Origin of the sequence: Micromonospora palomenae (assembly GCF_007829925.1) — a bacterium.
Classification (GTDB): Bacteria; Actinomycetota; Actinomycetes; order Mycobacteriales; family Micromonosporaceae; genus Micromonospora; species Micromonospora purpureochromogenes.
In genome coordinates this window covers 623,364-1,073,814 of record NZ_VIXA01000002.1, presented here as the reverse complement: position 1 = coordinate 1,073,814, position 450,451 = coordinate 623,364, and the positions used below count along the sequence as shown (strand labels likewise).

The following is a 450,451-nucleotide window of genomic DNA, read 5'->3' as shown; positions in this document are numbered from 1 at the left end:
CCACCAGACCCTCGGCGGTGAGCCGGTCCAGTGCGGTGTAGAGGGTGCCGGGGAGCAGGGTCACCCGCTGCTCGGAGAGGACGGCGACGTCCTGGACGATGCCGTAGCCGTGCCGTGGACCGCCGGCGAGCGCGGTGAGGATCAGGAAGGTCGGTTCACGCATCGCCGCCATGCGCCGGATCATATACAGATGATCGATGTATGAACAGGCCCGTGTCGGGTGGCCCGGCCCGGGGAGGGCCGTACCCTGGCGATCATGCGGATTGGCATCGTGATCCTTCCCGACCAGCGCTGGTCGGAGTCGCAGCGCCGCTGGCGCCAGGCGGACGAGTGGGGCTTCGACCACGCCTGGACGTACGACCACCTGGGCTGGCGCGACCTGGTCGACGGCCCCTGGTTCGACTCCATGGCCACCCTGACCGCCGCCGCGACGGTGACCTCCCGGATCCGGCTCGGCACCCTGGTCGCCTCGCCGAACTTCCGGCACCCGGCGGCCTTCGCCCGGCAGGTCACCGCCCTCGACGACGTGTCCGCCGGCCGGGTGCTGCTCGGCCTCGGGGCGGGCGGCATCGGGTTCGACTCGGCCGTGCTGGGCGGCGAGACCCTGCCGCCCCGGCAGCGGGTGGACCGCTTCGGCGAGTTCACCGAGCTGCTCGACCTGGTGCTGCGGGAGGACGGCGTCACCTGGCGGGGTGACTGGTTCGCCGCGGTGGACGCCCGCAACAACCCGGGCTGTGTGCAGCAGCCCCGGGTGCCGTTCGTGGTGGCCGCGAACGGTCCCCGGTCGATGCGGCTGGTGGCCCGCTTCGGGCAGGGCTGGGTCACCACCGGCACCGGCGGCGACGACCTGACGAGCTGGTGGGACGGGGTGGGGCAGCTCTGCGCCCGGCTGGACCAGACGCTGGACGCCGCCGGTCGGGACCCGGCCACCATGGACCGCTACCTGTCGCTGGACTCGGCGCCGGCCTTCTCGCTGAGCAACGCCGACTTCTTCGCCGAGCAGGTGGCCCGGGCGGCGGCGCTCGGCTTCACCGACGTCATCACCCACTGGCCCCGGGCCAGCAGTTGGTACGCCGGCGACGAGGCCGTCCTGGTGGACGTCGCCACCCGCCTCCTGCCCGAGCTGCGCACCGCCTGACCCGGCGGCGGAGGCCCTGGTCGGCGCGTACCTCAGGTGCTGAGGTCTCCGGTGGCGACGCCGCCGTCGCCGCCGGAGACCAGCCGGAAGCGCAGGCAGGCGATCTCGGTGTCGTCGGTGACCGGGGTGCCGACGCGCGCCCAGTAGGCGGCGTGCCCCGCCCGCCACTCCTCGATCGAGCGGTCGCCCTCGCCCTCGGCGCGGGCGAAGTCCCACGGGACGTCGGCGAAGCGGACCACCTCGACGCCGGTGACCTCGACGATCCCGGCGAGGGCGTCGGCGTCGTCCAGCAGGACGAGCCGTTCGCCGGCGTGCTCCAGCTTCTCGCCCTCCTCGGCGTACTCGGTGAGCAGGGTGGCGGTCGCCGTCTTCACTCCGGCCAGCACCAGGGTGTTGAGGTTGGTCCGCATCCGCCCCGGGGTGCCGAGGGCGAGCGTGCGCAGTCCACCGATCCGAGGCCACATCCTGCCGACGTTACCCAGCACCGATTTCCCGTCGTGGGGAATCGGCGCCGGCGGCTACGGTGAGGGCCGGCGGAAGGAGATCGGCCATGGCGGACCGGCGCGCGGTGCTCATCCCCGGCCGGGGCTACGACACCCGTTACCCGCTCTTCGCGTACACCGGCGAGGCGCTGCGGCGGACGGGCTTCGACGTCCACGAGATCACCTGGGCGGCGCCGGAGCGCTTCGCCCCCGATCGGGACGGACCGGCCGCCGCCGTCGGGTGGGTCGTCGGGCAGGTCGAGCAGGCGCTGGGCGAGCGGACCGACCTGCTGGTCGGCAAGTCGCTCGGTTCGCTGGCCGCTCCGCTCGCCGCCGACCGGGGACTCGCCGCCGTCTGGCTGACCCCGCTGCTGCACCGGCCCGAGGTGGTCGAGGCGCTGGCCCGGGCCACCGCGCCGTTCCTGCTGGTCGGCGGCACCGCCGACCCCTCCTGGGACGGTGCCGTGGCGCGCCGGCTCACCCCGCACGTGCTGGAGATCCCCGACGCCGACCACGGGATGCTGGTGCCCGGTCCGCTGGCCCGCTCGGCGGAGGTGCTGGGCCGGGTCTGCACCGCCGTGGAGGAGATCGTTCAGATCAGCTGGCCGGCGTAGCCGGCGGCGGCGAGCACCCGCTCGTCGCCGGTCGCCGCGTGCGCGTCGAGCACGGCGTCGGCCAGCTTGACCACGTGCGCGTCGCCGTGCCGGGCGGCCCGGGCGAACACCTCCGCCGGGGTGCCGGGCGGGACGGCCGGGATCGCCGTGCCGAGCGGCGGGGCGTACACCGCGGTCACCGCTGCCGTGGCCGACCACGCCGCGGTGAGGCTCGGTGCCCAGAGCGCCGGATCGAGCGCCGGCAGGGTCCGCAGCACCGCCGTGGGCGCGGTCACCGCGTGCACCAGCATCACCGGGTTCTCGTGCCCGTACCGCAGGTAGTCCAGCGCGGCCCGGTGCACCAGCGCGACCAGCCCCCGCTCCGCGTCGGCGGGCGTCCGCGCCGGGCGCGGCGCCGCCACCGCCCCGTCCCACCCGGGTACGCCCGAGAGCCGCGCCAGCCGTTGCCGGATGCCGCCGCTGCGATCGTCGATCCGGGGCACCGAGGCCAGCGCGGTGGCCACGTCGGGACCGTCGGGACGGGACGCCGCGTCGAGGCGCAGGCCCGGCACCGGCTGCCAGCGGGCTGCCCAGTAGCCGAGGGCCTGGCCGAGCTCGACCACCCGGTCCGGGCTGGAGCCGTCCTCCCGCAGTGCCCGGACGGCGTGGCCGACCCGGATGACGCCGTGGGTCGCGCCGGCCGCGATGCCCGGCAGCAGCCGGGGCCACCAGGTGCCCAGCACCTCGCGCCAGGGGCGCTCGCGCAGCTCCCGGTCGAAGTGGGCGAGCCAGTCGCCGGCGCGCTTCGGGTCACCGAGGGCCTCCCGCCAGTCCTCGATCCGGTGCTGGCCGCGCGGCAGTTCGTCGAGCCGGCGCAGGTAGTCGTCCAGCCAGCGGTGCACGCTGCGGTCGTGGCCGTGCCGGACCAGCGCCTCGACCGCCATCGGCCCGTGGTTGGAGAGCCAGCCCTCGAACTCGGGGCCGGTGCGGTGCAGCCGTCGGTACGCCTCGTCCAGGATGCCGTGGTCCATGCGCCGATCGTCGAACCTGAAGCGGGCTTCAGGTCAAGCGGGCAGTTGGGCGGCGTCGAGCAGCCCGTGCAGGCGGAGTTCCCGGCTCACCTCGGGCGGGCAGTCCCGCACCACGGCCGAGGCGCCGAGCCAGGTGGCGCCCCGGACGGCGCAGATCTCCCGGATCGCCCGCAGCTGCGCCCCGGTGGCGACCCAGTCGTCCACCGCCAGCACCCGGTCGCCCGGGCCCAGCCGCCGGTCCACCATCGCCAGGTCCACCTGCCGGCCCCGGAAGTCGGGGTCGCTCCGGGACCAGGTCAGCGGCCCGGCCGGCAGTCGCCCGTCGCCCGGCTTGTGTGCCGGCGCGAAGCCCACCCCGAGGGCGGTGGCGGCGAGCGGGCCGAGCATCAGCCCGGTGACGGCCGGGGCCACCACCACGGTCGGCCTGGCGTCCCGGAACGGTGCGGCCAGGGCCGGCCCGAGCCCGGCCAGCACCTGCGGGTCGCGCCACCAGCCGGAGATGTCGCTGACCAGGTGGCTGCTGCCCGGCCCCGGATCGACCCAGCGGAACAGCTCGATCAGACGCCGGCGCAGCTCATCGGCCATCCGTCCATCCTCACCCATCGCTGCCATGCCGCGCGGCGCTGGCCCGTCCGGCCCCCGCGACGTCGGATGATCGGCTACACGTATCACCGCAATTCGGGCCATACCACCATGATCACGTTGACTTCCGAAGTGCTTCTCTCGTTACGGTCCGACCCGGTTTGTTCAGCTGACGAAAGGACCGGTCCGGTGGCTGGTAGGCACGCCCGTACCCGCATGTTCTCCTCGCCGGCCGGCATCGCCGCCACCGCCGCCGTGGGTGTCGTGCTCGCCGTCGGCGGAACCGTCGGCGCCGTGCAGCTGACCTCGGGCGAGGCGGCGGCCCCCGTCGTCGCCGACACCGTGCCGGCCGCGGTCAGCCCCAGCGCCACCAGCTCGCCGAGCGCCACCGCGTCCCCCACCGCAAGCCCGTCGCCGACCGTCACGGCCAGCCCGAAGGCCACCCGGTCCGCCCAGGCGGCCTCCCGGGCCAGGACCCGCACCGCCACGCCGAAGCCGAGCGCGACGACGAAGAAGGCCGCCCCGAAGAGCACCGTGGTGGACAGCGGCTCGTGCGGCGCGTCCTTCTACGACGAGGGCCAGCTGACGGCCAACGGCGAGACCTTCAACCCGGACGCGCTGACCGCCGCGCACAAGACGCTGCCCTTCAACACCCGGGTCCGGGTCATCAACCCGGACAACGGCAAGTCGGTGACCGTCCGCATCAACGACCGTGGCCCGTTCATCGAGGGGCGCTGCCTCGACCTGTCCCGGGCCGCGTTCGAAACCATCGCTTCGGTGAGCCTGGGTGAGCTGACGGTGAAGTACGAGGTCCTCGGCTGACGGCGATCGGCTCGTCGTGACCGTCCGGCCGGTCGGAACACCCTCAGTCGAGGGGTCAGGTTCATTCACCGGTTCACGTCGATCAGGCATGCTGTCCCTCGTACGTACGCATGCCTTCCAGTCGGGCCGCGGCCCGCTGAGTCCCGGATCCCGCGCCGGCGTCGGCGCGGCCCTCGGCCTGCTCACGATCATCTCGGCGGTGGAGCTGGCCGACGGCCGGGAGGCGCACTACGTGGCGCTGATGATGGCCGCCCCCATCCTGGCCGCCGTGTTCGCCTCCTGGCGGGTGGTACTCGGGATCGGCCTGGTCGCCGCGGTGCTCGGGGCCAGCTTCGCGCTGACCGAGCCCACCCCGTCGCTGGTCACCGCCGTCGACCTCGCCGGGATCGCCTTCGCCAGCGGGATCGCGGCGGCGGTGGCGGCGCTGCGGCAGCGGCAGGGCGAGCAGATCGCCGAGTTGTCGAAGCTGGCGTCGGTCGCCCAGCAGGCCGTGCTCCGACCGCTCGGGCCGCAGGTGGGCACCCTCGCGGTGGCCGCCCGCTACATCTCCTCGACGGCCACCGCCGAGATCGGCGGCGACCTCTACGAGGCCATCGACACCCCGTACGGCGTCCGCATGATCATCGGGGACGTCCGGGGCAAGGGGCTGGACGCGGTCCGGCTGGCGAGCATCGTGCTGGGCTCGTACCGGCACGTCGCGTACGAGCGGGCCGACCTGCGCGCGGTGGTGGCCGACCTGGACCGGGCGGTGGCCCGCAACGTGGGCGACGAGGACTTCGTCACGGCGGCCGTGGTGGAGGAGCGGGGCGGCACGCTGACCATCGTCAACTGCGGCCACCCGTCACCGCTGCTGCTGCGCAGGGGCGCAGTGATCCCGTTGGAGCCGCCGGCGCCCGCCCCGCCGCTGGGGTTCATGCCGGTGGTGCGCCCCCGGGTGGAACGGCTGGAGCCCGGCGACCGGCTGCTGCTTTTCACCGACGGGCTCGGTGAGGCCCGGCGCGACGGTGAGTTCTTCCCGACCGCCGACCGGGCCTGGCGGCTGCTCGGGCACGGCACGGTCGGCGACGGCCTCGCCTCGCTGGAGACCGCGCTGGTGGAGTGGGTGCACGGCCGGCTGGACGACGACATCGCCCTGGTCCTGATGGAGTACACCGGCCCGCGTACCGGGGCGACCGTACCGGTGCCGAGCTGGGAGGTCGGCGCGGCGGAGGCGTGAGCCGCCCCGCCTCTGGCTGTCCTGCCGTACGCCGAACGAGAGCTGAACCGCAGGTGTGTAATCGCCGTCACTTCCCCGATCGGCTTGTCGGTAGCTACCGGTGAGTAATACAGTCGGGGTTACTGATCGGTAACACCTGTCCGGAAGCGGGGCCAGCGAGCATGACCCACTACAAGAGCAACCTTCGGGACCTCGAGTTCAACCTGTTCGAGGTCTTCGGGGCGGACCGGACGTTCGGCCAGGAGCCGTACTCGGACCTGGACGTCGACACCGCCCGCAGCTTCCTCTCCGAGGTCGACCGCCTGGCCCGCGAGGACCTCGCGGCCAGCTACACGGACAGCGACCGCAACCCGCCGGTCTTCGACCCGGCCACGCACACCGCGCCGCTGCCGGAGTCGTTCAAGAAGTCGTACCAGGCGTTCATGGACTCCGAGTTCTGGCGGCTGGACCTTCCCGACTCCCTCGGCGGCACCAACGCCCCGCGGGCGCTCTGGTGGTCCCTCGCCGAGCTGGTGCTCGGCGCGAACGCGCCGATCTGGATGTACGCCTCCGGCCCGTCCTTCGCGCACGTGCTGCACGTCGAGGGCACCGAGCAGCAGAAGAAGTGGGCGCGGCTCTTCATCGACAAGCAGTGGGGCTCCACCATGGTGCTCACCGAGCCGGACGCCGGCTCGGACGTGGGTGCCGGTCGGACCCGCGCGATCCAGCAGCCCGACGGCTCCTGGCACATCGAGGGCGTCAAGCGCTTCATCACCTCGGGTGAGCACGACCTGAGCGACAACATCGTCCACTACGTCCTGGCCCGTCCGGTCGGCGTCGAGGGCGTGGGCGGCCCGGGCACCAAGGGCCTGTCGCTCTTCGTGGTGCCGAAGTACCACTTCGACGAGAAAACCGGCGAGCTGGGCGAGCGCAACGGCGTCTTCGCCACCAACGTCGAGCACAAGATGGGCCTGAAGGTCTCCAACACCTGCGAGGTGACCTTCGGCGAGCACGGCGTGCCGGCCAAGGGTTGGCTGCTGGGCGAGAAGCACGACGGCATCCGGCAGATGTTCATGATCATCGAGTACGCCCGGATGATGGTCGGCACCAAGGCGATCGCCACCCTCTCCACCGGCTACCTGAACGCCCTGGAGTACGCCAAGAACCGGGTGCAGGGCGCCGACCTGATCCAGCAGGCCGACAAGACCGCCCCGCGGGTGACCATCACCCACCACCCGGACGTGCGCCGCTCGCTGCTGCTGCAGAAGTCGTACGCCGAGGGCCTGCGCGCGCTGGTCTGCTACACCGCCAGCTGGCAGGACAAGGTCGCCATCGCCGAGGCGGCCGGCGACGAGAAGGCCACCAAGCTGGCCAAGCGGGTCAACGACCTGCTCCTCCCGCTGGTCAAGGGCGTCGGCTCGGAGCGCGCGTACGAGCTGCTGGGTCACGAGTCGCTGCAGACCTTCGGCGGCTCCGGCTTCCTCCAGGACTACCCGCTGGAGCAGTACGTCCGCGACGCCAAGATCGACACCCTGTACGAGGGCACCACCGCGATCCAGAGCCTCGACCTGATCTTCCGGAAGATCGTCCGGGACAACGGCAAGGCCCTGATGGCGGTCGCCGGCGAGATCCAGGAGTTCATCGCCACCGAGGGCGGCAACGGTCAGCTCAAGGAGGAGCGGCAGGCGCTGGGCAAGGCGCTCGCCGAGATCCAGGCCATGCTCGGCGTGATGACCGGCTGGCTCGGCGAGGCGCAGGGTGGCGACACCCGCAGCCTCTACAAGGTCGGCCTGAGCAGCCGCCGCTTCCTGCTGGCCATCGGCGACCTGGTCGTCGGTTGGCTGCTGCAGAAGCAGGCGGACGTGGCCCTGCGCGCCCTGGCCGGCGAGGTCTCCGCCGCCGACAAGGCGTTCTACACCGGCAAGGTGGCCGCCGCCCGGTTCTTCGCCCGTGAGGTGCTGCCCCGCATCGGCGCCGACCGGCGGATCATCGAGGGCGCCGACCTGGAGATCATGGACCTCCCGGAGGAGGCGTTCTGATCCCCTCCGGGCTGATCTGCCCGGTTCGACCCTGACGGCGGCGGCCGGCGAGCACCTGCTCGCCGGCCGCCGCCGTCCCTGCGGCACCCACCCGGGGCCCCGAGCGCCTCACCGGGCACCCGATTCGACACCCGTCCCACCCGGCCCCGCCCCACCACAGAGGCCCGCATTTTCAGGGAAAGCGTGGCTATCCCGCTCGGATAGCGCTCAGGGGGCGGGCGCGGGGCGGGGTGGGGGTGGGATTGGCGGGGGTGGGACCGGTAGGCGGGCCGGTTGACGGGTAACCGTCGCGGACCACGTCAGGGGCACGCCCAGAAGGCCACCGCACGGGGGAGTGCAGCGCACATGGGCATTGGTAGCGGAATCTTTCTCATCGCGCTGGGCGCGATCATGACCTTCGCCATCCGGGCCAACGTCTGGTGGATCGACCTGCGCGCGGTCGGCTGGGTGTTCATCCTGGCCGGGCTGGCCGTACTGCTCACCACGCTCTGGTTCTGGCAGGACCGGCGCAAGCGGGCACGCACGCTGATCGTGGAGGAGAACCGCCTCTCCCATCCGACCGCGATGATGCCGCCGCCGCCCGACCCGCCGCCGCCCACCGCGCCACCGTCCTGACCCGCCGCCCGCGCTGCCGTCCACCCGCTGCCTGCCCCGGAGGTGCGGTCCGGGGAAGACGTACCGGCTCAGCCGCGGGCGGTGTGGCGGTTCACGATCGCCGCGCCGCCCGGTGCCAGGTCCGCCCACGGCGTCGCGGCCCGGTGCACCACCAGATCGGTGGTCCGCAGCCCCTCGGGATCCGCCCGTTCCGGGTCGAGCAACGCCGACAGCAGCGAGATGCCGGGATTGTGGGCGATCAGCAGGACCGTCCGGGCCGTCGGCTCGGCCGCCCGGACCAGGGCGAGCAGCTCCTGCGGCTGCGCCTCGTACGCGGTCGGCTCGTAACGCACCACGGGTGACGACCCCGCCGGTCCCCCTTCCGGCGGGGATCCCGTCATGCCCATCGCCACGTCGTGCCAGGTCTGTCGGGTGCGCCGGGACGACGAACAGAGCACCACCTCGGGCAGCAGGCCGTGCCGGGCCAACCAGGCTCCGGCGGCGGCCGAGTCGGCGTGCCCGCGCGCGGTCAGGCGGCGTTCGACGTCCGGGGCGTCCCCGGCGGGTAGTTCGGCCTTGGCGTGCCGGAGCAGCACCAGGGTCCGTTCCTCGGCGTGGGCGTCCGTCATGCGCCCAGCTTGCCTGATTGGCGATCGGAGCGCCTGGGTAAGTCGATGTGTGCCGCACGCTCACCGATGGCCGCGGCGGTCGGATACGCCAACGGACATGCCAAGGAGGCGACATCATGGGCATCGGTGCCAGCATCTTCCTCATCGCGCTGGGCGCGATCTTCGCGTTCGCCATCGACGCGAACCTGGGATGGCTCAACCTGAACGTCGTCGGCTGGGTGCTGATGCTCGCCGGCGTCGCCGGGCTGCTCACCACCCTCTACTTCTGGAACACCCGCCGCCGCACGGTGGTGGCCACCCCGGTGCGCGAGGACCGCGTGGTGGCCGACCGGGTCGTGCCGGTGCAGGACGACCGGGTGGTGCGGGAGGAGTACCGCGAGGTGCGCCGCCCCGGTTACCCGACCTGATCCCCGCGCACGGACGTCGGGGCCCCGCAACGGTGCGGGGCCCCGCACCATGTCCGGCCGGGCCGGCGGGCGGGCTTCGGGCTCAGGCGAAGAGCGCGAAGTAGATCGCGATGTGGTGGCAGAGCGCCGCGAGCAGGGTGCAGGCGTGGAAGAACTCGTGGTGGCCGAAGACGGTGGGCCACGGGTTGGGCCGGCGCAGCGCGTAGAAGACCGCGCCGACGCTGTAGATCGCGCCGCCGACGGCGAGCAGGACCAGCGCGGTCACCCCGCCCTCGTGCAGGATCTGCGGCAGCATCGCCACCGAGACCCAGCCGAGCGCCAGGTAGAGCGGCGCGGACACCCACCGGGGCGCGTGCGGCCAGACCAGCTTCAGCGCCACGCCGGCCAGCGCCCCGCCCCAGACCACGCTGAGCATGATGGTGGCCATCCGGCGGTCGAGCAGCAGCGCGCAGAACGGCGTGTAGGTGCCGGCGATGAACACGAAGATCATCGAGTGGTCCAGCCGGCGCATGATCTGGTAGCCCCGCTCCGACCACACCCGCCGGTGGTAGAGGGCGCTGGTGCCGAAGAGCCCGCAGACGGTGAGGCTGTAGATCAGGCAGCTCGCCAGGGGTGCCCAGCCCGGGCGGGTGGCCGCGATCGCGCACAGGACGATGCCGCAGACGAGCGCGACGAAGAAGGCGTAGGTGTGCAGCCAGCCGCGCATCCGGGGTTTCCCGATGTCGACCGGCTTGAGCCGGAGCGGTGCGGAGGTGGTCACGGATACAGGTTACGGCACCGTAGGTTACCTGCGGGTAGTGCGTCTGGTCACCGCCGCGTCGCACGTCCGCGAGCCGTGGTCGTCGGATCGATCGGGGAGGATGGCGGGATGCGGATCCGACCCGTCGGCCGACACGCCCTCCTGCTCGACTGCGACGACCCCGGCCAGGTGGAGGCGTGGCGCGCCGAGCTGTGGCGCCGCCGCGACGCCGGTGAGCTGAGCGCCGTCGAGATCGTCCCGGCCGCGGCGACCGTCCTGCTCGACGGCGTACCGGACCCGGCGGCCGTCGCCGCGCGGATCGCCGGGTGGACCCCACGGCCGGTCGCCAGCCCGGCCACCGCCGCCCAGGTCGAGGTCCCCACCGTGTACGACGGGGAGGACCTGCCCGTCGTCGCCGGGCACTGGGGCGTGACCGTGCCCGAGGTGGTGCGACGACTGCGGGAGACCGCGTTCCGGGTGGCGTTCTGCGGCTTCGCACCCGGGTTCGCGTACCTGACCGGGCTGCGGCCGGAGTGGGCGGTGCCTCGGCTGCCCAGCCCGCGTACCCGCGTGCCGGCCGGGTCGGTGGCGCTCGCCGGGCCGTACGCGGGGATCTACCCGACCGCCTCGCCGGGCGGGTGGCTGCTGGTCGGGCGCACCGAGCTGACCCTGTTCGACGTGCACGCCGACCCGCCGGCCCGGCTCACCCCGGGCACCCGGGTCCGGCTGGTGGCCGCGTGACCGACGTGCTCGAGGTACGCCGGGCCGGCCCGCTCACCACCGTCCAGGACCTCGGCCGACCCGGGTACGCGCATCTCGGCGTACCCCGGTCGGGGGCGCTGGACCCGGCGGCGCTGGCGCTCGCCAACCGCCTGGTCGGGAACCCGGTCTCCGCCGCCGGCCTGGAGATCACCCTGACCGGCTGCGAGCTGCGGCCCACCCGCGCCGTCACGGTCGCGGTGACCGGGGCCGACGCCGACGTCCGGGTGGGTCCGCGACCGGGTGACGTGGGCCGGCCGCTCGCGGTGCCGGCCGGCGCGGTGCTGCGGATCGGGCCGGCCCGCGACGGGCTGCGCAACTGGCTGGCGGTCAGCGGCGGGATCGCGGTCGAACCGGTGCTCGGCAGCCGCGCCACCGACACCCTCTCCGGCCTGGGCCCACCCCCGGTACGCGACGGCGACCGCCTCCCGCTCGGCCCGTGGCCCGGGCCGCCGCCACCGGTGGACGTGACCGTCGGCCGGCCCCCGACCGGCGAGCTGCGGCTGACCCTGCGCCCCGGGCCGCGGGCCGACTGGTTCACCCCGGACGCACTCGACCGGCTGCTCGGCACCCCGTACACGGTCAGTCCGGTGGGCGACCGGGTCGGCGCGCGACTGACCGGCGCGCCGCTGCCCCGCGCGGTGGCCGGTGAACTGCCCAGCGAGGGGATCGTGCTCGGCGCGGTGCAGGTGCCGGCCGACGGCCAGCCGCTGGTCTTCCTGGCCGACCACCCCACCACCGGCGGGTACCCCGTCATCGGGGTGGTGGACGACGTGAGCGCACTCGCGCAGGCCCGGCCAGGGACTACGGTGAGGTTCCATGGACCTCAACGCTGACCTCGGCGAGGGATTCGGCATCTGGCGGCTCGGCGACGACGACGCGCTGCTGGACCTGGTCACCTCCGCCAACGTCGCCTGCGGCTTCCACGGCGGTGACCCGTCGACCATGCGGCGGGTCTGCGCCGCGGCGGCCGATCGGGGCGTGGCCATCGGCGCCCAGGTCGGCTACCGCGACCTCGCCGGCTTCGGCCGCCGGCGCATCGAGTACGCCTTCACCGAGCTGCGCGACGAGGTCACCTACCAGCTCGGCGCCCTGGACGCGTTCTGCCGGCTGTTCCGCACCCAGGTCCGCTACCTCAAGCCGCACGGCGCGCTCTACCACGCGGCGGCCGTCGACGAGTCGCAGGCCGCCGCCCTGGTCGCCGCCGTCAGCGGGTACGACGACCAGCTGCCCATCCTCTGCGCCCCCGGCTCGAAGCTCGCCCAGCTCGCCGTCGGGGCGGGCCTGCGAGTGGTCGCCGAGGGCTTCGCCGACCGGGGTTACCTGTCCAACGGCTCACTGGTGCCCCGTACCGCGCTCGGCGCGCTGGTCACCGACCCGGAGGAGGTGGCCGCCCGGGCCGTACGGATGGCCACCGAGCGGACCGTCGTCGCGGTCGACGGCACCGTCATCCCGTGCGCGGTCGGCTCGATCTGCCTGCACGGTGACACCCCGGGCGCGGTCGCCTCGGCGGCCCTGGTGCGGGCCGCGCTGCTCGACGCGGGCGTCACCCCGAAGCCCTTCGTCTGACGTCCCGCCCCGGGGGTGACCGGATCCCGCCGCCGAGCCACGGCCGCGACGGGCGAGCCGAGGTGGGCGCTCAGGCGTCCAGGCCGCGCAGCACCAGCGGCAGCCGGGTCGCGCCGCCGTCGACCACCCGCACCGGTACGCCCCAGTCCTGCCGGGTCAGGTGGCAGGCGGCGTGCTCGACGTCCTTGTCGCAGGTGGCCGCCTGGGCGGTCACCTGGAGCACCCCGCCGGCCACCGCCCCGTCGATCACCAGCCGACGGGACAGGTCGGTGGTGGTGCCGGCCCCCTCGACCAGCAGCTCCGGCGGGGAGGCGGAGACCACCAGCCGGGTCGACGGGCCGTACGTCTCGTCCAGCTTCTGCCCGGGCGCGGGCGTGAAGATCACGTCGAGGGTCAGCTCGCCCGCCGCCACGTCGGTCGGCTTGCGCTCCACCTGGTGCCGGGGGCCGTTCACCGTGCTCGCCCCGGCCGCCGTGAGCGTGCCGGGCGCCAGCCGGGTCAGCCGGTGCGCGGACGACTCGACCACCAGCACGTCACCGTCGGCGGTGAGCACCACGTCGCTCGGCTCGGCCAGGCCGTCGGCCACCGTGGCGACCTGGTCGGTCGCCGGGTCGAAGCGGCGCACCGCGCCGTTGTAGGTGTCGGCGATCAGCACCGAGCCGTCCGGCAGCGCGCACACCCCGAGCGGGTGCTGCAGCAGCGCCTGGTGGGCCGGGCCGTCCACGTGGCCGAAGTCGAAGAGGCCCTGCCCCACGGCGGTGGTCAGCACGCCGTTCTCGACGTAGCGGATCGCGCTGGTCTCGCTGTCGGCCACCCAGAGCCGGCTGCCGTCGGCCGAGACGGAGAGCCCGGAGGGCTGCGCCATCCACACGTCCGGCAGCGGACCGTCGCGCAGCGCCTCCACGGTGGTGCCGGCGTACATGCCGGCGGTGCGGCGGATCGGGTCGAACCACCAGAGCTGGTGGATGCCGGCCATCGCGATGACGACCTTGTCGTCGTACCAGGCCAGGTCCCAGGGGGAGGAGAGGTCGACCGAGAGCGCGTCGTGCGCGTGGTCGTCGACCGAGGAACGCCACTGCCGGCCGGTGCCGGCGACCGTCACCACCTCGCCGGTCGCCAGCCGTACGCCGCGCAGCAGGTGGTTGACGGTGTCCGCGACCACCAGGTCGTAGCCGGCCACCTCGGCGACGTGCGCGGGGAGCAGGCAGAGCCCCTGCGGCTCGGCGAAGCTGGCCGCGTCGGCCGGCCCGTCGGCCCGGCCCCGCTCGCCGGAGCCGATCCGCCGGACCAGGCTCTCGCCGTCGGGGGCCAGCTCGGCCAGGGAGTGCCGGGCCGAGTCCGAGACCAGCAGGTTGCCACCGTCGAGCACCACGGCCTTGCCGGGGAAGCGCAGGGTGGTCTCCGGCTCCGCCGGCGGGACGTACGGGCCGTCGCCCCGGTGCAGGGTGCCCTTCGCCGTGTGGGTGGCGACCAGGTCGTCGACCAGTCGGGTCAGCCCCTCGGCGTGGCCCTCGCCGGCCATGGTGGCCACCACGTACCCCTCGGGGTCGACCACGGCCAGGGTCGGCCAGGCCTTGGCGGCGTACTGGCCCCACATGTCCAGCTCGGGGTCGTCCAGCACCGCGTGGTGCACCCCGTACCGCTCGACGGCGGCGGCCAGCGCGTCCGGGTCCTTCTCGTGCTCGAACTTCGGCGAGTGCACGCCGATCACGACGAGCACGTCGGCGTACTTCTCCTCCAGCGGGCGCAGCTCGTCGAGCACGTGCAGGCAGTTGATGCAGCAGAAGGTCCAGAAGTCCAACAGGACGATCCGGCCGCGCAGGTCGGCGAGCTTCAGCTCCCGCCCGCCGGTGTTCAGCCAGCCCCGACCGTGCAGCTCAGGAGCCCGTACGCGTGCGCTCATGACCCCAGTCTGCCGGATGCCGGGCCGCCGCCACGGCGTGACCCCGCGCGTGGTCGATCACGCCACAGCGGATACGACGGCGGGGCCACGGATCACCGTGGCCCCGCCGTCGAGACGTGCTACTTGGCGGCCGGCTTGAGGCAGAGCACCCGGTCGGCGCCGCTGCCCGGCAGCACCACGTGCGGCTGGGCCGGGTCGGCGCAATTCTCCTTCGCGTCGACCTTGGAGACCACGGTGAACGCGTTCGGCTCGCCGCAGTTGGCCGCCGTCGCGCCGTTGCCGGACTGCTTGACGCAGGAGCCGACGGCCGGGTTGAACGGGGCGGGCTTCTCCTCACCGCCGATCTTGCCCAGCAGGCTGAGCAGGCCGAGCGGGACGGCCAGGATCAGCACCGCCGCGATCAGCACAATGGCCAGCACCCGGCCGTTGCGGACCTTCGGCGCCGGCTGCTCGACCTTCGGCTCCGGGTCCGGCTTGAACGCGTCGAAGCGTCCCTGCTCGGGCTCCGGATCCTGGTGCCAGGCGCCCGGACCGGGCTGGTTGCCCGGCGGGAAGGGCTGGCCGGCGGGCGGGAACTGCTGACCTACGGGCGGGAACTGCTGACCCGCGGGCGGGAACTGCGGCCCGGCCGGCGGGAACTGCGGCCCCGCCTGGGGGAACGGCGCCGTGCCGCCGCCGTGAGCCGGGTCGTGGGCCGGGTGGCCGTAACCGGGGACCGCACCCGCGGCCGGACCGCCGCCGGCCGGGCCGGCGCCGAACGGCTCGGCTGGGCGGTCGCCGGGGCCGTGCGGGCGGGTTCCGTTCATCGGCCGGTTGTTGCTGGCCGGGTCCGCGAAGGCCGGGATGGCGCCCGGGAACGCCGGCGGCGCGGCGGGCGAGGTGGGCGGCGCGGACGAGGGAGCCTCGGGACCGAAGCCGGGCTGGCCGGACGGCCGCTCCGGCTCGTCGAAGCGCCGCCGGTCCTGGTCCTCGTACCGCTGCTGGTCGTCGTAGCGCTGCTGGCCGTCGAAGGACTGCTGGCCGTCGAACGGCTGCTGGTCGCCGAAGCGGGGCGGGGAGTCGTGCTCGGCCTGCTGGCCGTCGTACTCCTCGACCGGCTCGTCCACCGGCTCCGGGCGGGCCGGCCGGCCGTACACCCGGGGCTGCGGGGCACCCGTGGCGCCCGGCCGGATGGCCTGGTCGGTCGGGGGCATCACCCGGCTGGCCAGCGGCACCGACGCGCTCGCCGACGCCCGCCCGGCGGCGGACTCGTCGGCAACCGGTACGGCGGCGCGACCGGCCCCGTCGGCCTCCGGCGAGGTACGCGGCCCGGGCACCACCGGCCCGGCCGGCGACTGCGGCTCCTCGCCGGGACCCCAGCCCGACCGTTCCGGCTCGTACGCCGACGGCGCGTCGGCACGCCCGGCCGGCTCGAAGGAGGACTGGTCGGCGGCCCCACCGAACTGGGCCGGCGGGGCGTAGTCGGCCGGCGGCGCGGCGGCCAGGCTGGCGCCCGGTACCCGCTGCTCCTGCGGCGGCAGGGGCACCACGTTGGCCGGCGAGATGCCGGGTGCCGGCGCCGGCTGGTAGATCGGGGCCTCGTCGGCGCGCTGGGGCTCCCAGGCGTCCCCGGCCGGTCGCTGCGCGGGCGGGGCCTCGGCGCGGTCCCAGGCCTCCTCGGCCGGTCGCTGCGCGGGCGTGGCCTCGGCGCGGCCCCAGGCCTCCTCGGCCGCCCACGGCTCGGCGTCCGGCACCGCCGGACGGTCGGCACCGGCCCGCTGCGGCAGATTGTCGGCGTCCATTCCCCAGGCCGGCGGGCTGCCCGGGACCGCGACGGAGGCGGTCGCCCGGGCGGGCTGCTCCGGCGGCGTCCAGCCGTCCGACTGGGGTCGGTCGTCCTGTCCGGGCACGGCGGCCGCGCCCCAGGAACCGGCACCACGGGCCGGCTCCTCCGCGGCGAGCCAGTCGGCACCGGGCCGCTGCTCCTCGCGGGCCGGCGCGGCACCGCCCCAACCGTCGGCGGCCTGCTGCTCCGCGCGGGCCTCCCAGTGGGCCGGCGCCGGTGCGTCGGCGGCGTTCCACGCCTGCGGCGACCGCTCGTCCGCCTGTGCGGCGTTGTTCCACCCGCCGGCGGCGGCGTTGTCCGGGGCGGCGGTGTTCCAGCCGCCGGAACGGGCGGCGTCGTCCTGGCCGCCGGTGTTCCACCCGCCCGAGTGGGCCGGGTCGTCCTGCGGCGTGCGGGCGGCGTTCCAGCCGCCGGAGCGCGCCGGGTCGTCCTCGGTGGACCATCCGTCGGCCGCCGGGGTGTCGTGCTGCGGCACCTGCGCGGCGCCGCGCGCGCCGGTGTCGGGCTGCGCCCACGCGGGCACGGCCTGTTCCGGCTGCTGCTGCGGCGGCACGGGTACCGAGGCGCGGCCGGCGGATCGGGGCGCCTCGTCCTGGGTGGACGGTGCGTTCCACCCGCCGGAGCGGACGGCGTCGTCCTGTGGCGGCTGGGTCTCGCCACCCCAGCCGTCGGCCTGCTCCTGGGGCGCGGCTGCGCCGTTCCAGCCGGTGGACTGCTCGTGCTGCTCGGTGCCGACGTGCCGACCGCCCGAAGTGGACGCCTCGTGGGACGCGGCCCCGCCGGCGTTCCAGCCGCCGTTGCCCGCGGCGTCCTGGTCCTGGCCGGGCGTGCCGGCGTTCCAGCCGCCGGAGCGGGCCGGGTCGTCCTGGGCCGGGGTGTTCCAGCCGCCGGAGTGGGCCGGCTCCTCGTGCTGCGGCGCGGCGGCCCAGCCGTTGGCGGCCTGGTCCTGCTGTCCGGGGTTCCAGCCGCCGGAGGCGGCCGGGTCGGCGGAGGCGGGCCAGGCGTCGTTCGGCTGGGGCACCCGGGCGGCGCCACGGGCGCCGGAGTCGGGCTGCGCCCACGCCGGGCCGGCCTGCTCGGGCTGCGCCCAGGCCGGCTGTGCCGGCTCGCCCGGCCCGGCGGGCTGGCCGGGTACGGAGGCGGCGGCCCAGGCGGCGGCGGGCTGGTCGGACTGGGCGGCCCAGGCGGGCTGCGGTGCGGCCCACTGGCCGGGCTGCGCCGGCTCGCCCTGCTGCGGCACCTGCGCGGCGCCCCACGCCGGGGGCTGGTCCTGCGCGGCGGCCCAGGCCGGGGCGGCCTGCTCCGGTCGGCCGGCCGGTGGTGGTGGCGCCCAGCCCAGGTCCGGGGCGGCGGGGTTGCCGTACCCGGTGTCCTGCTGCGTCTGCCGGTCGCCGTACGGCGCCGGTCCACCGGCGCCCGGCGGCACCTGGTCCGGCTCCTGGCCGGGGCGGTGCTGGCCCTCGGACGTCATGGGTGCGCCTCCTCCATCACATGTCGGCCGCCGATGCCGTCCGGGACCGGGCGGCGGGCTCGCCGGTGTCGCCGGCGGATCGGCCGTGCGGGCTCCCCGCACCGTATCCGGTGACCGCGCGGGGCGTCCGGGGAGCACCGGGCCGTCACTCCGCGTCGCCGGGCGGTGGCGATCGGCTCTCATCCGGCTCGATCGGTGTCCCGGGTCGGCGGGTGGCGACCGTGCCCCACCGTACCGGGCGTCCGGTCGAGGTGGAATCCCGGTCTCAGCGGCCCGGAAACGCCGATGACCCGCCCGGGCGCCCCGGGCGGGTCATCGATCTGGAGGAGGTGAGGAAAGTCTGTGCCGCGTCAGCTCATGTGGCGCTGGGCGATCGCGAGGATCTCCTCACGCACCGCGGGCGAGTTGGCGGAACGAAGCGCGTGCTCGATCGCGCGGGCGCGGCGGGTGGCGTCGCGGTGGGTGCGGATGCGCTCGATCATGCTCATGGTGTCTCTCCTCCGACTATTCGGTTGTCAGCCCCTGATGTCTCTATTGAAGCGCAAGATGCCGCCAACTTCCATCGATTGTTAGGTGAGCTGTGACACCTGCCTACGATTCGTAGGCCACAGGGGGCTATTGCTGAACTTTTCTTCGTGCAATGGCAACGGCCGGTGTGCCGGGCGTTCACCCTGGGCACACCGGCCGTGGCTGGTGTCGTGGACGGTCAGGTCCAGGCGAGCAGCGCCGCCTCGGGGTCGGCCAGGAAGTCCCCGATGTCGCGGAGGAACTTCGAGCCGAGCTCACCGTCGATGATCCGGTGGTCGAACGACAGGCCCAGCGTGGTGACCTGGCGCGGCTTCACCTTGCCCTTGTGCACCCACGGCATCTCGCGGACCGCGCCGAAGGCCAGGATCGCCGACTCGCCCGGGGGCAGGATCGGCGTGCCGGTGTCCACGCCGAAGACCCCCACGTTGGTGATCGTCAGCGTGCCGCCCGACATGTCGGCCGGGGAGGTCTTCCCCGCCTTGGCCGTCTGCACCAGGTCGGTCATCGCGTCCGCCAGCTCGCGCAGCGACAGCCGGCCGGCGTCCTTGATGTTCGGCACGATCAGACCGCGCTCGGTGGCCGCCGCGATGCCCAGGTTGACGTAGTCCTTGACCACGATCTCGTCGCCGGCCCAGGTCGAGTTGACCATCGGGTGACGCTTGACCGCCAGCAGCACCGCCTTGGCGACCAGCAGCAGCGGCGAGACCCGCACGTCGCGCCACTCCCGCCGCTCGCGCAGCCGGTCCAGCGCCTTCATCGCCCGGGTCACGTCGACGGTGAGGAACTCCGTCACGTGCGGGGCGGTGAACGCCGAGCGGGACATGTTCTCGGCGGTGAGCTTGCGTACCCCCTTGACCGGGATGCGCTGCTCGCGGTCCGCGCCGAAGCTCGCGGCCGCCGTGGCCGCGGCCGTCACCGTCAGCGGCTCGGCCGGCGCCGGGGTCCCGCTCGCCGCCCGCTGTACGTCCTCCCGGGTGATCGAGCCCAGCGGGCCCGAGCCGGTCAGCGTGGCGAGATCGACGCCGAGGTCCTTGGCGAGCTTGCGCACCGGCGGCTTGGCCAGCACCAGCCCGCCGGCCCGCCCGTTGCCGTTCGCACCCGGGGCCGGCGACACCGGAGCGGGCGCGGCCGGGGCGACCGGAGCGGGCGCCACCGGAGCCGGCGCGGCCTGGACCGGCGCGGCCGAGGCCTGGGCCGGCACCCCGCCCTTGCGCGGGCGGCGCTTGGCCGCCGTGGTGCGCGGGCCGTAGCCGACCAGCACGGCGGTACGCCCACCCGGGGCGGGACCGCCGATCAGGCCCGGCTCGACCGCGCCCTCGGTCGGGGCCACCTCGACGGCGGCCAGCGAGGCCGCCGACGGGGTGGGGAGCGCGGAGGCCGGCGCGCCGGTCGTCGACTCCTCGATCGGCCCGGCGCCCGGGTCGGTGTCGATCGCGATGATCGGCGTGCCGACCTCGACCGTGGTGCCCTCCGGGTGGAAGATCGCCTGCACCTGGCCGGCCCACTTCGCCGGGATCTCGACGGCCGCCTTGGCCGTCTCCACCTCGACGATCGGCTGGTTCAGCTCGATGACGTCGCCCACCTTGACCAGCCAGGCGAGGATCTCGCCCTCGGTCAGGCCCTCGCCCAGGTCGGGGAGGTTGAACTCCTTGATCCGTGACATGCCGCTCACCAGCCGAAGGTGCGGTCGACGGCGTCGAGCACCCGGTCGAGGTCGGGCAGGTACTCCTCCTCCACCCGGCTGGCCGGGTAGGGGGTGTCGAAGCCGGTGACGCGCAGCACCGGGGACTCCAGGGAGTAGAAGCACTCCTCGGTGATCCGGGCGGCGATCTCCGAGCCCAGGCCCAGGTTGCCCGGGGCCTCGTGCACGACCACGCAGCGGCCGGTGCGCCTGACCGACTCGTACGCGGCGGTCAGGTCCAGCGGGGAGAGCGTGCGCAGGTCGATGACCTCCAGCTGCCGGCCGTCCTCGGCGGCGGCGGTGGCCGCGTCCAGGCAGGTCCGCACCATCGGGCCGTACGCCAGCACGGTCGCGTCGGTGCCGGCCCGCGCGACCCGGGCCGAGTGCAGCGGGTACGCGTCCGCGAGCGGGGCGTCCAGGTCGACCGGGCCCTTCTCCCAGTAGCGCCGCTTGGGCTCCAGGAAGACGATCGGGTCGTCCGAGGCGATCGCCTGCTGGATCATCGAGTACGCGTCCTGCGGGTTGGCGCAGGTGACGACCTTCAGACCGGCGGTGTGGGCGAAGTACGCCTCGGGCGACTCGGAGTGGTGCTCGACCGCGCCGATGCCGCCGCCGTAGGGGATCCGGATGACCATCGGGATCCGGACCTTGCCCTGCGAGCGGTAGTGCATCTTCGCCACCTGCGACACGATCTGGTCGTACGCGGGGTAGACGAAGCCGTCGAACTGGATCTCGCAGACCGGGCGGAAGCCGCGGATGGCGAGGCCGACCGCGGTGCCGATGATGCCGGACTCGGCCAGCGGGGTGTCGATCACCCGCTGGTCGCCGAAGTCCTTCTGGAGCCCGTCGGTGATCCGGAAGACGCCGCCGAGCTTGCCGACGTCCTCGCCCATGATGACGACCTTCGGGTCGTTCTCCAGGGCCTTGCGCAGACCGGTGTTCAGGGCCTTGCCGAGGGTGAGCGTCTCCGTGGCCATCAGTGGGCGCTCCCCTCGAACGACTCCATGTACTTGCTGAACTGCGCCCGCTGCTCGTCGAGCTCGGGAGACCCGGTGGGGTAGACGTGGTCGAACATCGACACCGGCTCGGGGTTGGGCATGGCGAGCACCCGCTCGCGCAGGTGCACCGACTCGGTGCGGGCCTGCTCGTCGACGGAGGCGAAGAAGTCCGCGTCGGCGATCTGCTGGTTGGTCAGGAACGCCTTCATCCGGGCGATCGGGTCCTTGGCCTGCCAGGCCTCGACCTCGCTGGCGATCCGGTAGCGGGTCGGGTCGTCGGAGGTGGTGTGCGCCCCCATCCGGTAGGTGTACGCCTCGATCAGGCTGGGGCCCTGGCCGAGCCGGGCGTTGTCCAGCGCGTGCCGGGTCACCGCGTAGGAGGCGAGCACGTCGTTGCCGTCCACCCGTACGCCGGGGAAGCCGAAGCCACCCGCGCGCTGGTAGAGCGGGACGCGGGTCTGCCGCTCCAGCGGCTCGGAGATGGCGTACTGGTTGTTCTGGCAGAAGAAGACCAGCGGCGCGTTGAAGACGCTGGCCCAGACGAACGCCTCGTTGACGTCGCCCTGGCTGGTGGCGCCGTCGCCGAAGTAGGCGATCACCGCCTCGCCGTCGTCGGTGCCGGTCTTGCCGTCCATGGCGACACCCATGGCGTACCCGGTCGCGTGCAGGGTCTGCGCCCCGATCACGATCGTGTACATGTTGAACTTGAACTCGTTCGGGTCCCAGCCGCCCTGGTCGACGCCGCGGAACAGGCCGAGCGGCATGATCGGGTCGATGCCCCGGCAGTAGAGGACGCCGTGCTCCCGGTAGGTCGGGAAGGCCATGTCCTGGGTACGCAGCGCGCGCCCCGAACCGACCTGCGCGGCCTCCTGGCCGAGCAGGCTGGCCCAGAGGCCCAGCTCGCCCTGGCGCTGCAGCGCGGTGGCCTCGGCGTCGAGCTTGCGGACCAGCACGAGGTCGCGGTAGAGCCCGCGGTACTCCTCGTCGGTGAAGTCGACGCGGTACTCGGTCCCGTCCGGGCCGATCGCGCTCTCGATCCGCTCACCGGTGGGGGTGAGCAGCTGTACGAGTTCCGGCTCGCCCGCCGCGGCGGTGCGCTTGGACCGGGGTGCGGCCCGCCGGCCGCGGCTGGTGACCCCGGGGTCGCCCTTTGCCATCCGTCTCTCCCTGTCGTGTCTGCGTCGGCGCCGGGGGTGACCCGTCCGCGCAACTCGTACGCCGGCCCGGCCGGTGCCGGGCTGGTTCCTGGCGGCCGCGCCTAGCCCCGGTGAGGGTTGCCGCGCGGCGGTGAGCCGGATTCGGGGAGGAACCCGGTTCGGGAGCCGGCGCCGAACCGCGCCTGCCGCGGGGTGCGCGGAGGCCGGCTGCGTTGCCGTCGTGCCTGAATGATTGCAGAGGAGGTGAGCGGTCCCACAGTATGGCCTCCCCCACCGGTCCCGTTCCGTCGTCTTCGCGACGCATCGACGTATTTGTCCCTTGGAAGATTCACGGCGACGGACATTTTGTGTGTCGACACGCTGTGGTCCCTGGTGAACTGAGCGTCACTGGTCCAAGCTGACCTGGGTGCTGGCTGGGCGTTTCAAGCCGTATGTCTGTTTAGGAAGCCCGCCGGTGCCCGGTTGCTCCAAATTCGACGAGGGAGTTGTGCGGTGTCCGAGTCAGGTGACGGTCCTCCCGCCCCCATGCTCGGCCGGCACCGCGCCGGTGGCGGGTACCGGCGGATGATCGGCGCGCACCGCGCCCCCGGACCGGCCGGCCCCGGCCGCGGCTACCTCTTCACCGTGGCCCTGCTCGCCGGCACGGCGTCCATGCCGATCCTCGCCGCCTTCAGCACCGGCTCCGCCACCGTCGGCAGCAGCGCGCTCCCCGACGGGAGCACCCCCTTCCTGCCCACCCCCTCCGACGGCCCGGTGGTGGTCCCGCTGCCCGCCACCGGCCAGCCCGCGCCGCCGTCCGCCGGGCCCGGGGACCTGCCCGCCGTCCCCGCCGCGGGGCCCGGCGCGGTCCGGTTGATCCCGCTGGGGCCGCCGCTGCCCGCGCTGCCCGCGGCCGCGCCGGCGCCACCGGCCCCGGCCGCTCCCGGCTCGGCCCAGCGCCCACTGCCGCCGCCCCCGCCCCCACGGCCCACCCCGCCCGCACCGGGCCGGACCGCCGCACCGACCCCCGCACCCCGTCCGACACCGGGCGGCTCGCCGACCCCCGGGCCCACCCCGACTGCCGAGCCGAGCAGCACCTTCTCCGAGCCGCCGGACCCGACGCCCACCGTCAGCGCGGAGCCCACCGCCACCGGCTCGCCCGAGCCGTCGCCCGACCCCGAGCCGTCGCCCGACCCCGAGCCGTCGCCCGACCCCGAGCCGACTGTGACCCCGACGGCCGCGCCGACCGTGGCCCCCACCCGTACCCCGCCGCCGGCCCCGTCGCCGGCCGCCGGGCCGCGCCCCGCCGCCACCGCCGCCACTGCCGCCACCGGCGGCCCGCGCCGGCGTCCGGCCGCCCGCCCGCCGGTCCGCCCGCCGTCGCCCACCGCCCGTCCGCCGAAGTTCCCGGCGGCCACCCCGAGCCCGGCCCCGCAGCGCCCGGCGGCGCCCGCGCCGACCAGCCACGACGCCCCCGATCCGGACGGTACGGTGACGGGCGACGCCAGCTGACCGGGCCGTACGCCCGCCGCCGCCGGCGCAACCGGCCCGCGGCGGGGCCGGACGGGACGGATCGGGGACGGGGAGCTGAGCGGGATCGACGGGGGTGGTGACGACTCTGGACCCCGCACGGCCGTCGTACCGCCCGGAGCGCTGACCCGGCTGGCCCGGCTGGTGACCGAGGTGACCGCCCCCGCCGTGCTGGTCACCCTGCTGACCGTCGCGGTCGGCTGGCACGGCGCCGGCGGCGCGCACGGGCTGGGCTGGGCGCTGCTCGCCTCGGTCTTCGCCAGCGGCATCCCGTTCGCGTACATCCTCGGCGGGGTGTGGCGCGGCCGACTGACCGACCACCACGTGGGCGTCCGCGACCAGCGGCGCGTACCCCTGCTCTTCGGGCTGGCCTCGGCCACCGCCGGCCTGGCGCTGCTGGCGGCGCTCGGCGCCCCCCGGCCGGTGCTCGCCCTGGTCGCCGCCGGGGTGGTCGGCCTGGTGGTGGCGGTGACCGTCAGCCACTGGTGGAAGATGTCGATCCACACCGCGGTGGCCGCCGGCGCGGTGGTCGTGCTGACGCTGACCTTCGGCCCCCGGATGCTCGCCGCCGCGCCGCTGCCGGCCCTGGCCGGCTGGTCCCGGGTACGGCTGCGCGACCACACCGTCGCGCAGGTGGTCGTCGGGGGCGTGGTCGGCGGTCTGGTCGCCGGCCTGGTCTACGCCGCGCTGCGCTGAGCGCGGCGTGACCGGTCAGGGGGTGTCGTCGCCGAGGCGCTGGCGGTTGGCCTCGATCCAGGCGTCCAGCGCGGCCGGGTCGTCCGGGTCCACCCCGTCCGCCATCAGCTGCGCCACCGCGGCGGTGGCCGGGCTGCGCCGCTCACCCGTGCTGTAGAGCCGGGCGAACTCCGGCACCAGCTCCTCGATCGCCTCGTCCGTCCGGGTGACGGCCTGCTCCGGCAGGCCGCGCCGGTGTCCCGCGAACGCCGTCCAGGCGCGCAGCACCCGGGGCAGCATCGCCGCGTCGTCCATGTCCAGCACGGCCCGGCGGTGCACCCAGTCCAGCAGGAACAGCCCCGCCACCGCCGGGCTCCAGCGCAGCGGGTCGGCGTCCGGGAAGCTCGCCGCGTGGTCGAAGAGCAGGCCCAGGCAGAAGTGCAGCGAGGCCAGCTCCGCGTCGCCGTCCAGGGCGTGCAGGCCGGCGCGGGCCGCCTCCGGCGACGCCAGGAAGGCCCGCACCAGCTCGGTGCGCTCCTCCCCGGTGAGCGGCTCGGCGTCCCAGGTCAGCGTGTCCGCCGGCGCGCCGGGCAGCACTGCCAGCCGGGCGCCGACCAGGGCCCGGTCGGTGGCGAGCGAACCCTCGCCGGGCAGGTCGCCGAGGTCGTCGGTGACCGTCAGGTGCCGGCTCACCTCGCCGTGCATCCGGGCCGGGTCCTCCTCGCGGAACCAGGTCAGGTCGTCGGTGGCGCACATCTGCCGGACCTGTTCGAGGATCCGCTCGGCGGGGCCGCCCACGAAGACGTCCTTGGTGATCCCGATGTTGTGGTCGACGAGCGCCACCAGCGCGTGCTCCGGACCGCCCGTCGCGTCGTCGTAGGCGAAGGTGGCGAGGTAGGAGGTCTGGTCGCCGTACACGTCGCCGTACGACCAGGCGCCGGTGAGGTGCACCCGGCCGAGCTGGCCGGACCAGGCCGGGGCCTGGGTGCCGGGGCGGACCTTCGCCGCGCCCTCCGCGTCCGGCACCAGCGCGGCGAAGACCGACCGGATGGTGGTCGCGGCGGCGGTCCGGCGGCGCGAGGTGGCGGCCAGGAAGCCGGAGACGAACTCCCGTACCGCCCGCTCCCGGTCGGTCTCGGCGATCGCGTAGACGCTGCCCAGCAGGGCGGCGCCGAGCATCTCGGCGTCGAGGGCGGTGTCCAGCCTCGTCACGTCGCGGGCGGCGTGCAGCACCGCGTCGTAGGGGGTCTGTGGCGTGGCCATGGTCCGACCCTACGCCGCGACGGCCGCGGGGACACCCGTGCCGAGGCCGGGCCTCACCGCGCCGCGTCGCGCAGCGCGCCCCTGGCCTGCCCGTACCGGTCGAGGACGGCCCGTACCGGGCTGAGGACGTACATGTCCCCGACCTCGGCCACCGCGACGGTGAGGCGCTTCTCGGCCCGTTGCCGGGCCCGCCGGGCCGCCCAGCGGATCACCGGCCGGGTCACCGCGGCCACCAGCAGCCCGGCGAGCAGGCCGCCGAGCAGCAGCAGGGTCGGCAGCGGCACCTCACCCACCCGCGGGTACTCCAGGGCGGGCAGCCCGAGCGCGCGCAGCGCGTAGCCGAGCAGCAGCCAGCCGAGCCCGGCCAGCGCGGCCAGGGTGACCAGCCACTGGACGCCACCGACGAGCCGCCACCAGAGCGGCCGGCGGTCCATGCCCAGGTCGGTGCCGGCGATCGCCCGGTCCAGCGCGTCCGGCAGATCGTCGAGGCGGGACCGGGCGGCCGTGGTGACCGCGTCCGGCCAGGGCGCGGGCAGGTCGGCCCCGGTGCGGTCGGCGACCGCGCGGATGGCCAGCCCGAGGGCGGACCGCTGGGCGGCGGTCGGGTCGGGCACCGAGGTCGCGGCGACCAGGCTCTCCGCCGGCTGGTCGGCCCCGGCGGCCGGGCCGGGCAGGTGCAGCCGACGCAGCGGATCCGGTCGCAGCCGGCGCCAGCCCCGGACGACCGGCCAGCCGGTCGTGCCGCCGGCCCGGTGCCGGTACGCCCCCTGGACGGCGTCGGCCACCGCCGGCACCCCGGCCGCGCCGGCCAGGGCCCGGTCCAGCGAGCGGACCGTGTCCTCGTCCGGGGCGTCGCGGGGGACGTCCGTGACCACCAGCTCACCCAGCCCTGCCACGACGGCGTCCACGTCGCCGGAGAGCCGGCGCAGGGACGCCTGACGCTCGGCGACCGCCCGTTCGAGCGCCTCCCGCAGCCCGGTCATGCCGGCCTGGTCGACCGCCGTGGTGGCCAGCAGCGGCACGCCGTCCAGCCCGTCGGCGTCGAGCAGCCGGCGCAGGTCGTCGAGGACCCGGGGCAGCTCGGTCGCCGACAGCCGGTCGGCCTGGTTGAGCACGACCAGGGTCACGTCGCGGTGCCGGTGGAACTCGCGCAGGTAGCTGGTGTGGATCACCCGGTCGGCGTACTTCTGCGGGTCGACCACCCAGACCACCAGGTCGACCAGGCCGAGCAGCCGGTCCACCTCCAGCCGGTGGGACCGCTGCACCGAGTCGAAGTCGGGCAGGTCGAGCAGGACCAGCCCGTGCAGGCCGGTCTCGTCGTCGGCGTCCAGCGCGCTCTCCCGGACGAACCGGTGCCGGGGCAGCACGCCGAGCCAGTCGAGCAGTCGGCTGGCGCCGTCGAGCGGGCCCCAGACGCAGGCGTGCGCCACGCCGGTGGTCGGGCGGCGCACGCCGACCGGGGAGAGGTCCAGCCGGGCCAGCGCGTTGAACAGGCTGGACTTGCCGCTGCCGGTGGCGCCGGCGAGCGCCACCACGGTGTGGTCGCGGGAGAGCGCCAGCCGGGTGCCGGCCCGCTCGACCAGGGTGTGCGCGGTGACCAGGCGGGAGTCCGGCACCTGGCCGTCCACGGCGGCCAGGAAGCGGCGTACCGCGTCGAGGCGGGCCACCAGGTCGTCGGCGTCCACCCGCTGGTCACCCCGGAACGCTTCGCGCATCCGGCCGACGATGCCCGTCATCGGCGGTCACCGCCCGGGGCGGGCAGGCCGTCGCCGTCGCCGTCGGCGAGGCCGCTGCGGTGCCGGGCCACCTCGACCCGGGACGCGGCCCGGCGCAGCTCGGCCCCGGCGTCCGCGCCGGGCCGGGCCTCGTCGGTGCGCGTCAGGTAGCGCGCCGCCTCCTCGTCCAGCAGCGCCCGGACCCGGTCCAGCAGGTCGGCCCGGGCCTTGTTGGCGAGGGTACGCACGGCCTGGTCGCCGAAGATCGCCTGGAGCACGGCCTGCGCGGCGACGGTGGTGCCGGCCCCGGTCGCCACCTCCAGGCCGGTCGGGATGAACGCGGTCGAGGCGAAGACGGCGATCATGACGGCGAGGCCGGTGGCGTTGACCGCGTACGCGGCGGTGCGGGCCACGAAGCGCCGGTCGCCGCCCTCGGCCTTGACCAGCTCCAGCACCCCGCGCTGCCAGTCCCGGACCAGGCGTTCGGCCCGCTCGGAGAGGTCGTCGGAGGGGTGGGCCAGCGCCGGTTCGAGCAGCGCCGCCCCGGCGGGGTGCGCCTTCCAGGCGGTGTACGCGTGCTCGGCCGCCTCGGAGGAGACCCCGCGCAGCAGGGTGACCAGTTGGGACTCGATGGCGTTGCGCAGCTCGGTGGCGGGCGTGGCGGGGCGTCCGGTCATCGCGGCGACCACCCGGTCGCGCAGCCGGCCGATCCGCGCCTCCAGCGTCCGGAAGAACTCGCCGGTGCCGACGAACTCCTGCCACCGGGCAAGCACCTCGCCGCGGAGCAGCCGGCCGTCCTTGAGCCCCTCCTCCACCGTGCGGTGCGCACCCCGGTACGCGGCCCGGACCCGCTCGTCGAGCGCGTCGGCGGCGGCGACCTGCTCGTCGGCCGCCTCGGCCAGCGCCTCGACGGTCGGGTGCAGCGAGGCGAGCGCGCCGTCCAGCGTCTGCCGGACCACCGCCGAGCGGGCCTCGGCGTCGGCGGCCAGCCGGGAGAACCAGGCGCTCAGCGGCGCGGTGACCTTGTCCGGCAGCAGGCCCTGGCCGTCGACCCAGGTCTCGGGCAGGACGAAGAGCGGCGCGGCGCCGAGATCCTGCACGGCGAGCATCTCCGACAGGTGGGCGGCGATCTCGTCGGCGGCCTCCGGCGGCACCCGGTCGAGCACCATGGCGATGGCCGCGCCCCGGGCCCGGGCGCTGCGCAGCAGCTCCCAGGGGACGGCGTCGGCGTACCGGGCGGCGGTGGTGACGAAGAGCCAGAGGTCGGCGGCGGCCAGCAGCTGGCCGGCGAGGGCCCGGTTGGCGTCGACCACCGAGTCGATGTCGGGGGCGTCGAGGAAGGCCAGCCCGGCGGGGAGCGCGGGCGCGGTGACCAGGTGCAGGGAGCGCGGGTCCTCGCTCGGCTGGGTGGTGCGGGTGAGGCCGGGCAGCAGCTCGCCCTGGCGGAACCAGGCGGAGTCCGCCGGGTTGCAGACCAGCACCGGGGAGCGGGTGGTCGGGCGAAGCACCCCGGCGGCGCTCACCCGGGCCTGCACCAAACTGTTGACCAGGGTCGACTTGCCGGCGCCGGTGGAGCCGCCGACCACCACCAGCAGCGGCGCGTCGAGCCGGGCCAGCCGGGGCAGCAGGTAGTCGTCGAGCTGGTCGGCCAGGGCCGAGGCGGTACGCCGGGCCGGCTCGGCCGACGGCAGGGTCAGCGGGAAGCGGGCGGCGTCGATCGCGGCCCGCAGCCCGGTCAGCGCGGCCGGGAGGCCGTCGGCGGTGGTGCCGGGGGCAGCCTCGGCGGCGTCCGGCGACCCGGTGCGGGCGGCGACGGGGGGCGCGCCGGACCGGGTGGCGGGATCGCCTTTCGTCGTCACCGCTAAAGCGTGCCCGACCGATGCAAGGGAAGACAACCGGACGGTAATAACGGTCGGGTTGCGTCGGGTCGGCTCAACCCCGACTTGCGGATTGCCGGCGGCATGGCACTATTGAGTCAAGTTCACTCAACTTGCGGTGCGGTCGCTGCGGGCGGCCCGCCGGGCAGGCCCGTGACCTGCCTCAACGTTACGAAGCGAGGAAGCGAAGATGGCACGTGCGGTCGGTATCGACCTCGGCACGACGAACTCCTGCGTCAGCGTTCTCGAGGGCGGTGAGCCCACCGTCATCGCCAACGCTGAGGGCTCGCGGACGACCCCGTCGATCGTCGCGTTCGCCCGCAACGGCGAGGTGCTCGTCGGTGAGGTCGCGAAGCGCCAGGCGGTGACCAACCCCGACCGGACCATCCGGTCGGTCAAGCGGGAGATCGGCACCAACTGGTCCGTCGACATCGACGGCAAGAAGTACACCCCGCAGGAGATCTCGGCGCGGACGCTGATGAAGCTCAAGCGGGACGCCGAGGCGTACCTGGGCGAGCAGATCACCGACGCGGTGATCACCGTCCCCGCCTACTTCAACGACGGTCAGCGCCAGGCCACCAAGGAGGCCGGTGAGATCGCCGGCTTCAACGTGCTGCGGATCGTCAACGAGCCGACCGCGGCCGCCCTGGCGTACGGGCTGGACAAGGGCTCCAAGGAGCAGACCGTCCTGGTCTTCGACCTCGGCGGCGGCACCTTCGACGTGTCGCTGCTGGAACTGGCCGAGGGCGTCATCGAGGTCAAGTCGACCAGCGGTGACAACCACCTCGGTGGCGACGACTGGGACCAGCGCATCATCGACCACCTGGTGAAGACCTTCCGTGGCGAGCACGGCATCGACCTGGGCCAGGACAAGATGGCCCTGCAGCGGCTCCGTGAGGCCGCCGAGAAGGCCAAGATCGAGCTCTCCGCCGCCACCACCACCAACATCAACCTGCCGTACATCACCGCCGGCTCCGCCGGCCCGCTGCACCTCGACGTGACGCTCAGCCGCGCCGAGTTCCAGCGGATGACGCAGGACCTGCTGGACCGCTGCAAGGGCCCGTTCGAGCAGGCGGTGAAGGACGCCGGGATCAAGATCTCCGACGTCGAGCACGTGATCCTGGTCGGCGGCTCGACCCGGATGCCCGCCGTGACCGACCTGGTCAAGCAGCTCACCGGCCGTGAACCCAACAAGGGCGTCAACCCGGACGAGGTCGTCGCCGTCGGCGCCGCCCTGCAGGCCGGCGTGCTCAAGGGCGAGGTCAAGGACGTCCTGCTGCTCGACGTGACGCCGCTGAGCCTGGGCATCGAGACCAAGGGCGGCATCTTCACCAAGCTGATCGAGCGCAACACCACCATCCCGACCAAGCGCTCCGAGGTCTTCACCACGGCGGACGACAACCAGCCGTCGGTGCTGATCCAGGTGTTCCAGGGTGAGCGGGAGATCGCGGCCTACAACAAAAAGCTCGGCACCTTCGAGCTGACCGGCCTCCCGCCGGCGCCGCGCGGCGTGCCGCAGATCGAGGTCGCGTTCGACATCGACGCCAACGGCATCGTCAACGTGCACGCCAAGGACCTGGGCACCGGCAAGGAGCAGAAGATGACGATCACCGGCGGCTCCTCGCTGCCGAAGGACGACATCGAGCGGATGCGCCGGGACGCCGAGGAGCACGCGGAGGAGGACAAGCGCCGCCGCGACGACGCCGAGACCCGCAACGTGGCCGAGGCGCTCCAGTGGCAGACCGAGAAGTTCCTCGCCGAGAGCGGCGACAAGCTGCCCAGCGAGAACCGCGACCAGATCAACGAGGCTCTCGGCGAGCTGCGCGGTGCGCTCGGCGGCCAGGACATCGAGAAGATCAAGGCGGCGCACGAGCGGCTGGCGCAGGTCTCCCAGCAGGCCGGTTCGCTGCTCTACTCGCAGCAGGCCGAGCAGGGTGAGCAGCCGGGCGCGGCCGGCCCGGGCGCGGGTGCGGGTGCCGCCGGCGGCCCGCAGGCCGGTGGCACCGACGACGTGGTCGACGCGGAGATCGTGGACGAGGACAAGAAGTGACGGTCCGTCCCCGATCCGGACTCACGGTAGAGAGAACGAGGTAGTCGCATGACGGAGAAGCCACGAGCCGCCGACCCGGGAGCCACCGGGTCGGTGCCGGGTGGCTCCGCGCCCGCCGAGCAGGCCGCCGGCGACGGGCCGCGGGTCGTCATCCGCAACAACCGCAAGATCGGCAAGACCGAGGAGGCGCCCGCCGCCGCCGACGCCGGGGCGGACGTCCCGGCCGAGGGCCTGGTGGAGGAGGCCGAGGTTGTCGTCGACGAGATCGAGGTCGAGACGGTCGACGGTCCGGTCCCGGCCGGTCCGCCCGTGGTGGACGCCCCCGCGCAGCCGGTCGACGGCGTCGCGGTGGCCCCGCTCGGCGCCGAGCTGGAGGACCTCCGGGCCGAGCTCGACGAGCGGACCCGGGACCTGCAGCGGGTGTCGGCGGAGTACGCCAACTACCGCAAGCGGGTGGACCGCGACCGCGGTCTGGTGCAGGAGCAGGCGACCGGCTCGGTGCTCGCCGCGCTGCTGCCGATCCTGGACGACCTGGACCGGGCCCGCGAGCACGGCGACCTGGTCGGGCCGTTCGGCACGGTGGCCGAGCAGCTCACCACCGCGCTGGGCAAGTTCGGGCTGACCCCGTTCGGGGAGCAGGGCGACCCGTTCGACCCGACCCGGCACGAGGCGGTCGCGCACCAGACCTCGGCCGACGTGGACGAGCCGACCTGCGTCCAGGTGATGCGTCGGGGCTACCAGCTCGGGGAGCGGCTGCTGCGGCCCGCGCTGGTCGCGGTCGCCGACCCGGAATAGTGCGGAACCATCCGGTCGCCCCGCCCGCCGTACGACGGCGGGTGGGGCGGCCGGGCCACATCAGGCGGAAGGGGGTGGACCGGTGAGTTCCAAGGACTGGATCGAGAAGGACTACTACGCCGCGCTCGGCGTGCAGAAGTCCGCCTCCTCGGACGAGATCAAGAAGGCGTACCGGAAGCTGGCCCGGGAGTCGCATCCGGACCACAACCCGGGTGACCCGAAGGCCGAGGAGCGGTTCAAGACCGTCTCCGAGGCGTACGCGGTGCTCGGCGACGAGGCCAAGCGCCGCGAGTACGACGAGATGCGCTCGCTGTTCGGCTCGGGCGCGTTCCGGCGCGGCGCCCGGGGCGCCGGGCAGCCCGGCGGGGTGCCGTTCGACGTCTCCGACCTCTTCGGCGGCGGTGGCGCCGGTGGCGCCGACACCCGGTTCGGCGGGGGTGGCTTCACCGACCTGTTCAGCTCGATCTTCTCCGGCGGTGGCGGGGCCGGTGGCCCGGCGCGTCCCCGCGGCCCGGCCCGCGGCCGGGACGTGGAGACCGAGGTGGCGCTCGACTTCGACGACGCGGTACGCGGGGTGACCGTCCCGCTGACGCTGCGCGCGCCGGGGGTCTGCGACACCTGCCACGGCGACGGCGCGAAGCCGGGCACCCGGCCGAAGGCCTGCCCGGTCTGCCACGGCGCCGGGGTGACCACCCGCAACCAGGGGTCGTTCAGCTTCTCCGAGCCGTGCCGCACCTGCCAGGGCGTGGGCACCGTCGTCGAGGAGAAGTGCCCGGAGTGCCAGGGCACCGGCGGGGTGACCAAGACCCGCACGCTGAACGTCCGCTTCCCCGCCGGGGTGGCCGACGGCCAGCGGATCAGGCTGGCCGGGCGCGGCGAGCCGGGTGAGCGGGGCGGCCCGGCCGGTGACCTCTTCGTGCAGGTCAAGGTCCGCCCGGACGAGCTGTTCGGGCGTACCGGGGACGACCTCACCCTGACCGTGCCGATCACCTTCGCCGAGGCGGTGCTCGGCACCGACCTGCGGGTGCCCACCCTCGACGGCGCGGTGACCCTGCGGGTGCCGCCGGGTACGCCGTCCGGGCGGGTGCTGCGCGCCCGGGGCAAGGGCGTGGTGCGGCGCGACGGTCAGGCCGGTGACCTGCTGGTCACGCTGGACGTGGTGGTGCCGGCGGTGGTGTCGGACGAGGCGCGGGCGACGCTGGAGTCGTTCGCCGAGCAGACTCCGCCGGCGGCTCGGGAACATCTCGACGCGCGGGTGCGTCGGGTCGGTTGACCGGTGGATCGGGTGCGGAGGTGAGCGGGATGTCGGGCGATTTCGTCGGTTCGGGTGACCCTGCCTACGAGGCCAAGGTGCTGATGATCTCGGTCGCGGCGCGGATGGCGGGGATGCACCCCCAGACCCTGCGCCAGTACGACCGGCTGGGCCTGGTGCAGGCCGGCCGGGCGGCCGGCGGTGGGCGCCGCTACAGCGTGCGCGACGTGGTGCTGCTGCGCGAGGTGCAGCGGCTCAGCCAGGACGACGGCATCAACCTGGCCGGGGTGAAGCGGATCATCGGCCTGGAGCGGCTGCTGGAGCAGGCGCAGCAGCGGGTGGCCCGGCTGGAGGCCGAGCTGGACGCCGCGTACCGGCGGATCGCCGAGCTGGAGTCGCTGGGCGGTTTCCCGCGCGGCGACCTGGTGCCCACCAACCGCACGTCGACGGCGCTGGTCGTCTGGCGTCCCCGCCGTACCCCCGACCGCTGAATTTCCCGCCCGGCCCGATGGCCGGGCGGGCCCGCTGACCTGCACCGGGCGTTTCACCGCTGCCAGTTCGCGTTTCTCCGGCGAGGGTCGGACCCCTTGGGTTAGCCTCAGAACCAGGTCCAACCAACCCAATCCGGACTCCGATGGCAGGGGGAGCCATGGCGGAATCGGCGAAGAAGGTTGCCCAGCAGACGGAGGGCCGGCTCGACAAGGTGGCCGAGAACGTTCGGCAGGGGTTCGACCGGGTGACCAAGGGTCGCTTCAGCGACCAGATCAAGAACGGCCGGTTCAGCGACCAGGTCGACCACGGCATCGACCAGGGGCGCGTCGAAGCGAGACGCCGGAAGCAGGGTGGATCGGAACGCTGACGATCCGCCGACGTGCGGGCCGGGACCCACGGGGGGTCCCGGCCCGTTCGCCTTGTCGAGGAAGAGTTGTCACCGGCCGGCCCGCAGCGCGCCGGCCGCGGGCGTCAGCCGATCCGGCGGTTCTCCCGGACCAGACCGCCCTCGCACCAGTCGTGGTAGACGAAGAGGTCCTGCCGGGCCAGCAGCACCCGGCTGTTGTGCGCCCAGTTGCGCATCAGCTCGTCGCCCTCCCGCTCGGCCTGCTCGACCAGCTTGCGGAAGCGGCGCTTCGGGTGGGCGCGGAAGTTCGTCCGGATGCCGTCCGCCGCGTAGATGTAGAGGCAGTGCAGGGCGAACCGGCGGGCCGGGCAGGCCGGGTCCATCGCCAGGTCGAAGAGGGTGAGCACCAGGTGGTCGCCGGCGACCAGCAGGTCCCAGTCGGGCGGCATCGAGGCCAGCGGCACCGAGTCCGGGTGGTAGGCCCACGCCCGCAACTCCGTCGGCGACGGGTCGACGGGGTTGGCAAAGCCGTGGAACGTCGAATCCTGCACGCTCACCGGCAACCTTCCGCTTACGCCCGCGGGGCGCACCGGCCACCCGCGGACCCCTGGCTCGTTGGGGCAGAACCGTAACCGTCGCCGGTGGGCTGGCGGAAGAGCTTGTCGGGAGCAATTCGACAACGGGCGGACCGGCCCCGGGTCAGCCGTACGGCCGACCCGGCCGGGGCACGCTCAGTCGGTGGTCGGCACCGGTTCGGGCCGGCGGATCGTGGCCCGCCGCCGCAGCCAGACCTTGAACCAGCCCATGTCGGGCAGCCGCGCCAGCATCGGCCCGGTCACCACCGTGATCAGCACGTACGCCGTCGCGAGCGCCGCCAGTCGGGGCTCGACGGTGCCGGCGGCGACGGCCAGCCCGGCGATGACGATGGAGAACTCACCGCGCGGCATCAGCGCGAAGCCGGCGCGCCAGCGACCGGGCTCGGCGATGCCCGCCCGGCGGGCCGCCAGGTAGCCGGTGAGCAGCTTCGTCCCCATGGTCACCACGGCCAGGGCGAGCGCCGGCAGCAGCACCGGCGGCATGTCCCGGGGGTCGGTGACCAGGCCGAAGAAGACGAAGAAGACCGCCGCGAAGAGGTCCCGCAGCGGGGAGAGCAACTGGGTCGCGTGGTGCGCCACCGGCCCGGAGAGCGCGATGCCGACCAGGAACGCGCCCACCGCCGCCGACACCTGGAGCTTGGCCGCGACGCCGGCGACCAGCAGGGTCAGCCCGAGTACGCCGAGCAGCAGCGCCTCGGGGTCCTTGGCGGACAGCGCCGCGGAGATGAGGTGGCCGTACCGGATGGCCACCACCAGGACGACGACCACGGTGAGCACCGCGACGCCGAGGGCGATGCCGCCCTTGACCAGCCCGACGCCGGCCAGCAGCGCGGTGACCAGCGGCAGGTAGAGCGCCATGGCCAGGTCCTCGATGACCAGCACGGAGAGGATCACCGGGGTCTCCCGGTTACCGACCCGGCCCAGGTCGCCGAGGACCTTGGCGATCACGCCGGAGGACGAGATCCAGGTGATGCCGCCGAGCACCACGGCGGCCACCCAGCCCCAGCCGAGCAGCAGCGCGAACGCGAAGCCGGGCAGCGCGTTGAGCAGCGCGTCGATCAGCCCGGCCGGCGCGGCGGAGCGCAGGTTGCCGACCAGCTCGTTGGCGCTGTACTCCAGGCCGAGCATGACCAGCAGCAGGATGACGCCGATCTCCGCGCCGACGGCGAAGAACTCCTCGCTGGCGTTGAGCGGCAGCAGGCCGCCGTGGCCGAAGCCCAGGCCGGCGAGGAGGTAGAGGGGGATCGGGGAGACCCCGAACCGCCGGCTTAGCCGGCCCAGGAGTCCGAGGAGCAGCAGCAGCGCGCCGACCTCGACGAGCAGTGTGGTGGTTTCGTGCATCCGCCTCAGCCGTCCGGGTCACTGTCGGCGAGGATGGCGGTCACTCCGTCGAGACCCTGGCGGGTACCGACCACGACCACCACGTCACCGGCCGCGAAGCGGAAGGTGGGATCGGGTGAGACGTTCACCTCGCCCTGGCGGAGCACCGCCACGATCGAGGCGCCGGTGCGGGTGCGTGCCTTGGTGTCGCCCAGCCGCTTGTTGACGTACTTCGAGCCCGCCGGAATGGCGATCTGCTCGGTGAGCAGCCCGGCCGCCTGCTCGCGCAGGCCGGAGAGCTGGCCGAGCATCAGCGACGCGCCGAGGATGTCGGCGAGCGCCTCCGCCTCGTCGTCGGTGAGCGGGATGTCCGCCTGGCAGGCGTCGGGATCGTCCGGGTCGTACAGGACGAGGTCACGGCGGCCATTGCGGTGGGAGACCACCCCGAGTCGGCGACCGGATTCCGTGACCAGGTCGTGACGCACGCCGATTCCTGGTAGGGCAGTCTGTTCGACACGTACTCGCACCCGGGCAAGGCTACCCTGCCGAGGAGGTGCCCATGATCGATCGAGTGCTCCGCCCGGTGGTCGCCCTGCTGGCCGTCCCGGCGCTGGTGGCGTGCTCGGCGATCGGGGACATCCGCCGCGATCCGCCGTCCCGGTCCGCGTCGCCGACGGCCGCGCCCGTGCCGGCACCGCCGCCGTCCGCCCGCTTCGACGAGGTACGCGCCGGCCGGGTCGCCGTCGCCCAGCGGTACGACGACCCGTTCGTGGAGTTCTCCGACGCCGCGCACGGCTGGGCGCTCTTCGCCAGCTGCGACGGTCACCCGCCGGGCCGGAACTGTCCGGCGCTGCTCTTCTCCACCCTGGACGGTGGCCGCTCCTGGCTGACGGTGCGCCACCCGCGCCCGGTGGCCGACAACCAGCAGCTCTACACCGCGCCGGGACTGGTGACGCTGCTGGCCGAGCCGCACGGCTGGTACACCTCGACCGACGGCGGTGCGAGCTTCGTGCGGACCGACGGGGAGCCGCCCGCCTGGCGGGCCGCGCAGGGGCGGTTCCAGGTGATCGAGGGGACCGGCCGGGTGGGCGAGTGGGACGGTGCGGCGCTGCGCCCACTGACTGTCCAGCCGCCCGTGCCGGAGCTGAACACCGTCGCGTCCTCCACCGACCTGCTGGTGGCGGCGGGGGCGGGCGACGAGGGCCCGTACGCGGCGGTCTCCACGGACCGGGGTCGGAGCTGGCAGCGGACCCCGGTGCCGGCGCCCGACCGCACGGTTGCCGTCCTGCGGGCGAAGGTCGCCCCGGACAGTCAGGTCTGGCTGGTGGGTGAGCGCCCGGATCGGATGGACTTCCCGGCGCTCTGGCGGTGGCAGGGGCGGTGGGAGTCCGTCCCGGCGCAGTCCTACCCCTCCCGGATCGTGTCGGTCGCTCCGATCGGCGCGGGGCGGGTCGCGGTGACCGGCCCGTACGGCGCCGGCGCGGTGATCGACGGCCGGTACACCCCGGTCGCCTGGCCGGTCGGCCCCGAGCACTACCTGACCACCCTCGACGACGGCACCGTCTTCGCCCGTGGGTCGACGGACGTGGTGCTGGGCGCCGGCGTCGGCACGGACCGGCGCTGGGTGCGGGTGACCGTCGAGGGCGACTGAGCGTTCCGCACCGGTCGGCCCGGCGAGCGGACGACGCGGCCCGGCCGGAGATCCCCGACCGGGCGCACGCCTGCCGCCGGCTCAGCGGAGCGCGGCGAAGAACTCCCGGAGATCGGCGACCAGCACGTCGGTCGCCTCGTGCGCGGCGTAGTGCCCGCCCACGTCGCCGCGCCCCTCGACGTCGGCCTGGTACGCCGTCCAGCGCACGATGTTCCCGTGGTCCCGCTCCGCGAAGCGGCGGATCGACTGGAAGTCGCCGGGGAACATCGCCAGCCCGGTCGGGCTCGTCGTCGGCCCGGTCGGGTGCTCGGTGGTGTGCGCGTCCTCCCAGTAGAACCGCATCGACGAGGCCGCCGTGCCGGTGAACCAGTAGATCGCCACGTTGGCGAGCACGAAGTCGGGGTCCAGGCTCCGGTCGAAGAGTTGACCGTTCCAGGCGAGCAGCCCGACCGGCGAATCGGCCAGCGCGAACGCCAGGGTCTGCGGCTGCTGGCTCTGCACCTGGTTGAAGGAGAGCTTGTTCTCGAAGAACCACTGCAGGTGCGCGAGCGCCGCCTGGTCGGCCTCGGAGAGCCCCTGGAACTCGCTCGGGTCCCCGGACGGGAACGAGAAGAGCTGGGTGACGTGGACGCCGAGCACGTGCTCGGGGTCGATGCGGCCGATCTCCGGCGAGATCATCGAGCCGGCGTCGTTGCCGACCGCGCCGTAGCGGTCGTAACCGAGCCGGGCCATCAGCTCCGCCCAGGCCCGGGCGGTGCGGTACCGGTTCCAGCCGGGGCTGCGGGTCGGCCCGGAGAAGCCGAAGCCCGGCAGCGACGGGATGACCAGGTGGAACGCCGGCGCCGTGGGGTCGGTGGGCTCGGTGAGCGGGCCGATCACGTCCAGGTACTCCACCACCGAGCCGGGCCAGCCGTGGGTGAGCACGAGCGGGGTGGCGTCGGTGCGGGACGACCGGACGTGCAGGAAGTGGATGTCCTCGCCGTCGATCTCGGTGACGAACTGCGGGTGGGCGTTCAGCCGCGCCTCCACGGCCCGCCAGTCGAACTTCTCCAGCCAGTACGTCACCAGCTCGCGGACCCGGGCGGTGGTCGTGCCGTACGCGTCGCCGACGCCTGGGAGTTCCCCGGGCCAGACGGCCCGGCGGAGCCGGCCGGCGAGGTCGTCGAGGGCGGTCTGCGGGATGTCGACGCGGAACGGGCGGATGGCGGTGTCGGACATGCGCTGCTCCTCAGAACGGAATGTTTCGTTCCGTTCAACCATAGCAGAGCGGAACGATCCGTTCCACTGTTATCCTCGGGTCATGCCGAACCCGACCGACACCCCGCCGCTCGCCGGGAGGCGCGCGCAGGCGGCGCGCAACGACGCGGTGATCCTGGAAGCCGCCCGCGCGGTCTTCCTCGCCGACCCGAAGGCCCCGATCGCCGCGGTCGCCGAGCGCGCCGGCGTGGGGATCAGTGCCCTCTACCGGCGGTACGCCGGCAAGGAGGACCTGCTGCGCAAGCTCTGCCACGACGGCCTGCGGCGGTTCATCGAGGCGGCCGAGGAGGCGGCCGGCGACCCGGACGACTGGCACGCCTTCGCCGGCTTCCTGGAGCGCGTCGTCGATGCCGACGTGCACTCGCTGACCGTCCACCTGGCCGGTACCTTCACCCCGACGCCCGAGATGGGTCGGGACGCGGCGCGGGCCAACGAGCTCACCGCGGCGCTGGTGGAGCGGGCGCGGGGTGCCGGGCGGCTCCGACCCGACGTGGTGGTGCAGGACGTCGGGCTGCTGCTGGAGGGGTGCGCGGCGATCCGCGTACCCGATCCGGAGCGGACCCGGCAGTTGCGCCGGCGGCAGCTCGCGCTGCTGCTGGCCGGCCTCGCCGTCACCGAACCCCCGCTGCCGGGGCCGCCGCCCGCCGCCGGGGAGTTCGACTGGCGGTGGCGACGACCCGAGTGACCCGAGTCACACGCCGGGAGTTGAGCGGAATAGGCTCAACTCTGGTTTCGTCCTTACTGGTGGACACGCCGATCCAGGGGAGCCCATGAACACGGAACGCCTCACCACCAAGAGCCGCGAGACCATCACCGGTGCCGTCGCGCTGGCGAACCAGCGCGGTCACGCCACCGTGGAGCCCTGGCACCTGCTGCTGGCCCTGCTGGACACCGACGGCTCGACCGCCGCCGGCCTGCTGCGCGCCGTCGGGGCCGATCCCGCCGAGCTGCGCCGGGTCGCCCAGCGCTCGGTCGACGCGCTGCCCGCCGCCCGGGGCTCCAGCATCGCCGAGCCCACCCTGGCCCGCGAGTTCGTCAACGCCATCGGCGCCGCCGAGCAGATCGCCCGGCCGCTCGGCGACGAGTACACCTCGACCGAGCACCTGCTCGCCGGCCTGGCCCGGGTCGGTGGCGCGGTCTCCGGCGCGCTGAAGGGCGTCGGGGCCACCGAGGAGAACCTGGTGGCCGCCTTCCCGACCGTCCGGGGCGGCGACCGTCGGGTCACCACCGCCGACCCCGAGCAGACCTACCAGGCCCTCGCCAAGTACGGCGTCGACCTGACCGCCAGCGCCCGGGACGGCAAGATCGACCCGGTGATCGGCCGGGACTCGGAGATCCGCCGGGTGATCCAGGTGCTGTCCCGCCGGACCAAGAACAACCCGGTGCTCATCGGCGAGCCGGGCGTCGGCAAGACGGCGATCGTCGAGGGACTGGCCCAGCGGATCGTCGCCGGCGACGTGCCCGAGTCGCTGCGCGACAAGAAGCTGGTCTCGCTCGACCTCGGCGCGATGGTCGCCGGCGCGCAGTACCGGGGCCAGTTCGAGGAGCGGCTGAAGTCCGTCCTCGAGGAGATCAAGAACTCGAACGGCCAGGTCATCACCTTCCTCGACGAGCTGCACACCGTCGTCGGCGCCGGCAAGGGCGAGGGGTCGATGGACGCCGGCAACATGCTCAAGCCGATGCTGGCCCGTGGTGAGCTGCGGATGGTCGGCGCGACCACGCTGGACGAGTACCGCGAGCACATCGAAAAGGACCCGGCGCTGGAGCGCCGCTTCCAGCCGGTGCTGGTCGGCGAGCCGACCATCGAGGACACCATCGGCATCCTGCGCGGCCTCAAGGAGCGCTACGAGGTGCACCACGGCGTACGGATCACCGACGCCGCGCTGGTCGCCGCCGCCGCCCTCTCCGACCGCTACATCACCGACCGGTTCCTGCCGGACAAGGCGATCGACCTGGTCGACGAGTCGGCCTCCCGGCTCCGCATGGAGATCGACTCCCGCCCGGTGGAGGTCGACGAGATCGAGCGGGCCGTACGCCGGCTGGAGATCGAGGAGATGGCGCTGGCCAAGGAGCCCGACGCCGCCTCCGCCGAGCGGCTGGAGCGGCTGCGCAAGGAGCTGGCCGACAAGCGCGAGCAGCTCACCGCGCTGTCCGAGCGCTGGCAGACGGAGAAGAGCCACATCACCAAGCTCTCCACCGCCAAGGAGGAGCTGGAGCGGCTCGGCGGCGAGGCCGAGCGGGCCGAACGCGACGGTGAGCTGGAACGCGCCGCCGAGCTGCGCTACGGCCGTATCCCGGCGCTCAAGACCGAGCTGAAGCAGGCCGAGGAGGAGCTGGCCCGGCTCCAGGCCGACGGCGCCATGCTCAAGGAGGAGGTCGGCGCGGACGACATCGCCGCGGTGGTCGCCTCCTGGACCGGCATCCCCGCCGGCCGGCTGCTGGAGGGGGAGACCGCCAAGCTGCTCCGGATGGAGGAGTCGCTGGCCTCCCGGGTGGTCGGCCAGGCCGAGGCGGTGGGCGCGGTCTCCGACGCCGTCCGCCGGGCCCGGGCCGGCGTCGCCGACCCGGACCGCCCGACCGGCAGCTTCCTCTTCCTCGGCCCGACCGGTGTCGGCAAGACCGAGCTGGCCAAGGCGCTCGCCGAGTTCCTCTTCGACGACGAGCGGGCCATGGTGCGCATCGACATGAGCGAGTACGGCGAGAAGCACTCCGTCGCCCGCCTGGTCGGCGCCCCGCCCGGGTACATCGGCTACGAGGAGGGCGGCCAGCTCACCGAGGCGGTGCGCCGCCGGCCGTACTCGGTGATCCTGCTCGACGAGGTGGAGAAGGCCCACCCGGACGTCTTCGACATCCTGCTCCAGGTGCTCGACGACGGCCGGCTCACCGACGGCCAGGGCCGCACGGTGGACTTCCGCAACGCGATCCTGATCCTCACCTCCAACCTCGGGTCGTCGGTGATCAGCGACCTGACGCTGGCCGAGGAGCAGCGCCGCGAGGGGGTCCTCGCCGTGGTCCGCTCGCACTTCAAGCCGGAGTTCCTCAACCGCCTCGACGACATCGTGGTCTTCGCCGCGCTGCTCGGCGACGACCTGCGCTCCATCGTCGACATCCAGCTCAACCGGATGCGGCGGCGGCTCGCCGACCGGCGGCTCGGCCTGGAGATCACCGAGGCGGCCCGGGGTTGGCTCGCCGAGCACGGCTACGACCCGATCTACGGCGCCCGCCCGCTGCGCCGCCTGGTCCAGACCGCCATCGGCGACCAGCTCGCCAAGGCCCTGCTCGCCGGGCAGGTCCGCGACGGCGACACCGTCCGGGTCGACCTCACCGACACCAAGGACGCCCTGACGGTCACCCCGGCCTGACCCACCCGCACCACCCGCGACGGGCCCGCCCTCCCGGCGGGCCCGTCCCCGCCCCGGTGACCAAGAGGTTTGCGTCGGCGGAACCGTGTCTGCTGACGCAAACCTCTTGATCAGGAGGGTGGGGGTTGGCGGGACGGGGAAAGGATGGGGGCATGTTCGGGATCGGGAAGAGCAGGGACCGGGAGCTGGACGCGGCCGTCAAGGAGCTCGCCGGGGCGGACACGCTCGCGTTCGGCGGGGTGGGCATCGCGGGCACGCTGCTGCCGGTCACGGAGGCGTACCGGCGGGTCGAGGAAGCCCTCCACGCGCACCCGGACGAGGCACGGGACAAGGTCGACTGGCTGCTCCGGCACGGCTCGCCGGCCGGAAAGGCGTACGCGGCGACCCTGCTGGAGCGGGTCGACCCGGCGGCGGCCCGGGACGCCTGGGCGTCGCTGCGCGACGACAAGGGCGAGTTCACCACCTTCACCGGCTGCGTGATGGGCAACGCCAGCCTGCGCGGGTACGCCACCGAAAGGCTGGCCGGACGGTAGGCCGGAGTCCGCCCGAACGGGGCTGCGGCGACCGGTCGGCGCCCCGTAGCTTCCCCGCATGACTCAGGACGCCGGCGCGCCGGCCCGCCCACCGCGCCCCACCGCCGTCACCGTCGCCTCCTGGCTGCAGATGGCCGCCGCCGTCGTGCTGCTGGCCCTGCTCGGCCTGGTGATCTGGCAGGCGATCGACTGGAACGGCGAGATCGACCGCGCGGCGCGGCTGGTGCCGGACGCCGATCCGGACGAGGTCTCCGGCGAACGGTTCGGCAACATCGTCATGTCCTGCGCGCTCGGGGTGCCCGCGCTGCTGCTCGCCGCCGGGCTCCTCGCCACCGCGCGCGGCGTACGTCGGGGCAGCAATGTCGCCCGGATCCTGGTCTTCGTGGTCGGCGGCCTGCAACTGCTGGCCGGCTGCGCGCAGGGCGGATTCGCGGTCCTGTTCATCCCCTTCCTCTTCGCCTTCGGCGGCCCCGGCCCCGAGGAGGACTGGGACTCCGACATCCCGGCCGAGTTCATGCCGGAGGAGTCGGGGTTCATGCGGGAGCTCTACGGCGACGGGTCCGATCCGGCGGGCGACGTCCTCTTCGCCGCCGGCAGCCTGGGAACGCTGCTGGTCGTCGGCCTGACCCTCACCGCGGTGGTGCTGCTGGCGCTGCCGTCGGTGCACCGCTGGTTCGTGCCGCGCGCCGCCGAGCAGGCCCGCCGGGCACCCCTCGACCCGACCTACCCGCCCGCCTTCCTGCTGCCGCCCGGCTACATGCTCTGCCCCGACCCGCGCGCGCATGGCCTGCCGCCGCAACCCATGCCGGCCGCCTCCCAGCCCATGCCGGCCGCGCCCCAGCCCATGCCGACCGCACCCGCCCAGCCCGCTCCCGCCACCCCGCCGCAGCCCGCACCGGACGCGCCGTCAGCGCCGGATGCGCCGGATGCGCCGGACGCCGGACCGAAGCCGGGCAGCTGACCTGGGCGGCGGGGTCCACCCCCCTCCACACCGGACGCTGAGTGACTGGCCGCTCACTCAAGATGGACGTGTTTCCCCAGGTGCGCGGGGTTGTTACCGTCTCCGCCGACGCGTGGGGAGGCGGTCGGGGTGGATGGTTCGGTGGCGTACCTGGTGGCGGCGGTGGGGTGTCTGGTCGGGGTCGCCGGGGTGGTGATCGCCGTGGTCGCCCTCGCCCGGCAGCGGAAGAGGACCGGGCCGGCGGCACCGGGCGACCCGTTCCGGGACACCGACGCGGACGCGCTCCGGGGTGACCCGCGCACGCTCAAGCCCGGCGACATCGTCGAGATCCGGCAGGTGTCGTACGCGATCCGGGGCTCGGTGCACCTGGTCGAGGGCGCCTGGAGCTGGGCCGAGCACCTGCTGGACGACGCCGGTGGGGCCAAGCGGTGGCTCTCCGTCGAGGAGGACCCGGACGTGGAGCTGGTGCTCTGGAGCGCCGAACCGGGCGCGACCGTCACGCCGGGGGCGCCCACGCTGGACTTCGCCGGCCGCCGCTACTCCTGGGAGGAGTCCGGGCAGGCCCGCTACTCGGCCACCGGCACCACCGGCCTCGACCCGACCGGCACCGTCCGCTACCACGACTACCGGGCGCAGGGCGGGGCCCGGCTGGCCTTCGAGGCGTACGGGGAGGCCGGCTGGGAGGTGGCGGTGGGCGAGCCGCTGCTCCGCTCCGAGGTGATGGTCTACCCGCAGGCCGGCCCGGACAAGGTGGCCTGAGCGTGCTGGTCCGCATCGACACCCCGTACGTCGACACCAGCGCCGCCGACCTGGGACTGGCCCTCGGCGGCCCCGAGCTGCCGGCCGTGGCCGTCCGCGAGGTCGACCTGCCCGGCGGCGTACGGCTGCGGCTGCGCCTGCTCGGCGCCTCGCACCAGGTCGTCCTGCCCACCCCGACCGGTGGGCTCACCGAGACGGTGGCCTGCCTGCCGGGGCGGCCGCCGCACCTGCCCGGCACGCTGCACGACGAGCCGAACGGCTATCGGTTCACCGCCACGGTGCTCCGGCCGCCCGCCGGTGAACTGCGCGCCCGCGTCACCGCGCTCCGCGCGGAACTGGCCGACGACCCGTACGCGCTGGTCGGGGTCTTCCCCGGTGACCCGGACGCGGTCACCGCGCTCGCCGTACGGCCCGATCCGCCGGACGGGTCGGTCGGCTGGCGCACCTGGCACGCGTATCCCCAGACCAATGAGCTGGTCCTGACCGAGACGGTGGTGGCACTGCGATGACGTACCGGCGCTGGTTCGTGGTGGGAGTGGCCTTCGCGGTCATCGGCGCGCTGGTCGCCGCCTTCGCGATCTTCTACGGCAACTTCTCGCCCCGCGGTTACGTCGAGGACCGCTACACCCGGGCGACCAGCCGGGACATCGGTGGCGAGGCGGTCGCGTACACCTCGGACAAGACCCCGAGCCAGGTGGCGCAGGACGTGACCGAGGCCTGGCAGCCGGCCGACCAGTACGTCGACGGCAGCGGCGTCTACCTGCGCTACGACGACGACTCGGTGGTGATCCTGCCGATCGCCACCGGATCGGTGATCCTCCTCGAACGCCTCCGCACCGCCTACCCGCGCTACCACTCCACGGTGGGCAGCCACTGGGGCTGGGGCCGGGGCAGCACCGTCCGGGGTGGCGGCCCCGGCAGTGGCAAGTAGCCGACCCGAACGACACCCCTGGAGTTCCCTGTGCAGACCCTGGTCACCGATCTGCTGGTCACGCTCGCCTACGGCGTGGTCGGCGTCGTCCTGATGGCCGTCGGCTACGTCCTGGTCGACGTGGCCACCCCCGGCAAGCTCCACGAGCTGATCTGGACCGAGCGCAACCGCAACGCCGCGCTGCTGCTCGCCTCGAACCTTGCCGGCGTGGGCGTCATCGTGGTCGCCGCGATCGCCGCCAGTGCGGACGACTTCGTCCTCGGCCTGGTCGGCGCCGCCGCGTACGGCCTCCTCGGCCTGGTCATCATGGCCGGGGCGTTCCTGCTGCTGGACGCGGCGACCCCGGGCCGGCTCGGCGAGCTGCTGGTCGACCCGGAGCCGCACCCCGCGGTCTGGGTCTCCGCCGTGGTCCACCTCGCCACGGGCGCGATCATCGCCGCCGCGATCAGCTGATGGCGGCCACGAAGCGGCCGGGCGCCGCCGGGCGCTCGGCGACCACCGGCGCGACAAGCCCAGCGAAGAGCGCGGAGATTCCGGTGTGGAAGCAGGCCCTGATCTGGGTGGGCCTGCTGGGCACCGTCGCCGCCTGCACCGTCGGGGCGATCGTCAACGGCGACGACGGGTCCGCCATCGTGCCCGGACCGACCGCCCAGGAACGCGGCGACACCGTGCCGATCCTCCAGCGCTCCACGGCCAGCCAGGGCGTCTGCTACGGCTGGGTGCTGAAGGACTACTTCGACTACGGCGATCCCCTCAGCGTCGGCTCCAACCTCGGTGACGGCGTGTCCGTCGAGGACAGTCCGGGCTGCCCGCGCTGGTTGCAGGTGACGGCCAGGATCTACTACCCGGCGGAGAGCAGCGACAGCAACGACAGCGCCTACGTCGACGTGACCGGCTCCGCCGACGTCTCCTCCGCCCAGCTGCTGCGGATCGAGAACGGGCTGGCGCGGCTCGGGCTCACCGAGGAGGTCTTCATCGACGACCCGGGCTGGGCGACGACCCGGGCTGGGCGACGACCCGGGCCGCGGTGATGCTGCCGCTGCTCGCGGTCGAGGCGGGACTGGTGGAGCCTGCCGCCACCCCGGCCGCCGCCGGGGCCGCCCCGTCGCCGCTGCCCGCCGGGGGCAGCGACCTGTGGCGCGACCGCTGGGGATACCTGCTCGCCGCCGTCGGGCTGCTGCTGGTCACCGCGCTGCTGGTCACCGTCGGACTGGTGCAGCGCCGCCGGCAGCGCCGGGGAGTCGGGCCCGCGAAGCGCCCCGGGGCGGAGACGGCGGCGACGCGTACCCCGGAGCAGGTGTGACCACCGACGCGCCGGCCGCCCCAGCGCGCTGGCGGGCGGCCCGGGCCGGGGTCCTGCTCGCGGTCTTCGTCTGCGCGGCCTGCGGCCTGGTCTACGAGCTGGCCCTGGTCGCACTCGGCAGCTACCTGATCGGCGACGCGGTCGGGCAGGCCTCGATCGTGCTCGGCGTGATGGTCTTCGCGATGGGCGTCGGCGCGCTCGCCGCGAAGCCGTTGCAGTCCCGGGCCGCCGCCGCGTTCGCCGTGGTCGAGCTGACCCTGGCGCTGCTCGGCGGGCTCTCGGTGCTCGGCCTCTACGCCGCCTTCGCCTGGCTGGACCTCTACGGCCCGGCGCTGGTCGGCACCGCGTTCGTGCTCGGCCTGCTGATCGGCGCGGAGATCCCGCTGCTGATGGTCATGCTGCAACGCATCCGCGAGCAGTCCGCCGGCAGCGCGGTGGCCGACCTGTTCGCCGCCGACTACGTCGGGGCGCTGCTCGGCGGGCTGGCCTTCCCGTTCCTGCTGATGCCGGTCTTCGGCCAGCTCAAGGGCGCGCTGGTGGTCGGCGCGGTGAACGCGGTGGCCGGCCTCGCGCTGGTCTGCACGGTCTTCCGCGCGGAGCTGAGCCGCCGGGCGCGGGTCGCGCTCGCCGCCGGCTCCGTCGTGGTCGCCCTCTGCCTGGGGTACGCCTGGATCACCGCCGCCGACTTCGAGCTGACCGCCCGGCAGCAGCTCTACCGGGACCCGGTGGTGCACGCCGAGCGCAGCCGCTACCAGGAGATCGTGCTGACCCGGTCGGTGCGGGAGGTCGGGCACGCCGACACCGACCTGCGCCTCTACCTCAACGGCGACCTCCAGTTCAGCTCGGTCGACGAGTACCGCTACCACGAGGCACTGGTGCATCCCGCCATGCGTGGCCCGCGCGGCGAGGTGCTGGTGCTCGGGGCCGGCGACGGGCTCGCCGTCCGGGAGATCCTGCGCTACCCGGACGTCCGCCGGGTGACCGTGGTCGACCTGGACCCGGCGGTGGTGGCGCTGGCCCGCGCCGAGCCGCAGCTGCGCCGGCTCAACGGGGACGCGTTCGCCGACCCCCGGGTCCGGGTGGTCAACACCGACGCGTTCGGCTGGCTGCGTACCGCCACGAAACGGTTCGACGTGGTGGTGGCCGACCTGCCCGACCCGGACGAGACCGCCACCGCGAAGCTCTACACCGTCGAGTTCTACGCGCTGATCCGGTCGGCGCTCGCCGAGGGCGGGCGGCTGGTGGTGCAGTCCGGGTCGCCGTACTTCGCGCCCCGGTCGTACTGGTCGATCGAGGCGTCGGTACGCGAGGCCGGCTTCGCCACCGTGCCGTACCACGTGGACGTGCCCTCGTTCGGCGACTGGGGTTTCCTGCTCGCCACCGCCGGGGTGACCCCGCCCGCGCTGGAGTTGCCGGCAGACGCGCCGCCGCTGCGTTTCCTGGACCCGTCGGTGCTGCGGGCGGCGGCCGCCTTCCCCGCCGACCGGGCCCGCCTCGACGTCCCCGCGTCCACGTTGCTCCAGCCCAGGGTGCTGGAGTACGCCCGCGCGGAGTGGCGCGGCTACTGACCCGGTCGCCGTCGCCGGCTATTTGGTACGCGCGCGGCTGGGCCGGAGTGGATACGGTGTGGGCGCGATCTAGGGGAAGGAGAATCGTGGTCGATTCCCAGCACACACCGGCCCGCGTCCGGCCGGCCGTGGTGACGATTTCCAGCTATCTGCTGATTCTGTTCGCGCTCATCCAGGTGATCAACCTGATCATCGCGCTCACCACCATCGGCACCATCCGGGAGGTGATGGACGAGGCCTACCGCGGCACCTCCGCCAACGGGGTGCAGGGGGTGGCGGACTTCGCCGTCGCGTTCAGCCTGGGCGGCGCCATCGTGGGGCTGCTGCTGGCCATCGTGCTCGCCGTCCTCGGCCTGTTCAACAACCGGGGCATGAACGGCACCCGGATCACCACCTGGGTGCTCGGCGGCCTGATGTTCTGCTGCTGCGGCCTCGGCACGGCCAGCAACGCCGCCGGCGGCCTCACCGCCGGCGGTGGCGCGCCGACCGACGGTGACGTCCCGAGCGCGGAGGAGGTGCAGCGCCGGCTGGAGGATGCCCTGCCGTCCTGGTACGGCCCGGTCACCACGCTGCTCGCGGTGATCGCCCTGCTCGCCCTGCTGACCGCGCTGATCCTGCTCGCGCTCCCCAAGGCGAACGAGTTCTTCCGCAAGCCGCAGCAGGTCTGGGAGCCGCCGGTCCCCGGCGCCGCCTACCCCGGCCAGCCGAGCTACCCGGCGACCCCCGGCTACCCGGCCACCCCGGGCTACCCGCAGGCGGGCTACCCGCCCGCGCAGCCGGGCCAGCCCGGTTACCCGCCGGCCCCCGGCTACCCGGCCGCGCCGGACCAGCCGCCGGCCGCCTCGCCGTGGCAGCCGCCGTCGGCCCCGTCCTCCGCGCCGCCCTCGTCGGACGCGCCCGCCGCGCCGCCGGCCAGCCAGCCGGAGCAGGGTGGACCGGCGCAGGGGCAGGACCGGCCGGGCGGGGACGTCCCGCCGTCCGACCCGACCCGCCCGGCCGGTAGCTGACGGGCGAGTACGAGCGACGCCGACGATTCCCTCCGAGTAGGTTGCAAGCCGACGCCTACCGGAGGGAATCGTCGTGTCGTACCCGGATCAGGCCCCGGCGCGTCGGCCCGCCGCCGTCACGCTGGCCGCGGCGGTGCTCGGGCTGATGGCCCTCGCCGCCGGGGCGTACGCCGTCGCGGCGCTGCTCGCCCTCGGCGGCACGGTCGACCGGCTCCGGTCGGCCGCCGCCGGTACGACCGCGAGCCCCGACGACGTCGACGGCGTCATCACCCTGCTGCGGGTCACCGCGATCCTCTCGGCGGTGCTCACCGTCCTGGTCGGCCTGCTCCTGGTCGGTCTCGCCGCCGGGTTGCTCGCCGGCCGCCGGGGCGCCCGGGTGGCGACCTGGGTGGTCGCCGGGTTGGGGCTGCTCTGCGGCTGCTGCGGCCTGGCCGCGCTGGTCGGTCAGCGGGCCGGCCCGCTGCGGACCGACGAGCAGAGCACGGCCGAGCTGCTGGGCCTGCTCGGCGACGCCTACCCGTCCTGGTGGCTCCCGCTGAACGCGGCCCTTTCGGTGGGCCAGGTGCTCGGCTACCTTGTGGTGGCCGTGCTGCTGGCGCTGCCCGCGGCGAACGGCTGGTTCGGCCGTGCCCGGCCGACGCCGCCCCCGCCTCCGGCGCCGCTCCCGTACGGCCCGTATCCGCCCCCGCAGGCTCCGCCGCCGTCCCGCTGAGGAGCGCCCGTGACGTCCGAGACCCTGGCCACCGAGCGACGGGCGCTGGTCACCGGCGCCACCGCCGGCATCGGTGAGGCGTTCGCCCGCCGGCTCGCCGCCGACGGGTGGCAGTTGGTCCTGGTGGCGCGGGACGCCACCCGGCTCGCCGAGGTGGCCGCCGACCTGACCGCCCGGCACGGTCACCGGGTGGAGACGCTCCCCGCCGACCTGTCCACCGACGACGGATGCGCGGCGGTGGAACGGCGGCTGACCGACGCCACCGCCCCCATCGAGCTGCTCGTCAACAACGCCGGGCTCAGCCTCAACCGGCCGTTCCTGCGGTCCACCGTCGCCGACGAGACGCGGTTGCTGCGGCTCAACGTGCACGCCGTCATGCGGCTCACCCTCGCCGCTCTCGGCCCGATGACGGATCGACGAAACGGGATAGTGATAAATGTCTCTTCCGTCGCCGGTTTCGGCCCGGTGATGCCCGGTTCGACGTACCCGGCGAGCAAGGCGTGGGTGACGAGCTTCAGCGAATCCGTCGATCTGTCGGTGCGTCCGCTCGGCGTACGGGTGATGGCGCTCTGCCCCGGTTACACCGCCACCGGCTACCACGAGCGCAACGGCATCGACATGTCCGGCACGCCCGGCTGGATGTGGCTGCGGGCCGACGACGTGGTCGACGGCGCCCTGCGTGACCTGCGTAAAGGCAAGCAGATCAGCGTCCCGGACTGGAAGTACAAGCTCGCCGTGGCCGGCCTGCGGCACGCGCCGCGGCGGCTGCTGCGGATCGCCTACCGGGACCGCCGGGGACGGGTCGGGCCGACCGACGGCTGACCCCGCAGTGCCCCGGCCGCTGCCGTCCCGGTGGCGCCGGCAGGGTACGGGATTCCAGCGTGGTCGCACAGCGTAGCCGTCCATCGCCACCCATCGGTCGCCCGCGAGGCTGACCGGGGTGGACCCCACATCCGGCGTACAGACTCGCGCAGTACCCTCTATCGCCATGGGGCACCGCGACGACCTGCGTAAATTCATTTCCGACCTGGCTGTGGTCCACGGCCGGGTGGTGCTCTCCTCGGGCCGCGAAGCGGACTGGTACGTCGATCTGCGCCGCGTCACGCTGCATCACCAGGCTGCACCGCTGGTCGGTCGGGTGATGCGCGAGCTGACCGCGGACTGGGACTATGAGGCGGTCGGCGGGCTGACCCTCGGCGCGGATCCGATCGCGGTGTCGATGCTGCACGCCGCGGCGGAGACCGATCGACCGTTGGACGCGTTCGTGGTTCGCAAGGCGGGAAAGGCGCACGGTCTGCAACGGCGGATCGAGGGGCCTGAAGTGGCCGGTCGGCGGGTACTTGCCGTGGAGGACACCTCGACGACGGGCGGCAGCGTGTTGACCGCCGTCGAGGCGCTGCGCGAGGCCGGGGCGGAGGTCGTTGGTGTGGCGGTTATTGTTGATCGAGGAGCCGGGGACGCCGTACGAGCCGCCGGACTGCCGTATCGGGCGGCCTATACGTTGGCTGACCTCGGCCTTGTGGCGTAAAAATTTGCCGATTCGGATCTGCTGATATGCAGGCGGATCGATGCTGCTGGTGGAAGGATGGAATACGTGGGAACTGCGTTGGCTGAAATGACCATGCCTCAGATCTCGCCGCTTGCCGGCGAGCCGATCGAACGTGCCGATGCCGAGCGGCTGGCGGGGGTCCTCAAGGCCCTTGCCGACCCCGCCCGGCTCCGGCTGCTCAGCCTGATCCAGTCGGCCCCCGAGGGCGAGGCGTGCGTCTGTGACCTGACGGCGCCGCTCGGCCTCTCGCAGCCGACGGTCAGCCACCACCTGCGTATCCTCACCGAGGCCGGCTTGCTGGAGCGGGAGAAGCGCGGTGTGTGGGCCTACTACCGGCTGGTGCCGTCCGCGATCGCCACGATCGCGGATCTGCTGACCCCGCCGCGCAAGCGGGCCACCAAGAAGGCCCGCTGACCCGGTGTCCGCGCGTCGTCCCCGACCGGGGCGACGTCCGGTGACGTACCAGGGGTGGCGTCATCGGGTGGTGACTCCTGCCTGTCACCAGCCAGCTCGCTGATCCGTCCACCGGCTTCTGACGGTGACACGAACGGCCGGTCCCTTCCGGGGCCGGCCGTTCGTCGTCAGTGAGGGTCAGCGGCCCTGGCCGTGGTCCTCCGGGTAGCGCCGCTCGCCCTGCGGCGGCTGCTGCCGGTACGGGTGCTGCTGCTGCGGCTGGTCGTGGTGCAGGTGGTGCTCGATGGTGTCGCGGACCGCGTCGACGGCACCGGCCGCGCTGGCCGCCGCCACCACCGCGACTGCCTCGCCGCGCTTGCGGGCCTTCCGGTCCCGCAGGAACTCGAAGAAGATCGGCAGCACCGAGATCAGGATGATCAGCGCGACCACCGGCAGGATGTACCGGTCGATCTTGTCGCCGATCGCGCTGTAGATCTGCTCGGCGAGCAGGTAGCCGATCAGCAGGATGCCGTCCACCCAGAGGATCGCGCCGACCACGTTCCAGAGGAAGAACTGCCGGGCCGGCATGCCGAGCGTGCCCGCCACCGGGTTGAGGAACGTCCGCACGATCGGGATGAACCGGGCCAGCACCACGGCCTTCGCCGGGCCGAACTTCTGGAAGTAGAACTCCGCCTTCTCCACGTACTCCTTCTTGAAGAGGCGGGAGTTGGGGCGGTCGAACATCCGCCGGCCGTACTTGGAGCCGAGCCAGTGCCCGAGCTGGGCGCCGACGATCGCGCAGATCGGCCCGCCGATCAGCAGCCCGATCAGGGAGAGCCGGGTGCCGTCGCCGAAGATCGCGTCCGCCACCGGTGACGCCGCGACGCCCGCCAGGAACAGCAGCGAGTCGCCCGGGAAGAAGAAGCCGACCAGCAGGCCGGTCTCGGCGAAGAGGATGACCCAGACGCCGATCAGCCCGAAGGTCTGCAACAGCTCCTTGGGGTCGAGCGGATTCAACGCGACCGTCTCGACGACTACCCGGCTCTTCTCACCTGTGTCCACGGCCACACAGGCTACCCGCCCCTCACCCCACCCCGCCCCACCCCCGCCCCCCTCCCGCACCCCCGCCCTTGCCCGCACTTTCGGAGAAAGCGGGGCCATGGAGCGCGAAATGGCCACGCTTTCTCCGAAAGTGCGTGGATCTCGGGGGTGGGGGCGGGTCAGAGGCGGGGGTCGACGGGTTCGGATTCGCAGGCGAGGATGGCGAAGACGAGTTCGTGGCGGCGCCAGAGGGGGGCGTTGTCGGCGAACGCGTCCAGGGCGGCGAGGCCGAGGGCGTGCTCGCGCAGGGCCAGGCCGCGCTTGCGGCCCAGCGAACGGCGGCGCAGCGCGGCGAGCTGGTCGGGGGCGGTGTAACCCGGGCCGTAGATGATCCGCAGGTACTCCCGGCCCCGGCACTTGATCCCCGGCTGGAGCAGCGAGCCGCGCGCCGACCGGGCGGCCAGCCCGGCATACGGCTTGACCACCATGCCCTCGCCCCCGGCCGACGTCAGCTCCAGCCACCAGTCGGTGGCCGCCGCCACCGCGGCGGCGTCGGCGAGGTCGACCACCTGCCGCCGGGTCGGGGTGAAGAACTCCGGGTCGGCCGCGCAGAGCCGGTCGGCCAGGTCGAGGTGCCAGCCGTGGTCCCGGTCGGCGAAGCTCACGCCCGCGCCCGCCAGCACCGCGAACGGCGCCAGGGTCACCCCGCGCAGCCCGTCGGTCGGCGCCACGTACGCCCGGTAGGCCGTCGAATAGCCGTCGACCTCGGCGCGGCGGGCCGCCATCCGCTCGCGCAGTCCGTCCACCGGCAGCCCCCGGGTCGCGGCGGCGTCCAGCGTGGCGAGCACCGCCGGCAGCGCCGCCCGGCCGGCCGCGCCGACGCTGGCGTACTGCTCGCGGATCAGCCCGCCCGCCTTCGCCGACCAGGGCAGCAGCTCGCAGTCGAGCAGCAGCGCGTCGGTGCCCAGCTCGGCCCAGAGGCCGGCGGCGGTCACCGCCGCGCGTACCCGGGCCAGCAACTGCTCGTCGAGCGGCGCGCCGAAGAACGGCCGGCCGGTGCGGGTGTGCACCACGCCGCCGCCGAACGGCCCACCGGTGGGCTCCCGCTCCACCAGCACCACCGCCCGCGAGCCCATGTGCTTCTCCTCGCAGACCACCCGGTCCACGCCCGCCGCCCGGTAGTCCTCGAACGCCTGCGCCGGGTGTTCGAGGAAGCCCTCGACCGTGGAGGTCGAGCAGGGCGCCATGGTCGGCGGCAGCCAGACCAGCCGCCCCGGGTCGACCGCGAACCGGCTCATCACCTCCAGCGCGGCGGCGGCGTTCTCCGCCGGCACGGTCAGCGTCCCGTACGCGTGCTCGAGGTGCCGGCGGCCGGTGACGTCCGTCAGGTCCAGCACCGTGTCCGGTCGGGCCGGGACGCTGACCAGCGGGCGGACCGGGGCGTACCACTCCTTGACCGCCGGGACGGCGACCAGTTCCTTCTCCGGGTAGCGCAGGGCGGTGAGCCGGCCGCCGAAGACGCAGCCGGTGTCGATGCAGATGGTGTTGTTCACCCACTCCGGCTCCGGGGTCGGCGTGTGGCCGTACACGACCATGGCCGAGCCCCGGTAGTCGCGCGCCCACGGGTAGCGCACCGGCAGGCCGTACTCGTCGGTCTCCCCGGTGGTCTCCCCGAAGAGCGCGAACGCGCGGACCCGGCCGGACGCGCGGCCCTGGTAGGCCTCCTTCAGGCCGGCGTGCGCGACCACCAGCCGGCCACCGTCCAGCACGAAGTGGCTGACCAGGCCGTCGACGAAGGCGGAGACCTCCGCGACGAACTCCGCCGGCTCCGCCTCCAGCTGGGCCATCGTCTCGGCCAGGCCGTGGGTGAGCCGCACGTCCCGGCCGCGCAGCTTGCGCAGCAGCTTCTGCTCGTGGTTGCCCGGCACGCAGATCGCGTGCCCGGCCGCCACCATCCCCATCACCAGGCGGAGCACGCCGGGGGAATCCGGGCCGCGGTCCACCAGGTCACCCACGAAGACTGCGGTACGACCAGCCGGGTGCACCGCGTCCACCGGGCGGCCCGCGTCGTCGCGGCGCAGCGACCAGCCGAGCCGGAGCAGCAGCGCCTCCAGCTCCTCCCGGCAGCCGTGCACGTCACCGACGATGTCGAACGGCCCGGTCAGCTCCCGCCGGTCGTTGAAGAGCTTCTCGTACCGGATCTCCGCGGCCTCGATCTCCTCGACGCCGCGCAGCACGTGCACCTTGCGGAAGCCCTCCCGGGCCAGCAGCCCGTACGTCCGGCGCAGGTCCCGCTGCATCCGGGTCAGCACCTGCCGGCCGAAGGTCCGGTCGGCGCGCCCCTGGGTCCGGTCCCAGGCCAGCGCCTCCGGCACGTCCAGCACGATCGCCACCGGCAGCACGTCGTGCTCCCGGGCCACCCGGACCAGCGCGGCCCGGGCGTGCGACTGGAGGTTGGTCGCGTCGACCACCGTCAACCGGCCCCGACGCAGCCGGGTGGCGGCGATGTGGTGCAGCGCCTCGAACGCGTCGGCGGAGGCGGACTGGTCGTTCTCGTCGTCGGCGACCATCGCCCGGAACATGTCCGAGGAGAGCACCTGGCTGGGCAGGAAGTGCCGGCGGGCGAAGGTCGACTTGCCCGATCCGGAGACGCCGACCAGCGCCACCAGGGCCAGCTCGGGGATGTCGAGGGTGGTCATCGGCGCTCCTCCTTCCGGTCGGTCGTGGTGTCTGCCTTTTCCGCCGCGGTGAGGACGGCCAACTGGGTGGGGGCACCCACCTCCGGGTCCTCCTCCCCGACGCCGCCGATCGCGGCGGTGTAGCCGTACCTCGCGGCCACCCGCTCGACCCAGGCGGCGAACTCGGCGCGGGTCCACTCGAAGCGGTGGTCGGCGTGCCGGAACCGTCCCGCCGGCAGCCCCTCGTAGCGGACGTTGTACTCGACGTTCGGCGTGGTCACCACCACGGTGCCCGGCCGGGCGTGGCCCAGCACCGCGTCCTCCAGCGCCGGCAGCCGGGGCGGGTCCAGATGCTCGATCACCTCCATCAGCACCGCCGCGTCGTAGCCGCGCAGCCGGTCGTCCCGGTAGGTGAGGGCCGACTGCCAGAGCCGGATCCGGTCGCGCTGCCGCTCCGGCAGCCGGTCGAGGCGCAGCCGGCGAGCGGCCAGCGTCAGCGCGTGGCTGGAGACGTCGGTGCCGACGACCTCCGTGTAGCGCCGGTCGGCGACCAGGGCGGTGAGCAGCGCGCCGCCACCGCAGCCGAGGTCGAGTACCCGGGTCGCGCCGCTGGCTGCCAGGGCGGCGAGCACCGCGTCGCGCCGCCGTACCGCCAGCGACGCCCGCCCCGGTCCGGCCGCGTCCGTCGTCCGGGCCGCTCCGCCTTCGCGTCCCGCTGCGCCGGCGTCGCTCTGCGGGGTGCCGGCGTCGGGTCCGGGCACGCCGGCCACGGGGCCCCGGTCGGCCGGGGGCTCGTCGATGCTGTCGTCGGGCAGGGGCTCGTCGGCGAGGCGCAGCTCGGTCAGCCGGGCCAGCGCCTGCCCGGCCAGCGCCCGGCGGTGGGCCAGGTAGCGACGGGTGATCAGGGCCCGCTCCGGGTGGTCGGCCAGCCAGCCCGCGCCGGCGCGGAGCAGCTTGTCGATCTCGTCCGGCGCCACCCAGTAGTGCTTCGCGTCGTCCAGCACGGGCAGCAGGACGTACAGGTGGTTGAGGGCGTCGGCGACCCGGAGGGTGCCGGTCAGGACGAGGTCGACGTACCGGCTGTCACCCCAGTCGGGGTGCTGCTCGTCGAGGGGGATCGGGGTGGCGGTGACCGTCCAGCCCAGCGGGGCGAAGAGCCGCCCGGCCACGTCGGCACCGCCGCGGCAGCGCAGCACCGGCACCCGTACCTCCAGCGGGATCGCGGTGCCGGCCAGCTCCGGGCGGTCCCGGGACTCGCCGCGCAGCGCCGACCGGAACACCGTGGACAGTGCCGAGGCGAGCAGGCTGGACGCGGCGTACGCCCGGTCGTTGACGTACTGCCCGAGGGTGAAGCTCTCCGGGGTGCTGGCCGGCTTCCGGCCGCCACGCCGCCCCACGCCGAGCCGCTGCGGGTCGACCTCGACCAGCAGGGCGGCGGTGCACCGGTCCTCGTCCGCTTCGGGGTAGAAGACGTGCGCGGTGCCCGCCGGCAGTTCGAACGACTGGACCCGGTCAGGGTGCTTGACCAGCAGGTACCCGAGGTCGGTCGCCGGCCGGTGGGTGGTGGTCAGGGTGAGCAGCACGGGCTCATGGTCTCAGGGGCTTCGATCTTGCGTCGCCCTCTTTTTGTGGGTGGGGTTTCCGGGGGAGCCCCACCCGCTCCGGGCGGTCAGGCTTGATCCCTGCGCGGGTGAGGCTCCCCCGGAAGCCCGACCGGGTTGAGCGGCGTGCGTCGGCGCAGGGTGCGGCCGGGGTGCTGCTTCTGGTTCGGGATCTGGTGGTGCTGGCGCTGTTCTGCGGACGTGCTGGGTGGAGGGCAGGGTGGCCGGCGGTTCGCCCTTGGCGGGGGACGGCGGCGCCCCGCCGACCTGGGGTCGACGGGGCGCCGGGTGGTGCGGGGTGGGTCAGGCGACGAAGCGGGTCCGGCGGCGGCGGGCCACCACGTAGCCGCCGACGCCGGCGGCGAGCAGCAGGCCGCCGATGCCGGCGACCAGCGCGGTGGACTCGCCGGTGATCGGCAGCGTGCCGCCGTCACCGTCACCGCCGCCGTCGCCACCGTTGCCCATGTCGCCTCCGGCGTCGGTCGGGTTCACGACGATCGTGGCGTGGTCGTTCTTCTTGTTCGGGTCGCCGGCCAGCCTGGCCGCGACCGGGCTGGTGACGCCCGGGATGACCTCGTCGATCCGGAGTGCGAACTCGTACGGGTAATGCACGCCCTTCGGAGTCTCGCTGGCCACGCACCCGTACTCGCGGGCACCAGGCTCACCCCAGTTCCCGTTCCACGGGTCCCACTTGTCGTCAGAGATGTACGGCTGGCAGTCGCCGGACACCTCGACGGCCGTCGTGCCCTGCGGAACCGACACTCGGAACAACGGACCGTCCTGGTACTCGAGCAGGGCCGGGCCGAGGTTGGTGAAGCTGGGGCTCACCCGGACGACGTCACCCACCTTGCCGCTGCCAGTGGCACCCTTGGCGCTGAGGTCCGCCGGGTTGTCACCGGTCACCCGTACCGAGATCTCAGTGAAATTGTTCTGCTCGTCGAGGTCGGTCTGCGGTGCCAGCGACTTGGCGCCGGTCTGCTCGACGAGGCGCAGCTTCGACCCGTTGCCGGGCTTGCCGTCCTGCGGCCAGTCTCGGCTGACCAGCTCCCAGTCGTCATTGGTCCACCAGGCGCCGGCCCCACGGAGGGTGGCACCCGTACGGGCGTCCTCGTGGACCTGGAAAGGCAGTTCCTCGGAGAGCCGGTAGGTCTTGCCCGGCGCCAGCTCCTCGTCGAACGTGCAGAGCGCGCCCGCCATGTCGGTCGTACGGCAGTTCGAGAAGTCGCCGACGTACTGGGAGAGGTAGTCGGTGTGCAGCACCAGCGTGGCCCCACGGCTGGTGGTCTCCCCTCCGTTGTGGACGACCGCCGGCATGCCGATCCGGCTGCCCGGCGCGCCGCCGACGTTCACCTCGGGCTCGGTCTGAAGATCGACGCCCTCGGCGACGGTGACGGTCGAGGAGGTCTTGACCGTCCGGCCGCCGGAGGTGACGGCGAACTTCAGTTCACCCTTCTGACCCGGCGTGGCCTGGTGCTTGCCGGTCACCTGGATGCCGAGCCAGGGACCGTCATACTCAGCGAACTCGGTCTCGCAGTGCACGGTCTGGCCGCTTGTCTCACAGGCCCAGCCCCAGCCCTCGCCGGGCTGCTCCAGGACAGCGAAATCGGCGATGCCGGAGAAGTCCATGTCCAGGGTGGTGCGGCCGAACTGATGCGGTTTCTCCGGTTCGGTCGGTGTGGCGTAGACGTACGCGAAGCCGGTGTGATCCGCGGCGACGAGCATGTCCTGCGCCACGACCTCGAACGGGTCGTCGGCGGCGAACGCCGGGGTGGCGGAGGCGGCGACGAAGGCGCCTGCGACGCCCAACCCAGCGAGCCAGCGCCGGGTGGAGTGCGTGAACATGGGGGTCCTCCCGTGAGGTGGTGCGGAAGAGTCGGTGGACGCGTCCGGTGTCGCCGGTCGCGCCCGACGGCGCGCCCGCCGACCGGCTGGTCGGCGGGCGCGCCGGATGGTGCGGTGAATCAGGCGACGAAGCGGGTCCGGCGGCGGCGGGCCACCACGTAGCCGCCGACGCCGGCGGCGAGCAGCAGGCCGCCGATGCCGGCGATCAGGCCCGTGTTCTCACCGGTGATCGGCAGGGAGCCACCGTCGCCGCCACCGTTGCCACCGTCGCCCGAGCCCGGGTTGCCGTTGCCGGGCTTGATGACGACGGCCGCCTCGTTGTTGGCCGCCTTCGGGTCGCCGTCCAGGTGGGTGGTCACCTTGCCGGAGGTCGGCCCGGTCAGCTTGTCGATCCGCAGGGTGAACGGGTACTTGCCGCCCACGCCCGGCTCCGGGTCCCCGGCGGAGATGCAGCCGTACATGTCGGCGCCCGGCTCACCCGCGTGATCCCAGGGATTCCAGGGCTCCTCGCTGTCCTTGTCGTACGGCGAGCACTCCTCCGAGACCTTGATCGCCTCGGTGCCCTGCGGGATCTCCACGGTCACGATCGGCTCGGTGAGCCGCCAGGCGTCCACCGTGGCGGGACCCAGATTCGTGAAGCCGGCGGTCACCGTCACGTTGTCGCCGACCTTGCCGGTGGCGGTGCCGCCCACGGCGGCCAGGTCGGCCGGGTTGTTACCGCCCACCTTGATGTTGACGACCGTGAAGTTGTTCGTCTGGTCCACGTCGGTCTGCGGGACGGACGCCTGCCGGGCGGCCGGCACCTCGACCAGGCTGAGCTTGTCGCCGGTGCCCGGGGTGCTCGGCGGCAGCGGAGAGCCGGGGTCGTTGTCGATGATCTGGGCCCAGTCGTCCTTGGTCAGCCAGTCGACGTAGTTCGCCAGCTCGGCGCCCGTACGGGCACCCTTGTCCAGCTTGACCGGGAGCTTCTCGGAAAGCCGGTAGCTCTTGCCCGGCTCCAGGTCGGTGTCGAAGGTGCAGATGATGGCCCGGTTCTCGAAGTCTCCGCAGTTGCTGAAGTTGCCGATGTACGGGCTGAGGTAGTCGGTCTGCAGGCGCAGCACCGCGCCGTGCGCCGTGTTGTCGCCCGAGTTGCGGACCACGTCGCCGGGCAGCCCCACGGTGGCGCCCGGATCGCCCTCGACCTTGGCCTCCGGCTCGGCCTGGAGGTCGACGCCCTCGGCGATGGTGACCGTGGCGCTGCTGCTGGCGGTCCGGCCGCCGCCGGTCGCCTTGATACCCAGCTCGGCCTTCTGTCCGGGCTTCGCGTCCGCCTTCGCGGTCAGGTAGTAGTCGAGGCTGGGCACGCCCCACTCCTCGGCCTCCGCCTCGCAGTGCAGGGTGTCGCCGGAGGGGACGCACTCCCAGTCGGAGGTGAGCAGCTCGATGGTGGCGACGTCGTTGACCTCGGACAGGTCCAGGTCCAGGGTCGCGCTCTTCAGCTCTTCCTCGCCCGCGATGTACGTGGCGATGAAGTTGTACGTGGTGTGTTCCGGGGCGACCAGGACGTCCCAGGCGGCGATCTCCAGGGGGTCTGCCGCGAGGGCGGGGGTGGCGGAGGCGGCGACGAACGCGCCTGCGACGCCCAACCCGGCGAGCCAGCGCCGGGTGGAGTGCGTGAGCATTGGGGGTTCCTCCCGTGGGGGTGTACAGGTGGAGCCTGCGGATCTTAAGGACTCCTTAAAAGACCGCGTCACCCCGAATGGCGTCCGGACCAGGCAATCGAGCCGAACGGCTGAGCATCTTCGGCGCATCGGGCGGACCATGGCGACGCCCCGTCGCCGGGGCGGCGACGGGGCGTGACGCGGTGCTGGTCAGGCGACGAAGTCGGTGCGTCGGCGGCGGGCCAGCAGGACCCCGGTCGTACCGGCGGCGAGCAGCAGCCCGCCGACGGCCATCGTCAGGGCGGTCGATCCGCCGGTGATGGGCAACGAGTCGTCGCCACCGCCGTTGCCGCCGGTTCCGGCCGGCGGCACGAGCACGATCTCCGCCCGGTCGTTGGCCGGGTCGGTGTCGGCCTCGACGTCGATGGTGACTTGTCCGGCGGTTGGCCGCGGCAGCCGGTCCACCCGCAGGGTGAAGGAGTACGAGACGGTCTCGCCGACACCGGCGATGTCGCCCGGGCCGCTGCAGCCGTACTCCCGCGCACCGGGTTGGCCGAACGTGTCGCCGGGTTTCCAGGGACCGGCGCCGATCGGCGCGCAACCCCAGTGCACCTCGACCGCGGTGGTGCCGTCCGGGATGCGGAACCGCACCAGCGGGATCTCCCGCCAGGTCTCCACCGCCATGGGCCCGAGGTTGCGGAACCCGGGCGTCACCGTCACCCGGTCGCCGACCTTGGCGCTGACCCGCCCCCCGACGGCGGCCGTATCCGCGGTCCGGTCGCCGGTGACGGTGATGCCCACCGCGGTCCAGTTGTTCCAGGGGGCGCCATCGGTCTGCCGCGCCGTCGGCTGCGCCACCAGACGCAACTCGTCGCCGGTGCCGGGGGTGTCCGGTGGGAGCGGCACGTCCGGGTCCTGCTCGACCAGCGCCCAGTCGTCGGGGGTCCACCACTGCAGACGGTTGGGCAGCACGAGGCCGCTGCGCAGGAACGTCTTGAGGGTGAGCGGCAGCGGTGCCGACAGCCGGTAGGCGACCCCGGGCGCCAGTTCGGTGTCGAACCGGCAGATGGTGAGCCTCGCCTCCTGGCGCCGACAGTTGCGGAAGTTGTCGGCCGACAGGACGTCCATGTCGGCGTCGAGGGTCAGCACCGCGCCGTGCACCGGCACCGGGCCGGCATTGCGTACGGTGCTGGTCAGGTCGACGGTGCCGCCGGGCCCGCTGCGCAGCGCGGTCTTCGGCTCGGTCACCAGGTCGACCCCCTCGACCACGGTGACCGTGATCTTCCGGGTGGTCGTGCCGCCGGTCGAGGAGCCCGTGACGGTCAGCTCGGCCCGCCCGTCCAGCGGGGCGTCGGCCCGCGCGGTGAGCTGAAAGTAGAGGGTGGGCGTCCGGCTCCACCGGCCGAAAGCGCCCAGGCAGCGCAGGGTGTCGGCGCGACGGGCGCAGTCCCACCCGCCGTCGTCGGTCACCGTGAAGGTGCCCAACGAGTCCCACTCGGACAGCTCGATGTCGAGGGTCACCGGGCGGCCGGCGGGGGAGGAGGAGTCATCGACCCGTACCGCGCCGGGAGCGGTGTGTCCCGGGGCGACCAGCAGGTCCCGGGCGGCGATCCGGAGTTGGCCGGCCGCGCTCGCGGGAGCGGCGGTGGCGCCGAGGAACGCGCCCGCGACGGCCGCGCCGGCGAGCCAGCGCCGGATGGAGTGCCGGAGCATCGACTGTCCTCCCTATTGATGACGGAGCGTGGTCAGCCTCTCACGGATGTCACTCTCCGCCGGCCTGCCGCGCCCGGCGAGCGGGCGGCGCAACGTTTCGGGCCCCCACTTTCGTCATCAGGTTCGGGACACCGGGAGGTGCAGTGACGTACGAGGAGTTCGCCGACTCGCGGCTGACCGCGCTGCTGCGGTACGCGGTCATGCTGACCGGCGATCCGCACCAGGCGCAGGACCTGGTGCAGGACACGATGGTCCGGGTCCAGCTGAACTGGCGGAGGGTGGCCCGGGCGGATTCCCCGGAGCGCTACGTGCGCCGGATGCTGACCAACCAGTACGTCGACTGGCGGCGGGGCTCCTGGATGCGTCGGGTGCTGCTGCGCGGCGAGCCGGACGAGTCCACGCCGCCGGCCGCCGACCACGCGCAGGACGCCGTGGACCGGGACCAGGTCTGGTCCCTGCTGGCCCGGTTGCCCCGCCGGCAGCGCGCCAGCCTGGTGCTCCGCTACTACGAGGACCTGCCGGACGCGGAGATCGCCGAGATCCTCGGCTGCGCCGTCGGGACCGTCCGCTCGTCCATCTCCCGGGCGCTGGCCACGCTGCGCGCCGAACATCTGGAGGTCTGCTCATGACCGTCGAGGAGGAGCTGCGGGCCGCCTTCGCGCGGCACGAGTCGCTCACCCCGCCGGCCGGGCCGCTGCGGGCGGCCGTCGACGGGCTCGTCGTACGCCGTCGTCGCCGGCGCCGTCGGCTCCAGGCCGGGGCCGGCGCGCTGGCGGTGCTGGGGCTGCTGGGCCTCGCGGTGCCGCAGGTCGTCCCGTCGCTCGGCGGGCACCCCGCCACCGCGGAGTTCCTCGCCGACCGGGTCGCGCCCGGCGGCGCGCTGAACGTGCTGCTGGTCGGGGTGGACGGTGCCCCCGACCCGCGGGTACGCGGCGCCGATTCCGTCCCCCGCGCCGACTCGGTGCTGCTGGTGCACGTCCCGGCGGACCGGAGCCGGCTCTATCTCGTGTCGCTGCCGCGCGACCTGATGGTGGCGATCCCCGGGTACGGCACCCAGAAGCTGAACAGCTCCTTCCCGTTCGGCGCCACCGCATCGCGGCCCGACCTGCGCCGGGGCTACGACCTGACCCGTCGGGTGGTCGCCGACACCATCGGCGTACGCATCGACGCCGGCGCGGTGCTGACGTACCCGGTGCTGCGGCGACTCACCGACGGCGTCGGCGGGGTGGAGGTCTGCCTGCCGGAGCAGGTCCGCTCGGTGCACACCCGACGTATCTTCCCGGCCGGCTGCCAGCGGCTGGACGGCACCGGCTCGGTCGACCTGCTCCGGCAGCGGTACGGCATGACCTGGGGGGCCCAGGACCGGGACCGCAACGCCCAGCGCTACGCGGCGGGGCTGGTGCGGCAGCTCGACAGTGGGGGCGTCCTGCACAATCCGGTGGCCCTGAGCCGGCTGTTGGCCGCCCTCGGCCCGGACCTGGTCACCGACACCGGCGACGCCTCGCTGCCGGACCTGCTCTCGCGTACCGTGCAGGCGTCCCGGGCCGCCCCGGTCGGCCTCGCGCTGCCGACCGTCGATCCGCCGAAGCGGCCGGGCAACCTGCTGCTCGACGAGCGCGCGGCACCGGCCCTGCTGACCGCGCTACGCCAGGACCGGCTGGCCGAGTGGGCGGCGGCGAACCCCGACCGGGTGACCGCCCTGGGGTCTCAGCGGTAGTCGTCCTCGTCGCCGGTGACCACGCGGGCCTGCTCCATCGCGTCCCAGTCGCCGACCTCGAGGCCACGGTGCGGCTCGGTCTCGGCGTCACCCGGGTCGATCAGGGCGGCCTGCTCGACCGCGTCGGCCGGCTCGGCCTCCAGGTCGCGCTCCTCCGGGCTGAGGTGGTCGCTCGGCGCGAAGTCCTCGTCGGGCTGACCCATCGTCCCTCCCTGGTTCCGGCGGACTAACCCCCCACACCGTACGGGCTGCGCGGCGCGGGTGCCCGATGGGCGCGGCAAGCGGACTCGGTGGATCGTCCCACCGGGGCCTTCCGGCGGTGCCAGGATGGAGGCGTGGCCTTCCTGATCCGGCTGGCGATCACCGCGGTCGCGCTGTGGGTCACCACGCTGATCGTGCCCGGCGTCGACGTGACCGGCAGCACCGGCGCCGAGACGGCGTTCACCCTGATCGTGGTGGCGCTGATCTTCGGCGTGGTCAACGCCGTGCTCAAGCCGGTCATCAAGGTGGTCGGCTGCGTGTTCTACCTGCTCACCCTCGGTCTGATCGCGCTGGTGGTGAACGCGCTGCTGTTCCTGCTGACGGACTGGATCGCGCGTGGGCTCGACCTGCCGTTCCGGGTGGACGGTTTCTGGGCCGCCTTCTGGGGGGCCATCGTGATGGCGGTGGTGAGCTGGCTGATCAGCGTCGCCGTACCGGACAGTCTGGAGGACCGGTGAGGGGAGGCGGTTGTGCCCGCCGCCACCTTCTACGGGATACTGCCGGCGGTGGACAGCGCGGTCCGGCGCACCCGATGGAAGACAGCGGCCAGCTCGGCCGAGAGCGGTAAGTAAGGAGCGTTCGACATGCCCATCGCTTCCCCCGAGACTTACGCGGAGATGCTGGACCGGGCCAAGTCCGGCCGGTTCGCGTACCCGGCGATCAACGTGACGTCGTCGCAGACGCTGAACGCGGCGCTGAAGGGCTTCGCCGACGCGGAGAGCGACGGCATCATCCAGGTCTCCACCGGTGGTGCCGAGTACCTGTCCGGCCCGTCGGTCAAGGACATGGTCACCGGCGCGGTGGCGTTCGCCGCGTACGCCCGCGAGGTGGCCAAGAACTACCCGGTCAACATCGCGCTGCACACCGACCACTGCCCGAAGGACAAGCTGGACAAGTTCGTCCGGCCGCTGATGGGGATCTCCCAGGAGCGGGTGAAGCGCGGCGAGGAGCCGCTGTTCCAGTCGCACATGTGGGACGGGTCGGCCGTGCCGGTGGCGGAGAACATGGAGATCGCCGCGCAGCTCCTCGACGAGGCCGCCAAGGGCAAGATCGTCCTCGAGATCGAGGTCGGCGTGGTCGGTGGCGAGGAGGACGGCGTCGAGAACGCCATCAACGACAAGCTCTACACCACGGTCGAGGACGGCCTGGCCATGGTGGAGGCGCTCGGCCTCGGCGAGAAGGGCCGCTACATGGCGGCGCTGACCTTCGGCAACGTGCACGGCGTCTACAAGCCGGGCAACGTCAAGCTCCGCCCCGAGGTCCTCGACCACATCCAGATGGCGGTCGGCGCCAAGTACGGCAAGGAGAAGCCGCTCAGCCTGGTCTTCCACGGCGGCTCGGGCTCGCTGCTGTCGGAGATCCGCGAGGCGCTGGACTACGGCGTGGTCAAGATGAACATCGACACCGACACCCAGTACACCTTCACCCGTCCGGTCGCGGACCACATGTTCCGCAACTACGACGGTGTGCTGAAGGTCGACGGCGAGGTCGGCAACAAGAAGATGTACGACCCGCGCGTCTGGGGCAAGGCCGCCGAGGCCGGCATGGCCGCCCGCGTCGTCGAGGCCTGCGAGCACCTGCGCTCGACCGGCACCAAGATGAAGTAACAGCTGCCAGCGCGACGGCCGGCTCCCCGCCCGGGAGCCGGCCGTCGGTGTCTCAGGCGGTCGCGGTGAGCACCCGGACGGCCTCCCGGACGTCGTCGGTCAGGTGCACGGTGGTCGACAGGTCACCGAACGGGGACGCCGCGAACAGCGGCCGCAGCAGCGACTCGATCGGCAGTTCCCGGGTCCAGTACGCGCGGTCCAGGAAGACGTACGCCCCGCTCGCCCCGTCGGTGCCGTAGTAGGTCTTCGTCGCCGCCTGGAACACCTCCTGCACGGTGCCCGCCCGGCCGGGCGCGAAGACGATCCCGCCCCGGGCCAGCCGCAGGATGGTGTCCTCCCGGATGGCGTTGGAGAAGTACTTGGCGATCCGCCCGGCGAAGAGGTTCGCCGGTTCGTGCCCGTACAGCCAGGTGGGGATCGCCAGCCCGCCGGAGCGGGCCCAGTCGAGCTCCGGCGCCCGCTGCTGCGGGACGGCCGGCCCGGTCGCGTACCGCTCGCGGACCGCCAGCGCGGCCGCCGTGTAGCGGTCGTGGTCGGTGAAGTCCGGTGCCACGGCGAGCAGGTCGATCGCGGCGGTCAGCTCCTCGGCCGGCCGACCCGCGAGGAACGCGCCCAGGTTGGCCGCCTCCATCACGCCCGGTCCGCCGCCGGTCACCACCAGCCGGTCGGCCCGCGCCAGCTCCCAACCCAGCACCGCCGCCATCCGGTACGGCACGCTGCCGCGCGGCACGGCGTGCCCGCCCATCACCCCCACCACCGACTGCGGCCCGTGCGTCGCGAGCCAGGACCGGGTGGCGTCGACCAGCGCGTTGTCCACGCCGTGGTCGTGCAGCCGCTGGCCGAGCGCCTCCCGGACGTCCGGCAGCGCGCCGCCGTGCTCGCGGAAGTGCGCGTACACCCGGGTGTCGTACATCCCGGCGAAGCCGCCCTCGGCGAACCCGGCGGCCAGCTCCTCGGGGGTGTAGAGGTGCGACGGCTGGGTCGGGTACGGCAGGCCGGAGAAGGGCGGCACCACGTTCGCCCCGCGCCGGACCAGGTCGGCGCCGACCTCTCGGGAGGCGAACCGGCAGCCGACGAAGAGGGTGCCGGCGACCTCGGTGCGGGTCAGGTCGGGGATCGGGTCCAGGTCGAGGCGGAGCCCCTGCACGGTCAGGCCGGCGAGGCTGCCGGTGGCCAGCCGCCGGTCGAAGTCGGCGCGGGTCTCGATCTCGTCGTGGCTGGTCTCGTGCGGCGCGATGACGTCCGCGGGAGGTGGGGTCGGCACCAGGCCATCCTGCCCGGCCCGGGCAATGGCCCAAACCTGCCGGTCCGGGGGCCGGGACGACAGGAGCCCGGCGGTCGAAACCGCCGGGCTCCTGCGTAACCGGGTCCTGGGGAGGCTCCGGATTAATAGTTGTAATGGAAAACATCTCGCGGCGGCATGGGCCGCAGGCGTGACGGACGCCTCCCCCGTTCAGCCAGCGCGCCGGGCCGATCCTCTCGCGCGCGGTAGGGCGAAGCCGGTTGAATGGGACGATGCAGAACCTGTTGCCTGAGCCACCGGCCACCCTCCTGCCCGCGCACGAAGAGGCGGACGCCACGCTCGCGGCCGCCGCCGAGAAGGGCACCGACGAGGCGTACGCCGAGGTCGCGGCCCGCTTCCCGACCTACAGCGCGGCCTGGGCGGTGCTGGCGACCCGGGCCTTCAGCGCCGGCCAGGTCATCCCCGCGTACGCCTACGCCCGCACCGGCTATCACCGGGGCCTGGACCAGCTGCGCCGCAGCGGCTGGAAGGGTCACGGGCCGGTGCCCTGGTCGCACGGCCCCAACCAGGGCTTCCTCCGCTGCCTGTACGTCCTGTCCCGGGCGGCGGGCGAGATCGGCGAGGCGGACGAGGCGGCCCGCTGCGCGCAGTTCCTCCGCGACTGCGACCCCGCCGCCGGGGACGCCCTCGGCAGCGAGTGACCTTCGTGACGGCCGGCCCGGCGGTGACCGGGCCGGCCGTCACGGCTACAGCCCCTCGGCCACCGCGGCGGCGATCTTCAGCCAGGCGTCCCGGGTGGCGGAGGAGAGCCCGCCGTACCGGATCGGCTCCCCGGTGTCGATCAGACGCTCGTACGGCGCGAGCAGCACCGCCCGGGTGCGGGCGGCGAAGTGCTCCTGGATCGCCGGCAGGTCGATCTCCTTGCGGGACGGCGGCATCGACACCACCGTCACCGCCTGCCGGACCAGCCGCTGCCGGCCGCTCTGCTCCAGGTGGTCGAGCATCCGGGCGGCCGTCTCCGCCGAGTCGTTCCGGGCCGACATGGTCACCACCAGTTGGTCGGTGGCGTCCATCGCCGCCTGCCAGTTCTGCGCCCGGACGTTGTTCCCGGTGTCCACGAAGATCAGCTTGTAGAACCGGCTGACCACCTCACGGATCTCCGCGAAGGCCGCCGCGGTGAGCATCTCGCCGCCGGTGGCCGACTCGTCCGAGGCGAGCACGTCGAACATCCCCTCGCCCTGCGAGCGGACGTACTGCGACAGGTCGCCGATCCGGCCGTGCGCGCCCTGGAACTGCCCGAGGTCGCGCAGCATGTCCCGGACCGTACGGGAGTGGAAGTCCTGCTGGGCGCGCATGCCCAGGGTGCCCTGGGTCTCGTTGTTGTCCCAGGCCAGCACGTACCCGCCGCGCTTCTGACCGAAGGTCATGGCGAGCAGCAGGATGGCCACCGTCTTGCCGGCGCCGCCCTTCGGGTTCACCACCGTCACCTGGCGCAGCCCGCCGAAGTTGCGACGGACCATCTCGACGTCCCGCTTGATCTCCTGCTCGTGCCGCCCCGGCGGCAGCTTCAAGCCGATCTTGTTGACCACCGCCCGTACCCCCATGGTGGCGACCGGGTCGGCCGGACGGGCCTGCCGGCGGCGGGCGAAGTCCTCGGCGGTCGGCGCCGACGCGCCGTCCGGCGTCCAGCCCGCGTCCGGGTAGCCGCCCTGCGCCGCCCGTGCCGGCGGCTCCGGGTACGACTGCCGGGGCAGCCCGGCCGGCGGGGTGCCCTCCTGCCAGGACGGCTGGTACCACCCGGCGGGCGGCTGCGGCCCCGGCGGCGCGGCGGTCATCGGCCCGGGCTGCGGCGGGCCGGCGTGCGCAGGCGGCACCGTGAGCGTGGGCCCCGGTGGGTACTCCGTCGGCGGGTGCGGGCCGGGTGGCGTCAGCGGCGTGCCCGGCGAGGGCGGGAACGGACCCAGCTTCGGCGCCGGGGGCGTGGGCTCCGCCGGCGGCCCGGGCACCGTCGCGCTGCCGATCGCCTCGTCCCCGATCGCGGCGCCGCCGTGGTCACCGCGCATCGCCGCGTCGCCGCGCATCGCCGGGTCGCTGGCGGCGGTGGAACGCTGCGGTGGCTGGGCCCACGGCGACTCGCCCTGGCCCCGGGCCGCCTGGGGGATGCTCGCCGCGGGTACGACCGGGGTGCCCGGCGCGGTGTGCGGCGGGGGCGCGGTGATCGGCTGGTCCAGGGTGAAGGGCAGGTCGAGGTCGACCGGGGCGGGCTGCCCGACGCGGGGTGCCGGGGCGGTGCGCTCCGGTCGGTCGGCGTTCTCCGCCGGCTCGGCCTGCGGCCGGGCCTCCCCGGTCACCGGGCCCGCTTCGGCGGCCACGACGGCGTGCCCGGCCGGCAAGCTGGCCTCGGCCACCATTCCGGGTTCGGCGGTCCTGCCGTTGGTCGCTGGGATGCTCGGGCCGGCGGCGGTGCCGCTCGCGGTGGGGATGTTCGGGCCGGGTGCGGTGCCGTTGGTGGCCGGGATGCCGTGTCCGGCGAAGGTGCCGTCGGGGGTGGCGTTCGGGTCGGTGGTCCTGCCGTCCGTGGGCGGAGTGGTCGGGCTGGCCGCCGCGCCGCTCGTGTCGGCGGCGGAGCCGTTCGTGGTCGGAAACTCCAAGCCGGTGGTCGGGCCGCTCCCGGTCATGGCGGTGTCTCCGCCGGTGGCCGGAGCCGCGTACCCGGTGACCAGGCCGTCCGGGCCGGTGGCGCCGCCGTACGTGCCGGCCCCGCCGTTCCCGTTCGCCGCGAACCCCGTCGTGGGCTGGCCGTCGCCAGCGAGGTGTTCGGCGCCGACCAGGCCGCGCGCGCTGTCCCCACCGACCGGGCCGCCGCCGTCAGCACTCACCGGGACACTGCCGCCGACGGCAGTGTCATGGTCGAGGTCGGAGTCATATTCCTCGCCCGCGTCCGCCGGCGTGGTGGGCCGGTCGTCGGGGCCGGCCGCGTACGGCGGCAGCGGCGGCGGGGCCGGTTCGTCGGCGCGTAGGGAGGCCCAGTCGCCGTCCGGCGGGGGCGCCGTCCAAGCGTCGGCGGCGGGGGCGGCGTTGACCTCGGCGGTCAGCGACGGGTACAGCGGCGAGGCCTGGACGCCCCAGGTCGGGGCGGTGTCGGTCGCGTCGGGCGGCCAGAGCGGTTCGATGTCCCGCTCCGGCACCGCAGGCGGGCCGGGCAGCCGGCCCCGGTCGGCGTTCTCGTCCACCACGGTTCCTCCCCATTCCTCCTGCCGAGGATAGGCCGTCCCGTTCCGGTCACGGAACGTAGCGGAACGCCGTTCCGGGTCAGCTCGTCCAGACCGCCCAGGCGCCCGCCTCGGTCCACCAGGACCGCTTGCGGCTCAGCTCGCCCTCCACACCGTCGTCCAGGAAGGGGACCTTCTCGTCGCGGGGGACGACCGCGACCGCCCGGCCCCGGGCCCGGCGGACCTCGAACCGGATCCGCTTCCGGCCGAACGCCTTCCGGGTGACCACCGGCACGGCCACCGCCACCTCGACCACGCCGTCGGTCGGGTCCGGAGTGGTCAGCAGCGGCAGCCCGTCCAGGGACGCGTACCCGCCGGCGTTGCCGATCGCGCAGGCCAGGATCGGGTCCTCGCCGTCGGAGAGCACCGCGTCGTCCACCTCGACCCGGCCGCGCCAGTGCAGCGGGCGCCCCGTGTCGTCGGCCGCGCCGAGCAGCGCGCCGTCCAGGGTCACCGAGCCGGCGTCGTTGCGCAGCAGGTCGAGCCGGCGGGCGGTGCCGTCGAGCACCGCGGCGGCCACCGCCGCCGGGTCGCGGGGCAGCCCGAGCTGCGCCGCCAGGTCAGCCCGCGTGCCGCTCCGGGCGGGGTCGAGCGGGAGTACGCCGATCGGCGGCAGGTCCGGCACCGTACGGTTGCCGGCCAGGTCCGCCGGGCGGCGGCTGGGCGGTGGGGCGTACCGCCGGACCAGCCGGCGCAGCACGGCGCGCAACTGTGCGTCACTGGCCGTGGCGACGACCAGCCGGGTCTTGGAGTCGGGGTCGGGCCAGGTGAGGCCGTCGGGGCGGGCGGGGGCGTCGAGCCGGGCCAGCACCTCGTCGATCTCGGCGTCCGAGCGAGCGGTGACGGTCTCCACCCGGGCGCCCCGGGCGGTCAGCGCGTCCGCGCAGGCCAGCACCGGTACGCGCGGCGTCTCGCAGCGCTCCTCGGTCGGCTTCGACGCTTCCGCGCCGGCAGCCTCGGTCGCGCCACCGCAGCAGGCTCCGCCGCTGCCGCAGCCCCCACCGGGAGCGTCCCGCTCCGAGCCGAGGGTGAGCAGCACCACGTCGTACACTCCGAGCCTCCTGCCTCTCGACGCGACCCCTGCCGGTCCCGCCGTCACTACTTGTTAGCCTGACACCCCGGGCTCGCCAACCGGTCGCCACCTGGCACCCGAGCCTTCTGGAGGCGGAGAAGATGCCAGCGATCGTGCTCATCGGCGCTCAGTGGGGCGACGAGGGCAAGGGCAAGGTTACCGACCTGCTGGGTGAGCGGGTCGACTACGTCGTGCGCTACTCCGGCGGCAACAACGCCGGTCACACGGTGATCACTCCGGACGGGCAGAAGTACGCGCTGCACCTGATGCCGTCCGGGGCGCTCTCGCCGAGCGCGATGATCGTCATCGGCAACGGCGTGGTGGTCGACCCGAAGGTGCTGCTGGCCGAGATCGACGGGCTCGCCGAGCGTGGCGTGGACGTCTCCCGGCTGCGCATCTCCGGCGACGCGCACCTGATCATGCCGCACCACCGGGCGCTGGACCGGGTGGTCGAGCGCTACCTCGGCAGCTCGCGGATCGGCACCACCGGCCGGGGCATCGGCCCGGCGTACGGCGACAAGGTCGCCCGGATGGGCATCCGGCTCCAGGACCTGCTCGACCCGGGCATCCTGCGCAAGAAGCTGGAACTCGCGCTGCGCGAGAAGAACCAGCTGCTGTTCAAGATCTACAACCGCAAGGCGATCGACGTCGACGCGACGCTCGAGGAGTACCTCCAGTACGCGGAGCGCCTCAAGCCGTACATCGCGGAGACCCGGGTGATGCTCTGGGACGCGCTGGACCGCGGCGAGACCGTGCTGCTGGAGGGCGCCCAGGCCACCATGCTCGACATGGACCACGGCACCTACCCCTTCGTGACCTCGTCGAACCCGACGGCCGGTGGGGCGTGCGTGGGGGCGGGCATCCCGCCGACGGCGATCAACCGGGTGATCGCGGTGAGCAAGGCGTACACCACCCGGGTCGGTTCCGGGCCGTTCCCGACCGAGCTGTTCGACGACAACGGCCAGCACCTGCGCAAGATCGGCCACGAGTACGGCACCACGACCGGCCGCGAGCGCCGCTGCGGCTGGTTCGACGCCGTCGTCGCCCGGTACGCCTGCCGCCTCAACGGCGTCACCGACCTGGTGGTCACCAAGCTGGACGTGCTCACCGGCATGGCGAAGGTGCCGATCTGCGTCGGGTACGAGATCAACGGTGAGCGCTTCGACGACATGCCGATGACCCAGACCGACTTCCACCACGCCAAGCCGATCTACGAAGAGCTCGACGGCTGGTGGGAAGACATCACCAAGGCGAGAACCGAAGCCGACCTCCCCGAAAACGCCCGCCGCTACATCGCCCGAATCGAAGAGATCACCGGCACCCGCGTCAGCGTCGTAGGAGTAGGCCCCGGCCGCGAAGAAAACGTAGTCCGCCACCCCCTCCTCCCCTAACCCCCCACCCCGCCCCCGGCCCCAACCCCGTTGATCATGAAGTTATTGCCGCCCACCTCGGCGTGTCGGGGCAATAACTTCATGATCGACGCGCGGGTAGCGGGTGGTTGTCCACAGGGGGGCGGGGTTTTCCACAGGGGGTTTTGGGGCGCCTTGCTGACCGGGACAGTCGGTTGGTGTGGATGCGTTGGCGGTGGTGCGGCGGGTCGCGGCTCGGCGGGACGGAATTGTCACGTTGGCGCAGGCGCGGGCGGCCGGCTTCACGGTGCACGAGGTTCAGCGACTGTGCCGGGCGGGCCGTTGGCGTGCGGTGGCCCGGGCCAGTTACCTGGTCGATGCCGACCTGCATGACGGCGTGCCGAGGAAGGCGCGGGTGCGTGCGGCCGTCGTTTCCTTCGGTCCCGCGGCGGCTGCCGTCCTGCGGACCGCCGCCGAGCTGCACGGTATCGCCGGCTGTCGGTCGACCGAGGAGATCCATCTCTCGGTCCCGGGCCGGGTGGCCCGGCCTGCGCGACTGGCTCACCCGGAAGTGATCGTCCATCAGCTGGCCATCGGTGAGCGGCAGTTGGTTCGGATCGACGACATCCCGGCCAGCACCCCGTTGCGCACGGTCGCTGACCTCATCGTGAGAGAGGACCGCTATCCGGCGGTCTCGGTGCTCGACTCGGCTCTGAATCGTCGGCTCGTGACCGAGGACGATCTGCTCGGTGTCCCTCCGCTCATCCGCGGTCGGCGAGGCGCCGTTGCCGCCCGTGGCTATCTGGCGGAGGCGGACGGCCGTGCGCAGTCGCCGTTGGAGACCCGGGCTCGACTGCGCTGTGTCGACGGCAAGGTTCCGCCGGACGCGCTGCAGTTGGCGGTGCGGGACGACGACGGCTACCTGCTCGGCATCGGGGACCTGGGCTGGCGTGGTCCCAGGCTGATCGCCGAAGCCGACGGCCGAGCCGCGCACGACACCCCCGAGGCGATCTTCGCCGACCGCCGCAGACAGAACCGCCTGATCAACGCCGGCTGGTCCATCCTCCGCTTCACCTGGCAGGACACCCTCGACCCCAACTACATCCCCTGGACCGTCCGCCAGGCCATCGCCGCCGCCGGTCGTCGCCGTTGATCATGAAGTTGTTGCCATGACACGCCGACATGGTGGGCAACAACTTCATGATCAACGGGGTGGGAAGGGGGGTCGGTAGGATCGCCGGCGTGCGGGTTCTTCTTGTGGGTGGTGGGGGGCGGGAGCATGCGCTCGCGCTGGGCCTGGTCGGTGACCCGAGTGTCGAGGGGGTGATCGCGGCGCCGGGGAATCCGGGGATTGCCGGGATCGCCGAGCTGCGCGAGGTGGCGGCCGCCGATCCAAGTGCGGTGGCGGCGCTCGCGGTCGAGGTGCAGGCCGACCTGGTGGTGATCGGGCCGGAGGCACCGCTGGTCGCCGGGGTCGCGGACGCGGTGCGGGCCAAGGGCATCGCGGCGTTCGGGCCTTCGGCCGAGGCGGCGCGGCTGGAGGGTTCCAAGACCTTCGCCAAGGAGATCATGACGGCCGCCGGCGTGCCGACCGCGCGCGCCCACACCTGCACGGACGCCGAGAGCACCGCCCGGGCCCTGGACGAGTTCGGTGCGCCGTACGTGGTGAAGAACGACGGGCTCGCCGCCGGCAAGGGCGTCGTCGTCACCGAGGACCGGGACGCCGCGCTGGCGCACGCGCAGGAGTGCGGCCGGGTCGTGGTTGAGGAGTACCTCGCCGGGCCCGAGGTCTCGCTCTTCGTGGTCACCGACGGCGAGGCGGCGCTGCCGCTGCTCCCGGCGCAGGACTTCAAGCGGGTCGGCGACGGCGACAGCGGCCCGAACACCGGCGGCATGGGCGCGTACGCGCCGCTGCCCTGGGCGCCGCCCGGCCTGGTCGACGAGGTGATGCGCGACGTCGTGCACCCGACGCTGGCGGAGATGCGCCGCCGGGGCACCCCGTTCGCCGGGCTGCTCTACGTGGGTCTGGCGCTGACGACCGCCGGTCCCCGGGTGATCGAGTTCAACGCCCGCTTCGGCGACCCGGAGACCCAGGTGGTCCTCGCCCTGCTGGAGACCCCGCTGGCCGGGCTGCTGCACGCCGCGGCCACCGGCACGCTGGCCGCGCACCCGCCGCTGCGCTGGCGCGACGGCGCCGCCGTCACGGTCGTGGTCGCCGCCGACGGCTACCCCGCGTCCCCGCGTACCGGTGATGTGATCACCGGCGCGGACCGCGCCGGGATCATCCACGCCGGCACCCGCCGGGCCGCGGACGGCGCGTTGCTCTCCGCCGGGGGCCGGGTCCTCTGCGGTACGGCCACCGGCCCGGACCTCGCCGCCGCGCAGGATGCCGCCTACGCCCTGGTACGCGGCGTCGAGCTGGCCGGCTCGCACCACCGCACCGACATCGCCGCCGCCGCGGTCGAGGGCCGGATCGCCGTCCCCGACTGACCCGACCGGCTCGCCCGTCGGGCGGGAGAGTCCCCGCCCGGCGGAGCGTCGTCAGAGCATCCCGAGCGCGGCGCCGATGACGGCCTGGGCGGTACGGCTGAGCTCCTCACCCTTGGCGTCGGTCCCGGTGATCGAGTACTGCATTCGGAACCGACCGTCCCGGGTGGACGCCACGCCGGTCAGGTAGCCGAACCGGGACCCCGTCTTGATCCACAGGAGTTCACCCCCGGGCAGTGGGAACGCGGTGAGCCCGACGCTGTAGCGGGCCGGACCGCCGGCGACGTCGGGGACCGCGGGCAGGGTGAACATCTCGGCCAGCTGGGCCGGCGGGACCACCCGGCCGGCGAAGAGCGCGGTCATGAACGTGTCCAGGTCGGCCAGGCTGGAGATGACGTTGCCGGCGGCCGGGGTGAAGGTCTGGCTCCACGTCGTCGCGTCCACCAGTTCGGTGGCCCCGTCGCGCACGACGGCCTGGTACCCGTGCGCGTGCGGACCGAGGATGCGCGGGTCGTCGCCGGGGGCGTAGGTGTCGCGCAGGCGGAGCGGGCCGGCGATCCGCCGGTCCAGCTCGTGCGCGTACGAATGGCCGGTGACCTTCTCCACCAGCAGGCCCGCGACGATGTAGCCCATGTTCGTGTAGTGCTGCCTGGTCCCGGGCTCGAACTCCCGCGGGTTGCGCAGGCCGAGCCGCACGATCTGCTCCGGCGTCCACCGGTCGTACCGGTGGGCGAGCTGCCACTCGATCCCGTCCGGCATGGTCGGGCTGGGGATGCCGCTGGTGTGGTCGAGCAGCTGGCGGACGGTGACGGTCGGGTAGTCGGCGGGCAGCAGCCCGGGCAGGTGACGCTGCACCGGATCGGCCAGGTCGATGCGGCCCTCGGCGGCCAGTTGCAGCACCAGTGCGGCGGTGAAGACCTTGGTGACGCTGCCGATCCGGAACCGGGCGTGCGGCGGGACGGGGGCCTGGCCGCGCAGGTCCCGCACTCCGCTGACGCCGGTCCAGCAGCCCTCCGGCGTGGCGATCCGCACCTGCGCGCTGGTCGCGTCGGCGTTGGGTAACCCGCTGATCGACGCGCGCAGCGGGGACGGGTCGAGGGTGCCCGGGCGGCAGGTGGTTCCCGCCCGGCCGGTGGCGGCGCTGCCCGGAGCGGCCGCTGCCGGGGTGGCGACGGTCAGCGCCAGGCCGAGCGCCGCGACGGCGAGGACGGTACGGCTGTTCGTGATCTTCATGGGGTCGAGCCTGCCGCCCCGGCCGGGCCGGGAGCATCGGGGAGAATCCCCCGGCGCACCCGGGACGGTGGCTCGGGGGTACCCCGGTCAGCCGTAGTAGCGGCGCAGTTCCCGGCTCAGCACCTTGCCGGTGGCGTTGCGCGGCAGGTACTTCACGAAGATCACGTCCCGGGGTACGGAGAACCGGGCCAGGTAGTGGCGGACGTACTCGCGGACCGCCTCGGGGTCGAGCACCTCGCCGGGGTGCAGGCCGAGGAAGGCGGCGAGCCGCTGCCCGTACTCCGGGTCGGGTACGCCGATCACGGCGGCCTCCCGGACCTGGGGGAGCCGGGCCAGCAGGTCCTCCACCTCGGACGGGAAGACGTTCTCCCCACCGGAGACGATCATGTCGTCGGCGCGGCCGTCGACGAAGAGCAGCCCGTCGGCGTTGATCCGGCCGAGGTCGCCGGTGTCCAGCAGCCCGTCGTGGGTCTCCCGCCGCGCGCCCGAGGTGTAGCCCTCGAAGAGCATCTCGTTGCCCACGAAGATCCGCCCGATCCGCCCGTCGGGCACCGGCTGGCCGTCGTCGTCCAGGATCTCCAGTCGGGTGCCGTGCGGCGGTCGGCCGGCGGTGGTGGGCGCCTCGCGCAGGTCGGCGGGGCCGGCGATGGAGGCCCAGGAGACCTCCGTCGAGCCGTACAGGTTGTAGATCACGTCGCCGTAGACGTCCATGAACCGCGGCGCCAGCCCGCCGGGCAGCGCCGAGCCGCTGACCGCGACCACCTTCAGCGGCGGCCGCGGCTCCGGCGGCGGCACGTCGAGCAGTCGCTGCACCATCACGGGTACGGCGAAGAGCGCCTGGCACTGGTGGGCCACCAGCGCGGCCAGCGTGGCGGCCGGCTCGAACCGGCGGTGCAGCACGATCGTGGCGCGCAGCGCGAAGGCGACCTGGAGGGCGGCGTACCCCCAGGTGTGGAAGAGCGGCGCGGCGATCATCACGGTGTCCCGGGTGTGCAGCGGGATCCGGTCGATGATGGACACCAGCGGGCCGAAGCCGTTGGGAGTGGGCCGACGGGCGCCCTTGGGCGCGCCGGTGGTGCCGGAGGTGAGCACGATCGTCCGGCCGTCGCGCTCGGGCGGTTGCAGGTCGCCGGGGAGCGCGCCGGCGATCAGCTCTTCCAGGCCGCGCTCGTCCACCCGGTGCACCTCGGCGGGGAGGCCGAGAATCCGGTCGGCGAACTCGTCGTCGTGCACCAGCACCCGGAGCCGTTGTTCCTCGGTCACGGTGGCCAGTTGTGCGGCGGAGAGGCCACTGTTGACCAGCACCGCGTCGGCGCCGAGCACGGTGGCGGCGACGACCGCCTCGATCAGCCCGTGGTGGTTACGGCAGAGCACCCCGACCCGGTCGCCGGCCTGTACGCCGAGCCCGGTCCGCATCGCCCGGGCCAGCCGCTCGGCCCGGTCGAGCAGCTGCTGGTAGGTCAGTTCGGCGCCCTGCTCGTCGATGACGGCGACCCGGCCCGGATCGCGGGCGGCGGCCTGGCGCAGCTCGCCGGCGAGGCTCCAACCCCACTTGCGCAGCGCCTGGAGCTGGGAGGCGACCCGGATCGGCCGGCCCGGGGTGAGCAGCCCCCGCCGGGTCAGCGTGGCCACGACGAACGGCAGGTCCATGCGGCGCCTCCTTCTCCGGGGGGTGAGCGTGAAGGGCCCCCGCGCGGGGGCCCTTCAGCCGGACGTCACCTTCCGATCATGCACCGGATACCTGCGGGAGCCCAACCGGTGCGAGATGTGGCCACCTGGTGGACATACCGATGTGTCGGACGTCGCCACCGAAGGTGACGGGTCAGCGGATCTGCATGCCGGAGATCGCGCGGGAGATGACCAGCCGCTGGATCTCCGAGGTGCCCTCGAAGATGGTGTAGATCTTGGCGTCCCGGTACCACCGCTCGACCGGGTGGTCGCGCAGGAAGCCCGCGCCGCCGAGCAGCTGCACCGCCCTGTCGGTCACCGCGACGGCCACCTCGCCCGCCTTGAGCTTGGACATCGAGCCCTCGCCCGCGGTGAAGGGGCGGTTGTTGCGGCCCATCCAGGAGGCCCGCCAGACCAGCAGTCGGGCGGCGTCGATCTCCATCTTCATGTCGGCCAGCGCGAACGCGACCGCCTGGTTCTCGATGATCGGCCGTCCGAACTGGACTCTTTCCTTCGCGTAGTCCAGGGCGTACTCGTAGGCGGCCCGGGCCACGCCGAGCGCCTGCGCGCCGACGGTGGGCCGGGACAGCTCGAAGGTGCGCATCGCGGCCTGGCCGGAGGCCTTCCGGCCGGAGCGGGCCCGGTCGAGTCGTTCCAGCAGGGCGTCCCGGCCGCCGAGCAGGCAGCGCCCGGGCACCCGTACGTCGTCCAGGAAGACGTCGGCGGTGTGCGACGCGCGCAGCCCCAGCTTGCGCAGCTTGCGGGTTGCGTTCAGCCCGGCGGTCCCCGGCGGTACGACGAACGCCGCCTGCCCGCGCGAGCCCAGCTCCGGCTCGACCGAGGCGGTGACCACGTGCACCCCGGCGATCCCGCCGTTGGTGGCGTACGCCTTCTGCCCGCGCAGCACCCACTCGTCGGTGGCCTCGTCGTAGACCGCCCGGGTACGCATCGCGCCGACGTCGGAGCCGGCCTCCGGCTCACTGGTGCAGAACGCGGCGACGGCGGGCTGGTCGACGTCGCCGAAGCACTGCGGTACCCACTCGACCATCTGATCGGGGGTGCCCGCGCCGTAGATGGCGGCGACCGCGAGGCCGGTGCCGAAGATGCTCAGGCCGATGCCCGCGTCACCCCAGAAGAGTTCCTCGCTGGCGATCGGCAGGGAGAGGCCGGTGGGGTCGGCCCAGCAGGTGGCGAGGAACTCGAAGCCGTAGAGGCCGACCTTCGCCGCTTCCTGGATGATCGGCCAGGGAGTCTCCTCCCGGGCGTCCCACTCGGCCGCGGCCGGGCGCACGACCTCGGCGGCGAAGCCGTGCACCCAGTCGCGTAGATCCCGCTGTTCCTCGTTCAGGTCGAGCGAGAACTCGGCCATGTCAGGCCTTGGGGATGTCGAACAGGTTGGCGATGTTGGCCGCCAGGCCCAGGTCGCCCTTGGCCTTGAGCTTGCCCGTCATGAACATCATCACCGGGTTGGCGCCACCGGAGACGATCTTCAGGAACTCGACCGGGCCCATGGTGAGGCTGAGCTTCGGGTCGTGCTGCGGGGTCTCGTTGACGGTGCAGGTGCCGTCGGCGATGGCGACCTCGTAGGTGTCGGTGCCACCGTCGGGCCGGCCGGTGATGTTCCAGTGGATGACCGCGTTGGTGGAACCGGCCCGGTCGGCGCGGAACAGCTGCGGCATCCGGCCGAAGACCTCGCTGAGGATCTTGCCGCGCAGGTCGCCGGACATCACCTCGGCGATCTTGTCATCGGGGGTGGACTTGACCAGCTGCGCGAACTCCTTGGGGCCGACGTTGGCGAAGTTGGCCGGGTCGAAGTCAGTCATGGGGGAATGCACCTCTCGGGCGGGCCGACTTTGGTTACTCGGGCGTAACCTTACGCACGAGTAGGTATGCTCGCAAGAGTGTCCAGCACACCTACGTTCAAGCGCCTGCCCCGGGCCGTACGCGAGCAGCAGATGCTCGACGCGGCGGTCAAGGTCTTCTCCCGGCGCGGCTTCCACGCCGCCAGCATGGACGAGATCGCCGAGGACGCCGGCATCTCCAAGCCGATGGTCTACGCCTACCTCGGCACCAAGGAGGAGCTCTTCGTCGCCTGCCTGCACCGCGAGGGCACCCGGATGATGGAGGCGATCGCCGGGGCCGCCGCCCCGGACCTGCCCGCCGACGAGCGGCTCTGGCGGGGGCTGCGCGCCTTCTTCGGCTTCGTCGGGGCGCACCGGGACGGCTGGGCGGTGCTCTACCGGCAGGCCCGGGGCTCGCAGCCGTTCGCCGCGGAGTTGGCCACGATGCGCGCCCGGCTGGTCGAGGTGGTCGCCGGGATGCTCGACCACGCGCTGCGCGCCGACGGGCGCGAGGTGGGTGAGACCGACCTGGAGGTCGTCGCGTACGCCCTGGTCGGCGCGACCGAGTCGCTGGCCGACTGGCTCGCCGACCACCCCGACGCCGACCCGGAGAAGACCGCCACCCGGATGATGAACGTCGCCTGGCTCGGCGCCGGCCAACTGCTGCGCGGCGCCACCTGGCGACCCCCGGCGGCCTGACGGCCGCGCCGGGAAGCGACGGTCAGCGGCGGGCAACGGTCAGCGGCGGGCGACGGCGCGGCGGTGGGCGCGGCGACGCACCCAACGGACCGACTCCACCAGCCCGGTGACGGCGAGGGAGAGGGCGACGCCGGCCAGCAGGGCCTTGATCGGGTCGCGCTCGAAGGCCAGGCCGCCGAAGTAGCCCAGCAGGGCGCAGTAGGTCCCCCAGGTGCCGGCCGCGAAGGCGTCGAAGAGCAGGAAGTAGCGCAGCGGGTAGCGGACCGCGCCCATGGTCAGGGTGACCGCGGTGCGGCCGCCGGGCACGTACCGGGAGGTCATCAGGATCATCCCGCCGCGCCGGTCCACGGCCCGGCGGGCCCACTCGGAGCTGGTCCGGCGGCGGCTCTCCGCCGGGAGACGGGCCAGCCGGTGCGCGCCGCCACCCCGGCCGATGCCGTAGGAGATGTGGTCACCGACGAGCGCCCCGAGCGCGGCGGTCACGATCACCGCCACGATGTTCGGCTCACCGCCGGCGGCGAAGACCCCAGCGGTGATCACCACGGTCTCGCCGGGCACCGCCGGGAAGAACGCGTCGACCGCGGTGACCACGATGATCACCAGGTACACCCACGGCGAGGTGACCGTGTGGTGGAGCAGGTCGAGCACGGACTCCATGCCCTCATGCTCGGGGCTCGACCACCGCCCCCGGGCCGAGTCGGCGGATCAGGCCACCGCCGACCGCCGCCGCACCCGCCCCCGTCGTTCAGCGGACGGTGCCGACCAGGTGCGGACGGCCGGTCCGCGCGTCGTGCAGGGCGAAGTCCCAGGCCGGGGTGGCGCTGAAGGCGACGGTGCCGGGCAGCGGCACCGGCAGCTTGAACGCCACGTCCACCGTGTACGCCTCCGGCAGCCGGCTCTCCAGCGCCGCCAGGCAGCGGGCCTTGCTCCACATCCCGTGCGCGATCGGGCGGGGGAAGCCGAGCAGCCGCGCCCCGAGCCGGGAGGTGTGGATCGGGTTGTGGTCGCCGGAGACCCGGGCGTAGTCCGTACCGACCCGGGGCTCGACCCGCCAGCGGGCGGTGGGAGCCGGCGGCGCGGGCCGCTCACCCCGCTCGCGCCGCTCACCGCCGCCGGGCGTGCGCTCCTTGCCCAGGTACGTCGAGACGCCGCGCCAGACCTCCTCGCCGCCGACCGACCCGACCAGGACGACGTCGACCTGCCGCCCCCGCTCGTGCGGCCGGAGGTTCTCCGCGTGGGTGACGAAGTCCAGCGTCTCGCCGGCCTCGATCGGGCGGTGCACGGTGATCCGGTTGCCCACGTGCACCACGCCGGTCAGCGCGATGGGGAACTCCGGCGTGGTCATCAGCCGCAGCGACAGCGGAAAACCCATCACGTGCGGGTACGTCGCCGGCAGCCGGTCGGAGAGCCGGAACCCGCAGACCCGGTCGTAGTCGGCGAGGTGCGCGCGGTCCACGGTGACGCCGGCGACGGCCAGCTCGACCTGCGGCGGGGCGTCCGGGCGGCGGGACCGGCCGATGACCGGCACCGCGTCGCGCAGCGCCCGGCGGTAGAGCGCGCCGGGCGCGGGCATCCGGGGCAGCTCGACCCGCGCCCGCGCCGCCGGGGCGGCGTGCGCGGACAGGTCCGTGGTCGCGTACGCCGACAGGTCGTGGGTGGCTTCTAGGCTCACGTCGTGCTCGGACGAGGCGGCCCGGACGGCGGCCAAGTCCGCCGCCGAGATCACCTCGGTCGGCCCGTCGATGAGGTCGTGGACGGAGAGGTTCTCCGCCGGGCCGTCCTCCGGCCGCTTCTTCCTCGCCATCACGCCCCCAGCAGACTCTGGCCGCAGACCCGGACCACGTTGCCGCTGACCGCGCCGGACGCCGGCCAGGCCAGCCAGCCGATCGTCTCGGCCACGTCCACCGGCAGGCCGCCCTGCGACATGCTGTTCATCCGGCGGCCCGCCTCGCGCAGCGTCAGCGGGACACGCGCGGTCAGCCGGGTCTCGATGAACCCGGGGGCGACCGCGTTGACGCTGATCCCGCGCCCACGCAGCGCCGGGGCCAGCGACTCGACCAGCCCGATCACGCCGGCCTTGCTGGTGGCGTAGTTGGTCTGGCCCCGGTTGCCGGCGATGCCGGCGATCGAGGAGACCGAGACGATCCGGCCGCCGGCCGGGATCAGGTCGCGGGCCAGCAGCACGTCGTTGATCCGCTCCTGGCTGGAGAGGTTGACGTCGAGCACCTGGTCCCAGCGGTCGGCGTCCATCCGGCCCAGCGTCTTGTCCCGGGTGATGCCGGCGTTGTGCACCACCACGTCGACCCGGCCGTGCCGGCCGGCGAGGTGCTCGGCGAGCCGGGTGGGAGCGTCCGGGGCGGTCAGGTCGAGCTGGACAGCGCTGCCGCCGATCTCGTTGGCCACCGCGGCGAGCTCGTCGCCGGCGGCCGGGATGTCCAGCGCGACGACCTGCGCGCCGTCGCGGGCGAGCACCCGGGCCAGCGCCGCGCCGATGCCCCGCGCCGCGCCGGTGACGAGGACGACCTGCCCGTCGAGCGGGCGGTCCCAGTCCGCCGGCGGCTGGGCGGTGCCGGCGCCGACCCGGACCACCTGCCCCGAGACGTACGCGGACCGGCCCGAGAGAAGGAAACGGAGGGTCGATTCGAGGCTGATCAGGGTGCCGGCTGAGAGGTCCGGGCCGTCCGAGGTGTCACCGGCCTCCTTCGTGACGTAGACGAGCTGGGCGGTCACGCCGCGGCCGAACTCCTTGCCGATGCTGCGGGTCAGCCCCTCCAGGGCCCGCTGGGCGGTCGCCTCGCGCGGCGAGTCGCACTCCGCTGGCGGGGTGCCCAGCACGATCACCCGGCCGCTGGGCGACAGCGCGCGGGCCTGCGGGTGGAAGAAGTCGTACAGCTGGCGCAGGCCGGTGGAGTCGGTGATGCCGGTGGCGTCGTACACCAGGGCGCCGAAGCGCGCGGTGGCGTCGACGGCGGCCGGATCGCGCAGCTCGACCGCGGCGGCGGTCAGGATCTTGCCGACCGGCTCGGCGAGCCGGCCCCCGGTGGCCGTCCCGAGCAGCACCGGCCCGGGGACGAGCGGGTCGCCGGGCGTGTGCCGGCGCAGTCGCGGCGGATCGGGCAGCCCGAGGCGCTTGACCAGCGCGCGGCCGGCCCCCGATTGGACGAAGCTCGCGTACCTGTCGGTCATAGGCGTAGCCTACTGGCCAGTAGGTTGTGGGCAAGTCCTGAAACGGAGGCGGGATCGTGCAGAGCATCCGGCGGGTCGCGGTCATCGGCGGCAACCGCATCCCCTTCGCCCGGTCCAACTCCCGCTACGCGAACGCGTCCAACGCGGACATGCTGGGCGCGGCGCTGGACGGGCTGGTGGCCCGGTTCGGCCTGGCCGGGCAGCGGGTCGGTGAGGTGGTCGCCGGCGCGGTGCTCAAGCACGCGAAGGACTTCAACCTCACCCGCGAGGTGGTGCTCGGCTCGAAGCTCGACCCGCACACCCCGGCGTACGACATCCAGCAGGCCTGCGGCACCGGCCTGGAGGCGGCCATCCTGGTCGCCAACAAGATCGCCCTCGGGCAGATCGAGGTGGGCATCGCCGGCGGCGTCGACACCACCTCCGACGCGCCGCTCGCGGTCAACGAGGACATGCGCCGCACGCTGCTCAAGCTCAACTCCGCCCGCACCCTCGGCGAGCGGTTGAAGATCGCCGCCAAGCTGCGGCCGCACCAGCCGTTCAAGCCGGAGATCCCGCGCAACGCCGAGCCGCGTACCGGGCTGTCGATGGGTGAGCACGCCGCGCGGACGGCGGTGCGCTGGCAGATCGACCGGCAGGCGCAGGACGAGCTGGCGCTCCGCTCGCACCAGCGGCTCGCCGCCGCGTACGACAAGGGTTTCTTCGACGACCTGATCACGCCGTACCTGGGGCTGACCCGGGACCAGAACCTCCGCCCGGACACCACCCTGGAGAAGCTGGGCTCGCTCAAGCCGGTCTTCGGCGCCAAGGGCCCGGACGCCGACCAGGCGACCATGACCGCAGGCAACTCCTCCCCGCTCACCGACGGCGCGTCGGCGGTGCTGCTCGCGTCGGAGGAGTGGGCCCGGGAGCACCACCTGCCGGTGCTGGCCTGGTTCTCCTGGTCCGAGGTTGCCGCCGTCGACTTCGTGCACGGCGACGAGGGGCTGCTGATGGCCCCCGCGTACGCGGTGCCCCGGATGCTCGCCCGGGCCGGGCTGACGCTGCAGGACTTCGACTACTACGAGATCCACGAGGCGTTCGCCTCGCAGGTGCTGGCCACCCTCGCCGCCTGGGAGTCGCCGGAGTTCTGCAAGGACCGGCTGGGCCTGGATGCCCCGTTGGGGTCCATCGACCGCGACAAGCTCAACGTCAACGGCTCCTCGCTGGCCGCCGGGCACCCGTTCGCCGCCACCGGCGGCCGGATCGTCGCCACCCTGGCGAAGCTGCTCGCCGAGAAGGGGAGCGGCCGGGGGCTGATCTCCATCTGCGCGGCGGGCGGGCAGGGCGTCACCGCGATCCTGGAGCGCTGACCGTTCCGCCTGGCCACCCGCTCGTCCACGGGACGAGCGGGTAGCGGTCCCTCTTTCGGCGGCAAAGGGCACAAAGGCTCACATTCCCGCCCCGCCCTCCCGACGATGAAGGCGTTGACCGTCCTTCATCGGGAGGTTCGTCGTGGACCGCAGACGCTGGCTGCTCGCCCTGCTCTCCGGCGCGGCGCTGATCCTCTTTCCCGGGCCCGCCGATCAGGCCGCCGCGCCCGACGTGGTCGCGCGGGCCGGCACCCGCCCCGACGACGCCGCACCCGAAGCGGGCGACGCCGCCGGCCGTCCCGGCGATGCGCCTGGTGTCCGCTCCGGCGCCGACCAGCCGCAGCCGCCGGCCGGGCCGCGCCTCTGCCGTCCCGGCCTGCCGCCGAGCGCGCCGCCGACCACCCGGTACCTCGACGACAACCCGCTGCTCGGCCCCGCCCGGTTGCCGACCGCGTCGCCGCTCGGGCCGCTGCTCGCCGGCTACCAGCGCTTCGGCGGGCTGACCCAGAGCCGGTTCCTGGCCCGGTACACCACCGGCGCCCCCGCCGGGTACGTCTTCCCGCCGGCCAACGGCTTCGTCGTCGCGCCGGACGGCACGCCGCTGAAGACCCGGCAGACCCTGCTGGCCGGGTACCGCCTGGACCGCTTCGGCTTCGCCGGCGGCGCGTTCCTGGCCCCGCTCGGCACCCCGGTCAGCGCCCGGTCCCTGGCACCGCAGAGCCTCGACACGCCGCCACTTCCCGCACCGCGGCCGGCGCTTCCGTCGGCCGCGCCGCTGGCCAACTACCACACCTACTGCGTGCTCAAGCCGTTCGACGTCGACTCCGGCCCGACCGCGCCGTGGTTCGCCCAGCCCGGCCTGGGCACGCAGTTCCAGCTGAACCCGGCCTACCTGCCGCAGGCCGGTGCGAACCTGACCGTGCAGTGGCTGGTCGACCACCAGTTCCTCGTGGAGGAGTCCCTGGCCGGCACCGCCGGGGAGTGCGTGACCGACGGCGTGCCCCGGCGGGGTGGCACGGGTGGCGGCGTTCCCGCCGTCCACGTCTGCTGACCCAACGGGCGGTCACCGCAGCGGCGACCGCCGGAGCGGCCGGTGCGGAGCGGGAGGTCGGGAGTGGATCGGCACGAGGTGCGCAACGCCCTGCTGGCGACGGGACTGTCGCCGGACGCCTTCGAGCTGGAGGGGGTGCACGAGCACGTGCCGGTGCCGCCCGACTTCTGGTTCCTGCGTCGGTCGGCGGGTGGGCGCTGGGAGATCGGCCTGTACGAGCGCGGGACGCGGGACGTGCGGCAGGTCTTCGACACCGAGGAGGAGGCGTGCGCGGGACTGTGGCGGGCGCTCACCGGCCGCCCCGCACCGAGCTGACCCGCGCTGCCGACGTTGATCCACCCCAGGTCGGCGAGGTGGCGGTCTCGGAGCGTTCCTCATTCCGCCATATCGCCGACACCGGGTCGATCATCCTTCAGCCGTCCCGCGAAGGGGGCCTGACCACCCGCCCGGCGTGGCCGGCGCTCGTGCGTACGAGAGAATGAGGCACGTGACGACGATCCCGAACGTGCTCGCCAACCGGTACGCCTCACCCGAGCTGGTCGCCCTCTGGTCACCAGAAGAGAAGGTACGGCTGGAACGGCGGCTCTGGCTCGCCGTACTGAAGGCGCAGCGCGACCTCGGCGTGGCCGTGCCGGACGGGGTGGTCGAGGCGTACGAGCGGGTGGTCGACGACGTCGACCTGGCCTCGATCGCCGAGCGGGAGCGGGTCACCCGGCACGACGTGAAGGCCCGGATCGAGGAGTTCAGCGCGCTCGCCGGGCACGAGCACGTGCACAAGGGGATGACCTCCCGGGACCTCACCGAGAACGTCGAGCAGCTCCAGGTGCGCCGCTCGCTGGAGCTGATCCGGGACCGCGTCGTGGCCGCCCTGGCCCGGCTGGCCTGGCTCGCCCACGAGCACTCCGGTCTGGTGATGACCGGGCGCTCGCACAACGTCGCCGCGCAGGCCACCACGCTGGGCAAGCGTTTCGCGTCGGCCGCCGAGGAGCTGCTGATCGCGTACGAGCGGCTGGAAGACCTGATCAACTGGTACCCGCTGCGCGGGATCAAGGGCCCGGTCGGCACCGCCGCCGACCAGCTCGACCTCTTCGACGGCGACGCGGAGAAGGTGGCCGAGCTGGAGCGCCGGGTGGCCGGGCACCTCGGGTTCAGCCGGGTGCTGGACAGCGTCGGGCAGGTCTACCCGCGCTCGATCGACGTGGCGGTGCTCGCGGCGCTCTCCCAGGTCGCCGCCGCCCCGTCCTCGCTGGCCACCACGATCCGGCTGATGGTCGGCCAGGAGCTGGTCACCGAGGGCTTCAAGCCCGGCCAGGTCGGCTCCAGCGCGATGCCGCACAAGATGAACACCCGCTCGTCGGAGCGGGTGAACGGCTTCGCCGTGATCATCCGGGGCTACCTGTCGATGGTCGGCGAGCTGGCCGGCGACCAGTGGAACGAGGGGGACGTCTCCTGCTCGGTGGTCCGCCGGGTCGCCCTGCCGGACGCGTTCTTCGCCGCCGACGGGCTCTTTCAGACCTTCCTCACCGTGCTGGACGAGTTCGGGGCGTACCCGGCGGTGATCAACCGGGAACTGGAGCGGTTCCTGCCCTTCCTGGCCACCACCAAGATCCTGGTGGCGGCGGTACGCCGGGGCGTCGGCCGCGAGGTCGCCCACGAGGTGATCAAGGAGCACGCGGTCGCCGTCGCGCTCGCCATGCGGGAGAAGGGCGCCGCCGAGAACGACCTCTTCGACCGCCTCGCCGCCGACGGCCGCCTCGGCCTGACCCGGGCCGAGATCGACGCCCTGGTCGCCGACCCCACCACCTTCACCGGCGCCGCCCAGGCCCAGGTCGACGCGGTCACCAAGCGCATCACCGCGGTCGTGACGGCCCACCCCGAGGCCGCCACCTACTCCCCGCCGCCCATCCTCTGACCTCCGAGACCGCCCCCGTTCGCGGCGTGTCGCGGTGTCGTCCGGCCGGGACACCCCGACCCGCCGCAGACCGGGGTGGATCAGGCGCGGCGTCGCCGGCCCGGTCAGGAGTTGCGGGTGGGGGTGTCGGCGGCGGAGGAGAGGTTCGGGGCGCTCGCCGGCTCCGCGATGCCGCCGGGGGCCTCGGTGAAGCCGGGCTCCTGGGCGGTCTCCGCCGCGACCAGCGGCTGGTCGCTCGGCATGACGTCGGGCACCTTGGGTACGACGATCACCGCCGTGCCGTACGCGCAGATCTCCATCCACATCTCGCCGCAGTCGCGGCTGTCGAAGCGCATCCCCACCACGGCGTTCGCGCCGAGCCGGAGGGCCTCCTCGCCGAGCCGGGCCACCGAGTCGGTCCGCCACCGGGTGAGGTTGTCCGGCGCCATCGGGTCGTACGCGCCACCGCGCAGGTTCTTGACCCCCTCGCGGTACGGGTTGCGCGTCCGGGCCATCGATGAGACCACTTCGCCGAGGATCTGGCGGATCTCGTAGCCAGGCAGTTGATCCGTCGTCACGACCAGCACGGTTCCGATGCTGTCAGGCCGCGCCCGGGCCGTTCGCGAGCCGTGTTCACCTGATCGGATGCTGCAAAACGAGGCGGCGCGGACGGCGGGCGCTCGGCCGGCCATCCGCGCCGCCACGGCGCTAACCGTCAGACACCGGAAACCGAGGTGATCCAGGCCCGGTTGTACGCGACACTGCCGTAGTTCTGGATGCTCACGCCGTCGGCGGTGGAGGCGACCCCGACCTGCCGGCCGTTGTAGAACTGCGGCCCGCCGGAGTCACCGCGCCAGGCGTTGCCGCTGATCTCGGTGCTGCGGATCGCCTGCCCGCCGTACGCGTCGGTGACGTTGGTGCTGGTCACCTGGACCGAGGCGGTCTTGAGCTGGCTGGAGGCCGAGCAGCCGCTGTAGCAGGTCTGGCCCCAGCCGTAGATCGTGTTGGTGGAGCCGACCGGCGGGTTGCTGCTGGCCAGTGTCACCGCGCTGGTGGTGACCGGGCTGGACAGGCGCATCAGGGCGAGGTCGTAGCGGCTGTAGGTGGCGCTGACGGTGCGGGTCACGCCGCCCGAGGAGCGGTAGACGCTGCCCACCCGGACGGACATCGAGCCGCTGATGCAGTGCCGGGCGGTCAGCACCCACTGCGACGAGATCACGCTGCCGGAGCAGGTGAACGAGCCGTTGCTGAACACCGCCGCGGCCCACGGCGCGGAGGAGACGGTGTTGCCGCCGATGATCGGCTGGGGGCCGGCCGGGGCGGCGGTGGCGCCGGAGGCGGTGGCGAGGACGCCGGCGAGCGCGGTGGTCAGTACCGCGAGCAGGGGGCGGAGGCGCATGGGGGAACTCCTTGATCGGGGGCCCGGGGTCGCCGGGGAGTCGGCCTCGGCGGGTGGGGGGGTGACCCGCCGGGGACGTCGAAAGCATCGACATCTGCCGATGTAGGCTAGAGCCCGCGAGTTCCGTTCACAAGAGTTAATCGAGATTAACGGATGTGACGCCCTGGGCTCGGGGCCTGCTCGTCCGTGTTTGTCGGGAACCGGTCAGCCCTGGCGAACTCTCCCCGGGATTTGCCTGGTCAGCGGGGTGGCGACGGCGGTCCGCCGGCACGGCAGGCAACGAAACCGCATCGGCCCGGCAACGAACACGCATCGGCCCTCCGTCGGGACGGGTCGTTATGTCGATCACTGCCTGAACTGCCCCCGGCCGGTGCGTCCGGACCGGAATCTGCCAGGTACGCTGGCTGCGCTCGCCCGTAGTGGGCCGGCACCCAACTGCGTACACAGTCAGGAGTGCCCAGTGCCTCGCGTCGTCGTCGACGTCATGCTCAAGCCCGAGATCCTCGATCCTCAGGGCCAGGCCGTCGCAAACGCGCTGCCGCGGCTCGGCGTCAGTGACGTCGCCTCTGTCCGGATCGGCAGGCGGATCGAGATCGAGTTCACCGGCGAACCGGACCTGGACCGGGCCCGCGAGATCGCCGACAAGCTGCTCGCCAACCCCGTCATCGAGGACTTCACCGTCCGGGTGGTCGAGGCGGACGAGACCGTGGACGCGCACCCGTGACCGCCCGCGTCGGTGTGGTGACCTTCCCCGGTTCGCTCGACGACGGCGACGCGGCCCGGGCCGTACGGATCGCCGGGGCCGAGCCGGTCCGGCTGTGGCACGGCGACGCGGAGCTGCACGGGGTGGACGCCGTCGTCCTCCCGGGTGGCTTCTCCTACGGCGACTACCTGCGCTGCGGCGCCATCGCCCGGTTCGCCCCGGTGATGGACCGGATCGTGGACGCGGCCCGGGGCGGCCTGCCGGTGCTCGGCATCTGCAACGGCTTCCAGATCCTCTGCGAGGCCCACCTGCTGCCCGGGGCGCTCACCCGCAACCAGCACCTGCACTTCCGCAACCGGGACCAGATCCTGCGCGTCGAGTCGACCGGCACCGCCTGGACGAACGCCTTCCAGGCCGGTCAGGAGATCCTGATCCCGGTCAAGAACGGCGAGGGCTGCTACGTCGCGGACACCGCGACCCTGGACGAGCTGGAGGGCGAGGGCCGCGTCGTCGCCCGCTACGTCGGCGGCAACCCCAACGGGTCGCAGCGCGACATCGCCGCGATCACCAACCCCGCCGGCAACGTGGTCGGCATCATGCCGCACCCCGAGCACGCGGTGGAGGCGCTCACCGGCCCCTCCCTGGACGGTCTCGGCTTCTTCACCTCGGTGCTCAAGCACCTGGTGGGGGCGCCGGCGTGACCGTGCGCGGCGGGATCATCGGTCGGCTCCCCCGCCCGACGGGCGGCCACGAGCGCAGCGAGGAGACGTCATGACCACCCATCCGGACCCGGTCGTACGGGAGACACCGGGCGCCTTCCCGGCTGCCCCGACTGAGCCGCGCGCGGCCACCGTGGTGCCGCAGGGCGGCCCGGCCGACGCGGGCCGGCACGCCGGCTCGGCGCCGGCCGCCGACTGGACCGCCGGCGTGGACACCGTGTCGCAGGCCGCCGGCACTCCCGAGGAGCTTCAGCCGTACGCCGAGCTGGGCCTGCGGGACGACGAGTACGACCGGATCCGGGACATCCTCGGCCGGCGCCCCACCCAGTCCGAGCTGGCGATGTACTCGATCATGTGGAGCGAGCACTGCTCCTACAAGTCGAGCAAGGTGCACCTGCGCCAGTTCGGCGAGAAGGCCCCGCCGAGCGACCGGCTGCTCGCCGGCATCGGTGAGAACGCCGGCGTCGTGCGGATCTCCGACGAGCTGGCGGTGACCTTCAAGGTCGAGTCGCACAACCACCCGAGCTTCGTCGAGCCGTACCAGGGCGCGGCGACCGGTGTCGGCGGCATCGTCCGGGACATCCTCGCCATGGGCGCCCGCCCGGTCGCCGTGATGGACCCGCTGCGCTTCGGCGCGGCCGACCACCCGGACACCGCCCGGGTGCTGCCCGGCGTGGTCGCCGGCGTCGGCGGCTACGGCAACTGCCTCGGCCTGCCCAACATCGGCGGCGAGCTGGTCTTCGACCCCTGCTACCAGGGCAACCCGCTGCTCAACGCGCTCTGCCTCGGCGTGCTGCCGGTCGACCGGCTGCAGAAGAAGGACGCCACCGGCCCGGGCAACATCGTGGTGCTGCTCGGCGCCAAGACCGGCCGGGACGGCATCGGCGGCGTGTCGGTGCTGGCCAGCGCCACCTTCGACGAGGGCAGCGAGCAGCGCCGCCCGTCCGTGCAGGTGGGTGACCCGTTCACCGAGAAGCTGCTGATCGAGGCCTGCCTGGAGCTGTACGACGCCGAGCTGGTAGTCGGCATCCAGGACCTGGGCGGCGCCGGCCTGACCTGCGCGCTCACCGAGACCGCCGCCTCCGCCGGCACCGGTATGCGGGTGTGGCTGGAGCGGGTGCCGCTGCGCGAGCCCTCGATGGAGCCGCACGAGATCCTGGCCAGCGAGTCCCAGGAGCGGATGCTGCTGGTCGTCGCCCCGGAGAAGCTGGAGGCGGTGCTCAAGACCGCCGACAAGTGGGGCGTGCTAGCCACCGCGATCGGTGAGGTCACCGCGCCGTCCCCCGACGGGCAGCCGGGCCGGCTGCTGGTCACCTGGAACGACCACGTGGTGGTCGACGTGCCGCCGGGTTCGCTGGTGGACGACGGCCCGGTCTACGCCCGCCCGATGCGCGAGCCGGCCGACCTGATCCTGCTCCAGGCCGACCGGGCCGAGACGCTGCCCCGGCCGAGCACGCCGGAGGCGCTGCGGGAGACCCTGCTCCGCATGATCGCGTCGCCGAACCTGGCCGACAAGACCTGGGTCACCGAGCAGTACGACCGGTACGTGCTGGGCAACACCGTGCTCGCCCAGCCGGAGGACTCCGGCGTGATCCGGATCGACGAGCGCACGGGCCTCGGGGTGGCCCTGTCGGTGGACGGCAACGGCCGGTACGCCCGCCTCGACCCGTACAACGGGACCAAGCTGGCGCTGGCCGAGGCGTACCGGAACGTGGCCGTGACCGGCGCGAAGCCGATCGCCGTGACCAACTGCCTCAACTTCGGCTCGCCGGAGGACCCGGGCGTGATGTGGCAGTTCGCCGAGGCCGTGCGCGGCCTGGCGGACGGCTGCCTCGAGCTGGGCATCCCGGTGACCGGCGGCAACGTCAGCTTCTACAACCAGACCGGCGCCGCCGCGATCCACCCGACCCCGGTGGTCGGCGTGCTCGGCGTGCTGGACAACGTCGCCGACCGGGTGCCGATGGGCTTCGCCCCGCGGGCCGGTGGCGACCACGACCAGCTCTTCCTGCTCGGTGACACGCACGTCGAGCTCTCCGGCTCGGAGTGGGCCTGGGTGACCCACGAGCACCTGGGCGGCATGCCGCCGCAGGTCGACCTGGCCCGCGAGCGGGTGCTGGCCGAACTGATGGCGGAGGCGGCCCGGGTGGGTCTCCTCAGCTCCGCGCACGACCTCTCCGACGGTGGTCTCGCCCAGAGCCTGGTCGAGTCCTGCCTGCGGCGCGGGGTCGGCGCCCGGATCGCCGTGCCGGAGCGGTTCGCCGACGGTTCGCTGCCGTTCGTCTTCCTGTTTAGCGAGTCGGCCGGCCGGGTGCTGGTCTCGGTGCCCCGCGGCCGTGAGAAGGCGTTCACCGCCCTCTGCGGTGAGCGTGGTGTGCCGTGGGAGCTGATCGGCGTGACCGACCCGGCGGGCGGCGCCCTCGAGGTGCACGGCCAGTTCCGGATCGGCCTGGACGAGCTGCGCGAGGTGCACACCGCCACTCTGCCGCGGCTGTTCGGTGGCGTGGAGGCAGCCCAGGTCGAGGTCGAGGCGACCCGGACCGGCACCACCACCGTCGCGCCGGCCACCGCCGTGCAGCCGGTGGACGTGCCGACCGCCGCCGACGCGGAGGCCGAGCGGGCCGAGGCCGACGAGGACGCGCAGCCGGAGCCGGCCGCCGCCGCCGAGTCGCCCCAGCCCGAGGCCAGCGTGGCCGAAGGCACCGTCGCCGAGCCCACCGCCGTCGAGGCGGCGGAGCGGGAGCGTCCGACCACGGAGGTCACCGCAGATGCGACGGCTCCCGACGCTCCGGCGGCCCCGGCCGACCCGGGTGACGACGAGCAGCCCTCCGCGCCCGATAAGCGCTGAGGCGTTGGCCGGGGCCGTCTACGCCCAACCCGGTGCCGGCGCCCGGTTCGACTGGGGGCTGACCGGGGCGGCCGAGCTCGGCCGGGTCTGCGCCGTGCTGGTGGTGGTGGACGTGCTCTCGTTCACCACCGCCGTCGAGGTTGCGGTCGGCCGGGGCATGCGGGTGCACCCGTTCCCCTGGGGTGAGCAGGCGGCGGACTTCGCGCGGCGGGTCGGCGCGGTCGCCGCGGTGGGCCGCCGGCAGACCACCCCGGAGCACCCGTGGTCGCTCTCGCCGGCGGCGTTGAGCACGGCGCCGGTCGTCACCGACCTGGTGCTGCCGTCGCCGAACGGCTCCGCCATCAGCGCCGCCGCCAGCGCCACCGGCCTGCCGGTGGTCGCGGCGTGCCTGCGCAACGCCCGCGCCGTCGGGCGTTGGCTGCGCCGCCAGGGGTACGGCTCGACCGACGCCCCGGTGGGTGTGGTGGCCGCCGGTGAACGCTGGCCGGACGGCTCGCTGCGCCCCTGCGTGGAGGACCAGCTGGGCGCGGCGAGTGTGCTGGACGCCCTCTCCGGCGTACCGGGTGGGCTCTCGGTGGAGGCGGCGATGGCGCTCGCCGCGCTGGCCAGCACCCCTGACGTTCCGGCGGCCGTACGCGGCTGCGTCTCCGGTCGGGAGCTGATCGAGGGCGGCTTCGCCGGCGACGTGGAGGTCGCCGTGCGGGTCGGCGTCTCCGAGGTGGTGCCGCTGCTGCGCCAGGGCGTCTTCTCCGCCGCCTGACCAGGCAATGCGAAAGGGCCGCCCGGTGCTCCGGGCGGCCCTTCCACGTCGGTCCCTGGGGTCAGTCGTCCAGCCAGTCGAGGCGACGACCGCCACGGTCCTGCTGCGGCGCCGCGTCCGGCCGCGCCCGACCCGCCTGGGCCTGGTCGCCGTAGTAGCCACCGCCCTGCTGCTGGTCGTAGCCCCGGTCGTCGTACCCGCCGGTGCGCTGCTGCGGCGGCTCCTGGTCGTAGCCGCCCTGCTGGCCGTAGCCACCCTGGCCGGCGCCGTAACCGCCGGCCGGCTGGTCGTAGCCGCCCTGCTGGTCGTACCCGCCCTGGCCGGCGCCGTAGCCGCCGCCCTGCTGGTCGTAGCCGCCCTGGGCAGCGCCGTAGCCGTTGTCGTAGCCCGGCTGCTGGCCGCCGGCGTCGTAGCCGCCGCCCGGTGCGCCGTAGCCGTTGCCGCCGCCGTAGCCGCCGGCCGGTTCCTGGCCCCGGCCGTACGGCGCCGGGTCCGGCTGGCCGTAGCCGTGGCCCTGCTCGGGCTGGTAGGTGCTGGTCGGGTACGGGTCGGCCGCCGGGGCGTACGCGCCGGTGCTCTCCCCGGTGTACCGGCCGGTGGGCTCGTCGTAGCGCTCGCCGTAGCCGCCACCCTGCTCCTGGCCGGCGTAACTCGGGCCGCCGGCCGGAGCGCTGTAGTCCCGGCTGCCGTAGCCGCCGCCGGAGGCGGGAGCGTTGCCGTAGCCGCCGGCCGCCGCGCCGGCCGCGCCGTAACCGGCGTCGGCGGACGGGGCGCCGCCGTAGCCGCCACCCGAGGCGGGCGCGGTGCCGTAGCCGCCGCCGGAGGACGGGGCGTTGCCGTAGCCGCCCTGCTGGCCGTAGCCGCCCTGGGCGGGCTCGTCGCCGTAGCCGCTGCCGGCCCAGCCGCCCGCCGCGGCGCCCGCGGCGCCGTACGGCTGCGGCGGAGCCCCGTACGGGTCCGGCGGGACGTCGTCCACGATCGGGCGGTGCATCATCGTCGGCGCGTCGCTGAGCGAGGTGCCGCCGACCATGGTCGGGTCCGGCCCGGCCGCCCCGACCCGGTTGACCACGCGGGTCTGGTCGTCGGCCCCCCGGAACGCGCCCCGCGCGCCGGGAACCGCACCCGCGGCGGCGGCGCCGGCCGGGGCGTCGTCGTCCTCCTCGTCGGCGTTCTTGCGCCGCATCCAGAGCAGCACGATCGTGCCGACGCCGGCCGCGACGAGCAGGCCGCCGAGCAGGATGATGATGAAGGAGGTGGCGCCGCCGCCGTCGGACGCGGCCTGGGACTGCCCGGGAGCAGCCGCCTCGGCGCTCTCCTCGGCGGCCTCCTCGGTCACCTCGTCGGTGGGCAGCGGCTCCTCGGTGGCCGACGGCGTGGCGCTCGGGGAGACCTCGACCTTGATCGCCAGGGCGATCCGCTGGCCGGTCAGGCTCTGCCCGGCGCTCGCGTTGAGCGTCTTGGTCGCGACGATGTTGTCCTTGCTCGCGCCGAGCTCCAGTCGGCCCGGAGCGATTGGCTTCTCCGCGCTGCCGGTGATTCGAAAGTTCCCACTGGCGTCACTGGTGGCGTCGAAGCGCTTGCCCGTGCTGTCTTGGAGCATGACGAAAGCATTCGGGACGGGGTCCCCGTTCGCAGCAACCACTACCTTGCCGCTGATCGACTTGACCGTCTGGTTCTGCGGCGGGGCGGTCGTCGGGGCCGCCTTGGCCTTCACGGTCACGCTGAGCGGCTTTGAGTCGGAGCCGCCGCTGCCTTCGACGCGCACGGTCGCCCGGGTCCCGTTGGCTGCCGGCGCGTCGTCGCTGGCCGAGAGGGTCAGATTGACGCGCTGCTGCCCGGGAATCAGGCCGAAGTCGACCTCCCCGCAGCCGCCGCATGAGACGCCGGCCGGAAGACCGGTGATGCTGATGTTCGCCGTCTTCTCGTCGCCCTCCGGGTTGACCTGGACGCTGATGCGGCCGGGGGAGCCGCCGGCGTCGATGGTGACCGAGCCGTCAGAAGATGTGATCTTGGCTGCGAGGGCTGGTGTTGCGGGGACGGTGAGCACGGCGCCGGCAACCAGCGCTACGACCACACCGGCCCGCTGCTTCCAGGCACGTCGGTGTGTTGACACGTCCACCGCCTTCCGGACTGACTTCCCGGGCCGGGTGGGCCCGGAATCATCACGGTACGAATACGCCGTCGGCAACTATGCCTTGTCTGACCGGATCAGCGCGACCCAGGGCCAGCGTCGCGGCCTCCGCCAGCGAGTCGTATCGTCCCGTCGTGTCCTCTCCGCACATTAAGTCCGCCGCGGTCGCGGCGGCGTTGTCGGCGCTCGACGAGGGGCGTACGCCCGATCGGCCGGTGTACCGAGAGGCGGTCCGTGCCTTGTTGACCGCCCTCGCGGAGCGCGCCCCCGGCCGATCGGTGGAGGTGCGTGTCCCACCTTACGGTGCAGTTCAGTGCCTTCCGGGCCCTCGACACACCCGGGGCACCCCGCCGAACGTGGTGGAGATGGACCCTCGAACTTGGCTGCTCCTCGCCACAGGTCGGCTCCAGTGGGTGCAGGCCCTTGCCGAAGGTCGGGTGCGGGCCAGTGGACCCCGGGGTGACATCTCTTCTTATCTGCCCCTGCTTGCCGAAGTTGAGTAGCAAGCGAGTGCGGCGGAAGTGTTGCCCAGCGTAGCCAGTAGCTTTCGCCTCACCCCGACCGTGCGCTCCCCCTTACGACTCGCCTTACCTGTAAGGCGAGTCGTAAGGAGGAGCAGGTCCGGCCCGCGGAGCTATGTCGCCTTGTTCTTTCCCTTTACTCTTACGCCCTCACTTCTAGCAAACCTTTATGCCATCGAGGCCGTTGTTCCACGGCGAGGGGATGCTCCCGGCAGCGTATGGTGCGACGGAAGTGAACTGCTCGTACCATGCGCTGTTGGCGCTGGAGTAAATGTAGTAACCGCTTCGCGTGCCCCTCGTCTGGTTGTTTGAGTAGGACGACATTTTGTCGTTCCAGTACCCACCTCCGGGGTACGCATACTTGCTGAGGTCGCGAAGTGCGCACGTGTAGAAGCTGAGCCTGTAGCCGGCCCAATTATTGTCGGAATAGACGCATGAATAACCATAGGAGCAGCCGGCGAGGACCGGCCCGTCCGCTGCTGCAGCGGTCGTCGCCATTCCCGTTTTCTCGCCAGCGGCACGATTTGCAAGGGCGGTTCGGCGTGAATCCGGGGACTGTGTCGATGGCTGCGCTGCTGCCCCCTCCCGCGTGACCGGTACGTCTCGGTTGTGACCCTGTGGGAGGGAGAGGAGGACTCCTTCTTCGATCTTGATCGTGTCTGCACTGACTGGTGCAGACCCCGGGTAGATTGCCATCAGCGACTTGAGTGCGACAGAGGGACCATCTTGCGAGGTGGCGCCCTCCGCGTGCGCCATCCCCGGCGAAGCGGCCAGGATCACGGCTGTAAGTGCGGCCGTCACCATACTCGTGCGGGTCTTTTGCTGGCTGTTCAATTGCCCTCCTGTCGCATTTTTGGATCCGGTCACCTGTCGATAGGTGCGCCCCGAAACCATGGCCGGGGGTGCCTGCGGAAAGACTAGCAGGCGTCGATCAACTTCGCTATACAGTCCAATTTATGCTGTTATGACTCAGGGGTTATGAGTCCGACCCCGGAATGCCGCCCGAGCCGACGAGTTGCGAGCGATGGCTTTGGTCTTTGACGGAGTTGTCGGTCAGGATGCCGGGGAGTCTGACGCGCCTGCCACCCTGTCGAGTGGGTGGTCAACTCGTCCGCCTGCGTGGGAAGTTGCTGGGGTAGCTGGCGGCGCTAGAGACGGTGATCGCCGAACGGGAAGCGCGGATTGGTCTGGAGGGCGTGCAGGTGTGTGTCGGGGGCCCGGAAGGCGCTGAACTGCACCGTAAGGTGGGACACGCACCTCAACCGATCGGCCGGGGGCGCGCTCCGCGAGGGCGGCCAACAAGGCACGGACCGCGTCTCGGTACACCGGCCGATCGGGCGTACGCCCCTCGTCGAGCGCCGACAACGCCGCCGCGACCCGCGGCGGACTTAATGTGCGGAGAGGACACGACGGGACGATACGACCCGACGGCGGAGGCCGCGATTCGACAAGCGGATGCTTCACGCCAAGCGGTGACCCGTGGGATTTTGGACACTTCCGACGGGTCAACCCCGCCACCCACAGCGATGTTCAGCCTGGTCACCACTACTGGAACGGGCCACCGCCTTGTTCCGGAGGGCCTCGCTCGGAGCATCGGCCTGCTGCAGCGTGCGGCCCTCACGAGCGTCCACCCGAGGCCGACGCCCCGACCTGGGATAAAGAAGGCTTTAGCGCCAGCTTCGACAATCCTCCACTCCCCGTGGCACCCCGCCGAACGTGGTGGAGATGGATCCGGCGACCTGGTTGGCGCTGGCGACCGGACGGCTCTCGTGGGCCGAAGCCGTCACCGAGGGTCGCGTACAGGTGAGTGGGAACCGGGCGGACCTCTCCGCGCATCTACCTCTCTAGCAGCGACTCCACGGCCGTCGTGGTGACGCGCTGGAGGCAAATCGTGACTATCTGTATCGACTGCCATTCGCGTACACTGTCAGGCGACGACAGTGGTCCCGGCCGAGGAACGCGGATCAGCACCTCTGATTCCGCCAGGCCAGTCCAGACCAGCATGAGGGAGCGGCAGGGTGCCCCGAGGCGACGGCCGGCTGAGCCACGACCTTGATCCCCAACGACCCGGCCCGCAGGACGCCTGTGGCGTCTTCGGTGTCTGGGCCCCCGGCGAAGAGGTCGCCAACCTGACCTACTTCGGCCTCTACGCGCTCCAGCACCGGGGCCAGGAGGCCGCCGGCATCGCGGTGAGTGACGGTTCCGGCGTCGTGGTCTACAAGGATCTCGGTCTGGTGGCCCAGGTCTTCGACGAGCCGACGCTGGCGAGCCTGCGCGGCCACGTCGCGATCGGGCACGCCCGTTACTCCACCACCGGCGGCTCGACCTGGGAGAACGCCCAGCCGACCATCCGGTCCACCACCTCCGGCACCACCATCGCGCTGGCCCACAACGGCAACCTGGTCAACACCGCCGAGCTGCAGAAGGAGGTCGCCGAGCGGGGCCTGGTCGCCGACGGCGCCACCAACGACACCTCGCTGGTGACCATGCTGCTGGCCAGCCGCCCCGACCTGTCCGTGGAGGCCGCCGCGCTGGAGGTGCTGCCGCAGCTGCGGGGCGCGTTCAGCTTCGTCTTCATGGACGAGTCGACGCTTTACGCGGCCCGCGACCCGCACGGCGTACGCCCGCTGGTGCTCGGCCGGCTGGAGCGCGGCTGGGTGGTCGCCAGCGAGACGGCCGCGCTGGACATCGTCGGCGCCAGCGTGGTCCGCGAGGTCGAGCCGGGTGAGCTGATCGCCATCGACGCCGACGGGCTGCGGTCGGCCCGGTTCGCCGCGCCGGAGCCCAAGGGCTGCCTCTTCGAGTACGTCTACATCGCCCGCCCGGACGCCACCATCGCCGGGCGCAACGTGCACTCCGCCCGGGTGCAGATCGGCCGCCAGCTCGCCAAGGAGCACCCGGTCGAGGCCGACCTGGTGATCCCGGTGCCGGAGTCCGGCACGCCGGCCGCGATCGGGTACGCCGAGGAGTCCGGCATCACCTACGGCGCCGGCCTGATGAAGAACCCGTACGTCGGGCGCACCTTCATCCAGCCGTCGCAGACCCTGCGCCAGCTCGGCATCCGGCTCAAGCTCAACCCGCTGCGGGAGAACGTGCGGGGCAAGCGGCTGGTGGTGGTCGACGACTCGATCGTGCGCGGCAACACCCAGCGGGCCATCGTGCGGATGCTGCGCGAGGCGGGCGCGCTGGAGGTGCACGTGCGGATCTCCTCCCCGCCGGTCAACTGGCCGTGCTTCTACGGCATCGACTTCGCCACCCGTGCCGAACTGCTGGCCAACGGGCTGGACAACGAGGGCATCCGCCGGTCGATCGGCGCCGACACCCTCGGGTACGTCTCGCTCCCGGGTCTCATCGCCGCGACCGAGCAGCCCAAGACCCGGCTCTGTCGCGCCTGCTTCGACGGGGAGTACCCGATCGAGCTGCCGGCCGGGAACCTGATCGGCAAGCACGTGCTCGAAGGAGTGGGGCGGCGGGTCACGAACCAGCCCTCCGACGCCCTCGGGCACACCGCCCCACCGCTCGTCGCCACTCCCGGCGGCGCGACCGTCCACCCGTAGCACCACCGGCGCCGCCCGGCACCCCGAGCGGCACCGAGAACCAAAGGGGAGAACCGTGACGCACGTGTCCGAGCGCAGCGGCGCAGGAAGCAGCCCGACGGGCGCCGGCGGCGACCGCCAGCCCTGGACGGCCGGCTCCGGCCGCACGGCGCGCAAACGCTCGGTCTCGTACGCGGACGCCGGTGTGTCGATCGAGGCGGGCGACCGCGCGGTCGAGCTGCTGAAGTCCAAGGTCAAGCAGACCCGGCGGCCGGAGGTCATGGGCGACCTCGGCGGCTTCGCCGGCCTGTTCCGCCTGGACACCAAGAAGTACAAGAACCCGATCCTGGCCTCGTCCACCGACGGCGTGGGCACCAAGCTGGTGATCGCGCAGCAGATGGACATCCACGACACGGTCGGCATCGACCTGGTCGCGATGGTCGTCGACGACCTGGTGGCCTGCGGCGCCGAGCCGCTGTTCCTGCTCGACTACATCGCCACCGGCGAGGTCGTGCCGGACAAGGTCGCCGAGATCGGCGCCGGCATCGCCGACGGCTGCCGGTACGCCGGCTGCGCGCTGCTCGGTGGCGAGACCGCCGAGCACCCGGGTGTGCTGCGCCCCGACGAGTACGACATCTCCGCGACCGGCGTCGGCGTGGTGGAGGAGAGCGACATCCTCAGCCCGGAGCGGGTCGAGGTCGGCGACGTGGTGATCGCCATGCGCTCCTCGGGCCTGCACTCCAACGGCTACTCCCTGGTCCGGCACGTGCTGCTCGGCGCGGGCCGGATGCGGCTGGACGTGGTGATCGAGGACTTCGGCCGGCAGCGCACCCTCGGCGAGGAGCTGCTCACCCCGACCAAGATCTACGCGCAGGACTGCCTCAAGCTGATCGCCGAGGCCGAGGTGCGGGCGCTGGCCCACGTCACCGGCGGCGGTATCCCGGGCAACCTGGTGCGGGTCCTGCCGGAGCACGTCGACGCGGTGGTCAACCGCTCCACCTGGAAGCCGCAGCCGGTCTTCGACCTGATCCAGTCCAAGGGCCGGATCGAGGACCCGGAGATGGAGGCGACCTTCAACATGGGCGTCGGCATGTTCGCGATCGTCTCGGCCGAGGACGCCGACCGGGCGCTGGCCACCCTGACCGGTCGCGGCGTCGACGCCTGGCAGGCCGGCGAGATCATCGAGGGTTCCGGCAACGTGCAGATGATCGGGCAGCACACCCGCGGGTGATCACGCTGCGTTGATCATCCGGGCACCTGATCAGGGCTTCACCCGAGTGGCCATCGCCGCCTAGCCTGAAGGGCCTCAGGCACGGGGGAGGAGGGCCGATGGCTGCTCGGGCACAGCCCGTGACGGGGATGCGGGGCATCGCCGGAGTTCCCTCGTACGTGGTGATGCAGCCGACGACGCTGTGCAACCTGGACTGCGTCTACTGCTACCTGCCGTTCCGCGCCGTCGACCGGCGGATGCCGGTGGCGGTCGCGGAGGCCGTCGCCGCCGCCGTCGACCCGTGGGCGGCCACCGGGCGGTTCTCGGTGGTGTGGCACGGCGGTGAGCCGCTCGCGGCCGGCCGGGAGCACCTGGCCGCCCTGATGGCCCCGTTCGGGCCGCGGGTGGAGCACCACGTCCAGACCAACGCCACGCTGATCGACGACGCCTGGTGCGCGTTCTTCGTCGAGCACGGGGTGCGGGTGAGCGTGAGCGTGGACGGCCCCCGGGAGCGCAACGGCGACCGGGTGACCCGGGCCGGCCGGCCGGCGTACGACCGGATCGTGCGCGGGGTGGCGACGCTGCGCCGGCACGGCCTGCCGTTCTCGGCGCTCGCCGTGGTGAGCCGGCCCGCCCCCGGCTACGCCACCGAGCTGTACGACTACTTCCTCGACCTCGGCTGCGACGTGCTCGGCGTCAACATCGAGGAGACCGAGGGGGTCAACACCCGCGGCAACGCGCACGACGCGGCGACGGTGACCGCGTTCTGGGCGGAGCTGGTGGCGGCCTGGCGCCGGGCGCCCCGGATTCACCTGCGGGAGGTGGAGTGGTCGTTGCGCTACGCCGCGGCGGTGCTGGACGGCGCGGCGGACGACCTGCTGCCCCGGCAGCTCGACCCGATCCCCACGATCGGCCACGACGGGTCGGTGACCGTGCTCTCCCCCGAGCTGGCCGGCTTCACCCACCCCCGCTACGGCGACTTCAGCAGCGGCAACGTGCTGGCGACCCCGCTGGCCGAGATCCTGGCCGGCGCGGCGGGCACGCCGTGGGTCGGCGAGTTCCTGGCCGGGGTCGAGGCGTGCCGGTCGTCCTGCCCGTACTTCGGCTTCTGCGGTGGCGGCCACGCGGCCAACCGTTACTTCGAGCTGGGGCGTTTTGACGGTACGGAGACCGAGCACTGCCGCAACAGCAAGATCCGCCTACTGGAGGGAGTGTTGGAGCATGCCCGAGACCACGAGTCACCGGCAGCCTGAGCACGTCGGGAGAGGTGCCGTCGATCCGGTCGTGGACCGGGTCCGGCAGGCCGCCCCGGGGCTTACCGCCCTGCTCCACGAGGCCGAGGCCGCGCGTCGGTCACGGGCGGAGGTGTCGGGGTCCGACGGGGCCAGCGCGGTCTGCGCGTGGAACCACTTCGAGAACATCCCGACGTTCTACAACTGGAACAACCGCCCGCGCTGAACAGGCCGCGATCAGGGACCTGCCGGCCGGCCGGAGAGCGTTCCGGCGGGGCGAGGTCCCTGATCGTCGGTCATGGCGCCGCTTCTGTCGGGCACATGCGTGAGCACGCGGGGAGTTACCGCGTGCTCAGATGCGACCGGAGGTCAGCGGGTCGGAGGAACCCAGGGATCCGGGTCTTCGTCCGCGTGATCCTCATCATCGTCGTCGACATACTCTTTGTAGTCGTCGTCGAAGTTGTGCTCAGACTTACCAGCACCCGCCAGTTCGCGCTGCAAGGCGGTGAGGTCGGTGTTCGGGGAGTGGTACTTCAACTCCCGGGCCACCTTCGTCTGCTTGGCCTTAGCACGGCCGCGCCCCATGGCTCGACCCCCTCGCACAGAATGCGGGGCAGCCCGAAGGCGGGCCCCGATGACGTCAGGCATCTCTCGTGGCTCTTACGGTACATGGGGATGCCACCGTTCGGCACCTCGGGTTACCGTCAGCCGGCCCTGCGCGTCGCAGCGATCCGGCCGTCACCGAGTGTACCCGGTAAGGAGCGGATGCCGGGGCCGGCCGTGACACCGGACAGATCGTGACGAACTCCCCGAATGGAGCTTACTCGGGGGTGCCCCGGGGCCCGGGGCGGTGCCCGCACCCCGGGGGCCGCCCGTCAGCGCAGGAGGATGCTGCGCAGCCGGCCCACGTCGGCCATCCGGCGCTCGGCCAGCCGGTCGGCGGCCACCGCCGGCGGCACGCCCTCGTCGTCGGCGAGCTGCAGGATCTCCCGGGTGGTGTCGTAGATCTTCGTGGCGCGCAGCTTGGCCCGCTCGAAGTTGAAGCCCTCGATCTCGTCGGCGACCTGGATCACGCCGCCGGCGTTCACCACGTAGTCGGGGGTGTAGAGGATGCCCCGGTCGGCGAGCAGCTTCTCGATGCCCGGGTGGGCGAGCTGGTTGTTGGCCGCCCCGGTGACGACCTTGGCGCGCAGCGCCGGCACGGTGTCGTCGTTGAGGGCGCCGCCCAGCGCACACGGGGCGTACACGTCGATGTCGGCGGCGACGAGCGCGGAGGCGTCGTCGACCAGCTCGACCTGCGGGTGGGTGGTGCGCACCCACTCCAGGGCCTTCGGGTTGACGTCGGTCGCCACGACCTCGGCGCCGTCGTCGAGCAGGTGCTTGGTGAGGTACTTGCCGACCTTGCCCAGGCCGGCCACGCCGACCCGCTTGCCGGCCAGCGTCGGCGCGCCCCAGACGTGCTCGGCGGCGGCGCGCATGCCCTGGAACACGCCCCAGGCGGTGAGGATCGAGGAGTCGCCGGCGCCGCCGTGCTCCACGCTGCGGCCGGTGACGTAGCGCGTCTCCCGGGCGATCACGTCCATGTCGGCGACGTAGGTGCCGACGTCGCAGGCGGTGTAGTAGCGGCCGGCCAGCGACTCGACGAACCGGCCGTACGCGCGCAGCAGCGCCTCGCTCTTGATCTGCTCGGGGTCGCCCCAGATGACCGCCTTGCCGCCGCCCAGGTCCAGCCCGGCGAGGGCGTTCTTGTACGCCATGCCGCGGGAAAGGTCGAGCACGTCCGCCAGCGCCGCCTCCTCGCTGGCGTACGGGTAGAACCGGGTGCCGCCGAGCGCGGGGCCCAGCGCGGTCGAGTAGATACCGATGATCGCCTTGAGGCCGGTCTGCTTGTCCTGGCAGAAGACGACCTGTTCGTGACCGGTCGATCCCGGATCGTCGGTGCTCGCGAATACGCCCATGGCTTGCTCCTGTTTCGGTGTGCGCCCTTGTGGGACGCGGACCTGGGTCGACGCCGGCGGGATGCTGCCGGTGCTGCTGAGCCTAATATCGGTCCACGCCGCACCGCCGTCCACGTCATGCCTGCCGGGCGCTGACGGCGCTGGGGCCCCGTCTCGTGGGAGGATCGCGCCGTGCCGTCGCTCTTCGCTGCTTATCTGCGCGTCTACGAGCCGCTGACCGCCTTCGACCGGGACCGTCAGTCGTACTGGCGGCGCTACGTGCGGGAGGGACGGGCGGTCGCCCCGCTGGAGGGCCCCGGACGACAGCGCACCTCGGTGATCGAGGCGCTCGGCGCAGGCTGGACCCGGCTGCCCGACCTGCCGGACGAGGCGTACGTCCTGGAGGCCGACGACACGCTGCTGGTCTGCCCGTGGAACCTGCGGATCCGGGTGGCCGAGGCGGCGCTCAGCGCGCGGGACGGGGTGCCGTCGGTGCTCGCCGACGCGTTCGTCCCGCCCGTGCTGGCGGGTCAGGCCAAGGCGGTGGTCGACGACTGGCGCAGCGGGGCGCGGGTGCTCGAACACGGGGTCCCGCGGCTGCACGAGCAGATCGCCACCTGGGGCGTGCCGCTGCGCTGGTTCGTGCTCTTCGAGCCGGCGGAGCGGGACCTGGTCACCCAACCGGGGCGGCGGGCGCTGCGCTACCGCACGGAGATCTCCAAGGCCCGCCGCCGGTCGTCCCGGGCGTTGTCGGTGCTGCGCAAGTCGGTCGGGGAGGCACCCATCACCGAGGCGGTCGAGGAGGCCGCCCGCTGGTTGGAGGAGTTCCATCCGCGCTCGGTGGTGGAGCTGGACTACGGCGGCCTGGTGCAGCTGCTCTCCGACGAGACGCTGACCGCGGACGACTCGACGGAGCTGGTCGCCGCCGGCCTGGCCGGGCTCGCCCGGGGCGAGGCGGAGGAGGCCTCCGCGGCGTACGACCGGCTGGTGGCCCGCTGGCGTGCGGTGCAGCTGCTCGAGCGGTGCAACTGACCACGAATCCACCCAGCGATGCGGTCAGATCCGAGGCGATCTCGTAGTTGACGCATCACGAACCGTGATCATGAGTCCGAATAAGGTACTTTCTGCCGTGTAAAAGTCAGATAAATCGGGCATGGTTCATCCGTCCGTCTAGGGACCTTCGGCCGTTCGGCCCATGTCGGACATCGGGGACTAGCCGGACCATGGGAGACGCGTCGGCCGGCGGGACCCCGGCCGATGTCTATACATGTGGAGGAGTGACCGATGGCATCGCGAACGCACGAACCAGAGCCGCTACTCACGCCGGCCGAGGTGGCGTCGATGTTCCGTGTCGACCCGAAGACGGTGACCCGGTGGGCCAAGGCGGGAAAGCTCAGCGCGATCCGGACCCTGGGCGGCCACCGTCGGTACCGCGAGTCGGAGGTTCGGGCCCTGCTTCAGGGGCAGATCCCGCAGCAGCGTCAGGGAGACTGACCTACCGACACCGAGAAACGTTCCGGTCTCAGGGGCGGGCGGACGTCGCGACAGCGACGATCCACCGCCCCTGAACCATGTCCGGGCCTCCGACGCTCACTCCTGGACGGAGATCCGGATCCCGATCGTGCCCCGCTCGCCCCGCCGCAGCCGGCTGCCCAGCAGGCTGAGCCGGCCCAGCAGCCGGTACTTCCGCTTGATGAGGTCGCGGACCCGCTTGGTCTCCTCGGCGGAGCTGAGCACGGCGTGCCCGGGGACCGCCGTACCGCGCGGGCGGCCCCGCACGTCGCAGGGGGCCACCGTCACCGTGCCGTCGCGCCGGATCCGCTTCACCTTGCCGGAGTCCGCCGCCGTCCAGACCGCCAGCGAGTCGCCGTCGCGCACCGCCCAGACCGGGGTCGGCACCGCGCTTCCGTCCTTGCGGAACGTCGTCAGCAGGACGTACTTCTCCGCCGCCAGGCGGTCCAGGTCGGTCACGCCGCCCAGGATACGACCGCGACACGTCCCGGCCGCACGGATAGCGTGAACCCCGTGACCGGGGAACCGAGAATCGGCGACGTGTTCGGCGAGATGCTGCGCGACGCGTACGCCGTGCACACCGGCATCGGTCCCCGGCCGCTGGTGGGCGGGCGGCTGCCCCGACCGGTCATCGAGATCATCGAACGGGACGACGGGCTGATCAACGGCGCGCCCGCCGCGCACTACCTCGACGGGCCGCAGGACTGGCAGCCGTACGACCACCGGGCCGTGGACCGGGCCCGGGGCGCGACGCTCGACATCGGCGTCGGGGGCGGGCGGATCGCGCTGCTGCTCCAGGAGCGCGGCGTACCGGTGACCGGACTGGACACCTCGGTCGGCGCGCTGCGGGTGTGCCGGCACCGGGGGGTGCGCGACCTCGTCCTCGGCACGGTCGACGAGCACGCCGCCGACGGCCGGCGATACGACACGTTCCTGCTGCTCGGCAACAACCTGGGGCTGATCGAGGGGCGGCACCGGGCGGCGGCGTTCCTGGCCGCGCTCGCCGCGATGGCCGCCCCCGGCGCGCAGGTCATCGCGCACGGCACCGACCCGTACGGCACGAAGGACCCGGTGCACACCGGCTACCACGAACTCAACCGGCGGCGCGGCCGGCTCGGCGGCCAGCTGCGGCTGCGGCTGCGCTACCGCGAGCTGGGCACGGAATGGTTCGACTACCTCGTCTGCACGGCCGAGGAGCTGGCCGGGCTGGTCCGGGACACCGCCTGGCGACTGACCGACGTGGACGACCGGGACGCCCCGTACTATCTGGCCACCCTGCGGCTGGCGGGCTGAGCGCGCCGCCGGGACCCCGGACCGGGGCCCCGGCGCGGGCCTAGACCTGCACGGTCGGGGGCAGCTGCTCCGGCGGGAGCCCGCCGTCGCCGTCGACCACCTCGTCCGGGGTGCCGTCCTCGTCGATGTCGACCATCGTGATGTCGACCTTGCCGTCACCGTCGGTGTCGAACTGGAACAGGTCGGCCTTGCCGTCACCGTCGGTGTCCACCACCCACACGTCGGTCTTCCCGTCGTTGTTGGTGTCGGCGCGGAGCAGGTCGACGCGCTCGTCGCCGCGCGTCTCCACGGTCTCCCCACCCTCGCTGGTGCCGGTGCCGTCCACGGTCTCCGGTGCCTGGCTCATGCGCTACGTCCTTCCCTTGACGTTGAGGGCCGTCTGTACCCGGTCCGGCGGTCCCCCACGCATGCCGCCCGGGGCACTGCTGCATAGGGTCGCACCCAGGAGCGGGCGGCAGGGCGCGACGGAGACCCCGGCGCGTCGCCGCGCGCAGCGAGGGAGCGTCATGAGTGGTCGTTTTGTCGTCGTCGGTGCCGGCACGATGGGGCTCGGGATCGCCTACGTCGCCGCCGGTGCGGGACACGCCGTCGAACTGGTCGAGGTGGACCGGGGCCGGTCGGAGGCGGCGGCCGCGCGCCTCGGTGAGCTGTGGGACCGGGCCGTGCAACGCGGGAAGCTGAGCGCCGACGAGGCCGCCGGGCACCGGGCCCGGGTGACCCTGCGCGCGGCGCTGGCCGAGGTCGCGCCGGAGCCGGACGTGGTGGTGGAGGCGGTGCCCGAGCGGCTCGACCTGAAGCGCGCCGTGCTGCGCGAGGCCGAGAAGCTGCGCCCGGTGCTGCTGGGCAGCAACACCTCCAGCATCCCGATCGCCGAACTGGCCGACCCGCTGGAGCGGCCGGAGCGCTTCCTCGGCCTGCACTTCTTCAACCCGGTCTGGGCGATGGCCCTGCTGGAGGTCGTGGTGGGCCCGGCGACCGCCCGGGAGACCACCGAGGCGGCCGTCGCGCTCGCCGGCCGGCTCGGCAAGGACCCCGTCGTCGTACGCGACATGCCCGGCTTCGCCACCTCCCGGCTCGGGGTCACCCTCGGCCTGGAGGCGATCCGGATGGTCGCCGACCAGGTGGCCAGCCCGGCCGACATCGACAAGGCGATGGTGCTCGGCTACCGGCACCCGGTCGGTCCGCTGGAACTCACCGACCTGGTCGGACTGGACGTCCGGCTCGACATCGCGCGCACCCTCCAGGCCGCCTACGGCGAGCGCTTCGCGCCGCCGCCGCTGCTGGTGGAGATGGTCGCCGCCGGGAAGCTCGGCAAGAAGTCCGGCCAGGGCTTCTACCGCTGGGTCGACGGCCGCAAGGCCGACGGGGAAGGGGTGGACCGGTGAGCGGGCTGCGGATCGAGGAGCTGCCGGACCGGCTGGTGGTGACGCTGGACCGGCCCGAGAAGCGCAACGCGATCGACGCCGACCTGATCGGCGAACTGCACGAGGTCTGCGCCGAACTGGAGGCCCGGCCCCGGCTGCTGCTGCTCACCGGCGGCACCGAGGGCATCTTCGCCGGCGGGGCGGACATCGGCCAGCTGCGCGAGCGCGGCCGCACCGACGCCCTCGCCGCGATCAACCAGGCGGCCTTCGCCCGGATCCGGGCCCTGCCGATGCCGAGCGTGGCCGCGGTGGACGGGCCGGCGCTGGGCGGTGGCGCCGAGCTGGCGTACGCGTGCGACCTGCGGGTCTGCACGGCCCGGGCGGTCTTCGGCCAGCCCGAGGTGCGGCTGGGCATCCTGGCCGGCGCCGGCGCGACCTACCGGCTGCCCGCGCTGGTCGGCGAGGCCCGGGCCAAGGAGCTGCTCTTCACCGGCCGGCGGGTGGACGCCGAGGAGGCGCTGCGGATCGGCCTGGTCAACCGGGTGGTGGCCGAACCGGCCGAGTTGCTGCCGAGCGCGCACGAGCTGATCGACGAGATGGCGAAGGGCTCGGCGCTGGCGCTGCGGCTGACCAAGCTCGCGGTGGACGCGCCGCCGGCCGCGCACCCCCACCTCGACCTGGTCAGCCAGGCGGTGCTCTTCGAGGACGAGGAGAAGCGGCGGCGGATGACCGAGTTCCTGGAACGGCGCCGCTCCCGCTGACCCACCCCGTACGCGCGACGGCCGCACCGGATGTCCCGGTGCGGCCGTCGTCGTCGGTGCTCAGTGCCGGATCGCCACGTCCGCGTCGTCCAACGCCCGGATCAGCCCGGCGGACTCGGCGAAGCCGATGACCAGTACCGCCTCCGGGGCGTAGCTCTTGATCTCCTTCGCGGTGCCGACGAAGTCGACGCCGTCGGCGCCCTCGCCGTCCGCCGGCGGCTCGTAGGTCAGCAGCTTCACCCGGTCGCTGCCGAACCCGGCCCGCTCCAGTTCAACGCGGACGGTCTCCTGGAGACCCTCACCGTAGGAGTCCTTACGGGCCACCACGACGATCTTGTGCGGACCGTCGCGCAGTATCACGTCGGCCAGCGCCCGGCCCTGGAGGCTGTCCGGCGGGGCGGTGCGGAAGTAGAGGCCCTTGTCGTCGGCCTGGGTCAGCCCCGAGTCGGTGTTCGACGGGGAGAACAGGATCCGCCCCGCGGCGACCACGTCCGGCAGCACCGAGCTGGAGATGCCGGAGCCGCCGGCGCCGATGATGACCTGCACCTTGTTGCGGATGTGCGAGGCGACCGTGGCCTTGGCGACCGTCGGGCTGGTGCCGTCGTCGCCGTCGATCCACACCATCGGCTCGCCCAGCACGCCGCCGGCGGCGTTGATCTCCCTGACCGCCAGCGCCGCGCCCGCCGCGAGCGGCGGGTTGGCCAGGGCCAGGTCACCGGTCTTCGGCAGCAGGCCGCCGAGGATCAGCGGGGAGCCGTCGCTGCGGTCGTTCTTGCCGCCGCGCTGCTTCTTGGGCTTCGGCGGGGCCTTGGTGCTCGCCGCCGTCTCGAAGCCCGCGCCGACGAACTCGGTCTTCGCGTCGTTGATCTTCTGGGCGTCGAAGTGCAGCGTCGCGTAGCTGGCGGTGGCCGGCTCGCCCTCGTCCGTGAAGCCGGCCCGGGTCAGCGACGGGCCGCGGTATTCCACGTCCTGCCCGTCGCGGGCCAGGGTCAGGCAGGTCTCGGCGTCCGAGCAGCGCTGACCGTTGTTGGTCACGCCGACTATCTGCTTGGCGATGTCCGCCGGGTCGGTACTGCCGGCGAGCTGCGCCGCCAACGCGCTGATCATGACCGCGTCGTACGCCTCGGCGGCGTAGAGGAAGTCGGCCAGCTTGGGATCGACCGCCAGTAGCCGGTCCTTGAAGTCGTCCGTCAGCGGCGTCAGCGGGGTTGTGCCCTTCATGCCGTCGACCAGGTCGGCGCGCTCCTTGAGCTCGCCGGCGAAGGAGTTCAGCATGTTGCCGTCGGTGCCGTACAGACGCACCTGTTGGGTGGCTGTGTCTTCGGGCTTGTCGGTCGTCCCGCAGGCGCTGGTGACGAGCAGGAACGCCGCACCCGCCGCCAGGATGGCAGCGCGCGGGCCGCGTGTTACGAGCATGGTCGTCCTTACCTTTGGGGAGTTCCGCTGGGCACCATAGCGCGCCGGGGCGGCGGGTGGGAGCGTGGATGCCACCGGTAGGCGTCGGCCATCCGTCACGGATACGCTCCGTGATCAACGGGCTGTTCCGGGTCACCGCTTGACCCGCCGTCCTACTGTGCGTCAGGTGACCGAAGTACCTGACCAGACGCTCGACGACGCGACCGCCGTGCTCCGTTCGGCGTTGGCCGGGGACGGTGACGCGGTGGTGGGAACGTTCGACGCCGTGGTCGACCGGTCCGGGCTCGCCGGGGCGTACGGGGTGGCCTGGTGCCTGGCCGCCACCATGGTCGGCGACCCGCCCCCGCCCGGCGCCTGCGCGCTGGACTTTCCGGGCATCGACGAGGCCGGTTACGACACCCGCTGGGTGGCCCGCTTCGTCAGCGCGTACGCGAACCACGACGCGGACACCGGCGAGGCGCTGTTCGGGGCGGCAGCCGCCGACGGCCTGCTGCCGGACTGTCTGCTCACTCTCGCCGGCTCGACCGTGGCCACCCTGCGCAGTCGGGCCGGTTGACGGCGCGGCGCCCGGTTCGGGCGCCGCGCCGGCCTCCCTCAGTACGCGTGGTACGCCACCAGCGGCTCGTACTCGTAGCGCAGCGTCTCGAAGCGGACCTGGAACCGGACCCCGTCCCGCACGTTCGTCGCCACGGTGATGAAGCCCGACTTCGACGGCAGGTACGTCCGGTAGTTGCACTTGTCCGTCTTGTCCACGAAGATCACGCACGCCTCGACGCCGAACTCGCTGGCGTTGCGGACGTTGATGTCCTTGCACCGGGTGCTGGTGCGGTACGGGCCGGCGTCGCCGCCCCAGCCGCCGGTCTGGAAGTACGAGCGGACCGCGCCGCCGTAGCAGGTGGCGTACGACTCGAACAGGTTGGTCTCGGGGGCGGCCTGTGCGGGGGAGCCGAGGGCGAGCAGCGACAGCGCCGCCGTGGTTGCCGCCAAACGGGCGACCGGGGATGCCATGCGGTTGCCTCCAGGGATGGGGGTGCACCCTGCGTTGCGGACAGGGTGCCGAGCGTGGTGATGGTACCGGCGGTTCGTCCGCAGTGGACCATCCCACCGATGTGATAGCTCTGGTGACATGTCCGAGGCGATGCTGAGCAAGGTGCGCAAGTTGCTGGCCAAGGCCGAGGACCCGGCCTGCACGCCCGCCGAGTCGGCGGCCTTCACCGCCAAGGCCACCGAGCTGATCGCCCGCTACGGCGTCGACCGGGCGCTGCTGGCCGCCCGCGACCCGGCCACCGACCCGGTCGGCGACCGGGTGGTCGACGTCGTCGCCCCGTACGCGCGGGACAAGGCCGGGCTGCTCGCCGCCGTCGCCGACCCGCTGCGCTGCCGCTGCGTACGCCGGGCCCGGGGCGACGGCTTCGCCCTGCACCTGTTCGGCTTCGCCAGCGACCTGGAACGGGTCGACCTGCTCTTCACGTCGCTGCTGGTGCAGGCCGCGCACGGGCTGTCCGGGACGGCCGTGCCGGCCGGCGAGCATCCGGCCGCCTTCCGCCGCTCCTGGCTGGCCGGTTTCGCCCGGGTGGTCGGGGAGCGGCTGCGGGCCGCCGAGGCGGGCGCGGTGGCCGAACGGGACGGCCCGTCGGTCGAGCTGGTCCTGGCGGACCGTTCGGACCGGGTGGCCCGCCGGGTGACCGAGGTCTACCCGAGGCTGCGTACCGCCCCGGTCCGCCGGCTGGCCGGCACCGGCTTCGGCGCCGGGGCCGAGGCGGGCCGCCGGGCGGACCTCGGCGGTCGTGGGGTCGTCGACGGCGCGGGCGGCCAGGGGATCGCGGGCTGAGCCGTGCCGGCCCCGTTTCCGGCCCAGCGGTGAGGCTCCGGCCGGGGCGCACCTGCCGCTCGTGTCGCCGTGGGCTGGCTCAGTTCGACTCGGCGTCGTACCGGGTGAGGGTGTCCAGGTAGCGGCTGAGCAGCTCGTGCCAGCCGGCGGTGAGCGCCTCCCGGTAGCCCTCGGCGGCCGCGCCGTGCCGGTCGAAGTGCCGGTGCTCCACCTCGATCCGGGTCTGCCCCGACCCGTCGGGCAGGAACAGCACCTCCACCTCGCTGGCCCGCGCCGGATCCGGCACCGGCACCCGGTCCGGGCCGATCTGCCAGGTGAAGACGAGCCGCTTCGGCGGATCCCAGGTGAGCACCCGACCCCAGTCGCTGCGGAATCCGTACGGGCCGATCTCGTAGAGCATGCCGCCGGCCTTCGGCTCGATCCCCAGCTCGGCCAGCGCCTCCGGCCCCGACCAGGTGTATTCGCGGACCCACCAGTCGGCCAGCGCCCCGGTGAACACCGCGAACGCCTGCTCTGCCGTCGCTGGGGCGAGGAGGGTGCTGCGGAGTGCGTACCGCTCGACGTCCTGCCGGACGTCCGCCATCTCCTGTCCCATAGGCCCGGACCATACCGGCTCATGCCTCGCTGTGCAGCTTCGCGTACTGCCCCCTTCCGGACAGTCGTTCGGAACCCACCGTGTCGGATTCGCCACGGATGGCCACCGGGAAACCGGGTAACCGCGCCTGACGTGGCCCGACGGCCGGACCGCGGGTGAGGGAGCGGGAAGCATGAGCGAGAGCGGGGCGGCGGCGCGCGGACCGGACCGGACCGGCGGGGGTCCGGAGCTCGAGCCGGACGTCCTGCTGGACGTCCCCGGGCTGTCCGTCGACTCGCTCCGGCTGGCGGTGGACGGGCTCGACGCGGATCTGTCGCTGCGCGCCCGGCTGGCCAACCTGCTCCAGCTCGACGCCGGCGTGCGGGTGCACCTGGAACAGGTGGAGCTGGACGTCGAGGGTGTCCGCGCGGAGGCGGTGCTGAAGGTCCGGCTGGAGAAGGTGCTGGAGATCCTGGACCGGGCGTTGAGCACCATCGACCGCAACCCCCAGATCATCGCCGCGCTGGCCAACAGCGCGAACCTCACGCTGAACGACGTCAACCGGGCGGCCGACCGGGTCGCCAACGCGGCCACGCCGGTCGTCAACCAGGCCGGCCAGCAGGTGGGCCAGCTCGGCCAGGTGGCCGGACAGCCGGTCGGCCAGGCCGGCCAACCGGCCGGGCAGGTGGCGCAGCAGCAGGGGATGCCGTTCGGAGCGCAGGTTGGTGGGGCCGTTGAGGCCGGGCAGCCGGGGCGGCAGGGCGCCGAGGCGGGGGTTCAGACGGGCCAGCAGGGCGGCGCGGCGGCCGGCGTAGGCCCCGGTGGGAGACCGGCAGGCCCCGAGGGCCGGTCAGCCGGACAGACTGCCGGCCAACCGGCGCCGACCGCACCGGAGCGGCCCGCGGGGCCTCGCCCGGAATCGCCGGCCGGTCCGTTGCCGGCGGGGTCGCCGCCGGAGCCGCCGCTGGGCCCGCCGCCGCTGTCCGGCCGGGCGGGCGCCGAGGGGGGTCGGCCCGCCGACCGGGGTACCACCGCGGGCGACCGCGAGTCGCGCGGCGCCGCCGAGGGCGGCGGATCGACCCAGGGCGGGCGGCAGCAGGGCGGAGCCGCGCAGGCGTCCCAGCTCGCCGGGCAGGCGGGCGAGACGCTGCGGCAGGCCGGTCGGAGCGTCTGGGAGGCGATCCAGGGCGGCATGGCGCAGCGACGCCAGGGGCAGCAGCGCCGGGACCGTTGACACGAAACCCGGCACCTCAGCTCCGCAGCTTCCGATGACGGGTGGAAAACGTGGCGGGGCCTACTCGAGCGACGCCCAGCGTGACCGGGATGAGCAGGGCCGGCGAGGCCAGTCCCAGCATGTTGTCCAGCAGGGGACGGCGACGGTCCGGTCACGCGTTCCGGTCGGTGCAGCAGCCATCGGCGCAGCCCGGGGACCCGCCGGTGGCGTCGACGGCAGGCAGGGGTGCGCAGTCGTCGCAGTGTTCACCCCGCCAGGCTTCGACGCCTTCCTTGACCGCGACGCCGGCGATGACGAGCGCGGCGATCGGGTCGGCCCATGACCAGCCCCAGGCGGCGTTGAGGACCAGGCCGACGAGCAGTACTGCGGAGAGGTAGGTGCAGAGCGTGGTCTGTGTCGAGTCGGCCATGACCGTTGCCGAGCCGAGCTCCCGTCCGGTGCGCCGCTTGGCCGCCACGAGGAGCGGCATCACGAGCAGCGACGCCAGGGCGAGGCCGATCCCCACCGGGCTGGCGTCGGCGTCGCCGCCGGCCAGCAGCGAGCGGACGGCGTCGAAGGTCACCCAGGCCGCGAGGGCGAAGAACGACGCGCCGATGAGCCGCAGCGCCAGGCGTTCCCGATCCTCGGGCACCCGGGAGCGGAACTGCCAGATCAGCACGGCCGCGCTGGACACCTCGACGAACGAGTCCAGGCCGAAGCCGATCAGCGCCGTCGACGAGGCGGCCGCGCCGGCGGCGATGGCGACCAGGCCCTCCAGCAGGTTGTAGCCGGCGGTGGCGTAGGCCAGCCAGAGGCTGCGCCGGGACAGCACCGCCCGACGCTCGGGGGTCAGCAGCGAGGCGCTCACGCCGTCACCTCCGCCGAGGGCTCGGCCGACGTCCCGTAGGTCGGGCACAGGGCGACCGCCTCGCCGGTCGCGGCGAGGACCTGTTCGGCCGAGCGCAGCAGGTCCAGGAGCTCCGGCCGCGTCAGGGCGTAGAACGACTGGCGGCCCTCGGCCCGATAGTCGATCAGCCCGCAGTCACGAAGACACGCCAGGTGCTTCGACACCGTCGACTGCGCCAACTTCAGCTCGCCGGTCAGGTCCACCACCCGAGCCTCCCCGGTCGCGATCCGGCGCAGGATGGCCAGCCGGGTCGGGTCGCCGAGGGACCGGAACAACGCCACCGCTGGGGCCAGCCCGGGAGCGCAATCAATCGCCATGCCGTGATGATAGTCAAACCCGGCGATCGATCTGCGATCCACGCCCACAGAGGCGGGATGCCGGGGCGGCCGGCTCAGGGGGGACCCTGACACCGGGTCAATGATGGCCGCATGAGCCCGAGTGACACGGAACCGCTGTTGCTGGCCGGCCGTCTCGTGATCGTGGTCGTCAGCCTCTTCGTGCTCGCACTCGGACCGATGTAAGAAGCGGCGTGCCCGAGACATTTCCTGGTGACGGAGAAACTCGAACAGGAAGGGCCGAAGCCAGTGCCAGAACCCCCGGACGATCATTTCAACGCTGTGTACCAGGCGCACCACCGGCAGGTGTACGCCTACGCCGTCACGCGCGCCGGTCGTCAGCTGGCCGATGAGGTCGTGGCCGAAACGTTCCTGGTGGCGTGGCGGCGGTTGACGGAGCTGCCGAGGGCGACGCCGCTACCGTGGCTGCTTGCCGTCGCCCGCAATGTCGTGGGTGAGCGATACCGCGCAGAGGAACGGCAGCAGGCCATTGCCGCCGAGATGCGCGCGTGGATTACCGACGAGGAGTTGTCCGTTGCCGACGTGGCGGACGGCGTCGCCGAGCGGGCCGCGGTGCTCACTGCTCTGGCTCAATTGTCCGACGGCGACCGCGAATTGTTGACGCTGGTTGCCTGGCATGGGCTGACGCCAGGTCACGCAGCTCGGGTCCTCGGCTGCTCTACAGCGACGTACTACGTACGCCTGCATCGCGCCCGGCGTCACCTGAAGGACGCCATGGCTGTCGCCACCGAACTGGACCTGCCTCGACCCGCCGCCACCCTCGTCCCGAAGGAGTCGACCCGATGAGCCGATCACCAGATGTCATGAATCTGCTTGCCGAGGCCCGGCCGGCACGACTGGACCCACCGCCGAACCGGGGCGAGCACACCGCACAGGCCGTCGCCGGCATCTTGGCCGACGTTCGGGCGGCCGGAGGGCAGGCCGCGCTCGATCGGCCTCGCAGGCCTGGCCGGGTACGGCTGGCTGTGCTGGGGACGATGGGGGTGGCTGCGGCGGCCGTCACCGCCGTCGTGGTGGCCGTGCCCGGACCAGGCACCGCTCCGCGCAATGCACCCGACGCCGCACCCGACGTCGTGTCGCCCGCCACGCAGGCGCCGATGGACTCCAGGCGGTTGTTGCTCGTGGCAGCCGAACGCAGCGACAGAGCCCCGCAGACCGGCGGGCGCTATCTGACCCTCCAAACGGAGAGCGGCCACGCGGTGCCGGTCGAGGCCGCCGACGGCACGTACACCATGTTCCACAAGACCGGTGGCCAGTATTGGCTGGCCCGCTCCAGCGCCGACAGCAGTTGGGCAAGTTCGCAGCCGCTCGGCGCCGCGCCCGCCACCCCGAGCGACGAGGCCGCCTGGCGCCGCAACGGTTCCCCGACCGTTGTCAGGATCACCAAGCCGAAGCCGTACGACCTGCAGATCGCCCCGGGCGAGGTCTACCGCGAAAGGGTGGACCCGGCACACCTCTTCGCCCTCGGCGACCGAAACGTGTCGCAGGCACAACTCGATGCGCTGCCGACCGACCCGGCCGCTCTCCGCGCCGCACTGCTCAGCCGCTTTGAGGGAGGAGGTGGCGACATGCCCACCGACCGCAACCAGTGGCTGTTCACCGTCGCCGCCAGCTTGGTGATCGACCTGCCGGTCAGCAACGAGGTCCGCGCCGCCGCATACCGCATGCTCGCCACGGTGCCGGGAGTGCGCGGGCTGGGAGTTGTCCACGACATGCGTGGTCGGCCCGGGCAGGCGGTTGCGTTCGCGCAGGACAGCCCCGGGAACGGCCGCGTCGAGGTGCGTCTGATCATCAACCCGGACACCGGGCAGGCCCTGGCCAGGGAGATGCGCGTGATGAAGCCGCGTGGCTCGTGGTCGTGGCTCGCTCCGGGCGCGCTGTACACGTATGACCTGGTGCTCGTATCGAAGAACACCGACGACAACCCGCCGACGAACTGACCTCCTGAACACCCGGCCGGCGGCGGCACAGCAGCGCCGCCGGCCGTCACCCCGCCGGCGCGGCCGGCTTCGCTATCGTCTTGTCCGTGCCCGCCTGGACCATGCGCTCGGCGACTGTCGCCGACATCGCTGCCGTACTCGAGTTCTGGCGGACCGCTGCCGAGGGGGCGCACCGCCCGCCGGACAGTGCGCAGGCGCTCGAGGCGCTTCTCGAACGTGATCCTGAGGCTCTCCTCCTCGCCGTGGACGACTCGGCGCTGATCGGCACGGTCATCGCCGGGTGGGACGGCTGGCGTTGTCACATCTACCGGCTGGCGGTAGCACCCGAGCGGCGCCGGCAGGGCATCGGTCGCCTGCTGGTCAAGGCGGCCGAGGAACGGTTCCACCGACTGGGCGGTATCCGGGTCGACGCCATGGTGCTCGACGACAACGCCGGGGCACACCCTGCTTGGCGAGCATGCGGCTACGAGCGGCAGGCCGAGTGGTCACGGTGGGTCAAGCCGCTCCAGTAGGCAGAGCGCCGGCCTGCGTTTCCGCTGGTCGGCGCTCTAGTAGCCCGGCGAAAGGCTATGTGGCCAGGGGCGGGGTCGAACCGCCGACCTTCCTGATTTCAGGCACCCGCATTTCCGCAGGTCAGAGCGCTGCCGGAGGTGCCGTGCAAATACCATGCGACGTCGCTCCGCATCGCGGTTTGCCGGGTGGCCGTGCAACATCTCCGCCTGCTGCGGGTTGGCGGGATTGCAGCTTGACACCCCTTGAACGATGGGCCGCATGAGCGTGAGTGACCCGGACCCATTATGGATCGCCTTCCGCCTCGTGATCGTGGTCCTCGGCCTCGCCATGGTCGTGCTCGGGGTGCGCGTGGCCGTGTCACGACGGTTTCCCCCTGCCTGGATTCGGGTTGGGCGCCTGCCGGCGAGCCAACGGTCCCAACCCGTGCGCATGGGCGGCGGCCAAGCGTTGGTCGGTGCGAGCCTGCTGATCCAGCAAGCACCGTTCCTCATTCCGATGCCCTTCCCGGTCGGAGCCGCATTGATCGTGGCGGCCCTGCTTCTTGCGGGGGCTGCGGTGGGGTGGTTCGTCCTGCGGCGGGACTAGCTACGCATGGTGATGTGCCGAGGCAGCCCGTGCCACATCACCATGCGCGGCCAGCTCCGAAAGTGCCTTGGCGATTTCGCGGTCGCGGCCGTTGACGGCGTGAGCAGTTCAGCCGCAGTAGCCGACGCCGGCCGACAACGGTCTCAATCTTTGGAGGCAGGGGCCGGCGACGCTCTCCCGGCCCAGGCCGGGATGACGGGTGGCCGTGCGATCTACGTGCGACAAGGGGCGGCCAGCAGCGGGATTCCGGGGTCAACGGTGTTAATCTGCGCCGCCGCTTCGCCGTAGGCGGCGAGGGCCTTCTCGTAGCTGGGGCGCGCCGACTCGCAGTACGGAAGAAGCGGTGCGGCACGAGCTCGGCGATGCTGTCGAGCAGCGCCTCACGGAGCTGTCCGAGGTCGCCGCCTGTCCGCTCGATCGCGTCCGTGGTCACGAGGTCGCCGGGGCGCGGCCCCGACGGGCTGCTCCCGGAAGCACGCCGGGCGGGATGATGCCGAACCAGGCTCCGGCGGCGGCCATCGAGGCGACGACGTACGCCACCCACCACCCGAGCAGCGCCCACACACCCTGGGCGACGGCGCCGCCCAGGCAGGGCACGACGAGCAGGAGAAAAAGGTAGGCCAGACGGCCGTGCGACAGGCTGTTCTCCTTCGGCAGCCTCCGGGCCTTGCGGAACGGAATGAGTCTGACTCCGTAGGGACGACGGCGCAGCGTGAAACTCGCCGGCCAGAGCCGCCCGTACCCGGCCACGTCGACCACGCTGACGCCGGACCCGTGCCGGACCATGGCCTGACGCGGCCTGGTCAGCTCGCGCAACCACGGTTCCCAGACCACGCGTTGGTGCAGGACACCGCCGTCCCGGCCGCTCACCGTCAGCCACACAGCGTATCCCTTGGGACTGGTGTCGATCCCGCCGGCGGCGCTCACGGCGTGCGCCGCACCGGTGACCCGCCCCGCACTTCCCGGCTGCGGCGACTGCGCGAGATGCGCGGTCACCATGACGCGCCTCGCGGGAGCACGAGCGGCACCCCACCACTGCACCAGGCGGACGAGCCAGGACAGCACCAGAAGGGCTCCCGGAGCCAGCGCCACAAGGATGACGACCTCTCCGTGCTCGACCCGCGGGTCGGTACCCAGCCGGTACCCCAGCGCGATGAGGGCGGCCAACGCGACGACGCTGCAGATCACGACCATCGGCGCGCGAGCACGCCGATTCGCCAAGGTCGCTGCACTTCCGCTGCTGGCCACCGCGTCGTCCTCCCCGTTCGCCCCTCCAGAGGTCGCCGCGACGTTAGCAACGCCGAGCAAGGCTCACATCGCGCGTCCGTTCCAGATTTTCACCGCGTCGGACGGCGGTGGCAGGCTCTCGTGCAGTGCGGTGCGGTCGCGGACGGGCCCTAAACCGATCGCTTCGAGCCGATGATGAGCGGGCGGTCCGCATCTGGTCCGCAAGTGGTCGACCGATAGCAGGGGAGCAGTGTGCGATGTCGAGAAGGGTTTCCGCTGCTAGACGCCCACACGCCCAGGTCGGCGGGGGGAGTAATTTGATCTCATAATCCCTCGGTCGCCGTGCCCGTTGCGTGTCCGTTGACACGGGAGCCGTGGATCAACGGCGGTCAGCTCGTCTGCGCGAGATCAGGCTCATTGTGAGGGATGGCGGGTTGCGTCCAGGGCCGATGTGACCGGTTCACCGGAGAGCGGCGTGCAGCGAACGTGCAACTAGCGGCGGCGATCAAGGGCCAGGAGCGGTCAACCACGGGCACCGGCGATCCAGCCGGCAAGGGCGCACAAAGCAAGATCCCCACCGACGTTTCCGCTGGTGGGGATCTCTGTAGCCCGGCGAAAGGCTATGTGGCCAGGGGCGGGGTCGAACCGCCGACCTTCCGATTTTCAGTCGGACGCTCGTACCAACTGAGCTACCTGGCCGTGGTGCTCGGACCATGCTACCCGGAAGGCGGGGTCTCCGCCGAAAGGGTCACATGCTCCGATACGCAGAACGCCGCGCAATGGTTCACGCGGCGTCGGCGCTGGCGGTCCTGACGGGACTTGAACCCGCGACCTCCGCCTTGACAGGGCGGCGAGCACTCCAACTGCTCCACAGGACCTGGCTGGTGTTGCATCCGGCCTGAGCCGGACCGTGCCCCCAACGGGATTCGAACCCGTGCTACCGCCTTGAAAGGGCGGCGTCCTGGGCCGCTAGACGATGAGGGCGGCCCCGCCATCATTGCACACTCGCAACTTCAAGCGGACTTGCTCCCATCCGGCCCCGCCGGAGGCATGAGAAGCATATGCCATGCCCGGTCAGTGGACCAAACCGGTATGGCCGGTGGCACATTCGCCGACAAAACCGCAGGTCAGAGGGGGTGTCACCGGGGTGGGGCGACGCCGAAGCGCCGCTTCAGGTCGGTGATCAGGTGCGGGCAGGCGGCCAGGGTGTGGCTGCGATCGCCCCCGCCGTCGTGCATCAGCACGATCGCGCCGGGGCGGGCGGCGCCGTGGACCCGCTTGGCGAGGGTGGCGGCGGTCGGCTTCGCCCAGTCCTGCGGGTCCACGCTCCAGTGCAGCGACCGCATGCCGAGCTGCCGGGCCACCGCCACCACCTCCGGGGTCCACCGGCCCCCCGGTTGGCGATAGAACGGCACCTTGGCGCCCGGCACGGCGGCCTGGATCGCCCGGTTGGTCCGGGCCAGGTCGGCCCGGATCTCGGCCACCGGCCGTCGGCCCAGGTCGAAGTCGTGCCGCCAGCTGTGGTTGCAGAGCTGGTGACCCTCACGGACGATCCGGGCGACCAGCTCCGGGTGCTTGCGTACCTCGGTGCCGACCAGGCAGAACGTCGCCTTGACCCGGGCGGCCCCCAACTGGTCGAGCACCTTCGGCGTCCAGGCCGGGTCCGGGCCGTCGTCGAAGGTCAGCGCGACGGCGCGTACCCCGGTGGCGCGCCGCAGGCCGGCGGGCAGCGTGGTGGGCTTCGGCCGTAGCTTGGGCTTGGGTTTCGTGGTCGGCCGCGGGGTCGCTGTCGGTGACGGGGCGGTCACCGGCGATGGACTCGCCGCCGCCGTCGGGGCGGGAGCCGCGGCCTGCTGGGGCTCCCGTTGCGGTTCGCCGCAGCCGCCGGCCAGGAGCAGGACCAGGCCGAGGGCGGCCGCCAGGACGGGGCGTGCACGCATCGTCACTCCGAGGGGGGTCGGGTACGCGGTAGGCCCCGACGGTAGTGGACGACGCGCCGATCCGGCAGGGTCGGTCAGGCCCCGCTCGACTGATCCAGCGAGTCCCGGACGGCCAACGCCAGCGACACCGCCTCCGTCAGGTCGACCGGCCGGACCACTCCGGCGGGCAGGGTGTCGGCCTGCCAGCCGGGACCGGCGGCCAGCACCAGCAGGGGGCGTCGAGGCATCCCGAGCAGGGCGGACAGCTGCCGGGGGTCGGCGGTGGCGCGGGTGTGCGACCAGAGCACCACCGCGGCCGGACCGGTCCGGTTCACCGCCTCGATCAGCGCCGCGAGCGGCACCCGGGCACCGAGCATGCGATACGCCACACCCGCCTCGGCGAGCGTGGCGGCCAACGCCTCCAACGGCAGGGTGTGCTGTTCCTCGTCGGCGCAGGCGAGCAGGATCCGGGCCGGGGCGGCGGCCGGGCCGGGCCGGGCCACCGTGGCGAACGCCTCGGAGACGCACCGGGACATCAGGTGTTCGACCTCGATCAGGCCGGCGGTCGCGGCGTGCCGCTCCCCGATGCCGGCCAGCACCGGGCGCAGCAGGCCGTCCCAGGTGGCGACCACGCCGTCGCGGGCGAGGGCGCTGGCGATGGTCTCGCTGATCGCCGCCGAGTCCAGTCGCATGGCGGCCCGGGCCAGGCCACGGGCGACCGGCCCGGCCCGGCCGACCGGGATCGTCTGCCCGCCGCCGTCCCGACGGGCTCCGGCGCGCAGCCGTACCTCGGCGGCGGGACCGACTCCGGGGCTCTGCTTCGCCCAGCGGGCCGCCTCGGCCGGGGTGATCCCCTCCGCGGTGAGCCGACGCATGATCTCCAGGCGCGCGAGGTCGGCCGGCGTGTAGCGCCGGTGGTGACCCGGTACGTGCTGGCTGGGACCGAGGCCGTAGCGCTGGTGCCAGGTACGCAGCGTGGTGACCGCCACGCCCAGTCGGCGTGCGACGGCCCCCGCGCTCAGCGCCTCATCGGCCACCCGACCGCTCCGACGCGTCGTCCGCCGGAACGCCGGACGGGATGGTGGTGTCGGCGGGGCCGCCGGCGCGCAGCAGCCGGCTCACCACCCCGCCCAGCCAGGGCGCGTACGCGCGGGGGTCCGCGTCGATCTCGGCCATCAGCCGTACCGGGTCGACCCAGCGCAGCTCGGACACCTCGTCGGGGTCCGGCAGCACGGTGACGTCGGCCGGCACGTCGGCCCGCAGCACGTGGTCGTACTCGAACTCGACCCGGCCGGTGGCCGGGTCCTCGGCGTAGTAGAGGTAGACGCCGATTTCGGTCAGCGTGACCGGGGCGGCGCCCAGCTCCTCGGCCAGCCGGCGGTTGGCGGCCTCCACCAGCGACTCGGCCGGTCGGGGGTGGCCGCAGCAGGAGTTGGCCCAGCGCTGCGGGAACCGGGTCTTGATCGGGGCCCGCCGTTGCAGCAGCACCCGGCCGGCCGGGTCGACCAGCAGCACCGAGAAGGCGCGGTGCAGCCGCCCCGGCGCCTGGTGCGCCGCGGCCACGGTGGCCTCGCCGAGCACGTTGCCGCGGTCGTCGACCAGCTCGACCAGGTGCCCTTCCCGGGACGTCACCGGACCCGCCCCCCGTTCCGCGTGTGCATCGCGCCCGTCCTGCCTGTGCCGCGCCGTCGGGCCGCGCTCCGCGCGCTCACCGCCCGGCACCGGTGATCCGGTTGGCCGCCAGCTTCCCGGAGATCAGCACCATCGGTACGCCCACTCCCGGCTGGGTGCCGGAGCCGGTGAACACGACGTTGGGCAGCTGCCGGTGCAGGTTCGACGGGCGGAACGGGCCGGTCTGGAAGAGGCTGTGCGCGGCGGCGAACGGCGTACCGGCGGCCATGCCCTGCTCCTCCCACTCGGCGGGGGTGATCGTACGCAGCACCTCGATGCCGGCGCCGAAGCCCACGTACCCGCGTTCCTCCAGCGTCGCCACGAGCTGGTCGGCGTAGCGCCGGCTCAGGTCGCCGCGCCAGTCGAACGGGCCCCGTTCCAGGTTCGGTACCGGCGCCAGCACGTAGTAGGTGTGCCGCCCGGCCGGGGCCACCGCCGGATCGGTCCGGCTGGGGTTGGTGACCAGCAGCGACGGGTCGGTCATCAGCTCACCGCGCCGGATGACCTCGTCGAAGGTGCCCTTCCACTTGCGTCCGAAGTGGATGTTGTGGTGGGCGATCTTCTCATACCCCTGGGTCGAGCCGACGTGCAGCACGACGCAGGAGGGCGAGTAGGTCAACTTCCGTTGGCGGGTCGGGGGCAGCAGGTCACGGTAGGCGACCGGCAGGTCCGGGTTGAGCACCACCACGTCGGCCGGGATCAGCTCGCCGTCGGCGGTCAGCACGCCGGTGGCCCGGCCGTTGGCGGTCTCCACCCGGGTCACCGTGGTGCCGTACCGGAACTGCACGCCGTGCTTCTCGGCGGCGCCGGCCATCCCCCGGGAGACCGCGTGGATGCCGCCGCGCGGGAAGTAGACCCCGGCCACCGAGTCGAGGTACGCGATGACGCTGTAGATGGCCAGCGCGTCGTGCGGCGCGAGGCCCGCGTACATCGCCTGGAAGGAGAAGATGCGCTGGGTACGTGGGTCCCGGAAGAACTGGTTGATCTTCGTCTGGAGTCGCCGGAACGCGCCGTTGGTCAGTAGCTTCACCAGGTTGGCGGTGAGCAGGTCGGTCGGGGCGTCCAGGTTGCGGTCGATGAAGTCGGTCCGCTCCCAGTGCCACAGGTTGCGGGCGTAGTCCACGAAACGCAGGTAGCCGTCGGCCTCGCGGGCGCCGCACACCCGGGCGATCTCGGCGGCCATCCGGGTGGTGTCGGTGATGACGTCCAGCGTCGAGCCGTCGGGGTACCAGGCCCGGTAGGCGGGGTCGACCGGGGTGAGGTCCAGCCAGTCGTCGAGCTCCTCGCCGACCGCGCCCAGTGCCTCGGCGATCAGGTCGGGCATGGTGAGCACGGTGGGGCCGGTGTCGAACTCGTACCCGTCGACGGCCAGCCGGCCGGCCCGGCCGCCCGGCACCGGCTCGCGCTCCACCACGGTCACCTGCCGGCCGCTGCCGGCCAGGTGCAGCGCGCACGCCAGCCCGCCCAGGCCCGCGCCGACGACCATCACCCGATCCGTACGCCCGTTCACGGTCCGCACGTGACCACCTCCTTCGCAAGGTCGCTCATCATGCCCGCCGCCGGGTCGCGGCGGTGGCGAGGCCGGTCAGCGCGGTGCGCGCGGTCTCGTCGATCGACGCGGTGTCCAGCGCGGTCAGCGCCTCGGACACCCGGTCGGAGATCATCCGCTCGACCCGGGACACCGCCCCGGTGTCGGCGACCAGTTCGGCGAGTCGGGCCACGTCCCGGGCGCCGGTGACCCGGCCGGCCCGCTCCAGCGCCCGCCGCTGGCCGGGGGTGGCCAGTTGGCGGGCCAGCATCAGCAGCGCGGTCGGCTTGCCGGTACGCAGGTCGTCGCCGGCCGGCTTGCCGGTGGTCGCCGGGTCGCCGTAGACGCCGAGCAGGTCGTCGCAGAGCTGGAACGCCTCCCCGACGGCCAGGCCGTAGCGGGTGTACGCGGCGATCAGTGGCGCGTCGGCGGCGACGCCGGCCAGGCAGGGGCCGAAGAGCAGCGGGCGCTGGACGGTGTAGCTGGCGGTCTTGTAGCGGGCCACCCGCAGCGCCCGGTCCACCGACCAGTTCGCCGGATCGTGCTCGCCCAGCACGTCGAGGTACTGCCCGGCGATCGTCTCGATCCGCATCTGGTCGTAGCAGCGCCGCACCTCGAACAGCCGGGCCGGCGCCACGGTGGCGTGGCTGAGCAGCCGGTCGGCCCAGACCAGGCAGAGGTCCCCCACGAGTACGGCCACGGCCTCGCCGAACCGGGCCGGGTCGCCGGCGTACCCGGCGGTGACGTGTCGGGCGGCGGCGGCGCGGTGCGCGGTGGGCCGGCCGCGCCGGGTGTCGGAGCCGTCCATCACGTCGTCGTGCACCAGCGCGAAGGTGTGCAGCAGTTCCAGGGCGGCGAACGCCGGCAGCACCGTCGGCAGCGGTTCCGCGCCGCCGACCACCCCGCGCCAGCCCCAGTACGCGAAGGTCGGTCGGACCCGCTTGCCGCCGGCCAGGACGCAGTCGCGCGCGGTGGCCGCGAAGCCACCCATCGCTGCGTCGATCTCGGTGAGTGCGCCGACCTCGGCGGCCAGGAAGGCCGCCAGGGTGTCGTCCACCCCCTTGATCAGCTCTTTCGTGAACGCGGCCAGTACGCCGCGGACCGGATCGTCCGTCGCTCCCGGCTGTGCCGGCGCGACGCGGAGCGTATTACCCGCGACTGCGTCGTTGGCCATGGGAGCGAGCGTACCCTAGGGTTACGAGTTGCGTCGATTGCTGCGTCGAATTTCGAGGAGGGCCGGTGGACACCGATCTCACCGCTGCCTATGCCCGCTGCCAGGAGCTGCACCGACAGCACGGTCGCACCTACTATCTCGCCACTCGGCTGCTCCCCGCGTGGAAACGACGTCATGTGCACGCCCTGTATGGATTCACGCGCTACGCCGACGAGATCGTCGACCGCACCGAGGAGCTGCCGCCCGCCGACCGCGCCGCCCGGCTGGACGAGTGGTCGTCCCAATTCATCGCCGGCCTGCACGGTGAGCCGGTCGACGACCCGCTGCTCCCGGCCGTGCTGCACACCATCGCCGTCTTCGATCTCGACCGCGCCGATTTCGCGTCGTTTCTGCGCAGCATGGTGATGGACCTGACCGTGCTGTCGTACCCGACCTACGACGACCTGCTCGACTACATGGAGGGCTCGGCGGCGGTCATCGGCACCATGATGTTGCCGATCCTCGGCAGCTCCGACCCGGCGGCGGCCCGCGAGCCGGCCCGCCAGCTCGGCTTCGCCTTCCAGCTCACCAACTTCATCCGGGACGTCGCCGAGGACCTCGACCGGGGCCGCACCTACCTGCCCGACGAGGACCTGGCCAAGTTCGGCGTCACCCGCGACGACCTGCTCGCCGCGAAGGAACAGGCCCGCACCACGCCGAGGATCCGGGACCTGATCGAGTACGAGGTGAGCCGCGCCCAGGCGCACTACGAGGCTGCCGCGCCGGGCATCACCCTGCTCAGCCCCGCCTCGCAGGCGTGCATGCGGACCGCGTACGCGCTCTACGGCGGGATCCTCGACGAGGTCGCCGCACAGGGCTACGACGTGTTCGTCCGCCGGGCGCTGGTGCCGCAGCGCCGCCGGCTGGCGGTGGCCGCCCGGGCCCTGCTCACCCCGACCGGCAGCCCGGTCGCCGTACCCGGGCCGAGCCTGGTCTCGCGGTGAGCACGCGGACCGCGGTGGTGCTGTTCACCCGCGACCTGCGGGTGCACGACCACCCGGCGCTCGCCACCGCCTGCGCGGCGTTCGACCGGGTGGTGCCGCTGTACGTGCTCGACCCGGCGCTCGCCGACCGGTCACCGAACCGCACCCGCTTCCTGCACCAGAGCCTGGCCGAGCTGCGCGAGGCACTGCGCCGGCGCGGCGGTGACCTGGTGGTACGCCAGGGCGACCCGGTGGCCGAGACGATCCGGCTGGCCCGGGAGGTGGGCGCCGAGGGGATCGGGCTCTCCGCCGACGTCAGCCGGTACGCCCGCCGCCGGGAGCGCCGGCTGCGTGCGGAGTGCGACCGGCACCGGCTCATCCTGCGGCTCTTCCCCGGCCTGACGATCGTCGAGCCGGGGGCGCTGCGCCCGGGCGGGGGCGACCACTACCGGGTCTTCAGTCCGTACCACCGCGCCTGGGCGGTGGCCGACCGCCGCGAGGAGCTGGCCGCGCCCCGGCGCGTCACCCTGCCCGACGGCGTGCGGCCCGGCCGGCTGCCCGCGCCGCCGAAGGGCGAGTCGCCCGGGGCCGCGGTGGGCGGCGAGAGCGTCGGGCAGCGCCGGCTCACGCAGTGGCTGCCCACCCTCGACCGGTACGACGACATCCACGACGACCTGGCCGGCGACGAGACCTCTCGGCTCAGCCCGTACCTGCGGTTCGGCTGCCTGTCGCCGCTGGCCGTGGCGAACCGGGCCGGCGGCACCGAGGGACCGTTCGTCCGGCAGCTCTGCTGGCGGGACTTCTACTACCAGGTCACCGCCGCCTTCCCGGACATCTCCATCAGCGCCTACCGGCGCGGCGCCACGGAGGACTGGCGGTACGACGCGGACGCGCTCGCCGCCTGGACCGAGGGGCGCACCGGAATGCCGATCGTCGACGCCGGGATGCGGCAGATGCGCGCCGAGGGGTGGATGCACAACCGGGCCCGGCTGATCACCGCCGGCTACCTGACGAAGGTGCTCGGGCTGGACTGGCGGCCCGGCGTGGCCGTCTTCTTCCGTTGGCTGCTCGACGGGGACGTGGCCAACAACTCCGGCAACTGGCAGTGGGTGGCCGGCACCGGCAACGACAGCCGGCCGTACCGGAGCCTCAACCCGGTCCGGCAGGCCGAACGGTACGACCCCGACGGCGGGTACGTCCGGCGGTGGGTTCCCGAACTGGCGTCGGTGGCGGGGAGGGCGGTGCACCAGCCGTGGCGGCTCCCCGACGACGTACGCCGGAAGCTGGACTATCCGCCGCCGCTGGAGGTGCCCGGCGCCGACCCGGTCTGGATGCGCTGACCCGACCCGGACTAGAGGCAGGAGTGCAGCACCTCGACCAGTTCGTCCACCCGGTCGTGGTCGGCCAGGTGGGTGGTGGCGTAGGCGAAGACGTAGCCCCGCTCGGGGTCGGCCCAGGCGCTGCTGCCGCCGATTCCGCCCATGCCCCAGCTCCCGTCCGGCTCGCGCTGCATCCCCAGCGTCCAGCAGGCCCGGCGATCGAGCACCAGGTCGGGGCCGTCGTACTGGACCCGGGTGGCCTCGGCGACCAGCTCGGGGCTGAACAGGCGGACCCCGTCGAGGGTGCCGCCGGCGGCCAGGCCCGCGTAGAGCCGGGCCAGCGCGGACGCCGTGGCGTGCAGGTTGACCGCCGGGACCTGCGCGCCCCGCCAGAGCGGGCTGTTGACCATCGCCAGGTCGAGGCCGCCGGGTGGGTTGTCCAGCGCCCGGGCCCGCAGCGACCCCGGCTCACCCAGCATCCGCACCGGCCAGGCCGGATCGCCGTACGACAGGTCCACGCACCGCCGCTGGTCTGCCGCCCCGAGGCCGAAACCCAGGTCGAGGCGCCACGGGTCGGCGATCTCCTCGGCCAGGAACCGCCCCACCGACCGCCCGTCGACCCGGCGGACCAGCTCGCCCACCAGGTGCCCGTACGTCCAGGCGTGCTCGCCCGCGACGCTGCCCGGCTCCCACACCGGTTCGGCGGCGGCCAGGTCGGCGCAGAGCAGCTCCCAGTCGGCGACCGCCTCGGCCGGCCGGGCCACCGGGAAGGTCGGTAGGCCGGCGGTGTGGTTCAGCACCTGGCGGACCGTGGCGGGGGTGCGGAACCCCGGCCAGTGGGTAGCCACCGGGTCGTCCAGGTCGAGCCGACCCCGGTCGACGAGCAGCAGCAGGCAGAGCGCCGCGACCGGCTTGCCGACCGAGTAGACGTTCACCAGCGTGTCCGGCCGCCACGCCCCGCGGCTGTCGGCACCCAGGTCGACCACCGGGTGGCCGTCGTACCAGATGGTCAGGCCGGCGCCGGTCTCCCGGCCGGTGGCGAGCAGATCGTGGAAGCAGTCGCGGACGGGGGCGAAGCGATCGGGCATGCGGCCACCGTAGGCGGTAGGAATGATTACGGGCGCGGGAATTCTGGCGGGGTCGCTGGCCGGCGTCCGGTGGCTGGGGAATGCTGACGGCATGGCGGAGCCGGAAGTGGTGGACGTGGTCGTGGTCGGGCTGGGCGTCGGCGGCGAGGAGGTGGCCGGGCGGCTCGCCGAGGCCGGCCTGAGCGTCGTCGGCATCGAACGGGACCTGGTCGGCGGGGAGTGCCCGTACTGGGGGTGCATCCCCAGCAAGATGATGATCAGGGCGGCGAACGCGCTCGCCGAGGCGCGGCGGGTCAACGAGCTGGCCGGTTCGGCCCAGGTCCAGCCGGACTGGGCGCCGGTGGCCAAGCGGATCCGCGAGGAGGCCACCGACACCTGGGACGACACGGTGGCGGTCGACCGGTTCACCGGCAAAGGTGGGCGGTTCCTGCGCGGCAGCGCCCGGCTCGACGGCCCCGGCCGGGTACGCGTCGGTGACCAGGTCATCCAGGCCCGGCACGGGATCGTGTTCGGCACCGGCACCCGGCCCTCCGTGCCGCCGATCGAGGGGCTGGCCGACACGCCGTACTGGACGAACCACCAGGCGATCGAGGTCGAGGAGCTGCCCGAATCGCTGCTGGTGCTCGGCGGCGGCGCGATCGGGCTGGAGCTGGCGCAGGTGTTCGCCCGGTTCGGCGTCCGGGTGACGGTGGTCGAGGCGGCGGACCGGGTCCTCGCCGTCGAGGAGCCCGAGTCCTCCGAGGTGGCCGAGAAGGCGCTGCGCGCCGACGGGGTGGAGATCCGCACCGGCGTCAAGGCGGACCGGGTCAGCCACGACGGTGCCACCTTCACCGTGCACGCCGGCGACGACGCGTTCCACGCGGAGCGGCTGCTGGTGGTCACCGGGCGCCGGGCGCACCTGGAGGAACTGGGCCTGGACACGATCGGCGTGGACCCCGGCCAGCGCTACCTGCCGGTCGACGGGCAGATGCGGGTGACCGACGGTGTCTGGGCGGTCGGCGACGTCACCGGTGAGGGGGCCTTCACCCACATCGCGATGTACCAGGCGGCGATCGTCATCGCCGACGTGCTCGACCGCAGCCGGCACGCCGACAGTGGCCCCGACCCGAGCGGGACGGCCAGCGTGGTGGGCGGTGCGATGGGCGCGGCCAGCGCGGTCGGCGGCGCGATGACCGCGACCGGCCCGAGCGGTGCCGCCGGTACCCTGCCCCGCGCCGACTACCGGGCGCTGCCCCGGGTCACCTTCACCGATCCGGAGGTCGGTGCGGTCGGCCTCACCGAGCACCAGGCCCGCCAGCGCGGCATCAACGTGCAGGTCGGCTTCGCCCAGCTGTCGTCGTCCGCCCGGGGATGGATCCACAAGGCCGGCAACGAGGGCTTCATCAAGCTCGTCGCGGACGCCGACCAGGGCGTGCTGGTCGGCGCGACCTCGGTCGGCCCGGCCGGCGGCGAGGTGCTGTCGGCGCTGGTGGTGGCGGTGCACGCGGCGGTGCCGTTGAGCCACCTCCGGCACATGATCTACGCGTACCCGACGTTCCACCGGGCGATCGAGGACGCCCTGCGCGACCTCAGCTGACGGTGCCGTGGCGGCCGGCACCGGCGGCGAACCGGGCCGCGCCGGCCGCCGCGTCCGTGTCCAGCGACCGCACCCCGTACGCCAGTTCGGTGGCGAGCGCCTCCGGCTCGGTCAGGCCGGCGGTGGCGAGCACCGACGCGCGATCGTTGCGCAGGCAGGTCTGCGGGTGGCGGGCGATCTCGGCGGCCAACCGCTCGGCCTCCGCCCGCGCCTCACCCGGCGGGACCAGTCGGTTGACCAAGCCCATCGCGTACGCCTCCTCGGCGGGCACCGGGCGGCCGGTGAGGATCAGGTCCATCGCCCGGCTCTCCCCGATCAACCTCGGCAGCCGGACCGTCCCGCCGTCGATCAGCGGTACGCCCCAGCGCCGGCAGAACACCCCGAGCACCGCGTCGGACTCGGCGACCCGCAGGTCGCACCAGAGCGCCAGCTCCAGGCCGCCGGCCACGGCGTACCCGGAGATCGCGGCGACGACCGGCTTGGACAGCGACATCCGGGTCGGACCCATCGGCCCGTCGCCGTCCGGCTCGACCCGGTTGCCGCTGGGCGTGCCGATCGCCTTGAGATCGGCGCCGGAGCAGAACGTGCCGCCGGCGCCCCAGAGCACCGCGACCCGGGCCTCCGGGTCGGCCTCGAAGGCGCGGAACGCGTCGGCGAGCGCCCGCGCGGTCGGACCGTCGACGGCGTTGCGCGACGCCGCCCGGTCGAGGATCACCGTGGTCACCGGTCCGTCGTGCGTGACGTGTACGGCCATCGGCACAGCATGCCGCCCGGCGGCGCCGGCACGCCAGGGCGTGCCGGCGCCCGATCTGTCAGTGGCCGCAGGCGGTGTCGAGCGCCTTCAGGGTCGGGTCCAGGTCCGGCGCCTCGACCTTGGTGGCGTTCGGGCCGGTCAGCCGCTTCTCGATCGCGCCGGCCAGGTTCTCCACCGCGGTGCGCACCTGCGGGTCGGCGGCCCGGGCGGCCTCCTTGCGCAGCCCCTCCGCCATCGCCGTGTAGTGGGCGCGGACCTTCTCGCCGGCCTCCTTGGCGCTGACCGGCTTGTCGATGGCCGCGATGGCGTCGTCCGCCATCCCGACGAAGTGCTCCTTGGCGACCGCGAGCGCGGCGTCGCAGACCTGCTTGCTGTTCGCGGCGACGTCGACCGTCGGGCTGGGCGCGCCGGTCGGCGACGAGGCGGCGGCCGGAGTCTTCTCCTGTTCCGTCGGCTGGCAGCCGGCCGCCACTCCGGCGGCGACGACCAGGCTCAGGACGGTACGGACGACGCGGGCAGGGTGGTTCGTCATGGTGGTTCCCCGTGGTGGTGTGTCTTCCCGGAGGTCGGATCGACCCGGGAGCCCGTCACTTCAGGACGCGGCAGCCCGGGTGCGCATGCCCGTTCCGCCGTGCCGGGCAGCTAGCATCGCCGACGGCAACGATCATGCGAGGTGCCCCGCGTGCGCGGGGAGAATCGGGAAGCCGGTGGAAATCCGGCACGGGCCCGCCGCGGTGACCGGGGAGCCACCGTCCACGCGCGAGAGCGCAGCCACTGGCCGTACGGCTGGGAAGGCGGGCGGCCAGGCGTCGATCCGGGAGTCCGAAGACCGGCCTCGCGTCGACCGCCCACCCGTCCGGGGTGGGCCTTGCGCAGCGGGAGCCTGCCGTGGACCTCTACACCGCCATCCACCGTCGCCGGGACGTCCGGGCCGAGTTCACCGGGGCGCCGGTGCCGGACGACACCTTGCACCGCGTCCTCGACGCCGCGCACGCCGCGCCCAGCGTCGGCTACTCACAGCCGTGGGACTTCGTCCTGGTCCGGGACGCCGGGCTGCGCCGCCGCTTCCACGAGCACGTCCGGACGGAGCGGGACACCTTCGCAGCCACCCTCTCCGGCGAGGCGGCGGCACGGTTCGCCCGCATCAAGATCGACGGTGTGTTGGAGTCGACCCTGTCGATCGTGGTGACCTACGACCCGTCGCGGGGTGGCCCGGCCGTGCTGGGCCGGCACGCCATCGCCGACGCCGGCCTCTACTCGGTCTGCCTGGCCATCCAGAACCTCTGGCTGGCCGCCACCGCCGAGGGCCTCGGCGTCGGCTGGGTCTCCTTCTACCGGGAGCCGTTCCTGGCCGACCTGCTGGGTATTCCCACCGGCATCCGGCCGGTGGCCTGGCTCTGCGTCGGGCCGGTGACGCACCTGGAGGAGGTGCCCGACCTGGCCCGGCACGGCTGGCGGCAGAAGCGCCCACTGGCCGAGGCCCTGCACACCGACCGGTGGGCGGGCGGCCACTGACCCGTCGCGAACTGTGTGAAGAGTTGTGGTCGTCCCAGCGACGACAACTCTTCACGCCACGCTGACCGTGGGCAGGCCGAGCCAGTCCGCCAGCGCCGCCAGCTCGGCGTCCACCGCCGCGGTGACGGCGGGGTCGAACGGGACGTCCTGGTGGACGGCGTGCACCCGCAGGACCCCGGCCCGGTGGTCGGCCGTGGCGTCCACCTTGCCGACGAGTCGGTCGTGGTGCAGCACGGGCAGTGCGAAGTAGCCCCAGCGGCGCTTCGCCTGCGGCAGGTACATCTCCAGGACGTACTCGAAGTCGAAGAGCTCCCGGGCCCGCTTCCGGTCGTGGACCAGCCGGTCGAACGGCGACAGCAGCGCGGTACGGCCGGCGAACGGCTGGCCGAGGGCCGCCGGGTCCACCCGCCACCCGCCGGCGGTGCCCTCGACCTGTGCCGGTTCACCGGCCTCCCCGACGACCGACGCCCGGGCGATGCCCAGCGAGCGCAACCGCCGCTCGTCGCGCGTCCGCCGGGCCTCGTCCGCCGGGACGGCCGTCGTGCCGGCCGGGTAGACCCGTTCGGCCAGGTCCCACCGGCGTTGCCGGCCGACCCGGTCGAAGACGGCGATCTCGCCCCGGGCGGCGAGGATCTCCAGCAGCTGGGTGACGTTGCGGTTGTTCGTCCAGCCGGTCGACGGCCACGGCACCACGCTGCGGTCCGGCACGTCCCGGGAGAGCAGCGGGCCGGAGTCGCGCAGCAGGTCGAGCACGAACCGGTGGAACGTGGCGTTCGCCGCCAGCCAGTCGTGCTTGCGCGAGCCCTCCGGCGGCCACGCCGCCATCTCGGCGAGGTGCAGCCCCAGGTCCGCCGTCGGCCACACCATGGCCTGGTGCTCGAACATGGTGCGGTCCCGCTCCACCGCCTGGCGCAGGTGGTCCGGCCGGTACCCGGCGCCCAGCCGCGTCCAGGCGACGAGGTCGGCGCTGGGCGCCACGGCGGCCGTCGGATCCAGTTGCAGGAAGGTCAACCTGTTGACCACGGTCAGCAGGTCCGGCGGGCGGTGCGCGTCCAGCAGTTGGGCGCGCACCGCGATCCGCCGGGCGTCGACCCGATCGAGCCGGTGGACAGGCATGGGCCGAGGCTATGCGCCCTCAGAAGTCGTCGTCCAGGCTGACCTCACCGCCGACCGCCACCTGGTACGCGGACACCCGCCGCTCGAAGAAGTTGGTCAGCTCCTGCACGTCCTGCAACTCCATGAACGGGAACGGGTTCGTCGACCCGTACGCGGGCGGCAGGCCGAGCCGGGCGAGCCGCGCGTCCGCCACGTACTCCAGGTAGCGGCGCATGTCGGCGGTGTTCATGCCCGGCAGGCCGTCCCCGCAGAGGTCCCGGGCGAAGGCCAGCTCGGCCGTCACCGCCTCGTCCAGCATGGTCCGCACCTCATCCGCCATCGCCTCGTCGAACAGCGACGGCTCCTCGGCGCGGACGGTGTCGACCACCGAGAAGGCGAACTCCATGTGCATCGACTCGTCGCGGAACACCCAGTTGGTGCCGGTGGCCAGCCCCGAGAGCAGCCCGCGCGAGCGCAGCCAGTAGACGTAGGCGAAGGCGCCGTAGAAGAACAGCCCCTCCACGCACGCCGCGAAGCAGATCAGGTTGAGCAGGAACGCCCGCCGCTCCGCCCGGCTCTCCAGCCGCTGCAGGCCGCCGATCGAGTCGATCCAGCGGAAGCAGAACTCCGCCTTGTCGCGGATCGACGGGATGTGCTCGACCGCCGCGAACGCCTTGGCCCGCTCGTCGTGGTCGGGCAGGTAGGTGTCGAGCAGGGTCAGGTAGAACTGGACGTGCACCGCCTCCTCGTAGAGCTGCCGGGAGAGGTAGAGGCGGGCCTCGGGCGCGTTGACGTGCTGGTAGAGGTTGAGCACCAGGTTGTTCGCCACGATCGAGTCGCCGGTGGCGAAGAACGCCACCAGGCGGTGGACCAGGTGCCGCTCGCCGGCGGAGAGCGTGGCCAGATCGGGTACGTCGGAGGCCAGGTCCACCTCCTCCACCGTCCAGGTGTTGCGGATGGCGGCTCGGAACCGCTCGTAGAAGTCCGGGTAGCGCATCGGTCGCAGGGTCAGGTCCATGCCGGGGTCGAGCAGCATCGTCACTGGCAGGCCTCGCAGATCTCGGGGTTCTCCAGCGAGCAGGCGACCGCGTCGCTCTCGCCGACGGACAGGGTGAGCAGGGCCGGTGCCGCCGGTCGCGGCGAGGGCACGGGGGCGGCGGCCGGCGCGGCGGCGACCGTGGTCTGGGCGATCCGGGTCGCCGGGCGGGACCGCAGGTAGTAGGTGGTCTTCAGGCCGGCCCGCCAGGCGTACGCGTACATGGACGAGAGCCGGCCGATGGTCGGGCTGGCCTGGAACAGGTTGAGCGACTGCGACTGGTCCACGTACGGGGCGCGGGCGGCGGCCAGGTCGATCAGCGCCTTCTGCGGCAGCTCCCACGCGGTGCGGTGCAGCGCCTTCAGCTCCGCCGGCAGGTCCAGCCCCTGCACCGAGCCGTCCGCCCGCTTGATCGCGTCCCGGGTCTGCGGGGTCCACCGGCCCAGCCGCTTCAGGTCGGCGACCAGGTGCCGGTTGACCTGGAGGAACTCCCCGGAAAGGGTCTCCCGCTTGAAGACGTTGGAGACCAGCGGCTCGACGCACTCGGCGCAGCCGGCGATCGAGGCGATGGTGGCCGTCGGCGCGATCGCCACCAGCAGCGAGTTGCGCAGCCCGTGCCGGGCCACCTTCTCCCGCAGCGCCGCCCACGCCTCCGGCCGGGTCGGCCGGGCGTCCGGCCAGTGGTCCGGGTGCAGCACCCCGCCGGCGGCCCGGGTCAGCGGGTACGCCGGGTGCGCGCCGCGCTCCGCCGCCAGGTCGGCGGAGGCGTCGTACGCGGCCAGGGCGATCTCCTCGGCGATCCGGGTGGACAGGGCCAGCGCCTCCGGCGAGTCGAACGGCAGTCGCAGCGCGGCGAAGACGTCGGCCAGCCCCATCACGCCCAGCCCCAGCGGCCGCCACCGCCGGTGCGCGGTGGCCGCCTGCTCGGTGGGGAACCAGTTCCGGTCGATCGCCCGGTCCAGCGCCCCCACCGCCAGCCGGACCGTCGTGGCGAGCGTGGCGAAGTCCACGCCACCGTCGACGAGGTGGGCGGCCAGGTTGACCGAGCCGAGCGTGCAGACCGCCGTCTCGTCGTCGCTGGTCACCTCCAGGATCTCGGTGCACAGGTTGGAGTGGTGCACCACGCCGCCGCCCGCGCCGACCTGGTTGCAGGTGCGGTTCGCCGCGTCCTTGAACGTCATCCAGCCGTTGCCGGTCTGCGCCAGGGTGCGCATCATCCGGCCGTACAGGGTGCGGGCCGGCAGCGTCCGTACCGCCTTGCCGGCGGCCTCCGCCGCCCGGTACGCGGCGTCGAACTCCGCGCCCCACAGGTCGACCAGCTCCGGCACCTCCTTCGGGTCGAACAGCGACCAGTCGGCGTCCGCCTCGACCCGGCGCATGAACTCGTCCGGCACCCAGTTGGCCAGGTTGAGGTTGTGCGTACGCCGGGCCTCGTCGCCGGTGTTGTCCTTCAGCTCCAGGAACTCCTCGATGTCGGCGTGCCAGGTGTCCAGGTAGACGCAGGCCGCGCCCTTGCGCCGGCCGCCCTGGTTGACCGCCGCGACGCTGGCGTCGAGGGTGCGCAGCCAGGGCACGATGCCGTTGGAGCGGCCGTTGGTGCCCCGGATCAGCGACCCCCGCGAGCGCACCCGGGACCACGAGACGCCGATCCCACCGGCGAACTTGGACAGCCTCGCCACCTGCGTGTAGCGCTCGTAGATCGAGTCCAGCTCGTCGCGGGGCGAGTCGACCAGGAAGCAGGAGGAGAGCTGCTGGTGCCGGGCGCCGGCGTTGAACAGCGTCGGCGAGCTGGGCAGGTAGGCCAGCCGGGACATCAGCCGGTACAGCTCGCCGGCCTGCTCCACGGTGTCGGACAGGCCGGCAGCCACCCGCAGCCAGAAGTGCTGCGGCCGTTCCAGCACCGCCCGGCTGCGCGGGTGGCGCAGCAGGTAGCGGTCGTGCAGGGTGCGCAGTCCGAAGTACTCGAACGCGTCGTCGCCGGCGTGGTCGACCAGGGCGTCGAGGGCGGCGGCGTGCGTCGCGACGAAGCCGGCGAAGCCCGGGTCCAGCAGGCCCTCGGCGTACGCGGCGGCGACGCTGTCGCTGAAGCTGTCGATGCCCTGGCCGGTGGTCTCGTCGGCGATCCGCCCGGCGAGCAGGCGGGCGGCCAGCCGGGCGTAGCCGGGCTCCTCGGCGGTGAGCCCGGCCGCCGCCGCGATGGCCAGCCGGGTCAGCTCGTCGGGGTCCGCGCCGGCGGTGCGCCCCGACTCGACCAGGGCGAGGATCCGCTCCGGGTCGGTGTCGGGCAGGTCGTGGTGGTGCTGGTGCAGCAGGTCCCGCAGTGCCCCGACCGGGGGTGGGGCGATGGTGGATGACGCCGTCACGTGCTCTCCTGGGTGGTCGGTGTGGACCGTGGGAGGGCACGACGGCACGCCGGATCGCCACCGGTCGGTGTGCCGGCGGTGCTCCGTACGGCTCGACGGCCCTCCCACGAGGCCCCGAGGTGGTCCGCGTGCCCGGTGGGCACGCACTGCTGGCAGGTCTTCGGACTCGCGGGCAGACGCGTCCGGCGCGTTCGCCTACTGGCCGTCGCTTCCCGGGCCCCGTCGGGCCCAGTGCTCGTGACGGCGGTCGTTCCCGCTCACCGCTGCGGGGCAGTCCCGGATTCGCACCGGGTTCCCTGTTCGGCGCGACGCCTGGCGGACGTCGACGCCTGGCGGACCCTCGGGGGGTCGCACCAGCAGTGAAAGTGATCCTAGATGTAGTGGGTCACAAAAAGCCAACACACCATATGCTGTGGGCGTGTCGCGCCGGTGAGAAAATCTGCGCCGCGTACAACCTGGACGGTGCCCGACCCCGTCAGCGGGGTGGATGTTCACGGACGGGGTGGGTGGATGCGGGCGGACCTGGAACAGGAGTACGTCGAGTACGTCAGGTCACGGCTGCCGACGCTGCGCCGGATCGCCTGTCACCTGACCGGGGACGCGCACCGCGGCGACGACCTGGTCCAGACCGCCGTCACCCGGCTCTACGTCGGTTGGCGGCGGGCCCGCGAGGCGGAGAACGTCGACGCGTACGTGCGGACCGTGCTGGTCCGGGTCTTCCTCGACGAGAAGCGCCGGCTCTGGTCCCGCGTCCGCCTGGTCGACACGCCACCCGAGCCGGCGCCCGCCCCGACCGGCGACGCGGTGGAGGACCGGGAGTTGCTGCACGCCGCGCTCGCCCAGGTGCCGCCCCGGCAGCGGGCCGTGCTGGTGCTGCGCTTCCTGCACGACCGCCCGGTGGACGAGGTGGCCGCCACCCTCGGCTGCACCGCCGGCACGGTCAAGAGCCAGACCTCGCACGGCCTGGCCAGCCTGCGCCGGCTGCTCGGCACGGACGCCTACGCGATCACCGGAGAGGGGATGTGATGGAGGAGAAGCTGCTGGCGCCGCTGCGGGACGTACCGCTCCCGCCGTCCGCCGTGGACCTGCACCGGGCCGTACGCGACGGGCGCCGACGGGTGCGGCGGCGGCGGATCGCCGCGACGGCCACCGCCGGGCTCGCGGTGGTCGCGGTCCTGGCCGCCGCCCCGGCGCTGGTCGGCCGGGCGGACCGGCCGACGCCGGTCACCCCCGCGATCCCGCCCTCCCCGACCGCCGCGCCGATGCCGGCGACCGCGCCGGCCGCCTTCGACCCCGCCCGGCAGTACGCCGAGTTCGGTTGGGTGCCCCCCGTCATGACCGACCGGACCGTCCGGACCGGAACCGACCAGCTCGCGCTGACCGCCTCGGCGCCGCAGACGTCACCCCGGCCCGTCAAGGACGCGCCCGCGGCCGAACTGCGGATCGTCTCCGCCGGCCGGGACATCACGCTCGGTATCGACCGGGACTTCGCCGTGGCCGCCGGCCGGGCGGGCTCCGCCGGCCTGGAGCCGGCCGAGCCGGTCAACGGCCGGACCGCCCGCTGGAACACCAACGCCGCCGTCGAGCCCCGGTCCGCCGCGCTGCGCTGGGAGTACGCCCCGGGCGCCTGGGCCGAGGTGATCGTGCGGCACATCCCCGAGAGTGCCGGCGACCCGCGCGCCGTCGCCCGGCGGATCGCCCTCGACCTCCGCTACGCCGTGGACTGGCCGATCCGGCTCCCGGTGCGCTTCGCCACGCCCCCGGCCGGCCTGAAGCCGATGGCGTACCTGGTGAGCAGGATGGCGAACGACCGCTGGGACGTCGAGCTCTCCTACGGCACCGGCAAGCGGACGAAGTACGGGGACTGGCCGCTGGTCGTACTGATGCTGCCCCGCAAGTCGACGACCGGCGACGACGGGGTCATCGGCGACCCGACCTCCCGCATCGACGGCCACCCCGCCCGCCGCACGTCCTCCCTGGACGGCGGCGCGAGCCTCCAGGTCTACGGAGTCCAGGGCCTGTACGTGGAGATGACCGCGCACGACAAGGCCACCCTGCGCAAGCTCGGCGGCAACCTGGACGGGCTGTTCCGCAGCGCCACCTTCCACCCGGAGGCCCACGACTGGCGCTGAGGTCGGCCGGGCGGCGGAATTCGTCCCCGCCGCCCGGTTTGCGACCGCATCTGCCGGGAAGTCGGGGAAGGTGCGAGCGCTGATGAACAAGATCGAGCAGAACGCCGCGCTGGACCCGGTCGGCGACCGGCTCCAGCGGGCCGTCCAGTCGACCCTGCGCGGGCAGCGGGTCCGTGACCTGCTGCACGGCGTCTGGCTGGGCCATCCGCTGCACCCGGCGATGGTGCAGGTGCCGGTCGGCGCGTGGATCAGCGCCGCCGTGCTGGACCTGCTGCCCGGTCAGCGTCGGGCCGCGACCACCCTGGTCGGGCTCGGTACGGTGAGCGCCCTCCCGGCCGCCGTCGCCGGGCTGAACGACTGGGCCGCCCTGGCTCGGGACCAGCGCCGCGTCGGACTGGTGCACGCCGCCTCCAACTCCGTCGCGCTGGTGTTCTACGCCAGCTCGCTCGCCGCCCGGATGCGCGGCCGGCACGGCATGGGGCGGGCCCTGGCGTACCTGGGGCTGAGCGCGGCCAGCGCCGGGGCGTACATCGGCGGGCACCTGGCGTACAAGCAGGGCGCCCAGGTCAGCCAGAGCATCTCCGAGCTGCACCGGATGACCGACGAATGGAAGGCCATCGCCGACCTGGCGACGCTGCCGCAGCGCGAGCTGATCACGCGCGAGGTGGACGACGTGTCGGTGATCCTCTACCGGCACGGCGACGACGTCACCGTGATGCTGGAACGCTGCCCGCACCAGAGCGGCCCGCTCGGCGAGGGCGACGTGCAGGAGATCGACGGCCACACCTGTGTGGTCTGCCCGTGGCACGGCTCCGCGTTCCGGCTCAACGGCGGCGAGGTCGTGCACGGCCCGTCCGCCAACGACCAGCAGATCCTGCCGACCCGGGTGGTCGACGGAATCCTCCAGACCAAGCTGCCCTGACCTCGCACCGGCACCCGCCGGACCGCTGTGACCCGGGCCAGGCGGCCCGTCGGTCCACGGGATTGCGGGCACGGCAGGGCGCCGCGGACCGGGCCAGGGACCTGCCGGTTCCGGTCGCGAGCGCCACAGCTCACGCCGGCCCGCTGTTCGTCGGCGCCGCCCGGTGCGCGTACCCCTGGTCAGTCGCGGCGGTGGCGAGCGCGGGCGGCCGCGACGGCCCGGGCCGGGCGGCGGCGCAGCCCGAGCACCGCGCCGATCTGCGCGCCGACGATGCTGGCCACGGCGAGCACTGCGGAGACCGCCAGTGGCCGGTTCATCCCGTCGTCGTCGGTGGCCCGCGACGCCCCGGCCGCCATCGCCGGCGGTGCCCCCGCCGGCCGCTCCACCTGCGGCGGCATCGTCCGCGGCGCCGGCTGCCCGGGCGTCGCGTCGGTCCCGCCCGGTCCGACCTGGCCGCCTGGGGTACCCGGCCCGGCCTGCTCGTCGGGGACCGGCGTGCTGCGCGGCTCCTTGGGGGACGCGGCCGGCGGATGCGGCGACGGCTTGCGCGGCGTCGACGAGTCCGCCACCAGCCGGCCGGTCGCGTGCGTGCGCACGCCGTCGTCCTCGGCCCGCGCCGGCAGCTTGATCAGCTGCCCCGGCCGGATCCGGTCGGCGTCCTGCAGCCGGTTGAGGCGGGCCACCTCCCGGTAGCGGTCGAAGTCTTCCAGGTAGCGCTCCGCCACCTCGCCCAGGTAGTCGCCTTTGGCCACCCGGTAGACCGGTGGGGCCGGGTGCGACCGGGCCGCCTCGGCGCCGGCACCCTCCGGCGCCGACCCGACGTGCGGCGCCGCGAGGACGCCTGTCGCCGGCGGCAGCGCCGCGGTCACCGTCGCCGGGTGCCCGGTGGCCGTGGTCGTCGGGTACGTCATGGCGGCCGCCGCGCTGGCCGCCGGGCTCGCCGCGATGATCAATGCGACCGATCCGACCAGGGCCGCCGCGGCCCGCTGCTGCCGGCTCATCCCGGGCAGCCGGGGCGCCGGCCGCCGCGTCGACTGCGCCGCCAGCTCCACCAGCACGGAGAAGGCGAACGTCGCCCAGCCGAACCAGCCGACCAGGGCCAGCGCCCGCAGGAACAACCGACCGTCGTCCCGGCTGGTCAGCGCCGTGCCGACCTCCGACAGGGTGGGTAGCTGGTCGGGCAGTGGATTGCCGGCGAAGGCGAGCAGCGCCACCGGCGCGCCCACCAGCAGCGCGACCAGGACGACCAGCGACCCGAACCCGGTGAGCAACTGGCCGGTCCGCCGAACGGCGGAGCCACGCGGTGCGGTCATGGCGGCCTTCCCTTCCTACGGTGCCCCGGTGAGCGCCCGCGCAGTGGCCTCACCCGAGACGGTGACGGTGTCGTCCATGCCGAAGAGGCCGAGCATGTGCCGGCGGTAGGTGACGGTGACGCGTACCCGAATCTGCTTCTCGCCGTCGATCACGGGGAAGCTCACCTGGTGCCCGGTCGCGCCCGCCGCCGAGAGGTAGTCGCGGACGGCCGCCCGCGCGTCGCCCTCGTCGATCTCCTTCGGGCCGCCCTCGATCGCGCGGGCCCGGTCGACGGCCTGGCCGCCGCTGCGGGCCGCCTCGGCGGCGAGGTTGTCGGCGCGTTGCAGCGACCGGAGCTGGCCGGCGCCGTCGTACGCGACGCCGATGACCGCGAGCACGCCGGTCATCGCGACGGCCAGGAACAGGCTCACCCGTCCCTCGTCGCGGCCGGCCCGACGGGCGGTCATCCCCGGCTCCGGTAGCGGTCCAGCGGGGAGGTGAAGGTGGCCGAGGCGGTGGTGCGCAGCGGCATCCCGGGCAGCGCCGGCAGCCGCAGGTCGCGGTGGGACACCACGCAGGTCACCGAGACGGTCACGCTCGCCGGCTGCCCGGCCGGGCTGCGGTACGCCGCGTTGAAGCTGGTCGACCGGCCACGTACCGAGCCGCTGAAGGTCATCCGGGGCGCGCCGGCGCAGTTCAGGCCTCGCCAGTCGAGCTGGCGGCGGACGGCGTCGCGGGCCGCGTCGCGGGCGGTGCCGGCGTCCCGGGAGATCGAGGCGGCCCGGGCGGCGTCGTGCGCGGCCGCCTCCACCGCCTCGTCGGCGATCGCGGTGCGCCCGGTCACCCCGGCCAGCACGATCAGCGCGATGAACGCCGGGGCGAGCACGGCCACCTCGACGGAGACCGAGCCCCGGGCGCGGCCGTCCGCGACGGCGCTCACGGGTTCGTCCAGCGTTCGACGGTGCCGTGCGCGGTCTGCCGGACCCGGAAGCTGACGCCCGGGATGACCGACAGGGACCGGCCGGTGACCGTGCAGGTGACCTCGGTGGGTCCGGTGACGCAGGTCGGCCCCGGATTGTCCCAGCCGACGAGCCAGTCACCGGCCGCGCCGAGGAACCGGGTGGCCCGGGCCTCGCCCGCCCCGGCCGGCGCCTGGAGCACCCGCTGCGCGTTCACCCCGCTCTGCGCGGCGTTCAGCGCGGTGGACCGGGCGACGAACCACGCGGCCACCTGGACCGAGGCGAAGAGCAGCACCAGCACCGCCGGCATGACGACGGCCAGCTCGACCGGGTTCGCGCCCCGGTCCGTACCCCCGGCGGCGAGCCGTCGCCGCACGGCCCGCACCACGCCACGCACGGCGATCGGCACGACGCGACCGGCCGCGCCGTTCCGGGCGGCCCGGCCGGACCGGGTGGCCTGGTCAGGCTGTGCGGCGTGGCCGGACCGAATCGGGTGGCCGGGCCCGACGGTGGTCGAACTCGTTCTCCTCGCGCAGCGCGCCGATGGCCCCCCGCCGGGTACCGGGACGGCGCGCCCGGGCCGGGTCGCCGGCCCGGGGCGAGGACGGCCGGACGCGCCCCGGGGCCGGGCGGTCGGGGCCGCCCGGCCGGTCCGGGGTGCGTCCGGCCAGCTCATCGGAGGGATCACGGCGCGGCCGGGACGCTGTCCATCCAGTCGGTGGCCCGCGTCATCACCAGCGCGGTGACCGCGAGTGCCGCCGCGACCAGGCCGAAGATGATCACCGCGGTCGGCACCGGGCTGTCACCCCGATCCCCCTCGCGGCGCAGCTCCGCCAGCCGTGCGGCCAGCGTGACGTGCAGATGTGCGATCAGTTGCATGGCGTGCTCCTTGTCGGGGTGGCGGTCTACAGGCGGGCCACGAACGGGTAGAGCATGAAACCGAGCAGGACGAAGACCAGCAGCGAACCGGGGATGTCCAGCCGGCTGGTCACCCCCTCGGCGCGGGTCAGGTTGTCGGTACGGATCTGGTCCCGCAGCGAGTCGGCACGACTGCGCAGGGTCTCGTGGACCTGCGCGCCCTCGCTGCCGGAGGAGCGCATGATCGCCCCGACGTCGCCCAACTCCGGGATGCCGATCCGCTCGGCCAGCTCCTGGAGCTCGTCCCAGGGCGAGTGCATCTGCATCTGCGCGATCCGCAGCGACTCGCGGATCCGGTCGAAGACCCAGCCGTCGCAGACCGCCGCCGCCCGTTCCAGCGACTGCACCGGGCCGTGCGCCGCCGACAGCTGCAGCGCCACCAGGTCGAGGTAGGTGCAGACGGCCGCGCGGAACTCGTCGCGCGCCGCGTCCGCCCGCGCCAGCACCGCGCGGTGCGCGAGCAGCCCGCAGACCAGCGCCATCCCGAGGCTGCCCAGCACCGGTACGACCACCGGCAGGCGGACCCCGCCGAGGAAGAGCACCGCTCCCAGCACGGTCGGGGTGGCCAGCCCGATCAGGGCGGAGACCAGCACCGACAGGGCGTACTGCTCGGGGGTCTTGTCGATCAGCGCGAGCTGCCGGTGCGGCGGGCTGAGCCAGCGGGAGAACCCGCCCAACCAGTCCGGTCCCCGGCTCGCAGCGACGGTGCCCGGGGGCTGGTGCAGCCGGCGCAGCGCGGGGCCGAGCGCCGGGGCGGCCGGCAACGCCTCCCGGACCGCCAGGAACAGGCCCAGCCCCACGGTGGCCCCGCCGAGCACGGCGATCGCGAGCTGCCAGTTGACGATCACGCGATCGCCTCCTCCGGGTCGGGGGCGGGGAGGAAGCGGGCCGGCGGCGGGGGCTGGCTCATCGACCGCACCCAGATCAGCAGCCCGATGAAGGCCGCGCTGAGCACCGCCATCACCAGCTGCCCGAGCACGGTGCCGTACGGGCGGACGTACTCGGTGTTCAGCAGCCCGTACGCCAGCACGGCCAGGGTCATCCCGGTGAGGAAGCGGACCGCGAACCGGGGCTGGGTGCGCTTGGCCTCCACCTCGCGCCGGGTGCCCACCTCGGCGGCGGCGGCCGAGGCGATCGAGCCGAGCACGTCACCGAGGCGTTCGCCCCGGTCGGTCAGGTGCAGGATCAGCGCGGCCACCACCTGGTCGCCGACCGGGTCCCCGATCTCGTCGGCGAAGGCGAGCAGCGCGGTACGGGCCGTCCAGCCGGCCTGGAGGCGGGCGGCGAGCAGCCGTACCTCCTCCTGGATCTCCTCTGGGACGGTGGCGATGGTGCCGATGATCGCCTGTTGGAGGCCCTGCCCGGTGGCGGAGACGTCCTTCAGCCGGCGGGTCCACTCGCCGACCGCCTCGATCCGGGCGATCGCCCGTTCCTCGGCTCGACCCACCGAGAACAGCCAGGGCACCCCCGGTACGGCCACCGCCACGATCAGCCCCACCACCGGCAGCCCGGTGAGCAGGAAGGCCAGCGCGCCCGCCGCCACCGCCACCGCCAGCCGGACCTGGTGCGCCCGCTGCGCGCGGCGGCCCGCGCCCGAGCCCAGCCAGAGCCGGCGCAGCCCGCGCCCGGCCCCCGGCGCCGAACGGGCGGGGGCCCGGGTGCCGACCAGCGCGACCACGGCCAGCACCAGGCCGGCGACGCAGGCCGCCCCGGACACGACGGCGATCAGCTCGATGTTGGTCATCGGACCGGCTCCGTTCGCGGCTGCGGGGCCCGCAACCCCGGCTCGCTCCGCGCGCTCACCGGACTGTCCCTGTTCGCGACTGCGGGGCCTGCAACCCCGGCTCGCTCCTCGCACTCACCGGAGCGCGCCCGCCCATCCCCGAGCCGACGCCCGCGCTCACCGGCGCACCGCCGGGCCCAGTCGGCTGTGCCGGGGGCGGCGCCAGGCGCCGGTGCCGGCCTCGATGAAGCGGGTCAGCAGCCGGGCGTCGTAGCCGACCCGCAGCAACTGGTCGCGGATGCGTTCCGGCAGGTGGCGGGGGACGGCCCGGCCGTCCGGGCCGGGGCCGAAGACGTTGGTGGTGACGATCCGGTTGCCCTCGCCGACCCCGATCACCTCCTCCACGTGGGAGACGAACCGGTGCTTGCGCCCGCCGATCGCGGTCTCGTCCTCGACGGTCACGTAGACGATCAGGTCGAGGGCGTTGCCGGCCATCCGGCGGGCCTGGTCGACCGTCATCTCCCGGCCGTGGGCCAGCGCCAGCTCAATGATCCGCTCGCTCACCCCGGCCGGGGTACGGGCGTGGATGGTGCACATCGAGCCGCGGCTGGTGGTCATCGCCTGGAGCATCGGCACGATCTCCCGGGACCGGACCTCGCCGACGATGATCCGCAGCACGCCCATCCGCAGCGACACCGGGATCAGGTCGGCGATGCTCACCTCGCCCGCCGGTCGCCCGTCCATCCCGCGCTCGCCGTGTCCCTCGCGGGACTCGAAGCTCATCACCGCCCGGTGCTTGCGACCCCGGCGGGCCGGCAGCAGCTCCCGGCTCTCCTCCAGCAGCACGTACGGCTCGTCGGGCGGGATCTCGTCCATCAGCGCCCGAATGACCGTGGTCTTTCCCGCCCCGGCCAGCCCGGCGACCATGATGTTGAGCCCGGCCCGCATGGACGCCCGCAGGAAGTCGCGCAGCAGCGGGTCGATCATCTCGTCCAGGTCGGGGCGGGAGCCGGCGATCTCCTCCAGGCTGACGTCCAGCGTGTTGTGCTTGCGGATCACCGCGTACGGGCGGTGGCTGACCAGGAACACCGCGGCGAGGCGGCTGCCGTCGGGCAGTTGCAGGTCGAGCGTCGGCTTGGACGTCGACAGGGACCGCTCGGTCGCGCCGGCCCGGCGGGCCGCCGCCTGGAGGATCTCCACCAGCTCGTCGTCGCTGTCGGCGATCGGCTCGACCCAGTCGACGCCCCCGCCGTGCCGGGTGATGCGCACCTGGTCGCAGCCGAGGATGTGCACCTCCTCGATGGTGTCGTCGACCAGCAGCGTCTGGAGCCGGCCCAGCCCGACCAGCTCGGCGGTGACCTGGTCGAGCAGGATCCGCTCCTCGTCGGCGGCCATCGGGGTGCCGGCCCGACGCACCGAGTCGGCGTACCCGGAGACCACGGCGACCGCGAGCCGGGCCCGCTCGACCTCCTCGGCGTTGGCGTCGAACTCCCGGCCGCGCTGCCACTGGGTGAGCCGTTCGCTCAGTTCCCGGCGCAGCTCGCGGACCACCGCGAAGTCCACCCTCGGTCGCGGCGGCGGCGGGGTGGGCGTGGGCGGCGCGACGGGCGGCGCCGGCTGGTGGTGCCGGCCGTTCACCGGGGGCAGCGGCGGCATCGTCGAGGTCGCCGCCGGCTGCTGGCGCGGGTCGTGGGAGACCGGCTCAAACCGCATGACGTGCCTCCCCGGGCCGCTCACACCACATCCGGCACCTCCTGGGCGGCGGGCCAGGCCAGCCGGGCCCGGCGGCGGTCCAGCAGCGCCCGGACCGGCACCTCGAGCGCGCCGGCCGCGCGCATCAACGGCCGCCCGGCGCGTACGGTGCCGCCCAGGCTGAGCACCTCGGCGGTACGCGGGTCCGCCGGCAGGGTGGCGATCACCGGCACCCGCAGCGCCTTGCTGATCTCGCCCTTGCCGTGCCCGTCGCCGACCACCAGCAGCCGCAGCGTGCCCGGGGGCACCCGGTGCTCGGTGAAGTCCCGCTCGATCGCCCGGATCATCGACCGGGTGGCGGAGAGGTCGGGCAGCTGCGCCCGGGTGACCAGCAGCACCACCGCCGCGGCCCGCAGCACCGGCCACGGTGGACCGGCCACCTGCAGGCGCCCACAGTCGACGATCACGTCGTACGGCGGCTGGCCCTTCTCCAGGCTGCCGAAGAAGTCGGCGAACCGCTGCCAGAGCGGGCTGACGCTGCCCGCCTGGGCCGGGTCGACCACGCCCGGCAGCAGCAGCCGTTCCCGCCGCGGCGCGTCCAGGTCGACCAGCTGCGACCAGAAGGCGGTCTCCAGGTTGCCGTCGCGCAGCTCGCCGACGGCCAGTTCGCCGATGCCCCGGGGGCCGTCCAGCGCGCCACCGAGGTAGCCGGCGAGGATGGTGCCGCCGGCCGGGTCGCACTCGGCCAGCACCAGCCGCCGGTGCCAGCTCAGCGCGCAGGCCAGCGCGGTGGTGGTGACCCCGGGTGAGCCCTTCGCCGAGACCAGCGCGATGATCGCCACGGTCAGGCCGCCTCGACCAGCACCAGGGCGATCCGCTCCTGGGCGGCCAGCACCACCACGGCCGGCACGTCGCGGACGGGCAGCGCCACGTAGACCACCACGTCGTCGTTCTCCGGGGTGGCCGTGTCGATCACCGTGCCGGTGAACCGGGTGCCCGGCACCTGGCTGTCGTCGTTGTCGGCGGGGGTGCTGACCAGCAGCACCTTGTCGCCGGGATGGAGCTTGCGGGCGGGCACCTGGCTCTGCTTCAACCCGAGCGCGATCTGCTGCTGCCCCTCGCCGAGCAGCGGGGCGTCGGTGAGCTGCCCCATGGTCAGCAGCGTGCCGGGGGTGAGCGACACCGCCGCCCGCTTCCCGACCACCTCGTCGAGCTTGCCGGCCGGCACCGGGGACAGCCCGGCCCCGCCGGAGACCTGCACGCTGACCAGGTCGTCGGCGCTGAGCTGCCGGCCCACCTCGACCGGGCGGGCGACCGCCAGGTAGCTGCCGGTGGCCCGGACCGAGGTGACCGCGAAGGCCGCGCCGAGGCCGCCCAACGCGATCAGCAGCACCGCCAGCCCCAGCAGGCCGGGTCGGGTCCGGCGCTGGCGGAGCACCTTCGGCGGGGCGACCGGCGCGTCGACCGGGCTGCCGTTGCGGGTGACCAGGCTCATCGGGTAACCACCTGAAGCTCGTCGATCTCGATCGGAGTCGTCCCGCTGGTCCGGGTCTGGGCGATCACGCCGCTCTCGCCGCCGCCGCGCCAGGTCACCGACCAGTACGTGGTGGCGCTGACCCGGTAGGTGCCGGCCTTCGGGTAGCCGGAGTCGTAGCCGCAGTCCGGCGAGGTCTTCCCGGCGCGGCGCCCCTTCGGGTCGTACGGGGTGCCCTCGTCGGCGCAGGTCACCTTGACGCCGTTGCCCATGGTCCAGACGATCCGGTCGACCTTGGCGGTGATGTCCACCCGCAGGCCGCGGTCGGAGTCCCAGGCGTGGATCGGGCCGAAGTAGTTCCGGCCCGGGCTGGCCCACATCCAGACCGGCAGGCCGACCAGGCCGGGGCCGGTGTTGCGGCGGGGCGCCACCGCGATCCGGGGCGGCAGCAGCGAGATCGACGCCAGGACCCGCCGGGCCAGCTCCTCCGGGTCGGGCGGCGTGCCGAACCCGGGTGGCGGGGTGTCCAGCAGCACCACGGTCTGGCTGCCGAGGTCGCCACCGTTGCAGGTGCGGACGTACCACCTGGCGCCCTCGGGGGCCTCTCGCTGCGGCTCGGCCAGCTTGTAGTAGCAGCCGTCGGCGTTGTTGAACCAGCCGAGGAACTGGTTGTAGCAGGGCAGCGGCTTGCCGTTCCACTGGCACTTCGGGGCGGCGCCGCCGCCCGGATCGCCGCCGGTGTCCCCGCCGCCACCCGGGTCGCCGGGGGTGCCCGGGTCGTCGTCCCAGATGCTGCAGTCGTTCTGCCCGGGCGGGCACTGCGGCCCCGGCCCCTCGGCGACCGCCGGGACCGGCGCGGCGAGCGCGACCAGCAGGGCCAGCAGCGTCGCGGCGAGCAGCCGCCGGTGCGTCCCGGCCCGGGGTCCGCGGGCCGGGACGCACCCTCCTCCCCAGGTCAGCACGGCTGGTCCTCGTGGGCGGCACCGGAGCTGATCAGCCAGCGGCCGTCCGGGTACCGGGTGGCGGTCGCGGTGGCGAGGTGGCGGCCACCGCCGGAGCCGGGCACCACCCGCCGGTCCTTGGCGTACACCAGTCGGTAGCCGGTGGCGTCCAGGCAGTCCTGGATCTCCACGGTCGGCGGGACGGCGTCCAGGCTGACCGAGGTGACCGTGGGGTCGGAGCGCAACGTGCCGGTGCGGATCGCGCCGTGCGTCCGGGCCTGGCCGATCGCCACCCGGACCCGGGTGAGCAGCGGATCGGCCAGGAAGCGGGTGAGCGCGGGGTGGCGGGGGTCGCTGTCGCGGCTCGCCTCCCGGGACGCGGTGAGGTACCCGGAATAGGCGGCGAGCGCGGCCTGCTCCGCGGCCCGTTCCTCCTCGGCCGAATGCCGGGGCTCGGCGGTGGCCTTGCGGGCGGCGGGCCCGGCGGCCGTCTCCGACCCGCCGCCGCAGCCGGCGGTCGACCCGACCACCGTCGCGATGACCAGGCAGGTTGTCCATCGGCGGGGATGCCGTGTACGCAACGCCGTGCCCTCCTCGGTGCCACCCGGCGGCCCGTCTCCCGTGGCCTCCGGGCATGCGCCAGCGCGCCCGGATGATGCCGTCCGGACCTCGATTTACCGCTGTCGCATTTACCTGTGCGGATCTTTACGAAATGGTGGAACCTGATGTCTCGGGTGGCCTCCGACGCTGTTGACGGGGGTTGCGCCGTACCCAAGGGGCGAGCATAGGCTCACGTCCGCCGATGCAACAGAGGCAATTCATTCGAACACGGTGGGTGATGAGCGGAGGTGGTCAGGGGTGGCCGAGGGCGAGTCCGGAACGCCGGGACGGGTCGCCGCACCCGGTCGGGGCGCGGGTGCCGACGCTCGGCCGGGCCCGCCCGCCGATCCGGCAGTCGGGCCGGAAGATATGGCATCTGTCGATGCGTCTCGCCCGATCCGTCCCCTCATCGAAAAAGCCACGAGAAGGGATTCCCACGAATATGGAGCCCCGGCCGACGCAAGCGATCCACCACCGCGCTCGGCGGTGGATCATCACTCGGGCCGGGACCCGAAATCACTCTCCGTACGCGTCCTCGCCGCCCTGGCCGTGACCCCGGTGCTCCGGCTCGCCGTCGCCCGGTACGCCGTACCGGTGGGGGCGCCGGCGCGGGTCGGCTGCGACGGCTGCGGCGCGCCGATCGGGCTCGGGCGCCCGGGGCTCGGCCCGGCGGCCCGGTGTCCGGCCTGCCGGGCCCGGATCGGCGCGCCACCGGGCACCGTCGAACTGGCCGCCGTCGCGGCCCTGGCGGTGCTGGTCCTGACCGACGCGACGCTCGCCGAGCGGGCCGCGCTCGCCTGGTGGCTCGGCTGGGCGGTGCCGCTGGCGCTGGTGGACCTGGCCGTGCACCGGCTCCCCGACCGGCTCACCTGGCCGGCCGCGGCGGGCACGGCCACGCTGCTCGCGGTGGCCGCGCTGACCGGCCCCGGGCCCGGCCCGTGGCTGCGCGCCCTGACCGCCGGGGCCGCGCTGGGGCTGGCCTTCGCCGCCACCACGCTGCTGCTCGGCCGGCGCGGCTTCGGCCTCGGCGACGCCAAACTGGCGCTGAGCGTGGGCATGCTGCTCGGCTGGTACGGCTGGCCGGTGCTGGTCGCCGGACTGCTGCTCACCTTCGCCCTCTCGGCGGTGGTCAGTCTCGCGCTGCTGCTGGCCCGCCGGGTCACCTGGTCGAGCCACCTCCCCTTCGGCCCCATCCTGATCCTCGGCACCTCCGCCGCCCTCCTCCTCCCCACCTGACCCACCCACCCCCGCCCCGCCGGCCTGCCGACCCACTCGGTGATCAAGAGGTTTGCGTCAGGGAACGCCCTTTCCCGAGACGCAAACTTCTTGATCACCGGCGGACCTGTCGGGCCGGGGGCGCGGGCGGCCGGGTGGGTCAGGGGTGGTCGGCGGTGGCGGGGAGTCGGTCCGGGTGGGTGGTGCGGCGGGCCAGCAGGTCGGCGACGGGGCGGGCGATCAGCGGCGCGCCGGCCAGCGCCACCAGGGCGCCGAGGAACAGGCCGGCGGCCACGTCGTGCGGGTAGTGCACGCCGACGAAGACCCGGGAGAGCGCGGCGAGCAGCGCCAGTGGCACGGCGACCAGCCCCAGCCGGCGGGAGAGCAGCAGGGTGGCCGCGGCGAGCGCGCCGGCGATGGTGGCGTGGTTGCTCGGGAATGACCAGTCGCCGACCGGCGGGCAGTGCCCGGCCACCACGGTCGCGGCTCCCCGGCAGGGCCGTGCCTCGTCGAAGACCGTCTTCAGCGCCTCGCTGGACGCGTACGCGAGGACCACGGTGACCGGCGCGACCAGCGCGACCGCCCGGCCCCACGGCCTACCGCGCAGCAGCCGGGGCGCGGCGGCCAACAGGAACAGCGCGCCGAGCAGCAGGATCGCCGCCCCGGTGAAGTGCACCGCGAACCACTGCACCGGCGCCGGGCTGGAGTCAGCTACCTCATTGATCTCCCGGTACCACTCCACGCTGATGTCGGGAACATCGGTCCTGCCGGTCTGCATCCTGCCTCACCTCACCAAATGTTCATACCCCGTTTACCTTGGGCAGACGGTACGAATCACGGAGGCGGCCGGCACCGTGCGATGGTGAGGGTTTGGCCCTGACCTTCGTCTCAGCGACTTCACAGCCCAGGGCGGATTGGTCGGCCGCGGACCACGGGTAACGGGAGTTCCGTGCGTAGTGACGAGAACTGGCTGGTGCGGCGTACCGCGGCCGACAGCGACCGGCTCGGCGAGACCGAGTCGGTCTTCGCGCTCAGCAACGGCTGGGTGGGCTGGCGCGGCACGCTGGACGAGGGCGAGCCGTACGGGATGTCCGGCAGCTACCTCAACGGCTTCCACGAGCAGCGCGAACTCAGCTACCCGGAGGACGGGTACGCCTTCCCGCAGCGCAGCGACACCGTGGTCAGCGCGCCCAACGCCGCCCTGATCCGACTCTGGGTGGGCGGCGACGCGCTGGACCTGCGCACCGGAACGCTGCGCGCCCACGAGCGGGTGCTCGACCTGCGCGCCGGCGTGGTGCGCCGGGACACCGAGTGGATCTCGCCGGGCGGGCACGGGGTCCGCGTCCGCAGCACCCGGCTGGTGTCGTTGCCCCGGCACCCGATCGCCGCCGTCCGCTACGAGGTCGAGCCGCTGGGCGACGCGCCGGTCGAACTCCGGCTCTGCTCGGACGTGCAGGCCAACGAGCGGGTGCCGGAGCGCCCCGACGACCCCCGGGCCGCCTCGGTGATCCGCGACCCGCTGAACGCCGAGGCCCACCGCTGCGACGGCGGCTCGGGCGTGCTGGTGCACCGCACCGACCGCAGCGCCCAGCGGGTCGCGGTCGCGGTCACCCACGAGTCCGAGATGCCGGAGGGCTTCGCCACCTCCGACGACTGCACCGCCGACCGCCTCCGGATGTGCGTCGAGGGCCGGCTGCGCCCCGGCCAGCGGCTGCGGATCACCAAGTACGCCGCGCACGAGTGCACGCCCGTCGACGGTATGGCGGCGAACGACCTGGCCGACCTGGTCGTCGCCGAGGCCGACGCCGCCCGGGAGCACGGCTTCGACGCCCTCCTCGCCGACCAGCGGACCGCCCTCGACGGGCACTGGCAGACCGCCGACGTGGAGCTCGACGGCGACCCCGAGCTTCAGCAGGCCATCCGGTTCGCGGTCTTCCACCTGCTCCAGGCCGGCCGGGCCGAGGGCGACCGGACCATTCCGGCGAAGGGGCTGACCGGCAACGGCTACGACGGGCACGTCCTCTGGGACACCGAGGGCTACGTGCTGCCGGTGCTGACGTACCTGGCGCCGGAGGTGACCCGGTCGGCGCTGCGCTGGCGGCACGCCCACCTGCCCGAGGCCCGGGAGCGCGCCGCCGAGCTGCGGCTGCCCGGCGCGACCTTCCCGTGGCGGACCATCAGCGGCCGGGAGTGCTCCGGCTACTGGCCCGCCGGCACCGCCGCCCTGCACGTCAACGCCGACATCGCCGACGCGGTGCTGCGCTACGTCGCGGCCACCGGGGACGACGACCTGTTCGCCGGGGTCGGGCTGGAGCTGCTGGTGGCCACGGCCCGGCTCTGGCACGGTTTCGGGTACTGGTCGGACGAGGGCGCCTTCCACATCACCGGCGTCACCGGCCCGGACGAGTACGCCGCCCTGGTCGACGACAACCTCTTCACCAACGCGATGGCCCGGCGCAACCTGCTCGGCGCCGCCGACGCCGCCGAACGGCACCCCGGGCGCGCCGAGGAACTGGGCGTCAGCCCGGCTGAGATCGCCGGCTGGCGGGCCGCCGCCGACGCGATCCACCTCCCGTACGACCGCAAGCGGGGCGTGCACCAGCAGGCGGCCGGCTTCACCGAGCAGCCCGAGTGGGACTTCGCCGCGCTGACCGAGGACGACTACCCGCTGCTGCTGCACTTTCCCTACCTGGAGCTCTACCGCAAGCAGGTGGTCAAGCAGGCCGACCTGGTGCTGGCCATGCAGCGCTGCCCCGGCGAGTTCACCGCCGAGGAGAAGCGGCGCAACTTCGCCTACTACCAGGCCCGGACCGTCCGCGACTCGTCGCTCTCCGCCGCCTCGCAGGCGGTGCTCGCCGCCGAGATCGGGCACCTGGACCTGGCGTACGACCTGTTCGCCGAGGCGGCGCTGCACGACCTGGCGGACCTGGGGGACAAGACCAGCGACGGGCTGCACCTGGCCGCGCTGGCCGGCGCCTGGACGGCGGTGGTGGAGGGCTTCGGCGGGCTGCGCGACCAGCGGGGCGAGCTGTCCTTCGACCCCCGGCTGCCGGCCCGGCTCGACCGGCTGGCCTTCGGCCTGCGCTGGCGCGGGCAGCGGCTGCGGGTCACCCTCACCCGGGACGAGACCCGCTACGAGTTGCCCGACGCCGCCCCGGAGGTCGAGGTCACGCTCCGGCACGCCGGGGAGCCGGTGACCGTCACCGGTCAGACGGCGGTGACCCGGCCCATGCCGCCGGTGCCGGACCCGGGCCCCGAGCCGCCCTCCCCGCCCGGCCGGCGTCCCGCCCGCCGCTCAGCCGGCTAGGGTGGCGCGGGTGCCCGTACTCCAGCGCCTGGCGCCCGACCACGCTCCCGCGCTGCTGGAGTTCGAGCGGGAGAACCGGACGTACTTCGCCCGCAGCGTGCCCGACCGGGGTGACGACTACTTCGCGCAGTTCGACGCCCGGCACGCGGCGCTGCTCGCCGAGCAGGAGACCGGCCGATGCCACTTCCACCTCCTGGTCGACGACGACGGCGAGGTGCTGGGCCGGTTCAACCTCGTCGACGTCGCCGACGGCGAGGCCGACCTGGGCTACCGGGTCGCCGAACGGGCCGCCGGGCGCGGCCTGGCCACCGCCGGTGTACGGCAGGTCTGCGACCTGGCCCGCGAGGCGTACGGGCTGGTCCGGCTGACCGCATCGGCGACGCTGGAGAACGCCGGCTCGCTGACGGTGCTACGCCGGGCCGGTTTCACGCCGGTCGGCGAGGTGCTGCTCGACGGCCAACCCGGGCTGCGTCACGTCAGGAAGCTGGCCGGCTGACCCCGTTCGCCATCCGCTCCCGCACCGCCTCCAGCGCCTCGAAGGCGTACGCCCAGTTGTGGCACTTGAAGCTGCGCAGACCCTCGATCGGGGTGTGGCAGTCGACGCAGTGCACCCCGGCGATGCCGTCCGGCACCTCGGTGTTGACGTACTTGCGGTCGCCGAGGATGACGATGGCGATCATCGCCTTGTCGTGCACGCCCTTCAGCGCCGAGGAGATGATGTCCAACCAGGTCTGCCGGCGGCCGCACTTCGGACAGTCCGGCTCGTCGCCGCTGACCCAGAGCGGTGCCCCGATGCTCGTCGGCGGCATCCCGAGCAGCTTCTCGATCCGGCGCACGTCGTGTTCCGGAGTGACCCACCGGTGCTGTCCGGGCAGCGCGGCGGGCGAGTCGTACACGGCTCGGAACAGGACCGGATCGACCTCGACGGTCTCCCGCTGACGGGTCATCGCGTACCTCCTCGGCGACGGTCGTGCCCCCGTCGTACGGCAGCCGCCGGCGCACCGCAGCCGGATCACCGACACGACGGGTCAGCGTAGCGTCGCTGCGGGTGCTGGACAGGCAGGCGCGACGTCGCCGAGCGAGGGAGCTTCCCACCTCACCTCCGACGGCGCGCCGCCGCTGATTCGCCCCCGGCGGAAACCCTCCCCGTTCGGACACCTGTCGGCGGGCCGCCCGGCCTGGTGTGATTCCTGGCGGGCGCTGTCGGCCACGTCCTCCGGCCCGGCGCCCGGCGCACCGGGGGAGGCGTGCGCCGGCGACCTCGGCGGACCCTTCGCGGGGGCCCGACACGCCTGGAGGAAACAGGGGGGTGTGCCCTCCGGGCCGCGTGGGACGTGGTCCGGAGGGCACGCGTACGTCAGCCGGGCAGCCCCGCCGCTCCCCGGCGCACCGCTTCGCCGGCCAGCCGGGACCGGCGCCGCTCGTCGTTGGTGACCAGCCCGAACTTGTCGTACAGGTTGGTCAGGTGCTTCTTCACGGCGCTCTCGCTGACGCCGAGCGCGGTGGCCAGCACCCGCACGGTGGGCGGCTCGGGGAAGGGGGTGCCGCCCTCGACGTACGGGCGGCAGAGCACCTCGACCAGCTCCTGCTCCCGCCGGGTCAGCGCCGGGGGCGCCGGCGGGGGCTCGACGCCCACCGTCCGGGTGCCGGTGAGTTCCGCCGGCGCGCGGAACAGCAGCCGGGCCGGGCCGATCTCCACCCGGTCGCCGTCGCGCAGCAGCCGAGCCTCCCGCACCGCGGCGCCGTTGACGGTGGTGCCGTTGGTGCTGCCCAGGTCGCGGATCGTCCAGCCGGACGGGAACCGTTCCACCAGGGCGTGCAGCCGGGAGACCAGTTTGCTGTCGATGGGCAGCTCGTTGCCGGGCGCCCGGCCGATGGTCAACGCGTCGGTGGTCAGCGGCACCAGCCGGACCGCGCCCACCCCGTGGACCTCGAGGTATCCGGCGGTCACCGGTCGCACCAGGGCTCGGTGGTCGCGGTGGTGGCCACCTGCGACCGGTCGGCGGTGACCGTCGCCGTCGCCGTGGTGCACCGCCCCGCCGACGGGTACGGCTCGGTCCACAGCTCGTACGGCTGCCCGACCGCGCGCTGCCGGGCGGGCGTGGGCCGGTCGGCGTGTACCCCCAGGTCGACGGTCCAGGTGCCGCCGCCGGTGGCCGCGTTGTCCCGGTACTGCTTCCACACCCAGACGTACGCCATCGTGGCCCGGCAGCTCGGCGACCAGTACTGCTTGACGGAGATCGCCCGCAGCCCGCCCGCGTGCCCGTACGCGGACGCGCCGACCTGGTAGGCGTCGGCGTAGCAGGGGCCGGGCGGCGCGTCGTCCCGGCTGGCGGACCGGGGTCGGCCGGTGCCGACGACCGGGGTGGCGAGCCGCCGGCCGTCCACGGTCAGCTCGAGCGACGCCCGGATCGGCCCGGCGGCGCGCGGGACGGCGACCAGCCGCACCGCGCACCGGTCGCCCGGCGCGAGCGGTCGGGTGGTGCACCCGTCCGCGACGATCCGCAGCTCGCTCCGGGACGGCCCGGTCAGCGTCAGCCCGGTCAACCGCACCGGCCGGTCGGCGCGGTTGCCGACCGCCACCACCTGCTCGGGCGACTCGGCGTTGAGTTCCAGCTCGCCGAAGGGCACCTGGGCCGGCAGTTCCACCGGGGCGGGCGTGGGCAGCGCCCGCGACCCGCCGGCGGCCAGCGCCGTCGCCAGGGCGACGAGCAGCCCGAGCGAGCGGGTCAGCGTGTGCCGGCGTACCCGCGACGGCCGGCGCGTGACGGTGGCCGACAGCGCCAGCGCGGCCCGGCGGCGGTCGGACAGCGACAGGGGCGCGGCCTCGCCGGCGGGATGCGGCGGCCACGGCCCGGCGGGGTCACCACCCGGGCTGCCGAGGACGAACGGACTCACCGGCAGGCCCGTCGCCACCTGCGCCGCCCGCAGCTCCTCGGCGAACGCGGCGGCGGTCGCGGGCCGCCGCGCCGGATCCTTGGCCAGCGCGCGCTCCAACGCCGCACACACCCCGTCGGGTACGCCGAGCGGGCGCAGGTCCGGCACCGGGTCGACGGCGATCCGGCACAGCAGCGACTCCACCGACTCGCCGTCGGCGGGCGCGAAGGGTGGGGCGCCGCGAATCCAGTGCAGCACGGTCGAGGCGAGCGCGTAGACGTCGGCGGGCACCGACGGGGGCTCGCCGCGCAGCACCTCCGGCGCGGCGTGCAGCACGCTCGCGGTCACCCTCCCGTCCGCGCCGGTCGGGCGGGCCGAGCGGGGCCGGGCCTGCCCGAAGTCGGCCAGCTTCGGCTCGCCGTACCCGGAGATCAGGATGTTCTCGGGTTTGACGTCGCGGTGCAGCACGCCCGCGCGGTGCGCGGTCTCCAGCGCGCCGGCCACCGCGATGCCACCGGCGACCGCCTCGCGCCAGTCGCCGGCCGCGCCGCCGCGCAGCCGGTCACCCAGCGAGCCGCCCTCCTCGTACGCCATCAGCAGGTACGGATTGCCGGCGGCGGTGCGGCCGGCCTGGTGCAGCGTGACGATGTGCGGGTGGTCGGAGAGCCGGCCCAGCATCCGCAGCTCCCGCTCGAAGCGGGCGCGGGACGGGCCGTGCCAGTCGGCGGCGAGCACCTTGACCGCCACCCAGCGGGCGAAGTCGGGCTGCCAGGCGCGGTAGACGACGCCGAAGCCGCCCCGCCCCACCTCGACGGCGTCGGTGCAGCCGTCGACCCCGAGGGCGGTGCCCGGGCCGTGCGTCACCGACTGCTCGCTGTGGACCATCGCCGCTGAATGCTACCGATGGGTCGCCAACGCGGTGTCGGCCGTTCGCACTGCCGGACACTTCCCCGTGGTGGGGCGCCCCGGCGGTGGTGTTCCTTTCGGGTTCTGTCTCTCCGTGGGGCGGCGCCCCGGGTGCGGTCCGGAACGCCGGACGGGCCCGCCGGCTGTCTCCGGCGGGCCGCGTCGTGGATCAGTGGTCAGCAGACGGTGCTGGTCGAACCACCCGTGCTGTTGAGGTAGCCCGTCACGTGGGTGCAGTACGACGCCGTGTTGGCGGGGGCGCCCCACAGTTCGGCGCGGGTGGTGTTGCTCAGCCGGCCCACGCCGTAGTCGCTGCCGCTGTCCGACTCGTTGATCACGTGGACGTAGAGGTCCCAGTTCGAGTGGGTGGCGCGGTACTGCTCCCAGACGTAGATGTAGGCGTAGTTGTAGCCGCAGCCGTAGTACTGCTTGACCGAGGCCGCCTGCATGCCACCGACGGTGAGCACCCGGGTGGTGCCGATCTGGCGGACGCTGGAGCAGCTCGACGGCGTGCTGGCCAGCGCCGGCGACGCGTCGACCAGTGCGACGGCGCCGGCGGCGAGGATCGCGCCCGTGGCGGCGAGGGAACGGCGGAGGATCGACATGTCAGCCCTGCTCTCTCTGGTGATCTTTCGCCGCTGAGAAAACCAGGGGCCGGGCGTCGCCGACAGGTGACGAAGCGGCGACCATTTCCTCCCCCTACGGCGGGTGACGCCTCCACATCGTCTGCCGCTCGGCAGCGCCGGTGATCCTGGCTGCGGTCAGGGCCCCGCTCTGCTTGACATCCGAGCCGACACTCGGGCCATGGACGACCGCTACCGGCAGTTGCCGCCCCGGATCGAGCCGCGCTACGAGACCCAGCCGGTGTCGGAGCCGCCGCCGCTGCCGGCGGTGGAGGAGACGGTCGGGCTGACGGCGGCGGGGCAGGTCCAGGACATCTCGCGGTTCGCCGAGGGCATGACCCGGTCCGGACCGACGCGGGGCAACGGGGCGGTGCTCGCGGTCCTGATCGTGCTGGCCGTGCTCGTCATCGTTTCCGCTCTGTGGCTCGGCTGAGCGGTGCCGTCGTCCCGGCCGCCGGACCTGCGCGCCATCTCGGTTTCAGGATCCGCGACACCAGCTCTACGCACCTTCGACTGCCTCGGCGGGGACAATGGGACTCGACGAGGGGGGTCGGTGATGAGTGAGAACCGAGAAGGCAATGACCGGGCAGCGGACGAGGAGTTCGAAGCCCGGCGACACGACAGGTTCGGCAAGCTGCCGGCCCGGGTCGAGCGGGAGGAGCAGGTCGAGACGAAAGACACCGAGCCTGCGCACGAGGAGCCGGAGGAGCCTCCGGTGCGCCGGGAGTGGGGGTAGGAGTGGTAGCCGGAATCCGGCTACCCGAATTCTCACACCGGGTTCTCGTCAGGCGGTCAGCAGACCGACGCCGAGGCTGATCACACCCGCGGTCAGGGAGAGCGCGCCGATCCACAGCACCCAGACGAATCTGTTGGGTCCGGTGGCGTTCCTGCCGGCGGAAGCGGCGAAGAATCCGGCGGGCATCAGGATCGCGGCGACGGGCAATCCCAACCGGGCGATCCACAGCATGGCGCCGGTGAGGCTCGTGGCGTCCACATAGAGCAGGCCGACCAGGCTCAGGATCACCAGTACGCCGGCATGGCCGTGCCCGGCGCGCGCGAAGGACCGCTGGAAGTCGGTCATCGGCACGGCGCCCCGGGCGATTCGGGTCATGAACCAGCCGCCGACCTCGATGGTGACGATGGTGAGGAGAACCACCCCGGCAATCATGCGGGACTCGGTACTGAGGGCCATGGTCTGCACGGAAAACTCCTTTCTGATCAGCTTGACGAGGGGCTATCGGGCGACGGTCGCTGATCTTGCGACGCCGGAGCGCGGCAGGCGCAGGACGCGTCGGGCCACCGTGCTGTCGGCCGATCGGGCCACCCACACAGCGATGGCGATGTAGAGGACCTGCTGGGGGATTCGCAGCCACAGCGGAGTCGGCTCATCCCCGTTGAACGGCACATCGTTGACGGCGGCGTAGACGTTCGCCGGAAGCAGGAGCACGTAGAGCGCGGCAAGGCTGATCCCGGCCGCCCAGCGGGTTGCGGTCAACACCAGGCCCACGGCGCCCAGCAGCTCCAGCACGCCGGTCAGGTAGACCATCGCATCGGCGAACGGCACGACTGGCGGCACCATCCGGACCAGGTCGGCGTGGTTCGGCATCACGGTGACGCTCGGCGGCACGAAGTGCGCGGACGCGGTGACGACGAGCATGACCGCCATCGCGTGTGCCGCGCTGGCCGCCCAGGTGGCGAACCGGCGTACACCGAGCGCACCCAGTAGGCGGAAGCCCAGCAGGGCCATCACCAGAATCACTTCCAGCATGGTCTTCTCTCTCGATGGATAGTGCAGCTATCTGCTTATGGATAGTGCTACTCTCCATCAGGGGAGAGGGGAAGTCAAGGGATGCGCATCGCGGAGCTGAGTCGGCGGTCAGGGGTTGCGGTACCGACGATCAAGTACTACCTGCGGGAGGGCCTGCTGCCGCCCGGCGAGCTGACCAGCCCCAACCAGGCCAGCTACGACGAGCATCACCTGAATCGACTTCGCCTGACCCGGGCCATGATCGACCTGGCCCAGGTTCCCGTGGCCCGAGTCAGAGCCGTGCTGGAAGCGCTCGATTCCGACACCCTGTCCCTGCACGAACGGATCGGGGTGGTGCACCGGGCCATCACCCCGAGTCGGCAACTGACCGCAGGCGACAGCGCACGCACGGCCGCCGCTGTGCAGGTGCAGGAACTCATCCAACGGCGAGGCTGGGCCGTCGAGCCGGACTCACCTGCGATCGCCACCCTGGTCGAAACCATCAGCGTCCTGCGATCGCTCGGCCAGGATCACCTGGTCGACCTCCTGGACCCCTACGCGGAGGCGGTGGAGCGATTCACCGAACTGGAGGTCGCTGCGGTCGCCTCCCGGACCGATCCCGACCAGGTCGCCGAGAGCGTGGTGATCGGAACCATCCTCGGCGAGAACCTCCTCGCGTCGCTGCGACTGCTGGCCCAGGAGAACATCTCGTCCCGGCGCCTGAAGTAGGCAGCCGGTCGGACCACGGCACGAGGATGAGGGCCGACAGGCGCAGCGAGGCGGGAACCCGGGCGACGGCTACCACGCCGCGCTGTCGTGACGTGTCGGCCACAGGCGGCATGTTCGATGCTTCCTCGCTGCTTCCGCCGGCGGTCGCTCAGTCGGAGATGCCGGTCTGCCCGACGACCTTCTCCACGGTCAGGCGCACCAGCAGCTCGCCCGGCACGGCGTTGCGCGTTCCGTATGTCTCGGCCAGGTCCGGCCCCATGTAGCGCTCGGCGATCCGGGTCGCCCACCGCCGCATCTCGGGCAGGTCCTCGGTGATCGTCGCGCGCCCCCGCAGCGTCACGAACGCGTACGGCGGTTTTTCGTCGTCGACGCACAGCACGGCCCTGCCGTCGCGGGCGAGGTTGCGGCCCTTCACCGAGGTCCTGCCGGTGTTGAACAGCACGTCGTCGCCGTCGAGTACGAACCACACCGGGACGACGTGCGGCGAGCCGTCGGCCCGTGTCGTCGCGAGCTTGCCGGTGCGGGTGCCGTACGAGACGAACTGCTGCCACTGCCCGTCGATCATCGACTTCGCCATGCGGCCATTATGGTGCCGTCCGGCGTCGCAACCATCGCGGACTGCTGCTGCCTGGCACCTCGCTCGGCCCTTAGCGGCGGCAGCGCCACACCAGCGGCCGGTGCACCTGGTTCTCGTAGACGGCACCGACCACGGTCAGGCCGTCGTCGCTGATCCCGTTGGCCGTGTACGTGCCCGCCTCGGTCGCCCGGACCTCGGGCCGACCCGGCAACCGGCGGGACGTGCCGTCCGGGGCGACGACCAGCGGCGCACCGTCGCCGACCAGCACGTCACCGTTGCCGGCGATCCCGGTCGTCCCCGGGAACGGCAGCAGGCTCACCGCCCCGGTCGTGAGATTCCAACGTAACGGCAGCATCTGCACGGCACCGCCCTGCTGGACGCCGGGAACCATGCCGATCGCCCACTCGCCGTGCGCCGAGTCGACCGAGGCGCGCGGGTAGCCGTCGGGCACCGCCAGCGCCGGCCACTGACTTAGCGGCCCACTGAATCCGGCGTACAGGTCGAGTCGTCCGTCGCCCACCTGGCCAGCCGCTCTCACATCGCGGCTGACCTGGTGTTTCTTCGGCGTCTCTGGTCGCCGCTTGGCGGCCCAGCAACGGCCCAGACGGGCGGGCGAATCCGCGGTGGGCGGTGACGATCGCATCGAGCCAGCGGGCGGCCATCTGGACAACGTCGGACCACGGAGCCAAGCCGTTCCGCGTACCGTCTGCCAGGTGAACTGGCGCTCACCGAGACCGGCCGTCATAGCGGCAGCGCTCGGTGCTGCCTTCGTGCTCTCTGCCGCAGTCTCGCTCACCGCGCCGATCTTGGTCCGGAGCAGTCATGGTGGCAGCACTGCGGCAGAACCGGCCGCCCCCCGATACATCACCTGTTTCCAACCCCCGCAACCGACCGGAGCGGTGCCCGATCCATGCTGGGACCTCGCCGTCACGGCTGGCCGGAGCACGCCGAGCCAAGCGGCGAGGGAGGCCGCCCGACTCGCCGCCGTTGAACTCCGAACGGAGTTGTCGGCCGTGGTGGATCGACAGCCGTCGGCCTGCGTGACGACTACGGCCGGCGGTCCCGGGCCATGTAGTCGCGACAACATCGACGCCGGCGAGCTGCGGAACGCGCTGAACCGTGTGGGTCTGGTCGACCATGTCGTACGGCCCGCGCGGTCCGACGACATCACCGAGGGCAAGGGGCTCGTGTTCGCCGCGCGGGTTGAAGGTGCCTGCGTGCTCGGCTACGTGCTTTCCTCGCGCGAGACGGCCGGCGTAGCGGGGACGCTGCCCGATGGCACGTGCTTGTCCGTCTGAGCAGTCTCGACGCCGATGGGCCGCAACTGTCATATGTCGGTGCGATCGGATGAAAGGCACCCTGAGATCACGCCGGCCACGGCCAACAGCTCCGAGAACCGCAGAGGGAGTTGGTGGTTTGCTACTGACACTCGGCGTTGAACTGTCGCCGCTCCGGGGCAGGTGGCCTGGTTCGGCGATCGGAAGGGTGATCATGGCGGGTGCAAATCGTGCGGCGGTCGCGGCGGCCGCGATAGGTCGCATTGACACGTGGCAACAACAGCACGCGCCTCGGGCCCGCGCGGCTCTACGACCGCCGGCGTCTGAGCCCGACCTCGTGGCAGCGCAGGAGGCGGTCGGCCAGCCACTGCCGCCGGACCTGCGGGCCTGGTGGTTGTACGCCGACGGGGCGCATTTTGGCCTTCAGGCCGACGGCGGATGGCTTATCCCGCCAGGCTTCGTGCCTTACCCGATCGCTGAAGCGTTGAAGAGTCGCCGCTTGTGGATGGACGTCGCTCGGGAGGTCGCACCGCTCGACCAGTGGGACGACTTTGTGAATTCGGAGAACGGTCGCCCGGCCGGAACGGTTTGCGAGACCTGGCTGCCTGCCTGGTTGCCCGTCGCCACGAACCACGGCGGCGGGAATCTATTCGTGGACCTGCGCGGCGGCCCAAAAAACGGCTGCCTGATGGAGTTCTATCGGGACGCTGGCGCATTGGCCCAGCCAGCATGGGCAGACGTGGCGGACATGCTTGACGACATTGCCGACCGACTGGAGGAAAACGAGGCGGAACTCGATGACTTAGGTCGGATCGGCTGGCCGTGATGCCACCATCGCCCAGCTGCGATCTCGCAGCCTCGAGATGCCTCGCCATCCCGTGTGCCGTCGACCCGCCCTTCTGGGGAGCGGGCCGCCGCCCGTCCCGCCACGTCAAGACGCCTTGAGGCACGTTCGGACGCTGGCGGGTCGGGCGTTGGTCTGCTCGGCTTCCCCGGGTCGAGGGCAGACGGAATGGCCCGCCCAACCAACCCACGGACGGCGACCCGCCGGCGCGCCGGATGCGGGCACCGCGAGAATCGACGCGCGTCCCCGCGCTGGCCGCGGCCTGCTCTGCCAGTCCGAGAGCCCGTACAGTCGCGTGGTGAAACTGGAGCAGGTCCGGCAGGCATATGCGTCCGTCGCGGAGCTCTACATCGAGCTGTTCGGTACAAGCCAGCAGGTACACGCCGACGACCTCGCCTTCATCGGGCGGCATCTGGCGGGCCGGCCCGGCACGGTGCTCGATCTGGGCTGTGGGCCTGGCCATATCACCGATCACCTTCGCTCGCTGGGCGTCGACGCAACGGGAATCGACATAGTCCCCGAGTTCATCGCCCATGCGCAGGCAGCCCACCCGAGCGGTAGCTACCAACTCGGGTCGATGGAAAATCTCGCCGTTGCCGACCACTCCATCGCCGGCATCCTGGCCTGGGGCTCGTTGATCCATCTGCCGCCGCACGATCTCGACGGCGTGCTCGCTGAGTTCCGGCGAGTAATGGCCCCGGCCGGAACGTTGGTGCTTGGTCTCTTCGTAGGTGACGAGGTCGCCGCCTTCGACCACAAGGTCGTGACCGCCTATCGCTGGCCCGTTGACGAGTTCTCCGAGCGACTGGCGCGAGCCGGCTTCACGGAAGTTGAGCGCCTGCAGCGGCCCAGCGAAGGCACTCATCGGCCACACGCCGCCATCGCGGCAATCGCGACCGAAGGGTGAGCTGAGTCGGCGAGCCGCCGTGCACTCACCTGCGGATCACGCTGGAGACCTTCGTTTACTGGCTGCCGAAGTAGGACCGCCCGTGCGGCGTCGTCGGCCAGCCCTTACGCCAGGCCGCCCGACAAGCGGCCCGGCGCTCCCGCTGGCCACGATCACAGCTAGTTTGTGCCCTGGTTGCGCCCGGTGATCTCTTCGCGGCGTCCTCGGAGTTCAGAGGCGGTAGATGGTGGGCCGCCAGGGACTCGAACCCTGAACCTATGGATTGCCGGCGAGGGGGTCGCCCACGGTCCCGTACGGAGGTGGGGAGCCTCGTCCGGCCGGTCTGGGGTTCCAACGGTCCGGCTCGTTGCTGTACTTCCGTGCTGTATGGCGATAGCCCTTGGCCCGGGGTTGCCTTGGCGGCCTCTGCGACAGTGGTGGCATGGACAACCGGTTCCGCCGGCTGCCGCCGCGGATCGAACCTCGGTACGAGACACACGACGTCTCCGATCCGCCGCCGTTGCCCGAGGTGGAGGAAACGAGCTGGTTGACGCCGGCTGGGGAGATAGCGGGTTTCGAGCGGTTGGCCTCCGCCGTTGCCCGCAACTCCGACCGGACCGGCTCGGAACCGGTGCGGCAGCGACGGCGTGGCCGAGCGCTAGTGATCCTCTACATTGCCCTGACTCTGGGCATAATCGTCGTGAGCTTCGTCCTGCGCGCCCGCGTCCATTGATCAATCTCCGGGAGCTCGACGTCCTCGGTCGTCTGCAAGCCCTCCGCCTCTCTACTGGGAAGGACCCCCGTCGGGGGGAGGCGGGCACAGGCTGTCGACCGGTGAGGTCGGGTGCCAAACAAAGCTGCATCTCGCCTGGTGCCAGCGGTTGAATGGCGCGGCTTCGCAGCCTTGGCCGCAGCGTTCGCTGCTTCCTTGCTGCCTCTACCTCTACCTCTACCGGTACCGGGCCATCGTCACACCCGGCGCTCCTGCTAGACGGAGTCGACGAAGGACTCAGCCTCAGCTGGGCCAACGTTGCGCTCGCAACGGACTGCAAAGATCGCTTCCTTGCGACGTCCGCTGACCCTAAGATCCCGCACTCGGCTGACCAAATCAGGCCCACCGGGCAGTGGGAAATCCGGTAGGACCTCTCCGAATCGAAGACGCGACGCCGCCGCCTTGGCTTCGGATCGATCAAGCTGAGCTTGCTTCCGCAGCACGCGCACGGCCCGGCGGAAGCTGCCTGACTCGATCAGGTCATGGGCGCGAACTTGAATGGCGACAGGCACGAAGATGGGCAGCTCGTAGAAAACCCGGACCCTGCCCGGCCGCCAGCGAAGCACGTGCCGATCATAGGCGGGTTACCCAGCGGATTGATCGACTCGCTCCCGCTGAAACCAGGTGGCGACATCTCGCTACAAGTTATGGGCGCTTCGTCCGGCGCGGTCCGTCCGCATCCGCAACCTCGAGCGGCTGTCCGCGCTTGACCGCTACCGGCCGCCCTGTTCCGGGCTCGTTGCTGTCACCGCTGCTGTCGACAGCTGGCCGCCCGGTTCGTCAGTCGTCCTCATCCAGCAGGCCGAACGCTTCAGGCGCGTCCTCCACGAACTGACGGTAGGGAGGCTGGAAGCTTTCCGCTCTGGCCGCGATGGCTGCGGCTAGCCGCGCCCGGTGGTCCGGCTCTAGCCCACTGAGGCGAGCAGCCGCGTCGTCGAGCTGCCGGACGGCAATGTCCGGGTGGAGTGTTTCGTCATCGCACAGTTCGAAGAACGCCAGGCACTCAAGCAGGCTGTCGAGCACCGCCGTAAAGACAGGGTCATCTGCCACGCGCGCATGCTACGGCGCTCAGCCGTTGAAGCGGAACTTAGATGGGGCCTCCCGTGAGCTGCACCAACCTGGTCGACACGCCGGTCACGCCCCGTCCTGGGCTCACATCATCGGTGGCTGGTGCCAACGTTTCACGGCGTCTTGTGCCCCGTCTGCGCCCCAGCCGGGAGACTACGAGCGGACCGGAGGGGATTCGAACCCCTGGTGGGGCATGGCACGCCAGGGGCCCCACGCGCCTTCGAGCCGCCGCGCGTGCACGGCACCCGGCATCTCAGCGCTGCAATAACCCGGCTCTGCCACCGGCCCGTCGACAGTCTGCCCTTGGCACTGTCAGCTTGGGAATCGGGTTGATCTGCACGTCACGTAGTCGTGGTGCCTGGTGGATGAGCACGGAGCGCTTGCATCCGGGATGTCCCGGGCGAACACGTGCGCCGCTGTTGACCGCTGCATCGGGCACGCATCGGGCACGACGACGTCTCTAGCTCCGACGACGCGAATAGAGGCAAACGTAGTTGAGGTAGCTCGGCGGCTGCCGTCGAGGCTTACGACCGGCGGGCGTAGTACCGGGGCGAGGCTGGTAGAGCAACCAGAGCTGATCGTCTATCCACACGTTCCCGTTGCCGGGATGGTGCACCGCGTGACCGGCGTCGCGCAGCGCTGCGACAACATCGTCCGCCGGCCAACCAAACAGATCGACGCCATCGAAGGCCACGGCGACTGGGTCGGCTGGATCGGCTGGGTCGGCTGAGCGACTCACGCCCACTGTGTCAAGGGCGCCAGGCAGCCCAGAAAACCCGAAAGTCACCGTAACGTCGCCCAGAACAAGCGCCTTGGCTGAAACTGGCGTCTCTGCCCGCACACGACACACGAACGCCTCCTGCACGTCGCCGGCGCTCGTCAGCGCCGCGATCACGTCGTGTTGAGCCATGCCAAACGCAAGTTGGCACGCTGGCACCGACAGCCGCACGCCCATCCCCGGTAGCAGGTGGATCTCCACGGGGGGAAGGATCTCATTCTTGCCGTCGCTCCTGGGCCTCAAACGCTGCTGGTGGTTACCGGTGCGCCAGCCGAGGGCACACCCAGCGGGTGAGGAACTAGACCCCTAACCTCTGCCTTGCAAAGGCCGCTCCACACAGTTGATGCTTGCTGATCAATGCCGACGACTGGTGTTGTCGTCCGGGACTTTGCTGTCCCGTACCAACGGTTGACGGCTGTTGTCGCGCGTCTCGCTGACTTCCTGCTGACTGACGACCGTCAGGGCTCAGCCCGACGGGCACCCTCGTCCAGCCCGCTCGCCTCGCCCGGTACGATCGCGAGCTTGTTCGCACTGCAGGGAGCCCATGAGATCCGCGTGCGGCCGCCCCGGCAATTCCCATGCTGAGAGTAGGTTTCGTCAATGGCATGCCGTATCAGTGAGCTCGTGCTCAAGTGCCACGACCCCGAGGTGCTGGCGCGGTTCTGGTGCGAGGTCCTGGACTTCATAGAGCTCGATCGCGAAGAGGGGGTCTACATCGAGATAGGTCCGCGCGAAGGGTTCGGCGGCCCGCAGCCGACGATCTTCCTCATCCGCAACGACGAGCCGAACAACGGGCATGCCCGGCTGCACATCGACGTCAACCCCACCGACCGCGATCAGGATGCCGAGCTCGAGCGCCTCCTGGCCGCCGGGGCCAAACTCGTCGACATCGGTCAGCCTGCGGATGCGTCCTGGCACGTCCTCGCCGATCCAGAAGGCAACGAGTTCTGCCTGCTCAAGCGCCGCCTCGACCCACTCTGACGGCCCTCGCCCAAACGATCGACGCAGCCGCCACCCCGCAGCCGCCGACAAGATCTGGCGACCCCATCAATAGCTGGGGGGCCGGGTGGATGCTCGACCCGCCCCGTGTCGCACGCGTGTTGGTGAGGCATTGACCCAGCCAGCGGAACCTCGCCATCCCGTCGCCGTCGACCCGCCCTTGTGGGAGCGGGCCGCCGTCGGGGCCGCCACGTCAAGACGGCCTTGACGCACGGACGGACGCTGGCGGTCCCGGCGGCGGTCTGCTCGGCTCGCCCCGGGTCTTCGGCGGTGGGATGGCGCTACCGCAACCACCCATGGACCGCGACCCGCCGACGGAGCCCCGGCCATCCTGGAGCCGGAGCGCCCCCGCCGGAGGCGCACTAGCCGCAACCCCGCGACCGCCGGCAGTTCGCCGACGCGGCCGGCGTGCGCTCCCTTACGCCGCGCGGGCACGTGGCCGCGCGGCCCGGCCGGCTGCCGGCCCACCCCTCACTCGTCAAGGATCTGTCGTTCTGCGGCGGCCCCCGGGCTTCCCGCTGTCCGCGCCAGCCGCCGGGCGTCAGGCGTGACGGCCGCAGAGCGATAGCGGCAGCGGCCGGCGCGCGCCCAGGCGGCGGCGCGTGCGGCCCGTTGCGGGCCGCCTTGATAGACGTACAGAAAGTCCTCCCACACAGGCCGGCAGCCGGCTGTCCGGTTTCAGGACCTGCGTGACATATCGGTATCAGGACCTGGGTGACACTCCGCCCTCTGTAGCACCGGCCCGACGCTTGGCCAAGGTCGACGAGCTAATCCGATCCAGCGGCGACGGATGGAAGGAACTCACCGGCCTCGACCGTCGCCCGTCCGTGTAACGCGGGTCGCTCGATCCAGTCCACGTCAACACGTCCGCGGTCACCGCCGCTGCCGCATGTCAGAATGCCCATAAACCCGGAGCAGAGCTGGCAGAACGGGCGAGCCGATGACGATGAGCAGGGCGGCCGAGCTGGTGCGGAAAGCCGGGGATCCACAGCGGGCTACGTTCCTGGAACTCTTCTTCGACCTGGTGTTTGTCCTCGCGCTCGCTCAGCTCTCGCGCGGCCTGGCCGAGGATCTCGGGTGGAGCGGTGCCTTCCGGACGCTGGTGCTGTTGGGGGCCATGTGGTGGGTCTGGTCCAGCACCGCGTGGCTAACCGACCGGACGGACCCGCATCGACCGGTAATCCAGGCGCTGGTCATCGCGACCATGGTCGGCAGCCTGGTGATGGCGGCCGCCGTGCCCGAGGCATTCGGCGACACGGGCCTGATCTTCGCGGGCGCCTACGTCGCCATCCAGCTCGGCCGCGGGCTCGTCCTCGTGGCCGTTCTGCGTGGCCACGAACTGCAGCGCCACGTCGTGCGCGGGCTGTTCTGGTACGGCCTGTCGGCGCTGCCGTGGATCGCGGGGGCGCTCGCGCACGGTACGGCACGTGGCGGCTTGTGGGCACTCGCGGTGGTCCTTGACCACACGGCAGGCAGAATCGGCTTCCCCACCCCGGGGGCGGGCCGTACGCCCAGCCAAGACCTTGTGATCTCGGGCGAGCACCTGTCCGAGCGCTACCGGCAGTTCTTCATCATCGCGCTCGGCGAGCTGATCCTCGTTACCGGACTGGCGCTGAGCAGCAGCGGCTTCGCGCCGGACGGGGCCGCCGCGTTCGCAGTGTCGATCGCGACCGCCGTGCTGCTGTGGCGGATCTACATATACCGCGCTGGGCAAGTCCTGGCGGAAGCGATTGCCGTGTCTGCCGACCCGGTCCGCCTCGCCCGATCGGCGTCATACGCCCACCTGGTGATGGTGGCCGGCGTGGTCGTTGCCGCCGTCGGCGACGAACTTGTCATCGCCCATCCACTCGGGCACACCCCACCGGCCTGGATCGCCGTCATCCTCGGCGGACCCGCGCTGTATCTGGCCGGGCGTGCCCGCTTCGAGCACGCGGTGTTCGGCCGCGTGTCCCGGTCCCGACCGATCGGCGTCCTTGCGCTCGCCGCCCTGACACCGGCGATGATCCCCCTGCCACCACTCGTGGTCGCCGCCGCCGCTGCCCTCGTCCTGACCGGGGTCGCCATATCCGACGCAGCCCGCGCCCGCGGACGCCCGCCCGAGCCGCCGTCACCACCCGGCTAGCCGGAAGTGTTACCCATGTCTTGAGACTGTTCTGCCACGCAGGTCCTGAGACCCGACAGGGCCGGCAGCCGGCTGCCCCGCGTCGCTTACCGCCTGCGCTACCAGCGCTTGGATGGCCCGCCGCTACTCGGCCTCGGACAGGTAGCCAACATGCGGTGATCCAGCCGCCGACCGGACCTGGTAACCCCAGCGCCGCAACGCCTGCAGAATCTTCGCAAGGCCGGCAGGGTTCGCCGAGTGGACGTACACCACGCCGATATCGAACGGGCGCTCCTCGAACGCGGCCCGCTCCAACACCTCGACAACCGGCCAGATCGTGTCGTCCCCGCCAAGGTCGTGGTCCAGCCACAGCTCGTCCAACCGCTGTCCGCGGTGTCGCTCCAGCGCCTCGATACCCGCCGTGCTAGTGCGCGCCACCTGCGCCACTCGGCCATCAACAAACGAGCGCAGGTCGTCGACCAGCACGATTCGCGGCGGCTTCTCGGTAACCACGGCACCATCCTTCGCCCAGCAGGTCAGCGCCGCCACCGCTATTGCGACCCGCATCCGGCATCGAATTACGGCGGGTTGACGTGTCGGTGCCCGGTGCTACTCTGGCGCTCGTCGAGCACGCCAGCGCGGCCTTCCTGCCGGATCGCTGGACTCGACATCGGAGATGCCGAGCGGCCTTCCTGCCGCTGATGCGGGCCACGTCCCACCGGCTCTCGATCGCACCGGCCGCTGTGCCGGTCCTCTGAATCCTTGAGCGCCCAGTACGGCCTTTCCTGCCGTCAACGATGGCCCGGATTCGTACACCCCCACGGGTGGGGACAGCCTGCGGCAACCCGCCGGATGCCGACATCCCAGGCTCCCCACCCGTGCCGGCCCACTCATCAGGTCCACGAGCGCGAAAGGACCCGACCCATCGGCGGAAGTGGCATCACCACGATTCCGTCCTCCGGCGTCAGCCGCCCTCTCGGCGGTGCCAGGAGACACGACGAACACCACCAGCGGACCCACGTCCACGGCTGGTGGTGCTTCGTCTCCCGTCCCTGCCACCCCCTGGAGCAAGTCGTGTCCACCCCGCTCACCCTGTACCGGCCCGGCCTCGCCGCCGGCCGAGACGCCCAAGCCCTGCATCGCGGCGCCACGCCGGAGTTCTCCGGCTGGCTGGAGCACACCCGCCCCGCCGGCGGCTGTGCCCGCCCGATCCGTCTCACCGGCACGATCGTCGCCGTCGACGCCGGCACCGGCCGCATCACCAGCCGGCTGCACACCGACGAGCTGCCCGACCAGGCGCTCTACAAGGCGTGCGGCAACCGCCGCGAATCGCAGTGCCCGGACTGCGCCTGGGTCTACCAGGGCGACGCCTACCAGGTCGTCCGCTGCGGCCTGACCGGCGGTAAGGGCGTCCCTCCATCGGTTGGCCGGCATCCGATCGTTTTCGCCACCTTCACCGCGCCGTCGTTCGGCGCGGTCCACCACCGGCGCGTCCCCCGCCATACCTGCGCCGCCCGGCAGCGCTGCGACTGCCGTCCCGCTCCCTGCCGCGCCCGGAGCAGCGCTGGCACCTGCCCGCATGGGCAGCCCGCGGCGTGCTTCGCCCGCCACGACGCCGACGATCCGCGGCTCGGGCAGCCGCTGTGCCTGGACTGCTACGACCACGGTCACCAGGTCGTCTGGAACTACTTCTCCGGCGAGCTGTGGCGGCGCACCAAGCAGGCGATCGATCGCCATCTCGCTGCGCTGTGCCGGCGACGCGACATCCCCTTCGTTCGGGTCGTCACCGCCTCGGGCAAGGTCCGCTGGGTGCCGCCCGTGCGGGTGTCCCACGGCAAGGTCGCCGAAATGCAACGCCGCGCCGCTGTCCACTTCCACGTCCTGCTGCGCCTCGACGGCGTCGACCCCGACGACCCGGACGCTCTCGTGCCGCCGCCGACCGGCATTACCGCCGACGACCTGGAGGAAGCCGTCCACGCCGCCGCCTCCCAAATCACCGTCACCACACCCCCACACCTTGACCAGCCGCACGGCTGGCTGATCGCCTGGGGCGAGCAGGTCGACGTCCGGCACATCAACAGCGCCAGCGGCGAACTGACCGACGCCAAGGTGGCCGCCTACCTCGCCAAGTACGCCACCAAGGCCACCGAAGCCACCGGCCACCAATCCACCCGACTCACCCCCGCCACCATCGACGACTACGCCGACCCCGAAGGCGACCACACCGCCCGCCTTATCGACGCCTGCTGGCACCTCGGACGCCCCATCCACACCAACGCGACTGGTGGCGCCGGAACAGCTGGCGACCGTCAAGACAGCCTTGACAGCAAACCCAACGTCTACGGCGGGTTGCGCCGCTGGGCTCACATGCTCGGCTTCGGCGGCCATTTCCTCACCAAGGCCCGCCGCTACTCGGTCACCTTCGGCCTGCTCCGCGACACCCGCGCCACCTACCGCCGCACCGAAGACGACGAACCCGCAGGCACGATCAGCGTCGGCACCCTCACCTACATCGGGTCCGGTTGGCTCACCGAAGGCGACGCGCTGCTCGCCAACACCGCCGCCCGGCAGCGACGCGAGAGCAGACGCATCGGCCGGGAAGAACTCGCCCACGAGGCGTGGCTGGGGGTGGCGGCATGACCAGGAACCTCGCTCCGCGCTGGTACTCGCCCGCCGAGGTCGCTGTCCTGCTCGGCTTCGGCATCTCCAAGGTCAAGATGAAGATCGCCACCGGCGAACTGCGCTCCATCAAGGACGGCAAGTACCGCCGCATCCTCCCCGAATGGGTGGACGACTACATCCGCGACCAGGTCGAACGCCAGGAGGCCGCCTGATGCCCGGACGCGCCCGAGCCAACGGCGAAGGCTCCATCTTCCCCTACCGCAACGGCTTCGCCGCGTACGTCTGGGTGGAGAAGGCGGACGGCAAGCGCGGCCGGAAGTGGGTCTACGGCAAGACCCGCGAGGAGGTCCACGACAAGTGGATCAAGTTGCACGGGCAGGCGAAGGCCGGCCCGGTGGCGACGCGCTCCGCGACGGTGCGGGAGTACGCCGGCTACTGGCTGCGCGAGATCGTCAAGCCGAACCTCGCCCCGGGCAGCTACGTCACCTACGAGGTGGTGGTCCGGCTCTACCTCGTGCCGGGGCTGGGCCGGAAGCGACTCGACAAGCTCCGGGTCAGCGACGTCCAGACCTGGATCAACGAGGTCGGGCGGACCTGCCAGTGCTGCGCGCAGGGCAAGGACCAGCGGCGGAAGCCCGCCCAGCGTCGCTGCTGTGCGCTCGGCCGTTGCTGCCAGGATCTTCCCTCGGCAACCAGCGTCACCCACCTGCGGACCGTGCTCCGGACGCTCCTGTCCCAGGCGATCACCGAAGGGCTGATTACCCGCAACGTCGCGTCCCTGGTGAAGCTGCCACCGGTACGCAAGCGCAAGCGGAAGGCGTGGACGAGCGACGAGGCGCGGCGTTTCCTGGAGTCCGCCCGCGCCAACGACGACCCGTTCTACGCCGGGTCCGTCCTGGTCCTGGTCCTCGGTCTGCGCAAGGGTGAGATGTTGGGACTCACCTGGGCGGACGTCGATCTCGACGCGGGGGAGTTGACCATCGACCGGCAACTCCAGCGGGTCGGTGCCGAACTGCTGCACCGGGAAACGAAGACGGCAACCTCGGACGCCACCCTGCCCCTGCCGGACATCTGCACCGTGGCGCTCGACCGCCGCCGTACCGCGCAGACCGCCGCCCGGGGCGCCGCGGGTCCGGCCTGGCAGCCCTCCGACCTCGTCTTCACCACCCGTTACGGCCGGCCGGTCGAGCCGCGCAACTTCAACCGCTTCTGGGACCGGCGTTGCGACGCAGCCGGCGTCCGGCGCATCACCGTCCGGGACGCCAGGCGTACCTGCGCCTCTCGGCTCGCCGACCTCGACGTGCATCCTCGGGTGGCAATGCAAATCCTGCGACATGCGCAGTTCGCCATCACGATGGAGATCTACCCGGTGGTGTCCTCGGCAGCGACGCGTGAAGCACTTAAGCGCCTGGGGGAGTCCTTGCGGTGACGCTGCGGAGGCGTGACCGCGTTACTCCTGAGTCTCCCCGTCATCGGCCACATATCCGGCTGAGGCCAGCAGTTCGCGCACCCTCTCGACGTCGGATGCTGGCGGCCGCTTCGGCCCTGCGGCGGCCAGAGTGGCATCGTGGTTGACATCGACAGCGTGACCGTGGATCAGCTCAGCGACGACGTCGGCGAGGTTGCGGTCAGAGAAGTCGGGCCACAGCACGACGAGCAGAGGAAGATAGTCCTCGTCAGGCACCCCGTCGGGATACGCCCTACGCAGGATCTCAAGTTCACGTGCGAGATAGGGCGGCAGCACACGAGCCAGTGTCGCACGAGCTAACGGCTGTACTTTGCTGCTGTATCGGCCCCGATCGCGGCACCAGCGACCGCGAGTCAGGGCCGCTGACCTGCAGAGAAGTGGGCCGCCAGGGACTCGAACCCTGAACCTATGGATTAAAAGTCCACAGCTCTGCCATTGAGCTAGCGGCCCCGAGCCCTCAGGCTACCGGACCTTGGCCGGCGAGGCCTTCCGGCTTCCGGCCGCCCGTCGATGCCCCGCGCACCCAGACGCCCACGCATGCCCCCGAGCCTCTCGACCATGGTCAACAGGGGGCGCACCGGGTGAGGCTGACAGGCATGAGAACGATCACCCTCGCCGCCGCCACCGGAGTCACCGGACTCATGGCGGGGCTCTTCTTCGCGTACTCGTGTTCGGTCATGCCGGGCCTGGCCGCGGTCGATGACCGGACCTTCGTCGGAACCATGCAGTCGATCAACCGGCGGATCCTCAACGGCTGGTTCCTGGCGGCCTTCCTCGGCGCGGTGCTGCTGATCGCCCTGGCGGTGGCGCTGCACCTCACCGCCGGCGGCCCGGTGCTGGCCTGGACGATCGCCGCGCTGGTGCTCTACGGCGCGACGCTGCTGATCACCATGCGGTGCAACGTGCCGCTCAACGACCGGCTGGACGCCGCCGGGCCGGTGGACCAGATCGCCGACCTGGCGGCGGTGCGGGAGAGCTTCGAGGCGACCTGGGTGCGGTGGAACCTGGCCCGCACGGTCACCAGCGTCGCCGCCTTCGCCTGCCTGGTCGCCGCGCTGGTGTCCCGGCGCGCCGGCTGATCGACCCCCGGGTCGGCGAGGTGGCGGTGTCCGGGTGGGTGGGACGGCGCGATGTCGGCGATACGGAGTCGATCAACCGGGCGGGTCTGAAACGGCGGGAGGGGGGAATCGGGACGGGATGAGGATGAGCAGCACCCCGGCTGTGGCGGCGTCGAGCGAGGAGATCGGGCCGGACGGGGCACGGGTGCCGGGCGGTGAGGTGCACGCCTGGCAGCCCGGCCAGAACTCCACCGTCTGCGGGCTCCAGCTCAGCCGCACCCGGCTGCGCCGCTTCCCGCACGTGCCGTTCGACTACACCTCGACCGACGTGCTCACCGAGGCCGACCCGGTCGGCTTCATCTGCCCGCGCTGCCTGGCGCCGCCACCCAGGGCCGCCGCAAGCAGGAGAAGGCCTGGGTACGCCAGTCGCCGCGCCCCTGACCGTTGCGGGGGTTGGAGTCCGGTTCAACGGGTACGGCAGCCCGCATGCGGATCGTCATCGTGGGTGCCAGCGGCAACGTGGGGACTGCGCTCCTGCGCCGGCTGCGCCCGGAGCCGGGGCTGGAACTGGTCGGCGTGGCCCGGCGGCTGCCCGGCCCGGACGCCGGTGAACCGTACGACCGGGTGGAGTGGCACTCCTGCGACATCGGGGCGCCGGGCGCGGACGGGAAGCTCGCCGCGCTCTTCGCCGGGGCCGACGCCGTCGTGCACCTGGCCTGGCAGATCCAGCCCAGCCACGACCAGCGCACGCTCTACCGGACCAACGTCGGTGGCAGCCGCGCGGTGATCGACGCCATCGTCCGGGCCGGCGTTCCCAGCCTGGTGTACGCCTCGTCGGTCGGCACGTACGCGCCCGGCCCGAAGGACCACCCGATCAGCGAGCGCTGGCCTGCGACGGGAGTACCCGGATCGTCGTACAGCCGGGACAAGGCCGAGGTGGAGGCGATGCTCGACCGCCTCGAATCCGAGCACCCGACCGTGCGGGTGGTGCGGCTGCGGCCCGGGCTGATCTTTCAGCGCGACGCGGGCACCGAGATCAGCCGGTACTTCCTCGGGCCGCTCGCCCCGGTCCGGTTGCTGCGCTTCGGGCGCATCCCGGTCGTACCCGCGAACCGCCGGCTGCGGATGCAGGCGGTGCATGCGGACGACGTCGCCGACGCGTACGCCAGGGCGGTTCTGGGTGAGGCGCGCGGCGCCTTCAACGTCGCCGCGGACCCGGTGCTGACCCCGGAGCTGGTGGCCCGGCACTTCAAGGGCTGGACGATCCCGGTGGCCGCCCCGGTGTTGCGCGCCGCCGCCGCGCTGAGCTGGCGGTTCCGGCTGCAACCCGTCGACGCCGGCTGGGTGGGGCTGGCCCTGAACGCGCCGCTGATGTCCAGCGAGCGCGCCGAGACCGAACTCGGCTGGCACCCGAAGGTGGACGCCGTCACCGCCCTGAAGGACCTCTTCGCCGGCATGGCCGCCCGCGCGGGCACCACCGCCCCACCCATGTCCACCGCCCCCGACCTGCCCGGCCGCCCCGCCGGCCTCCTCAAGGCCCGCACCCCCGGCCACGGCAACCCCTACTGATCGGTCCTTCCACTCCGCTCCCGTTGATCATGAAGTTGTTGTCACGACTCGCCGGTGCGGCGGGCAACAACTTCATGATCGACGGGCGGGTCAGCTCAGGCGGGAGGAGGTGATCGTGGGTGGGCGGGCGCCGAGGAAGAAGATGCCGGGGAGGCCCTGGGTCTCGAAGCCGTCGCTGGGGTTGCGGCGCAGGGTCGAGCGCTCGATCTTCATAGTGCCGGTGCGGTTGTTGCTGACGAAGAAGATCGCTCCGCCGCCCTCGTTGGCGTGGTTGTTCTCGATGAGGGTGCCGGCGATCCGCACGGTGAACTCGTTGCCGTCGCAGTAGATCGCGCCACCGCTGCCGCCACCGGGGGTGCCCGCCTTGGCCGGGTTGGCGCCGCTGCCGACCGCCTTGTTGCCGGTGAAGACGCTGTTCAGCACCGTCCAGGAGACGCCGATGCTGCTCAGTGCCGACCCGTTGGCGCAGACCCCACCGGTGAAGGTGCTGTTCACCACGTACACCGGCTTGTTGTCGTACTGGCTGAGCACCCGCAGCGCCGCGCCGCCCAGGTCGGGGCCGGTCCGGTCGCAACGGTTGCCGGTGAAGCGCGAGTTGACCACCTTGACCCGGCCGCCGCGTACGAAGATCGCGCCGCCCCCGCCGCCCTCGGCTCGCTCGCCGGTGGAGTTGCCGTCGGCGAAGGTCAGGTTCTGCACGGTGAGCTGCGGGTGGTCCTGGTTCTGGCAGTGCGACGTGGTGAAGCCCTGCGCAGGGTCGCAGGTGTTCATGTAGAGGATGCGCCGCTCGCCCCCGCCGGAGAGGGTGACCTTGCCGCCGCCGTCGAGCACGATCCGCGCCCCGACCTTGTTACGGACCTTCGCGGTGGCCTTCATCCGGATCGTCACCGGGTCGGGACCGCAGTCGAAGGTGATGATCCCGCCCGCCGCGACCGCCCGCACCACCGCCTCCGAGGTGCAGCTCGCCGGGGTACCCGTGCCCACTGTCCTGGTCGGACGGGAGGTGTCCACCGCCCGCGCCTCGGCCGGGACCGTGGCGCCGCCGTTCGGGTTGCCCGCCCGCAGTGGTGAGCCGGCGGTTTTCGACGGCTTCGGGGACGCGCTCCTTCCCGGCCCGCCCAGGCCGCTGCGGGCCGGAGGTCCACCAGACGGGCTCACCGTCGGGGCGGTCGCCTCCACGGTGGACCGCGCGACGGGGGCCGCGCCGTCCCCGCTTCCGCCGCAGGCGGGCAGGGTGGCGGTGGCGACACCGAGGGCGAGCAGGCAGACAAGGGATCTCACGCGCACCCGCCGATGCTAGAGGCGCGCGCAGTCCGCGGCGATTCCTCTGCCCAGGCTTAACCCACCGCTAAACCGCGCTCCGCCGATTGATCCACTCGCCTCGCCGGCCGTGAGGCGGCAAGGGCGCGGCGGGGTCGTGTGCTGCGTTGCCCGCGCGGTTGGTCCACGCGCTTTGCGGCGTGTCGCGGTATCCCCGCCTCGGGAGAGCGCGACACGCCGCAAACAAAGTGGATCACGCTTTCTCTGAATCTGCGCGGATCTTGACGCCTGGTGCGGGCGCCCGGCGGCGCGGGGTCCGGGAGGGGGTTAGAAGTCGGCGAAGAGGTAGGGGAGGTGGCGGGGGAAGAGGCGGCGCAGTTCGGCTGCCGCGTCCGGGCCGATCGAGCCCAGCCCTCGGACGTCCACCTCGGCCGGGTCCAGGACCCCGTACGCGAGGGCGGAGAGCCCGGTGGCGGTGAGCGTCGCCGACGGCGCCGGGCCGCCGCTGGTCAGCTCCAGGTGGCCGGTGGTGCCGTCGAGCAGGTGGGTGCCGGCCAGCCAGCGGTCGCCGACCAGCTCGACCCGGACCCGGCCCGGTCCGGCGGGGAGGCCGGCGAGCGCGTCCAGGGACAGCAGGCGGGCCATCGGGGCGGGTGAGCCCGGGCGGGAGACCCGCGCCTCGACGTGTACGGCCAGGTCGGTCAGCCAGAGTTCGGGCAGCTCGTCGGCGGGGACCTGGAGGGTGATCCGGTCGACCTGGTCGACGTGCCGGGCGAGGAACTGCAACAGCAGCGCCCGGGCGTACGGGTCGGTGACGAGCAGGTCGTCGCCCTGCAGCTCGCCGCCGTGGTCGTCGATGCGGTAGGTGAGCGCGCCCAACGTCGTACCGTCGATCCGGGCCGTGACCAGCCAGCGGTCGTCGCGATCGCGCAGCCCGACGGCGCGGAACTCCGGGAAGATCGCGAAGCCGTGCCGCTCCCGAACGCAGCGTTCGGTGAACGCCCGGTAGCCGGCGTAGCCGGCGCCGATCCGCTCCCAGGTCACCTCGCCGGGCAACTCGGCCCGGAGCAGCGGGTCCAGGTCGGCGGGGGAGAACCGGGCGGTCCGCGCCCGGGGCAGCCCGACGTAGCCGAAGCGCTCGTAGAAGCCGGCCCGGAACGGGTACAGCGCGGTCAGCGGGTGCCCCTCGTCGCGCATCTCGTCGAGGAGTTGGTGCAGCAGCGCCCGGACGTGACCCCGTCGACGGGCCAGCGGGTGGGTGGCCACCCCGGCCACGCCGGCCATCGGCAGCACCCGCCCGCGCAGGTTCTGCCGCATGGGGATGGCGCTCGCCGCCGCCTGCGTCTCCCCGCCCTCGTCGACGACGAGCGTCCGGTTGCCCTTGTTGTACGGCAGGTACCGATGGAACGCCTCCACCCGTTCGCTGCTCAGCGGGGACGCCTCGAAGGCGTACGCCTGGAGCGGGAAGCTGGTGGTCAGGCGTTCCTCGGCGGCCAGGCGACGGATGAGCATCCGTCCATCCCAACCCGACCGGCGGTCCGCCGCAACCCGATTGGTCCGGTTCAGCCCTCCGTCAGGTCGGAGACGACCACGGTGACGTTGTCCGGCGCGCCGGCCTGGTGGGCGAGCTTGACCAGCTGTTCGCCGCAGAGCTGGCGGTCGCCGTACGTGGTCAGCGCGGCGTGGATCGCGGCGTCCTCCACGTAGTCGGAGAGGCCGTCGCTGCACAGCAGCAGCCGGTCGCCGACGAACATGGTCAGCACCCCGATCGCCGGTGGGGCGTCCGCGCCCTGCACGGCGCGGGTCACCAGGGACCGCTGCGGGTGGTGCCGGGCCTGGTCGGGGGAGAGCGCGCCCTGGTCGACCAGCGCCTGCACGAAGGTGTCGTCCCGGGTGAGCTGGGTCAGTTCGCCGTCCCGCAGCAGGTAGCAGCGGGAGTCGCCGACCTGGGCGAGGACCAGCGTGTCCCCGGCGAGCAGGCCGGCGGTCAGCGTCGTACCCATGCCGTCGCGGGTCGGATCGGCGGAGATGGCGGCGCGGATGCGTTGGTTGGCGGTGGCGACCACGGCGCGCAGCGCCTCGGCGGCCTCGTCGGCGACGGTCGGCGGGACCAGCTCGTCCAGGATGCGGATGACGATCTCGCTCGCCACCTCACCGGCGGGGAGCCCACCCATGCCGTCCGCGACCGCCACCAGGCGGTCACCGGCGAGGGCGGAGTCCTCGTTGTTGGTGCGGACCAGGCCGACGTCGTTGAGGATGGCCGAGCGGAGGATCAGCGTCATGCCACCAGCTTGCCAAGAACACCCTTGATCCGTCTCTACGCACTAGTGCGTAGGGTGGCAGAAATGATGCCGGTGTCCATGGTCGGACGCGCCGGCGAGCGTGCCGAGCTCGACCGGGCGTGGTCCACCCTGGTCGAGGCGGGCCGTCCCTCGCCCGCCGTCACGGTGATCACCGGGGCGGCCGGGGTGGGCAAGAGTCTGCTGGTCGCGGCGGCCGTGGAGGGCTTCTCGCCCCACCCGGCGGTGGTCCTGTCCGGCGCCGCGCGGCTGCACGACCCGGCCCCGTACGACTGGCTGGCGGCGGTGCTCAGCGGCCGCGACACCAGCGGTCTCGATCTGCCGCCGGACGCGCTGGCCTGGCTCGCCCAGCAGCCCACCGCGCCGCGCGAGCGCTACGCCCCCGGCACCCTGCTGCGGCTGGCCGTGCGGACCGTTCGGCGGCTGGTCGGCGCCGGCCCGGCCGTGCTGGTGGTGGAGGACCTGCACGCCCTCGACCCGGCCAGCCTCAACCTGGTCGGTGAGCTGGCCACCGCCGGTGACCTGCCGGCCCTGCTGGTGGTGGCGAGCCGGCCGCCGGCCGACGCGGTCGCGCCGGACCTCGCCGTCCGCGTCCTGTCCCGGCTCTGCGGGGTACGCGGCGCCGTGCGCCAGCACCTCGGCCCGCTCGGGGTGGCCGAGGTGGCTGAGGTGCTGACCCAGGTGTACGAGGGCACCCGCCCCACCGACCGGATCGCCACCGCCGTCTGGCGACGCACCGGCGGCAACCCGTACGCGCTCACCGAGCTGCTCGCCGCGCACGCCGGCCGGGGCCTGGAGGCGTTGGCCGAGCGGCCGCTGCCGGAGCACCTGCGGCCGCCGGCGCCGCGCCCGGCCGCCCCGCCCGACGCCGAGCTGACCGGCCGGGAGGTGGAGGTGCTCGGCTGCCTGGTCGCCGGGATGTCCAACAAGCAGGCGGCCCGCGCGCTCGGCATCTCGGTCCGCACGGTCACCGTGCACGTGTCGAATCTGCTGCGCAAGACGGGCTCGGCGTCGCGCACGGAGGCGGCGCTGTGGGCGGTGCGGCACCGCGTTCCGTCCCGCCCGCTGGGCTGAGCGGCCCGCTCCCGGCTCGTGGGCGGGTCGGTGGAGGGGCGCGGCCTGCTGGTGGGCCGCCGCTAGGGTGGCCGCGACGACGGGGGGTGCGGTGATGGCGGGACGGCTGCAGCCGGTGCTGGCCGGCGTGGTGACCGCCCTGGTCGGCTTCGCCAGTTCGTTCACGGTGGTGCTGGCGGGGCTGCGGGCGGTCGGCGCCGACGAGGCCCAGGCCGCCTCCGGCCTGCTCGCGGTCAGCGTGGCGTCCGGGCTCTGCGCCCTCTGGCTGGGACTGCGGCACCGGATGCCGATCGCGATCGCCTGGTCCACCCCGGGCGCGGCGCTGCTGGTCGCCACCGGCCCGGTTCCCGGCGGCTGGCCCGCGGCGGTCGGCGCGTTCCTGCTCTGCGGGGTGCTCATCGTGGCGGCGGGTCTCTTTCCCGTGCTGGGTCGGGCGGTCGCCGCGATCCCGGGCCCGGTGGCGGCGGCGATGCTGGCCGGGGTGCTGCTGCCGCTCTGCACCGCCCCGGTGCGGGCGCTGGTCGAGGTGCCCCGGCTGGCCGTACCGGTGATCGTCACCTGGCTGGTGCTGCACCGGTTCGCCCGGCGCTGGGCCGTGCCGGCGGCGCTGGTGGTGGCCGCGGTGACGATCGCGCTCACCTCGCCGGCCGGGGGCGTCGGCGGGTTCCGGCCGGTGGTCGAGCTGACCGCGCCGGTATTCACCGTGCCGGCGCTGGTCGGGCTGGCGCTGCCGCTCTTCCTGGTCACCATGGCCGCCCAGAACGTCCCCGGTACGGCGGTGCTGCGCGGCTACGGCTACCAGCCGCCGCTGACCGCGGCGCTGCGGGTGACCGGGCTGGCCAGCGCGCTCGGCGCGCCCCTCGGCGGGCACGCGGTGAACCTCGCGGCGATCAGCGCCGCCCTGGCGGCCGGGCCGGACGCCCACCCGGACCCGGAGCGGCGCTGGATCGCCTCGGTCACCGCCGGCCTGGGGCTGGCGCTGCTCGGGCTGGGGGCGGGGGTGGCGACCGCGCTGGTGCTGCTCTCCCCGCCGGTGCTGATCGAGGCGGTGGCCGGGCTGGCGCTGCTCGGCGCGCTGGCCGCGGCGGTCGCCGCGGCGGTCGCCGAGCCGGAGAGCCGGGAGGCGGCGGTGGTGACCTTCGTGGTCACCGCGTCGGGGGTGAGCCTGCTCGGGGTGGCCGGCGCGTTCTGGGGCCTGCTCGCCGGCTGGCTGATGCTGCTGCTCTTCCGCCGGCGTGCCGCGTCGCCGCCGGCCGGCCCGGCCGCCCCGGCCACGGTGCCGGCGCCGTCGGACGGGAGCGGGTCGGACGGGAGCGGGTCGCATCCGGCCACGCCGGCCGAGGTCGGCGAGGTCACGAGGCGCTGACCGTCACGTCCACCGCCATCACCCGCAATCGCACGCCGGAGACGTGCCGCTCGACGGTCGCCGCGAACTCCGTCGCCCGGTCCAGGGTGTCGTTCGCGGGCCGCGCATGTCCGGCCGCCGGAGCGTGGCGCCCGGGGCTGCTGGCGCGTGTCGGGGCGGGGCCGCCTCGGGTGCCGAGTGCCTACCGAACTGGCTGTCGACCTGATGACGTAAACGACTCACGGGGTGTCGGACGCCGAAGACCAGCCTTGAGTCGTCCACGTCATCAGGTCTGTAGCGCGTCGACCACACCTGTGGTGGGTCGCGTCAGCCGAGGAAGCCCGATCGTCACGTCCCCACGTCACCACGACTGGGCGGTTACTCCTCCGGGGGGAGGTCGCCGACGCCGACGCCGAGGCGTACCTGGCCGTCGGTGACGGCGGCGATCTGGTCGGCCAGCACGTAGACCGCGCCGGTGCGGGCCAGCTCGGTGGAGACCTTGAGATAGCCGGTACGCAGCAGCCGGGCGGCGAGGTCGGCGGGCACGTCCGGCTCCTCCACCGCGGCCGACTCGATCAGCTCGTCGAGGCTGCCGCCCGGGTCGGCGGTCGGCGCCTGCACGGTCACCGCGTTCGGGTCACCCCGCTGCACGAGGTCGACGGTGCCGACGTCGACGCCGGCCGTGTCGATGACCCGCATGCCGGTGGTGACCCGGGAGATGGCCGCCTGCTGCTCGGTGCCCTGCTGCTTCATTCCCGGGCGGTTCCCGGGCCGGCGCGCCGCTAAACGCCGGTGCTCGGCGGGGCCCAGGCGCTCGGCGGGCGCGGGGAGAGTTCCCGCCAGCCGTCGGTCCCCTCCAGCAGGGCCCGGACGGTCTCCTCGGCCTCCTCCGCGCTGCCGTACTCGTAGAACTGGGAGACGCCCTCCGCACCGCCGGCCCGCTGCTCGACGTGCCAGCGGTCGGCGTCCACCCGGAGGAAGACGTCCCGCCGGGCCAGCCGCCCCCATTTGCCGTTCCACCAGTGCTTGCGCTGTTCCATGGCCGGACTCTATCGAACATGTGTACGACACGGGACGGCCCCTGTGGGATTCCCACAGGGGCCGATGTGCATGTGGTCGCGTCAGCGCGGCGCGGGCGGCTCCGTACGCCGACCGAGGACGTCGTCCAGCGCGCCCCGCTGCTGCCCGGGGGTGGTGTGCCCGGCGGCGACCAGGGCGTCCCGGATCTCGGTCAGCAGCTTGACCTCCTCGCTCGGCGCCGAGGGCGGCGGCTCCTCGCCCCGCTTGCGGCGCTCCGCGAGCCGGTTCATCGGGAAGACGACGAGGAAGTAGAGCACCGCCGCGGTCAACAGGAACGTGATGAGCGCGTTGATGAACCCGGCCCAGTCCATGAAGTTGCCCTGACTGATTTCCCAGGCGCCGGCGAACTGGTCCTCGCCGCCGCCAACCAGCTTGATGATCGGCTTTAGGAACGAGGTCGTGAAGGCGGTCACCACGCCCGTGAACGCGGCACCGATGACGACGCCGACCGCGAGGTCGACGACGTTGCCGCGCATGATGAAGTCTTTGAAGCCCTTGAGCATCCGTACTCCCGTGCTGTCCGGTTTTCGAGGTCCGGCACAACCTATGCCCCGGAGGGCGGCTCCAGAAAAGCACCGGCCTCGATCGCCGCGCGGGCCGGATCGCCGTCCCGGATCGCGGCGACGAGCCGACCGTGGTCGACGTACCGCTCGGGTTCCAGCGCGTCCCCCATGGCGTGCGCGACCGTGCTGCGCAGCGCCGTGCCGACCGAGGCGTAGAGCTCGGCGAGCATGCCGTTGTGGGCGGCGGCCACCACCGCCGTGTGCAGCGCCGCGTCGGCCTCCACGAACTCCGCCACCCGGCCCGAGCGCCAGGCGGCCTCCCGGGTGGCGAGCGCGGCGTCGAGCGCCGCCAGGTCTTCCGGGGTACGGCGCAGCGCGGCCAGCCGGGCGGCCTCCACCTCGAAGGCGCGCCGGACCTCGATCACCTCGGCCATCCGGTCGTCGGTGAGCCGGCGGGCCACCACCGGGGCCAGTTCGTCGGTGGAGACCACGTACGTCCCCGAGCCCTGCCGGCACTCCAGCACCCCGGCGTGCACCAGCGCGCGGACCGCCTCGCGGACGGTGTTCCGCCCCACCCCGAGCGCGGCGACCAGCTGCGGTTCGGTCGGGATGCGCCCGCCGACCGGCCACTCGCCGCCCAGGATCCGCTCCCTGAGCTGCTCGATCGTCTGGCGTACCCGGTGGCCGCGCGGGGGCACGGCGACGGAATCGACGGTGGGTGTCACCGGTTACACCTGCTGCCGAAATTCATCCCATGATTGTAGGTTCGAGGTCATGACCCCGCCACCCACCTGCACCGAGGCCGAGGCCCCCGTCGCCGACCCGGGCGCGCGCACCGCCGACGTGATGCCCGGGCCCGCGCCGGCCGCCGTCGCGCCTCCGGCCGGCCGGCCCTCGGCGGCCCGCGGCGGTGCGCTGGTGCTGGTCGGGATGCTGCTGGTCGCGCTCAACCTCCGCGCCGCGGTGACCAGCCTGGGCGCCCTCCTCGACGAGGTGCGCACCGGACTGGCGCTCTCCGGCACGATGGCCGGTTTCGTCACCACCCTGCCGACGATCGCCTTCGCCGGTCTCGGCGCGCTCACCCCGTGGCTGGTCCGCCGCTACCCGCCGGCCCGGGTGCTCGTGGTGGCGATGCTCGCCCTCACCGTGGGGCAGGTGCTCCGGGTGGCCACCGACTCCGCGCTGGTCTTCGTGCTCACCAGCGCGCTCGCGCTGGCCGGCATCGCGGTGGCGAACATCCTGCTGCCGATGCTGGTCAAGCAGCACTTCCCGCACCGCACCGGGCTGGTCACCGGGGCGTACACGATGGCTCTGACGGTGGGCACGACGGTGGCCGCCGCCTCCGCGGTGCCCGTCGCGCACGCCTTCGGCTCCTGGCGGGCCGGGCTCGGCGTCTGGGCCGGGCTGGCCGCGGTGGCCGTACTCCCGTGGGTGCCGCTGGCGCTGCGGGCCCGCGCCGCCCGGCGGGCCGCGGCCCCGACGGCGGCCCCCGCCGCGCGGGTGCGGATCCGGCCGGAACGCACCCGGCTCGGCTGGGCCATGGCGGTCTACTTCGGCGCGCAGTCGCTCAGCGGGTACGCGATCATGGGCTGGCTGGCCCAGCTCTTCCGCGACGCCGGCTACCGCCCCGAGGCCGCCGGACTGCTGCTGGCCGGGGTGACCGCGCTCGGCGTGCCGGTCGCGCTGGGAATGCCGACCCTGGCCGGCCGGCTGCGGACGCTACGACCGCTGGTGCTGGCGCTGACCGCCTTCTCCGCGGCCGCGTACCTCGGTCTGGCCCTGGCGCCGCACGGCCTCGCGCCGCTCTGGGTCCTGCTGCTCGCCCTGGGTCAGGGCGCGTTCCCGCTGATCCTGACCACCATCGGCCTGCGCGCCCGGACCGCCGAGGGCACCGTGGCGCTGTCCGCCTTCGCGCAGAGCACCGGGTACGTGATCGCCGCCCTTGGGCCGCTGCTGGTCGGCATCCTCTACGAGGCGACTGGGGGCTGGACGGCCCCGCTCGGGTTCCTGGTCGCCGCGCTGGCCGTGCAGACGACCGCAGGCATGGTGATCGCTCGTCCCCGCTTCATCGAGGACGAGCGCTGAGGAGAACCGGTCAGGAGGAGGCCGGTGTCGGGTCGCCCGCCACGGCCTGCTCGACCGTCGGGTACGTGTGCAGCACCTCGACCAGACCGCTGACCTCGAGGATGCGCAGCACGCCGCGCTGTGGAGCGGCCAGCCGGACCACGCCGCCGGCCTCGTCGCAGCTGTTCTTCGCGCGCACGAAGACCGACAGGCCGGTGGAGTCGCAGAACGACACGTCGGCCAGGTCGAACACGAGACGGCTGCGGCCCTTGTCGAGCAGGTCGGTGATCTGGTCCTGCAGCTGCGGTGCGGTCGCCATGTCGAGCTCGCCCGCGACCGAGACGACGACCACGTCGCCGCGCTGTTCCGTGTGCACCGTCAAGGACATTCGGACCTCCTGTTATCGGTGGAACGGTATCCCACGAACGCCCGAACACGCAGAACGGGAGTGTGATCCGGTGTGCCTGATCATTTCTTTGCCTCGTGGCAAGTACCGCGCCAGTCGGCGGTGATAGAGTCCGGCCGGCCCAGCTCAGAGGAGGTAACCATGGCGATGACCACGGAAGAGGGTGACCGGCTCGCCGGCCTGCTTACTGAGCATGCCGAGCGGATCGTCCAGCGCTGGACGGAGCTGGTCGCGACCTCGTTGCGTGGCCGGCTCAGCCAGGCGGAACTGCGCCTTCAGGTGCAGGAGTTGCACCGTAGCATGATCAATGCGGGTGCCCGGGGGCTCGCGGACATTTCCTCCGAGTCGGCCGCCGAACTGCGGGCCGTGCTCGGTGAGCTGTCGCGCAACCGGGCCCGGCAGGGCTTCTCCGCCACCGAGACCGCGGTCAGCATCTACGCGCTCAAGGAGGTGCTGGTCGAGCTGGCCGACGGCGGCGACGGCGCGCTGTCGCTGCGCGACGTCCTCGCCTTCAACGGCGTGGTCGACCAGATGGGCCTGTCCACCTTCGAGACGTACGTGCAGGCCCGCGAGGGCCTGATCGCCGACCAGGCCGAGCAGCTGCTCGAACTCTCCACCCCGGTGGTCAAGATCTGGGACGGCGTGGTCGCCGTGCCGCTGGTCGGCACGCTCGACTCGGCCCGCGCCCAGGTGGTGATGGAGCGGCTGCTGCAGACCCTGGTCGACACCGGCTCGCCGTACGCGATCATCGACATCACCGGTGTGCCGGCCGTCGACACGCAGGTCGCCCAGCACATCCTCAAGACGGTGGTGGCCGCCCGGCTGATGGGTGCCGACTGCATCATCTCCGGCATCCGGCCGCAGATCGCCCAGACCATCGTCGCCCTCGGCATCGAGTTCGGGGACATCGCCACCAAGGCCAGCCTCGCCGACGCGCTGCGGCACGTGCTGCGGCTCACCGGCGTCGAGACCGCTCGCCGCCACCCGCGCCGGGAGGCGTGATGGAGCGGGTGCCGATCCTGAAGATCGGCGACATCCTGCTGGTCTCCATCCAGATCGACATGTCCGATCAGACGGCCGTCGCCCTCCAGGAGGATCTGGCCGAGCGGATCGTGGCCACCGGCTCCCACGGCGTGATCATCGACATCACGGCGTTGGACATCGTCGACTCCTTCGTCGGGCGGATGCTCTCCACCATCGCCTCGATCTCCAAGGTGCTCGACGCCGAGACGGTGGTCGTCGGGATGCGTCCTGCGGTCGCCATCACGCTGGTCGAGCTGGGCCTGTCGCTGCACGGCATCCGGACCGCGCTGAACGTCGAGCGCGGAATGGAGCTGATCGCGGCGAGCCGGGCGGACGACGACCGCGGGTTCGACGACGATCCGGAGGACGTGGAGTCGGGAACGGCGGCGACATCACCATGACCGCGGGCGTCGACCTGGGCCCGAAGGAACAGGCGATCGGCAGCGACGAGGACGTCGTCCGCGTCCGGCAGCTGGTGCGTACCGTCGCGGTGGCCGCCAAGCTCTCCCTGGTCGACCAGACGAAGCTCGTCACCGCGGCCAGCGAACTGGCCCGCAACACGCTGATCTACGGCGGGGGCGGCGGTGCCGAGGTGACGGTGGTCGAGGACGGCCGGCGCCGGGGCGTACGGGTGGTCTTCGCCGACACCGGCCCCGGCATCCCCGACCTCGACCTCGCGCTGACCGACGGCTACACCACCGGGGGCGGCCTCGGGCTGGGCCTCAGCGGGGCCCGACGCCTGGTCGACGACTTCGACATCCAGACCGTTGTCGGCGAGGGCACCCGGATCACCGTCACCAAGTGGTCCCGGTGAACATCCACGCTGTTCCCGACCCCGGCAGCTGGTTCCGGGTCGAGAACAGCAGCGCCGCCAGCTCCGCGCGGCGGGCCGCCGAACGCCTCGGTGAGCAGCTCGGCCTGCACCCCGACCGGGTCGCCGAACTCGCCATCGTCGCCGCCGAGCTGACCAGCAACCTGGTCAAGCACGCCGAGGAAGGGTTGCTGCTGCTGCGGCCGGTCCGCGACGGCGACCACGCCGGCGTGGAGCTGATCGCGATCGACTCCGGCCCCGGCATGACGGACCTGACCGTCTCCTCCCGGGACGGCCACTCCACCGCCGGCACCCTCGGCATCGGCCTGGGCGCGATCAGCCGCCAGGCCAGCTGGTACGACGCCTGGTCCTGGCCGGGCAAGGGCACCGTCCTCGCCGTGCAGGTGTGGCCGAAGGCCGCGCCGGCGCGCCCCGCCTGGGCGGCCGGGCTGACCCGGCCGATCAGTGGCGAGCAGGTCAGCGGCGACGGGCACGCCGTACGGGTGGCCGAGGGTCGGTACCAGGTGCTGGTCTGCGACGGCCTCGGGCACGGGGCACTGGCGGGCGCGGCCACCGACGCCGCACTGGCCGCCTTCCGTACCGCGCCGGCCGCCCCGCCCGCCACCGTGGTGCAGCACCTGCACCGCGCGATGACGCACACCCGGGGCGCGGCCCTGGCCGTGGCCGAGCTGGACCAGTCGGCCGGCGTGCTCCGGTACGCCGGGCTCGGCAACATCACCGGCGTCGTCCTCGGGGCCGCCGACGAGCGGCGGGGCCTGGTCTCGCTGCCCGGCATCGCCGGTCACCAGCGACCGTCCGTCCGGGAGTACGACTACGCCTTCCCACCCGAGGCGACCCTGGTCATGCACAGCGACGGCGTGGTCGACCGGTGGCGGATCGGCGACTATCCCGGGCTGACCGGGCGATCTCCGCTGGTGCTCGCCGCGACCCTGCTGCGGGACGCCGGCATCCGCCGCGACGACGCCTGCGTCCTGGCGGCGAGGACACCGGCATGAGCGCCGGCGAGCCGCTGCTGCAGATGGCGCTGCGGGTGGAGCAGGACATCTTCCTCGTCCGCCAACGCGGCCGGGAGGTCGCCGCCGCCGTCGGTCTGGAGCACCAGGACCAGGTCCGGCTCGCCACCGCGCTCAGTGAGGTCGCCCGTGACCTGCTGCGTACCGTCGGCGGCGCGGACGTCGCCTTCCACGTGGTGCACGGACCGGACGGTCGCCGCGCGCTGCGTGTCGACCTCACCCCGGCCAGCCCCCTGCCCGGCGGCCGGTACGAGCCCCAGTCGGGCGCCGTGGCGCATTTGGTGGACACACTGGGTGTGACCAGCGAGGAGGGGGATACGGTCGTGAGGATGTCCCGACGTGTCCCGGCCGCCGCCCAGGCGCTGACCGAGGCGCGGCTGGCCGAGCTGCGCGCCGAGCTCGGGCACAGCGCGCCCGGCAGTGCCCTGGACGAGCTCGCCACCCAGAACGAGCAGCTCATCGCCGCGCTGGACGAGGTCCGCAGCCAGCGCGACGAGCTGGCGGTGCTCAACGCCGAGCTGGAGGAGACCAACCGGGGCGTGATGGCGCTCTACACCCAGCTCTCCGAGGAGCTGGAGGAGACCAACCGCGGCGTGGTGGCGCTCTACGCCGAGCTGGACGAGAAGTCGGCGCAGCTGCGGACGGCGAGCGAGTCGAAGAGCCGCTTCCTGGCCAACGTCAGCCACGAGCTGCGCGCCCCGGTGACCGCGATCATCGGGTTGGGGCGGCTGCTCACCGACTCCGCCTCCGACCCGCTCACCCCCGAGCAGTCCGAGCAGGTGGAGCTGATCCGGGCCTCGGCGGCCGACCTGCTCTCCCTGGTCAACGCCCTGCTGGATCTGGCCAAGGCGGAGTCCGGGCGGATCGAGCCGGAGTGGGCCGACGTCGACCTGCGGGCGGTCTTCGGCCAGCTGCGCGGCACGCTGCGGGCGCTGACCAACCGGTCGGCCGTCGAGCTGGTGGTGGAGGAGCCGCCGGCGCCGGCCGTGCTCCGCTCGGACGAGGTGCTGCTTTCCCAGGTGCTGCGCAACCTGCTGCACAACGCGCTCAAGTTCACCGAGCGCGGCGAGGTGCGGATGACCGCGCAGCGGGACGACGAGCGGTGGCGCCTGTCGGTCTCCGACACCGGCGTCGGCATCCGCCCCGAGCTGCACGAACGGATCTTCGAGGAGTTCTACCAGGTGCCGGGGGCCAGCCGGGTCGGCGGCACCGGCCTCGGCCTGCCGTACGCGCGGCGGTTGGTGACCCTGCTCGGTGGGACGCTGGAGCTGACCAGCGAGCCCGGCCGGGGCAGCACCTTCACCGTCGTCCTACCGGCGAGCGGAGCCTGACGATGGTCGGCGACCAGGCGACGGTGCTGGTGGTCGACGACAGTCGCACCAAGCGCTACCTGCTGGTCAGCTGGCTGACCCGGGCCGGCTTCGTGGTCCGTGAGGCGGAGACCGGCACCGAGGCCCTGGAACGGGTCGCCACGGACCCGATCGACCTGGTGGTGCTCGACGTACGGCTGCCCGACCTGAGCGGCTTCGACGTCTGCGAGCGGATCAAGGCGGACCACCCGGCGATGCCGGTGATCCACGTGTCCGCGCACGCGGTCGACGTGGTGGACCGGACGCAGGGGCTGACCCGGGGCGCGGACGCCTACCTGGCCGAGCCGATCGAGCCGGAGGAACTGGTCGCCACCGCCCACGCGGTGCTGCGCTACTACCAGGCACGGCAGCGCGCCGAGCTGCTCGCCGAGCGACTCACCGGGCTGGCCGACACCACCGTCGCGGTGCACGCCGCCCCGAGCTTCGCCCGCCTGCTGGAATCCGCGGCGGCGGGCGCGGCCGACATCTTCAAGAGCCCGGCGGCGGTGATCGCCGAGACCTTCGACGGCGACTGCCTGGCCGGGATCGCCACCGGACCGGGCGCGAAGCCGACGATCGTGCCCTGGGTGGTGGACGACGCCGGCGTACCGACCGGGGCCACCGTACGGGTGAACGACCCGGCCGAGTGGGGCCTGGTCTCCTGGCCGGCGGGGGACACGGTCACCGTGGCCGCCGCCCGGCTGCGCGAGGACCGCGCCCCGCTCTACGTGGTGGTGCCGTCCGCGACCCAGACCGCCCGCACGCCGGTGCTGGTGCAGCTCGCCCAGGCGGTCGCCTCGGCGGTGGAGGCGCAGCGGTCGTTCGACGAGGAGCACCGGATCGCCGTCACCCTGCAACGGAGCCTGCTGCCCCGGCGGCTGCCCGAGGTCGCCGGACTGGACCTGGCCGTCCGGTACGAGCCGGCCAGCGCGCAGACCGAGGTGGGCGGCGACTTCTACGAGCTGGTCATGCTCGACGGCCACCTGTTGGTGGCGATCGGTGACGTGGCCGGCCACTCGCTGCACGCCGCCACGGTGATGGCCGAGCTGCGGCACGCCGTGCGGGCGTACGCGGTGGAGGGGCACCAGCCGGGGGTGATCCTGGACCGGCTCAACGAGCTGATGCGCACGCTGCTCCGCAACGAGCTGGCCACCCTCTGCATCCTGCTGCTGCACCCGCCCAGCGGTCGGATCCGGCTGGCCAGCGCCGGGCACCTGCCGGCGTTGGTGAGCGTCGACGGCCGGGTGGACTTCGTCCAGCAGTCGGCGCCCCTGCTGGGGGTACGGGCCGAGCGCCCCGACGACCTGGAGTTCGTCCTGCCGGCCGGCGCGACGCTGGTGCTCTACACCGACGGCCTGATCGAGCGTCGGGACGCCACCATCGACGAGGGCCTGGCCGCGCTGGCCGCGTGTGCCGCCCGGGTGGACGACGACCTCGACCGGTTCTGCCACCGCCTGCTGGTCGAGCTGGCCCCGCCGGAGATCCACGACGACGTCGCCGTGGTGGCCGTCCGCCGCCGCTGACCGCACGGCTCTTCCCGGCACCCGGTCAGCGCAGGGAGCGGACGTAGGCCGTGGGGGAGACGCCGGTGACGGCGGTGAAGTCGCGGACCAGATGGGCCTGGTCGCTGTAGCCGAGGTCGGCGGCGAGCGCGGACCAGTCGGGCGGCCCCTCGGCGGCCCGCTCGATCGCCTCCTGGAGCCGGTAGCGGCGGATCACCCACTTCGGAGCGACCCCGACGTGGTCCAGGAAGAGGCGCTGCAACCGCCGGGTGGAAATGCCGTGCCGGCGCGCGAGGTCGTCCACCCGCAGCACGCCGCGGTCGGTGCGGATCGCCTCGGCCAGCGCCATCGCCTCGGTCGCCGCCGGGTCCGGCTCCGGCGCCCAGGCGGTCAGGAAGGCGTCCAGCGCTCGGCGGCGCTCGGTGTCCGTACCCGCGCAGTGGCCCTTGTCTCCCCCGGAGCCGGCGGCGGCCCGGGCGGCGTCGGGGACCTCGGCGAGCGGCCGGCGCTCGCCGGTCAGCTCGGCGACCGGGCGTCGCCAGAAGGGCCGGAAGCCGCCCGGGCGGAACTGGATCCCGCTGACCCGGCCGGTGCCGGTCAGGGTGATCGAGAAGAGCCGCTGCCCGACGCCGGCGATCTCGGCGGTCTCCGGGTCGCCCTCCGAGCGCTGGAAGACGACGTTGACCGCCGGGTGCGGCACCAGTTGCTGCGCGAACGGCGCGCTCAGCGCCCAGTCGATCAGCCAGTAGTGCTCGACCCAGGGGCGCAGCGCGGGGGCGGGCAGGTGCCGGCGGAACCGCACCTCGCGGCGCAGCCGTTCCGGGTCGAGGATGCCCCGGTTGTCCCCGCGTGGCTGTCGCATTCGTTCAAGACCGCCTTCGTACGCTGGCCCTATGGGAACGAAGACTAGCGATCTGCTGGCCGCCGCCGCACCGCGAACCGTGGCGGTGGTCCGGGCGATCACCGACGATCAGCTGGACCTGCCCACGCCGTGCCCGGACTACACCGTCCGGGACCTGGCCAACCACCTGTACGAGGTGGTGGTCAACTTCCAGACGCTCGCCCGGCGGCGCGAGGTGGACTGGTCGGCGAAGACGGACCACCTGACCGAGGGGTGGCGGGACCGGTTCGCCGACGAGACCGCCCGGCTGGTCGAGGCGTGGGCCGACCCGGCCGCCGAGGAGGGCGCCTCGCCCGGCATGGGGCTGCCCCAGGAGACGGTCGGCCTGATGGGGGTCATCGACCTGGTCGTGCACGGTTGGGACCTGGCCCGGGCCACCGGTCAGCCGTACCAGCCGGCGCCCGAGGTCACCGCCGCCGGTCACCGGTTCCTGGACGAGATGGGCCCGATGGGCCGCCAGATGGGCGCCTTCGGTCCGGAGCTGGCGACCGGCCCGGACTGCACCGAGCTGGACCGCCTGCTCGGCCGCGCCGGCCGCGACCCGGCCTGGAGCCGCTGAACCGCATCGACGATGCTTGACATCAGCTATTCACTGAGTGAATAGTGGCCCGGTGTCCACGTCGCACGTCCTGCTGGGGCTGCTCGCCGCCGGGAACCGGCACGGGTACGAGCTGAAGCGTGCCCACGACGCCCGGCTGCCCCGGGCCAAGCCGCTGGCGTTCGGGCAGGTCTACGCGACCCTGGGCCGGTTGGCGCGCGACGGTCTGGTCATCGCCACCGGGCAGGAGCGCGAGGCCGGCCCGGACCGGACGTCCTACCAGCTCACCGGCCAGGGCCGCGAGGCGCTGGACCGATGGCTCGGTGCCGTCGAGCCCCCCGCGCCGTACGTCACCAGCACGCTCTTCGCGAAGGTGGTGGTGGCGCTGCTGGTCGCCGACGTGAGCGCCGCCCGCTCGTACCTGGTCGCGCAGGGACGGGCGCACACCGACCGGCTGCGCGAACTCACCGCCGTCAAGACGGCGCCCTCGGCCACCCTCGACGACGTGGTCTCGGCCGACTACGCCATCGCCCACCTCGACGCCGACCTGAGGTGGCTGCGGACCACCCTGGACCGGGTCGCCGACTGGCACCGGGAGGTGCACTCGTGACGCAACTCCAGGCTCGCGGCGTGGTGAAGGCGTACGGGCCGACACCCGCCCTGCGCGGCGTCACCCTCGACGTCGCCGAGGGCGAGATCGTCGCCGTCACCGGACCCAGCGGCTGCGGCAAGTCGACCCTGCTGCACTGCCTGGCCGGGATCCTCCGCCCGGACGCGGGTCAGGTCAGCTGGCGCGGCGAGCGGATCGACACCTGGTCGGAGGCGGACCGGTCCCGGCTGCGCCGCACCGAGTTCGGGGTGCTCTTCCAGTTCGGCCAGCTCGTCGCCGAGCTGACCGCGGCGGAGAACGTCGCCCTCCCGCTGCTTCTCGCCGGCACGGGGCGGCGAGAAGCGCGGGTGGCGGCGCTCGGCTGGCTGGACCGGCTCGGCGTGGCCGAGGTGGCCGACGTCCGGCCCGGCGAGATGTCCGGCGGGCAGCAGCAGCGGTGCGCCACCGCCCGCGCCCTGGTCACCGAGCCCCGGGTGCTCTTCGCCGACGAGCCGACCGGCGCGCTGGACACGCTCAGCGGCGAGCAGGTGCTCACCCAGCTGGTCCGGCTCGCCCGGCAGCAGCGCACCAGCGTCGTGCTGGTCACCCACGAGCCGCGGATCGCCGCGTACGCCGACCGGGAGGTGATGCTCCGCGACGGGGCGGTCGACGCCAGCGGGCTCGGGCTCGACCTGCCGTTCGCCGGCGGCGCCCGGTGAGGCCCGCCGTCCTGCTCCGGCTCGCCCTGGCCGGCAACCGCACCGACAGCGCCCGGGTGGTGCTGACCGCGCTCAGCGCCGCCCTGGCCACCCTCGCCGGCCTGGCCGCGCTGACCGTGCTGGCCATCCCCACCCCGCGCTGCTGCGACGGCCGCAACATCTCCGAGCAGTACGGCAACGCCCTGCTCCGCGAGCCCGGCCTGCGCGGCGGCACCGCGATCGCGCTGCTCCTGCTCACCGTCCCGGTGCTGGCGCTGGCCGGGCAGTGCGCCCGGCTCGGCGCCCCCGCCCGGGACCGGCGGCTCGCCGCCCTGCGCCTGGCCGGGGCCACCCCCGGCCAGGTGACCCGGCTCGCGGTGCTGGAGACCGGCCTGGCCAGCCTCCTCGGGACCCTGCTCGGGCTGGCCGTCTTCCTCGTCGGCCGGCGGCTGCTCGACGCGCCGGACGCGCGGGGGCGGCTCGCGCTTCCCACCGACGTGCTCCCGGCCACCGGAGTGATCGTGGCGGTGGTGCTCGGGCTGCCGCTGGCGGCGGCGCTGGTCGGCGCGGTGCTGCTGCGCCGGGTCACCGCCACCCCGTTCGGCGTGGTACGCAAGGTCCGCCGGGAACGCGCGCCCGGGCCGTGGGCCGGCCTGCTGATCGTCGCCGGCCTCGCCGCCTTCGCCGCCCTGGACCCGGTGCTCGACTGGTACCAGGACCAGCACCGGGAACCCCCGCTGCTGCTACCGCCGCTGCTGCTGCTCGGGGGCGGGCTCGCCGCGCTGACCGGGGTGGTGGTCGGCACCGGCTGGCTGTCGTACACCTCGGGTCGGCTGCTGCACCGGTACGCCCGGCGACCGGCCGCGCTGCTGGCGTCCCGGCGGTTGACCAGCGACCCGTGGGCCGGCAGCCGCACCTTCGCCGCCCTGCTGGCCGCGGTGATCGTGGGTGGCGGCGCGGCCGGGATGCGGGCCTCGTTCGAGGCCCACGCCGAGCTCGAACGGCTCACCGGCCAGGACCGTGGCGGCAGCGACGGCTTCTACCTGCGCACGGTGGACCTGGTCGACCTGGCGGTCGGCGTGGCCATGGCGATCGCCGCCGGCGGGTTGATCGTCGCCCTGGTCGAGGGGATCGTCGCCCGACGGCGGGCGTACGCGGCGCTGGTCGCCACCGGGGTGCCCCGGGGGACGCTGGCCCGGTCGATCGCCTGGCAGGCGCTGGCGCCGGCGGTGCCGGCGGTGGGGCTCGCGCTCACCGTGGGCCTGCTGCTCAGCCGGGGCGTCGCCGGTCACGCGGTGACCGGTGGCGGCTACTCCACCGAGTTCTGCGACGGCGCCGCGTCGCTCTGCGCGGACCCGGCGACCCGGGCGCAGTACCTGCGGACCGGGTGGGTGCCCGAGGTGACGGTGACGCCCGGCGTACCGCTGGGGCAGTTGGCCCTGGTCGGCGGCGGCGCCCTGGTCGCGGTGCTGGTGACGGTCGCGGTCGGCCTGCTCTTCCTGCGGGCCAGCACCGCGCTCGAGGAGCTGCGCACGGCCTGACCGTGTAACACCGGGTACGACCACGGCGCTTGTGACTCCGGAAGCCCGCCAGCGGGGTGGAACCGCGGGCGGCGGGGCAGGGAGATCACCAGATGCACAACCAGCCGGGCGGTGCGCCGCCGGTGTTCGTCGATCGGACCGGAAAACGGCGCCGGCTCATGACGATCGCCGGCACCGCGATGGGGCTCGGCCTGCTCACCAGTATCGGGCTGATCCTGGCCGGGCTCTTCGGCGACAGCACCGTCCCGCTGCCGGGCTGGACCGACCCCCGGGCGCGGCCACCGATCGAAGCGGGCGTGGACACCCCGGAGGAACTGGGTCAGCCGGGCAACCCGGCGGCCTCGTCGCGACCGTCGCCGGTGACCAGCACCGCCGCGCCGACGCCCACCCGGACGGCCGGCCCGTCCGTCGCCACGACCGCACGCCCGGGGCCCCAGTCGTCCGCCAGCGTGCCCGGCCAGGGCGACGTGCGGCGTACCGGCAAGCCCAGCCGCTCGCCCGGCAAGCCCCACTGACCGTGGCGCGTCACGTAGCCCGCCGCGACCCGCGGGCCCACTGGGTGCTGCTCCTGCTCGGCCTGTTCCTGCTGCTCGCCGCGCTGACCGTCAACGGGCTGGTCACCGGGCTGGCCGGCGGCTCCGGGCCGTCCGCCGCCCCGGACGTGCCCGGGCCGAGGACGGTCACCGACGGCGGGCCGGTGCTGCGGCTGGACCAGCCCGAACCGGTCAGCCGGCGGATGCCGGACCGCACGGTCGCGCTCACCTTCGACGACGGGCCGGACCCGCGGTGGACGCCCGAGCTGCTCGACGTGCTGCGCCGGCACGGGGCGCACGCCACCTTCTTCGTGGTCGGCTCCCGGGTCAACGCGCACCCCGAGCTGGTCCGGCGGATCCTCGACGAGGGGCACGAGCTCGGCTCGCACACCTACACCCACGCCGACCTCGCCACAACCTCCGGCTGGCGGGCCGACCTGGAGCTGTCGCTGACCCGCAAGGCGATCGCCGCGGCCACCGGCCGGGAGGTCACCCTGCTCCGGCCCCCCTTCTCGTCCACCACCCCGTCGCTGACCGCCGCCGGGTACGACGCGCTGCGGGCCGCCGCCGGCAGCGGGCACGTGGCCGTGCTCGCCGACCTGGACGCCAAGGACTGGCAGCGCCCCGGCGTACCGGCGATCGTCCGGGCGTCGACCCCGCAGCCGGGGCGGGGCGCGGTGGTGCTCATGCACGACGGCGGCGGTGACCGCGGCCAGACCGTGGCGGCCGTGGACCAGCTGCTCACCCGGCTGTCGAAGCAGGGCTACCGGTTCACCACCGTCTCCGAGGGCGTCGACGCGCCGCCGTCGACCGTCCCAGCCGGCGTCGGCACCCGGCTGAGCGGCCACGCGCTGCGCTGGACCCAGACCGGGGCCGAGTGGGCGGCCACCGCGATGAACGTCCTGCTCGCCGTCGCGCTGGTGCTCGGCGTCGTCCGGCTCGCCGTGCAGGTGACCTGCGCGCAGCTGCACGTCCGCCGGGTACGCCGACCCCGGCACCCCCGGCCGCCGGTCACCGCGCCGGTCTCGGTGATCGTGCCCGCGTACAACGAGGCGGCGAACATCGCGGCGACGGTGCGGTCGCTGGTGGCCAGCGCGTACCCGGCGCTGGAGGTGATCGTGGTGGACGACGGCTCCAGCGACGGCACCGCCGACATCGTCGAGCGGATGCGCCTGCGCGGGGTGCGGGTCATCCGACAGGCCAACGGCGGCAAGCCGGCCGCGTTGAACACCGGCATCCGGGCCGCCCGGGCCGACCTGCTGGTGCTGGTCGACGGGGACACCGTCTTCCAGCCGGACACCGTGCACCGGCTGGTGCAGGGCTTCGCCGACTCCACCGTCGGGGCGATCTCCGGCAACACCAAGGTCGCCAACCGGCGTCGGCTGCTGGGCCGCTGGCAGCACCTCGAGTACGTGATCGGCTTCAACCTCGACCGCCGGATGTACGACGTGCTGGAGTGCATGCCGACCATCCCCGGCGCGATCGGCGCGTTCCGCCGCGAGGTGCTGCTCGCCGTCGGCGGCGTCCCCTCGGACACGCTCGCCGAGGACACCGACCTGACCATGCAGGTGCTCCGGGCCGGCTGGCGGGTGGTGTACGAGGAGGCGGCGATCGCCTGGACCGAGGCGCCCTCCTCGCTGCGCCAACTCTGGCGGCAGCGGTACCGCTGGTGCTACGGCACCATGCAGGCGATGTGGAAGCACCGGCACGCCCTGCGCGAGCCGGGGGCCGGGGGCAAGCTGGGCCGGCGGGGCCTGCCGTACCTGACGGTGTTCCAGATCGTGCTGCCGCTGGCCGCCCCGGCGGTCGACGTGTTCGCCGTCTACGGCCTGCTCTTCCTGCCCTGGTCGACGCTCGTGCTGGCCTGGCTGGGGCTGCTCCTGCTCCAGGGGCTGACCGCCGCGTACGCGCTGCGCCTGGACCGGGAGGGCTTCGGCCCACTGTGGACGCTGCCGTTGCAGCAACTGGTCTACCGGCAGGTGATGTACCTGGTGGTGGTGCAGTCGGCGGTCACCGCGGTGATCGGCAACCGGCTGCGCTGGCAGCGGATGGTCCGGACCGGCGAGGCGGCGGTGCTGGTCGGCGCGGCCCCGCCCGGCCGCTCCCGCTGACCGCCCGCAGGCGGTGGGGTCAGCGGGAGTCGAGGAGGCCGGCGGACCAGGAGAGGGCGAGGCCGACCACCGCCGAGCAGCAGCAGATCAGCAGGGTGGCGGCGACCACGCCGACGATCAGCCAGGCCGGCCCCCGCCGGGCCGCGGCCGCTTCCGGTTCCGGTTCCGCGCCCGGTTCCGGTTCCGGCGACGGTACGTCCGGGCCGGGCGGCTCCTCGTCCGCCCGGCCCTCGTCGTGACTGGTCAAGCCGGCGGCCTCAGGCGCGACCGAGCTTGTCGAGGATCCAGGCGTTGATGAACGCCTCCTCGCGCCAGGAGTCGTACCGGCCGCTCGGGCCGCCGTGCCCGGCGCCCATCTCGGTCTTGAGCAGGTAGTCGCCCTGCGGGGCGATCGCCCGCAGCCGGGCGATCCACTTCGCCGGCTCGTGGTAGAGCACCCGGGTGTCGTTGAGGCTGGTCACCGCGAGGATGGCCGGGTAGTCGACGGCCGCCACGTTCTCGTACGGGGTGTACGACTTCATGTACGCGTACACCTCCGGGTCGGCGAGCGGGTTGCCCCACTCCTCCCACTCGGTGACGGTCAGCGGCAGCGACGGGTCGAGGATCGAGGTGAGCGCGTCCACGAAGGGCACCTGCGCGACGATCCCGGCGAACGCGTCGGGGGCCAGGTTGGCGACCGCGCCCATCAGCAGCCCGCCGGCCGAGGCGCCCCGGGCGACCAGCCGGTCGCCGGCCGTCCAGCCGGCCTTGACCAGGTGCCGGGCGCAGGCCACGAAGTCGGTGAAGGTGTTCTTCTTGGCCAGCAGCTTGCCCTCGTCGTACCAGCGCCGGCCCAGTTCACCGCCGCCGCGGATGTGCGCCACGGCGAAGACGACGCCCCGGTCGAGCAGGGAGAGCCGGGCGATGGAGAACCACGGGTCCATGCTGGCCTCGTACGAGCCGTACCCGTAGATCACGCAGGGGGCCGAGCCGTCCTTGGGCGTGCCGGCGCGGCAGACCAGCGAGATCGGCACCCGGGTGCCGTCGTCGGCGAGCGCCCAGTCGCGGTGCTGCTCGTAGTCGGCCGGGTCGTACGGCCGCCCGTCCGGCCCCGGCCGCACCGGCTTGCGCCGGCGCAGCACCATCTGCCGGGTGACCAGGTCGTAGTCGTACACCGAGTCCGGGGTGACCAGGGAGGTGTAGCGCAGCCGGATCTCCCGGGTGCGGTACTCCGGGTTGGCGTCCAGGCCGACGCTGTAGATCGGCTCCGGGAAGTCGATGTCGTGGGCGTCGCCGTCGCCGACCGGGATGACCCGCAGGCCGGTGAGGCCGTTGCTGCGCAGCGAGACGACGAGGTGGTCGGAGAAGGCGTCGACCGACTCCAGCCGGGTGCCGGGGGAGTGCTCGATCAGCGGCACCCAGTCGCCCGGCGCGTCCGCCGAGGTGTACGCCAGCGCGAAGTCCTCCGCGCCGTCGTTGTGCAGGATCAGGAAACGGTGGCCGTGGTGCTCGACCGTGTACTCGATCCCCTGCCGGCGCGGGGCGATCACGGCCGGCTCGCCGGTGGGGTTGCCGGCCGGGATGACCCGGACCTCGCTGGTCACCTTGCTGTGGATGTCGATGAGCACGAAGCGCTCGGAGCGGGTCAGGTCGACGCCGACCCAGAACCGCTCGTCGTCCTCCTGGTGGACCACCACGTCCTCGCTCGACGGGGTGCCGACGGCGTGCCGCCACACCCGGTTGGGCCGCCACGCCTCGTCCACGGTGACGTAGAAGAGCACCGAGGCGTCCGCCGACCAGGCGGTGCCGTAGAAGGTGCCGGGCACCTCGTCGGCGAGCAGCTCGCCGGTGCTCAGGTCCTTGATCCGCAGGGTGAACCGCTCGTCGCCGGCGAAGTCCGTCGAGTACGCCAGCCAGCGCCCGTCGGGGCTGACGTCGAACGCGCCGAGGGCGAAGAAGTCGTGCCCCTCGGCGATCAGGTTGCCGTCGAGCAGCACCTCCTCGCCGTCGAGCGGGGCGCCGTCCGCGCTCACCGGGGGCGCGGTCTCGCCGTCGCGGACCGCGCGGCGGCAGTGCACGCCGTACTGCTGGCCCTCGACGGTGCGGGTGTAGTACCAGTAGCCGTCCTTGCGGCTGGGCACCGACAGGTCCGTCTCCTGGGTGCGCCGGCGGGTCTCCTCGAACAGCTCCGCGCGCAGCCCTTCCAGGTGCGCCGTGCGGGCCTCGGTGTACGCGTTCTCGGCGGTCAGGTGGGCGATCGTCGCCGGGTCGTCCTTGGCGGCGAGCCAGGCGTACTCGTCGATGACGGTGTCGCCGTGGTGGGTGCGCTCGGCGGGCACCCGGTTCGCGACGGGCGCGGAGGTCTTCTTGGTCACGGGCGTCACGTTACCGGCCGGGCAACGCCCGCGACCCGGCCTCTTCGCCCGACCCGCCGCCAGGTCTTTCGAACATGTGTACGATGACCGGCATGGCGGCAGCAGCACGATCCACCGGCGCAATGGAGATCACCCGACGGCTCACCGCGATCTGCGGTCCCTCCTTCGCCCGCTTCGCCGGGGCGGCCGACGAGGTCGCCGGGCGGGCCGCCCGCTGGGTGGCGGTGCCCGGCGGCCCCGAGGCCGCCGCCGAGGTGCTGCGGCTGGCCGCCCGGCACGACCTGAGCGTGGTGCCCCGGGGCGCCGGCACGAAGATCGACTGGGGTGCGGCACCGGCGCGGGTCGACGTCATGCTCGACACCGGCCGGCTCGCCGGCCTCGGCCACCAGCCGGTCGGCTCGCCGGTGGCCGAGATCGGCGCCGGCACCCCGCTGCGCGCGGTGCAGTCCATCCTGGAGCGCACCGGCCGGCGGCTGCCGCTGGATCCGTCCTCGCCCGGCGCCACCCTCGGCGGGGTGCTCGCCGCCGACGAGGCCGGCCCGCTGCGCCACCGGTACGGCACCGCCTGCGAGCAACTTGTCGGCCTGCGCTGGCTGGACGCCGACGGCGAGCCGGTCAGCGCGGGCGCGGCCGAGCCGCCGGCCGGGCCGGCGCCGGTCGGGCTCGACGTGGGCCGGCTGCTCTGCGGCTCGCAGGGCGGGCTCGGGGTGCTGGTCTCGGCCACGCTGCGGGTGCAGGCCGTGCCGGCCAGCCGGGTCTGGGTGACCCGGCCGGTGTGGACGCCGCTGGAGGTGCACGACCTGGTCTGCGCGGTGCTCGCCGCCCGCCTCGACCCGGCCGCCGTCGAGCTCGACCTGCCCGCCGCCGGGTCCCGGTCGCACCGGCCGGTGCACCCGTCGCTGGCGGCGGCCCGCGCCAACCACCCCTCGATGGCCGGGCGGCGGGGCGAGCAGTCGGCGGCGCGCGGCGGCGCCGGCACCCTGGCGGTGCTGCTGGAGGGGGGTCCGGCCGACGTCACCGAGCGGGCCGAGCGGCTGGTGGCGCTCTTCGAGGGCCAGGCGAGCGTGCTCGACGCGGCCCCGTCGTGGTGGCGGCGCTACCCGTTCGGGCCGGGCGACACGGCGTTGCGCATCGAGGTGCCGATCACCGACCTGCACGCCGCGGTCTACGCGCTGCGGGACGCGGCCGGCGCTCCGGTCCCGGTGCGCGGCTCCGCCGGCCTGGGCGTGGTGCACGCGGCCCTGCCCGGGGCGCTGTCCGGCGAGCGGGTCGCCTCGATCCTCGCCGCCGTCCGCGGGGTGCTGCTCGCCCGGCGGGGGCGGTGCGTGGTGGTCAACGCACCCGAGGCCGTCCGGCAGGCCGTCGACGTGTGGGGTGAGGCGGCGGTGATTCCCCGGCTCCGGGCGGCGAAGGACCATCTCGACCCGCACCGGCGGCTCGCCCCGGGCCGCCTGCCCGGCGGGCTGTGAGCGCCGGCGGTCAGTCCAGCCACCACCGCTGCATGTCGTGCAGCACCGGGGTGAAGCGCAGCACCGTCAGCGCGAGCGTGGTGAGCGTGGCGGCGAGCAGCAGGCCCTGGGCGCGAGGCGGCAGCCGGTCCCGCTCCCGGGCCAGCACCGCCGCGGTGTAGAGGGCCAGCGCCGGCCCGAGCACGACTTCCGCGAGATACAGCAGGGACACGGCCAGGTAGAGCCAGGCGAACGGGTTCGCCCCGCTCATCCCGAACGGCACCATGTCCTTCGGGTCGTACTGGCCGGTGACCATCTCCGCCGGGCCCACCCCGGCACTGGCCATCCGACCCAGGTAGGCCGCCACCAGCACGAGGAGCGCCCCGGCGAGCACGAGGTGCCCGGTGAGGATGGCGCCGACCCGTGGGCGGCGTTCCTCGCTGACACCCGCGACACCCGACATGCGGTCACGGTACTCGCATCGACATCCGTGCGATGTCCCTCGCCGTCGACCTACCGGATCCCGGCGGCCAGGGCTCAGAGGGCGTCGTTGCGGAGCACCAGGATGGCGATGTCGTCCCGGGGCGCCTCCACCGAGAAGTTGATCGCGGTGGCGCGCAGCCGCGCGGCGACCACGTCGGCCGAGTATCCGGCCAGCGGGGCGGCCGCGTCCCGGAGCCGGTCGACGCCGAACAGCTCCCGGCCGCGCCGGCGCTCGGTCACCCCGTCGGTGTAGAAGACCAGCGCGTCGCCGGCCGCGAGGGGGATCTCCGCCGTCGGCGAGGTGATCGTGTCGATCAGCCCCAGCGCGGTGCCGCCGGTGCCGACGAAGGCGGCGCCCCCGGTGCCGCGCAGCAGCACCGGGCGGTCGTGGCCGGCCAGGTGCAGCGAGACGTCGAGCTGCCCGTACCGGCCCGGCCCGACGGCGGCGAGCGCGAGGGTGCAGTAGCGCCCGCCGCCGCGCTCCACCAGGGTCTCGTTCAGCCGGGCCAGCACCTCGGGCAGCGGCTTGCCGTCGCCGACCAGCACCCGGATCACGTCCCGCACCAGCCCGGTGACCGCCGCCGCCTGCACGCCCTTGCCGGAGACGTCGCCGATCACCACCAGCCAGCGTCCGTCGGGCAGCGGCAGCACGTCGTAGAAGTCGCCGCCGACCTCGGCGTCGTCGCCGGTCGGGACGTACTCGGCGGCGAAGCCGATCCCCTCGACCACCGGCAGCACCGGCGGGAGCAGCGACTGCTGCAGGGTCTGGGCCACCCGGCGCCGCTCGGCGTGGATCCGGGCGTTCTCGATGGCGAGGGCGGCCCGGCGGGCCACGTCCTCCAGCACGGCGACCTCGTCCGGGTCGTGCCGGTGCCGCAGGTGCCGGCCGACGGCCAGGGTGCCCAGCCGCTGGCCGCGGGCGATCAACGGCACGGCGAAGCCCTCCATCGGGGGGCCGAGCGGCACCTGCGCGGCGCTGCGCGACGCCTCCCGCAGCCGGGCCTGGACCGATTCCGGGCCGACCTCCTGGAGCACCTTGTGCAACTGCGGCAGCATCGCCTCGTCGGCGTGGCTGGAGGCGGCCAGCCGCAGCCGGCCCCACTCGTCGGTGGTGTGCACGGCGCACCACTGGCCGAGTCGGGGCACCACCAGCTGCGGGATCAGCGCCATGGTCAGCTCGACGTCCAGCGACTGGGCGAGCAGCTCGCTCGCCTCGGCGAGGAAGGTCAGCCACGCCTGCCGGCGGACGTCCGCCCGGCGCAGCCGGTCGTTCTCCAGGTGCAGCGACAGCCGTTCGGCGGCGAGTACGGCGAGCGGTCGCGCGTACGCCGAGGGGGCCGCGTCCAGCTCCAGTTCCCCGGCGTACGGGCGGTGCACCGCCAACGGCACCTGGAGCAGCTCGTTGCCCGGGCGGGGTTGGCGGCCGTACCGGGCGAGCGGCTGGGTGCCCTGCCCGTCGCCCCGGTCCAGCCGGATCACGCCGCCGGCCGCGCCGACCATCTCGGCGACCCGGGTGAGCAGGTCGGCGGCGAAGTCGGGCAGCGGGTCGTCGGCGTTCGGGTCGGGGCTGGTCTGGGTCAGTTCGCTCATCGCGGCGGCGCTCGGCGCGGAACTCGCCGCCACGGTGCCCTCGCCGCCGTTCGCGGGGACGTGCTCCAGCGCCACCGGACCGGCCGGGGCGGCGCCGGGGCGGTCCAGCCGGAACCAGACCCCCTTGCCGGTGGGCAGGTACGTCGTACCCCAGCGGCTGGCGAAGTGGTCGACGAGCAGCAGCCCGCGGCCCCGCTCGGAGACCTCGTCGATGTTCTCGGTGTCGCTGCGGATGCCGACCACCAGCTCGTCCACCGGGCCGGTGGCGAAGTCGGAGACGGTCACGGTGAGCCCGACCGGGTCGGCGACGACCTCGATGTCCAGTTCGGTGCGGGCGTGCTCCACCGCGTTGGTGGAGAGTTCGGTGGTCAGCAGCAGCGCCTCGTTGAGCAGGTCGTCGAGGTCGGCCTCGGCCAGCACCGAGCGGACCAGCGCCCGGGCGGCGGCGGGCGTACGCCGGTCGGCGGGCAGCCGGACGCGCCGGACGTGCTCGTCCCGGCCCCCGTCCGACGCGGGCCCCGTCTCCGCTGACACCCTCGTATCCTCCATCGCCGCCGGCCGGGTGCCAAGCCGGACGGCGCGGCACGGACGGCGCCACACCGGGCGCGGCGCGCACTTCGCGTCCGTGGCATCGACACCCGCGCGGGCACAATGATGGGATGGCGGCGTGTCGGCAAGCGCCGGTGGCCCCGAGCTGAGCGAGGAATGATGAGCGCGAAACAGTCGGTGACCGCGGATCCGTCCGCTTCCGAGCACGCGGCGCTTCTCGTCGAGCTGGCGGAGGCGCTGCGCCGGGTGCGGGGCGGCGACTTCAAGGTCCGGCTGCCCCGGCGCGCGGGTGCGGCCGGTGAGGTGGCGGACGCCTTCAACGACGTGGTGTCGATCCAGGAGCGGCAGCACCTGGACCTGCGCCGGATCAGCCGGATCGTCGGCCGGGACGGCCGGCTCACCGAGCGCCTCGACGAGGAGGGGTTCGACGGTTCCTGGGCGGAGGGGCAGCGGGCGATCAACTCGCTGATCGACGACCTGGGGCGGCCGACCACCGAGATCGCCCGGGTGATCGTGGCGGTGGCCGACGGCGACCTCTCCCAGCACATGGCGCTGGAGATCGACGGTCGCCCGCTGCGCGGTGAGTACCTGCGCATCGGCCGCACGGTCAACACGATGGTCGACCAGCTCTCGTCCTTCTCCAACGAGGTGACCCGGGTGGCCCGCGAGGTGGGCACCGAGGGCAAGCTCGGCGGCCAGGCCGACGTCCGGGGCGTCGCCGGCACCTGGAAGGACCTCACCGACTCGGTGAACACCATGGCGTCGAACCTGACCGGCCAGGTGCGGTCGATCTCCCAGGTGGCGACGGCCGTGGCGAAGGGTGACCTGTCCCAGAAGATCACCGTGGGCGCCCGGGGCGAGGTCGCTGAGCTGGCCGACACGATGAACTCGCTCACCGACACGCTGCGGCTCTTCGCCGAGCAGGTGACCCGGGTGGCCCGGGAGGTGGGCACGGACGGCAAGCTCGGCGGTCAGGCGGAGGTGCCGAACGTCGCCGGCACCTGGAAGGACCTGACCGACAGCGTCAACTCGATGGCGTCGAACCTGACCGCCCAGGTGCGCAACATCGCCCAGGTCTCCACGGCGGTGGCCAAGGGCGACCTGTCGCAGAAGATCACGGTCGCCGCGCAGGGCGAGATCCTCGAACTCAAGGACACCGTCAACACGATGGTGGATCAGCTCTCGTCGTTCGCCGACGAGGTGACCCGGGTGGCCCGCGAGGTGGGCATCGAGGGCAAGCTGGGTGGCCAGGCCCAGGTGCGCGGGGTCTCCGGCACCTGGCGCGACCTCACCGAGAACGTCAACCAGCTCGCCGGCAACCTGACCAGCCAGGTCCGCAACATCTCCCAGGTCTCCACCGCCGTCGCCAAGGGCGACCTGAGCCAGAAGATCACCGTCGACGCGCAGGGCGAGATCCTGGAGCTGAAGAACACCGTCAACACGATGGTGGACCAGCTCTCCTCGTTCGCCGACGAGGTCACCCGGGTGGCCCGCGAGGTGGGTACCGAGGGCAAGCTGGGTGGTCAGGCCCAGGTCAAGGGCGTCTCGGGTACGTGGCGGGACCTGACCGACAATGTGAACTCGATGGCGTCGAACCTGACGTCGCAGGTGCGCAACATCGCCTCGGTCACCACGGCGGTGGCGAAGGGCGACCTGTCGCAGAAAATCACGGTGGACGCCCGGGGCGAGATCCTGGAGCTGAAGTCGACGGTGAACACGATGGTGGACCAGCTGTCGTCGTTCGCCGACGAGGTCACCCGGGTGGCCCGCGAGGTGGGTACCGAGGGCAAGCTCGGCGGCCAGGCCCAGGTGCGCGGCGTGGCCGGCACCTGGCGGGACCTGACCGACAACGTGAACTCGATGGCGTCGAACCTGACCGCCCAGGTGCGCAACATCGCCCAGGTCTCCACCGCCGTCGCCAAGGGCGACCTGTCGCAGAAGATCACTGTGGACGCGCAGGGCGAGATTCTGGAGCTGAAGTCGACGGTGAACACGATGGTGGACCAGCTGTCGTCGTTCGCCGACGAGGTGACCCGGGTGGCCCGCGAGGTGGGTACCGAGGGCAAGCTGGGTGGTCAGGCGCAGGTCAAGGGCGTCTCGGGTACGTGGCGGGACCTGACCGACAACGTGAACTCGATGGCGTCGAACCTGACGTCGCAGGTGCGCAACATCGCCTCGGTCACCACGGCGGTGGCCAAGGGTGACCTCTCCCAGAAGATCACGGTGGACGCGCAGGGCGAGATCCTGGAGCTGAAGTCCACGGTGAACACGATGGTGGACCAGCTCTCCTCGTTCGCCGACGAGGTGACCCGGGTGGCCCGCGAGGTCGGCATCGAGGGCAAGCTCGGCGGCCAGGCCCAGGTGAAGGGCGTCTCGGGCACCTGGCGCGACCTGACCGAGAACGTCAACCAGCTCGCCTCGACGCTCACCACCCAGCTGCGGGCGATCGCCCAGGTGTCCACCTCGGTGACCCGGGGCGACCTGACCCAGCGGATTGCGGTCAAGGCGCAGGGCGAGGTCGCCGAGCTGAAGGACAACATCAACCAGATGATCGTCACCCTCCGGGAGACGACCAAGAAGAACGCCGAGCAGGGCTGGCTCGACTCCAACCTGGCCCGGATCGGTGGCCTGCTCCAGGGCCAGCGGGACCTCGGCGAGGTCTGCCGCATGATCATGATGGAGGTGACCCCGCTGGTCGACGCGCAACTGGGCGCGTTCTTCCTGGCGGACACCTCCGAGGGCGTGATGCGGCTGCGGCTGACCGCGTCGTACGGCTACGTGGCGCGCGGCCACGACGTGACCTTCGGCCCCGGGGAGGGGCTGGTCGGTCAGGCGGCGCTGTCCCGCCGCACGATCCGGGTCAACGCGCTGCCCGACGGACGGCTCACCCTGCGCTCCGGGTTGGCCGAGACGCCCCCGGCCGACCTGGTCGTGCTCCCGGTCCTCTTCGAGGGCGAGCTGCTCGGCGTGATCGAGTTCGCCAGCGTGGCCCGCTTCTCCGAGCTGCACCTGGCATTCCTGGAGCGGCTGGTGCTGACCACCGGCATCGCGGTCAACACCATCCAGGCCAACCGGCGCACCGAGGAACTGCTGGCGCAGTCGCAGCGGCTGGCCCTGGAGCTGCAGGACCAGTCGGCGGAGTTGCAGCGCACCAACGCCGAGCTGGAGGACAAGGCCAAGCTGCTCTCCGAGCAGAAGGGCAACATCGAGACCAAGAACCGCGAGATCGAGCTGGCCCGGCTCGGCCTGGAGGAGAAGGCGCAGCAGCTCACCCGGGCCTCGGCGTACAAGTCGGAGTTCCTGGCCAACATGAGCCACGAGCTGCGGACGCCGCTGAACTCGCTGCTGCTGCTGGCCCGGCTGCTGGCCGAGAACTCGGAGCAGAACCTCAGCCGCAAGCAGATCGAGTTCGCCCGCACCATCCACAGCGCCGGCTCCGACCTGCTCTCCCTGATCGACGACATCCTGGACCTGTCGAAGATCGAGGCCGGCCGGATGGACGTCCAGCCGACCGAGATCCGGTTCGACGAGATCCGTGGGTACGTCGAGCAGGCGTTCGCCCCGCAGGCCGAGGAGAAGGGCCTGGACTTCCAGGTACGGGTGGCCAAGGAGCTGCCCCCGGCGCTGGTCACCGACGCCCAGCGGTTGCAGCAGGTCCTGCGCAACCTGCTCTCCAACGCGATCAAGTTCACCGACAACGGCGCGGTGACGTTGCGGATCGCACCGGCGCCGGAGAACGCGGTCTTCGACGTGCCGGCGCTGACCAACGCCCGGCAGGTGATCGCGTTCACCGTGATCGACACCGGCATCGGCGTCTCGGACGACAAGCTGTCGCTGATCTTCGAGGCGTTCCAGCAGGCCGACGGCACCACCAGCCGCCGCTACGGCGGCACGGGGCTGGGGCTGTCGATCAGCCGGGACCTGGCCCGCCTGCTGGGCGGCACGATCACCGTCACGTCGGCGCCCGGTCAGGGCTCGACGTTCACCCTCTTCGTACCCGACGTGCTGGCGCCGGACGCGGTGGTGGCGCCGCAGGCCCCGTCGCCGCAGCGCGCCGGCCTGCCCTCGTCGTTGCTGATGCCGCCGATGGAGCTGCTGCCCCAGCCGGCGGAGGCCCCGGCCACCCGGCAGCTCGACGGCGCCACCGTGCTGATCGTCGACGACGACGTACGGAACGTGTTCGCGCTGACCTCCGCGTTGGAGTTGCACGGCATGGCCGTGTTGTACTCGGACAACGGGGCGGACGGTGTCCGCCTGCTGGCCGAGCATCCGGAGGTGGACATCGTGTTGATGGATGCGATGATGCCGGATCAGGACGGATACGAGACCACCCGGCAGATCCGCCGCAACCACCGCTTCGCGGACCTGCCGATCGTCTTCCTGACGGCGAAGGCGATGCCGGGTGACCGGGAGTCGGCGCTGGCGGCCGGGGGTAGTGACTACATCACCAAACCGGTCGACCTGGACGAGTTGATCGAGCGGATGGCGTCGTGGATCAGCGGCAGCCGAGGCGAGGAGAGTTCGTGACGCAGACAGCCAAGGCGCTGCTGGTGGACGACCGGCGGGAGAACCTGATGGCCCTGGAGGCCATTCTCCAGGGCCTTCCGGTGCAGTCGGTCGCCGTGGAGAGCGGTGAGGCGGCGCTGAAGCAGTTGCTGGTGGACGACTTCGCGGTGATCCTGCTGGACGCTCAGATGCCGGACATGGACGGGTTCGAGACCGCCAGCCACATCAAGCGGCGGGAGCGGACCCGGCACGTGCCGATCATCTTCCTCACCGCCGCCGACAAGGACGCGCAGCTCGCCCTGCGCGGCTACGCGGTGGGCGCGGTCGACTACCTCACCAAGCCCTTCGACCCCTGGGTGCTGCGGGCCAAGGTGTCGGTCTTCGTGGAGCTGTGGGTGAAGACCCGGCAGCTCGCCGCGCAGTCCGACCTGGTGCGGGAGCGGGACGCCCAGTGGCGGGTGCTCACCGACGCGGTGGACGAGGCGTCCTCGCTGCTGCGCGCCAACGACGACCTGGAAACCCGCGACCGGGCGGTGGAGCTCCTGGAACAGGCCCGCTGGGGCAACACCGCCTGACCCTGCGAAGCCCCGCACACGAAGAGAGCGGCCGTTCCCACACGGGAAAGGCCGCTCTCTTTCGCATCGGCCCGGTCAGGTGTCGCTGGGGCGGACGTGGCCGGTGGCGGCGCGGCGGGCGCGCCAGCGTTCGCCGAGGGAGTCGATCTCCTCCTGGACGAAGACGAAGAAGTCGCGCATCTCGGCGACCCGCTCGCCGCCCGGGGTGGCCGGGCCGTGCAGGGCGTCGACCCCGGCGGTCGCGACGTCGATGAGGTTCTTGTAGATGCCGGTCTTGGTGATGGTGGCCTCGTACCAGGGGTTGTCCGGCACCCGGTAGCGGTCCCGGCGGGAGCGGGGCACCGGCTCCCGCAGCAGCATGCCGAACTGGGTGAGGTAGCGGACGGCGCCGGAGACGGCCGCCGCGCTCACCCCCAGCCGTTCGCCGATCTCGCCGGCGGTCAGCGGCTCGTCGGCGCTCATCACCGTGAACAGCACCCGGGCGGCCATCCGGGGGAACCCGACCTCGGCGAAGGCCATCGCCATCCGTTCGACGAAGAGGTGGACCTCCTCGGCGTCCGGGGTCAGACGGCGGTCGTCGGTCATCGGTGGGTGCTCCTCACTGCGGGTGGGACATCGACTATGCCTCAGGTCTCACAGTCTTCACGAGTTTGTGAAATGAGTGTAGCTTCTGATGTATGGAAACTCCCATCGCGGTGACCGGCCTGGTCAAGACCTTCGGCCGGATCCGGGCGCTCGACGGCCTCGACCTCAGCGTCCGCGCCGGAGAGGTGCACGGCTTCCTCGGGCCCAACGGCTCCGGCAAGTCCACCACCATCCGGGTGCTGCTCGGCCTGCTGCGGGCGGACGCGGGGGCCGTCCGACTCCTCGGCGGCGACCCGTGGCGCGACGCGGTCGCGCTGCACCGCCGGCTGGCGTACGTCCCCGGCGACGTGACCCTCTGGCCCAACCTCTCCGGTGGCGAGGTGATCGACCTGCTCGGCCGGATGCGCGGCGGGCTCGACCCGAAGCGCCGCGCCGAGCTGCTGGAATCCTTCGAGCTGGACCCGCGCAAGAAGGGCCGGGCCTACTCCAAGGGCAACCGGCAGAAGGTCGGCCTGGTCGCCGCGCTGGCCTCCGACGTCGAGCTGCTCATCCTCGACGAGCCGACCTCCGGGCTGGACCCGCTGATGGAGGAGGTCTTCCAGCAGTGGGTGCGCCGGGCCAAGCAGGACGGCCGGACGGTGCTGCTCTCCAGCCACATCCTCGCCGAGGTGGAGGCGCTCTGCGACCGGGTCACCATCATCCGCAACGGGCGGAACGTGGAGACCGGGACGCTGACCGAGCTGCGCCACCTGCACCGCACCGCCATCGACGCCGAGATCTCCGCCCCGCTGGACGGCCTGACGGACCTCCCCGGCGTACACGACCTGCGGGTGGAGGGCAGCCGGGTGCGCTTCGACGTGGACAACCCGGCCCTGGACGCCGCGCTGCGTCGGCTGGCCGAGCTGGGCGTACGGAGCCTGGTCAGCCAGCCGCCGACGCTGGAGGAGCTGTTCCTGCGGCACTACGGGACGACGACCGACGAGCCGGCCGGGGCGAACCGATGAGCACCCTCACCGGCACCCGGCACCTCGCCCGGCTGATCCTGCGCCGGGACCGCGTCCTGCTGCCGCTCTGGGTGCTGGTGCTGGCCGTGCTGCCGATGACGTACGCGACGAGCTTCTTCGAGCTCTTCCCGACCGCCGCCGACCGGGCCGCGTACGCCACCGGCACCGCGACGAACCCCTCGATCGTCGCCCTGCTCGGCCCGGTGTACGGCGACAGCGTCGGCGCGCTCACCGCCCAGCGGGGCGGCTTTCTCACCCTGATCGTCGGGCTGATCAGCCTGCTCACCGTCATCCGGCACACCCGTACCGAGGAGGAGGCCGGCCGCCGGGAGCTGCTCGGCGCCACCGTGCTCGGCCGGTACGCCGGCCTGACCGCCGCGCTGACCGTCACCTACGCGGCGAACCTGCTGCTCGGCCTGCTCACCGCGGCCGGCCTGGCCGCCACCGGCCTGCCGGCGGCCGGCTCGCTCTCCTACGGGCTGTCGACCGCGCTGGTCGGGGTCGTCTTCGCCACCGTCGGTGGGCTCGCCGCCCAGCTCACCGAGACGGCCGGCGGCGCGCGGGGGATCGCCGTCGGGGTGCTCGGCCTGGCCTTCGCGCTCCGGCTCGCCGGTGACACCGCGGAGCGGGACTGGCCGAGCTGGCTCTCGCCGCTGGGCTGGGCCCCGCGCATCCGGGCGTACGAGGGCGAGCGCTGGTGGGTGCTGGCGCTGCCCGTCGCGCTGACCGTGCTGCTCGGCGCGCTCGCGTACCCGCTGTCGGTGCGCCGCGACCTGGGCGCCGGGCTGCTGCCGCCCCGGCTCGGGCCGGCGCACGCCGGAGGCGGGTTGTCCGGGCCGTTCGGGCTGGCCTGGCGGCTGCACCGGGGCGCGCTGCTGGGCTGGTCGGTCGGCTTCGGGCTGCTCGGGCTGATCCTCGGCGGCGCGGCCGAGGCGGCCGGCAGGTCGGTCGAGGGCAACGCCCAGCTCGAGGAGATCATGGCCCGGTTGGGTGGTTCGTCCGCGCTCGCCGAGGCGTACCTGGGCAGCACGCTCGCCTTCGTCGGCCTGGCCGCCGCCGGCTACGGCATCGCGGCCGCGCTGCGGATGCGTACGGAGGAGGCGGCCGGCCGGGCGGAGCCGCTGCTGGCCACCGGGGTGCACCGGTACCGCTGGCTCGCCTCGCACCTGCTCTTCGCCCTGGTCGGGCCGGTGGTGGTGCTGGCCGTCTCCGGGCTCGCCACCGGGCTCACCTACGGGCTGAGCGTGGGTGACGTGCCGGGCCAGCTGCCCCGGATGCTCGGCGCGGGGCTGGCGCAGGTGCCGGCGGCCTGGGTGCTGGCCGGCCTGGCGGTGCTGCTCTACGGGCTGCTGCCCCGGTTCGCGCCGGTGGCCTGGGGGGTGCTCGTGGTCTGCGTGCTGCTCGGTCAGCTCGGCGCGGTGCTGGAGCTGAACCAGTGGCTGCTGGACGTCTCCCCGTTCACCCACACCCCGCAGGTGCTCGGCGGCTCGTGGACCGCCACCCCGCTGCTGGCCCTCACCGCCCTGGCCGTCCTGCTGGCCGTGACCGGCCTGACCGGCTTCCGCCGCCGCGACGTCCCCACCATCTGACCGGTTCGTGCGGTGGGCGGCGGCTGAGCCGTCCACCGCACGGTCGCGGCGACGGTCAGGGGGCGGTCTCGTTGCGGATCATCAGGGCGGAGCGCAGCCCGGTGATGTCCAGGACGCGGAGCAGGAAGTCGCCGACGTTGCTGAGCACCAGCAGGGTCCGCGCGTGGCTGGCCTTGCGGCTGAGCACGACCAGGGTGCCGAGCCCCTGGGAGTCGCAGAACGTGACGCCGCCCAGGTCGAGCACGATCCGCGGCGGGGGGTCGGCGAGCACCTCGTTGACGACGGTCGACAGCTGGCCGGCCGTGAGCATGTCGATCTCACCGGCCAGGCGAAGCACCACTTCATCGCCCGTCCGGTGTACCGTGATGGACAGTTCGGCACGATCCACCCGGTCAGCCTATCGCGATCTCGACGCCCCGGCCCGGTGAGACCTCTTCGGCCGCCGGGCGCGCGCACCGGGGGTGAGTCTGGTAACCCCGCCCCGGGGTGGCTGCCGATTGGCCGTTCGGCGCTGACACAATGGCGACATCGTGACCGACATATTTTCCGCCGGATCCGGCCGCTACCCGGCCGACGCGCCGGCCTCCGAGGCCCTGTTCGACCGCGCCAAGGCCATCGTGCCGGGCGGGGTGAACTCCCCCGTGCGCGCCTTTCGGGCCGTCGGTGGCACCCCGCGCTTCATGGTCCGGGGGGAGGGCCCCTGGCTCTACGACGCCGACGGCCGGCGCTACGTCGACCTGGTCTGCTCCTGGGGCCCGCTGATCCTCGGTCACGCCCACCCCGAGGTGGTCGAGGCCATCCGGGAGGCCGCCGGCAAGGGCACCAGCTTCGGCACGCCGACGCCGGGCGAGGTCGAGCTGGCCGCGGAGATCGTCGACCGCACCCCGGTCGAGCAGGTCCGGCTGGTCAACTCCGGCACCGAGGCCACCATGTCGGCGATCCGGCTGGCCCGGGGCTTCACCGGCCGTTCGAAGATCATCAAGTTCTCCGGCTGCTACCACGGCCACTCCGACGGGCTGCTCGCCGCCGCCGGCTCCGGCGTGGCCACCCTCGGCCTGCCCGACTCGCCCGGCGTCACCGGCGCGGCGGCGGGCGACACCATCGTGCTTCCGTACAACGACATCACGGCGGTGGAGAAGGTCTTCGCCGACGAGGGCCGGCACATCGCCGCGGTGATCACCGAGGCCGCCGCCGGCAACATGGGCGTGGTCGCCCCGCGCGACGGCTTCAACCAGCGGCTCGCCGCGATCGCCCACCCCGAGGGCGCGCTGCTCATCGTCGACGAGGTGATGACCGGTTTCCGGGTCTCCCGCGCCGGCTGGCACGGGCTGGACCCGTCCGACGCCGACCTGTGGACGTACGGGAAGGTCATGGGCGGTGGCCTGCCCGCCGCCGCGTTCGGCGGGCGCACCGAGATCATGGCCCGGCTGGCCCCCGCCGGCCCGGTCTACCAAGCCGGCACGCTCTCCGGTAACCCGCTGGCCTGCGCCGCCGGCCTGGCCACCCTGCGGCTCGCCGACGACGCGCTCTACCGCCGGCTCGACGAGACGGCCGCCACCGTGGGCCGGCTCGCCGCCGACGCGCTGGCCGCCGCCGGGGTCCCGCACCGCCTGTCGTCCGCGGGCAACATGTTCTCGATCTTCTTCACCGACGCCGAGGTGCGCGACTACGACAGCGCCCGCACCCAGCAGGTGCCCGCCTTCAAGGCGTTCTTCCACGCGATGCTCGCCGCCGGCGTCTACCTGCCGCCGAGCGCGTTCGAGTCGTGGTTCGTCTCGGCGGCGATCGACGACGCCGCACTGGAGCAGATCGCGGCCGCGCTGCCGACGGCGGCGAACGCGGCGGCAGCGGCGGGCCACGGGGGGTAGGGAACGTGAGCGCAACGGTTGTCCACGTGCTGCGGCACGGCGAGGTGCACAACCCGGACCAGATCCTGTACGGGCGGCTGCCCGGCTTCCGCCTGTCGGAGCTGGGCATCCAGATGGCGAAGGCGGCGGCGCAGGCGCTCGCCGAGCGGGAGATCGTGCACGTGGTGGCGAGCCCGCTGGAGCGCGCCCAGCAGACCGCCGAGCCGATCGCCGCCCAGTTCGGGCTCCCGGTCGGGGTCGACGAGCGGCTGATCGAGAGCGCCAACTGGTTCGAGGGCAAGAAGGTCTCGCCGGGCGACGGCTCGTTCCGCGACCCGCGCAACTGGTGGGTGCTGCGCGACCCGGTCACCCCCTCCTGGGGCGAGGCGTACCGGGCCATCGCCGAGCGGATGTTCGCCGCGCTGCACGCCGCCCGGGTCGCCGCCGAGGGGCGCGAGGCCGTCCTGGTCTCCCACCAGCTGCCGATCTGGACGCTGCGCCGCCACGTCGAGCGCAAGCGGCTCTGGCACGACCCGCGCCGCCGGCAGTGCGGCCTGGCCAGCCTCACCTCGTTCCACTTCGACGGTGCGAAGGTCACCGGGATCGGCTACAGCGAGCCCGCCGCGCACCTGATCGCGATGTCGACGACAGCCCGGACGGCCAAGGGGGCCTGATGCGTTCCCGGAGGCCGATCGCCGTCCTGCTCGCCGCCGTCACCGCCGGGACGGCGCTGGTCGGCTGCTCCGCCGAGAACGGGGAGAGTCGCTGCGCCAACGACGGCGGCATCGTCGCGTGCGCGCCGGACCAGCGCTCGGCCGCCCCGAAGATCGCCGGTGAGCTGCTCACCGGCGGCCGGTACGACGTCTCCGAGGCCCGTGGCCAGGTGGTCGTGCTCAACTTCTGGGGCTCGTGGTGCGCGCCCTGTCGGGCCGAGGCCGACGACCTGGAGGCCACCTACCAGGCCACCAAGGCCGCCGGGGTGACCTTCCTCGGTATCAACGTGCAGGACAGCAGGGACAAGGCGGTCGCCTTCGAGGAGGGCCGGGTCACCTACCCGAGCCTGTTCGACCCGGCGAGCCGGCTGGCACTCGCCCTGGAGATCCCGCCGAACACCGTCCCGGCCACCGTCGTGCTCGACCGCGACGGCCGGGTCGCCACCGTGATCCGGGCGGCCGTCAAGCAGGACGGCCTGCAACCGATCGTCGAGCGGATCGCGGCCGAGCAGCCGGCCGCCGGTTCCCGCTGATGGGCGAGACGTTCCGCCAGGTCGCCGAGTCGGGTCCGCTGCTGCTGGCGATCGGGGCGGCGGCGCTCGCCGGGCTGGTCAGCTTCCTCTCCCCGTGCGTGCTGCCGCTGATGCCCGGCTACCTGTCGTACGTGACCGGGCTCGCCGGCGCGGACCTGGAGGGGAAGGCGCGCGCCGAAAAGCCCGCGGCCGACGGCGCGGCCCCGCCCGGTGGCGCGGCCGGCGGCGGGGTGGCCGTCGCGACGCCTGTGGCCGCCCGGCCGGCGGCCGCGGTCAAGGGGCGGGTGCTCGCCGGGACGCTGCTCTTCATCGCCGGCTTCACCGTCGTCTTCACCGCCACCGCGATCCTCTTCGCCAGCTTCGGCCGGGTCTTCTTCGACCACGAGCGGACGCTGGAGATCGTCATCGGCACGCTGGTCGTGCTGCTCGGGCTGAGCTACCTGGGCGTGGTCCCCGGCATGCAGCGCGAGTTCCGCATCCAGCGGCTGCCCGCCGCCGGGCTGCTCGGGGCGCCGGTCCTCGGCGCGGTCTTCGCGCTCAGCTGGCTGCCCTGCACCGGCCCGACGCTGGGCGCGGTGCTCGGCATGGCCACGGCGGCCGGCAAGACCGACCGGGCCGTGGTGCTGGCCGTGGCCTACTGCCTCGGCCTGGGGGTACCGTTCGTCGTCTTCGGGCTGGGCTTCCACCGCCTGCTCGGGGTCTTCCGCGCCGTCCGGCGCAACAGCCGCTGGGTCACCCGCATCGGCGGCGTCCTGCTGATCCTGATCGGCCTGGCGCTGGTCACCGGCGGGTGGCAGAACTTCGTGATCTGGTTGCAGACGACCGTGGGCGTGGGCGAGGTGAGCATCTGATGACGACCGTGGACGACCGGCCGGCCACCCCGCCGGCCGAGGCGCCCCGGCGGCGGCCCCACCCGGCGCTGGCCCTGCTGCGCAACTCGTGGCGGCAGCTCACCAGCATGCGTACCGCCCTGGTGCTGTTGTTCCTGCTCGCGGTCGCCGCCATCCCCGGCTCGGTGCTGCCCCAGCGCGGCGTCAACCCGGAGAAGGTCAACGAGTACTTCCGGGCGCACCCGGAGCTGGCCCCGCAACTCGACCGGATCGGCGCCTTCGAGGTCTTCGGCTCGGTCTGGTTCTCCGCGATCTACCTGCTGCTGTTCACCTCGCTGGTCGGCTGCATCCTGCCCCGGATGCGCGACCACCTGCGCGCGCTGCGCTCCCGGCCGCCGGCCGCGCCGAAGCGGCTGGAGCGGCTGCCGCAGCACGCGGTGCTGCCGGCGCACGCGCCGACTGACCCGGCGGCGATCGCCGCCGTGCTGCGCCGGCGCCGCTGGCGGGTCGAGGTACGCGGCAACGAGGTCTCGGCCGAGAAGGGCTACCTCAAGGAGACCGGCAACCTGCTCTTCCACACCTCGCTGGTCGCGGTGCTGATCGGGGTCGCACTCGGCTCCTGGTACGGCTGGCACGGCAACCGGCTGCTGGTCGCCGGCGAGGAGAACGCCTTCTGCAACACCCGCCAGCAGTACAGCGAGGCCTCCCTCGGCCCGCGGGTGGACAGCGCCGACCTGCCCGGGTTCTGCCTGACCCTGGACAACTTCGACGCCCGGTTCCTCCCCTCCGGCCAGCCGGAGAGCTACCGGGCCTCGGTGACCGTGGACGAGCCGGACGGCACGAAGCGGGCGGCCGGCTTCTCGGTCAACTCGCCGCTGCGGCTCGACTCCGCCAACGTCTACCTGCTCGGCCACGGGTACGCCCCGGTGCTGAAGTACACCGACCGGTACGGGCGCAGCCAGACCAGCACCGTGCCGTTCCTGACCTCCGGGGACGCCAACCTCACGAGTGAGGGTGTGGCCGCCTTCCCGGACGCCAACGTCGACCCGAAGACCGGCAAGCGCGCCGCCGACCAGCAGGTCGCCTTCGACGGGCTCTACCTGCCGACCGCGCCGGAGACCGCGCCCTTCGTCGAGTCGAAGTATCCGACTGAGCGGAACCCGGCGGTGGTGCTGCGGGCGTACCGGGGGAACCTCGGGCTGGACGCCGGCATCCCCGGCTCGGTCTACCAGCTCGACCAGCGCCAGGTGACCAGCGGCAAGCTCAAGCAGGTCGGCGAGAAGAAACTGGGCGTCGGCGAGAAATGGACCCTGGACGACGGCAGCAGCCTGGAGTTCCTGGGCACCAAGCCGTACATCACGCTCTCGGTACGGCACGCCCCCGGCCAGACGCTGATGCTCGGCGCCTGCGTGGTGCTGCTGGGCGGGCTGATGGGTTCGCTCTTCGCCCGCCGCCGGCGAGTCTGGTTCCGGGTGACCCCCGTCGACCCCGACAGTGGATCTCCGACGAACGGTAGTAGTTTGGTGGAGGCCGGTGGGCTGCCGCGCACCGAGCATCCAGGGTTCGCCGACGAGTTCGCGCAACTCGTCGCCGCGGTCAGCGGCGACGAGCGGCCTGACGGGCGGGCGCGAGAGGGAGTCGAGTGATGTCCGCAGTCTCCGACCAGCTGGTGACGTTCGCGATCCTGGCGTACCTGATCGCGATGATCAGCCACGCCGTCGAGTACGCGCTGGGCAACGTCCGCGCGGTGTCGGCCGCCCCCGCCCGTGAGCTGGTCGGCGCCGGAGTGGGCGCCACCGGCGGCCCGGTCGACGCCCCCGCCGCGCCGGTGGCCGCCGAGACCCGACGGAGCCGGTCGGCGCAGCGGGCCCGGCTGGCCGGGCGGATCGCCGCCTGGGTCACCGTGCTGGCCGCCGCGCTGCACCTCGGGGCGCTGGTCACCCGGGGCATCGCCGCCGAGCGGATGCCCTGGGGCAACATGTACGAGTTCGTGCTGACGGTCACCTGGATCGGCACGGCGGCTTGGCTGGCGGTGCTCGTCAAGCGCCCCGCGCTGCGCCGGCTGGGGCTCTTCCTCACCCTGGTGATGGTGCTGCTGCTCGCCTTCGCCGAGCTGAAGCTCTACGTCCAGGTGGTGCCGCTGATGCCGGCGCTGCAGTCCTACTGGTTCATCGTGCACGTGTCGACGATCGTGTTCAGCTCGGGCATCTTCCTGCTGGGCGTGGTGCCGGCGGTGGCGTTCCTGATCCGCAACGGGTACGAGCAGGGCAAGCGGAGCTTCCCCTACACGCTGGCCCGGCGGCTGCCCGCGGCGGCCGGCCTGGAGCGGCTGACCTTCGCGCTGCACGCCTTCGCGTTCCCGGTCTTCACCTTCGCGGTGATCGCCGGCGCGATCTGGGCCGAGGCGGCCTGGGGTCGGGCCTGGGGCTGGGACCCGAAGGAGACCTGGGCGTTCATCTCCTGGGTGGTCTACGCCGGCTACCTGCACGCCCGGGCGACCCCGAGCGTGAAGCGCAACGTGGCCACCTGGATCGCCGTGCTCGGCTTCCTGACCATGCTGATGAACCTGTTCGGGGTGAACTTCTTCTTCACCGGCCTGCACTCCTACGCCGGGGTGGAGTGAGCCGCCCGGTCAGCACCTGGCCCACGCCGAGCGTGACCCGGTAGGCGATCTCCGGCAGCTGCCCAGCCCGATCCGCTCCGCCCTGCTTCTGTGATGATCGTCTGCGGATTTCCGACGGGACACGCCGAGGGAGGCGTCGGGAAACCGCAGACGATCACGCGGCGGTCAGCCGCCGAACCAGCCGGGGACGTCGAGGCGGAAGAACTGGGCCGGGGTCACCCGCCGCAGGTCGTCCTCCATCGCGCTGACCCGCTCCTCGCCGAGGGTGGCCGCCCAGCGTTCCCGCAGCGCGTCGAAGACGACCGCCGAGCGGCGCAGCCCGTCGACCCCCCGCTCGGTCATCCGGACCAGCTTGCGCCGGGCGTCGGCGGGGTCGTCGGCGCGTTCCAGGTAGCCGAGCGCGACCAGCCGGTCGACGGTCTTGCCGGCCGCCTGCTTGGAGACGCCGAGGCGCTGGCCCAGCTCGCCGGCGGTGGTGCCGTCGACGCCGACGGCCTGGAGGACGAAGCCGTGCAGCGGCCGCAGGTCCGGGTGCCCCTGCCGAGCCAGCTCGGCGTGCAGGTCGTCGATGAGGGTGCGGAAGCCGGCCAGCAGCAGCAGGGGCAGCACGAAGCCGGAACGGTCCGATTCAGGCGTTGTCATGTTCGACAACCTCGTTTACTATTTGGTCAACCACGTTGACTATCGTACCCGAGGGGTTCCGCCATGTCCGTCTTCACCGCCCACACTCCCGAGACCGCGCCCGCCGCCGCCCGCCCCACCATGGCCGGCGTGCAGCGCAAACTCGGGCATCTCCCCGAGGCCGTCGCCCGGATGGCCGAGTCGCCCGAGCTGCTCAAGGGCTTTCTCACCGCCAACGCCACCTTCGAGTCCACCGACCTCGACCCGGTCGAGCGGGAGGTCGTGGTGCTTACCGTCGCCACCCGCAACGAGTGCCACGTCTGCGTGGCGATGCACACCGCCACCCTCACCCGGCACGGCGTCGACCCGGCGCTGACCGCCGCGCTGCGGGCCGGCGCGCCGCTGGCCGATGCGAGGCTGGAGGCGCTGCGCCGGTTCACCGTCGCCGTCCTCGACCACGGGGGCGCGGTGCCGCAGGGCGAGCTGGACGCGTTCCTCGCCGCCGGCTGGCGCCCCCGGCACGCCCTCGACGTGGTGCTCGGCGTCGGCACGTACACGATCTCCACCTTCGCCAACCGGCTCACCGACGCGCCGCTCGACCCGTCGCTGGCCGCGTACGCCTGGGAGCCGGCCGCCTGACCTTGGGCTCAGCCGCGCAGGAACGGCAGCACCAGGGCGGCCATCTCCGCCGGCCGCTCCTCGAAGAGCCAGTGGCCGCAGTCCTCGACCACCTCCGCGGTGACCGCGTCGGCGTAGCGGCGTACCTGGTCGACAACCTGCTCGCCCAGGCTGGCCCGGGCGCCGACGGCGAGCACCGGCATGGGCAGCTTCGTCTCCCGGTACGCCGCGTTGTCCGCGATGTCCTGCCCGAACGCACGGAAGTACGCGAAGCTGGCCCGCAGGTGGGCCGGTTCGCGCAGGTGCCCGGCGTACTCCTCGATGTCCTCCGGCCCGAGGCTGCCCTTGTTCACCATGATCGAGTCGGTGAAGCGGTCCACCCAGAGCGCCTCGCGGCCGGCGACCAGCTGCTCCGGCAGCCCATTGGTGACGTTGAAGAAGCCGAAGTTCCACACCGCCGGCCCGGCGGTGCTGAGCGCGGGGAACGCGTAGATGCTCTCGTCCGGGATCGGCGCCTCGGTCAGCACCAGCCGGGACACCTCCTCGGGATGGGCCGCGGCGTAGGCGTAGGCGACCATGGTGCCCAGGTCGTGGCCAACCAGCCGGACGTCGCCGGTCAGGCCGAGCCCCATCAGCAGCCCGTGCAGGTCGGCGGCGAGGGTCTTCTTGTCGTACCCGTCGAGCGGGGCGTCACTGTCGCCGAAGCCGCGCAGGTCGGGCGCCACCACCTCGTAGGAGCGCTCCAGCTCGGGCAGCAGGTGACGCCACATGCGCCAGCACTGCGGATAGCCGTGCAGCAGCACCAGGGTGGGTCCGCTGCCGCCGCGCACGTAGTTCATCGTCACGTCGCCGACCTGCGCCCGCTGCTCGGTGAACCCCGCCGGAACCCGTCCGTCGCCCATCCTCGCTCCCCGTCTCGACCGGCGGGTCGACTACCCGGCCACCCGCCGACCATGCCGGCGGGACGCCTCGGCGTGGGCCCTCCGCCAGCCGAGCCGTGGGGAGACGCACACCGCCCGGGCCGACCCGGCGTGGGCGGGGCGTCCCGGGGTGCGGGAGACTGGCGGCATGGCGGCTCGTGGCTTCCCGTACACCGATCTCAAGGACTTCCTCGCGGCGCTGGAGCGCGCGGGCGAGCTGCGGCGGGTGAGTGTCCCGGTCGACCCGACGCTGGAGATCAGCGAGGTGGTCACCCGGACCGTCCGCGCGGGCGGCCCGGCGCTGCTCTTCGAGCGGCCCACCCGGGGCGAGATGCCGGTGGCGATCAACCTCTTCGGCACCGAGAAGCGGATGGCGATGGCGCTCGGCGTCGAGTCGCTGGACGAGATCGGCGACCGGATCGGCGCGCTGGTCAAGCCGGAGCTGCCGGTCGGCTGGTCCGGCATCCGCGAGGGCCTGGGCAAGGTCATGCAGCTCAAGTCGGTGCCGCCGCGCAAGGTGAAGACCGCCCCCTGCCAGCAGGTGGTCTTCCGCGGCGACGACGTCGACCTGAACCGGCTGCCCGGTCTCCAGGTCTGGCCCGGCGACGGCGGGATCTTCCACAACTACGGGCTGACCCACACCAAGCACCCGGAGACCGGCAAGCGCAACCTCGGGCTCTACCGCCTCCAGCAGCACAGCCGCAACACGCTGGGCATGCACTGGCAGATCCACAAGGACTCCACCGCGCACCACGCCGTCGCCGAGCGGCTCGGGCAGCGGCTGCCGGTGGCCGTCGCCATCGGCTGCGACCCGGTGGTTAGCTACGCGGCGAGCGCCCCGCTCCCCGGCGACATCGACGAGTACCTGTTCGCCGGCTTCCTGCGCGGCGAGCGGGTCGAGATGGTCGACTGCCTCACCGTGCCGTTGCAGGTGCCCGCGCACGCCCAGATCGTGCTGGAGGGCTACCTGGAGCCCGGCGAGCGGCTGCCCGAGGGGCCGTTCGGCGACCACACCGGCTTCTACACCCCGGTCGAGCCGTTCCCGGTGCTGCACATCGAGGCGATGACCATGCAGCGCAACCCGGTCTACCACTCGATCGTCACCTCCAAGCCGCCGCAGGAGGACCACGGCCTGGGCAAGGCCACCGAGCGGATCTTCCAGCCGCTGCTCAAGCTGCTGATCCCGGACATCGTCGACTACGACCTGCCGGCCGCCGGGGTGTTCCACAACTGCGCGATCGTGTCGATCCGCAAGCGTTACCCGAAGCACGCGCAGAAGGTGATGAACGCGATCTGGGGCGCGCACCTGATGTCGCTGACCAAGCTGATCGTGATCGTCGACGAGGACTGCGACGTGCACGACTACAACGAGGTCGCCTTCCGCGCCTTCGGCAACGTCGACTACGCCCGCGACCTGCTGCTCACCGAGGGCCCGGTGGACCACCTCGACCACTCGTCGTACCAGCAGTTCTGGGGCGGCAAGGCCGGCGTCGACGCGACCCGCAAGCTGCCCGCCGAGGGCTACACCCGGGGCTGGCCGGAGGAGATGACCATGTCGCCGGAGGTCGCCTCCCTGGTCGACAAGCGCTGGAAGGAGTACGGGATCTGATGACGGCCGTGCTGGAGCCCGTCGAACGCCCGGGCCGGGTGAAGTCCTTCCTCAAGCTGGTCGCGATCGAGCACTCCGTCTTCGCGCTGCCCTTCGCGTACCTGTCGGCGCTGACCGCGATGCGGGTCGACGGCGGGCGGGTGCGCTGGCTCGACCTGCTGCTGATCACCGTGGCGATGGTCGGGGCGCGGACGTTCGCGATGGCCGCCAACCGCATCCTCGACCGGCGGATCGACGCCCGGAACCCGCGTACCGCGAACCGGGAGCTGGTCACCGGGGCGGTGAGCGTGCGCACGGCCTGGACCGGCGCGGCCGTCGCGCTGGTGGTCTTCCTGGCCGCCGCCGCGTTGCTGAACCCGCTCTGCCTGGTGCTCGCGCCGCTCGCGGTGATCCCGCTGGTCGTCTACCCCTACGGCAAGCGGTTCACCAACTGGCCGCACGCCATCCTGGCGATCGCCCAGGCGGTCGGCCCGGTCGGCGCCTGGCTCGCGGTCACCGGCACCCTGGACGGCTCCTGGCCGGCCTGGCTGCTCGGCGCGGCGGTGGGGCTCTGGATCGGCGGTTTCGACCTGATCTACGCCTGCCAGGACGCCGACGTCGACCGGGAGATCGGCGTGCACAGCGTTCCGGCCCGGTACGGCCTGCGCTTCGCGCTGCACGCCTCCACCGTCGCGCACGTGGTCACCTTCGGGCTGTTCATCTGGTTCGGCGCGCTGGTCGGCTTCGGCTGGCTGTGGTGGATCGGACTGGCGTTGACCGCCCTCGCCTTCGGCTACCAGCACGTGGTGGTCAGCCCCACCGACCTGAGCAAGGTCAACCGGGCGTTTTTCACCGCGAACGGCTTCGTCGGCATCGCCCTCTTCCTCTTCGCCCTGCTCGACCTCACCATCCGTCTCGACCTCCACCCCTGACCGACCCCGTCCCGCCCAAGATCCGCGCATCCTCGGGGTCAGGGGGTGGGGTAGCGGGCGCTCTCCAGAGTCCAGTCGACGGTGCCGCGGACAGCGTTGGCGACGCCGTCCAGGTGGGTGGTGACGGCCGGGTCGAGGGCGGGGCCGAACGACGGCACGTCGGCGCGGAGCGCGACGAAGCGGTCCATCGCCGCCCGCCAGCGCTCGGCGATCAGGTCCACGGCGGTGTCCAGCGGCACCCGCCGCTCGCCGGCCACCGCCAGCACCAGGTTGTGCCCGCCCGAGGTGGCCCGGTCCCGCTCCAGCGAGGCGAGGTCGTTGTACCAGGAGAGCAGGTCGTTGCCGAGCTCGCCGATCCGGCGCAGCGCCGGGTGGTGGTAGACCGGGTCCGGCAACGGCCGTCCGGTGGCGAACTCGATCAGCGGGTACGAGACGTACGCCGCCGACGTCGCCCGGCGCAGCTGGACGTACTCGGCCACCGAGGGGCGCCGCCCGAGGTCCTTGGCGACCGACTCCCGCCAGGTGCCGTCCAGATGGTCGGCGACCGCGTCGGCGAAGCGCAGCCGCCAGCGGGCCGGCATCCGGCGCCGGGGCACCCGCCAGGCGTCGACCAGCAGCCGGCGCAGCGGTCCGCCGAACCCGGGATGCCGCCGGCGTGGGCCGTCCCGCAGCAGGCTCAACGCCCCGGCCCGCAGCGCCCTGATCTGCTCCGGCGCCAGCCGGTCCGGCCCGTCGCAGGCGTCGTCGACCAGGAAGAACCAGGTGAACAGGGCGGCCAGGGTACGCAGGTCCGGCTCGGTGGCGTCCGGGTAGAGCCGGCCCGCGTACCGGGCGAAGCCGGCCCGGTCCAGCCGCTCCCGGGCGCTGGAGTCCAGCGGTACGCCCAGCCGGGGCAGCCGGTCGAGCAGCCACTCCTGCACCGGGTCCGCGTACGGCGAGAGCCGGGGCGGGATCGGGCACGCGGCCCGCAGCGACCGCAGCACCTCCTCGACCATGGCTCGATCCCTTCCCCTGCGGCGTGGGCCGCCGACGGCAGCATGGCAGGTCGGCCGCGCTCGCGCCGTCCCGGCGCACAGCGGGGTGCCCCGGCGACACGCAGCGCAGCGGTCGGGGGGTCGCCCGGCGGGGCGCGGCGGCGACCAGGCAGGCTGGACGACATGCGCGAACCATGGGTGGTCGGGGTCTCCGGCGCGTCCGGCACCCCGTACGCGGCGGCGGTCGTCAACGGGCTGCTCGACGCCGGCGAGCCGGTGGACCTGATCGTCTCCCGGGCCGCCCGGCTGACCGTGCTCGACGAGACCGGCCGCCCGTTCCGGGACGGCCACTGGGCGGAGGACCTGGCCGCCTGGCTGGGTCGTGACCTCGCCGAGGCCGACGTGCGGCACTGGCCGGCCGGTGACATCGCCGCCGGCCCCAGCAGCGGCTCGTACCGGGTACGCGGGATGGCGGTGGTGCCGGCGAGCACGGCGGCCTGCGCCGGCATCGCCATCGGGCTCTCCAAGGACCTGTTGCAGCGCGCGGCCGAGGTCAACCTCAAGGAGCGCCGGCCGGTGGTGGTGGTGCCCCGGGAGACGCCGGTGACCCGCAGCCACCTGGAACACCTGATCGCGTTGCACGACGCCGGAGCGGTGGTGCTGCCGGCCAGTCCGGGCTTCTACGGCTCCGGGGCCTCGGCCACCGCACAGCAGTTGGTCGACTTCGTGGCCGGCAAGGTGCTGGACGCGCTCGGCGTGCCGCACTCGTTGTTCCGGCGATGGTCGGGGCAGTTGGCCGCCGACCGGTCGTAGCGGGAGCGGAACCTCACCTCAGACGGGCGCGGACCGGACCTGTCGGCCGGCCCGCGATCCGTCTCGCACCATTCAGTACATCCCGGCGTTGGCCGGCCCCGGTCCGGTCGAGGCGGTGGGACCGACATTGCGCGGCTTGCCGATGTCCTCCCCCTCGTCCAGCATGCCCTCCCCTTCCAGCAGGGCCCGCACCTCGGATTCCCGAAACCGGCGATGCCCGCCTGGAGTCCGGATGCTGCCGATCCGGCCGGCCGCCGCCCAACGCGTCACAGTCTTCGGGTCAACCCGAAACAACGCGGCGACCTCACCCGGTGTCAGCAGGCGATCTCCAGTGTCCACAGCCCCCTCCTCGCGTCGACGAAGCCCCCGGCTGAACACACTGCCCCCGGCCGGTGCGAGCCCAGAGCCGTCATGAGGGACGTATGGCAATTACAGCACCAGCGACCTGGCCTGTCCGCCAAACGCGAAAAACGCACTGAGTGGGAAGTTAGTAAATGGTACCGGCGCGGAGCCCCCTTCACCCTCAGTCTGCGAACTGTGACGCACTGTCATATTCAACGGGTGCCGGCCGCCCGACGTTACGCCCGGACGGCTAGGGTCACCTTCCGTGGACGCCATCGACCTGAGCCTCGTCGACCTGCTGCGCGGCAACGCCCGACTGTCGTACGCCGAACTCGCCCGGCAGGTCGGCCTCTCCGCCCCGGCCGTGCACGAGCGGGTCGGCAAGCTGGAGTCCGGCGGCGTGATCCGGGCATACCGGGCGGAGGTGGAGCCGGAGGCGGTCGGGCTCGGCGTGACCGCGCTGATCGGCATCGTCGAGGACTCCGGCGGGGACACCGACGACGTGCTGGAGGCGTTCCGCCAGATGCCCGAGATCGAATCCTGCTACTTCATGGCCGGCGTCGAGTCCTTCCTGCTCAAGGCGCGGGTCGGCACCATCGCCGAGCTGGAGGCGCTGATCGTGCGGCTCAACCGCACCCCGGGCGTGGCGTCCACCCGTACCGGCATCGCTCTGTCGACCAAGTGGGAGAACCGCCCGCAGCCGCTCGGGTCGCCCGGGAGCTGACCGTCCGGCTCTGGCGTCGCCCGCCCGGCGGCGATACCTTGCGCCGATGACGACCCCCGTACGCGGCGCCGCCGTGGTCACCGGTGCGGCCGGCGGGCTGGGCCGGGCCATCGCCGCCGCGCTGCACGCCGACGGCTGGACCGTACTCCTGACCGACCTGGACGCCGACGCGGCCGCCACCGCCGCCGCGCCGCTCGGTGGCTGGTCCCGGGCGCTGGACGTGCGCGACGAGGCGGCCTGCGCCGAGGTCGCCGCCGAGGCGGCCGGCGGGACGGCCGGCGGGCTCGGGCTCTGGGTCAACAACGCCGGCATCCTGGTCACCGGGCCGTCCTGGGAGCACGACGCGGCGACCCGGCGACGGGTGGTCGAGGTGAACGCGCTCGGCGCGATGACCGGCACCCTGGCCGCGCTGGCCGTGATGCGCGCGCAGGGGCACGGGCACGTGCTCAACGTCGTCTCCCTCGCCGGGCTGATCGCCGCGCCCGGCGAGACCGTCTACGCGGCCAGCAAGCACGCGCTGCTGGCGTTCAGCCTCGGCACCCTGGCCGACCTGCGGATGGCCGGCCTGACCGACGTACACGTGTCGTGCCTGTGCCCGGACGGCATCTGGACGCCGATGCTGCACGACCGGCTCGACGACCCGGGGGCGCTGGCCTCCTTCACCGGGACGATGCTGACCCCGCAGCGGGTCGCGGCGCGGGCCGCCCGGCTGGCCCGGCACCCCCGTCCGGTGGTCAGCCTGCCGCGCTGGCGCGGCGCGCAGGTACGGCTGCTGGACGCGCTGCCGCGGCTGGCGCTCGCGCTGACCCCGGTGATCCGGGCCGCCGGCCGGGCCGGGCAGCGCCGGCAGCGGCACCGGGTCGGGCCGGACGGGAGCTGAGCTCACTTGTAACGTTGCCGGCGTGACTCATCTCGACCGGTGCGACGAGGCCAGCCGGATCTGGGTGACCGAGGCGATCGCCACGGTCGAGGCGGACGCCAACCGCTCCGCCGACACCCACCTGCTGCCCTTCCCGCTGCCCCGGGCCTGGGGGATCGACCTCTACCTCAAGGACGAGTCGGTCCACCCCACCGGCTCGCTCAAGCACCGGCTGGCCCGCTCGCTCTTCCTCTACGGGCTCTGCAACGGCTGGATCGGCCCGGAGACCACCATCATCGAGGCGTCCTCCGGCTCCACGGCGGTCTCCGAGGCGTACTTTGCCCGGATGCTGGAGCTGCCGTTCGTGGCGGTGATGCCCGCCTCCACCTCACCCGAGAAGATCGCCCAGATCGAGTTCCACGGCGGGCGCTGCCACCTGGTCGAGGACCCGGCCAAGGTGGTGATCGAGGCGCGCTGGCTGGCCGAGGACAGCGGCGGGCACTTCATGGACCAGTTCACCTACGCCGAGCGGGCCACCGACTGGCGGGGCAACAACAACATCGCCGAGTCGATCTACGCGCAGCTCTCGTTGGAGCGGCACCCGATCCCGGCGTGGGTCGTGGTGGGCGCCGGCACCGGCGGCACCAGTGCCACCATCGGCCGGTACGCCCGCTACCGGCGGCTACCCACCAAGCTCTGCGTGGTCGACCCGGAGAACTCGGCGTTCTACCCGGCCTGGCAGGCCGCCGACTGGTCTGTTCGCACCGGTCGCGGCTCGCGGATCGAGGGGATCGGGCGGCCGACCGTCGAGGCGTCCTTCCTGCCCTCGGTGGTGGACCGGATGACCCAGGTCCCGGACGCCGCCTCGCTGGCCGCCATGCGCGCTGGCTCGGCCGTGCTCGGTCGCAAGGTCGGCGGCTCCACCGGCACCAACCTCTGGGGCGCCTTCGGGCTGATCGCCGAGATGCTCGCCGTCGGGCGGACCGGCTCGGTGGTCACCCTGATCTGCGACGCCGGCGACCGGTACGCCCGCACCTACTACGACGACGCCTGGGTGGCCGCGCAGGGGCTGGACCTGGCCCCGCACCTGGCCACGATCGAACGGTTCCTCGACAGCGGCGCCTGGCCGGCCTGAACCGGCCGGCTCAGCGGGCGTCGACCCGCTCGGCCAGCCCGGGATAGTGCAGCACCAGGCCGTCGGCGTCGAGGGTCAGCTCGGCCCGGAAGCCGTCGCTGGCGAACCGGACCCGCCCCGGCCCGAGCGGGGTGTAGACCTGCTCGGCGGCGACCACCTCCAGGCTCGGCACCAGCACCCACGCCACGGTGACCGTGTGCGGCAGGTCCGGCGTCGCCCCGGTCAGCCCCAGCCGCCGGACCGGCAGGGCGTTGAAGAGCGGCGACCCGCTCAGGTCGACGTCGAGGGCGTCGTACAGCCGGTCCGGGTCGTCGGCGCCCGGCAGCCCGGCCGGTGGCTGCCCGGCGGCCCGCAGCGCCGCGTCGAGGTCGCCCTGCTCGGCGGTGGTCACCCGCCAGCCGTCCGCGCCGCGCTCCAGCTTCACCCGCCGCGACCAGCCCGCCCCCTCGGCCGTCACCTCCAGCGACCTGGTGGCCCCGTCCGCGCCGGCGGTGAGCTGGTAGCGGCACGTCCATCCGATGGGGTCCACGGCGACCTGGGTGCCGTGCGCGACGAACCCGGGGCCGTCGTCCAGGACGGCGTGCTCGGCACCGGCGATGTCCGTCCGGCTCCAGAAGAGTGACCTCGGCATGATTCGGACGTTACGCCAGCCGGCCGACAGCGGCAGCGCATGCGAAAACGCCGCCGCGGAGCGCGAGCTCCGCGACGGCGTTCCGGGTGGTCGGACGGATCAGTGGGTACGCGCCGGCGGCCGGCCGCCGAAGCCACGCCGGTCGTCGCGCGGCCGGTCGTCGCCCCGCACCTCGGGGCGGAACCCGCCCCGGCGCTCGGTGCCGCGCTGCTCGCCGCCGAAGCGCCGATCGCCCTGCGGCCGGTCGCCGAAACGCTCGCCGCGGTCGGCGTAGCGGTGCTCGCCGGCCGGGCGGTCGGTGCGGTCGCCGAAGCCGCGCTGGCCCCGGTCGCCGAACGAGCGGTCGCCGGCCGGCCGGTCACCCCGGCCGTCGAAGCGTCGCTCGCCCCGGTCACCGAAGGAACGCTCGCCCGCCGGGCGGTCGCTCCGACCGTCGAAGCGCCGCTCGCCGAAGCGCTCGCCGCGCCCGTCGCGGTCGCCGTAGCGCCGATCGCCCTGGGGGCGGTCGGCGTAGCTCCGGTCGCCCCGGTCGCCGAAGGAACGCTCGCCCGCCGGCCGGTCGCTGCGGCCGTCGAAGCCGCGCTGGCCCCGGTCGCCGAAGGAACGCTCGCCCGCCGGGCGGTCGAAGCGGCGCTCGCCGAAGCGCTCGCCGCGCCCGTCCCGGTCACCGAACCGGCGCTCGCCGGTCGGCCGGTCGCCGTAACGCCGCTCGCCCCGGTCCGGGCGGTCGCCGTAGCGACGCTCCCCGGTCGGGCGGTCGCCGTAGCGGCGCTGCCCGCCGGCACGGCGCGGCTCCGGCTCCTCGCGGACCGGGACGCCGCTGGGCTCGCGGGCACCGGTCAGCTCGGCCAGGGTCGGGTCGCCGACGCGGACCCGGGTCTCGGCCGGCGCGACGCCGGCCTTCTCCATCATGGCCAGCGTGGTGCGGCGCTGCTTGGGCAGCACCAGGGTCGCCACCGCGCCGGACTCGCCGGCCCGGGCGGTACGGCCCGCGCGGTGCAGGTAGTCCTTCGGGTCCTTCGGCGGGTCGATGTGCAGCACCAGGGAGACCCCGTCGACGTGGATGCCCCGGGCGGCCACGTCCGTGGCGACCAGGACGTTCATCCGGCCCTCACGGAACTCGGCCAGCGTCTTGGTACGCATCCGCTGGGTCTTGCCGCCGTGCAGGCCACCGGCCCGTACGCCCACCGCGGCGAGCTGCTCGACCAGCCGGTCCACCCCGAGCTGGGTACGCGCGAAGAGCATGGTCCGGCCGTCGCGGGCCGCGATGGACGCCGCCACCGCGAACTTGTCGTGCGGCGGGATCAGCAGCATGTGGTGGTCCATGGTGGACACCGACGCGGTCGACGGGGCGGTCGAGTGGGTCACCGGGTCGGTCATGAACCGCTTGACCAGCGAGTCCACGTCACCGTCCAGAGTGGCCGAGAAGAGCAGCCGCTGGCCGCCCGCCGGCGTCTTCGCCAGCAGTTCGGTCACCTCGGGCAGGAAGCCCATGTCGGCCATCTGGTCGGCCTCGTCGAGGACGGTCACCTCGACGTCGTCGAGGTGGCACACGCCCCGGTTGATCAGGTCGCCGAGCCGGCCCGGGGTGGCCACGACGATCTCCACGCCACGGCGCAGCGCGTCGATCTGCCGGTCGTACGGCACCCCGCCGACGGCGGTCTTGAGGAAGATGCCGACGGCCTTGCCGAGCGGCATCAGGGCGTCGTTGACCTGCATGGCGAGTTCCCGGGTGGGGACCAGCACCAGGGCCCGGGGGTGCAGCGGACGGGCCCGGTTGCGGTCGGCGAGCCGGGCGATCAGCGGCAGCCCGAAGGCGAGGGTCTTGCCGGAGCCGGTCTGGCCCCGGCCGAGCACGTCCCGGCCGGCGAGCGCGTCGGGCATGGTGGCCCGCTGGATCTCGAACGGGGTGGTGATGCCCTGTCGGGCGAGCGCCTCGACCAGCGGCCGGGGCAGGCCGAGGTCGGCGAAGTCGACGTCGGCGGCGGGGGTGTCCCCGACGGTCGGGTCGAGGACGGACGGAGTGGTGCCGGGGTCAGCGAAGGTGGTCAAGAAATGCCTTTCGAGCGGGGCGCATCTTCGCGATGGCCCGCTGCGGCTGCACGCCGCCGAATCGCCCGCAAGATCGCCCATGGGCGCGCACCACGCGCGCCGGGTCAGTGATCTCCACAAGTGTACGGCGGCCCGGCGACGCCGCCAGTCGATCGCGAGGGGGTAGTGGGCGGGCTCACCCTCGCCCCGCGTACGCCCACGGACCGGACGGCGTGGCCCGAACCGCACGCGTTCACTTGTTCAGGATGTTGCCCACCAGCCCGTCCATGGCGTCGTTGGCGAGCAGGACGACCAGCACGCTGATCGCCACCAGCAGGCCCAGCGAGGCCGCCAGGACGACCACCACCCGGGTCGTGCGGGACCGTTCGGCGGGCGTGTCGGCCCAACCCTGGGCCAGGATGTGCCCGGTCAGCGAGCCGGAGTTCTCCAGCGGGTTGCCGGCCGGGAAGGAGACCGTGGCGAAGCCCGGCCCCTCGGTGCCGCCGTAGACGGTGCTGGCCAGGTCCGGGCCGCCCCGGTAGGGCGTACCGGGACGGCCGAGGCCGCCGGCGGCCGGCGTACCCCAGGCGGGGCGCTCGACGGGGGCCGACGCCGGCCGGACCGGCGCAGCCGGCGCAGCCGGTGGGGCCGGCGGGGCCGGCGGGGCCGGCGGGGCCGAGACGGGCGCGGCGGCCCGGGCGGGTGGCGCGGAGACCTGCGCGGCGGCCCGGAACGGCGGCGCGGCGGGCGGGGCGGAGACCGGCGTGCCCGCGCCCGGCATGGCCGGCGGCGGCGGGAACGGCGGGGCCGGCATCGGGCCCGGCGGGGGCGGCGGCGGGGGCACCGCCGGCCCGGGCGGGGGTACCGGCGGGCCGGGCACGGGCGGAACCGGTCCGGGCGGGGTCGGGCGCGGGCCGGGGGGCGGGGTCGGGCGCGGCAGCGGGGGCACCGGCGGGGGGAACGGCCCGGGCACCGGCGGTTCCGGGGTCGGCGCCGGTGCGGGCGGGGCGGGCGTGGGCGCGGGCGCCGGCCTGGGCGGCTCCGGGGCCGGTGCGGGCTCCGGCTCGGGCGTCGGCGGGGTGGGCGGCTGGGCCGGCTCCGGGGGCTGGGCGGGCTCGGGCGGTTCCGGGTTGACCGGCGTCGACCGGTAGACCGTGGCGGCTCCGCCACCGGCCCGGGCGACCGCGCCGGCCGCGCCGGCGGCGGCCTCCTCGGCCGAGATCCGGCTCAGCCCCGGCACGGAGGCGCTGGCCCGGGTGCCCGGCGTCGAGCCAACGCCGCGCTGCCCGGGTACCGACGCGGCGCCCACCACGGGCGCGGAGCCGGTCGGGACGCGTGCCCAGCCGGAACCCTCGGCCCGGTCGGCGGCGCTCTCCCCGCCGGCCCGGGCGCTCTCCGACGCGGCAGCCCGGGCGCTCTCCGACGCGCCGGCCCGGTAGGTGGTGCCGGCGGCGGGCGGCCCCGGCAGGCCTCCGTCCTGCGGTGGCGCGGTCACGGTGGCGACGCTGGCCCGGGCGCGGGCGGGCGCGGCGGACGGCGACGGCTGGGACACGGCCGGCGGGGCGTCCGCGTGCGCGCTTCCTTCCGAGCGGTCCGCTGCCGGCCCGGCGTCGGACGCGGCCGGCGAGGCGTCCGGGGCGGCCGGCGCGGCATCGGGTGCGGCCGGAGCGGCGTCGGGCGCGCTCGACGCGACGTCCGCCCGCGGTCCGTCGACCTCGGAGCGTCCGGTCGGGGCGGCACCGGTCGTGGCGGCCGGTTCGGGCACGGATCCGCGGTCGACGGTCTCCGCCGGATTCTGTCGCTCGCCCATGCTCGCCCTCCGCGCCGCGCTCGCACCCGCACCCGTGACACCGGGACGGATGTGCCTGGATGTCACGGTGCCACATTCCTCCCCGCCGGCACAGCCGGAGCGCGTACCGGGCGGGTGTCGGCCGGAGCGTGCCGGGTCAGGCGCCGGTGCTCGCCGAGGCGGAGGCCGAGGTCGACGCCGGGGCGCTGCTTTCCGGGGCCAGGCTGCTCGGCGCGGTGCTCGGCTGTGCGCTGCTGGTCGTCGGGCTCGGCGCGCCCGAGTCCGACGGGCTCGGCGACGGCGACGGGCTCTGCGACGGCGACGGCGACGCCGGCGGCGTGGTGGGCGTGGTCGGCGGCCGGCTGGGCGCCTTCGTGGAGGTGGGCGAAGGCTTCGGCGCCGGAGTGGTCGGCTTCGGCGACGTCGACCCCGTCGGCCTGGGGGCCGGCGTGGTGGGCGTGACGGGCGGCGGCGGGGTGGCCGGCGCGGGTACCGCCCCGACGACCCGGGTGGCGGCGTACAGGCCGGACCACCGGACCGTGGAGATCTTCACGACGTCGCCGGTGGACGGTGCCTGCACCATCTTGCCGCCGCCGATGTACATGCCGACGTGGTGGATGGTCGTCCAGCTGCTGCCCGAGGCGAAGAAGAGCAGGTCGCCGGGGAGCAGGGCGCTGCGGTCCACCGAGCGGGCCCGGGTGGCGTAGTACTGGTCCCGGGAGACGCGGGGCAGGTCGTAGTAGCCGGCCGAGCGGTACGCCGCCCACATCAGACCGGAGCAGTCGAACCGGTCCGGCCCCTCGGCCGACCAGAGGTACGGGTCGCCGAGCTGCGCCAGCGCGTACCGGACGGCGGCGAGGGCCTGCGGGCTGGCGATCAGGCCGGTGGCGCTCTGCCCCTCGACGTACGCGGCACCGAGCTTCTGCTCGGCGGCCTCCTGCTGCCGTTCCAGCTCGATCAGCTGGGCCTGGTTGTCCGCGCGGAGCTTGACCAGCTTCCGCTCGTTCTCCCGCAGCGCCTTCTCCACCGCGGTGAACTGCTCCTCCGCCCGGCGGACCCGGTCCTGCGCGGAGGCGACCGCCTGGGTGGCGACCTGCTCGGCGGTGCGGGTGCGGGACAGCTCGCCGGCGGCGGCGGTGGTGGTGCCCTCGGACTGCTCGCCGCGGGAGATCCGCGACAGGCGGCTCAGCCCCTCGAGGTCCTCGGCGATCCCGCCGGGCGGCAGGGCGGCGGCGGCCTTGAAGGCGTCGGCGGCCACGGAGTCGGCGCGCTGCTGGGCGGCGGCCAGGGCGTCGCGGGCCCGGGCCAGCTCACTCTCGGCGGCGGTGAGCTGCGTGCGGGCGTCGTCGCGCTGCTGGCGGAGCCCGAGCAGCTGGTCGCCGAGCTGGCCGTTCTGCGTCTCGAGGGCGGTGATCTGGGCCAGCAGCGGGCTGGCGACGAGCCCGCCGACCGGCAGGGTCGGCCCGCCGGTGGGCAGGCCGGTCACGCCGCCGGGCAGGCCCGGGGCGGCACCGGGCAGGCGCAGGCCGCCGGTGGCCACCGGGCGGGAACCGGTGTCGGGAACGGCGTTGGGCAGCGCCGGCTCGGCGTACGCGGGGGTGGCCAGGGCCATCGCGGCGACGGCGCCGAGCAGGGCCGACCAGAGCGCGGGACGCAGCACCGGCGAGATCACCGGGCTCCTGCGTCGTCGCTGCCGTCGCCCGTGCCCGCTGTCGACCATTCCGCTCCCCGTCCGGCGCGCTCGTGCCGCGCACGGTGGGCGCGGCGACCGGGACGCTACCAGTGTGTGTCGCGCCCCACCCTGTCTTACCGCACCGAGGCAGGTATGTCGATGCGTCGCCCGGTCACGGGTACCTGAGAGTCCGGTGAAGTACGTCGCTGGCGGTGCCCGTGCTGCCGGCTCGTCGGGGGCCCGACGTAGGCTCGACCGGGACACAGGTGGAAGGGACGTGGCTTTCGATGGACGCCGGACTCAAGCGCGAGCTCGAAGCGAAGGTGTACGCCGGTGAGCGGCTGACCCGGGAGGACGGGATCGCGCTCTACGACAGCGACGACCTGGCCTGGCTGGGGCGGCTGGCCCACCACCGCCGTACCGAGCTCAACGGCGACCGGGTGATGTTCAACGTCAACCGGCACCTCAACCTGACCAACGTCTGCTCCGCCTCCTGCGCGTACTGCTCGTTCCAGCGCAAGCCGGGCGAGAAGGACGCGTACACGATGCGCATCGACGAGGCCGTACGCAAGGCCAAGGAGATGGAGGACGAGCAGCTCACCGAGCTGCACATCGTCAACGGCCTGCACCCGACCCTGCCGTGGCGCTACTACCCGAAGGTGCTGCGCGAGCTGAAGGCGGCGCTGCCGAACGTCAAGCTCAAGTGCTTCACCGCCACCGAGGTGCAGTGGTTCGAGAAGATCAGCGGGCTGAGCGCCGACGAGATCCTCGACGAGCTGATGGACGCCGGCCTGGAGTCGCTGACCGGCGGTGGCGCGGAGATCTTCGACTGGGAGGTCCGGCAGCACATCGTCGACCACGAGTGCCACTGGGAGGACTGGTCGCGGATCCACCGACTGGCCCACTCGAAGGGCATGAAGACGCCGTCGACGATGCTCTACGGCCACATCGAGGAGCCCCGGCACCGGGTCGACCACGTGCTGCGGCTGCGCGAGCTGCAGGACGAGACCGGCGGCTTCGCGGTCTTCATCCCGCTGCGCTACCAGCACGACTTCGTCGACTCGGCGGACGGCAAGATCCGTAACCGGATCCAGGCGCAGACCACGATGGCGTCGCCGGCCGAGTCGCTGAAGACCTTCGCGGTCTCCCGGCTGCTCTTCGACAACGTGCCGCACGTGAAGTGCTTCTGGGTGATGCACGGCCTCTCGGTCGCTCAGCTGTCGCTCAACTTCGGCGTGGACGACCTGGACGGCTCGGTCGTGGAATACAAGATCACCCACGACGCCGACTCGTACGGCACCCCGAACACCATGCACCGGGACGACCTGCTGCACCTGATCTGGGATGCCGGCTTCCAGCCCGTCGAGCGGGACACCCGCTACAACGTGGTCCGGGAGTACGACAAGGCCCCGTCGCTGGCCGAGCGGCGTTCCGAGCCCCAGCAGGTCTGGGCCTGATCCGGCCGTATCCTCAGAGCACCATGACCGAGCAGCGGAGCGGATTCCCCCGGCGGGACGCCGAGGGGCGGGTCCTCACCCTGGGCGACCTGCTCGGGGTCAGCCTCGCCGGGTGGGTCATCGGGATGCTGGCGCTGGTGCTGTTCGACTGGGCCTTCGCGTCGATCGGCGCGGGGGAGTTCGGGCGCACCAACGGCTGGCTGGCGGTGATCCTGCCGGCGTGGCTGTACTGGGACGACTTCCGGGCCTGGGAGTTCGGCGCGGCCCGGGTGGTGGCGGCGCTGGTCGCCGCCGTGGTTGCGGTGGTCGGCGGGCTGCTGGTCGCCGGGGTGGCGGCCGGTCTGGCGCCGCTGCTCACCGGCGGCCTGGCCGCCCTCGCGTTCACCCTGGTGTACGCGGTGCTCTGGTTCCAAGGCGTGCACTGGCTGGCCCGACGCACGGGCTGAACCCGACCCGGGTCACCCCGGCGGCGGAGAACGGAGTGGAAACGTGAGCGCGGCGGTCAAGTACACGCTGGGCCGGATCGGGCTGTTCGTGGTGGTCGTGCTGGCCCTCTGGCCGGTCGACATGAACGTCTTCCTCAAGCTGATGCTGGCGCTGGCGTTCTCCGCCGCCGCCTCGTTCTTCCTGCTGCGCGGCTGGCGGGACGAGATGGCCGAGGAGATGGCCCTCGCGGCCGAGCGGCGGCGCGCCGAGAAGGAGCGGCTCCGGTCGGCGCTGGCCGGCGACGACCAGCCCGACCAGGCGGACCCGCACCGCGAGGGATAGCCGGCGACGGGGCAGCGAAATCGGGGCGGCCCCGCTAGGGTCTGCCGCCATGGACAAGATCAACGGGTGGCGGACGAAGGTTTTCGTCTGGATCGGGCTGCCGGTCATCGCCGGCATCGGGCTGATGATGGGCGCCACCGACCTCGTGCCGGCCTGGCAGGCCAAGGGCGGCAGCGGTACGGCGGGAACCTTCACCGCCGTCAACGAAGAATGCGGACGGCGTAACTGCGAGTGGCACGGGGACTTCGTGGCCACGGACGGCGGTGCCGGGCGCACCGACGTCATCCTCTACGACGCGCCGGACGGCCTGGCCAAGGGCGGCACGGCCGAGGCGCGCGACACGGGTGCCCGCAAGGGCGTCTTCTCCACCACGGGCGGATCCACGTACCTGCTGGCCACGGGGCTGACCCTGGCCGGTGTGGTCGCCGCGGTGGCCTGGGTGGTCATCATCGTCCGCACGGTCCGTCGGCGGCGGACCGCCGCCGATGAGACGTCCGCTCCGCCCACCACGTTCGCCTCGTCGCGCTGAGCCACGGCCAGGAATCCTGACGGCCCGCCCTGACCGGCGAGCCCCTACCGAACAAGCCCCACGGACGAGCCCGGCACGGAACTCGTGCCGGGCTCGTCGCGTCGGTGCCGGCTTTCACCAGTTGGTGGACCCCGCGACAACGGGCCACGGCACGTCGGTCGGCTTGATCAGGTAGGCGATGCCGCCGGAGCCACTGCCGGTGCCGCCGCTGGCGGTGGTCCGCTTCGTCCGCAGCCAGATCTGCTCGAACTGCTCCCGCTGGTAGACGTTCCGGACCGCCTCGTTGCTGGACGAGGCGGGGTCGTTGGCGATGACGTCACCGTCAGCGGTGAAGCCGACCACCACCATCAGGTGCCCGGAGGTGCCGTAGCCCGCCCCGTCCAGCTCGCTGGCGAGGAAGGACTGGCTGGTCACGACGGGGATGCCGGCGGCGATGAAGCGCTCCAGCTCGTCCAGCGAGTGCAGCCGGGTCACCCGCCCCTCCAGGCCCGGGAAGCTGGCCGCGTACGCGGTGTTGAACGGCCAGTTGCCGGCGCCGTCGTACTGGTAGTCGTAGGTCATCCGGGCGGCGTGGTTGACCGTCGGGTCCGGGTAGGCGGGGTCCACCCAGGACGTGTCGGCCGCCGAGGGCCTGCGGCCCCAGTACTCGATGACCATCTCGGTCGAGGTGGGCGAGCACCAGGCCTCGCCGCCCCCGTCGTACTCCGGGTAGTGGCCGGAGTGGATGTTCTGCGAGTAGCGCGGCACGGCCAGCTCGGTGCCCCAGGCGATGCCGCCGGCGCTCGGCGTGACGGTGAACCGGTCGGGCACGTGCGAGCCCATCGCGCCGACCATGCGGACCACCGGCGACGCGGTGCCCGCCGGGTCCCGGTAGAGGGTCAGTCGCAGCTGGTACGCCCGGAGCAGCACCCCGGCGGCGGCGTCGTCGATGGCGAAGGTGTCGGTCCAGATGCTCGAGGTCTTGTCGCCCTGCTTGTCGACGGTGGTCCGCTTGATGTCGGCGTCGCCGGAGGCCCAGCGCCCCATCACGTACCAGGGGGTGTGGGTGCCGGTGGTGTAGGTGCCCTGGAGCTCGACCTGGATCCAGGTGCCGGCCGGGGTGTCCGCGTTCCAGGAGGCGACCAGCTCGGTGGCGTCGAAGCCGACGTCGGTCACCGGTGACGTCCAGGTGCCGTACGCCCAGCTCCGCTTGCTTCTGCTGTGCGGATCTTTGTAGACGGCGGTGCCGACCGGGGTGCCGAGGCTGAGCCCGGCGGCGGTGACCACCGTGCCGGCGGCGTCGCCGGTCGCCCAGTCGGTGTCGCTGGTCCAGTCCTGCCAGGTGATCTGCTCGTCGTGGACGAGGGCGGTGACCGGATCGGCCTGGGTCGGGACGGCGGTGCCGAGGAGGGTGAGCGCGGCGACGCCGGCGAGGGCGAGGGCGCGCAGGGATGTGCTGGCCATGGCAACTCCGCGAGGTGGGGAATCGTTCCCGTTCACTGTCCCGCTCGGAGGGAAGTTCCGCCAGATGTCCAGACATGGAAAATTATTGCCGGCGAGAGGATCTGGCTGAGATGGACCATGGAAGTGATGGATGTTGATATGACCATGTGACTCCTGGTGAAGTGTGCGGACAACGGGATCTCCCGTACCCCGAGGAGGTTGTCCATGGCCCTCCGCACGTTCCCACTCCGCCGCCGGCTGGCGCTGGCCGTCGCCGTCGGGCTCGGCCTCGTCACCGTCGCCACCGGGCCGGTCTCCGCCCGCCCCGCCCCGGACCCGGAACCGGCCGCCGCCGGCTACCGGGTGCTCGGCCCGCGCACCGTGGCCGATCGGAACGCCGTCGCCCGCACCGGCGCGGCGATCGACTACTCCGAGCACGGCGTGCTGCACGTCTCCGCCACCCGGGCCGAGGCGGCGGCGATCACCCGGCTGGGCTTCCGGCTGGAGTCCGACCCCGCCCCGACTCCCCACGACCATGCCGGCACCCTCGCCTTCCCGCCGGCCGACTCCAACTACCACGACTACGCGGAGCTGACCGCCGTCGTGAACCAGGCGGTCGCGGACCACGCGGCCATCGCCCGCAAGATCAGCATCGGTACGTCGTACGAGGGCCGCGACCTGATGGCGGTGAAGATCTCCGACAACGTCGGCACCGACGAGAACGAACCGGAGATCCTCTTCAACGCCCAGCAGCACGCCCGGGAGCACCTGACCGTCGAGATGGCGATCTACCTGCTCAACCTCTTCACCGACAGCTACGGCAGCGACTCCCGGATCACCAACGTCGTCAACTCTCGGGAGATCTGGATCGTCCCGACGGTCAACCCCGACGGCAGCGAGTACGACATCGCCACCGGCTCGTACCGCTCCTGGCGGAAGAACCGGCAGCCCAACAGCGGCTCCACCGCCGTCGGCACCGACCTGAACCGGAACTGGTCGTACCAGTGGGGCTGCTGCGGCGGCTCGTCCGGCACCACCTCGTCGGACACCTACCGCGGCCCGTCCGCCTTCTCCGCCCCGGAGACCAGCGCGCTGCGCAACTTCGTCAACAGCCGGGTGGTCGGCGGGACGCAGCAGATCAAGGCGAACATCGACTTCCACACGTACTCGCAGCTGGTGCTCTGGCCGTTCGGCTACACCACCGCGAACACCCCCACCGGGATGAGCGCCGACCAGTACAGCACCTTCGCCACCATCGGCCAGCAGATGGCGAACACCAACGGCTACACCCCGGAGCAGTCCAGCGACCTCTACATCGCCGACGGCACCAGCATCGACTGGATGTGGGCCGCCCACGGCATCTGGGCGTACACCTTCGAGATGTACCCGGGCTCGGCCACCGGCGGCGGCTTCTACCCGCCGGACGAGGTGATCCCCGCGCAGACCTCCCGCAACCGCGAGGCGGTGCTGCTGCTCTCGGAGTACGCCGACTGCCCGTACCGGGCGATCGGCAAGCAGGCCCAGTACTGCGGCGGCGGTGGCGGCACCACGATCTGGTCGGACACCTTCGAGGCGGCCACCGGCTGGACCACCAACCCGGCCGGCACGGACACCGCCACCACCGGGGTCTGGGAGCGGGGCGCCGCCCAGGCGACCAACTCCTCCGGGGCCAAGCAGCTCGTCCCGTACGCCGGCGCCAACGACCTGGTCACCGGCCGGCTCGCCGGCACCGCGGCGGGTGACCACGACGTCGACGGCGGGGTGACCAGCGCCCGTTCCCCGGCGGTGACCCTGCCGGCCACCGGCACGCTGACCCTCTCGCTGGCCTGGTACCTGGCGCACGGGTCGAACGCCTCGTCGGCGGACTACCTGCGGGTCAGCGTGATCCACAACGGCGGCACCGCCACCCTGCTCAACCAGGCGGGTGCGGCCACCGACCGGGACGCCGCCTGGGCGGTGGCGAACCTCAACCTGACGCCGTACGCCGGGCAGTCGGTGCGGATCGTGGTGGAGGCGGCGGACGCCTCCGGCGCGAGCCTGGTCGAGGCGGCTGTGGACAACGTCACCATCACCAGCTCCTGATAGCCGGGTGGGGTCCCGTTCCGCCCCCGGCGGGGCCCCACCCACCCTCCCGTCCGGACGATCTCCGCTGGTCGTGCGCTACCGTGGCTCCGACCAACCGCAGCGAAGCCGGTGCGAAACCGGCGCTGTCCCGCAACTGTGATGCCCCGCCCCGCGCGGGGACGAGCCAGGTCGCCTGCGTCGGTGGTCGCGACACGCGCTCTCGAGGAAGGGCGCCTCGCGGACGGGTGCGCAGGTTCCTGTCGGCGAAGCACCACGCTCCTCGACCGACAGGAGGACAGATGTCCGGACGTACCCCCCGGCTGCTCGCCGCGACCCTCGCGGTGGCCGCACTGACCCTCGGCGCCTGCGCCGAGAAGACCTCGAACGACACCCCCGCCGCCGGCAGCAGCAGCGCGGCGGCCACCTTTCCCGTCACGGTCGGCAAGCTGACGCTGGAGAAGCGCCCCGAGAAGATCGTCTCGCTGTCGCCGAGCGTGACCGAGATGCTCTTCGCCATCGGTGCCGGCAAGCAGGTCACCGCCGTCGACGACAACTCGAACCACCCGCCGGAGGCGCCGAAGAGCGACCTGTCCGGCTTCCAGCCCAACGCCGAGGCGATCGCGGCCAAGACGCCCGACCTGGTGGTGCTCTCCAACGACACCAACAAGATCGTCGACCAGCTCACCACGCTGAAGATCCCGGTGCTGCTCACCCCGGCGGCGGCCACCCTGGACGACTCCTACCGGCAGATCACCGACCTGGGCGCGCTGACCGGTCACCCGGCCGAGGCCGCCGACGTCACCAAGCGGATGAAGGACGACATCGCCAAGCTGGTCAAGGACCTGCCGCAGCGGTCGGAGAAGCTGACCTACTACCACGAGCTGGGCCCGGAGCTCTACACCGCGACCAGCAAGACCTTCATCGGCTCGATCTACGCCCTCGCCGGCCTGGAGAACATCGCCGACGCCTCGGACGCCGACGGGAAGAACGGCGGCTACCCGCAGCTCTCCCAGGAAGTGATCGTCAAGGCCGACCCGGACTTCGTCTTCCTGGCCGACACCAAGTGCTGCCAGCAGACCCCGGAGACGGTCAAGGCCCGCAGCGGCTGGGCCGGCATCACCGCCGTCAAGAACAACCAGGTGGTCGTCCTCGACGACGACATCGCCTCGCGCTGGGGTCCGCGCGTGGTCGACCAGCTCCGCACGGTCGTCGACGCGGTCGCCAAGGTGCCGGCGTGACCGTTCGCCGCCGGTGACCGTGCGACCCACGCGACCCCGATCGGCCGGGACGCCCGACGCGTCCCGGCCGACCGGCGTGCCCGCCTCCCGCCACCCCGCCGGCCCCGCGCCGGACCGCCCGGCCTCGGCGTCGCATCCCGGCCGTCCGCCGGTCGCGCCGCCGGTCGCCGAGCCGGCGACCGCCGGTACGGCCAGGCCGGCCGGGCTGCGCCGGCGCTGGCTGGCCGCCGGGCTGGTCGCGGTGCTGGTCGCGGTCGTCGCCGGGGTGTCGCTCGGCCCGGTCAGCCTGCCGCCCGGCAGCGTCGCCGCCGAACTGCTCAACCTGCTGCCCGGGGTGCACCTGGACAGCGGCCTGACCGCCGGTGAGATCGCCATCGTCACCGAGCTGCGGCTGCCCCGGGTGGTGCTCGGCCTGCTGGTCGGCGCGCTGCTCGCGCTGGCCGGCGGCGCGTACCAGGGGGTGTTCCGCAACCCGCTGGCCGATCCGTACCTGCTCGGCGTGGCGGCCGGCGCCGGGCTGGCGGTCACCGCAGTGATCTCCCTCGGCGCGGCCGGTGCGGCGCTGACCGGGCTGTCGCTGACCGTGCCGCTGGCCGCGTTCGTCGGCTCGCTCGGCGCGGTGGCGATGACGTACGTGCTCGGGGTGGCCGGCGCGCGCGGCCGGTCCCCGGCGACGCTGATCCTGGCCGGGGTGGCGGTCTCGGCGTTCCTCTCGGCCGGGCAGACGTACCTGCTGCAACGGCATTCGGACAGCATCCAGCTGGTCTACTCCTGGCTGCTCGGCCGGCTCGCCACCGCCGGCTGGCACGACGTGCTGCTGGTCCTGCCGTACTTCGCGCTCACCGCGGTCGTGGTGCTGCTGCACCGCCGCGAGCTGGACGTGCTGTCGCTCGGCGACGACGAGGCGGCCAGCCTCGGGCTGCACCCGCAGCGCTCCCGCTACCTGCTGATCGCCGCCGCCTCGCTCGGCACCGCGGCGGCGGTCTCCGCCTCCGGGCTGATCGGCTTCGTCGGGATCATCGTCCCGCACACCGTGCGGCTGCTCGCCGGGTCCAGCTACCGGGTCATCCTGCCGCTGTCGATGCTCTTCGGCGGCGCGTTCCTGGCGCTGACCGACGTGGTGGCCCGCACCGTCGCCGCCCCGGCCGAGATCCCGATCGGCGTGGTCACCGCGCTGCTCGGCGGCCCGTTCTTCGTCCTGGTGCTGCGCACCTCCCGGCGGGTGCTGTCGTGACGCCCGCCGTCGAGGTCCGCGACCTGCACGTCCGACTGGGCGGCGCGCCCATCCTCGCCGGGGTCGACCTGACCGTCGCGGCCGGCGAGTGGGTCACCGTGATCGGCCCGAACGGCGCCGGCAAGTCGACCCTGCTGCGCGCCGTCGGCGGCCTGCTGCCCGCGCCGCACGCCGTCTCCCTCTTCGGTACGCCGCTGCGCGCGCTGCGCCCCCGGGAGCGGGCCCGGGTGGTGGCCACCGTCGCCCAGTCCCCGGTGGTGCCGGCCGGGATGTCGGTGCTCGACTACGTCCTGCTCGGCCGCACCCCGTACATTCCGCCGCTGGGGCGGGAGTCCGCCGCCGACCTGGCCGCCGTGCGGGAGGTGCTGGACCGGCTGGACCTGGCCGCGTTCCACGGCCGGGAGCTGGCCACCCTCTCCGGCGGCGAGCGGCAGCGGGTCTTCCTGGCCCGGGCGCTCGCCCAGGGCGCCACCCTGCTGCTGCTGGACGAGCCGACCAGCGCACTCGACATCGGCCACCAGCAGGAGGTGCTGGAGCTGGTCGACCAGTTGCGGCGGGCGCACGGGCTGACCGTGTTCGCCACCATGCACGACCTCTCCGTCGCCGGCGAGTACGCCGACCGGCTGGTGCTGCTCGCCGACGGCCGGGTGGTCGCCGCCGGCCCACCCCGCGAGGTGCTCACCCAGGAACTTCTCGCCACGTACTACCGCGCCCACGTGCGCGTCATCGACGGCGACCACGGCCCGCTGGTGGTGCCGATCCGCCCCCACTGACCCCCGACCGGTCCTGCGACCGGCTCGACCGGCGACTCGGCGCCGACAGCGGGTCAGGGGAGGGTGATGACGGAGAAGAGGGCGCCCTGCGGGTCGCGGAGGGCAGCCAGGCGGCCCTGGGGGATGTCCCGGGGCGGGACGAGGATGGTGCCGCCGATCGCGGCGGCCCGGGCGGCGGTCGCGTCGGTGTCCGCCACCGCGAAGTAGACCGACCAGTAGGCCGGCATGTCGGAGGGGAATTCGTCGCCGAGCGGCGGCATCATGCCGGCCACGATCCGCGCCCCGCACCGCCAGCCGGTGTAGGGGACCGGATCCATCGGCTCGTCCTCCGGGTGCCAGCCGAAGACCAGCTCGTAGAAGGCCTTCGCACCCTCCGGGTCCGGGGTGACCAGCTCGTTCCAGCACATCGCGCCGGGGACGTTGAACAACTCCGCGCCGGCCATCGCCATCGGCTGCCAGACGCTGAACACCGCGCCGGCCGGGTCCGCGAAGACTCCCATCCGACCCTGGCCGAAGACGTCGAACGGGGCGACCAGCACCTGCCCGCCCGCCGCCTCGACGCGGGTGGCGGCCAGGTCGGCGTCGTCGGTGGCCACGTACGTGGACCAGATCGGCACCTGGTCCGGGGTGGCCGGCGGTCCCGCGCCCGCCACCGCCTGGCCGTCCTTGAGGAAAATCGTGTAGCCGCCCGCCTCCGGCTCCGGTGAGACCCGGCCGGTCCAGCCGAACAGCTCGGGGTAGAAGCGTTTCGCGTCCTCCAGGTCGGGGGTGGCCAGGTCGGCCCAGCAGGGCGTGCCGGGCTCGACGCCGCTCACGATGGCCCCTCTCCGCCGGTGGCGGCCGTCGACGGCACGCCCTGCCGGCATCCTGGCACCGTCCCGCCGTCGGGTGCGGGGGAAACGGACGAAAGGTCAGCCGTACCGGCGACCCTCGTCCCGCCGGTACGCCCAGCCGGCGAGCGCCGCCAGCGCCACCACCCAGACGCCCAGCGAGACCAGCGCCCGTTGGTCCGGCGACCAGTCGGTGACCGCCGCCCACATCAGCTCCACCGCACCCCGGGTGGGCAGGTACGGGGCGATCGCCCGGATGAAACCGGGCGCGGTGTCGGGGCCGGAGAGCAGCCCGCCGCCGAAGGCCAGCGGGAAGAAGACCACCTGCGCGACCACGATCGCCGCCTTGCTCGGCAGCGCGTACCCGATGGCCAGGCCCATCAGCGTGAACGGCACCGAGATCACGGCCACCGTGGCGGCGCCGAGCAGGAACTGCACCGCACCGACCCGGGCCGAGGTGGCCACCGCCGCGATCACCACCACCGGCAGCATGGACAGGTACGTCAGCACCAGGCCGGCCAGCACCCGCCCGGCGAAGCGTGCCGCCGGACCGGTCGGCAGCGTCCGGGTGTACGGGTTCCACGGCAGCGCGCGGTCCTCGGAGACCCCGACGCCGTACTGGAAGATGTTGGCGGTGAGCACCGAGAAGGTGACCATCGCGGCGGTGGCGTAGGTGGCGGCGGTCGGGTCGTCCCCGGTGAACGGCACCACGAAGAAGAGCATCGAGGCGGCGGGGAAGAACGCGCTGCCCACCACCGCGACCGGGATCCGCATGATCTCCAGCAGCTGGTAGCGGGCGTGGACCAGGGCGAGCTGCACGGGTGCCCCTCTCAGACCGTGGTGGGTTCGGCGGGGGTCGACCCGTCGTCGGCGGTGATGGCCAGGAACGCCTCCTCCAGCGAGGTGGGGCGCACCTCCAGGTCGCGGAAGGCCACCCCGGCGGTGACCAGGTCGCGCACCAGCTGGTCGGCGTCCGTGGTGAGCAGGTGGGTACGCCCGTCGGTGTGGGTGGTGCCGACCACGCCGGGCAGCGCGGGCAACGCGTCGGCGACCAGGCTGACCCGTCGTACGCCGACGATGCCGCGGATCGCCGCCACCGTGTCGTCGGCGAGCACCCGACCCCGGCCCATCACCACCACCCGGTGTGCCAGCGCCTCCACCTCCTCCAGGTAGTGGCTGCTCAGCAGCACCGTCCCGCCGTCGGCGTGGAAGGCCCGGATCGCCTCCCAGAGGGTGTGCCGCGCCTCGACGTCCAGCCCGGTGGTCGGCTCGTCGAGCACCACCAGCCGGGGCCGGCCGAGGAAGGCCAGCGCGACGGCGAGCCGCCGGCGCTGGCCGCCGGAGAGGCCGCCGGTCTGCCGTCTCACCTGCGCGGTGAGGCCGAAGCGGTCGAGCAGTTCGGCCTTGGGCACCGGGTCGGGGAAGTGCGCGGCGACGAAGTCGACCACCTCGCCGACGCGCAGCGTGCCGGGCAGGCCGGTCTCCTGCGGGGTGACGCCGAGGTGCCGGCGGGACGCCGGGTCGCGCGGGTCGCCGCCGAAGAGTTCCACCCGGCCGGCGGTGGGGCGGCGCAGCCCGACCAGCAGGTTGATCAGGGTGCTCTTGCCGGCGCCGTTCGGCCCGAGCAGGCCGACCAGCTCGCCGGCGCGTACCTCCAGGTCGAGCCGGTCGAGGGCGAGCACGTCGCCGTACCGGCGGGTGGCCTGTTCGGCGCGGGCCAGGATCATCGGGGCTCCTCGAGGTTGCGGACCCGGACGGACGTACCGACTCCGGTTGTACCCCTCGGGTGCCAGCCGCGCCGGCCCGCTCAGCCGGCCGGGGCGGTCAGCGGGGCGGGCAGCGGCGCGGTGTGCAGCACGGCCAGCCGGGACACCGCCCGGGTCAGCACCACGTAGAGGCGGTGCAGGCCACGCGGTTCGGCGGCGACGATCGCGGCCGGCTCGACGACCACGACGTGGTCGTACTCCAGGCCCTTGACCAGCGTCGCGGGGACGACGGTGACCCGCGCCGCGGTCTCGACGTCGTCGGCGGTGGCGGTCGGGACACCGGCGGCGGCCAGCGCCGCGCGGAGCCGGTCCACCGCGTCGTCGGCGGCGATCACGCCGACCGAACCGTCGTGCGCGAGCGCCGCCCGCACCTCGGCCACGGTCGCCGCGTCCAGGTCGGTCACGGTACGCACGTCCAGCCCGCCGTCGCGGCGCAGCGACCGCGCCGGGGGTACGTCGACGGCGAGCGCGGGCAGCAGCCGGTTGGCGAACGCGACCACCGCCGCCGGCACCCGGAAGCCGACGCTCAGCGGCACCACCGCCGCGTCCGGCTTGCCCAGGTGGGTCAGGGACTCCCGCCAGTCGGTGGCCGCCCACGGGGCGGTGCCCTGGGCCAGGTCGCCGAGGAGGGTGATCGAGCCGTGCTCGCTGCGCCGGGCGATGGCCCGGCACTGCATGGGGGAGAGGTCCTGCGCCTCGTCGACCACCACGTGCCCGAAGCCGGCGGGCCGTTCGATCAGCCCGGCGGCCTCGTCGATCAGCACCGCGTCGGCGGCGGTCCACTTCGTCGTCCGCGGGGTGCGCCCGAGCTTCGTCCCGGCCCGCGCGGTGGTGTCGGTGCCGCCCAGCAGCGCCTGTTCCTCCGCCGTGAGCAGCCCGTCGGCGGCGGCGGCGGCGAGCGCCTGCGGGTCGCCGAGCAGCGTGTGCACCAGCCCCTCCGGGGTGAGCGCCGGCCAGACGGCGTCCAGGAAGGCGGTGACCGGCCGGGTCTTGGCCATCCGGCGCAGCCAGGCGTCGCTGGGTGACTCGGCCCGGCGCGCCTCGGCCTGGCGCTGCAGCAGCCCCACCACCCGGGCCCGGACGCGGTCGCGGCCGGTGGCGTACGGCAGGCCCTCCCGGCGGGTCTCGTCCACCACCCGGTGCAGCGGGTCGAGGCCGATCCGCCAGCGGAACGAGCCGTCGGACACCATGATCGGCTCGGTCGGCGCGCCGATGTGGGCGTCGACGGCCCGGCGCAGCACCTCGGCCATCCGGACGTCGTGTTTCAGCGTGGCCACGGCGGGGTGGTCGACCGCGCCCACCGGCACCCGGGTGACCAGGTCCTCGACCGTGGCCTGCTCGACCTCGACCTCGCCGAGCGCCGGCAGCACCGCCGCGATGTACGACAGGAACGCCCGGTTCGGCCCGACGATCAGCACTCCCGAGCGGCGCAGCCGCTCCCGGTGCAGGTAGAGCAGGTACGCGGCCCGGTGCAGCCCGACGGCCGTCTTGCCGGTGCCCGGCGCGCCCTGCACGCAGATCGAGTCGGCCAGGTCGGCCCGGACCAGTTCGTCCTGCTCGGGCTGGATGGTGGCGACGATGTCGCGCATCGGGCCGACGCGCGGGCGCTCGATCTCGGCGGTGAGGATCCGACTGGCCGTGCCCAGCTCCTCGCCCCGGTCGAGGCGTTCGTCCTCGAAGCTGGTCAGTGCGCCGCCGCTGAACCCGAACCGCCGCCGGACGGCGACGCCCTGCGGGTCCCGGGCGCTGGCCCGGTAGAACGACCGGGAGACCGGGGCCCGCCAGTCCAGCACCAGCGGCTCGCCCCGCTCGTCGGTGACGTGCCGCCGGCCGACGTGGTACTCGCGTCCGGCATGGTCAGGGTCGGTGTGGCCGAAGTCGAGCCGGCCGAAGAAGAGCGGGGTGGTCGGGTCGTCGGCCAGCTCCTTGACCCGCCGGGCCATGTGCCGGCCGAGCTGCTCGGCGGTGTAGGCGTCCCCGGCGACCTTGTCGCCGGTGGCGAAGAGGGCTTCGGCGCGTTCCCGCATCCGGCGCAGCGCGGCGCGCGAGGTGTCCAGGTGGGCCCGCTCGGCGGCGAGTTGCGCGTCCAGGGAGTCGACCGGGTCGGTGCCGGCGGCGGTCGAGGGTCGGACGGGGTCGGTGGTGGGCGTGGCGGCACGGGTCATCCGAGGCGACCTTCCGGTGGCGTTCGTGGGATCGGTTGACCTGGGCCGCCCGGCGCTCCGTCAGACGCGGTACCGGCTGTGCCCGGTGAGGAAGAGGCGCGCGGTCCGCGCGCGGCGCTCCACGTTACGCCCCGCCCTCGACGGCGGCCACGCATTTACGCCGACCCCCGGTCGCCCATGCCGCGCTCGCCGGTCCGGCGCCTGCGCCCGAGCTACTGGCCGGCGTCGGGAGCCGGGCGGCAGCCCGGCCCTCGGGAGGTTGCGGTGCTCTACACGTCGCTTTGGAGCTGATGTCGCAAACGATTCAGCCCCGGCTCGGCACGACCTGGGCATCGCACAGGGCGGGCGACAGTCGTGACGGCACCCGGTCCGGTGAGTCGTTTGCGTCATCAGGTCCACAGGATGCTGCGAGGACCCAGCCGGTGGGTGCGGGCAGTCGGCAGGGGCGTGGAACGGCAGGCCGTGTCGGGCGGGACGGACCGGCGCTGGTCCCGCCGGGCGGCGGGGCGGGATCATGGGTGGCATGACGGAGGCGCGGCCCGAGCAGCGCCGGATGACGATCAGCGACCCGCAGGTGATGCGGGCGCTGGCCCATCCGGCCCGAATCGCGATCATGGAACACCTGAACACCCGGGAGGGCGGCGCGACTGCCACCGAGTGCGCCGAGGTGGTCGGCATGTCGCCGAGCGCGACCAGCTACCACCTGCGGGCGCTGGCGAAGGCCGGCCTGGTGGAGCAGGCGCCCAGCCGGGGCGACGCGCGGGAGCGGCTCTGGCGCACCTTCAGCCAGAGCTGGTTCGTCGATCCGGGCCAGGACGCGGGCCCCGAAGCCCGCGCCGCCGAGCAGGCGCTGGTCGAGGCGCACGCCGCTCGGGACATGGAGCGGACCCGGGACTGGTTGCGGCGCGCCGCGGGTGAGCCTCCCGAGTGGTACGACGTGGCGCTGTTCAACGACAGCATGCTGCTGCTCACCGCCGCCGAGTTGGCCGAGCTGAACGAGGCGGTGCTGGCCCTGCTCCGGCCGTACCGGCAGCGGAACCGGCAGGCCGATCCGCCGGCCGGGGCGCGGTCGGTGGCGGTGCAGTACAAGGTGGTGCCGTTGGCGTAGGGGGTTGTGTCGATCAGGTGTGAAGGATTATTTTCGAAATATGTCCTTCACATCTGGCGGTTCCCGGTGGTCCGACGTCTGGCTGGCCGCCACCGCGCGGGGCACCACCATCTGCGGCGACTTCCTCGCCGCCACCGCGCTCGCGCTCGCCCTCCAGGCCGCCGGCGCCAGCGGGCTCGCCGTCTCCGGGCTGCTGCTGGCCGCGACCCTGCCGCTGGTGGTGCTCGCCCCGCTCGCCGGGCGGCTCGCCGACCGGGTGGACAGCCGCCGGCTGCTGGTCACCGTCGGCCTGGCGCAGGCCGCGCTCTGCGCCCTGCTCGCCTTCGCCGAGCATCCGGTCCTGGTCATCGGGCTGGTCGCGCTGCTCGCCTGCGGGCTCGCGGTCACCCAGCCCTGCCTGGCCGCGCTGCTGCCGGCGATGGTGCGCCCCGACGACCTGCCCCGGGCCAGCGCGGTCAACCAGACCGCGGTCTCTCTCGGCGCGCTCGCCGGGCCGGTGCTCGCCGGGCTGCTGGTCGGGCAGTTCGGCACCCGCGTACCGCTGCTGCTGGACGCCGTCAGCTACCTCGCGCTGGTGGTCGCCGGCCTGCTGCTGCGTACCCGCCGGGGTGGCCGGCGGACCGCGACCGCCACGGCCGCGACCACCACCGGACCGGCGCCGGCCTGGCGGCTGCGCCGCGACCCGCTGCTGCTGGCCGTGGTCGTCACCACGGCCGCGGTGATCGCCGCGATCGGCGGCATCAACGTGATCGAGGTGTTCTTCATCCGCGACACGCTGGACAGCTCGGCCACCATCTACGGGCTGGTCGGCGCGGCCTGGATGGCCGGCATGCTGCCGGGCAGCTGGCTCGCCGCGCGGCTGGCCCGCCGGCTCACCGACGACGGCGCCCTGGTGTACGGGGTGCTGGCCACCCTCGGCGGCTGCAGCCTGATGGTGGTCCTCGCCTCCGCCGTGCCGGCGGCCGGACTGCTGGTCCCGCTCTGGCTGGTGGGCGGAGCGGCGAACGGCGGGGAGAACGTCTTCGCCAACGTGCTGACCGCCCGGCGGGCCCCCGAGGCGCTGCGGGCCCGGGCCTACGCCACCTACGGCGCGGCCGTCCAGGGCGGTTCGATGGCCGGGTACCTGGCCGGCGGTGCGCTGCTGGCGGTGCTGCCGCCGCGCCCGTTGATCGCGGTGGCCGGGGCCGCCGGCCTGCTGGTGGTGCTCGCGTTCGTGCCCGTGGTCGTCCGCGCCGTCCGGCGCGCGGGATCGGCCGTCGGCCCGGTCGAGCCGGCAGTGGCGGCCGAGCCCGGTGGACGGGCGGTGGGTGCGGAGTTGGCCACTCCGGTGCCGGGCCGCTGAGCAGGCCGAGGAGCGCGGGGCTACCGTCGGGTCATGGTTGAACGCGTGGCGCGCCCCCGGGTCGGGCACATCCAGTTCCTGAACTGTCTGCCCATCTACTGGGGGCTGATGCGTTCCGGCGCGCTGCTCGACGTCGACCTGCACAAGGACTCGCCGGACCGGCTGAGCGCCGCGCTGGTCGCCGGCGACCTGGACATCGGGCCCATCTCGCACGTGGAGTACCTGCGGCACGCCGACGAGCTGCTGCTCCTGCCCGACCTCGCGGTCGGCAGCGACGGGCCGGTGCTCTCGGTCAACGTGGTCTCCACGAAGCCGCTCACCGAGCTGGACGGCGGCCGGGTCGCGCTCGGCTCCACCTCGCGTACCGGGGTGCTCCTCGCCCAGCTCCTGCTCGGCGAGCGGTACGGCGTCCGCCCCGACTACTTCCGCTGCCCGCCGGACCTGACCCAGATGCTGCTGGAGGCCGACGCGGGCGTGCTCATCGGCGACGTGGCGCTGCGCGCGCTCTACGAGGCCCCGCGCCGAGGGCTGGAGGTCACCGACCTCGGGCAGGCCTGGCGGGAGTGGACCGGACTGCCGATGGTCTTCGCCGTCTGGGCGGTACGCCGCGACTTCGCCGCCGCCCACCCGGGCATGGTCAAGGAGGTGCACGAGGCGTTCCTGCGCTCCCGTGACCTGTGCCTGGCCGAGCTGGACCAGGTGGCCGAGTCGGCCGCCCGCTGGGAGCCGTTCGATGCGGCGACCCTCGCCACGTACTTCCGTACCCTCGACTTCTCCCTCGGCGAGCGGCAGGTGGCCGGGCTGCGCGAGTTCGCCCGGCGGGCCGCGGCGATCGGCGAGGCCCCGGCGCTGCCGGACGGCGGTCCCGAGTTCTTCGCCGGCTGACCGCGCCGACGGGTCTTTCGACACCAGAAAGCCGATGTGGCGGTGCCCCGAGTGAGGGGACACCGCCACATCGGCGAAACGGCGGACAACGGGCTCAGGTGCCCGACCGGAGCACCGCCTCGGTGATCTTCTGGCAGTTCTTCATGCCGTACTCGTAGCCCATGTCGATCGGGTAGCGGACCATCACGCCCATCGTCCAGTTGTCGCCGATCGCCAGGCAGTTGATGTGCATCTCCTGCTCGCGGGTCCGGTCGACCCAGCCGTTCTTGATCGCGATGGTCTTCCGCTCGGCGGCCGGGAACGCCTTGCGGATGCCGAAGTCGCCCGTGCCGCGCACCAGCCGCATCTCGTTGAGCAGCCACTTCGTCCACTTCGGGCCGGCCGCTCGGCCGTCGGCGATGCACGCGCCGAGCCGGGCGGTGTCCCTTGGGGAGAGGTTGGTCCGGCTCCAGCCGCCGTCGGCGGCCGGGCTGCTGTCGGTGGTCTTGCAGATGGAGATCAGCCGCTTGATCGACGCGGACCGGCCGACGCTGTTGTAGAACTGCTCGGCCCGGACGTTGTCGCTGTCCCGGATGATCCGGGTGGCGTCGGCGAGCTTGGCGTTGCTCGGCGTCTGCCCGGCCTCGGCGGCCTTGCGCAGGTAGTCGGCGACGATCCAGGACTTGATCAGCGACGCGGTGGTGCTGGTCTCGTCCATGTTCTCCGAACCGATGATCTTTCCGGTCCGGGTGTCCAGCACGCTCCAGGCGTACCAGCCCTTGATGTCGAGATCGATCTGCTCGTCCGCGAACGGCAGCGGCTCCAGCGCCGGGGACGGGGACGGCTTCGGGCGGTTGCTGCGGTCGGTGGGCTGGCCGGTGGAGCGGCCCGGGGTCGGCTCGCCCCAGTGCGAGGCGGCGGCCGACTGCAGCGGCGAGCCGGGCAGCAGCCGCAGCGACACCAGCACCAGGCCGATCAGGATGGCGGCGAAGGCGGCCAGCGTCAGTGGCGTGGCGTTCCGCCGGTCACCACGGCGGCTGCCGGCCATCAGAGCTTCCCGACCGGCTGCTGCGGCACCTTCAGCGCCGCACCGGGCTGCGGCGTGACCAGCTGGGTCGCGACGCTGGCGCAGACCTTCGCGCCGTACTCCAGCTTGCTGCTCTGCGGGTAGCGCAGCATCACCGCGAGGCTCCACTTGTCGGTGACCGCCAGGCAGCTGACGTGCCAGTTGCCGTCGTAGTTGAGAGGGGTCCAGCCGTTCTTGATGGCGACCGGACCCTGCGCCTCGATCTCGGCGGGCAGGCCGTCGACGATGCCCCACTTGCCGCCGCCGGACCTGGCCTGCTGCACCTTGACACTGCCGCGGACCTGGGCCATCTCGTTGAGCACCCACTTGGTCCACTTGCGGCCGGCCGCCTTGCCGTCGGCGATGCAGTCGCCGAGCTTGACGGCGTCCCGGGGGGACATCCGGGTGAAGCTCCACCAGCCCTCGTAACCGGGCACGTTGCCGCGTCTGGTGTCGGTGAGGCCGCAGATGCTGATCGCCCGCTTGACCACCGGGCCGGGCTGCCCGCCCGCCGGCACCTTGTACGAGCCGCCGGCGGCCTTGTAGACCCGGTTCGCCGCGTCGTCGTTGCTGTCCCGGATCGCGAGGCTCGCGTCCTTCTTCAGCGCGGCCGAGGGCTCCTTGTCGCCGAGCTGGCGTAGGTAGTCGGAGACGATCCAGGCCTTGAGCATCGACTCGGTCGAGCTGGTCGAGGCCATGTTCTTGGAACCGGAGACCGTGCCGGTCTGCCGGTCCATCAGGGCCCAGCCGAAGAACTCGCCCTTGAAGTTCACCGAGACCGGGCCGGCGGCCAGCGTCGGCGGCGGGGGCGGGGTGGGCGTCGGGGCGGGGACCTGCTCCGCCGCACCGCCACCGATGCCGCCGAGGCCGCTGCCGTCGCCGGCCAGCTTCGCGTACGCGGTGGGCACCAGCAGGCCGGCGCCGAGCAGGACCGCCAGGACGGCGAGCACCATGGTCACGCGAGATCGCATGAGTGGGTGAACTCCAGATGTCAGGGCCGGGGGGCCGGCTGTTTCCGCATTGGTCGGCTCGACCGCTGAGGCCGGGGGATGGCCGTCGTCGTGGTGCGATCGTCAGCAGCCGATCGGTGGTGACCGGGGGAAGTCTACGTCCGGACGGGCGACTCGCCAGAACCCGACGCACGGCAACTTGCCGTGAACCCGGGATAAACAGCAGGTTTGCCGGCCTTGGGGGGATTCATCTTCGCTAAGTGACGTATGTCACAGGGGAAAGCCGGTGCAGGTGTCCACCCAGAGCGGCTGTCCGGTGACGCAAAGGCTTCTCGCAATCCTGTTACACCCTCTGGTGTCATCGGGGATGAGCTGTAACACTTGGACCATGTATGGCAACGACTTCGCCGCCGAGGGGGACGCTCCCGGTGGTGACCTGCTCGGTCAGGTCGAGGCGGCCGAGGTGGCGCTGCGCGAGGCGGCGGCGCGCGGTCGGCGCGGTGCCCCGGAGCCCGGTGGGGACCTGGCGGCCTACTTCGCCGAGGTCATCGACGCGGACCAGAAGATCGAGCCGCGCGACTGGATGCCCGAGGCGTACCGCCGGACGCTGATCCGGCAGATCGCCCAGCACGCGCACTCCGAGATCATCGGCATGCAGCCCGAGGGGAACTGGATCAGCCGGGCCCCCTCGCTCAAGCGCAAGGCGATCCTGCTGGCCAAGGTGCAGGACGAGGCCGGCCACGGGCTCTACCTCTACGCGGCGGCCGAGACCCTCGGCATCAGTCGGGACGAACTGGTCGAGATGCTGCTCAACGGGCGGCAGAAGTACAGCTCGATCTTCAACTACCCGACGCTGACCTGGGCCGACGTCGGCGCCATCGGCTGGCTGGTGGACGGCGCCGCGATCGTCAACCAGGTGCCGCTGTGCCGCTGCTCGTACGGCCCGTACGCGCGGGCGATGATCCGGGTCTGCAAGGAGGAGTCGTTCCACCAGCGGCAGGGCTACGAGATCCTGCACACGCTGGCGCACGGCACCCCCGCGCAGAAGGCGATGGCCCAGGACGCCGTCGACCGCTGGTGGTACCCGTCACTGGCGATGTTCGGCCCGCCGGACGGCGACTCGACCCACTCCGCGCAGTCGATGGCCTGGAAGATCAAGCGCTTCTCCAACGACGAACTGCGCCAGCGCTTCGTCGACATGTGCGTGCAGCAGGCCGAGATTCTCGGCCTCACCCTGCCCGACCCCGACCTGCGCTGGAACGACGAGCGCCAGGCCTACGACTACACCCAGCCGGACTACGACGAGCTGATGCGGGTGATCAAGGGCGAGGGCCCGTGCAACCGGCAGCGGATGGAACACCGCCGCCGCGCCCACACCGAGGGCGCCTGGGTACGTGAGGCCGCTGCGGCGTACGCCGCCAAGCGGGCGCAGCAGAGGGAGAAGGTGGCCGCATGAGCATGGAGTCCTCGCCGCTGTGGGAGGTGTTCGTCCGGGCCCGGCGCGGGCTGTCGCACACCCACGTCGGCAGCCTGCACGCCCCCGACGCCGAGCTGGCCCTGCGCAACGCCCGCGACCTCTACACCCGCCGCCAGGAGGGGGTGTCGATCTGGGTGGTGCCGGCGAGCGCCATCACCGCGTCCAGCCCGGACGAGAAGGACGCCTTCTTCGACCCGGCCGCCGACAAGGTCTACCGCCACCCCACCTTCTACGAGGTGCCGGACGGGGTGGCGCACCTGTGAACGGCCCCTTCGACTTCACCCTCGCGCTCGCCGACGACGCGCTCGTCGCCGCGCAGCGGCTCGGCGAGTGGGCCACCCGCGCGCCCGAGATGGAGGAGGACATCGCGCTGGCCAACATCGCCCTCGACCAGCTCGGCGCGGCCCGCCTGCTGCTGTCGTACGCGGGCGAGCTGGAGGGGGCCGGCCGGGACGAGGACGCGCTGGCGTACCTGCGCGACGACCGCGAGTTCCGCAACTGCCTGCTGGTGGAGCTGCCCAACGGCGACTTCGCGGTGACCATGGTGAAGCTGCTGCTGCTCTCGGCGTACCAGCTGCCGCTCTACACCGCGCTGGCCGGGTGCGCCGACGAGCGGCTGGCCGCGATCGGCGCCAAGGCGCGCAAGGAGTCCGCCTACCACCTGGACCACAGCTCGCTGTGGGTGAAGCGGCTCGGCGACGGCACCGAGGAGTCGCACCGCCGGGCCCAGGCCGCGCTGGACCAGGTCTGGCCGTACCACCACGAGCTGTTCACGGCGGACCCGGCGGCGCCGGTCGACCCGGCCACCCTGCGGGCCGACTTCGACGCCACCGTCTCCGCCGTGCTCGACGAGGCGACGCTGACCCGCCCGGAGAGCGGCTGGGCGCCGGCCGGCGGGCGCGCCGGCGTGCACACCGAGCACCTGTCGTACCTGCTCGCCGAGATGCAGGTGCTGCACCGCGCGCATCCCGGAGTCCGGTGGTGACCGACCCCAGGGCGGCCGTGGCGGCGGTGGTGGATCCGGAGATCCGGGTCATCACCATCGACGAGCTCGGCATCCTGCGGGCGGTCGACGAGGACCCGGCCACCGGCCGGGTCGTCGTGACCATCACCCCCACCTACACCGGCTGCCCGGCGATGGACGTGATCCGCGCGGACATCCGCCGGGCGTTGGCCGCCACCGGTCACCCGGACGCCGAGGTGCGCACGGTCTACAGCCCGGCCTGGAGCACCGACTGGATCTCCGACAGTGGGCGGGCCAAGCTGGCCGCCGCCGGCATCGCCCCGCCCGCCCCGGCCCGGACCGCGACCGTGGTGCCGCTGACCCTGACCGTGCGCTGCCCGCGCTGCGGCTCCCCGGAGACCGAGCAGGTCAGCCGCTTCGGCTCCACCGCGTGCAAGGCCCTCTGGCGCTGCCGCGCCTGCTCCGAACCCTTCGACCACCTGAAGGCGCTGTGACTGTCACCATCACCCGGCCCGTCCGCCGCCGGCCGGTCTTCCACCCGCTGGCCGTCGCCGCCGTCGACCGGCTCACCGACGACGCCGTGGCGATCACCTTCGCCGTGCCCGAGGAGCTGCGGGAGACCTTCGCGTTCTCCGCCGGCCAGCACCTCACCGTGCGCCGCGAGGGCACGGACGGCGCGGAGGTGCGGCGGTCGTACTCGATCTGCTCGACTCCGGCCGAGCTGGCCCGGCACGGCCGGCTGCGGATCGGCGTGCGGGAGATCCCCGGTGGCGCGTTCTCCGCGTTCGCCTGCGGGGCGCTGCGCGGCGGCGACACCGTCGAGGTGCTGCCCCCGCTCGGGCACTTCACCACGGCGTTCGCGCCGGAGCGGGTCCGGCACTACGGCGCGGTCGTCGCCGGTTCCGGCATCACCCCGGTGCTCTCGCTGGTCGCGACCGCCCTGGCCGTCGAGCCGGCCAGCACCTTCACCCTGGTGTACGGCAACCGCACGGCCAACACGGTGATGTTCGCCGAGGAGCTGGCCGACCTGAAGGACCGCTACCCGACCCGGCTGCACCTGGTGCACGTGCTCTCCCGCGAGCAGGGCGAGTCGCCGTTGCTGTCGGGGCGGATCGACGCCGAGCGGCTGGGCCGGCTGCTGGAGACCATCGTGCCGGGCGACGCCATCGAGGAGTGGTTCCTCTGCGGCCCGTACGGCATGGTGCTGGCCGCCCGGGAGCTGCTGACCGGCCGCGGCCTGCCGGAGTCGGCGGTGCACAGCGAGCTGTTCCACGTCGACGCCCCGCCGGAGCCGGTGCGCCGCCCCGGTGACGAACCCGGCGCCGGGGCGGAGGTGACGATCCTGCTCGACGGGCGGTCGTCGAGCTTCACCATGGGGCGCGACGAGCGGGTGCTGGACGCGGCGCTCAAGGTCCGCGGCGAGCTGCCGTACGCCTGCAAGGGCGGCGTCTGCTCCACCTGCAAGGCGAAGGTCGTCGACGGGGCGGTGACGATGGCCCGCAACTACGCCCTGGAGCCCGACGAGGTGGCTGCCGGGTACGTCCTGACCTGCCAGTCCAGCCCGACCACCGATCGGCTCACGGTCGACTACGACGCCTGACGGCTGCCGGTTCCCACCGGGTAAACAATCGATGACGGTAACTGAGCCGGGCCGGCTTCGCGTGCCATGATGGGCCATGGCCCGCCCGTCCGGATCGACCGTCGTCGCGGTGGCCCTGGTCGCCGGCTCGGCCGCGCTGGTGGCCTTCCTGCTCCGGCAGGGCCTGGACCGGGCGAACCTCTGGGCCGGGGTGCTCGCGCTGCTGCTGACGATCGCCGGCGCGCTGGCGCGGGCCTGGAGCGGCTGGGTGTCCCCCCGGCCTCCGGATGGTGGCCGGCGGCTGCCGACCGTGACCGGTGTGCCGGTCGGCGGCCCGGACCGGCCGGCTCGCGACCCGGACGGGCCGGCGGGCGATCGTGACCGGTCCGACGGTGGGCCGTCCCGGGACACCGCCGGTCGGGTCGCGCGGCTTTTCGGTGCCGGCCCGTGGTCGTACCGCACCCTGGCGGCGGTGGTGGTGGCCACCGTGCTGGCCGTGCTGGTCGTGGTCAACCTGCCGACCGGTGCCGGGCCGCCCGAGGTTCGTCCGACGGGTACCGGGCCGGTCGCGCCCACCGGCTGGGTGCAGGTGGGCGGCGGCGAGCGGCTCACCCTGGCCGACGGGCAGAGCTTCGACCTCGCCAGCGGGGTCGCGGGCGGCGAGCTGGCGCCCGGCGCCGACCTCCTGCTCACCCAGCGGGCCGACCGGCTGGGCGTCCGCGAGCCCGGCGAACTGGCCGTCGTGGGGCCCGGCGCCGGCCACGAGGTGCGGCGGTGCCTGGAGGCCGACACCTGGGACGGGACGATCGACGGCGTGCACGAGCTGGCGGCCGGGACGGACGTCTGCGTACGGACCGCGGACGGCCGCTGCGCGATGCTCACCGTCGAGAGCCCACCGGACGTCGTGACGCGCGTCCTCACCTTCCGTTACACGCTGTGGGAACGCCGGTGAGCCCGGCGTGCCGGCCGGTTCCCCGCTCGTGGGGCGCGGGTCACCGGTGGCGGTGCCCGGTGCGGTGCCGTCGGGGGCCGACGTAGGCTCGGAGGCGTGACGGTGAGCCGGGAGATCGACGACATCCTGCAGCGCGGCGCGGACGGCGGGCGGATCACGCCCGAGGAGGCCCTGCTGCTCTACACCGAGGCGCCCTTTCACGCGCTGGGCGAGGCGGCGGACGCGGTACGCCGCCGCCGCTACCCGGACAACATCGTCACGTACCTGATCGACCGCAACATCAACTACACCAACGTCTGCGTGACGGCGTGCAAGTTCTGCGCGTTCTACCGGGCCCCCAAGCACAAGGAGGGCTGGACCCACCCGACCGAGGAGATCCTGCGCCGGTGCGGCGAGGCGGTCGAGCTGGGCGCCACCCAGGTGATGCTCCAGGGCGGCCACCACCCGGACTACGGCGTCGAGTACTACGAGGAACTCTTCTCCTCGGTCAAGCAGGCGTACCCGCAGCTCGCCATCCACTCGATCGGGCCGAGCGAGATCCTGCACATGGCCAAGGTCTCCGGCGTGAGCCTGGACGAGGCCATCGCCCGGATCAAGGCGGCCGGGCTGGACTCGATCGCCGGCGCCGGCGCCGAGATGCTGCCCGACCGGCCGCGCAAGGCCATCGCCCCGCTCAAGGAGTCCGGCGCGCGCTGGCTGGAGGTCATGGAGCTGGCCCACCGCCAGGGCATCGAGTCGACCGCGACGATGATGATGGGCACCGGCGAGACCAACGCCGAGCGGATCGAGCACCTGCGGATGATCCGCGACGTGCAGGACCGCACCCGGGGCTTCCGGGCGTTCATCCCGTGGACGTACCAGCCGGAGAACAACCACCTCAAGGGCCGCACCCAGGCGACCACGCTGGAGTACCTGCGGCTGGTCGCGGTGGCCCGGCTCTTCTTCGAGACCGTGCCGCACCTGCAGGCGTCCTGGCTGACCACCGGCAAGGACGTCGGCCAGCTCTCGCTGCACATGGGCGTGGACGACCTGGGCTCGATCATGCTGGAGGAGAACGTCATCTCCTCGGCCGGCGCGCGGCACCGCTCCAACCTGCACGAGCTGATCGCCATGATCCGCTCGGCGGGTCGGATCCCCGCCCAGCGGGACACCCTCTACCACCGCCTCGCGGTGCACCACACCCCGACCGACGACCCGACCGACGAGCGGGTGGTCTCGCACTTCTCCTCGATCGCCATGCCCGGCGGCGGGGCCGGTAAGTCACTGCCGCTGGTCGACGCCCGCTGACGGGCGGCGACCGGAGCCGACAACACCGGGGCACGGAAGACGCCGGTCAGGGAAGCGGGGATCGGCGGCAGCGGGATGGTGGCCGGACGGCGCAGGGGACAGCGCGGCGGATGATCCGCCGCTAGCCTGCGGCGTACCTGTCGTCTTTTCCCACGGGGGGAACCCTTCCATGATCTTCCGTAACCGGCCGTTGGCGCGGCTGGGCGCCGCCGCGCTGCTCGCCTCCGGCGCGTTCACCGTCCTCGGCACCCCGGCGTACGCCGACAACCCGGCCACCGACCTGTCGCTGGACGTGGCGGGCACCCGCGTCGCGGCGGGCACCCCGGGCAAGGTCGGCTTCGTCAAGCTCTCCAACAAGGGGGAGAACACCCCGACCGAGGTCGTGCTCGCCGTCGACGTGTCCAAGCTGGACCCGGCCAAGGTGGACGTCGTACCCCTGCTCGAACAGTGCGAGGAGGCCACGGTCGACGGGCGGCGCACCTGGCTGTGCGCGCTGACCAAGCAGGAGATCCCGACGCCGGGCGCGACCGTCGAACTGCCGGCGCTCGCGTTCAAGGACACCGACGCGGTGACGGGCGAATACTCGGCGCCCATCACGTTCCAGATCCAGTCGGAGAACGACACCGACGCCGCGAACAACTCCCGGACCACCCAGGTGGAGTTCACCACCGAGAGCGGCGTGGACCTGCTGGTGCTGGCGCCGGACGTCCGTACCCAGGTCTTCTGGCGGGCCAACGGCGAGCCGGACGTGAAGAAGCCGACCCTGAACCCGGGCGACGAGACGACCGTCTTCGCGCTCATCCTCAACCAGGGCGACATGATCGCCGACGGGGTCGACCTGAAGATGTCCCTGCCCAAGGGCGTCACCTTCAGCCAGGACCTGAAGGAGTGCGAGTACACCGCCGACCGGCGTACCGCCGACTGCCGGAGCGGCCTCACCCGGCTCAATCCGGGCGACGATCTGTACGGCGTCTTCCCGGTGAAGGTGGCGGCCGACGTCGATGCTCCGGTCAGCCTGACCGGCGGCGCCGTCGAGGTCAGCTCCCGGGGCGCCCTGCCGGCCACCGAGCGGAGCCTGGCCAACACCCCCAGCGAGCTGGCTTCGTTCCTCACCACGACCGCGCCGGCCGGGCTGGCGAAGGACGTGGACCCGAGCGACAACAGCGACAACTTCGCCGTGATCGTGGCCGCCCCGGCCGACGGCGAGGGTGGCGGCGGTGGCCTGCCGGTGACCGGGCCGCAGGCCGGCCTGATCGGTGGCGTCGGCGCGGCGGTGCTGGCCGCCGGTGGCGCGCTGTTCGTGCTGGCGCGGCGTCGGCGGGTGGTGCTGGTGACCCCGGGCGACGAGAAGCCGACCGCCTGACCGGCGGGAGTGGACCGACCGGCCGCGACGAGGCCGGTGGACGCGGGGTGGGACGGACTGCCGTCCCACCCCGCGCCGCGTCCCGGGGCCGCCCCGCCGCGACCGACCGGAAGTCGTGCCCGCGGGGGTCGGATGGGCATTCATGGCGGCCGTTCGGACGACGGTTGGCGGGTGAGATCCGGTGCAAGGCCGGCGGTCCGGACAATCGCCTGGTGGCGGCTGGGGCACAGCTCGGAAACGATCGGCGCGCAGGGATGGCGGGGCCTCGCCGGCGGCGGCTAACGTGCGGCCGACGCACCTGCTCTTCCCCGGGATTCGCCGGCGGCGGGAAGCGGGCAGCCCGGGGGCACGTCCTCCATCGGCCCATGAGGGCCGTTCACATATAACGCACGGCAGTGGGGGCGGGATGGGTGACCATCCCGCCCCCACTGTTTGGTCCGTAGGGGCACCGATAGCGGCGAATCGCGCGGCGGCGCTGGCGTACGCCCGTCGATCTCCGATACCGTCCGCTCGGTCCGCAACCCATTCCACTGTCCCTAACCCCGGGGGATCGATGACACTGTTCCACCGCTCGGCCCTGGCGCGCGCCGGTGCCGTCGCCCTGCTCGCCGCCGGTGGTCTCGCCACCGTCGCCGCCCCGGCGCACGCCGCCGACCAGGCGGACCTCGAGCTGATCCCGATCAGCAAGGAGCTGGCCAAGGGCGTCAAGGAGGCCAAGGCCAAGCCGTTCAAGTTCCAGGTCGACAACACGCGCGGCGCCGTCGACGCCAAGGACGTCGCGGTCACCGTCGAGACCAAGGGCCTCAAGCCCGGCAAGGTCGGCGTGGTCGTCCCGGACGGCTGCGAGGTCGAGGACACCCGCTTCACCTGCCTGCTCGGCGACCTGACCGCCGGCACCACTGAGGACTTCGGCATCCCGCTCTTCTCCACCGGCGGCCGCGGCGACGCCGGCACGCTGACGGTCACCATCAGCGCGGCCACCGCCGACCCCGACCTGGAGAACAACACCGTCGAGCACGACATCACCGTCGCCCGGCCCGGCTACGACCTCACCACCTGGGTGCAGGACGTGTACGCCGACGTGACGGTCGACGGCGACGAGGCCGGCGAGTCCGGCCTCAAGCCGGTCAAGCCCGGCGACACCGCCCCGCTGGACTGGGCGGTCTACAACGACGGCAGCCGGAAGGCGACCGGCGTCGCGTACGGCATCACGCTGCCGGCCGGCGTCACCTTCGCCGAGGTGCCCGAGGGCTGCGTCGAGCAGGAGCTGGGCGGGCTCGCCCAGGCGTACTGCGAGGACGCCGGCGCGGTGCTGCGGCCGGGCCAGTTCTACACCTCCGACGTACGGGTAAAGGTCGGCGCGGACGTCACCGAGAAGGTGCTCCGGCCGGGCTTCGTCTTCGCCGCCGGTCTCGATGCCGCCCAGGGGCAGCCCGAGGAGGAGCCGCAGGTCGCCAGCCTCGGCCAGCGCCGGGCGTTCACGGAGACCGACGACCTGGACAACACCGCCCAGTTCGACGTCTTCGTCGACCTGAGCACCGGGCCGTCGCCGAGCCCGAGCCCGACCGGCCAGCCGACCGCCACGCCGAGCGGCCAGCCGACCGCGACCCCGACCTCGGGCGGCGGCACCGGTGGCGGTGACGGCGGCCTGCCGGTGACCGGCGTGCAGGTCGGCCTGATCGGTGCCATCGGCGGCGCCGTGCTGCTCGCGGGCGGAGCGCTGCTGGTGCTCTCCCGCCGGCGCAAGGTGGTGCTGGTGACCCCGGGCGACGAGAAGTCCGAGGACTGATCCGAGGAGACGACGCGAGGGCGGGGTGGGCGACCATCCCGCCCTTTCGCGTACCCGCCGGCCGGCCGACCCAGCGGCCGTCGGGCGGAGCCGGGCTGGCAGAGTGGAGGGGTGAGCCGTACCCCGCAGGGCCAGCGCGCCAGCCTGGACAAGCAGCCGCACGAGGTCGCCGCGATGTTCGACGGCGTGGCGGCCCGCTACGACCTGACCAACACCGTCCTCTCCTTCGGGCAGGACCGGTCCTGGCGGCGGGCCACCCGGGCCGCGCTCGACCTGCGGCCGGGGGAGCGGGTGCTGGACGTGGGCGCGGGCACCGGCGTCTCGACCGAGGAGCTGGCCCAGTCCGGGGCGTACGCGATCGGCGCCGACCTGTCGCTGGGGATGCTGCACGCCGGCAAGCGGACCCGGCCGGGAGTGCCGCTGCTGGCCGGTGACGCGCTGAAGCTGCCCTTCGCCGACGCCAGCTTCGACGCGGTGACCATCTCCTTCGCGCTGCGCAACGTCAACGACACCGACGCGGCGCTGCGCGAGCTGGCCCGGGTGACGAAGCCGGGTGGCCGCCTGGTGGTCTGCGAGTTCAGCACCCCGGTCAACCCCGCCTTCCGCACGGTCTACCTGTCGTACCTGATGCGGTCGCTGCCGACGGTGGCGCGCGCGGTGTCCAGCAATCCCGACGCGTACGTCTACCTGGCGGAGTCGATCCGGGCCTGGCCGGACCAGGCGGCGCTCGCCGCCCGGGTCGGCGCGGCCGGCTGGGGACGGGTGGCCTGGCGCAACCTGACCGGCGGCGTGGTGGCGCTGCACCGGGCGATCCGCGACTGACGACGCCGGACCGGCGGCGATCCGGTCAGACCGCTTTCTTTCGTGAATATCCGTCTTTGGTCCACTTTGCCCCGTAGGCTCGCCCCCATGACGGGACCAGAGCAGGTGGGTGGGGCCACCGACGACGACGCCGCCGAACTCATCGCCCAGCTCAAGGAGCTGGCCGGCGCGGATCCCGCGGACGTCCGTCAGGTCGTCGCCGAGGTGCTCGCCGCGCTGGACCGCGCCGCCGGCGGGGCGCTGCGCGAGCACCTGCCCGAGACGATCCGGGTCGACGCCGGCCTGGACACCGCCGCGCCGGCCCGCCCCTGACCTCAGCATGGACGCCGAACGGCGGATTTCCGGCGAGTTAGGTACCCCTCATCCGGCGGTGGTGTAACGCCGGTCATAGACTCCAACCCGATCGGCTTGTGAAGCATTTCACGAGCATGCGGGAGGAGGCGCAGATGACCGCGGTGGAGAACGACGCCGACGTGATCGTCGTGGGCGCCGGTCCCGGAGGATCGGCGACCGCGTACCACCTGGCGCGGCACGGCGTGCGTGTGCTGCTGCTGGAGAAGACCGAGTTCCCTCGGGAGAAGGTCTGCGGCGACGGGCTCACCCCGCGCGCCGTACGGCAGCTCGTCCGGATGGGTGTGGACACCTCACCCGAGGCGGGTTGGCTGCACAACAAGGGCCTGCGGGTGATCGGCGGCGGAGTACGCCTCGAACTGGACTGGCCCGACCTGGCCAGCTTCCCCAACTACGGCCTGGTCCGCACCCGGCTGGACTTCGACGACCTGCTCGCCCAGCGCGCGGTCGCCGCCGGCGCCAAGTTGCGCACCAGCGTGAACGTGATGGGTCCGGTGCTCGACGCCGACGACCGGGTGATCGGCGTGCGGGCCGAGGTCGGCCCGGAGAAGGAGCCGGCCACCTTCCACGCGCCGCTGGTGGTCGCCGCCGACGGCGTCTCCGGCCGCTTCCCGCTCGCCCTCGGGCTGGCCAAGCGGGAGGACCGGCCGATCGGCGTGGCCGTCCGGCGCTACTACCGCTCGCCGGCCAAGCACGACGACAACTACCTGGAGTCCTGGCTGGAGCTGCGCAGCAAGGACAGCGGTGACAACCTGCTGCCCGGCTACGGCTGGATCTTCGGCCTCGGCGACGGCCGGGTCAACGTCGGCCTGGGCGTGCTCAACTCCTCCTCGGCCTTCGGCAAGACCAACTACCGCCGGCTGCTCACCGACTGGCTGGCCAACACCCCCGAGGACTGGGGGATGACCGACGAGACGAACGCCGAGGGCCCGATCCTCGGCGCGGCGTTGCCGATGGGCTTCAACCGGGTTCCGCACTACACCCGGGGCGTGCTGCTGGTCGGCGACTCCGGCGGCATGGTCAACCCGTTCAACGGCGAGGGCATCGCGTACGCGATGGAGTCCGGCGAGCTGGCCGCCGAGGTGATGGTGCAGGCGCTGGCCCGGCCCGCCGGCCCGGAGCGGGAGCGCGCGCTGGCGGCGTACCCGACGGAGCTGAAGGCGCGGTTCGGCGGCTACTACCGGCTCGGCGGGATCTTCGTGAAGCTGATCGGCCGTCCGGAGATCATGCGGATGGCCACCAAGCACGGCATGCCGCACCCGACGCTGATGCGCTTCGTGCTCAAGCTGCTGGCCAACCTGACCGACCCCCGCGGCGGGGACGCGATGGACCGGGTCATCAACGCGATGACGAAGGCGGCGCCAGCCGTCTGAACGACCACGTCCGGGCCGGTGTCGGCCCGGGCGGGGACAGAGATCGACCCCCGCCGGAGGACCCGGCGAGGGACGTGAATAGTGTGATTTTCGTCAAGCACCAGGGGCAGGGGAAGGACGAGCAGGAGAAAAGATGTCGCTCTCGCCTTACGCACCGATCATCGGGCTGTTCGCCCTCGCCGCGGGGTTCTCGCTGTTCTCCGTGGCCGCCGCCCGCTTCGCCGGTCCCCGGCGCTTCAACAAGGCCAAGCTCGAGGCGTACGAGTGCGGCATCGAGCCGAGCCCGCAGCCGGTCGGCGGCGGTCGGTTCCCGATCAAGTTCTACCTGACGGCGATGCTCTTCATCGTCTTCGACATCGAGATCATCTTCCTCTACCCCTGGGCGGTCTCGTTCGACGCCCTGCCGATCTTCGGCTTCGTGGAGATGGTCATGTTCATCGTCGCGGTCTTCGTCGCATACGCCTACGTGTGGCGGCGCGGCGGCCTGGACTGGGACTGAGGGAGGTACGTCAGATGGGCATCGAGGAGAAGCTCCCCGCCGGCGTCCTGCTCACCTCCGTGGAGAAGCTGGTCAACTGGTCGCGGAAGTCGTCCGTCTGGGGCGCCACCTTCGGCCTGGCCTGCTGCGCCATCGAGATGATGGCCGCCGGTGGCCCGCACTACGACATGGGCCGCTGGGGCATGGAGGTCTTCCGGGCCTCGCCGCGTCAGGCCGACCTGATGATCGTGGCCGGCCGGGTGAGCCAGAAGATGGCTCCGGTCCTGCGCCAGATCTACGACCAGATGGCGGAGCCCCGCTGGGTGCTCTCCATGGGCGTCTGCGCCAGCAGCGGCGGCATGTTCAACAACTACGCGATCGTCCAGGGCGTCGACCACGTGGTGCCGGTGGACATGTACCTCCCCGGCTGCCCGCCCCGGCCCGAGATGCTCATCGACGCGATCCTCAAGCTCCGCGAGAAGATCATGTACGAGCCGCTGGGCGCGAACGGCCGCAAGATGCTCCAGGCCCGCCAGGAGCGCGGTGACGTCCCGGTCGTGCCGTACGGCTCGATGCCGTCCTCGTACCGCAACGACAAGGCCCGGCGTGCCGAGTGGACGAAGGCCGTCCGCGAGGGGCGCGAGGAGCAGCTGCGGATCGAGAACTGGATGAACGCCCAGAACCACCTCCACGCGCACGGGGGCCCGAAGTGACCGCACCGAACGACAGGACCAACGACGGCGGGGTGCCGGTACCGGTCACCCCGGCGGGGGCCAGCAGCGGCGCCCCCGCCGAGCACCCGCCGTCCAGCCCGGCCGGCCGAGGCATGTTCGGCAACCAGGGCAGCGGTGACGTCTCCGGCTACGGCGGCCTGGTCCGCCAGCGCCGGCCGATCGAGGAGGCCCCCCGGCCGTACGGCGGGTACTTCGACGAGGTCCGCGACGCGCTGGAGGAGGCGTACCCGGCCTTCGGCGACGCGATCGAGAAGGTCGTCGTCGACCGCGGCGAGCTGACCCTGCACGTCCGCCCGGAGCGGATCGCCGAGGTCTGCCAGGTGATGCGGGACGACCTGGCGCTGCGCTTCGAGCTCTGCTCCTCGGTCTCCGGCGTGGACTACCTCGGCGCGGACGACCGGCGGCTGCACGTCGTCTACCAGCTCACCTCGATGACCTACCGGCGTCGGGTCCGGCTGGAGGCCGCGGTCTCCGCCGAGCAGCCGCACCTGCCGAGCGTCACCGCCGTCTACCCGACCGCCGACTGGCAGGAGCGGGAGGCGTACGACATGTTCGGCATCGTCTTCGACGGCCACCCCAACCTCACCCGGATCCTGATGCCGGACGACTGGGAGGGGCACCCGCAGCGCAAGGACTACCCGCTCGGCGGCGTGCCCGTCGAGTACAAGGGCGCGGAAATCCCACCGCCGGACCGTAGGAGGTCCTACCAGTGACCACGTCCAACTACGCGACCGAGCGCGAGACCACCGAGGGCAGGGTCTTCACCGTCACCGGTGGGGACTGGGACCAGGTCGTCGCCGGCACCGACCCGATCAACGACGAGCGGATCGTCGTCAACATGGGTCCGCAGCACCCGTCGACGCACGGGGTGCTCCGGCTGATCCTGGAGCTGGAGGGCGAGACGGTCCGCGAGGCCCGCTCGGTCGTCGGCTACCTGCACACCGGCATCGAGAAGAACCTCGAATACCGCAACTGGGTCCAGGGCTCGACCTTCGTGACCCGGATGGACTACCTCTCCCCGCTGTTCAACGAGACGGCGTACGCGCTGGCGGTGGAGAAGCTGCTCGGCATCACCGACGAGGTGACCGAGCGGGCCACCACCATCCGGGTCCTGATGATGGAGCTCAACCGGATCTCCTCGCACCTGGTCTGGCTGGCCACCACCGGCATGGAGCTGGGCGCGATCTCGATCATGCTGTACGGCTTCCGCGAGCGGGAGTACATCCTCGACATCTTCGAGACCATCACCGGCCTGCGGATGAACCACGCGTACGTCCGGCCGGGCGGCGTCGCGCAGGACGTGCCGGACGAGGCGATCGCCAAGATCCGCGACTTCCTGAAGATGATGCCGAAGAAGCTCAAGGAGTACGAGGACCTCCTCTCCGGCCAGCCGATCTGGACCGAGCGGACCCAGGGCGTCGCGGTCCTCGACGTGACCGGCTGCGTCGCGCTCGGCGTGACCGGCCCGGTGCTCCGCTCCGCCGGCCTGGCCTGGGACCTGCGCAAGACCATGCCGTACTGCGGGTACGAGACGTACGAGTTCGACGTCCCGACCCACCCGGACGGCGACGTGTGGGGCCGCTACCAGGTCCGGCTCGCCGAGATCCGCGAGTCGCTGAAGCTGGTCGAGCAGGCGCTGGACCGGTTGAAGCCGGGCCCGGTGATGGTCGCCGACCGCAAGATCGCCTGGCCGGCGCAGCTGGCCATCGGCGTGGACGGCATGGGCAACTCGCTGGAGCACGTCGCCAAGATCATGGGTCAGTCGATGGAGTCGCTGATCCACCACTTCAAGCTGGTCACCGAGGGCTTCCGGGTTCCTCCGGGCCAGGTGTACGTCGGCATCGAGTCGCCCCGCGGCGAGCTGGGCGTGCACGCGGTCTCCGACGGTGGCACCCGGCCCTACCGGGTGCACTACCGGGAGCCGAGCTTCGTCAACCTGCAGGCCCTCCCGGCGATGGCCGAGGGCGGCCTGATCGCCGACGTGATCGCCGGTGGCGCCTCGCTGGACCCCGTGATGGGTGGATGTGACCGATGAGCGTTTTCACTGAGCAGACCCGGGAGCGGGCGCGGGAGATCATCGCCCGGTACCCGGCCGACCGGTCCCGGTCGGCGCTGCTGCCGCTGCTGCACCTGGTGCAGTCCGAGGAGGGCTACGTCTCCCCGGCCGGCGTCGAGTTCTGCGCCGAGGTGCTGGGCCTGAACAAGGCCCAGGTCGGCGCCGTGGCGACCTTCTACACCATGTACAAGCGCAAGCCGACCGGCGACTTCCTGGTCAGCGTCTGCACCAACACCATGTGCAACGTGCTCGGCGGCCAGGAGGTCTACGACACCCTCGCCGAGCACCTGGGCGTCGGGCACGACGAGACCACCGCCGACGGCAAGATCACCCTGGAGCACGCCGAGTGTCTCGCGGCCTGCGACTACGGCCCGGTGATGACGGTCAACTACGACTTCTTCGACGGCGTCGACCCGCAGGGCGCGCTCGGGGTGGTCGAGGAGCTGCGCGCCGGTGGCCGGCCGATGCCGACCCGGGGCGCCCGGCTCTGCACGCTCAAGGAGATGGCGGTGCAGCTCGCCGGTTTCGCCGACGAGCGTGAGGGCGCGGTCGCCGACGGCGGCCCGGGCGAGCCGACCCTGCGCGGCCTGCGCCTGGCCGAGCAGCACGGCATCTCGGTGCCCGGCTTCGACCCGAACACCCCGATCCGGAGCAAGGCCGAGGCCGACAAGGCCGCCGCGCAGGCGAAGGCCGCGGAAGCCGCCAAGGCCGAGCCCGCCACGGCCGCGCCCGCGAGCGGCAACGGCGCCAAGCCGGGTACGCCCGGCAACGCCGGCGCCGGCGAGCCGGCTCCCGCCGCCGCGGCCAGCGGCAGCACCGCCCCGGACGTGAAGGCGCCGGACGACAAGTCGCCGCAGGTGCGTACCGCCGAGACCCGGCAGCCCGACGCGCAGACCGCCGTGCCGGACGCCCCGGGCACCAAGATCCCGACGGACAACACCGCCCCGGCGCCGCGCGACGCGCAGGAGGCGCAGGCCGCCGGCCTGGCGGCCAACCCGCCGGCCAGCGACGGCAAGCCCGCCGGCGACGAGGCCGGTGCGCAGCAGCGCAACCTCAAGGAAGCGGAGGCGGGAGCCAACGCCGGCCCCGCCGTCGCGAGCGAAACGGGGGGCCAGAAGTGACCACGCCTCGGCCGGAGACGCTGGCCAAGCTCACGCCGGTGCTCACCAAGCGCTGGCTGTCGCCGGACGCCTGGCGGATCGGCACCTACGAGAAGCTCGACGGCTACGCGGCGCTGCGCAAGGCGCTCAAGGCGCACCCGGACGACCTGATCCAGCTGATCAAGGACTCCGGCCTGCGCGGTCGTGGCGGCGCCGGCTTCCCCACCGGTCTCAAGTGGGGGTTCATCCCGCAGGGCGACGGCAAGCCGCACTACCTCGTGGTCAACGCCGACGAGGGCGAGCCGGGCACCTGCAAGGACCTGCCGCTGATGACGCACGACCCGCACTCGCTGGTCGAAGGCGTGATCATCGCGTCGTACGCGATCCGGGCCAACCGGGCCTACATCTACATCCGCGGCGAGGCGGTGCACGCCGCGCGCCGGCTGCGCAACGCCGTGCAGGAGGCGTACGCCAAGGGCTACCTCGGGCGCAACATCCAGGGCAGCGGCTTCGACCTCGACCTGGTGGTGCACTCCGGCGCCGGGGCGTACATCTGCGGTGAGGAGACCGCGCTGCTGGACTCGCTGGAGGGCTTCCGGGGCCAGCCCCGGCTGCGCCCGCCGTTCCCGGCGACCCACGGCCTGTACGCCAGCCCGACCGTGGTCAACAACGTCGGCACCATCGCCAGCGTGCCGTACATCGTGCTGGGCGGCGCGGACTGGTGGAAGACCATGGGCACGGAGAAGTCCTCCGGCCCGATGATCTACTCGCTCTCCGGCCGGATCGCCAACCCGGGCCAGTTCGAGTGCTCGATGGGGATCACCCTGCGCGAGCTGATCGAGCTGGCCGGCGGCATGCAGCCCGGGCACAACCTGCGGTTCTGGACGCCGGGCGGCTCGTCGACGCCGCTGCTGACCGCCGAGCACCTGGACGTGCCGCTGGACTTCGAGGGGGTGGCGGCGGCCGGCTCGATCCTGGGCACCACGGCCACCCAGATCTTCTCCGACCAGGACTGCCCGGTCTACGCGACCTACCGGTGGCTGGAGTTCTACCACCACGAGTCGTGCGGCAAGTGCACCCCGTGCCGCGAGGGCAACTACTGGATGGTCCGGGTCTACCGGCGGATCCTCGCCGGTCAGGGCACCCACGAGGACCTGGACACCCTGCTCGACACCTGCGACAACATCCTGGGCCGCTCGTTCTGCGGCCTCGGTGACGGTGCGACCAGCTCGGTGACCTCGTCGCTGAAGTACTTCAAGCAGGACTACCTCGACTACATCGAGGGACGTACCGCGCCGAAGCTGTCGGACAAGCAGTTGGTGGGAGCGCACTGATGACTGACGTCGTAAAGGCCCCCGACACCGTCACGCTCACCATCGACGGCGTCGAGGTCACCGCCCCCAAGGGAGCGCTGCTGATCCGGGTCGCCGAGCAGTTGGGCACCGAGATCCCGCGCTTCTGCGACCACCCGCTGCTGGCCCCGGCCGGCGCCTGCCGGCAGTGCCTGGTCGAGGTGGAGGGGCAGCGCAAGCCGGTCGCCTCCTGCACCCAGACCGTCGCCGACGGCATGGTGGTACGCACCCAGCTCACCTCACCGGTCGCCAAGAAGGCGCAGGAGGGGGTCATGGAGCTGCTGCTGCTCAACCACCCCCTCGACTGCCCGATGTGCGACAAGGGCGGCGAGTGCCCGCTGCAGAACCAGGCCATGTCCACCGGCCGCACCGACTCCCGGTTTCACGAGCACAAGCGGGAGTACGAGAAGCCGATGCCGATCAGCACCCAGGTGCTGCTCGACCGCGAGCGCTGCGTGCTCTGCCAGCGCTGCACCCGGTTCTCCGAGGAGATCGCCGGCGACAAGTTCATCGACCTGATGGGCCGGTCGTCCGCCGAGGAAATCAACATCTACCGGGACGACGCGTACGGCGCGGAGTCCGGGGACGACAGCGGCGACGTGCCGTTCAACTCCTACTTCTCCGGCAACACCGTGCAGATCTGCCCGGTGGGCGCGCTGACCGGCGCGCAGTACCGGTTCCGGGCCCGCCCGTTCGACCTGGTCTCCAGCCCGAGCGTCTGCGAGCACTGCTCGGCCGGTTGCGCCCAGCGCACCGACTGGCGGCGGGGCAAGGTGCTGCGCCGGCTGGCCGGCGACGACCCGGCGGTGAACGAGGAGTGGAACTGCGACAAGGGCCGGTGGGGCTTCCAGTACACCCGCGCCTTCGACCGGCTCAGCACCCCGCTGGTCCGCGACGAGCGCACCGGTGAGCTGCGCGAGGCCTCCTGGAGCGAGGCGCTGACCCGGGCCGCCGAGGGGCTGCGCGCCGCCCGGGACTCCGGCCAGGGCACCGCGGTGCTGACCGGCGGCCGGCTGACCGTCGAGGACGCCTACGCGTACGCGAAGTTCGCCCGGGTCGCGCTGCACACCAACGACATCGACTTCCGGGCCCGGCCGGTCTCCCGCGAGGAGGCCGACTTCCTGGCCAGCACCGTCGCCGGGGCCACCGAGGTGACCTACGCCGACGTGGAGAAGGCGCCCGCGGTGGTGCTGGTCGGCCTGGAGCCGGAGGAGGAGTGCCCGATCCTCTTCCTGCGGCTGCGCAAGGCGTACCTGAAGAAGAAGCTGACGGTCTACGCGATCGCCCCGTTCGCCACCCGTGGCCTGGAGAAGCTCGGGGCCAAGCTGGCCCGGGTGGTGCCGGGCGAGGAGGCGAGCGTGCTCGCCGAGCACGACACGGTGACCGAGGCGCTCAGCGCCGAGGGCGCCATCCTCTTCGTCGGCGAGCGACTGGCCACCGTGCCGGGCGCGCTCTCCGCCGCGGCGGACGTGGCCCGGCGTACCGGAGCGAAGCTGGCCTGGGTGCCGCGGCGCGCGGGTGACCGCGGCGCGGTCGACGCGGGCTGCCTGCCCAACCTGCTGCCCGGCGGGCGTCCGGTCACCGAGCCGGCCGCCCGCGCCGAGCTCGGCGAGACCTGGGACATCCCGGCCGGGGTGATCCCCAGCCAGGCCGGGCGGGACACCGACCAGATTCTCGCGGCGGCCGCCAACGGCCAGCTCGGCGCTCTGGTGGTGGCCGGCGTGGACCCGGCCGACCTGGCCGACCCGCGCCTGGCCGAGCAGGCCCTGGACGCGGTGCCGTTCCTGGTCAGCCTGGAGCTGCGCAACTCGGCGGTGGCCCGCCGGGCGGACGTGGTCTTCCCGGTCGCCCCGGTGGTCGAGAAGGCCGGCAGCTTCCTGGACTGGGAGGGTCGGCTGCGCACCTTCGAGGCGGTGCTGAACACCGCCGCGATGACCGACGGCCGGGTGCTGGACGCCCTCGCCGCGCAGCTCGACGTCCGGCTGGGCACCGGTGACGTGCCGAGCGTCCGCCGCGAGCTGGGCGGCCTGCCGCCGACCCGGGTGGACCGTCCGGCCGCGCCGTCCGTCGCGCCGGCCACGGTGCCGCAGCCCGGCGCCGGCGAGGCCGTGCTGGCCACCTGGCACCAGCTGATCGACCTGGGCAGCCTGACCGACGGCGACGAGCACCTCGCCGGCACCGCCCGCCCGCCGGTGGTCCGGCTGGGCAAGGGCACCGCCGAGACGCTCGGCGTCGCCGACGGCGACCCGGTGACGGTGGGCACCGACCGGGGGGCGCTGACCCTGCCGGCGGAGATCACCGAGATGCCCGACGGCGTCGTCTGGCTGCCGACCAACTCACCCGGTTCGACCGTCCGGCGCAGCCTCGGCGCGACGTCCGGCGCGGTCGTACGGATCTCCGTCCCCGCCGCCACCGGCACGGCCATCCCGGCCGGGCGGGTCGCGGCGGACGAGGCCGACCGTCCGGGTCCGCTCCTCAACGCTGGGGGTAACCAGTGAGCGCGCTCTACCTCGCGCAGGACCCGACGCTGGCCGACTTCGGGAAGGACCCGTGGTGGCTGGTCCTCGGCAAGATCGTCTTTGCCTTCGTCTTCGGCCTGCTGGCCACGCTGCTCGGCGTCTGGTTCGAGCGGCGGGTCGTCGGCTACATGCAGGTGCGGCCCGGCCCCAACCAGGTCGGCCCGTTCGGCCTGCTGCAGACCCTCGCCGACGGCCTGAAGATGGCCTTCAAGGAGGACATCCTCCCGCGGGCCGCGGACAAGGTCGTCTACTTCTTCGCGCCGACCATCTCGGTGATCTGCGCGGTCACCGCGCTGTCGGTGGTGCCGTTCGGCCCGATGGTGAGCATCTTCGGCCACTGGACGCCGTTGCAGGTCACCGACGTGCCGGTGGCGGTGCTGGTGCTGCTGGCCTGCTCCTCGATGGGCATCTACGGCATCGTGCTCGGCGGCTGGGCCTCCGGCTCGACGTACCCGCTGCTGGGCGGCCTGCGCTCCAGCGCCCAGATGATCTCGTACGAGGTCGCGATGGGGCTGAGCATCGTCGCGGTGTTCATGACCGCCGGCACGATGTCGACCAGCGGGATCGTCGCCGCCCAGGCGAACGGCACCCAGCTCAGCATCGGCGGCTTCGACCTCCCGGCCCCCGGCTGGTACGCGATCCTGCTGCTGCCCAGCTTCATCATCTTTTTCATCTCCACCGTCGGTGAGACCAACCGGGCGCCGTTCGACCTGCCCGAGGCGGAGTCCGAGCTGGTCGCGGGCTTCATGACCGAGTACAGCTCGCTGAAGTTCGCGCTCTTCATGCTCTCCGAGTACGTCTCGATGGTGACCATGTCCGCGGTCACCACGACGCTCTTCCTCGGCGGCTGGCGGGCACCCGCGCCGATCACCACCTTCTGGGCCGGGGCCAACTCCGGTTGGTGGCCGATGCTCTGGTTCTTCGGCAAGGTGCTGATCCTGGTCTTCGTCTTCGTCTGGCTCCGGGGCACGCTGCCCCGGCTCCGCTACGACCAGTTCATGCGCTTCGGCTGGAAGGTCCTGCTCCCGATCAACCTGGTCTGGATCCTGGTCCTGTCCGGGCTGCGCTCGATCGAGGACTGGCAGTCCCGGGACCGGCTGCTCGCCACCGCCATCGGCGCGGGCGTGCTGCTGCTGGTGACGCTCTTCTGGCCGAGCCGCCGGCAGGAGCGGAAGCCGACCGTGCAGGAACAGGTCAACAGTCGGCCGCACGGCAGCTTCCCGCTGCCCCCGATGGACCTTCAGGTACCACCGAGCCCGCGCACCAAGCGCGTGGTCGCCGAGCGGGAGCCGGCCAACATCGCCGGCTCGGACTCCAGGGAGGTGTGACGTGGGCGCGATCACCGGAACGTTCAAGGGCTTCGGTGTCACCTTCTCGCACATGTTCAGGAAGGTCGTCACCACCGACTACCCGTTCAAGCCGCCGGTGTCGGCGCCGCGCTACCACGGGCGGCACATCCTCAACCGGCACCCGGACGGCCTGGAGAAGTGCATCGGCTGTGAGCTGTGCGCCTGGGCCTGCCCGGCGGACGCGATCTTCGTCGAGGGTGGCGACAACACCGACGAGCAGCGCTTCTCGCCGGGTGAGCGGTACGCCAGCGTCTACCAGATCAACTACGCCCGGTGCATCTTCTGCGGGCTCTGCATCGAGGCCTGCCCGACCCGTTCGCTCACCATGAGCAACGAGTACGAGCTGGCCCGGGACAACCGGCAGGACCTGATCTTCACCAAGGAGCAGCTGCTCGCGCCGCTGCTGCCGGGGATGGAGCAGCCGCCGCACCCGATGCGGCTGGGCGACAGCGAGAAGGACTACTACGTCGGCGCGCTGACCAACCCGGGCACCTCGGCCGGTGCCGAGCACGCGGCCAACAGCCCGGGCCGGTACCAGGTGGAGGAGCACCCCGGGGTGACCTTCCCCGGCGCCGAGCAGCACGCCCAGCGGGCCGCCGCCAACGGGTCCGCGGCAGGCAAGGGAGCGGGAGCATGACCACGCAGACGGTGCTCGCCGCGGCGGGCCAGGTGTCCGGCGGCGAGGAGGTCACCTTCTGGATCCTCGCCCCGCTCGCGCTGATCGGCGCGATCGGCATGGTCTGGGCCCGCAACGCCGTGCACTCGGCGCTCTGGCTGGTGCTGACCATGCTCTGCCTGGGCGTGTTCTACGTGCTCCAGGCGGGTCCGTTCATCGGCATGGTGCAGATCATCGTCTACACCGGCGCGATCATGATGCTCTTCCTCTTCGTGCTGATGCTGGTCGGCCGGGACGCCTCCGACTCGCTGATCGAGACGCTGCGCGGCCAGCGGGTCGCCGCGGTGCTGCTCGGCCTCGGCTTCGCCGGCCTGGTCGGCACCGGCCTCTACCGGGCGCTCGACGGGGTCACCGCGGTCGGCCTGGAGCAGGCCAACGCCGAGGGGAACGTCCAGGGGATCGCGCGGCTGCTCTTCACCAAGTACGTCTTCGCCTTCGAGCTGACCTCCGCGCTGCTGATCACGGCGGCCGTGGGCGCGATGGTGCTGGCGCACATCGAGCGGCGCCGGGAGGACAAGATGGACCAGGTCGCCACCATGCGGTCCCGGTTCCGCCCCGGCAACTACCCCGGCCCGAAGCCCGGGCCCGGCGTCTTCGCCACCTCCTCCTCGGTGGCCACCCCGGCCCGCCTGCCCGACGGCCGGCTGACCGACCGCAGCACCCCGGCGATCCTGCCGCAGCGCGAGATGACCGCCGAGGAGACCACGCTGAAGGGGACGGACAAGTGACCCCGGACTACTACCTGATCCTCGCCGCGGTGCTCTTCACCATCGGCGCCGTCGGCGTGCTCGTCCGGCGGAACGCGATCGTGCTGTTCATGTGCGTCGAGCTGATGCTCAACGCGGCCAACCTGACGCTGGTCACCTTCAGCCGGATCAACGGTGACCTCAACGGCCAGATCATGGCGTTCTTCGTGATGGTGGTGGCCGCGGCCGAGGTCGTGGTCGGGCTCGCGATCATCATGTCGATCTTCCGGACCCGGCGCTCCGCGAGCGTCGACGACGCCAACCTGCTGAAGTACTGAGGGGCCCTGCGGTGGATGAGATTCTGACGTACGCCCAGGCAGAGCCAACCGGCGCCGTCGCCTACGCTCCGGCTGGTGGCCTGCTGAGCAGCGTCTGGCTGCTGGTGGCGATCCCGCTGGTCAGCGCGGCGATCCTGCTGCTGCTCGGCCGGCGGGCCGACCGCTGGGGGCACTGGCTCGGCGTGGCCGCCATCGGCGCCGCGTTCGTGCTCGGCCTCAGCTACTTCTTCCAGCTCCGCGGCCTGGACAACAAGTCCGTCGAGCTGAGCCTGTGGGACTTCATCACGGTCGGCAACCTGAAGGTGGACTTCGGTCTGCTCTTCGACCCGCTGGCCGCGGTCTTCGTCCTGCTGATCACCGGGGTGGGTTTCCTGATCCACCTATACGCGGTCGAGTACATGGCGCACGACGAGGGCCGGCGACGGTTCTTCGGGTACTTCAACCTCTTCGTCGCCGCGATGCTGCTGCTGGTGCTCGGCAACAACTACGTGATGCTCTACTTCGGCTGGGAGGGCGTCGGTCTGGCGTCGTACCTGCTGATCTCCTTCTGGTACGGGCGGCCGAGCGCGGCCACCGCCGGGAAGAAGGCGTTCCTGATGAACCGGGTCGGCGACGCCGGCCTGGCGATCGGCATCTTCATCATGTTCGCCACCCTCGGCACCACCCAGTACGACGAGGTCTTCAACGGCGTCGGCGCCCTGGCCAGCGGCACCGTGCTGGCGCTGGGCCTGCTGCTGCTGCTCGGCGCGGCCGGCAAGTCCGGCCAGTTCCCGCTCCAGGCGTGGCTGCCGGACGCGATGGAGGGCCCGACCCCGGTGTCGGCGCTCATCCACGCCGCCACCATGGTCACCGCGGGCGTCTACCTGATCGCCCGGTCCAACCCGATCTTCACTGCCAACACCACGCTCCAGCTGGTCGTGGTGAGCGTCGGCGCGCTGACCCTGCTGATGGGCTGCGTCATCGGCGCCGCCAAGGACGACATCAAGCGGGTGCTGGCCTGGTCGACGGTGAGCCAGATCGGCTACATGTTCCTCGGCGTCGGCCTCGGTGGCGGCGCCTACGCGCTGGCCATCATCCACCTCCTGGCGCACGGCTTCTTCAAGGCCAACATGTTCCTCGGCGCTGGCTCGGTCATGCACGGCATGAACGACCAGGTGGACATCCGCCGATTCGGCGGGCTGTCCAAGCACATGAAGATCACCTGGATCACCTTCGCCATGGGCTGGCTGGCGATCATCGGCATTCCGCCGCTCTCCGGCTACTTCTCCAAGGAGCCGATCATCGCGGCGGCGTTCGAGCGGGAGGGCTGGACGGCCTGGCTCTTCGGCGGTGCCGCGCTACTCGGCGCCGGGCTGACCGCGTTCTACATGACCCGGCTCTTCGTGCTCACCTTCCACGGGCCGAAGCGGTGGACCGAGGACATCGAGCACCCGCACGAGTCGCCGAAGCTGATGACCATCCCGCTGATCCTGCTGGCGATCGGCTCGGTGCTGGCCGGTGGCCTGATGGCCTGGAACGACGGGGTCGCCTCATGGCTGACGCCGGTACTGGGCGAGGAGGCCGGCGGTGAGGCGCACGGCGTGCTCTCCCACACCGTGATCACGATCCTGTCGATCCTGGTCACCGTGCTCGGCGCCGGGCTGGCCTGGATGCTGTTCCGCAACGGCACGGCCACCGCGCCGCAGCCGGCCGGCGTGCTGGTCACCGCGGCGCGGCGCAACCTCTACACCGACGCCTTCAACGAGGCGGTCTTCGAGAAGCCGGGCATCTTCCTCACCCGGGCGCTGGTCTTCCTGGACAACCGGGGCGTCGACGGGCTGGTCAACGGCCTCGCCGCGGCGGTCGGCGGTGGCTCGGGCCGGCTCCGGCGGCTGCAGACCGGCTTCGTCCGGTCGTACGCGACGTCCATCCTCACCGGCGCCCTGCTCGTGGTGGCGGCGTTCCTGGCCGTGCAGGCGGGGTGGCTGGCGTGATCGACCTCAACACGCCCGCCCCCACCGGCGGACCACGCAGTGACGACGGAGGTAAGGCCGAATAATGTCCAACTTCCCGTTCCTCTCGGTGCTGACCGTGGCACCGCTGGTCGGCGCCCTGGTGGTGGCCTTCCTGCCGCGCCGCCGGCCGGAGCTGGCCAAGCAGGTGGCGTTCGGCTGGTCGCTGCTGGTGCTGGTGCTCTCCGTGGTCATGTGGGTCTCCTTCCAGGCCGACGGCGACCGGCTCCAGTTCCGTGAGTCGTACGCCTGGATCCCGACCTGGGGCGTCAACTTCACCTTCGCCGCCGACGGCATCGCGCTGGTCATGCTGATGCTGATCGCGGTGCTGGTGCCGCTGGTGATCCTGGCCTCCTGGCACGACGCCGAGTCGTCGAAGCGGTCGGTGCCGGTCTACTTCGCCCTGCTGCTGGTCCTCGAGTGCACGATGATCGGCGTCTTCGCCGCCGCCGACGTCTTCCTGTTCTACGTGTTCTTCGAGGTCATGCTGGTGCCGATGTACTTCCTGATCGGCAGCTACGGCGGCCACCAGCGGCAGTACGCGGCGGTGAAGTTCTTCCTCTACTCGCTCGTCGGCGGTCTGTTCATGCTCGCCGCGGTGATCGGCCTCTGGGTGGTCGGCGGGAAGACCTTCGACTGGCAGGCGCTGACCCAGGTGGACATCTCCACCGGCACCGAGCGCTGGCTCTTCCTCGGCTTCTTCCTCGCCTTCGCGATCAAGGCGCCGTTCTTCCCGTTCCACACCTGGCTGCCGGACGCCGGTGGCGCCGCCCCGGCCGGGGCCGCGGCCCTGCTGGTCGGCGTGCTCGACAAGGTCGGCACGTTCGGCATCCTGCGCTACTGCCTGCCGCTGTTCCCCGAGGCGTCGAAGTGGTTCGCCCCGTGGGCGTTGGCGCTGGGCCTGATCGGCATCATCTACGCGGCGCTGCTCGCGGTCGGCCAGTCCGACCTGAAGCGGCTGGTGTCGTACACGTCGATCGCGCACTTCGGCTTCATCGGCGTCGGCATCTTCGCCTTCACCACCCAGGCCGGCACCGGTGCGGTGCTCTACATGCTCAACCACGGTCTCGCCACCGGCCTGCTCTTCCTGGTGGTGGGCATGCTGATCGCCCGCCGCGGCTCGGCCCTGATCAAGGACTTCGGCGGGGCGGGCAAGCTGGTGCCGCTGCTGGCCGGGGTGCTCTTCTTCGCCGGTCTGGCCTCCCTGGCGTTGCCCGGCACCGCGCCGTTCGTCTCCGAGTTCCTGGTGCTGATCGGCACCTTCACGGTGAACAAGCCGGTCGCGGTGATCGCCACGCTCGGCATCATCCTGGCCGCCGCGTACGTGCTCTGGATGGTGCAGCGCACCACGCAGGGCACGCTCAACCCGGAGCTGACCGAGGTCGAGGCCATGCGCCGTGACCTCAGCCTGCGCGAGAAGGTCGTGGTCGCACCGCTGATCGCCCTGATCGTGCTGCTCGGCTTCTACCCCAAGCCGGTCACCGACGTCATCAACCCCGCCGTCCAGGCGACCATGAACGACGTCGGCCGGACCGATCCCGCCCCGACGGTCGGCAGCGTCCAGGAGGCCGCAAAATGACCGAGCTGAAGTTGCCGTCGATCGACTACGCGGCGCTCGCTCCGATCCTGATCATGCTGGGCGTCGCCCTGCTCGGCGTGCTGGTGGAGGCCTTCGTGCCGCGCCGCCGGCGGCACGTCGTGCAGCTCTCGCTCGCCCTGCTGGCGGTGCTCGCCGCGCTGGTGATGACGGTGCTGAACGCCGACGACCGGCTGCTCACCGCCGGTGGGGCGATCGCGGTGGACGGCCCCACGCTCTTCCTCCAGGGCGCCATCCTGGTGCTCGCCGCGATGGCGCTGCTGCTGATCGGTGACCGCACGGTGGAGCGGGGCGGGGCGTTCGTCGCCCAGGCCGCGGTCACCGCCGAGTCGGCCGACGACCGGCGGCAGGCCGAGGGGAGCAACGGCGCCACCGAGGTCTACCCGCTGACCACCTTCGCGATCGGCGGCATGCTGATCTTCGTGGCGGCGAACGACCTGCTGACCATGTTCATCGCGCTCGAGGTCTTCTCGCTCCCGCTCTACCTGCTCTGCGCGCTGGCCCGTCGCCGGCGGCTGCTGAGCCAGGAGGCGGCGATGAAGTACTTCCTGCTCGGGGCGTACGCGTCGGCGTTCTTCCTGTTCGGCGTGGCGCTGGTCTACGGCTTCACCGCCGGGATCCCGGGCCGGTCCGCCGGCGTCGACTTCGCCACCGTGCACGCTGCCGTGAAGGAGTCGCCCGCCAGCGAGGTGCTGCTCTTCGCCGGGATGGCGCTGCTCGCCATCGGCCTGCTCTTCAAGGCCGCCGCCGCGCCGTTCCACGTCTGGACCCCGGACGTCTACCAGGGCGCCCCGACGCCGGTCACCGGCTTCATGGCGGCCTGCACCAAGGTGGCCGCCTTCGGCGCCCTGCTGCGGGTGTTCCACGTGGCGTTCGCCGACGCGGCCTGGGACTTCACCCCGGTCCTCGGGGCGGTCGCGGTGCTCACCATGCTGGTCGGCGCGGTGCTGGCGGTCACCCAGACCGACATCAAGCGGCTGCTGGCGTACTCCTCGATCGCCAACGCCGGCTACCTGCTGGTCGGTGTGCTCGCGCCGACCGGCGAGGGCGTCTCCGGCACGATGTTCTACCTGGCCGCGTACGGCTTCTCGGTGCTCGCCGCGTTCGCCGTGGTGACCCTGGTCCGGGACGCGGACGGGGAGGCCACCCACCTGTCCCGCTGGGCCGGGCTGGGCCGCCGGTCGCCGTTCTACGCCGGGATCTTCACCTTCATCCTGCTGGCCTTCGCCGGTATCCCGCTGACCAGCGGCTTCACCAGCAAGTTCGCGGTCTTCGGCCCGGCGCTGGAGAGCGGCCACGCCTGGCTGGTGGTGGCCGGCGTGCTGACCAGCATGGTGCTGGCCTTCCCGTACCTGCGGGTCGTGGTGATGATGTGGCTCTCCGAGCCGGGCGAGAGCACCCCGACCGTCACGGTGCCGGGCGGGTTGACCGCGACCGCGCTCATGATCGGCGTGGTGGCCACCCTGGTCCTGGGCGTGGCCCCGGCTCCGCTGCTCGACCTGGCCACGGACGCCGCAGCGTTCGTACGGTGAGACGTCTGCCCGAGGGCGCGGGGCCGGTGCGCGGTGGCGCGCCGGCCCCGCGCCTGTATCCCCGCTCCGGAGCAGGTCGAACGGGTGTGGCATGGTTGAAGGCGTGGTGATTCCGGCTGGCGAGCGTTCAGGCGTCGTCGGCTCCGGCGGTCGTCGGAGCCGGGCGGGCACGAGTCAGGTCGGCGCGCTCGGGGTGCATCTCACCGATCCGCGCGTCGAGGCCTCCGTGCTGGGCGTGCTCGACGGCGTCGAGGCCGAGCTGCGGGCCAGTGTGGCCAGCGCCGACCCGTTCGTCACCGAGGCTGCCCGGCACCTGGTGGAGGCCGGCGGCAAGCGGTTCCGGCCGCTACTGGTGGCGCTGGGGGCGCAGTTCGGCGACCCGACGCACGCGCAGGTCGTCCCGGCCGCCGTGGTGATGGAGCTCACCCACCTGGCGACGCTGTACCACGACGACGTGATGGACGAGGCCGCCGTGCGGCGGGGCGCCCCGAGCGCCAACTCCCGCTGGACCAACTCGGTGGCGATCCTGGTCGGCGACTACCTCTTCGCCCGCGCGGCGGATCTCGCCGCCAACCTGGGCACCGAGGCCGTCCGCCTCCAGGCGCGCACCTTCGCCCGTCTGGTGCACGGCCAGATCGCCGAGACCGTCGGCCCCCGGGCCGGCGACGACCCGGTCGCGCACTACCTGCACGTGATCGCCGAGAAGACCGGCTCGCTGATCGCCACCTCGGCCCGCTTCGGCGGCATGTTCGGCGGGGCGTCGGCGGAGCACACCGAGGCCCTCGCGGGCTACGGCGAGACCATCGGGGTCGCCTTCCAGCTCTCCGACGACCTGCTCGACATCGCCAGCGAGTCGGTGCAGTCGGGCAAGACGCCCGGCACCGACCTGCGCGAGGGCGTGCCGACACTGCCGGTGCTCTACGCCCAGGCGGCCGACGACTCCGACGCCGCCTCGGTGCGGCTGCGGGAGATCCTGGCCACCGGCCCGCTGGTCGACGACGCCCTGCACGCCGAGGCGCTCGGCCTGCTCCGCGAGTCCCCGGCGCTCAAGCGGGCCCGGGAGACCGTCCGCAGCTACGCCGAGGACGCCCGCGCCCAGCTCGCCCCGCTCCCGCAGGGCCCCGCCCGCGGCGCCCTCGAATCCCTCTGCGACTACATCGCCGACCGCACCAGCTGACCGCTCCCGCCCGAGGGTCGCTCCACCGCGTCGCTCACGAGGCGCAGGGGTCGCAGGTCAGGGGGTGCGGGTCAGCATCCGGCTGCCGAGCAGCATGAACGCGGCGGCGGCCAGCATCGCGACGGCGGCGGTGAGCCACATCGCCGGATAGCCGGCCGCGCTGGCGGTGGCGCCCAGGGCGAGCGGGCCGAGGCAGCCGCCGGCGTACACCCCGGTCTGGGTGATCGAGGTGGCGGCGGCCGGGGCCTGCGGGTGCAGCCTGACCACCGCGAAGTTCATCAGCCCCGGCCACGCCCAGCCCAGGCCGAAGCCGAGCACCACGCCGACCACCAGCGGCACCGCGCCGGACAGGGCGAGCAGCCCCAGCCCGGCCGCGCCCACCACCAGCATCCCGGCGATCACGGCCACGTGCCCGTCGGCCCGCCGGTCGGCGAGCCAGCCGGCCCCGATCCGGGCGGTGACGCAGACCGCGCTGCCCAGGGTGAGGGTCAGTCCGGCCAGTCCCGGCGCGAGGCCGCGCGCCACCGACGAGTCCACCACGAAGGTGCCCAGCGCGTTGGCGGCCGCCGCGGCGAGCGTCGCCGCCACGCCGACCACCACCAGGGCCGCGGTGGCCCGCCCGCCGCGCGCCCCGGCGGCCTTGTTGGCCGGTCCGGCCTGCCCCGGGGGTACGGCGGGCAGGGCGGCCAGTGCGGCCCCGGCGGCAGCCACGAACGCCCAGCGCCAGCCGGCGGTGAGCGCGATGGTGGGCACCGCCGCGCCGGCCAGCAGGGTGGAGACCGGAATGGCCGCCTGCTTCACCCCGAAGGACAGGCCCTGCCGCCGGGCCGGCACGTGCCGGGCCAGCGCCGCGTTGCTGGCGAGCTGCCCGAGCGCGTTCGCCGCGGCGCTCAGCCCGAGCAGGGCCACCAGCACCGGGTACGACCGGGCGAGCAGCGCGATGGCGAACAGGCAGCCGGCGGCCAGCAGGATGCCGGCGCGGGCCACCACCGCCGGGCCGTACCGCTCGACCAGCCGGCCGGACGGTACCGAGGCCAGCGCGCTGATGCCGAAGTAGACCGAGACGGCCAGACCCAGGCCGGCGGGGGAGAAGCCGAGATCGTCACCCATCTGCACGGCCAGGCCGCCGACGAGGAACACCGGCAGGACCGAGGCGACGGTGGTGGCGATGGCGCCGGCGCCGGCCCGCAGCGGGGCCACGGCCGGCGGGCGGGGCGAGGGAGTGAGGGCGGTGTCGGTCATCGTCTGGCCAACCTACGTGAGCCCAGCTCACGGGCGCCCGGCGTGTCGCAGCGATACACGCCACGTGCGGTCTGATCTGGAATCCTCGACCCGAACGGGCGTTCCGTCCCCGGGCGGTTTTTCATATGGTGTAACTCCCCGGCTGCGGAGGTGGTTGTGCGCGACCCCCTGGCGGAGCCTTCGGATCTCATCCGGAGCGTCTCCCGCGCGCTACGCGTGCTCGAGTCGGTCGGTCGCGCCCCCAAGGGGCTGACCGTCAAACAGATCGCCCGGCGGTGCGAGCTGACCGTCGCGACGACCTACCACCTGGTCCGCACCCTCGCCTACGAGGGCTACGTGATCCGGCGGGAGGACGGCACCTACATCGTGGGGCTGGAGGTTGCCGACCGGTACCGGGAGCTGGTGACCGCGTTCCGGGGGCCGCCCGCGGTCGGGGAGACGCTGCGCCGGGCCGCCGCGGACACCGGCTGGAGCCACTACCTGGGCCGCTTCGTCGGCGGGCAGGTGGCGGTCACGGCGGTCGCCGAGGGGTCGCGCTCGCCGTACCTGGAGGACCTGGTCCCCGGCTTCGACGAGGGGGCGCACGCCACCGCGCTCGGCAAGTGCCTGCTGGCCACCCTCACCGCCGAGCAGCGCTTCCGCTACCTGCGCGAGTACGGCATGCGCCCGTTCACCACGGCCACCCTGACCACGGTCGAGGCGTTCGAGGCGGACCTGGCCGCCGGGGACCGGCGCGGCATGCAGCTGGAGCTGGGGCAGTTCCGGCAGGGGGTGGCCTGCGCGGCGGTGCTGGTCACCCCGGACAAGGACATGGAACGCCGGGTCGCGCTGGCCTGCGCCCTGCCGGCCAGCGAGATGATGACCTCGGCCCGGGTGGTCCGGGCCAAGCTGCTCACCGTCGCCCGCGCCGTCGCCGACGGCATCGCCGCCGACACCTGACCGCCCGGGCCGTTCGATACCCACCCCTGCGCGTGCCCGGCGCGGGTTGATCGACTCCGTTTCGCCGAACTGGCGGCATCCCACCGCACCCGATGCCGCCATGTCGCCGACCTGGAGTCGATCAACGCCCCGGACGTCGGAAGGGCCCCGTCCCTGGCGGGGAGCGGGGCCCTTCGACCGGTGGCCCGGCGCCGGGCCACCGAGGGGAACGTCAGCTGCCGATCGGGCCGCCGTCCAGCCGCCAGGTGACGACCACGCCCGGCTTGGCGTAGTCGCCGTCCGGCCAGGTGGACGCCGGCTTCTCCACGGAGGCGCCGGTGATCTCACCGGGGTGCTGCACGGCCACGAAGACCGAGCGGTTGTCGCCGGTGATGAACGGGCCGCAGGTCTCCGCGCCGACCGGCACGGTGAGGAACTGCTTGAGGTGCCCCCGCTCCGGACCCTCGACCGCGGTGGCGAAGAGGCCGTCGTTGCTGCCCAGCGCGTTGCCGTCGGTGGAGATCCAGAGGTTGCCGGCGGCGTCGAAGGCGACGTTGTCCGGGCAGGAGATCGGCGAGACCTTGGTCTTGTCGTACCCGGCGAAGTAGGTCGACGGGTCGGTCGGGTCGCCGGCGACGATCGGCAGCGACCAGGCGAAGGTCTCCGCCGTGTTGTCGCCCCGGTCCTCGACCAGCTCCAGGATCTGGCCGTGCTTGTTGAGGTTGCGCGGGTTGGCCTCGTCGGCCCCCGGCTTGCCCGGCTTCCCCCGGTCGGTGTTGTTGGTCAGCGCCACGTACACCTTGCCGGTGAGCAGGCTCGGCTCGACGTCCTCCGGCCGGTCCATCTTGGTCGCGCCGACCTTGTCCCCGGCGAGCCGGGTGAAGGTGAGCACGTCCGCGGCGGTCATCCCGTCGACGTACGAACGGTTGCCGCTGACCAGCTTGATCCACCGGCCCCGGCCGTTGAACGCGCCGTCGGCCGGGAGCTTGCCCGAGCCGTCGATCTCGGCGGCGCTGGTCTGCTCGAACTGCGCCACGTAGAGCGTGCCGGACTCCAGCAGGGTCAGGTTGTGCTTGCGGGCCACCCACGAGTCGCCCGGCAGGAACTTCTTGTCGGAGACGAACTTGTAGAGGTAGTCGAAGCGCTCGTCGTCGCCCATGTACGCGACCACGTGCCCGCTCTTCGCCACGATGACGTTGGCGCCCTCGTGCTTGAACCGGCCCAGCGCGGTGTGCTTGCGCGGGCGGCTCTCCGGGTCGAACGGGTCGATCTCCACGATCCACCCGAAGCGGTGCGCCTCGTTCGGGTGCTTCGCCAGGTCGAAGCGCTCGTCGGCCCGCTCCCACTTGCGGCTGCCGCTGGGGTAGCGGGCGGTGGTGGTGATGCCGTAGCGGGCCAGCTTCGGCTTCAGCTCCTCCGGGGCGGCGTCCGCCCCGACGAAGTACTGGTTGAAGTTCTCCTCGCCGGAGAGCACCGTGCCCCACGGGGTGACCCCGCCGGCGCAGTTGTTCAGCGTGCCGACGACCGTACGACCCTTCGGGTCGGCGGCGGTGCGCAGCCAGGCCGAGCCGGCGGCCGGGCCGGTCAGCTCGAACTTCGTGCCCAGCGCGGTGACCCGTCGGTTGTACGGCCGGCGGCCGCCCGCGACCGGACGCCACTGCCCGGTGCCGTCGACCCGCTCCAGCTCCACCACGGACATGCCGTGCGCGGCCATCGCGGTGCGCAGTTGCTCCACGGTCAGCGCGTCCAGGCCGGTGAAGCCGGGGAACATCAGGTCCTCGTTGGTGTACTCGTGGTTGACCACGAGCAGCGCCCGCCGGCCGCGCCGGTCCAGCGGCAGCACCCCGACGAAGTCGTTGTTGTAGCCGAACTGCTTCGACTGCGCGGCGGCGTTCTGCCCGTGCAGGTCGAACGCGGGGGCGCCGGGGACCACCGGGTCGCCCCAGCGGATGACCACCGCGTGGTCGTACCCGTTGGGGACGACCAGGGTGTCGAGCTGGTTCGGCGGGATCGGCTTGAAGGTCAGCGCGCCGGTGGACGGCTGCGGGCTGCCGAAGTCGGTCACCTCGGGCACGACCGGCGTGCCGGGGGCGGCGGCGGCCGGGGCGGCACCGGCGAGCGCGCCGGCGGCCGCGCCGCCGAAGCCGAGCACCAGCGCGCCGACCGCGCCGGCCCGGACCACGCCGCGCCGGGACACCTCGGCCTCCACCAGGTCCCCGAAGTACGCGTTGTCGGAAGAATTGGGCACCGGGTGGTCGCAGGCGTTGCCGCACCGGTACAGGCAGGTCATCGCATCGCGGCTGCCGTGGCGGGTGGCGCCCAGCAACGGGAGCAGCCGGGGACGGTCGCTCATTTCAGGAGCCTCCTGGAAGCAAGGTCGGTGGCACGCCGGATCACCTCGATCGACGTGCGTACCGGCCGGAGGCTGCCAGGGCGCGGTGAGCGGTCGCCGGACTCGGCGTGAACCGGATGTGAACAGAGGTCGCAGGTGAACCGATCGGCGTGACGGCGCGTATCCACGGGCGAACGCATTCGCCGCACTCGCCGCGGAGAGCGAGGGGATCACCATCAGCGACCACGACGCCCAACTGCTGCGCGCGCTGCACGACGAGCACGCGGAGGCGCTGTACGCGCACGCGCTCCGACTGGTCAACGGCGACCGTACCCGGGCCGAGGACCTGGTGCAGGAGACCCTGCTGCGGGCCTGGCGCCACCCCGAGTCGCTCGACCCGCGGCGCGGCTCCGTCCGTGCCTGGCTCTTCACCACGGCGCGGAACCTGGCGATCGACGCCTGGCGGCGCCGGTCCACCCGGGTCGGTGAGGTGTTCACCGACGACCTGCCCGAGCCGCCGGAGGCGGTCGACGAAGCGGAGCGCGCGGTGGAGGCGTGGACCGTCGCCGAGGCCCTGAACCGGCTCAGCCCCACCCACCGGGAGGTGCTGGTCGAGTGCTTCTACCAGGGCCGTTCGGTGGCCGAGGCCGCCGCCCGGCTGGGGGTGCCACCGGGGACGGTCAAGTCCCGCACGCACTACGCGCTGCGCTCACTACGGTTGGTCCTGGCCGAGATGGGGGTGACCGGATGACCCGCTGCGAGTTCGCGCACGACGACGGCGCGTACGTGCTGGGCGCCCTCGCTCCCGCCGACCGCGCCGCCTACGAGCGGCACCTGGCCGGCTGCGCGGCGTGCCGGGAGGCGGTCGCCGAGATCGCCGTGCTGCCGGGGCTGCTCGGCCGGCTCGACCCGGCCGCGCTGGACGAGTTCCTGCCCCCGCCGCAGGAGCCGAACCGGGTGCCCGCGCTGCTCGCCGCCGCCCGGGACCGCCGGCGCCGGGAGCGGTCCAGCGCGCGCCGACGGTACGCGCTGACCGCCCTGGCCGCCGCCGCGCTCGCCCTGGTCGTGGGCGTCGGGGGTGCGGCGGTGCTGCGGCCTCCCACGCCGCCCGGGCCGACCGTCCAGGCGGTGCGGATGGTCGCCATGCAGCCGGTGGCGGCGAAGGCCCCGGTGCACGCCGAGATCGGGTTGACCGGCACCGACTGGGGCACCGAGGTCACCATGCGCTGCGGGTACGACGCGACCGCCGGCTACGGCAAGGCGTACACGTTCCGGCTGGTGGCGCACGGCCCGGACGGCGCCACGGAGCAGATCGGCTCCTGGCTGGCCGCGCCCGGCGACGAGGTGCGCCTGAGCGGCGCGACCCGCTTCACCGACGCGGAGCTGGTCCGGCTGGAGCTGGTCCGCGCCGACGGCACCGCCGTGCTGGGCTACGACGTGCGCTGAGTCCCGGTCACCGCGTGGCGGCGGTGACCGGGACCGGGGTGCGGGCGGCGGCCCGGGTGCGGCGGGTGTGCCGGACCGCGTCGACGGTGAAGACGATCAGCGCCACCCAGACCAGCGCGAAGCCGGCCAGCCGGGCCGGCGGCATCGGCTCGTGGAAGATCAGCACCCCGCAGCCGAGCTGGAGGATCGGCGCGAGGTACTGCAACATGCCCAGGCCGGACAGGGGAAGCCGGTTGGCCGCGCCGGCGAAGAGCAGCAGCGGGACGGCGGTGGCCGCGCCGGCGAGCACCAGCAGCAGGGTGTGCCCGAGCGAGACGTGCCCGAAGGTCGACTCGCCGCGTCCCGCCAGCCACCCCAGGTACGCCAGGGCGGGCAGCGCCAGCACCGCGGACTCGACGAAGAGCCCTTCCGCGGCGGGCAGCCCGAGCCGCTTCTTGACCAGGCCGTACCCGGCGAAGCTGAACGCCAGCGTCAACGCCAGGTACGGCAGCCGGCCGTAGTCCACGGTGAGCACCACGACGGCCGCCGCGCCGACGCCGAGTGCCGCCCATTGCGCCGGGCGCAGCCGCTCGCGCAGCACGAAGACGCCGATCAGCACCACGACGAGCGGGTTGATGAAGTACCCCAGCGCCGTCTCCACCACCCGGTCGGAGTTGACCCCGTAGATGTAGGTGCCCCAGTTCACCGCGATCAGCGCGGCCGCGACGACGATGGCGGCCAGCGTCCGGGGCCGGCGGGCCAGCGCGCGCAGGAAGCCGATGTTGCGCATCGCGGCCAGCAGCAGCGCCACGAAGACCACCGACCAGACGATCCGGTGGGCCAGGATCTCCACCGGTCCGGCCGGTCGCAGCAGCTTCAGGTAGATCGGGAAGAAGCCCCAGAGCAGGTACGCGCCGAAGCCGTACAGGTAGCCGAGCCGGACTGGATTCACCCCTCCACCGTAAGGGGCGTAGCGGGTGGGTGTTCCTTTCCGGTGACCGGCTTCACCGGACGGCGGTCCCACTCCATCCACAGGCCCGGCTCGACCGGGGTGAAGCCGACCTTCGCGTACACCCCGTGGGCGTCGAGGGTGGCCAGCAGGATCCGGCGCACCCCCAGCCCGGCCAGGTGGTCCCGGACGGCGGTGGCCAGCCAGGTGCCCAGCCCGCGACCGCGCTCCGACGGCGCGACGTAGACGTCGCAGAGCCAGGCGAAGGTGGCCCGGTCCGTGATCACCCGGGCCACCGCCACCTGCTCACCCCCGGCGTAGACGCCGTAGGGGATCGAGTTGGCGAAGGACGCCGCCACCGTCTCCCGGCTCCGGCCGAGCGCCCAGTACGCGTCGGTGGAGAGCCAGCGGTGCACCCGGTCGAGATCGATCCGGTCGGGATCGGTGCTGAGCAGGTAGCCGTCGTCGCGGGTCAGGGTGAACACCCCGGCCACGCTAGCCGGGACGCCCCCGGCCCGCGCGAGCCAATTCCCGGCCACTGGCCGCCGTTCCCGCCCGGGCGTCGCGCCTGCGCGTCCCGCCCGGGCGTCGCCGGGGTCAGTCGCGGTCGAGGATGGCGCCGAGGATCCAGGTCACGATGCTGACGAAGAGCGCGCCGAGCACCGCCTCGGGCCAGAAGCTGTCGACGTGGAAGGGCAGCCCGGCCTCACCGGCGATCCAGCTCGTCAGCAGGAAGAGCAGGCCGTTGACCACCAGCGCGATCAGGCCGAGGGTCAGCAGGTAGAAGCCGCAGCCGACGGACTTGATGATCGGCTGGAGCACCGCGTTGACCACGCCGAAGATCACCGCCACCAGCAGCAGCGTGGTGACCGTCTCGACGGCCGAGTCGGAGTTGAGCGTGATGCCCGGGATGAGCAGCGTCGCGAGCCAGAAGGCGACCGCGGTGGAGCCCAGCCGGATCAGAAGGCCCTTCAGAAAACCCATGGCGGGGATCGTGCCACGCACGGTCCACCCGGGGAACCCTCCGCGTACCCCGGCTTCAGCGGCGGGCCGGCCGGCCGATCAGCTGCGACTCGATCGGGGTGGGCGAGAGCAGCGCCCAGCGCAGCGCCCGGCGGTTGACCACCGCCACCATGTCGTCCCGGATCCGGGTCAGCCACTCCGCCGACCCGCCGAGCCCGAGCGCCGTGCCGGCCAGCACCGCCTCGCGCTGGTCCAGCGGTTGCAGCACCGCCAGGTCGGCCCGGCCCAGGGTGTCCGCGTCGGCCGCGGTCAGCTCGTCCCGGACCACCAGGGTCGCCTGCCAGGCCGGCCCCGGCCCGGCATCGTCGGCCGCCGCGCCCGCGTCGACCACCAGCAGCAGGGGACACAGCGGCGAACCGGGCGCCCCGCCCAGCGGGCGGCCCGGCGGGAGCACCGCGATGCCACCCCCGGTGCCGCCGACGCCCCGTACGAAGGGTTCCCAGGCCCGGGGCCGGCCGGTGCGCACCGCCACCCGGGCGCCGAGCGCCATCGCCCGCAGCACCAGCAACTGGGCCGCGCGGAGCCCGCCGACGAGCACCAGCCGGGTGCCCTCGGCGCGGAACAGCCGGACGGTCACCGCGCCGCCGTGCCGGTTGGCGCCGACCATCAGGCCGGCGTCGCCCAGGGAAAGCTCCAGCGGCTCCGGGTCCGGGCCGGGCGCCACCGGGCCGGCGGCCACGGCCAGCGGTAGCGTGGCGGCCAGGGCGGCGAGCTGCGCACCGTCGAGCCGGCGTACCTCGCCCCCGGCGTCGGCGACGAGCCGGTGCAGCGCCTGGCCGGCCAGGGCCAGCTCGTCGGGCGTCCGGGCGGTGAGGCGTACCGTCAGCTCGGCCGGCACCGGCGTGGCGTCGGCGGCGGTGCGCGGACCGGCGCAGAGCGACACGCTGGTCGCCGTGGCCGGCAACGCCAGCAGCCGGGGCACCAGCCGCCGACCCAGCTCGGTGCCCGGGTCGGGCCAGCGGGCCAGCCGGAAGCCGGCCTGGAGCAGGTCGGCCGAGCGCACCGCCGGCCAGGTCTCCCGGATCGGCCGGCCACCGTCGTGGTGGGCCAGTTCCCCGAGTACGCGCAGCGCCGCGTGCTCGCCGAGCGGACGGGCGCCGACCGGTCCGAGCCGGCGGACCAGCCGGCGTACGGTGCCGGACAGGGCCCGGCGCAGCTCCTCGTCCGACCAGCCGTCCACCCGCAGCGCCCGGACGGCGAGCAGCGCCCGCTCCTGGCCCGGCAGCCGCCCCTCGGTCAGCTGCCGGTACGACGTCCCCGCCGTCCCGCCCGCCGCGCCGGGCGCCGGGGCCGGTGCGGCGTGCAGCAGGAGCTGGACCCGCAGCGGCGGGTGCTCGGTCGTGGCGGGCGGCAGCAGCGCGGCCGGCCCGGGCAGCGCGCGGGGGCCGTCGCCGAGCAGGTCGCCGGGATCGCCCAGCTCGATCAGGGCGGTCAGCCCGGCGGCGTCGTCGACCACGGCGGCGGGCCCGCCGGCCAGCTCCACCGACCGCACCACGGCGCCGGGGAGCACCAGGTCCAGCAGCGCGGCCGGACCGGCGGCCGGGGCGAGCAGCCGCCGGCGGGTGGCGTACCCGACGCCGGTGCCGAGCCACTCGAACAGCCACCGGCCGCGCCAGCGCACCCAGGCCGTGGCGAGCAGCAGCCCGGCGGCGAGCAGGGCGAGCGCGAGCACCGCCACGCCCCGGCCGAGGGCCGCCACCGGCAGCGCCAGCGCGACCTGCGCGGCCACCACCTGACCGGCGCGAACGGCGGTCGACCGGCGGGTGGGAGCCGCGTTCCACTGTGGCGGGAGGGGTTGGCGGTGGGCCGGCCGTGCCGTCGTGCTCGCCGTCACCGCGTCTCCTCCGCTCGACGTGTCGGGCCGCCGGGCCGCCGCCGGACCACCGGTGCGCACCGTACCGCGACGGCGACGTGACCCATGGTAAGGGCAGTCGCCGGTGCCGGTTGTCCACAGGGGAGGGCGAGGGGGTAGCACAACGGCGATCGGGCCGCTACCGTCAGCGACGAGTTCGGCTGACCGTCGCCGCCGTGGGCCCCGCCCCGAGGCGTCCATGGATCGTCCGACGGCAGCCACGACGGAGAGACGAGGTGACGTCCGGGTGGCCCAGACCCAGGCAGAAGCCGCGGTGATGCAGCAGACCGCCGCGAAGTTCGAGCAGGTGGACCAGTCGCTGCAGAGCATGCTCAGCGGCCTGATGGCCGAGCTGGAGGTGTTGCAGCAGGCCTGGCGCGGCGCCGGTGGCCGCTCGTTCGAGCAGGTCAAGCAGCAGTGGTCGCAGGACCAGGCGGCGTTGCAGCGCGCCCTGCGGGAGACCGCGTCGGCGATCCGCACTGCCGGCCGGCAGTACGACGTCTCCGACGACGAGGCGGCCAGCCGGGTCTCCGGCACCAACCGCGGCATCCAGCTGCCGCTGTAACCACACCCAGGGGGAGGAGCATCCGATGGACCACGGTGTCCTGGTCGTCAACTTCGCCGCGCTGCAACAGGCCAGTGCGGACATTCAGAAGGCGTTGAACACGCTCGACTCGCAGCTCGGCCAGCTGGAGCGCGACGCCGCCCCGCTCGTGGCGAGCTGGTCCGGCGAGGCGCAGCAGGCGTACGAGCAGCGGCAGGCGCGGTGGCGGTCCGCCTCGCAGGACCTGCAGGCCATGCTGCGTGACATCAAGCTCGCGGTGAACGACTCCGCCACCGACTACCTCGACACGGAGAAGAAGAACGTCGGCCTGTTCCAGTGAGCCCGGCCGCACGGCGGCGCCCGACGACCCCGTGGGCGCCGCCGTCGCCGTGCCGGCCACCGGCGGGTCAGGCCGGTCCGGCCGGGCGCCAGCCCCGCCCGGCGCCGCGCGGCAGCACCAGGGTCAGCAGCATCGCCGCCGCCACCGCCGCGCCGGTGACCCCGGCGACCAGCAGGGCCCGGTCCCGTGCCGCCGCGCGTCGCGCCCGCTGGGCCAGCAGCGCCGGATCGGGCCGGTCCGCCGGCAGGGCCGCCGTCCCGCGCGCCCCCGCCGTCGCGGCCGCCCCGGTCTCGGTGACCGCCCGGTACGGGTTCAACACGCCCGCGCCGTACCCGCCCCGACCGTCGCCCGGCGCCGGGTCGGTGGTGCCGACGATCCGCCGCGCCACCTCCGTCGCGCTCAGCTCGGGCCGGTACTGCCGGACCAGCGCCGCGGTGGCGGCCACGAAGGGCGTGGCGTAGCTGGTGCCCTCGGCCCGGTGGTGCCCCTGCTCCGGCGCGGTCATCAGCACGTCGCTGCCGGGCGCCACCAGGTCGACGTAGGAGCCGGTCTGGGAGAAGGCGGCGCGGGTGCCGTCCGGGGAGATGGCGCCCACCCCGAGCACCCCGTCGTACGCGGCCGGGTACGGGCGCGGGTCGCCGCTGTCGTGCAGGTTGCCGGCGGCGGCCACCACCACCACGTCCCGACGCACCGCGTAGCTCACCGCCTCCCGGACGGCCGGGTTGTCGGCGTACAGCACGACGGAGAGGTTCAGCACATCGGCGTCGTGGTCCACCGCCCACCGGATGGCCCGGGCGAAGTCCGCCGCGCCGACCGTGCGCCCCGACTCCCGCCCCTCGACCACCTGCTGCTCGCTCACCCGTACCGGCAGGATCCGGGCCCGGGGCGCCAGCCCGTGGAAGGCGACGCCGTCGACGGACGCGGCCGCGATGATGCTGGCCACCCCGGTGCCGTGACCGGCGCAGTCGCGGGTGCCGTCGCCGCCCGGGTCGAGGAAGTCCGCGCCGTCGAGCACCCGGCCGCGCAGTTGCGGGTGCCGCCGGTCGACCCCCGAGTCGATCACCGCGACGGTCACTCCCGCGCCGGTGGCCAGCGGGATCAGCCGTTCCGGGGCGTACCGGCGCTGGGCCCACGGGACGCCGGTGACCGAGCGGGCCGGGGCGAGCGGGGCGGAGCAGGCCGGCGCGGCGGCCCGGGCGGGGGTGACCGACGACACGGCGAGCGCCGGGAGGCCGGTCAGCAGGACCGCCGCCAGGCCGGCGAAGGTCGGCCGCGCGCTGGGCCGGTGCATCGACCGCCTCCGTATCGTGTCGACTCCGGAACGCGATGTTATCGCCTCGCGACCCCACGCGGTCAGCCCATTGTGATCTTGTTCGTACCTTGTAGGTTGTACGCGATGCCTATGGCCTGTTAGCGGGAGGGAGAGGTGGCCGTGACCGACTGGGAGCCGGCTACCGAGGCCGAGACGGCGATGCGCGACGCGCTGCACGCCAACAACCAGGAACTTTACTTCCGCATCCTGGCCGGCACCGAGCTGCTTCTGCCGGTCTCCGCGCAGGCCCTCGCCGGCGAGGCGCCGCTGGGCTGGGGCACCTGGACCACGGGTGGCCGGACGCACGTGCTGGCCTTCACCTCCACCGCCGCGCTGCGCGCCTGCCTCGGTGCCACGGCCGGTCCCAGCCGCCGTGCCCCGTACGCCGACCTCGCCGCCACCTGGCCCAACCACGAGTGGTGGCTGGCCGTCAACCCGGGGCTGCCGATCGAGGGCTACCTGCCGGCGTGGTTCGTCTCCCAGCTCTCCCGTGGCGACGTCCGCCTGCCCGGTCGGACCATGGGCGCCCGCGCCCGCTTGGAGCGCGTGGAGTCGGTGGCCCGCGCTCAGGCCGACACCACCGGCCCCGCCCCGGCGACCGAGGCGCGGGACCTCGCCCCGGACGCCCGGTCGCAGCCGCGCCCGGTGGCGCCGCCGACCCCCACGCAGGCCATCGGCGCGGGACCGGACGCCTCGGCCGCCCGCCCCGGCGCTCCCGGGCCGGCGCGGGTGCCGCACCCCGCCCGCCCCTCGGCCGCGCCGTACCGCCCGGAACCGGACCGGCCGCGCCCGTCGGGTCCGGAGCCGGTGGTGCCGGCCGCCGCGTCGTACCCGGAGGTGCCGGCCGCCGCGTCGTACCCGGACGTCGTGCCGGCCGCCGGGGGGACGCGCCCGGGCGGCGAGCCTCGACCACCGGCGGACCCGGCCAACGGCCGGCCGGCCGCCACGCCACCGTCCGGTCCCGACGGGGCGCCCCGGCCGCCCGTCGCGCCCTGGATGACCTCGCCCCGGCGGCGGCTCCTCGGGGAGGGGCTGGGTGCCCGTCTCGCCGGGGACGGCGGCCCGCCCAACGGCCGCAGCTCGTTCTTCGAGCCGGCCTCCGAGCGGGGTGCCTCGCCCCGGGCGTCGCGGGACCCGCTGCGTACCGGTGAGCGGGCCGCGCCGCCGCCGCGGCCCGGGCTCGGTGGCCAGGCCTTCCCCCGGCGCCGCCCGGCGACCGCGCAGCCGGGGGAGGAACCGACCAGGGCGTTCCAGTTCGACCGGCCCGACGGACAGGCGCCGCCGCCCGCGCCGGCGGACCGACGGCCGGACCCGTTGGCGGAGGAGTCCACCCGGGCGTTCCGGGTGCCGACGCCGGACGCCGAGGCGACGCAGGCGCTGCCCCGACGGCACCCCACGCCCGCAACGCCCGCCGAGGAGCAGACCCAGCGCCTTCCCGACCCGTCCGCGCGGCCCACGCCTCCGCCGGTCGAGGAACTGCCGGTGTCGATCGCCGAGCCGGTCTCCGGGCCGCCGGCACCGCGTCGCGGCTTCTCGCCCATCGTCATCGAGGGCACCGTCATCGAGTCCCGGGACCTGCCCGTCGCCCCGGCGCCGGACCGGATCCCGCCGGCCACCGCCGGCCTGGACAACAGCGCCAGCATGAACGGCTCCGCCGGCGGCGGGCAGTTCGCCGCCTCCGGCGCGGCGGGACCGACCTTCCCCCGCCCGGCCTTCGCCTCCCCGTCTGCCGACGACCCCACCGAGCCGATCTCCCCCGCCCCGGGGCAGCGCACCGAACCGGTCCTACCGGCTCCCGAGCAGCGCACCTCGTCGCTCTTCGCGGCTCCCGAGCAGCGCGTCTCGCCGCCCTTCGCGGCTCCCGAGCAGCGGACGGATCCGGCGGCCGAGCAGCGCACCGGGCCGGTCTTCCCGGCTCCTGAGCAGCGGACGGAGCCGATCGCTCCGGTGCCGAGCGGTGGGTCCGCGGCGCAGGCCGTTCCGGACGACGAGGAGCCCACCGAGCCGCTCGCCCCGGTTTCCGACGACCGTGCGCAGTCGCTCTTCGCGGCCCCGACCGCGCCCGTGCCGCCGGCTTTCGGTGGCCGGCCGGAGGGCGCTTCGTCCGCCGCCGCGCCCGTGTCGCCGGCTTTCGGTGGCCGGTCCGAGGGTGCGTCGTCCGCCGCCGCACCCGTGTCGCCGGCCTTCGGGGGCCGGACCGAGGCGGCAGGGCCGTCTGCCCCCGCCTCTGTCTCGCCGGCCTTCGGCGGGCGGCCCGAGGCGACGGTGCCGTCTCCCGCCGCGCCCGTCTCGCCGGCTTTCGGCGGTCAGCCGGCGGCGACCGTGCCCACCCCGCCCGTCGCCCCGGCCTTCGGCGGCGCGCCGGCGGAGACTCCGGTGGCCGAGCCGGCCGGGCCGATCCCGGCCGGCCCTTTCGTCGCCGAGCACACCTCGCCCGGCAAGGCGGCTCCGTCGTCCGGCGGTGCCGACCGCGTCACTCCGGCTCAGGCGGCCGAGGCGTTCCAGCCCGCCAACGCGGTCGAGGAGGATCTGCTGGACGCGGCCGGCTCCGGCAGCACCGACACCTTCCTCTCCACGCTGCTCCTGGCCCGGGTCCTTCTGCCGGTGGCACCGGACTCGACACCCGGCAGCCGTCCCGGTGATCCCGGTTTCGTGTGGCGTACGGAGGAACTGGACGGCGAGACGTACGTGGTGGTGCACACCTCGCCGGAGCGGCTGGCCGACCACTGCCCGGAGCCGGTGGAGACCGTCGAGGTCCGGTTCGTGCAGCTGATTCGGCGCTGGCCGGACGAGGTCTGGTCCTTCGCGGTCAACCCGGGCAGCCCGATCGGGGCGAAACTGCCCGGCGAGCAGATCGTCGGGCTGGCCAACTGGGCGGCCGAGGTGGGGCTCGGTGACGAGACCGAGAGCGAGCCGGAGGCGGTCGCGGTCGAGGAACCGGCCGAGCGGCCCCGGTACGCCCCGCAGGTCGCCGACCCGACCCGGCCGGTGACCATGCAGAAGGCGGTGGCCCCGAGCCAGCTCGCCTACTACCTGGAGCGCGGGTACGACCGGGTCTCCGGTTTCGTGCACCGGGCCAACGAGCTGGCGCACCTCAACACCCCGGCGCAGTTGCACGACGCGCTCGGCCTCGGCTACCCGGACTCGCCGTTCGCGCGCGACGCCGACCGGATCTACGTGCTGCGCTGGCCCGCGTACCGGCCGAGCCTCTACCGGATCCCGTACGGCGGGCAGAACGAGCCCGCCATGCGGGCGATGGAGGGCTGGGTCATCGAGCGCCCGCCGTTCCGGGGCAACGGCTTCGCCCCCGGCGACAGCAGCGAGGTGGTGGCCGAGTTCAAGGTGGACAGCGCCCGGCTGCCGCACGGCGCGCAGCTGTGGCGGATCGGCGCGGACGGCACCGAGCGGGTGGTCGCCCTGCTCGACACCGACGCGCTGCTCTGGCGACAGGTGGGTGAGCCGTGATGCGCGACGGTTACGTGGCCCGGTGGCGCGGGCGGGAGTACCAGGCCAGCCCGGACGGCGACGACGTCCGTATCTACCAGCCCGAACCGGGGGACGGCTTCGAGGAGGTACGCCCCGGCCGGCACGTCCGGGTGGTCCCGGCCGGCGAGGTCGAGGACCTGGCGTACGTGCGCACCACCTGCACCTGGCAGGGGCAGCCGTTCGTGGTGCTCGGCGAGCACGACGGCTGGCTGCGGGTGGAGTACACCGGCGGGCGCTGGCCGGTGGCGCAGGCGATGGGCCTGGAGGTCTTCGACTTCGGGGTCTACCAGGGCTGGGCGCCCGCCAGCGAGGTGGCCGACCTGCGCGAGCAGCGGGTCTGACCCGCCGCCCGCCCGGTCACGACTTGGCCCAGCGGAGGATCTCGCCGAGCACCGTCTCCGGGGCCTCGACGTGCGGGAAGTGCCCCACCCCGTCGAGCAGTCGCCACTCGTATTCGGCGGTGACGTACCGGCCGGAGCCCTGGGCGGTACGCGGCAACGAGGCGGTGTCCAGCGCCCCGTGCAGTTGCAGGGTCGGGGTCACCAGCGGCTTCTGCATCAGCCGGACGAACCGGTAGCCGTGCAGCCGCAGCACCGACCGGAACGCCCAGCGGTAGCCCTCCAGCGCGCAGAACGCGGCCTGCGGGATCTGGATCGCCTCCCGGCAGCTGCGCGCGTACGCGTCGAACTCCGGCCCCCGGGTCCACTGCGGGCCGCCCCAGCGGCGCAGCATCTCCTCGACGGCGGCCCCGCCGTCCCGGGTCAGCAGGTGCTCGTAGCGGGGCAGCTGGAACTTCAGGGTGGGCGTGGAGGCGGCGAACTGGCCGCGCGGGTCGGCGAAGATGGCGGCCCGCAGGCGCAGCGGGTGCGGCGCGCCGAGCACCACCAGCCGGCGGACCAGGGTGGGGTGGAACGAGGCCGCCGTCCAGGCGATCAGGCCGCCCGCGCCGGTGCCGACCACGGTCGCGGAGCGTTCGCCCAGCGCCCGGATCAGTCCGGCGACGTCGGCGGCGAGGGTGTAGCCGTCGTACCCCCGGGGTGGCTTGTCGCTGGCGCCGTAGCCGCGCAGGTCGACGGCGACCGCCCGGAAGCCGGCGTCGGCGACCGCGGGCAGCACCTGGTGCCAGGCCCACCAGTACTCGGGAAAGCCGTGCAGGAACAGCACCATCGGGCCGGCGCCGGCCTCGACGACGTGGAAGCGGCTGCCGTTCGCGCCGACGAACCGGTGCGTCCACGGCCCCTCGGTCAGGACGCAGGACTCGTCGACGGGTCCGCCACGCTGCTCGGTCATGTGCCACAGCCTAGGACCCGGGTGCAGGTTGACCGTCCCGCCGACCCCGCGGGTGGCCGGGACCTCGGCTTCGGTCAGCCGACCGGCTCGATTTTCACGATGCTCGCGGCGTCGCCCGGCCCGCAGTCGTGCGCCGGGTCGGCCGGCCCGATGGTGACCAGCACGGTGGTGCCGGCGGCGAAGCTGCCCATCCCGGTGCCGTGCAGGGCGTACTGCCGGCCGTCGTCGGTGACCAGGCCGTAGCAGGGCCCGGGGCCGCCCCGGTTGATCCGGCCGGCGACCACGTCGGTCCGCCGGTTGTCGGTGGGCTTCTTCGGCAGGCCGGTCGGCGGTGGCAGGGTCGGCAGTGCGGTCGCGGAGAGCGGGGTGGGCCGGTCGGCCGGCGGTACCGGGGTGCCGGACGGCGCGGTGGCGGGCGGGGTCGCCGGCGGGGACCCCGCCGCGGCGGAGCCGGCCGGGGTGCCGGGGGTCGTCGGACCGTCGTCGGACACGGGGCCTCCATTCCCGGCGCAGCCGGCGAGGGGGACGAGCAGGGCCAGCGCGAGGGCGGCCGGCAGGACGGCGGTACGTGGCGTCACGCCGGTGGGACGTGCCGGGAAGCGGTGCGGTTCCCGCCCACCGGGCACCGCGCTCGGCCGGGCCGGTGCGGGCCGGCCGGGCGGGCGGACACCGGTCCGGCCTCCGGAAAGGGCGATGCCCGGGCAGGTGACCTGCCCGGGCATCGGTGGAGCGCTGATCAGTGGCTCAGGAGAAGCGGACCTTCAGCGAGGTGCCGTCCTGCTCCAGGACCCGGATCTTGGTGCCGGTGGCCGGGAGCTTGACGCCGTGGTTCGGCAGCTCCGCGTACCAGTACTTCTGGGTGTCGTCGAACAGCGGCTGCGCGGCCTGACCCCGGATGTAGGAGGGCTGGCTGTTGATGTGCAGCGTGAACGAGTCGGCCTTCTTCAGGCTGAACGGCGCGTCGTAGACCTGGACCCGGGCCCGCCAGGGGTTGCCGGTCAGGTTGTAGATCGGCCGCGGGTGCGCGTCGATGATCATGTTGCGACCCTCGCCCGGGTGGACGAACGTGTCGTTGTCGGCCCACCGGAGGTTCCAGTAGGAGATCAGCAGACCCGTCTGGTACGCGTAGTGGTCCACGTAGTCCGGCCGGGTGTTCGCGTAGCCGAAGAAGTACGGGCCGGTCTTGAGGTACTGGTCGTAGGAGACGTACGACCGGTTGCCGGCGATGTAGTAGTTGTCGAACTTGCGCTTGTAGGTCTCCTCCACCACGGTGAACCCGTTCAGGGTCCAGCCGGTGGCGCCGGCCTCGGCACCGTCGCTGAGCACCGTCTGCCCGTCGGCGGTGACGGTGATCGCGTCACCGTAGAAGCCACCCGAGGAGACACCACCGTCGGTCTGGTAGCGCAGCCGGAACTGCACGACCTTGCCGGCCGCGGCGTCCATCGGGATGGTGACGTCGACCCAGTTGTCGCCGCTGGAGCCGTCCAGGGCGAAGCGCCCGGGCGAGATCTCCTTGAGGGCCTTGCCGTTGGCGGTACCCGGCAGCGTCGCCCAGGTCTGGCCGTTGTCGGTGGAGGCCTCGAAGAAGAGGTAGTCGTAGTCCTCTTCGATGTTGTAGCGACCCTTCATCGACAGCGCGGCGCTGGTCTTCCCGGTGAGGTCGATGGTCCGCGTCATCGTGGTGTTCAGGTCGTCGTCGTTGCCCGAGAAGAACTGCTTGGTGCCCTCGAACGGCTTGCCGTTCTGGAAGGTGTACTCCCGCTGCGGCAGCACCACGACGGCGCCCTGGGCCTTGGCGGTGTTGTACTCCTGCGGCCCGAGCTCCAGGGTGCGCTTCTGGCCGGCCACGATCACCTCGTAGTCGAGCCAGCCGAGCTGGAGCTTGTTCCAGGCGCCGAGGTCGCCGCCCCGCTCGCCGATGCCACCGTCGTTCTTGGCGCCGAGCCGGCTCTGGGCCATCAGGGTCCAGTGCTCGTTGTTGTTGTCCCCACCACTGGTGACGTTGTAGTCGTCCGGCAGACCGAGGTCGTGGCCGTACTCGTGGTAGAAGACGCTGCGGCCGCCGTTCTCCGGCTGGATGGTGTAGTCACCGATCCACACGCCCGTGTTGCCGATCTGGGTACCGCCGAGCCGGTTGTCGCCCGGGCCGGTGTTGCCCTGGTCGGAGGCGAAGGCGTACCAGCGGTGGCTCCAGATGGCGTCCTCACCCTGGTACGGGTCACCGTCGGCCTGGTCGCCGCCGGAGTGGACGATCTGGAAGTGGTCGATGTAGCCGTCCGGCTCGTTGAAGTTGCCGTTCTGGTTGAAGTCGTAGCGGTCCCACTCGTCCATCGCCTTGACGTCGGCGGCGATCTCCGCGTCGGAGCGCCCCTGCGCCTTCTGGTCGGCGACCCACTGGTTCGCGGCGTCGCGGACCAGCGCCCAGGTGTTGGTGCAGACGTTCGAGGCGCACGGGTAACCGTCGGAGCGGCCGTACCGGGCCTCGTTGTACTTGACCTTGACCCAGTTGGTGACCTCGCCCTCGACGCTGTAGCGACCCGAGGACTGGGCCTCGTAGTACTGCTTCAGCGACTCGTCGCCCTGACCCGTCCCGAAGTAGAGCTTGCGGAAGTAGTCAGCGCTGTAGTCGGCCTGCCAGACGGTGGAGTTGTCCACCGCCCGGTTGGGGGCCGGGATCTCGTTGTGCAGCGGCCCGTCGAACCGGGTCGGGCCCGCGGTGTCCGGGTCGGTGTCCTGGTCCGGGTAGTTCGGGTGCCGATCGTTGCCGAACTCCGCCAGGATCACGAAGATCTTGTCGGTCCGCTCCCTGGAGAGCTCGACGTACTGGTCCTGCGTCAGGCTGGCAGCCGTGGCCGTGCGGGCGGCCTGCCCCTCGGCCTGGGTCTTGCCGACCTTGACGACCGTGCTGCCGTTGATCTTCTGCGCCTTGGCCTTGCCGGAAAGGACCTCGCTCAGGCCCTCCTGGCGCAGCGCCCGCCGCTTGTCCTCCAGCGGGTTGGGCAGATCATGGTCCTTGTGGGCAGGCTCGGCGACCGACGGGGCGGCCGCCGGCAGCTTCGGCGTCGGCGCGGCGCTGGCGGACGTGCCCGTCACCAGACCTGTCGCCGTCAGCGAAAGCCCGAGCAGACCCACTGCGACTTTGCGCACGTGGTACCTCCGGTGTGAGGGAACCGGCCCAACGGGGGTACGGGCCGGTGAAGACGTCCCACTAGTGGGACTGATGGTGAAGATAGACACTCCTGCGACGCGTGGGAAGACGGATGCGTCGATTTGTTGCAAGATTTTGTTGGGAATGCTTTTCACCGTCACACCGGTGCCGTTCATCAATGCGATGAGCAGGACGAATGCGCGAGCGGTGGATCATAGTGACAGATTTCGATCAGATTGCGGCGGGCGCAAAACAAGGGGGCCGGTGGCGTCACCGCCACCGGCCCCACTGTTAACAAATTGGTCAGTTGCTGACCTTCACGACCATGTCGTCGGTCGGGTTGGTGCCCTGCTTGAGGATCTGGATCGTGGTGCCGGTGCCGGCCACCTTGACCGAGTTCCACGCGTTGCCCGAGGTCCAGTACTTGGCGATGCCCTTGTCACTGAAGATCGGGTTCGGGGCGAGCTCCGGCAGCGTGACCGCCACACCGTTGCGGTGGAAGGTCTGCGCCGGCTTGGCGTACAGGCTGAACGTCGCGTCGAAGCCGTTGCGACGGTTGCTGATGGTGCCCTGACCACCGACGTTGATCTTGTCGGGGCGGACGTCCACCGGCAGGTTCAGGCCGTAGCCCGGGTGCTGCGAGGTGTTGTTGTCGCCGTACGCGTAGTTCACGTACCAGACCAGCATGCCCTGGTGGTTGGAGAAACGCTCCACCCAGTTCGGGCGGGTGTTGGTGAAGCCGTAGTTGTACCCACCGGTCCGCAGCGTGTCGTCGTACCCGAAGTAGGTGCGGTTCTCCGCGATGTAGAAGCGGGGGTACACGTCGGTGATCGAACCGGTCATCCGGGTGAAGCCCTTCGCGGTCCACGCCGCGTCCAGCGTCTCGGCGTCGTCGGTCCAGGCGGTGGCGCCGTTCTTGACGAGAGAGACGTTGTCCAGGAACACGCCGGCGAGGTGCACGCCGCCGTCGGTCTGGTAGCGGTAGCGGAACTGCACGGTCTGCCCGGCGTACGCCGACAGGTCGTAGGTCAGGTCGACCCAGTTGCCGCTGGTGGAGCCGTCGACGCCGGTCTCACCGGCGTCGATGAGCGAGTTGCTCAGCGAGGTCCAGCTGGCGCCACCGTTGGTGGACACCTCGGCGTAGACGTAGTCGTAGTCCTCTTCGATGTCGTACGACGCCTTCGCGGTGATCGACGCGGACGTCGCACCGGTCAGGTCCAGCTGACGGGTCAGCGTGTTGTTCAGGTCGTCCGCGCTGCCGCCCCACCACTCGTACGAGCCCCCGAACGGGGTGTTGTACGAGGTGGTCTGGGTCTGCGAGGGCAGGTTGACCACGACCGCCTGGGCCTTCGGCCCGTCGCTGTCGCCGGCCGGCCCGAGCGTCACCTGGGTGCTGCCCTTGCCGTACTCCACGGTCGAGTAGTTCAACCAGCCGAGGAACAGCTTGGAGTACGGGTCCATGTAGCCCGGCGTCGAACCGATGTCCTCGGTGCCGTGGCCCAGCCACGAACCCGAGGCCATCAGGCTCCAGAAACCGACGCCGTTGTCGCCGCCGGCGGTGTCGTAGTAGTCCGGCAGACCGAGGTCGTGGCCGTACTCGTGGGCGAACACGCCCAGACCGCCGTTCTCCGGCTCCGTGGTGTAGTCCCGGATCCACATGCCGGTGTCACCGATCTGCACACCACCGGACAGGTTGCCCGCCGGACCCGCGGAACCCGCGAGGTTCGGGAAGGCGGCCCACCGGTGCGACCAGATGGCGTCCTCGCCCTCGGCGCCGCCGCCGGCCTCTTCGCCCTCACCGGCGTGCACCGCCTGGAAGTGGTCGATGTAGCCGTCGGCCTCGTTGAAGTTGCCGTCGCCGTCGAAGTCGTACCGGTCCCAGATGTCGAACTGGGCCAGGTACTCCTTGATCTGGGCCTGGGTCTTGCCCGCCGCCACCTGGGCGTTGTACCAGGAGGTGGCGCTGTCCTTGACGAAGTTCCAGTACCCGTCGGCCTCGGAGATGGCGTTGCTGCCGTACCGCGCCTCGTTGTAGGGAACCTTGACCCAGTCGCTCACGTCGCCGCTGACGGTGTAGCGCCCGCCGGACTGCTGGAAGTAGAAGTCCCGCATCGACTCGCCAGGACCGAACATCATGTCCTGGAAGTGGGCCCGGTTGAAGTCGGACCGCCACAGCGTGCTGTTGTCGTCGGTGGCGCCGCCGTCCCAGTTGCGGTCCGGCTGGGGGATCTGGTTACGGACCGGGCCGGCAGCTCCACCGGTCCGGGGATCCGTCTTGTCGCCGAACTCGACCAGCATCGTGAAGATCGGGTCCGTCTTCGGCGCCTGCTGGTACTCGACGAACAGGTCTTCCTTGACCTGGATGACCTTCGAGCCGTTGCGCGTCTGAAGCTTGGCCTTACCGGAGAGCAGGTCGGCGATGGCCTGCTTCTTGAGCTCCCGCTGCTGATCCGCCTTCGGATCCGGGAGGTTGTCCTTGCCGTGCTTCGCCTTGTCGGCGCCGGGGGTGGGCTCCGCCGCCGGGGCGGCGGACGCCGGGGCCGTGACGACGCCGGCCGCCAGCAGCGCGGCCGCGGCCGAGGCCAGACCGGCTGTGACTCGTCTCCTCAAAGGTCCTCCTCCTTTGTGGAACTGTTACATGACGGGGACAACCAAAGCCGTCTCTGTCATGTCATGCGTCACTCACCATGACAGAGGTTCAAACAGTTGTCACGAGTCAATTACGCCGAGGAGCGCCCATCATTCCGGCCTAAATCGGCACCAATCAGCCCGCAAATCAACCGTTGGCTCATGTTACGGTTCGGCCACGATCACATAGAGTGATGGCGATTATGGAGTCCCCAACATGGAGCGCTGGTGGCCGAGAAAATGTCACACCGATTGCGGAGAGATGTAGGAGGGCGTAAGAGAGCGGGGCCCGTCCGGAGCAGTGTGCTCCGGACGGGCCCCGCCGTGGGTCCCCTCAGACGAATCGGGACAGATCAGTTCGCCGGGGTCACGTGGACCGTGGCGTACGAGTTGTCCTTCGCCGTCTGCTTGATGGTGATGGTGACGCCGTAGGCGGCACCCTGGTCACCCGGGTTGCCCGAGCCGAGCACGGTGAAACCGAGGTTCGTGCCGTACAGGCCGGTGGCCGGGCTGCCGTCCGGGTTGGTGACCCGGGTGGTGTAGGGCACGTTGCCCTTCGACGGGATCACCACGGAGGCGTCGTTGTCCCGCGCGAAGAGCGAGCCGCCCCGCACCTCGATGCCCGGGTACCAGCCCTTGGCGTCGGTGAAGCCCGGCACCGCCGGCTGGGCACCGAAGGTGGTGCAGTACTCGCTGTACGGCTCGTTCGCCGCCTCCAGGCACTCCTTGAAGCCGTACGTGGGCTTGAGCGAGAAGGCCGCGTTGGCGGACTGCGGACGGCTGGGCAGGTTGTCCAGCGTCGACGGGTCCTTGACGGCCGCCTCACCCTGGCGGCGGTACGGGTCGAAGTGCGAGTCGACGATCAGCAGGCCGCCCTTGGCGCCGTAGCTGGGCAGCGCGGTCATCTGCGCGGTGACGTGGTTGACGTTGCCCAGCGCGGTGTCCCGGTACCAGACCAGCATGCCCGGCGCGTTGTAGGAGAGCTTGTCGACCTTCCAGGCGTCGCGCGAGTAAACCGTGTCGTACGCGTACTTCAGGCCGTTGTCGAAGCCGTCGAAGTTGCGCCACTCGGCCAGGTAGTAGTGCGCCTGGTTGTTGGTGCCACCGTCGATCCGCCAGCCCGGGCCGGTGGTGTCGACGAAGGTGCCGCCGGTCTGGGTCCAGCCGTTGGCGCCGCCCTCGACGTTGTCGCTCCAGGTGGTGGCGCCACCGCCGGTCACCGAGAAGTCGTCGGCGAACCAGCCGCGCTCCAGGAACGCCTCGTCGGTCGCCTGGCGCAGCCGCAGCTGCACCGTCTGCCCGGCGTACGCCGACAGGTCGACGTAGTCGTGCCGCCAGCCGTGGGTGTCGCCGGTCAGGCCGTACTTCTTGTTGCCGAAGTCCACCATCCGGCCGTTCGGGTCGGCGTAGCCGTCGGGGGTGGTGACCACCTTGCCCGTCGAGTCGTAGACCTTCTGCTCCGCCCAGGTCGTCCCACCGTCGGTGGAGACCTCGACGAAGCCGTAGTCCCAGTCCTCCTCGATGACGTAGTTGTTCCACATCCAGAACTTCGCGTCGGCCGCCGCAGGCACCGCCACCGAACGGGTCAGCTTGATGTCGGCCCAGTCCTGGTCGGCGCCGGTGTACCACATGTTCGCGCCGCTGTGCGGCGTGGCCAGCGTGATCACCTTGTTCGGCAGGTTGATCTTGATGCCGTCCTTGGTGCCGACCGGGGTCCGCGAGGTCTGGCCCAGCTGCACGTCACGCGGGTCGGCACCCGGGTTGACGTTCAGCGGGTCCGCCCAGCCGAGCACCCACTTGTCCCACAGGCCCATGTGCGTCGGCAGCGCCTGGAAGATCTCACCCGAGTGCGACCCGGAGGCCATCAGGTCCCAGAAGTCGACGTCCGAGTCGGCGTTGCCGGAGGTGTCGTAGAGGTCAGGCAGGCCCAGGTCGTGACCGAACTCGTGGGCGAAGACACCGACACCGGCGTCCTCGGGCTGCACGATGTAGTTCGACACCTGCAGGTCCGTGCCGGGGATGGTGTAGCCGCCCGCCACCGACGAGGAGTGCGCCCAGACGGCGTACACGCCCTCGGCGCCGCCGCCGCGGGACTTGCCCTGGCCGGCGTGCACCAGCACCAGGTGGTCGATCACGCCGTCCGGCTCGAAGACGTTGCCGTCACCGTCCCGGTCGGCCTGGTCCTCGATGTCGTAGTCGGCCCACGGGAAGCTCGGGTCCTTCGCGGCCAGCGCGTCGATCGCGTCGGTGGCGAGCCGGCCCGCGCCCTGCGGGTTGTCCGGGTGGCCGTTCATCGCCTGCTGGCGCCCGGCGACCCAGTTGCCGTTCTCGTCCTGGAAGCAGCGCGAGGCCGCGTACCAGCCCTCGGAGTGCGGCACGGTGATCCACGGGCTGGCCTGCCCGTCCACCGTGTACGCGCCCTTGGACATCTCCAGGTACATGTTGTGCATGGTGCGCCCGGCGATGTCGACGCCCGGCTTGCCGTCCGGCCCGGTCAGGTCCTTGCGGACCCGCTCGGTGATCCCCTCCTTGGTGTAGAGCATCTTGTTGAAGTGCTCCGGGGAGAAGTCCGGCACCCACATCGAGTTGTTGTCCTCGTGCGGCAGGCTGCCCGGGTCCGGGATGTTGTTGTGCTTCGGTCCGTTCTGGGTGGTGCCGAGGACACAGCTCCGGTCCTCGAAGACCGTCTTGGGGACCATGACGTCGGTGAAGTCGTCGTTCGCCTGGTCGTTGAACTCCACCAGCAGGGTCAGCAGCTTGGCGGTCTGGGTGCCCTTGGCCTGCTTGATCTGCCGCGGGTTCTTGCCCGTCTTGATCGCCTCGGCCTCGGTCTTCGCCAGCTGCCGCGCCGTGACGGGGTTACCGCGAGCGAACTTGCGGTCGTACGTCCGCGCCTCCTCGACAGCCGGGGCGTGGATGCCACCCTTGCCCTTGACCTCGCGGCCGTCGCTGTCCGGCTGGACGGCCGGCTCGGCGTAGTTGATGTAGAACTCGTCCGCCCCGATGGTGGCCCTGGCGGGGCCGGACGTCTGGGCCGCCGCAGTCCCCGTCACGGTCAGTGACGTGGCCGCGAGGGCGATGGCGGGCAGCGCGACGAGTAGGCGTCGACGCGACCCGGATTGCGGAGATGTGTTCATGCCGCTCCAATTCTCGGGCATGGGGAGGGAGGAGTCAGCCGGCGCACTGTATCGATGTGATGTCCATCGAACCGACCTGACCTGCGTGAAACTAAATCAGAAAGACAATGAACGACAGGGGTGGGCGTCTCCTGTGGCCGTTCAGCTTCTCCGGCCTCATCCGACCGACCGATGTGACGCCGGCGGCACGTCGCGTGCCGTACCCGTCAGAAACGACGGTGGGTGACGGTCCGCGCGGACCGTCACCCACCGATCGGGTACGCCTGCCGTCAGTCCTCGTCGGACTTGCCGCCGCCCATCCCGGAGGAGATCAGCTCCATCACCGAGGAGTCCTGGAGCGTGGTGACGTCGCCCAGCGAACGGTGCTCCGCCACGTCCCGCAGCAGCCGGCGCATGATCTTGCCGGAGCGGGTCTTCGGCAGCTCCGGCACCAGCATGATCTGCCGGGGTTTGGCGATCGGCCCGAGCGTCTTCGCCACGTGGTTGCGCAGCTCGGTGATGAGCTTCTCGCCCGCCTCGCCCGCGGTGTCCGTCGTGCCGCGCGGGATGGCGAACGCGACGATCGCCTGGCCGGTGGTCGGGTCGGTGGCGCCGACGACCGCCGCCTCGGCGACCGAGGGGTGCGACACCAGCGCCGACTCCACCTCCGTGGTGGAGATGTTGTGCCCGGACACCAGCATCACGTCGTCGACCCGGCCGAGCAGCCAGATGTGCCCGTCGTCGTCCTTCTTCGCCCCGTCGCCGGCGAAGTACATGCCCTCGAACCGGCTCCAGTACGTCTCGATGAACCGGTTGTCGTCGCCCCAGATGGTGCGCAGCATCGACGGCCACGGCTCGCGCAGCACCAGGTAGCCGCCGCCGCCGTTCGGCACCGACCTGCCCTGGTCGTCCACCACGTCGGCGCTGATGCCCGGCAGCGGGGTCATCGCGGAGCCCGGCTTGGCCGCGGTGACGCCGGGCAGCGGCGAGATCATGATCGAGCCGGTCTCGGTCTGCCACCAGGTGTCCACGATGGGCAGCTCACCCCGGCCGACGTGCTGCCGGTACCACATCCAGGCCTCGGGGTTGATCGGCTCGCCGACGCTGCCGAGCAGGCGCAGCGAGGACAGCTCGAAGCCGGCCGGGATGTCCTCGCCCCACTTCATCATGGTGCGGATCAGCGTCGGCGCGGTGTAGAGGATGGTCACCCGGTACTTGTCGACGATCTCCCAGAACCGGCCCTTGTGCGGGGTGTCCGGGGTGCCCTCGTACATCACCTGGGTGGCGCCGTTGGCCAGCGGCCCGTACACGATGTAGGAGTGCCCGGTGACCCAGCCGATGTCGGCGGTGCACCAGTAGACGTCCGTCTCCGGCTTCAGGTCGAACACCGCGTGCGCCGTCCAGGCCGTCTGCGTGAGGTAGCCGCCGGTGGTGTGCAGGATGCCCTTCGGCCGGGCCGTGGTGCCGCTGGTGTAGAGGATGAACAGCGGGTGCTCGGCGTCGAACGCCTCCGCCGTGTGCTCGGCCGGCGCGGTCTCCACCGTCTCGTGCCACCAGTGATCCTTCGCGGACCAGGCGACGTCCTCGCCGGTGCGGCGGACCACCAGCACGTGCTCGATCGACGGGCAGTTCGCCACCGCCTCGTCCACCGTCGGCTTCAACGCCGACGGCTTGCCCCGCCGGTAGCCACCGTCGGCGGTGATCACCACCTTGGCGCTGGCGTCCTGGATCCGGTTGGTCAGCGCGTCGGCGGAGAAGCCGCCGAAGACCACGCTGTGCGTCGCGCCGATCCGGGCGCAGGCCAGCATCGCGACCGCGGCCTCCGGGATCATCGGCATGTAGATCGCCACCCGGTCGCCGGCGGTCACGCCCAGCTCGGTCAGCGCGTTCGCCGCCTGGCAGGTCAACCGGTGCAGGTCCGCGTAGGTCAGGGTGCGGGTGTCACCCGGCTCGCCCTCCCAGTGGATCGCCACCTTGTCCCCGCGACCGGCCTCCACGTGCCGGTCCAGGCAGTTGTACGCCACGTTGAGCCGGCCGCCGACGAACCACTTCGCGAACGGCGGGTTCGACCAGTCGAGCACCTGGTCCCACTGCTTCGCCCAGGCCAGCCGCCCGGCCTGGCGCTCCCAGAAGGCCAGCCGGTCCTCGGCGGCCTCCGCGTACGCGTCGGCGGTGACGTTGGCCTCCGCGGCGAGTGCGGCCGGCGGCGGGAACTGGCGCGTCTCGTTCAGCAGGTTGGCCAATGCCTCGCTCATGCGGTGACTCCTTCGTCGGGTGACCTGCGTCTCCTACCCGGCTGAGGGTAGTCGTGGGCTGGGAAGGCCGCGACAACTCGTCCGACCGGTACGCGCCGAGCGGCCCGCATCGCGCGCCCGGCGGCTTCCGCCGCCCGGAGCGCACCCTTTCCGGGGGTGCGGTCGGGCAGTCGCCCGGCGCGGGGCGGTGGCGCGGGTCGCGTTCCCGGCGGGTGGCGGCCGATGAGGGCGGCCGGGTCGCTAGCGTGGCGGGGTGACCACGGACCCGCTCGCCCCGCTGCTCGCGCTCGCCGACATCGCCCCCGCCGTCGAGCGGGCCCGCGAGCGGGTCGACGAGGCGATGCGGCACCGCGCGCTGCGCCGGCACGGCGGTCAGGTCGCGGCCGAGGTCAGCCTGCGGTCCGCGGTGGCCAGCGCCGCCCTGGAGGGGTACGCCCACGAGCGCGAGACGGTCCGCGCCGGCACGGTCACCGAGCCGGTGCTCCAGGGGGCGCTGCGGGTGGCCGGGGCGCTGCCCGGACTGACCGAGCTCTGGCCCAAGGCCCCCCGGCAGGCGCTGGCCAAGCTGCACGTGCTCGCCGCCCGCAACGTGGTGACCGAGGACGAACTGGGCCGTCCGGTGGCCGACCCGGTGGTCGGTGCGCGGCTGGACGGCCTCGCCGGGCTGGTCGCCGGGGGCACCAAGGTCCCCCCGCTGGTGCTGGCCGCCGTCGTGCACGGCGAGCTGCTGAACCTGCGCCCGTTCGCCGGCCCGTCCGGCGTGGTGGCCCGCGCCGCCGCGCGGTTGGTGCTGATGTCCCGCGGCTTCGACCCGCGCGGGCTGGTCGCCGTCGACGTCGGGCACCGGGAGCGGGAGCCGGAGTACGTCGGCGCGGCCGGCGCCTTCGCCACCGGCACCCCGGACGGGCTGCGCTCCTGGCTGCGGCACTACATGTCGGCCGTCGAGGTGGGCGCCGACCAGCTCACCGTCATCGGCGACGAGATCCTCGCCGCCGCCTGATCCGTTCCGGACTGGGTGACCGCGGTTCTGTCGCCCCTGCGGGCGTCCTCGCCGCCTTCCTGTCCGCTCCGATCGGCGGTCCCTGCCGGCTGCCTGGCCGCTCCGGCCGGCGGGTGTGACCAGGGGACCCGGCGGATGTGCTCAGGCGGCCGGGGTGACCTTGCCGCGGCGGTGCCGGCCGTACCAGGCGATGCCGATGGCCACTCCCACGCCGACGCCGAGCGCCGCCGCGGCCACCGGCACGGCCGGGCGCTCCCGCAGCCGCCGGCCCAGCGGGATCGGGTGCCGGAACTCCAGCACCGGCCAGGCGTTCTCCACCGCGAGCTTGCGCAGTGCCCGGTCCGGATTGACCACCGTGGGGTGGCCGACGCACTCCAGCAACGGCCGGTCGCTGTACGAGTCGGAGTAGGCGTACGAGTCGGCCAGGTCGTAGCCCCGGGCGGTGGCCAGCTCGCTGACCGCCTCGACCTTGCTCGGCCCGGCGGCGTAGAACTCCACCTCGCCGCTGTAGCGGCCGCCCTCGACCGTCATCCGGGTGGCGATCACGTCGGTCACGCCCAGCAGCTCACCGATGGGGCGGACCATCTCCTCGCCGGAGGCGGAGACCAGCACGACGTCCCGGCCGGCGGCCTGGTGCTCCTCGATGAGGGCGGCGGCCTCGGCGTACACGTAGGGGTTGATCAGCTCGTGCAGCGTCTCCGCGACGATCTGACGGACCTGTTCCACCTGCCAGCCCTTACAGAGCGTGGCGAGATAGTCCCTGGTCCGGGCCATGGTCTGCTCGTCGGTGCCGCCCAGCCGGAACATCAGCTGCGCGTACGCCGACTTGACGACGTCACGCCGAGTGATCAGCCCGTCCCGGTAGAACGGCCGACCGAACGCCAGGGCGCTCGACTTGGCGATGACGGTCTTGTCCAGATCGAAGAAAGCGGCACTTCGGCCCACGGCGCGAAAGTCTAGCCCGATGGTCTAAGGTCGGCGGGTGCCCGGGGTCACCAGCCCCTCCGACCTGCGGGCTAGCCGTTGCAACCCCTGCTCTACGTGACGGCTATCACACGCTGTGGTCACATTTTCGCCCTGAGTGGGGTCGACACCACTCGACGTGAACACTCTGCTCGGGCATGCTTGTCCTCACGACGAGTATTCATATCTCGGACAACTCGCAGGCCCTCGGCGGTTGCACCCCCCGTGACCGCTGAGTGGTTCGGCTCAACCCCCCCGGAGCCGAACCTCCCGACGACCCCCGTCTCCCCCCGACGGGGGTCGTCCCTATTCCGGGCAAGTGCTCCGCCGCAGCTCACAGGCCCTCCTCGTCTTCAATGAACGCGCTCTCGGAGGGCACTTCCTCGGCCGGAGGCAGCAGAGAGGCAGCAGAGCTGTCGAAGGCAGCCAGGACACGGGCGGCGTAGTCGTCCGGGGTGTGCGTATAACGGTTCAGCGTCGTCGACGCCTGCTCGTGCCCCATGACCCGCTGCACCAGGTTGATCGGACGCCGTCGGTGACCAGCCAGGTGGCGTAGGCGTGCCGCAGGTCGTGGAACCGCATCCCGCCGACGGCCTTGGCCGCCACGCAGGCGACCGGTTCCCGCTCGGTGGTGAACTCCGCGGACCACTCGACGCCCTCCCGGTCCGGCCAGGTCGCGCGAAAACGGTGCGAGCCGGTGTTGACGACCTGGCCGAGCAGCCCGGCGCGGACCAGCGAGGGCAGCCAGATTCGACGCCGGAAGTTCGACCGCCGCAGTGGCCGCCCCACCCGGTCACGGAAGACCAGCGTGCGCGGGTCCGGATCGTCGGTGGCGGCGTGCAGCTCGCGGAGCGGGGCCAGGCGGAAGCCGAGCAGCGGCACGGTCCGGACCCCGGCGCGACTCTTCGGGTACGGGCGCAGCACGATCCCACCGTGGGTCTCCTCGGCCACCTGGACCACGCGCAGCGATGCCCCGGTCGAGGTCGACCGACGACGACGTCAGCCCGGCGCACTCACCCCAGCGCAGGCCGGCCCGGTCATGCCGGGGGCAGCGCGGGAGGTCAGGACGCCGCGGCTTCTACTTCCAGCGGAAGTGCACGAGCACCGTCCACCCGTGGGAGGCCCGCGAGGGCCATGGAATCTCCTTCAAGAATGACCACGACGCCGCGGCTCGTACCGAACGGAAACGGTCCGGCCCGCCTGGTCGGAAACCAGGCGGGCCGGATCTGTCAGTTAGTGGTCAGTTGTCAGCAGCGGATCGGGGACAGTGCGAAGTTCTCCACGGTGGGCGTGCGGGTGTTGATCCTCGTCTGACGGGTCTGGGGCTGCCAGCCGTCCTTGGCGACGATCATCTTCAGCGGGTCGTGCTTACGGTCGAGCCAGTAGGCGTACTTGCCCTCGGTGTCGGTGGCGAATGTCCACGACATCGCCTTCGCGTTGACCTGGACGACCGCACCGGCGATCGGTGCGCTCGCGCCCTGGCAGCTCGTGCCGGTGACCGTGCCCATCAGCTTGCCCCAGGTCGTCGGCGGCTGCGCGTTCATCGTCACCGCGACCGGCTGCACCTTGTACGGCGTGTTCTCCTTGATGGAGACCAAACCGGAGTAGGCGCCCGGCTGGTCGACGTTCGCCGTCATCTCGACGGTGACCGTGGCCTTCTCACCCGGCGCCAGCGTGGCCGACGTCTTGTTGATCGTCATCCAGCTGACGTCCTCGGCACACTCCTCGAGCCCGGGCAGCGCCTCACTGTCCGGGGTGGCGGCGAAGCCACCGGACGAGCCGCCGACCTTGTAGAAGCCGCACGCCGCGCCACCGCGGTACCGCGGGGTGTTGGCGTTCGGCAGGTTGGACCACGAGGTGATGGCCGGGTCGTAGGCGAAGCCGGCGTTGGTGACGGCTCCGCTCTGCACGCCGCCGACCACCAGGAGCCTGCCGTTCGCCACCGCGAACGAGCTGGCCCAGCTGTCGGCCGGCGCATCGGCGATTGCGGTCCAGGTGTTGGCACCCGGATCGAAGGCGTAGCTGGCCTTGTGCGCGGCGGACCCGTCGTGACCACCGGTGCAGTAGACGACCCCGTCGATCCCGCCGCAGGAGGCGAAGGCCGCCGACTTCGGGTAGTCGGGCAGCGTCTCCCAGGTGTCGCTGCCCGGGTCGTACCGGACGACATCGTTCGACATCGGCGTGCAGGACGAGGTCGTGCAGCCACCGATGGCGTACAGCATGCCGTCGACGACCGCCTGCCCGGCCGCGGCGCGCGGCGCGGGGTTGTCAGCCTTCTCCGTCCAGGAGTTGGCCGCCGGGTCGTACGACCAGGTGGTGCCCTCGGGGCCGGACGCACCCCAGCCGCCGGTCGCGATGATCTCCCCGTCCACGACGCCCACCGTCATGGCAACGCGCGCGGCGGGAAGATCGGCGATCGGCGCCCAGTTCTGCGCGATCGGGTCGTAGACGAAGTTCTTCGTCGTGGACGCCGATCCGTTGGTGCCGGCGATCGAGTACACCTTGCCGTCCAGGTTCACCACCCGGTTGTCCATCACGTTCGCCGGGTAGTCGGCGATGTCCGTCCAGGGCTCGGCCTGCGGGCCGACCGCGGCGGAGGCCGCCGCAGGCGACTTGCCGGACGCCGTCGCGGCGAACGACGTCGGGACGGTGAGCCGCTGCTCCGGCGCGCCGTTGGACCCGACTACCTCCTGCTTGGTCATCCGGGACCCGTCGGCCCGGAGAAGCTCGAAGCCGTCGTTCCGCTCACCGAACTCGACCTCGACGGGTGCCCCGCCGGTGTTGGTCACGGTGAAGGTCCTGCTGACCTTGCCGGTGGGCATCCGGACCGTGCCGGTCACTCCAGCGGGCTGCACCGCCAGCCGGCCGGCCGCGAGCTGGAAGTTCGCCGCCGTCGCGCGGTCGGCCTGGACGTCGACCTGCTCGCTCTGGCTGACGTAGTTGCCCGCCTTCGCGGTGAACTTGTGCGTGTCCGTCAGCGAGGAGAACAGCCAGTAGAAGCCGTCCGGCAGATCGGTGTCGTCGGGCGTCGCCGCCGTGGTGGCCCTCTCCGCCGGCCGGTCGTCGCTGGTGACCGTGGCGCCGTTGACGTAGCCGTTGTCGTTCTTGTCACGAACGTGGCCGAGCACCAGGCCACCGTCGATCGGCTGGCAGGTGACCTGGCTGCCGATCAGCACGTTGTCGACCTGCCACCACCATGCAAAGTGGGCGTCGTAGTAGTGGAACCGGACCCGGACCTCCGCCTTGCCCGCGGCCTGCGGGATCGGGACTTCGGTGACCCGCGGCCCGCCGACGTCGGTTACCTGCCGGAGCACGTTGGTCCAGGTGGCGCCGCCGTCGAGGCTCAGGTCGACATCGGCCCGGTCGGAGGTCGCCCAGTTGAAGTCCTGATTGAACCGGATCACCGGTGCCGGCACGGTGGTCAGGTTGACCACCGGGCTGACGAGCGAGGTGTCCTGTTGCCCACCGGGGCCGTAGTTGTCGCTGTCGACGACCGCGAAGTTGCCGGTGCCGCCGGTCAGGTTGCCCCACTTGCCGTCGTCGGTGAACCTCCAGACCTCACCGTCGCCCAGGTGGTCCACCACCGACCAGCCGGCCGGCACGGTGGTGCCGTCGAAGGGCTCGTACTCACCGTCCGAGAAGTACCGGTATCCGGGTGCCGTCGTACAGACGTTGGTCTGCACTGGTACGGCGACGTTGGCGGTGACGTTGCCCGATCCGACCACGACCTCCTTGGTCACTGTTTCGTAGCCCGGGTACTGCGGATCAACCTTCAGGCTGTACGTCGCCCCGGCCGGCAGCTCGAAGCTGTAGCGGCCGTCGACGGGCGTGGCGTAGTCGGACACCCCCGACGGACCCTCGACGGTCACCTTCGCGTAGACCGGCCAGCCGTGTCCGGAGCCGTCGGTGACCGCTCCGCTGACCGTGACGCTCGGTACCGCCGCCAGCGCCACGTTGAGCGTCGTGGTGGTGTCCTTGGTGACCGTCGCCGGCAGGGTCTTGCTCTCGTAGCCGTACGCCGCCACGGCGACCTGGTAGTCGCCGACCGGAAGCAACGACGAGTACTTCCCGTCGGCCCCGATGGTCAGCTGGCGGCTCACCGGACCGGTCAGGTTGACCGTGGCACCCGCGATCGGGTTACCGGTGCCCGCGTCGGTGACGGTGCCGGCCAGGGTGCCGGTGTCGCCGATCGGGGCGGCGTTGAACAACGCCAGCGCGTCCAGCCGGCCCTCGCCGTACACGTTGTTGTCGTCCGCGGTGCCACCGCACTGGAGGTCTTCCTTGTCGACCGCCGAGTTGTCCAGCAGCGCACGGGTCGCGTTGACGTCACCGACCAGGGCCGGTGCCGCCGACCACAGCAGCGCGACCGCGCCCGCGAGGTGCGGGGCCGCCATCGAGGTGCCGTTGAAGCTGGCGTAGCCACTGCCCGGAACGCTCGACCGCACGTTCACACCAGGAGCCGAAAGGTTGGGCTTGATCTCGCCGTCCTGCCCGGCGCCGCGGCTGGAGAAGCTGGCGATGTTGTTGTTGATGTCGTAGGCGCCGGTCGAGTAGTTGCTGATCCGGCTTCCCGGGGAGCCGCTGGTCTGGCATCCCGGACCGTTGTTGCCGTTGGACCAGGCCCCGAAGATGCCCGATGCGGTCCAGGCCAGGGTCACGTCCTCCATGAGCGGATCGTTGGAGGGCAGCGTCGTTCCCCACGAGTTGTTGATGATGTTCGGCCGCTTGCTGGCGTCCGGGTTCTGGCCGTTGAGGTCAGTCGGCTCGAGCATCCACTGGCCGGAGGCGATCAGCGCGGTGTCGCTGGGGCAGCAGCCGTTCGCCGCGATCCACGTGACCTCGGGTGCGACGCCGATCTGGTTCGCACCGTCATCGCCGACCATCGTGCCCATCGTGTGCGTGCCGTGGCCGTCGGTGTCACAGGGCGCGTCGGGGCATATCCCGGCGGCGTTGAACCAGTTGTAGTTGTGGTCGAACGTCCCGTCGCCGTTGTTGCCACGGTAGGAGTTCACCAGCGCCGGGTGGTCGAACTGGACCCCGGTGTCGATGTTCGCCACCGTGATGCCCGCACCCTTGACGCCATACTGCGACCAGACGTCGTCGGCGTTGATGTTGGCGATGCCCCACTCGAGGGCGTTCACCGTCTTCTCATTGGTGCCCTCGGTGACCTCCGGCGCCTTGTAGGCGACCGGGGCGTACAGGCCCTCGACCTCGGCGTGGGCGGCGAAGCTCTGCGCCATCGTCACTGAGCCACTGCTCACCTTGATGGCGTTGCTCGCCCAGAAGGTCTGGTACTTCGCACCCGCGCCGTCGAGCTCAGCCCGAATCTTGGCCTGACTGTCGGCAGCGGTCTTCTTCAACGCGTCCGCGACCGCGGCACCACGCTTGGCCCAATCCTTGATCGCACTGGCCTGGCTCAGGTCCGCCCGGTCTCGGAAGCGGATCCAGAAGTCGCCCTCGCTCCTGGCCTCGAACTGCTTCGTGAGCTCCGGCCGGATCTTGTCCGACGGGGAGGCTCCCGCCCCGGCCGCCGCCTGTGCACCCGTACCGGTGGTGGCCAGTCCCGTCGCGACGAGGATCATCGCCGCGCCAGCGCTGACCAGACATCTGGCCAGACGCCTCCTATGTGCACGTCTCAGCATCGGTGCTGCCTCCTTCAAGATGACCCGCAGTTGATCGAGCCATGACGAAGGGGTGCAGGAGGCTCATCTCCCGTTTGGATCACATTGGAACGAACGATCCCCCGTGCCCCTTCACGTGCCGCGCGGGTCACGCCAGCGGCCCGTTGGCGGTCTCAAAGATCGACCGACCGAAGTCTGTGACGCAGCTCACCTGAAGATCACTAGCTGCGGCCTGCCGCATCGGCGACATGTCGCCAGGTGGACAACGGACGACGGTGCCGTTCCGATCCCCCAGGTCGGCCCGGTAGCGCTGCTCGATCAACGGCCGGCTGCGGAGGCCGGCAAGTTCGCCATGATCAGGTGGCACAGATCCGGCACAAGCGACGAGTAGCAGTGGCAGAAGCCGGAAACCGACAGAAGACGTTTCGGCAGGTCAGGATCCTGGTCGGGGGGCAGCGTGGGAGGTCGGGAAGCCGGGGGGCTTACTTCCAGCGGAAGTGGACGAATCGGAGCAGACCACGACGTTGGCCTGCCCCGACAGCAACAAAACGGGGGACGACCGTTCCGCTAAGCGAGACGTCAGGCCGAGTCGCAAGATGCGGAACAGGCACGAAATGATCAAGTCGAGCAACCCGGTGCCCGACCCGTTTTACCTGGTGGATCCTTCGCCCTGCACCTTGCTGCTGTCCCCTTCCTAAACCGTGTGTCGGTCCAGCTGGCGCCCGCGCACCCGGAACAGCGTCTGTCCATCCTCTGCTTCGACCCCATCCGGTTGGGTCGAGATGACTAGGGCACCGTCTTCGTCCTGGCTGACGATGCTGCATCGCACGCGAACTGGTGCCGGCAGGCGAGTGTCGGCGTTTAGCTGACCGTCGGTGAAGACGGGGACCTTGTCGACGAAGAACCACGACTTCCCGTCAGCTTCGACCATGCGGACGCGCACCCAGCCCGGGAAATCCTGGCTGACCCATGCGACCACCTCGCAGCGGAGAAAGCGTTCTTCGTGAGGCACGGGCCGATCTTGCCCGTTTGCTCGTGCGATGCCGACCGACGATTGACGAGGGCAGTCAAGGGCAAACGACGAGGCTGGAGGCAGCGGTGAGGCAGCAAGCTCCTTGATCCAGGCCGGCACGACGGATCAACGGACGCTTGGCGCCAGGCGTGAACCAACATCGCTCGGCACCGACCGACAACTTGGGTCCCCCCCGACGGGGGTCGTCCCTATTCGGTGTGAGCGCTCCGACGCAGTTCACGGCGACTCTTCCATGCTGTCGGGCAGGCTCTCGCTGGGCAGCTCGGCCGCTGTATTCAGCAGATCGTCAGCAGGCAGCGCGAAGGCATCCAAGATCCCAGCGGCATAGTCAGCAGTGTGCGTATAACGGTTCAGCGTCGTCGACGCCTGCTCGCGGCCCATGACCCGCTGCGCGACTTACGACCGCGCGCGAGGCGCCCGGGCCTGAGGCGCGTAAGGCACTGGCTAGATTCGGTCGCATGCGCACCCTCACCAGCGACCGCCTGCTACTGCGCCCCTGGCGCGATGACGACGTCGAATTCCTCTTGGACCTTGAGTCGCGCTGGGAGGTCGTGCGCTTCCTGGGCGCCCGTCCGACGACCATGAGTACCCGCGAGGAAGCACTCGCCTCGATCGCACGCCGACGTGCCATCGACCACCCGATCCATGGAATCTGGGCCATCACGACAGCGGCTGACAGCCGCCTGGTTGGAAACCTCCTGCTCAAGCCGATTCCCCTGTCGGCCGGTGAACCCGCCGGTGGGTGGAACGACGTCGAGATCGGCTGGCACCTGCATCCGGACGCCTGGGGACACGGCTACGCAACCGAAGCAGCGGAGGCGGTCCTCGACGATGCGTTCAGCCGGGGTCTGGCGAAGGTCCTTGCCGTCACGGACCCTGAGAACCGCGCCTCCCAGGCCGTGTGCCGGCGGCTCGGCATGACTCATCTGGGCCGCACGACGAGGTACTACGACAGCCCGAACGAACTGTTCGAGAAGTTGCCCGACTGACCGGCTGGACCGCGACGATCGATGCGGCTACTCGCCTCCGGCGGGGGCGCTCCGGCTCCAGGATGGCCGGGGCTCCGCCGGCGGGTCACGGGCCTGAACGGGAGTGCGTCGCTGCGTATGAAGGTGAACGGGTAACGAGGCTGCGGGCGGATATCCACGCCCACCATCTCGGACCCGTGACGAGGGCAGGTCATTGCCGGCATACGATCATGAAATGTTCGTGGTGACACTGACCTACCTCGCCGATCTCGCCCAGATCGACGATGCCCTTGAGGACCACGTCGCCTGGCTGGACCAGCAGTATGCGGACGGGGCGTTCATCGCTTCCGGTCGTCGGGTTCCCCGTGTCGGTGGCGTGATTCTGGCTCGGAACCTCGCACGGGAAGAACTTGAGCGCCGGCTCGCCTCGGATCCGTTCCGCCAGCGGGGCCTTGCCGAGTATGCAGTGACAGAGTTCGTCCCCTCCCGCACCGCCAAGGGCTTCGAACACCTCTTGCCCTAGCCAGGAACGGTCGACAAGGGAACGCATTCGTCCGGAGGAGGAGAACCCGCTCAGTCTCTGACCCAGAACTGCCAGCCGTCAGGTGCAGGGGCCACGCGGGATCGGGCCGCCAGCCTTGCGGCGGGACCCAGTCGGCGGGCGTGGGCGGCCATCCCGGCGGAACCACGGCCGTGCTTGCGGGTGGCATACTGCCGCCCATGATCGAAAACGGTCCGCACGCCCCCTCCGGCCCGTATCCACCGTCAACCCCGATTCCGCAGCCGGTGAAGGTGCGCGGACCCGTGTCCAAGGCCCGCCGTTACACCTGGATGCTGGTCGTCGGTGTGCTCTTCGCGATCCTGCCCTTCTCCCACGCGGCCAATGGCGCTTGGCGCAACCCGGTCTCGGCGGTGCTGGGGCTGCTCGTCTTCGGTGGCACGAGCGTGACGCTGATCCGGTGGTGGTACCTGACCAGGCGGGCCCGGCTGACGGCCACGCTCGTCGCGCCGACGGTGCCACGGACCCGTGTGCTGGTCCCTGCGCTCTTCGGCATCGTCTTCCTCTACGGCGCGATATCGCTCGCGCTCGACTGGCTGTGGCGCGGGATCAACGCGGAGGAGAAGGAGGCGATCCCCGGTCTGGGCACGCTCGGGCTCCTGCTGCTCGCCCTGGCGGCGGTGCTGCACCTACGCCGCGGCCGGTGAGACGGGCCTGCACGCTGCTCGTCGCTCTCCCGTTCCAGCTTGTCAAGCACAGCCTGGGCACGAGCCAGACGTGTGTCGTTCGCGGCAGACGGTAGGTTGGCCCCGTTTTCCCTACCTGCGGGGCCACCGCCAGCCGTCACACGACCTCCACCAGCCCGTCCGGCCCTGCCTTCCTTTGAGCGCCACTCTGCGCCCCTGAAGGAGCGCCGCGATGACCACGCCGCCCCGCTTCCCCGCCGACCTCTGCGCCCTGATCGAGTCATCGAGGGAGAGGTAGGGGCCGGGTCTAACCACCTCGGTGAACCCAAAGGCTGTGTCGCCTCGGTCAACTCCTCAGGAACGCGAGCAGATCCTTGTTGACCTGGTCCTGGAGAGTGGACGTGATGCCGTGCGGCGCGCCCGGGTAGTAGATGTCCTTGGCATCAGGGATGAGCTGAGCCGATTTCCTCGCCGAGTCCTTGACCGGGACGATCTGGTCGTCCTCGCCGTGCAGCACCAGGGTGGGGATGTCGAACTTGGCGAGATCGTCGCGGAAGTCCGTCTCGGAGAAGGCCTTGATGCTCGCGTACGCGTTCCACAGGCCGGCCTGCATGCTCCACAACCAAAACTGGTCGAGGATCCCCTTCGAGACCGTTGCCCCCTGTCGGTTGGCGCCGTAGAACATCTGCGCCAGATCCTGGTAGAACTGCGACCGGTCCTTCATCAGGTTGGCGCGCAGCCCGTCGAAGACGTCGATGGGCAGGCCCTCGGGGTTGTCCGGTGTCTGCGCCATGATCGGCGGCACGGCGGAGATGAGGACGGCTTTGGCGACCCGTCCCGTCCCGTGGCGGCCGATGTAGCGCGCGACCTCACCACCGCCGGTCGAGTGCCCGACCAGCGTGGCGTCGGTGAGGTCGAGCGCCTCGATGACCGCCGCGAGGTCGTCGGCATAGCCGTCCATGTCGTTGCCGCCGGAGGCCTGGCTCGACCGGCCGTGACCACGGCGGTCGTGCGCGACGACCCGGAAACCGTTCTGCATGAGGAAGAGCATCTGCCCGTCCCACGCGTCCGCGTTCAGCGGCCAGCCATGGGAGAAGGTGACAACCGGGCCCGTACCCCAGTCCTTGTAGTAGATCTCGGTGCCGTCCTTGGCCGTGATGTAGCTCATGCCGCTTTCCTTCCGATTCGTCACGGTCGGCATGCCGGCCCGGCCGGCCGTTACCGCAGGACCGCCGAAATGTCGCGCGAGAGAGAAGGTGCAGCGGCCCGCGCCCGAGATGTCGGCTTTACCCGATGCTAGGCGGCGGTGCACAAACCATGCTGCCGGATCGACGAACGCGGGCAGGATTCACGAACCGCTTCAACCGTTGCGCTTTGCAAGCGCCGCGTCGAGGCCGTTCAGCCGCAGCACGCTTGCGCCGCGCAGGTGCGCCAGGTCCACACTGCCGTCCCCCGCGTACCTGAGAAACGTCACCTGTTCGGTCCATTCCAGGCAGGTTCCGTCCGTCTCGGCGTCGAGCCGGACGGTGACCAGCGAGGTCCACCGCAGGTCGCCGTCGACGAGGGCCTCATAGCCGTAGACGATCCGATGGCTGCCCGCGATGTCGACGTACCGCGACCGGAACTCCAGCCGCTCGGGCGCGGTGTCCAGTCCGGTGAAGGTGCTGCGCGCCGTCTCGCCTCCGCCCACCCGGAAGTCGTGCTCGTAGGAAGCTGCGCTGCCGGGAAGCCGGAACCACCGCCGCCTGATCGCGGGGTCAGCGAACGCCATGAAGACCTCGCCCGGCGGCACGTCGAGATGCCGCGAGATCGTGAAGGTGTCGTGCCGAACCATGTCGTCCCTTCCGCTGTCACGGCCACGAATGGGTGGCCGCACCTCAGTTACGATCAGTAAGAAACGTGCGCCCACCGGTTTTAGTCCGGCTCCCCGATACGCACTTTGAAGTCAGCTACTGACGCATGAGGAACAGAAGGCATGACGAGCTTCCTTGGTACCGAGCTCGCACAGCGCGGGGTCGCGCCGGACTGCGTCCAGACGATCGAGCTCGTCCGCGATGTGCTGGCGCGGGTGGGCGACAAGTGGACGCTGCTGACCATCACGGTCCTGGCCTCCGGCCCGCTGCGCTTCACCGCGCTGCACGAGCAGGTCGCCGGCATCTCTCAGCGGATGCTCAGTCAGACGCTGCGCGCCCTCACCCGCGACGGGTTGGTGACCAGGACCGCTTACCCGGAAGTGCCGCCGAGGGTTGAATACGCACTGACGCCGCTCGGCCGTTCATTGAGCGCGGCCGTGGACGGACTCGTGCACTGGGTCCGCAGCCACCAGAGCGACATCGTCCGCAACCGCGACGAGTTCGACCGGGCACCCGGCGCAAACACCGCCACGCTGCCCCGCCTGTAGGCCAGGCATTGCTCCATGACCATGTCGTCAGTCGCGTCAGCCCACCCGCCTGCTACCGGCGAAACCACTGCGATCGACCCCTGAGCTGGATCCCGTGTGGACCAGATCGCCTTCAACTCGTCTCGGGGCAGGCGATGCGTGCGGTGTGCCGCGACAACGAGGACCCGGACAACCTGGAGCGCTGGCTGGCCGAGGCCTACTTCTACTGCGCCACCTCAGCATGCGATGACACGGTGAACGGCGGTGGGAGTTGGCCGGTTGGTTCTTCCGCGGCTAGCAGGTCTACCAGGAGCCCCACGGGGCGCCAGGGTGACCGGTCCCACGGCACACTGTCCGACGTGGGGATGCCGGCGCCGGTCACGGCTCACGACATGACGGTCGCACTGGACTACGGGCAGTTCACTCTCTCCGGCACGTCGGAGGGCGACTCGGACCTGAGCATGCTCGGACGGGAGGCGCAGGTGGGCCCGCACATCGCCAGCGACGATCACACGGTGCTCGTTCTCGTGCCGCACCAGAACAACTTCGACATGGCGCTGCGGGTCGAGGTGTGGGCCGAACCGCCGCCCCGGGACTTCGGGCAGTGGGAAGAGATCTTCGAGTGCGCGCTGGAGGTCGACGGCGGGGAGCTGTCGTACGGCTCGCCGACGCTGGGGTGCCGGCCGTGCGAGGTGCCCGACGGGCGGTACGGGGTCCGCATTTGCGGCCGGGGCTTCGTCAACCGGGGCTGGCCCGGATCCGCCACACCCGGCGACGTCTGGCGGGTGCAGCTCTGGCCGACCAGGAGAAACCTGCCGGACCGGAGGATCCGAGCTTGGCGTCCGCCGGAGCCGGGGACCGGGCCTGTCCTGCCGATCGCGCAGGCCAGAAGGCCCGAGCAGACCGGCAAGGCGGCTCCGCAGCCGCCGGGTGCAGGTCGTCGTTGATGACTTCGTCGGGGTACGGACCATGTCGGTACCCCGGTGGGCGAACGAGCACTCAGCGACCGAGGACGAAGTACGCAAGACCCAGGACACCGCGGTAGATGCCGACGTACTCGCGTAGCCGGTCATCGAGTTCCTCGCGTACCTCCGTCGCGCGAGGGTCTTCCGGGTGTTGCAGCAGCCACTCCTGCTGTCCCGCGCGCCAGGTTGACTCGAAGTCGTCCCATTCTCGCTGGTCCGCAGTGCTGAAGTGCAGGACTCTCCAGCCCAGTCCACGGGCGAGCTCGATGAGATCAGCGAGCGGCACCGTCTCCTCCCCGAAGATCTCTACCGCCTCGGCCGTCGGAGGCCGCTCCCAGTACGCTCGCCGAACAGGAGGCGGCCATCAGGCCGTACGGACTCGGCGAGTGCCTTGAGGGCATCGGCCGTCCCACCGAAGGCATGCGAGGCGCCAATGCGCAGGACGCGGTCGCCGGTCTCCCGCGAGGAGGCCGCTTCCCCCTTCACGAAGGTGACGTGCTCGTCCAGCGAGCGGTCAGCCGCCAGTGCCCGGCCCCTCGCGAGAGCAGCGTCGTCCGTATCGACACCGACGCCTGTCGTCACGGTCGTGCCGCTCACTCCTCCGGCCGCGACCGCCCTCAGCAGCAGCTCGCCCCACCCGCAACCGAGATCAAGTACTCGCGCGCCGGGCCGGATGCCAAGCCGCTGCAGAAGCAGAGCGGCATGCTCCTCCGACAGCGGCGTGTTCCAGCGCATCCGCGCATAGCGCACAGCGGTGAGGTCCTCAGTCGTCTGAATCCGCCGAGGGTGGCAACTCCCGACCCGGCGGCGCATCCCCTTTCGCGACCACCACGGCAACAGGCCGGGGTGCATCGCAGCCGGGGTCGTCCTGGTGGCCGACGGCGTCCCCGGCAGCCGGTGATCCAGGCCAGCCAGGGATTCGGGGCGCCCGTCACTATCGGATCACCGCCCGGCTGACGTCGGGCGCGGGCAGGAAGCAGACCAGTCCGTGCCCGCCGGCGTCGGTGACCACCCACGGGTGGCCCAGGTAGGTCTGCTGCCGGTACGACCGGCCCGGTTCCAGGACGGCGTACCGGCGCCGCTGACCGTCGTAGTCGAGCCAGTGCACCACGACCTCGGAGTCCCGCCGGTTGACGAAGTCGACGAAAGTCTCCGCGCCGCCGCCGCTGGAGCGCAGCGACGGTTCGCGCGACGGGGGCAGCGGCGGGAGTTCGTCCGATCGGGGCTGCCCGGGTGGGGTGGTCGACGGACGAGGGCGGGTCGTCGTACCCCCGGCGGGTTTGCGCGGCCGGTCGGTGGGTGACGCGGTGGGGCGGGGCGACCGCACCGAGGCCCGGGTGGAGAGGGACACCGGCGCGGGGGAGAAGCTGACGGTGGGTTGGCCGCTCACCGGCTCGGGCACGGCCGCCTGGTCGAGACCGGTTGCCGGCGCGGCGGCCGGCGGGCCTTCCTCGGGGCGCGGCGGAGCCGTCCAGATCGGCCACGACGCGACGGCGAGGGTGGCGAGCGCACCGACCACGGCGCAGCCCAGCACCAGCGCCCGCCCCGGACCGCCGACGCGGGGTGACGGCTCCTGGGCGACCGGCGGCGCCGGTCCCGGCACCGGATCGCCGGCGCGGCACCGTGCCTCTCCAGGCGCGATCGACGGGTACGGCGGGAGTCCGCCCACACGGCGCGGCTCGGGCAACCAGCCCCCGATGCGCAGGGGTGCGTCGGGGCGGTGGGTCTCGTCGGACGGATCGGCCATGGCCCCGTTCCCGGGCAGCGCAGCCACCCCGGTCGGTGGCATGGGGAAACCGATTATCGGCGGGCCGTGTCTTCGGTCGTCAATGGGTCACAGGGTGGAGGACGGGACGACGATTGCCCGCCCTCTGGGGCTGGTGAGCTGCGACGCCGGCAATTTTCCACCGTCGATCGGGCAGTCGTCCGCCGGGTCGGCGCGGCGCTGTGACGCGTCGTCTCCGAACAGCGCTGCGTCGGTCTTCGGCAACGACGCGGGAAGCGGATCGCTTTAGCAGATCCACCGGTTGGGCGCGGGTTGTCCACAGGGGCGGGCGTTGTCCACAGGCGACCGGTCGAGGCCGGTGGACCGGAGGGTGATCGGAGCAGGGTCTGGGTCAGCACCCCCGAGCCGGACCGCTGGAGGCCGCGATGCCACCCCGTACCTCACTTCCGCCGCACCGGCGGCTGCCGCTCCTGGTGACCTCGGACGGTGACCTCCTCGACGAGCTGCTTCGGCTGGCCGCCGCGGGCGGTACGGAGGTCGAGCTGGCCGCCGATCCCGCCGCCGCCCGCGCCCGGTGGCTGCCGGCGCCGCTGGTGCTGGTCGGCCGGGATCAGGCACAGGCGTGCCTGCGGGCGCGGCTGCCCCGGCGGCCTCGCACGGTCCTGGTCGGCCGCACCGGGGAGCTCGACCCGGCATGGGAGGTCGCCGAGCTGCTCGGCGCGGAACACGTGGCCACCCTCCCGGCGGCCGAGCCCTGGCTGGTCGACCGGTTCACCGAGTGCGGGTCCGACCGCCCGTTCGGCGGGCCGGCACGGACCGTCGCGGTGCTCGGCGGGCGAGGCGGCGCGGGGGCCAGCGTGTTCGCCGGCGCTCTCGCGGTCACCGCCGCCCGGGCCCGTTTGCGCACCCTGCTGGTGGACGCCGATCCGCTCGGCGGCGGCCTCGACCTCGTCCTCGGCTGGGAGGAGCTGGACGGCCTGCGCTGGCCGGCGCTCACCGACGCCGACGGCCGGGTGGACGCGCCGGCGTTGGTCCGCGCCCTGCCCAGCCGGGGTGACCTGGTGGTCCTCTCCTGGGACCGGGGAGACCTGCTGGCCCTGCCCGCCCAGGCGATGGCCGCCACGGTCGACGCCGCCCGGCGTGGCCGGGACTTCGTGGTGGTCGACGTGCCCCGCCAGCTCGACGACGCGGCGGTGGTCGCGTTGCAGTCGGCCGACCAGGCGTACCTGGTCGTACCGGCCGAGCTGCGGGCGACTGCGGCGGCGGCCCGGGTGGTCGCCGCGGCCGCCCCGCACTGTGCCGCGCTCGGCGTGATCGTGCGCGGGCCGGCGCCCGGCCGGTTGAAGGCCACCGAGGTGGCGCGCGCCCTCGGTCTCCCGCTCGCCGGCACGCTACGCCCGGAGCCGGCGTTGTGCCGAGGGCTGGAACGGGGCGAGGCGCCGGCCGGGGCCGGCCGGGGTCCGCTCGCCGCGCTCTGCCGGCGGATCGTCACCGAGCTGACCGGCCTGCCGGTCCCGGGTGTGGCATGACCGGCCGGCCCGACGACCTGTCGGCCCGGGTCCGGCAGCGGATGGCCGGCACCGCCACCCCCGTCACCCCGGCCGCGATCGTCTCCGCCGTCCGGGCCGAGCCCACCGCCGCCGTCCTCGGTGACACCGCCGTGCTGCGGATGGCCGACCAGGTCCGCGACGACCTGGTCGGTGCCGGGCCGCTCGCCCCGCTGCTTGCCGATCCACAGGTCACCGACGTGCTGGTCAACGGGACCCGGGTCTGGGTCGACCGGGGCGAGGGCCTGCGGCAGGTGGCGGTGCCGCTCGGCACGCTCGACGACGTACGGCGGTTGGCGCAGCGGCTCACCGCGGCCGCCGGCCGCCGGCTCGACGACGGCTCCCCGTACGCGGACGCGCGGCTGCCCGACGGCACCCGGCTGCACGCCGTACTGCCGCCGGTGGCGACCGACGGCCCCTACCTGTCCCTGCGTACCTTCCGGCAGCGGCCGTTCACCCTCGACGACCTGGTACGCCAGGGCACCGTCCCACGACCGGTCGCCCCGGTGCTGGCGGCCGTGGTGGCCGCCCGGCTGGCGTACCTGGTCACCGGCGGCACCGGCTCGGGCAAGACCACCCTGCTCAACACGCTGCTCGGGCTGGTGCCCTCGACCGAGCGGATCGTGCTGGTCGAGGACGCCGCCGAGCTGCACCCGGTGCACCCGCACGTGGTGGGGCTCCAGGCCCGTACGGCCAACGTCGAGGGCACCGGCGCGGTCGGGCTCAGCGAGCTGGTCCGGCAGGCGCTGCGGATGCGCCCCGACCGGCTGGTGGTCGGAGAGTGCCGGGGCGCGGAGGTGGTCGACCTGCTCGGCGCCCTCAACACCGGCCATGACGGCGGTGCCGGGACGCTGCACGCGAACACTCCGGCCGACGTGCCGGCCCGGTTGGAGGCACTCGGACTGCTCGGCGGGCTGCCCAGGGCCGCGCTGCACGCCCAGGTCACCGCCGCGCTCCAGGTGGTGCTCCAGGTACGCCGCGGCCCGCGCGGCCGGGTGCTGGAGTCGATCAGCCTCCTGCTGCCGGAGGGGCCAGACCGCCTGGTCACCGTCGTGCCCGCCTGGGTGCGGGGACGGGGGCTGGGGCTGGCCGGTCGGGCCCTCGGCACAATGTTGCGGGACCGGGGGGTGGAGGTGCCGCCGATCCTCTGCGAGCCGTGGCCGGGATCGGCGGGGCCGGCATGAGTCTCCCGATCTGGCTGGTGACGGCGCTGCTGGTGGGTGCGGCGGCGGTGGTGGCCTGGCCGGTTCGCAGCAGCCGCCGGCGACGCCGCGCCCTGCTCGGTGCCGGCGCACCCGGCCAACCCACACTCACGCCGCACGACGCCGAGTCGTTATTTAGCACTCCGGACGTCTTCCTCGCGTCTGGGCCCGCCACCGACGTGCCGGAGACACCGCCACCGGTTGTCGCCACCCCGGCCGCCTTCCTCGCGTCCGGACCCGCCACCGAAGTGCCGGAGACGGCGCCATCGGTTGTCGCCGCTCCGGCCGCGGTCGTACCGCCCGGCCCGCGCCGCTCCGACCGGGCTGGCTCGCGCCGGCTCGCACCTGCCGCCGACCGCCCGTGCACCGTGGCGGTGGCCGTCGGAGGCCCGATGCCTGCTCCCATGGCCGGCGGTCGGCTCGCCGGTCCGGCGGGAGGGCTGACCAGGCCACCGTCGTTCCGGCCGCCCGGTCGGCGCGACTCTCGCCGACCGCTGGAGCCGCTGCGGCTCGGCGCAGGCGAGATCCGCCGCCTCCATCGAGCCGCCGGTTCGGACAGCGTCCGGACCGCCGACACGACTGCACGGTGGTCGGGAGCGTTGACCACTGGCTGGCCGCAGGCGCGGGTAGAGGCCGTGGAGAAGTTCAGGGCGCTCCCCGCGCCGCTGGTGGGTCGCCCACGCCGGACGTTGCTCCTGGTCGGGCTCGTGGCGGCGGCGCTCGGCGCCCTCGCCGTCGGGCCGGTCGCCGGGGTCCTCCTCGGCGGGTACGGCGCGCTGGGCGCGAGGGCCCTGCTCCGGCGGCGGGCGGCGCGGTACGCGGTCGGGGAACGCCGCCGCAGGTTGGACCAGCTCTGCGGTCTCGCCGCCGACCTGCGGGCCGGACTGCCCGTCCCCACGCCAGATGACGACGGTGACCGCCTGGCGAGCCTGACCCGGGCCGCAGTGCGGCTCGCCGACCGGACCGGTGCGCCCTTGGCCGAACTCCTCGAACGCGTCGAAGCCGACGCCCGGGCGCTGGACCGGGGGTTGGCGGCCGCCTCGGCCCAGGCCGCCGGTGCCCGGGCCACCGCGCTGCTGCTCGCCGCCCTGCCACTCGGCGGGATCGGCCTCGGCTACGGCATCGGCGCCGATCCGGTGGCGGTGCTGCTGCACACCCCGGTCGGGGCGGTCAGTGCGCTGACCGCCATGGGGTTGCAGATCGGTGGCCTGCTCTGGGCGGAGCGGTTGGGCGGTACGCCGGACGCGAGCGCCCGATGAACCGGCAGGAGTGGGCGGCCGGCGCTCTGGTCGCCGCGGCGGCCCTGGTGGTGGCGCTCCGTGCGCCGGGCGTCCGCCCCTCCCGACGGTTGCGGGGACTGGGCGGCCAGGTCCGGCCGGCGGCGGACCGGCGTCCGACGTGGTGGCCGGACCGCGTACGGCTCGGTGCCGGGCTGGCCGGAGTGGCGGTGGCGGTCCTGCTCGGCGGGGTGTCGGGTTGTCTCGTCGGGGCGGTTGCCGCGCTGGTGGCGGACCGGCTGCTCCGGCGGATCGAGTCCCCGGCCGCCCGGGACCGCCGGCTGCGCGAGGCCGCCGACCTTCCGCTGGCCGCCGACCTGCTGGCGGCGACGTTACGGGCCGGCGCGCCGGTCGACCGCTCGGTACTCGAGGTCGCCGACGCCCTCGGCGGGCCGCTGGCCGAGCGGCTCCACCGGATCGGCCGGACGCTGCTGCTCGGCGGCGCACCCGACGAGGCCTGGGCGCACCTCGGCGCGATACCGGGGGCCGACCGGCTGGTCGCCGCCGCGTTGCGCACCTCGCGCAGTGGAGCGGCGCTCGCCGGGGCGCTGACCCGGGTCGCCGACGACCTACGTGCGGACCGGTCCATCGCCGCCGAGGTGTCGGCCCGCCGGGCGGGCGTGCTCATCGTGCTGCCGCTGGGGCTCTGCTTCCTGCCGGCCTTCATTCTCGCCGGCCTGGTGCCGGTGATCGTCGCCGTCCTCGGCGACGTGCTGTGAGAAACCATCGAGAAGGGACACGCCAGTGCGCAGACTCCTCGCCCGGCTCCGGGGGGACGCCGGGATGAACACCGCCGAGTACGCCGTCGGCACGCTCGCCGCGGTCGCCTTCGCGGGCATCCTGCTCAAGGTGCTCACGTCCGGCAACGTGCAGTCCGCCCTGACCGCCGTCATCGACCGGGCGCTGAAGTGAGCCGGCGCCGGCCGGCCGGTCGTGACCGTGGTTCGTTCACCGCCGAACTGGCGGCCGGCCTGCCGGCGCTGCTCCTGCTCCTGCTCGCCGGCCTCACCGCGGTCGACGCGGTCACCACGAAGGCCGCCTGCCTGGACGCGGCCCGGGAGGCGGCACTCGCCGCCTCCCGAGGTGAGAGCGGCACGGCGGCCGGGACGCGGATCGCGCCCCCGGGCGCGGTCGTCTCGGTGTCGGTGAACGGCGAGCGGGTCACCGCCACCGTTCGGGCACCCGTCCGGGCGCTCGGTGCGCGACTACCCCGGATCACCGTGGCGGCCACCACGGTCGCCGCCGTCGAGCCGGGCTCCCCGGCGGCGCACCCGTGACGCCCGCGCGATCCGGCAGCCCTGTGGTCACGCGGGGGCGGTCCGGGCTTCCCGGCGGCGCAGCCGTGCCCCCGAGGCGAACCGGTGCGTCCGACCGGGGTGGGGCGACGGTGTGCCTGCTCGTCGTCGGCCTGGTGTTCGTCCTGGTCGGGGTCTTCGGTGCGGCGATCGGCACCGCCCGGACGGCTCGGCACCAGGCCCGGGTCGGTGCCGACTTCGCGGCGCTCGCCGGGGCGGGCCGGGCGCTGGACGGGGATGGCGTGGCCTGCGGCGCGGCGGCCGAGATCGCCCGGGCCAACGGTGCCCGGCTGGCCGGCTGCCACCTGGACGGCCTCGACGTGCTGGTGACCGTGGAGGTGCCGGTGACCCCGCTGCCGGGTTTCCACCGGACCGCCACGGCCACCTCCCGCGCCGGCCCGATCCGCGACTGACTGTTCGGGCCGGGTCGCCTGGGACCGGCGAGGATCCTGGCCGCGCCCGCGGGGCGGCAACTTGGGTGGGTACGCCGGTCGTTCGCGAGCCCCGCCGGGTGTCGGCGCCGCCAGGTGGCAGGGCTCAGACGTGCCCTGCCTGTGGCAGCGGGCCGGCTCGCGGGCAGCGGGTGGCGGCGACCCGGCATGAGTGCGCCGCAGCCCCGACAAGACGGCCGGGTGCGCGCCCGCAGGACGCGCCCCGGCCGGTCAACTGGTCAGCGGCTCTGCAGCGCGTCCAGGCCGATCGCCATCGCGATCACCAGGCGGCGGTCCACCTGCGGGTTCTGCACCTCGACGACGTACTTGTCGCGCAGGCCCCACTTCTTGATCACCGAGAAGACCGGCTGGCCCTCGGCGACGAAGTCGAAGTGGTACGGCAGCCAGGACAGCGAGTCCACGAACCGGCGCAGCAGCGCCACCGGCATGCTCCGCTCCTGACCGGTGATCTGCGGCAGGCCGGCCTGCTCGACGTGCCAGGTCGAGCGCAGCAGCGACTGGGCGAAGTCCTTGCGGAACTGCCCGATCGGGGTGCCGGCCGCGTCGGTCACGTCGTACGTGGCGCCGAGGTCGAGCCGCTGCCGCGCCTTGAAGCCGAGCAGGGGCTGCTGCTTGGAGTCGTCGGTGTAGATGGTGACCTGTTCCTTGAAGGCGAGCCGCTTCTGCTGCGCGAACGCCAGCAGCTCTCCCTCGGTGCCGTCCGGGGCCACGGCGCGGACCTCGTACTGGTTGACCATCATCCGGATCCGCTGCCGGACGTGGAACTGGTGCTGCGTCTGCAAATTGTCGAGCTGCATATATATCTCCTCCGAAGTGTGCGCCGGAGTCTCGCACAACCTGCGGCTCAGCGTCCGCCCTCGACCGTCGCCTTCAGCGCCCAGGCGTTGAGCACCTGGTGGATTCCGCGTAGCCGCTCGTTGATCTGTTCGAGGCGTTCCGCCTGCGCCAGGCTGGCCAGGGCGGTACCCAGGGCGATCTGCTGGTCGGGGGTGAGCTTCTCCTGGTCGATCGTATAGAGCAGGTCGACGGTTTCGGCGATGGTGTCGGCCACGGCTCCTCCTCCGGTACGGCAACGGCGGTTCGGCTGGTGTGGTGAGCGCTACCGGTGGACCGAAGGCCGTCTATGGAAGCGCTCCCATCCATCAATGCCCACCGGCCGGGCCGGTCATGCACGATCCCGGAAAGCGAACGAGCTCAGCTCGCGCCCGGAGTGACCTCGGCGTCCGTGCCCGACCGGGCGTCGGTCCGATCGTCCTGACGCGGCAGGAGCGGCGCGCCCGAGGCGTCAACCGACGAACCGGCCGAGGTGGTCGGCAGGTCCGCCGTCGCAGGTGCATCCGACGCGACCGGAACGCCATCCGGCAGGGCCGGCGACGGCTCGGCGTCGCGGGGCAGATTGGCGAGCACCACGTCGAGCACTCGGACGGCGTCCGGCTTGGAGAGCGGGTTGTTGCCGTTGCCGCACTTCGGCGACTGCACGCAGGACGGGCAGCCCGCCTCGCAGCCGCACTCGGCGATCGCGTCCCGGGTGGCGCGCAGCCAGGCCGCCGCCGTCCCGTACGCCCGCTCGGCGAAGCCCGCCCCGCCCGGGTGGCCGTCGTAGACGAAGACGGTCGGGGCCTCGGTGTCCGGGTGCAGGGCGGTGGAGAGCCCGCCGATGTCCCAGCGGTCGCAGGTGGCCATCAGCGGCAGCAGCCCGATGGCGGCGTGCTCGGCGGCGTGCAGCGCCCCCGGGACGTCAGCCGCCTCCACCCCGGCGAGAGCAAGCGACTGTGGGGAGAGGGTGAACCAGACCGCGACGGTGCGCAGTTCCCGGGCCGGCAGGTCCAGCGGTCGGGTGTCGATCACCTCCCCGGAGGCGATCCGCCGCCGCTGGTACGACACCACCTGGCTGGTCACGTCCACCTCGCCGAGGAAGAGCCCGACCGGCCCGGCGTCCACGTAGGAGCGGACCGACACCACCGACAGCGAGGTGACGTCGCGAGCGTGGGTGGACCAGTCCGGCTCCTCGGCGTGCACCAGCGCGCATCCGTCGGCCAGGTCCAGCGAGTCGACCACGTACGAGACGCCCTGGTGCAGGTAGACCGCGCCGGGGTGGATGAGGAAGTGCGAGGAGCCGCCGTCGACGGTGCCGAGCAGCCGCCCGGTCGAGGCTTCCACCACGCAGACCGGCGCGCCGCCCTCGCCGCGCAGGTCCACCTCGGGCCGCTCCCGGTGCCGCCAGTACCAGCCGGTCGGCCGCTGCCGCAGCGCCCCCGCCGCGACCAGTTCCTCCACGGCCTCCTTCGCCCCGTCGCCGAAGAGGTCCAGGTCGGCCGGGGTGAGCGGGGCCTCCGCCGCCGCGCAGGCGAGCTGCGGGGCGAGCACGTACGGGTTGGCCGGGTCGAGCACGGTGGCCTCGACCGGCCGCCCGAACAGCGCCTCCGGGTGGTGCACCAGATAGGTGTCGAGCGGGTCGTCCCGGGCCACCAGCACCGCCAGCGCCTCGTCGCCGGAGCGGCCGGCGCGGCCGGCCTGCTGCCAGAGCGACGCCCGGGTGCCCGGCCAGCCGCAGATCAGCACCGCGTCCAGGCCGACCAGGTCGACGCCGAGTTCCAGCGCGTTGGTGGAGGCGAGACCGAGCAGGTCGCCGTGGAGCAGGGCGCGTTCCAGCTCGCGCCGCTCCTCGCGCAGGTAGCCGGCCCGGTAGGCGGCCACCCGGTCGCCGAGCCCGGGTACCGCCTCGTCGAGCGCCCGCCGCGCGTTCGCCGCCACCACCTCGGCGCCCTTGCGGGAGCGGACGAAGGCCAGCGTGCGTACCCCCTCGGCGACGGTGTCGGCGAGCAGGTCCGCGGTCTCCCGCAACGCCGACCGGCGGACCGGCGCGAGGTCCGCGACCTCCCCCGAGGAAGCGGGGAGCAGCGGCGGCTCCCAGAGCGCGAAGGTCACCCCGCCGCGCGGCGAGGTGTCCTCGGTGACGGCCGCCACCGGCAGGCCGGTGAGCCGCCCGGCCGCCGTCGCCGGGTCGCCCGACGTCGCCGAGGCCAGCACGAAGACGGGGGTACGGCCGTACTTCGCGCACTGCCGGCGCAGGCGGCGCAGCACGTGCGCGACGTGTGAGCCGAACACGCCCCGGTAGGTGTGGCACTCGTCGATCACCACGTACGCCAGCCGGCGCAGGAAGCCGGACCAGTGCGCGTGCCCGGGGAGGATGCCGTGGTGCAGCATGTCCGGGTTGGTCAGGACGAACCGCGAGTGCTGGCGGATCCACTCCCGCTCGGCGCGCGGGGTGTCCCCGTCGTAGGTGGCGGGGCGTACCCCGTCGAGTTCCAGGCCGGCGACGGCGCGGAGCTGGTCGGCGGCGAGCGCCTTGGTCGGGGCCAGGTAGAGCACGGTGGCCCTGGGGTCGGCGAGCAGGGTGGCCAGCGCGGGCAGCTGGTAGGCCAGCGACTTGCCGGACGCCGTGCCGGTGGCCACCACCACGTGCTGCCCCGCGTACGCCAGCTCGGCGGCCTCGGCCTGGTGCCGCCAGGGCGCGACCACGCCGCGCCGGGCGAACGCCGCCCGCAGATCCTCGGGAGCCCACTGCGGCCAGGGGGCCGGCTCGCCGGGTCGGGCCGGGACCCGCTCGACGTGGGTGACCGGATCGTCGCCGTGCCGGGCGCGCAGCCGGCGCAGCAGGTCGCCCGGGGCCGCCGTCGGCGGTCGCCCGGGGCCGGGACCTGCGGATACGGTGGCTGCGGGATTCACGTCCTGCACTCTCGCACTGGTGTTCGGAGGTGAACAACTCCGGGCGTGGGTAAGGAGAAGCCTCCGCCGGTGACCAGAGGCCGTCGTGGCGGGGATGGTTAGATGCCCAGGAGAGTTTACGGCTCTCGGAGGAGGGACTGATGGAGCTGTCGCTGGCGACCCGCACCGTGGGGGAGCACACGGTGCTCGAGGTCGGCGGTGAGGTGGACGTCTACACCGCCCCCCGCCTGCGCGAACGGCTCCTCGAGCTGATCGATGGTGGCTCCCGGCGGGTGGTCGTCGACCTCGGCCGGGTGGACTTCCTCGACTCGACCGGCCTCGGCGTGCTGGTCGGCGCCCTCAAGCGGCTCCGCTCGGCCGGTGGCTCCTTCGCCCTGGTCTGCGACAAGGAGCCGCTGCTCAAGATCTTCCGGATCACCGCGCTGGACCAGGTGTTCCCGCTGCACCCCACGGTCGAGGCGGCGATCGCGGCGGACCCCACCGGCGCCGGCGCGTGATGGCGACGGTCCGACTCTCCTTCTCGCCGGCTCCGGTGCACGTGCGCACCGCCCGCCTGGTCGGCGTCGCGGTGGCCCGCCGGGCCGGGGTGCGCGAGAACCTGCTCGACGAGGTGCGGCTGGCCATCGGCGAGGCGTGCACCCGGGCGGTCGCGCTGCACCGGCAGTACGGGCTGCCCGATCCGGTGCTGGTGGAGATGTCCGACGCCGGGGCGTACTCGGTGCGGGTGGTGGACCGCGCGCCGATCGAGGCGGGCATCGGGCTGGCCGCGTTGAACGCCGACGACCTGGCCAACGAGTCGCTGACCGACGAGGCGCTGACCACCGGCGTCGGCTTCGCCCTGCTCGCCGGTTTCGTGGAGGACCTTCAGGTTCGTCCGGTCGACGAGGGCGTCGGCACCGAGGTCCGGATGGTGTGGCCGGTCGGCCGCTGACCTGCGCACTCTGCGTCTACGAGGCCGCGACCCTTCGGGGTCGCGGCCTCGACGTGCTGATGGGCTCCTATATCAGATTTTTCCTCATAACACAGTTACGAAGATCATCCGGACACGGTGTCCCCCGGATGTGACCTCCAACACTGCGCGGGGCTACAGTACCGGGGTTGTCAGCAAGTGATCCTTCCCGCAACCAGCGGGTATGTGCGTTCATCGCTGGTCCGGTGGGGTGGGTTGGCGCGCTTGCGCAACCGCATCCAGGCGTCGGGTCAGTGCGTCCGCTGGCCGGCGCGACAGTGTTCGGTACAGGAGGACATAGATGTCCGGGACCTTGGCCGCCGAAGGCGGCGCGCTGTCCCTTTCCGGAGGAAACCTGACGTACGTCGTCATCGCCGCGGTGATCGCGCTGGTGGCACTCGTCTTCGCCGCCGCCTTGACCAAGGCCGTGCTGGCAGCCGGTAAGGGCACCACCAACATGCAGGAGATCTCCGGAGCGGTACAGGAGGGTGCCTCCGCGTACCTGCTCCGGCAGTTCAGGACGCTGGCGATCTTCGTCGTCGTCGCCGTCGTGCTCCTCTTCCTGCTCCCGGTGCACGACACCGACGGCAGCGAGCTGGCGGTGAAGCTCGGCCGGTCCGCGTTCTTCGTGGTCGGTGCCCTGTTCAGCGCGTCCATCGGTGGCGCCGGCATGTGGCTGGCCACCCGCGCCAACCTGCGGGTCGCCGCGGCGGCCCGCGAGGCGCAGGGCGGGCGCGAGGCCGCCATGAAGATCGCCTTCCGCACCGGCGGTGTGGTCGGCTTCCTCACCGTCGGGCTCGGCCTCTTCGGCGCCGCGATGGTCGTCCTGCTCTTCAAGGGCGACGCGCCGACGGTGCTGGAGGGCTTCGGCTTCGGCGCCGCCCTGCTGGCCATGTTCATGCGGGTCGGCGGCGGCATCTTCACCAAGGCCGCCGACGTCGGCGCCGACCTGGTCGGCAAGGTCGAGCAGGGCATCCCCGAGGACGACCCGCGCAACGCGGCCACCATCGCGGACAACGTGGGCGACAACGTCGGCGACTGCGCCGGCATGGCCGCCGACCTGTTCGAGTCGTACGCGGTGACCCTGGTCGCGGCCCTGATCCTGGGTCGTGCCGCGTTCGGCGAGGACGGCCTGGTCTTCCCGCTGATCATCTCCACCATCGGTGTCCTCGTCGCGATCATCGGCGTCTTCATCACCCGGCTGCGCGTCTCGGACCGCAACGGCCTGACCGCGATCAACCGGGCCTTCTATCTCTCCGCGGTGATCTCGGCGGTGCTGGTGGCGATCGCCGCCTTCGCCTACCTGCCGGCGACCTTCGCCGAGCTGGAGGGCGGGCTGACCGACGTCGACCAGAACCCGCGGATCGTCGCCATCGGCGCGGTCGTCATCGGCATCGTGCTGGCCGCCGCCATCCAGGCGCTGACCGGCTACTTCACCGAGACCAACCGGCGCCCGGTGCAGGACATCGGCAAGAGCTCGCAGACCGGCGCGGCCACCGTCATCCTCGCCGGCATCAGCGTCGGCCTGGAGTCGGCCGTCTACTCTGCGCTGCTGATCGCCGCCGGCGTCTTCGGGGCGTTCCTGCTCGGCGGCAGCTCCATCACGCTCTCGCTCTTCGCGGTCGCGCTGGCCGGCACCGGCCTGCTCACCACCGTCGGCGTGATCGTCGCGATGGACACCTTCGGCCCGATCTCCGACAACGCGCAGGGCGTGGCGGAGATGTCCGGCGACATCGACGAGAACGGCGCCCGGATCCTGACCGAGCTGGACGCGGTGGGCAACACCACCAAGGCGATCACCAAGGGCATCGCGATCGCCACGGCGGTGCTCGCCGCGACCGCGCTGTTCGGCTCGTACACCGACACCCTGCGCACCGCGTACGCCGACGCCGGGGTCGGGGACGTCGGCACCGAGATCCTCAACTCGCTGAACGTGTCCAACCCGCGCAACCTGGTCGGTCTGATCATCGGTGCGGCGGTGGTCTTCCTCTTCTCCGGGTTGGCCATCAACGCGGTGTCCCGCTCGGCGGGGGCCGTGGTGATGGAGGTCCGCCGGCAGTTCCGCGAGCTGCCCGGGATCATGGACCGCACCCAGCGCCCCGAGTACGGCAAGGTCGTCGACATCTGCACCCGGGACGCGCAGCGTGAGCTGATGACCCCCGGTCTGCTGGCCATCCTCGCGCCGATCGCGGTCGGCTTCGGCCTCGGGCCCGGCGCGCTGGCGGCGTACCTGGCCGGGGCGATCGGTGCCGGCACGCTGATGGCGGTCTTCCTGGCCAACTCCGGTGGCGCCTGGGACAACGCCAAGAAGCTGGTCGAGGACGGCGCGTACGGCGGCAAGGGCTCCGAGGCGCACGCCGCGACGGTCATCGGCGACACCGTCGGTGACCCGTTCAAGGACACCGCCGGCCCGGCGATCAACCCGCTGATCAAGGTGATGAACCTGGTCTCGCTGCTGATCGCGCCGGCCGTGGTGGCGTGGAGCGTCGGCGACGACCGCAACACCCCGCTGCGGGTGACGATCGCGCTGGTCGCGACCCTGATCGTGGTGGCCGCGGTGGTGTTCAGCAAGCGCAAGGGCGTGGCGATGGACTCCTCCGACGGCGGCTCCGGCGCGGGTAGCCCGGAGCGGGCGGAGACGGTCAACGCCTGAGGCGACGGTGGGTTCCCGGTCGGCCGACCGCCGGCCGGGAACCCGTCCGCCGCGCCCCGAGGGCGGCAAACCTGAGCGGTGGCGCATCGGCGCGGAGGCCGTACGCTGCAACGCATGCGTACGTGCCGGGCGGCAGCCGCCGGAAAGCTCACGGTGGTCCTGGCCACGCTCGTGCTCGCCGTCGCCGGCTGCGGCGGTGGGCCCACCCCGCGGGCCTGGGCCGCCTCGGTCTGCGAGGCGCTCACCCCCTGGCGGGCCGAGATCAGCAAGCTCACCAGCAGCACCGACCAGCAGATGACCGCGCAGACCACCCCGGCGCAGGCCAAGGAGAACCTGGTCCGGCTCTTCGCCGGCGCGGCGGACGCCAGCGAGACCGCCCGGCGCCGGGTCGCCGACGCCGGTGTCCCGGAGACCGAGCACGGCGAGGAGATCTCCAAGGGGTTCCAGAGCACCCTGGAGAAGGTCCGGGACGCGTACGGCCGGGCCCGCGACACCATCGACGGGCTCGGCACCGGCGAGGCCAGCACCTTCTACGACGGCGTCAAGGCCACGGTCGAGACGCTCACCAAGGAGTACGACGCGAGCGCGCTGGACACCAGCCGGCTCAACGATCAAGAGCTCAAACAGGCCTTTCACGAGGTTCCGGAGTGTCGCTGACCCCTCCCGACTCACCCCCCGAACCGGTGCGCCAGCTCTCGCTGTTCGGCACCGAGGCGGCGGACCCGTCCGTCGCCGACCTGGCCGGCCTGCTCGCCGGCCCCGGCGAGGTGGGCCGGATGGGGCGTACCGCCCGACTGTCGATCGCGGTCGACGCCGCCTGGCGGGTGCACGTGCTCGTCGCCGAGCTGGGGTCGCGGGGGCTGGCCGCGAGCTGGGAGGCGACCGAGGACCAGCGCTACGCCGTGCGCACCTCGTACGCGCGGACCCTCGCGCCGCTGGCGACGGCCTGGCTGACCGACGCGGGCCGCAAGCGCCCGCCCGCGCATTTCCATCTCAACGGTCGGCGGCTGCGGCTCTGGCTGGCCGCCGCCGGCCGGTCCGACCCCGCGGGGTTCCTGCTCGGGCTCGGCCCCGGAGACCAGGAGTGGTGGCCGACCGTGCGGGCGGCGCTCGCCGCCGTGGGCCTGCCGACGGCGGTGTCGGAGCCCGACGACGGCGCGCCGGCCTTCCGGATCGCCGGCCGTCGGCGGCTGACCCGGCTGGCCGAGCTGGTCGGCGAGCGGCCGTCGGCCGCCCCGCCGGAGGCCTGGCCGACCCCGACCTGAAGGGGCGCGCAAGATCGACTCCAGGTCGGCGAGGTGGCGGCATCAGGGCCACCGGGACACCGCCGTCCCGCCGTAACGGAGTCGATCAGACCGGGTCGGGCAGGCGCGGCGACGAGGTGTCCGATCGGGGACAGCCGGGCGGCGTCTCGGCCGGTAAAACGGCTCGGTGACCCTCGGCCGAGGGTCCGCCATCGTCACAGTGGCCCGCCTCCGGCCCTACCCACGGTGTACGGTGGCGCCGTCCGGCCCGTGAAGCCCGCGCGGCGCCGTGGCGCCCGCCGCGCGGAGGCTGTTTGCCGCCCGCGAAACCCGAAACCCCGGCGGCGCGTTACGTTGGACATCCGGACCGCCGGTGGTCCGGTGGGGTGCAACACGGCCCGAATCGGGCATGGAGCAGGAGTGAGGTCGGGGAGAGACGTGCCGAGCAACGCTGGAACCACCCGTCTGGTCATCGTCGAGTCACCGGCGAAGGCCAAGACGATCTCGGGCTACCTCGGCCCGGGATACGTCGTGGAGGCCAGCTTCGGCCACGTCCGGGACCTCCCGCGCAACGCCGCCGACGTGCCCGCCAAGTACAAGGGCGAGGCGTGGGCCCGGCTCGGGGTGGACGTCGACAACGGCTTCCACGCCCTCTACGTCGTCTCCGCCGACCGTAAGCAGCAGATCAGCAAGCTGATGAAGCTGGCCAAGGAGGTCGACGAGATCTTCCTGGCGACGGACGAGGACCGTGAGGGCGAGGCGATCGCCTGGCACCTGGTGGAGACGCTCAAGCCCAAGGTGCCGGTCAAGCGGATGGTCTTCCACGAGATCACCAAGCCGGCGATCCAGGCGGCGGTGGCCAACCCCCGCGAGATCGACCGCGACCTGGTCGACGCCCAGGAGGCGCGCCGCATCCTCGACCGGCTGTACGGCTACGAGGTCTCGCCGGTGCTGTGGAAGAAGGTCATGCCGAAGCTCTCGGCGGGCCGGGTGCAGTCCGTGGCGACCCGGATCGTGGTCGAGCGGGAGCGGCAGCGGATGGCCTTCCGCACCGCCGAGTACTGGGACATCCTGGCCACCCTGGCCGTGGCGAACGCCGGCGAGGGCCCGCGCAGCTTCAACGCCACCCTGGTCGCGCTGAACGGCGACCGGATCGCCACCGGCAAGGACTTCGAGCCCACCACGGGTCGGGTCCGGGCCGGCGCCGGCGTCGTGCACCTCGACGAGGGCGGCGCCCGGGGCCTGGCGGCCCGCCTCGACGGGCGGCCGTTCACCGTCACCCGGGTCGAGGAGAAGCCCTACCGCCGCCGCCCGTACGCGCCGTTCATCACCTCCACCCTCCAGCAGGAGGCGGCCCGCAAGCTGCGCCTCTCCTCGCAGCAGACGATGCGCACCGCGCAGCGCCTGTACGAGAACGGCTACATCACCTACATGCGTACCGACTCGGTGAACCTGTCGGAGACCGCCGTCTCGGCGGCCCGCCGGCAGATCGTCGACCTGTACGGCGAGCGCAGCGTGCCGCCGGAGCCGCGCCGCTACACCGGCAAGGTGAAGAACGCGCAGGAGGCGCACGAGGCGATCCGCCCGGCGGGGGACAACTTCCGCACCCCGGGCGAGGTGGCCAAGGAGCTGTCGGCCGAGGAGTTCAAGCTCTACGAGCTGATCTGGCGGCGCACCATCGCCTCGCAGATGACCGACGCGGTCGGCTCCAGCGTCTCGGTGCGCATCCGCGCCGTCTCCTCCGCCCAGGAGGAGGCCGACTTCGGCGCGACCGGCAAGACCATCACCGACCCGGGCTTCCTGCGGGCGTACGTCGAGTCGAGCGACGACGAGAACGCCGAGGCCGAGGACGCCGAGCGCCGGCTGCCCACCCTGGTCAAGGACCAGCCACTGACCGCCGACGAGCTGGCCGCGCAGGGCCACCACACCCAGCCGCCGTCGCGCTACACCGAGGCGTCGCTGGTCAAGGCGCTGGAAGAGCTGGGCATCGGCCGCCCGTCGACGTACGCGTCGATCATGCAGACGATCCAGGACCGCGGGTACGTCTTCAAGCGCGGCCAGGCGATGATCCCGTCCTTCCTGGCGTTCGCGGTGATCGGGCTGCTGGAGCGGCACTACCCGCGCCTGATCGACTACGACTTCACCGCCAGCATGGAGAACGAGCTGGACGAGATCGCCGGCGGTGACCACGCGGCGGTCGACTTCCTCACCTCCTTCTACTTCGGCAGCGCCAACGGCACCGGCGACCAGGCCATCGCCCACGCCGGCGGGCTGAAGAAGCTGGTCACCGAGAACATCACCGACATCGACGCGCGCAGCGTCAACTCGATCCCGCTCTTCACCGACGAGGAGGGCCGCGAGGTCGTCGTCCGGGTGGGCCGGTTCGGGCCGTACCTGCAGCGGGCGGTGCCGGGCGAGCAGCCCGCGCCGAAGGCGGAGGGCGAGGAGGGCGGCGCCCCGGGCGACCGGGCACCGATCCCCGAGGGGCTGGCGCCCGACGAGCTGACCCCGGAGAAGGTGCACGAGCTGTTCCTCGGCGGCGGGGGCGAGCGCAAGCTCGGCGACGACCCGGCCACCGGCGAGCCGATCCTGCTCAAGTCCGGCCGGTTCGGCCCGTACGTGGCCAGCGGCGAGCGGAAGTCCTCGCTGCTGCGCTCGCAGACGCCGGACTCGCTCACCCTCGACGAGGCGTTGAAGCTGCTCAGCCTGCCCCGGCTGATCGGCGTGGCCCCCGACGGGGTCGAGGTCTTCGCCAACAACGGCCGCTACGGCCCGTACGTCAAGCGCGGTGACGAGTTCCGTTCGCTGGACTCGGAAGACAAGATGTTCACCGTCACGCTGGACGAGGCGCTGGCGCTGCTGGCCGCCCCGAAGGCCCGCCAGCGCCGCGCCGCCGCGCCGCCGCTGCGGGAGATGGGCGTCGACCCGCTGACCGAGAAGCCGCTGGTCATCAAGGACGGCCGGTTCGGGCCGTACGTGACCGACGGCGAGTTCAACGCGTCGCTGCGCCGGGGCCAGACCCCGGAGGAGCTGACCATCGAGCAGGCCTCCGAGATGCTGGCCGAGAAGCGGGCGAAGGGTCCGGCGCCGAAGAAGAAGGCGGCCGCCAAGAAGGCCCCGGCCAAGAAGGCGACGGCGGCGAAGAAGACCGCCGCGGCCAAGTCGACGGCGGCCAAGAAGACCACCACCGCCAAGGCGACGGCGGCCAAGAAGGCCCCGGCGAAGAAGGCCGCCCCGAAGAAGGCGGCCAGCACCGCCGAGTGACGGACCCCGGGCGCCTCGGCGCCCGGGGAGCACTCAGCCGAGGATCCGGTCCAGGTGCGGGTTGGTGAAGAGCCGGTCCGGGTCCAGGCGGTCGCGGACCGCCAGGAAGTCGGCGAAGCGGGGGTACGCCGTGGCGAGCGACGCCGCGTCCCGGTAGTGCAGCTTGCCCCAGTGCGGCCGGCCGCCGAGGTCGGTGGCCACCTCCTCGAAGGCCCGGAAGTACGGCTCGTACGGCATGCCGACGTACTGGTGGATCGCCACGTACGCGGACTCCCGGCCGTAGCCGTGCGACAGCCAGATGTCGTCGGCGGCGGTGAACCGCACCTCGACCGGGAAGAGCACCTTGAACGGCAGCCCGTCGACGATCCGCCGGAGCGCGTCGAGCGCGGTCGGCAGGGCGGCGCGCGGCAGGGCGTACTCCATCTCCACGAAGCGGACCCGGCGCGGGGTGCAGAAGACCGTGTCGGAGCGGCCGGTGTAGGTGCGTTCGGTGAGCGCCCGGGCGGAGACCGCGCTGATGGTCGGGGCCAGCGCCGGCACGGCGCGGCCCAGCCGGCAGGCCCCGGCGAAGACGGTGTTGGCGAGGAAGTCGTCGTCCAGCCAGCCGCGCCACCGGGGCAGCGGCCGGTCGTCGGCGGGCACCCGGTCGTTGGTCTTGACCTGCACCCGCGCGGTGTACGGGAACCAGTAGAACTCGACGTGGTCGTGCGCGTCGATCAGGGGCGGCAGCTCGGCGAGCACCGAGTCCAGCGGCGCCGGGCGCTCGTGGGCGCGCAGCACGAAGGCGTCGACGCAGCGCAGGGTCACCTCGACCAGCACGCCGAGCGCGCCCAGCCCGACCCGGGCGGCGGCGAAGACGTCCGGCTGCTCGTCGGCGGAGCAGCGCAGCACCTCGCCGGTGCCGGTGACCAGGGTCAGCGCCGTGACGAAGGTGGACAGGCAGCCGTATCCTGCTCCGGTGCCGTGGGTGCCGGTGGAGATCGCGCCGGCGACGGTCTGGGCGTCGATGTCGCCGAGGTTGGGCAGCGCGAGCCCGTGCCGGGCGAGCAGCGCGTTGAGCGTCTGCAGGGTCATCCCGGCGGGCACGGTGACCAGGCGTCGGTCCCGGTCGACCCGGACGTCGGTCGCCAGGCTGGTCAATTCGATCCGCCGGCTGTCGGCCACGGCGATCGGGGTGAACGAGTGGCCGCTGCCGACCACCCGGATGCGTTCGCCGGCGGCCGCGGCGTCCCGGACGGCCTCGGTGACGGCGTCCAGCGTGGCGGGGCGCAGGATGGCGGTGGCGGTGCTGTGCTGGTTGCCGGCCCAGTTGGACCATGCGGTGGCGGTACCGGCCATCGGCGCGCTCCTCGACATGAATATGAACTGACTTCATATCAGGAACGTTGTTCCTGGTAAATACCGCAATCGAGGTCCGCTCGTTGTACCGGTAGTCACGGACTCGTGACAACCAGATATGTTCTTCCGTCGAAGGGGGGTGGCGCCGAGTGTCCACACCAGCCGCCACGACCGGGCCGCTGCGCCGCGTTCCGGTGCAGGGTCGAAGTGTCGCGCGGGTCCAGCGGATGTTGGACGCCTGTGCCGAACTCGTCGACGAAGTGGGGTACGAGGGACTGACCACCACGCTGCTCGCCGAACGTGCCGAGGTGGCGATCGGGTCGGTCTACCAGTTCTTTCCGGACAAGCGGGCGATCGTGCAGGCGCTGACCCTGCGCACGATGGAGTCCTACCTGCAGCGGCTCGACGAGCGGTTCGCCTCGGACGACCTGACCCACTGGTGGGACGGCGTCGACGCGGGGATCGACGAGTACATCACGATGCACCGGACGGTCCCGGGGTTCCGTACCCTGCACTTCGGCGACGTGGTCGACCTGCACCTGCTCGATGAGCAGCGGGACAACAACGGCGTGATCGCCGACCAGTTGGCCCGGGTGCTGACCGAGCGGTTCGGCATGACCGACGAACCGCGGCTGCGGTTCTGCCTGGAGATCGCCGTCGAGGCCGCGGACGCCCTGATCAAGCTGGCGTTCCGCCGCAAGCCCGAGGGCGACGAGCGGGTCCTCGCCGAGGCCAAGGCGCTGATCCGCGAGTACCTGCACCGCCACGTGGACGCCACCGACGCCGTCCAACCCGGCTGACGGCCCGGGCCGGGCGGCCCCGGTCAGAGGAAGGCGTGCCCCTCGCCGCGGTAGGTGGGCACGGTGGCGACCACCTCGTCACCGGAGACCAGGTGCAACTCGTTGACGTGCTCACAGAGCTCGCCCGCCTTGGCGTGCCGGAACCACACCCGGTCGCCGACCCGCAGCCCGGCCGCCGCGGCGCCGGCCAGCGGGGTCTGCACCTCACCGGCTCCCTCGGTGCCGACCAGCGTCAGCCCGGCCGGCAGCCAGGGCCGGGGCAGCCGGCTCCGCTCGGCCGGGCCGGAGGCGATCCAGCCGCCGCCGAGCACCGTCGCCAGCTGCGGCGTCGGCCGGCGGACCACGGCACAGGCGAAGAACGCCGCCGGGGTCGGCTGCCAGGCGCGGTAGGCGTCGAACAGCGTCGGCCCGTACAGGCCCGATCCCGCGGTGACCTCGGTGACCGCGGGATCGGCGCTGGTGGCGGCCACGCTGCCGGTGCCGCCGCCGTTGACGAACTCCAGGTCGGCGTGTTCGCGTACCGCCGCGACCGCCGCGCCCCGGCGGGCCAGCAGTTCCCGGTACGACCCGCGCTGCGCCAGCCGGATCGCGGCACCCATGACGGCCCGCCCCGGCGGCGCGTCGCCGAGGCCGGCGATCTGCGCCTCGTACGCCATCAGCCCGACCAGCCGGAAGCCCGGCCGGGCGGCGACGGCGGCGGCGAGCGCGCCGGCGGCCCGGGCGCTGTGCACCGGTGAGCGGCGCACCCCGACGTGCACCCGCCCGCCCAGCGGTCGCCAGGAGGCGTCCAGTTCGAGGCAGACCCGCAGCTCCGGCCGCCGGCCGGGGGCGCGGACCGCGTCGACCAGGTCGAGCTGTTCGGTGCCGTCGATCATCAGGGTGACCGCCGCGGCGAGCGCCGGGTCGGCGGCCAGCTCGGCGAGCGCCGCCCGCTCCGCTGTCGGATACGCGACCAGCGCGTCGTCGGTCACCCCGGAGCGGACCAGCCAGATCGCCTCGGACAGGGTGAACGCCATCACGCCGGCCCAGCCCGGCCGGCCCAGCACCCGGGTGGTCAGCTCCCGGGAGCGGATCGACTTGCTGGCGGCGCGGACCGGCTTGCCGCCCGCCCGGTCGGCCAGCGCGGCGGCGTTGGCGTCGAAGGCCGTGAGGTCGACCACGGCGTACGGCGGGTCGAGGTGGGCGGTCGCCGAGTCGAGGCGCTCGCGCAGGGTGTCGCTGTCGATGGCCACGGGTGCACGCTAACTGTCCGGGATAGTAATGCGAAATACCCTCATGTACCGCCGGGCTGCGGTCGCTGGTGCTGGCGGCCTAGGCTCGGCGAGCAGGAGAATGTCGCCGGTGGGGAGGCCCCCCACCGGGACTAGAGTGTTCCACCGGGACTGCCCAGCGTTGGGCCGGCACGTGGAGGTACGGCCATCGAAAGCCAGAAGAACGGCGAGTCGCCCGGCGTGTCGACGCCCGGGGCGCAGTCCGGAGCAGCCCAGGCCGACCGGTCCGGCGCCGCCGCGATCCGTTCGGTGCTGCGCATCCGGCCGTTCCGTCGGCTCTGGATCGTGCTCGGTGCGGCCTCCTTCGGCGACTGGCTGGGCCTGCTCGCCACCTCCGTCTTCGCCGCCGCCCAGGTCTCCGGCAGCACCGCCAAGGGTGCCGCCTTCGGCACGCTGATCGCGGTCCGGCTGCTGCCGGCGCTGATCCTCGGGCCGGTGGCCGGCGTGCTCGCCGACCGCTTCGACCGGCGCTGGACGATGGTCATCTGCGACCTGCTGCGCTTCGTGCTCTTCGCCTCGATCCCGCTGCTCGCCCTCACCGGGGCCAGCGGTGGCGTCGTGGTCACCTGGGCGGCGATCGCCACCTTCCTGATCGAGACCATCACCCTGCTCTGGATCCCGGCCAAGGAGGCCGCGGTTCCCAACCTGATCCCGCGCGCCCGGCTGGAGACCGCCAACCAGCTCACGCTGATCACCACATACGGGCTGACCCCGGTGGCCGCCGCGATCGCCCTGGCGGTGCTCGACCGCAGCGTCCGCGCGGCGACCGGCGGCGAGATGCCGGGCTGGGCCGAGCCCGCCCAGCTCGCCCTCTGGTTCAACTCCTTCTCCCGGCTGGCCACCGCGCTGGTGGTGGCCTTCGGCATCAAGGAGATCAGCCAGGCGCAGGCCGGCGAGCAGGAGCGCACCGAGCAGAGCATGATGCGCCAGTTCACCGAGGGCTGGAAGTTCATCAAGCAGACCCCGCTGGTACGCGGCCTGGTGCTGGGCATCTTCGGCGCGTTCGCCGGCGGCGGCATCGTGATCGGCACGGCCAAGTTCTTCGCCGCCTCGCTCGGCGCCGGCGACGCCGCCTTCTACATGCTCTTCGGGGCGATCTTCATCGGCCTGGCCCTCGGCATCGGGCTCGGCCCGATGATCGTCCGGGACATGTCCCGCCGCCGCTGGTTCGGCATGAGCATCGTGCTGGCCAGCGCGTCCGTGCTGGTGCTCGCCTTCGCCATCCACCTGTCGATGGCCATGCTCGGCGCGATCCTGGTCGGCGCCGGTGCCGGGATGGCCTTCCTCGCCGGCACCACGCTGCTCGGCGGCGAGGTCGCCGACGAGGTACGCGGCCGGGTCTTCGCCGTGGTGCAGATCGGCACCCGGCTGGTGCTGATCCTGGCCATCGCGCTGAGCAGCCTCCTGGTCGGCGTCGGCGGCTCCCGCAAGCTCACCATCGCCGACCTCGGCGTCTCCGTCTCCTCCACCCGGCTGCTGCTGCTCGCGGCCGGCGCCGCCGGCATCTTCGCCGGGATCAGTGCGTTCGGGCAGATGGATGACAAGAAGGGCGTGCCGGTCCTCGCCGACCTCTGGGGCTCGATCCGCGGTCGCCCGCTGATGCCCGCCGAGCCCTTCGTCTCCTCCGGCCTCTTCGTGGTCTTCGAGGGCGGCGAGGGCGCCGGCAAGTCCACCCAGCTCGACACGCTCGCCGAGCGGCTGCGCGGGCAGGGCCGGGACGTGGTGGTCACCCGCGAGCCGGGCGCCACCGGGGTGGGCGAGCGGATCCGGTCGCTGGTGCTCGACAACGCCGGCGCCGAGGCACCCTCGCCGCGCGCCGAGGCGCTGCTCTACGCCGCCGACCGGGCGCACCACGTCGCCACCGTGGTCCGCCCGGCGCTGGTCCGGGGCGCGGTGGTGATCAGCGACCGGTACGTCGACTCCTCCCTGGCCTACCAGGGCGCCGGCCGGACGCTGCCGGTCGAGGAGGTCTCCTGGCTCTCCTCGTGGGCCACCGGCGGGCTCAAGCCCGACCTGGTGGTGCTGCTCGACGTCGACCCGCGCACCGGCCTGTCCCGGGTGGCCTCCCGCAACCAGGGCACCGACCGGCTGGAGGCCGAGTCGCTCGCCTTCCACGAGCGGGTCCGGTACGCCTTCCTCGACCTCGCCGCCAACGACCCGAAGCGCTACCTGGTGCTGGACGCCGCCCGGCCGGCCGAGGAGATCGCCGCCCTGGTCGCCCGCCGGGTCGAGGAGTTCCTGGTGGACCCGGCCGCCATCGTGCACCCGCGCCCCGCCCACGGGCCGGACACCTCGGTGCAGCCCGAGTTATCCGACGCGGAGCTGGTGACGATGGAGCACCGGACCTGATGCCGGACGTCTTCGCCGACCTGGTCGGTCAGGACGAGGCGGTCGCCACCCTGCGCCACGCCGCGGCGGCGGCCGCCGCCGTGCTGCGCGCCGCCCACCCGGCCGCCGTCGGATCGGGACAGGCCGAGGTCGAGGGGCAGCCGGGGGTCGACCCGGGTGCGGGGATGACCCACGCCTGGATCTTCACCGGCCCGCCCGGCTCCGGCCGGTCGGTGGCCGCGCGCGCCTTCGCCGCCGCGTTGCAGTGCGCGTACGGCACCGGCTGCGGCGAGTGCCCCGGCTGCCACACCACGATGACCGGCACCCACGCCGACGTGCGCCTGGTGGTGCCAGAGGGGCTCTCCATCGGGGTCGGTGAGATGCGCGCGCTGGTGCTCCGGGCGGCCAGCACCCCGTCCGGCGGGCGCTGGCAGATCGTGATCATCGAGGACGCCGACCGGCTCACCGAGGCCGCCGGCAACGCCCTGCTCAAGGCGATCGAGGAGCCGCCGCCGCGGACCGTCTTCCTGCTCTGCGCCCCGTCCACCCACCCGGACGACGTGTCGGTGACCATCCGGTCGCGCTGCCGGGTCGTACCGCTGCGGCAGCCGCCGGCCGCCGCGGTGGCCGAGGTGCTGGTGCGCCGGGACGGCATCGCGCCCGACGTGGCGCAGTGGGCGGCGGCGGCCGCGCAGGGGCACGTCGGGCGGGCCCGGCGGCTGGCCCGCGACCCCGAGGCGCGGCAGCGCCGGGACGCGGTGCTGGCGGTGCCCCGCCGGCTGACCGGCGTCGGCGCCGCGCTCGACGCGGCGTCGGCCCTGATCGAGGCGGCCGAGGCGGAGGCCGAGGCTTCCGTGGCCGAGGCTGACGCGGGCGAGCGGGCGGCGTTGCAGACCGCGCTCGGCGCGGGCGGCACCGGGCGGGGCGCGGCCGGCGCGATGCGCGGCGCCGCCGGGCAGCTCAAGGACCTTGAGAAGCGGCAGAAGTCCCGGGCCACCCGCGCCCAGCGGGACGCGCTGGACCGGGCCCTGGTCGACCTGGCCGGCTTCTACCGGGACGCGCTCACGATGGCGCTGCGCGCCCCGGTGGCCCCGGTGCACACCGACACCGCCGCGATGGCCGAGGCCGGCGCGCAGAAGTGGGACGCCGAGGGCGCGCTGCGGCGGTTGGAGGCCGTGCTGGAGTGCCGGGCGGCGATCGAGGCGAACGTCAAGCCCCGGATCGCGGTCGAGGCGATGATGCTCACCCTCTGGAGGGGATAGTTTCCGCTGTCCACAGGCATCGACAGGTGTCGCGGGCGTGCGGTACGGTCCGGTGTGCCGTGGTGACGGTGAGGGCACGCAGGGTGATGGTCGGCCGGGGGGAGAACCGATGCCGCGCGAGATCGATGAGGCGTGGATCGAGGAGGCGGTGCGGCGTTACCGCCGGATCGAGTCCCTCCAGGCCGAGTTCGACCAGGCGGTCGACACCGTCGAGGTCACCGTCCGGTCGCCGGACGGGCTGGTCGAGGTGGTGGTGACCGCCGGCGGCCGGATCACCGACGTCCGCTTCCTGGGCCCGCTGCACTCCCGCCACCCGCGCGACGTCGCCGGCTCGGTGCAGGCCGCCGTCACCGCCGCGGCGGACGCCGCGCAGTGGGCCCGGGAGAAGCTGCACAACGAGACCTTCGCGGCGTACCGGCCGCTGGCGGGAGCCTGAGATGGACGCGCTGCGCGCCCTCGCCGCCCGCCTCGAGGAGGCGAGCGACACGCTGGCCGTGCTCGCCCGCACGGTGACCGCCACCGACCCGGCCCACCCGGCGTTCGGCGCGGACGCCCCGGGCCGCCCCGGCGAGGTCGGCCGGGCGCTGCACCGGCAGTGGACCGCCGCCACCGGCGACCGGGCCCGCGAGGCGGGGGCGGCCGCCGCCCGGCTCGCCGCCGCGGCCGCCGCCGTCCGCAGCGCCGCCGACCGCTACGCCGGCACCGACGACACCGCCGGCCGGCGGCTGTCCGGGGAGCGCTGATGGACGCCCTGGACCGGCTCGCCGAGCCCGGCCTGGAGCTGCTGCGCCGGGTCGACCACCTGCTCGCCGCCGGCGCTCCCGAGGGCCACCGGCTCTGGCCGCTGCTGCGCCGGATGCAGGTGCTGCCCGGCGACGCGCTGCGCGCCTTCCTCGACCTGCACCCGGCGCCGCTGACGACCGCCGGGCACGCCGTGCGCCGGCTCGTCCGGGGGTACGACGACGCGTGCGCCGCCCTCACCGACCCGGGCCTGTGGTCCGGCCCGGCCGCCGCCGCGTACGACGAGGCCCGCGCGGCGCTGCTGCGCCACCTCGACGAGGGGCCGGAGAGCCTGGTCGGGCGGATCGAGTCGACCGCCGGGTACGCCGACGCGCTCGCCCACTGGGTGGAGGGCAGCCGGCTGGCGGTGGCCCGGGTCCTCGCCGAGGTGCTCGGCTCCACCGAGGCGGTACGCGTCCTCGCCGCGACCGCGCCGGGCGGCGACTCCGCCAGCGGCACCGGCGCGGCGGCGGAGATCGCCACCAGGGTGCTCGCGGTGCTCGGGGTGGCGTACGACGGGGCGGAGACGCTGCTGCGCCAGTGGTCGCCGAGCCTGGCCGAGTCCACCTGGCGGGCGTCGACCGGCGGCCCGGTCCGCTACGACAGCACCACCCGGGTGGGTCGCTGACCGGGGTGGTCCACGGCGCCGCGCGCGGCACCCGGCCTGGACCGGGGCCCGGCGGCGGCGCCGTGGCCATTCCCTGCACCCCCCGCAGGTCTGCCTCCACTCAACGCCTCCACCCGGGCGTTTGTCCCGCCCCGAGGCCCGATTCAGCCGTCCGGGCGAGGCGCAAGGGAACGAGTCGACGATCGTGGATGACTGCACGGGGTAACCGCGCGGCGACGGGTGGCCGGGCCGGCGCCGGTCGTCCGTCGTAGGGTGGACCGCATGGGCATGCTCTGCGCGGTCAGCTTCAACCGGTACGGGCGCCTCTACTACCTCGACCCGGGTGAGCTGCGGCCGCAGGTCGGCGACCGGGTGCTGGTCCCGACCGACGACGGGCCCGAGGTGGCCGAGTGCGTCTGGGCGGCGCAGTGGGTGTCCGAGGAGACCGACGGCTTCCCGAAGCTGGCCGGGCTGGCCCAGGAGGAGGACCTGCGCCGCGACGAGCTGCTGCGCCGGCGCAAGGCCGAGGCGAAGGTGGCCGCCAAGCGGCTGATCCGGGAGCACGGGCTGCCGATGAAGGTCGTCGCCGTGGACCACGTCCTGGGCGAGGGCGACGCCGGCGGCGACCGGACCACCGTCTACTTCACCGCCCCGCACCGGGTGGACTTCCGCTCCCTGGTCCGCGACCTGGGCGCGACCCTGCGCTGCCGGGTCGAGCTGCGCCAGCTCTCCGCCCGGGACTCGGCGCGGGTGCAGGGCGGCATCGGCTCCTGCGGTCGTGACCTGTGCTGCGCCACCTTCCTCAACGACTTCGAGCCGGTGACCATCCGGATGGCGAAGGACCAGGACCTACCGCTGAACCCGCTGCGGATCTCCGGCGCCTGCGGCCGGCTGATGTGCTGCCTGAAGTACGAGCACCCGCTCTACCAGCGGTTCCAGGAGTCCGCCCCGCCGGTCGGCAGCCGGGTCTCCACGCCCGAGGGCGACGGCAAGGTGGTGGGCCACAGCGTCCCCCGGGACGCGGTCACGGTACGGCTGGACGCCGACGGCTCCCGCTGCTCCTGCTCCCGCGCCTCGGTCTGCGCCCCCCGCCAGGCCCACGACCAGCACTACTCCACCTGACCCACCCGCCCTGCGCCCGGCCCCCTGTCTCCGTTGATCATGAAGTTGACGGCGAAGTCGATCTCGTCAACTACGGCCAACTTCATGATCAACGCGGATTGCGGGCCCGTCGAGGGTGACCGGGGGTTCGGCGAGGCGGGGGGTGAGGGTGGTCTTCGGGGCGAGCCAGGAGGCGGTGGGGGACTGGTCGGGGTTCAACTGCCAGTCCCGGGACACCCGGTCGACCGCGATCGGGTAGATGGTCAGTGAGCCGTCCGGGTCGATCCGCATCCGCAGGAACGACTTCGAGTCCTCGATGCCCTGGCCGGCGAAGAGCTCGTTGACGTTCACCCCGAACGCCCCCGCCACCAGCAGGTACGCCGCCACCACCTGGCTGGACACCAGCCCGATCACCGGGCCGTAGACGACCGCCGCGGCGACCGCCGGCAGCGGCCAGGGCCAGTCGTAGAAGGGCAGCGCCAGCCAGGCCCAGGTGCCGGCGGCGGCGAGCGCCACCTGGGCCAGCCCGTGGGTGACCCCGAGGATCCAGTGCCGGACGTGCCGTTTCCCGCCGGCGCTCGGTGGCTTGGCGAAGAAGGCCGCCCCGAGCAGCGTCACCCCCAGCATGATCACCAACGGGACGCTGAACAGCCGCTGCTCGGTGCTGCCCGTCCGGTTCGCCGTCACCCCGGCCATGGCCAGCATGAGCAGCGTGTGGAGGGCCCCGAGCAGGGTGGTGAAGCCCGGGTTGCGGAACGGCAGCCGGGGGAAGATCCCCCAGCCGTACCGCCGGGAACGGGCCGCGTCCGGGTAGCGGCCGACCAGGTCGTACGGGCGGGTGGCGCTGGCCCGGCGGGACAGGGTGTCCTTCGGCGGCACCTCGATCCGCTCCGGCAGCTTGTGCGTCGGGTACAGGTACGCCCCGCCACCCCCGCAGGTGATCAGCTGCCGCTCCGGGCCGGCGTACCGGGCGTAGTGGTGCAGGTCGCCGGAGATGAGCAGCCGCACGTGCGCGCCGGTCGGGGCGAGGATCGTCCGGATGAAGTAGTCGATCGAGTCGTACGCGGTGGGGTGGTCGACGGACTTGACCCACGTCGGCGCCGGCACCGCCAGGATGATCATGCTCTGCGGGCCCAGCCGGCGGGCCACCTCGTCGAAGTAGGCCAGCTGCGGATCGTCCAGGTACGACCCGGACTGGTCGTCGAGGCCGAGCAGCCACCAGTCGGCCGGCAGCTCCACCGCGAAGTACGAGCGGGACTGCCCGGTGCCCCAGCCGCCGAAGTGCCGGTCCCGGGACCGGACGAACAGGCGCAGGAAGGCGGTCAGGCCGTCGTACCAGTCGTGGTTGCCGGGTACGGCGAAGAGCGTCGGCCGCTCGGGCGGCGCCACCGGCAGCGCGGCCTGGTACGGCCCCTTGCACCGGTCCTCGTACGCCTCGTACGCGGCCGACGGGTAGACCTGGTCGCCCCCCATCACCAGGGTCTGTGCGCGGGGCAGCCGGTGCCCGTCCACCTCCAGCTCCCGCTGCGCGAGCAGGTACGCCACCGAGTAGGTGGCGTTGAAGCCGTCGCCCAGGTCGGCCACGTAGTCCAGCCAGAGCCCGCCGTCCGGCCCGACCTGCCGCGCGATCTTCGAATCCAGCGCGTTCTGCAGCTCCCGCTTGTCCAGGTACGCCCCGAACAGCATCGCCAGCAGCGTCCGGATGCCGGTGCTGATCAGCAGGAACGGCGCGAGCCAGGGCACCGGCTTACGCGGGGTGAAGCCCAGCTCCACCGGGTCGAGGCTGAGCGGCCGGCGGGCCGCCCGCTCGCCGGGGGCGTGCTCGGCGGGAACATCGGACCCGGACGTGGGGTGATCGTCGGTCACCCGCCGGAGCGTAGCGCCGACGTGCCGCTACCGCTGTCCGGCGAACGACTGATCGCGTCCGATGTCCGGGTTCCCGGGTGGGGGAACCCCCTCGGCCGGTGGGTGGGCCGTGCCGTACACTTGACGATCGTTGCCGCCTTAGCTCAGTCGGCTAGAGCGACGCACTCGTAATGCGTAGGTCGACGGTTCGATTCCGTCAGGCGGCTCGGTAGGAAGGCCCAGGTCACCGGCATGATTTGCCGATCACGACCTGGGCCTTTTCCATGCTGTCGAAGAGACGAGCAGCCAAACGAACAGCCAAGGTGTCACTCACTCGACCACAGCGCCCCCTCCATTCGCGTCGCGGCTTCCCGCGCGATCTCTGGGGCGACATGCGCGTAGATGTTGAGCGTCACGCTGATCTGCGAGTGGCCGAGGATTTCCATGACCACGCGGGCGGGCACGCCCTGGGCGAGGAGAACGCTCGCCGCCGTGTGGCGTAGGTCGTGCAGCCGGATCTGACGGAGGCCGGCTTGCCGGATGATCTCTCGGAACGAGCGGTAGTCGTTGCGCGGGTGGATCGGGGTGCCGACGCTGGTCGCGAAGACCAAGCCCACGTCGGCCCAGCTGTTCGCGTTGAGCCGTTCCGCCGTCTGGCGTTCGTGATGACGGCGCAGGGCCGCCATTACCGTGGGTGGCAGCGGCAGAGTTCGACGGGATCGGGCAGTCTTCGTCTCGACGAAGGCCAGGCTGCCCGTCTCGGGATCACGTTGCAGCTGCCCCCGCACACGAAGCGTGCCGGCGTTCAGGTCGACGTCATCCCACCGCAAGCCCAGAACCTCACCTTGACGAAGCCCGAGCGCGATTCCGATGAGCCACCGGGCCTCCAGCCGCAAGCCGTCGACGGCCTTGAGGAACCGCCGCGCCTCAGCGAGTGAGTAGGGCCGCACTTCAACGTGCGGCAACGAGGGCGGCTCCACTAGAGCGGCTGGGTTGACGTGGATCAGTTGCCACCGCACTGCCACGTTGAGCGCCCGGCGGAGGTTGGCATGCAGGCGCCGGACGCTGCCGATCGACAGAACGGTTAGCCGGTCCCTGTAGAAGGCCGTCAGGTGTGCCGGCGTCAGCTTGTCGAGCCGGTGCCGGCCCAGCAGAGGCGCGATGTGGTGCTCGACCTCCTCCCGGTTCCGATGCAGCGTTGAAGGTCGGAGCTTGCCCGAGGCGACCTCGGACATATACGTCTCCATCCACTGAGCCAGGCTCGGCACCCGCTGAGGGGAAAGCCGACCAGTCTCGGCAAGCACAGTCAGCTCTTTGAGCGCCTTGATCACCTCGGCACGAGTCCGCCGTGTGACGTACTTGCGGCGACGCTTCCCGTTGCTCCATCCAAGGTCGATCGCTGCTCGGAAGCGGCCGTCGGGTAGTTGGTAGATCGATCCTTCACCATGGCCGCGCCGCTTGCCGCTCATGCCGCCTCCTGCTGGCACGCATTGACAAACGCCCGTAGGGCGGTGGCGGGGATACGGCGAGAGCGGCCGATCCGGATCGACGTGATCTGTCCGCTCGCCATGAGCTCGTAGACCTTGGTGCGCCCGACACCGAGTAGCGTCGCTGCCTCCGCCGGGGTGTAGCAGAGCTTGTCCATCCTGATCCTTTCTCATAGGGGTTGGGGTTACGCGGCGGCTACGCCACCGCGGCTGAGTTCGTGGGCGAGTTCTTCTCGGCCGGTGGTTCGTCGTTCGCGGGCGAGGGCGGCGGCGGTGTTGGCGAGGAGTGCGTCTCCGGTGGTGTGCCAGCCGACGCCGGCGAAGGTGAGGGTGCCGACGACCAACGTGGTGTCGTCGTCGAGGTGGTCGACGGCCCGCAGAGCGGCGGTGTGCTCGTCGGCCTGGTCCTGGTGCTCGTTCCGTCGGAAGGCGACGCGGCTGTCGCGCAGGAGTTGGAAGGTGACCGAGTAGCGGCGGGCTTTGGTGAGGAAGTGGCCGCCGAAGCCGAGCATGTGTGCCCAGCGGCGTAGCCGGGCGTACGGGTTGCCGGTTGGTCTGCTGGCCGGTTGGGTGTCAAGGGCGGCTTGACGCGCGGCGATGCAGACGGGGCAGGCGGGGTAGCGGGTGTGGGTGCCGCAGTCGGGGCACTGCCAGCGGTCGACGAAGCCGGGCCGGGGCCGATGGTCCCGAGGCCGTTGGGACAGCGGGACTGGTGTGCCGGTGGGTCGGCCGATGCGCCAGCAGGCGTCGATGAGGCGGGCGGTGTGGTCGCCGTCGGGGTCGGCGTAGTCGCCGATGGTGTCGGCGTCGAGCCTGACGGAGCGGTGCCCGGTTACCTCGGTGCTTTTGGTGGCGTACTTGGCAAGGTATCCGGCGACCATGCTGTCGGTGACCTCCCCGCCACCGTTCAGCGAGATGGGGCGGATGTCGACCTGCTCGCCCCACGCGATCGGCCAGCCCTCGGGCCGGTCGGGGTGGGACGGGGTGGTGAAGGCGACCTGCTCTACGGCGTGCCGGAGGGCGTCTTCCAGGTCGGCGACGGTGAACCCGGCTGGCGGGGGGACGACAGCGGTCGGGTCGGTCGGGTCGATGCCGTCGAGGCGCACCAGGGCGTGGAAGTGGACCGCTCCCCGAGCCTGGAACTCGGCCACCTTGCCGTGTGACAGGCGGACGGGCGGAACCTTGCGGGTGTTGCCGGAGGCGGTGACGACCTGGACGCGGGGGATGCCCCGGCGGCGGGCGAGCTTGGCGAGGTGGCGTTCCGCGGCTTGCTTGGTGCGGTGCCACAGTTCGCCGGAGTAGAGGTTCCAGACGACCTGGTGGTCGTGGTCGTAGCAGTCCAGGCACAACGGCTGCCCGAGGGCGGCGTCTCCGGTTTCGTGGCGGGCCCAGCAGACGGCGGCCCGGCCGTGCTGGCAGAGGCCGGTGGCGCGGCGGGCGTGGCAGGGCTCCGCGCGGCAATCGCAGCGGCGGCGGCTGGCGCAGGTGTGCTTGCGAACGACCCGGGCGTGCACGGTGCCGAACGAGGGGGCGGTAAAGGTGGGGAACACCGCCGGGTGATGAGCGACGGTGTCGGGGACGCCTTTGCCGCCGATGAGGCCGGCGCGCAGCAGTTGGTAGGCGTCGCGTTGGTAGGTGCGGGCGCAGGAGGGGCAGACGGTGGCGCGGCGGTTGCCGCAGGCGGTGTAGATCGCGGCGTCGGGCATGGCGTCGGTGTGCCGCTGATCCAGCACCCGGCCCGTCGAGGAGTCGACGGTGAGGAGCTGCCCGGCGAGGCGGATCGGACGGGTGCAGCCGGCGGCGGCCCGGACGTGCTCCAGCCACCCGAAGTAGTCGGGGCGGGTGGCGCGTTCGAAGGCGGAGCCTGCGGCGGTGTAGGTGATGACGGGCGGGACATCGGCGTTCGAGCCCACACCCCGGGCCAAAGCGGTCCGGGGTGTGAGGTCCAGCGTCGAGGCCATCAGCCGGCAACCTCGGTGAGGTGGTGGGTGGTGATGGTGCGTTCGGTGACGATGACCCGGCAGGCGCCGCACTGGCGCTTGGCCGGCTCGTGCCGGTGGCAGGGAACTAGGGTGGTCTGTCCGCCGCAGCGGACGGTGACCGGTGCCCGGCAGGGACCGCCGGGGATGACGTCGACGAGGGTCCGGCGGATGTCGAACGGGTGTGGCTCCGGGTAGGCGGGGCAGGTGTGGGTGACCTGCTCGATGTCGACGAGGTAGATGGTCATCGGGCACCACCGGCGATGGTGGCGAGGAGTTGCCCGGCGAGGGCCGGGGCGATGCTGAGCCGGTCGGAGAGCTCATCAGCGGTGATGGGTTGGCCGGTGGTCTGTTCGTGCTGCACGGCTGCGAAGCGGGCGGTGGGCAGCAGGTGGGCAGGGACGTCTACCGGCTCGGGGGCCGGCGCGGTGAGAGGTTCCGGCTCGACGGCTGGGGTCGGCTCGGGGGCCGGGGTGATAGCGGCCGGTGGTGCCGGCTCGGTGGTGACCTGCTCGGCCACCTGAACATGGATCGGCTCGGCCGGCTCGGCAGTGGCCGGGGTGGTGTGTTCCGGCGTGGGTGCCGGGGCGAGGACGAGCTTGACCAGGGCCATGAACGCCAAGGCGGGGACGGCGGACAGCAGCCACCCGGACGGGCCGGGTTTGGCGACGGCGAGTTGCGCGGCCAGGGACAGGCCGGCGGCGGCGAGAAGCAGGAACAGCGGGTAGCCGATGGGAGCGCCGGCCCGGCGGCGACGGCGAATGGTCAGCAGGGACGCGATGGGGACGAGTTCGGAGATGACGGCGTTGGCCCAACCGAACCACTGGCCGGTGCCAGCCGGGGAGTTGGCGAGGGTCCAGTCCTTGACGTGGGTGAAGGAGGCGGCTCCGGCGAAGCCAGCGACGGTGAGCAGGATGAGGACCAGGACGACGCCTTCCAGGCGGGTGCCGCTGGTGGGTTTAGTGCTGGTCATGGCTGGTCACCTCCGTTCGGCGGTGTGGGGTGGGGTAGAGGTCGATGACGCCCAGGCAGTGGGCGCAGAGCACGGGGATCAGGCCGACGGCGGCCATCCGGTTGCGGAAGCAGGTCAGGCAGGTGAAGTCGGACGGGAAGAGCCCGTCGCCGTCGCAGCCGCCGCAGATGTCCAGGCATTCGGGGCAGGGCCGGTAGACCGGGCCGAGCACGTCGTGGATGCCGGCGGGCATGTTGGCCTCGATGCAGAACCGGCAGTCGTCATCGGTCATCGCTGCTCACCTTCCGGGCGGTGACGATGCGTTCTTCGGCGATGAGGCCGGCAAGGCCGACGCGGATGCCGTTGCAGGTGGCGCAGTGCTCGCCGTCGGCGGCGGTGCAGTCGGCGAGGTGGGCTTCGTGGATGATGCGGATGGATTCGGCGTAGTAGCCGGACAGGAACCGTTCGAAGGACAGCTCGCCGCGACCCGCGAAGTCCTGTGCGATGGCGGTCACGACGTAGCCGTCCGGGGTCATCCGCTCCTGAGCGGCGAGGTTGATGATGGCGGTGGTCATCGGGGGCCTCCGTGGCAGTCGAGGCAGCAGCCGTAGCGGCGGGGGATGTAGTAGGGCTGCACCAGGCCGCAGACACCGCAGGTGCGACGGGCGCGAAGCGCCTTGGCGATGGCGTCGCGCTGGGCGGGGGTTGCGACCCGTTTGGGTGCGGCGAGGGAAACCCGGTAGAGGTAGGCGACGCGCTTGCCGCGCCTCCACAGCAGTTGCGCGACCGGTTCCTGTCCAGCAGGGCGCAGTCCGGCGGCGCGCAGTTGCCGGCGGGTGGCCAGGCCCTCGGGTGCCATCCGGTAGGGAAAGGTGGGCATCCCGTATCGGGTGCCGGCCGGGTCGTAGAAGGTGGCGGTCATGGTCGGTCTCCCCAGCGCTGCTGGGCGGCCTGGCGGGTGATGCCGAGGCGGGAGCCAATCTCGGCCCAGGAGTAGCCAAAGGCCCGCAGGCCGATCACGGCCTCACCGATGGCGTTATCGAGGTTGGTGGAGAGCGCGACGAGGTCGCGGAGGGCTTCAACGTCGCCGGCGGCGACGCGGCGGCCGTGAGCGCGGATGATGCGCCGAGCGAAGGCCGCGAACTCGTCGTTCTCGACGACGTGCCGGTGCTTGAGTTGCTGCCCGAACGGCGTCAAGGGCTTCTTGACGGTGCTCATGCCGGCACCGCCTGCCGGTCGTGGGCGGTGTCCCACTCGGTAGCGGCGGCGGTGAGGGTGTTGATGACCTGCTCGGCGGTGCGGTCGGGTTGGTCGTTCCAGTCGCCGATTTCGGGGTGGGGGAAGTCGTCGTCGCCGGTGGGCGGGTAGAGCAGGTCGAGGTGGGCCAGGAGGGCGTCTTCGGCGTTCTTGTAGTCGACCCACTCGGGCAGGAGGAACGAGTCCTCCGGGAGGCGCCGGCCGAACGCGGCGATGGCGATGGCGCCCATGGCGCAGGCCGGCGGGGTGGGGTTGGGCTGCACCGACATGCCGTCAGTGGTGTCGTCGGCGTAGTAGGTGCCCTGGGTCCAGCCGTGCCGGCTGATGTAGAGGGCAGCACCGCGCAGGATGACCGCCGGGGTGACCTCGACGGTGGACGGATTCTGGGTAGCCTTCATGGAAGCCACGTCCTTTCGGTAAGGGCTTGGTCGGTGGTCGGCAGGACCAGCTCTGCTGCCAGGCGGGTTACTGGTCCTGTCGGCCGTTTCAGGTGGTGCGCAGCCGCAGGTAGCGGCGGTGGCGGGTGTCGTCGCCGCCCATCGGGGTCGGCGGGGATGCGAAGACGAGTCGGCCGCTGGCGGAGGCGACCTGGACCATGGCCGCGATCTCGTGCGGTTGGGCGACGATCCACATCTCGATGAACTGCGCGGCTCGTTGGTTGTTGGCGCGGGCGTAGGTGCGCTCGCGGGTGGTCATGCCGCCATCCCCCAATCGGAGCCGGAGCCGGCCGGGACGGATAACCGGGTGGGGCGGCGGATCCAGGCGGCGTAGTCGGCGATGCCGGCGATCTGGCTGTCGGACAGGTAGGCGACCTTGATGCGGCGGGGGGTGCCGCCTTCGGCGATGAGGTAGGCCGCGCCCTGGTTGGTGGGCTGGATGTCGGTGGCGGAGTAGCCCTGCTCCGCCCAGCCGTGGCCGAGGACGATGTTGGAGCTGTTGGGTGTGGTGCAGCGGAACGCGGCGCGGTAGCCGAACAGGTCCCGCAGGCTGGTGGGGATGATGTCGAACGACGGCCGCTGCGTGGCGGCGACCACTGGGATGCCGGCGGCGCGGCCCCGGGCGACCAGGTCGCGCAGGAGGGCGACGAACTCTTCCTGCTCCTGCTTGGAGCCGACGGTGGCGGAGTAGAAGGCGATCTCATCGACCAGCACCGTGATGACCGACAGGCCGTCGGCGGCGGTGAGCTTGCGGCGCCCATGGGCGCGCAGCCAGGCGTAGCGGTTGTTCATCACGACCTGGAGCCGTCGCAGGACGGTCAGGGCTTCGGTGATGTCGGGGCCGATGAACGCGTCGGCGCAGTCTTCCCACTGCCCGAGCTCGACCAACTTTCCGTCAAGGAGGACGAGACGGCTGTCGACGCTGAGGGCGGCGTGGGCGGCGATGGCGTTGAGGAGGCCGGATTTGCCTCCGCCGGGTTCACCGCCAGCGAGGAGGTTGCGGTAGGCGAGGGTGATGTAGACGGGCTGACCGAACTCGTCGATGCCGACGAAGATGGGGTCGAACATCGACAGGCCAGGCCCCACCGGAACCCCCGAGCTTGGGGCGGGTGCCGTGGTGGTCATGGGTGCCCTCCTTGGGCGGCAGGTGGGCGCGAAGAGCCACACGAACGAGCCCGCACGACTCTTCGCGTCCGGTTGGGTTGGTGGTCAGATCCAGTCGGAGACGTCGTCCTCAGGTGCCGAGGACGTAGCCGCGGGCTTGCTGCCGTTGGCCGAGCTGGTGGTGGCCGGCTTCTTCTGGACCGGCAGGGCGATGACGGCTGCGTCGACGTCGGGCAGGTCCAGAGCCGTCGGGATCACCGGCGTCGGCCGGTCGGCCGCGGGCGTGTCGGGGTTGATGACGTCGACCAGCGGGGAGCCCACCGTCGCGGTGAGCACCTCGCGGCGTTTGATGTCGAACCGCAGATAGGCGGCGTTGCCGTCGGATGCCCGCTCGACCAGAGCGGTGGCGGCGTGGCAGGCGACCGCGATGCGGTCGAGGCGGCCTTCCAGGTCCGCGAGGGACAGGCCGGGCCGTAGGTAGACCCAGACCCGCTCGCCGACCGGGGTGGGGCGAGCCCACAGGATGAGCGGGAGGCTGCCGGACTGGTTGGCGATGATGAACTGCGCGAAACACACGCGCAGCCGGTGGCGCACGACAAGGCACCAGGTCCAGGCGACGAGCTGGCGGCGGATGACCGGGACGGCGGCGGGGGCGCCGACGACCAGGGCGACAACCACCAGGGTCACCGGGGCGGGAGTGTGGTTGGCGAGCTGCACCCAGAAGGTGAGCGCCGCGACCGTGAGCACGATCTCGGGGGTCCACCACCACAGCAGCCGCAGGACCGGCCAGATCCGCACGAGCACCCAGGCGATGCCGCCGGTCGGTGCGCCGATCAGCGCGCCGGCGAACAGGGCCAGGATCGGGTGCATGGAGGAAGCGGCCACCACGGCCGCGAGAAGGCCGACCATGACCGCCGTGAGGATGAACGCCAGGCGAGCATTCCTGGCGGAGGAACGGTGGACCTTGGCCTCGATGACCGTCACCGTTCCGGTGTTCCGCCCGAAGGGGCGGCGGGGGCTAGACTTGGACACGACGAGTCCTCCCAATGCGAGTTGGGTCGGATGAGTTGGAGGGCACGGGGTCGGCAGATGTAGGAGTCGGACCGACCCCGCGCCAGCTCTTGCGGGGGATGCCACCACCGCTGGTGGTGACGGGCCGGGAATGTAGGAGTCGGAACCACTCCCGAACCTTGGATCTCAGGTCAGCGGACCATCAGGCCGCCTCGTGCGTCGGACACCAGAGGCTCACACAGCGCGGTGAGCGAGGGACTTACTTAGCCGCCGAGTTACCAGCCTTCGGCTTCAGCGAGATGGCGCGGAACGCGACGCCGTTACGCCCATTGGTCGCCCACGGAATGGCCTCCAACTGCTCGACAGCGACGAGCTGTCCCACCGTCACGCCCGGCTTCTCACCCGCCGTGGTGATGGTGATGATCTCGCCGCCGGTCTCGTCGAGAACGAAGACCTGGGTCGACCACATGAGCCGGCCAGTGTTCTTCTCCGACCGCTGGTTGCCGTTCTGGTCGTTCTTCGGCTCCGGGTCCTTCGTCACCTGAACCTGCTTGCTCGCGGTGTCCACGTACAGCTTCATAGCTGCCGTCCTTCCTGGATGTGAGCGCGTCCCCTGTGGACGTCTGCTCGATATGCCGACGCTAACAGTTGGTTGGAAAGGCTAGCAACTGTTAGGTATGCACCATCTGAAACAGTGTTCTGACGTGCTGTAACGGCGCTGAGGCCCTGTTAGGCAACTGGTAGGATCTGGTAGCTGAGTGCGCCTACCGTGAGGATGCCCATGTCATCGCCCCGTCCCCGGTTGACCCGGGGTGAATCCGTGCACCAGCAGATCGCGCGGCACATTCGCAACGAGATCTCAGCCGGAATCCGTCGAGACGGTGACGTCCTCCCGTCCAGCCGCGAGATGGCCGCCGAGTGGGACACCAGCCCGTTCACCATCACAGCAGCAATGAAGGTGCTGGAGGCGGAAGGGTTCATTGAGAGCAAGTCCCGCTCGAAGCGGGTCGTGCGGGTGCCGAACCAGGAGCGACGGGGACCTGTACGGCTGCCCAAGCCGCGCGTGGTGCTCATCGGCGGCTACGCCGGCAGTGGCAAGACCGAGTTGGGACGGATCCTGGCGCGGGCGACCGGGTGGCCGATGCTGGACAAGGACACCTTAACGCGGCCCATCGTTGAGGCAGCCCTAGAGATCCTGGGCCAGTCTCCGAACGACCGCGAGTCAGACACCTATCTGAAGGTCGTGCGCCCCCGCGAGTACGAGGCGTTGAGCAGCGCGGCCGAAGAGAACGTGCAGTGCGGCAATAGCGCCATCGTGACGGCCCCGTTCATCGCTGAGTTCCAGGACGCTCAGTGGTTGGACCGGACGAGGGCCCGGTTCGCCGACATGGGCGCAGCCGTGAGCGTGGTGTGGGTGTACTGCGACCCGGACACGATGAACGTCTACATCCGGAGGCGAGGAGCGGCCCGAGATGCGGCGAAGCTGGCCGACTGGTCCGGCTACCTCAGCCGCATCGATCCTGATTCGCGCCCGCTGGTCGAGCACGTCGTCATCAACAACTGCGCCTCGGCCAGGCCGCTACAGGACCAGGCCGAAGCGCTGGTCAAGTCATTGATGGGGTTGGAACTCGACTGATGCGGGGGGTGATCCTCTACGGCCCGCCGGCATCCGGCAAGGACACGGTGACCTCAGCCCTGCACCAGCTCGACGACCGGTACCAGCAGTTCCGGCGCCTGAAAGTTGGGCAGGGCCGTATCGCGGGCTACCGAATGAGCTCGGTTGCGGAGCTGGCGGCTCTGCGCGCCTCGGGCAGTGTGGTGTGGGAAAACCGGCGGTATGGGTCCGTGTACGTCATCGACGCGCCCGGCCTGCGTCAGCAGCTCCACGAGCAGATCCCCGTGGTGCACGTCGGGCAGGTCAACGCGGTTGACGCTGTACGGGAGGCATTCCCCGACGCGCGGTGGACCGTAGTTGCTCTTACCTGTCCCCGGAACGTGGCGGAACGTCGCATTGTGGAGCGACAGACGGGCGACGCGGCGGAACGCCTCAGGGCGTGGGACCAGACAGAAAGGCTCCCCACAGCCGGCCTCACCATCGATACGTCCGAAGCTTCCCCGGGCATGGCGGCCGAGTTGATTGATCAGGCGGTCCGACGAGGCGAGGGGACGGCGGAGTAGAAGCCGGCGGCCTGGCGATCAGCCGTTGGTGATGGCGAGGTGACCCGCAGAGGCCATATTTTGGATCTATGGAACCTGGGGAGGGGCCAGCGCCACCAAGCCGAGGAGCGGGGGCCGGCAGGGCTCCGTTGGTCCGGTCGCCGCGTCATTGGCCGTGGGTCGTGCTGTCGCTCGTGGCGGTGGTATGCGCCGGGATCGTGGCCGTGCCAGTCTCATGGGCCGTCCAGAAGCAGGTCGAGGCGGAACGCGGTGAGTCGAGTCCGGACGCGGCGGCAAACGTGTACGTGCTTCAGACGAGCAGCGGAGAGGAGATCGGCCTGTCGCGGGTTCTGGCCGGCAGGCGTCATGACGAGCTGCTGCGGCAGTGGCGGCAGTACCGCGGCGACATGGAGCGCGCCAACGTGCCGTCGAAGCTTGAGATGGTCGGACCGATTGACGTCGAGGACCAGGGCGACGACCGCGCGGCGGTGACCGCCCAGGTCCGCCCGACCTGGTGGAACGAGCAGACCAACCTCAGCGGCACAGCCCACCCGTGGCGGTTCGAGACCCGGCGAGACGCCGGCGGCTGGCGGGTGTGGGCAGCCGACCTGCCGCCGTGGTGCGGTGTGCACGTCCGGCCATCCGCCTGCCTCTGACTCGCCCCGCCGTGCCTGATCACCGAGTCAGGAACATGCCACGAGCAAGTGCATGAGCAACCTCGTCCGACGTCATCTGGGGAAAGCGCTCTGCGATGGCGGTGCGAGCCTGCTCTTCCGTGACCTTCTGATCCCGAACGAGATCGGCTTGCTCGGAGGAGAAAGTGTCCACGACCCGTTGCCAGGCGTCGGAGGTTTGAGTCTCGACCAGGTTCTGCGGGCGCCCGAAGATCGCCCGCCAGAGGTACGCGAGCAGGCTCACGACTGGATCGTCTCAGCCAGCATCAATCTTTGACAGTGCCCCAGAGCCGCTGTGTGCTGCGGCTACTTAGCGCGCCTCTGGTCGGACTCGCGGCGTACAGCTTCGGTGAGGTCCCGCCAGGCTCCAGCCGAGGTCTTCATCATCCGGTCGACCATCCGTCGGGCTGATCCTTCGTCCGGGAAGTCGTGCGACACCTCCTGCCCGCCGTCACCACCGAGCCGGCCACGCACCCGCCAAAGCCGACCGTCGGAGAGCAGCCAGATATCGCGACGAGCCATGCGACCCCACGACCCATTCCACCAGCGCCCGCGTACCTGCACCGGCAGCAGCCTACTCGAACACACGTACGAACCGCCGGCTGCCGGCGGTGTCGGGCTCACTTGATGCGTGACACATCGGCTTCACTTGACGCGTGACGGGTTACCGCGCGATGGGCTGCCGCTGTTACAGGAGTTACTAGTCAGCCGGACGCCGGGGCGGACTGACGGTCCCTCATACGCGCGGTCAGCGGCAGAGGAGTGCTCCCTGCGCAGTCAGGAACTGCTATCACGGCAGGCCCATGAGGGCAGAGCGACCGACTCACGCCTAGCATGCTCATCGTGCTCGAACTGTCGGACGACCTATTGCAGCTGGAGCCCGGTCGGATCGTCTACCTTTCACCGCTGCGGTCAGGCCCAGCTGCCGGTACCTGGGCGATCACCGTACCGCTCGCGCCGTTCTCCGCAGCCGACCGTTTCGACCCCGCGACCTTCCGCCCCGGCACTGACGGACCCGAGATCATCAGGACGGCCATCCGCGGCGAGTTCATTGATCTACCCGGCAACGACCTGTCTGCACTGACCAACCGAACTTTCGACTTCCCGATCAACCCGCACGCTGGCTACATCGATGCAAGCATCTACCTGGGCGGAGGACACAATCCGGTCGACATCACCCGGATGGAGTTCGGTGAGGCCCATTCGCTGAACATCGACGTTGTACTGCACGCCGCGTTCGACTTCACCGAGGAAGGCGTCGAGATCGCGAACAGGTCAGCGGTCTTGCACGCCAACCTCCAGTTCGAGCAGCTCGACTGACCCCGACCGAAGACCGGTAGGCCAACGTACTCAACTCGGCAGAAGCGGATAGCCAGCCCTCTCCGGCCGCCCCGCGTTCAAAGCGGGTAGCCAACGAGCCAGGGCATCGTGTCACGCATCAAGTGAAGCCAGGACGTAACCCATCAAGCGGAGTACGACAGCCGGCTGCCGGCGTGCCTAGTCCCACCACATGCTTGACACATCCGTCCCAGCACATGCTTGACGCTTGACCTAAGCGATCGATTACAAGCTCGGCGTTGTGCTCGATGCAGCGAACGTCTTCACGGCCTGAAGCAAGCGGTCGAGGAAGGTTGGCAGGTCCGGGGCGGCTACGTCGAAGCGCGGGTCCTCCGAGGTGTAGATGCCGCCGAGGACAGCGTCCGGTGGGAGGCGGTAGACGGTAGATCCTGCCGGCATGGCCAGCCCGTACTGGGTACCGCCGCCATCGCTGGCGAATACGACAACATCGGCGTCGTGGCGGCCACGGACGTGCCAAAGGTCCCGTGACTCGTGGGCGTGAGCCACGTCAGAGGCCGTGTGCAGGAAGAACCCGTTACCGACGTCCGGTAGATCTACGGCACCGATTGCGGCGTACAGGTCTACGAGGTCGGCGGGGATGGCGGGACGAACAGCAGCGAGCCGTGCAGCAGCGGCTGCGTCGGGCTCGCTGACGGCGTTCTCGCCAGGCGGGTATCCGTAGCGGTCTTGGAAGTCGAGCACCGCGGAGGCGATGGTCTTCCGCAGATCCTCGCGCCAGGTCTCCAGTTGGCCAGAATCCACGCATCACCTCCGGGTCGTACCGACGAGCCGGGCCGACTTCACACGCTCTCAGCCAGCGGTGTCAAGCATGTGGTGGGACGGATGTGTCAAGCATGTCCCGTGACGGGACAAGCCGGCTGCCGGCGGTGTCGGGTCTCAGGACCTCCGTGACAGATCAGTCTCGGGACCTGCGTGACACGTCCGGCTAGACGATCTTGCCCTGGTTGCGGTGTGGGCTCTTACTGTGCCGGGTTGAGCCGGGCTCGAATAGCGGCGAGGGCTTCGCCGGGTTCGGTGGTGTCGACCCGGTCATCGGCTTCGACGGTGAACGGCGCTTGTCCGTCTGGGCCGGTGTCGACCTGCACGATGTCGCGGGTCTGCCCGAGACCGAGGAAGTAGACGTTGTTGTCGTCGCCGGGTTGGGTCTTGTCGAGTCGTTCCACCCACAAGCCGGGGTGTTGCTGGCGAAGCGTGTCGAGCAGCTCGTCAAGCGGGCCGCCGGTGCGGTCTGTGGCCTGCCAGACACGGGTGGGGAACGGTTGGAACGGTTGACTGGGCACCGAGTCAGCATGGCATTGAAGTGACCCCCTGAGACCGGACACTTCCTGACTTGGCATCCTGCTGAGGGAGGAGGAAACCGCGTTGGCTCGACAGAGCAAGTACCCCGAGGAGTTCCGGCGTCAGGCCGCGGCGCTGGTGCTGGATTCCGGCCGCACGATCCGGGACGTGGGCCGGGAGTTGGGCGTCAACCACGAGACGCTGCGCAACTGGGTGGCCCAACTGCGCCAGGAACGCGACGGCGGCCAGTCGTCGTCGCTCAGCGGCGATGAGCGTGCCGAGCTGCTGCGGTTGCGGCGGCAGGTGGCCCAGCTGGAGTTGGAGAAGGAGATCTTGAAAAAAGCCGCGGTCTTCTTCGCACGCGAGACGGAGCGGTGAACCGGGCCGACGTGTATCGGTTCATCGACGCGGAGAAGACCACCTACCCGGTCCGTCTGCTCTGCCGGCTCCTCGGCGTCGGCCACAGCGCCTTCTACGACTGGCTTCGACAGGGACGCCAACGCGCCGCCGAGCGGAAACGTCACGACCTGCAGCGCGTCGAGGTCACCCGGCAGGCGTGGTCGGAGCACCGCGGCGTCTACGGCGCCCGACGGCTCACCGCCGAGCTGCACGAACGCGGCCACCGGTGGAACCGCAAGGCCGTGGCCCGGCTGATGCGTCTGGCCGGTATCGAAGGCGCCCATCGACGCCGGCGCGGAAAGCCCCGCCGCAAGGCCGCGTCGACCGCGACCGCGCCGGACCTGGTCCAGCGGCAGTTCACCTCGACCGCACCCAACCGGTTGTGGGTCGCCGACATCTCCTACCTACGCACCTGGAAAGGATTCCTCTACCTGGCAGTGGTCGTCGACGCCTACTCCCGCCGCGTCGTCGGCTGGGCCATGGCCGATCACCTGCGCACCGAACTGATCCTCGACGCCGTCGGCATGGCCATCCAGCACCGCCGACCCGCCCGGGACCAGGTCATCCACCACTCGGACCGCGGGACGCAGTACACGTCGTTCGAGTTCGGCCGCACGTTGCGCTCCTGCGGCGTCCTCGCCTCGATGGGCTCCGTGGCCGACTGCTTCGATAACGCCCTGGCCGAGACGTTCTTCGCCACCTTGAAGACCGAGCTGGTCTACACCCGCGCCTGGCCCAGTCGCCACGAGCTGGAGATGGAGGTCTTCTCCTACATCGAGGGCTTCTACAACCCCCGCCGCCGGCACAGCCGTCTGGGTAACGTCAGCCCCGACACCTACGAAAAGATCCACCACGAGTCCCTAACAGACATCGAGGTGTCCGGCCGATAGGGGTCACTTCACATCAACCCCGGATTGTGCTTCACCCCCGTGATCTCCACGAACACTCGGCGGTGTGTCACGCAGGTCCTGATACCGATCTGTCACTCAGGTCCCGAGACCGGACAGCCGGCTGCCGGCGGAGTTGTTCAAAGTTTCTGTACGTCTTCAAGGCGGCCCGCAACGGGCCGCACGCGCCGCCGCCTGGGCGCGCGTCCGTCGCTCCGCTGGCGCTCCGACTCCGGCCACGCAACACGCCCGGCGGCTGGCGCGGAGGGCGGGGAGCCCGGTGGGCCGCCGCATGACGACAGGACGTTCCCGGTGGTGTGGTGGGCCGGCAGCCGGCCGGGCCGCGCGGCCAGCACCCGCGCGGCGAAGGGAAGCGCACGCCGGCCGCGTCGGCGAGCTGGCGGCGGTCGCGGGGTTACGGTCAGAGCGCCTCCGGCGGGGGCGCTCCGGCTCCAGGATGGCCGGGGCTTCGCCGGCGCGTCGCGGTCCGTGGGTGGTTGCGGTAGGCCATCCCGTCTGCCATCGACCCGGGCAAGCCGAGCAGACCACCGCCCGACCCGCCAGCGTCCGAACCTGGTGTCAAGGTCCGCTTGACGTGGCGGGCCGGGCGGCGGCCCGCTCCCCAGAAGGGCGGGTCGACGGCAGACAGTGAGGATGGTGGGGTGGGTCGCCGGGTTGGTCTGACTCACCGGCAGACCGACGTTGCTGTCCTGATCCCGATTCGTCGGCCGGCTCGGTGGCCCTCGGCAGCTGCATGTCACCGGTCAAGCGTCGTGACCTGATAGGAGCCTGTGCGAGAGGCGCCCACCACTGTGTTGTCCGCATCGCCTGACCGGTGACGTGTCCACGTGTTCTCGACGCGACCGAGAAGGGCGGACCTCACCAGCATGGCAGCCAAGAAGCAAGTTCTCATCGGTGGTGTCGACACCCACCGCGACACACACCACGCCGCCATCATCGACAACACCGGCGGACTCCTGGCCGACGCCGAGTTCCCCGCGACCACCGCCGGCTACGCGGATCTGCTGGCCTGGATGCGCTCCTTCGGGCAGGTGACTGCCGTGGGCGTGGAGGGCACCGGCAGCTACGGCGCCGGCCTGGCCCGCTATCTGACCAGCAAGAAGATCGCCGTCGTGGAGGTAGATCGGCCGGACCGCCGAGCCCGCCGCGCACAGGGCAAGTCCGACCCGATCGACGCTATCGCCGCCGCCCGGGCGACCCTTGCCGGCACCGCGATGGGCACGCCGAAGACCCGCACCGGACCGGTCGAGGCCATCCGCGCCTTGAGGGTCGCCCGCCGAGGAGCGGTCAAGGCCCGCACCGCCGCCTTGAATCAGATGCGCGGCCTGGTCGCCGCCGCCCCCGAACCGCTGCGAGCCCACCTGACCAGGATCAGCGCTGCCGTGCTGGTCAGCCGCTGCGCCGTACTTGCCTACGACCCGACCAAGCTCCACGACCCGCAGCACGCCACCGCCGCAGCCCTGGTCGGGCTCGCCCGCCGCGTCACCGCCCTCACCGAGGAGATCACCACCCTCGACCGGCAGGTGACACCCATCGTCCGGAAAGCGGCACCCCGCACCACCGCCCTGTTCGGTGTCGGCCCCGATGTCGCCGCCCAGCTGCTCACCACCGCCGGCGACAACCCCGACCGGCTGCACTCCGAAGCCGCCCTCGCCCACCTCTGCGGCGCAGCACCCATCCCCGCCAGCTCCGGACGGGTGCGCCGCCACCGCCTGCACCGAGGAGGCGACCGCGGCGCCAACCACGCCCTGCACACCATCGCCCTCTGCCGCATGCGCTACGACCAGCGCACCCGCGCCTACCTGCACCGACGCATCACCGAAGGCCTCAGCAAGCAAGAGATCATCCGCTGCCTCAAGCGCTACATCGTCCGCGACGTCTACACCGCCCTACGCGCCGACTTCGCCGCCCTCGCCCCTTGACCTCCATAGGAGCATCGGGATGCCTTGCTGGTGGCGTTACCACCAGCTTTCGCCTGCATGGGTCCCCGTGTGGTTTGTGTCGTGACGACCCGCGACACTGCTCAGACCGAACCACACAGCTAGCAATTAGGTCGATGGTAGGGAGTCGGCGAGCCAAGAAGCCGGACACTCACGGTCCACGAGGTAGAGGCTTCGGATCCTCTTCATTTGGCAAGAGGTTTCGAGGCAGACCTGGGCGCCAGCATGAGAACGGATCTTCTGTACGTCACCGTTCGATGTTCGGATGGTAAGCATCCTCCCAAGTTGGTAGCCCGAGGGGAGGCCGACGTCTACTGCCAACGGGTCGCCAACTTGGAGCAACGTCCCCTCCGGGAGAATGCCGAGGTCCAGGCATATTACAGAGTTATAGTGCAGCTGCGAAGTTCCGCGGAACGGTACGGCATGGTGCTTTACTAGAAATGACCCGAGGTGCTGGCGAAGAATTGCATAGGCGGCCCGAGCGAATGCGTTAAAGAACTGCAAGTACTCTCGGATCTCATCACGCGTAAGCAGCGCTGCGGGACTGCCATGCGCGATTTCGTTCCGTCGGTCAGCCAGATCGTCGATCGCACCGAGGTCCGCCCCCAAATTTCCCGAACTGTGTCCGCTGGCCGCGAGGTAAGCGACGAAGTCCTTGGTGCCCACAACTAGCTTTAGGAAGTCATCTATTCCAACCTCCCTGAACGCTTCGTCGATCGTTTTACGACGGAAGTTGCCAGCGTGGCGAGCGTAGGCCAGAGCGTTCAATCTATAGTTACCCGCCTTTGATTCACAAGAATGCAGGTTCTCAATCAACCTAACTGACAGCATTGGATCTTTCATGCGCGTCAACCATACTTCGTCGCGCAGGGCTTCGAGGGATTTCCGGCGGTGGTTATCCTTCAGCCTTTCAGGGAGGTCGTCCATCGACGGTACGAGCTCATTCAATGTTTGTACGGTGCCGGCCACGAGCCCTTCAATGAGGCGTTCGAAGGCGCCGTAAAGCAGTACAAGTTGGGTGGCGTATTGCGCCATCTTGACAGCGAATGGTTCGACAGACTGTCGGAAAAGGGTCAAGCAATCGTGAAGGTCGCCCGGTGCAACGGAGGCCAGGTCTGCTGCAAGGATTCTTTCTTCCGCATCGCCCCTATGAAGTAGCCGAGTCAGATCCTCGGTGAGCCGCTCGAACTCGAGGACGGCTGGCCTCATCGGCGATCATTCCTGAGCTCGCCGTCAACGAAATCCCCAAACAGTTCTCGTCTTGAGATGATATTGGCGGGGTTTGTGTAGCGGCCTGCAAAACTACTGTAGTTCTCTTCGTAAAAGCTCGGCAGCTTCGCTGCCAATTCCTCCTTGTGCTCGAGGATAAGATCCTTCTGCGGGAGTCGCTGGCTGAATGCGAACATGATGGTGTCGTAAGCCACAGTGGTAGGTCGACTGAGCCAGTTCCAGCGCCCATTTCGTTGACGCCAAAGCCAGAAGGCGCGCTCGCCAAACACCTCGTATACCAGATCTATGGTGGTTTTGAATAGATCACCAAGTTGGGAAAGGAGCGCCGGATCGAACCGATTAGCTCGCTTCAAGTATTCATCAAAGTAGTCCCGGAGACTCTTAGCCATGTACTGCGGATCTTGCCTGAACGCGAAGAACCGAAGGACGAGTTCGACATCGAACATCTCGCGATACGCGTCGTTCTCCAGCAGTTCGGCGTCTTCCTCATCGTCTGGGTCGCCGGCTTCCCCCTGGCTTCCAACAGGAATTCCCCAGGTCAAACATAGGGATGGGTGGCGAGAGAGAGTGAGGCAAAGGTCGTTCATCGGTCCGCCGTGAACCGCGTTTCGCGTCTCTTGGGGGGTGAGCTTCTCCCCTCCGCTGTTGATGCGCTCGAAAACGAGCTGCTTGAGAATTCTCGCCTCGGTGTCGTTCCGCGCAGTCTCTTGCAGAAGGATGATGGACGAGAGATACCGTCTATCGATTCCCGCGCGCACGCTTGTTGGGAGGGACGAGTATGTGCGGCCGTTCAACTCTTCCCATTCAACAAGTCCCTGCAACGAGAACGCGTCCGCATAGAAGTCTCTAATGGTTGAGAGCCGCTGAAGTCCGTCCATCACCTCATATTTGGAGTAGTCGTACTCGTATAGAAAGATCGGCGGAACAGGTACGTTCATCACTAGGGACTCGATGAGGCGCGACTTCTTCTCTGTCGACCAGCGTCTTCTCCGCTGGTATTCGGGGCGCAGGAGGTAGTCGCCGCTGCCGAGGAGTTGCGGTATGGAGCTCAGAGGATAGCGGGCTTGTTCCGTTACGATTCGCACTTCGCCACGTACGTACTTCTCATTGATAAGATCGTCCGGCAACTCCCTGACGACGCTCCGCCGCTTCAGGAGGTCAATTTCTTCGCCTTCAAGCATCAGCTCTCCCCTCATCGCAGCTACCTCCAGCAGTCGCTCCATCGGAGGTTGGATAGCCCGGCCAGACTCGCCCGGTCATCCAGGGCCGTCCTGCACTCTGAGACGAATTCGACAAGGCCGGACCTAGCCAGTCGCTAATAGCCTCAGTCACGAAGCGCCTCCCCCACGTCGGCCCCACTTGGTACTCGCGACACTAGAGGATCAATGAGGGAAATGCTCTCCCTAGATCGTTGCTGCGTGCCAGGTCCATGCCAGGCCGACACGTCACGACGAGGGATTGACGGGGACTGGCGGGGAGAGTGAACGCCCGCCCGCTGGTCACGGCCACGGTGGGCCAGGGCAACTTGAGAAGCTCCCGGGCAGTGTGGGCACAGGGGCGCAAGACGCCGTGGAACGTCGCCAAACCGCCACCAACGATGGCAGTCCGACACGCCCGATGAGCATCGGTCCGCGCCGTTCCCACTGGTGGTGGGCCAGCGGCTCTAAGTTCCGCTTCAACTCAACACGAAGTCCTTGATCCCAGTTGCTATGGCGGACACGCTTCCGATCAAGCCCGACACTGTGGCGAGCTTGGCGCTGGGTGTGGCCCATGTACCTCGGCTGAATGCCGCCCACCGGCTGGAGTAGAACAGCATCTTGAACTTCTGCCATCGGTGCTCACGGAGGTGGCAACCGAGCAGCAGCCCACGCGAGTTGTTCCGGCAGAAGCCGCCGCGGCTTCGGGTCGCGGCTCCACACCAGGCGGGCGCTTGGAAGAGCGACCAGAGCACGACCGCACCCGACAGCAGGTACAGCACTCCGGGACCCACCTGGGTCGTCCACCAGGCGGTGAGCAGCAAGACCAACGCGACAAGGCCCCAATGCCGGCGAAGGATCTTCATGTGCGATCAGTAACGTATGCACTGCTGCTGGTAAACACGACCGACAGAAGCCGACACCTCATCGGGCCGTCTCTGGGCCGTCTGGGCCGTCGCGGGGCCGTCAGAGGCCGACCAAAGCTAACCAACGACGACCATTAACACCCGACGAAACAGCAGGTCAGCCACCATGTAAAGGCGGCTGACCTGGTGGGCGACGGACGAGTCGACCTGTACGCCGGATTCACTTCGCCGCAGGCTTTCGCGCATCGGGGTGGTCGTCGCCTTGGATGCGGCGGCGGGTGAGGTTGTCTTCGTTCAGGGCGCGGGCCTGTTCGTGCTGCCCGAGCTGGCGCAGGTCGGCGGCGAGGTTGTTGGCGGAGTTCAGGGTGTGGGGGTGGTCGTCGCCGAGGACGCGGCGGCGGCGGGTGAGGGTGTCTTCGTTGAGGGCGCGGGCCTGTTCGTGCTGGCCGAGGTGGCGCAGGTCTGCGGCGAGGTTGTTGGCGGAGCTCAGGGTGTGGGGGTGGTCGTCGCCGAGGACGCGGCGGCGGCGGGTGAGGGTGTCTTCGTTGAGGGCGCGGGCCTGTTCGTGCTGGCCGAGGTGGCGCAGGTCGGCGGCGAGGTTGTTGGCGGAGCTCAGGGTGTGGGGGTGGTCGTCGCCGAGGACGCGGCGGTAGCGGGTGAGGGTGTCTTCGTTGAGGGCGCGGGCCTGTTCGTGCTGGCCGAGGTGGCGCAGGTTGATGGCGAGGTTGTTGGCGGAGCTCAGGGTGTCGGGGTGGTCGTCGCCGAGGACGCGGCGGCGGCGGGTGAGGGTGTCTTCGTTGAGGGCGCGGGCCTGTTCGTGCTGGCCCAGCTGGCGCAGGTCGACGGCGAGGTTGTTGGCGGAGCCCAGGGTGCCGGGGTGGTCGTCGCCGAGGACGCGGCGGTAGCGGGTGAGGGTGTCTTCGTCGAGGGCGCGGGCCTGTTCGTGCTGGCCGAGGTGGCGCAAGTTGGTGGCGAGGTTGTTGGCGGAGCTCAGGGTGTCGGGGTGGTCGTCGCCGAGGAGGAGGCGGCGGCGGGTGAGGGTGTCTTCGTCGAGGGCGCGGGCCTGTTCGTGCTGGCCCAGCTGGCGCAGGTTGATGGCGAGGTTGTTGGCGGAGCTCAGAGTGCGGGGGTGGTCGTCGCCGAGGACGCGGCGGCGGCGGGTGAGGGTGTCTTCGATGAGGGCGCGGGCCGTCTCGTACTGGCCCAGCTGGCTCAGGTCGACCGCGAGGTTGTTGGCGGAGCTCAGAGTGTAGAAATTGTCGTCGCCGAGGACGCGGCGGTAGCGGGTGAGGGTGTCTTCGTCGAGAGCGCGGGCCTGCTCGTACTCGCCGAGCTGACGTATATCGCCGGCAAGGTTGCTGGCGGAGTTCAGGGTGTGGGGGTGGTCGTCGCCGTGGATGCGGCGGCGGCGGGTGAGGATGTCTTCGTCGAGAGCGCGGGCCTGTTGGTATTGGCCGAGTTGTCGGTGGGCGTGGGCGAGCAGATCCGAGGCGAAGAGCGTGGTGTCGTCGTCGGGGCCGTGTCGACGGGTCCATTCGGTGTGCAGGTGGTGGGCGAGGGGCAGGGCGGTGCGGGCGTCGCCGCGGGCGAGCAGGTGCCATATCGCGCTGTGGATGAGGTAGCGCAGTTCGGTGTTGGTGGTGGTGGCGGGGTCGGCGGCGAGGATGTGGGGCATCAGCCGGGTCCAGCGGGGCCAGTGGGCGGGGTCGGTGCCGTCGTCGGGTCGCGCGGCGATGAGCAGTTGGTCGACCTGTTCGCGGGTGGTGGTGCGCTGTTCGGGGGTGAGGGTGTCTTTGAGGATGGCTTGGGTGAGGCGGTGCAGGATCGGCCCGTCGCCGCTGGGGCGGGCGAGGCCGTAGCGGGTGATGTGTCCGACGGTGCGGTCGAGGGCGATGCCGCTGCGTGCGGTGGTGGCGAGGGGTTCGGGCAGGGTCTGGTCGGGGGCGTGGCGGAACAGGTGCAGGGGGACGGGTTCGGGGGCGAGGAACGCGCACAGGGTCAGCAGCTGCCCGGCGGCCGGGTCTTCCCGGGTGAGGCGTTCGGTGGCGACGCGGACGGCGGCGCCCAGGGGGGCCGGGTAGCCGACCGGCGGCCGGCCTCCGAGCAGGTCCGCGGCGTGCTCGTCCAGGGTCTGGAGATAGTCGGGGACGGGCATGCCGGTCTCGGCAAGCAGATCGGCGGCCTGCGCCACCGCCAGGGGCAGGTCACCGAGGGCTTCGGCCAGCTGGTCTGCCTCCGCTTCGCTCACATGAGGCAGGTGAGTGCGCAGCAGCGCCACCGACTCCGACCGAGCGAACACATCCACCCCGACCGGCTGGGCAACACCGGCCCACACCGGACTACGCGACGTCACCACCACATGACCCGAGCCGTCGGGTAGCCAATCCGTGATGGCATCGCGGTCTTCGACGTTGTCGAAGATGATCAGCCACCGCAGGCTCTGACGTAGATGGCCCCGCAGCTTGTGCACTGCGGTGGGGGTGTCGGTGCCGGTGGGCGCGATCCCGCATTCGGCGGCGAGCGCGGCGAGTTGCTCACCAATCAGCTCAGGCTGCTCGCTGGCGATCCACCACACCAACTCGTATTCACCGGCGAACCGGTGCGCGTACTCGATCGCCAGCTGCGTCTTACCCACCCCGCCCATGCCTTGAAGGGCTTGAACGACGGCGTGCTGGCCAGCTTGAAGTTTCTCTCGCAGGGTGATGAGCATGGCGTCGCGGCCGGTGAAGGCGGGGTTGCGGCGGGCGACGTTCCAGACGGGCGGTAGCGATCCCGGCGGACGTGGTCCTGCTTCGGTAGCGGGAACGACCACGTGGGGATAGGGCGGTGCCGCCGTAGAAGATGGAGGGCCGTCCACAGCGGTGAGCAGGGTGGTCACCGCATCAGCCGTCGAGAGTCCGAACAGGTCGGGTACGACGATGGGTGCCCAGATGCCATCGAGGGTGACGTCGTCGACGCGCAGCGGGATCAGCCGGGCACGGGGGTCTCGGCGGCGTTGAGCCAGCCGCGCGGTCCATTCATCGCTGGTGTAACGGCTGGCATCGAGGTAGGCGGTGGACAACAGTGCCACCAGCGGATTGGGTCGGGCCAGTGCGGCGTGCATCCGTTCGATGAAGTTGTCGCCCGCGGCCCAGTCCACGCAGTCAAGCTCGACGGTGTGTCCGGCGGCGCGGAGGTGCCAGGCTACCCATTCCGCCCAGGCTCGGTCGCGCCCGGCATGCGACACGAACAGCGTGCCGCTGGCAGACGGGTCACTCATGCGGTCGCCTCCTTCCGCTCTTGTCAGCCCTGCCGGTCGTGTCGTCTTGCGAATGTCAGGATTCGGGTGGTGCGGGGATCGCTGCGCGCAGATCCGGCACGCCGCAGGCGGTGGCGAGGAGGCCGGCGTAGGCGGACAGGTGCTCGCGGGTCAGGTCGAGGGAGGCCCGCAACTCGGCCGCGCGTGGCCACGCACGCTCATGATCGAGACGGGAAACTTCAGGAGCGCGCTGGCTTTCCCAGGCTTCCAACTCGGGATGCCAGTACGCCAGCACGGGCCGCATGGCGTAGTTGAGCATTACCACCACAAGGAAGCCGAGGTTGTACTCCCCGTTGCGCTTGGGCGCCGCGACGTCCGGACCATAGCGGCGCAGCACTTCCCGCGTGCTGCCGAACAGCGAGTACATGCTCGACAGGGCTTCGCGAAGCAGTCCGTGTTGAAGCGGCACGACCGTGACGCGGGTGACCAATTCCACGTACAGCTCCCACGCGGCGGCGCGTTCCGCATCATTGGGTTCCCAGGTACCGGTGACCGACATCAGCTTCAGGTCGAGCTGCACCTCGACACTCTTGGGCGGACGTACCATCTCGACTCCCATTGCTCGAATCAATGCGACACGTTCATCATGCCGACGCCTCCCCGCGCCACCGCGCCACCTCGTCCATCAACCGCTGAGCCTGCTCTTGCTGGCCGAGGTGGCGCAGGTCTGCGGCGAGGTTGTTGGCGGAGGTCAGGGTGTCGGGGTGGTCGTCGCCGAGGACGCGGCGGCGGCGGGTGAGGGTGTCTTCGTCGAGGGCGCGGGCCTGTTCGTGCTGGCCGAGGTGGCGCAAGTTGGTGGCGAGGTTGTTGGCGGAGCTCAGGGTGTCGGGGTGGTCGTCGCCGAGAACTCGGCGGAAGCGGGTGAGGGTGTCTTCGTCGAGGGCGCGGGCCTGCTCGTGCTGGCCGAGGTGGCGCAGGTCGATGGCGAGGTTGTGGGCGGAGGTCAGGGTGTCAGGGTGGTCGTCGCCGAGAACTCGGCGGAAGCCGGTGAGGGCGTCTTCGTCGAGGGCGCGGGCCTGCTCGTGCTGGCCAAGGTTGCTCAGGTCGGCGGCGAGGTTGTGGGCGGAGCTCAGGGTCTGGGGGTGGTCGTCGCCGAGGAGGAGGCGGCGGCGGGTGAGGGTGTCTTCGTCGAGGGCGCGGGCCTGCTCGTGCTGGCCGAGCTGGCGCAGGTCGGCGGCGAGGTTGTTGGCGGAGGTCAGGGTGTCGGGGTGGTCGTCGCCGAGGACGCGGCGGCGGCGGTTGAGGGTGTCTTCGTCGAGGGCGCGGGCCTGCTCGTGCTGGCCAAGGTTGCTCAGGTCGGCGGCGAGGTTGTTGGCGGAGGTCAGGGTGTTGGGGTGGTCGTCGCCGTGGATGCGGCGGCGGCGGTTGAGGGTGTCTTCGTCGAGGGCGTGGGCCTGTTGGTATTGGCCGAGTTGTCGGTGGGCGTAGGCGAGCAGAGATGCGGCGATGAGGCTGGTGTCGTCGTCGGGGCCGTGTCGGTGGGTCCATTCGGTGTGGAGGTGGTGGGCGAGGGGCAGGGCGGTGTGGCCGTCGCCGCGGGCGAGCAGGTGCCACACGGCGCTGAAGGTGACGTAGCGCAGTTCGGTGTTGGTGGTGGTGGCGGGGTCGGCGGCGAGGATGTGGGGCATCAGCCGGGTCCAGCGGGGCCAGTGGGCGGGGTCGGTGCCGTCGTCGGGTCGCGCGGCGATGAGCAGTTGGTCGACCTGTTCGCGGGTGGTGGTGCGCTGTTCGGGGGTGAGGGTGTCTTTGAGGATGGCTTGGGTGAGGCGGTGCAGGATCGGCCCGTCGCCGCTGGGGCGGGCGAGGCCGTAGCGGGTGATGTGTCCGACGGTGCGGTCGAGGGCGATGCCGCTGCGTGCGGTGGTGGCGAGGGGTTCGGGCAGGGTCTGGTCGGGGGCGTGGCGGAACAGGTGCAGGGGGACGGGTTCGGGGGCGAGGAACGCGCACAGGGTCAGCAGCTGCCCGGCGGCCGGGTCTTCCCGGGTGAGGCGTTCGGTGGCGACGCGGACGGCGGCGCCCAGGGGGGCCGGGTAGCCGACCGGCGGCCGGCCTCCGAGCAGGTCCGCGGCGTGCTCGTCCAGGGTCTGGAGATAGTCGGGGACGGGCATGCCGGTCTCGGCAAGCAGATCGGCGGCCTGCGCCACCGCCAGGGGCAGGTCACCGAGGGCTTCGGCCAGCTGGTCTGCCTCCGCTTCGCTCACATGAGGCAGGTGAGTGCGCAGCAGCGCCACCGACTCCGACCGAGCGAACACATCCACCCCGACCGGCTGGGCAACACCGGCCCACACCGGACTACGCGACGTCACCACCACATGACCCGAGCCGCCTGGTAACCATGGATGAATGTCTTCGCGGGCCTCGGCATTGTCGAAGACCAGCAGCACCCGATCGGCAGAGCGCAGGAAACTCTTGACGCCGTCGACGGCGGAGGCGACCTCGGTGTCAGCGTCGGCGACGCCGGCGGCAACAGCGAGCGCGGCAAACTGCTCACCGATCAGCTCAGGCTGCTCGCTGGCGATCCACCACACCAACTCGTACTCACCCGCGAACCGGTGCGCGTACTCAATCGCCAGCTGCGTCTTACCCACCCCGCCCATGCCCTGCAGGGCTTGAACGACGGCCCGACCGCCGCTGACCAGCGCTTGCCGCAGGTCAACAAGCATCCGATCACGGCCGGTGAAGGCCGGGTTGCGAGGAGGCACATTCCACACCGATGGAAGCGAACCCGGCAGCCGCGGACCTGAGCGTTTAACCCGGCCACGGCGATCGCTGCCGGGGAACTCTGGGTGCCCGTCGGGGCGACGCTTGCCCCGCACCACGGCCAGGAGGCGTTTGCGCGCCTCGCCCTCCGGGATCCCGAACAGATCCTCGCGCAGTAGCGGTGCGAGAATGCGCGGCGGGGTCACCTCCTCGACCCGCAGCGGCAGGATCAGCGGCTGGTCAGCGTCACGGACGTGCAGCAGGGCAGTCCACTCAACCGTGGTGTGCCGTTCGGCTTCGAAGTAGGCCTCGGAGAACAGGGCGACCATCCGCTGACACCGCTGCAGCCCGTCACGGATCTTCTCGACGACATTCGCTCCGACCTCCCAGTCCCACAGGTCCAACTCCACGCTGTAGCCGGCATCTTCAAGTTCCCAGCCAACCCACTCCGCCCACGCCCGGTCACGGCCGGCATGGCTGATGAACAAATCAACGCGCTCGTCAGGTGCCGTGGGTCCCCACACGCATCCACTGTGCCCGGTCGCTCACCCACGCGCGACCACCGGTCAGGCGCAATCAGTCGAATAACCGACAAGCGACGAGGGACCAACGAGCGGGTCAGCAACGAGTCACACCCCGACAACCACTGCAAAACGGCTCCGCTTCAACTCGACCCGGTCGACGATGTCGGGTCGTGTCGCGGTCACTGCTGCTGGTCGGGCGTATTCGGGTCCGCGGTGAGGTCGGCCGCTTGGTCGGCCATGTGTTGGCGGTCCTCCGGGTCGACGTTTTGTTCCCACTCGCGGAAGCGGTGGTAGTGGTCGAGGAGCAGGCCGCCGTAGGCGTCGGTTGCGGCGACCTGGCGGAGGTCGGTGTGGCCGGCGAGGACGTCGCGGGCCATCTCTTGGAGGTCGTCGCCGGCGACGCCGTCGCGGAGTCGGGTGAGGCTGGCGTGCAGGAGCTTGGCGAGGCCCGGGTTTCCTTCGGTGAGGTCGAGGAACTGCCGCTCTGGTTGCGGTTCAGGTTGCGTCATGAAGCACCGGGCTGATGTAGGGCTGGTCGGGCAAGGGGACCTTGGACAGGTCGCCGCCTTGCTCGGCGAGGGTCTTGATGAAGCTGAAGAAGCCGAGGATGAGAGTGCCGCCGGCTTGGATCTTCAGTGCGGCGTCGTTGACCTTCTTGACCAGTTCGATGGCTTGCCAGGTGGCGATGCCGTAGCCGGCGACGGCACCGACGCCGGTTTCGATGAGTGCGGTGCCGGCGGCGGCGCTGACGCCGATGATGATGGCCTTGTCGATCATCATCTTGATGAGGCCGCCGATCATGTCGGCCAGGAGCCAGATGGCGCGTGCGGCTTCGTGGTACTTCTCCTCGACCTGGGCCAGGACGACGTTCTGCTGCACCGCTGCCGTCCCAAGCTGGCGGAAGTAGACGAACGCGGCGTCGGCGGCCTGCCCGTCCCACTGCTGGTCCAACTGTGAGGAGATCAGGCTGACGTTCTGGCCAAGGGCTTGCAGGCTCTGACCGAGGTTGCCGTAGGCGTCGCCTGCCTTGTAGAAGCTCTCCCAGTCTCCGACGAAGGCGTTGCTGATGGTGCCGATGACGTCGTAGCCGGCGACGTCCTTGATGATCTGGTTGACCCAGTGGGAAATGGACAGGGCGTCGAGGATCCCGATGGGATTGGCGAAGCCCTTGGTCAGTGAGGCGTCTGGTTGACCAGGCTCGACGAGGAAGTCCGTCGGCTCTCTCATGGCAGGTTCCCGCTCAGAGGGCGCCCGGAGGGAAGCTCGTAGCCGCTGCGGTCGGCGGTCGGGTAGGTGGCGTCCAGCCAGGCTGCGCTGCCGGTGTCGGTGTGCCGGTAGTGCTCGGCGGTGTCCTGGAGCGCGTCGCGTGACTTGTCGAGCAGCTCCATCAGGTGCGTGAGCCGCTGGTTCATCTCGTCGACGAGCTTCTGATGTGCAGGCCATGCCTCGTTGAGCAGCCCTTGGCCATGCCACGGCATGTCGGTGTGCTTGAGGATGTACGCGCGGGCGGTCTGAGCGTCGAGGCTCGCGTCGTTCAGGCGGGAAGCAGCGCGCTCCAGCGCACCGGGTTCGACGAAGAAGCTCACGACAGGCGGTCCCCGACGACGCCCGTCACGACGAGCAGGACCGCGGCGACGAGCAACGCCAGAGCCATGAACCGACCGCGCCGTTTCGACTCCGCATTGGTCGACGCGCGGTAGACACCGAGACCCGCCACGGCGGCGACGCCGAGGGGGATGCCCACCGACAGGAAGCGAATGAACGACCAGGCACTGAAGGTGCCATCGTCGCCGACGACCGCCAGCTGGTAGACGAGGAAACCCAGGCCAACCACGCAGAAGAAGAACAGCACCATCGACACCAGCGCGACGCTCTTGCGGAAGTCATGCCACTGATCAAGCTTCTCCGGCACCGCCGTCACCCGATCCGTCTGCCCCGTCTCACTCACGCCCGCACGATCCCACAGCACGACCACCGAGCGCGACCCCGCCATCACGCTGTAGCTGCTCTCCAACAGCGGCTGGCCTGGTGGCGACAGATGAGTCCACCTGCAGGCCGGAGTCCGATGTCGCCAAGCTGTGCAGCCAAGTGGCGCCCCAGCAGATCGACAGAACTCGGTCCTGAAGGCGGCAAGCCCGACCATTGCCTATATAACTCATCGCGGCCTAGCCAGGTCCCACGCGAACGGCCCCCTGCGGTAACAGGAGGCCGTTCTGTCCGAGGTGTGTGCCTACTCACAACCCATGGCTCACATCTCGTAACGCCTAACGGCAACCCGGCTACTTAGGTCGCGCACTTGCTGCCTTCTGCGGGGCCTGAAGCGCTTGAGTACCTACTGACCAGACACTTCGATTAAATCGACGAATCCCAATAGCATGGTGCCTGAGTCGCAGGTCAGACATCCGCGCGACATTACTTGCTATTGCAAGCTTTCGTTGCTCATCAATTGAGTAGCCGCAACGCCTTGTGAAAGTTTCATGATTACTCAGCGTTGCCAATTCTGGGCGCAGAGTCCGCTTTGCGCTGTACGTGCGACGGACAACGGACACGGTGTGTGACGCGAATGTCGTAACCGGCGTGACCCCAAGATTGCTGCCTCGTTGTGTGGGCTGAGGCACCTGTCGCGTCTGCCCGGCGGTAACCGGACAACGCATCTCCCGGCTGGTCGCCTCACCGTCCGAGGAACCTACGAACACGCCCCACTGGAGCAACGGTGCCCAAAAGCACGTCTGGCCGGCGAGTGCCGGCGCGCCCCACCTCTGCGTCCAACCGCAGCAGCGCACGCCAGATTCCACGGCAGGCCGAGCCCGTCGACGACGAGACGACAAGCAACGAGAGCTACCTGCTGACACAACGGGATCTGCTCATCCTCATGATCACGCTGATCGTCGGCCTGCTCGCAGCCTTCGTCACCGGCCTGACCACAGCAGTGCAGGCAGCTCCAACCCTTGGAGTAGGCCCTAGCATTGCCCTCGGAGTCGCCGGCGGCGTCGTCACCATGGTCCTCACCGGCCTGGTCGTGGCGAACAGGCTCCACAAGCTCGTTCGCTAGCAACCGTGGGGTAAGAGGTGTGCCCTGCCCTGTTGCCCGCAGAGCAGGGCACACCCATGACGTCCGCGAAGCCCCGACAGCAACCGCGCCGGACTTCAGCGCACTGACCAGCCCTGACGTGGACGGTCATCCGAGCGTGCAGGTGCCGGACGCCTGCGGACGCGACGCACAGAGCCTGTAAACGTGGCGTTAGTCAGGCCGAGCTGGACAATTGGCTTACCCGGCGCGGGCTAGCGGGCTGCTGCTGGCAGGCAGGCGCTACCAGCGACGGCGCGGCGGAGCGAATGAGTGCGGTAAGGGCTTCAGGACGTCAAGGAGTTCGGGGAACGCGAGTAGTACTGATGCAACGCCCTGAGCTGAGCTACCCAGAACTCCATCTTTGCCGACTTCGATGGGTTTCTCCCAAGTAGCCCCAGTTGCGTCGCAAGTGCGTAGAAGCCAGGACCTGCATCGTTGGCGTCGAGGTACCGCACTAGTGCTGAGATCATCAAGCCCGTTGTGGGGTAGTTCCGCTCCACGATCATGCCGAGTAGGCGTCCTATCGCGGCTCGCTCGTCCTCACGGTCAAAGTTAAAACCCGGGATCCCTGTTCGATGCACCAACGTTGCGTTGAGTTCCGTGTAGGTAGTGGGGTCCCCGATTCGTGCACGCTCAATGAGGAAGTCCAGCCCGGCCGTCGCCAGGCGTTCCCACGTCTCGTCATCTCGGCCATACAGCGACATAGCACCCCTCCGAGGTGGAGGCTAGTCGACGACCGCGGTCCTCGGAACCCTGCTTGGCTGCAGAGGCGTGACGGAGACGGACGGCCGGAGGCGGCCATCCGGCGAGGTCGTCCTACAGGCAGCAGCGAACGATCAAGCGTAACCATCGCTGATAGCCATAGGACTCTTCCTCGCCGAACAGCAGCGGCACGTCGTACGACTGTTGCTAGGCCGGCGTCGACCATGACATGCGGCAGGGCATGCAGGATCGGACGGGAGCAGGGCGCGGTGCCGTGGGCGCAGTCCCGCACGCTAAAGATCTGGATCAGCAGCTCCAGTCGCCCCATCTCCAGACCTTCCACGTGCCCTTAGGTCGACCGTGGTACTCGCAGCCAACACTGCCTCCGCCTGTACTTCCTGTACCGCCTGTGCCTCTAGCGCCTGACTGGTTCTGCCACGGCTGCTGCACGTAGCAGAGGCCTGTCTTGCCGGATCCCGGCTTCCCGTTCGGCGGCTCACCGATCGCCTCAGTGAGGCTGTTCGATGCGTAGAAGTGGGCGTCGCCGGCATCATCTGGCCCGAACAGCGAGCTATTCCACTCCTCCTCGTAGCTTTCTCGCGCCTTGCCAACCAGGTCATAGGCGTGCCACATGTCGACATTCACAGAATTCGCGTCTGCACCATCTGGCGCAGCCAGCGCTGCCTCCTTGTAACTGGTGTGCGGGAGCGACACGAGCGCATCGGCGATCGCCTGCCCAGGATCGAACGCTTCAACCTCAGCCCAGAGGGCGTCTGCCTGCGCCTCTCGCTTGCTGTTGTCGAGCTCGACGCCGTTCTTGTACTGGGTCCTGCGAAGGTCCGAAATCTTGTCGCCCTTAGCCTCGAGCTGGATGAACGTCTTGGCATAAGTGGTGCACCACCTGGCTGGCGTCATCTTGCGTCCCGGCGGCAAGGTAAGCGCCGTGGGCGCAGGCTCCGGCTCCGGCATGGTCGGCAGGGCTACTGCCGACCGTGTGGGCGTCGGCGTAGGAGCCGCCTCGGGCTTGGTGGCCCCCTGGCCGCACCCCAGAACCAGAACTACTGCCGCGATTCCACCGACCCACGCTGCGGGCTTCTTGCTCAAAGAATCTCCTTGCAACAACGTCCTTTAGGCTGCGGTTGAACCGCTGGCCGCGGGATGCTAGCGCAGCTCAGCTCGTACCCGATCTTCAGGGCCGATCACTGGCAAAGGACGGCTGGCGCGGGAGGCACAGGACTGGCCTGCAACGATCCGCACCAGCGTTGAGGTGTCCGGGCTTCCACGAGGCGGGGTGGGGCTTCGCCGTACAGCAGATCCCCCCAACGAAGCTGCCTCTGCCGCTCTCGTACACGCACGCCACGTTGCAGGAGGGCAATAGCGGATGAGCAGCCATCCGAGCAGCCAAGCTGGCGAGCATCAGCGGACGATCCCGGACCTAGACACCACGTAAGGCACGAGAACCAAATGGTAGACCAGCACCATGGGACCGACTCGTAATGCGTAGGTCGACGGTTCGATTCCGTCAGGCGGCTCGGTACGGAAGCCCAGGTCAGCGACCTGGGCTTCGCCGTTTCCCCAGGTCGATCACGTCCCGGCTGGCGGGCCGAGTCCTTTAGATAGTCCTTGTCCCGTGCGGCTATTGCTTCGTCCAGGCGGTTGGCGACGGCGTCCAGGTCGTCACCGAACAGCCCCGCATACACGTCCAGCGTCATTGACGCCGAGGCGTGCCCAAGCATCCGCTGCACCGCCTTGACGTTGGCGCCCGCCGCCACGGCCAGACTCGCCGCCGTGTGCCGCAGGTCGTGAGGCGTGAGCCCGGCCAGCCCGACCGAGGCAGCCGCCGGCGCGAAGACCCGAGTCCGGAAGATCGGCCGGGAGCGGATCACCTCGCCGGGCACCACGAGGCTGGACGGTCTACGACTGCCCGACGAGGAGATCCGCCAGCGAGGCCAGGTCCGCAAGAGGTCCACGGACGGCGAGGGAGTGGTGAGAGATACCGAGAGGCGTTTCCGCTGCTAGAGCGCGAGCATCGCCGCCGCGACCTCACCGGCGGCCGCATCGGGGATCGCCGTCGCGGCCCGTTCGAGCACGAGCAGCCGCGCACCGGGGATCTCGCGCGCGAGCGCTTCGCCGTTGCCGACAGGGAAGAACGGGTCGCGGCGACCGTGCACCACCAGCGACGGGATCGCGAGCTCGGACAGGCGCTCGCGCCAGCGCGGCTTGCAGTCGAGCTTGGCGAACACCATGCCCAGGTGGTTGGCCATCTGCACAGCGGGCTCGGTGCCCGGCGTGCGGTCCCATCTGCGCTCGGCGGTCGCGCGCGCGGCGACGGGGTCGTCACCGAGGATCTCTGCGCCTGCGGCGGCAAACTCGGCCACCGCGGCGCGGTCGGACCAATCGGGCATCGAACGCGAGAACAGCCGGTCCATCGTCGCCGCGTCATGGTCAGGCAGGTCGTCGTCGACCGGGCCTGGAGCGACGGGCCGCGTTCCGGCGAGGGTGAGCGCCGAGAACGCGTCCGGGTGGTCGAGCGTGGCGACCTGGGCGACCATCCCGCCAACGCCGATGCCTGCCAGGTGCGCCGGCCGGTCGTCGAGTTCGCGGGCGAGCGCTGCGGCGTCGGCTGCAAGATCGCGCAGCGTATACGCCGGAGCCTCGGGATCGACGGTGGTCGACGCGCCGGAATCGCGCAGGTCGTACCGCACAACGTGGCGCCCGCCGCGCGCGAGCGCCTCGCAGAGTGCGTCGGGCCAGGAGAGCATGGTCGTGCCGCCCGCGAGCAGAACGAGCGGCGCCGCCGTGTCGCCGAAGTGCTCGACCCCGAGCGTGACGCCGTCCGCCTCGACCGTCGTCATCACGCCTCCACCGTCGCGATGACGCCGCCGGACGTGCGGAACGAGTGGACCGTCGGATACATCATGAACCTCCAGGGCGGCGTAGTGGACCGGTGGCGCGGGGACGGCGGCACAAGCTACGCGTCCCCGCCGGTGGTATGCGTCGCGTGGACGTACGCGACTGGGGTTGGCTCTCAGAGATGGACAACTGGCGGGGCGGAAACTCATCGGGACCCTGTCCGCAAGGGAACGACGACCGATCAGCCGCCTGTCACCAACGTCATGGCCGGGTACAGCTAGAGGTCCACACGTGCAGCTCGCCGGGTCGCTCAACTTGATCTCATAATTCTTTCGTCTCCGTGCCATCCACGTGCCGGTAGCCGGTACCCCGGACGGTCACCAGGGGCACGAACGGTCACGCGCTTCCTGCCTTGACCTGGCCCACCAGGTCCTTGTCGACCGTGTTCTTCGTCCTTCCAGATTGACGGGTGCCGTAAGCCCAGAGGCGCGGGTCCAAACCGGCGCGGTCCACCCGGTCCGGTGCGCTACGGTGCTCGCTGTGATCCGGCAAACCATGGTGGCCTCTGTAGATAAGCCGAGCGAGGTCGAGGCGGGTGAGGCTTGGCTGAACGCCAACCGGGACGCCCTGACCCACGCCGAAGAAGAAGGCGGATGCGGCTGCTGCGTCCGGATGTGGAAGTTGGAGGGACCTGCCGAGGTTTTGGCGAGAATTCCTTACGAAGTCTCGGCTTCCTCCGACTGGGATACGGCCTAGCAAAGCAGTGGATGGGGCGTGCCCGCTGCGTGCCCGATCGCGCGGGCGGCGGGGGTTGACGGCGGTCACGTTCGGCGGTTCGCAGCAGCGACGGCCGGGCAGGTCAAGCCAGGTCATCCCCAGGCCGCACCCGGCTGCATCGAGAGTTCCTAAACCGTGTGGCCGTACGCCCAGGCCGTAGATCAGTTGAGCAGTCCCGGAACCCGCTCCTGAAGCTTGGCCGCCACCCGCGACAGCCCGGCGTGTCGAACCAGCTCCGGATCGCACCGCGCGAGTCTGCCAGCTCGGACGCCATCTCGTGCCCGTCGAAGCGGTTGTGGATCTTGGCTCATCCGGCAGGCGAGCCAGCTAATCGGCTGACGATCCCTCACCTCAGCTGTCAGGCATCAGGGGGCGATGGCGGTCTTGGGAATCTACGGATCAGATGGCCGTCGCCGGCTTGATCGCCGATCATGACCTGGGCTTCTTCATGCCGTTGCGAGCCGAGCAGCCAAGCGAGCAGCCAACGCCGCACTCACCCGACCACGGTGGCCACCGTTGGCGTACCGGCTTCGCTTCCCCGCTTCCACCTCATGGACCAGCCCGTGACCGCAGCCAAGCTGTCCGCCTGCCCGAAGACGCCGTCGGGGCGTCACATCCATGAGGGATTCGAGGGGTTTTGTAGTTTCCAGGGCATTTAAGCAAGGGCTGGTTGAGGATGGGCGCAGGGCCAGCCAAGGGCGCAGGAACCAGGGCGTTGACACGTCGCCTGCCATCGCAGGAGGAGGAGCCGACAGCGTGGACATGAAGTTGGAATTCGTCGTGCTGCCCGTCGCCGACGTGGGACGGGCCAAGGACTTCTACAAGGCGCTGGGTTGGCGGGAGGACATCGATGTCGGCGAGGGGGAGGGCCGGGTGGCGCAGATGACGCCGCCCAGGTCGGACTGCTCGATCATGTTGGGCCCCAGCCTCACCACGGCCGCGCCCGGCTCCATGCAGGGCCTGTGCCTGGTCGTGGACGACATCGAGGCGGCCCGCGCCGAGCTGGTTGGCCGCGGCGTCGACGTGAGCGAGGTCTTCCACGCCGCAGGCGGTGGCTTGCCCCTTGCCAACGGCCAAGGACGTGCCCCCGGGCTGGCTCCGGACCGGGCGAGCTATTTCTCGTTCGCCTCGTTCAACGACCCGGACGGCAATGGCTGGTTCCTCCAGGAGGTCACCACGCGCTTCCCGGGCCGGCTGTGGTGAGTGCCGGACGCTACGAGGAATAGACCGGTGCTCTGCCCGGACTGGTCGACGTGTCGACGGCAGCCAGGGTGGAGCGATCGTGCGGCGCCAGGCGGTCCGGGGCCGAAACGATCCCCGGACCCCGGACCGCCTTGACGTCAGAGCGTGAGCTGGCTCCACGTGTGACCGCCGTCGGTGGTGCGGTACACCGCGGCTCCCGACCATGCGGGTCCACCCCAGACCACCACACCGTGCGCGGCGTCCTGGAAGTCCAGGTCGAGCATCGGGAGCTGCACGTCGGGGATCGCCAGGGGCGTCTCCCAGGTGGCGCCGTTGTCGAAGCTGGCGTGCAGCCAGCTCGCGCCCGCACCGACGCCGGCCACGACCGTGCTACCGGCCGAGGTCGTCGCGAACCCGGTGGTGATCCCCGTGGTGGGCGCGTACCCCAGCACGACGGGAGCCGCGCCGCCTACCGACTCGACCAGCTGCTTGTGCATGTAGCCGCGCTCCGGTCCGAAGCTGCACATGCCCTCGACGTCATCGGGCTCAGTGCTGCTGAGCCGTACCGCGTCGTGCGCCGAGCAGACCGGCTCGACCTCGGTCCAGCCACTGCCGTCGGCTGCCGACCACATCCGGAGCGACGTGTGGATCACGCCGAGGGCGACGTAGGCGGCCGAACCGTGGGTGGCGATGTCCCACCCGCCGCTGCCGTGCACCGCGACGCCGGCCACCGGCTGCCAGTTGTCCTCGCCGAGGGGCGCCGAGTAGAGCTGGGTGGTCTTGGTGCTTCCGACCCCGTAGGTGACGATCGCGTAGGCGTACCGGTCGGTCGAAGCGAGCTTGGCAATGCTGACCGAGCCGACGGCGCCGGACAGCCGCACGCGCCGCCACGTGCCGGCACCGTCGTGGGTGGCCATGAGAACCTGGCCGTCCGTGGTCCACCCGTCGAGCTTGTTGGCGAAGTGGATCTTCGTCTGGTCAGGTGTGGACGACACCCGTGGGGCGGTGTGCTGCTGCCAGGTCTGCGCGCCGTCCGACGTGCTGACGAGGGTCGGGCATGAACCGGCCCGGCACGGCGCGAAGCCCAGCACCCAGCCGTCGGCGGGGCCGGTCCACGAGGTCGACGTGGGAGCGAAGCCGGCGGGTACGCCGGCGGTGGCCACCGTGGTTGGGGTTGCCGCCTGTGCCCTGTCGGTGGTGCTCGCCGAGGCGACGGACGGAGCAACCAGCATGGCGAGGGCCGTCGCCGTGCCGACGGATGCGGACAACCGGGAGTACCACGATCTGCTGGTCGGCGGTGTGCCGGCGAGGCCGATGCTTCTCACGCTATCTCCAACCTTGTTGATCAAGTCGGTGAGGGACGGTCGTGAGTGAATGGAACTGGTCAGCTTCGACGTGAGCAATGGCTGGCGGCCGGCACGTTGGTGCCATGGCGTACACCGGCCACAATCCAGCCCTGGCATCCGAGACGAACGCCCCTGGCGCCCCGCGCCGCAGGTCGTGAGGAGTGGTCGGCGGTCGCGGCAATGAGAGGTCAGGCGCCCTGGCGAGATCGAGCGAGGGGGTTGGCCACTGCAGGAAAGATCCCGCCGAAGTCGGTCGCTGGTCGCGCAGTGCCGCTCGCGGGCCGATCAGCTCTCGATCGCCGGCCGTGGCCCGCAGGCAGCCTCGATCAACTCTGCCACTGCTCCGCGAGCAGGCCGTAGATCAGGGTGTCCGTCCACTCGCCCTTCGTCCAGTGGTCCCGGCGCAGGTGCGCCTCTTTGACCATGCCCACCCGCTCACACAACCGCGCCGACGCCTCGTTGCGGGCATCGACGTGAGCGATGACCCGGTGCATGCCGCAGTGCGCGAAGGCCACGTCGATGACCGCGCGGACCGCTTCCGTGGCGAACCCGCGGCCGGAGACCGCCGGGTGGAAGGCCCACCCCATCTCGCCGCGGGACAGCGTCTCGTCGGCCGGCCACAGGATTACGTCGCCGACGACCTCGCCCTCGTGCTCCGCCACCACCGCGAGACGGGACTCCGGCCCGGTGATCCCTGTGCTGGTGAGCCGCTTGGTGACCACCCTGGTGGCGAACTCCCGCGACCACGGCTCCCACGGGATGTAGCGGGCGACGCGCGGGTCGCTGTAGTACGCGAGCAGGGCATCCACGTCGTCGATCCGGTACCGACGGAGAAGCAGTCGCTCGGTACGGATCGGCAGTGCCAGCTCAGACATGCCGCCCAGTATCAGCTCGCCGGACTCACGGCCCGCTCCCGGGGCGCGAGCGGCCGTCGCGCCAGCCCCTGCTCGGGCGTGACGCCGCAGGGTCACCCCCGGGGGTACGCGAACAGGTGACGCGTACGCCTAGGCTTCCATCGTGGACTGGTCGGCTCTGGGCGCAACGATCCTCACTCTCGCCGTCGGCGCGCTGATCGGCCTCGTCCCGTCCCTGCTGGTCGAGCGGCGCAAGGAGAAGCGCGAGCTGGCGACCCGCTGGGACGCCCCGCTCTACGAGTTGAGCGTCGAGTTCGCGTCCACGGTCCGGGTCTTCCGCCACCTGGTCGCCCGGATGACAGGCGCGCCGGATCCCGTCGCCGAGCACGACCGTACGGAGGAGGAACGGCAGCGGCTGCTGGCCCTGCTGGAGCAGATCCGCCTGGTCGGCGACGAGCGGGTCCAGCGCGCCGCCCGGATGGTGGTACGCCATTCCTGGGCGGTGCTCCGCGTCGCCGAGGGCCACGAGGACACCCGGGCGGCGGAGTTCGGCGGGGTGCCGCCGGAGACGAGGCTCAGCACGTCGCTGCACGAGTTCATCCGCGCGGTGCGGGTGCAGCTGCGGGTGCCCGACCCGGAACGCATCGCCTCGGACGAGCCCGACGACTGGCCGGAGCTGACCGACGGTCAGCGACGGTTCCGCATCGGCCTGCCGCCCCGCTGATCCGAGCAACCGCCGTCGCGCCGGCCCGACAGTCGCCGCGGGCGCTGATCCGTTCACGACATCAGCTCGAAAGGCCCGCAGGAGGCACTGCTCCTCCGGGCGGCGACGCCGATGGCGGCCGGCCGCCCCTACCCCGCGTACAACGAGTTGAGGTATTCCGGGCCGTAGCGGCGTTCCAGGTCGGCGAGGCTCTCCGTGGTGTTCTCGACCTCCTTGATCAGTCGGGCCCGGGTCGGCAGCACGTCGGGCTGCCAGGTCTCCGGCTTCCACAGCTCCGAGCGGAGGAACGCCTTGGAACAGTGGTAGAAGATCTGCTCGACCTGGACCTCGATCGCGAGGATCGGCCGGTGCCCCTTGACCACCATGTCGTCGAAGTACGGCGCGTCCCGCAGCAGCCGCGCCCGGCCGTTGATCCGCAGGGTGTCGGTCCGGCCCGGGATCAGGAAGATCAGGCCGACGTGCGGGTTGTCCAGGATGTTGCGGTAGCCGTCGGCCCGCCGGTTGCCCGGCCGTTCCGGGATGGCCAGGGTCGTCTCGTCCAGCACCTTGACGAAGCCCGCCGGGTCGCCCTTGGGCGAGACGTCGCAGCTGCCGTCCGCCCCCGCCGTCGCGATCAGGCAGAACGGCGAGGCGGCCAGCCACTGCCGGTCCCGTTCGTGCAGCACGACGCGTTCCTTGGCGACCGCCCGGGGCATCGCCGCCCCCAGCAGGTCGCGCAGCTCGTCGTGCGAGGTGATCTCCACCGTCACGTCCGCCTCCCCCGTGCGTTGACTTCGGTGGCGGCCCGGCCGGACGCCGACCGCCGTCCGTCAGCCTAGGCGGGCGTGGCGAGCGCGAGGTTTGCCCACCGGAGCGGCGGGTACGGGCTCACACAGCGCCCCCGAGCCGAGCAGTGGAGGCCCACCATGGAGAGCCGTCTGAAGGTGCTCGGGCACCCCGTGCACCCGATGCTGGTGATGTTCCCGGTGGCGCTCCTGGTCGTCGGCACGCTCTTCGACATCGTCGACACCGTCGGCGGCCCCGACTTCCTCGGCGAGGTGGCGTACTGGAACATCACGGTCGGCCTGGTCGGCGGCCTGCTGGCCGCCGCGGCCGGGACGTTCGACCTGCTCGCCATCCCGACCGGCACCCGCGCGAAGCGGGTGGCGCTCACCCACGCCGCCGCGAACGTGGCGGTCATTCTGCTCTTCGCCGCCGTCTGGGCGGTCCGGCTCAACGCCGACTCCCGGGCGGCCGGCGGCGCGCTGATCGCCATCGAGGTGGTCGGTATGGCCATCCTCGGGGTCAGCGCCTGGCTCGGTGGCGAGCTGGTCGACCGGCTCGGCGTCGGAGTCGACCGGGAGGCCGGCCTCGACGCCCCCAGCTCACTGCGGCCCCCGGCGGCCACCCAGCGGATCGGAGACGTGCGATGACGGAACAGCCCGGCGGTTTCGGCCGTGGATGGCGGGGTCGGCAGCAGGGCTGGGACCCGATGGGGGAGCTCCAGTCGCTGCGGTCGGAGCTGAGCCGGCTGGTCGGCGGCCGGGGTGGCTCGTCGGACGTCGAGCTGACCGAGACCGCCGACGGCTGGGAGGTGGTGGTCCGGCTGCCCGGCGTGGCGCCCGAGGAGGTCGCCGTCGAGCTGGACGAGCGGGAGTTGTGCGTGCGCGCCCGTTCGGAGGCCGAGGTCAACGCCGACCACGGCATCCCGGGCGGCTTCGAGACCCGCGGCTTCGAGTACCGGATCGACCTGCCGTCCCGGGTGGACCCGGACGCCATCGACGCGGTGATGGACCACGGCCTGCTGCGGGTCCGCCTGCCCCGGGCGAAGCGGGCCGCGCCGCGCACCATCACCGTCGGCCGCGCCGGCCATCGCGGCGGTCCGGCCGCCGGCGGTACGGGCACCCTCGCCGATCCGGCGGCGGACCGGGAGATGCACCACCCGGACACCACCGTCGACGAGCTCGACCGGCCGTAGCGTTCGGGTGGCCACCGCGTCCCTGCTCGGCCCGGTCGGCGAGCGCGTGCCCGACGTGCGGCGCATCGCCGTGCTGCGCGCCAACGCGCTCGGCGACTTCATCTTCACGCTGCCCGCGCTGGAGTCGCTGCGGGCCGCGTACCCGGAGGCGGAGATCGTGCTGCTCGGCGCGCCGTGGCACGCGAAGCTCTGGCGCGACCGGCCCGGCCCGGTGGACCGGGTGCTGGTCGTCCCGCCGGCCCCCGGCATCCGCGACCCCGGGCCGGACGAGCCGCCCGCCTCCATGGACGACTTCCTGGAGCGGACCGCGAAGGAGGGCATCGACCTGGCGGTGCAGGTGCACGGCGGCGGGGCGAACTCGAACCCGCTGATGAGCCGGCTCGGCGCCCGGGTCACCGCCGGGCTGCGCGCCGAGGACGCGCCGCCGCTGGACCGGTGGATCCGGTACGTCTACTACCAGCACGAGGTGATCCGCTACCTGGAGGTGGTCGCTCTGGTCGGCGCGCCGGCCACCACCGTCATCCCCGCGCTGGCGGTCACCGACGCGGACCGCGCCGAGGCGCTGACGGTGCTCGGCGAGCCGGACCGGCCCCGGGTGGCGCTGCACCCGGGGGCCACCGACACCCGCCGGCGCTGGCCCGCCGGGCGCTTCGGCGAGGTCGCCCGGGCGCTGCACGGCGACGGGTACGAGGTGCTGGTCACCGGCACCCCCGCCGAGCGGGAACTGGTCGACGCGGTGGTCGTGGCGGCCGGCGTGCCGGTCCGCCCGCAGGTCGGCACGCTCAGCCTCGGCGGCCTGGCCGCCGCGTACGCGGGGTGTGAGCTGGTCGTCTCCAACGACACCGGCCCGCTGCACCTGGCCGGAGCGGTCGGCACCTCCACGGTCGGCATCTACTGGCTGGGCAACCTGATCAACGGGGCGACGCCGCTGCGCGCCCGGCACCGGCCGATCGCCTCCTGGACCACGCACTGCCCGGTCTGCGGCGTGGACTGCACCCCGGGGATCTACCCGCACCGGCCGGGCGACGGCGAGTGCCCGCACCGGGACTCGTTCGTCACCGACGTGCCGGTGGTGGAGGTGCTGGAGGCGGCTGCCGAGCTGCTCCGCCCGGAACCGGGCGCGCCGCGCTGACCTGCCCCGACGGCCCGGCTCAGGCCGGTTGCGGGGTGTCCGAGTCGGCGAGCACGACCTCCCAGGCCTCCACCTCACGCTCGGTGACCGTGGTCGGCGACTCCAGGTGGTACGCCCCGCTGGGCAGCACGCCGGCGCCGCCGTGGCGCGCCATCACGGCGAGCTGCGCGGCGACGTCCTCGCCCTGGTGGCGCTCGTGCACCCGCCGCCAGAAGTCGAAGCCCCCGGAGTCGACCAGCGCCGCCCGGTCGTAGAGCACGCAACCGCCGATCCAGGAGACCTTGTACGCCCGCCACGCGCCCGAAGGCAGGTCCAGCTTGCGCGTCACGTGCAGCAGGTTCGCCGCCGGGTGGATCGACGCCCGCTGCCACTGCGGGGTGTCCGGCCGGATCCGCTCGGGCACGACGGGGCCGTCCCACTCCTCGTAGTGGGCGTGGGTTTCCGGGCGCACGTCGTCGGCGTACGACAAGCCGTGCACCGCGTTGCCGACGAAGCCGCAGCCCAGTTCGCCGATCGCGCTGACCAGCCGGTGCAGGGTGCCCGGCTCCAGCCACACGTCGTCGTCGAGACAGAGCACGTACCGCGCCGCCGACTGTCCCAGCAGGTACGCCCGGTGTTCGGCCAGCCCGCGCCGGGGCAGCCGGCGGGTCAGCAGCACCGGGTGCCCCCGGTGGCGCAGTGCCCGGGCCATGGTGGCCGCCGCCGGGTGCGTGTACGCGGGCTCGCCGTCGGACTGGTCGCTGACCACCACCCCGAACCCGGGTACGCCCTCCTGGGCGGCCAGGCCGGAGAGGGTGACCGCCAGTTCGGCGGGACGGTTGCGGGTCGGGATCAGCACGTCGAGCTGCCGGGGCCGGCGGAACTCCTCGGCGTTGCCGAGGTCGAGCGGTCGGTTCACGCCGACCTGCCCGTCCGCTGCGGGGCGCCGGACTGCGGCGACCGGGTCGACTGCGACCGGGTGGACTGCGGCGACCTGGTCGACTGCGGCGGCTGCGGCGCCGGGGTCGCCTGGGCGCGGATCCGCTCGATGATCGCCGAGGTGGAGCGGTCCGGCACGTACCCGAGGGTGCGGACCTGACCGCCGAGCCGGCGGACCAGCGGCGCCTCCGGCACCATCTCCGGCGGGTAGTCGCCGCCCTTGACGTACACGTCGGGCCGGACGGTCTCGATCAGCGCGGCCGGCGAGTCCTCCTCGAAGACCACCACGTGGTCCACGCAGGACAGCGCGGCGAGCAGGGCGATCCGGTCCTCCACCGGGTTGACCGGCCGGTCCGGGCCCTTGAGCCGGCGGACGCTGCCGTCGGAATTGACCGCCACCACCAGCAGGTCGCCCAGCGCGCGGGCCTGCTCCAGGTAGCGCACGTGCCCGGGGTGCAGCACGTCGAAGCAGCCGTTGGTGAAGACGATCGAGCGGCCGGCGCGCCGGTGGTCGCCGACGATCGCGGCCAGCTCGGCCGTGCCGACCAGCGTCGGGTGGGCCGTACCGTCCGAAGTGGTGCCCAGCGCGGCGAGCAGGTCCTCCCGCCGGCAGACGCAGGTGCCGGTGTCCGACACGGTGATGGTCGCGGCGAGCTGGGCCAGCTGGGCCGCGGTCGGCAGCGGGGCGTCGGCCGCCAGGGCCAGCGTCATCGCTGCCAGGTACGCGTCCCCGGCGCCGACCGCATGGCTGGCCGGGACAGGTGTGCTGTGGCTGCGCCGGGGCTCGCCGTCGGCCCCGCCGACCACCGCCCCCTCGGTGTCCAGGGTCACCGCCACCACGTCCGCGCCGGTGTGCTCGCGCAGTTCCTCCAGCCGCGACTCGGCCAGCACCGCCCGGTCGACGCCGTCGCCGGCGGCGGTGTTCAGGGTGACACCAGTGCCGGTGACGCTCAGCCCGTCGACGGTCATCGCCACCCGGTCCTCGCCGGGCGTGGGCTCCCCGGTCGGCCCGGTGCCGACCACACCGGACCGGTCGCCGGTGGCGGAGAGGCGTACGCCGGCGCCGCCCGGGGCCGCGCCGACGCTCAGCTCGGACGGGCCGTCGGCCGGGTCGACCGGCGGGTGGTCCAGGTGCAGGTCCGGGCCGGCGGCGGTCCGTCCGGCGGGACGCGGCGCGGCGCCGAAGCCGGCGGCGGCGCGGGCCAGCAGCCGGGTCGCCTCGGCGAAGCTCGGGGTCACCACGGTCGGGGCGAGGCCCCGCCAGTCGGCCAGGTCGTGTGCGTCCAGCGCGACGGTGGTGTAGCGCTCGCGGTTGGCGACCAGCCAGGCGCGCACCGGCGCGGGCAGCGCGCCCAGGCCGTAGTCGCAGACGACCAGGGTGGGCGTGGCGCCACCGGCGGCCGCCTTCAGCTCCTCGGTCGCGCAGTCCAGCGCGGTGAGCAGGTCCCGCACCCCGTCGTCGTCGAGCGCGTCCTCCGGGTCGCCGGAGTCCTCCCGGAGCAGGATCTGATTGCCGGCGAGCATCCGCCGCTTCACCGGCGTCGGCCGGTGCGGCTGGCCGACCGTACGGTCCCAGACCCCGGCCCGGTCCAGGCAGTCGTGCAGTTCGTCGCCGGCCACGTCGGCGCCGACCGGGGCGACCAGCAGCGCCCGGCCGCCGAGGGTGGCGATGTTGACCGCCGTGTTGGCGGCGCCGCCGGCGGCGGAGATGCGCCGGCGCAGGGTGAGGACGGGGGCGGGCGCCTCGCGGCAGAGCCGGTCGGACTCGGCGAACCGCCACTCGTCCAGCATGGCGTCCCCGACGACCAGGACCGGGCGCCCGAGCCAGCTCTCCACGACGGTGGCGAGCCGGCGCTGTTCCGCTGCTGCTCCTGCCATGCCTTCCCGACTCCCCCGAGGGCCCCGGACCAAACATCCCCACCACCCGCGCCCCACGTTCCGAGCATTCGGCCCCCACCCCTCGCGTTGATCATGAAGTTGTTGTCGGCCGGCCCGGCGTGTCGGGACAACAACTTCATGATCAACGGGCCGGGTCGGGGGCCGGGTCGGGGGTGACGCGGGTGGGGGCGGTGGCGGACCAGGCGGCGTCTTCGGCCTGTTTGCGGGCGAGGCCGTCGCGGCCGTCGTAGCGGAGGAAGGCGGGGAGGGCGGCGGCCAGGGCGATGGTGCCGAGGACGCAGAGGACGCCGCCGGAGACGATCGAGCCGGTCACGCCCAGCGGCGTGCGGGCGACCAGGCCGGAGCGGAGCTGACCGAGCAGCGGGCCGGTGGAGTACGACAGCATCTCGATGCCGGCGAGCCGGCCGCGCAGGTGGTCGGGGATCGTCTGGTTCCAGATGGTCATCCGGAACAGCCCGGAGACCATGTCCGCCGCGCCGGCCAGCACCAGGAACAGCAGCGCCAGCCAGAGCCAGCCGGACAGCCCGAAGCCGACTACGGCCAGTCCCCAGGCTCCGGCCGCCAGCACCACCATCAGCCCGTGCCGGTGCACGTGCTTCACCCAGCCGGAGCTGACCGTGGCGAGCAGCGAGCCGGCCGCCGGTGCGGCGTAGAGCAGCCCGAGCACCGCCGGCCCGCCCAGCTTCTCGGCCATGAACGGGTAGAGCGCCTGTGGCATGCCGAAGAACATCGCGTTGATGTCGACCAGGTAGGTGCCGAGCAGTTCGGGGCGGCTGCGGGCGTACCGCAGGCCGGTGACCACCGAGCGCAGCGACGGCCGGTCGGCGGCCGGTGGGGGCGGGACCGCCCGGACCAGCGTCAGGCAGGCCAGCGAGAACGCGAAGGTGGCCAGGTCGATGGCGTACACCCAGGCCAGGTCCACGGAGGCGATCAGCACGCCGGCGACGGCCGGGCCGCCGAGCTGGGCCACGTCCATCCGCAGCGAGTTCAGCGCGCCTGCCGCCGGGATCTGGTCGGGGGCGACGATCCGGGGGGTGAGCCCCTCCATGGCCGGGCGCTGCACCCCGTCCAGCGCCGCGGTCGCCGCCGCCACCACGTAGAGCAGCCACAGGTGCGGTGACGCCGACAGCGAGTTGACCAGCAGGACCCCGCAAAGCAGCGTGAAGCCGATCTCGCCGCCGAGCACCAGCCGCCGCCGGTCCAGGTAGTCGGCGAGCGCGCCGCCGACGAAGGCCATCAGGAGCAGGGGTACGAGCTCGCAGACGCCGAGCAGGCCGACCAGCAGCGGATCACCGGTGAGCTGGTACACCTGGTACGGCAGCGTCACGTAGGTGATGAACGACCCGAAGCCGGACACCCCCGCCGCCGCGAAGACCAGCCGGAAGTCCCGCGAGGTACGCAGCGGCGTGAGGTCCAGGGCCAGCCGGCGGAGCAGTCTCACGGGCGGATGGTGGCCGAGCGTCAGCCGGGCTGTCGAAGGGTTTTCCCGCCCGGGGCGCATGTTCCGCACGGTCCGGGATAGAAGGCGGGATGACCACGGAAGCCGAGGGCGGCCCGGTGCTCCACGCCCGCCAGATTCGCCTGCTCATGTTCGGCCTGATGACCGGGATGCTGCTGGCCGCGCTCGACCAGACCATCGTCGGTACGGCGCTGCCCACCATCGTCGGCGAGCTGGGCGGCATCAACCACTACTCGTGGGTGGTGACCGCGTACCTGCTCGCCTCCACGGCCTCCACCCCGCTGTACGGCAAGATGGCCGACCTGTACGGCCGCCGACCGGTCTTCCTCTTCTCGATCGGCACGTTCCTGCTCGGCTCGCTGCTGGCCGGCCTGTCGCAGAACATGACCCAGCTGATCGTCACCCGGGGCATCCAGGGCATCGGCGCGGGCGGCCTGATGACGCTGGCGTTCACCATCATCTCGGACGTCGTCTCGCCCCGGGACCGGGGCCGCTACCAGGGGCTTTTCGGCGCGGTCTTCGGCCTGTCGTCGGTGGCCGGGCCGCTGGTCGGCGGGTACTTCGCCGAGACGAACTGGCGATGGATCTTCTACATCAACGTGCCGCTGGCGATCCTGGCGATCGTGGTCTGCTACCACGTCATGCGGCTGATCCCGTTCGAACGGCGGGAGCACGCAATCGACTGGCTCGGCGCCGGGCTGCTGGTGGCCGGGGTGAGCGCCCTACTGCTGGCGCTGAGCTGGGGCGGCAACGAGTACGCCTGGGACTCCGGGGTGATCATCGGGCTCTTCGTCGCCGGGGCGGTCCTCGGCGTGCTCTTCGTGGTGCAGGAGGCCCGGGTCGCCGAGCCGATCCTGCCGCTGCGGCTGTTCCGCAGCGCCACCTTCGCGCTGGCCAACTCGGCGGGCTTCGTGCTCGGTCTGGTGATGTTCGGGTCGATCATCTTCATCCCGCTCTACCTTCAGATCGTCAAGGGCGCCTCGCCGACCCGCAGCGGTCTGCTGATGCTGCCGATGATGGCCGGCATCATCGTCACCTCGGTCCTCACCGGCCGGGCGATGAGCCGGATCGGCCGGTACAAGTGGTTCCCGGTGGTCGGCTCGGTGGTGCTGCTGGCCGGCATGCTGCTCTTCACCCAGCTGGAGGTGGAGACCTCGCTCTGGGTGGCGTTCGGTTTCATGGTGGTGATCGGCGTCGGGCTGGGCCTGTGCATGCAGTCGCTGATCCTCGCGGTGCAGAACGCGGTCGACGTCCGTGACCTGGGCGCGGGCACCTCCTCGGCGACGTTCTTCCGGTCGCTGGGCGGCTCGTTCGGGGTGGCGATCCTCGGCGCGGTGCTCTCCTCCCGGCTGACCGCGCAGCTCGCCGACCGGCTGCCGGCCGCGATCGCCCAGCTCCCCCCGGAGCAGCGCGCCGCCGTCGCGGCCAGCGGTGGGGCCGACATCTCGATCAACGACCCGGCGACCATCCTGGCCCTGCCGGGGCCGGTGCGGGCCGCCATCCAGGCCGCCTTCGTCGACTCGCTGGACATGGTCTTCCTGACCGCCGGCCTGATCGCCATCCTGGCGGTGCTGGTCACCCTGGCCCTGCCGGACGACCAGCTGCGCGGGACCGGCCCGCAGGGCGCGACCGGTGGCGCCGACCCGCTGGGCGGCAAGGCGCCCGCCGCCGGTGGCAAGCCGATCACCAAGGAGTCGAAGGAGGAGGCCGCCGCCGACATGGAGGCCAAGTCCCAGACCATGCTCTGACGCCGGCGGCTATGCAGGTACGGCCGCGAGCAGGTCGAGGATCAGAGCCAGCGGCGGCCAGGCGGCGCGGCCCCGGCGGGTGACGGCGTACGAGCGCAGCCGGGCCTCCGGGCCGGTGAGCGGGAGCAGGCGTACGCCGGGAGCGGTCGGTTGGTCGGCGGGGAGCAGCCCGACCCCGAGCCCGGCGACGATCAGGTCCTGGACGAGTTCCAGGCTGTCCGCGCGGTGCTCGATCCGGGGTTCGAAGTCCGCCATCGAGGCGATGGTCCGGACGACCACCTCGTCGGCGGTGTAGCGGGAGTTGACGATCCAGCCGCGGTCCCGGAAGCGGTCGAAGACGGCTGCGGCGTTGTCCGGGACGTCGGGGACGTCGTCGGCCGGCACGCCGAGGCTCCACGGCGCGGACCAGAGCGGGATCGCTTCCAGCGTGCGGTCGACGGGCGCCGGCGCGAGGTTGTAGTCGTACGTCAGGGCAAGGTCGACGTCGTCGGTCGCCAGCAGCGCGAACGCCTCGGCCGGTTCGTGTTCGTGGATGCGCAGCCGGACCTGCGGGTGGCGCGCCGCGAGGTCGGCGGTGACCGGGAGCAGCGAGCGGCGGACGGCGGTCGCGAAGCCGGCGACCCGGACGGTGCCGACCGGCTCGGCGCGCGGGTCGAGGTCGAGCCGGGCCACCTCGACGGCGTCGAGGATGGTCACCGCGTGCTCGGCCAGCCGGCGGCCGGCGGGGGTGAGCCGCACCCGGCGGCCCTGCGGCTCGATCAGCGTCGCGCCGACCTCGCGGGAGAGCGCGGCGAGCTGCTGCGACACGGTGGACGTGGTGACGCCCAGCTCGTCGGCGACCTCGCGCATCGAGCCGAGCCGGGCCAGCTCACGCAGCAGTCGTAGGCGGCGCAGGTCCACGCCACGATTGTTCATCATTGCCGAACGGATCGTCCAGCAAAGACACGTGGACGTGAACGGTAGGTAGCGGCTCTACTGGGGGCATGGCTCCCACCCGTACCGGCGCGGCGATGGCCGTCGCGTCGATGTTCTTCGTCCAGCTCGGCCTGGCCGCCTCGGTCGCCCTCTTCGACGAGGTGGGGCCGGACGGGGCGGCCTGGCTGCGGCTGGCCTGGGCCGGCCTGCTGCTGGTCGTCCTGATCCGCCCCCGCCCGTCCGGCTTCACCCGGCGCACCCTGCTGGCCTGTGTCGCGCTCGGCGTGGTGACCGCCGGGGTGACCATCCTGTTCATGGCCGCGGTGGCCCGCCTGCCGCTGGGCACGGCGAGCGCGCTGGAGTTCCTCGGCCCGCTCGGGGTGGCGGTGGCGCGGGGTCGGGGCGGGACGAAGCTCTGGCCGGCGCTCGCCGCGGTAGGGGTGCTGCTGCTCACCGAGCCGTGGCGCGGCGGGGTGGATCTGGTGGGTGTCGGCTTCGCGCTGGCGGCGGGCGCCTGCTGGGCGGCGTACATCCTGCTCACCCAGCGGGTCGGCGACGAGGTCTCCGGCATCCGCGGCCTGGCGGTGTCGATGCCGGTGGCCGCGGTGGTCGCCACCGTGGTGGTCGGGCCGGGTGTCCTCGGCGACCTCACCTGGCCGGTGCTGCTGGCCGGGCTGGGGCTGGCGGTGCTGCTGCCGGTGGTGCCGTTCGTGCTGGAACTGCTCGCCCTGCGCCGGCTCACCACCGCCGCCTTCGGCACGCTGATGAGCCTGGAGCCGGCGATCGCGCTGGTCATCGGCCTGGTCGCGCTGCACCAGGTGCCGGGCGTCGGGGCGGTGGTCGGGATCGCCTTCGTGGTGGCCGCCGGCATCGGCGCCGAACGCACCGGCGCGCGGGCCGAGGCGGCCGCGCCGACCCGACCCGAGCCGGCCGTGGTGGGGACTACTTGAGGATGAGCCGGTTGGTCTGCTCGAAGACGTCGAGGTCGGCGAGGGTCTCCGGCACCGAGGCCGACAGCGGCGAGGGGAACGCGTCGCGGGGGAAGAAGCCGGCGTCGTTCGTCTCGTCGGTGACCCGGGCCAGGTCGCCGTCCCAGTCCTCGACCCGGAACGCGGTGGTGAAGATCTGGTAGGTGTGGCCGTACATGTTGGTGTGGGTGCGGTCCGGCCCGGTGTAGAGGGCGAACGCGCTGACCCGCAGCGCGCGCAGCCCGGTCTCCTCACGGACCTCGCGTACCGCGCAGTCGGCGATCGACTCGCCCAGCTCCATCGCGCCGGCCGGCAGGGCCCAGTGGCCGTTGTCGGAGCGCTGGATCAGCAGCACCCGGCCCGCGTTGTCGCGGACCACGGCCCGGGCTCCGACGAACATCAGCGTCCGGTCACCGGCCAGGGCGCGCAGCTGCCCCACGTACGAGTCCGCCCACGAGATGCTCACCCGGACAATTTACGCAGCTTCCCGGCGGTGCCTCCGGCGTTCCGGGGGTTCCCAACCTGTGACCGGCGACACTAGCTTGTTACCCATGCGTAGCACGATGATGGACGCCCCCCTCCAGGTCTCCCGGATCCTCGAACACGGCTCCACCGTGCACGGCACGGCCGAGGTCGTCACGTGGACCGGCGCCGAGCCCCGCCGGATGTCGTACGCCGAGGTCGGCCGCGCCGCCGCCCGGCTGGCCCATGCCCTGCGCGACGAGTGCGGGGTGACCGGCGACGAACGGGTCGCCACCTTCATGTGGAACAACAACGAGCACCTGGTGGCGTACTTCGCCGTGCCCAGCATGGGCGCGGTGCTGCACACCCTGAACATCCGGCTCTTCCCGGACCAGGTCGCCTACATCGCCAACCACGCCGAGGACCGGGTGGTGCTGGTCGACTCGACGCTGATCCCACTGCTGGCCCGGGTGCTCGGCGAGATGACCACCGTGCGGCACGTGGTGGTGGTCGGCGGCGGCGACCCCGCCCCGCTGGTCGCGGCGGCCGGCGACCGGATCACCGTGCACCACTGGGACGAGCTGCTGGCCGGCCGTCCCGACAGCTACCAGTGGCCCGAGGTGGACGAGCGGGACGCCGCCGCCCTCTGCTACACCTCCGGCACCACCGGCAACCCCAAGGGCGTGGCCTACTCGCACCGCTCGATCTACCTGCACTCGTTGCAGGTCTGCATGCCGGAGGGCTTCGGCCTCGGTCCGGTCGACCGGGAGCTGGCCATCGTGCCGATGTTCCACGCGATGTCGTGGGGCCTGCCGTACGCGGCCTTCCTCTCCGGCGCGTCGCTGATCATGCCGGACCGGTTCCTCCAGGCCGCGCCGATCGCCGAGATGATCGCCGCTGAGCGGCCCACCCTGGCCGGCGCGGTGCCGACCATCTGGAACGACCTGCTGTCCTACCTGGACAGTCACGACGTGGACACCTCCTCGCTGACGGAGGTGATCGTCGGCGGTTCGGCCTGCCCGCCCGCGCTGATGCACGCGTTCGCCGAGCGGCACGGCATCGAGGTCATCCACGCCTGGGGGATGACCGAGATGTCCCCGCTGGGCTCGGTGTCCCGGCCGCCGGCCGGCGCCACCGGCGACGAGGCCTGGCGCTACCGCTACACGCAGGGCCGGGTGCCGGCCGGGGTGGCGGCGCGGATCCTCGGCCCGCTGGGCGAGCCGCTGCCCGCCGACGGGACGTCCGTCGGCGAGCTGGAGGTCAGGGGCCCGTGGGTGACCGCCCGGTACGTCGGCGACGACACCCCGGACGAGGAGAAGTTCCGCGACGGCTGGCTGCGTACCGGTGACGTGGGCACCCTCTCGCCGGACGGCTACATCACCCTCACCGACCGGGCCAAGGACGTGATCAAGTCGGGCGGGGAGTGGATCTCCTCGGTGGAGCTCGAGAACGCCCTGATGGCCCACCCCGACGTGCAGGAGGCCTGCGTGGTGGGGGTGCCCGATCAGCGGTGGGACGAGCGTCCGCTGGCCACCGTGGTGATCCGCGAGGGCGCCTCGGTGACCGCGGAGGAGCTGCGGGCGTTCCTGGCGAAGTCGGTGGCGCACTGGCAGCTGCCGGAGCGGTGGGCGTTCATCGACGCGGTGCCGAAGACGAGCGTCGGCAAGTTCGACAAGAAGGTGGTCCGGTCCCGCTACGCCGACGGCGGGCTGGAGGTACGGGAACTGACCGGGCCGTAACGTTTTCCGGCGGCTCGTCGCCGTTAGGGGCAGGGGCGCAACTCCTGAAGAAGCATCCCTCCCCAGGGGCGGCCCCGGCGTTCGCACCGCGCCGGGGCCGCCCGCTTTTTGCGGGGCGACCCGCAATAGTCATTCTTGCGAAACATGTTCGCTTCTGTCCCGCTGACGAGGAAATCCGCGCAGCTCACGGGGCTCGGTGTCGGCGGCGGCTCGTACGATCGGGCTGAACCGGCCGCCCCCGGGCCGGCCCGCCGTCGAGTACCGGAGACGTCATGGCAACCCTGAAGACCGCCCCGACCACCGCCAGCGTGGACGACTTCCTCGCCGCCGTGCCGGACGAGACCCGCCGCCGCGACGCCATCGCCGTCCGCGACCTGATGCGGCAGGTCACCGGCGAGCCGCCGACCATGTGGGGGGACGCCATCGTCGGCTTCGGGCAGCGGCACCTGCGCTACGCCAGCGGTCGCGAGCTGGACTGGTTCCTGGTCGGGTTCTCGCCGCGCAAGGCGGCCACCACCCTCTACCTCGGCGAGGGATTCCCCGAGAAGGAGCAGTTGACGGCCCGGCTGGGCCGGCACACCGCCGGCAAGGGCTGCCTCTACGTCAAGCGGCTCGCCGACGTGGATCTCGACGTGCTGACCGAGCTGGTCCGCGCCTCCGTCGCCCAGGCCCGCGCCGACTGACCGTCACTGCGCGCTGGTGGTGATCAGCACCTTGCCGACCACCGAATCCTCCACCGCCTGGTGCGCGGCAGCCGTGTCGGCCAGCGAATAGTGGTGCAGGGGCAGGCCGACCTCCCCGCCCACCCGTACGCCGCCCTGGGCCACCGCCGCGGCCACGTCGGCGACCGCCCGCGCCTTGGCCGCCGCCGGCTCGGTGTAGACCAGCACGAACTGCCAGCGGGCGTTCGGCACCATGAGCGGCCGGATCGGCAGGGTCACCTCGGCGCCCCCGTCGTCGGCGTACACGCAGACCGCGCCGCCGGAGCGGAGCAGCTGGACGTCGGTGGCGGCGTTGCGGGCGGCGGAGACCTCGACGATCGTGTGCACACCGTCGGGGGCGATCTTGCGGACCTCCTCGACCACGTCCTGTTCCCGGTAGTTGATCACGAACGACGCGCCGGCCGCCGCCGCGAACTGCGCCTTCTCCGGGCTGCTCACGGTGGTGATCACGCAGGCGTCCGCCCAGCGCGCGAGCTGGATCGCCGCGTTGCCCACCGCGCCCGCGCCGCCCTGCACCAGCACCACGTGGTCGCTGAGCGCGCCGGCGTGCAGCTTGGTCGGCATGTACTCCCCGACGGTGAGGCAGCGGTGCGCGGTGAGGAACGGGATGCCGAGGCAGGCGCCCAGGTCGAAGTCGGCCGAGCCGAGGCTCACCGCGTGGCGGACCGGGACCACGGTGTACTCGGCGGCGGTGCCCCAGGGGCGCTGCCAGGCGGCCTCCCAGAGCCACACCCGCTGGCCGATCAGGATCTGGTCGACGCCCTCGCCGACCGCCTCGATGACCCCGGCGCCGTCCTGGCCGGGGGTCTGCCAGCCGGCCGGCAGCGGCCACTGCCGGCGAGCCTTCCAGTCGGTCGGGTTCACCCCGGAGACGGCCATCCGGACCAGCACCTCGCCGCGCCCGGGTTCCGGCACCGGCCGGTCCACCAGCTTCAGCACCGAGGGGTCGCCGGTCTCCTCGTAGACGATCGCCTTCATCCCCGTCTCCCTCCGACAGTCGCGTCCCCATCTTCGCCGATCCCGTCGGGCCCGCCGTCCGTATCACCGGGTAGCCGGCGGAGGAGGGGTCATGCGGGACGTACCAGAGGTGGCGTCGACGCCACCCGTGACGCTCTGTGGCGGGGCCGGTCCGACCGACGCCGGGTGTGCGGCACCGGCGGAGGCGACTCGCGAACCGGGCCCGGTCCCGGCCGGCGACCGCCGCGACACCCCGTTCCTGCCCCGGTCCAGCCGCAGCCGCCGGATCTGAGGCCGACCGGCTGGGCGGGTCAGCCGAGCCCGTCCACCAGATCCGGAGTGAGGTCGTGCACCGACGACAGCACCACGGCGGCGAGAGCCTCCGCGTCCGGGTCCAGCGGATACGACCCGTGCGGGATCGCCACCACCCGCATGCCGGCGGCGGCCGCGGAGCGTACCCCGTTGGAGGAGTCCTCCACCGCGACGCAGCGGGCCGGGTCGACGCCGAGCCGGTCGGCGACGGCCAGGTAGACGTCCGGCGCGGGCTTGCCCCGCGCGGTCTCCTCGGTGGAGAGCGTCACCCGGAAGGCGTCGGTCAGGTCCATGGCGGCCAGCGCCGCGGCGATCAGCCGGGTCGGTGACGAGCTGGCCAGCCCCAGCGGCCACCGCTCGGCCACCCCGCGCACGACCCGGTCAGCGTCGTCGATCAGGGGTACGTGCCGCGCGTACCGCCGGGTCATCTCCTCGACCACCTCGGTGGCGACCTGCCCGGCGTCGCGGTCGACGCCCAGCTCGCCGCTGAGGTAGTCGGCCCACTCGCCGGTGCTCATCCCCATCAGCCGGTGCTGGGTGTCCGGCTGCCAGGTGCCGCCGTGCGCGGCCACGTACGCCCGCCGGACCTCCTCCCAGACCGGCTCGGAGTCCACGATCACGCCATCGAGGTCGAACACCACCGCATCCACCGTCACCCGCCCATCCTCCCCGACCGGGGCCGGGGCGGGGGCGTCAGCTCTGCAGGGCGGGCAGGCCGATCGGGCTGTTCTCCGGGATCACCGTGTGGCAGGCGCGGGCCATCGGTTCGAGCAGTTCGCGCAGGCGGTCGGTGCGGTCCGCCCCGAGGGTGCGCCAGGGGCGGGCGGCGGCCAGGTCGGTGGCGTCCTCGACGGCCTGGAACCGGGCCCGCCCGACGTCGGTCGGCTCGCCGTCCGGGCCGAGCCAGCCGCGCTCGGCCAGCCGGCCCCGCGCCGCCTGCCACTGCTCCTCGGACCAGCCCCGGCCGAGCAGGTTCTGCAGAGGTTGGTCCACCGCGACCCGCCAGGCCAGCGTCTCCACCGGATCGAGGTCGGCGGCGACCAGGGCGGCGATGTGCCCGTCGCCCCGGTGTTCGCGCAGCGTGGTGGCGGCCTGCCAGAGCCGGGCCAGCGGGTATTCACCGCGCGGCAGGGCGGCGTTGGCCGCGCCGAGCACCCGGCCGGCGGGCTCCACCGCCGCGGCCGCCTCCTCCAGCAGGTCGGCGGCCTCGACCAGGTGCGCCTCGGGCAGCTCGTAGGTCAGCTCGGCGAGGGCCTGCACGGCGCCGGTCAGCCGGGCCCGCAGCGCCTCCTGCGGCGTGGCCAACCGCCAGACCGCCGGCAGCGCCCGGCTCACCATCGGCGGGGCGAAGGTGAAGAACGCGGCGATCACCGGCGCCGCCTCGGTGGGCCCGAACGGCGCTGCCCGGCCGGCGAAGTAGCCCCGCCAGTAGCCGCGCAGCCCGACCGCCTCGTACGCGGCGCGGGCGCGCGGATGGAAGTAGGTGACCGCGTGGACGGGTTCGACGTGCGTCCACATGAGCCGAGCGGTCCGCCCGGGATCGTCCAGCGCCGGCACGCGCACCTCCACGATGGTGAGGGGTCACCGTGACGCGGTACGGACCGCCCACGGTGACCCCGAACCTACTGCGCGTAGGTGACGGCCGGGAAGACCTCTGTGGGCTACTGCACCGCCAGCACGTCGACGACGAAGCGCAGCGGGCCGGACGGCGCGCCCGGGCGCTGCGGCTTGTCGCCGTACGCGAGGTCGGCGGGGATGTCGAGCTGCACCCGGCTGCCGACGGTCTGCCCCTGCAGGCCCTGGTCCCAGCCCGGGATCACGTTGCCCTGGCCGAGCATGAAGGAGAACGGCTCCGAGCGCTTCCAGGAGGCGTCGAACTCCTCGCCGGTCCGGTACGACACCCCGACGTAGTTCACGGTGATCTGCTGGCCGCTCTGGGCGGCGGCGCCGGTGCCCCGGATCAGCGGGGTGGCCTTCAGGCCGCTGAGTTCGCCCTCGCCCTTGCCGGCCGGCGGCTTGGTGCAGAGCGCCCGGTCGGCACCCTCGGGCAGGGTCGGGAAGCCGCCCGGGCAGCCGGCGGGCGACGCGGCCGGCTTCGCGGAGTCGTCGTCACCGCCCCGGGTCACCACGAACACCCCGACGATCACCGCGATCACCGCGAGGCCGGCGAGCGCCCCCAGCCAGGCCTGCCGGCGCTTCTTCGCCTCGGCGGCCTTCTGCGCCGCGAGCTGGGCGGCCAGCCGCCGCTGCGCCTTCGTCTCCGGGCCCTGGCCCGCCGACCGGTTCTGCGTACGCTCGCTCACGTCCTCGACTCCCTGCTGGTGTGGGTGGACCGGCCCGACGACCCGCGGCCAGCGCACACGGTACCTGGATCGATGCCGCCCGTGTCCCGTCGCCCGCCCGCTCTCCCACCCGCCGTCCCGCACCTCCCCCGTCATCCCGGTTCGTCCCGGTGCCGGAGGGCTTCCGGCGGTAGGTTCTTGACCATGGCGATCCTCACCGACGAAGACCTGGCCCTGCTCGCCGAGCCCCAGCTGGCCCACGTGGCCACCGTCGAGGCCGACGGCACCCCGCACGTCACCCCGGTGTGGGTGGACACCGACGGCGAGCACATCCTTTTCAACACCGCCCTGGGGCGGCAGAAGTCCATCAACATCGAGCGCAACCCGATGGTGGCGGTCTCGGTGGTGGACAAGGCCGACGACTTCCGCACCCTCTGGGTGAAGGGCGCCGCCGAGCTGATCACCGAGGGCGCCGACGAGCACATCGACCGGATGGCGAAGAAGTACCTCGGGCAGGACACCTACCCGTTCCGGCAGCCGGGCGAGCAGCGGGTGATCGTCCGGATCACCCCCACCCAGAAGCTCGGCCGCGGCTGACCCGTCGGCGGGGTCTCCGGCGTACGACGACGGAGACCCCGCCCGGGCGCTCAGGCGGTCTTGCGGGGTGCGGCCTTCTTCGCGGCGGCCTTCTTCGCCGGTGCCTTGGCGGCCTTCTTCTCGGCGGTCTTCTTGGCGGCGGCCTTCTTCGCCGGCTCCGCCTTCTTGGCGGCGGCCTTCTTCTCCGCCGCCTTCTTCGCCGGTGCCTTGGCGGCCTTCTTCGCGGAGCGGGCCGCGGAGATCGGCGTCGGCTCGCCCGCGCCCCGGGCCGGCTCCTCACCCCGGGCCGCCCGGGCCCGCTCGACGGAGGCCTTCAGCGCGGCCATCAGGTCCACCGCGGCGGCCGGCGCGGCCTCTTCCTCCTCCGGCTGCACCACCTCCCGGCCCTCGACCTTGGCGTCGATGACCTCCTGCAACGCCGCCCGGTAGTCGTCGGTGAAGGCGTCCGGCTCGAACGTGCCGGCCATCGAGTCGATCAGTGAGCTGGCCATCGCCAGCTCCGGGGGACGGACCTTGAGGTCCTCGTCCAGGAAGCCGAAGTCGGGGGTACGCACCTCGTCCGGCCAGAGCATCGTGTTGAGCAGCAGCACGCCCTCGCGGACCCGCAGGGTGGCCAACTGTTCGCGCTGGCGCAGCGCCACCTTGACGATCGCCACCCGCTCCGAGTCGGCGAGCGCGTCCCGCAGCAGCACGTACGGCTTGGTCGCCGAACCCTCCGGCTCCAGGAAGTACGCCTTGTTGTAGAGGATCGGGTCGACCTGCTCGGCGGGGACGAACTCGAGCACGTCGATCGCGCGGGAGCTGGTCAGCGGCAGTTCCGCGAAGTCCTCGTCGGTCAGAATCACCATTTCGCCGCCGCCGAGGTCGTAGCCCTTGGCGATGTCGTCGTAGGTGACCTCCTCGCCGCAGACCTGGCAGGTGCGCTTGTAGCGGATCCGGCCGCCGTCGGCCCGGTGCACCTGGTGGAAGCGGATGTCCTTCTCCTCGGTGGCCGAGTAGAGCTTCACGCCGATCGACACCAGCCCGAAGGACACGGCCCCCTTCCAGATCGCCCGCATGCCGCGCTCCTCTCCCCGGTTCTGCCCAGGATCGCAAACGATCGAACGGGGCGCACGCTCTTCGCTGCGCAACTACCATCGAAAGGTGCCCGGCGCGCCGCTGAAGCCGATGCTCGCGATGACCGGGCCGCTCCCGGTGGATGACGGCTGGGCGTACGAGTTCAAGTGGGACGGCGTCCGGGCGCTGGCCGACATCGCCGGCGGCCGGCAGCACATGTACGCCCGCAGCGGCGTGGAGATCACCGCCGCGTACCCCGAGCTGATCACCCTGGCCGAGCAGGTCGACGACGCGCTGCTCGACGGCGAGGTGGTGCTGCTCAACCAGACCGGGCAGCCCTCGTTCACCGCGCTGGCCGAGCGGATGCACGTCCGGGACCCGGCGAAGGCGGCCCGGCTCGCGGCGGCGGCCCCGGTGACGTACATGATCTTCGACCTGCTCCGGCTGCGCGGCGAGGACCTGACCGGACGCTCCTACCGGGAGCGGCGGGCGGCCCTGGAGGCGCTCGGGCTCGGCGCGGCCCGGTGGGCGGTGCCCCCGTTCTTCGCCGACGGCGCGGCCACCTACGAGGCGGCCGGCGAGCACGGGCTGGAGGGGGTGATGGCCAAGCGGGTCGACGCGGTCTACCGGGCCGGCGTGCGCTCGCCCGACTGGGTGAAGGTCAAGCTGGAGGTGACCGGCGACTTCGTGGTCGGCGGCTGGCGGCCCGGCGCGCGGAAGATCGGCGGGCTGCTGGTGGGGGTGCCCCGGCCGGACGGGCGGCTCATCTACCGGGGCCGGGTCGGCGGCGGGATCGGCGCGGCGCTGGAGCGGGAGCTGCTGCGCGAGCTGGAGCCGCTGCGCGGGGTGGAGTCGCCGTTCTCCGGTGACGTGCCCCGCGAGGATGCCCGGGGCGCGATCTGGGTAACACCCCGGGTCGTGGTGGAGGTCAAGTACGGCCAGCGCACGCCCGACGGGCGGCTCCGGTTCCCCCGGGTGCTGCGGCTGCGGCCGGACAAGCCACCGGAGGAGGTCGAAGATGCCGGCTGAGCGGTTCCGGGTGGAGGTCGAGGGTCGGACCCTGGACCTGTCCAACCTGGACAAGGTCCTCTATCCCGAGGCCGGGTTCACCAAGGGCGAGGTGATCGACTACTACACCCGGATCGCCCCGGTGCTGCTGCCGCACCTGGCCGACCGAGCGCTGACCCGGATCCGCTTCCCCAACGGGGTCACCGGCGGCTCGTTCTTCGAGAAGAACGCGCCGGCCGCGACCCCCGAGTGGGTACGCACCGAGACGCTGCCCGCCCCGGGGTCGAGCAAGGGACGGGAGACCATCGACTACGTGGTCGCCGACGACCTGCCCACCCTGGTCTGGCTGGCCAACCTCGCCGCGCTGGAGCTGCACACGCCGCAGTGGAAGGTCGGCGAGCACCCGGACATGATGGTGGTCGACCTGGACCCGGGCGCGCCGGCGGCACTACGCCAGTGCTGCCAGGTGGCGCTGCTGATGCGTGACCGGCTGGCCGACGACGGCATCGACGCGTACCCGAAGACGTCGGGGAAAAAGGGCATGCAGCTCTGCTGCCCGATCGCCGGCACGCAGGACGCCGACGACGTGTCGGCGTACGCGCGGCGGATCGCCCAGGAGTTGGAACGGGCGCACCCGAAGCTGATCGTGTCGAAGATGGCGAAGAACCTGCGGCCGGGGAAGGTCTTCATCGACTGGAGCCAGAACAACGCGGCGAAGACGACGGTGGCGCCGTACTCGCTGCGCGCCCAGTCGGTGCCGTCGGCGTCGACGCCGCTGACCTGGGACGAGGTCGAGGCCGGGGCGGCCGGGAAGCGGCCGGCGACGAAGCCGTACACGGCGACCGAGGTGCTCAAGCGGGTGGAGAAACAGGGCGACCTGCTCGCGCCGTTGCTCGAGGGTGGCCCGGAGCTGCCCGCGCCCTGAGGGACATCCTCATCCACCGATGTCCCGATACAGTTGCGCATGGACAGCGGTGAACTCGTCAGCGCACTGCGTACCCTGCCGGCGCTCCAGGTCCGGGCGGACGGACCCGAGCTGCAGGTCGCCGTGCCGGCCATTGCCGACACCGTACGGCTGCACCCCGACTCCGTCCTCCGGGCCCGGCAGATCTTCTCCCCGCGCGGAGATCCGGCCCTGGAGCTGGTGGTGCGGCAGGACGAGGAGCTGCGGCCGCTGATCGTCCTGAACGACGACGTGGTGTTTGCTCCGGTCGATCCCGCCGCCCAGCTCGACAGCGTCATCCCGGTGCGGATCGCGAACGCGCCGCCGCTCGTCGCGTACACGGAGATGGAACGCGACGCCGTCGGCGCGGCGCGCGCCATGGACGGGCCGATGGTCGACGTGGATGCCGTCAGTGCCACCCTCGTGCTGCACCGCTGCTTCATCGTGGGCGCCATGCGCTTCGGGCTGCGGCCGGTACGCGCGGCGGCCTGGTGGCAGCACCTCGCCGCCAAACTGGGCGACGACTTCTGCCTCGGGCGGTTCCGACCCGACCGGGAGTGGGACGGGCTGGTGGCGGAGGCCGGCGGGGTACGACTGCTCCAGCCGGCGCCACCCCCGGCGCGGGATCTCCGGGCCGAGATCGACGCCATGACCATCGCCGATCTGACGGCGCTGGAGCCGGTGATGACGGTGGCCCGGGCGGACGAGGAGTTCATCGCGTCGTGGCGGCGCTGGGTGCCGATCCCGCCGCGCCGGTTCCGCGAGCTGATGTCGGCGGGTCTGCCGGACGCGCGGTTCGAGGTCTCGCTCTACCCCGACGGCGGCTGCGCCGTCGACCTGCGGCTCGCGCCGGCCGGCACCCTGCACGCCCTGCTCGGACTGCGGTTCTCCTTCCCGGAGCGGCGCGCGTCGCTCGACGAGATCCGACTCACCGACCAGGCACGGGGCACCGGGCTGTTCCAACGACTCATGTTCAACGCGGAGGAACTCAGCAGGGAACTCGGCATGACCTCGCTCAGCCTCCTGGCCACCGGCCTCGGTTCGTACGCGCTGGCCCGGTACGGCGGCTATCCCCGGGACCCCGAGCTGCGCCGGTCGGGCACGCTCAGCGGCGAAGCTCCCGACCCGCCAGGTTCCGCCGCAACTCGGCGAACGCCTCCGGCCCAACGGTCTCCCGAGTCGCCGTGAGCAACCCGGCGCAGAGCTGCGTCGCTGTCTCCAGCCTGGCCCGGGCCTGTTCGATGTCCCGCAGCACCGGGTCGCGCTCGGCGTCGGTGGCGGTGCGGATGTCCCGCACCTCCCGGCGGCGCACGCCGCGCACCTCGTCGGCCACCACCAGCACGAAATCCGTCCGGTCCAGGTCGAGCGAGGTGGCGTCGGGGTGGGGCCGGCTCGCCGCCACGGCCCGGGTGACGCTCTCGGCAGGCAGGAAGAGCAGCGTGGTGGTGGAGAACCGACTCATGGCCGCCTGCTGCTGCCAGCGGGTCAGCAGCCCCGACTTCGCGTCGAGGAACGGCGCCACGCTGAGGGCGAACTCCACCTCGACGGTGGCGAGCAGGGGTCGCGCGGTCTCGATCCGGCTTCTGAGCTGGTCCACCAGGGCGGACTGCCGGCGGAGCGCGGCGGCGAACTCCGTCACGTCGTCGGGTCGCGCGGCGGCCGAGACGATCGTGCCGGCGAGGGCGAGGATCCGGTGCCCGGTGAGGCACACCTCCTGGAGGGCCAGGACGACGGCCATCAGTTCGGCGGCGACCTTCGCGTCCCGGGACACCGCCCGCCGGTCCAGCATCCTGGTGAAATACGAGCTGACGATCTGCACGACTGTCGACAACAGTTCGCCCATTCGACTGCCCCGTTCCAGAGCGGATGTGGCCGCGAGTGTAGTCGGCCCGGCCCGGCACGGTGGCCGGTGCCGTCGACGTTCTCGCTGGGTCCCGCTCGATCGGTAGGGTGAGGCGTCGTCATCAGGAGGAGGACGCCCGATGGACACCGTCCAGGACCCGGTCGTGTGGGGGCGAGCCGCGGTGGACGAGGCCGGCCCGCCGCTGCTGACGTACCTGGACGGGGCGACCGGCGAACGGACCGCGCTGACCGCGCACCAGCTCGGCGGCTGGGCGGCGCGCTGCGCCGGGCTGCTGCGCGACGGCTGCGGGCTGGGCCCCGGCAGCCGCGTCGCGGTGCTGCTGCCGCCGCACTGGCGTACCGCCGCGGTGCTGCTCGGCGCCTGGTCGGCCGGGCTGGCGGTGTCGTACCGGCCGCGGGCCACCGCCGGGCTGCCGGTGCTCGAACCGGGCGGCGACCGGCCGTACGACGCGGTGTTCGTGACCCCGGAACGCCTCGACGACTGGCTGGAGGACGTACCCGACGGGACGCACCGCTACCTCGTCGGCACCCGGCCCGGCCCGCTGACCGACGTGCCCCTGGGCTGGCTCGACTGGTCCGCCGAGGTGCTCCGGCACACCGACGCCCTGCCGGCCGCCGCCACGATCCACGCCTCGGACCCGGCGAGCCCGGACGGCACCAGCTACGGCGAGTGGGGGAGCGTCGCCCGGGCCGTGGCGGAGCAGCTCGACCTGCGGGTCGGTGACCGGCTGCTGGTCGACGCGACCGAGCACGAGCAGCCGCTGAAGTGGCTGCTCGCCCCGCTGGCCGCCGGCGCGTCGGTGGTGATCTGCGCCAACCTCGACCGGGCCCGGCGGGATTCCCACATCGTCGCGGAGCAGGTCACCCGGGTCCTGTGAGACGTCAGCCGGGCTCCGCGGCACCCCGGAAATGTCCGCGGGCCGCGACAACCTTCTGCGGCACCGCCACGTGGTAGGGGCGTGACCCCAACACAACCACTCTCCGCGGCGGACCGGTCGTACGTCGCCTTCGTCGAGGTGGCCTGGCAGCGACATATCCGGCTGGCCATGCTGCTGACCGGCGACCGGTGGCGGGCCGAGGAACTGCTCCAGGACAGCCTGGTCAAGGTGTACGAGCGGTGGCGCCGGCTGTCCCGGCTCGACGACCCGCACTCCTACCTGCGCCGCGCCCTGGTCAACAACCAGACCTCGATCTGGCGACGGCGTCGCCGGGAGAGCCTCGTCGCGGACGTCCCCGAGCGGGCCGCCCCGGCGGGCGACGTCGGCCCCGACGCCGTCGTCCTGCGCCGGGCGCTGCTGTCGCTACCGGCGAAGCAGCGTGCGGTGGTGGTGCTCCGCCACTACGAGGACCTGACCGAGCGCGAGGTCGCTCAGGTGCTGGGCTGCTCGGTGGGCACGGTCAAGAGCCAGAACGCACGGGCGCTGGGCAAGCTCCGCCACCTTCTCGATGAACCCTCCTACGCGGTAAGCAGGTAGAAGCGATGAACAACCTTGACGATCAGCTCGCCCACCGGCTGCACGACATCGTCGACGGCGAACCGAACTCCGTACCCCCGATGGGGGCGCTCCTCGATCGCGGCCGGCGGGCCCGCCGGCGCCGGACGACCACGATGGTCAGTGCGACGTGCGCGGTGCTGGCGCTGGGCGTCGCCACGGCGGCAACCGTCGCGACGACGCCGACGTCCGGCCGTCCGGGCGTCACCGCCGAGGCGCCGTCGCGATCCGAGCCGGCCTCGCCGGCGATGGAACTGGTCTCGGCCGTCACTGCCAGCGAGAACATCAGTTACCGGATTCGGCTGACCAATTCGGGGCCGCAAGGACTGACGTACGAGGGCGCGTTCGACCCGAAGACGGCCACCGGGTACGCCCGGGTGGGGCAGGACGACTCGGTCATGACCGAGCTGCTGATCAACGGCACCAGGTACGAAGGGGCGGAACCACCGCCGGGCAAGCTGCCGGCCGACAAGGGCCCGGGCGAGAGGTACGGTAAATACGCCCAGTACCCGGGCAAGTACGACCGGCTGTCCCTGTACGCCGACGGGAGTACCGTCCTGGGTGCCGCGGCACCCGACCCGGCGGCGCTGTTTACGGCGTTGAAGAGCGCGAATGCGACCATCTCGGACAACCCTGACGGGACGTTGCACTTCGGCTACACGACGTCGGAGGAGAAGGGGTCGACCACCACGTCCGGTGACGTCACGCTCGACGGCGACGGTCGGATCGCGAAGGTGGTCCTCACCGGCACCTGGCAGTCGACTGCGAAGGGCCGGCTCGACAAGGGCACGTTCGGCTCGACGCTCGAACTGTTCGACTACGGCGTCGCGGTGAAGGTGGAGCGCCCGACGAACGTCGTCAGGGTCACCAAGTAGTTCCATGCCCCGGGACGACCGCTGACCGGTTGGTGGTCTCCCATCCAGCGACAAGCTGCCCGCGGCCCGACGGCCGCGGGCAGCTCTGGCTTTGCCGTACGCCTGCCGCATGAGCCGGTCCGCAGGGCTGTTGCCGGCGCCGCTGACGTGGTCTTATACCGGGAAGACGACGTCATTGACCTGGTCATGGCAACCCCGCGTCGATTCCGCACCGTCTCCATCCCCTGAAAGGTGCACCGATGCACAGGAGACCGACCTTCCGACTGGCAGTCCTCACCGCCACCGCCGCCACGTTCCTGGCGTCCGGTGGCGCCTACAGCGCGGCGGCGGCAGCACCCGTGACCGTCTCCCCGGGTGTCGAGGCGTGTGAGCCGGGTGCCGACGAGCACAGCGTGGCCCGGGTCGCCGAGGGCGCCACCGCCCAGGAGCCGGAGCTGTACTCGAAGAACGAGGCGAACGCCTACGGCGTGATCAAGGATTCTCCACGTTTGGCCAACGGCAGCGTCACCGTGCCGACGGTCTTCCACATGATCTCCGACCACCCGCTCAGCGCGGCGGAGACGACCAGGTGGAACAGCCTGATCGCCGCGCAGATGGAGGTGCTCAACGACTCGTTCGCCGGCAGCACCGCCGCGAACGCCGCCGACACGCCGTTCCGGTTCGACCTCGTCGACACGACGTGGACGGTGAACAGCGACTGGTACACCGTCGTGCCGGGCAAGAACGAGCGCGACATGAAGAAGGCGCTGTACACCGGCGACTCCCGCACCCTCAACGTGTACGCGGGGAACATCGGCGGCGGGCTGCTCGGCTGGGCGTACTTCCCGAAGGGCTACAACAACGGCCGCGACTACATCGACGGCGTGGTGATCCTCGACGAGTCGATGCCGGGCGGCACGGCCGGCAAGTACGCGCTCGGTGACACGCTGACGCACGAGGTGGGGCACTGGCTGATGCTGGAGCACACCTTCGCGCACGGCTGCTCGGCCTCCGGCGACTTCGTCGCGGACACCCCGCGCGAAGCGCACCCGCAGTTCAACTGCCCGGTGGGCGCGGACACCTGCACCGCACCCGGGCTCGACCCGATCCACAACTTCATGGACTACACGCAGGACTCCTGCATGGACATGTTCACCGCGGGACAGGCGGACCGGATGAGCGACGCCTGGGTGGCGTTCCGGGCCGGCGGCCTCGGCTAACCAAGCCTTGCCGGGGGCTGGCGGGCCGCACTCAGCGGCCCGCCAGCCCCTTTCCTGTTGCGCCCACGTTCCCGGCCATTCATCGCCGGTTGAGCCAGGGTGCGCGCCGCGAGCAGGGCGCGGGTAGCTACGCCCTTGCCTGAGATAGGAAGGATCGGGCGGCCAGCTCACCGGAACGGTTACGGGCCCACACTGCCCATCGGGCACCAGACCCGGGGAACACGGCGGCGAACGTTCTCCAGACGTGGAGCCGGAAACCGTCCTGCTCCCACCACCGCTCGGTGTACCCGCACGCCTCACGTATCAGGGTCAGGCGCGCCGCGTGTGCCTCGACCGCCGCCAGGCCTGGCGCATCGTCGAGCGATACCGGGATCCATGTGGCGCAATCCTGGTAAAGCGCCTCGGCTTCGAGCAGCGCGTCGACGTTAGGAAAGACGGGCACCACCGGCGGCAAGTCGGGGCCCGTGAAGCAGTAGACCACGGTGCCGTCGCCGCGCAGCCAGACCGCGTACGGGTGCGCGACGTCGTGTCCAATGAGGTCGGCCATCGCGTCCTGGTCCTCGCGGCTGTAGTCGTCTGCTGCCCACGGGACCGGTACGAACGTGACGGTCTCTTCGAACGACCAGGCGAGGCTGCGATAACGCAGACCCCCGTATCGAGCCGCAGCTCGCCGAAACAGGGTCAGCGTTGCCTGGACGTCCACGCCTGGCAGCCGGCTCAGCAGCGACCGGAGCTCGTCCGTCGTGGGCCCATCCGACAGGTCGAACGACGTTCGCTCCGCGGCATGTCGGAGGAAGTGGGTGGCTCTCGGCGACAACCCCGAAGGATCGTCCAGGACGTGGCGCACAGCCTCAATGATCGAGGACGCGCGCCAAGACCTAGCCGAGGGTGTCACGCAACATCTGACATCGATTCGTCACGCATCAAGTGGAGCCCGACACCCTTTCTGCGCGTGACCGGGTATGGATCCCTTACTCCATGCTCGGCAGCTTCGGTCCCAGCACGTCATCCGCGTCCACGATCGTGTACGCGTACCCCTGCTCCGCCAGGAACCGTTGCCGGTGCGCCGCGTACTCGGTGTCGATCGTGTCCCGGGACACCACCGTGTAGAAGTGCGCCTGCCGCCCGTCGGCCTTCGGTCGCAGCACCCGCCCCAGTCGCTGCGCCTCTTCCTGCCGCGACCCGAACGTCCCGGACACCTGGATCGCCACCGCCGCCTCCGGCAGGTCGATGGAGAAGTTCCCCACCTTCGAGATCACCAGCGTTCGCAGCTCACCGGAGCGGAACGCGTCGAAGAGTCGTTCGCGTTCCTTGTTGGTGGTGGAGCCCTGCACGATCGGCGCGTCGAGGTACTCGCCGAGCTGGTGCAGCTGGTCGATGTACGCGCCGATTACCAGGGTCTGCTCGTCCGGGTGCCGGTCGACCAGCGCCTTGACCACCGGCAGCTTTGTCCGGGCGGTCGCCGCCATCCGGTAGCGCTCCTCGGCCTCCGCCGTCGCGTAGGACATCCGCTCGGCGTCGGTCAGCGTCACCCGTACCTCGGTGCACTGGGCCGGGGCGATCCAGCCCTGCGACTCGATGTCCTTCCACGGCGCGTCGTACCGCTTGGGGCCGATCAGGCTGAACACGTCGCCCTCCCGGCCGTCCTCGCGTACCAATGTCGCCGTGAGGCCCAGCCGCCGGCGGGCCTGGAGATCCGCGGTGAACCGGAAGATCGGCGCGGGCAGCAGGTGTACCTCGTCGTAGACGACCAGGCCCCAGTCGCGGGCGCCGAACAGGTCCAGGTGGGTGAACGCGCCGCCGCGCCGCGAGGTGAGCACCTGGTACGTCGCGATGGTGACCGGGCGGATCTCCTTGCGCTCGCCGGAGTACTCGCCGATCTCCTCCTCGGTCAGCGAGGTGCGGGCGATCAGCTCCCGCTTCCACTGCCGGCCGGCGACGGTGTTGGTGACCAGGATCAGCGTGGTCGCCTTCGCCTCGGCCATCGCCGCCGCTCCGACCAGCGTCTTGCCCGCGCCGCAGGGGAGCACGACCACGCCCGACCCGCCGGCCCAGAACGCCTCAACCGCCTCCCGCTGGTACGAGCGCAGCGTCCACGGCTTGCGGCCGTCCTTGCCGGCCTCGGCCAGCTCGATCGGGTGCGCCTCGCCGTCGACGTACCCGGCCAGGTCCTCCGCCGGCCAGCCCAGCTTGAGCAGCGCCTGCTTGAGCCGGCCGCGCTCGGAGGGGTGCACCTGGATGGTGTCGTCGTCGATCTTGTTGCCGAGCATGCCGGCGAGCTTCTTGCTCTTGGCGACCTCGATCAGCACCAGCCGGTCCAGCGCGCGCAGCACCAGGCCGTGCGCCGGGTCGTTGGCGAGCTGGAGCCGGCCGTACCGGTCCATGGTGTCGGCCACGTCCACCAGCAGCGCGTGCGGCACCGGGTAGCGCGAGTACTTGATCAACGCGTCCACCACGGCCTCGGCGTCGTGGCCGGCGGCCCGGGCGTTCCACAGGCCCAGCGGGGTGAGCCGGTAGGTGTGCACGTGCTCCGGGGAGCGCTCCAGCTCGGCGAAGGGGGCGATCGCCATCCGGCAGGCCTGCGCGTCGGGGTGGTCGATCTCCAGCAGCAGGGTCTTGTCGGACTGCACGATCAGTGGTCCACCGCTCACGCCAGTGTCCTCTCCTCGGCCGGGCTTGTCGGCTACCCGTCATCGGTGGGGACACCCCGCCGCAGGCCGACCATCCAGTGTTGCACGAGGTCGGGGACGCCCAGAAAAATGCCCAAACGACGCAACGCTTTCCCACCGCCGAACGTCTTCCAATCGGACGACCGATTCGGGAGGGCTCAATGAGGCATACAGGGTTAACCATCCGGATCGTCGCCTTGGCGGTGGTCACGCTGGTCGGCGCCGGTGGCTGCGCGCTCGACCCGCAGGCCGATCCGGGTGGCACTGGAGGAGGGCTCGCCCCGGTCGGCAATGCGGAACAGGTAACGGGGGCGAGCGGCGGCTCGCCGCCCGACCAGCGGACCCAGCCGACCACCCCGGCCCCGAAGCTGAAGGCCGCGGCGACGACGCCGCGCGTCACCACGCCGCCGAAGCCGGAGAGCGGCCGCCGGTTCGCCAACCCGACCCCGCAGAACAAGACCCGCTGCGAGCAGGGGGAATACCAGCGCGAGGTGGAGGGCTACCTCGCCCGGCTGGGCGGGTTCGGCACGGTCAGCGTCAACGGCCAGCAGTCCGACGCCGACTGCGCCGCGATCAAGAAGTTCCAGCAGCGGTACGACATCCGCCCGGCCGCCGGCCGGGCCGGCCCCACCACGTACGACGTGGCAAAGCGGCTGGCCAACACCGACACCAGCCGGTGCAACGCCGGCTCCGGCACCACCTTCTGCGTGGACCTGACCCGGCAGACCACCTGGGTGATGCGCGACGGCAAGGTGGTCGCCAAGCCGACGGTTACCCGCACCGGCATGTCCGGCTACGCCACCCCGGCGGGCACCTACAAGATCAACCTTCGGAAGCTGAAGGAGTGGTCGGACCCGTACGACGTGTGGCTGCCCTACTGGCAGCGCTTCAACGGCGGGATCGGCTTCCACGAGACCACCACCTACCTGCACAACTCCGCGATCGGCTCGCACGGCTGCATCAACCTGCTGCACACCGACGCGGTTCGCTGGTACGAGCTCGGCTCGATCGGTTCCCGCGTGACGCTGGTCGGCCGCCGCCCCGGCACCTGACCCACGACCCTCACCTGAATCGCCGCCCCGACAGTCCGACCGTCGGGGCGGCGATTCAGGGTTTTGTCCCCTGTGCGGTCAAGCGTCCGGGTGCCACCCTGGAGGGCGGGAGCCGGACGGGGCGGGGAGGGCTGGCAATGAGCGTCGACCAGGACGCGGTCACCGACGACGAGTCGCCGCCGGCCGACGAGGTCTCCACGGCGACGCTGGTCGGCTACGCCGCCGCCGCGCTCGCCCTCGTCGGCTGGTTCCTCTTCGGCTGGCTGGTGCAGCGGCAGGGCTTCGTCGCCTCGGTCGGCGAGACCGCCGGGGCCGCGTTCGCCCTGCTGCTCGCCGTCTCGGTGATCGGCACCGTGCGCCGCAGCCGGCGCTGAAGCGCCCGGTCTTCCCGGCGCTCCGCCGTGCTTCGGCGCCGCTCAGTCCTCCCGCACCGCCGCGGTGATCCGGTGCAGCGCGAAGGTGTGCAGCATCTCCGTCCGGTCGTCTTCGGCGCGCAGGTAACCGGCGCCGATCGACACCGGCCGGAGCAGCCGGGACGCGGTCGCCCCGTGCGCGTCGACGTAGCCGACCCAGACCAGCGCCTTGTCCCGGACCGCCTGCTGCAGCACCGCCAGGGCCTCGGTGTGGCTGTGCGCCGGCATCGGGCCGGCGGCCACCCGGGCCGCGCTGCCGCGCACCACCGCCGGGGCCCGCCGGGCCGCCCGCGCCGCCGCGTCGCCCCGCCGGATCTGCTCCACCACGCCGAGCAGCCGGGGCATGGCCAGCTTCGGCGCCGCCAGCGGGTCCAGCGCGCGGGTACTCACCGACGCCCGGGCGGGCGCCCGCCGGGTCTTCGGCCGGGACAGCACCGTCGCGCCGCTGGTGTCCTCCGGCACCGGCGCGTACCCGGCGTCGCGCAGCGCGATCAGCATCCGCCCCACCTGGTACGGGGTGACCAGCACCGTCGGGGCCAGCCGGCGGAACGCCATCGACTCCAGCCGCCGGTCGGCCAGCACCTCGGCGAGCAGCGCCTCGTCGTCGCTGCGCACGTACCCGCCGGCGGAGCCGAGGCGCAGCCCGCCGTGCTTGCGCGCCACGTCGTCCACCAGGTACGTCAACCCCTGCGGGATCGGGGTACGCGACCGGCGGCGGAACAGGGCGTGCAGGTCGTCGGCGGTGTACCCGGCGTCCAGGGCGCGACGCACGCTCGCCGTGGTGATCCGGTGCACGCTGGCCCCGCCGGCCGACTCGTGCTCGGCCACCACGTCCAGCTCGGCGGCGAGCGCCGGGTCGGGCGGGCCGGGCACCACCACGCTCAGGTCGGCCTGCACCAGGAAGTGGTCGACCGGGGCGGGCAGCAGCGCGTCCAGCGCCCGCACGGTGCTCGACGGGTCGCCGCTCTCGGCGTCCGAGCGCAGGCCGAGCGGGTCGTCGCCGCCGCGCTCGTCCGCCTCGGTGACGTCGGCCAGCAGCAGCCGCCCGTACGAGGTGAGCGCGCCGAGCCCGGTGACGCCCAGCTGGGCCGCCTCGGCCAGCACCTCGCGGTGCGCGGCCTCCCGGCCCCGGCTGCGTCGGGGGGCCCGCCAGTCCAGCAGCTCCAGCACCTCGTCCGGGGTGGGGGCGGTGGCCGGCTCCAGGTCGGCCAGCACCGCGAGCACCGCTCGCCGGGCGGCCGGCGCGCCGGCCCGTTCCGCCTCGGCGGAGAGCACGCTGATCGGGCGGTCCCGGTCGTCGCGCTGGCCGACCAGCCCGACCTGCCGGGTCATCGTCAGCCAGGCCCGGGCGAGCTGCTCCCAGCGGTGGGCCAGCGACATCGCCCGCCACACCTCGTACCCGCCGGTGGGCAGCACCTGCTGGTCGGCGCCGTAGCGGCCGGTGGTGGAACCGGGCAGGTCCAGCTCGCCGACCAGCCCGGCCGCGTACGCCACCTCGAAGACCAGCGCGGTGGCCGGCTCGTCCAGCCCGACGCCGCGGGCCAGCCGGCGCAGGTCACGGACGCCGACACCGCCCGAGCGCAGCACCGGGGCCGGCTCGGCGGCCAGGCTCTCCAGCAGCGCCTCGGTGTGGCGTACCAGCTCCATGGTCTGCCCGGCCCCGGCGGAGTCCACGGCCTTCGGCTCGCGCGGCGGCGCGGTGACCGACGGCGGGCTGGTGCGCAGCGGGCCGAGCGGGCCGCTGTCCCGGCGCAGCAGCAGCCCCACCTCACGGGGCAGCTCCACGGTGCCGGCGGAGACCCGCACGAGCAGCCGGGCGTCGACCAGCCAGCGGATGGGCGAGCCGGTGGGCGCGCCGCCGTTGGTGGCGTCCGGCGGCAGGTCGTCCTCCGCGCCGACCGGGGGCGCCTGGAGGGCGCCCGGCGGGACGCTGCCCACCGGCGGCCCGGCGGCGAGCCGGTCCAGGATCGCCCGGGCCGAGGGCGGAGCGGCCAGCAACGTCCGCCGCAGTTTCGCCGGGTCCGCGCAGAGCGCCGCCGTCCGCAGGTCCAGCTCCGCTGCCGGTCGCCCCAGCCCTGCCGGGTACGGGGAGACCTCGTCGACGCTGCCCGCGACGCGCAGGGCGTGCTCCGGGCCGTACAGCAGGAAGCGGGCGCGCAGCCGGTCCACCGCGCCCCGGACGGTGGTCGGGGCGGGCGGGTGCGGCCCGGCGGTCGCCATCGCGAGGACGGCGTCGGTGGAGGTGGTGCCCTCCTCGGGATGCCGGGTGAGTCGGGCGGCGTCGAGGATCTGGAGGGTGAACTGGTCCAGCCCGTCCAGCGCGCGGGCCACGGAGACCCGCGACTCGGCCCGGATGGCGAGGGCGGAGACGTCGGCGGGCACCGGCACCACGAGGTCGGGCCGCAACTGGAGCAGGGCGGCCAGCGACTCGTCCGGCAGGGCGCGCAGGTGGTCGGCGAGTGAGGTGGTCATCGTCGTTCCACGCTAGCCCGCTGCGGGGCCGTCCCGCCCCTCGGACGTCCGGCTCGGTCCGGGTTGGGCGGGTACGTTCTCGGGGTGCTTCCACTGATGGTCGGTTTCGACCTCGACATGACCCTGGTCGACTCCCGCCCCGGCATCGCCGCCTGCTTCCGGGCGTTGACCGCGCAGACCGGCGTACCCGTCGACGCCGACCTCGCCGTCTCCCGGCTCGGGCCGCCGTTGCGCACCGAGATCGCGCACTGGTTCCCGCCCGAGCAGGTGGAGGAGGCGGTGACGATCTACCGCGAGCTCTACCCGGCGTACGCGATCACCCCGACCGTCCCGTTGCCGGGCGCGCGGGAGGCGGTCGAGGCGGTCCACGCGCGCGGCGGCCGGGTGATGGTGGTGACCGCCAAGCTCGGCCGACTGGCCAAGCTGCACCTGGAGCACCTCGGGCTGAGCGTCGACGAGGTGGCCGGGGACCTCTTCGCCGAGGAGAAGGCGACCGCGCTGCGCACGCACGGCGCGACCCTCTACGTCGGCGACCACATGGCGGACATGGTGGCGGCGGGCGCGGCCGGGGTGCCCGGTGTCGGGGTGGCCACCGGGCCGTGCAGCATCGACGAACTGCGGGCCGCCGGGGCGTACCAGGTGTTGGATGATCTCACCGGATTCCCGGCGGCGCTGGACCGGATCATCGGGCTAGCCTTGGAGCAGCAGTCGACGTCTCAAGCGAAGCAGGGGTTCTCAGGTGCCGACGGGTCGAGTGAAGTGGTATGACGCGGCCAAGGGATACGGGTTTGTCACCAGTGACGAGGGTGGCGACGTGTTCCTGCCCAAGGGCGCGCTACCCGCGGGTGTCACCGACCTGAAGGGTGGACAGCGGGTCGACTTCAGCGTGGTGGACAGCCGCCGGGGCGCCCAGGCGATGGGGGTCAAGCTGCTGGACGTGCCGCCGTCGATGGCGGAGCTGCGCCGGCGCCCGGCCGAGGAGCTGCACGGACTGGTCGAAGACATGATCAAGGTGCTCGAGGCGAAGGTCCAGCCGGACCTGCGCCGGGGCCGGTTCCCGGACAAGAAGACCGCGCAGAAGATCGCTCAGCTGGTCCACGCGGTGGCGCGCGAGCTGGAGGTCTGAGGGCTGGAGGTCTGAGGGATCAGCCCGGCGGCGGCGGCCCGGCCCAGCAGCGCCTCCACGGCGGCGAAGCCCGCGTCCCCCGGGTCCGCGGTGAACTCGTTGACGTAGAGGCCGATGTGCCGGTCCACCACGTCGGGCTCCATCTCCTGCGCGTGCGCGAGCACGTACTCCCGGCTGGCGGCCGGATCGGCCCAGGCCTGGCGGACGGACTCCCGGATCCAGCCGGCCGCCGCCACCGGGTCGACGGCGCCCTTGCGGGCCAGGATCGCGCCGAGCGGGATCGGCAGCCCGGTGTCGCCCTCCCACCACTCCCCGAGGTCCACCAGCGCGGTCAGCCCGTGCCGGTGATAGGTGAACCGCGCCTCGTGGATGACCAGCCCCGCGTCGTACTTCCCGGCCGCCACCGCCGGCATGATCTCGTGGAACGGCACCACCTCGATCCGCGCCGGCGGCCGCTCGGCCGACCAGAGCCGGAAGAGCAGGTACGCGGTGGTCCGGTCACCGGGCACCGCCACCGTGGCCCCGGTCAGGTCGGTCCGGTCCGGCCGGCTCGCACCGTCACCGGCCCCGCCCCGGGTGAGCACCAGCGGGCCGCAGCCACGGCCGAGCGCCCCGCCGCAGGGCAGCAGGTGGTAGTCGTCCAGCAGCCAGGGCAGCGCCGCGTAGCTCACCTTGACCAGGTCGAACGCGCCCCGCTCGGCGGCCGTGTTGGTGACGTCCACGTCCGCGTAGGTCACCTCGACCGGCGGCGCGCCGGGCACCCGGCCGTGCACCAGCGCGTGGAAGACGAACGTGTCGTTGGGGCAGGGCGAGATCGCCAGGGAGAGCGCCACGCTCCCACGGTAGCCCCGCCCCCGCGCCCCCACTCCACCCCGCCCGCCCCGCTGTGACCCCACCCGCTCGCCGTCGCCCGCTTCCCGCTCGCCGCCGCGCCGCTTCCCGCCGCCCGCCGCTTCCCGCCCCCTACGGCGCTGCTCCCGCCGTCGTTGCCGCCGTGCCATCCGTCCGGCCTCGCGCCCCGCCCGGCCTCGCGCCCCGCCCGGCCTCGCAACCGGCCTGGCGTCGGCGTCCGGCCCGGCGTGGCGACCCGCCTGGCCTCCCCGCGACCCTCCCGGACGGGGGACGTGGGGTGTGCGTTTATCGCTACCAATCTGATGACGTGGACGAATCACGGGCACCACGGTCCGGGGACACCGCGTAGCGCCGGCACCTGACAGCCGGGCCCGCACCACCAGGGCGACGTCGCGGCCGCCGGTGATCGACGCCCCGGCTGCCGGTGCGGGAGTGGACACCTGCCAGTTATTCAGCCCGGGTGAGAGAAGGTTCACTCGGCGGTGTGGGTGCTGCGCGCTCGGGGGCCGCCGCCGGCCGCATGCCTACCGCGACGGAACGGTGAGTCATCCGCGTCAAACGGTGAGTCATCCGCGTCATCAGATTCGTAGCGACTCTCCAGGCCCCTTGTCCCCAGGCCCGAACGTTGTCCACAGGGTTTTCCACAGGTTGCGGTGGGCTGTTGAAAATGGGAGACCGCGCGGACGAGCATGGTGCGGTGACGGAGCGGACACCCTCGGTCGATCTCGGCGCGGCGCTGCGGGCGCTGCGCCGGCAGGCCGATCTGAGCCAGCGGGAGCTGGCCGAGAAGTCGGGGGTGCCGCAGGCGACCCTCGCGCGGATCGAGTCGGGGCGGACGACCGACCCCAGGTTCCGCACGGTCGAGCAACTCGTCCGAGCGGCGTCCGGTCGGCTCGGCATCTCGTTGACGGCCCCTGCTGCACCGGTGGGCAGCGCGGGCCGCGCCACAGGTTGCGCGAAGGGCGACGAGGTGAGGGGCGCCGCGTTGCCGGCCGTGCCGCAGGAGGAGCTACGCGACGGCGCGGGGCGGCACTGCCCCGCGCACCTGGACGCCCGTGAGGTGCGGGAGCCGAAGGACTGGCCGGGCGCCTGGTGGGCGCGATTCTTCGACCTGCCGCCCGAGCGGTGGCCGGTGCCGTTGCCCGCCGTCACCTACGAGCGAAACCGGGAACGCCGGGACAGGAGCCGTCGCCGGGAACGGGTCCGGCGCGAGGTCCAGGTACGGCGCGTCGGCCGGGACGAGCTGCCGGCGACGTCCTGGCGTCTGGTCGCGGAGCTGCCCGACGGCGAGCTGGTCGGCGAACTTCGGGCGCACGAGCGCAGCGTGGACCTGCTGCTCGGCTACGACCTCGGCGATCGGCGGGAGCTGCTGCTCGACGGCGTGCTGGTCGCCGCCGAACACCGTGGGCTCGGGATCGGCCGCCGGCTGCTCGACATGCTCGTCACGGAGATGGACCGGGTTGGCGTCACCACGGTCCACGCGATCGCCGAGTCCGTCGGGATCGCCTTTCTCCTCGCCTGCGGCTACCGCCTCCAGGCCGGCCGACCCGAAGCGCTCCGGCTCGACCGGCCGGTCAGCTCAGGGCCCGGGCGGCCGCCGTGAGGGCGGTGAACGCCTCCCGCATCCGCCACGCCCCCCGGTCCCGGGGGCCGATCGGGTTGGAGACGGTGCGCAGCTCGGCGAAGGGCAGGCCGGCGTGCGCGGCGGCCACCGCCACGCCGTACCCCTCCATGGCCTCGGCCACGGCGTCCGGGTGCCGGTCGGCGAGGGCTTGGGTGCTCGCGGCCGTGCCGGTCACCGTGCTGACGGTCAGCACCGCGCCGACGACCGCCTCGGGGAGCGCCGCGCACAGGGCGGCCAGCAGCTCGGGGTCGGCGTCGACGGTCGGACCGCCGCCCAGCAGCTCCGGCGGCATGCCCAGCTCGTCGACCGGGATGAACCCCTCGGGCGACTCCGCGCCCAGGTCCGCCGCCACGCTGCGGGTGCCGAGGACCGTCGCGCCGATCGCCACCCGGCCGGCGAAGCCGCCGCCGATCCCGGCGCTCACCACCGCCCGGTACGGGCGACCCGCCGCCTCGGCCAGCGTCAGCAGCCGCGCGGTGGCGGCACCGGCCACCGCCGGCCCCACCCCGACCGGGCGAACGGTCACCGTCGGGTCGGTGAGGCCGGCCCGGACCGCCTCCGCCTCGGCCGGCACGGCGGTCAGCACCAGCAGACCCGTCACGACACCGACCCCGGCGACTGCCGCCGCTGGTCGTCGTCCGCCCCGCCGGGACGCGCCACGGCGGAGGACGGCCGGTAGATGTGGTACCCGGGCGGCGCCAGCCCGGCGTCGTCGCCGGCGGGGTCGGGGGAACGGTGGCCGGTCGGCGCCGGTGAGGTCGGCGCGGCCTGGGCGGCGGCCGCCGTGGCGGCGTCCGCCGCCGCGTCGTGATCGTGCCGACCAGCGCTGTGCGGCTCGTGGGTCGATCCCGGCCGGTCCCGACCGGTTCCGTGCGGCTCGTGGGCCCGCCCGGGCCGGTCGCCGTCCGGGCCGTCCGGGCCGTCCGGGGGCGTGCCGCGTGCCGTGTCCTCCGGCACGTCGGGGTCCGCCAGTTCCTCGTCGGTGAGCGGGCGACCGATCAGCCGCTCGCCGCGCAGTCGACCGGCGACCACGATGCCCCGGACGGCGGCGAGCACGCCCACCCCGGCGGCGACCGCGATGCCCACCCGCCCCTCGAAGGGGACCAGGCCGAGACCGCCGCCGGCCACGAAGGCCAGCATCAACGCGGTCTCCGAGTGGGCGAAGGAACTGGCCCGCAGCCGTTCCGGGATCCGCTCCTGGATCGAGGCGTCCACGGCCAGTTTGGCGATTCCGCTGGTCAGCGCGGCGACCAGGCAGAGCACCGCCACCATCGGCAGGGAGAATTTCATCGTGGCCAGGACGGCCACCCCGGCCACGATGACCATGGTGCTCGACTGGATCGCGGCGGGCCGGTGGATGCGCAGCCGGGTGCCGAGCGCGGTGGCCAGGAAGCCACCCACCGCCAGCGCCCCGCCGACCAGGCCCAGCGCCACCTGGCCGCTGAGCTCGCGCCCGAAGAAGTCGGTGTTCAGGTCGCCCTTCTTGAGCGCGAACGCGAGGAAGAGCAGCAGGAAGCCGTAGAGCGCGCGCGGCGCCGCCGCGCCGATCAGGGTGGCGATCACCAGGCGGCCGGCCGGGCGACCGCGGCCGAGGGGCCGGTCCCGGTCGGGGTTCAGCCCGCGCCACGGGCGGGGTACCCGCTCCGGCGGCTCGGAGTCCGCCTTCGGTGGCAGCCGCAGCGCGATCACCATTCCGACCAGGAAGATCACCGAGGCCACCCGCAGCGGCCACTGCGGCCCGAACCAGAACGCGGCCAGCCCGATCGGCGCCACCAGCGCGCCGGCCACCGTGCCGTAGACGCTGGCCCGGGCACCCACCTGGGAGAGGCCGAGCCCCTCGGGCAGCAGCCGGGGCACGGCCGCCGAGCGGGCCACCCCGTACGCCCGGGAGAGCGCGAGCACGCCGAACGCGGCCGGGTAGAGCCCGAGGCCGCCGATGTAGTCCGAGATCAACCAGGCCAGGAACGCCCGGCCGAGCATGGTGGTGGCCAGGGCGTACCGGCGGCCGTGCCGGAAGTGGTCGAGCAGCGGGCCGACCACCGGCGCGAGCATGGCGAACGGCACCATCGTGACCAGCAGGTAGAGCGCGACCTTGCTGCGCGCCTCGCCGAGCGGGACGTCGAAGAAGATCGTCCCGGCCAGGCCGATCGCGATCAGCGTGTCACCGGCGCAGGAGACGGCGTGCAGGTCGAAGAGGCGGACCATGCCGACCTCACCGCCGGCTCCCCGGGCCCGCGCCGATCCCGCCCGGCGGGTCATCCAGCGTCCTCCGCGCAGTGATCCGCGGAACAGCAGACGTACGGAGCGGATGCCCGTGCCGACGGTCCGGCCGAGGACGGACCGCCCGGAGCGGGAGGAGAGCGGCATGTGCACCATCCTCGCCCATCTGATCCACGCCCGTCGCGCCACCGGGGGAAGACGTCATCGGGGAGTCCCTGTCGGGCGGCGACGCGCATGGGGAACAATGGACGGGTGACCAGGCCCGCCTCCACCCGCGCCGCCCGCCTCGACCAGGTCTGCGCCGCCGCCGTCGACGTGGCGCGCGACGCCATCACCGAGGTGGAGCCCTCCGACGTCGGTGATCACCTGCGCGCCGTCGCCGAGGGCGACCGGGTCGTCACGCACTACTTCGAGTGCCGGCTCGCCGGCTACCGCGGCTGGCGGTGGGCGGTCACCGTGACCCGGGTGCCGCGCAGCAAGCACGTCACGGTCTGCGAGACCGTGCTGCTGCCCGGCTCCGACGCCCTGCTCGCCCCGGGCTGGCTGCCCTGGCAGGAGCGGCTCAAGCCGGGTGACCTCGGCCCGGGTGACCTGCTGCCCACCGCGCCGGACGACGAGCGGCTCGCCCCGGGCTACCTGCTCTCCGACGACCCGGCGGTCGAGGAGGTCTCCTGGGAGCTCGGCCTCGGCCGGCCCCGGGTGCTGTCGCGCGAGGGGCGCTCCGAGGCCGCCGAGCGCTGGTACGAGGGCGACCACGGCCCGTCCGCGCCGATCTCGGTGGCGGCGCCCGCCGCCGCCCGCTGCGGCACCTGCGGCTTCTACCTGCCGCTGGCCGGCGCGATGCGGCAGGCCTTCGGCGCCTGCGGCAACTTCTACGCCCCGGACGACGGCCGGGTGGTCAGCGCCGACCACGGCTGTGGCGCGCACTCCGAGGCGCTGGTCGAGGCGGCGGAGTCCCCGGTCGACGAGATGCCCACGGTCTACGACGACAGCGCGGTGGAGGCCATGTCGATCAGTCGCGCGCCCGGGTCGGTGGAGTCGGCCGAGCCGGCGGAGCCGTACGGCCACTCCTGACGGTCAGTCCCGCGGGGACGATTCGCGACGGCGGCGCCGGTTGGCGTCGTGCCGCATCATCACGGCCAGACCGGGAAAGCCCCACAGGAAACCGGCCAGGCAGGTCCAGAGCCAGTTCTGGTGCCCGTGCTCGGTGAGCCAGCCCCGGAAGAAGACCAGCAGGACGAGGCCGACGACCGCCCAGGCGATCAGCCCGGCGACCGCGAACGGGACCATCGGCGGGTCGAGCGGCTCGGGCCGCGGCGCTTGCTCCTGTGGCACGGGGAAAAGCGTACGCGATCAACTTTTCCTGCCGGGCCGTGATCTGGGACGATGCGCGCGACAACCGAAGATCACCTGCGAGGGACCTGATGGCCATTGCGCCGCCGGACAACGGCACTCCACCTGATCCCGCCCAGCCCCGCACCGGTTTCGACCGGTTCTTCGAGATCTCCGCCCGTGGTTCGACGATGAGCCGCGAGGTACGGGGTGGCCTGGCGACCTTCTTCACGATGGCGTACATCGTGGTGTTGAACCCGCTGATCCTGGGCGGCGCCGTCGACGGTGACGGCAAGAAGCTCTCGATCCCCGCACTGGCCGCCGCGACCGCCCTGGTCGCCGGCCTGATGACGATGCTGATGGGCGTCGTCGGACGATTCCCAATGGCGCTGGCCGCCGGTCTGGGCGTGAACGCGCTGGTCGCGTACGAGATCGCCCCGGAGATGACCTGGGCGGACGCGATGGGCCTGGTGGTGATCGAGGGTGTGATCATCGCCGTGCTGGTCCTCACCGGCCTGCGTACCGCGGTCTTCCGCTCGGTCCCCACCCAGCTGAAGACGGCCATCGGCGTCGGCATCGGTCTCTTCCTCACCATCATCGGTCTGGTCGACGCCGGCTTCGTCCGGCGGATCCCGGACGTCGCCAACACCACCGTGCCGGTGGGCCTGGGCATCAACGGCAAGATCGTCAGCTGGCCGATGCTGGTCTTCGTGGTCGGTCTGCTGCTGACCCTGGTGCTGGTGGTACGCCGGGTGCGCGGCGCGATCCTGATCGGCATCCTGGCCTCCACCGTGCTGGCGATCATCGTGGAGGCGGTCGCCAACGTCGGGCCCTCCTTCGTCGACGGCAAGCCCAACCCCAAGGGCTGGTCCCTGAACGTGCCGGAGCTGCCCAAGCAGATCGTGGACGTCCCGGACCTGTCGCTGCTAGGCAACTTCAACGTGCTGGACTCGTGGAGCCGCGCCGGCTGGCTGGTGCCGCTGATGTTCGTCTTCACCCTGCTGATCACCGACTTCTTCGACACCATGGGCACGATGGTGGCGATCGGCCAGGAGGGGGACATGCTCGACGAGCGGGGCACCCCGCCGCGGGCCAAGGAGATCCTGCTGGTCGACTCGATCGCCGCGGCGGCCGGTGGCGCGGCGAGCGTCTCCAGCAACACGTCGTACATCGAGAGCGCCGCCGGTGTGGGAGAGGGCGCCCGGACCGGCGTGGCCAACCTGGTCACCGGCGCCCTGTTCCTGCTGGCGATGTTCCTGGCGCCGCTGTCGGTGGTGGTGCCCTTCGAGGCGGCCTCGACGGCGCTGGTGGTGGTCGGCTTCCTGATGATGACCGCGGTACGCACCATCGACTGGACCGACTACGAGATCGCCATCCCGGCGTTCCTCACCATCACCTTCATGCCGTTCACCTACTCGATCTCCAACGGCATCGGCGCCGGCATCATCAGCTACGTGGTGCTGAAGCTGGCCAAGGGGAAGGCGCGGGAGATCCACCCACTGCTCTACGGGGTGGCCGCACTGTTCGTGCTCTACTTCCTGCGCGGGCCGATCGAGTCCGCGGTGCTGTAGCTCAACCGCCGCTCCGGGCCGGGGCCGAAACCGGATACCCGGCCCGGAGCAGCACAAACCCCTCGTGAGCATGGTCATATCGCATGTCGTTAGCCAGGCTCATTAGTTATGCTAACTACTGTGACGGAGCGGACGGTGACGGCGAAACGCGTGCCACCGGCGCAGCTGGCCCCTCAGCTGCGTGATGCGATCACCCGACTCAACCGGCGGGTCCGACAGGCCCGCCCGGTCGGCGACCTGACGGTCACCCAGCTCTCCGCGCTCACCAGCCTCAAGCTGGCGGGCGCGCTGACGCCCCGGGAACTGGCCGACGTCGAGCGGGTGCAGCCACCGACGATGACCAAGATCGTCGCGAAGTTGGAGGAGCGCGGTCTCGTGCAGCGCACCCCCCACCCGACCGACGGTCGTCAGGTCATCCTGGCGGCGACCGAGGGAGGCCTGGCCGTGCTCGAACAGTTCGAGCGGGCCCGCAACGAGTGGCTGGCCAGCCGGTTGGCCGCGCTCACGGAGGACGAACGCGACACGCTGCGGCGCGCCGCCGAGATCCTCCAGCAACTGGCCAGAGCCTGACACTTCCGTACCTCGGGGTCCGCACCGTCCGTTGTGGATGAGGCGTACCACCGAGGAGGCGCACCAAGAGTGCAGGCGAAGCTGACGACGATGTTCCAGTCCCTACAGGTCCGAAACTACCGGCTATTCGCATCCGGGCAGCTGATCAAGCTGATCGGCGTCTGGATGATGTTCATCGCCCAGGACTGGCTCGTCCTCGAGCTCTCCGACGACTCCGCCACCGCGCTCGGCGTGGTGACGGCACTCCAGTTCACTCCGGTGCTGCTGCTCACCCTGCTCTCCGGCCGGCTCGCCGACCGGTACGACAAGCGACTGCTGCTCTTCGTCGCCAACGCCTTCTGGACGGTGCTCGCGCTCGGGATGAGCGTGCTGGTCCTCACCGACCTGGTGCAGCTCTGGCACGTCTTCGCCTTCGCCGCCCTGCTCGGCGTCGCCAACGCCGTCGAGACCCCGGTCCGGCAGGCATTCGTCTCCGAGCTGGTCGGCATGTCCCTGCTGCCCAACGCGCTCTCGCTCAACGCGGCGGTGTTCAACTCGGCGCGGATCGTGGGCCCGGCCGTGGCCGGCCTCGCCATCGCCGCCTTCGACGTCGGCCCGGTGTTCCTCTTCACCGCGGTCAGCTCGATCGCCCCACTGGCCACCGTGGTACGGATGCGCCCCGCCGAACTGCACCGCAAGGACCTGCCGCCGGTCGGCGAGCGCGACTCGGCCAAGGTCGTCGACGGGCTGCGGTACGTCTTCCGCCGTCCCGACCTGCTGCTGCCGATGGCAGTGATGTCGGTGGTCGGGATGACCCTGTTCAACTTCCAGCTCACCCTGGCCGCGCTGGCCAAGACCGTGTTCCGTACCGGTGCCGCCTCGTTCGGCCTGTTCAGCACCGCGCTGGCGATCGGGGCCCTGGTCGGGGCGCTGGCCGGCACCGGGCGGCGCAGCCGCCCCTCGGTCTGGGTGGTGCTGGGCGCGGCGGTCGGTTGTGCCGTCTTCGGCACCCTGGTCGGGCTGGCGCCGGCGTACTGGCTGGTGGTGACACTGCTGCTGCCCACCGGCTTCTTCATGGTCTTCTTCGCCCAAGCCGCCAACCAGCGGGTCCAGCTCGGCGTCGACGCCGCCTTCCGGGGCCGGGTCATGGCGCTCTGGGTGCTGGTCTTCCTCGGCACCAACCCGGTCGGCGCCCCGCTGATCGGCTGGGTCGCCGAGACCTACGGCGCCGGGGCGAGCATCTGGATGGGTGGCCTGATCTCGCTGGCCACCGCCCTGCTCGCGCTCACCTGGCAGCTGCGCCGCTCCGGCGCCCGGCTGCGCTTCCGGGTGCTGCCCATGCCCCGCTTCTACGTGGTCTCGTCGCCCGACTGCTGACCGACGCGCCTCCGGCCCGCCCCCGCCACGCGGGAAGGTGGGCCGGTTTCGCGTCCGGATACCGGCAATCCGGTGGCGGGAGCCGGGCGTCGGCCTTAGCGTCGATATGTGGCAGGCGGTGGCGCACTGACGCTGGTACTGGCGATCCTCGCCGTGGCATGCCTGCCGGCGGCGTTCGCCCTGCTCTTCTGCCTCGACGAGATCTTCGACCGGGTGGCCTGCGGCTGGGCCGAGTGGCGCGACGGGCGACGCGAGCGCCGCACCATCGCCCGGCTGGACCGGGCGATCGAGGCGGACGCCCTCACCCGCGACATCGACCTGACCCAGCTCGACCGGGTCGACCGGCAACCCCTGGAACGCATCGCCGCCGACCTGCGCCGCCTCGGCGGGCACCGGCTCGCCGCCCGCGGCCGTTCGGTGGTCTGGCACACCTCGGTCATCGACGCGTACGACGACCGGCTCCGGGCCGCCTGCCGGGCGCTGGCGATCACCGAGCACCTCACCGAGCTGGAGGGGGTGGACCGGGAGATCGAGCGGGTCCGGGTCGAAGGACTGCTCGCCCAGGCGGGGCTGGCGCTGCCGGCCGCCGTCGCCGGTCGCCGACCCCGTCACCGGCGGGCGTGAGACTCTTCGTCGCGGTCTATCCGCCGCCCGCCGCGGTCGCTCACCTGACCGACCGGCTCGCCGGGCTGCGGATCGGCGCCGCCTCCGCCGCCGGCATCAACGTACGCCTCGCCGACCCGGCGAACCTGCACGTCACGCTCGCCTTCCTCGGTGATGTGGAGGCGGACCGCCTGGTCGACGTGGAGAGCACCCTCGGGCTCGCCGCCGAGACGTCCCGCGCGGCGCGCGTCGGCGCGCCCCGGCTCCGGCTCGGCGGGGGCGGCCGGTTCGGTCGGGGCCGCTTCACCGTGCTCTGGGTGGACCTGCTCGGCGACGTCGAGGCGCTGCACGTGCTGGGCCGGTTGATTCGGATGGGGCTGCGCCGCAACCGCCTCCCGCACGACGAGAAGCCGTTCCGCCCGCATCTGACGATCGCCCGCCCCGGCGACCGGATCGACCCGACCGACGTGGAGGCCGACCGGGCCGCGCTCGGCGGCTACGAGGGGCCGGAGTGGCCGGCGACCGAGCTGGTGCTGGTCCGCAGCCACCCCGGCCCCCAGCCGACGTACGACCGGCTCGCCGCCTGGCCGCTCTGACCGGCCGGTGCGGGTCACCGGGGTCGGGGGTGGGTCACCAGGCCCAGGCCTCCGGACCGGGACCGCCGTTGCCGACCGGCGGGAACAGCTCGTCGAGGCGCTTCTCCGTCGCTTCGTCGATGTCGACGGTCAACGCGCCCAGGCTCCGGTCGAGCTGGTCCACGGTGCGCGGGCCGATGATCGGGGCGGTCACCCCGGGCCGGGAGAGCAGCCAGCCCAGCGCCATGTCGGCCGGGTCGTGCCCGAGGTCCGCGCAGAGCTTCTCGTACGCCTCGATGGTCGTCCGGTGCTCGGCCAGCGCGTCGGCGGAGCGCCCGCTGGCACCCCGCGCGGCGCCGCCCTCGGCCATCTTGCGCAGGACGCCGCTGAGCAGTCCGCCGTGCAGCGGCGACCAGGGGATGACGCCCAGCCCGTAGTGCTGTGCGGCGGGGATCACCTCCAGCTCGACGTGCCGGGTGAGCAGGTTGTAGATGGACTGCTCGGCGACCAGCCCGAGGAAGTTGCGCCGGCCCGCCGCCGCCTGCGCCTGGGCGATGTGCCAACCGGCGAAGTTGGACGATCCGACGTAGATCACCTTGCCCTGGGCGACCAGGGTCTCCATCGCCTGCCAGATCTCCTCCCACGGCGTGCTCCGGGAGACGTGGTGCATCTGGTAGAGGTCGATCACGTCGGTCTGGAGCCGGCGCAGCGAGTCCTCGCAGGCCCGGATGATGTGCCGGGCGCTCAGGCCCTGCTCGTTGGGCCAGTCGCCCATCTTGCCGTAGACCTTGGTGGCGAGGACCACCTTGTCGCGCCGGCCGCCGCCCTGGGCGAACCAGCGGCCGATGATCTGCTCGGTGATGCCCTCACCGGTCTGCCAGCCGTACACGTTGGCGGTGTCGAAGAAGTTGATGCCGTGTTCCAGCGCCCGGTCCATGATGGCGAAGCTGTCCGGCTCGGTGGTCTGCGGCCCGAAGTTCATCGTGCCGAGGCAGAGCCGGCTCACCGACAGACCGGTGCGTCCCAGATTCGTGTACTCCATGGGTCCACCCTGGCACGCGGGCACTTAGAGTGCCTCGCCCACCAGGGTGGGCCGTTGGATCAGGAGGACTCGCGGGCCGCCGGGCCGCTGCCGAAGAGGACGTCGTCCCAGCTCGGCAGCCGCTTGCGCGGCTTGCCGTTGGCGTCGGTGGACTCGCCGCCGGCGGCCGCCGCGGCACCCGTGCGGCGGGGCCGGAGCACCGCCAGCGACGGTACGGCCGGGACCTCCTTCGGCGCGTCCGAGTCGTCGTCGAACGCCGAACCCTGACCCCCGCCGAGCAGTGCCGCCGCGCCCCCGGCGACGGCCCGCTGCCGGGGTGCGTCGGCGCCGGCCAGCGCGGCCGGGGAGCGCGGGTCGAGCCCGCGACCCGAGGTGCCGCCGAGCGGCCGGTCGAGGGAGGCGAGCAGGGCGTCGCGCCCGGCCCGGATCGGGTCCCGCCCGGGTCGGCTGTGCTCGCCGGCCGCCGGCAGGCCGTGCCCGCCCCGGCTGGGCTCGCCGCGCGACGGGCCGGGCAGCGCGTGCCCGCCCCGCTCCGGCGCCGGCTCCTGGCCGAGGATCGGCGTCGGACGCTCGGCGCACAGGTACTGCGCCATGTCGTCGTGCGGGGTGACGTTCTGCCGCAGCTTGTCGAGGTCCCAGACCGCCTGCGCGGTGGCCTTGCCCGACGGCCAGGTGGCGATGATCCGCCAGGTGCCGTCGTCGCGCCGGTACGCGTCCCAGGAGATCTTCTCGGTGTCTATCCCGTGCTGGGCCAGCCGGCCGTTGACCACCTCGGCCAGCGGGGTGGGCTTCTCGGCGCCCTTGAGCCGGGTGCGCCGGGCGTGCTGGGCGAGCATGGCCCGCTCCTGGAGCACCGGGCCGGCGTAGCGCAGCACCCGGTCGACCGGGACGCCCGCGATGCGGGCGACGTCCTCGGCGGACTCGCCGGAGCGGATCCGGGCCTGGATGTCCCGTGGGGAGAGCGACGGCGTCGGGTCGGCGGCGGCGGGCACCACCGCGAGCGGCGCCGCGCCGGGCTCGGCGTGCAGCGCCGTGGCGATGCGTTCGTCGATGGGGAGGGCGAGCAGGCGCCCGACCTCGTCGGCGAGTACCAGAGCCTGGCCGTCCTCGGAGAGGGCGACGAAGCGTACTGGGCGCATGGCGTTGCCTCCGTCCCGCTTCGCTGGCCGTCACGCCACGAGCCGGCCACCCGGGCGTCCTCGGACCACCGTACGCTCATCTACCCGAAGGTGGGGGATGCGACACCCGCATGTCGCGACTGAGCTGCGACGATGATCACGGTGGGTGGTCGACGGGGCCCCGTCGACCACCCACCGTGACGGTCTACTGGAGCCGGTCCACCACGTAGTCGATGGAGGCGGTCAGCGCCTCCACGTCGGCCGGCTCGACCGCCGGGAAGAGCGCGACGCGGAGCTGGTTGCGGCCCAACTTCCGGTACGGCTCGGTGTCCACGATGCCGTTGGCGCGCAGCACCTTGGCGATCGCCGAGGCGTCCACCCCGTCGGCGAAGTCGATGGTGGCGACCACGTTGGACCGCAGCGCCGGGTCGGCGACGAACGGAGTGGCCACGGCGGATCGCTCGGCCCAGCCGTACACGATGCCCGCGCTCTCGGCGGTGCGCTTGGCCGCCCAGGCCAGCCCGCCCTGCGAGTTCATCCAGTCGGTCTGCTCGGCCGCCAGGAAGATGGTGGCCAGCGCCGGCGTGTTGTACGTCTGCTCCAGTCGCGAGTTGTCGATCGCGGTGACCAGGTCGAGGAAGGCCGGGATGTAGCGGCCGGATCCCTTGATCTCGGTGGCCCGCTCCAGCGCGGCCGGCGACATCAGGGCCAGCCAGAGGCCACCGTCGGAGCCGAAGCACTTCTGCGGCGCGAAGTAGTAGACGTCGGTCTCGCCGACGTTGACCTCCAGGCCGCCCGCGCCCGAGGTGGCGTCAACCAGCAGCAGCGAGCCGGGGTCGGCGCCGGGCACCCGGCTGATCGGCACCGCGACGCCGGTGGACGTCTCGTTGTGCGGGGTGGCGTAGACGTCCACGCCGGCCTCGGCGACCAGCGTCGGCGCGGTGCCCGCCGCGGACTTGCGGACCGTCGGCTCGCCGAGGAACGGCGCGTCGGCGACCGACTTGGCGAACTTCGCGCCGAACTCGCCGAAGCTGGCGAACTGGGCGCGGTCGCGGACCAGGCCGAAGGTGGCGACCTCCCAGAAGGCGGTGGTGCCACCGTTGCCGATGATCACCTCGTAGCCCTCGGGGAGGGAGAAGAACTCGGCGATCCCCCGGCGCAGCCGGGCCACCTCGTCGCGGACGGTCTTCTGCCGGTGCGAGGTGCCCAGGTAGCTGGTGGCCACGTCCGCAAGGGCGGAGACGGCCGCCGGACGGACCTTGGACGGCCCGCAGCCGAACCGCCCGTCGGCGGGCTTGATGTCGTCGGGAATCCGGATGGTCGGTGCGTCAGCCACGGTTGTCGAGATCCTTCCGCATGGGCGAGGGCGGGCCCTTCACCGGGCGGGGACCTGCGGCGGACGCGTGCGCGGGCGCACGGGCGGCCGGGATCTCCAGCCCGGTCCGGCGGCACTGCCGAGCCTTCATCCTCGCACCTCGTCCGGGCCGTCCGGCGGCTGGTCCCGCCCCGTGCGCTGAGGGATGCGCCACAACCGGCCGCCGCGGCCGGGCGGACGGACCGGCCGGCGGCCGACCGCTAGATCGACTCCGTGTCGGCGATGTGGCGGTGTCGCGGCGGCTCGGATACCGCCATGTCGCCGACATGGCGAGCCGACGCCGATATCAGCGCCGGCCGGGGCGCGGAACCGGCGGAACCCCCGCCCGGCGGTGGGCGGGGGCTCCGGGTACGCGGGTCAGACGCCGTGCGGGATGGCGTCCCAGCCCTCGACCTCCTGCGGCTTGCGGCTGGCCGGCCCGACGTAGCGGGCGGACGGCCGGACCAGCCGCTGGAGCTTCTTCTGCTCCAGGATGTGCGCGCTCCAGCCGCCCATCCGGGCGCAGGTGAACATCGAGGTGAACATGTGCGCGGGCACCTCGGCGAAGTCCAGCACCACGGCCGACCAGAACTCGACGTTGGTGGCGAGCACCCGGTCCGGGCGGCGGGCCTGGAGCTCGGCCAGCGCGGCCTTCTCCAGCGCCTCGGCGATCTCGAAGCGCGGCGCGCCCAGCTCCTTGGCGGTACGGCGCAGCACGCGGGCGCGCGGGTCCTCGGCCCGGTAGACCCGGTGGCCGAAGCCCATCAGCCGCTCGCCGCGGTCGAGGACGCCCTTGACGTACCCCTCGGCGTCGCCGCTGCGCTCGACGGCCTCCAGCATGCTCAGCACCCGGCTCGGGGCGCCGCCGTGCAGCGGGCCGGAGAGCGCGCCGATGCCGGAGGAGATGCAGGCCGCGGCGTCGGCGCCGGTGGAGGCGACGATCCGGGTGGTGAAGGTGGAGGCGTTCAGGCCGTGCTCGGCGGCCGAGATGAAGTACGCGTCGACGGCCTTGACGTGCCGCGGGTCCGGCTCGCCGCGCCAGCGCTTCATGAAGCGCTCGACGATCGTCTCGGCCTTGTCGATCTCCTTCTGCGGCACGGCGGGCAGGCCGAGGCCGCGGGCCGACTGGGCGACGAAGGACAGCGCGGTGACCGAGACCCGGGCCAGGTCCTCGCGGGCCTGCTCGTCGGAGATGTCCAGCAGCTGGTCGAGCCCCCAGTACGGGGCCAGCATGGCGACCGCGGACTGCACGTCGACGCGGATGTCGCCGGAGTGCACCGGCACCGGGAACGGCTCCGCCGGCGGCAGGCCCGGGCCGAACCGCCCGTCGACCAGCAGCGCCCAGACGTTGCCGAAGGAGACCTGGCCGATCAGATCCTCGATGTCGACGCCGCGGTAGCGCAGCGCGCCACCCTCGCGGTCGGGTTCGGCGATCTCGGTCTCGAAGGCTACGACGCCCTCCAGGCCCGGTTTGAAGTCAGACATGTCGTCTCCTGGCTTCCGGCTCGGTGCGCCCTCGCGGGCTCAGTCCGGCCCAGACCTTAGGCGACCCTCAGGGATGGTTTCGTGACATCTTGCCTGCTCGGTAACCAAGTGCGCGACCCGCTGCGACTGTGCCGCACGTGACATCCCCGCCGGTGGAGGCCGTCACGCCCTCGGTGACACTCTTTCGTGGGGGTTGGCCAGCGTCGGGGGACGCGGGCGCCGCCGCGAGGGGGAGAAGCGACGTGACGGGCGACACACCGCCGCCGGCGGCCATGCGTAACGAGTACGCCGCCGACCTGGGCCTTTCCGAGGGCGAGCTGGCCGCGGACTGGTACACCCAGTTCGACCGCTGGTTCGCCGACGCGGTCGCCGCCGGGCTGCCCGAGCCGAACGCGATGGTCGTCGGCACCGCCGACGCCGCCGGTCGCCCCAGCGGCCGCACCGTGCTGCTCAAGGGCTACGACCCGGAGGGCTTCGTCTTCTACACCAACTACACCTCCCGCAAGGGCGGCGAGGCCACCGCCAACCCGCACGCCAGCCTGGTCTTCCCCTGGTTCCCGATGCAGCGGCAGGTGGTCGTCGCCGGTCCGGTGGAGCGGGTCGACCGGGCGGAGACCGAGGCGTACTTCGCCAGCCGGCCGCGCGGGTCGCAGCTCGGGGCCTGGGCCAGCGCCCAGTCCCGGGTGATCCCCGACCGGGCGGCGCTGGACGAGGCGTACGAGGCGGTGGTGGCGCGCTTCGCCGACGTGGCGCAGATCCCCGCGCCGCCGCACTGGGGCGGCCTCCGGGTCCGGCCCGAGTCGGTGGAGTTCTGGCAGGGGCGGGTGAGCCGGCTGCACGACCGGCTGCGGTTCCGCCGGGCCGACGGCGGTGACTGGGTCGTGGAGCGGTTGGCCCCGTGACCGCGACCAAGGAGACCCGGCCGCGCGGGGCGCGTCGCTGGGCGATCGACCTGCGTCCGCTGGCGGTGCCCGAGTTCCGGCGGATCTGGCTGGGCGGCGGCATCGCCATGCTCGGCTTCCAGTTCACGGCGGTGGCCGTGCCCGTGGAGATGTACGCGCTGACCCGGGACTCGTTCTGGGTCGGCCTGCTCGGGATCGCCGCGTTCCTGCCGCTGCTGGTCTTCGGGCTCTGGGGTGGGGCGGTCGCCGACGCCCGGGACCGGCGGGGCGTGCTGCTGGTCAGTCAGGCGCTGCTCTGGGCGTCGATGCTGGCGCTGCTGCTGCAGGCGGTGCTCCGGGTGGGCAGTCCAGTGCTGCTGCTGGCCCTGGTGGCGCTCCAGTCGGTCGGCTTCGCGGTCAGCGGGGCGGCCCGCACGGCGAGCCTTCCCCGGCTCGTCCCGGCCGCCCTGGTGCCGGCCGCGAGCACGCTGAACTTCACCACGTACACCGCCGCGTCGGTGGCCGGGCCGCTGCTGGCCGGGCTGATCTTCGCGAGCTGGCGGACCGACGTCGCGCTGCCGATCGCGTACGGCGTGGACACGGTTCTGTTCACCGCCGCCGTCTGGGCGACCGTACGGATGCCGGCGTTGCCGCCCGAGCCGGACCCGGACGGCGACGGCAGCCCGCGCAAGGCCGGCCTGGCCAGCATCGTCGACGGGCTCCGCTACCTGGCCACCACGCCGGTGCTGATGCTCTCGTTCGCCATCGACCTGATCGCGATGATCCTGGCCATGCCCCGGGCGCTCTTCCCCGAGGTGGCCCAGGAGCGGTTCGGCGGCGCCGCGGCGGTCGGCTGGTTGTACGGCGCGATCTCGCTCGGCGCGATGCTCGGTGGGCTCACCTCCGGCTGGATCGGCCGGCTCCGCCGGCAGGGCCTGGTGCTGGTGGTGGCGGTGGTCGGCTGGGGCCTCGCGGTGGCCGCGGCCGGGCTGGCCCGCCAGCTCTGGCTGGTGGTGCTGCTGCTCGCCGTGGCCGGGGCGT

General features: G+C 72.6%; 433 protein-coding genes, 6 tRNA genes, 3 pseudogenes and 3 riboswitches (2 of these 445 only partly in view). Of the genes and pseudogenes, 237 read left to right on the top strand and 205 right to left on the bottom strand.

Annotated features, from left to right (window positions below):
* Positions 1-163, bottom strand: the 5' portion of a protein-coding gene (locus FHX75_RS16090; protein WP_154941991.1) for a PadR family transcriptional regulator. 158 nt of this gene lie to the left of the window's left edge; the window shows 163 of its 321 coding nt (coding positions 1-163); the start codon lies at positions 161-163; the stop codon falls past the left edge of the window.
* Positions 164-256: 93 nt separating this feature from the next.
* Between FHX75_RS16090 and FHX75_RS16085 the strand changes: the two genes are divergently transcribed.
* Complete coding sequence (locus tag FHX75_RS16085) at positions 257-1,138, top strand: LLM class flavin-dependent oxidoreductase (RefSeq protein WP_154940817.1); 882 nt, start codon at positions 257-259, stop codon at positions 1,136-1,138.
* A 32-nt stretch (positions 1,139-1,170) separates the two neighbouring features.
* On the opposite strand, the gene FHX75_RS16080 is transcribed toward FHX75_RS16085, so the two are convergent.
* Complete coding sequence (locus tag FHX75_RS16080) at positions 1,171-1,602, bottom strand: ASCH domain-containing protein (RefSeq protein WP_154940815.1); 432 nt, start codon at positions 1,600-1,602, stop codon at positions 1,171-1,173.
* A gap of 86 nt (positions 1,603-1,688) precedes the next feature.
* Between FHX75_RS16080 and FHX75_RS16075 the strand changes: the two genes are divergently transcribed.
* Complete coding sequence (locus FHX75_RS16075) at positions 1,689-2,234, top strand: alpha/beta fold hydrolase (protein ID WP_154940813.1); 546 nt, start codon at positions 1,689-1,691, stop codon at positions 2,232-2,234.
* Here FHX75_RS16075 and FHX75_RS16070 read toward each other — a convergent pair.
* Positions 2,213-3,244: a questin oxidase family protein gene (locus tag FHX75_RS16070; protein WP_154940811.1), complete on the bottom strand. Its 1,032-nt coding sequence runs from the start codon at positions 3,242-3,244 to the stop codon at positions 2,213-2,215. The two genes, FHX75_RS16075 and FHX75_RS16070, sit on opposite strands and share 22 nt — an antisense overlap.
* Before the next feature lie 33 nt (positions 3,245-3,277).
* On the bottom strand, positions 3,278-3,829 hold the full coding sequence (locus FHX75_RS16065; protein WP_154940809.1) for a phosphoribosyltransferase: 552 nt from the start codon (positions 3,827-3,829) through the stop codon (positions 3,278-3,280).
* 186 nt (positions 3,830-4,015) lie between these two features.
* Here FHX75_RS16065 and FHX75_RS16060 point away from each other — a divergent pair, with 186 nt between their 5' ends.
* From FHX75_RS16060 to FHX75_RS16045, 4 genes are all read left to right on the top strand, one after another.
* A complete protein-coding gene (locus tag FHX75_RS16060) occupies positions 4,016-4,648 on the top strand; it encodes a septal ring lytic transglycosylase RlpA family protein (RefSeq protein WP_211364479.1) in 633 nt (210 codons plus the stop codon).
* An 88-nt stretch (positions 4,649-4,736) separates the two neighbouring features.
* A complete protein-coding gene (locus tag FHX75_RS16055; protein ID WP_154940805.1) occupies positions 4,737-5,864 on the top strand; it encodes a PP2C family protein-serine/threonine phosphatase in 1,128 nt (375 codons plus the stop codon).
* 161 nt (positions 5,865-6,025) lie between these two features.
* A complete protein-coding gene (locus tag FHX75_RS16050; RefSeq protein ID WP_154940803.1) occupies positions 6,026-7,882 on the top strand; it encodes an acyl-CoA dehydrogenase in 1,857 nt (618 codons plus the stop codon).
* Between the two features lie 345 nt (positions 7,883-8,227).
* Entirely contained in the window at positions 8,228-8,497 is a 270-nt protein-coding gene (locus FHX75_RS16045; RefSeq protein ID WP_067300694.1) for a DUF6458 family protein, read from the top strand.
* 68 nt (positions 8,498-8,565) lie between these two features.
* Here the strand turns inward: FHX75_RS16045 and FHX75_RS16040 are convergent, their stop codons facing one another.
* Positions 8,566-9,105: a SixA phosphatase family protein gene (locus FHX75_RS16040; RefSeq protein ID WP_154940801.1), complete on the bottom strand. Its 540-nt coding sequence runs from the start codon at positions 9,103-9,105 to the stop codon at positions 8,566-8,568.
* Between the two features lie 116 nt (positions 9,106-9,221).
* On the opposite strand from FHX75_RS16040, the gene FHX75_RS16035 reads away from it, so the two are divergent.
* Complete coding sequence (locus FHX75_RS16035) at positions 9,222-9,512, top strand: DUF6458 family protein (protein ID WP_088959551.1); 291 nt, start codon at positions 9,222-9,224, stop codon at positions 9,510-9,512.
* 82 nt (positions 9,513-9,594) lie between these two features.
* Here the strand turns inward: FHX75_RS16035 and trhA are convergent, their stop codons facing one another.
* Positions 9,595-10,272, bottom strand: coding sequence for a PAQR family membrane homeostasis protein TrhA (trhA, locus tag FHX75_RS16030; protein WP_154940799.1), 678 nt, complete (start codon positions 10,270-10,272; stop codon positions 9,595-9,597).
* Positions 10,273-10,380: 108 nt separating this feature from the next.
* On the opposite strand from trhA, the gene FHX75_RS16025 reads away from it, so the two are divergent.
* From FHX75_RS16025 to FHX75_RS16015, 3 genes are read left to right on the top strand one after another with little or no spacing between them, the layout of a single operon-like run.
* Positions 10,381-10,992 (top strand): 5-oxoprolinase subunit B family protein, encoded by a 612-nt coding sequence (locus FHX75_RS16025; protein WP_154940797.1) that lies wholly within the window; start codon positions 10,381-10,383, stop codon positions 10,990-10,992.
* Positions 10,890-11,846: a 5-oxoprolinase subunit C family protein gene (locus FHX75_RS16020; protein WP_425463495.1), complete on the top strand. Its 957-nt coding sequence runs from the start codon at positions 10,890-10,892 to the stop codon at positions 11,844-11,846. Before FHX75_RS16025 ends, FHX75_RS16020 begins: the two co-directional genes overlap by 103 nt.
* Entirely contained in the window at positions 11,830-12,579 is a 750-nt protein-coding gene (locus tag FHX75_RS16015) for a LamB/YcsF family protein (RefSeq protein ID WP_154940793.1), read from the top strand. The genes FHX75_RS16020 and FHX75_RS16015 overlap by 17 nt, the downstream gene beginning before the upstream one ends.
* Positions 12,580-12,649: 70 nt before the next feature.
* Here the strand turns inward: FHX75_RS16015 and FHX75_RS16010 are convergent, their stop codons facing one another.
* The 6 genes from FHX75_RS16010 to pdhA all read right to left on the bottom strand — a co-directional run bounded on the left by FHX75_RS16010 (position 12,650) and on the right by pdhA (position 22,142).
* Positions 12,650-14,482 carry an NHL domain-containing thioredoxin family protein gene (locus FHX75_RS16010; protein ID WP_154940791.1) on the bottom strand — a complete coding sequence of 611 codons (1,833 nt, stop codon included), beginning with the start codon at positions 14,480-14,482 and terminating at the stop codon, positions 12,650-12,652.
* A gap of 119 nt (positions 14,483-14,601) precedes the next feature.
* On the bottom strand, positions 14,602-17,778 hold the full coding sequence (locus FHX75_RS16005) for an LppU/SCO3897 family protein (RefSeq protein WP_154940789.1): 3,177 nt from the start codon (positions 17,776-17,778) through the stop codon (positions 14,602-14,604).
* A gap of 350 nt (positions 17,779-18,128) precedes the next feature.
* Positions 18,129-18,266 (bottom strand): hypothetical protein, encoded by a 138-nt coding sequence (locus tag FHX75_RS30810; protein WP_170285382.1) that lies wholly within the window; start codon positions 18,264-18,266, stop codon positions 18,129-18,131.
* A 218-nt stretch (positions 18,267-18,484) separates the two neighbouring features.
* On the bottom strand, positions 18,485-19,969 hold the full coding sequence (locus tag FHX75_RS16000) for a dihydrolipoamide acetyltransferase family protein (protein WP_154941990.1): 1,485 nt from the start codon (positions 19,967-19,969) through the stop codon (positions 18,485-18,487).
* A gap of 5 nt (positions 19,970-19,974) precedes the next feature.
* Positions 19,975-20,964: an alpha-ketoacid dehydrogenase subunit beta gene (locus tag FHX75_RS15995; protein ID WP_088959543.1), complete on the bottom strand. Its 990-nt coding sequence runs from the start codon at positions 20,962-20,964 to the stop codon at positions 19,975-19,977.
* Entirely contained in the window at positions 20,964-22,142 is a 1,179-nt protein-coding gene (pdhA, locus tag FHX75_RS15990) for a pyruvate dehydrogenase (acetyl-transferring) E1 component subunit alpha (RefSeq protein ID WP_154940787.1), read from the bottom strand. The genes FHX75_RS15995 and pdhA overlap by 1 nt, the downstream gene beginning before the upstream one ends.
* 492 nt (positions 22,143-22,634) lie before the next feature.
* Between pdhA and FHX75_RS30805 the strand changes: the two genes are divergently transcribed.
* Together FHX75_RS30805 and FHX75_RS15980 are read left to right on the top strand one after the other, a co-directional pair.
* Positions 22,635-23,633 carry a hypothetical protein gene (locus FHX75_RS30805; protein WP_170285381.1) on the top strand — a complete coding sequence of 333 codons (999 nt, stop codon included), beginning with the start codon at positions 22,635-22,637 and terminating at the stop codon, positions 23,631-23,633.
* 171 nt (positions 23,634-23,804) lie between these two features.
* Positions 23,805-24,347, top strand: a complete 543-nt coding sequence (locus FHX75_RS15980; protein ID WP_246158107.1) for a phosphatase PAP2 family protein — start codon at positions 23,805-23,807, stop codon at positions 24,345-24,347.
* Between the two features lie 15 nt (positions 24,348-24,362).
* Here FHX75_RS15980 and FHX75_RS15975 read toward each other — a convergent pair whose 3' ends face one another.
* The 3 genes from FHX75_RS15975 to FHX75_RS15965 are packed head-to-tail and all read right to left on the bottom strand — an operon-like array spanning position 24,363 to position 29,163.
* The gene (locus FHX75_RS15975; RefSeq protein ID WP_154940783.1) at positions 24,363-25,589 is read right to left on the bottom strand and encodes a hypothetical protein; all 1,227 of its coding nucleotides are present in this window, start codon (positions 25,587-25,589) and stop codon (positions 24,363-24,365) included.
* A gap of 53 nt (positions 25,590-25,642) precedes the next feature.
* Positions 25,643-27,325, bottom strand: coding sequence for a GTPase (locus tag FHX75_RS15970; RefSeq protein WP_154940781.1), 1,683 nt, complete (start codon positions 27,323-27,325; stop codon positions 25,643-25,645).
* Positions 27,322-29,163 carry a GTPase domain-containing protein gene (locus FHX75_RS15965; RefSeq protein WP_154940779.1) on the bottom strand — a complete coding sequence of 614 codons (1,842 nt, stop codon included), beginning with the start codon at positions 29,161-29,163 and terminating at the stop codon, positions 27,322-27,324. Before FHX75_RS15965 ends, FHX75_RS15970 begins: the two co-directional genes overlap by 4 nt.
* Positions 29,164-29,371: 208 nt before the next feature.
* Here FHX75_RS15965 and dnaK point away from each other — a divergent pair, with 208 nt between their 5' ends.
* From dnaK to FHX75_RS15940, 5 genes are all read left to right on the top strand, one after another.
* The gene (gene dnaK, locus FHX75_RS15960) at positions 29,372-31,231 is read left to right on the top strand and encodes a molecular chaperone DnaK (RefSeq protein ID WP_154940777.1); all 1,860 of its coding nucleotides are present in this window, start codon (positions 29,372-29,374) and stop codon (positions 31,229-31,231) included.
* A gap of 48 nt (positions 31,232-31,279) precedes the next feature.
* The gene (gene grpE / locus FHX75_RS15955) at positions 31,280-32,026 is read left to right on the top strand and encodes a nucleotide exchange factor GrpE (RefSeq protein WP_154940775.1); all 747 of its coding nucleotides are present in this window, start codon (positions 31,280-31,282) and stop codon (positions 32,024-32,026) included.
* Positions 32,027-32,108: 82 nt separating this feature from the next.
* Positions 32,109-33,299, top strand: coding sequence for a molecular chaperone DnaJ (gene dnaJ / locus FHX75_RS15950; protein WP_154940773.1), 1,191 nt, complete (start codon positions 32,109-32,111; stop codon positions 33,297-33,299).
* Between the two features lie 29 nt (positions 33,300-33,328).
* Positions 33,329-33,769 carry a heat shock protein transcriptional repressor HspR gene (locus FHX75_RS15945; protein ID WP_088959533.1) on the top strand — a complete coding sequence of 147 codons (441 nt, stop codon included), beginning with the start codon at positions 33,329-33,331 and terminating at the stop codon, positions 33,767-33,769.
* A 158-nt stretch (positions 33,770-33,927) separates the two neighbouring features.
* Positions 33,928-34,137: a hypothetical protein gene (locus FHX75_RS15940; RefSeq protein WP_154940771.1), complete on the top strand. Its 210-nt coding sequence runs from the start codon at positions 33,928-33,930 to the stop codon at positions 34,135-34,137.
* A 104-nt stretch (positions 34,138-34,241) separates the two neighbouring features.
* On the opposite strand, the gene FHX75_RS15935 is transcribed toward FHX75_RS15940, so the two are convergent.
* The 3 genes from FHX75_RS15935 to FHX75_RS15925 form a co-directional block, all read right to left on the bottom strand.
* Complete coding sequence (locus FHX75_RS15935; RefSeq protein ID WP_088959529.1) at positions 34,242-34,673, bottom strand: hypothetical protein; 432 nt, start codon at positions 34,671-34,673, stop codon at positions 34,242-34,244.
* A gap of 174 nt (positions 34,674-34,847) precedes the next feature.
* On the bottom strand, positions 34,848-36,053 hold the full coding sequence (locus tag FHX75_RS15930) for a cation:proton antiporter (protein WP_154940769.1): 1,206 nt from the start codon (positions 36,051-36,053) through the stop codon (positions 34,848-34,850).
* Positions 36,054-36,058: 5 nt separating this feature from the next.
* On the bottom strand, positions 36,059-36,559 hold the full coding sequence (locus FHX75_RS15925) for a cation:proton antiporter regulatory subunit (protein WP_154940767.1): 501 nt from the start codon (positions 36,557-36,559) through the stop codon (positions 36,059-36,061).
* 32 nt (positions 36,560-36,591) lie between these two features.
* Between FHX75_RS15925 and FHX75_RS15920 the strand changes: the two genes are divergently transcribed.
* Positions 36,592-37,683, top strand: a complete 1,092-nt coding sequence (locus FHX75_RS15920) for a beta propeller repeat protein (RefSeq protein ID WP_154940765.1) — start codon at positions 36,592-36,594, stop codon at positions 37,681-37,683.
* Between the two features lie 81 nt (positions 37,684-37,764).
* Here FHX75_RS15920 and FHX75_RS15915 read toward each other — a convergent pair whose 3' ends face one another.
* A complete protein-coding gene (locus FHX75_RS15915; RefSeq protein WP_154940763.1) occupies positions 37,765-38,901 on the bottom strand; it encodes an epoxide hydrolase family protein in 1,137 nt (378 codons plus the stop codon).
* Positions 38,902-38,983: 82 nt separating this feature from the next.
* On the opposite strand from FHX75_RS15915, the gene FHX75_RS15910 reads away from it, so the two are divergent.
* From FHX75_RS15910 to FHX75_RS15840, 15 genes and pseudogenes are all read left to right on the top strand, one after another.
* The gene (locus FHX75_RS15910; RefSeq protein WP_154940761.1) at positions 38,984-39,625 is read left to right on the top strand and encodes a TetR/AcrR family transcriptional regulator; all 642 of its coding nucleotides are present in this window, start codon (positions 38,984-38,986) and stop codon (positions 39,623-39,625) included.
* 85 nt (positions 39,626-39,710) lie between these two features.
* Positions 39,711-42,302, top strand: coding sequence for an ATP-dependent chaperone ClpB (clpB, locus tag FHX75_RS15905; protein ID WP_154940759.1), 2,592 nt, complete (start codon positions 39,711-39,713; stop codon positions 42,300-42,302).
* Between the two features lie 152 nt (positions 42,303-42,454).
* Entirely contained in the window at positions 42,455-42,835 is a 381-nt protein-coding gene (locus FHX75_RS15900; protein ID WP_246158106.1) for a hypothetical protein, read from the top strand.
* Between the two features lie 58 nt (positions 42,836-42,893).
* Entirely contained in the window at positions 42,894-43,796 is a 903-nt protein-coding gene (locus FHX75_RS15895) for a hypothetical protein (RefSeq protein ID WP_154940757.1), read from the top strand.
* Between the two features lie 129 nt (positions 43,797-43,925).
* Positions 43,926-44,555 (top strand): DUF4178 domain-containing protein, encoded by a 630-nt coding sequence (locus tag FHX75_RS15890; protein WP_154940755.1) that lies wholly within the window; start codon positions 43,926-43,928, stop codon positions 44,553-44,555.
* 2 nt (positions 44,556-44,557) lie between these two features.
* Positions 44,558-45,064 carry a DUF2617 family protein gene (locus tag FHX75_RS15885; protein WP_154940753.1) on the top strand — a complete coding sequence of 169 codons (507 nt, stop codon included), beginning with the start codon at positions 44,558-44,560 and terminating at the stop codon, positions 45,062-45,064.
* A complete protein-coding gene (locus FHX75_RS15880; protein WP_154940751.1) occupies positions 45,061-45,486 on the top strand; it encodes a DUF4247 domain-containing protein in 426 nt (141 codons plus the stop codon). Before FHX75_RS15885 ends, FHX75_RS15880 begins: the two co-directional genes overlap by 4 nt.
* A 30-nt stretch (positions 45,487-45,516) precedes the next feature.
* The gene (locus FHX75_RS15875; protein ID WP_154940749.1) at positions 45,517-45,939 is read left to right on the top strand and encodes a DUF350 domain-containing protein; all 423 of its coding nucleotides are present in this window, start codon (positions 45,517-45,519) and stop codon (positions 45,937-45,939) included.
* Positions 45,940-46,040: 101 nt separating this feature from the next.
* Positions 46,041-46,789: pseudogene (locus FHX75_RS32240) on the top strand (hypothetical protein).
* On the top strand, positions 46,786-48,357 hold the full coding sequence (locus FHX75_RS15865) for a polyamine aminopropyltransferase (RefSeq protein ID WP_154940747.1): 1,572 nt from the start codon (positions 46,786-46,788) through the stop codon (positions 48,355-48,357). Before FHX75_RS32240 ends, FHX75_RS15865 begins: the two are co-directional and overlap by 4 nt.
* An 86-nt stretch (positions 48,358-48,443) precedes the next feature.
* Positions 48,444-49,364, top strand: a complete 921-nt coding sequence (locus FHX75_RS15860; protein WP_154940745.1) for a hypothetical protein — start codon at positions 48,444-48,446, stop codon at positions 49,362-49,364.
* A 73-nt stretch (positions 49,365-49,437) separates the two neighbouring features.
* Positions 49,438-50,076 (top strand): hypothetical protein, encoded by a 639-nt coding sequence (locus FHX75_RS15855; RefSeq protein ID WP_154940743.1) that lies wholly within the window; start codon positions 49,438-49,440, stop codon positions 50,074-50,076.
* Between the two features lie 9 nt (positions 50,077-50,085).
* Positions 50,086-50,898 carry an SDR family NAD(P)-dependent oxidoreductase gene (locus FHX75_RS15850; RefSeq protein WP_154940741.1) on the top strand — a complete coding sequence of 271 codons (813 nt, stop codon included), beginning with the start codon at positions 50,086-50,088 and terminating at the stop codon, positions 50,896-50,898.
* A 166-nt stretch (positions 50,899-51,064) separates the two neighbouring features.
* Positions 51,065-51,604 carry an orotate phosphoribosyltransferase gene (gene pyrE, locus FHX75_RS15845; RefSeq protein WP_154940739.1) on the top strand — a complete coding sequence of 180 codons (540 nt, stop codon included), beginning with the start codon at positions 51,065-51,067 and terminating at the stop codon, positions 51,602-51,604.
* Positions 51,605-51,661: 57 nt separating this feature from the next.
* Entirely contained in the window at positions 51,662-52,039 is a 378-nt protein-coding gene (locus tag FHX75_RS15840; RefSeq protein WP_007454255.1) for an ArsR/SmtB family transcription factor, read from the top strand.
* Between the two features lie 177 nt (positions 52,040-52,216).
* On the opposite strand, the gene FHX75_RS15835 is transcribed toward FHX75_RS15840, so the two are convergent.
* From FHX75_RS15835 to FHX75_RS15810, 6 genes are all read right to left on the bottom strand, one after another.
* A complete protein-coding gene (locus FHX75_RS15835; RefSeq protein WP_246158100.1) occupies positions 52,217-53,086 on the bottom strand; it encodes a DedA family protein in 870 nt (289 codons plus the stop codon).
* Positions 53,087-53,238: 152 nt separating this feature from the next.
* The gene (locus tag FHX75_RS15830; protein ID WP_154940737.1) at positions 53,239-55,758 is read right to left on the bottom strand and encodes a polynucleotide kinase-phosphatase; all 2,520 of its coding nucleotides are present in this window, start codon (positions 55,756-55,758) and stop codon (positions 53,239-53,241) included.
* Positions 55,755-57,320 carry a 3' terminal RNA ribose 2'-O-methyltransferase Hen1 gene (locus tag FHX75_RS15825; protein ID WP_154940735.1) on the bottom strand — a complete coding sequence of 522 codons (1,566 nt, stop codon included), beginning with the start codon at positions 57,318-57,320 and terminating at the stop codon, positions 55,755-55,757. Before FHX75_RS15825 ends, FHX75_RS15830 begins: the two co-directional genes overlap by 4 nt.
* A gap of 321 nt (positions 57,321-57,641) precedes the next feature.
* A complete protein-coding gene (locus FHX75_RS15820) occupies positions 57,642-59,180 on the bottom strand; it encodes an LPXTG cell wall anchor domain-containing protein (protein WP_154940733.1) in 1,539 nt (512 codons plus the stop codon).
* Between the two features lie 119 nt (positions 59,181-59,299).
* Positions 59,300-60,844, bottom strand: a complete 1,545-nt coding sequence (locus tag FHX75_RS15815) for an LPXTG cell wall anchor domain-containing protein (RefSeq protein ID WP_170285380.1) — start codon at positions 60,842-60,844, stop codon at positions 59,300-59,302.
* Between the two features lie 189 nt (positions 60,845-61,033).
* The gene (locus tag FHX75_RS15810) at positions 61,034-62,536 is read right to left on the bottom strand and encodes an LPXTG cell wall anchor domain-containing protein (protein WP_154940729.1); all 1,503 of its coding nucleotides are present in this window, start codon (positions 62,534-62,536) and stop codon (positions 61,034-61,036) included.
* A gap of 143 nt (positions 62,537-62,679) precedes the next feature.
* On the opposite strand from FHX75_RS15810, the gene FHX75_RS15805 reads away from it, so the two are divergent.
* On the top strand, positions 62,680-63,165 hold the full coding sequence (locus tag FHX75_RS15805) for a SigE family RNA polymerase sigma factor (RefSeq protein WP_154940727.1): 486 nt from the start codon (positions 62,680-62,682) through the stop codon (positions 63,163-63,165).
* The gene (locus FHX75_RS15800; protein WP_154940725.1) at positions 63,162-64,253 is read left to right on the top strand and encodes an LCP family protein; all 1,092 of its coding nucleotides are present in this window, start codon (positions 63,162-63,164) and stop codon (positions 64,251-64,253) included. The genes FHX75_RS15805 and FHX75_RS15800 overlap by 4 nt, the downstream gene beginning before the upstream one ends.
* Here the strand turns inward: FHX75_RS15800 and FHX75_RS15795 are convergent.
* Positions 64,244-64,456, bottom strand: coding sequence for a hypothetical protein (locus FHX75_RS15795; RefSeq protein WP_154940723.1), 213 nt, complete (start codon positions 64,454-64,456; stop codon positions 64,244-64,246). The genes FHX75_RS15800 and FHX75_RS15795 overlap by 10 nt on opposite strands.
* 132 nt (positions 64,457-64,588) lie before the next feature.
* Here FHX75_RS15795 and FHX75_RS15790 point away from each other — a divergent pair, with 132 nt between their 5' ends.
* Together FHX75_RS15790 and fbaA are read left to right on the top strand one after the other, a co-directional pair.
* A complete protein-coding gene (locus FHX75_RS15790) occupies positions 64,589-64,972 on the top strand; it encodes a phage holin family protein (protein WP_154940721.1) in 384 nt (127 codons plus the stop codon).
* Between the two features lie 126 nt (positions 64,973-65,098).
* Entirely contained in the window at positions 65,099-66,121 is a 1,023-nt protein-coding gene (fbaA, locus tag FHX75_RS15785; protein WP_154940719.1) for a class II fructose-bisphosphate aldolase, read from the top strand.
* Positions 66,122-66,173: 52 nt separating this feature from the next.
* On the opposite strand, the gene FHX75_RS15780 is transcribed toward fbaA, so the two are convergent.
* Positions 66,174-67,385 (bottom strand): LOG family protein, encoded by a 1,212-nt coding sequence (locus FHX75_RS15780; RefSeq protein WP_211364478.1) that lies wholly within the window; start codon positions 67,383-67,385, stop codon positions 66,174-66,176.
* 251 nt (positions 67,386-67,636) lie between these two features.
* Here FHX75_RS15780 and FHX75_RS15775 point away from each other — a divergent pair, with 251 nt between their 5' ends.
* Positions 67,637-68,065 (top strand): DUF3151 domain-containing protein, encoded by a 429-nt coding sequence (locus FHX75_RS15775; protein WP_154940715.1) that lies wholly within the window; start codon positions 67,637-67,639, stop codon positions 68,063-68,065.
* Positions 68,066-68,110: 45 nt separating this feature from the next.
* Here the strand turns inward: FHX75_RS15775 and FHX75_RS31650 are convergent, their stop codons facing one another.
* A complete protein-coding gene (locus FHX75_RS31650; RefSeq protein ID WP_246158098.1) occupies positions 68,111-70,600 on the bottom strand; it encodes a chromosome partitioning protein in 2,490 nt (829 codons plus the stop codon).
* 76 nt (positions 70,601-70,676) lie between these two features.
* Positions 70,677-71,687, bottom strand: coding sequence for a diacylglycerol kinase family protein (locus FHX75_RS15765; protein ID WP_154940713.1), 1,011 nt, complete (start codon positions 71,685-71,687; stop codon positions 70,677-70,679).
* A gap of 122 nt (positions 71,688-71,809) precedes the next feature.
* Here FHX75_RS15765 and FHX75_RS15760 point away from each other — a divergent pair, with 122 nt between their 5' ends.
* The 3 genes from FHX75_RS15760 to purD all read left to right on the top strand — a co-directional run bounded on the left by FHX75_RS15760 (position 71,810) and on the right by purD (position 75,547).
* Positions 71,810-73,099, top strand: coding sequence for an adenylosuccinate synthase (locus FHX75_RS15760; protein ID WP_154940711.1), 1,290 nt, complete (start codon positions 71,810-71,812; stop codon positions 73,097-73,099).
* Positions 73,100-73,277: 178 nt separating this feature from the next.
* Complete coding sequence (locus FHX75_RS15755) at positions 73,278-74,210, top strand: PDDEXK family nuclease (RefSeq protein WP_154940709.1); 933 nt, start codon at positions 73,278-73,280, stop codon at positions 74,208-74,210.
* Positions 74,211-74,299: 89 nt separating this feature from the next.
* Complete coding sequence (gene purD / locus FHX75_RS15750) at positions 74,300-75,547, top strand: phosphoribosylamine--glycine ligase (protein ID WP_154940707.1); 1,248 nt, start codon at positions 74,300-74,302, stop codon at positions 75,545-75,547.
* 51 nt (positions 75,548-75,598) lie between these two features.
* Here purD and FHX75_RS15745 read toward each other — a convergent pair whose 3' ends face one another.
* The 4 genes from FHX75_RS15745 to FHX75_RS15730 form a co-directional block, all read right to left on the bottom strand.
* Positions 75,599-76,777, bottom strand: coding sequence for a serine hydrolase domain-containing protein (locus FHX75_RS15745; RefSeq protein WP_154940705.1), 1,179 nt, complete (start codon positions 76,775-76,777; stop codon positions 75,599-75,601).
* Positions 76,778-76,864: 87 nt separating this feature from the next.
* On the bottom strand, positions 76,865-78,427 hold the full coding sequence (locus FHX75_RS15740; RefSeq protein ID WP_154940704.1) for an AMP-binding protein: 1,563 nt from the start codon (positions 78,425-78,427) through the stop codon (positions 76,865-76,867).
* 172 nt (positions 78,428-78,599) lie between these two features.
* Positions 78,600-79,814 (bottom strand): acyl-CoA dehydrogenase family protein, encoded by a 1,215-nt coding sequence (locus FHX75_RS15735; RefSeq protein WP_154940702.1) that lies wholly within the window; start codon positions 79,812-79,814, stop codon positions 78,600-78,602.
* Position 79,815: 1 nt separating this feature from the next.
* Positions 79,816-80,268 (bottom strand): SCP2 sterol-binding domain-containing protein, encoded by a 453-nt coding sequence (locus FHX75_RS15730; protein WP_154940700.1) that lies wholly within the window; start codon positions 80,266-80,268, stop codon positions 79,816-79,818.
* A gap of 78 nt (positions 80,269-80,346) precedes the next feature.
* Between FHX75_RS15730 and FHX75_RS15725 the strand changes: the two genes are divergently transcribed.
* On the top strand, positions 80,347-80,985 hold the full coding sequence (locus FHX75_RS15725; RefSeq protein ID WP_211364477.1) for a TetR/AcrR family transcriptional regulator: 639 nt from the start codon (positions 80,347-80,349) through the stop codon (positions 80,983-80,985).
* A 39-nt stretch (positions 80,986-81,024) separates the two neighbouring features.
* Here the strand turns inward: FHX75_RS15725 and FHX75_RS15720 are convergent, their stop codons facing one another.
* From FHX75_RS15720 to FHX75_RS15710, 3 genes are all read right to left on the bottom strand, one after another.
* Positions 81,025-81,642: a DedA family protein gene (locus tag FHX75_RS15720; RefSeq protein WP_154940696.1), complete on the bottom strand. Its 618-nt coding sequence runs from the start codon at positions 81,640-81,642 to the stop codon at positions 81,025-81,027.
* An 88-nt stretch (positions 81,643-81,730) separates the two neighbouring features.
* A complete protein-coding gene (locus FHX75_RS15715) occupies positions 81,731-82,789 on the bottom strand; it encodes a MaoC/PaaZ C-terminal domain-containing protein (protein ID WP_154940694.1) in 1,059 nt (352 codons plus the stop codon).
* Positions 82,789-84,171: a 3-oxoacyl-ACP reductase gene (locus FHX75_RS15710; RefSeq protein WP_154940692.1), complete on the bottom strand. Its 1,383-nt coding sequence runs from the start codon at positions 84,169-84,171 to the stop codon at positions 82,789-82,791. The genes FHX75_RS15715 and FHX75_RS15710 overlap by 1 nt, the downstream gene beginning before the upstream one ends.
* A 56-nt stretch (positions 84,172-84,227) precedes the next feature.
* Here FHX75_RS15710 and FHX75_RS15705 point away from each other — a divergent pair, with 56 nt between their 5' ends.
* The 4 genes from FHX75_RS15705 to purB all read left to right on the top strand — a co-directional run bounded on the left by FHX75_RS15705 (position 84,228) and on the right by purB (position 88,483).
* Positions 84,228-85,520 carry an acetyl-CoA C-acetyltransferase gene (locus tag FHX75_RS15705; protein ID WP_154940690.1) on the top strand — a complete coding sequence of 431 codons (1,293 nt, stop codon included), beginning with the start codon at positions 84,228-84,230 and terminating at the stop codon, positions 85,518-85,520.
* A 142-nt stretch (positions 85,521-85,662) separates the two neighbouring features.
* A complete protein-coding gene (locus FHX75_RS15700) occupies positions 85,663-86,571 on the top strand; it encodes a TNT domain-containing protein (protein ID WP_154940688.1) in 909 nt (302 codons plus the stop codon).
* A 63-nt stretch (positions 86,572-86,634) separates the two neighbouring features.
* Complete coding sequence (locus tag FHX75_RS15695; protein WP_154940686.1) at positions 86,635-86,886, top strand: hypothetical protein; 252 nt, start codon at positions 86,635-86,637, stop codon at positions 86,884-86,886.
* 172 nt (positions 86,887-87,058) lie between these two features.
* The gene (gene purB, locus FHX75_RS15690) at positions 87,059-88,483 is read left to right on the top strand and encodes an adenylosuccinate lyase (protein ID WP_154940684.1); all 1,425 of its coding nucleotides are present in this window, start codon (positions 87,059-87,061) and stop codon (positions 88,481-88,483) included.
* Positions 88,484-88,587: 104 nt separating this feature from the next.
* On the opposite strand, the gene FHX75_RS15685 is transcribed toward purB, so the two are convergent.
* Together FHX75_RS15685 and FHX75_RS15680 are read right to left on the bottom strand one after the other, a co-directional pair.
* On the bottom strand, positions 88,588-89,154 hold the full coding sequence (locus FHX75_RS15685; protein ID WP_088964305.1) for a YbjQ family protein: 567 nt from the start codon (positions 89,152-89,154) through the stop codon (positions 88,588-88,590).
* A gap of 23 nt (positions 89,155-89,177) precedes the next feature.
* Positions 89,178-89,861: a S1 family peptidase gene (locus FHX75_RS15680; protein ID WP_154940682.1), complete on the bottom strand. Its 684-nt coding sequence runs from the start codon at positions 89,859-89,861 to the stop codon at positions 89,178-89,180.
* Positions 89,862-90,321: 460 nt separating this feature from the next.
* Here FHX75_RS15680 and purS point away from each other — a divergent pair, with 460 nt between their 5' ends.
* The 4 genes from purS to FHX75_RS15660 all read left to right on the top strand — a co-directional run bounded on the left by purS (position 90,322) and on the right by FHX75_RS15660 (position 94,888).
* Positions 90,322-90,585 carry a phosphoribosylformylglycinamidine synthase subunit PurS gene (gene purS / locus FHX75_RS15675; RefSeq protein ID WP_088959474.1) on the top strand — a complete coding sequence of 88 codons (264 nt, stop codon included), beginning with the start codon at positions 90,322-90,324 and terminating at the stop codon, positions 90,583-90,585.
* Positions 90,582-91,265 (top strand): phosphoribosylformylglycinamidine synthase subunit PurQ, encoded by a 684-nt coding sequence (purQ, locus tag FHX75_RS15670; protein WP_154940681.1) that lies wholly within the window; start codon positions 90,582-90,584, stop codon positions 91,263-91,265. Before purS ends, purQ begins: the two co-directional genes overlap by 4 nt.
* 70 nt (positions 91,266-91,335) lie before the next feature.
* Entirely contained in the window at positions 91,336-94,128 is a 2,793-nt protein-coding gene (gene purL / locus FHX75_RS15665; RefSeq protein ID WP_154940679.1) for a phosphoribosylformylglycinamidine synthase subunit PurL, read from the top strand.
* A gap of 4 nt (positions 94,129-94,132) precedes the next feature.
* Entirely contained in the window at positions 94,133-94,888 is a 756-nt protein-coding gene (locus FHX75_RS15660; RefSeq protein WP_170285379.1) for a 2-phosphosulfolactate phosphatase, read from the top strand.
* Positions 94,889-94,949: 61 nt separating this feature from the next.
* Here the strand turns inward: FHX75_RS15660 and FHX75_RS15655 are convergent, their stop codons facing one another.
* Positions 94,950-97,001, bottom strand: coding sequence for a carboxypeptidase-like regulatory domain-containing protein (locus tag FHX75_RS15655; RefSeq protein WP_154940674.1), 2,052 nt, complete (start codon positions 96,999-97,001; stop codon positions 94,950-94,952).
* 152 nt (positions 97,002-97,153) lie between these two features.
* Here FHX75_RS15655 and FHX75_RS15650 point away from each other — a divergent pair, with 152 nt between their 5' ends.
* Entirely contained in the window at positions 97,154-97,522 is a 369-nt protein-coding gene (locus FHX75_RS15650; RefSeq protein ID WP_154940672.1) for a sterol carrier family protein, read from the top strand.
* Between the two features lie 1,203 nt (positions 97,523-98,725).
* Here FHX75_RS15650 and FHX75_RS31645 read toward each other — a convergent pair.
* Positions 98,726-98,959 (bottom strand): annotated as a pseudogene (locus FHX75_RS31645) (sterol carrier family protein); the annotation flags it as partial.
* Positions 98,960-99,238: 279 nt separating this feature from the next.
* Between FHX75_RS31645 and FHX75_RS30795 the strand changes: the two are divergent.
* The 5 genes and pseudogenes from FHX75_RS30795 to amcA all read left to right on the top strand — a co-directional run.
* Positions 99,239-99,388, top strand: a pseudogene (locus FHX75_RS30795) (sterol carrier family protein); the annotation flags it as partial.
* Between the two features lie 170 nt (positions 99,389-99,558).
* Positions 99,559-101,097, top strand: coding sequence for an amidophosphoribosyltransferase (gene purF, locus FHX75_RS15635; RefSeq protein ID WP_154940668.1), 1,539 nt, complete (start codon positions 99,559-99,561; stop codon positions 101,095-101,097).
* A 55-nt stretch (positions 101,098-101,152) separates the two neighbouring features.
* A complete protein-coding gene (purM, locus tag FHX75_RS15630) occupies positions 101,153-102,307 on the top strand; it encodes a phosphoribosylformylglycinamidine cyclo-ligase (protein WP_154940666.1) in 1,155 nt (384 codons plus the stop codon).
* Positions 102,308-102,435: 128 nt separating this feature from the next.
* A complete protein-coding gene (gene amcB / locus FHX75_RS15625; RefSeq protein ID WP_342799350.1) occupies positions 102,436-103,539 on the top strand; it encodes a cyclophane-forming radical SAM peptide maturase AmcB in 1,104 nt (367 codons plus the stop codon).
* Positions 103,508-103,744, top strand: coding sequence for a multiple cyclophane-containing RiPP AmcA (gene amcA / locus FHX75_RS15620; protein WP_154940662.1), 237 nt, complete (start codon positions 103,508-103,510; stop codon positions 103,742-103,744). Before amcB ends, amcA begins: the two co-directional genes overlap by 32 nt.
* 143 nt (positions 103,745-103,887) lie before the next feature.
* Here the strand turns inward: amcA and FHX75_RS15615 are convergent, their stop codons facing one another.
* Positions 103,888-104,103 (bottom strand): DUF3073 domain-containing protein, encoded by a 216-nt coding sequence (locus FHX75_RS15615; protein WP_154940660.1) that lies wholly within the window; start codon positions 104,101-104,103, stop codon positions 103,888-103,890.
* A gap of 290 nt (positions 104,104-104,393) precedes the next feature.
* A complete protein-coding gene (locus FHX75_RS15610) occupies positions 104,394-105,476 on the bottom strand; it encodes a Glu/Leu/Phe/Val family dehydrogenase (protein ID WP_154940658.1) in 1,083 nt (360 codons plus the stop codon).
* Positions 105,477-105,647: 171 nt separating this feature from the next.
* Here FHX75_RS15610 and FHX75_RS15605 point away from each other — a divergent pair, with 171 nt between their 5' ends.
* Together FHX75_RS15605 and FHX75_RS15600 are read left to right on the top strand one after the other, a co-directional pair.
* On the top strand, positions 105,648-106,487 hold the full coding sequence (locus tag FHX75_RS15605) for a DUF8083 family protein (RefSeq protein WP_154940655.1): 840 nt from the start codon (positions 105,648-105,650) through the stop codon (positions 106,485-106,487).
* A 252-nt stretch (positions 106,488-106,739) separates the two neighbouring features.
* Positions 106,740-106,949, top strand: coding sequence for a BldC family transcriptional regulator (locus FHX75_RS15600; protein ID WP_007073996.1), 210 nt, complete (start codon positions 106,740-106,742; stop codon positions 106,947-106,949).
* Between the two features lie 96 nt (positions 106,950-107,045).
* On the opposite strand, the gene FHX75_RS15595 is transcribed toward FHX75_RS15600, so the two are convergent.
* Positions 107,046-107,426 carry a PPOX class F420-dependent oxidoreductase gene (locus FHX75_RS15595; RefSeq protein WP_154940653.1) on the bottom strand — a complete coding sequence of 127 codons (381 nt, stop codon included), beginning with the start codon at positions 107,424-107,426 and terminating at the stop codon, positions 107,046-107,048.
* 54 nt (positions 107,427-107,480) lie between these two features.
* Between FHX75_RS15595 and FHX75_RS15590 the strand changes: the two genes are divergently transcribed.
* The gene (locus tag FHX75_RS15590) at positions 107,481-108,260 is read left to right on the top strand and encodes a class I SAM-dependent methyltransferase (protein WP_154940651.1); all 780 of its coding nucleotides are present in this window, start codon (positions 107,481-107,483) and stop codon (positions 108,258-108,260) included.
* A 40-nt stretch (positions 108,261-108,300) separates the two neighbouring features.
* Here FHX75_RS15590 and FHX75_RS15585 read toward each other — a convergent pair whose 3' ends face one another.
* Positions 108,301-108,606 carry a hypothetical protein gene (locus FHX75_RS15585; protein WP_154940649.1) on the bottom strand — a complete coding sequence of 102 codons (306 nt, stop codon included), beginning with the start codon at positions 108,604-108,606 and terminating at the stop codon, positions 108,301-108,303.
* Positions 108,607-108,766: 160 nt separating this feature from the next.
* Between FHX75_RS15585 and FHX75_RS15580 the strand changes: the two genes are divergently transcribed.
* Entirely contained in the window at positions 108,767-109,645 is an 879-nt protein-coding gene (locus FHX75_RS15580) for a 3-hydroxyacyl-CoA dehydrogenase family protein (protein ID WP_154940647.1), read from the top strand.
* Entirely contained in the window at positions 109,642-110,385 is a 744-nt protein-coding gene (locus FHX75_RS15575) for an enoyl-CoA hydratase/isomerase family protein (RefSeq protein WP_154940645.1), read from the top strand. Before FHX75_RS15580 ends, FHX75_RS15575 begins: the two co-directional genes overlap by 4 nt.
* Before the next feature lie 60 nt (positions 110,386-110,445).
* Here the strand turns inward: FHX75_RS15575 and FHX75_RS15570 are convergent, their stop codons facing one another.
* Positions 110,446-111,801: an ABC transporter substrate-binding protein gene (locus tag FHX75_RS15570; protein ID WP_154940643.1), complete on the bottom strand. Its 1,356-nt coding sequence runs from the start codon at positions 111,799-111,801 to the stop codon at positions 110,446-110,448.
* 166 nt (positions 111,802-111,967) lie between these two features.
* Here FHX75_RS15570 and FHX75_RS15565 point away from each other — a divergent pair, with 166 nt between their 5' ends.
* A complete protein-coding gene (locus tag FHX75_RS15565; protein WP_154940641.1) occupies positions 111,968-112,357 on the top strand; it encodes a hypothetical protein in 390 nt (129 codons plus the stop codon).
* 38 nt (positions 112,358-112,395) lie between these two features.
* On the opposite strand, the gene FHX75_RS15560 is transcribed toward FHX75_RS15565, so the two are convergent.
* Positions 112,396-112,809, bottom strand: coding sequence for a hypothetical protein (locus FHX75_RS15560; protein ID WP_154940639.1), 414 nt, complete (start codon positions 112,807-112,809; stop codon positions 112,396-112,398).
* Between the two features lie 118 nt (positions 112,810-112,927).
* Here FHX75_RS15560 and FHX75_RS15555 point away from each other — a divergent pair, with 118 nt between their 5' ends.
* Complete coding sequence (locus FHX75_RS15555; protein WP_154940637.1) at positions 112,928-113,632, top strand: DUF2786 domain-containing protein; 705 nt, start codon at positions 112,928-112,930, stop codon at positions 113,630-113,632.
* Positions 113,633-113,711: 79 nt separating this feature from the next.
* On the opposite strand, the gene FHX75_RS15550 is transcribed toward FHX75_RS15555, so the two are convergent.
* Positions 113,712-114,227, bottom strand: a complete 516-nt coding sequence (locus FHX75_RS15550) for an SRPBCC family protein (protein ID WP_154940636.1) — start codon at positions 114,225-114,227, stop codon at positions 113,712-113,714.
* A gap of 172 nt (positions 114,228-114,399) precedes the next feature.
* Here FHX75_RS15550 and FHX75_RS15545 point away from each other — a divergent pair, with 172 nt between their 5' ends.
* Entirely contained in the window at positions 114,400-115,440 is a 1,041-nt protein-coding gene (locus FHX75_RS15545; RefSeq protein ID WP_154940634.1) for a hypothetical protein, read from the top strand.
* Between the two features lie 151 nt (positions 115,441-115,591).
* Here the strand turns inward: FHX75_RS15545 and FHX75_RS15540 are convergent, their stop codons facing one another.
* Positions 115,592-116,287: a cation diffusion facilitator family transporter gene (locus tag FHX75_RS15540; protein ID WP_154940632.1), complete on the bottom strand. Its 696-nt coding sequence runs from the start codon at positions 116,285-116,287 to the stop codon at positions 115,592-115,594.
* Positions 116,284-116,643, bottom strand: coding sequence for an ArsR/SmtB family transcription factor (locus tag FHX75_RS15535; RefSeq protein ID WP_154940630.1), 360 nt, complete (start codon positions 116,641-116,643; stop codon positions 116,284-116,286). Before FHX75_RS15535 ends, FHX75_RS15540 begins: the two co-directional genes overlap by 4 nt.
* A gap of 231 nt (positions 116,644-116,874) precedes the next feature.
* Between FHX75_RS15535 and FHX75_RS15530 the strand changes: the two genes are divergently transcribed.
* The 4 genes from FHX75_RS15530 (at position 116,875) to FHX75_RS15515 (ending at position 119,720) form a co-directional block, all read left to right on the top strand.
* Positions 116,875-117,468, top strand: coding sequence for an RNA polymerase sigma factor (locus tag FHX75_RS15530; RefSeq protein ID WP_246158094.1), 594 nt, complete (start codon positions 116,875-116,877; stop codon positions 117,466-117,468).
* Positions 117,465-118,622 (top strand): CU044_5270 family protein, encoded by a 1,158-nt coding sequence (locus tag FHX75_RS15525; protein ID WP_154940628.1) that lies wholly within the window; start codon positions 117,465-117,467, stop codon positions 118,620-118,622. The genes FHX75_RS15530 and FHX75_RS15525 overlap by 4 nt, the downstream gene beginning before the upstream one ends.
* A gap of 86 nt (positions 118,623-118,708) precedes the next feature.
* The gene (locus FHX75_RS15520; protein WP_246158091.1) at positions 118,709-119,134 is read left to right on the top strand and encodes a GNAT family N-acetyltransferase; all 426 of its coding nucleotides are present in this window, start codon (positions 118,709-118,711) and stop codon (positions 119,132-119,134) included.
* A 259-nt stretch (positions 119,135-119,393) separates the two neighbouring features.
* Positions 119,394-119,720 carry a hypothetical protein gene (locus FHX75_RS15515; protein ID WP_154940626.1) on the top strand — a complete coding sequence of 109 codons (327 nt, stop codon included), beginning with the start codon at positions 119,394-119,396 and terminating at the stop codon, positions 119,718-119,720.
* A gap of 429 nt (positions 119,721-120,149) precedes the next feature.
* Here FHX75_RS15515 and FHX75_RS15510 read toward each other — a convergent pair whose 3' ends face one another.
* The 9 genes from FHX75_RS15510 to FHX75_RS15470 form a co-directional block, all read right to left on the bottom strand.
* Positions 120,150-120,968 (bottom strand): hypothetical protein, encoded by an 819-nt coding sequence (locus FHX75_RS15510; protein ID WP_154940624.1) that lies wholly within the window; start codon positions 120,966-120,968, stop codon positions 120,150-120,152.
* Positions 120,969-121,572: 604 nt separating this feature from the next.
* Positions 121,573-121,646: transfer RNA gene (locus FHX75_RS15505), tRNA-Phe, on the bottom strand.
* Between the two features lie 102 nt (positions 121,647-121,748).
* Positions 121,749-121,825: transfer RNA gene (locus FHX75_RS15500), tRNA-Asp, on the bottom strand.
* A 33-nt stretch (positions 121,826-121,858) separates the two neighbouring features.
* Positions 121,859-121,931, bottom strand: a tRNA-Glu gene (locus tag FHX75_RS15495).
* 155 nt (positions 121,932-122,086) lie between these two features.
* Positions 122,087-122,887 carry a polysaccharide deacetylase family protein gene (locus FHX75_RS15490; RefSeq protein ID WP_154940622.1) on the bottom strand — a complete coding sequence of 267 codons (801 nt, stop codon included), beginning with the start codon at positions 122,885-122,887 and terminating at the stop codon, positions 122,087-122,089.
* Between the two features lie 74 nt (positions 122,888-122,961).
* Positions 122,962-123,903: a MerR family transcriptional regulator gene (locus tag FHX75_RS15485; RefSeq protein ID WP_154940620.1), complete on the bottom strand. Its 942-nt coding sequence runs from the start codon at positions 123,901-123,903 to the stop codon at positions 122,962-122,964.
* On the bottom strand, positions 123,893-124,498 hold the full coding sequence (gene idi, locus FHX75_RS15480) for an isopentenyl-diphosphate Delta-isomerase (protein ID WP_154940618.1): 606 nt from the start codon (positions 124,496-124,498) through the stop codon (positions 123,893-123,895). The genes FHX75_RS15485 and idi overlap by 11 nt, the downstream gene beginning before the upstream one ends.
* Before the next feature lie 76 nt (positions 124,499-124,574).
* Positions 124,575-126,056 (bottom strand): phytoene desaturase family protein, encoded by a 1,482-nt coding sequence (gene crtI / locus FHX75_RS15475; RefSeq protein ID WP_211364475.1) that lies wholly within the window; start codon positions 126,054-126,056, stop codon positions 124,575-124,577.
* Positions 126,057-126,084: 28 nt separating this feature from the next.
* Positions 126,085-127,239: a polyprenyl synthetase family protein gene (locus tag FHX75_RS15470; protein ID WP_154940616.1), complete on the bottom strand. Its 1,155-nt coding sequence runs from the start codon at positions 127,237-127,239 to the stop codon at positions 126,085-126,087.
* 65 nt (positions 127,240-127,304) lie between these two features.
* Here FHX75_RS15470 and FHX75_RS15465 point away from each other — a divergent pair, with 65 nt between their 5' ends.
* Together FHX75_RS15465 and FHX75_RS15460 are read left to right on the top strand one after the other, a co-directional pair.
* Positions 127,305-128,222 (top strand): phytoene/squalene synthase family protein, encoded by a 918-nt coding sequence (locus FHX75_RS15465; protein ID WP_154940614.1) that lies wholly within the window; start codon positions 127,305-127,307, stop codon positions 128,220-128,222.
* Positions 128,219-129,541 (top strand): cryptochrome/photolyase family protein, encoded by a 1,323-nt coding sequence (locus tag FHX75_RS15460; protein WP_154940612.1) that lies wholly within the window; start codon positions 128,219-128,221, stop codon positions 129,539-129,541. The genes FHX75_RS15465 and FHX75_RS15460 overlap by 4 nt, the downstream gene beginning before the upstream one ends.
* A gap of 11 nt (positions 129,542-129,552) precedes the next feature.
* Here the strand turns inward: FHX75_RS15460 and FHX75_RS15455 are convergent, their stop codons facing one another.
* Positions 129,553-130,608 (bottom strand): serine hydrolase domain-containing protein, encoded by a 1,056-nt coding sequence (locus tag FHX75_RS15455; protein WP_154940610.1) that lies wholly within the window; start codon positions 130,606-130,608, stop codon positions 129,553-129,555.
* A gap of 91 nt (positions 130,609-130,699) precedes the next feature.
* Here FHX75_RS15455 and FHX75_RS15450 point away from each other — a divergent pair, with 91 nt between their 5' ends.
* Positions 130,700-132,184: a dihydrolipoyl dehydrogenase family protein gene (locus FHX75_RS15450; protein WP_154940608.1), complete on the top strand. Its 1,485-nt coding sequence runs from the start codon at positions 130,700-130,702 to the stop codon at positions 132,182-132,184.
* On the opposite strand, the gene FHX75_RS15445 is transcribed toward FHX75_RS15450, so the two are convergent.
* Positions 132,177-132,938, bottom strand: a complete 762-nt coding sequence (locus FHX75_RS15445; protein ID WP_154940606.1) for a crotonase/enoyl-CoA hydratase family protein — start codon at positions 132,936-132,938, stop codon at positions 132,177-132,179. The two genes, FHX75_RS15450 and FHX75_RS15445, sit on opposite strands and share 8 nt — an antisense overlap.
* Before the next feature lie 58 nt (positions 132,939-132,996).
* On the bottom strand, positions 132,997-133,470 hold the full coding sequence (locus FHX75_RS15440; protein WP_154940603.1) for a hypothetical protein: 474 nt from the start codon (positions 133,468-133,470) through the stop codon (positions 132,997-132,999).
* Between the two features lie 122 nt (positions 133,471-133,592).
* A riboswitch (cobalamin riboswitch) is annotated at positions 133,593-133,790 on the top strand.
* A 36-nt stretch (positions 133,791-133,826) separates the two neighbouring features.
* On the opposite strand from FHX75_RS15440, the gene bluB reads away from it, so the two are divergent.
* Positions 133,827-134,453 carry a 5,6-dimethylbenzimidazole synthase gene (bluB, locus tag FHX75_RS15435; protein WP_154940601.1) on the top strand — a complete coding sequence of 209 codons (627 nt, stop codon included), beginning with the start codon at positions 133,827-133,829 and terminating at the stop codon, positions 134,451-134,453.
* 51 nt (positions 134,454-134,504) lie between these two features.
* Here bluB and FHX75_RS15430 read toward each other — a convergent pair whose 3' ends face one another.
* Genes FHX75_RS15430 through FHX75_RS15420 form a run of 3 tightly spaced genes read right to left on the bottom strand, consistent with a single transcriptional unit; the run spans position 134,505 to position 138,929 of the window.
* Positions 134,505-135,569, bottom strand: coding sequence for a DNA glycosylase AlkZ-like family protein (locus FHX75_RS15430; RefSeq protein ID WP_154940599.1), 1,065 nt, complete (start codon positions 135,567-135,569; stop codon positions 134,505-134,507).
* A 19-nt stretch (positions 135,570-135,588) separates the two neighbouring features.
* The gene (locus FHX75_RS15425) at positions 135,589-136,584 is read right to left on the bottom strand and encodes a ribonucleotide-diphosphate reductase subunit beta (RefSeq protein ID WP_154941983.1); all 996 of its coding nucleotides are present in this window, start codon (positions 136,582-136,584) and stop codon (positions 135,589-135,591) included.
* A gap of 2 nt (positions 136,585-136,586) precedes the next feature.
* Positions 136,587-138,929 carry a ribonucleoside-diphosphate reductase subunit alpha gene (locus FHX75_RS15420; RefSeq protein WP_425463514.1) on the bottom strand — a complete coding sequence of 781 codons (2,343 nt, stop codon included), beginning with the start codon at positions 138,927-138,929 and terminating at the stop codon, positions 136,587-136,589.
* Between the two features lie 152 nt (positions 138,930-139,081).
* Positions 139,082-139,278, bottom strand: a riboswitch (cobalamin riboswitch).
* 179 nt (positions 139,279-139,457) lie between these two features.
* Between FHX75_RS15420 and FHX75_RS15415 the strand changes: the two genes are divergently transcribed.
* From FHX75_RS15415 to FHX75_RS15405, 3 genes are all read left to right on the top strand, one after another.
* Entirely contained in the window at positions 139,458-139,973 is a 516-nt protein-coding gene (locus FHX75_RS15415; RefSeq protein ID WP_154940595.1) for a SigE family RNA polymerase sigma factor, read from the top strand.
* On the top strand, positions 139,973-141,079 hold the full coding sequence (locus tag FHX75_RS15410; RefSeq protein WP_154940593.1) for a hypothetical protein: 1,107 nt from the start codon (positions 139,973-139,975) through the stop codon (positions 141,077-141,079). Before FHX75_RS15415 ends, FHX75_RS15410 begins: the two co-directional genes overlap by 1 nt.
* A gap of 82 nt (positions 141,080-141,161) precedes the next feature.
* The gene (locus FHX75_RS15405) at positions 141,162-142,001 is read left to right on the top strand and encodes a Rieske (2Fe-2S) protein (protein ID WP_246158088.1); all 840 of its coding nucleotides are present in this window, start codon (positions 141,162-141,164) and stop codon (positions 141,999-142,001) included.
* Between the two features lie 179 nt (positions 142,002-142,180).
* Here FHX75_RS15405 and FHX75_RS15400 read toward each other — a convergent pair whose 3' ends face one another.
* The 12 genes from FHX75_RS15400 to FHX75_RS15345 form a co-directional block, all read right to left on the bottom strand.
* Positions 142,181-143,314, bottom strand: a complete 1,134-nt coding sequence (locus FHX75_RS15400) for a LysM peptidoglycan-binding domain-containing protein (protein WP_154940589.1) — start codon at positions 143,312-143,314, stop codon at positions 142,181-142,183.
* Positions 143,315-143,329: 15 nt separating this feature from the next.
* The gene (locus FHX75_RS15395) at positions 143,330-143,761 is read right to left on the bottom strand and encodes a hypothetical protein (protein ID WP_154940587.1); all 432 of its coding nucleotides are present in this window, start codon (positions 143,759-143,761) and stop codon (positions 143,330-143,332) included.
* Positions 143,758-144,234 carry a TadE/TadG family type IV pilus assembly protein gene (locus FHX75_RS15390; RefSeq protein WP_154940585.1) on the bottom strand — a complete coding sequence of 159 codons (477 nt, stop codon included), beginning with the start codon at positions 144,232-144,234 and terminating at the stop codon, positions 143,758-143,760. Before FHX75_RS15390 ends, FHX75_RS15395 begins: the two co-directional genes overlap by 4 nt.
* Entirely contained in the window at positions 144,231-144,656 is a 426-nt protein-coding gene (locus tag FHX75_RS15385; protein ID WP_154941982.1) for a TadE/TadG family type IV pilus assembly protein, read from the bottom strand. The genes FHX75_RS15390 and FHX75_RS15385 overlap by 4 nt, the downstream gene beginning before the upstream one ends.
* A 281-nt stretch (positions 144,657-144,937) precedes the next feature.
* On the bottom strand, positions 144,938-145,132 hold the full coding sequence (locus tag FHX75_RS15380; protein WP_154940583.1) for a hypothetical protein: 195 nt from the start codon (positions 145,130-145,132) through the stop codon (positions 144,938-144,940).
* Positions 145,133-145,158: 26 nt separating this feature from the next.
* Entirely contained in the window at positions 145,159-146,016 is an 858-nt protein-coding gene (locus tag FHX75_RS15375; RefSeq protein WP_154941981.1) for a type II secretion system F family protein, read from the bottom strand.
* Positions 146,016-146,915 carry a type II secretion system F family protein gene (locus FHX75_RS15370; RefSeq protein ID WP_154940581.1) on the bottom strand — a complete coding sequence of 300 codons (900 nt, stop codon included), beginning with the start codon at positions 146,913-146,915 and terminating at the stop codon, positions 146,016-146,018. The genes FHX75_RS15375 and FHX75_RS15370 overlap by 1 nt, the downstream gene beginning before the upstream one ends.
* 156 nt (positions 146,916-147,071) lie before the next feature.
* Positions 147,072-148,607, bottom strand: coding sequence for a TadA family conjugal transfer-associated ATPase (locus tag FHX75_RS15365; RefSeq protein WP_154940579.1), 1,536 nt, complete (start codon positions 148,605-148,607; stop codon positions 147,072-147,074).
* 20 nt (positions 148,608-148,627) lie between these two features.
* Positions 148,628-149,428, bottom strand: a complete 801-nt coding sequence (locus FHX75_RS15360) for a CpaE/TadZ family protein (RefSeq protein WP_154940577.1) — start codon at positions 149,426-149,428, stop codon at positions 148,628-148,630.
* Positions 149,429-149,430: 2 nt separating this feature from the next.
* Positions 149,431-150,081 carry an SAF domain-containing protein gene (locus FHX75_RS15355; protein WP_154940575.1) on the bottom strand — a complete coding sequence of 217 codons (651 nt, stop codon included), beginning with the start codon at positions 150,079-150,081 and terminating at the stop codon, positions 149,431-149,433.
* The gene (locus FHX75_RS15350; protein ID WP_154940573.1) at positions 150,078-151,022 is read right to left on the bottom strand and encodes a hypothetical protein; all 945 of its coding nucleotides are present in this window, start codon (positions 151,020-151,022) and stop codon (positions 150,078-150,080) included. Before FHX75_RS15350 ends, FHX75_RS15355 begins: the two co-directional genes overlap by 4 nt.
* Positions 151,016-151,582, bottom strand: a complete 567-nt coding sequence (locus tag FHX75_RS15345; protein WP_154940571.1) for a hypothetical protein — start codon at positions 151,580-151,582, stop codon at positions 151,016-151,018. Before FHX75_RS15345 ends, FHX75_RS15350 begins: the two co-directional genes overlap by 7 nt.
* 505 nt (positions 151,583-152,087) lie before the next feature.
* Between FHX75_RS15345 and FHX75_RS15340 the strand changes: the two genes are divergently transcribed.
* The gene (locus FHX75_RS15340; protein WP_246158085.1) at positions 152,088-152,837 is read left to right on the top strand and encodes a prepilin peptidase; all 750 of its coding nucleotides are present in this window, start codon (positions 152,088-152,090) and stop codon (positions 152,835-152,837) included.
* A gap of 139 nt (positions 152,838-152,976) precedes the next feature.
* Here FHX75_RS15340 and FHX75_RS15335 read toward each other — a convergent pair whose 3' ends face one another.
* On the bottom strand, positions 152,977-153,594 hold the full coding sequence (locus FHX75_RS15335; protein ID WP_154940567.1) for a phosphatase PAP2 family protein: 618 nt from the start codon (positions 153,592-153,594) through the stop codon (positions 152,977-152,979).
* 171 nt (positions 153,595-153,765) lie between these two features.
* On the opposite strand from FHX75_RS15335, the gene FHX75_RS15330 reads away from it, so the two are divergent.
* Both FHX75_RS15330 and FHX75_RS15325 read left to right on the top strand, forming a co-directional pair.
* On the top strand, positions 153,766-156,123 hold the full coding sequence (locus FHX75_RS15330; RefSeq protein ID WP_154940565.1) for a glycoside hydrolase family 65 protein: 2,358 nt from the start codon (positions 153,766-153,768) through the stop codon (positions 156,121-156,123).
* 10 nt (positions 156,124-156,133) lie between these two features.
* Positions 156,134-156,619 (top strand): GNAT family N-acetyltransferase, encoded by a 486-nt coding sequence (locus FHX75_RS15325; RefSeq protein ID WP_154940563.1) that lies wholly within the window; start codon positions 156,134-156,136, stop codon positions 156,617-156,619.
* On the opposite strand, the gene FHX75_RS15320 is transcribed toward FHX75_RS15325, so the two are convergent.
* The 4 genes from FHX75_RS15320 to FHX75_RS15305 all read right to left on the bottom strand — a co-directional run bounded on the left by FHX75_RS15320 (position 156,600) and on the right by FHX75_RS15305 (position 160,511).
* A complete protein-coding gene (locus FHX75_RS15320) occupies positions 156,600-157,070 on the bottom strand; it encodes a hypothetical protein (protein ID WP_154940561.1) in 471 nt (156 codons plus the stop codon). The genes FHX75_RS15325 and FHX75_RS15320 overlap by 20 nt on opposite strands.
* A gap of 410 nt (positions 157,071-157,480) precedes the next feature.
* A complete protein-coding gene (locus FHX75_RS15315) occupies positions 157,481-158,074 on the bottom strand; it encodes an FHA domain-containing protein (RefSeq protein ID WP_211364473.1) in 594 nt (197 codons plus the stop codon).
* Positions 158,071-159,885, bottom strand: a complete 1,815-nt coding sequence (locus FHX75_RS15310) for a serine/threonine-protein kinase (protein ID WP_154940560.1) — start codon at positions 159,883-159,885, stop codon at positions 158,071-158,073. The genes FHX75_RS15315 and FHX75_RS15310 overlap by 4 nt, the downstream gene beginning before the upstream one ends.
* Before the next feature lie 197 nt (positions 159,886-160,082).
* The gene (locus FHX75_RS15305; RefSeq protein WP_154940559.1) at positions 160,083-160,511 is read right to left on the bottom strand and encodes a hypothetical protein; all 429 of its coding nucleotides are present in this window, start codon (positions 160,509-160,511) and stop codon (positions 160,083-160,085) included.
* Positions 160,512-160,710: 199 nt separating this feature from the next.
* On the opposite strand from FHX75_RS15305, the gene FHX75_RS15300 reads away from it, so the two are divergent.
* Together FHX75_RS15300 and FHX75_RS15295 are read left to right on the top strand one after the other, a co-directional pair.
* On the top strand, positions 160,711-160,962 hold the full coding sequence (locus FHX75_RS15300; protein WP_154940557.1) for a hypothetical protein: 252 nt from the start codon (positions 160,711-160,713) through the stop codon (positions 160,960-160,962).
* Positions 160,963-161,085: 123 nt separating this feature from the next.
* Positions 161,086-161,265 carry a hypothetical protein gene (locus FHX75_RS15295; RefSeq protein WP_154940556.1) on the top strand — a complete coding sequence of 60 codons (180 nt, stop codon included), beginning with the start codon at positions 161,086-161,088 and terminating at the stop codon, positions 161,263-161,265.
* A gap of 48 nt (positions 161,266-161,313) precedes the next feature.
* On the opposite strand, the gene FHX75_RS15290 is transcribed toward FHX75_RS15295, so the two are convergent.
* Positions 161,314-161,721, bottom strand: coding sequence for a hypothetical protein (locus FHX75_RS15290; protein ID WP_154941979.1), 408 nt, complete (start codon positions 161,719-161,721; stop codon positions 161,314-161,316).
* A gap of 42 nt (positions 161,722-161,763) precedes the next feature.
* Positions 161,764-162,297, bottom strand: coding sequence for a DoxX family protein (locus FHX75_RS15285; RefSeq protein WP_154940554.1), 534 nt, complete (start codon positions 162,295-162,297; stop codon positions 161,764-161,766).
* A gap of 81 nt (positions 162,298-162,378) precedes the next feature.
* Between FHX75_RS15285 and FHX75_RS15280 the strand changes: the two genes are divergently transcribed.
* Positions 162,379-163,005, top strand: a complete 627-nt coding sequence (locus tag FHX75_RS15280) for a MerR family transcriptional regulator (RefSeq protein WP_154940552.1) — start codon at positions 162,379-162,381, stop codon at positions 163,003-163,005.
* 148 nt (positions 163,006-163,153) lie between these two features.
* Here FHX75_RS15280 and FHX75_RS15275 read toward each other — a convergent pair whose 3' ends face one another.
* Positions 163,154-163,582 (bottom strand): PPOX class F420-dependent oxidoreductase, encoded by a 429-nt coding sequence (locus FHX75_RS15275; protein ID WP_154940550.1) that lies wholly within the window; start codon positions 163,580-163,582, stop codon positions 163,154-163,156.
* A 70-nt stretch (positions 163,583-163,652) separates the two neighbouring features.
* A complete protein-coding gene (locus FHX75_RS15270) occupies positions 163,653-164,102 on the bottom strand; it encodes a hypothetical protein (RefSeq protein WP_154940548.1) in 450 nt (149 codons plus the stop codon).
* 493 nt (positions 164,103-164,595) lie between these two features.
* Between FHX75_RS15270 and FHX75_RS15265 the strand changes: the two genes are divergently transcribed.
* From FHX75_RS15265 to FHX75_RS15250, 4 genes are all read left to right on the top strand, one after another.
* Positions 164,596-164,880: a hypothetical protein gene (locus FHX75_RS15265; RefSeq protein WP_154940547.1), complete on the top strand. Its 285-nt coding sequence runs from the start codon at positions 164,596-164,598 to the stop codon at positions 164,878-164,880.
* Positions 164,858-165,685: an SMI1/KNR4 family protein gene (locus FHX75_RS30790; RefSeq protein ID WP_154940545.1), complete on the top strand. Its 828-nt coding sequence runs from the start codon at positions 164,858-164,860 to the stop codon at positions 165,683-165,685. The genes FHX75_RS15265 and FHX75_RS30790 overlap by 23 nt, the downstream gene beginning before the upstream one ends.
* A 316-nt stretch (positions 165,686-166,001) precedes the next feature.
* Complete coding sequence (locus tag FHX75_RS15255) at positions 166,002-166,610, top strand: class I SAM-dependent methyltransferase (RefSeq protein ID WP_154940543.1); 609 nt, start codon at positions 166,002-166,004, stop codon at positions 166,608-166,610.
* A 421-nt stretch (positions 166,611-167,031) separates the two neighbouring features.
* Positions 167,032-167,322, top strand: coding sequence for a hypothetical protein (locus FHX75_RS15250; RefSeq protein WP_154940541.1), 291 nt, complete (start codon positions 167,032-167,034; stop codon positions 167,320-167,322).
* Positions 167,323-168,141: 819 nt separating this feature from the next.
* Here the strand turns inward: FHX75_RS15250 and FHX75_RS15245 are convergent.
* The gene (locus FHX75_RS15245) at positions 168,142-168,411 is read right to left on the bottom strand and encodes a hypothetical protein (RefSeq protein WP_154940539.1); all 270 of its coding nucleotides are present in this window, start codon (positions 168,409-168,411) and stop codon (positions 168,142-168,144) included.
* Between the two features lie 178 nt (positions 168,412-168,589).
* Positions 168,590-168,717: transfer RNA gene (locus tag FHX75_RS30785), tRNA-OTHER, on the bottom strand.
* A gap of 1,090 nt (positions 168,718-169,807) precedes the next feature.
* Here FHX75_RS30785 and FHX75_RS15240 point away from each other — a divergent pair.
* A complete protein-coding gene (locus FHX75_RS15240) occupies positions 169,808-170,188 on the top strand; it encodes a VOC family protein (RefSeq protein ID WP_154940537.1) in 381 nt (126 codons plus the stop codon).
* A 958-nt stretch (positions 170,189-171,146) separates the two neighbouring features.
* On the top strand, positions 171,147-172,328 hold the full coding sequence (locus FHX75_RS15235) for a low temperature requirement protein A (RefSeq protein ID WP_246158078.1): 1,182 nt from the start codon (positions 171,147-171,149) through the stop codon (positions 172,326-172,328).
* Positions 172,329-172,451: 123 nt separating this feature from the next.
* Here FHX75_RS15235 and FHX75_RS15230 read toward each other — a convergent pair whose 3' ends face one another.
* Entirely contained in the window at positions 172,452-172,820 is a 369-nt protein-coding gene (locus FHX75_RS15230) for a cyclic-phosphate processing receiver domain-containing protein (RefSeq protein ID WP_246158075.1), read from the bottom strand.
* 561 nt (positions 172,821-173,381) lie between these two features.
* On the opposite strand from FHX75_RS15230, the gene FHX75_RS15225 reads away from it, so the two are divergent.
* The 3 genes from FHX75_RS15225 to FHX75_RS15215 are packed head-to-tail and all read left to right on the top strand — an operon-like array spanning position 173,382 to position 176,358.
* Complete coding sequence (locus FHX75_RS15225; protein WP_154940535.1) at positions 173,382-174,947, top strand: replication initiator; 1,566 nt, start codon at positions 173,382-173,384, stop codon at positions 174,945-174,947.
* Positions 174,944-175,141, top strand: a complete 198-nt coding sequence (locus tag FHX75_RS15220) for an excisionase family DNA-binding protein (protein WP_154940533.1) — start codon at positions 174,944-174,946, stop codon at positions 175,139-175,141. The genes FHX75_RS15225 and FHX75_RS15220 overlap by 4 nt, the downstream gene beginning before the upstream one ends.
* The gene (locus FHX75_RS15215) at positions 175,141-176,358 is read left to right on the top strand and encodes a tyrosine-type recombinase/integrase (protein WP_154940531.1); all 1,218 of its coding nucleotides are present in this window, start codon (positions 175,141-175,143) and stop codon (positions 176,356-176,358) included. Before FHX75_RS15220 ends, FHX75_RS15215 begins: the two co-directional genes overlap by 1 nt.
* A 21-nt stretch (positions 176,359-176,379) precedes the next feature.
* On the opposite strand, the gene FHX75_RS15210 is transcribed toward FHX75_RS15215, so the two are convergent.
* Both FHX75_RS15210 and FHX75_RS15205 read right to left on the bottom strand, forming a co-directional pair.
* On the bottom strand, positions 176,380-176,673 hold the full coding sequence (locus tag FHX75_RS15210; RefSeq protein WP_170285375.1) for a DUF3349 domain-containing protein: 294 nt from the start codon (positions 176,671-176,673) through the stop codon (positions 176,380-176,382).
* Positions 176,674-176,775: 102 nt separating this feature from the next.
* A tRNA-Lys gene (locus tag FHX75_RS15205) sits at positions 176,776-176,847 on the bottom strand.
* Between the two features lie 146 nt (positions 176,848-176,993).
* Between FHX75_RS15205 and FHX75_RS15200 the strand changes: the two genes are divergently transcribed.
* Together FHX75_RS15200 and FHX75_RS15190 are read left to right on the top strand one after the other, a co-directional pair.
* Positions 176,994-177,476, top strand: a complete 483-nt coding sequence (locus tag FHX75_RS15200; protein ID WP_154940527.1) for an anthrone oxygenase family protein — start codon at positions 176,994-176,996, stop codon at positions 177,474-177,476.
* Between the two features lie 465 nt (positions 177,477-177,941).
* Complete coding sequence (locus FHX75_RS15190; protein ID WP_154940525.1) at positions 177,942-179,024, top strand: NAD-dependent epimerase/dehydratase family protein; 1,083 nt, start codon at positions 177,942-177,944, stop codon at positions 179,022-179,024.
* A gap of 90 nt (positions 179,025-179,114) precedes the next feature.
* Here FHX75_RS15190 and FHX75_RS15185 read toward each other — a convergent pair whose 3' ends face one another.
* From FHX75_RS15185 to FHX75_RS15175, 3 genes are all read right to left on the bottom strand, one after another.
* A complete protein-coding gene (locus tag FHX75_RS15185) occupies positions 179,115-180,311 on the bottom strand; it encodes a hypothetical protein (RefSeq protein WP_154940523.1) in 1,197 nt (398 codons plus the stop codon).
* 300 nt (positions 180,312-180,611) lie between these two features.
* Complete coding sequence (locus FHX75_RS15180; protein ID WP_154940521.1) at positions 180,612-181,796, bottom strand: GNAT family N-acetyltransferase; 1,185 nt, start codon at positions 181,794-181,796, stop codon at positions 180,612-180,614.
* 50 nt (positions 181,797-181,846) lie between these two features.
* Positions 181,847-182,566 carry a PP2C family protein-serine/threonine phosphatase gene (locus FHX75_RS15175; protein ID WP_154940519.1) on the bottom strand — a complete coding sequence of 240 codons (720 nt, stop codon included), beginning with the start codon at positions 182,564-182,566 and terminating at the stop codon, positions 181,847-181,849.
* Positions 182,567-182,629: 63 nt separating this feature from the next.
* Here FHX75_RS15175 and FHX75_RS15170 point away from each other — a divergent pair, with 63 nt between their 5' ends.
* Entirely contained in the window at positions 182,630-183,658 is a 1,029-nt protein-coding gene (locus FHX75_RS15170; RefSeq protein WP_154940517.1) for a LuxR C-terminal-related transcriptional regulator, read from the top strand.
* Between the two features lie 94 nt (positions 183,659-183,752).
* Positions 183,753-185,024 carry a benzoate/H(+) symporter BenE family transporter gene (locus FHX75_RS15165; protein WP_154940515.1) on the top strand — a complete coding sequence of 424 codons (1,272 nt, stop codon included), beginning with the start codon at positions 183,753-183,755 and terminating at the stop codon, positions 185,022-185,024.
* A 357-nt stretch (positions 185,025-185,381) separates the two neighbouring features.
* On the opposite strand, the gene FHX75_RS15160 is transcribed toward FHX75_RS15165, so the two are convergent.
* From FHX75_RS15160 to FHX75_RS15145, 4 genes are all read right to left on the bottom strand, one after another.
* On the bottom strand, positions 185,382-185,756 hold the full coding sequence (locus FHX75_RS15160; protein WP_154940513.1) for a hypothetical protein: 375 nt from the start codon (positions 185,754-185,756) through the stop codon (positions 185,382-185,384).
* Positions 185,757-185,785: 29 nt separating this feature from the next.
* Positions 185,786-186,043, bottom strand: a complete 258-nt coding sequence (locus FHX75_RS15155) for a hypothetical protein (RefSeq protein ID WP_088959360.1) — start codon at positions 186,041-186,043, stop codon at positions 185,786-185,788.
* 81 nt (positions 186,044-186,124) lie between these two features.
* Positions 186,125-186,586: a large conductance mechanosensitive channel protein MscL gene (gene mscL / locus FHX75_RS15150; protein WP_154940511.1), complete on the bottom strand. Its 462-nt coding sequence runs from the start codon at positions 186,584-186,586 to the stop codon at positions 186,125-186,127.
* 41 nt (positions 186,587-186,627) lie between these two features.
* Positions 186,628-187,311 carry a FadR/GntR family transcriptional regulator gene (locus FHX75_RS15145; protein WP_154940509.1) on the bottom strand — a complete coding sequence of 228 codons (684 nt, stop codon included), beginning with the start codon at positions 187,309-187,311 and terminating at the stop codon, positions 186,628-186,630.
* Positions 187,312-187,432: 121 nt separating this feature from the next.
* Here FHX75_RS15145 and FHX75_RS15140 point away from each other — a divergent pair, with 121 nt between their 5' ends.
* Positions 187,433-188,671, top strand: a complete 1,239-nt coding sequence (locus FHX75_RS15140) for an MFS transporter (protein WP_154941976.1) — start codon at positions 187,433-187,435, stop codon at positions 188,669-188,671.
* Between the two features lie 10 nt (positions 188,672-188,681).
* Here the strand turns inward: FHX75_RS15140 and FHX75_RS15135 are convergent, their stop codons facing one another.
* Complete coding sequence (locus FHX75_RS15135; protein ID WP_088959356.1) at positions 188,682-189,038, bottom strand: STAS domain-containing protein; 357 nt, start codon at positions 189,036-189,038, stop codon at positions 188,682-188,684.
* Between the two features lie 159 nt (positions 189,039-189,197).
* On the opposite strand from FHX75_RS15135, the gene FHX75_RS15130 reads away from it, so the two are divergent.
* From FHX75_RS15130 to FHX75_RS15105, 6 genes are read left to right on the top strand one after another with little or no spacing between them, the layout of a single operon-like run.
* On the top strand, positions 189,198-190,058 hold the full coding sequence (locus FHX75_RS15130; RefSeq protein ID WP_154940507.1) for an STAS domain-containing protein: 861 nt from the start codon (positions 189,198-189,200) through the stop codon (positions 190,056-190,058).
* Positions 190,058-190,480 carry an STAS domain-containing protein gene (locus FHX75_RS15125; protein ID WP_154940505.1) on the top strand — a complete coding sequence of 141 codons (423 nt, stop codon included), beginning with the start codon at positions 190,058-190,060 and terminating at the stop codon, positions 190,478-190,480. The genes FHX75_RS15130 and FHX75_RS15125 overlap by 1 nt, the downstream gene beginning before the upstream one ends.
* Complete coding sequence (locus FHX75_RS15120; RefSeq protein WP_154940503.1) at positions 190,477-190,893, top strand: ATP-binding protein; 417 nt, start codon at positions 190,477-190,479, stop codon at positions 190,891-190,893. The genes FHX75_RS15125 and FHX75_RS15120 overlap by 4 nt, the downstream gene beginning before the upstream one ends.
* Entirely contained in the window at positions 190,890-191,906 is a 1,017-nt protein-coding gene (locus tag FHX75_RS15115) for a SpoIIE family protein phosphatase (protein ID WP_425463513.1), read from the top strand. Before FHX75_RS15120 ends, FHX75_RS15115 begins: the two co-directional genes overlap by 4 nt.
* Positions 191,903-193,255: a sensor histidine kinase gene (locus FHX75_RS15110; protein ID WP_154940499.1), complete on the top strand. Its 1,353-nt coding sequence runs from the start codon at positions 191,903-191,905 to the stop codon at positions 193,253-193,255. The genes FHX75_RS15115 and FHX75_RS15110 overlap by 4 nt, the downstream gene beginning before the upstream one ends.
* A 2-nt stretch (positions 193,256-193,257) precedes the next feature.
* The gene (locus tag FHX75_RS15105) at positions 193,258-194,796 is read left to right on the top strand and encodes a SpoIIE family protein phosphatase (protein WP_154940497.1); all 1,539 of its coding nucleotides are present in this window, start codon (positions 193,258-193,260) and stop codon (positions 194,794-194,796) included.
* A 25-nt stretch (positions 194,797-194,821) separates the two neighbouring features.
* Here the strand turns inward: FHX75_RS15105 and FHX75_RS15100 are convergent, their stop codons facing one another.
* Positions 194,822-195,637: a helix-turn-helix domain-containing protein gene (locus tag FHX75_RS15100; RefSeq protein ID WP_154940495.1), complete on the bottom strand. Its 816-nt coding sequence runs from the start codon at positions 195,635-195,637 to the stop codon at positions 194,822-194,824.
* A gap of 31 nt (positions 195,638-195,668) precedes the next feature.
* Between FHX75_RS15100 and FHX75_RS15095 the strand changes: the two genes are divergently transcribed.
* The 6 genes from FHX75_RS15095 (at position 195,669) to FHX75_RS15070 (ending at position 201,686) form a co-directional block, all read left to right on the top strand.
* Positions 195,669-196,235, top strand: a complete 567-nt coding sequence (locus FHX75_RS15095; protein WP_154940493.1) for a TIGR03086 family metal-binding protein — start codon at positions 195,669-195,671, stop codon at positions 196,233-196,235.
* A gap of 52 nt (positions 196,236-196,287) precedes the next feature.
* Positions 196,288-196,824 (top strand): PadR family transcriptional regulator, encoded by a 537-nt coding sequence (locus tag FHX75_RS15090; protein WP_154940491.1) that lies wholly within the window; start codon positions 196,288-196,290, stop codon positions 196,822-196,824.
* Complete coding sequence (locus FHX75_RS15085; protein WP_154940489.1) at positions 196,821-197,522, top strand: ABC transporter ATP-binding protein; 702 nt, start codon at positions 196,821-196,823, stop codon at positions 197,520-197,522. The genes FHX75_RS15090 and FHX75_RS15085 overlap by 4 nt, the downstream gene beginning before the upstream one ends.
* Complete coding sequence (locus FHX75_RS15080) at positions 197,519-199,042, top strand: FtsX-like permease family protein (RefSeq protein ID WP_154940487.1); 1,524 nt, start codon at positions 197,519-197,521, stop codon at positions 199,040-199,042. Before FHX75_RS15085 ends, FHX75_RS15080 begins: the two co-directional genes overlap by 4 nt.
* A gap of 92 nt (positions 199,043-199,134) precedes the next feature.
* Positions 199,135-199,557: a superantigen-like protein SSL4 gene (locus tag FHX75_RS15075; protein ID WP_154940485.1), complete on the top strand. Its 423-nt coding sequence runs from the start codon at positions 199,135-199,137 to the stop codon at positions 199,555-199,557.
* Between the two features lie 2 nt (positions 199,558-199,559).
* The gene (locus FHX75_RS15070; protein WP_154940483.1) at positions 199,560-201,686 is read left to right on the top strand and encodes a bifunctional polysaccharide deacetylase/glycosyltransferase family 2 protein; all 2,127 of its coding nucleotides are present in this window, start codon (positions 199,560-199,562) and stop codon (positions 201,684-201,686) included.
* Between the two features lie 19 nt (positions 201,687-201,705).
* Here the strand turns inward: FHX75_RS15070 and FHX75_RS15065 are convergent, their stop codons facing one another.
* The gene (locus tag FHX75_RS15065) at positions 201,706-201,933 is read right to left on the bottom strand and encodes a hypothetical protein (RefSeq protein WP_154940481.1); all 228 of its coding nucleotides are present in this window, start codon (positions 201,931-201,933) and stop codon (positions 201,706-201,708) included.
* A gap of 10 nt (positions 201,934-201,943) precedes the next feature.
* Positions 201,944-204,040, bottom strand: a complete 2,097-nt coding sequence (locus tag FHX75_RS15060; RefSeq protein WP_154940479.1) for a S9 family peptidase — start codon at positions 204,038-204,040, stop codon at positions 201,944-201,946.
* A 92-nt stretch (positions 204,041-204,132) separates the two neighbouring features.
* On the opposite strand from FHX75_RS15060, the gene FHX75_RS15055 reads away from it, so the two are divergent.
* Complete coding sequence (locus FHX75_RS15055) at positions 204,133-205,509, top strand: FAD-binding oxidoreductase (RefSeq protein WP_154940477.1); 1,377 nt, start codon at positions 204,133-204,135, stop codon at positions 205,507-205,509.
* A gap of 10 nt (positions 205,510-205,519) precedes the next feature.
* Here the strand turns inward: FHX75_RS15055 and FHX75_RS15050 are convergent, their stop codons facing one another.
* Positions 205,520-205,951: a hypothetical protein gene (locus FHX75_RS15050; protein WP_154940475.1), complete on the bottom strand. Its 432-nt coding sequence runs from the start codon at positions 205,949-205,951 to the stop codon at positions 205,520-205,522.
* A gap of 74 nt (positions 205,952-206,025) precedes the next feature.
* Positions 206,026-208,110, bottom strand: a complete 2,085-nt coding sequence (locus FHX75_RS15045) for a SpoIIE family protein phosphatase (RefSeq protein WP_211364472.1) — start codon at positions 208,108-208,110, stop codon at positions 206,026-206,028.
* 156 nt (positions 208,111-208,266) lie between these two features.
* Here FHX75_RS15045 and FHX75_RS15040 point away from each other — a divergent pair, with 156 nt between their 5' ends.
* Positions 208,267-212,637: a HAMP domain-containing protein gene (locus tag FHX75_RS15040; RefSeq protein WP_154940471.1), complete on the top strand. Its 4,371-nt coding sequence runs from the start codon at positions 208,267-208,269 to the stop codon at positions 212,635-212,637.
* On the top strand, positions 212,634-213,191 hold the full coding sequence (locus FHX75_RS15035; RefSeq protein ID WP_154940469.1) for a response regulator: 558 nt from the start codon (positions 212,634-212,636) through the stop codon (positions 213,189-213,191). Before FHX75_RS15040 ends, FHX75_RS15035 begins: the two co-directional genes overlap by 4 nt.
* 75 nt (positions 213,192-213,266) lie before the next feature.
* Here the strand turns inward: FHX75_RS15035 and FHX75_RS15030 are convergent, their stop codons facing one another.
* Positions 213,267-213,776 carry a GbsR/MarR family transcriptional regulator gene (locus FHX75_RS15030; RefSeq protein ID WP_154940467.1) on the bottom strand — a complete coding sequence of 170 codons (510 nt, stop codon included), beginning with the start codon at positions 213,774-213,776 and terminating at the stop codon, positions 213,267-213,269.
* A 92-nt stretch (positions 213,777-213,868) separates the two neighbouring features.
* On the opposite strand from FHX75_RS15030, the gene FHX75_RS15025 reads away from it, so the two are divergent.
* Together FHX75_RS15025 and FHX75_RS15020 are read left to right on the top strand one after the other, a co-directional pair.
* A complete protein-coding gene (locus tag FHX75_RS15025; protein WP_154940465.1) occupies positions 213,869-214,780 on the top strand; it encodes an ABC transporter ATP-binding protein in 912 nt (303 codons plus the stop codon).
* The gene (locus FHX75_RS15020; protein WP_154940463.1) at positions 214,777-216,369 is read left to right on the top strand and encodes an ABC transporter permease; all 1,593 of its coding nucleotides are present in this window, start codon (positions 214,777-214,779) and stop codon (positions 216,367-216,369) included. The genes FHX75_RS15025 and FHX75_RS15020 overlap by 4 nt, the downstream gene beginning before the upstream one ends.
* 55 nt (positions 216,370-216,424) lie before the next feature.
* On the opposite strand, the gene FHX75_RS15015 is transcribed toward FHX75_RS15020, so the two are convergent.
* Entirely contained in the window at positions 216,425-216,757 is a 333-nt protein-coding gene (locus tag FHX75_RS15015; protein WP_154940461.1) for an STAS domain-containing protein, read from the bottom strand.
* A gap of 142 nt (positions 216,758-216,899) precedes the next feature.
* On the opposite strand from FHX75_RS15015, the gene hemL reads away from it, so the two are divergent.
* The 6 genes from hemL to ccsB are packed head-to-tail and all read left to right on the top strand — an operon-like array spanning position 216,900 to position 222,915.
* Positions 216,900-218,237, top strand: coding sequence for a glutamate-1-semialdehyde 2,1-aminomutase (hemL, locus tag FHX75_RS15010; protein ID WP_154940459.1), 1,338 nt, complete (start codon positions 216,900-216,902; stop codon positions 218,235-218,237).
* A gap of 5 nt (positions 218,238-218,242) precedes the next feature.
* Positions 218,243-218,890, top strand: a complete 648-nt coding sequence (locus tag FHX75_RS15005) for a histidine phosphatase family protein (RefSeq protein WP_154940457.1) — start codon at positions 218,243-218,245, stop codon at positions 218,888-218,890.
* Positions 218,890-219,462 (top strand): TlpA family protein disulfide reductase, encoded by a 573-nt coding sequence (locus FHX75_RS15000; protein WP_154940455.1) that lies wholly within the window; start codon positions 218,890-218,892, stop codon positions 219,460-219,462. Before FHX75_RS15005 ends, FHX75_RS15000 begins: the two co-directional genes overlap by 1 nt.
* On the top strand, positions 219,462-220,313 hold the full coding sequence (locus FHX75_RS14995) for a cytochrome c biogenesis CcdA family protein (RefSeq protein WP_154940453.1): 852 nt from the start codon (positions 219,462-219,464) through the stop codon (positions 220,311-220,313). Before FHX75_RS15000 ends, FHX75_RS14995 begins: the two co-directional genes overlap by 1 nt.
* Complete coding sequence (gene resB, locus FHX75_RS14990; protein WP_154940451.1) at positions 220,313-221,938, top strand: cytochrome c biogenesis protein ResB; 1,626 nt, start codon at positions 220,313-220,315, stop codon at positions 221,936-221,938. The genes FHX75_RS14995 and resB overlap by 1 nt, the downstream gene beginning before the upstream one ends.
* The gene (ccsB, locus tag FHX75_RS14985; RefSeq protein ID WP_154940449.1) at positions 221,938-222,915 is read left to right on the top strand and encodes a c-type cytochrome biogenesis protein CcsB; all 978 of its coding nucleotides are present in this window, start codon (positions 221,938-221,940) and stop codon (positions 222,913-222,915) included. The genes resB and ccsB overlap by 1 nt, the downstream gene beginning before the upstream one ends.
* 165 nt (positions 222,916-223,080) lie before the next feature.
* On the opposite strand, the gene FHX75_RS14980 is transcribed toward ccsB, so the two are convergent.
* The gene (locus tag FHX75_RS14980) at positions 223,081-223,557 is read right to left on the bottom strand and encodes a MarR family winged helix-turn-helix transcriptional regulator (protein ID WP_154940446.1); all 477 of its coding nucleotides are present in this window, start codon (positions 223,555-223,557) and stop codon (positions 223,081-223,083) included.
* Between the two features lie 63 nt (positions 223,558-223,620).
* On the opposite strand from FHX75_RS14980, the gene FHX75_RS14975 reads away from it, so the two are divergent.
* Positions 223,621-224,175 carry a carboxymuconolactone decarboxylase family protein gene (locus FHX75_RS14975; RefSeq protein ID WP_154940445.1) on the top strand — a complete coding sequence of 185 codons (555 nt, stop codon included), beginning with the start codon at positions 223,621-223,623 and terminating at the stop codon, positions 224,173-224,175.
* A gap of 8 nt (positions 224,176-224,183) precedes the next feature.
* Here the strand turns inward: FHX75_RS14975 and FHX75_RS14970 are convergent, their stop codons facing one another.
* Positions 224,184-225,056, bottom strand: coding sequence for an alpha/beta fold hydrolase (locus FHX75_RS14970; RefSeq protein ID WP_154940443.1), 873 nt, complete (start codon positions 225,054-225,056; stop codon positions 224,184-224,186).
* 166 nt (positions 225,057-225,222) lie between these two features.
* On the opposite strand from FHX75_RS14970, the gene FHX75_RS14960 reads away from it, so the two are divergent.
* Both FHX75_RS14960 and mqnP read left to right on the top strand, forming a co-directional pair.
* Positions 225,223-226,683, top strand: coding sequence for a menaquinone biosynthesis decarboxylase (locus FHX75_RS14960; RefSeq protein WP_154940440.1), 1,461 nt, complete (start codon positions 225,223-225,225; stop codon positions 226,681-226,683).
* On the top strand, positions 226,683-227,594 hold the full coding sequence (gene mqnP, locus FHX75_RS14955; RefSeq protein WP_154940438.1) for a menaquinone biosynthesis prenyltransferase MqnP: 912 nt from the start codon (positions 226,683-226,685) through the stop codon (positions 227,592-227,594). Before FHX75_RS14960 ends, mqnP begins: the two co-directional genes overlap by 1 nt.
* A gap of 38 nt (positions 227,595-227,632) precedes the next feature.
* Here mqnP and FHX75_RS14950 read toward each other — a convergent pair whose 3' ends face one another.
* Positions 227,633-228,589, bottom strand: coding sequence for a terpene synthase family protein (locus tag FHX75_RS14950; protein WP_154940436.1), 957 nt, complete (start codon positions 228,587-228,589; stop codon positions 227,633-227,635).
* 162 nt (positions 228,590-228,751) lie between these two features.
* Here FHX75_RS14950 and FHX75_RS14945 point away from each other — a divergent pair, with 162 nt between their 5' ends.
* Positions 228,752-229,381 (top strand): UbiX family flavin prenyltransferase, encoded by a 630-nt coding sequence (locus FHX75_RS14945; RefSeq protein ID WP_154940434.1) that lies wholly within the window; start codon positions 228,752-228,754, stop codon positions 229,379-229,381.
* A gap of 72 nt (positions 229,382-229,453) precedes the next feature.
* Here the strand turns inward: FHX75_RS14945 and FHX75_RS14940 are convergent, their stop codons facing one another.
* A complete protein-coding gene (locus tag FHX75_RS14940) occupies positions 229,454-229,720 on the bottom strand; it encodes a BldC family transcriptional regulator (RefSeq protein ID WP_154940432.1) in 267 nt (88 codons plus the stop codon).
* Between the two features lie 268 nt (positions 229,721-229,988).
* On the opposite strand from FHX75_RS14940, the gene FHX75_RS14935 reads away from it, so the two are divergent.
* The 3 genes from FHX75_RS14935 to cds1 are packed head-to-tail and all read left to right on the top strand — an operon-like array spanning position 229,989 to position 232,441.
* The gene (locus tag FHX75_RS14935) at positions 229,989-230,447 is read left to right on the top strand and encodes an Lrp/AsnC family transcriptional regulator (RefSeq protein WP_154940430.1); all 459 of its coding nucleotides are present in this window, start codon (positions 229,989-229,991) and stop codon (positions 230,445-230,447) included.
* A 46-nt stretch (positions 230,448-230,493) separates the two neighbouring features.
* Positions 230,494-231,327: an SDR family NAD(P)-dependent oxidoreductase gene (locus tag FHX75_RS14930; RefSeq protein WP_154940428.1), complete on the top strand. Its 834-nt coding sequence runs from the start codon at positions 230,494-230,496 to the stop codon at positions 231,325-231,327.
* A 22-nt stretch (positions 231,328-231,349) separates the two neighbouring features.
* On the top strand, positions 231,350-232,441 hold the full coding sequence (cds1, locus tag FHX75_RS14925; protein WP_154940426.1) for an L-cysteine desulfhydrase Cds1: 1,092 nt from the start codon (positions 231,350-231,352) through the stop codon (positions 232,439-232,441).
* A 10-nt stretch (positions 232,442-232,451) separates the two neighbouring features.
* On the opposite strand, the gene FHX75_RS14920 is transcribed toward cds1, so the two are convergent.
* The 4 genes from FHX75_RS14920 to FHX75_RS14905 form a co-directional block, all read right to left on the bottom strand.
* Complete coding sequence (locus tag FHX75_RS14920; protein ID WP_154940424.1) at positions 232,452-233,072, bottom strand: putative glycolipid-binding domain-containing protein; 621 nt, start codon at positions 233,070-233,072, stop codon at positions 232,452-232,454.
* Between the two features lie 99 nt (positions 233,073-233,171).
* Positions 233,172-235,124: a DEAD/DEAH box helicase gene (locus FHX75_RS14915; RefSeq protein ID WP_154940422.1), complete on the bottom strand. Its 1,953-nt coding sequence runs from the start codon at positions 235,122-235,124 to the stop codon at positions 233,172-233,174.
* A gap of 232 nt (positions 235,125-235,356) precedes the next feature.
* The gene (locus FHX75_RS31640; protein ID WP_154940420.1) at positions 235,357-236,913 is read right to left on the bottom strand and encodes a hypothetical protein; all 1,557 of its coding nucleotides are present in this window, start codon (positions 236,911-236,913) and stop codon (positions 235,357-235,359) included.
* Positions 236,914-237,049: 136 nt separating this feature from the next.
* Positions 237,050-238,612, bottom strand: a complete 1,563-nt coding sequence (locus tag FHX75_RS14905; RefSeq protein ID WP_154940418.1) for a C40 family peptidase — start codon at positions 238,610-238,612, stop codon at positions 237,050-237,052.
* Between the two features lie 239 nt (positions 238,613-238,851).
* Between FHX75_RS14905 and mqnE the strand changes: the two genes are divergently transcribed.
* Genes mqnE through FHX75_RS14885 form a run of 4 tightly spaced genes read left to right on the top strand, consistent with a single transcriptional unit; the run spans position 238,852 to position 241,318 of the window.
* A complete protein-coding gene (gene mqnE / locus FHX75_RS14900) occupies positions 238,852-240,021 on the top strand; it encodes an aminofutalosine synthase MqnE (protein ID WP_154940416.1) in 1,170 nt (389 codons plus the stop codon).
* Between the two features lie 23 nt (positions 240,022-240,044).
* Positions 240,045-240,467 (top strand): hypothetical protein, encoded by a 423-nt coding sequence (locus FHX75_RS14895; protein WP_154940414.1) that lies wholly within the window; start codon positions 240,045-240,047, stop codon positions 240,465-240,467.
* Positions 240,468-240,510: 43 nt separating this feature from the next.
* Positions 240,511-240,789, top strand: coding sequence for a DUF4229 domain-containing protein (locus tag FHX75_RS14890; protein WP_154940412.1), 279 nt, complete (start codon positions 240,511-240,513; stop codon positions 240,787-240,789).
* A 49-nt stretch (positions 240,790-240,838) separates the two neighbouring features.
* Positions 240,839-241,318 carry a hypothetical protein gene (locus FHX75_RS14885; RefSeq protein ID WP_154940410.1) on the top strand — a complete coding sequence of 160 codons (480 nt, stop codon included), beginning with the start codon at positions 240,839-240,841 and terminating at the stop codon, positions 241,316-241,318.
* A gap of 114 nt (positions 241,319-241,432) precedes the next feature.
* On the opposite strand, the gene FHX75_RS14880 is transcribed toward FHX75_RS14885, so the two are convergent.
* Complete coding sequence (locus FHX75_RS14880) at positions 241,433-242,761, bottom strand: peptidase C39 family protein (RefSeq protein WP_154940408.1); 1,329 nt, start codon at positions 242,759-242,761, stop codon at positions 241,433-241,435.
* Positions 242,762-242,965: 204 nt separating this feature from the next.
* Between FHX75_RS14880 and FHX75_RS14875 the strand changes: the two genes are divergently transcribed.
* From FHX75_RS14875 to FHX75_RS14860, 4 genes are all read left to right on the top strand, one after another.
* On the top strand, positions 242,966-244,822 hold the full coding sequence (locus FHX75_RS14875) for a M14 family metallopeptidase (RefSeq protein ID WP_154940406.1): 1,857 nt from the start codon (positions 242,966-242,968) through the stop codon (positions 244,820-244,822).
* 107 nt (positions 244,823-244,929) lie between these two features.
* A riboswitch (cobalamin riboswitch) is annotated at positions 244,930-244,993 on the top strand.
* A 110-nt stretch (positions 244,994-245,103) separates the two neighbouring features.
* A complete protein-coding gene (locus tag FHX75_RS14870; protein WP_154940404.1) occupies positions 245,104-246,042 on the top strand; it encodes an ABC transporter substrate-binding protein in 939 nt (312 codons plus the stop codon).
* A 205-nt stretch (positions 246,043-246,247) separates the two neighbouring features.
* Positions 246,248-247,276, top strand: coding sequence for a FecCD family ABC transporter permease (locus FHX75_RS14865; RefSeq protein WP_211364517.1), 1,029 nt, complete (start codon positions 246,248-246,250; stop codon positions 247,274-247,276).
* Positions 247,273-248,049, top strand: a complete 777-nt coding sequence (locus FHX75_RS14860; protein ID WP_154940402.1) for an ABC transporter ATP-binding protein — start codon at positions 247,273-247,275, stop codon at positions 248,047-248,049. The genes FHX75_RS14865 and FHX75_RS14860 overlap by 4 nt, the downstream gene beginning before the upstream one ends.
* Positions 248,050-248,102: 53 nt before the next feature.
* Here FHX75_RS14860 and FHX75_RS14855 read toward each other — a convergent pair whose 3' ends face one another.
* The 4 genes from FHX75_RS14855 to FHX75_RS14840 all read right to left on the bottom strand — a co-directional run bounded on the left by FHX75_RS14855 (position 248,103) and on the right by FHX75_RS14840 (position 252,810).
* Positions 248,103-248,864 carry a VOC family protein gene (locus tag FHX75_RS14855; RefSeq protein ID WP_154940400.1) on the bottom strand — a complete coding sequence of 254 codons (762 nt, stop codon included), beginning with the start codon at positions 248,862-248,864 and terminating at the stop codon, positions 248,103-248,105.
* A 96-nt stretch (positions 248,865-248,960) separates the two neighbouring features.
* Positions 248,961-249,698 carry an ABC transporter permease gene (locus FHX75_RS14850; protein WP_154940398.1) on the bottom strand — a complete coding sequence of 246 codons (738 nt, stop codon included), beginning with the start codon at positions 249,696-249,698 and terminating at the stop codon, positions 248,961-248,963.
* An 11-nt stretch (positions 249,699-249,709) separates the two neighbouring features.
* Complete coding sequence (locus FHX75_RS14845) at positions 249,710-250,606, bottom strand: ABC transporter ATP-binding protein (RefSeq protein ID WP_154940397.1); 897 nt, start codon at positions 250,604-250,606, stop codon at positions 249,710-249,712.
* An 80-nt stretch (positions 250,607-250,686) separates the two neighbouring features.
* Positions 250,687-252,810, bottom strand: coding sequence for a HelD family protein (locus FHX75_RS14840; RefSeq protein ID WP_246158068.1), 2,124 nt, complete (start codon positions 252,808-252,810; stop codon positions 250,687-250,689).
* Positions 252,811-253,333: 523 nt separating this feature from the next.
* On the opposite strand from FHX75_RS14840, the gene FHX75_RS14835 reads away from it, so the two are divergent.
* Genes FHX75_RS14835 through FHX75_RS14825 form a run of 3 tightly spaced genes read left to right on the top strand, consistent with a single transcriptional unit; the run spans position 253,334 to position 256,145 of the window.
* A complete protein-coding gene (locus tag FHX75_RS14835; protein WP_154940395.1) occupies positions 253,334-253,918 on the top strand; it encodes an ArsR/SmtB family transcription factor in 585 nt (194 codons plus the stop codon).
* Positions 253,919-253,958: 40 nt separating this feature from the next.
* Positions 253,959-255,260 (top strand): MFS transporter, encoded by a 1,302-nt coding sequence (locus tag FHX75_RS14830; protein WP_154940393.1) that lies wholly within the window; start codon positions 253,959-253,961, stop codon positions 255,258-255,260.
* Positions 255,261-255,293: 33 nt separating this feature from the next.
* Entirely contained in the window at positions 255,294-256,145 is an 852-nt protein-coding gene (locus FHX75_RS14825; RefSeq protein ID WP_154940391.1) for a menaquinone biosynthetic enzyme MqnA/MqnD family protein, read from the top strand.
* A gap of 94 nt (positions 256,146-256,239) precedes the next feature.
* On the opposite strand, the gene FHX75_RS14820 is transcribed toward FHX75_RS14825, so the two are convergent.
* On the bottom strand, positions 256,240-257,172 hold the full coding sequence (locus tag FHX75_RS14820; protein ID WP_154940389.1) for a serine hydrolase: 933 nt from the start codon (positions 257,170-257,172) through the stop codon (positions 256,240-256,242).
* Complete coding sequence (locus FHX75_RS14815) at positions 257,172-258,161, bottom strand: hypothetical protein (RefSeq protein ID WP_154940387.1); 990 nt, start codon at positions 258,159-258,161, stop codon at positions 257,172-257,174. The genes FHX75_RS14820 and FHX75_RS14815 overlap by 1 nt, the downstream gene beginning before the upstream one ends.
* 367 nt (positions 258,162-258,528) lie before the next feature.
* On the opposite strand from FHX75_RS14815, the gene paaA reads away from it, so the two are divergent.
* From paaA to FHX75_RS14680, 27 genes are all read left to right on the top strand, one after another.
* Complete coding sequence (gene paaA, locus FHX75_RS14810) at positions 258,529-259,596, top strand: 1,2-phenylacetyl-CoA epoxidase subunit PaaA (RefSeq protein ID WP_154940385.1); 1,068 nt, start codon at positions 258,529-258,531, stop codon at positions 259,594-259,596.
* Entirely contained in the window at positions 259,593-259,880 is a 288-nt protein-coding gene (gene paaB / locus FHX75_RS14805; RefSeq protein ID WP_154940383.1) for a 1,2-phenylacetyl-CoA epoxidase subunit PaaB, read from the top strand. Before paaA ends, paaB begins: the two co-directional genes overlap by 4 nt.
* Positions 259,877-260,602: a 1,2-phenylacetyl-CoA epoxidase subunit PaaC gene (paaC, locus tag FHX75_RS14800; protein ID WP_154940381.1), complete on the top strand. Its 726-nt coding sequence runs from the start codon at positions 259,877-259,879 to the stop codon at positions 260,600-260,602. Before paaB ends, paaC begins: the two co-directional genes overlap by 4 nt.
* Positions 260,599-261,075, top strand: coding sequence for a 1,2-phenylacetyl-CoA epoxidase subunit PaaD (gene paaD, locus FHX75_RS14795; protein WP_154940379.1), 477 nt, complete (start codon positions 260,599-260,601; stop codon positions 261,073-261,075). The genes paaC and paaD overlap by 4 nt, the downstream gene beginning before the upstream one ends.
* On the top strand, positions 261,072-262,181 hold the full coding sequence (gene paaE / locus FHX75_RS14790) for a 1,2-phenylacetyl-CoA epoxidase subunit PaaE (RefSeq protein WP_154940377.1): 1,110 nt from the start codon (positions 261,072-261,074) through the stop codon (positions 262,179-262,181). The genes paaD and paaE overlap by 4 nt, the downstream gene beginning before the upstream one ends.
* Positions 262,182-262,257: 76 nt before the next feature.
* Positions 262,258-263,112: a hypothetical protein gene (locus FHX75_RS14785; protein ID WP_154940375.1), complete on the top strand. Its 855-nt coding sequence runs from the start codon at positions 262,258-262,260 to the stop codon at positions 263,110-263,112.
* Between the two features lie 96 nt (positions 263,113-263,208).
* Positions 263,209-264,399, top strand: coding sequence for a cyclic dehypoxanthinyl futalosine synthase (gene mqnC / locus FHX75_RS14780; RefSeq protein ID WP_154940373.1), 1,191 nt, complete (start codon positions 263,209-263,211; stop codon positions 264,397-264,399).
* 169 nt (positions 264,400-264,568) lie between these two features.
* Positions 264,569-265,762, top strand: coding sequence for a cell wall anchor protein (locus tag FHX75_RS14775; protein ID WP_154940371.1), 1,194 nt, complete (start codon positions 264,569-264,571; stop codon positions 265,760-265,762).
* Between the two features lie 553 nt (positions 265,763-266,315).
* Entirely contained in the window at positions 266,316-267,551 is a 1,236-nt protein-coding gene (locus tag FHX75_RS14770; protein WP_154940369.1) for an LPXTG cell wall anchor domain-containing protein, read from the top strand.
* 111 nt (positions 267,552-267,662) lie between these two features.
* The gene (locus FHX75_RS14765) at positions 267,663-268,373 is read left to right on the top strand and encodes a demethylmenaquinone methyltransferase (RefSeq protein WP_154940367.1); all 711 of its coding nucleotides are present in this window, start codon (positions 267,663-267,665) and stop codon (positions 268,371-268,373) included.
* An 87-nt stretch (positions 268,374-268,460) separates the two neighbouring features.
* Entirely contained in the window at positions 268,461-268,685 is a 225-nt protein-coding gene (locus FHX75_RS14760) for a hypothetical protein (RefSeq protein ID WP_088959280.1), read from the top strand.
* A 134-nt stretch (positions 268,686-268,819) separates the two neighbouring features.
* On the top strand, positions 268,820-270,097 hold the full coding sequence (locus FHX75_RS14755; RefSeq protein ID WP_154940365.1) for a geranylgeranyl reductase family protein: 1,278 nt from the start codon (positions 268,820-268,822) through the stop codon (positions 270,095-270,097).
* Positions 270,098-270,230: 133 nt separating this feature from the next.
* Complete coding sequence (locus tag FHX75_RS14750) at positions 270,231-270,596, top strand: NADH-quinone oxidoreductase subunit A (protein WP_088959279.1); 366 nt, start codon at positions 270,231-270,233, stop codon at positions 270,594-270,596.
* 14 nt (positions 270,597-270,610) lie between these two features.
* Positions 270,611-271,288: a NuoB/complex I 20 kDa subunit family protein gene (locus FHX75_RS14745; protein ID WP_088959278.1), complete on the top strand. Its 678-nt coding sequence runs from the start codon at positions 270,611-270,613 to the stop codon at positions 271,286-271,288.
* On the top strand, positions 271,285-272,022 hold the full coding sequence (locus tag FHX75_RS14740; protein ID WP_154940363.1) for an NADH-quinone oxidoreductase subunit C: 738 nt from the start codon (positions 271,285-271,287) through the stop codon (positions 272,020-272,022). The genes FHX75_RS14745 and FHX75_RS14740 overlap by 4 nt, the downstream gene beginning before the upstream one ends.
* Complete coding sequence (locus FHX75_RS14735; protein ID WP_154940361.1) at positions 272,019-273,344, top strand: NADH-quinone oxidoreductase subunit D; 1,326 nt, start codon at positions 272,019-272,021, stop codon at positions 273,342-273,344. The genes FHX75_RS14740 and FHX75_RS14735 overlap by 4 nt, the downstream gene beginning before the upstream one ends.
* Entirely contained in the window at positions 273,341-274,486 is a 1,146-nt protein-coding gene (nuoE, locus tag FHX75_RS14730) for an NADH-quinone oxidoreductase subunit NuoE (protein WP_154940359.1), read from the top strand. The genes FHX75_RS14735 and nuoE overlap by 4 nt, the downstream gene beginning before the upstream one ends.
* Positions 274,483-275,799 carry an NADH-quinone oxidoreductase subunit NuoF gene (nuoF, locus tag FHX75_RS14725; RefSeq protein WP_154940357.1) on the top strand — a complete coding sequence of 439 codons (1,317 nt, stop codon included), beginning with the start codon at positions 274,483-274,485 and terminating at the stop codon, positions 275,797-275,799. The genes nuoE and nuoF overlap by 4 nt, the downstream gene beginning before the upstream one ends.
* Complete coding sequence (locus FHX75_RS14720; protein WP_154940355.1) at positions 275,799-278,315, top strand: NADH-quinone oxidoreductase subunit G; 2,517 nt, start codon at positions 275,799-275,801, stop codon at positions 278,313-278,315. The genes nuoF and FHX75_RS14720 overlap by 1 nt, the downstream gene beginning before the upstream one ends.
* Positions 278,312-279,664 (top strand): NADH-quinone oxidoreductase subunit NuoH, encoded by a 1,353-nt coding sequence (nuoH, locus tag FHX75_RS14715; protein WP_154940353.1) that lies wholly within the window; start codon positions 278,312-278,314, stop codon positions 279,662-279,664. The genes FHX75_RS14720 and nuoH overlap by 4 nt, the downstream gene beginning before the upstream one ends.
* Position 279,665: 1 nt before the next feature.
* Complete coding sequence (gene nuoI / locus FHX75_RS14710) at positions 279,666-280,322, top strand: NADH-quinone oxidoreductase subunit NuoI (protein WP_154940351.1); 657 nt, start codon at positions 279,666-279,668, stop codon at positions 280,320-280,322.
* On the top strand, positions 280,319-281,089 hold the full coding sequence (locus FHX75_RS14705) for an NADH-quinone oxidoreductase subunit J (protein ID WP_154940349.1): 771 nt from the start codon (positions 280,319-280,321) through the stop codon (positions 281,087-281,089). The genes nuoI and FHX75_RS14705 overlap by 4 nt, the downstream gene beginning before the upstream one ends.
* Positions 281,086-281,385 carry an NADH-quinone oxidoreductase subunit NuoK gene (gene nuoK, locus FHX75_RS14700; RefSeq protein WP_088959269.1) on the top strand — a complete coding sequence of 100 codons (300 nt, stop codon included), beginning with the start codon at positions 281,086-281,088 and terminating at the stop codon, positions 281,383-281,385. The genes FHX75_RS14705 and nuoK overlap by 4 nt, the downstream gene beginning before the upstream one ends.
* An 11-nt stretch (positions 281,386-281,396) precedes the next feature.
* Complete coding sequence (gene nuoL / locus FHX75_RS14695; protein WP_154940347.1) at positions 281,397-283,358, top strand: NADH-quinone oxidoreductase subunit L; 1,962 nt, start codon at positions 281,397-281,399, stop codon at positions 283,356-283,358.
* A gap of 64 nt (positions 283,359-283,422) precedes the next feature.
* Positions 283,423-284,955 (top strand): NADH-quinone oxidoreductase subunit M, encoded by a 1,533-nt coding sequence (locus tag FHX75_RS14690; RefSeq protein WP_154940345.1) that lies wholly within the window; start codon positions 283,423-283,425, stop codon positions 284,953-284,955.
* The gene (nuoN, locus tag FHX75_RS14685) at positions 284,952-286,505 is read left to right on the top strand and encodes an NADH-quinone oxidoreductase subunit NuoN (RefSeq protein WP_154940343.1); all 1,554 of its coding nucleotides are present in this window, start codon (positions 284,952-284,954) and stop codon (positions 286,503-286,505) included. The genes FHX75_RS14690 and nuoN overlap by 4 nt, the downstream gene beginning before the upstream one ends.
* A gap of 91 nt (positions 286,506-286,596) precedes the next feature.
* Positions 286,597-287,682, top strand: coding sequence for a polyprenyl synthetase family protein (locus FHX75_RS14680; protein ID WP_154940342.1), 1,086 nt, complete (start codon positions 286,597-286,599; stop codon positions 287,680-287,682).
* A 57-nt stretch (positions 287,683-287,739) separates the two neighbouring features.
* On the opposite strand, the gene FHX75_RS14675 is transcribed toward FHX75_RS14680, so the two are convergent.
* Entirely contained in the window at positions 287,740-288,924 is a 1,185-nt protein-coding gene (locus tag FHX75_RS14675; RefSeq protein ID WP_154940339.1) for an MFS transporter, read from the bottom strand.
* Positions 288,925-289,080: 156 nt separating this feature from the next.
* Between FHX75_RS14675 and FHX75_RS14670 the strand changes: the two genes are divergently transcribed.
* Positions 289,081-289,863, top strand: a complete 783-nt coding sequence (locus FHX75_RS14670; RefSeq protein WP_154940336.1) for an IclR family transcriptional regulator — start codon at positions 289,081-289,083, stop codon at positions 289,861-289,863.
* A 211-nt stretch (positions 289,864-290,074) separates the two neighbouring features.
* On the opposite strand, the gene FHX75_RS14665 is transcribed toward FHX75_RS14670, so the two are convergent.
* A complete protein-coding gene (locus FHX75_RS14665; protein ID WP_154940334.1) occupies positions 290,075-292,195 on the bottom strand; it encodes a PhoX family protein in 2,121 nt (706 codons plus the stop codon).
* Positions 292,196-292,430: 235 nt separating this feature from the next.
* Between FHX75_RS14665 and FHX75_RS14660 the strand changes: the two genes are divergently transcribed.
* Both FHX75_RS14660 and FHX75_RS14655 read left to right on the top strand, forming a co-directional pair.
* On the top strand, positions 292,431-292,925 hold the full coding sequence (locus FHX75_RS14660) for a sigma-70 family RNA polymerase sigma factor (RefSeq protein ID WP_088959261.1): 495 nt from the start codon (positions 292,431-292,433) through the stop codon (positions 292,923-292,925).
* The gene (locus FHX75_RS14655; protein ID WP_154940332.1) at positions 292,922-293,620 is read left to right on the top strand and encodes an anti-sigma factor family protein; all 699 of its coding nucleotides are present in this window, start codon (positions 292,922-292,924) and stop codon (positions 293,618-293,620) included. Before FHX75_RS14660 ends, FHX75_RS14655 begins: the two co-directional genes overlap by 4 nt.
* Before the next feature lie 7 nt (positions 293,621-293,627).
* Here the strand turns inward: FHX75_RS14655 and rarD are convergent, their stop codons facing one another.
* From rarD to eccE, 4 genes are all read right to left on the bottom strand, one after another.
* Entirely contained in the window at positions 293,628-294,551 is a 924-nt protein-coding gene (gene rarD, locus FHX75_RS14650) for an EamA family transporter RarD (RefSeq protein ID WP_154940330.1), read from the bottom strand.
* Positions 294,548-295,033 carry a GNAT family N-acetyltransferase gene (locus FHX75_RS14645; RefSeq protein WP_154940328.1) on the bottom strand — a complete coding sequence of 162 codons (486 nt, stop codon included), beginning with the start codon at positions 295,031-295,033 and terminating at the stop codon, positions 294,548-294,550. Before FHX75_RS14645 ends, rarD begins: the two co-directional genes overlap by 4 nt.
* 112 nt (positions 295,034-295,145) lie before the next feature.
* Complete coding sequence (locus FHX75_RS14640; protein WP_154940326.1) at positions 295,146-295,532, bottom strand: phage holin family protein; 387 nt, start codon at positions 295,530-295,532, stop codon at positions 295,146-295,148.
* A gap of 55 nt (positions 295,533-295,587) precedes the next feature.
* Positions 295,588-297,465, bottom strand: a complete 1,878-nt coding sequence (eccE, locus tag FHX75_RS14635; RefSeq protein WP_425463494.1) for a type VII secretion protein EccE — start codon at positions 297,463-297,465, stop codon at positions 295,588-295,590.
* Between the two features lie 205 nt (positions 297,466-297,670).
* On the opposite strand from eccE, the gene FHX75_RS14630 reads away from it, so the two are divergent.
* Together FHX75_RS14630 and FHX75_RS14625 are read left to right on the top strand one after the other, a co-directional pair.
* Positions 297,671-297,988 (top strand): WXG100 family type VII secretion target, encoded by a 318-nt coding sequence (locus tag FHX75_RS14630; RefSeq protein WP_088959256.1) that lies wholly within the window; start codon positions 297,671-297,673, stop codon positions 297,986-297,988.
* Between the two features lie 25 nt (positions 297,989-298,013).
* Positions 298,014-298,307: a WXG100 family type VII secretion target gene (locus FHX75_RS14625; protein WP_154940322.1), complete on the top strand. Its 294-nt coding sequence runs from the start codon at positions 298,014-298,016 to the stop codon at positions 298,305-298,307.
* Between the two features lie 67 nt (positions 298,308-298,374).
* Here FHX75_RS14625 and mycP read toward each other — a convergent pair whose 3' ends face one another.
* Positions 298,375-299,598 carry a type VII secretion-associated serine protease mycosin gene (gene mycP / locus FHX75_RS14620; protein WP_154940320.1) on the bottom strand — a complete coding sequence of 408 codons (1,224 nt, stop codon included), beginning with the start codon at positions 299,596-299,598 and terminating at the stop codon, positions 298,375-298,377.
* 141 nt (positions 299,599-299,739) lie between these two features.
* On the opposite strand from mycP, the gene FHX75_RS32095 reads away from it, so the two are divergent.
* Together FHX75_RS32095 and FHX75_RS14610 are read left to right on the top strand one after the other, a co-directional pair.
* Positions 299,740-303,084, top strand: a complete 3,345-nt coding sequence (locus FHX75_RS32095; protein ID WP_154940317.1) for an SseB family protein — start codon at positions 299,740-299,742, stop codon at positions 303,082-303,084.
* A complete protein-coding gene (locus tag FHX75_RS14610; RefSeq protein ID WP_154940315.1) occupies positions 303,081-303,446 on the top strand; it encodes a hypothetical protein in 366 nt (121 codons plus the stop codon). Before FHX75_RS32095 ends, FHX75_RS14610 begins: the two co-directional genes overlap by 4 nt.
* A gap of 16 nt (positions 303,447-303,462) precedes the next feature.
* Here FHX75_RS14610 and FHX75_RS14605 read toward each other — a convergent pair whose 3' ends face one another.
* The 6 genes from FHX75_RS14605 to acs all read right to left on the bottom strand — a co-directional run bounded on the left by FHX75_RS14605 (position 303,463) and on the right by acs (position 315,542).
* The gene (locus FHX75_RS14605; RefSeq protein ID WP_154940313.1) at positions 303,463-304,395 is read right to left on the bottom strand and encodes an alpha/beta fold hydrolase; all 933 of its coding nucleotides are present in this window, start codon (positions 304,393-304,395) and stop codon (positions 303,463-303,465) included.
* Positions 304,396-304,469: 74 nt separating this feature from the next.
* Positions 304,470-304,886 carry a hypothetical protein gene (locus FHX75_RS14600; protein ID WP_154940311.1) on the bottom strand — a complete coding sequence of 139 codons (417 nt, stop codon included), beginning with the start codon at positions 304,884-304,886 and terminating at the stop codon, positions 304,470-304,472.
* 253 nt (positions 304,887-305,139) lie between these two features.
* Positions 305,140-307,527 carry an immune inhibitor A domain-containing protein gene (locus tag FHX75_RS14595; protein WP_154941973.1) on the bottom strand — a complete coding sequence of 796 codons (2,388 nt, stop codon included), beginning with the start codon at positions 307,525-307,527 and terminating at the stop codon, positions 305,140-305,142.
* A gap of 319 nt (positions 307,528-307,846) precedes the next feature.
* Positions 307,847-310,153, bottom strand: coding sequence for an immune inhibitor A domain-containing protein (locus tag FHX75_RS14590; protein ID WP_154940309.1), 2,307 nt, complete (start codon positions 310,151-310,153; stop codon positions 307,847-307,849).
* 371 nt (positions 310,154-310,524) lie between these two features.
* Complete coding sequence (locus FHX75_RS14585) at positions 310,525-313,308, bottom strand: immune inhibitor A domain-containing protein (RefSeq protein ID WP_154940307.1); 2,784 nt, start codon at positions 313,306-313,308, stop codon at positions 310,525-310,527.
* A gap of 269 nt (positions 313,309-313,577) precedes the next feature.
* Complete coding sequence (gene acs / locus FHX75_RS14580) at positions 313,578-315,542, bottom strand: acetate--CoA ligase (protein WP_154940305.1); 1,965 nt, start codon at positions 315,540-315,542, stop codon at positions 313,578-313,580.
* A 253-nt stretch (positions 315,543-315,795) separates the two neighbouring features.
* On the opposite strand from acs, the gene FHX75_RS14575 reads away from it, so the two are divergent.
* Complete coding sequence (locus FHX75_RS14575; RefSeq protein ID WP_154940303.1) at positions 315,796-316,542, top strand: Fic family protein; 747 nt, start codon at positions 315,796-315,798, stop codon at positions 316,540-316,542.
* A 141-nt stretch (positions 316,543-316,683) separates the two neighbouring features.
* Here FHX75_RS14575 and FHX75_RS14570 read toward each other — a convergent pair whose 3' ends face one another.
* The 6 genes from FHX75_RS14570 to FHX75_RS30780 all read right to left on the bottom strand — a co-directional run bounded on the left by FHX75_RS14570 (position 316,684) and on the right by FHX75_RS30780 (position 324,540).
* Complete coding sequence (locus FHX75_RS14570; protein WP_154940301.1) at positions 316,684-317,487, bottom strand: HAD family hydrolase; 804 nt, start codon at positions 317,485-317,487, stop codon at positions 316,684-316,686.
* Positions 317,488-317,839: 352 nt separating this feature from the next.
* Positions 317,840-318,007 (bottom strand): hypothetical protein, encoded by a 168-nt coding sequence (locus FHX75_RS31625; protein ID WP_246158065.1) that lies wholly within the window; start codon positions 318,005-318,007, stop codon positions 317,840-317,842.
* On the bottom strand, positions 317,977-318,456 hold the full coding sequence (locus tag FHX75_RS31620; RefSeq protein WP_246158063.1) for a hypothetical protein: 480 nt from the start codon (positions 318,454-318,456) through the stop codon (positions 317,977-317,979). Before FHX75_RS31620 ends, FHX75_RS31625 begins: the two co-directional genes overlap by 31 nt.
* 296 nt (positions 318,457-318,752) lie before the next feature.
* Positions 318,753-323,087, bottom strand: a complete 4,335-nt coding sequence (locus tag FHX75_RS14560; RefSeq protein WP_246158060.1) for a S8 family serine peptidase — start codon at positions 323,085-323,087, stop codon at positions 318,753-318,755.
* Positions 323,088-323,820: 733 nt separating this feature from the next.
* Positions 323,821-324,138: a hypothetical protein gene (locus FHX75_RS14555; RefSeq protein WP_154940297.1), complete on the bottom strand. Its 318-nt coding sequence runs from the start codon at positions 324,136-324,138 to the stop codon at positions 323,821-323,823.
* 237 nt (positions 324,139-324,375) lie between these two features.
* Positions 324,376-324,540 (bottom strand): hypothetical protein, encoded by a 165-nt coding sequence (locus FHX75_RS30780; RefSeq protein ID WP_170285373.1) that lies wholly within the window; start codon positions 324,538-324,540, stop codon positions 324,376-324,378.
* Positions 324,541-324,617: 77 nt separating this feature from the next.
* Between FHX75_RS30780 and FHX75_RS14550 the strand changes: the two genes are divergently transcribed.
* The 3 genes from FHX75_RS14550 to FHX75_RS14540 all read left to right on the top strand — a co-directional run bounded on the left by FHX75_RS14550 (position 324,618) and on the right by FHX75_RS14540 (position 326,333).
* Positions 324,618-325,148 (top strand): GNAT family N-acetyltransferase, encoded by a 531-nt coding sequence (locus tag FHX75_RS14550; protein ID WP_154940295.1) that lies wholly within the window; start codon positions 324,618-324,620, stop codon positions 325,146-325,148.
* 214 nt (positions 325,149-325,362) lie between these two features.
* A complete protein-coding gene (locus FHX75_RS14545) occupies positions 325,363-325,650 on the top strand; it encodes a YciI family protein (protein WP_154940293.1) in 288 nt (95 codons plus the stop codon).
* A gap of 281 nt (positions 325,651-325,931) precedes the next feature.
* Positions 325,932-326,333 (top strand): hypothetical protein, encoded by a 402-nt coding sequence (locus FHX75_RS14540; protein WP_154940291.1) that lies wholly within the window; start codon positions 325,932-325,934, stop codon positions 326,331-326,333.
* 325 nt (positions 326,334-326,658) lie between these two features.
* Here the strand turns inward: FHX75_RS14540 and FHX75_RS14535 are convergent, their stop codons facing one another.
* A complete protein-coding gene (locus tag FHX75_RS14535; RefSeq protein ID WP_154940289.1) occupies positions 326,659-327,480 on the bottom strand; it encodes an alpha/beta fold hydrolase in 822 nt (273 codons plus the stop codon).
* Positions 327,481-327,672: 192 nt separating this feature from the next.
* Positions 327,673-328,146, bottom strand: a complete 474-nt coding sequence (locus FHX75_RS14530) for an SRPBCC domain-containing protein (RefSeq protein WP_154940287.1) — start codon at positions 328,144-328,146, stop codon at positions 327,673-327,675.
* 141 nt (positions 328,147-328,287) lie between these two features.
* Here FHX75_RS14530 and FHX75_RS14525 point away from each other — a divergent pair, with 141 nt between their 5' ends.
* Positions 328,288-328,713 (top strand): winged helix-turn-helix transcriptional regulator, encoded by a 426-nt coding sequence (locus tag FHX75_RS14525; protein ID WP_154940285.1) that lies wholly within the window; start codon positions 328,288-328,290, stop codon positions 328,711-328,713.
* 371 nt (positions 328,714-329,084) lie between these two features.
* Positions 329,085-329,639, top strand: coding sequence for a hypothetical protein (locus FHX75_RS14520; protein ID WP_154940283.1), 555 nt, complete (start codon positions 329,085-329,087; stop codon positions 329,637-329,639).
* A gap of 52 nt (positions 329,640-329,691) precedes the next feature.
* On the opposite strand, the gene FHX75_RS31245 is transcribed toward FHX75_RS14520, so the two are convergent.
* From FHX75_RS31245 to FHX75_RS31615, 3 genes are all read right to left on the bottom strand, one after another.
* Positions 329,692-329,943 (bottom strand): hypothetical protein, encoded by a 252-nt coding sequence (locus FHX75_RS31245; RefSeq protein WP_211364469.1) that lies wholly within the window; start codon positions 329,941-329,943, stop codon positions 329,692-329,694.
* 20 nt (positions 329,944-329,963) lie between these two features.
* Positions 329,964-330,392 (bottom strand): SAM-dependent methyltransferase, encoded by a 429-nt coding sequence (locus tag FHX75_RS31240; protein WP_211364468.1) that lies wholly within the window; start codon positions 330,390-330,392, stop codon positions 329,964-329,966.
* Between the two features lie 199 nt (positions 330,393-330,591).
* Positions 330,592-331,404, bottom strand: coding sequence for a VHL beta domain-containing protein (locus tag FHX75_RS31615; RefSeq protein ID WP_154940281.1), 813 nt, complete (start codon positions 331,402-331,404; stop codon positions 330,592-330,594).
* Between the two features lie 452 nt (positions 331,405-331,856).
* Between FHX75_RS31615 and ssd the strand changes: the two genes are divergently transcribed.
* From ssd to FHX75_RS14475, 7 genes are all read left to right on the top strand, one after another.
* Positions 331,857-332,912: a septum site-determining protein Ssd gene (gene ssd, locus FHX75_RS14505; RefSeq protein ID WP_211364516.1), complete on the top strand. Its 1,056-nt coding sequence runs from the start codon at positions 331,857-331,859 to the stop codon at positions 332,910-332,912.
* Positions 332,909-334,114, top strand: a complete 1,206-nt coding sequence (locus tag FHX75_RS14500; RefSeq protein WP_154940277.1) for a TadA family conjugal transfer-associated ATPase — start codon at positions 332,909-332,911, stop codon at positions 334,112-334,114. The genes ssd and FHX75_RS14500 overlap by 4 nt, the downstream gene beginning before the upstream one ends.
* Before the next feature lie 386 nt (positions 334,115-334,500).
* A complete protein-coding gene (locus tag FHX75_RS14495) occupies positions 334,501-335,391 on the top strand; it encodes a hypothetical protein (protein ID WP_425463512.1) in 891 nt (296 codons plus the stop codon).
* A complete protein-coding gene (locus FHX75_RS14490; protein ID WP_154940275.1) occupies positions 335,388-336,128 on the top strand; it encodes a type II secretion system F family protein in 741 nt (246 codons plus the stop codon). The genes FHX75_RS14495 and FHX75_RS14490 overlap by 4 nt, the downstream gene beginning before the upstream one ends.
* 64 nt (positions 336,129-336,192) lie before the next feature.
* A complete protein-coding gene (locus tag FHX75_RS14485; RefSeq protein WP_208418639.1) occupies positions 336,193-336,321 on the top strand; it encodes a DUF4244 domain-containing protein in 129 nt (42 codons plus the stop codon).
* Entirely contained in the window at positions 336,318-336,686 is a 369-nt protein-coding gene (locus FHX75_RS14480; RefSeq protein ID WP_154940272.1) for a TadE family type IV pilus minor pilin, read from the top strand. The genes FHX75_RS14485 and FHX75_RS14480 overlap by 4 nt, the downstream gene beginning before the upstream one ends.
* A gap of 23 nt (positions 336,687-336,709) precedes the next feature.
* Positions 336,710-337,117, top strand: coding sequence for an Rv3654c family TadE-like protein (locus tag FHX75_RS14475; RefSeq protein ID WP_425463493.1), 408 nt, complete (start codon positions 336,710-336,712; stop codon positions 337,115-337,117).
* Positions 337,118-337,374: 257 nt separating this feature from the next.
* Here the strand turns inward: FHX75_RS14475 and FHX75_RS14470 are convergent, their stop codons facing one another.
* The 3 genes from FHX75_RS14470 to FHX75_RS14460 form a co-directional block, all read right to left on the bottom strand.
* Complete coding sequence (locus FHX75_RS14470) at positions 337,375-337,953, bottom strand: LURP-one-related family protein (protein WP_154940268.1); 579 nt, start codon at positions 337,951-337,953, stop codon at positions 337,375-337,377.
* A 47-nt stretch (positions 337,954-338,000) separates the two neighbouring features.
* Entirely contained in the window at positions 338,001-338,207 is a 207-nt protein-coding gene (locus FHX75_RS14465; RefSeq protein ID WP_154940266.1) for a hypothetical protein, read from the bottom strand.
* A 143-nt stretch (positions 338,208-338,350) separates the two neighbouring features.
* Positions 338,351-340,885, bottom strand: coding sequence for a DEAD/DEAH box helicase (locus FHX75_RS14460; RefSeq protein ID WP_246158057.1), 2,535 nt, complete (start codon positions 340,883-340,885; stop codon positions 338,351-338,353).
* 140 nt (positions 340,886-341,025) lie between these two features.
* Here FHX75_RS14460 and FHX75_RS14455 point away from each other — a divergent pair, with 140 nt between their 5' ends.
* The 6 genes from FHX75_RS14455 (at position 341,026) to topA (ending at position 348,995) form a co-directional block, all read left to right on the top strand.
* On the top strand, positions 341,026-341,382 hold the full coding sequence (locus FHX75_RS14455; RefSeq protein ID WP_088959229.1) for an STAS domain-containing protein: 357 nt from the start codon (positions 341,026-341,028) through the stop codon (positions 341,380-341,382).
* A complete protein-coding gene (locus FHX75_RS14450; protein ID WP_088959228.1) occupies positions 341,379-341,816 on the top strand; it encodes an ATP-binding protein in 438 nt (145 codons plus the stop codon). The genes FHX75_RS14455 and FHX75_RS14450 overlap by 4 nt, the downstream gene beginning before the upstream one ends.
* A 319-nt stretch (positions 341,817-342,135) precedes the next feature.
* On the top strand, positions 342,136-344,487 hold the full coding sequence (locus tag FHX75_RS14445) for a sodium-translocating pyrophosphatase (RefSeq protein WP_154940264.1): 2,352 nt from the start codon (positions 342,136-342,138) through the stop codon (positions 344,485-344,487).
* Between the two features lie 114 nt (positions 344,488-344,601).
* Positions 344,602-345,144 carry a hypothetical protein gene (locus FHX75_RS14440; RefSeq protein ID WP_154940262.1) on the top strand — a complete coding sequence of 181 codons (543 nt, stop codon included), beginning with the start codon at positions 344,602-344,604 and terminating at the stop codon, positions 345,142-345,144.
* Positions 345,135-345,752 carry a hypothetical protein gene (locus FHX75_RS14435; RefSeq protein WP_154940260.1) on the top strand — a complete coding sequence of 206 codons (618 nt, stop codon included), beginning with the start codon at positions 345,135-345,137 and terminating at the stop codon, positions 345,750-345,752. The genes FHX75_RS14440 and FHX75_RS14435 overlap by 10 nt, the downstream gene beginning before the upstream one ends.
* A gap of 417 nt (positions 345,753-346,169) precedes the next feature.
* The gene (topA, locus tag FHX75_RS14430) at positions 346,170-348,995 is read left to right on the top strand and encodes a type I DNA topoisomerase (RefSeq protein WP_154940258.1); all 2,826 of its coding nucleotides are present in this window, start codon (positions 346,170-346,172) and stop codon (positions 348,993-348,995) included.
* Positions 348,996-349,028: 33 nt separating this feature from the next.
* Here the strand turns inward: topA and FHX75_RS14425 are convergent, their stop codons facing one another.
* Entirely contained in the window at positions 349,029-350,333 is a 1,305-nt protein-coding gene (locus FHX75_RS14425) for a D-arabinono-1,4-lactone oxidase (protein WP_154940256.1), read from the bottom strand.
* A gap of 227 nt (positions 350,334-350,560) precedes the next feature.
* Here FHX75_RS14425 and FHX75_RS14420 point away from each other — a divergent pair, with 227 nt between their 5' ends.
* A complete protein-coding gene (locus FHX75_RS14420; protein WP_154941971.1) occupies positions 350,561-351,133 on the top strand; it encodes a TetR/AcrR family transcriptional regulator in 573 nt (190 codons plus the stop codon).
* A gap of 23 nt (positions 351,134-351,156) precedes the next feature.
* Here the strand turns inward: FHX75_RS14420 and FHX75_RS14415 are convergent, their stop codons facing one another.
* Positions 351,157-352,365 carry an alanine racemase gene (locus FHX75_RS14415; protein ID WP_154940254.1) on the bottom strand — a complete coding sequence of 403 codons (1,209 nt, stop codon included), beginning with the start codon at positions 352,363-352,365 and terminating at the stop codon, positions 351,157-351,159.
* Between the two features lie 288 nt (positions 352,366-352,653).
* Here FHX75_RS14415 and tmk point away from each other — a divergent pair, with 288 nt between their 5' ends.
* The 6 genes from tmk (at position 352,654) to FHX75_RS14385 (ending at position 358,503) form a co-directional block, all read left to right on the top strand.
* Positions 352,654-354,753: a dTMP kinase gene (tmk, locus tag FHX75_RS14410; protein ID WP_154940252.1), complete on the top strand. Its 2,100-nt coding sequence runs from the start codon at positions 352,654-352,656 to the stop codon at positions 354,751-354,753.
* Positions 354,753-355,994, top strand: coding sequence for a DNA polymerase III subunit delta' (locus FHX75_RS14405; RefSeq protein ID WP_154940250.1), 1,242 nt, complete (start codon positions 354,753-354,755; stop codon positions 355,992-355,994). Before tmk ends, FHX75_RS14405 begins: the two co-directional genes overlap by 1 nt.
* A 109-nt stretch (positions 355,995-356,103) precedes the next feature.
* The gene (locus tag FHX75_RS14400) at positions 356,104-356,430 is read left to right on the top strand and encodes a YbaB/EbfC family nucleoid-associated protein (protein WP_154940248.1); all 327 of its coding nucleotides are present in this window, start codon (positions 356,104-356,106) and stop codon (positions 356,428-356,430) included.
* 1 nt (position 356,431) lies between these two features.
* On the top strand, positions 356,432-356,737 hold the full coding sequence (locus tag FHX75_RS14395; protein WP_154940246.1) for a hypothetical protein: 306 nt from the start codon (positions 356,432-356,434) through the stop codon (positions 356,735-356,737).
* A complete protein-coding gene (locus FHX75_RS14390; RefSeq protein ID WP_154940244.1) occupies positions 356,737-357,402 on the top strand; it encodes a hypothetical protein in 666 nt (221 codons plus the stop codon). The genes FHX75_RS14395 and FHX75_RS14390 overlap by 1 nt, the downstream gene beginning before the upstream one ends.
* A 261-nt stretch (positions 357,403-357,663) precedes the next feature.
* Positions 357,664-358,503: a PSP1 domain-containing protein gene (locus FHX75_RS14385; protein ID WP_154940242.1), complete on the top strand. Its 840-nt coding sequence runs from the start codon at positions 357,664-357,666 to the stop codon at positions 358,501-358,503.
* Between the two features lie 66 nt (positions 358,504-358,569).
* On the opposite strand, the gene FHX75_RS14380 is transcribed toward FHX75_RS14385, so the two are convergent.
* Positions 358,570-360,348 carry a metallophosphoesterase family protein gene (locus FHX75_RS14380; protein WP_154940240.1) on the bottom strand — a complete coding sequence of 593 codons (1,779 nt, stop codon included), beginning with the start codon at positions 360,346-360,348 and terminating at the stop codon, positions 358,570-358,572.
* Positions 360,349-360,480: 132 nt separating this feature from the next.
* Here FHX75_RS14380 and FHX75_RS14375 point away from each other — a divergent pair.
* Positions 360,481-360,554, top strand: a tRNA-Thr gene (locus FHX75_RS14375).
* A gap of 99 nt (positions 360,555-360,653) precedes the next feature.
* Here the strand turns inward: FHX75_RS14375 and FHX75_RS14370 are convergent.
* From FHX75_RS14370 to FHX75_RS14305, 14 genes are all read right to left on the bottom strand, one after another.
* A complete protein-coding gene (locus FHX75_RS14370) occupies positions 360,654-361,796 on the bottom strand; it encodes a tyrosine-type recombinase/integrase (protein ID WP_154940238.1) in 1,143 nt (380 codons plus the stop codon).
* Positions 361,793-361,972 (bottom strand): helix-turn-helix domain-containing protein, encoded by a 180-nt coding sequence (locus tag FHX75_RS14365; protein WP_154940236.1) that lies wholly within the window; start codon positions 361,970-361,972, stop codon positions 361,793-361,795. Before FHX75_RS14365 ends, FHX75_RS14370 begins: the two co-directional genes overlap by 4 nt.
* Before the next feature lie 27 nt (positions 361,973-361,999).
* The gene (locus tag FHX75_RS14360) at positions 362,000-363,775 is read right to left on the bottom strand and encodes a replication initiator (protein WP_154940234.1); all 1,776 of its coding nucleotides are present in this window, start codon (positions 363,773-363,775) and stop codon (positions 362,000-362,002) included.
* Positions 363,775-364,041, bottom strand: coding sequence for a hypothetical protein (locus FHX75_RS14355; protein WP_154940232.1), 267 nt, complete (start codon positions 364,039-364,041; stop codon positions 363,775-363,777). Before FHX75_RS14355 ends, FHX75_RS14360 begins: the two co-directional genes overlap by 1 nt.
* A complete protein-coding gene (locus FHX75_RS14350) occupies positions 364,038-364,766 on the bottom strand; it encodes a hypothetical protein (protein ID WP_154940230.1) in 729 nt (242 codons plus the stop codon). Before FHX75_RS14350 ends, FHX75_RS14355 begins: the two co-directional genes overlap by 4 nt.
* The gene (locus FHX75_RS14345; protein WP_154940228.1) at positions 364,753-365,037 is read right to left on the bottom strand and encodes a hypothetical protein; all 285 of its coding nucleotides are present in this window, start codon (positions 365,035-365,037) and stop codon (positions 364,753-364,755) included. Before FHX75_RS14345 ends, FHX75_RS14350 begins: the two co-directional genes overlap by 14 nt.
* Positions 365,027-365,320 carry a hypothetical protein gene (locus tag FHX75_RS14340; protein ID WP_154940226.1) on the bottom strand — a complete coding sequence of 98 codons (294 nt, stop codon included), beginning with the start codon at positions 365,318-365,320 and terminating at the stop codon, positions 365,027-365,029. Before FHX75_RS14340 ends, FHX75_RS14345 begins: the two co-directional genes overlap by 11 nt.
* On the bottom strand, positions 365,317-365,667 hold the full coding sequence (locus tag FHX75_RS14335) for an RRQRL motif-containing zinc-binding protein (RefSeq protein WP_154940224.1): 351 nt from the start codon (positions 365,665-365,667) through the stop codon (positions 365,317-365,319). The genes FHX75_RS14340 and FHX75_RS14335 overlap by 4 nt, the downstream gene beginning before the upstream one ends.
* Positions 365,664-365,963 carry a hypothetical protein gene (locus FHX75_RS14330; protein WP_154940222.1) on the bottom strand — a complete coding sequence of 100 codons (300 nt, stop codon included), beginning with the start codon at positions 365,961-365,963 and terminating at the stop codon, positions 365,664-365,666. Before FHX75_RS14330 ends, FHX75_RS14335 begins: the two co-directional genes overlap by 4 nt.
* Positions 365,960-366,400, bottom strand: coding sequence for a DUF6197 family protein (locus tag FHX75_RS14325; protein ID WP_154940220.1), 441 nt, complete (start codon positions 366,398-366,400; stop codon positions 365,960-365,962). The genes FHX75_RS14330 and FHX75_RS14325 overlap by 4 nt, the downstream gene beginning before the upstream one ends.
* Positions 366,401-366,488: 88 nt before the next feature.
* A complete protein-coding gene (locus FHX75_RS14320) occupies positions 366,489-366,698 on the bottom strand; it encodes a hypothetical protein (protein ID WP_154940218.1) in 210 nt (69 codons plus the stop codon).
* Positions 366,695-367,564, bottom strand: coding sequence for an FtsK/SpoIIIE domain-containing protein (locus FHX75_RS14315; protein WP_154940216.1), 870 nt, complete (start codon positions 367,562-367,564; stop codon positions 366,695-366,697). The genes FHX75_RS14320 and FHX75_RS14315 overlap by 4 nt, the downstream gene beginning before the upstream one ends.
* A gap of 84 nt (positions 367,565-367,648) precedes the next feature.
* Positions 367,649-368,575, bottom strand: a complete 927-nt coding sequence (locus tag FHX75_RS14310) for a hypothetical protein (RefSeq protein ID WP_211364466.1) — start codon at positions 368,573-368,575, stop codon at positions 367,649-367,651.
* A 238-nt stretch (positions 368,576-368,813) separates the two neighbouring features.
* Entirely contained in the window at positions 368,814-369,134 is a 321-nt protein-coding gene (locus tag FHX75_RS14305) for a hypothetical protein (protein ID WP_154940214.1), read from the bottom strand.
* A gap of 240 nt (positions 369,135-369,374) precedes the next feature.
* Between FHX75_RS14305 and FHX75_RS14300 the strand changes: the two genes are divergently transcribed.
* The 3 genes from FHX75_RS14300 (at position 369,375) to FHX75_RS14290 (ending at position 371,367) form a co-directional block, all read left to right on the top strand.
* On the top strand, positions 369,375-370,190 hold the full coding sequence (locus FHX75_RS14300; protein ID WP_246158053.1) for an AAA family ATPase: 816 nt from the start codon (positions 369,375-369,377) through the stop codon (positions 370,188-370,190).
* Positions 370,190-370,732, top strand: coding sequence for a DEAD/DEAH box helicase family protein (locus FHX75_RS14295; protein ID WP_154940210.1), 543 nt, complete (start codon positions 370,190-370,192; stop codon positions 370,730-370,732). Before FHX75_RS14300 ends, FHX75_RS14295 begins: the two co-directional genes overlap by 1 nt.
* Before the next feature lie 161 nt (positions 370,733-370,893).
* Positions 370,894-371,367, top strand: coding sequence for a hypothetical protein (locus tag FHX75_RS14290; protein WP_154940208.1), 474 nt, complete (start codon positions 370,894-370,896; stop codon positions 371,365-371,367).
* A gap of 19 nt (positions 371,368-371,386) precedes the next feature.
* On the opposite strand, the gene FHX75_RS14285 is transcribed toward FHX75_RS14290, so the two are convergent.
* Positions 371,387-371,629: a hypothetical protein gene (locus FHX75_RS14285; RefSeq protein WP_154940206.1), complete on the bottom strand. Its 243-nt coding sequence runs from the start codon at positions 371,627-371,629 to the stop codon at positions 371,387-371,389.
* A 599-nt stretch (positions 371,630-372,228) separates the two neighbouring features.
* On the opposite strand from FHX75_RS14285, the gene FHX75_RS14280 reads away from it, so the two are divergent.
* Positions 372,229-372,705, top strand: coding sequence for a hypothetical protein (locus FHX75_RS14280; protein ID WP_154940204.1), 477 nt, complete (start codon positions 372,229-372,231; stop codon positions 372,703-372,705).
* A gap of 243 nt (positions 372,706-372,948) precedes the next feature.
* On the opposite strand, the gene FHX75_RS14275 is transcribed toward FHX75_RS14280, so the two are convergent.
* Together FHX75_RS14275 and FHX75_RS14270 are read right to left on the bottom strand one after the other, a co-directional pair.
* Complete coding sequence (locus FHX75_RS14275) at positions 372,949-373,485, bottom strand: hypothetical protein (RefSeq protein WP_154940202.1); 537 nt, start codon at positions 373,483-373,485, stop codon at positions 372,949-372,951.
* A 218-nt stretch (positions 373,486-373,703) separates the two neighbouring features.
* Positions 373,704-374,024: a hypothetical protein gene (locus tag FHX75_RS14270; protein WP_154940200.1), complete on the bottom strand. Its 321-nt coding sequence runs from the start codon at positions 374,022-374,024 to the stop codon at positions 373,704-373,706.
* An 82-nt stretch (positions 374,025-374,106) separates the two neighbouring features.
* Between FHX75_RS14270 and FHX75_RS14265 the strand changes: the two genes are divergently transcribed.
* The 3 genes from FHX75_RS14265 (at position 374,107) to FHX75_RS14255 (ending at position 377,251) form a co-directional block, all read left to right on the top strand.
* On the top strand, positions 374,107-374,400 hold the full coding sequence (locus FHX75_RS14265; protein ID WP_170285372.1) for a transposase: 294 nt from the start codon (positions 374,107-374,109) through the stop codon (positions 374,398-374,400).
* On the top strand, positions 374,397-375,311 hold the full coding sequence (locus tag FHX75_RS14260) for an IS3 family transposase (protein WP_154940196.1): 915 nt from the start codon (positions 374,397-374,399) through the stop codon (positions 375,309-375,311). The genes FHX75_RS14265 and FHX75_RS14260 overlap by 4 nt, the downstream gene beginning before the upstream one ends.
* Positions 375,312-376,195: 884 nt before the next feature.
* Positions 376,196-377,251: an IS110 family RNA-guided transposase gene (locus tag FHX75_RS14255; RefSeq protein WP_154940194.1), complete on the top strand. Its 1,056-nt coding sequence runs from the start codon at positions 376,196-376,198 to the stop codon at positions 377,249-377,251.
* A gap of 126 nt (positions 377,252-377,377) precedes the next feature.
* Here FHX75_RS14255 and FHX75_RS14250 read toward each other — a convergent pair whose 3' ends face one another.
* The 10 genes from FHX75_RS14250 to FHX75_RS31610 all read right to left on the bottom strand — a co-directional run bounded on the left by FHX75_RS14250 (position 377,378) and on the right by FHX75_RS31610 (position 389,097).
* The gene (locus FHX75_RS14250) at positions 377,378-378,304 is read right to left on the bottom strand and encodes an MAE_28990/MAE_18760 family HEPN-like nuclease (RefSeq protein ID WP_170285371.1); all 927 of its coding nucleotides are present in this window, start codon (positions 378,302-378,304) and stop codon (positions 377,378-377,380) included.
* Between the two features lie 170 nt (positions 378,305-378,474).
* Positions 378,475-379,722 (bottom strand): DUF262 domain-containing protein, encoded by a 1,248-nt coding sequence (locus FHX75_RS14245; RefSeq protein ID WP_211364465.1) that lies wholly within the window; start codon positions 379,720-379,722, stop codon positions 378,475-378,477.
* 452 nt (positions 379,723-380,174) lie between these two features.
* Positions 380,175-380,561, bottom strand: a complete 387-nt coding sequence (locus FHX75_RS14240; RefSeq protein WP_154940190.1) for a hypothetical protein — start codon at positions 380,559-380,561, stop codon at positions 380,175-380,177.
* 220 nt (positions 380,562-380,781) lie between these two features.
* The gene (fxsT, locus tag FHX75_RS14235; RefSeq protein WP_154940188.1) at positions 380,782-383,820 is read right to left on the bottom strand and encodes an FxSxx-COOH system tetratricopeptide repeat protein; all 3,039 of its coding nucleotides are present in this window, start codon (positions 383,818-383,820) and stop codon (positions 380,782-380,784) included.
* A gap of 55 nt (positions 383,821-383,875) precedes the next feature.
* Positions 383,876-384,379: a hypothetical protein gene (locus FHX75_RS14230; protein WP_211364464.1), complete on the bottom strand. Its 504-nt coding sequence runs from the start codon at positions 384,377-384,379 to the stop codon at positions 383,876-383,878.
* Positions 384,380-384,443: 64 nt separating this feature from the next.
* Positions 384,444-387,083: an FxSxx-COOH system tetratricopeptide repeat protein gene (gene fxsT, locus FHX75_RS14225; protein ID WP_154940186.1), complete on the bottom strand. Its 2,640-nt coding sequence runs from the start codon at positions 387,081-387,083 to the stop codon at positions 384,444-384,446.
* 179 nt (positions 387,084-387,262) lie between these two features.
* A complete protein-coding gene (locus tag FHX75_RS14220) occupies positions 387,263-387,592 on the bottom strand; it encodes a hypothetical protein (RefSeq protein WP_154940184.1) in 330 nt (109 codons plus the stop codon).
* Positions 387,579-388,310 (bottom strand): WXG100 family type VII secretion target, encoded by a 732-nt coding sequence (locus FHX75_RS14215; RefSeq protein WP_154940182.1) that lies wholly within the window; start codon positions 388,308-388,310, stop codon positions 387,579-387,581. The genes FHX75_RS14220 and FHX75_RS14215 overlap by 14 nt, the downstream gene beginning before the upstream one ends.
* Positions 388,307-388,669, bottom strand: a complete 363-nt coding sequence (locus FHX75_RS14210) for a WXG100 family type VII secretion target (RefSeq protein WP_154940179.1) — start codon at positions 388,667-388,669, stop codon at positions 388,307-388,309. The genes FHX75_RS14215 and FHX75_RS14210 overlap by 4 nt, the downstream gene beginning before the upstream one ends.
* Positions 388,666-389,097, bottom strand: coding sequence for a hypothetical protein (locus tag FHX75_RS31610; RefSeq protein WP_246158045.1), 432 nt, complete (start codon positions 389,095-389,097; stop codon positions 388,666-388,668). The genes FHX75_RS14210 and FHX75_RS31610 overlap by 4 nt, the downstream gene beginning before the upstream one ends.
* 699 nt (positions 389,098-389,796) lie before the next feature.
* On the opposite strand from FHX75_RS31610, the gene FHX75_RS14200 reads away from it, so the two are divergent.
* Positions 389,797-390,135 (top strand): hypothetical protein, encoded by a 339-nt coding sequence (locus tag FHX75_RS14200; protein ID WP_154940178.1) that lies wholly within the window; start codon positions 389,797-389,799, stop codon positions 390,133-390,135.
* A 1,026-nt stretch (positions 390,136-391,161) separates the two neighbouring features.
* On the opposite strand, the gene FHX75_RS14190 is transcribed toward FHX75_RS14200, so the two are convergent.
* From FHX75_RS14190 to FHX75_RS14180, 3 genes are all read right to left on the bottom strand, one after another.
* The gene (locus tag FHX75_RS14190; protein WP_154940174.1) at positions 391,162-391,959 is read right to left on the bottom strand and encodes a hypothetical protein; all 798 of its coding nucleotides are present in this window, start codon (positions 391,957-391,959) and stop codon (positions 391,162-391,164) included.
* A 95-nt stretch (positions 391,960-392,054) separates the two neighbouring features.
* The gene (locus tag FHX75_RS31235) at positions 392,055-392,741 is read right to left on the bottom strand and encodes a tyrosine-type recombinase/integrase (RefSeq protein WP_246158314.1); all 687 of its coding nucleotides are present in this window, start codon (positions 392,739-392,741) and stop codon (positions 392,055-392,057) included.
* A 129-nt stretch (positions 392,742-392,870) separates the two neighbouring features.
* Positions 392,871-393,710: an alpha/beta fold hydrolase gene (locus tag FHX75_RS14180; RefSeq protein WP_154940172.1), complete on the bottom strand. Its 840-nt coding sequence runs from the start codon at positions 393,708-393,710 to the stop codon at positions 392,871-392,873.
* A 538-nt stretch (positions 393,711-394,248) separates the two neighbouring features.
* Between FHX75_RS14180 and FHX75_RS30765 the strand changes: the two genes are divergently transcribed.
* Together FHX75_RS30765 and FHX75_RS14175 are read left to right on the top strand one after the other, a co-directional pair.
* Positions 394,249-394,464: a hypothetical protein gene (locus FHX75_RS30765; protein WP_170285370.1), complete on the top strand. Its 216-nt coding sequence runs from the start codon at positions 394,249-394,251 to the stop codon at positions 394,462-394,464.
* A 783-nt stretch (positions 394,465-395,247) separates the two neighbouring features.
* Positions 395,248-395,688 carry a VOC family protein gene (locus FHX75_RS14175; RefSeq protein WP_154941966.1) on the top strand — a complete coding sequence of 147 codons (441 nt, stop codon included), beginning with the start codon at positions 395,248-395,250 and terminating at the stop codon, positions 395,686-395,688.
* 137 nt (positions 395,689-395,825) lie between these two features.
* Here FHX75_RS14175 and FHX75_RS14170 read toward each other — a convergent pair whose 3' ends face one another.
* Positions 395,826-396,992, bottom strand: a complete 1,167-nt coding sequence (locus FHX75_RS14170; RefSeq protein WP_154940170.1) for a hypothetical protein — start codon at positions 396,990-396,992, stop codon at positions 395,826-395,828.
* A 347-nt stretch (positions 396,993-397,339) separates the two neighbouring features.
* On the bottom strand, positions 397,340-397,888 hold the full coding sequence (locus FHX75_RS14165; protein WP_154940168.1) for a GNAT family N-acetyltransferase: 549 nt from the start codon (positions 397,886-397,888) through the stop codon (positions 397,340-397,342).
* A 142-nt stretch (positions 397,889-398,030) separates the two neighbouring features.
* Here FHX75_RS14165 and FHX75_RS14160 point away from each other — a divergent pair, with 142 nt between their 5' ends.
* Positions 398,031-398,591 carry a hypothetical protein gene (locus FHX75_RS14160; RefSeq protein ID WP_154940166.1) on the top strand — a complete coding sequence of 187 codons (561 nt, stop codon included), beginning with the start codon at positions 398,031-398,033 and terminating at the stop codon, positions 398,589-398,591.
* Positions 398,592-398,719: 128 nt separating this feature from the next.
* Here the strand turns inward: FHX75_RS14160 and FHX75_RS14155 are convergent, their stop codons facing one another.
* A complete protein-coding gene (locus FHX75_RS14155) occupies positions 398,720-399,340 on the bottom strand; it encodes a pyridoxamine 5'-phosphate oxidase family protein (RefSeq protein WP_154940164.1) in 621 nt (206 codons plus the stop codon).
* A gap of 156 nt (positions 399,341-399,496) precedes the next feature.
* On the opposite strand from FHX75_RS14155, the gene FHX75_RS14150 reads away from it, so the two are divergent.
* From FHX75_RS14150 to FHX75_RS14140, 3 genes are read left to right on the top strand one after another with little or no spacing between them, the layout of a single operon-like run.
* Positions 399,497-400,003, top strand: coding sequence for a DUF2231 domain-containing protein (locus FHX75_RS14150; protein WP_154940162.1), 507 nt, complete (start codon positions 399,497-399,499; stop codon positions 400,001-400,003).
* Positions 400,000-400,548: an Hsp20/alpha crystallin family protein gene (locus FHX75_RS14145; protein WP_154940160.1), complete on the top strand. Its 549-nt coding sequence runs from the start codon at positions 400,000-400,002 to the stop codon at positions 400,546-400,548. Before FHX75_RS14150 ends, FHX75_RS14145 begins: the two co-directional genes overlap by 4 nt.
* A 7-nt stretch (positions 400,549-400,555) precedes the next feature.
* Positions 400,556-401,680 (top strand): glycosyltransferase family 9 protein, encoded by a 1,125-nt coding sequence (locus FHX75_RS14140; RefSeq protein ID WP_154940158.1) that lies wholly within the window; start codon positions 400,556-400,558, stop codon positions 401,678-401,680.
* Positions 401,681-401,699: 19 nt separating this feature from the next.
* Here FHX75_RS14140 and FHX75_RS14135 read toward each other — a convergent pair whose 3' ends face one another.
* From FHX75_RS14135 to FHX75_RS14125, 3 genes are all read right to left on the bottom strand, one after another.
* Positions 401,700-402,578, bottom strand: a complete 879-nt coding sequence (locus tag FHX75_RS14135; protein ID WP_154940156.1) for a glycosyltransferase — start codon at positions 402,576-402,578, stop codon at positions 401,700-401,702.
* The gene (rfaE2, locus tag FHX75_RS14130; protein ID WP_154940154.1) at positions 402,575-404,476 is read right to left on the bottom strand and encodes a D-glycero-beta-D-manno-heptose 1-phosphate adenylyltransferase; all 1,902 of its coding nucleotides are present in this window, start codon (positions 404,474-404,476) and stop codon (positions 402,575-402,577) included. Before rfaE2 ends, FHX75_RS14135 begins: the two co-directional genes overlap by 4 nt.
* 142 nt (positions 404,477-404,618) lie before the next feature.
* A complete protein-coding gene (locus FHX75_RS14125; protein WP_342798728.1) occupies positions 404,619-405,938 on the bottom strand; it encodes an MFS transporter in 1,320 nt (439 codons plus the stop codon).
* 89 nt (positions 405,939-406,027) lie between these two features.
* Here FHX75_RS14125 and FHX75_RS14120 point away from each other — a divergent pair, with 89 nt between their 5' ends.
* Entirely contained in the window at positions 406,028-407,704 is a 1,677-nt protein-coding gene (locus FHX75_RS14120) for an MDR family MFS transporter (RefSeq protein ID WP_154940150.1), read from the top strand.
* A 9-nt stretch (positions 407,705-407,713) separates the two neighbouring features.
* Here the strand turns inward: FHX75_RS14120 and FHX75_RS14115 are convergent, their stop codons facing one another.
* Entirely contained in the window at positions 407,714-408,604 is an 891-nt protein-coding gene (locus tag FHX75_RS14115; protein WP_154940148.1) for a LysR family transcriptional regulator, read from the bottom strand.
* Positions 408,605-408,687: 83 nt separating this feature from the next.
* On the opposite strand from FHX75_RS14115, the gene FHX75_RS14110 reads away from it, so the two are divergent.
* A complete protein-coding gene (locus FHX75_RS14110) occupies positions 408,688-409,569 on the top strand; it encodes an EamA family transporter (protein WP_211364461.1) in 882 nt (293 codons plus the stop codon).
* On the opposite strand, the gene FHX75_RS14105 is transcribed toward FHX75_RS14110, so the two are convergent.
* Positions 409,562-410,053, bottom strand: a complete 492-nt coding sequence (locus tag FHX75_RS14105) for an NUDIX domain-containing protein (RefSeq protein ID WP_154940146.1) — start codon at positions 410,051-410,053, stop codon at positions 409,562-409,564. The two genes, FHX75_RS14110 and FHX75_RS14105, sit on opposite strands and share 8 nt — an antisense overlap.
* Positions 410,054-410,153: 100 nt before the next feature.
* On the opposite strand from FHX75_RS14105, the gene FHX75_RS14100 reads away from it, so the two are divergent.
* Both FHX75_RS14100 and FHX75_RS14095 read left to right on the top strand, forming a co-directional pair.
* Complete coding sequence (locus tag FHX75_RS14100; RefSeq protein ID WP_211364515.1) at positions 410,154-411,788, top strand: fatty acid--CoA ligase; 1,635 nt, start codon at positions 410,154-410,156, stop codon at positions 411,786-411,788.
* Between the two features lie 272 nt (positions 411,789-412,060).
* Complete coding sequence (locus tag FHX75_RS14095; protein WP_154940142.1) at positions 412,061-412,471, top strand: DUF1801 domain-containing protein; 411 nt, start codon at positions 412,061-412,063, stop codon at positions 412,469-412,471.
* A gap of 3 nt (positions 412,472-412,474) precedes the next feature.
* Here FHX75_RS14095 and FHX75_RS14090 read toward each other — a convergent pair whose 3' ends face one another.
* On the bottom strand, positions 412,475-413,488 hold the full coding sequence (locus FHX75_RS14090) for an NADPH:quinone reductase (RefSeq protein ID WP_154940140.1): 1,014 nt from the start codon (positions 413,486-413,488) through the stop codon (positions 412,475-412,477).
* 91 nt (positions 413,489-413,579) lie between these two features.
* Here FHX75_RS14090 and FHX75_RS14085 point away from each other — a divergent pair, with 91 nt between their 5' ends.
* Entirely contained in the window at positions 413,580-413,759 is a 180-nt protein-coding gene (locus tag FHX75_RS14085; protein ID WP_154940138.1) for a hypothetical protein, read from the top strand.
* A gap of 19 nt (positions 413,760-413,778) precedes the next feature.
* Here the strand turns inward: FHX75_RS14085 and FHX75_RS14080 are convergent, their stop codons facing one another.
* The 3 genes from FHX75_RS14080 to FHX75_RS14070 all read right to left on the bottom strand — a co-directional run bounded on the left by FHX75_RS14080 (position 413,779) and on the right by FHX75_RS14070 (position 416,082).
* The gene (locus FHX75_RS14080) at positions 413,779-414,435 is read right to left on the bottom strand and encodes an HAD family hydrolase (RefSeq protein ID WP_154940136.1); all 657 of its coding nucleotides are present in this window, start codon (positions 414,433-414,435) and stop codon (positions 413,779-413,781) included.
* A gap of 37 nt (positions 414,436-414,472) precedes the next feature.
* A complete protein-coding gene (locus tag FHX75_RS14075) occupies positions 414,473-415,297 on the bottom strand; it encodes an SCO6745 family protein (protein ID WP_154941964.1) in 825 nt (274 codons plus the stop codon).
* Between the two features lie 143 nt (positions 415,298-415,440).
* A complete protein-coding gene (locus tag FHX75_RS14070; protein WP_246158043.1) occupies positions 415,441-416,082 on the bottom strand; it encodes an FKBP-type peptidyl-prolyl cis-trans isomerase in 642 nt (213 codons plus the stop codon).
* A 183-nt stretch (positions 416,083-416,265) separates the two neighbouring features.
* Here FHX75_RS14070 and FHX75_RS14065 point away from each other — a divergent pair, with 183 nt between their 5' ends.
* Complete coding sequence (locus FHX75_RS14065; RefSeq protein ID WP_154940132.1) at positions 416,266-416,658, top strand: PPOX class F420-dependent oxidoreductase; 393 nt, start codon at positions 416,266-416,268, stop codon at positions 416,656-416,658.
* Between the two features lie 50 nt (positions 416,659-416,708).
* Here FHX75_RS14065 and ku read toward each other — a convergent pair whose 3' ends face one another.
* Positions 416,709-417,716 carry a non-homologous end joining protein Ku gene (gene ku, locus FHX75_RS14060; RefSeq protein ID WP_154940130.1) on the bottom strand — a complete coding sequence of 336 codons (1,008 nt, stop codon included), beginning with the start codon at positions 417,714-417,716 and terminating at the stop codon, positions 416,709-416,711.
* Positions 417,717-417,801: 85 nt separating this feature from the next.
* On the opposite strand from ku, the gene ligD (FHX75_RS14055) reads away from it, so the two are divergent.
* The 3 genes from ligD (FHX75_RS14055) to FHX75_RS14045 are packed head-to-tail and all read left to right on the top strand — an operon-like array spanning position 417,802 to position 420,853.
* Positions 417,802-418,743, top strand: coding sequence for a non-homologous end-joining DNA ligase (ligD, locus tag FHX75_RS14055; protein WP_154940128.1), 942 nt, complete (start codon positions 417,802-417,804; stop codon positions 418,741-418,743).
* Positions 418,733-419,647, top strand: a complete 915-nt coding sequence (gene ligD / locus FHX75_RS14050) for a non-homologous end-joining DNA ligase (protein WP_154940126.1) — start codon at positions 418,733-418,735, stop codon at positions 419,645-419,647. Before ligD (FHX75_RS14055) ends, ligD (FHX75_RS14050) begins: the two co-directional genes overlap by 11 nt.
* Positions 419,648-419,686: 39 nt before the next feature.
* Positions 419,687-420,853: a hypothetical protein gene (locus FHX75_RS14045; protein WP_154940124.1), complete on the top strand. Its 1,167-nt coding sequence runs from the start codon at positions 419,687-419,689 to the stop codon at positions 420,851-420,853.
* On the opposite strand, the gene FHX75_RS14040 is transcribed toward FHX75_RS14045, so the two are convergent.
* On the bottom strand, positions 420,771-421,508 hold the full coding sequence (locus tag FHX75_RS14040; RefSeq protein WP_154940122.1) for a hypothetical protein: 738 nt from the start codon (positions 421,506-421,508) through the stop codon (positions 420,771-420,773). The two genes, FHX75_RS14045 and FHX75_RS14040, sit on opposite strands and share 83 nt — an antisense overlap.
* 139 nt (positions 421,509-421,647) lie before the next feature.
* Here FHX75_RS14040 and FHX75_RS14035 point away from each other — a divergent pair, with 139 nt between their 5' ends.
* The 4 genes from FHX75_RS14035 to FHX75_RS14020 all read left to right on the top strand — a co-directional run bounded on the left by FHX75_RS14035 (position 421,648) and on the right by FHX75_RS14020 (position 425,095).
* Positions 421,648-422,406 carry a TIGR03089 family protein gene (locus FHX75_RS14035; protein WP_154940120.1) on the top strand — a complete coding sequence of 253 codons (759 nt, stop codon included), beginning with the start codon at positions 421,648-421,650 and terminating at the stop codon, positions 422,404-422,406.
* An 81-nt stretch (positions 422,407-422,487) separates the two neighbouring features.
* The gene (locus FHX75_RS14030) at positions 422,488-423,003 is read left to right on the top strand and encodes a SigE family RNA polymerase sigma factor (RefSeq protein ID WP_154940118.1); all 516 of its coding nucleotides are present in this window, start codon (positions 422,488-422,490) and stop codon (positions 423,001-423,003) included.
* A gap of 155 nt (positions 423,004-423,158) precedes the next feature.
* Positions 423,159-423,896 (top strand): hypothetical protein, encoded by a 738-nt coding sequence (locus tag FHX75_RS14025; RefSeq protein WP_154940116.1) that lies wholly within the window; start codon positions 423,159-423,161, stop codon positions 423,894-423,896.
* 239 nt (positions 423,897-424,135) lie between these two features.
* Entirely contained in the window at positions 424,136-425,095 is a 960-nt protein-coding gene (locus FHX75_RS14020) for a zinc metalloprotease (RefSeq protein WP_154940114.1), read from the top strand.
* A gap of 127 nt (positions 425,096-425,222) precedes the next feature.
* Here FHX75_RS14020 and FHX75_RS14015 read toward each other — a convergent pair whose 3' ends face one another.
* Positions 425,223-425,942, bottom strand: coding sequence for a hypothetical protein (locus FHX75_RS14015; RefSeq protein ID WP_246158040.1), 720 nt, complete (start codon positions 425,940-425,942; stop codon positions 425,223-425,225).
* Positions 425,943-426,066: 124 nt separating this feature from the next.
* Positions 426,067-427,746, bottom strand: a complete 1,680-nt coding sequence (locus FHX75_RS14010; RefSeq protein WP_154940112.1) for a DNA repair helicase XPB — start codon at positions 427,744-427,746, stop codon at positions 426,067-426,069.
* Positions 427,747-427,925: 179 nt separating this feature from the next.
* Here FHX75_RS14010 and FHX75_RS14005 point away from each other — a divergent pair, with 179 nt between their 5' ends.
* A complete protein-coding gene (locus FHX75_RS14005; RefSeq protein WP_154940110.1) occupies positions 427,926-428,816 on the top strand; it encodes a L,D-transpeptidase family protein in 891 nt (296 codons plus the stop codon).
* Between the two features lie 137 nt (positions 428,817-428,953).
* A complete protein-coding gene (locus tag FHX75_RS14000; RefSeq protein ID WP_154940108.1) occupies positions 428,954-429,190 on the top strand; it encodes a hypothetical protein in 237 nt (78 codons plus the stop codon).
* Positions 429,191-429,232: 42 nt separating this feature from the next.
* On the opposite strand, the gene FHX75_RS13995 is transcribed toward FHX75_RS14000, so the two are convergent.
* A complete protein-coding gene (locus tag FHX75_RS13995; RefSeq protein ID WP_154940106.1) occupies positions 429,233-431,701 on the bottom strand; it encodes a helicase-associated domain-containing protein in 2,469 nt (822 codons plus the stop codon).
* An 84-nt stretch (positions 431,702-431,785) separates the two neighbouring features.
* Between FHX75_RS13995 and FHX75_RS13990 the strand changes: the two genes are divergently transcribed.
* Positions 431,786-432,469 carry an HAD family hydrolase gene (locus tag FHX75_RS13990; protein WP_154940104.1) on the top strand — a complete coding sequence of 228 codons (684 nt, stop codon included), beginning with the start codon at positions 431,786-431,788 and terminating at the stop codon, positions 432,467-432,469.
* Complete coding sequence (locus FHX75_RS13985; RefSeq protein ID WP_154940102.1) at positions 432,441-432,827, top strand: cold-shock protein; 387 nt, start codon at positions 432,441-432,443, stop codon at positions 432,825-432,827. Before FHX75_RS13990 ends, FHX75_RS13985 begins: the two co-directional genes overlap by 29 nt.
* Here FHX75_RS13985 and FHX75_RS13980 read toward each other — a convergent pair.
* The gene (locus FHX75_RS13980; protein WP_154940100.1) at positions 432,788-433,660 is read right to left on the bottom strand and encodes a 1,4-dihydroxy-6-naphtoate synthase; all 873 of its coding nucleotides are present in this window, start codon (positions 433,658-433,660) and stop codon (positions 432,788-432,790) included. The genes FHX75_RS13985 and FHX75_RS13980 overlap by 40 nt on opposite strands.
* Before the next feature lie 716 nt (positions 433,661-434,376).
* On the opposite strand from FHX75_RS13980, the gene FHX75_RS13975 reads away from it, so the two are divergent.
* A complete protein-coding gene (locus FHX75_RS13975; protein WP_246158035.1) occupies positions 434,377-435,282 on the top strand; it encodes a GNAT family N-acetyltransferase in 906 nt (301 codons plus the stop codon).
* Here the strand turns inward: FHX75_RS13975 and FHX75_RS13970 are convergent.
* Positions 435,254-435,904 (bottom strand): futalosine hydrolase, encoded by a 651-nt coding sequence (locus tag FHX75_RS13970; protein WP_154940096.1) that lies wholly within the window; start codon positions 435,902-435,904, stop codon positions 435,254-435,256. The two genes, FHX75_RS13975 and FHX75_RS13970, sit on opposite strands and share 29 nt — an antisense overlap.
* The gene (locus FHX75_RS13965) at positions 435,901-437,670 is read right to left on the bottom strand and encodes an MFS transporter (RefSeq protein ID WP_246158033.1); all 1,770 of its coding nucleotides are present in this window, start codon (positions 437,668-437,670) and stop codon (positions 435,901-435,903) included. Before FHX75_RS13965 ends, FHX75_RS13970 begins: the two co-directional genes overlap by 4 nt.
* 87 nt (positions 437,671-437,757) lie before the next feature.
* On the opposite strand from FHX75_RS13965, the gene FHX75_RS13960 reads away from it, so the two are divergent.
* Positions 437,758-438,597: a DUF3027 domain-containing protein gene (locus tag FHX75_RS13960; RefSeq protein ID WP_154940094.1), complete on the top strand. Its 840-nt coding sequence runs from the start codon at positions 437,758-437,760 to the stop codon at positions 438,595-438,597.
* 3 nt (positions 438,598-438,600) lie between these two features.
* Here FHX75_RS13960 and FHX75_RS13955 read toward each other — a convergent pair whose 3' ends face one another.
* Complete coding sequence (locus tag FHX75_RS13955; protein WP_218896793.1) at positions 438,601-438,813, bottom strand: DUF2530 domain-containing protein; 213 nt, start codon at positions 438,811-438,813, stop codon at positions 438,601-438,603.
* Positions 438,814-438,947: 134 nt separating this feature from the next.
* Here FHX75_RS13955 and FHX75_RS13950 point away from each other — a divergent pair, with 134 nt between their 5' ends.
* The 5 genes from FHX75_RS13950 to thpR all read left to right on the top strand — a co-directional run bounded on the left by FHX75_RS13950 (position 438,948) and on the right by thpR (position 443,551).
* Positions 438,948-440,426, top strand: coding sequence for an NCS2 family permease (locus FHX75_RS13950; RefSeq protein WP_154940092.1), 1,479 nt, complete (start codon positions 438,948-438,950; stop codon positions 440,424-440,426).
* A gap of 120 nt (positions 440,427-440,546) precedes the next feature.
* Positions 440,547-440,996: a MarR family winged helix-turn-helix transcriptional regulator gene (locus tag FHX75_RS13945; protein WP_172894517.1), complete on the top strand. Its 450-nt coding sequence runs from the start codon at positions 440,547-440,549 to the stop codon at positions 440,994-440,996.
* A 69-nt stretch (positions 440,997-441,065) separates the two neighbouring features.
* Complete coding sequence (locus FHX75_RS13940) at positions 441,066-442,352, top strand: MFS transporter (protein ID WP_154940090.1); 1,287 nt, start codon at positions 441,066-441,068, stop codon at positions 442,350-442,352.
* A 108-nt stretch (positions 442,353-442,460) separates the two neighbouring features.
* Positions 442,461-442,976, top strand: coding sequence for a hypothetical protein (locus FHX75_RS13935; RefSeq protein ID WP_154940088.1), 516 nt, complete (start codon positions 442,461-442,463; stop codon positions 442,974-442,976).
* Complete coding sequence (gene thpR / locus FHX75_RS13930) at positions 442,973-443,551, top strand: RNA 2',3'-cyclic phosphodiesterase (protein ID WP_154940086.1); 579 nt, start codon at positions 442,973-442,975, stop codon at positions 443,549-443,551. Before FHX75_RS13935 ends, thpR begins: the two co-directional genes overlap by 4 nt.
* Before the next feature lie 34 nt (positions 443,552-443,585).
* Here thpR and FHX75_RS13925 read toward each other — a convergent pair whose 3' ends face one another.
* The 4 genes from FHX75_RS13925 to FHX75_RS13910 form a co-directional block, all read right to left on the bottom strand.
* Complete coding sequence (locus FHX75_RS13925) at positions 443,586-444,572, bottom strand: aldo/keto reductase (RefSeq protein ID WP_154940084.1); 987 nt, start codon at positions 444,570-444,572, stop codon at positions 443,586-443,588.
* A 59-nt stretch (positions 444,573-444,631) separates the two neighbouring features.
* Entirely contained in the window at positions 444,632-445,711 is a 1,080-nt protein-coding gene (sepH, locus tag FHX75_RS13920) for a septation protein SepH (protein WP_154940082.1), read from the bottom strand.
* Between the two features lie 184 nt (positions 445,712-445,895).
* Entirely contained in the window at positions 445,896-447,026 is a 1,131-nt protein-coding gene (gene serC, locus FHX75_RS13915; RefSeq protein ID WP_154940080.1) for a phosphoserine transaminase, read from the bottom strand.
* 396 nt (positions 447,027-447,422) lie between these two features.
* Complete coding sequence (locus tag FHX75_RS13910) at positions 447,423-448,529, bottom strand: citrate synthase 2 (protein ID WP_154940078.1); 1,107 nt, start codon at positions 448,527-448,529, stop codon at positions 447,423-447,425.
* A gap of 272 nt (positions 448,530-448,801) precedes the next feature.
* Between FHX75_RS13910 and pdxH the strand changes: the two genes are divergently transcribed.
* Positions 448,802-449,431, top strand: a complete 630-nt coding sequence (gene pdxH, locus FHX75_RS13905; RefSeq protein ID WP_154941962.1) for a pyridoxamine 5'-phosphate oxidase — start codon at positions 448,802-448,804, stop codon at positions 449,429-449,431.
* Positions 449,428-450,451: the 5' portion of an MFS transporter gene (locus FHX75_RS13900; RefSeq protein WP_154940076.1), read on the top strand. Its footprint extends 272 nt past the window's final position; only the first 1,024 of its 1,296 coding nucleotides appear in the window; the start codon lies at positions 449,428-449,430; its stop codon lies beyond the right edge, outside the window. Before pdxH ends, FHX75_RS13900 begins: the two co-directional genes overlap by 4 nt.

Excerpts from the sequence above, each read along its gene's own strand:
- FHX75_RS16085 (WP_154940817.1), top strand. The coding sequence starts at position 257 with ATGCGGATTGGCATCGTGATCCTTCCCGACCAGCGCTGGTCGGAGTCG.
- FHX75_RS16080 (WP_154940815.1), bottom strand. The coding sequence starts at position 1,602 with ATGTGGCCTCGGATCGGTGGACTGCGCACGCTCGCCCTCGGCACCCCG.
- FHX75_RS16075 (WP_154940813.1), top strand. The coding sequence starts at position 1,689 with ATGGCGGACCGGCGCGCGGTGCTCATCCCCGGCCGGGGCTACGACACC.
- FHX75_RS16070 (WP_154940811.1), bottom strand. The coding sequence starts at position 3,244 with ATGGACCACGGCATCCTGGACGAGGCGTACCGACGGCTGCACCGCACC.
- FHX75_RS16065 (WP_154940809.1), bottom strand. The coding sequence starts at position 3,829 with ATGGCCGATGAGCTGCGCCGGCGTCTGATCGAGCTGTTCCGCTGGGTC.
- FHX75_RS16055 (WP_154940805.1), top strand. The coding sequence starts at position 4,737 with ATGCTGTCCCTCGTACGTACGCATGCCTTCCAGTCGGGCCGCGGCCCG.
- FHX75_RS16050 (WP_154940803.1), top strand. The coding sequence starts at position 6,026 with ATGACCCACTACAAGAGCAACCTTCGGGACCTCGAGTTCAACCTGTTC.
- FHX75_RS16045 (WP_067300694.1), top strand. The coding sequence starts at position 8,228 with ATGGGCATTGGTAGCGGAATCTTTCTCATCGCGCTGGGCGCGATCATG.
- FHX75_RS16040 (WP_154940801.1), bottom strand. The coding sequence starts at position 9,105 with ATGACGGACGCCCACGCCGAGGAACGGACCCTGGTGCTGCTCCGGCAC.
- FHX75_RS16035 (WP_088959551.1), top strand. The coding sequence starts at position 9,222 with ATGGGCATCGGTGCCAGCATCTTCCTCATCGCGCTGGGCGCGATCTTC.
- FHX75_RS16025 (WP_154940797.1), top strand. The coding sequence starts at position 10,381 with ATGCGGATCCGACCCGTCGGCCGACACGCCCTCCTGCTCGACTGCGAC.
- FHX75_RS16015 (WP_154940793.1), top strand. The coding sequence starts at position 11,830 with ATGGACCTCAACGCTGACCTCGGCGAGGGATTCGGCATCTGGCGGCTC.
- FHX75_RS16010 (WP_154940791.1), bottom strand. The coding sequence starts at position 14,482 with ATGAGCGCACGCGTACGGGCTCCTGAGCTGCACGGTCGGGGCTGGCTG.
- FHX75_RS16005 (WP_154940789.1), bottom strand. The coding sequence starts at position 17,778 with ATGACGTCCGAGGGCCAGCACCGCCCCGGCCAGGAGCCGGACCAGGTG.
- FHX75_RS30810 (WP_170285382.1), bottom strand. The coding sequence starts at position 18,266 with ATGAGCATGATCGAGCGCATCCGCACCCACCGCGACGCCACCCGCCGC.
- FHX75_RS16000 (WP_154941990.1), bottom strand. The coding sequence starts at position 19,969 with ATGTCACGGATCAAGGAGTTCAACCTCCCCGACCTGGGCGAGGGCCTG.
- FHX75_RS15995 (WP_088959543.1), bottom strand. The coding sequence starts at position 20,964 with ATGGCCACGGAGACGCTCACCCTCGGCAAGGCCCTGAACACCGGTCTG.
- pdhA (WP_154940787.1), bottom strand. The coding sequence starts at position 22,142 with ATGGCAAAGGGCGACCCCGGGGTCACCAGCCGCGGCCGGCGGGCCGCA.
- FHX75_RS15975 (WP_154940783.1), bottom strand. The coding sequence starts at position 25,589 with ATGGCCACGCCACAGACCCCCTACGACGCGGTGCTGCACGCCGCCCGC.
- FHX75_RS15970 (WP_154940781.1), bottom strand. The coding sequence starts at position 27,325 with ATGACGGGCATCGTCGGCCGGATGCGCGAAGCGTTCCGGGGTGACCAG.
- dnaK (WP_154940777.1), top strand. The coding sequence starts at position 29,372 with ATGGCACGTGCGGTCGGTATCGACCTCGGCACGACGAACTCCTGCGTC.
- grpE (WP_154940775.1), top strand. The coding sequence starts at position 31,280 with ATGACGGAGAAGCCACGAGCCGCCGACCCGGGAGCCACCGGGTCGGTG.
- FHX75_RS15945 (WP_088959533.1), top strand. The coding sequence starts at position 33,329 with ATGTCGGGCGATTTCGTCGGTTCGGGTGACCCTGCCTACGAGGCCAAG.
- FHX75_RS15940 (WP_154940771.1), top strand. The coding sequence starts at position 33,928 with ATGGCGGAATCGGCGAAGAAGGTTGCCCAGCAGACGGAGGGCCGGCTC.
- FHX75_RS15930 (WP_154940769.1), bottom strand. The coding sequence starts at position 36,053 with ATGCACGAAACCACCACACTGCTCGTCGAGGTCGGCGCGCTGCTGCTG.
- FHX75_RS15920 (WP_154940765.1), top strand. The coding sequence starts at position 36,592 with ATGATCGATCGAGTGCTCCGCCCGGTGGTCGCCCTGCTGGCCGTCCCG.
- FHX75_RS15915 (WP_154940763.1), bottom strand. The coding sequence starts at position 38,901 with ATGTCCGACACCGCCATCCGCCCGTTCCGCGTCGACATCCCGCAGACC.
- FHX75_RS15910 (WP_154940761.1), top strand. The coding sequence starts at position 38,984 with ATGCCGAACCCGACCGACACCCCGCCGCTCGCCGGGAGGCGCGCGCAG.
- clpB (WP_154940759.1), top strand. The coding sequence starts at position 39,711 with ATGAACACGGAACGCCTCACCACCAAGAGCCGCGAGACCATCACCGGT.
- FHX75_RS15900 (WP_246158106.1), top strand. The coding sequence starts at position 42,455 with ATGTTCGGGATCGGGAAGAGCAGGGACCGGGAGCTGGACGCGGCCGTC.
- FHX75_RS15895 (WP_154940757.1), top strand. The coding sequence starts at position 42,894 with ATGACTCAGGACGCCGGCGCGCCGGCCCGCCCACCGCGCCCCACCGCC.
- FHX75_RS15880 (WP_154940751.1), top strand. The coding sequence starts at position 45,061 with ATGACGTACCGGCGCTGGTTCGTGGTGGGAGTGGCCTTCGCGGTCATC.
- pyrE (WP_154940739.1), top strand. The coding sequence starts at position 51,065 with ATGGGGCACCGCGACGACCTGCGTAAATTCATTTCCGACCTGGCTGTG.
- FHX75_RS15840 (WP_007454255.1), top strand. The coding sequence starts at position 51,662 with ATGGAATACGTGGGAACTGCGTTGGCTGAAATGACCATGCCTCAGATC.
- FHX75_RS15830 (WP_154940737.1), bottom strand. The coding sequence starts at position 55,758 with ATGACCACCCTCGACATCCCCGAGCTGGCCCTGGTGGCGCTGGTCGGC.
- FHX75_RS15820 (WP_154940733.1), bottom strand. The coding sequence starts at position 59,180 with ATGTTCACGCACTCCACCCGGCGCTGGCTCGCTGGGTTGGGCGTCGCA.
- FHX75_RS15815 (WP_170285380.1), bottom strand. The coding sequence starts at position 60,844 with ATGCTCACGCACTCCACCCGGCGCTGGCTCGCCGGGTTGGGCGTCGCA.
- FHX75_RS15810 (WP_154940729.1), bottom strand. The coding sequence starts at position 62,536 with ATGCTCCGGCACTCCATCCGGCGCTGGCTCGCCGGCGCGGCCGTCGCG.
- FHX75_RS15800 (WP_154940725.1), top strand. The coding sequence starts at position 63,162 with ATGACCGTCGAGGAGGAGCTGCGGGCCGCCTTCGCGCGGCACGAGTCG.
- FHX75_RS15795 (WP_154940723.1), bottom strand. The coding sequence starts at position 64,456 with ATGGGTCAGCCCGACGAGGACTTCGCGCCGAGCGACCACCTCAGCCCG.
- fbaA (WP_154940719.1), top strand. The coding sequence starts at position 65,099 with ATGCCCATCGCTTCCCCCGAGACTTACGCGGAGATGCTGGACCGGGCC.
- FHX75_RS15775 (WP_154940715.1), top strand. The coding sequence starts at position 67,637 with ATGCAGAACCTGTTGCCTGAGCCACCGGCCACCCTCCTGCCCGCGCAC.
- FHX75_RS15760 (WP_154940711.1), top strand. The coding sequence starts at position 71,810 with ATGCCAGCGATCGTGCTCATCGGCGCTCAGTGGGGCGACGAGGGCAAG.
- FHX75_RS15745 (WP_154940705.1), bottom strand. The coding sequence starts at position 76,777 with ATGAAGATCACGAACAGCCGTACCGTCCTCGCCGTCGCGGCGCTCGGC.
- FHX75_RS15740 (WP_154940704.1), bottom strand. The coding sequence starts at position 78,427 with ATGGACCTGCCGTTCGTCGTGGCCACGCTGACCCGGCGGGGGCTGCTC.
- FHX75_RS15735 (WP_154940702.1), bottom strand. The coding sequence starts at position 79,814 with ATGGCCGAGTTCTCGCTCGACCTGAACGAGGAACAGCGGGATCTACGC.
- FHX75_RS15730 (WP_154940700.1), bottom strand. The coding sequence starts at position 80,268 with ATGACTGACTTCGACCCGGCCAACTTCGCCAACGTCGGCCCCAAGGAG.
- FHX75_RS15720 (WP_154940696.1), bottom strand. The coding sequence starts at position 81,642 with ATGGAGTCCGTGCTCGACCTGCTCCACCACACGGTCACCTCGCCGTGG.
- FHX75_RS15715 (WP_154940694.1), bottom strand. The coding sequence starts at position 82,789 with ATGGCGAGGAAGAAGCGGCCGGAGGACGGCCCGGCGGAGAACCTCTCC.
- FHX75_RS15710 (WP_154940692.1), bottom strand. The coding sequence starts at position 84,171 with ATGACCGACAGGTACGCGAGCTTCGTCCAATCGGGGGCCGGCCGCGCG.
- FHX75_RS15685 (WP_088964305.1), bottom strand. The coding sequence starts at position 89,154 with ATGGCCGGCCGAGCGCCCGCCGTCCGCGCCGCCTCGTTTTGCAGCATC.
- FHX75_RS15680 (WP_154940682.1), bottom strand. The coding sequence starts at position 89,861 with ATGCGCCTCCGCCCCCTGCTCGCGGTACTGACCACCGCGCTCGCCGGC.
- purL (WP_154940679.1), top strand. The coding sequence starts at position 91,336 with ATGACCACCCATCCGGACCCGGTCGTACGGGAGACACCGGGCGCCTTC.
- amcB (WP_342799350.1), top strand. The coding sequence starts at position 102,436 with ATGCGGGGCATCGCCGGAGTTCCCTCGTACGTGGTGATGCAGCCGACG.
- amcA (WP_154940662.1), top strand. The coding sequence starts at position 103,508 with ATGCCCGAGACCACGAGTCACCGGCAGCCTGAGCACGTCGGGAGAGGT.
- FHX75_RS15615 (WP_154940660.1), bottom strand. The coding sequence starts at position 104,103 with ATGGGGCGCGGCCGTGCTAAGGCCAAGCAGACGAAGGTGGCCCGGGAG.
- FHX75_RS15610 (WP_154940658.1), bottom strand. The coding sequence starts at position 105,476 with ATGGGCGTATTCGCGAGCACCGACGATCCGGGATCGACCGGTCACGAA.
- FHX75_RS15600 (WP_007073996.1), top strand. The coding sequence starts at position 106,740 with ATGGCATCGCGAACGCACGAACCAGAGCCGCTACTCACGCCGGCCGAG.
- FHX75_RS15585 (WP_154940649.1), bottom strand. The coding sequence starts at position 108,606 with ATGAGCCAGGCACCGGAGACCGTGGACGGCACCGGCACCAGCGAGGGT.
- FHX75_RS15580 (WP_154940647.1), top strand. The coding sequence starts at position 108,767 with ATGAGTGGTCGTTTTGTCGTCGTCGGTGCCGGCACGATGGGGCTCGGG.
- FHX75_RS15570 (WP_154940643.1), bottom strand. The coding sequence starts at position 111,801 with ATGCTCGTAACACGCGGCCCGCGCGCTGCCATCCTGGCGGCGGGTGCG.
- FHX75_RS15560 (WP_154940639.1), bottom strand. The coding sequence starts at position 112,809 with ATGGCATCCCCGGTCGCCCGTTTGGCGGCAACCACGGCGGCGCTGTCG.
- FHX75_RS15555 (WP_154940637.1), top strand. The coding sequence starts at position 112,928 with ATGTCCGAGGCGATGCTGAGCAAGGTGCGCAAGTTGCTGGCCAAGGCC.
- FHX75_RS15550 (WP_154940636.1), bottom strand. The coding sequence starts at position 114,227 with ATGGGACAGGAGATGGCGGACGTCCGGCAGGACGTCGAGCGGTACGCA.
- FHX75_RS15545 (WP_154940634.1), top strand. The coding sequence starts at position 114,400 with ATGAGCGAGAGCGGGGCGGCGGCGCGCGGACCGGACCGGACCGGCGGG.
- FHX75_RS15535 (WP_154940630.1), bottom strand. The coding sequence starts at position 116,643 with ATGGCGATTGATTGCGCTCCCGGGCTGGCCCCAGCGGTGGCGTTGTTC.
- FHX75_RS15525 (WP_154940628.1), top strand. The coding sequence starts at position 117,465 with ATGAGCCGATCACCAGATGTCATGAATCTGCTTGCCGAGGCCCGGCCG.
- FHX75_RS15515 (WP_154940626.1), top strand. The coding sequence starts at position 119,394 with ATGAGCGTGAGTGACCCGGACCCATTATGGATCGCCTTCCGCCTCGTG.
- FHX75_RS15490 (WP_154940622.1), bottom strand. The coding sequence starts at position 122,887 with ATGCGTGCACGCCCCGTCCTGGCGGCCGCCCTCGGCCTGGTCCTGCTC.
- FHX75_RS15470 (WP_154940616.1), bottom strand. The coding sequence starts at position 127,239 with ATGGCCAACGACGCAGTCGCGGGTAATACGCTCCGCGTCGCGCCGGCA.
- FHX75_RS15455 (WP_154940610.1), bottom strand. The coding sequence starts at position 130,608 with ATGCCCGATCGCTTCGCCCCCGTCCGCGACTGCTTCCACGATCTGCTC.
- FHX75_RS15450 (WP_154940608.1), top strand. The coding sequence starts at position 130,700 with ATGGCGGAGCCGGAAGTGGTGGACGTGGTCGTGGTCGGGCTGGGCGTC.
- FHX75_RS15445 (WP_154940606.1), bottom strand. The coding sequence starts at position 132,938 with ATGGCCGTACACGTCACGCACGACGGACCGGTGACCACGGTGATCCTC.
- FHX75_RS15440 (WP_154940603.1), bottom strand. The coding sequence starts at position 133,470 with ATGACGAACCACCCTGCCCGCGTCGTCCGTACCGTCCTGAGCCTGGTC.
- FHX75_RS15430 (WP_154940599.1), bottom strand. The coding sequence starts at position 135,569 with ATGCCTGTCCACCGGCTCGATCGGGTCGACGCCCGGCGGATCGCGGTG.
- FHX75_RS15425 (WP_154941983.1), bottom strand. The coding sequence starts at position 136,584 with ATGCTGCTCGACCCCGGCATGGACCTGACCCTGCGACCGATGCGCTAC.
- FHX75_RS15415 (WP_154940595.1), top strand. The coding sequence starts at position 139,458 with ATGCGGGCGGACCTGGAACAGGAGTACGTCGAGTACGTCAGGTCACGG.
- FHX75_RS15410 (WP_154940593.1), top strand. The coding sequence starts at position 139,973 with ATGGAGGAGAAGCTGCTGGCGCCGCTGCGGGACGTACCGCTCCCGCCG.
- FHX75_RS15405 (WP_246158088.1), top strand. The coding sequence starts at position 141,162 with ATGAACAAGATCGAGCAGAACGCCGCGCTGGACCCGGTCGGCGACCGG.
- FHX75_RS15400 (WP_154940589.1), bottom strand. The coding sequence starts at position 143,314 with ATGACCGCACCGCGTGGCTCCGCCGTTCGGCGGACCGGCCAGTTGCTC.
- FHX75_RS15395 (WP_154940587.1), bottom strand. The coding sequence starts at position 143,761 with ATGACCGCCCGTCGGGCCGGCCGCGACGAGGGACGGGTGAGCCTGTTC.
- FHX75_RS15380 (WP_154940583.1), bottom strand. The coding sequence starts at position 145,132 with ATGCAACTGATCGCACATCTGCACGTCACGCTGGCCGCACGGCTGGCG.
- FHX75_RS15370 (WP_154940581.1), bottom strand. The coding sequence starts at position 146,915 with ATGACCAACATCGAGCTGATCGCCGTCGTGTCCGGGGCGGCCTGCGTC.
- FHX75_RS15365 (WP_154940579.1), bottom strand. The coding sequence starts at position 148,607 with ATGCGGTTTGAGCCGGTCTCCCACGACCCGCGCCAGCAGCCGGCGGCG.
- FHX75_RS15355 (WP_154940575.1), bottom strand. The coding sequence starts at position 150,081 with ATGAGCCTGGTCACCCGCAACGGCAGCCCGGTCGACGCGCCGGTCGCC.
- FHX75_RS15335 (WP_154940567.1), bottom strand. The coding sequence starts at position 153,594 with ATGCAGACCGGCAGGACCGATGTTCCCGACATCAGCGTGGAGTGGTAC.
- FHX75_RS15320 (WP_154940561.1), bottom strand. The coding sequence starts at position 157,070 with ATGACCCGTCAGCGGGAGACCGTCGAGGTCGATCCGGTCCTGTTCCGA.
- FHX75_RS15310 (WP_154940560.1), bottom strand. The coding sequence starts at position 159,885 with ATGGTCCACAGCGAGCAGTCGGTGACGCACGGCCCGGGCACCGCCCTC.
- FHX75_RS15305 (WP_154940559.1), bottom strand. The coding sequence starts at position 160,511 with ATGTCGATCCTCCGCCGTTCCCTCGCCGCCACGGGCGCGATCCTCGCC.
- FHX75_RS15300 (WP_154940557.1), top strand. The coding sequence starts at position 160,711 with ATGGACGACCGCTACCGGCAGTTGCCGCCCCGGATCGAGCCGCGCTAC.
- FHX75_RS15295 (WP_154940556.1), top strand. The coding sequence starts at position 161,086 with ATGAGTGAGAACCGAGAAGGCAATGACCGGGCAGCGGACGAGGAGTTC.
- FHX75_RS15290 (WP_154941979.1), bottom strand. The coding sequence starts at position 161,721 with ATGGCCCTCAGTACCGAGTCCCGCATGATTGCCGGGGTGGTTCTCCTC.
- FHX75_RS15285 (WP_154940554.1), bottom strand. The coding sequence starts at position 162,297 with ATGCTGGAAGTGATTCTGGTGATGGCCCTGCTGGGCTTCCGCCTACTG.
- FHX75_RS15280 (WP_154940552.1), top strand. The coding sequence starts at position 162,379 with ATGCGCATCGCGGAGCTGAGTCGGCGGTCAGGGGTTGCGGTACCGACG.
- FHX75_RS15275 (WP_154940550.1), bottom strand. The coding sequence starts at position 163,582 with ATGGCGAAGTCGATGATCGACGGGCAGTGGCAGCAGTTCGTCTCGTAC.
- FHX75_RS30790 (WP_154940545.1), top strand. The coding sequence starts at position 164,858 with ATGGCACGTGCTTGTCCGTCTGAGCAGTCTCGACGCCGATGGGCCGCA.
- FHX75_RS15250 (WP_154940541.1), top strand. The coding sequence starts at position 167,032 with ATGGACAACCGGTTCCGCCGGCTGCCGCCGCGGATCGAACCTCGGTAC.
- FHX75_RS15240 (WP_154940537.1), top strand. The coding sequence starts at position 169,808 with ATGGCATGCCGTATCAGTGAGCTCGTGCTCAAGTGCCACGACCCCGAG.
- FHX75_RS15235 (WP_246158078.1), top strand. The coding sequence starts at position 171,147 with ATGACGATGAGCAGGGCGGCCGAGCTGGTGCGGAAAGCCGGGGATCCA.
- FHX75_RS15220 (WP_154940533.1), top strand. The coding sequence starts at position 174,944 with ATGACCAGGAACCTCGCTCCGCGCTGGTACTCGCCCGCCGAGGTCGCT.
- FHX75_RS15215 (WP_154940531.1), top strand. The coding sequence starts at position 175,141 with ATGCCCGGACGCGCCCGAGCCAACGGCGAAGGCTCCATCTTCCCCTAC.
- FHX75_RS15200 (WP_154940527.1), top strand. The coding sequence starts at position 176,994 with ATGAGAACGATCACCCTCGCCGCCGCCACCGGAGTCACCGGACTCATG.
- FHX75_RS15190 (WP_154940525.1), top strand. The coding sequence starts at position 177,942 with ATGCGGATCGTCATCGTGGGTGCCAGCGGCAACGTGGGGACTGCGCTC.
- FHX75_RS15180 (WP_154940521.1), bottom strand. The coding sequence starts at position 181,796 with ATGCTCATCCGTCGCCTGGCCGCCGAGGAACGCCTGACCACCAGCTTC.
- FHX75_RS15175 (WP_154940519.1), bottom strand. The coding sequence starts at position 182,566 with ATGACGCTGATCCTCCGCTCGGCCATCCTCAACGACGTCGGCCTGGTC.
- FHX75_RS15170 (WP_154940517.1), top strand. The coding sequence starts at position 182,630 with ATGATGCCGGTGTCCATGGTCGGACGCGCCGGCGAGCGTGCCGAGCTC.
- FHX75_RS15165 (WP_154940515.1), top strand. The coding sequence starts at position 183,753 with ATGGCGGGACGGCTGCAGCCGGTGCTGGCCGGCGTGGTGACCGCCCTG.
- FHX75_RS15160 (WP_154940513.1), bottom strand. The coding sequence starts at position 185,756 with ATGAAGCAGCAGGGCACCGAGCAGCAGGCGGCCATCTCCCGGGTCACC.
- FHX75_RS15155 (WP_088959360.1), bottom strand. The coding sequence starts at position 186,043 with ATGGAACAGCGCAAGCACTGGTGGAACGGCAAATGGGGGCGGCTGGCC.
- mscL (WP_154940511.1), bottom strand. The coding sequence starts at position 186,586 with ATGCTCAAGGGCTTCAAAGACTTCATCATGCGCGGCAACGTCGTCGAC.
- FHX75_RS15140 (WP_154941976.1), top strand. The coding sequence starts at position 187,433 with ATGCCCGGGCCCGCGCCGGCCGCCGTCGCGCCTCCGGCCGGCCGGCCC.
- FHX75_RS15135 (WP_088959356.1), bottom strand. The coding sequence starts at position 189,038 with ATGTCCTTGACGGTGCACACGGAACAGCGCGGCGACGTGGTCGTCGTC.
- FHX75_RS15130 (WP_154940507.1), top strand. The coding sequence starts at position 189,198 with ATGGCGATGACCACGGAAGAGGGTGACCGGCTCGCCGGCCTGCTTACT.
- FHX75_RS15125 (WP_154940505.1), top strand. The coding sequence starts at position 190,058 with ATGGAGCGGGTGCCGATCCTGAAGATCGGCGACATCCTGCTGGTCTCC.
- FHX75_RS15120 (WP_154940503.1), top strand. The coding sequence starts at position 190,477 with ATGACCGCGGGCGTCGACCTGGGCCCGAAGGAACAGGCGATCGGCAGC.
- FHX75_RS15110 (WP_154940499.1), top strand. The coding sequence starts at position 191,903 with ATGAGCGCCGGCGAGCCGCTGCTGCAGATGGCGCTGCGGGTGGAGCAG.
- FHX75_RS15105 (WP_154940497.1), top strand. The coding sequence starts at position 193,258 with ATGGTCGGCGACCAGGCGACGGTGCTGGTGGTCGACGACAGTCGCACC.
- FHX75_RS15100 (WP_154940495.1), bottom strand. The coding sequence starts at position 195,637 with ATGCGACAGCCACGCGGGGACAACCGGGGCATCCTCGACCCGGAACGG.
- FHX75_RS15095 (WP_154940493.1), top strand. The coding sequence starts at position 195,669 with ATGGGAACGAAGACTAGCGATCTGCTGGCCGCCGCCGCACCGCGAACC.
- FHX75_RS15075 (WP_154940485.1), top strand. The coding sequence starts at position 199,135 with ATGCACAACCAGCCGGGCGGTGCGCCGCCGGTGTTCGTCGATCGGACC.
- FHX75_RS15055 (WP_154940477.1), top strand. The coding sequence starts at position 204,133 with ATGGCGGCAGCAGCACGATCCACCGGCGCAATGGAGATCACCCGACGG.
- FHX75_RS15050 (WP_154940475.1), bottom strand. The coding sequence starts at position 205,951 with ATGTCGGGTGTCGCGGGTGTCAGCGAGGAACGCCGCCCACGGGTCGGC.
- FHX75_RS15045 (WP_211364472.1), bottom strand. The coding sequence starts at position 208,110 with ATGGAGGATACGAGGGTGTCAGCGGAGACGGGGCCCGCGTCGGACGGG.
- FHX75_RS15040 (WP_154940471.1), top strand. The coding sequence starts at position 208,267 with ATGATGAGCGCGAAACAGTCGGTGACCGCGGATCCGTCCGCTTCCGAG.
- FHX75_RS15030 (WP_154940467.1), bottom strand. The coding sequence starts at position 213,776 with ATGACCGACGACCGCCGTCTGACCCCGGACGCCGAGGAGGTCCACCTC.
- FHX75_RS15025 (WP_154940465.1), top strand. The coding sequence starts at position 213,869 with ATGGAAACTCCCATCGCGGTGACCGGCCTGGTCAAGACCTTCGGCCGG.
- FHX75_RS15020 (WP_154940463.1), top strand. The coding sequence starts at position 214,777 with ATGAGCACCCTCACCGGCACCCGGCACCTCGCCCGGCTGATCCTGCGC.
- FHX75_RS15000 (WP_154940455.1), top strand. The coding sequence starts at position 218,890 with ATGCGTTCCCGGAGGCCGATCGCCGTCCTGCTCGCCGCCGTCACCGCC.
- FHX75_RS14995 (WP_154940453.1), top strand. The coding sequence starts at position 219,462 with ATGGGCGAGACGTTCCGCCAGGTCGCCGAGTCGGGTCCGCTGCTGCTG.
- resB (WP_154940451.1), top strand. The coding sequence starts at position 220,313 with ATGACGACCGTGGACGACCGGCCGGCCACCCCGCCGGCCGAGGCGCCC.
- ccsB (WP_154940449.1), top strand. The coding sequence starts at position 221,938 with ATGTCCGCAGTCTCCGACCAGCTGGTGACGTTCGCGATCCTGGCGTAC.
- FHX75_RS14980 (WP_154940446.1), bottom strand. The coding sequence starts at position 223,557 with ATGACAACGCCTGAATCGGACCGTTCCGGCTTCGTGCTGCCCCTGCTG.
- FHX75_RS14975 (WP_154940445.1), top strand. The coding sequence starts at position 223,621 with ATGTCCGTCTTCACCGCCCACACTCCCGAGACCGCGCCCGCCGCCGCC.
- FHX75_RS14970 (WP_154940443.1), bottom strand. The coding sequence starts at position 225,056 with ATGGGCGACGGACGGGTTCCGGCGGGGTTCACCGAGCAGCGGGCGCAG.
- FHX75_RS14960 (WP_154940440.1), top strand. The coding sequence starts at position 225,223 with ATGGCGGCTCGTGGCTTCCCGTACACCGATCTCAAGGACTTCCTCGCG.
- mqnP (WP_154940438.1), top strand. The coding sequence starts at position 226,683 with ATGACGGCCGTGCTGGAGCCCGTCGAACGCCCGGGCCGGGTGAAGTCC.
- FHX75_RS14950 (WP_154940436.1), bottom strand. The coding sequence starts at position 228,589 with ATGGTCGAGGAGGTGCTGCGGTCGCTGCGGGCCGCGTGCCCGATCCCG.
- FHX75_RS14945 (WP_154940434.1), top strand. The coding sequence starts at position 228,752 with ATGCGCGAACCATGGGTGGTCGGGGTCTCCGGCGCGTCCGGCACCCCG.
- FHX75_RS14930 (WP_154940428.1), top strand. The coding sequence starts at position 230,494 with ATGACGACCCCCGTACGCGGCGCCGCCGTGGTCACCGGTGCGGCCGGC.
- FHX75_RS14920 (WP_154940424.1), bottom strand. The coding sequence starts at position 233,072 with ATGCCGAGGTCACTCTTCTGGAGCCGGACGGACATCGCCGGTGCCGAG.
- FHX75_RS31640 (WP_154940420.1), bottom strand. The coding sequence starts at position 236,913 with ATGGGCGAGCGACAGAATCCGGCGGAGACCGTCGACCGCGGATCCGTG.
- FHX75_RS14905 (WP_154940418.1), bottom strand. The coding sequence starts at position 238,612 with ATGGTCGACAGCGGGCACGGGCGACGGCAGCGACGACGCAGGAGCCCG.
- mqnE (WP_154940416.1), top strand. The coding sequence starts at position 238,852 with ATGGACGCCGGACTCAAGCGCGAGCTCGAAGCGAAGGTGTACGCCGGT.
- FHX75_RS14895 (WP_154940414.1), top strand. The coding sequence starts at position 240,045 with ATGACCGAGCAGCGGAGCGGATTCCCCCGGCGGGACGCCGAGGGGCGG.
- FHX75_RS14885 (WP_154940410.1), top strand. The coding sequence starts at position 240,839 with ATGGACAAGATCAACGGGTGGCGGACGAAGGTTTTCGTCTGGATCGGG.
- FHX75_RS14880 (WP_154940408.1), bottom strand. The coding sequence starts at position 242,761 with ATGGCCAGCACATCCCTGCGCGCCCTCGCCCTCGCCGGCGTCGCCGCG.
- FHX75_RS14875 (WP_154940406.1), top strand. The coding sequence starts at position 242,966 with ATGGCCCTCCGCACGTTCCCACTCCGCCGCCGGCTGGCGCTGGCCGTC.
- FHX75_RS14870 (WP_154940404.1), top strand. The coding sequence starts at position 245,104 with ATGTCCGGACGTACCCCCCGGCTGCTCGCCGCGACCCTCGCGGTGGCC.
- FHX75_RS14845 (WP_154940397.1), bottom strand. The coding sequence starts at position 250,606 with ATGATCCTGGCCCGCGCCGAACAGGCCACCCGCCGGTACGGCGACGTG.
- FHX75_RS14840 (WP_246158068.1), bottom strand. The coding sequence starts at position 252,810 with ATGACCCGTGCCGCCACGCCCACCACCGACCCCGTCCGACCCTCGACC.
- FHX75_RS14835 (WP_154940395.1), top strand. The coding sequence starts at position 253,334 with ATGACGGAGGCGCGGCCCGAGCAGCGCCGGATGACGATCAGCGACCCG.
- FHX75_RS14830 (WP_154940393.1), top strand. The coding sequence starts at position 253,959 with ATGTCCTTCACATCTGGCGGTTCCCGGTGGTCCGACGTCTGGCTGGCC.
- FHX75_RS14825 (WP_154940391.1), top strand. The coding sequence starts at position 255,294 with ATGGTTGAACGCGTGGCGCGCCCCCGGGTCGGGCACATCCAGTTCCTG.
- FHX75_RS14820 (WP_154940389.1), bottom strand. The coding sequence starts at position 257,172 with ATGGCCGGCAGCCGCCGTGGTGACCGGCGGAACGCCACGCCACTGACG.
- FHX75_RS14815 (WP_154940387.1), bottom strand. The coding sequence starts at position 258,161 with ATGCGATCTCGCGTGACCATGGTGCTCGCCGTCCTGGCGGTCCTGCTC.
- paaA (WP_154940385.1), top strand. The coding sequence starts at position 258,529 with ATGTATGGCAACGACTTCGCCGCCGAGGGGGACGCTCCCGGTGGTGAC.
- paaB (WP_154940383.1), top strand. The coding sequence starts at position 259,593 with ATGAGCATGGAGTCCTCGCCGCTGTGGGAGGTGTTCGTCCGGGCCCGG.
- FHX75_RS14785 (WP_154940375.1), top strand. The coding sequence starts at position 262,258 with ATGGCCCGCCCGTCCGGATCGACCGTCGTCGCGGTGGCCCTGGTCGCC.
- FHX75_RS14775 (WP_154940371.1), top strand. The coding sequence starts at position 264,569 with ATGATCTTCCGTAACCGGCCGTTGGCGCGGCTGGGCGCCGCCGCGCTG.
- FHX75_RS14770 (WP_154940369.1), top strand. The coding sequence starts at position 266,316 with ATGACACTGTTCCACCGCTCGGCCCTGGCGCGCGCCGGTGCCGTCGCC.
- FHX75_RS14760 (WP_088959280.1), top strand. The coding sequence starts at position 268,461 with ATGACGGGACCAGAGCAGGTGGGTGGGGCCACCGACGACGACGCCGCC.
- FHX75_RS14755 (WP_154940365.1), top strand. The coding sequence starts at position 268,820 with ATGACCGCGGTGGAGAACGACGCCGACGTGATCGTCGTGGGCGCCGGT.
- FHX75_RS14750 (WP_088959279.1), top strand. The coding sequence starts at position 270,231 with ATGTCGCTCTCGCCTTACGCACCGATCATCGGGCTGTTCGCCCTCGCC.
- FHX75_RS14745 (WP_088959278.1), top strand. The coding sequence starts at position 270,611 with ATGGGCATCGAGGAGAAGCTCCCCGCCGGCGTCCTGCTCACCTCCGTG.
- nuoE (WP_154940359.1), top strand. The coding sequence starts at position 273,341 with ATGAGCGTTTTCACTGAGCAGACCCGGGAGCGGGCGCGGGAGATCATC.
- FHX75_RS14720 (WP_154940355.1), top strand. The coding sequence starts at position 275,799 with ATGACTGACGTCGTAAAGGCCCCCGACACCGTCACGCTCACCATCGAC.
- FHX75_RS14705 (WP_154940349.1), top strand. The coding sequence starts at position 280,319 with ATGACCACGCAGACGGTGCTCGCCGCGGCGGGCCAGGTGTCCGGCGGC.
- FHX75_RS14690 (WP_154940345.1), top strand. The coding sequence starts at position 283,423 with ATGTCCAACTTCCCGTTCCTCTCGGTGCTGACCGTGGCACCGCTGGTC.
- nuoN (WP_154940343.1), top strand. The coding sequence starts at position 284,952 with ATGACCGAGCTGAAGTTGCCGTCGATCGACTACGCGGCGCTCGCTCCG.
- FHX75_RS14680 (WP_154940342.1), top strand. The coding sequence starts at position 286,597 with ATGGTTGAAGGCGTGGTGATTCCGGCTGGCGAGCGTTCAGGCGTCGTC.
- FHX75_RS14675 (WP_154940339.1), bottom strand. The coding sequence starts at position 288,924 with ATGACCGACACCGCCCTCACTCCCTCGCCCCGCCCGCCGGCCGTGGCC.
- FHX75_RS14665 (WP_154940334.1), bottom strand. The coding sequence starts at position 292,195 with ATGAGCGACCGTCCCCGGCTGCTCCCGTTGCTGGGCGCCACCCGCCAC.
- FHX75_RS14655 (WP_154940332.1), top strand. The coding sequence starts at position 292,922 with ATGACCCGCTGCGAGTTCGCGCACGACGACGGCGCGTACGTGCTGGGC.
- FHX75_RS14640 (WP_154940326.1), bottom strand. The coding sequence starts at position 295,532 with ATGGGTTTTCTGAAGGGCCTTCTGATCCGGCTGGGCTCCACCGCGGTC.
- FHX75_RS14625 (WP_154940322.1), top strand. The coding sequence starts at position 298,014 with ATGGACCACGGTGTCCTGGTCGTCAACTTCGCCGCGCTGCAACAGGCC.
- mycP (WP_154940320.1), bottom strand. The coding sequence starts at position 299,598 with ATGCACCGGCCCAGCGCGCGGCCGACCTTCGCCGGCCTGGCGGCGGTC.
- FHX75_RS14605 (WP_154940313.1), bottom strand. The coding sequence starts at position 304,395 with ATGACCGAGCAGCGTGGCGGACCCGTCGACGAGTCCTGCGTCCTGACC.
- FHX75_RS14585 (WP_154940307.1), bottom strand. The coding sequence starts at position 313,308 with ATGAACACATCTCCGCAATCCGGGTCGCGTCGACGCCTACTCGTCGCG.
- acs (WP_154940305.1), bottom strand. The coding sequence starts at position 315,542 with ATGAGCGAGGCATTGGCCAACCTGCTGAACGAGACGCGCCAGTTCCCG.
- FHX75_RS31625 (WP_246158065.1), bottom strand. The coding sequence starts at position 318,007 with ATGGGGCACGAGCAGGCGTCGACGACGCTGAACCGTTATACGCACACC.
- FHX75_RS14560 (WP_246158060.1), bottom strand. The coding sequence starts at position 323,087 with ATGATCCTCGTCGCGACGGGACTGGCCACCACCGGTACGGGTGCACAG.
- FHX75_RS30780 (WP_170285373.1), bottom strand. The coding sequence starts at position 324,540 with ATGGGCCGCGAGCAGGCGTCGACGACGCTGAACCGTTATACGCACACT.
- FHX75_RS14550 (WP_154940295.1), top strand. The coding sequence starts at position 324,618 with ATGCGCACCCTCACCAGCGACCGCCTGCTACTGCGCCCCTGGCGCGAT.
- FHX75_RS14545 (WP_154940293.1), top strand. The coding sequence starts at position 325,363 with ATGTTCGTGGTGACACTGACCTACCTCGCCGATCTCGCCCAGATCGAC.
- FHX75_RS14535 (WP_154940289.1), bottom strand. The coding sequence starts at position 327,480 with ATGAGCTACATCACGGCCAAGGACGGCACCGAGATCTACTACAAGGAC.
- FHX75_RS14530 (WP_154940287.1), bottom strand. The coding sequence starts at position 328,146 with ATGGTTCGGCACGACACCTTCACGATCTCGCGGCATCTCGACGTGCCG.
- FHX75_RS14525 (WP_154940285.1), top strand. The coding sequence starts at position 328,288 with ATGACGAGCTTCCTTGGTACCGAGCTCGCACAGCGCGGGGTCGCGCCG.
- FHX75_RS14520 (WP_154940283.1), top strand. The coding sequence starts at position 329,085 with ATGACGGTCGCACTGGACTACGGGCAGTTCACTCTCTCCGGCACGTCG.
- FHX75_RS31240 (WP_211364468.1), bottom strand. The coding sequence starts at position 330,392 with ATGCGCTGGAACACGCCGCTGTCGGAGGAGCATGCCGCTCTGCTTCTG.
- FHX75_RS31615 (WP_154940281.1), bottom strand. The coding sequence starts at position 331,404 with ATGGCCGATCCGTCCGACGAGACCCACCGCCCCGACGCACCCCTGCGC.
- FHX75_RS14500 (WP_154940277.1), top strand. The coding sequence starts at position 332,909 with ATGACCGGCCGGCCCGACGACCTGTCGGCCCGGGTCCGGCAGCGGATG.
- FHX75_RS14490 (WP_154940275.1), top strand. The coding sequence starts at position 335,388 with ATGAACCGGCAGGAGTGGGCGGCCGGCGCTCTGGTCGCCGCGGCGGCC.
- FHX75_RS14485 (WP_208418639.1), top strand. The coding sequence starts at position 336,193 with ATGAACACCGCCGAGTACGCCGTCGGCACGCTCGCCGCGGTCGCCTTC.
- FHX75_RS14470 (WP_154940268.1), bottom strand. The coding sequence starts at position 337,953 with ATGCAGCTCGACAATTTGCAGACGCAGCACCAGTTCCACGTCCGGCAG.
- FHX75_RS14455 (WP_088959229.1), top strand. The coding sequence starts at position 341,026 with ATGGAGCTGTCGCTGGCGACCCGCACCGTGGGGGAGCACACGGTGCTC.
- FHX75_RS14445 (WP_154940264.1), top strand. The coding sequence starts at position 342,136 with ATGTCCGGGACCTTGGCCGCCGAAGGCGGCGCGCTGTCCCTTTCCGGA.
- FHX75_RS14440 (WP_154940262.1), top strand. The coding sequence starts at position 344,602 with ATGCGTACGTGCCGGGCGGCAGCCGCCGGAAAGCTCACGGTGGTCCTG.
- FHX75_RS14425 (WP_154940256.1), bottom strand. The coding sequence starts at position 350,333 with ATGGCCGGTACCGCCACCGCATGGTCCAACTGGGCCGGCAACCAGCAC.
- FHX75_RS14420 (WP_154941971.1), top strand. The coding sequence starts at position 350,561 with ATGTTGGACGCCTGTGCCGAACTCGTCGACGAAGTGGGGTACGAGGGA.
- FHX75_RS14405 (WP_154940250.1), top strand. The coding sequence starts at position 354,753 with ATGCCGGACGTCTTCGCCGACCTGGTCGGTCAGGACGAGGCGGTCGCC.
- FHX75_RS14400 (WP_154940248.1), top strand. The coding sequence starts at position 356,104 with ATGCCGCGCGAGATCGATGAGGCGTGGATCGAGGAGGCGGTGCGGCGT.
- FHX75_RS14395 (WP_154940246.1), top strand. The coding sequence starts at position 356,432 with ATGGACGCGCTGCGCGCCCTCGCCGCCCGCCTCGAGGAGGCGAGCGAC.
- FHX75_RS14390 (WP_154940244.1), top strand. The coding sequence starts at position 356,737 with ATGGACGCCCTGGACCGGCTCGCCGAGCCCGGCCTGGAGCTGCTGCGC.
- FHX75_RS14385 (WP_154940242.1), top strand. The coding sequence starts at position 357,664 with ATGGGCATGCTCTGCGCGGTCAGCTTCAACCGGTACGGGCGCCTCTAC.
- FHX75_RS14370 (WP_154940238.1), bottom strand. The coding sequence starts at position 361,796 with ATGAGCGGCAAGCGGCGCGGCCATGGTGAAGGATCGATCTACCAACTA.
- FHX75_RS14365 (WP_154940236.1), bottom strand. The coding sequence starts at position 361,972 with ATGGACAAGCTCTGCTACACCCCGGCGGAGGCAGCGACGCTACTCGGT.
- FHX75_RS14360 (WP_154940234.1), bottom strand. The coding sequence starts at position 363,775 with ATGGCCTCGACGCTGGACCTCACACCCCGGACCGCTTTGGCCCGGGGT.
- FHX75_RS14355 (WP_154940232.1), bottom strand. The coding sequence starts at position 364,041 with ATGACCATCTACCTCGTCGACATCGAGCAGGTCACCCACACCTGCCCC.
- FHX75_RS14350 (WP_154940230.1), bottom strand. The coding sequence starts at position 364,766 with ATGACCAGCACTAAACCCACCAGCGGCACCCGCCTGGAAGGCGTCGTC.
- FHX75_RS14345 (WP_154940228.1), bottom strand. The coding sequence starts at position 365,037 with ATGACCGATGACGACTGCCGGTTCTGCATCGAGGCCAACATGCCCGCC.
- FHX75_RS14340 (WP_154940226.1), bottom strand. The coding sequence starts at position 365,320 with ATGACCACCGCCATCATCAACCTCGCCGCTCAGGAGCGGATGACCCCG.
- FHX75_RS14335 (WP_154940224.1), bottom strand. The coding sequence starts at position 365,667 with ATGACCGCCACCTTCTACGACCCGGCCGGCACCCGATACGGGATGCCC.
- FHX75_RS14330 (WP_154940222.1), bottom strand. The coding sequence starts at position 365,963 with ATGAGCACCGTCAAGAAGCCCTTGACGCCGTTCGGGCAGCAACTCAAG.
- FHX75_RS14325 (WP_154940220.1), bottom strand. The coding sequence starts at position 366,400 with ATGAAGGCTACCCAGAATCCGTCCACCGTCGAGGTCACCCCGGCGGTC.
- FHX75_RS14320 (WP_154940218.1), bottom strand. The coding sequence starts at position 366,698 with ATGACCACCCGCGAGCGCACCTACGCCCGCGCCAACAACCAACGAGCC.
- FHX75_RS14315 (WP_154940216.1), bottom strand. The coding sequence starts at position 367,564 with ATGACCACCACGGCACCCGCCCCAAGCTCGGGGGTTCCGGTGGGGCCT.
- FHX75_RS14305 (WP_154940214.1), bottom strand. The coding sequence starts at position 369,134 with ATGAAGCTGTACGTGGACACCGCGAGCAAGCAGGTTCAGGTGACGAAG.
- FHX75_RS14295 (WP_154940210.1), top strand. The coding sequence starts at position 370,190 with ATGCGGGGGGTGATCCTCTACGGCCCGCCGGCATCCGGCAAGGACACG.
- FHX75_RS14255 (WP_154940194.1), top strand. The coding sequence starts at position 376,196 with ATGGCAGCCAAGAAGCAAGTTCTCATCGGTGGTGTCGACACCCACCGC.
- FHX75_RS14250 (WP_170285371.1), bottom strand. The coding sequence starts at position 378,304 with ATGGCGCAATACGCCACCCAACTTGTACTGCTTTACGGCGCCTTCGAA.
- FHX75_RS14245 (WP_211364465.1), bottom strand. The coding sequence starts at position 379,722 with ATGGAGCGACTGCTGGAGGTAGCTGCGATGAGGGGAGAGCTGATGCTT.
- FHX75_RS14240 (WP_154940190.1), bottom strand. The coding sequence starts at position 380,561 with ATGAAGATCCTTCGCCGGCATTGGGGCCTTGTCGCGTTGGTCTTGCTG.
- fxsT (WP_154940188.1), bottom strand. The coding sequence starts at position 383,820 with ATGAGTGACCCGTCTGCCAGCGGCACGCTGTTCGTGTCGCATGCCGGG.
- FHX75_RS14220 (WP_154940184.1), bottom strand. The coding sequence starts at position 387,592 with ATGACGCAACCTGAACCGCAACCAGAGCGGCAGTTCCTCGACCTCACC.
- FHX75_RS14215 (WP_154940182.1), bottom strand. The coding sequence starts at position 388,310 with ATGAGAGAGCCGACGGACTTCCTCGTCGAGCCTGGTCAACCAGACGCC.
- FHX75_RS14180 (WP_154940172.1), bottom strand. The coding sequence starts at position 393,710 with ATGACGACGGTCGAGGCGGACGGCGTCACGCTCGGGGTCGAGCACTTC.
- FHX75_RS14175 (WP_154941966.1), top strand. The coding sequence starts at position 395,248 with ATGAAGTTGGAATTCGTCGTGCTGCCCGTCGCCGACGTGGGACGGGCC.
- FHX75_RS14165 (WP_154940168.1), bottom strand. The coding sequence starts at position 397,888 with ATGTCTGAGCTGGCACTGCCGATCCGTACCGAGCGACTGCTTCTCCGT.
- FHX75_RS14150 (WP_154940162.1), top strand. The coding sequence starts at position 399,497 with ATGGAGAGCCGTCTGAAGGTGCTCGGGCACCCCGTGCACCCGATGCTG.
- FHX75_RS14145 (WP_154940160.1), top strand. The coding sequence starts at position 400,000 with ATGACGGAACAGCCCGGCGGTTTCGGCCGTGGATGGCGGGGTCGGCAG.
- rfaE2 (WP_154940154.1), bottom strand. The coding sequence starts at position 404,476 with ATGGCAGGAGCAGCAGCGGAACAGCGCCGGCTCGCCACCGTCGTGGAG.
- FHX75_RS14120 (WP_154940150.1), top strand. The coding sequence starts at position 406,028 with ATGACCACGGAAGCCGAGGGCGGCCCGGTGCTCCACGCCCGCCAGATT.
- FHX75_RS14110 (WP_211364461.1), top strand. The coding sequence starts at position 408,688 with ATGGCTCCCACCCGTACCGGCGCGGCGATGGCCGTCGCGTCGATGTTC.
- FHX75_RS14100 (WP_211364515.1), top strand. The coding sequence starts at position 410,154 with ATGGACGCCCCCCTCCAGGTCTCCCGGATCCTCGAACACGGCTCCACC.
- FHX75_RS14095 (WP_154940142.1), top strand. The coding sequence starts at position 412,061 with ATGGCAACCCTGAAGACCGCCCCGACCACCGCCAGCGTGGACGACTTC.
- FHX75_RS14090 (WP_154940140.1), bottom strand. The coding sequence starts at position 413,488 with ATGAAGGCGATCGTCTACGAGGAGACCGGCGACCCCTCGGTGCTGAAG.
- FHX75_RS14085 (WP_154940138.1), top strand. The coding sequence starts at position 413,580 with ATGCGGGACGTACCAGAGGTGGCGTCGACGCCACCCGTGACGCTCTGT.
- FHX75_RS14075 (WP_154941964.1), bottom strand. The coding sequence starts at position 415,297 with ATGTGGACGCACGTCGAACCCGTCCACGCGGTCACCTACTTCCATCCG.
- FHX75_RS14065 (WP_154940132.1), top strand. The coding sequence starts at position 416,266 with ATGGCGATCCTCACCGACGAAGACCTGGCCCTGCTCGCCGAGCCCCAG.
- ku (WP_154940130.1), bottom strand. The coding sequence starts at position 417,716 with ATGCGGGCGATCTGGAAGGGGGCCGTGTCCTTCGGGCTGGTGTCGATC.
- ligD (WP_154940126.1), top strand. The coding sequence starts at position 418,733 with ATGCCGGCTGAGCGGTTCCGGGTGGAGGTCGAGGGTCGGACCCTGGAC.
- FHX75_RS14045 (WP_154940124.1), top strand. The coding sequence starts at position 419,687 with ATGGACAGCGGTGAACTCGTCAGCGCACTGCGTACCCTGCCGGCGCTC.
- FHX75_RS14040 (WP_154940122.1), bottom strand. The coding sequence starts at position 421,508 with ATGGGCGAACTGTTGTCGACAGTCGTGCAGATCGTCAGCTCGTATTTC.
- FHX75_RS14035 (WP_154940120.1), top strand. The coding sequence starts at position 421,648 with ATGGACACCGTCCAGGACCCGGTCGTGTGGGGGCGAGCCGCGGTGGAC.
- FHX75_RS14020 (WP_154940114.1), top strand. The coding sequence starts at position 424,136 with ATGCACAGGAGACCGACCTTCCGACTGGCAGTCCTCACCGCCACCGCC.
- FHX75_RS14005 (WP_154940110.1), top strand. The coding sequence starts at position 427,926 with ATGAGGCATACAGGGTTAACCATCCGGATCGTCGCCTTGGCGGTGGTC.
- FHX75_RS14000 (WP_154940108.1), top strand. The coding sequence starts at position 428,954 with ATGAGCGTCGACCAGGACGCGGTCACCGACGACGAGTCGCCGCCGGCC.
- FHX75_RS13995 (WP_154940106.1), bottom strand. The coding sequence starts at position 431,701 with ATGACCACCTCACTCGCCGACCACCTGCGCGCCCTGCCGGACGAGTCG.
- FHX75_RS13965 (WP_246158033.1), bottom strand. The coding sequence starts at position 437,670 with ATGCCGCTCTCCTCCCGCTCCGGGCGGTCCGTCCTCGGCCGGACCGTC.
- FHX75_RS13960 (WP_154940094.1), top strand. The coding sequence starts at position 437,758 with ATGGGGAACAATGGACGGGTGACCAGGCCCGCCTCCACCCGCGCCGCC.
- FHX75_RS13955 (WP_218896793.1), bottom strand. The coding sequence starts at position 438,813 with ATGGTCCCGTTCGCGGTCGCCGGGCTGATCGCCTGGGCGGTCGTCGGC.
- FHX75_RS13950 (WP_154940092.1), top strand. The coding sequence starts at position 438,948 with ATGGCCATTGCGCCGCCGGACAACGGCACTCCACCTGATCCCGCCCAG.
- FHX75_RS13925 (WP_154940084.1), bottom strand. The coding sequence starts at position 444,572 with ATGGAGTACACGAATCTGGGACGCACCGGTCTGTCGGTGAGCCGGCTC.
- sepH (WP_154940082.1), bottom strand. The coding sequence starts at position 445,711 with ATGCGCCCAGTACGCTTCGTCGCCCTCTCCGAGGACGGCCAGGCTCTG.
- FHX75_RS13910 (WP_154940078.1), bottom strand. The coding sequence starts at position 448,529 with ATGTCTGACTTCAAACCGGGCCTGGAGGGCGTCGTAGCCTTCGAGACC.
- pdxH (WP_154941962.1), top strand. The coding sequence starts at position 448,802 with ATGCGTAACGAGTACGCCGCCGACCTGGGCCTTTCCGAGGGCGAGCTG.